Genomic DNA, 461373 nt, shown 5'->3' with positions numbered 1-461373 from the left:
GTAAGCTCATCGTCTCGCCACATGTCACCGCTCGTGGTGGCAATTCGGAAATAACCGTCGTTTTCATCCATGGAAAACTGGTTCAGAATGCGTCCAGGCACCGACCCTTTTCCTGTATACCGAATGTCTCCCTTGTTCATGGCAAAACGGTAAATGGTTGTATCTGACTCAATGGGAGGTGCAATCAAAGGAGTTGTCACTCCTTTTTGCTTAACGGCTACTGGCTGGGCATTGTTCTGGGTGACGGCTACATACAGATTTTTGGTGGATGCATAGATGTTCTCGCCAGCACCAAGATACGTATTCAGTGACATCTTTTGTTTCGCGTCATCCAGATTCACGCCAGCGACGATCAAATACTCTGGACGAAAGTGATCCGGGAAGTAACGAATCTCGCTGTACGGAATGGTTTGGTATTGGTTATGATGGGCGCTGTCTTTATACGTTGGACCTGGCACTTCTGTTTTCTCTTGCATGATACGATACGTATCCATGTAATGGTTGGCTGTCACGTACAAGCTCGCGCCGATTTTGCGGGACGACATGTACTGGCCTTCCAGCTCCAATTGACGAATGAGCCGAGGTTGTTTTTTGTCCGTAATATCGTAGATCATGGTTTTCACGGACTGCATGCCTTGAAAACGGGGGATGCCTCTTTTGGAAGCAGGACCAGGAGGATAGGAGATCGTCTCATCCGCTTGCCCGATTACGATGAGTCTGCGTTCGTCTACATACATTTCTTGCGGTACGAATTTTCCATTGTCATAGCTGATACGGCTTGCGACCTTCATCTCGGTGGCTGGATACGCTTTGATGATGCGCACTTCATTTTGCGTGGATTGATAAAGATAAGTGCCGTCTGATTTTACGATATCTGCTTCATCGACGCCCTGCACTTGTGTGTTCGTTGTGGAAAAATCACCGCGAACAGCGCCGCTAGATGTGTCCGCTACTTTATTGGCTGTGCTGGGTGCTGCTACTGGCATAGCGGTACTCGTTTCCATGGTGGCGTAATGATAGCTGTCCAGGTCTGATGATTGGATGAGCTTTTTTAGCCCCGCATAGGAACCGACTACTGGCAACTCTTCTGTAGATGCGGCTTGAACGGTTGGCTCCGCGATTGTACCCGTCGTGAACAGGAAGGGTATAGCGGCCACCACCGTTACGGATGCGAGAAGCCCGGTAAATGTTCTTTTCATTTTGATCCCCCTCATATCTGCTTCTTGCCAAAATTTGTTGTCGGTAATAAGACGACGCACGTTTACGGAATGTTTCACACACTCTTTGGGCAGCAATCTACGGACAGGTGGGGGAGCGTGTGCTATAATAATAGGCGGTTTATGCTACCATTTACACCACTACGTCAAAAGGGGCGTCATAGATGGAAAACTTGAAGCAAAGCATTCTGGAACTGATCACGGATACTTCTACGAATCTACCACCAGATGTGCGTCGTGCCGTCAATGCAGCTAAAGTGAACGAGGATCTTGGCACTCGTGCAGCGCTGTCTTTGTCTACGATTGCGCAAAACGTCGTCATGGCAGAAGAAAATGTTTCTCCGATCTGTCAAGATACAGGTATGCCTACATTCGAAGTGAAAACTCCGGTTGGAGTCAACCAACTGATCATTAAACAAGCAATCAAAGAAATGATTGCAGAAGCAACCAAAACAGGTAAGCTTCGTTCCAACTCTGTAGATTCCTTGACGGGTGCAAACACAGGGGACAACCTCGGACCAGGTACTCCTGTCATTCACTTCGAGCAATGGGAAGAGAATGAAATCGAAATCAAGCTGATTCTCAAAGGCGGCGGCTGTGAGAACAAGAACATCCAATACTCCCTGCCCTGTGAGCTCGAAGGCCTGGGCAAAGTGGGCCGCAACCTGGATGGCATTCGCAAGTGCATTCTGCACGCGGTATACCAAGCGCAAGGACAAGGCTGTAGTGCCGGCTTCATCGGCGTAGGAATCGGTGGCGATCGCACTTCCGGTTATGCACTGGCGAAGCATCAATTGTTCCGCAAAGTGGACGATGTCAATCCAATTGCTGATCTGGCTGCATTAGAAGACTACATCATGGAAACAGCAAACCAACTCGGAATCGGAACCATGGGCTTTGGCGGAAACGCTACCCTCTTGGGCTGTAAAATCGGCGTGGAAAACCGCCTGCCAGCGAGCTTCTTCGTATCCGTTGCATACAACTGCTGGGCATTCCGCCGTCAAGGTGTTCGCCTGAACCCGGAGACTGGCGAAATCCTTCGTTATCTGTATAAAGATGAAGAAGTGGCGATGGACTTGACGCCAGTAGCAGCTTCGGACGAAACAGACGATGAACCTCGTGAAGTGGTTCTTCAAGCGCCGATCACGGAAGAACAAATCCGCAGCCTGAAAGTGGGCGATGTGGTTATCATCAACGGCGAAATGCACACAGGACGCGACGCGCTGCATAGCTACCTGATGGATCATGACTGTCCAGTGGACATGAATGGTGGCATCATCTACCATTGCGGTCCAGTAATGCTGAAGGATCAAGAGGGCGAATGGCATGTAAAAGCGGCTGGTCCGACTACCTCCATTCGTGAGGAGCCGTACCAAGGCGAAATCATCAAGAAATTCGGAATCCGTGCCGTTATCGGAAAAGGCGGAATGGGTGCGAAAACACTGAAAGCATTGAATGAGCATGGCGCTGTTTACCTCAATGCAATTGGTGGGGCAGCTCAATACTATGCACGCTGCATCAAAAAAGTAAACGGTGTTGACTTCATGGAATTCGGTATTCCAGAAGCAATGTGGCACTTGCAAGTGAACGGCTTCGCGGCTATCGTAACGATGGATGCGCACGGCAACAGCTTGCATGCGGATGTCGAGAAAACGTCCGCTGAGAAACTGGCTCAATTTGCTGCACCTGTATTTAAATAAGGTATAAAGGGAAAACCTCTGGCGCACTTATGTGTGGCCGGAGGTTTTTTATTTTTTACGAGGCAAAGAAACAGGGAGGAAAAGGTTGGATGCATGATGAACTTTCGAGGGACTAACTAGGATTGCGGACAGATGGTTTTTCATTTTTGACAGGGGGGACAGGAATGAAATGGTTGATTGCTGATCGCGTCATTATCGGAGATGGAGAGCATGTAATCGAACAAGGCGCTGTTGGGATTGATGAGCGAGGAAAGATTGTAGCAATAGGGAAAGAATCGGAGCTTACGGATTCCATTTCGGAGGGAGAGGTAAAGCGGTACACTGGATGCTCCATTTTACCAGGCTTGATCGATTTACATGTTCATATCGGGTATTGGTGGAGCAAACCAGACTCGGCTGAGTATCGCAACAACGATGGACTCGTGGCTTTACTTGCGACAGCGAACTTGAAAGAGGCACTTTCCTTGGGGGTCACGACGATTCGCGATGTAGCAGCACCGGATGGATTGTGCAGTACGCTGAAGATGGCAGCCAAGAACAAGTTCATTGTTTCCCCTCGTCTTTTTCAGGTAAACCAAGGGATCATTATGACCGGGGGGCACGGTTGGCAATTAGAGGGTGCCCTGCGAGAAGCAAATGGTCCGTGGGACGTGCGGACAGCTGTGCGTGAACAAGTGAGAGCGGGAGCGGACTGGATCAAGCTCATGACGAGCCATCGTACACCAACGCCGGAGTTCACACAAGAGGAGCTGGATGCGGCGGTTGATGAATCGCATCGCTTGGGACGGAAATGCTGTGTCCATGCCTCGACCCAACCTGCGATCCAGATGGCGATTGATGCGGGATTTGATACGATCGAGCACGCAACATTTATGACCGTCGAACAGGCAGAACAGATGAAAGAAAAAGGACTGGTATGGGTACCGACCATGATCACCTTTTTCCAGATTGCTGATTATTACAAGCATATTTGGAATGAGCAGCAACAGGCGAATCAAGGCATATTGAGCGAAGGGCTTATTGAGCAGGGAGCCTTTTTCATCGAATCGGAAAAGGCGTACCGGGAGAACTTCGTACAATTGATGAATACAGGCGTAAAGATCGCTACGGGTACGGATATCGTATTGGAAGGCTATCCGATTACCCCTGTGGCAGAAGAGATCAAGCTGATGGTGGAGCTGGGGATGGAGCCAATTCGTGCGATCCAGGCTGCTACTCAAAACGCTGCTGAGGTGCTGGATCAAGGAGGTAAGATCGGTACGTTAGCGTCGGGTTATTTTGCAGATTTGCTTGTGGTAAAAGGGGATCCATTACAAGAGATAGAGGTATTGAAGCAAGTGGAAGAAGTGTTTCTTGATGGTGTGACTGTCTATTCAAAGGGGTGATGGGGCTGAGCCTTGCTCATTCAGGTTTGTAACGGCGTTTGTACTGGGTGTTTGACTATTCTTTGCCAAAATGGGTATTCGTTTATTGCGCGTGTATCAAGGCGGGCATAGGTTAATAACGAATGATCACAGATAAAAGGAGTGAGATTCGTGAACTATGTAGTCCGTGCCGGAGATACGCTGAACAGCATTGCGTCTCGTTTTGGTGTATCCGTTCAGGAATTGATCCGAGTGAATAATATCGCCTATCCTTACTACATTTACGTCGGTCAAAATTTGTACATCCCGACCACAGCGACACCAGCACCTGGAGCGGAAGTCGATCGGCGCTTGGATCGTCTGGAAAGGCGAGTAGATGCGTTGCGAGAAGATTTTCGCAGACTGGATAACCGCGTAGATCGATTGGAAAACCGTGTCACTCGATTGGAGCGAGCCATTACGCCAACACCCCCTCCTCGCCCGCGTCCACCTGGTACACCCCGTCCAAGCTAAGACGTTGGGATAGAGAAGTTGAATATTTTTCCACACATCGCTATTTCCTCTTCGCCTGATCCTGCATAAAGTGATACGAGAGGATTAAGAGGAGGTGCGGCCATGCTAGGGTTAAATGGAAAAAACGTCCGACACCATTTCATGGGCGTCTATGGAAAAGTGGTGCAGATTCGGGAACTGGTGGATGTGATCGACCAAGTTTTTGACTCTGTAAACAAAGTGGGCGACATAGGAAAGGCGATGCTTGGACCTCGTAAGGCAAGTGCGAAAAAGCTCGACAAGCTGAGATGAATGGCAAAACAAGAAAACCGCGTCCATAATGGAGGCGGTTTTTATTTATGATTCATTCGTGGTTCTTAGGGGCAGACTCTATCATCAGAATAAATCATCAGAAAGAAAAAGTCTACTCTTTTTCTAAAAATTCCCTTATATTTTTGGAGCTGTTATCAACTGACTTCAAAAAGGGGAGTGGGATGGAGATGGAAAAGGAAAAGCGCCGCGTAGGCTTGGTTACGGGTGGAGTGCTGATGGGGCTAATCTTGTCATCGTTGGATCAGACGATTGTATCAACAGCCATGCCGACAATTACCAAAGAGCTGGGAGGTCTATCTCTTTATAGCTGGGTGTTCGCCATTTATATGCTTACAGCGACCACGAGCATGCCCATCTATGGGAAAATGGCGGACTTGTTTGGACCAAGAAAAATGTATGTGATCGGTTTGTTTCTGTTTCTCGTGGGATCTCTCCTGTGCGGCATGGCGAATTCCATGACGAGTCTTATTGTAGCGAGAGGAGTTCAAGGGTTGGGCGCTGGGGCATTAATGCCGGTTGCATTCATCATTGTGGGTGAACTGTATCCACCCGAAAAGAGAGGCAAATTTCAAGGCCTTTTCGGAGCTGTTTTTGCCATGACGAGTATACTCGGTCCCTCGTTGGGAGGAATTCTCGTGGAGCATCTGCCGTGGGGATGGATCTTCTTTATAAACCTTCCTATCGGTATCGTTGCTTTATTTATTATTGCTCTAGCCTTTCGTGATCAGCGACAATACGATAAGAAGCCAGTGATTGATTGGTATGGGGCGACTAGCTTGAGTGCATCCATCATTCTCATCCTGCTGTCCCCTGTTATGGAGGGGAGGGAATACAAGATCGGATTAGGGGGAGCTGGTATTTTCCTTCTCGGTTGGTTCATCTGGATTGAAACCAAAGCAAAGGAGCCCCTGCTTCCGCTTTCCCTATTTCGCATTCCGGCCATCGGATATGGCAATCTCGTGGGATTCTTTGTGAGTGCCGCTTTGTTTGGTGCCATCGCATATATCCCTCTGTTCGTTCAAGGGGTACGCGGTGCGAGTCCCTCAGAAGCTGGATGCCTTTTAGTTCCTCTCATGCTGTCCGCAGCGATTTCTTCGACGGTTGGGGGGAGATGGATGGCAAAAGCTTCATTTCGGGCGATTCTGATTCCTAGTTTAATCATCATGGCGACTGGCTTTTTCCTTCTGAGCACGATTGATGGAGAGACAACCAACACACAGCTCGTCAGCTACATGATTGTCACAGGTCTAGGCATGGGGGCAATCTATCCGGCACTCGGTACAGCAGCACACAGCGCTGTAAAACCGCAAGATCGGGGCGTTGCTATGTCGACATCGCAATTGTTTCGTTCCATTGGGGGGACGATTGGTATTAGTGTGTTTGGGACCATTGTAGAAGGGCGGATGCGGGGAGGAATGGTGTTTAGTGAAGCTATGCACGGCGTCTTTATCACTGGATTGATTCTGATTGGAATCAGTTTGATAGCCAGTGTCCTACTCGGCAATACTCGATTGCTCGACAAAGAACCCCGCCATTCGCATACATCAAATAGCGGGGTTCCCAAACAATAGAATCACGGTTTTTTATTCATACTTTCCATTGCCATCCGAACCATCTCTCTGACCATACTGCCGCCCAAGCGTCCTCCGATTCGGCCAGCATCGTGAGAGGTTAACTGTCCATTGTAGCCGGGCTGCAATGGTACATGAATTTCTTCTGCGACCTCGAATTTGGCCTGCGCGGGATCAGCAACGTGTGCAACCTGCGCTTTTAGGGCGTCCAGTCCTTTTCTCGCCTCGGGGACGAGAGGGCGTTTGCGTCTGCTCATGGTAGATCACCTCACGCCCTAGTGTGCCCAATTAGACGAGTGCTTTGCGCAGAGTAAAATCAGTCTCCTGATAGTAAGTATTAGCAACGAGCAGGTTTGGTCCTGCACATCCAGCAGCGGGGCAGAAGCAATTGATTTTCTGATTCAGCGTGTGTTCCTGCCATTTTTCAAACATCGACTGGAGCTGATCGGTTTGAATATTGCCCAATGGCTCTACATCACCGAAATCGGTCACGATGACATCGCCTGTGAAAATGTTGATGTTAAGACGATTGCGACCATCTGGGTCATTGCGAGTCGTCACATTTTTCGCAGAGCGCAGTCTGCTGATCAATTCCCTGTCTGCTGCTTCAGGACTACAAGCGAAAAACGGAAGCGTCCCGAAAAGCATCCACAAATCTTCATTGCGTACATCGAGCATCCGATGAATGGCTTGACGGAGCTCATCGAGTGAAAGTACATCCAGATCACGGGCAAAATCACTCGCGTACATCGGGTGTACCTCATGTCGCTTGCTTCCCATCTCCTGAATCTGACGGTGGAGCGTATCGAGCTTTGTCCATGTACGATGATTCAGCATCGTTTCGGCTGAGACAAATACACCAGCTTCTGAGAGCTTGCGAACATTTTCCATCATCTCTTGAAACTGTGCTTCCGCTCTTTTGATTGAAACCGGCTGCCGTGCTTTTGCGTAAACAATATCATGGAATTCTTCGGGGGTAGACCAGTTCCATGAAATATGCATGACGTCGATGTAAGGCAGGATCAACTCATACCGAGAAAACGGCATGGACATGTTGGAGTTGATTTGCGTCCGCAGCCCACGATCTGCTGCATATTGTAGAATAGGCGCGATCACAGTTTTCACGGTGCGCTCGCTGTACATAGGTTCTCCGCCTGTTATACTGATAGTAAGCAGATCTTTTGCTTCATCGAGACGACGGAGTATGAGATCAACAGGGAGAGCGGGATCGTCTTTGTATCGCAATGTATCACCAACCGCGCAATGCTCACAGCGGAGATTGCACAGATTCGTTACAGTAAACTCGACGCTGGTAAGTTTATAGGCGGGGGGTGTAGCATTGAACAACGGCTCCCATGGATCGTGTAAAGGTGTTAGTGGTGTAGTTGGAACCATGCGGATCAATTGTGGAAACCTCCTTCATTCTGCGTACAACTCAACCTATTATAACGACATTAGGGCGGAAGGAGAATAGCTAACGAGATGATTATGGGGATGTCTTTTGGACGCGGTGTGCTTTTTCATGATCGAAATGTGCTGGCTTGCGCGGAAGTAAAAGACGGCGTGATTCATATGTGGGCGGAAAAAATCACATTGAAAACGATCGGGAAGCTCTGGTATCGAATATTTTTCTCCTTTCCGTGGTACTATCAATTGTTTCACCTCCTGCTTGCCGGTTATGTACTGGCAGCGATCGTGAAGCCTGACTGGGCCATCATCGATCCGATGTGGGTGGCTGTATACATCGCAGGCTTTCACTTCGTTTTTCCGAAAATGATGAAAAAATTTCACGGTGCAGAACATAAAGTATTTAGCTATGGGGGCAAGAAGTCGCTAGCAGCACTCAAAGAGATTCAACGGGCAAATATCGTGAATGACGGTTGCTCGACGAATCTGGTCGTGTGGTTTTTTACGGGGTTCATTTTGTCTGTATTCTTTTTACCCTTAGAATGGAGCGTCGCATGCGGGGTAGCAGGACTGCTTGTTGGCATGCTAGGGGATCGGTACGTGCGTAAATATTTTGGTTTTCTTTACAAGCTGTCGGCTTTCTTTCAAAAGTACAGCACGACTAAAGAACCGGATCGGCTTCATCTAGAGACAGCGATCCGCTCGTATATGCTTTTTGAGCACATTCGCGAGGTGGATCGATTGCAGAATGCTTCATAAGGAAAAAGCGGTGTTTCCACTATGGATGCGCCGCGTTTTTTGTTCCATGCATAGGTCGGTAGCGTCATTGAATCATGAAAAGTATTTTGGTAATATTTGCTCAACTCGATCCTTTTTCTTTGAAAAGGGATGGAGGAATATGAGATGAGGAGAGCTGAGTCGAGATGAGAAAAGAACAGGATGTAGGGGTGTACGAGCAAGTGGGAGTGGCAATGACATGCCGTTCCTATCAAGAGTATGTGGATATGTTTTCGCTCACGGACGAAATCTTGGCGATGGGACCGATCTTGGACGTCGGGGCAGGAGCGTCCTCCTTTACAGCGGAGGCATGTCAACAAGGACGAGAGGCAATGGCAGTCGATCCGCTTTATCGAATGAAGCCCGAAGAGATTTACACGAAGGGGAAGCGAGAGATCGAGGAATCGACGCAAAAGCTGGCTGGAATCGCACACACCCTTCATTGGGAATATTACGGCTCGCTTGGCCAGCATCAGCAAAACAGAGAACGGTCACTGGAGCAATTCGTGGCCGCTTATCGTGCCGATGAAGGCATCGGTAAAAGATACGTCGCAGGCTTGCTGCCGGAATTGCCTTTTGCAAACGCTCAATTTTCACTGGTGCTTGGCAGTCATTTTTTGTTTTTGTACCAGCAACAGTTCGATGAGCAATTTCACCTGGACGCGATCAAGGAATTGCTGCGTGTTTGTCAGCCTGGCGGTCGAATCAGACTCTATCCGTTAATCGGATTGGATCGCAAGCCATCTAGCATGCTGCCACAGCTCATGGAAGAAATACAACGGTTCGGCCACACAGCCAGTTTGCAGCCGACGAGCTTTCGGTTTCTAGTGGGCGCAAATCATAAAAAACAGGGAGGATAGAAGGTGTCCATGCGCCTTCGACCTCCCTGTTCTTTTTCCTATTCCCGTTCTAGCGGGCTTTCTTCCAGTTGGCGATACATCTTGCCTTTATCCACATACGATTGGCGAATGCGTACGAATTCTTTCAAGTCAGCCTCGTTGAGTTCGCGTTTTACTTTGGCTGGATTGCCGACAACGAGCGAACGAGGTGGCACCTTCATGCCTGGAGGTACGAGTGCACCCGCAGCGACCATCGCTTCTTCCCCGATTTCCGCACGATCCAAAACAATCGCGCCCATTCCGATCAATGCGCCGCGACGTACCACGCAGCTATGTAAAACGGCATTATGTCCAACGGTCACCTCGTCTTCGAGGATCAACGGGTTGTTCGGACTTTGATGCAGGGTGCTGTTGTCTTGCACACTGACGCGTTTTCCAATGACGGTCGGAGCGATGTCCCCGCGGATCACAGTGTTGTACCAAATAGAAGAATCCTCGCCGATTTCGACATCGCCAGAAACGACGGAGCCTTTTGCCAGGAAAACAGTAGGGTGAATCTTCGGTTTGATGTTTTCAAATGATAAGAGCAGCATAGTATCCTCCTAATCAATGAGTAAGCGAGCAATCTGTTTGCATCGGGCGCGGATGGAAAATGGAGAAGCGACCAGTTGCAGGATCGCAGTCGATGACTGTCCCGGAAAGCTTGTCTATCTCATGCGTTTGATAAAAGAAATGAATCCCACTAATATCTTGGGCAATATCGTGTTTGTCCGCTTCCGTAATGGCGATGCTATATGTATAGCTACCACAACCCGTCGTAGTCGGGACGAGTCTGATTCCGAGCTGTTCAGCATCCGCTTCTTCCGCGATCATTTGTGCAAGACGTACTGCCGCAGTTGGAGTAATGGTTATCATCGTCATACCTCCTCGTAGCCATTCTATTGTACTACAAATGGACCTTCCAAATCCTGCTTGTTGACCATGAAGGAGGCATGTGATAGAGTAAATGTTACTGATTCTGATGTGCAGGAAATGTGGGTAGTCGCTGCCGCAATCGTTTCGACGATTGGCGGTAGAGGAAAGTCCAGGCTCGCCCAGGCTGAGATGCCTGGAGTGTTCGTACCTGGTGCAAGCCAGGGCAGTGAGGTGCAAGCCTTGCTGACGGCGTGGAAAGGGCTCTCTCTGAGGCCCGAGTACGCTGAAAGTGCCACAGAAACGTAGCTTTTCTGGCGACAGAAAAGATGGAACGCGGTAAACCCTGCGAGCGAGAAACCCAAATTAGGTAGGGGAACCGTCCTGAAGGAATCAAACGGAAAGGACGGATGGTATCTTCGGATGCCATAGATAGATGGCTACCGCTCTTGGTGCGAGGGATTGCCCCGCTTGAAGCACGGGAGAGACAGAACCTGGCTTATAGCATTTCCTGCTGGAATGAAACGTAAAACCACCTGAGATCTCAGGTGGTTTTTTTACGTTCTCCGAAATATCGTGAACCCGCTACCTATCCATGTTTGAAGAACAGTGGAATGATTTACCGTGAACAAGCTATGAAACCTTTTCGGAAGTCTTGTCGTCTAAAAAGAGCAATCGGCCGAAGAAAACAGTTCTACTGCGGACAATTCCATCATTTCTTCAAATGGGAGTATTTGCTGGAGAGAATGAACTGATAAAACTGTTACATTGATGGAGGGGTTTATTTTGCAAAAAGCAAAGAATAGAGCAAGCAAGGATTTTAAAAAATTATTAGCAACTGCGGTTCTGGCAGGTTCGCTTGCGTTACCGGGTACCGGATTGGCTGCTACGGCACTGCCATTCTCCGATATCGGAGGAAACGTAAACAAAGACGCGATTCTGAAATTGAATTATGCCGGAGTTTTAAAAGGATATACCGATGGCACGTTCAAGCCGAATAAAGAAGTGACAAGAGCAGAGTTCGCCAAAGTTGCGGTGCTGGCACTCGGGTACACAGATGCCCAAGCAAAGCTCTTGCAAGGAAAGACCGTTTTTAAAGACCTGCCTGCAGATCACTGGGCGACAGGCTATATCAATCTCGCTGTATCGCAAGGCATTATCAAGGGCTATCCGGATGGTACCTTCAAACCGAATCACAATGTAAAAATTGCGGAAGCGTTGACTGTCTACGTTCAGGGCTTGAAGATCGACGTTCGTCCATCAGCATCAAGCGAATGGTACATCCCGTACTTGCTGGAAGCGGACAGAGCAGGTATCTACGATGCAAAAGAAACACCGACAGCAGCAGCTCCGCGTGATACCGTCGCGAAGTATACGGATCGCTTTATGGAAACACCTGTATACGCAAACGGCGCATACTACGACAAAGATGGCAATGCAAAAGGAACCGATCAGAAGCTGCCAGTAGTAAAGGGCGCAGTTGCTTCGTATGACAAGTCTGGCAAAAAGCTGAAACTAGTCGGACAAAACAAAGAAATCGAAATTGCTGATTCCGCGCAAGTATATGGCAATCTGGTCGTAGGCGCGCAAGTAGAATACATCACGAAAAACGGCCGAGTGGCTTTCCTCACCGTTGTTACTTCTGACTCCGAAATCGTCGAAGGAATCGTGAAGACTGGCCTTAATTTTACAACAGCTGTAGGCGATGAGAAGAAATTCAAGGCAATTGTCAATGGAAGAGAAGTCGTTTTGGAAGTAGAAGATGGCGTAAATGTAAGCCGCTCTCACATCGGCCAAAAGTTTGTGGCAGTCGTTGGCGACAATGGCAAGATCAAGTCCATCACGATCAGCGACAATACGACAAAAGGAATTGTGGAAAAAGTATCTTCCGTGAGCGGTTCCAACTCGAAGAAAGAGCTGAGAGTAGACGGCACAACTTATGTTCTGGACTCCAAAGCAACGATCAAAGGCAAGGAGCATCCAGAGGCGAAAGCAACAAGTGCTTCGTTCTCTGACATCGAAAAAGATGACTTAGTCGAGCTGACACTCAACGTAGACGGCGAAGTATCCGAGCTTCTTTACACGAAGCTGAGTTACACGGATACGATTACCGTTGATACAGACAAAAACCGGATTCGCGTTGGCAGTGTTAATTACGAGGTGCATGAAGATACCGAGTTGTTTGTTGACGAGGACGAAGTAGATGAACTGGATGAGTTGGCGAGCGGCCAAATTGCAGTTCTTACGTTTGACAAGAATGGAAATCTGGTGAAAGTGGAGCAGGGTGTAGGTGCAGCTACGAACAAGCTGATCTCTGACACAACAGCGTATCAAGCAGGGAAGCTGGCAACTGTGAAAATCGACGGGAAAACCTACGACATCTTGACCAACGCGAAGCTGAAGGTCGATGGCGACTCCGTATCACCAACGACGATTAAAACAGATCAGTTTAATGACCACCGTATCCTTACGTGGAAATACAACGTCGGCACGAATGACATTGTAGAGCTGACTTTGGAAAAGCAAACGGTAAAAGGATACGTGACGAAAAAATCCGGTTCCAAAATTACCGTGAACGGGAAGGTGTATGAACTCTTGTCCGGCGTCACGATTGACAGCGATGCAGCATCCAACGACAACGAGTACACACTGACACTCAACAACGCTGGCAAAGTAAAGGCAATTACAGGTGCGCCTAGGAAAGTAAGTGGCGTGGTTGACTCTGTTGAGGTTCGTAACGATGACGGCAAGGTGACTTCCGCGAAAGTAGAGATTAACGGCAAGACGTACGATGTAACGGATGAAGATGCGATTGAAGATGTCGATCAATTTGAATACGTGACATTGACCCTTGATCGGGACGGCGATGTCATTGCTGCTTCCGTCAGTGGAAAGCTGGCGAAGGAAAACGCGAGTTTCGTCGGAATTGAATCCCGTGTGAACAAAGACAAATACGTATTCTTCAATGATGAATCGACGAGCTTGAAGATGACAGAAGACGCGAAGATCAAATACTACAACGGTAATGACTTGAAAGAAAGCGATCTTTCCTCCAAGGACAAAGTGGATTTGTGGACAAATAATCAAGGTCATGTTTATGTTATCGTTGTAGCCAAACGATAAGAAATAGAAAAAGGCGATCTCTTGCTCGATTCGAGAAGGGGGTCGCCTTTTCATTTGTTGGCATAGTCTTTAAAAAGTATTTAATTGAAAATCGTTTTCAATTAAAAGAAGATGTGATATATTCATATTGTTTCGCGAAAAACAAAAAAGAGGAGTGGTTTCAATGCAGGTCGATTATGAAGTGATTATTGTTGGTGGTGGACCAGTTGGAATGATGGTAGCTGCAGAGCTGGCGTTGGCTAAAGTGAAGGTGTGTGTACTTGAGCGCTTAAAGGAAACGACCCCGTATTCACGGGCGCTCACTGTACATCCGCGCACACTGGAAATCCTGGATATGCGCGGGTTGAAAGCGAAATTACTTGATAGAGGAAAGCCGATTACGACAGGGCATTTTGCTGCGCTTGATAGACGCTTGGATTTTTCTGTCTTAGATTCTTCCTCCAACTACACACTGATTATTCCCCAACATGATACGGAGAAGGTACTAGAGGAGTGGGCAAAAAATCTAGGGGTGGAAATACGCAGGGAAGAGGAGGTAGTGGCCGTACACCAAGATCAGCACGGGGTTGAGGTAGAGTCTGTCGGGCCGAATGGAAAGGCTGTGCTGACGGCACTCTATGTGGTCGGTGCAGATGGCGCTGCCAGCATTGTCCGCAAGCAGGCAGGCATTCCGTTTGTCGGTAAGAATGCTACTTTTACGGCTATGCAAGGGGATGTCGTTTTGAAAAATCCGCCGGAATCGGGAGCTCCTTCCTACTTTAATGAGCAAGGTTTGGTCATGATTGTACCCTTGCCAGCAGGGATGCATCGGGTGGTGCTGATCGATTCGGAGCGAATGGCTGTACCAAAGGAAGAACCAGTTTCCTTGGAGGAGCTTCGCACTAGTTTGCTGCGTATTCTTGGAGACGATTTAGGAATTTCCGATCCGTTTTGGATGACTCGTTTTGGCAATGCGACCTTGCAAGCTCAGCGTTATCGAGAAGGACGGATTTTCCTGGTGGGAGATGCAGCGCATATTCATTTTCCAGCTGGAGGACAGGGGATGAACGTTGGCTTGCAAGAGGCAATCAACCTGGGGTGGAAGCTGGCGGCCCATTTAAAAGGCTGGGCACCGGATTGGCTGTTGGATAGCTATCATACAGAGCGTTTCCCCATCAATACCGCATTGCTAACGAATACACAGATGCAATCGGTGCTTTTCGGTAGTTCGGAATTCTCTCCATCCGTCATAGCTTTGAGGAATATGCTGTCCAACCTGCTGCAAATACCCGAGGCGAATTATCGGCTGGCTACCCAAATCTCTGCGTTCAATGTCCAGTATGAACCGGATAGGGAGACGCAACCGCATGTATTGAATGGTCGACGTTTTACAGAGTTGAATCTGCGCCTGAAGAACGGTGAGTGCCAGAATGCATACGAGCTTTTTCATTCTGGTTCATTCCTCTTGCTACATTTCGGCTCAGATGATCGATTGGACGATGCTTTCGATTGGTCGAAATACAAGCATGTCCATGTAGTTCACGCTTCGCTTGCTAAGGGAGCTGCTGAATGGCATGACGTACATACTGCGTTGATTCGACCGGATGGATATGTCGCATGGGCGGTTTCCCAAGAGGAGTCTAATCCGATGGAAGCAATTCGAAAAGGAATCATCCACTGGTGCGGACATGATTGATTGAAACAAGATTGTTTTGTACAAAACAAAATGAAATTGTTTTTCTCGAAACAATCAGTATATAATGGAGAGGAGATGGTAATCTAGGAGACATGATATGCAAAGTACAGAACTTTCCAAGCAGAGGATCATACAGCTTTACATTCAGCTAGTCACGCAGCAAGAACTGCGAGAAAGCAAATTGACTGCGCGAATGGCAGAAGAGATGCAGAAGCTGGAATCCGAAATGGGGGTGAAGCTAAACCTTACCCTATCCGAAATTCATTTCATTGCCTGTATCGGCGATCATGGTCCCATCAATGTCACCACGATTTCGGAGAAAGTCAACTTAACGAAAGGGTCCATAACACGGATCAGCAAAAAGTTATGGAAGCTTGATTTAATTAAAAGGCAACAGCTGGTTGATAATAAGAAAGAAGTATACTATCGGCTAACGGCAAGGGGACAAAAGCTGTATAAGATTCATCACCGGATGCATCAGGATATTGAACAGCGATTTATGAGCTTTCTAGATAAATACACACCGGAGCAATTAGCATTTTCCCGTGAACTGCTGGAGGACTTGCTGGATTGGGATTTCTAAAATCGTAAACAAAGGGGCGCCATCACACTGATGGGGCCCTTTTCATTGCCTCGGGATCTTCTTGACAACTGAAATGGTTTCTCTCGTTGATCTAGTAACATAGGTTCAAGTAACATAATTATCATCAAGAATAATTATATCAGTCGACTTCGCGTGAAACTGCGGTAATGAATGGACGTAACGCTTCGCTAGATAGTGGAGATAGCTAAAGCGTGGCCATCTAACAGCAAAGTTCTTAATGGATCACAGAGCAAATCCGAATCTTTTGACTCCTTACGGCCCAGATTACCCATCCACTTATATGACTCCGATGGAGGAAGCAAGAAGGAGGGGAAATCCACAAATGATTACTTTACGTGAAAAATATGTCTGTGAACAGTACTCTTGATAAGCAAAAAGCCGAATTACCCCACGGTAATCCGGCTTTTTTGCTTATTTAACCTTAGGGTTGAATTTTGCATTTCTCATAGGATACCACTCTTAGTTAGGTATACGTCTATCTTTCCACTCGTCAACGTCTCTTGGATCGATGTTGAGAACTTCGCAAATATGTAGCGCAATCGTCACAGAGGGAACGGTAATCCCGTATTCAATGTTCTGATAATGTTTCAAGGATACGTTTATGATCCTGCTTATTTTTTCCTGAGATAATTTCTTGTCTATTCGCGCATCTTTTAGTTTCAAATCTGGGAAGCTCTCCTTGATTCGTTTACTCATATGGTAAACTGTTAGCGAATTTTTAATCACCCATAATTCTTGGTGAATTAAAATACACGTAGTATACTTACTGTAATTTCCGAGTTTTTACATTTCGATAACCTGATCTGTTTGTTTCTAAAAACTAAAATGAAAGTGGAATGAAAATTCAGAGAAGGATGTGAACCGCATGCATGAGCAATACAATTGACGGATCATGAATAAGTTCAAGGAGATTTAATGGTAAATATTTACAATTTATTATGACAGTTGTAAAATGTGGAAAGTTGAGTATTTCTTATGTACATGACTAAGGGGGATTTCTTTTAGTATGGAAACAACAAAAACAACACAAAAATCGATACGCTCTGAAATAGATACAAATATAAAAGAGAACGGATATACACTTAGTAAACTCGGTAAATTGAGTTGTGTTAATCCAGGACATTTGAGTGAGAACCTTAATAGCAATCCACCGCGTGCTATTACAACTGGAAGCTTAAACGAATATTATCAAGGCAGAGTAGTAGATTCTAACCACGTTAACGTCAAATATTCGTACAAAGAGTATTCTAGTAAAAAATCAAGAGATCTATGATCCGACCTCTCCAAATACTTCTCCTTCTGTTCATAGTTCTTCTTAGTGGCTGTAGCGAGGCAGTAACAGTCCCTAAAGAGAAGTCATATGAAGGCGTCTACGATTATTTCGAAGAAATTACAGGGGAGAATTTGAAAACATCCGTGCTTCAAATAACAAAAAACGGTAATTCAGCAGAACTCACGTTACGAATCTTAATTTCGGACGATTTGAGAGAAAAAATGATGCATACGGAAAAACCCATTTACTTTTCGTTTGCAGATATGCCGGGTAACGAGACAATTAAAAATTTGCTTGCTGAGACTCCTTCACTCGTTCAAATTGAGTTAAACAGTAAAGAGAGTCGGTATACGATTTCGCAACAGCTAAAGCTAAAAGAAAATTTGTCAGAATCTGATAACCAGGCGCTATTGTCTCCTGCTAATTACCGATTTCAGGTCATAAACGAAGAAAAGCTCTCTGTAGCTAGTTTTATGGGTTTAGAATATTCTCTACTTCCTGAAGATAATCAGAAATAGCAAATCGCATGTTACGAATAGTACCTCTTGTGGCAAACGTGGCCACACCCTACATGGTATTTTGGGGGTACCGCCAACCAAATGTGACATGGATGTAATAAAAAACTCGTTTTCCTGTACGCTAAGGAACTCGAGTTTTTTCATATTGCCGGTACCCTTGGTAGTAGCAGCCATTGTTCTCTGGAATACAGTACTTGGCTTGAGCGATACAGACGTTGACAGAACGAGGAGAATTGATCGCTGACAATCTATTGCGATCGTACGTTCGTAAGCGAGATGTGTATCTTCCTCCAGGTGTCAGAGCTTCCTCATGAATTTTCAGAAGCTCTCGAGGGGCTGCCAACCAACGATCCGATTCATCGGGTTGGTATCTTTGATCTACTAAAACCCTTAAAACTGCATCTTCACGGCGAAGATCGACACCGTGAAGATGCGGTTTTTCATGGCCGAATACGTGCAATGGCCTGACGGTTTCAAACTCAACCGATGTAGGCAATCCAGGTGAAGGCGGTTCCGCACAAACACGAAGAATGTCATGTTCTTTTATGGAGAGGGCTGCTTAGTTGGTTATTATTTCTAAGGATCCATGGTATTGGGGCCAGGCCGTCGTACAGCATACAAGGATAGCGGGATGATTCATTGTGTTACACAACAATCGGTGATTCAAGATAATGGTTTCATCTTAACGGACAAGATAGAGAAATAGCGACAGGACCTTATCCCAGCAGTTCTTTGGCTCCGTTCATCACTAAGGGCATTGTCTGTTTAACGAATGATTCCGCACTAATTAGACGCCCCTCATTGTTCCAAACGTAAGCCGCCCCATACATACCCCAACTTAACATGATAGAAGCTGTATTTAGTAAGAATTGAGCGTTTGGACTCGATAGCATCTTGTCTTTGTCTATAAAGGAAAGAAGTATCGTTTGAATTTTTTCCTTTATTTGAATTTCGAATACAGGTCCAAGCGATTCATACCTTCTTTTGCACATAGTGCTTAGACCCTTGTGAAAATCGCATACACCCAGGAAAATACTCTGAATTGTCTCTTCATTTAATACTTCATGACAGCTTATTCTACGATTTATGATTGTCATAAATGATTCCATTAGTTTGGCCTCAAGAATTTCGAACTTATCTACAAAGTGCGCATAAAAAGTCGTTCTGTTAACAGTAGCCCGCTCTGCAATATCCCTAACGGTTATCGATTCAAAATCTTTCTCTTGAATTAGTGAATCAAAAGCGTCTTGAAGGAGTCGCCGTGTACGTACCACACGAGGATCAGCTTCATTCTTTTTCATTGTCATGGTTAGGATCTCCCCGATAAAAACGACATTATAGAGATGGTGTTGTCTATACAACGGTTTACGGTTATTGATGATTGTGCATCAATCAGTTGTTATTATAACCTACAAATACAACAAGTGTTGTTCAAACAACCAGTGTGGTATTTGAACGAAAAACTGCATGAAGCTTTTCCAAACCAAAAGGAGGAGAGAGCCATGTCAATTTCACAACCATCGCAAAGGATGGAGCACCAACCTTTTTTCGATGTTATTCAAGAACGCCGGTCGGTTCGTAGTTATAATCCCGAGGTCAAAATTTCGCGGGAGGAATTGGCCGAAATACTGCGGCAAGCCACGCTGGCTCCTTCAGCCGCTAACCTGCAGCCGTGGCGGTTTCTCGTTATCGACACGCCGGAGCTGAAGCAGAAGCTGCTTCCAATTGCATTCAATCAACAGCAAGTGGTCGAAGCTTCGGCTGTCGTCGCCGTTCTTGGAGACCTCGAGAACATCCGGATGGCCGAGAAGATTTACGGTCAAGCTGTCGATGCGGGCTTCATGCCTGCGGAAACGGCAAAATCGATGGTTGAACACTATACCGGCATGTATTCGAGCATGCCGCCCGAGGTCATCCGCCAAATCGCTTATACCGACGGCGGGCTAGTATCGATGCAACTCATGCTTGTCGCCCGCGCTAAAGGATACGACACGGTACCGATTGGCGGCTACGACAAACAAAAGTTCATGGAAGCTTTCCGCATATCAGGACTCTACATTCCGATTATGCTGATCGCCATCGGCAAGGCGGCGAAGCCCGGTCATCCGACGGTGAGGCTGGCAGTCGATGATGTAGCTTTCTTTAACGAAATGCCTAAGGAATAACAAACTGTAAAAGGGGGACCGCCAGCATTTTAACGAAAATATACGCTAAGGATGTCATTATGAGTAAAGATATTTGTGTAGTCTGTGGTTATAATGAGTTGAGTTATCCTCAATGGGATAAAAATGGTTTTCCAACTCACGAAATATGTAATTGTTGTGGATTTGAGTCTGGATTTGATGATGATGCAAAGGACAATCCAGAGTCAATTGAAGAATATAGGATTAGGTGGGTAAGTGAAGGGGCTAACTGGTTTAGCTCAGCAAAGACCAAACCTTTAAATTGGAATTTGGCAGTACAGCTAAAAAGAATCAATGTGGATATTTCAAAATAGTATTTTATGGCCTTGGGTGGAGTAAATCCCCTCAAGGTCTTTCTTTTACCCCACCCAGTGCCTAGTGAATCGAGCGGCATGCTCTGTTAGAGTATAACCCTCCTCATCCCGGTATGATATTCCTCTAATATGCTTGTACGCACATGCAATGCTTAAAAAATATAACCTTTTAGCACAATCCTCTAACTTCGCAAAAGCCCAATATCATCAGATACCATCATGTCTTGCTTCGAAAACCTTATCTTCGTTTTCTCACGGTTTTTCTGAAATTCGCTAAAAAAGTAAATAATGTCGCAACTATCAAGCAGTTCAATTCGATAGGGATGGTGAAAAGACTTTCGCAACTTTATATTTTTACCACGACCATGAAGAGTGAGAAGCAATTTATTAAACATTCATTTTGCTTCGCAACGATCTGGACATTTGCTCCGATTGTTATCATGCAAGAACACTCTGGTAGCGCGCCAGTTGTCATATACAGGTAAGGCAACGTGAAGGCTAGCCACCTTGCCCTCTAATTATAGACGGAAATTCGATAAACAAATTCCGGTGGGGGCTAAACATGTCCATAATCTAGAATCGTGGAAAGGGGCGTACGAGAACAAAGGAAATCTTTGACATATTTTGTAGAATCAAGTAGGATATATCTGGAAAATGTCGAATTGGTTCAGGAACTAATTTATTGGGGAGACTTTGCCGTGTTTGATACTAGTCCATTTTTAAAAAATGTTAGATGTGTTGAAACACAGTAAAACCTATAAAATCAACAACGATCAGAATAATTTAGAACTATTTACTTGTCCTATTAATGCAAATCAATTTGACTATTCTCGCATGGTAGAAAGTTTAATTGAATCTGTCGCCTTTTTTTTATATCCAGAAAAACAAAGGAGAAATATCACGGTTCCCCAATGACTTTATCTCAAAAAGCCTAAAGATGGGGGTTGGCATGAGTGGCATTGCTTTGATTTTTCCAGGCCAAGGATCTCAATATGTAAGAATGGGAATGGCATGGAGTAGTGGATTTACAGAGGCGGATCGCTTATTTGAAGAGGCTGCTGATATTTTGGGGTATGATTTGAAAGCTTTATGCATGGAAGGTCCGATCTCCCAGCTATCCAAGACATTCTACACCCAGCCCTCCCTTCTGACGGTCAGCGTGATCGCGTTTCGTCGGTATATGCACGAGGTTGGAATCGCACCTCAATTTGCCGCAGGCCATAGTCTGGGTGAGTACTCGGCCCTGGTGAGCAGCGGTGTTCTATCCTTTGGAGATGCTTTAAGTTTGGTAAAAGAGCGTGGGCGCTTCATGGAAGAAGCTACTGAGGCCGGACTTGGTAGTATGATTGCTGTTCGTGGAGCTGATTTGAATATGGTCAGGGAGTTTTGCTATCAGTACTCCACAGTCGAGCAGCCAGCTACCATTGCCGGTTACAATTCGCTCATGCAGTACGTAGTCTCTGGTCATTATACTACCGTTACTGCGCTGGCTGACGAGTTAGAGAAACATGGGGCGCAGATTGCTCGCCTCCAGGTAAGTGGTCCATTTCACAGTCCGCTTATGCAGCAAGCGGCGGAGAGGTTGGCTACGGAGCTACACAAATATACCTTTCAAAAAGCACAGTGGCCGGTGATCTCGAATATCACGGCACAGCCTTATTCAGATACAGCCAGCATCCGTGAAGGATTAATTCTGCAAATGACTCACCCAGTTCAATGGACACAGACTATGCAGTATTTGACCGATCATGGAGTACATCAGGCGATAGAGTTAGGTCCGCGAACTTTGTTGAAAAATTTGGCAAAGGAAATGTTGAATGTGACTGGGGTACTTTCCTTGGACAACGACATGGATCGGGATGAAATGGCACGTCTTTTTTCTGTACGCCATTTGATTGTCAGATGCTTAGCGATGGCAGTGTCTACTCCGAATACCAACTGGAATGAGATGGAGTACCAAAAGGGCGTTATTTTTCAGGTTCGGAGGATGAAAGAATTACTGAAGAGTGCAGAATCTGCTAACCCTCCTTCTGCTTTTAAACAAAGACAAGAGGTACTTGAGTGTATGCGCTCGATACTCCAAACCAAGCGGGTAACCGAAGCAGAACAAATCATAATGCTAGAGCATTTGAGGAGGGCTCAAGATGGAGCAGTTTCAAACCTTAATTGAAATCATACAGGATCGAGCAAACCGGAAAATGAACGGTATCATTTTTATTTCCGGTGATAAGCAAGAAGAATATATATCCTACGGAGATCTTCTGGAGCAAGCATTAAAAGTGCTTTATCAATTACAGGAAAAGGGGGTACAAGCTGGTGATGAGCTGATCATGCAGATTGACGACAATCAAACTTTTCTGAATGTGTTTTGGGGTTGCCTGCTTGGAGGAATCATTCCCGTCCCTGTAAGTATTGGGAATAATGACGAGCATAAAATGAAGCTGTTTAAAATCTGGAATACACTCTCTCATCCTTACCTGATTGCTGATGACAAAGTCATAGAGCAACTGGAAAAATACTCAGAACAGAATGAGCTTGTTGACCCCTTCGAACTCGTTAAAAAAATGACCTTTTCAAGCCGGAAATTGGATTACTCTGGCAATAGTAAAGGGGCAATACACGCATCTAAACCTGAGGACTTGGCTTTTATCCAGTTTTCATCGGGCTCAACAGGAGATCCGAAAGGAGTCATGTTGACTCATGAAAATCTGGTTTCGAATATTCGGGACATAGCTAATCGAACAGAGATGAGCCATAAGGACGCGTTTCTGGGATGGATGCCTCTCACGCATGATCTGGGAATGATCGCATTTCATTTAACCAGTTTGATCGCTAATGCCAAGCAGTTGATTATGCCAACTGCACTTTTTATCAGACGCTCCTCTTTATGGCTTAAAAAAGTATCTGAGCACAAGGCGACACAGATTTGCTCTCCCAATTTTGGGTACAAATTTTTCCTCGATCAATATAAACCTGAAACAGCAGTTAACTGGGATTTATCAAGTGTAAGGTACATTTTAAATGGAGCTGAGCCGATTAGCGTAGATCTTTGTCATCTGTTTATGGACGCGATGGGCGTTCACGGTTTGAAAAAAGATGTCATGTTGCCTTCCTATGGCTTGGCGGAAGCCAGCGTAGGTGTTTCCATACCTCCGTTGAACGAGGATACCTTAGTCCCGATTCATTTGAATCGGCATCAGTTGCAAATCGGCGAGTCTATAGAAGAAGTAGATAAGTCGGACAAGCGGTGCCTTACTTTTGTTGATGTGGGTTACCCATTGGCCAGTACCTCAATCCGTTGCTGCGACGAACAAAATCGGGTGTTAGAAGATGAGGTGATCGGACACATTCAGATCAAGGGCAAGAATGTGTCTGTTGGATACTATAACAATCCAGAAGCTACGGCGAAGATCAAGACGGCTGATGGCTGGCTTATTACTGGTGATTTGGGTTTTATGAGAAAAGGTCGCCTGTTCATCACGGGAAGAGCCAAGGATATCATTTTTGTAAATGGACAGAACGTTTATCCGCACGATATCGAAAGGATTGCCGAGGAAGTCGATGGAGTTGACCTCGGAAAAGTGGCGGTGTGCGGTGTATATCATACAGAATCTAAGCAAGATCAAATTATCGCCTTTGTGATGCACACGAAAAAGATAAGTGATTTTGTCCCCATAGTCCAAAAGCTGAAAAGTCATTTGAACTATCGGGGAGGATGGAATGTCCAGGATGTGATTCCGATCCGACGTATCCCCAAAACGACTAGCGGTAAGGTTCAGCGCTTCAAATTGGCTGAAAGCTATGAACAAGGCGAATTTCAGGAGGTGCTGCAATCTCTTGCCGAGGCTACCCTTACGGCACTTGAATCTCAGAAACGAGCGTTGCCTTCAGATGATGTGGAAAAGAAGCTGATCAGGATTTGCCAGCACATTTTGAAAGTGCAGTCAATCGATACGGAGGATAGCTATTTTGACATCGGAGTTACTTCCATGCAGCTCGTTCAAATCGTGGAGCAACTGGAGAGTCAATTCGGTATTCGTATGGAGGTAGCGGACTTCTTTTCCTATCCTACTATTGCCAAGCTGGCTGCTTATATTTCCAGCCATGGGATTAGCAGTGTGGAGGCACAGCGAGAGGGCCAGACAGAAGCTAGTAATCGTGATATTGCCATCATCGGCATGTCCGGTAGGTTTCCCCAAGCGGATACACTGGAGCTGTTTTGGGAAAATGTGGCGTCCGGCGCAGACAATATTGGTTTATACAACGAACGAAGAAGAAAAGATGCCGAGGCCTTCATCTCCCGTATTAATACGGAAGGCAGAAATCCGCAGTTTGCCGAGGGTGGCTATCTGGATGAAGTGGATAAGTTTGACTATTCCTTTTTCAAGTTGACCCCGCGGGAAGCCTCTTTGATGGACCCGAATCAACGCTTATTTTTACAAACAGCCTGGAGCACGATTGAGGATGCGGGATATGGCGGCAAACAACTCGCAGGTAAAAAGGTTGGTGTATACGTCGGGTTCTCCAAAACAAGCTTTGAGTACGAACGCTTGTTATCAGAGGTTGAACCAAGAGCACTCCCAAACTTTGCTGTCGGAAATTTGCCATCCATTATTTCAAGCCGAATTGCGTATCTGCTTGATTTGAAGGGACCAGCCATAACGGTTGATACGGCTTGCTCCTCCTCACTCGTGGCAGTGCATCTGGCCTGCAAGTCCATTCTGAACGGAGACTGCGACATGGCTTTGGCAGGTGGGGTGAAGACGGTATTATTGCCTCTAAAAACGGGGATCGGTATGGAGTCATCCAACGACCGGGCATACGCCTTCGATGAAAACTCCGACGGAACTGGATGGGGAGAAGGGGTTGGAGCAGTTTTCCTCAAACCGCTGCATAAAGCGGAACAGGACGGTGACAACATTCTCGCTGTGATCAAAGGGAGCGCAATCAATCAGGACGGGAGTACAATTGGCATTTGCGCCCCAAACGCTCTGGCACAGGCCGAAGTAATCTCGCAGGCATGGCGTGATGCGGGGATTGATCCCGAAACGGTGAGCTATATTGAAGCGCATGGAACCGGAACTAAGCTCGGAGATCCGGTTGAAATCGACGGTATTACCAAGGCTTTTCGTAAGTACACACAGCGGAAGCAGTTTGTCGCAATCAGCACGGTCAAAACGAATATCGGTCATTTATACGAAGCCGCTGGTATTGCGGGTCTGATCAAGTCTGTGTTGTCCATAAAGCACAAACAGATTGCGCCTCTTGTTCATTTCCAAACCCCAAATCAAAGGATCCGCTTTGATGAATCTCCAGTATATGTAAATACGGCACTGAGGGAATGGAAGACAGATGGGAGTCCAAGAAGATGCGGGATCAGCTCGTTCGGATTTAGTGGAACTAATTGCCATGTGATACTGGAGGAATACATAGCCAAGGATGAAGCTGAGAAGGACCTTACGAAAATCAGCGAATCAGCACCGCTCCTGCTAACTATGTCTGCGAGAAGTGAGCCAGCTTTACGCGAGCTGGTCGGGCGGTACGCAGAACGGCTCGGGCGTTCGGACGAACTCCAGATGCACGATTTTTGCTATACAGCTAACACGGGGCGAGATCATCTGACACATCGTATTGCGGTGACGGCTGCTGGAGCAGAGGAGCTTAAAGCAAAAGTGCTTCAGTTACATAAACAAGGTAGAGCAGTAAAAGGCGTACATGTAGGGCAAGCGGATAACAGAAATAGAACGGAGACGGTAGTTGGGGTACTGGACACGTTGGAATCACTGGACCAACTAGCAGCGAAGTACGTGCAAGGAGCTCAAGTGGACTGGAAAGCGTTGTACGCAGGTAACCGCTACAAAAAAGTTTCACTTCCTACGTATCCGTTTGAACGGAAAAGATGTTGGATCGATGTGCCTGAGCAGAATCGATTTGAGCAAACTTTACCAATGACTGAAAACCTAACGGGAAAGGAGTCTATATTTATGGTGAACGAGTTTTCCTCGGCGGAGTCGATTACGGATCAGCACAAATCTACCATCAATCAAAAGTTAGCGAAAATGTTCGGAAATGTAACTCAACATAACATGAATGAAATAAATCCACAAACACATTTTCTTGAAATGGGGCTTGACTCCATCAATCTGTCCCAAGTACGCCACAGCATCAAGGATACATTTGGACTCGATGTCCCAATGAATGAATTTTTTGAGTCCCTGACAACACTAGAGCTGTTGACCAGCTATGTAGCCGAGCGTGTAACCAATACCACTTCCGCATCCTCTGCCTTGAATCATAGTCCTAGCATTTCGGTAGCCGTTCCGACTAAGGCGCCAGATATGGTAGGGCAGGCGCGGTTTCAAAAAGTTCAGAGTATTGCGGATTCTGTGGTTGTGGAACGCATATTGGAGCAGCAGCTTCAACTCATGTCACAGCAGCTTGATGTCTTACGATACAGTTCATCTGCTCCTGAGACAGCTTCCGAACCGTTTCGTCTGGTGGAAACAGACGTATCGCCTTCATTATCTGAGGCAAGCGTCAGGAACATTCATATCACAACCGAGCAGGAGGTCGCGGCTGCACGACATGCTGTTCAGAAGCCGATCAGCGCCGAAGTCAAGGCGTTTACACCATACAAGAAGCTGGATGTCAAAGCGCGTGAAATCCTGTCCTCCCGCCAGGAGAAGCATTTGCAAGAACTGATCGAACGCTATACCGCTCGTACGCGGAGTACAAAGCAGTACACCCAGCGTTATCGGTCCGTGTATGCCAATAATCGAAATGTGGCTGGCTTTAGGCCTGTATTAAAGGAAATAGTGTATCAAATTGTATCGCAGCGAGCAGACGGGTCCAAGATTTGGGATTTGGACGGTAATGAGTATGTTGATTTGACAATGGGATTTGGTGTCAATCTTTTCGGGCACAACCCATCCTATATTCGTGAAAAAATTGAGGAAGAGTTGAAGAACGGTATGTGCGTCGGGCCAATGTCCAATATGGCCGGACAAGTCGCCGAAAAAATTCACAAGATGACTGGTGTGGAACGGGTTGCTTTGTATAATTCCGGCACTGAGGCCGTCATGGTTGCGCTCCGTTTGGCACGAGCTGCCACAGGACGATCCAAAGTCGTTATTTTTGCCGGTTCCTATCACGGCACCTTTGACGGGATACTGGCAATGGGCAGTGCAGGGGATAACAAGGAGCAATCGACTCCTCTCGCCCCCGGTATATTACAAAACATGGTGGATGATATCATCGTGCTCAACTATGGAACGGACGAGGCGTTGAATTACATCCGTTCACATGCACATGACATTGCCGCTGTTCTGGTGGAGCCTGTTCAAAGTCGCCGTCCAGATTTTCAGCCTAAAGGATTTTTACAGGAAATTCGTCAGATTACAGAGCAATCGGCTACAGCTTTCATTTTTGATGAGGTAATTACTGGATTCCGGATTCAACCGGGAGGAGCTCAAGCGTGGTTTGGCATTCAAGCCGACCTCGTGACATACGGCAAAGTGATTGGTGGGGGACTTCCCATTGGCATTGTAGCTGGTAAAACCTCATTTATGAATGGTATCGATGGAGGAACATGGAGCTTCGGTGATAATTCTTATCCGCAGGATGAGCATCGACGGACCTTTGTAGCGGGTACATTCTGCCATCATCCGCTTGCTATGGCGGCATCTCTTGCTGTACTCGATCATTTGGAGAAAAGTGGCGAGCAACTTCAAAACCGACTGAATAGCCGAACTTCAGCACTCGCAGCAGAGTTGAATAACTATTTTGATGATGAACAAGTCCCTATGAAGGTCGTTCACTTTGGCTCACTGTTCCGTTTCGTGCTTAAGGGCGATCTAGAGCTTTTCTTCTATCACATGCTGGAAAAAGGCATTTATATATGGGAGGGGCGGAATTGCTTCTTATCCACCGCCCATACCGAAGAAGATATCGCACGGATTGTACAAGCAGTCAAAGACAGCGTAAACGAGCTGCGCAAAGGAGGATTTTTACCGGAACCGCCTCCTCGTGGAAAAGGTCCGGGCAATCCTCCTTTGTCTACAGGCGAACGCCAAGAAGCCCAAGCAACGAATCTTCAAGAAAGGATTATTGCGCTCACCCCAGATCAAAAGCAACTTTGGTTCGCTTCCGTCTCAGAACGAAATGAATCGCAATCTTTACATGAAACCGCCTTACTGCGGTTTCATGGACCTCTTCAATCGGAAGCCTTCGAACAAGCGGTTAACACAATTGTCAGACGGCACGAAGCCTTGCGTACCTTCATGAGCGGTGATGGAGAAACACAAGTGATCGCACCTGTGATGACCATTGGCGTTCCGTTGCATGATTTCACTGGTTATTGTGCCGATGAGCAGGGGGAGCACATTCATGCCTGGATGGTCAAGGATAGAGAGACCCCATTCCTGATGACCCCAGGCCAGCCGTTATTTCGCATCGATTTGCTAAAAATATCGGATAATGAACACATCGGTGTCTTTACATTCCATCACTTTATTGCAGACGGTTGGTCAATCGGAGTATTCATTCAGGAGCTAGAACAAATCTATTCCGCTCGAATTCGAAAGGATGCCTACACTCTTCCCACTCCAGTTCCTTTTCGAGATTACGCAGTCTGGCAAAAGGATCAGCTGAATACAGGAGGAGAGAGCGCCGTTGCATTTTGGTTGGCTGTGCTAAAGAAGCAAGCGCTCGTTCTCGATCTGCCGTCCCCGTTACGCGGAATACAAATCCCGTCTTCCAGAGGAAGTAGGCATACCGTAATTCTTGAAGCATCACTAGTCAAACAATTGAAATCCGTCAGCATGAGGCTCGGTAACAGTTTGTTCGTAACAATGCTTACTGCATTTCAGCTTTTCCTGCATCGATTGACAGGTCAGAAGGAAGTGACAGTGAGTATTCCAACGGCAGGTCAGTCCCATATGAACGCCTTCTCCCTAATTGGCAACTGCGTCAATTTGCTTCCAGTCATCAGCGAAGTGCATGCTGATGTTACTTTTGCGGAATATGTCCAGACAGTAAAAAGACGTATGAACGAGTGGGAACTCTATCAGAAATACAGCTTTGCTGGACTCGCTCAGCTTGGATTAAAGCATTTACCCGTAATTAATGTTGTTTTCAACATGGATCGGCCAATTCCACGCTTTCAGTTTCATCAACTGGAAACAGAACTGTTGGAGAACGAGGTATCTTTCAGCAAATATGAGCTGTTTTTGAATGTCACGGAAACACAGAAGCAATTGCGTCTTGATTTTGACTATAATACGGATCTGTTTCAGCAAAATGTCATTGAAGCATGGTCAGGATATTTCCTGAACCTGCTACATGTAATTGTACAAAATGAGGAGATTCGCGTTTCCGCGTTGTCCTTACTTACTGCATCGGAAAACGAACAACTCCGATCTGTCTGGTATGCGATTGCGGATACCAATGGCAACTATCCGTGCGTACTCGATGCATATAAGCAGCCGTCTCCGGTTGGAACAGTCGGGGAGGTACATCAAGCCTCGGTATCTGGAGGTCTTTTAGGAACAACAGGGGAATGGGCTTACGTGGAAGAGGGAGGCAGACTCCTCCATATCGGAGGGGTGAAGCGAACCATCCGTCTACGCGGGCATCAGGTGAATCTCGAACAGTTAGAAAAACACTTGATTCAAACATTTCATTTAGAAGATTGCGTTATTAAGCCGCAGATGGGCGAAGGCGGGGAAGCTTCATCACATATAACGGCCTACTTTGTCGCGGATGCATCGAAGCCGTGGAATGAAGCCGAACTAAAACAGGCAGTAAGTGAAATACTTCCGGATTATACACAGCCTCGTTCTTGGATTCAAATGGATAGCATTCCTCTCTTGTCAGATGGACTACCGGATATAGGGGCTCTTCCGGAGCCGGTTAATGCAAGTGTTTTTGCAGCTCAAGTCGGTACTCGCGTCTATGGTGTGGAGGACAAGCTGAAGACTATTTGGAAGGAAGTTTTAGATGTAACAGATGTCACTCTTCACGACAACTTTTTTACATTAGGTGGTGATTCATTAAAAGCGACCGTTATCCTGTCCAGAGTGAACAAGGAGTTTGGTGTACATATTCCGCTCAGCCGCATTTTTGATCTGCAAACGATTGCCGAGCTCGCTACTTTTATTGTGGGAGGAACTAAGCGGGCGTATGAAGCGATTCTGCCAGTGAAACCTCAATCTTTCTATCCTGTGTCTTCTTCACAAAAAAGAATGTATGTCCTTGATCAGTTGGGAGGCGGAACGGCGTACCATGTATCTGGCCAGCTTCTCATTGAAGGGGATCTACAGGTTTCAAGATTTATCGAGGCTGTAAAAGAAGTGTTATTGCGGCATGAATCCTTCAGAACGTATTTTGAGTTAGAAGACGGAGAAGTTGTGCAAAGAATACATGACACTCTTCGATTTGACATCCCGTTCACTCGTATTTCCAATGAAGAAACAGATCAGGCACGAAAATTGTTCGTCCAGCCTTTTCACCTGTATACAGCACCGTTATTCCGCGCCGAGCTGTTTGAATTAATCGAGAGCGGCTTCATGTTGCTTATAGATATGCATCACATCATCGCCGACGGTTTTTCTATGGCCGTGCTGCTGGATGAGATTATTCAGCGGTATCAGGGTAGACAGTTGGCAAAAATCGAACTTCATTACAAGGACTTTGTCATTTGGCAGAAACAGCAGTCTACCCAAAATGTATTGGAAGCACATGAATCGTATTGGCTTCAATTACTAGAAGGTGAGCTTCCCGCATTGAACATGCCTGCTGATTTTCCACGTCCGCAAACGCGAAGCTTTGAAGGGAACAGTTTATCCGTCACGCTTGATCATAAAGTTGCCAGTGCGTTATACAAACAGGCTAAAGATACCGAATCGACGATCTTTATGGTACTTTTGGCAGCTTATAATGTTCTGCTGAGTAAATATTCCGGTCAGGAGGATATTATTGTTGGCTCTCCTGTTGCCGGAAGATGGCATGCCGATACGGTAGAGATGATCGGCATGTTTGTTAATACGGTGGTCTTCCGCAATCAGCCGAAATCAGCCCATACGTTCCATTCCTTTTTACAAGAAGTCAAGAAAAACTCGCTGCTTGCCCTGGATCATCAGGAATATCCATTTGACGAGCTAGTAGACAAATTGGGATTGGTACGCGATTTAAGCAGAAATCCTGTTTTTGACACGATGTTTAGTTTGCAAAATGTTGGAACGGACGTTTTGGAAGTCGGGGGGCTTCGTATTAAACCGGAAGAATTCAACCCCGGTATCTCAAAGGTTGATTTTTCATTGCATGTGACAGAGGAAAAAAACCGCTTGTCCTTCACTTGGGAATACTGCACAAGGCTGTTTAAGCCTGAGACGATCAATCAGCTCTCGAGGCATTTTATCCGAATTCTGGAGATTGTTACGCAGGATTCTGGGAAACGACTCGCTGACATTCACTTGGTATCCGATGCAGATGAGCATTTATTGTTATCAGGCTTCAACGATACGAATGTTCCTTTGCCACATGATGAGACTCTCTACGGACTTTTTGAGAAACAGGTTGCCAAGACCCCAGAAAGCATAGCAGTAATGTTCGAAGATAAACGTTTGACCTATCAGGAGCTAAATGAGCGAGCGAACCGTCTGGCGCGAACGCTGCGTGAGGAAGGAGTCGGACCAGATCAGCCAATAGGCATCCTTGTGCAACGATCGCTGGAGATGATGGTCGGTATCTATGCAATTCTCAAAGCAGGCGGAGCGTACGTGCCGATTGACCCTGATTATCCGAGCGACCGCATCCGCTTCATGCTGGAGGATTCGGGAGCAAAGCTGGTGCTGACACAGTCACGTTTTGCAGAACAGGCGAGTCTGAGCTTTGACGGGAAACTGCTGGTGCTAGATGAGGAAGAGAAAGGTGTTTTCCATGAAGATTCCTCAAACCTAGAACCGTTGTCTGGCCCCAACCATGTAGCTTACGTGATCTATACATCTGGTTCCACTGGCAAACCGAAGGGGGTTATGGTGGAACATCATTCTGTGATTAACAGGATTTTGTGGATGCATGATCGATACGGTCTGAGCAATGAAGATACGATTTTGCAGAAAACAGCCTTCACGTTTGATGTTTCGGTGTGGGAATTGTTTTGGTGGTCGATGGTTGGTTCTAAGTTGAGTTTGCTGTCAGTCGGAGGGGAAAAAGATCCCGAGCAGATCGTGGAGACAATTGCTCGTGATGGGGTAAGCACGATGCATTTTGTACCCGCAATGCTACACGCCTTCTTGGAATATCTGGAGCATCAGTCGTTCGAGGAAGTACAAGCGAGGCTAGGAACCCTGAAACATGTGTTTGCCAGCGGTGAAGCCCTGCAGCCACAGCATGTGGTACGGTTCCAGAAGCTTATGTCTGGGATTAGAGAAACAAAGCTAATTAACCTGTATGGTCCGACAGAAGCGACGGTGGACGTATCGTATTTCGATTGCGAGCCGATGAAAGATTATTCGGTTATTCCCATTGGGAAACCGATTCAGAACATCCGATTGTATATCGTGAAAGAAGCTACGGACCAGTTACAGCCAATAGGCGTAGCAGGCGAGTTATGCATCAGTGGTGTAGGTGTGGCACGCGGTTATCTGAACTGCCCGGAGCTGACAGATGAGAAATTCGTGGCAAATCCGTTTGCTGGAAAAGAGGCAGGCTTTGAACGGATGTACCGAACGGGAGATTTGGCTAGATGGATGTGGGATGGCAACATTGAGTATCTTGGTCGGATTGACCATCAGGTGAAAATCCGTGGATTCCGGATTGAACTAGGTGAAGTCGAAGCACAACTACTAGAGGTAGACGGGATTCAGGAAGCCGTCGTTATCGCACGGGAAAGCGAAGGCGGTTCTAAATACCTGTGCGCATATTTTGTGGCATCTGAGACGATAGGACTGTCAGAACTGCGAAACGCACTGCAGCCGAAGTTACCTGAATACATGATCCCGGCATATTTGGTGCAAATGGATCGATTACCGCTATCACCAAACGGAAAAATAGACCGCAAAGTACTGCCTGAGCCTGATGAACGATTTGTTGCCGATGTTGCCTATGCTCCGCCACAAAATGATGTTGAGAAAGCTTTGGCAGCCGTGTGGCAAGATGTGTTGGGTCGTGATCAGGTGGGAATTCATGATAACTTTTTCCAATTGGGAGGTGACTCCATTAAAGCAGTTCAGGTCATAGCCCGATTGCGCCTTCATGGGTATTCACTGGATATTCGTCGTTTGCTGGAGCATCCGTCCATTGAAAATTTGAGCGGTTATGTAGATACGCTATTCCGCCATATCGAACAAGGACCAGTCGATGGAGAGGTGCCGTTGACACCGATACAACGTAACTTGATCGAGCGTACGATATCCGTAGAACAGCCAGTAGCAACCTCAGTGATATTGTTAGCTAAGTCAGGCTTTGACGAGCAGTTATTACGGATCGTTTTGAAAAAAATCGTGGAGCATCATGATGCCCTGCGTCTTGGACTATCGCAGGTCGACGGTGAGATTATGCAGGCTCATAAAGGGGTAAACGAGGAGCTCTTCACTCTAGATGTTTGGACGATTGCAGGAGGGGAAATTGAGGCTCGGAGCCGATTAGAAGCTGAGCGGGCGCGTTTACAAAGAAGCATTAAGCTGTTCGAAGGGCCTCGGGTACGTGCAGGTCTTTTCCATCTGGACAGCGGGGATCATCTTCTGCTGGTCGTGGATCCCAATGTGGCTGACACATTATCGTGGAATATTCTGTTGGAAGACTTAGCAACAGGCTACGGTCAAGCCCTGAACAAAGAAACGATTCTGTTACCAAATAAAACGATCGCTTACCAGACCTGGGCTCGATACCTTGAAGAGTACGCGAACAGCAAAGAGCTGATCAAAGAACAAGAGTATTGGAAGAAAGTTGAGTTATCCGATTGGGGAACATTACCAAATGTCAAGAGGTCGATTGCGAACCATGGGGTGCTGCGTGAGATGAATCAGCTTTATCTGCAATTGCCATCAGAAGAAACCCAGTATCTGTTGTCTCAGGTTAACGATGCCTATAATACGGTACCCGATGAAGTACTACTAACCGTGCTGGGTCAGACGGTAGCAGAATGGTCTGGGCAGGGGCGGATTGCGGTTCAGGTAGAGAACCATCTAAGAGAATTTACCAAAAAGGAGCCATTGGATATCTCCAGAACGGTGGGTCAGTTTACAACCGTATATCCGATCGTACTGAATGTAGCGTCTACGGGTGATATTTCACAATTGCTCAAGCGTGTGAAAGAAACGGTTCGGCAGGTGCCAAATAGGGGCTTGGGATACGGTGTAATGAGGTATCTGACCACATCAGACGGGCTGCCAGATGTAACTTTATCCCGCAGTCCTGAAATAGGTTTCCGTTATATAAACCCTCAACAAGCTGATTCCCTTTATTTTTCCACATCTTCGCTAGAAGGCGAACTCGCATCAGGTACACAGAGTACCATCAATGAGTCACCTTATGCTCTGTACATGGACAGCAGCGTAAAAGACGGAAACCTGATTATACGTTTGGTTTATGACCGAAATGCTTATGAAGAGCAAACGATCAAACTGCTCCTCTCTCGCTTTGAAACCCATTTGTTGTATGCCATCCGTCATTGTCTGGAACAATCCGGGCCGAAACTGACACCGTCAGATGTGGGTGCTGATGATCTGGATCTGGATGAGTTCGAAGACATGAAGCAATTTTATGAGAGCTTATAATTATTCGCATGAGGGGAGATACAATGAGTAAAAGTCTTGAAATCGAAAAAGTGGCTAATTTGACTCCTTTGCAGGAAGGGATGCTCTTTCATACGATGCTGGAGCCAGAATCCCAGGCATACTATGAGCAAGTGCGGCTTTCAATCCGGGGAGAACTGGATGTGGATGCTCTACAAAAAAGCTTTCAGACATTAATACAGCGTCATGAAACGCTTCGCATGAATATTTATCATAAAAGTGCTTCCCGCGCGCGACTTATTGTCTTTAAAGAGCGGGGCTCAGGAATTCGTTACGAGAATCTGATGGGGCTCAGTGAATCGAAGCAAGCCGAGGCGATCCACAAGTATATAGAGGCGGACCGGAATAACGTTTACGACCTAAGCAAGGATATGCTTGTCCGTCTTAGTGTGCTTCAAACCCAAACGAGCGCCTATACCCTACTTTTGAGTTTCCATCATATTATTATGGACGGTTGGTGCTTGGGAATCGTAATGGACGAATTGTTCTCTGCTTACGAAGCGCTGAAAGCAGGTAAGCCTGTGCAACTGCCTGTTCCACAACCGTACACTGGGTATGCTAAATGGCTAGAAAAACAGGATAAAGAAGCGGCGAGGGCATATTGGCGATCCGTACTGGAAGGATATGAGCAACCAGTAGGAATGCAAATGCTACAACTAGCCACTGCAGATCATTTAGAAAGCGGCTACCTGTTACGCGAGAAGAAAACAACGATTGCGGAAGATACAACCCGTCAATTGCGCGCGATAGCCGAACATAACGGAGCCACGCTTAGTAGCCTATTTCTCACAGCATGGGGCATTGTACTGGGGCGATACAATCAGAGTGAGGACGTGGTTTTTGGAACGGTTGTATCCGGACGCCCGCCTGAACTTGATGGTGTGGAACGGATTATTGGCCTGTTCATTAATACAATACCAGTGCGGATTACTTACAATTCCGAACAGGCATTCTCTGACCTGCTGCGTACAGTTCAGAGGAATTCGGTTCGATCACGAGAATACGATTACTGCTCACTTGCTGAAGTCCAGTCGCAATCAGCGCTCAAGCAGCAATTGCTAAACCATATCATTGTATTTGAAAACTATCCACTGGAGAACATAGTCGGCCGCCCTGATTTGGAGGAAAGGTTCGGATTCATGATTGAGGACGCCCAGTTGGCTGAAGAAATACCTTACCATTTCAATATTGAGGTGGAAGATGGCAAGGCGATGAGCTTCATCCTTTCCTACAATGGAAATGTCTATAGTGACGAAGCGATAAAGCGATTAGCAGGACATATAGAGAATGTACTCATGCAGATTGTATGCGCACCTGAGATTGCATTACGTGACATTCAATTGATGACAAATGAAGAAGAAGCAGAGCTAACAAGTAGATGGAGTGGACCTGTAGCAGAATTCCCTGACTCTACATTTCATGGGTTATTTGAGGCGCAGGTGGATCTGATGCCAGAAAAAGTAGCTGTCATCTATGAAGAAAACAAACGAACGTACCAGCAGTTAAACGAAGAGGCGAATTGGCTGGCTCAGGCGTTGCAGAACAGTGGGGCTAAACGGGAAAGTCTCGTCGCTGTTATGATCGATCGATCAGTAGAAATGGTTGTGGCAGTATTGGGGATCATGAAAGCAGGCGCTGCATACGTGCCTATTGATCCGAGTTATCCCAAGGAACGGATTGCGTACATGCTTCGTGACAGTGGGGCCTCTATCGTACTCACGCAAGCTTCCTTGACTGGATTACTGGATGACACAGATTTTACGGGAAAAGTGATCGATCTTCCTGCATTCCTGCTCCAACATAAAGATAGTGAAAAAAATCAACAGCCTCTTTATACATCTGTTTATGAGCCCGAGACTCTTGCTTACGTCATCTATACATCAGGAACGACGGGTAATGCCAAGGGCGTCATGGTCGAGCATCGGCACTATGTAAATACTGCGCTAGGCTACAAGTATTCCCAAGGGTTTAGTGAATTTCCAGTCAAGCTCCTGCAGATTGCCAGTATGTCGTTTGACGTATTTGCTTGCGATATGGCTAAGACATTTATCAATGGAGGCACGATGGTGATCTGCCCAGAGAATGTGCGCAACGATCCTGCCGCTTTGGCCAAATTACTCGAAAAGCATGAAATTACTACTTTTGAAGTTCCACCAGTGTTACTGACTTTACTCATGGATTATGTGTATGAGCATGGTACGAATGTAAGTAACATGAAGTTGCTGACTACGGGTGCAGACAGCTTCGGTGTAGAAGATTATCGGAGACTTTTAAACCGTTTTGGCGATAGGATTCGTATTGTAAACACGTACGGAGTTACTGAAACAGCGATCGAATCCAGTTTTTATGAAGGAACAGTGGAACGTCTTCCTTCATCGGGTATTGTGTCTATTGGCAAGGCGCTGCCGAACCATAAATTATATATCGTTGATGACGCCTTGCGACCAGTTCCTATTGGTGTAGCGGGAGAACTGTGCCTGGGCGGTGCTTCTGTGGCTCGCGGTTATCTCAACCGACCAGAGTTGACAGCGGAAAAGTTTCTGTCCAATCCATTTTCGGATGGAGGGCGCTTGTACCGCACTGGTGATCTCGCCCGCTGGTTGCCGGACGGAAACATTGATTTCATCGGACGTGTTGATTATCAAGTGAAAATTCGCGGTTATCGAATCGAGCCGGGTGAAATTGAGTCAGTACTGCTTAGGCAAGAGGAGGTACAACAAGCGGTTGTTACCGACAAAGTGGACAAGACTGGACAAAAGTATTTGTGTGCCTATGTCACAGGTACAGCCGATAAAGCTCTTTTGCGAAAAGAGCTTGCTAGACAGCTTCCTGCCTATATGGTACCTGCGCATATTATCGTGCTAGAGCAAATACCACTGACTCATAATGGAAAAGTAGATCGGCGAGCGTTACCAGAACCGAATAATTTTGTGCTGAGCGATATCGAGTATGAAGCACCACAACAAGAGCTGGAAAAGTTACTTGTCTCTATCTGGGAGGAAGTGATCGGGGTTAAACCGATTGGCATTCGTAATAACTTCCTTGAGCTAGGCGGAGACTCTATTAAAGCGTTGCAAATTGCGATCAGACTAAGTGCGAAGGGTCTTAAAATGGAATTGAAGGATTTGTTCCGTTTTCCGCAGATTGATCTGATTATTCCCTATATTAAAGAAGTAACTCGGGTCATTCCACAGGGCGTGGTTCAAGGAACGTTTACACTTACCCCCATTCAAATAGACTTTTTTGAAAATCATCGAATTGACTGCCATCATTTCAATCATGCTGTCATGCTACAGAACACGCCGAGATGGAACGAAGCATGGCTGAAAAGCGCTATGGACAAGCTGACAAAGCACCATGATGCGTTGCGCATAACCTTTGATGACAGCGACGAAGGGCGTTTCGCATATAACAGAGGAACTACCGAAGGGGAGCATTTCACACTGGAAAGCTACGATTTATTAAAGTCTGGCGACCCAGAGGCAGAGATCCGTGAGATTGCCGAGAGGTTACAATGCAGCTTCGATTTACGTAATGGGCCACTGGTGCGTCTAGCCTTGTTTAGATGCCCAGAAGCCGATCACTTGTTGATAGTTATTCACCACCTCGTAGTAGACGGTGTGTCATGGAGAATCCTGCTGGAGGACATAGAAACAGCCTATCGTCAGGCGGCTAACGGTGAGGAACTACTGTTGCCCGTAAAGACAGATTCGTATAAGGAATGGGCTACACGTCTGTCAACGTATGCGAAAAGCGAACAGGCACGACAAGAAATTAGCTACTGGAATGCCGTGGAATCCCGTCAAGTTCGACAGCTACCAAGAGATAATGACATTTCGATTAAGCTGATCGGCGATGTTCGGAAGGCGGAAGTGATACTCAGTCAGGAAGAAACAGAAAACCTGCTGAAGCATGTGCATCATGCCTATAACACGGAGATTAACGATCTTTTACTAACTGCCCTTGGACTAGCTTTCCGGGAATGGAGCGGACATTCCGAAATACCGATCCTTTTGGAAGGCCATGGCAGGGAGGAATTGATGAAAGATATTGATATATCGCGTACAGTCGGCTGGTTTACCTCTGTGTATCCGTTTGTTATTGAGATAAACAAGCCAGAGGATTTAGGCTACCAAATCAAATCGGTGAAGGATAAGCTGCGGCGGCTACCCAACAAGGGTGTCGGATATGGTATTTTACGATATCTGACTAGCAAGGACCAAACGGATGCAGTATCTCTTGTGACGGCACCATCTCCTGAGATCAGCTTTAACTATTTTGGACAATTTGATGGAGCGAAAGGGAAGGATACGCAATGGCATACCTCGACGTTATCTGCATCTGCTGGTAATGAAACGAGTCCAAGGGCCGAAAAAACACTTACGTTCGACATAAACGGCATGATCAGCAATGGAAAATTGTGCCTTGCATTTGAATATAACGAACGCGAATATGAAGCGTCGACAGTGGAGCGGTTAACTACGAGCTATAAGAAGCATCTAGTTGAGATTATTCGCCACTGCTATACAAAGGATACGACAGAACAGAGTCCAACGGATTTTACCTATAGACAATTATCCATCGAACAATTTGAAAATTTATCAAGTAAATTGGCGGGGAAGCTGCTGAACAATTTGAAATAAGGATTGAGATTAAGCAATCTTATTAATTGACATAGGTGTAAGAGAGGTGTATTTATTTGGATCAGGTAAAAATACAAGATATTTATCCGCTGTCTCCGATGCAAGAGGGAATGCTGTTTCATTCCATTCTCGATGAAAAATCAGAGGCTTATTTTGAGCAAACGATAATTACGTTTCACGAAATTTTGGACGCTAGTTTGGTACAACAAAGCTTGCAGAAACTGGTCGACAGATATGATGTTTTCCGAACGGTCTTTATGTATAAGGAAACGGAACGCCCATTTCAGGTTGTTCTCGGCGAACGACAGGCTGCATCTATACATGTCGAAAACTTGAGTGGTCGTCCAGAAGATGAGAAACAGAGTTATTTTCAAACATTTTTAAAGGAAGAGAGACGTAGAGGCTTTGATCTTGAAAAAGATGTTCCGATACGGCTAGCACTATTTCAATGGGATGAGGGGTCTTCCAAGCTCATTTGGGCTGTCCACCATATTGTGATGGATGGCTGGTGCATGGGCACAGTGACTGAAGAGTTTTTCAATATCTACGTAGCGCTTCGGGATGGCACTCCTTTAAAGTTAGGGCCTGTCTATCCATACAGCAGCTTTATCCAGTGGCTAGAAAAGCAAAACAAGGAGGAAGCAACAGCTTACTGGCAGCAATATTTGCGTGATATTGAAAGTGTAACAGTGGTACCTGGCTATACGCGGTCGCTCGATCAGTCGTTTCATGAGGAACGATTTAAATACAAGTGGGGAAATCATTTAACTCAAGGTATGGAGCGGATTGCCAAGCAGTATCGTGTCACTGTCAGCACCGTGTTTCAAACCATTTGGGGTGTTCTGCTGCAAAGGTACAACAATAGTACCGATGTCATTTTCGGGGCCGTCGTATCCGGCAGACCTGATGAGATACCAGGCATTGAAAATATGGTCGGATTGTTCATTAATACGGTACCAGTACGTATAAACAACAGCGCAGATACGCAGTTTTCTGACTTACTTACATCTGTACAGGATACCAGCATCAAATCCAATCAATATTCTTATTTGTCCTTAGCTGACATTCAGAATAACACCGTACTAAAGCAAAATCTAATTCGCCACATTATTATTTTCGAAAATTATCCCTATTCCGAAGAACTTTTAAACCCGACAGATCCGAACGCGCTCCAAATTGCCGAAGTGGAGGATATTGAGCAGACCAACTATGATCTAAATATTGTCGTTGTACCTGGCAGAGAGCTTGAAATCACTTTCAGCTATAATGCAATGTCATATGACAGAAGCATGATCGAACGAATTGCGGGCCATCTCCGCCAAGCTATGGAGCAAGTTATCAGTAATCCGGATATTCACATTTCGGAACTCGATTTTCTCGCGGTAGAGGAGAAGAAGCAAATACTGTTTGACTTTAATAGTACTCAAACATCGTATCTTTCTGAGGATACCATCCACCAATGCTTTGAAAAACAGGCAGAAAAGACACCAGAAGCGGTGGCAGTTGTGTTTGAAGATGTGGAACTTACTTACCATGAGTTGAACGAACGAGCAAACCGTTTGGCACGTACACTGCGCAGTCATGGTGTGACGAAAGACCGTTTGGTTGGCCTCATGACCGAACGATCAGTAGATATGATCGTGGGCATTTTTGCGATTTTTAAGGCGGGGGGCGCATATGTGCCGATTGATCCAACCTATCCTGAGGAGCGCATCCACTATATGCTGGATAACTCTGGTGCGGATCTACTGCTCACGCAAAGCCATCTCGTTGAAAAAGTATCATTTGACGGTAAGATGCTAGTGCTAGATAGTGAGCCATCGGTCTATCATGAGAACGGTTCAAATCTGGAGCCGATGTCTGGTCCGAACGATCTGGCGTATGTGATCTATACGTCGGGAACAACAGGACAGCCCAAAGGTGTAATGCTGGAGCATCACGGACTGTGCAACCTGAAAGCATATTTCGATCAGACGCTACAGATTGGCTTGTCGGATCGCGCATTGCTTTTTGCTAGCTATTCGTTTGATGCAGCTTGCTGGGAAATGTTCCAAGCCTTGTTCTGCGGTGCGACACTGTATGTGCCAACGATGGAGACGATATTGAACTACGAGCGGTTTGAGCAGTACATGGCAAAAAACCAGATCACAATTGCGGCGTTGCCTCCAACCTACGCGGTGTATTTAGATCCAGAGCGCATGCCAAACCTGCGGATCCTGTTCACAGCAGGTTCGGCATCTTCGACAGAGCTGGTGTATAAGTGGAAGGACCAGGTTGCGTACTACAACGGTTATGGACCGACGGAAAACTCAGTGGCGACGTCGATCTGGCCAGTATCGGAAGACGCAAGAGCAGGTGAGATCATTTCCATTGGACGTCCAGTACCGAATCACCGCGTGTACATGGTGGATGCCCATGGTCATCTGGCTCCTGTAGGCATTGCGGGTGAGCTGTGCGTATCGGGCCCGGGTCTGGCGCGTGGTTATCTGGGTCGTCCAGAGATGACAGATGAAAAATTTGTACCCAATCCGTTTGCCAACGGAGAAGTAGGCTATGGACGGATGTACCGTACTGGGGACTTAGCGAGATGGATGCCGGACGGCAACATTGAGTATTTGGGTCGGATCGATCATCAGGTGAAAATCCGCGGGTATCGGATTGAGCTAGGAGAGGTCGAAGCGCAAATCCTAAAGGTAGAAGATGTACAAGAAGTGATTGTGCTGGCACGTGCAGATGAACAGGGTCAAAACCAACTGGTCGCGTACTATGTGGCAGAACGGGAAGTAAGTGGAAGTGAACTGCGTTATGTACTGGGCGAGAAGCTACCGAACTACATGGTACCTGCTCATTTCATCCAACTGGCGCACATGCCACTGACGCCAAACGACAAAATCGACCGCAAGGCCTTGCCTGCACCAGACAAAGGCGCTCAGAGCAAAAATGAATATGTAGCTCCCCAAACTGCTGCCGAACAGGCTGTGGCACTTATATGGCAAACTGTGCTGGGTACGCAAAGAATTGGGTTACGGGATAATTTCTTTGATCTGGGCGGTGACTCGATCAAGGCAATTCAGGTGTCCTCACGCCTACTTCAAGCGGGCTACAAGCTCGACATGAAGGACTTGTTTAAGCATCCGAATGTGGCTGAGCTTGCCTTGCACCTTCGTTTGGTGGATACAAACGCGGCGGACCAAGGTGAAATTACAGGAAGCGTGGCACTTACGCCCATCCAGCATTGGTTTGCCCAACAGGATCTGGTGGCGCCGCATCACTTTAATCAGGCTGTCATGCTTCATCGTGCTCAGGGCTTCGATGAGCAGGCACTTCGTCGAGCGCTGAAAAAGCTGGTAGAGCATCATGATGCCCTACGGATGGTGTTCCATAAAACGGAACATAGCTACGAAGCGTGGAATAGGGGGATGCAAGAGGGTGAGCTGTATCGTCTTGAGGTGTTGGACTTCACGGACACATTAGACGGCGCAGCACTCAGTCTGGCAATTGAAGAGAAAGCCAGAGAGATTCAAAGCAGCATTCGTCTAAGTGAAGGACCGCTCCTGAAGCTTGGCATGTTCCGCTGCGCCGATGGCGATCATTTGCTGATCGTGATTCACCATTTAGTAGTGGACGGCGTATCGTGGCGCATCCTGTTCGAAGATCTCGCAAGTGCGTATGAACAAGCTGTGAAGAGTGAGCCTATTCACCTGCCGGACAAAACGGATTCCTTCCTTATCTGGTCTGAGCGACTAGCTGCCTACGCCGATAGTCCGGCAATGGAGAGCGAATATGCTTATTGGGAGCACGTGAATGAGTCCGTTGCTTCTGATTATGCCTCGCTACCTGAGGATCTGGAACATGATGGCAGATGGACGATACGCGACACGGCTGTCGTAACTGTAAAGCTCACGGAAGAAGAGACAAGCCAGCTACTGAAAAAGGCACATCGTGCGTACAACACGGAAGTAAATGATTTACTGCTGACCGCTCTTGGTATGACGCTGTATGCGTGGACAGGCAAAGAACGTAGCCTCATCAATCTGGAGGGACATGGACGCGAGGACATTATAGCAGATACTGATATTTCGCGTACGATAGGTTGGTTTACGAGTCAATATCCCGTGTTGCTGGATATCGGCAAAGAGGCGAATGTATCGAGACACATCAAACGTGCCAAAGAGGGCTTGCGACGTATTCCACATAAAGGAATCGGCTATGGCATGTGGAGATACCTCAACAAATCGGGACGGACAAATGAGACTTATGTCGATCCACAGATAAACTTCAACTATCTCGGTGAGTTTGACCAGGATCTGAAAAATAGTGATATGAGCACTTCCCCATATTCGACCACATTGGATGTTAGTGACCAGACCGAGATGAGATTCGCGCTTGATGTGGGGGGGATGGTAACGGAGGGTAGGCTGGAGCTGGACATTCGGTATAACCAGAATGCATTCCGTAAAGATACAATTGAGCATGTGGCTCATCTGCTCAAGGAGAATTTGCTAGAGGTTATCAGTCATTGCGTGTCCCAGGATCGGACTGAGCTAACCCCAAGCGATGTCCTGCTTAAGGATGTAACGCTGGAGCAGTTGGACACCATTGTGGAGCAAACACGTTCAGTTGGGGAATTGGAAAATATTTACCCACTAACGCCAATGCAGAAGGGCATGCTGTTTTACAACCTGATGGATTCGCAATCTGGTGCCTATTTTGAACAGTCATCCTTTGATCTAAAAGGCCAGTTTCATATTCCTGCGTTTGCGGAAAGTTTGGATTTGCTGGTACAGCGACATTCGGTACTGCGAACCAACTTCTACAGCGGCTGGGAGGATAAACCTCTTCAGGTGGTGTATCGAAATAAACGAAGTGAATTGTACGTGGAGGATTTGCGTGATCGGAAGGAAGAGGAGCAGAACAATTATATCCTCGAATATGTGCGTAAGGACAAGCAGAGAGGGTTTGATCTAACGAAAGATGCCTTAATGCGTGTAGCGATTTTGCGTACCAGCGACGAAACTTATCGCTTCGTCTGGAGCTTCCACCATATTGTGATGGACGGCTGGTGCTTATCACTAGTGACCAATGAGGTGTTTACGAGCTATTTTGCGCACCTTGCCCACAAGCAGCCTGAGCTGGCGCCTGTAACACCGTACAGCCACTACATTGAGTGGTTGGAGCAACAGGATCGTCAGGAAGCTTCGGATTATTGGAGTACCTACCTAAAAGGGTATGAGGAACCGTCCCGCTTGCCACAGGCGAACATTCAGAGCAAACTGGGTTATCAGGCAGAGCATCTTGATTTCGAACTGGGTGCAGACCTGACTGCTACGCTTGAGCGGATCGCCAAGCATTATCAGGTTACAGTCAATACACTGATGCAGACGGTATGGGGAATTTTGTTACAAAAATATAACGGAACGAATGATGCGGTGTTTGGTAGCGTGGTTTCTGGACGCCCGGCAGACATTCCAAATGTGGAGCGTATGATTGGTCTGTTTATCAATACCATTCCAATCCGCATTCAGTCTGATGGGGACGAAGCTTTTGCTGAGCTGATGCAAAGAACGCAGCAACAGGCGTTGGCTTCCACTGTGTACGACACGTTCCCCCTATACGAGATTCAGGCGTTGACAGAGCCAAAGCAAGATCTGATTAACCATATCATGGTGTTTGAAAATTATCTGGTGGGAGAGCAAATTGAGCAGGTAGCTGGTGAAGAAGTCAGCTTCAGCATTACCGATGTTGAGTCGATAGAGCAGACAAACTATGATTTTAACCTGATCGTTCTGCCGGGAAATTCGCTCCAGATCAGCTTTGGCTATAATGCCAGTGCGTTTGAACGCGAGAGTGTAGAGCAAATCCAGGGACATCTGGTGCGTTTACTGGAGCAGGTAGCAGAGAACCCAGAGATGCGCATACGTGAACTGGATATCGTAACCGAGCAGGAGTACACGCAAATCGTTCGTGTTTGGGGCGATACAGCAGTGGAGTATCCGCGTGAACAAACGATTCACGGCTTGTTCGAAGCCCAAGCTTTGCAGACACCGCAGCAGGTGGCGCTCTACTTTGAGGGAGAGCAATTGACCTACCGTGAGCTAAACGAACGGGCAAACCGTTTGGCGCGTACACTGCGCAATCATGGTGTGACGAAAGACCGTTTGGTTGGCATCATGACCGATCGGTCGATCGATATGATCGTAGGCATTTTTGCGATTTTAAAGGCGGGTGGCGCATATGTGCCGATTGATCCGACCTATCCGGAGGAGCGTATCCGCTATATGCTGGACGACTCTGGTGCGGAGCTGCTGCTCACGCAATGTCATCTCGTGGAAAGAGTAGCATTCAAAGGTAAGTTACTAGTGCTGGATAGGGAGCCATCGGTCTATCACGAGGACGGTTCAAATCTGGAGTCGATGTCTGGTCCGAACGATCTGGCGTATGTGATCTATACGTCAGGAACAACTGGTCAGCCAAAAGGTGTAATGCTGGAGCATCAGGGACTGTGCAGCCTAAAAGCGCATTTGGATCAGGCAGTGCAGATGGACTTAGCCGATCATATACTGATGTTTGCCAACTATTCATTTGATGCATCTTGCTGGGAAATGTTCCAAGCCTTATTCTACGGGGCGACATTGTATCTGCCAACGTCGGAGACAATTTTGAACTACGAGCGGTTTGAGCAGTATATGGCAGAACACCAAATTACAATTGCGTTGCTACCGCCAACCTACGCGGTATATCTAAATCCAGAGCGCATGTCGAATCTGCGCATCTTGTTCACAGGTGGCTCGGCATCCTCGACAGAGCTGGTGTACAAGTGGAAGGACCGGGTTGCGTATTACAACGCGTATGGTCCAACAGAAAACTCGATAGTCACTTCGATCTGGCCAGTATCGGAAGACGCAAGAGCAGGTGAGATCATTTCTATTGGACGACCCGTGTCAAACCATCGGGTATACATGGTGGATGCCCATGGTCATCTAGCTCCTGTGGGAATTGCAGGAGAGCTGTGCGTATCGGGTCCGGGTCTGGCGCGTGGATATTGGAATCTCCCAGAGCTGACAGATGAAAAATTTGTGCCTAATCCGTTTGCCAACGGAGAAGTAGGCTATGGACGGATGTACCGTACCGGGGACTTGGCGAGATGGATGCCGGACGGCAACATTGAGTATTTGGGTCGGATCGATCATCAGGTGAAAATCCGCGGATACCGGATTGAGTTAGGAGAAGTCGAAGCGCAAATCTTAAAGGTAGAAGATGTACAAGAAGTGATTGTGCTGGCACGAGTAGATGAACAGGGTCAGAACCAACTGATCGCGTACTATGTGGCAAAACGGGAAGTAAGTGCAAGCGAACTGCGTGGGTTGCTAGGTGAGAAGCTACCGAACTACATGGTGCCTACTTATTTGATGCAACTGGCGCACATGCCGCTGACGCCAAACGGCAAAATCGACCGGAGGGCTTTGCCTGCACCAGACAAAGGCGCTCAGAGCAAAAATGAATATGTAGCTCCCCGAACTGCTGCCGAACAGGCGGTGGCACTTGTATGGCAAACCGTGCTGGGCACGCAAAGAATTGGGTTACGGGATAATTTCTTTGATTTGGGCGGTGACTCGATCAAGGCAATTCAGGTGTCCTCGCGCCTACTTCAAGCGGGCTACAAGCTAGACATGAAGGACTTGTTTAAGCATCCGAATGTGGCTGAGCTTGCCTTGCACCTTCGTTTGGTGGATACAAACGCGGCGGACCAAGGTGAAATTACAGGAAGCGTAACACTTACGCCCATCCAGCATTGGTTTGCCCAACAGGATCTGGTGGCGCCGCATCACTTTAATCAGGCTGTCATGCTTCATCGCGCTCAGGGCTTCGATGAGCAGGCACTTCGTCGAGCGCTGAAAAAGCTGGTAGAGCATCATGATGCCCTACGGATGGTGTTCCATAAAACGGAACATAGCTACGAAGCGTGGAATAGGGGGATGCAAGAGGGTGAGCTGTATCGTCTTGAGGTGTTGGACTTCACGGACACATTAGACGGCGCAGCACTCAGTCTGGCAATTGAAGAGAAAGCCAGAGAGATTCAAAGCAGCATTCGTCTAAGTGAAGGACCGCTCCTGAAGCTTGGCATGTTCCGCTGCGCCGATGGCGATCATTTGCTGATCGTGATTCACCATTTAGTAGTGGACGGCGTATCGTGGCGCATCCTGTTCGAAGATCTCGCAAGTGCGTATGAACAAGCTGTGAAGAGTGAGCCTATTCACCTGCCGGACAAAACGGATTCCTTCCTTATCTGGTCTGAGCGACTAGCTGCCTACGCCGATAGTCCGGCAATGGAGAGCGAATATGCTTATTGGGAGCACGTGAATGAGTCCGTTGCTTCTGATTATGCCTCGCTACCTGAGGATCTGGAACATGATGGCAGATGGACGATACGCGACACGGCTGTCGTAACTGTAAAGCTCACGGAAGAAGAGACAAGCCAGCTACTGAAAAAGGCACATCGTGCGTACAACACGGAAGTAAATGATTTACTGCTGACCGCTCTTGGTATGACGCTGTATGCGTGGACAGGCAAAGAACGTAGCCTCATCAATCTGGAGGGACATGGACGCGAGGACATTATAGCAGATACTGATATTTCGCGTACGATAGGTTGGTTTACGAGTCAATATCCCGTGTTGCTGGATATCGGCAAAGAGGCGAATGTATCGAGACACATCAAACGTGCCAAAGAGGGCTTGCGACGTATTCCACATAAAGGAATCGGCTATGGCATGTGGAGATACCTCAACAAATCGGGACGGACAAATGAGACTTATGTCGATCCACAGATAAGCTTCAACTATCTCGGTGAGTTTGACCAGGATCTGAAAAATAGTGACATGAACACCTCCCCTTATTCGACTACGGCGGATGTTAGTGACCAGACCGAGACGAAATTCGCTCTCGATGTGGGAGGAATGGTAACGGACGGCAATCTGGAGCTGGGCATTCGTTATAACCAGAAGGCGTTCCGAGAGGATACAATTGAGCATGTGGCTCATCTGCTCAAGGAGAATTTGCTAGAGGTTATCAGTCATTGCGTGTCCCAGGATCGGATTGAGCTAACCCCAAGCGATGTCCTGCTCAAGGACGTAACACTGGAGCAGTTGGACACCATTGTGGAGCAAACACGTTCAGTTGGGGAATTGGAAAATATTTACCCACTAACGCCAATGCAGAAGGGCATGCTGTTTTACAACCTGATGGATTCGCAATCTGGTGCCTATTTTGAACAGTCATCCTTTGAACTAAAAGGCCAGTTTCATATTCCTGTGTTTGCGGAAAGTTTGGATTTGCTGGTACAGCGACATTCGGTACTGCGAACCAACTTCTACAGCGGCTGGCAGAATGAACACCTCCAGTTGGTGTACCGAAACAAACGAAGTGAACTGTACGTGGAAGATTTGCGTGATCGGAAGGAAGAGGAGCAGAACAATTATACCCTCGAATATGTGCGTAAGGATAAGCAGAGAGGGTTTGATCTAACAAAAGATGCCTTAATGCGTGTAGCGATTTTGCGTACCAGCGACGAAACTTATCGCTTCGTCTGGAGCTTCCACCATATTGTGATGGATGGCTGGTGCTTGTCACTAGTGACCAATGAGGTGTTTACGAGTTATTTTGCGCTCCTTGCCCACAAAAAGCCTGAGCTGGCGCCTGTAACACCGTACAGCCACTACATTGAGTGGCTGGAGCAACAGGATCGTCAGGAAGCTTCGAATTATTGGAGTACCTACCTAAAAGGGTATGAGGAGCCATCCCGCTTACCAAAGGCGAACATTCAGAGCAAACTGGGTTATCAGGCAGAGTATTTTGATTTCGAGCTGGGTGCAGGTCTGACTGACGAGCTTGAGCGGATTTCCAAGCATTATCAGGTCACAGTCAATACACTGATGCAGACGGTATGGGGAATTTTGTTACAAAAATATAACGGAACGAATGATGCGGTGTTTGGTAGCGTGGTTTCTGGACGCCCGGCAGACATTCCAAATGTGGAGAGTATGATTGGCTTATTTATCAATACCATTCCAATCCGCATTCAGTCTGATGGGGACGAAGCTTTTGCTGAGTTGATGAAAAAAACGCAGCGGCAGGCGTTAGCTTCCACTGCGTACGACACGTTCCCCCTTTACGAGATTCAGGCGTTGACCGAGCCAAAGCAAGATCTGATTAACCACATCATGGTGTTTGAAAATTATCCGATAGAAGAGCAAATCGAGCAGGTAGCTGATGGTGAAAAGGCCAGCTTCAGCATTACCGGAGTCGAGTCAGTCGATCAGACGAACTATGACTTTAACCTGATCGTTCTGCCGGGAAATTCTCTCCAGATCATATTTGGCTATAATGCCAGTGCGTTTGACCGCGAAAGCGTCGAGAAAATACAGGGACATCTTGTGCGTTTACTTGAACAGGTAGCAGAGAACCCAGATATCCGAGTACGTGAACTGGATGTTATAACCGAGCAGGAGTACACGCAAATCGTTCGTGTTTGGGGCGATACAGCAGTGGAGTATCCGCGTGAACAAACGATTCACGGCTTGTTCGAAGCCCAAGCTTTGCAGACACCGGAGCAGGTGGCCATCTTCTTTGAGGGAGAGCAATTGACCTACCGTGAGCTAAACGAACGGGCAAACCGTTTGGCGCGTACACTGCGTAGTCATGGTGTGACGCAAGACCGTTTGGTTGGCATCATGACAGATCGGTCGATCGATATGATCGTAGGCATCTATGCGATTTTAAAGGCTGGGGGCGCATATGTACCAATTGATCCGACCTATCCGGAGGAGCGCATCCACTATATGATGGATGACTCTGGTGCGGAGCTGCTGCTCACGCAAAGCCATCTCGTGGAAAGAATAGCATTCAAAGGTAAGTTACTAGTACTAGATAGAGAACCATCGGTCTATCATGCGGATGGTTCAAATCTGGAGCCAATATCTGGTCCGAACGATCTGGCGTATGTGATCTATACGTCAGGAACAACTGGTCAGCCAAAAGGCGTAATGCTGGAGCATCAGGGACTGTGCAATCTGAAAGTGTATTTTGATCAGACGCTACAGATCGGTATCTCCGATCATGTGCTGATGTTTGCCAGCTATTCGTTTGATGCATCCTGCTGGGAAATGCTCCAAGCCCTGTTCTACGGGGCGACATTGTACATGCCAACGTCGGAGACAATTTTGAACTACGAACAGTTCGAACAGTATATGGCAGAGCACCAGATTACAATTGCGACGCTACCGCCGACTTATGCGGTGTATCTGGAGCCGGAGCGCATGCCGAATCTGCGCATCTTGTTCACAGCAGGCTCAGCGTCTTCGACAGAGCTAGTGTATAAGTGGAAGGACCGGGTTGCGTACTACAACGCGTATGGTCCAACGGAAAACTCGATCGCGACGTCGGTCTGGCCAGTGTCGGAAGACGCAAGAGCAGGTGAGATCATTTCCATTGGACGTCCAGTGTCGAATCACCGCGTGTACATGGTGGACGGGCATGGTCATTTAGCACCTGTGGGGGTAGCCGGTGAGCTGTGTGTATCTGGTCCTGGTCTGGCACGAGGTTATCTGGGGCGTCCAGAACTGACGGCCGAAAAATTCGTAGCCAATCCGTTTGTCAGTGGAGAAGCGGATTATGAACGGATGTACCGTACCGGGGACTTGGCGAGATGGATGCCAGATGGCAACATTGAGTATTTGGGCCGGATCGACCATCAGGTGAAAATTCGGGGATACCGGATTGAGCTGGGAGAAGTCGAGACGCAAATCCTAAAAATAGAAGATGTACAAGAAGTAATTGTGCTGGCACGTGCAGATGAACAGGGGCAGAACCAACTGGTCGCGTACTATGTGGCAGAACGAGAAGTAAGTGCAAGCGAACTGCGTCATTTACTGGGCGAAAAGCTACCGAACTACATGGTACCTGCTCATTTCATTCAACTAGCACACATGCCGCTGACGCCAAACGGTAAAATCGACCGAAATGCACTACCTGCACCAGAAGGCAGCCTGCATAGTGGGTCGGACTATATCGCACCTCGGACGTTGATGGAAATACAGCTGGCGCAAATCTGGCAGGACGTACTTGGTTTGGAACGGGTGAGCGTAAAAGAAAACTTCTTCGAGATTGGTGGACATTCCCTGCGGGCGACGACATTGGTCTTGAGGATTCATAAAGAAATGAACAAACAACTTCCACTGCGTAGTATTTTTGAGGCGCCAACCGTTGAGCAACTGGCAATGCTGCTTGAAAGCCTGGATCAGATGGCGTTCGATTCGATTCCGGTAACAGAAGAGAGAATCTTCTACCCGCTATCCTCACCGCAAAAACGGATGTACGTGCTCCACCAGCTTGATCCAGACGATGTGAACTATAACACAACGTCTGTGTTACAGGTGAGCGGTCCGCTGAATGTGAAGAGGATGGAGGAAGTGTTCCGTCATTTGATTTCTCGCCATGCGACTCTCCGCACCAGCTTTGAAATGGTGGACAGCGAGCCAATGCAGCGGATTCAGGATACGGTCCGGTTTGAGATCGAGATGGCAAAGATGCAGGACATACAGGCGGAAACGGATGCTCTTGCAACAAAAGTGAAAATAGAAGAGCTAATTAGCAGCTTTGTGCGCCCATTCGATCTGCAAGTAGCCCCTCTGTTACGGGTGCAGCTGGTTGATTTAGGTGTACAGGGAGTGGAGCAAGAGCCGCAGTATTTGCTGATGCTTGGCATGCACCACATCATATCGGACGGCGTTTCGATGGGAGTGCTGACCGATGAATTTATTCATTTGTATAGAGATGAGCAGTTGTCTCCGCTCCGCATTCAATACAAGGACTATGCAGTATGGCAACAAAGCGAATCGCAGCAGGACTGGATGAAGCATCAGGAAACGTACTGGCTTGATAACTTCAAGGGTGAGGTGCCCGTGTTAGACCTGCCGACCGACTATACCCGTCCAGCAGTGAGGAGTACAGCAGGTGACACGGTGGAATTCGTTCTTGAGAAGGACGTCAGCGAACGTTTGAAAGAGTTAGCGGCGCAAACGGGATCGACACTGTATATGGTACTGCTAGCGGCATACACTGCGTTATTGCATCAGTACACGGGGCAGGACGACATCATAGTTGGTACACCAATTGCGGGACGGCCACATGCCGATTTGGAGCCAATCCTCGGGATGTTCGTTGGTACATTGGCACTTCGTAATTATCCAAAAGCAGAGCTAACATTCCGCAGCTATGTAGGGGAAGTAAAAACACGTGCGTTGCAAGCATACGAACATCAGAATTATCCATTTGAGGAACTAGTAGAAAAGCTAAATGTGAAGCGTGATATGAGTCGTAACCCACTCTTTGATACGATGTTCGTGCTGCAAAACACCAAGGAGACTGAGCTAACGCTAGCAGACCTGAGCTTCCGTTCTTACGAAATGGAGCAGTCTCCAGCGAAATTCGACCTGACCTTAGAAGCAAACGAAGAAGAAGCGGGCATTCAATTCGGATTACAGTTTGCGACATCGTTGTATAAACGGGAAACAATCGAGCGGATGACGCGTGATTTCGTGCGATTAGTCGAAACTATTTCGGTTAATTCTGATACGAGGCTGGGTGAGCTGGAGCTAATCCTAGAGAAAGAAACGGCACACGTTCTAAAAGTGCATCTGGATCGTCGAAAAGCTTCGCGTTACTGGAGCACATATCTGGAAGGGTATGAGGAGCCGTCCCGTTTGCCACAGGCGAACATTCAGAGCAAACCGGGTTATCAGGCAGGGCATCTTGATTTTGAACTGGGTGCAGGCTTGACTGCCGAGCTTGGGTGGGTCGCCAACCATTATGAGGTTACGGTCAATTCCCTAATGCAGACGGTATGGGGCATTTTGCTACAAAAATATAATGGAACGGATGACGTGGTGTTTGGCAGTGTGGTTTCTGGACGCCCGGCGGACATTCCAAATGAGGAGCACATCATTCCAGTTCGTATTCAGTCTGAGGGTGACGAAGCTTTTGCTGAGCTGATGAAAAGAACGCAGCGGCAGACGCTAGCTTCCAGTGCGTACGACACGTTCCCCCTATACAAGATTCAGGCGTTAACCGAGCCAAAACAAGATTTGATTAACCATATCTTGGTGTTCGAGAATCATCCGGTGGAAGAACAAATGGAACAGACGAACTATGACTTTAACTTGATCGTTCTGCCGGGGACTACGATCAAGATGGGTTTTGGCTACAATGCAGGGACGTTTAACCGCGAGAGCGTCAAGCAAATACAGGGACATCTGGTGCGTTTGCTGGAGCAGGTAGCAGTGAATCCAGAGATCCGGGTACGTGAACTGGATGTCGTCACCGAGCAGGAGTACACGCAAATCGTTCGTGTTTGGGGCGATACGGCAGTGGAGTATCCGCGCGAACAATCGATTCACGGCTTGTTCGAAGCCCAAGCTTTGCAGACACCGGAGCAGGTGGCGCTCTTCTTTGAGGGAGAGCAATTGACCTACCGTGAGCTAAACGAACGGGCAAACCGTTTGGCACGTACACTGCGCAGTCACGGTGTGACACAAGACCGTTTGGTTGGCCTCATGACAGATCGCTCGATAGATATGATCGTAGGCATCTTTGGGATATTAAAGGCGGGAGGTGCATATGTGCCGATTGATCCTACCTATCCAGAGGAGCGCATTCGCTACATACTGGACGACTCTGGTGCGGATCTGCTACTCACGCAAAACCATCTCTTGAAGAGAGTAGCATTCGATGGAAAAGTGCTGGTGCTGGATAGAGAGCCCTCGGTCTATCACGTGGACGACTCAAATCTGGAGCCTGTGTCTGGTTCGAACCATCTGGCGTATGTCATTTATACATCAGGAACAACAGGTCAGCCAAAAGGCGTAATGCTGGAGCATCATGGACTGTGCAACCTGAAAACCTATTTCCAACAGACACTGAAAATTAGCTTCTCTGATCATGTGTTGATGTTTGCCAGCTATTCGTTTGATGCATCGTGCTCAGAAATCATTCAGTCCCTACTTTGTGGAGCAACGTTGTACGTGCCGACGTCGGAGACGATTTTAGACTACGAGAGGTTAGAGCAGTATATGGCGGAGCACCTGGTTACGGTGGTCACGTTGCCGCCGACATATGCGGTGTATTTGGAACCGGAACGATTGCCAAACCTGCGATGCCTGCTCACGGCGGGCTCTGCAGCATCGGCAGAGCTGGTGTACAAGTGGAAGGACAGGGTTTCGTACTTTAACGCTTATGGCCCGACGGAAAATTCGGTAGCGACGTCTATCTGGCCGGTATCGATAGATCCGAGAGCAGGTGAACTCATTTCCATTGGGCGTCCAGTGTCAAACCATCGGGTGTACATGGTGGACGGGCATGATCATTTGGCACCAGTGGGTGTAGCCGGAGAGCTGTGCGTATCTGGTCCAGGCTTGGCGCGGGGATATTGGAATCGTCCAGAACTGACGGACGAAAAATTCGTACCGAATCCGTTTGCCGGTGGAGAAGCGGGGTATGAGCGTATGTATCGTACTGGAGACTTGGCGCGATGGATGCCAGATGGCAACATTGAGTATTTGGGTAGAATCGACCATCAAGTAAAAATTCGAGGCTATCGCATAGAACTAGGTGAAGTTGAGGCCAAGCTGCTGAAAGTAGCATCCGTGCAAGAGGCTATTGTTCTGGCACGCACAGACAAAGGCAGTCAGACCAATTTATGCGCGTACTTCGTGGCTGATGAGGAACTGCCGGTCGGTTTGCTACGCAGTGTACTGTCGCAGGAGCTACCTAGCTATATGCTGCCCTCTTACTTTGTACAGATGGACCATCTCCCTTTAACGCCGAACGGTAAAATTGACCGCAAAGCGCTACCGTCGCCGGAAGCCGGCATTCAATCGGGCGTCGAATACGTGGCTCCGCGCACAGCAGTAGAAGCTGAGTTGGAAAAATTGTGGAGAGAAGTTCTCGGTATTCCGTCCGTTGGAATCAAGGACAATTTCTTTGAAATCGGCGGACATTCGCTACGGGCGACAACATTGGCAGCGAAAATTCACAAGGCGTTAGATATTGTATTTCCGCTTCGGAACATATTCCAATATCCGACGATTGAGCGAATGGCACAGGTGATTGACGAGCTATCTCCTAACCCATATGCAGCGATCCCGATAGCGGAGCATAGAGACACTTATCCGGTTTCCACAGCGCAAAAGAGACTGTATATATTGAGTCATATCAATAGCTACAATATGTCAGGTATGCTGCTGATGGAAGGCGAGCTGGATATTTCACGACTTGAAATGGCCTTTGAACAACTGATTCAGCGTCATGATTCACTGCGAACGGCCTTTGAGCTTCTGGACGGTAAGCCAGTCCAAAGAGTTTATGAAACAGTAGATTTCACGATGGAGCGAATGCAAGCGAGTGGGGAGACGGAAGCCCGGGCAATTATGGATCAATTTGTCCGCGCATACAATCTCGGGAAGGCGCCACTGCTACGAGTAGCTTTAGTAGAAGAAGCGCCGCAACACCACAGATTATTGGTAGACATGCACCATACGATCTCCGACGGTGTATCCATGAGCATTTTGCTAAATGAGCTGGCTCAGCTGTATGACGGCAAAGAGCTGCCTGCACTGCGGATTCAGTACAAGGATTATGCAGTGTGGCAGCAGGCGGATATAGCTAGTGAATGGATGAACAGACAAGAAGCGTATTGGCTGGAACAACTGAGTGGGGAAATTCCAATCCTGGATATCCCAACTGATTACGCGAGACCAGCAACACGCAGCTCCTCTGGAAATATGCTGACATTTACGATCCAGCCGCAAGAGGCGGAAGCTTTAAAACAACTCGGCTTACAAACGGGAACCACCTTGTTTATGGTACTTTTGGCAGCGTATAAGACACTGCTGTTCAAATACAGTGGGCAAGAGGATATTATCGTTGGGACACCGATCGCGGGCAGACAGCATGACGATCTCCAGCCGATCATTGGGATGTTTGTGAATACGCTAGCGTTGCGTAGCTTCCCAGACAGGGAGAAGACATTCCTCGACTACGTGCAGGAAGTGAAGGAACAGGTGCTGAAAGCATACGAGCATCAGGACTATCCGTTCGAAGCGTTGGTGGAAAATCTAGATGTTAAGAGGGACGTGAGCCGCAATCCGTTGTTTGACACGATGTTTGTGATGGAAAACAACGAGCCGGTCACGCTTGGCTTTACTGATTTACAGGTTAGCTTGTGCCCAGGCGAGCATAACGTGGCGAAATTCGATTTGACACTTAGTGCTGTCGAGAATGTTGATAGTATTGCGTTCAGCATCGAGTATGCCGATAGCTTATACAAACGGGAAACCGTCGAACGGATGGCGGATCATTTCGTCCAGCTTATTCGGGATATTATAAACGATCCGCAGACGAAGCTTTCGACAATTGAGATTATTACAACACAAGAGATCAAGCAGATATTGGAAGAATGGGGAGATACAGTAACGGACTCTCCTCAGGAGAAAATGATTCATCAGTTGTTTGAAGAGCAGGTAGAGAAGACCCCGGATCAAGTAGCAGTTGTCTTTGAGGGCAGCCAAATGACATATCGTGAGCTGAACGAACGTGCGAACCGCTTAGCTCGCGTGTTAAGAGCGGAAGGCGTTCAAGCAGATCATACGATCGGGATGATCATGGAGCGATCATTAGAGATGATCGTTGGGATATTCGGGATATTAAAAGCCGGCGGATGCTATGTGCCGATCGATCCGGAGTTTCCCCAGGAGCGTATTCACTACATGCTGGAGGACAGCAGCGTGAATCTCGTTATTGCGAAGCCGGAGTTCGCCGAGCTGGTGCCTGCAGACGTACGGATCATCTCGCCTTACAGTCAGGTATCGTCCGCAGAGGATAGTTCCAATCTTACAAATATAGGCAGACCTAGCGGCCTAGCCTATGTGATGTATACGTCCGGTACGACGGGCAGACCTAAAGGCGTCATGATTGAGCACTCCAATGTCGTCAATATGACTACCGGATTTACACAATGTGTTTATCGGAAGTACAGGGCTCCTATGCGCATGGCTTGGTTGTCTCCCTACGTGTTCGATGCATCGGTGAAGCAGATCTTTCCTTGCTTGCTTCTTGGGCATACCCTACACGTGGTCCCAAGAGTGATCAGTACGAATAGTGAACGACTTGCTGATTACTACAGATCACAGCACATCGATTTTTCAGACGGCACGCCGGCGCATATGCAGATGTTGACGGAAATGCAAGATACGGTTGCGGATTTGCATGTCAAACATTTTATCTTCGGAGCAGAAGCTCTACCCGTTCATCTTGTTAACGAGTTCTTGAATAAACGCCCTGGATATCGCCCGAAGATAACGAACGTCTACGGTCCTACCGAGTGCTGCGTAGATTCAACGGCATATGACATTGGCGAAGATATCGCGGATGCATGGACTCATACGGTACCGATAGGCAAGCCATTGGCTAATCAGTGCGTGTATATTCTGAACGAGCAGCATAAGTTGGTTCCAGTAGGAGTTGCGGGTGAAATCTACATTGGCGGCGACGGAGTCGGACGAGGGTATATGCGAAACCGAGCACTAACGGATGAGAAATTCTTAGCTGATCCGTTCAAACCGGGCAAGCGTATGTATCGAACAGGCGATCTGGCTCGCTGGATGGCGGATGGCAACATCGAGTACTTAGGCAGAATCGATCATCAGGTTAAAATTCGTGGCTATCGGATTGAGCTCGGCGAGGTGGAAGCGCAGCTGATGACTGTAGCCTCCGTTAGGAAAACAATCGTGATCGCCCGGGAGAACGAAGCGGGACAGAAAGATTTGTGCGCATATTTCGTTGCTGATAAAGAACTGACGGTAAACGAGCTTAGAGCTGCACTAATTCCACTATTACCGGCGTACATGATACCAGCCCATTTCGTCCAACTAGATCGGATGCCGCTAACACCAAACGGCAAGATTGACCGGAAGGCATTGCCCGCACCGAAGGGCGACATCCAGACCGGAATTAATTACTCGGCTCCGCGAAATGATACAGAAAGACACATGGCCGAAATCTGGAAGGATATTTTGGGAGCTGAAACCATCGGTATCGACGATAACTTCTTTGAATTGGGCGGTCATTCCTTAAAAGCGATCCAGTTTGTTTCAAAAACGCAGGCTGTCGGCATCCAAATAGGGATCGATCAGGTGTTTAAGTATCAGACCATTCGTCAATTATCTTCTCTTGTAAGAAATGTCACTGCTACGGAAGACACACTTACAAGTAATATTGCTGAGGCTACACGAATCATCGGAGAAACCTTTGGTGTCCGCGCAGTGTATACATCGGCGCTTGTTGAAGACAACACCCACTTAATCTTACAACTAGACCCTATCAATAAAGTGCGTCTGGAAGAACTGCATAGGTTCATTCAATTGCAGCTTCATCCTGACCTCCACCCTCATCATGTAATACCTTTCGCTGAGTTCGGTCAAGGGGTAGCGAAAGAGGGGGGAGCTAAGGCTAATCGACGCTTGTCGGCGGAGGAAGAGGATACCGAAATGAAGCATCAAGCGAAAATATGGCTAAAACAGTTGGCAGAAATGAATGAAGCCTGGGATGCCGCTCTGAAAAAAGGAGAACCTGTGGAGAGATATGCGCTTGCGCCGGTACAACAGTACCATTTAGAGCATCCACAATCCTCAGGTGGTATCGTCTCGTTTGATACGTATTTGCTAGATACTGATCGGCTATCCTCAGCTGTTCGACACCTCATCGATCGCCACGAATTGCTGAGAAGCGTGTTGGTTCAGATGGACGGACGTTGGGAATGGGAAGTACTACCTACGCCGGAGCAAATCGAAATACCGATACTGGACCTGTCGGACTACCCAGCGGACAGACAAAAACAACTTATCTCGTGGATGTTGCCGCAATTCTTTTTGAAGCCGTATGAAGTGACCGGATCCTTGCTGTACCGTATTGCGCTTGTTCGATTGAATTTGCGTGAACATTTACTGGTACTTCCATGCTCGCATATTATTTACGATGGCATGAGTGGCAATGTTATCAAGAGTGAGTTGCATCGTGATTATGCCGATATAGACAATGCTCCATCGATAGGGACTGGAAACTATCGAGACTATGTGTACCAGATCCGAAAAGGGCCTCAGGAAATGAATGATCAGCAAATATCTGACGAATTCAAGCTTCCTGCATTGGCAAAATCCGTAGATGCTTTGGCTCATACGATGAGTAATCGTAACCGTGCGGTTTCAACAGATCTTAGCTTCGAACTGGCCAATAAAGGAGAGCCGATTGAGACCAAGCAAATATGGGATATGTCTTTACGCTTGGCAAATCGCTTTTTCCGCAGGTATTTGCAAATTACAGAGGTCCCGATTCTTCTTTTAAATTACGGTAGAAAGTATGAAGAAAAACAATACTTTGATACCGTAGGTGAGTTTATCGATCTTATCCCTGTGCTGCTAACCGATTCATCTGAGCAAATCCAGGACATTCAGGAAAAATTGAATTTGTCTGTTTCTCACAACTTGAACTTCCTGAACCTCATTTATAATAATGAGATGACGCTATCGTATCCGATGTCCAGCAAATATTTGAAGCAAGTCTTGGAAAAAATGCCTATTGTGTTTAACTATCTAGGTGAATCTTCGGATAAAGTGCAGTTGTTTAAAGACGTGGATCCGGGTGAAAGAACGGACCAAAGCGATCCTATCATTTTCTTTACGGTGCAACATCTGAACGATGTTCTCCACATATCGCTTGAGTTGCCGTATGAAGAAGACCGGACTGTTATCAAAGAACTATTGGAAGCTGAACTTCACAGACTCCAAATGAGCGAAGTATTGTTCATGTGAGCAGGAGCAGGGGAGCAGCTAGCTCTGCTCACAGAGCAATACGGGCAAAACAGAGAACGGATCGTAAGCAAGATGTGTACCTTCCTCCAGGTGTCAGAGCTTCCTCATGAATTTTCATAAGCTCTCGAATGGTTCATGGTAGGGGCTGCCTACCAATGATCCGATTCATCGGGTTGGTACATTTGATTTTGTGATAGCTACCTACTAAAACCCCTAAACCGCAACTTCACGGCGAAGATCGACACCGTGAAGCTGCGGTTTTTGCATGGCCGAATACGTGCAGTGGCCTGATGGTTTCAAACTCAACCGATTTAGGCAATTCAGGTGGAGGCGGCTACGCACAAACACGAAGAATTTGCAAGTAGCTTACGGTATTCGAAACTAAGGACTTAGGTTAAGAGCTTTGAACTCTGAATAATACATTTTAATGACATATGTCTGATGACATAAACATTGCAACATAACTGTCTGTTTTCAACAGTTACATTGAAAATCGGCACCATAACCTACAATCAAGTTGAATGATGCAATGTTCCTGTCAATTATGAAGTAATGTTTACGCGTCAACAGACAACATATCATCTGATCTCGATCAAATAAAAGACAAATAATCAGTACACGAAAAAGTAATTTCATGTACTGAACTTTAAAAAGCTTTTTTCTCTAAATGGTAAAGCTAATCCAAAATAAAAATTCCATTTATGCTAGCTTTAGAAAATGGCTTTAGCATCGTTGATTTTATCGAAATTTCATATGAACTTGAAAGACATGCCGTTTTAGATGATAGGAGAATGAAACTGGATGCTTTGATAGCTGAATTGGATTCTTAGTAGTTTATCTCTAATAATTGGTTAATTGATTGTAAGCTACGTTACAGAAAGCATTGATGCTCATCTACAATGGCTATTTGTCGTCGTAGTCACTGAACAATACCATCGATAAAGGGTATGGAAATTAAGTTCCCATACCCTTTTTATATCCACTTTAATTACAGCTTCTTTTGCTTTGTTCTCCTGGACATGGATGGCTGTCCTTTTTATCTCCTTATTACTAACATTTTGTTATCTAACCAATCGAAGTCATCAATATCATTGCTTATTGGCTCTAAAAAAATCAAAGCCCAATCCCAAATTAAGGAGAAGACGGTCAGTCTACACATTCCTTATATACAAAATTGTTTTGTAAATTAACCTTCTTTGTATGGAATGAAGATATGCTTGTTCTTTTCTTGTCACCAGTAGCGCTTGATTTAGGGGGACATGTTAGTAACGGGATAGCTGCTTTGATTGCCGTGGCTATTTGGAGCCTTTCTCTGCTATTGGCCACGCTTTTAGAAAAGCATAATCTGAACGGACCATTAGAAATCGGAATGAAACGATTGGTATATAAAAATAAAAATCAGTAACTTCTCATTCGCACAGGGGTAGTGCCTTCTTTTTTCAATCGATTATAATAGCATAAAAGCTAGTTACTGTTATGAGAAAGAGGGAACCTCCATGGCTTATACGACCCAGGAAAACGGTGTTTTTCCAGCAGTCTGTTCACTTGATTGCCCGGACCAATGTGGATTACTCCTTCATAAAAAAGAGGGGAAAATCGTCAAAATTGAAGGGGACCCGAACCATCCGGTGACGAAGGGGAATATTTGCAACAAAGTCCGCAACATGACAGAGCGCATTTACGATCCCAAGCGACTCACGCATCCGTTGAAGCGTATTGGCAAAAAAGGGAGCGGGGAGTTTGTTCAAATCAGTTGGGAGGAAGCCATCACTACCATAACCGAACGCTGGCGTGCATTGATCGACTCAGACGGTCCTGAGAGCATTTTGCCTTACAGCTTTTACGGAAACATGGGGCGGATTAGTGTTGAAGGTATGGACCGCCGTTTTTTCCATCGTATGGGGGCCAGTCAACTTGACCATACGATATGCAACAGTGCAGGGGCTGTAGGGTATAGCTACACGATGGGCGGAGCCTTTGGAACAGATCCGGAAGACACCGTTCATTCCAAGCTGTTTATCATGTGGGGGATCAATACAGTTAGCACCAATATGCATCAAGTGGTGTTTGCGGAACAGGCTCGAAAAAATGGGGCGAAGATCGTCGTGATTGATGTCCATAAAAATCAGACGGGTCGATGGGCTGATTGGTTTATCCCGATTTTACCCGGAACAGACACGGCTTTGGCTTTGGGCATCATGCATGTGCTTTTTGCAGAAAGCTTGGTAGATTCAGCCTTTATGGAGAAGTATACGGTAGGACATGAAGAGCTCAGGGAGCATGTACGTACCTACGATCCTATTACCGTATCAGCCATAACGGGTGTCCCTGTCGACGATATTTACAAATTGGCGAGAATGTATGGCACCACCTCTCCGTCCTTTATTCGCATTGGAAATGGCATTCAGCATCACGACAATGGTGGAATGTGTGTAAGGACGATTGCTTGTCTTCCGGCCCTGACAGGGCAGTGGCTTGTCAAAGGCGGTGGGGCCAATAAAGGGAATAAAGGTTTCCTGGAGCACAACAAGCTTGCCGTGCAGCGACCAGATTTGCTGGCCAATAAACAGACGAGAGTCATCAACATGAATGAACTTGGGAAAGCGCTGCTCGATACAGATCCACCGGTGAAATCACTCTTCGTCTATACGAGCAATCCAGCCATTGTCGCACCGGAAGGAAACAAAGTACGGGGAGGCTTGGCGAGAGAGGACTTGTTCACGGTCGTACACGACTTATTTTTGACGGAGACGGCTCTTTATGCCGATATCGTTTTGCCAGCGACGTCTTCTTATGAAAATACTGATTTTTACACGTCGTATTGGCATCATTACATTCAACTTCAGCAACCAGTGATCGCCCCATTTGGAGAGAGCAAGTCCAACACGGATGTTTTCCGCTTGCTGGCTGCTGCCATGGGATATAACGAACCTGTTTTTCAAGACAGCGATGCAGAGATGGTCAGACAGGCGTTGGAGGGGCACGATAATCCTCATCTAGAAGGAATCACGTATGATACTTTGGTCGAAAAACAATATGCCAAAGCCAATCTGGAACCTTTCTTTTTGGAACATCTCCCCACCCCAAGTGGCAAAATTGAGCTTTACTCGCAAGCAATGGCAATACGAGGGCTGCCTCCATTACCGACGTACACGCCATTAGTGAATGATGGGGATTTCCCGTATTTATTTGTCCCGGGACCCAATCACAATTATTTGAACTCCACGTTTTCGAATAATGAAAAACATAAGAAGATGGAAAAAATACCTCGTTTACACATGAATGTGGTGGATGCTAGTACTCTAGATATTAGTGATGGAGATACGGTCCGCATATGGAATGAGCGGGGAGAGTGTGAACTCGTGGCAGCTGTCGGCGAAAATGTTCTCACGGGTGTCGTCGTGAGCCAAGGCTTATGGGCAGACAACGAAGGGTCGAAGCATTATGTAAATGCCCTCACACCAGACCGAATCGCGGATATGGGTGGAGGAGCGACGTTTTTCTCCGGACGTGTTGATGTGGAAAAGATCATTCGATAAAAAGCAGCGAGTGCCCTATTATAGCAGGGCACTCGTTGTTCATGAGAAAGTGTCCCTACTGCACATGGCAGAGGGACACTTTCTCATGTCACTTACAGGACGAAGCTGACGACGACACCAGACAAAAGACTAACTAGCGTGGCACCGAACAACAGCTTTAACCCAAAGCGAGCAACCACATTGGATTGTTTCTCATTCAGCCCTTTCACCGCACCAGCGATAATGCCGATGGAGGAGAAGTTCGCGAACGAAACGAGGAAGACAGAGAGAATTCCTACTGTGCGTGGGCTCAGTTCAGATACGACTTTGCCCAGCTCGATCATCGCCACAAACTCATTTGTTACGAGCTTTGTAGCCATGATACTACCAGCCGTCATCGCTTCCGAAAAAGGAATGCCCATCAGGATGGCAAAAGGAGCGAAGACGAAGCCGAGCATTTCTTGGAACGTCCAACCGAAAATCATGCCGAACAAGCTATTCACAGCCGCGATCAAGGCAACAAAACCGAGCAGCATAGCACCAACGACTACTGCTACCTTGAAGCCGTCCATGATGTACTCAACGAGCATTTCAAAAAAGGACTGCTTTTCATTGCTTTGAATTTCCAGTAAATCTTCTTCTTCGTTCACTGTATAAGGGTTGATGATCGAAGCGATAATAAAGCCGCCAAACAGATTCAAGAACAGGGCTGTGACAACGTATTTCGGCTCAATCATCGTCATATACGCACCGACAATCGACATCGAAACAGTGGACATGGCTGACGCGCACAGCGTATACAGACGGTGTTCCGGCAAGGAGCCGAGCTGTTTTTTAACAGCGATGAATACTTCATTTTGGCCGACAATAGCGGAAGCAACAGCGTTATATGACTCTAGCTTACCCATGCCGTTAATTTTGCTCAGAACAAAGCCAATTGCCTTCATGATAATCGGCAAAATCTTGAAGTGCCGCAAAATACCGATGAGGACGGAAATGAAGACGATTGGGAGCAATACACCAAGGAAAAAGGACATTTGTCCGTCGTTTACCAGATTGCCAAATACGAAATTGATCCCTTCCGCTGCAAAAGCAAGAAGCTTTTCAAACGATTTGGAAATGGCTGAAACGAAAATAAACCCAAACTTGGTATGCAGTAGAAGAAAGGCAAGCAAAAATTGCAGAGCAATCATGACGATGATCGGTTTGTATTTGACCTGTTTACGTCCATTGCTCCCTAACAATGCTAACCCGATCACGATGAGTAAGCCAGCGATGGGAATGATGAAATTCATTACAACCTCCAAGAAATTAAATAGTGCTAAACTTAAATGGCAAAAAAACGCACTTCCCGACAAGAGAAGTGAAAGCGGTTTATATTCTATCACCTCGATAATATGATTGCAATTTATATGTATGTTCAGAATTATTGTCCATAGCGTTTGGAACGCTGAAATCGGGCGTACTAGCATAAGCCCACCACCATACGGTTTATGGAGGAGGTGAAATCCTTGGATGAGTTGCAGAGGCTCAAGCAGTTTATCACTTCAGCAGAGCATGTCTGGACTCAGATCGCGAATTCGCCGAGAGGAAAGCCTGTATATACCGTAAACGGTGTGGATTACACGCCATTGCCCGAAAAATACAACACCAAACGAAAAATCTCCCGTATTTTCCGCCGGTATTGGGGGAAGCAATTGACGGAAGTGATGATTCGGAATCTCCATTTGCGGATGCTAAAAGGTAAGCTCTGTGTTCCTTATCGTGACATCCCACCTTTTCCTGCAACCGTGTTGTCGTTGCAGATAAAAGTGAATCTGCCGGATCATCGGACCGTGGCTGCGATACTGAGCGGGGGCGGGAAAAGAACAAGAGTGGACTACCGTTTGATCCGAGTCGGCGCAACCAAAACGTTCACGATCATGAAACGCTCAGGCGAGCAGTTTGATCTGAGATATCAATCTCTTGCTACCATACCCCTCAACCCGAAGGCACAACCCGTACGTAGAACCAAGCAACGGGGAAGAACCAAAAAGTAACGAAAAGCTCCTCAATTCCCCCGAATCATAAGGGACGAGGAGCTTTTGTAATATAGTTAGGCACGAATGGAAACATGGTACTCCCGCAGCCAATAATCCAGCTGGCCGAGATAGGCGAACAACTGGGGGGTACTCATGAGCTGACCGAAAAACGGAATGCTCGAAGCCTGTGCATCTGACTCGGCAATTTTTCGAATCGTTGGAACATCTACCAGCTGAAGCAGTGGAGAGGAAGAGTCGTTTAAAATATCCAGCAGCCAAGAGCGAACGGCTTCCGTATAGGCGGGATTATGTGTTTTCGGGTACGGGCTTTTCTTGCGATACAGCACTTCATCCGGCAAGATTCCTTCCATGGCTTTTCGCAAAATTCCTTTTTCCCGATTCCCGTGCGTCTTCATATCCCATGGGATGTTCCAGACGTATTCCACGATGCGATGGTCACAGAACGGGACGCGCGCTTCCAGACTGGCCGCCATACTCATTCGGTCTTTGCGATCCAACAGCGTGTTCATGAACCACGTTATATTCAAATAAAACATTTCCCGTCGGCGAGCTTCAATGGGATCTTCGCCTGGAAGATGTGGGACTTCATCGAGAGATTCCTCATACCGCATGGCAACGTATTCCTCGGGTTTGACCCAATCACGAAGATCAGGGGATAGCCAGGAGGCACGTTCTTTCGTCGCTCTCGACCATGGAAACGTTCCGGCATTCAACAGTTCCTCGCGATGAAACCACGGATACCCGCCAAATACTTCATCTGCGCATTCTCCAGAGAGGACGACGGTCGTCTCTTTTTTTATTTCGCGGCAAAACAGGTAAAGGGACGCATCCACATCAGCCATCCCCGGCAAGTCGCGGGCGAGTGTCGCTGTTTTCAGGGAATCAATCAAATCGTCTGTGTCAAACTCAATGGTGTGGTGCTGGGTTCCGAGAAACTTTGTAACGAGCTGCACATAAGGTTCATCCTCATTCGGTTGAAAAGTACTTGCCTTGAAATGTTTTCGGTTGTCTACGTAATCGATGGAGTAGCTGTGCAGGGTTCCACGGCCTGTTTTTTGAAAATGATCTGCCGCAACAGCTGTGATAATGCTCGAGTCTAACCCACCTGACAAGAGGGTCGAAACGGGCACATCCGCAACCAATTGGCGTTCAATCGAATCCGTGACTAACTCCCTGACACGTTCCGCAGTTGTCTCCAGGTCATCCGTATGTGGGTGGCTTTCGAGCTGCCAATAGCGTTTTTGCTTGACGCTATCACGCGTCACCAACAGATAAGAGCCGGGCCGAACCTCGTGTACGTTATGAAAAACACCATGGCCAGGCGTACGAGCGGGACTAATTCCGAAAACCTCAGCCAAGCCTTCACGAGAGAGCTCTGGTTTGACTTCGGGGTGAGCGAGCAAGGCTTTTAGCTCGGAGGACAGTAGAAATGAACTGCCTCTTTGCGCATAAAACAGCGGCTTAACCCCCATACGGTCACGGCCGACAAACAATCTTTGTTCGCGTTCGTCCCAGATCGCAAAAGCAAAGATGCCGTTTAGCTTTGACAGACAATCTGGCCCCCACTCCAAATACGTGTGCAAAAGTACCTCCGTATCCGAGTGAGATTGAAAGGTATGTCCGCAAGCAAGCAGTTCTGCTCGCAAATCTTCGGTATTATACAATTCACCATTGTAAATCATGGTGCAGGCATGTTTGTTTTTGAGAGCCGACATAGGCTGCTGTCCGCCAGCAGGGTCTACGACCACAAGGCGGCGATGACCGAGGGCCGCACGAGGAGTCAGCCAAAAGCCTTCTGCATCAGGGCCTCGATCCTTGAGACAGTGGGTCATTTTTTGCAGAACATCACGTTCACCAGATAAGTCCTTTTCCCAATCAATCCATCCTACAATTCCACACATGGCATGATCACCCTTCTCCTGAAGCATTGCACACACAGCGTATGCAATCAGCCTAGCGAGGTTGTCTGTCCAGCAGGGAATTGCGGGTAATATGCGGAATTTGTAGAAGATTTAAAATAAGGGAGGCTGCGGTGGATAATCTCACGCTATTGCTCATTGAAAGAATGGGCATTCTTTTGACGCTGGCATTTATTTTGACAAGGACACCATTATTTCGCCAGCTTTTAGACCGCGAATTGCACGTAGGGACGTCAATCGCCTTTTCCGTGATGTTCGGGTTGTTTGGGATTGCGGGTACATATGCAGGAGTGGTCGTGCAAGGGGATAGCTATCTTCCTGCATTTTGGATATTTCGCTTGTCATATGAAGAAATTATCGCGAATTCTACTTTGGTAGGAGTCGTTATTGGAGGTTTGCTAGGAGGACCTCTCGTTGGCCTGGGGGCAGGTGTCATTGCTGGGCTTCATGTCTTCCAATTGGGAGGATTCGCCGCAGCACCGATGGGCTTATCGATCCCGATCACGGGGTTGCTGGCAGGATACGTAGCGCGTTTTTTCTCGCAGGAGCGGGTTATTTCTCCGTCCAAAGCTATGTTCATCGGTATGTTCGCGCCCATTATACAGATGTCGCTTTTATTGATCATGGCAGCTCCGCCAGAATTAGCGCGAACCATGGTCAACGTGATTGGGATTCCGATGGTGCTGACGAATAGCGTTTCGATTGCGATTTTTACGACGATGATACGAGTTGCCTTGCAAGAGGCAGAACGTTCGGCTGCCATTGAGGCGGAGCGTTCCTTTACGATAGCGGAAAGAATTTTGCCACACCTGAAAAGGGGGCTTACACCGCAGACAGCTCAGTCAGCAGCCCTCGTCTTACAAAAAGAAACGAAAGCAGCCGCCGTTGCTGTAACCGATCGAGAACGGCTCCTTGCGCACGTGGGAGTGGCGGCAGACCATCATCATCCAGGAGAAGCGCTCAATAGTGAGCTCGATAAGCGGGCACTGTATAGCGGTGGAATTGACAAGGGATTGACGAGAGAGAGCATAGGGTGTAAGCGCAAAAATTGTAACCTGCATGCAGCGATTCTCGTGCCGATTAAAGAGGGGGACAGCGTCGTTGGACTGATCAAACTCTATTATCGGAGGCCGCAACAAATAGGAAAAGTTCAAGAAGCACTAGCAAAAGGGCTTGGCAACCTGATCTCCAATCAATTGACCCTATCTCTCACGGAGCAAATGAAAGGGTTAATGAAGGATGCAGAGTTGCGGATGCTACAGGCACAGATTCATCCTCACTTTTTGTTCAACACGTTGAATTCCATTGTGACCTTGATACGAATTGATCCGCAGCTAGCCCGGCATATGACCATTCAGCTTGGCGTGTTCATGCGATTCAACCTGAAGCTCACAGCGAGTCCGCTTGTCACCGTGAGACAGGAGTTGGATCACCTGCATGCTTATTTGGAAATTATCAAAATCAGATTTTCCGAGCAATTCGCCGTTCGCACCATCATTGATGCGGGGGTAGAGGAAGCCCTTATTCCTCCTGGCACGTTGCAGCCGTTATTTGAGAATTGCATTCAGCATGGTGTTCGCGACATCACGAACGGCGGTGAGATCATCCTCCATGTGAGACGGCAGGATGTGCACGTTGTTTTTCAAATCGAAGATAATGGCGAAGGCTTTCCCGACAAGTTGCTGCCAGTTCTGGGAAAGGTGCCAATGGAGAGTAAGGAGGGCAACGGAATTGGCATCCATAATGTCAACCAACGTCTGATCAGCTTGTGCGGACAAGATGCCCAACTTCATTTTGCCAATAAACAAGAAGGCGGTAGTACGATTATCTTTACTATTCCGATTACAAAAGAGGTGAGTGCCTGATGCCAATACGCGTCATGATTGCAGAAGACGAGCGACTAGCACGCGAAGAACTGAGCTATTTACTGCTACAAGAAGGAGACGTAGAATTGCTGCCCTATGCCACTAACGGCCGAGAGCTGTTGGAAATGGTCGATGTGCACGAACCGGATGTCGTCTTCCTGGACATGAAAATGCCTGAGCTGGAAGGAGCGCAGGCAGCAAGAATGCTCGCTTCACGCAAGCAGCATCCCCTCATCGTTTTTTGTACCGCGTATGAGGAATTTGCCATCGATGCGTTTAAATTGTACGCCGTCGATTATTTGTTGAAGCCTACGGAGCCCAAGCGTCTGGTAGAAACGATGCAACGAATACGCGAGCGTCTAGTCAAGCCAAAAGTAGAGCCTGTCCAGACAAAACGAACCAAGCTGTTGGTAGAAGACAATAGTAGATTAGTGGTCATTGATCCAGCGACGATTGTCTATGCGGTGCGGGAGGAGCGGTATGTGCAAATCGTCACCCAAACGGCGATGTACTCGACGCGGATGACCCTGACACAACTGGCGGAAAAGCTATTCGCATACGACTTTTTCCGTACGCACAAAAGCTATTTGGTCAATCTTCAATTCGTGAGCGAGCTCGAACCATGGTTCAATGGTGCCTACAATCTGATTTTGAAGGGAGAAGGAAGACCGCGTATTCCCGTATCTCGGACCTCCGCCAAGGATTTGCTCAAACGTCTCGAGGAGTAAGCCTGGTGATCCATCGTTTGCAGATTGTGGTTAAAAATCTGCCACTGACACACTCTCCCCGACATCTTACGCAGAAAAATACACGGTTAGAAAAGGATTCTCTACAATGTAGGAAGCGCTTACATTTCTGTAGATGAGGGGGAGGTTCCCATGGGCAAATCCGCTTCGGCAAAAAAAGCCGAGGATCAGAAGAAGCAAGCTGTTGATTATGCAGCGGTAATTCAGTCAGCCACTTTCAAAGAGCTCTTGAGAAGAAAAAAAGCGTTTATATTGCCATCTTCTATTTTTTTCTTCGTGTTTTACTTCACCCTTCCGATTTTAACCTCCTACTTCACCGTACTGAATCAACCAGCGTTTGGAGCCATTTCGTGGGCGTGGGTATTTGCCTTTGCTCAGTTCGTCATGACATGGGGTCTCTGTATCCTGTACACCAGACGGGCAGAGCAGTTTGATCAACTCGTTGAGAAAATCAAACAAGAGGCAGGTGGAAGGGGCTAATGAACGTTACTGCATTTTTACTCTTTCTTGTCATTGTTCTTTTGACACTTGTCATCACCTTTTACGCTTCGAAAAAGACGAACACGACTAGTGAGTTTTATACCGCTGGAGGAGGCTTGACGGGTTGGCAAAACGGCCTCGCGATTGCGGGAGATTACATGTCCGCTGCTTCCTTTCTGGGAATTGCCGGGATGATTGCATTGAGTGGGTTTGATGGCTTCTTCTACAGTATCGGTTTTCTTGTCGCGTATCTCGTTGTGCTCTACTTGGTAGCAGAACCTTTGCGTAATTTAGGAAAATACACGATGGCAGATATGATAGCCGCGCGTTTTGACAATAAAAAGGTTCGTGGTGTCGCCGCTCTCAATTCGATTGCGATCTCGATTTTTTACATGATTGCGCAATTGGTCGGAGCAGGGGCCTTGATCAAGCTGCTCTTGGGGCTGGATTACACGACCTCCGTATTGATCGTAGGGGCATTGATGACGATCTACGTCGTGTTCGGCGGGATGACGGCAACCTCGTGGGTGCAGATCGTCAAAGCAGTTTTGTTGATGATCGGTACATTCATCATCTCTATGATGGTTTTCGCCAAATTCGATTTTAATCTCTTAAAAATGTTCGAGCAAATGAAGACGGCCACACCATTGGGAGATCAATTCCTCAATCCTGGCAACAAGTTTAAAGTGGGGCTCGATACCATTTCACTGAATCTCGCGCTGGTGCTCGGAACAGCTGGATTGCCGCATATTTTGATTCGTTTCTTCACCGTAAAAGATGCCACGACAGCTCGCAAATCAGTTGTGTACGCGACGTGGATCATTGGTGCCTTCTATGTTATGACGATCTTCCTCGGCTTCGGGGCGGCAGCGTTTGTAGGAGCGGGGAATATGGATCCAGCAGGTAACATGGGAGCTCCACTGCTTGCGCAAGCACTGGGCGGCAATTTCTTGTTCGCCTTCGTATCGGCGGTTGCTTTCGCTACCATTCTCGCGGTAGTGGCTGGGCTGGTGCTGACAGCGGCTTCTGCCTTTGCACACGACTTTTACGGACACGTATTACGCCAAGGAAAAGCAACAGAAAAGGAGCAAATGAAGATGGCCAAATGGGCGTCTGTCGGTGTCTCGATTGTCTCCATCTTGCTCGCCTTGTTTGCACAAAATCTGAACGTGGCTTTCCTTGTGGCGCTGGCTTTCGCAGTAGCGGCGAGTGCAAATCTACCAGTGATTCTGTTCACGATCTTCTGGAAAAGGTTCAATACGGCAGGAGCAATCAGCGGGATGCTCGTCGGTTTGTTCAGCTCTCTCATTCTCGTTGCGTTGAGTCCGAACGTTTGGAATCCTGTAGCTGGAAAAGCCATTTTGGTTGGCGAAGCGCTGTTCCCGTTGCCGAATCCGGGCATTGTCTCGATCCCGTTAGGGTTTTTGGCAGCATGGATCGGAACCTTGTTGTCCAGCTCTCGTGATGATAAGAAGTACGATGAAATTTTGGTGAAAGCGAATACAGGAATGAAAGATTCAGCGTAGAAACAGTAAACGTAGGAAGCTCATGCCACGAAGAGAAGGCTAGGGTTAACCCCTGGTCTTTTTTTATTTATGCAAGAAGGGAGAGGTATTGTCCGTGACGACGATCATCTTTTTCCTTGCCGTCATTATCGGAACGATGGCCATCACTTATTCGGCTGCCAAACAGACGGGGACGACGAAAGACTTCTATGCAGCAGGAAATCGCTTGAACGGGTTACAAAATGGCATTGCCATCGCAGGCGATTACATGAGTGCTGCCTCGTTTTTGGGGATTGCGGGAACGATTGCGATGTACGGCTTTGACGGGTTCGTGTATGCGATTGGCTTTTTTGTCTCTTATCTGATTATTTTGTTTTTAGTTGCGGAGCCGTTGCATAATTTGGGGCGTTATACGTTGGCAGACGCGATTGCCGTCAGGTTTGACAGTCTTTGGCTGCGTGGCGTTGTTGCCTGTACGACTCTATTAATTACGATTTTTTACATGTTGGCGCAATTAGTTGGGGCAGGTGCCCTCATTCATTATTTATTGGGAGTGCGTTACGATACGGCTGTCTTGATTGTCGGGAGCCTGATGACATTTTACGTCGTGTTCGGCGGGATGGTGGCGACCTCCTGGGTTCAGATTATTAAAGCGATTTTGCTCCTGACAGGCACATTGATCCTAAGTCTGATCGTGTTTGCCCGTTTTGATTGGAGCTTCTCCGAAATGTTTTCACATGTGAGTACGATTACACCTCTGCAGGAACAGTTCTTACAGCCGGGTAATCAACTTCATGATCCGCTGGAAACGATCTCCCTGCATTTGGCCTTGATTCTCGGTACCGCCGGACTCCCCCATATTATCTCCCGGTTATTCACAGTCAAGGACGCAAAGACGACTCGAAATTCGATTTACACCGCTACCTGGGTCATCGGCGCTTTTTATTTGATGACGGTCTTTCTCGGATTCGGAGCGAGCACGTTTGTAGGCTACGAGGCATTGAAAAATGTGGGCTTCGGTGGGAATCTGACCGTCACGCTTTTGGCAGATGCTCTCGGTGGAGAGTTTTTGATGGCGTATATTGCTGCTGTTGCCTTCGCGACGATATTGGCAGTCGTGACAGGACTTGTGCTCTCTGCCTCTTCTGCGTTCGCGCATGATGTCTACAGTCATTTGATCAGACGAGGGGGCGCATCAGAAAAAGAACAGGTCACCATGGCAAAGCTTTCGTCAGTTGCAGTGGGCGTGATTTCCATTTGGCTGGCTATCGGTGCAGAAAAAATGAACGTGGCGATTCTCGTTGCGCTGACGTTTGCGGTAGCCGCATCATCCAATTTGCCACTGCTGTTGTTTACGTTGTATTGGAAGCGGTTTACCGTGAGAGGAGCGATTTGTGGCGTCCTGACAGGGGTAACGGCATCAGTAGTCCTTGTCATTTTAGGACCGACTGTTATGCATCCCCTCACCGGACTTATCCGTGCGGAGCCCCTTTTTCCACTGAAGAATCCCGGATTGGTCTCCATACCACTCGGCTTTTTAGGTGCTGTGCTCGGGACACTATTGGATCGGCCTGATCCAGATGCCGAAATGAAGTACCAACGCGTACTGTTTCAGGCGTTGACAGGAATCCGAGTTCCACCTGCGAAGAAAACGGAACAAGAATCTGCATAAAGCCTCTCCACGTGCCCCACTCTAGGAGTAGAAGGAGGAGGGGTAAGTGGGTACGAAGAAAGAGTCAGACGCATTATCACATGACCAGCCAGATGTCTATGAACGCGCAAGGCTGGCACTGGATGATCTGATTGAAGAGCTATGTGAAGCACTGGAAGAGGAAGATACCGAATCCTATAAGCGAAAAGGCTATGAGATGATCGGGAGCTATTTTCGAGAGCCGGTTAATACCGGGGAATTAACCTTGATTTATGCTGCGGTGCTTACCGATATCCTCTATAAGCTGGAGTTGACGCAGCAAGGGGAAAACGTAGCAATGGTCCGTGATCAGTACAGCATGATGAAAAAAGACGACTGAGTGGCGACCCCGTTTGAGGGTCGTTTTTTGATTCGCACGATCCCGCCCTGCATGTTTCATTGGGCAACCATTCATACTACGGGTAAACGACATCAAAATGGGTGATTGGTATGGAAAAGGTCGGGCTCGTTTTGCAGGGCGGGGGAAGCCGTGGGATTTATACCGCTGGCGTTCTGGATTACTTTATGGAGCAGGAGCTTTACATCCCGTATGTGATTGCCGTGTCAGCAGGTGCGTGCAATGGAGCGGCATACTTGGCGAGGCAGCGCGGATTGGGCAAGATTTATCATACGAAATACATTCACGATCCCCGGTACTTTCACTATAAAAATTTGATCACGAAGCGCTCGTTGTTTGGCATGGATTTTATTTTCAATGAGATGCCATACAAGCTGGAGCCGTTCGCCTTTGATCGGTTTCACGAAGCGAAGGAACAGTTTGTCGTCGTCACAACGGATTGCGCGACAGGGGAAGCCGTTTACTTTACGAAAGACGACTGTGAGGATATTTTCCATGTGATTCGGGCTTCGTGCAGTCTTCCATTTCTATCACCCAAGGTTACGATCAACGGACGTAAGCTATGGGATGGAGGCATCGTGCATCCGGTACCTTTCATGAAGTCCATGCTTGATGGCAATCAAAAACATATTATTGTGCTGACTTCTTCTTGTCCGCCAAGTGAGTGGATGCGTCGGCTTTCGCGTGTCGAGCGTCTTTTTTCCAGAAGTACGAGCTTGTCTCATGCATTCATTCGTCATTTTCGCATCTATTGCGAGGCAATTGAGCAGGTCAAAGAGATGCAGAAGGAAGGCAGAGCGTTTGTTATCGCACCACCAATGGGTACCTTTCTACGAGGTTTTGAACGTCAAGAGGAGAAGCTGGAGCATTATTACAGACAAGGCTACCAGGATGCACGTACCCAATTTTCTGAGCTTTGTACTTGGCTTGGTCTTGGAAGGAACAGGTGAAAAATGAGGAGACAGCTGTCCCGTGGATGTTTTTTCGGCAAAATCATGCGAAACAGGTTTTTCTTAAGCGAAGATAGGGAAGAAGCATCAGGGGAGGATGGAATCAGGAGGAAAGACCCTATGAAATATGTGAATGTAGACCTAGTAGAGCCAGGAGACGTTTTGGCTCGAAGCATTTATACAAGCGAGGGCTTGACGCTCTTGCATACAGGTGTCCAGCTGACTGTCGGAATGATTAATAAATTGCGGCGGTTTGGCGTCACGATGTTAAGCATCAAAGACCCGCTGCTCGATGAAGTGAAAGAGCAGGAGGTCGTCACGGAGACCACTCGGAAGGACGCAATCCGCAATCTGTCACAAGCGATTTCGTGTGTGCAGACTGGAAAAAATTTTGATGTCCGCGGTATTCAAAAATCAGTGGGAAGTATTATCGACGAAACTTTGAGAAATCGCCGCGTGCTCTTGAATCTGGGAGAAATTCGCACGACCGACAACGCTATGTACATTCATTCCTTGAATGTGTGCATGATGGCGACAGTAATGGGCGTAGGATTAGGCTATAATACGGCTCAGTTAAAAGAGCTCGCCATCGGAGCCCTTTTACATGACATTGGAAAGCTGTCAGTCGACAAGGAAGCCCCAGCCTACAAAAAGAACAGCAAGACCAATCATCATACGTGGCTGGGCTTTGATCTGTTGCGAAAAAAACATGAGATGAGCATTGTCTCTGCACACGTTCCTTTGCAGCATCATGAATGGGTGGATGGCAGTGGGCAGCCACGAGGATTGACTGGCGATGAGATTCATGATTTCGCCAAGATTGTTGCGATTTGTAACTACTATGATAATCTCATCTCTCCTTTTTCAGAGGAAGAAGAGACGTTACCTGCGTATGAGGCTTGCGAAAAAGTTATGGGGTTCGCGGAGAAGCGCTTTGACCATAAAATGGTCATTCACTTTTTGCGCTCGATTGCCTTGTACCCGACAGGAACCTCGCTGAAGCTGTCGACAGGAGAGATCGGTGTGATCATTGACCAAAATAGAGGCTTGCCTTCGCGCCCAGTCGTTCGGGTCATTCGAAGAGACCAGCAGGCGAATCGCCGGATGGTGGATGATCATGAGATCACGGACATTGATTTGAGTGAAAAGCCAACTATTTTTATCACTGCTGTCATGGACTAAGACATTGAAAGAATAGGACTCCCTATCAGGGAATATCCCTACCAAGATCAGGGAAAACCCCTACATACACGTAGGGCTCACAGGTCTACAATGGACTCAAGGCAGATGGGTAAATAGAGCTACACCACATTTGCCAGATGAAAAAGAGGAAGGACGTGTCATTATGTCCCGTATTCTAGTCCCTGTCGATTTCTCTGCGCAGTCCATTCAGGCGGTCCGCTTCGCGCTGGCCTACGCCAAAAATAAGCATGATATCACATTGCTTCATGCCATTTCGCCGTTCCCTTCGCGCAATGTTGTCAGAAGGTTGGGACGAGATGTCGTTGAAGATTTTCAATTGGATGAAGCAAGAGATGATCTGAAAAAATTCCTGGCGATCGTAGAAGAAGCCGGAATCTCGTATGAACTGGAGATTGAGTTCGGAGAGCCGCATGAAGTCATTGCGAAGCACGCAGCGAATGACTATGCTGCCATCGTAATGGGTACACATGGTTACGGTCGCATTACAGGCTTCCTGTTGCAAAGCGTCAGCTATCCGACACTCCACGATGTCAAAGTCCCAGTCTTCCTCATTGCGGAGGAGACAGATGAGAGCCGCTTCCCTTGGAATAAAGTACTCATTGCAGTAGATGGCTCCGATCATTCGATGGAAGCTGCGAAAAAAGCCATCGAGATGGGGCAGCACCTACCGGATGTATCATATACACTCTTGTCCGTTGTCATCCCACCAGTCACATACGCAGGAGTGTATGGCGTAGGCTGGGATAACATGAATACCCTCGAAGGTTGGGGACGTGAAACGCTAAAACCTTGCGAGGAGATGCTTGAAGCTGCATCGCTTCCTTTTGAAAGCAAGGTCGTGGTTGGAGACCCAGCTACTGTGATCCGCCAGACGGCTGAAGAAATCGACGCAGGACTGGTTGTGCTCGGTCATCATGGCCAAGGTGCAGTTGCAGGTACGCTTCTTGGCAGTGTTACATTTAAAACGATTCATCGTACGAAAACACCACTCCTCATTGTGAAAACATAGCATTTTGCTAGAAAAAGCTGTCCGCTTAGTGGACAGCTTTTTTGCTTGGGCGCATTTTCTTATGATAGAGTTTGCGCTTGTTTTTGTTCGAGAAGATGGTTAGCTCCATCTTGTGTAACCTCTGCCGAATCCCACTTGATTCGAGTACATCCCCATGCAGTAAGCAGAAGGATTACAGATGCTATTAGAAAGACCATAATCAACGAAGTCATCTGCATGAGCGGACCTGCAACAAAGGAACCGATCATCATGAGTCCGACCATGAGCGGTGAAATCGTTCCATTTACCCGTCCGATATACGCTTCATCCACGAGCTTGATCATGAACATACTGATCACGATCTGTAAAAATGCCATCCCAATTCCGGTGAAAAAGCGCATCGCTGCGGTTAGGTATATCCATACAGAGAGAACTTCTACGGCGACGGAGAGAGCGAAGAATATCAATCCACCTGTAATGACCCAGCGACCATTCAGGCGTTCCAGATAAACGGAAGCCAAAATGCCGCCCAACAGCATACCCAATCCGTCTAACGCGTTAAACCATTGAATGGCTTCCTTGGAGAGTAAAAGACGATCCGTGATGACAAATACCTCCAGCGAATTAATAAAACCCGAGGATAGCCCCAGACACGAAAAGGTAATGGCGAGCCCGCGCAAGGCTGGTCGCTTTTTTACATAGGCAAAACCTGCTTTAATCTCAGAAAGGAGAGTTCCATCTTCCTCTGGTGCAGTGGCAGATGAGGCAGGGAGTGTCAAGAGGATCAGTGCCGAGACGAAGAATAGGCCAGCCATCGTTAACAGGGAAGGGTAGATGCCCCAATGTTCAAAGAAAAAGGTTCCGACAATCGGGCCGACCAGTAGAAAAATAGAACCCGTACTTTGTGAAATAGACACAGCTGCTGCAACTTGCTCATCAGGAATATGACGCTTCATCATCTTGGCAGAAGAAGGCTGGGAGAACTGTGACACGACAGCCGAGATAAATGTCGCAAAGAATACAGCGATCCACATCCCTTGCCAGAGTAAATACACGATGACCAAAACAGAGATGGCGCTCAACAGGTTCCCGGCTATCATCGTTCGCTTCGGATTCCAGCGATCAGCCAATGCCCCGCCAATAATCGAAAAAACCAAGATCGGCGCAAGTTCGATAGCGGTCAAAAGCGATACGGCGGTTGGATTGTTGCCGCTCGTCTCCATCACATAGTAGAGCAAGGCCATGTTACGAATCCATATACCGATATTTTCTAATGTATCACTGATAAAGACAGTGAGAAAAACTTTGTTTCCCCAAAGACCTTTCATAGGTCATTTCACTCCCGAAAAGTTATACCGAACGTCCGGTCTAATTAAAGGTGAAAAAAATGCTACTTGGCAACAATGCCATGCAGCAAAACGTCAATGCTCCTCTTCAGAAGAGCATGAAGACGTTCGTCTTCCATTTGATAACCTACGTTAATGATTCCGTTCATGAGCCCTTCCAATATCATCGCCATTTCTTCGGGATCGCATGGGGCGAACTCGCCTCGGTCGATTCCTTCTTGGAAGAGGGAAGTATAGAGGGTATACGTAGAACCGAGCATTTCCAGCACTTGTTCCAAAATGACTGGATCGGCGAGCTGGCTACCGGAGAACTCTTCGCCTGCTTTTTTTAAAGGGTGGGACAAAAAATCCTCCAAGAAAAAAGCAGCTAAGCCGTACAGCTTATCGATGGATGTCTCGAATTCTTTTTCTTTTTCCTGCCACAGATCTACCCATTCGTTGTACTGCTTTTCAAGCAAATACAGGAACAACTGCTCCTTGTTTTTGAAGTGATAATAGAGGCTGCCCTTACTCGCTCCAGTTGCTTGGCAAATGTCCTCAATGGAAGTGGCTGAATAGCCTTTCTGAGAAAATAACTCGGTGGCTTTCTCTACGATATGTTGTTTGGTTTTCTCCCCATCGAGACGACGCTTTGACATTTTTTAAAAGCTCCTTCTTCTAGACTGAACGTTCGGTTTAGTTTTAAGTTTATTCGATCTGACAGGGAAGCGCAAGTATTCGATTGAGAAGAAGAGACAGAGGGAAAAATGATAGAGGTATTTCAAAAAGTCGTCTTTTGATCAAGGAGTCGTCCTGAAAGTCTATTCGGCGTCGAAAGAGGCGTTCACCTTCAAAGTCCGGTGCTCATGTAGGTTTCCTACATTCCGCTCCTCCTTTTTCAGGTTCACACCACTTTCTTGGTGCTGAAAAGACGACTTTTTGAACAAGCAATGAAAGGAAGCGAGAGAAGGGCGGGATTGCCTTGGAAATCGGTTGTCATGTCAGTATTCGTCATGGGTACGAGGAGGCGGCGAGAACTGCCTACAAAGAAGGAGCGTTATCCTTTCAATTTTTCCCGAAAAACCCGCGAAGTTTAGGTGTTAAGCAATTCGATGCCCGGGATGCAGAGCGGTGTCGCGCCTTTTGTCAGCAAAATGGTATGCTGTCGATTGCTCATACGCCATACCCGGTCAATCTTTGCGTCGAGGAGCAGGAGCTATTCGCCGTCACAGTGGGCTCCGTACGAAATGACCTTGAAATTGCCGAAGCTTGTGGAGCGTTGGGCGTGGTCGTTCACTTTGGCCAGTATAAAGGCGCCGATGTTCTTACCGGTTACAAAATCATGATCCAGATGGTCAATCAAATACTGGATGGCTGGAATGGAAAGGCCCAGCTGTTAATCGAAAACAATGCCGGACAAGGTAACCGGATGGGCACGACACTCGAAGAGCTTACGCAGGTTCGACAATTGTTTGCTGAGCCACAGAAGGTAGGCTTTTGCCTGGATACGTGTCATGCATTTGCCAGCGGATTGTGGAAAGGGAATGATTGGGGGGAAGTAGCTGATCGGATGCGAGAGCTCGATTATTTTACGAGCTTGCGTGCCGTTCATCTGAACGATTCCGTTTATCCGAGTGGTTCCTTTCGAGACCGGCATGCCTCCATCGGAAAAGGGATGATCGGTGATGCAGCTATTGCCGCTTTTTTGCAAACACCCGAATTGCAAGGACTTCCCATCGTTCTGGAAACGGCGAGAGGCTCAGAAGGGGGACAAAGCGAAGAAATCAAACATGTTCGTCTGCTCAGAGACAATTGGCAGGGCTGACCATGTTGTGGTAGAGTGTGAAATGATGTGTTCAACACGGGAGGGGTAGCTATGAAAAAGCGTATTAAGGTGACGATTGCGGATTTTACTCATCTTACAGAAAACTTGAACAACCCGGAAGAGCTCGCTCTGTACGAAGGGGCGAACGGAAATACATACGATGCTGAAATCGAGCATGATGGATATGCTATTGTGGATGTGACAGACGAGGATTACATCGAGCTGGCTCCGGGAGAGTATCAGCTGATGATCGAGGAGTGGACAAACGCCGGACAAATCGGTGAGTGGACACTGCAAACCATGTCAGACCCAGCAGATGACAAAGCTTTGCTGTACCGCACAGTGGACAAGGCTGGAACAGAAATACAAGCACCACAATCATTGCCGAAGCAAGTAGTCGAGCTAGTTGCAAATACGTGGTTTGGCAAAAAAGCAAAGAAGATTGAAGAGTAATCCAAGAATGAAAAGGAGCGCTGCGAGATAGCGCTCCTTTTTTATATACCAATCTAAAAAGATAAAGATGATCATTTTTAAAGGTATCGATGAACCAATAAAGCTGGTGAGAAGAAAAAGCGCAGGACTCGCAGACCTTGACAACGCCTACCCAGTCGGAACTTCAAAAAGGGGACCACGCTTGTCGAACACTTCTTCCTTGAGAATCTTCCGCCCGTAGGGTGGCTTTGGCTCGACGGTCCCCTTTTTTAAGTGGAGACGGACAGTCAATCTCTCTTGCGGGCGTGTCAGAGTCGAAGAGAACTGCGCTTTTTCTTCTCCTCCACTATGTTGACTCAGGGCTTTTCCAAGTTTCTCAATCACTCTTCCTCAAAATCCAGTTGAATCCCATACTTTTTAATCCGCCGCATAAGTAGCGACTGGGTTATACCGAGGGCCGCTGCTGTTTTGCGTGTCGTTTTGTGTGTGCGCAATGCTTGCAGAATAAATTCCATCTCAATTTTCTCCATCCGCTCGGTAAGAGAAAGAGAACCGAGTGAAAGAATCCCTTCCTCCAGCTCCCGAATACTCCGCAGTTCTTCTGGTAAATCGCTGACTTGGATTTCATCCAGCTTGGACGTGATGACGATCCGCTCTACCAAATTTTCCAACTCCCGCACATTCCCAGGCCATTCGTATTGATGCAAAACATCCAGCGCTTCCGGGGAAAAACGCCGTTTCTGGTTATGCTTGCTATTGAATCGCTGTAAATTATGGTGGAGTAACGGGAAAATATCGTCCTTTCTCTCCCGTAATGGCGGAACATTGATTGGCAAAATATTAAGGCGATAGTACAGGTCGTGTCTGAATTTGCCCAACCGCACGAGCTCCTGAAGGTTGGCATTGGTTGCCGTTATGATGCGGATGTCAGCTGTGTATGTTTTGGTGCCGCCGATTGGCATAAACGTTTTGTTTTGCAGGAGCAGCAATAATTTCGATTGCAAGTGGTAGGGAAGCTCGCTGATTTCGTCCAAGAAAAGCGTCCCTTTGTCCGCCATTTTCACTAATCCGATTTTCCCCGAGTGACTCGCCCCCGTAAATGCCCCTTTGTGGTAGCCGAACAGCTCTGATTCGATCAAGGTTTCGGGAATGGCGCTACAGTTGACGTGGACGAACGGCCCGCTTCTTCGTCCGCTCAACTGGTGGATTTGCTCCGCAAGATAGCTTTTTCCTACGCCTGTTTCACCCGTAATAAACACAGTTGTGTCGACAGGGGCTGCTTTTTTCATTAATTCCAACAGGGCGAGATAGGAACGACTGTTGCCAATCATGGTTTGAGAAGAGCTCTGGCTCGCTTCCCACTTCATGAGCTGAATCTCTTCGCTGTACCGCTTAAGCAAAGCGACCGTCTCTTCCAGCTGCGAACTGGCACGGGCTGCCTCTGTGATATCACGTGAGTGGGAAACGATCAGCTCCGGTCTCCCATCCTCATCCGGGATGATATGCCCGGTCACCAGGAACTTCCCTTTACTATTGACGAGTTGAATGGTTGTGGTCGGTTTTCCCGTTTCTAAAACCAAGCGGGTAACTGAAGGACTGAAAATCCCCATTTCTTCGAGGTCGGATACGTTTTGCCCGATGAGTTCGGCTTTTGGTAGACCACACAGGTTTTCACTGGCATTGTTTAACCATAAAGTAGTTCCCTGCGCATCAGCAATGAATATGCCATCTGCCAGTGTGTTCAGGATGTCAATAAAACGATCAACAGAAGACAATGCTAGTATCTCCGCAGCTTTTTCCATGTTGAGTAGCTCCCCGGTTTTTCAACTGATTGTACAAGATGAAATTGATCGTTGTATAGTGAATCGAAATTAAAAATAATTGAGTCGAAATAGATTCAATAAAAAAGTTAGACTTTTCCTACTTTTCGATTCAAAAGTGAGTCTACTTCGACTCACCAAGAGAGGGTTGCTTTTAGCTTGATTGCGTTTTCTTGCCGTTTTGAGGCTTGGCACAAGAGTTGCTATTACATAGTTGGACGTAAGCGATTTACCCAAGAATAAGAGATAAGGAAGCATGCGATGTTATCAAAACTGGTGACGCACGAACAAGCAGTGGAGCATGTCTTAGATGGCACCCGGCTGATGTATGGCGGATTCGGTACGATTGGCTCCCCGGCACACTTGATTGATGCGATCTTGCGCAAAGGCGTGCAAAGCTTGACACTCATCGGAATTGATGCGGGGTATCCGGAACTCGGAATCGGAAAGCTGATCAGTCATGGACGGGTGAGGCAGCTGATAACCACACATATTGGCTCCAATCCCGAAGCAGGTCAACAAATGATGGACGGGATGCTGGAAGTGACATTTTGTCCTCAAGGAATTTTCGCAGAAAAGATTCGGGCAGGAGGTGTTGGCATTCCGGGAATCGTTGTAGATGCGCATGTGAGAGGAGAGCGAATGGAAGGAGCAGAGCCGTTTGCCTTTGCCGGAAGAACTTGTCAGATTGAAGCTGCTCTTACAGCGGAGGTAGGAATCGTCTATGCGAAACAGGCGGACACCTACGGTAATCTCGTTTATGACAAGGCGGCAAGAAATTTGAATCCACTAGTTGCGATGGCCGTAGATATCACGATCGCTGAGGTGGAGGAGATCGTTCCGGCAGGAGAGCTGGACCCGGATAAAATTGTGACGCCTGGCATTTTTGTGGATTATATCGTGGTAAGTGGCGGAGGGAACAGCTAATGGGGTTGGAAGTGGATCAGCGAAATATGGTTGCATGGCGTGCAGCCAAAGAGGTCGCTCCCGGAATGGCAGTGAACTTGGGGATTGGGATACCTGAGCTCGTCGCTGATTTTATCCCGCATGAATGGCAAGTCATGTTTCACTCGGTGAATGGAATCTTGGGAGTTGGACCTACGCCGTTAAAGGGAGAAGAGGACCAGCATATTTCCAACGCAGGTGGAGCACCTGTTACCGTAGTACCGGGGGCATCGTATTTCGACAGCACCATAGCGTATGGCATGATCCGAAGAAGAAAGCTGGATGCAGCGTTTATCGGGGCTTTGCAGGTGAATCGCCGAGGAGATCTGGCAAACTGGATTGTTCCTGGCTCACGCGTTCATGGAATTGGTGGAGGAGCAGAGCTGGCCTACTACGCCAAAAAAGTAATCGTGCTCATGAGCCATGTCAATCAGGCAGGTGAGCCCAAAATTCGCAGGGAGTGCACATTACCGCTGACGGCAAAGGGCTGCGTCGATCTCATTATCACCGAGAGGGCCGTTATCGAGGTCACGCAAAGAGGCTTGCTTTTGACAGAGGTAATGTACCCGTACACCTTGGAAAATGTCATCACCAATACCGGAGCACCTCTAATGATTTCAGAAAATTTACAAATGGTAGAGTAATGAAAAATGTAAGCGCGAACATAAAGAATTGGGGGATGGAACAGATGAAAAAAACAATGAAAACAATCGCAGGAGTCGTATTCTCGTTGTCACTACTTGTAAGCGGATGTAGCCAAGGCGCTTCCACTAACAGTGCGGGAGGTCAAGCGGGTGGGGCAACTGCTGGAAATGCATCGTCCATGACAAAAGAGGCAGGGGTATTTGTATACGCGGCTTCCGGTGAATATCAGCCATTCAGCTACTTCAAGGATGGTCAATTGACTGGATTTGATGTCGAGATCGGCAATGAGATCGCCAAGCGCTTGGGTCTTGAGCCAAAGCCAGTCACATCGCCTTTTTCCGGCATTATCGCAGGGGTAAAGGAAGGACGCTACGATGCGGCGATTGCTAGCCATGTGATCACAGAAGAGCGGAAGCAGCAGGTTGATTTCGCAGACCCGTACTACTTGTCCGGTGGTCAACTGTTCGTTCGCCCCGATGGGACCATTAGCACGCTGGAAGGATTGAAAGGCAAAGAAGTGGCAGTTGCACTCGGCACTACACATGAAAAGATGGCGCGGGAGTATACGGATAACATCAAAACGTATGACAGCGATGTAACGGCTCTGCGTGCTTTGGAGCAGGGAAAACATGATGTCGTGATTACAGATAGCGTCGTAGGGGAGCTTGCCATTGGGCAAGGCTTGAAGCTCAAGAAAAGCGGGACGCCACTTTCAGAAGTCCAGCATGGAATCGCAGTGCGCAAAGGAAATACGGAATTGCTGAACAAGATCAACGAAGTGCTCAAGCAAATGGTGGAAGATGGTACCTACCTCAAATTGAGCGAAAAGTACTTTAATCGTGACATCAGCAAAGCCGAATAGTGAGTTTGGTATGACAAGTATATTCCATTACGAGTGAGGGGTGGCATCAAGTGCCGAGTTTTGCCCATCTGACAGAAGAGTTTTTCCGAACATTGCCGTTTTTTTGGAAGCCGTTACTGCTGACGTTTCAGCTGACGGTTGCATCTGTTATCGTTGGATCGATTATCGGATTGTTTGTGGCCTTGTTAAAGGTATCCAAGCTTCCCATTGCACGTTTTGTAGCCAATGCGTACATCATGATCATTCGCGGTACGCCGCTGATCGTGCAAATTTTCGTCTTGTATTTCGGCTTTTACAAAATCATTGACCTCGGTCAATTTTGGTCGGCAGCGCTCGCCCTGGCGATTCACAGCGGAGCCTATATCGCAGAGATTTTCCGGGGCTCTATTCAGTCGATTGATAAAGGACAAATGGAGGCAGGTCTGTCTTTGGGCATGTCCGCTCGTCAGACCATGCGTCGGATCATTTTGCCGCAAGCGATGAAACGATCGATCCCGCCGCTTGGCAACCAGTTTATTTTGTCTTTGAAGGAATCGTCTCTGGCCGCTTTCATTGCCATGGATGAATTGTTCTCACTGGCCCGTCGCTTGTCAGCGGAAACCTTTGATGAAATGACGTACTTTTTGATTGTGGCGCTTTATTACTTGATTATTGTCATGGTGTTTACGTATGTGGTCCACATCATGGAGAAGCGTCTGGCCAAAGGAGAGGCGTAAAGCGGAGGGGAAAGACGATGGAAAAGCAAAGAGAAATGATACGCGTGCAAAATTTGAAGAAAAGCTTCGGAAAAGTGGAAGTTCTCAAGGATGTTACCCTGCAAGTCGGAAAGGGCGAGGTTGTCGTCTTGATCGGTGCTAGTGGATCTGGGAAAAGCACATTGATTCGATGCATTAATTTTCTGGAGATCAAGGATGGCGGAGAGATCTATATCGAAGGAAAAAGCATCGACTCGAAAAAGGATGACTTGACCAAAGTACGGCAAAAGGTAGGCATGGTGTTCCAGCACTTCAATCTGTTTCCGCATAAAACGGTTCTGGAAAACATCATGGAGGCACCGCTGATTGCCAAGAAAGCGGACAAGGAAGAAACGAAGCAGGAAGCACTCCGGCTGCTGCAAAAGGTAGGTCTTTCTGAAAAAGCGGACGCCTACCCGTCCAGCCTCTCCGGTGGACAAAAGCAACGCGTGGCCATTGCTCGTTCGCTGGCGATGAAGCCCGAGATCATGCTCTTCGACGAACCAACCTCAGCACTTGATCCGGAGCTGGTAGGGGAAGTGCTGGAGACAATGAAGCAGCTCGCGCAAGAAGGGATGACGATGATTATTGTGACGCATGAAATGGGGTTCGCCAAGGAAGTGGCCGATTGGGTTGCGTTTATGAATCAAGGCAAGATCATCGAGATGGCTAGACCCCAAGAAATTTTCAACAATCCGAAAGAAGAGCGCACGAGAGAATTTTTGAACCGTGTACTGTAATGGCAGAAAACGAAAGGGAGCTGTGGCATGAGAGACGTGGTCATAGTCGCGGGTGTGCGCAGTGCAGTGGGTGCATTCGGGAAAAGCCTGCGTGACGTACCGGCAACAGAGCTGGGGCGGCAAGTATTGGAAGGCTTGATGAATAAAGTTGATTTGCCGAAGGAACAAGTCAATGAAGTGATTTTTGGTAATGGATACGTACATGGGGGAGGACTCAATGCTGCACGTATCAGCTCGCAGCTAGCGGGATTTCCACGCAATGTCTATGGTCACATCGTCATCAAAGCGTGTGGCTCAGGATTGAAGGCGATTGGCAACGGTGCGCTAGCCATAGCAGCAGGTCAAGAGGACGTGGTGATTGCGGGCGGAGTAGAGTCCATGAGCAGTGTTCCCTATCTCGTGAAGAACCGCTGGGGCAGCAAATTCGGCAATTTGTCTATGGAAGACGCTCTCTTATCCGATGGATTGATCTGCTCGCTGACCGGTGAGCATATGGGGATGACGGCAGAACGGCTGGCTGTACAGTACGGTATTTCCCGTGAGGAGCAGGATAGTTTTGCTTATGAGAGCCATGTAAGAGCAGCGGCAGCAATCGAAGCGGGCACGTTTGAAAGTGAGATTGTACCGATTGAAATCAAGGATCGCAAAGGCACCCGTGTTTTTGCGCAGGATGAATCCGTGCGCCCTGATATCAAGCTGGAAGAGCTGGCTAAGCTGAAAAGTGTTTTTCAAAAAGAGGGAACCATCACTGCCGGAAATGCGTGTCCGATGAATGACGGTGCAGCCGCTGTATTGATGATGTCTCGTGAAAAGGCGGAGGAAGCGGGATTGACTCCGCTCGTGAAAATAAAGGCTTTTGCCAGCGCAGGAGTCGAACCTGACGTGATGGGGATCGGACCAGTTCCCGCCACGCAAAAGGTATTGGAGAAAGCAGGATTGACACAGGATGACATTGGACTAATCGAATTGAACGAGGCATTTGCCGCCCAGGCATTGTCTGTAATCAAATGCTTGGAGCTGGACACGAGCAAGGTGAATGTCAATGGAGGCGCGATTGCCTTGGGTCACCCTGTGGGAGCAACTGGAGCCAAACTGACTGTGACGTTGATGAACGAAATGATGCGCAGACGCGAGAAGTATGGCATGGTGACGTTGTGCATGGCAGGTGGCATGGGGATGTCTGTGATCTATGAAAACTTAACGATGTAAACTTCTCATGTGCAAATGAAAAAGCCCCGAACGTGGATATGTCGGGGCTTTTTGCCATGAAAGAGTGAGCGCTTATTAGGGGACCTATTGTTCGTGTAAGTATTTTCGCAATGTGGCTGCTACTTCTGTTGGGTTTTCTAGCTGTACAATGACATGCTGATATTTGACATGTCCCTCTACTTCTAGGATCAACAACGAATCAGTCTGGGTAAAAGAAAGGAAGTACCATTCATTTCTATGCTGAAAGCTTCCTTCGTAAATGTTCAAAGGTCCAAAGGACGTCCCTGGCAAGCGCAACATCCATTTTGGCGGAATAAAAGAACCGACCTCGACATGCTTGATCGATTGATAAGGTAACGTGATCGTGCTCTTCAAGGCTAAGAGCGTATGCAAGCCAGTGAGACGCAAGGTAAAATCCGTCTTGCCGAAATGTACACTTCTTCCCATCGTTGCTCACCTCTTTTATCTGCCATCGTTCCATTATCTCACAGAGGAATGATGATGACACGGGACAATCAAAAAAGCCGGCGCTTCCCCACAAGGAAGGCAACCGGCTTTTCGTAATTCTTTCTTACATTTCTTCTGGAGCAGCTATACCGAGCAGACGCAGACCTTCCTTCAGCACAGCAACGACTGCTGCTACGAGCTGGAGACGGGATGCTTTCACATCTTCTTCCTCAGCCAGGATGCGTACATTCGCATAGAACTTGTTGAACGTTTGCGCCAGGTCGATGACATACTTGCCGATTTGCGACGGATCGAAGTTATCGGCAGCACGTTCGATTACCTCTGGGAACGCGTTCAAGAGGGTAATCACTGCCCAAGCCTCTTTGCTGTCGAGTGCGCCGGAAGCCAGGTTCACTGTCGTTGCTGGCTGGTAGCCACCTCTGCGCAGCAGCGAGCATGCACGAGCGTGTGCGTATTGTACGTATGGTCCTGTTTCACCTTCGAAGGTCAGCATCTCTTCCCAGGAGAAGTTGACATCATTCAGGCGGAAGTTTTTCAAGTCATGGAAAATTACTGCGCCTACCCCGACTTGGCGAGCCACTTCTTCTTTATTGGACAGGGTAGGGTTTTTCTCTTCGATGACTTTTTGGACATCAGAAATGGCTTGTGCCAACACTTCTTCCAAGAGAACAACCTTCCCTTTACGCGTGGACATTTTCTTGCCGTCCTTGAGCATCATGCCGAATGGAATGTGGTGCATATTTGCAGACCATGCATAGCCCATTTTTTCCAACACTTTATAGAGCTGCTGGAAGTGGAGGCGTTGCTCGTTTCCTACGACATAGAGTGCTTTTGCAAAATCGTACGATTCGTGGCGGAAGAGGGCAGCAGCCAAATCACGCGTTGCGTACAGGGTAGCGCCGTCTGATTTTTTGATCAGGCATGGCGGCATATTGTATTCATCGAGGTTCACGACCATTGCACCGTCGGATTCAGTCAAGAGACCTTTTTCCTCGAGCAACGTAACAACGCGATCCATTTTGTCGTTGTAGAATGCTTCACCGTGCGTGGAGTCGAAGGCTACGTTCATCAGGTCGTAGATCTTCATGAATTCTTTGAGGGACTCATCACGGAACCATTTCCACAGATGTTGTGCTTCTTCGTCGCCATCCTCGAGCTTTTTGAACCATTCCCGGCCTTGGTCTTCCAAGGTAGAATCGTTCTCGACTTCTTCGTGGAAGCGAACGTATAGGCTGAGCAGCTCCTTGATCGGTTCTGCTTTTACCTTTGCTTCGTCACCCCAGAGGCGATATGCAACGATCAGTTTACCGAACTGCGTTCCCCAGTCACCCAAGTGATTGATGCGCACTGGCTCGTAGCCTTGCTTTTCCATGGTGTTGGCAATCGCGTTCCCGATTACAGTAGAGCGCAGGTGACCCATGGAAAACGGCTTCGCGATATTCGGGGAGGAGAGGTCGATTGGTACTTTGCGTCCTTGACCGACATTGCTGCTTCCATATGTGCTGCCTTGAGTAAGGATTGTTCCGATTACTTGCTCTGCCACATTTTCTTGATCCAGGAACAGGTTCACATATGGACCAACTGCTTGCGATTCGCGCAAGGGTGCACTGGAGAGCTGTTCAGCCAGCTCTGCTGCGATCATCGGTGGAGCTTTGCGCAATGCTTTTGCCAATTGGAAGCATGGGAAGGCAACATCGCCCATCGCAGGGTTTGGTGGTGTTTCCAGCATGCCGTATACGGCTTCTTTTGTCAGTGTGTCTACGCCCATCGAGGAGAGCGTAGCGGCAATCTTTTCAGCGACTTGGTGTTTGTAGCTCATTTAAATTTCTACTCCTTTCAAATAAAAAAACCTCTACGTCTCCTGTGAAAAAGAGACGAGAGGTTATACTCCCGCGGTGCCACTCTTGTTGTTTTTCCCTTCCATCGAACAGGAAGGCAAAAACCGCTTGATCTGCTGTAACGGGCAGTCCCGGCATAGCCCTACACGATCCGTTGCCCATAATGGCTGGCGTAGGATGTTCAGGTCGCATCTCCGAGGGGCGCTTCCTCACATGGTTTGGCATCGGGCTCACACCGTCCCCGACTCGCTACAGCCTCGCACAAGGAGTACTTTCCTCATCAACGATTCGTTTGTTTCTCTAGAATTATAGCTGTATTAACCGTCAGGATGCAACTCACTGTTCCGGTTTTTTCAAAATCTTATCTAATTCCGCGAAATACTGCTTGGTCAGCTCTTCCCTTTCTTCCGCGCTGAGGTTATCCGCGTTCATCATTTGCTCTTTGTACTGTTCCAGCTTTTCGAGCATAGCCAGCTCGGCAGCAGCGGCCTCGTCCAGATCGTAATTTTCAGATGGATCGAACGGGATCAATCGATTGTCGTTACCACTGCGCAAATAAGCGGAGCGCCAGTTTTCAGGGAACTGGTACGCTTGCTCGCCAAACATAATCCCTAAAATATCGTCGGATTCAATCGGCAGGAAGTGATCGTAATCGTCTCTTCTGCCTCCCTCGGACAAGTTAATGTGGGACAAAAAATAATGGAGATAATGTTCCCCGGTTTCTGTATTCTTAACGATGGAATAGGTTTCAAATTCGGATTTGGATAGTTCTTTTATGGTCTCCAAACAGGACAGAAATTTGTCTTTTTCTCGTGCTTGCAAGTCATCCATGTCATCTCGTTCCTTTCGCTCTACAATAAGCCTCATGATAGCAAAAGCAATGTGCGCTGACAATGAAAGCAACGCAACGGAGTGCAGCAGTGGAAGAAGGGAAAAGGATTATGGAAAAAATAATTGGATATTCTTGTCACAAAAATAAGCCAGTTGGATCAAATACATATCAACACGAAACAAGGAGGTGAACAGCGCGTGAATGCAAGTGCCAAAAGTAGCGAAGCGGACTGGACGCTGCAATTGACCAATGAGGAGAAGCTGACGAGACTCATGAGCGAGTACGGAGACAACATCGTGCAGCTCGCCTACTTGATCGTCAAGGATCGGGGAATCGCGGAAGATATCACCCAGGAAGTGTTCCTGAAGGCGTATCGGGGTTTGGATCAGTTCCGTCATCAGAGTAGCGTGAAAACGTGGCTTTACCGAATCGCGATCAACGAGTCCCGTAAATATTTGCGTTCGTGGTCCTTTCGCCAGATTTTTTCTACATACCTCTCCAAAGAGGAGGCACCGCCAGAAAAGGTCGACACTGCAAATGTTGAATCGGCTGTCATCGGACGAATGAGCAAGGTACAGATAGCGGAGCAGGTGATGAAGCTCTCGCCGCTGTACCGAAAAGTCATGGTACTTCATTACTATGAAGATTTGTCGATAAGAGAGATTGCGCAAGTGCTGGATATTTCAGAAGATGCCGTACGAACCCAATTGTCACGGGCCCGAAAACATTTTAAGGCATTGTGTGAAAAGGAGGGATTGGAATGGATGTAGATAAGCAAATTCGCGAAGTGGTACGGAGTGCAAGTGAGGAATCTGTGGAGGAAGTGAGGTTTACAAAAGAGATGGAATTACGGATCAGAGGTGCGATTGCACAGAATAAACACAAGAATCGAAACCGAATTTTTGTAGCTGGCTCGCTGGCAGCGTGCTTGGCGGTAACTGCTGTGGGCATGCACCAACAAGGCTGGTTTCCACAGTTGCCAAATGGCAAAAATGTAACGAATGCGATTGCTACAACTGCTACGAAAACAAACAATAAAGAGGCAAATCCGAACAGTGTAAAGGTGTCGCCGGAGGAGGCAATTTTACCATTGAAAAAGGCGATCCCAGCCTTGAGTAAGATGACAATAAGAGTGGATCGTACAAGCTATGGATTCAGTAATCTAACGTTATTGGAAGGCGATAATGCTCGTGCCAAGGTTGCATATGATATACAGACAGGACAAATTGAGAGCTTTACAATTGATGGTGATCGAGGAGAACAGAAGGAAGAGAAATTGCCATCAGCCAAGACTGCGGAGAAAGCAGCAAGCGCATTTCTTCAAGCTTTTTTGGGGGAGGAAAGTAAGACCTATCAGCTCGTCGAGACTCAGATCTATACGGACGAGTATAAGGTAAAAGGCCCATGGATGAGCGTGAATTATCAACGTATGGAAAACGGCCAGCGAGTTCCGTTCGACGTATTGTCAGTTGGAATTGACCAGCATGAGCAAGTCACATTTTTCGGGCGATTGAACAAGAGTGAACAAGCCTTTTTCACCAAGCTGACAGATGCCGTGCCCGATTTGAACCCCTCCCTTCTTCTGTTGGATAAAGAGAAGAACCACGATGGCATGTTAGTAATCTTGGGGAAAATGAACAAGGAGGGGCATCAAGTTTCTCTTGCGATCTATGGAAATGGTCAAGCACTGGAATCGTATATGCTTCTGTATAGGGATAAAAAGGAAGCAGCGAGCCGGAAAGAAGCAGAAGGAGCAAAAGCCTTGGAGCAAGAGCGACAGTTTCTGAACAAACTGCTCGGGGCTGATAGCGAGAACTATCGGTTGTTGGACGCCAACAATCCAGGATTGTACTTGCGATACTATAACGGGCTGCCAGTGTTGTCTGATGAAATAAGCATAGTAACAACTGACTCTGGCCATGTCCAATATTTCAGGAAGGAGCCCGTATCATTCGAGCCGTCACGATATCCAGATGTATCGACTGCTGTGTCAGAAGAGGTAGCCATCAAAGAGCTGAGTGAGCATATGAAGCTTCGATACGTGCAGAATCCGAGAATACGGCCAGAATCAAAACAAGGAGAGAAGTGGCAGCCTATTCTGGAGTACACGCCAGCTGTTTCCTTCATGCAACGAGGACGTGAAGATGGTACGGAGTGGCATATCGACGCGACCAGTGGCAAGATTGTGTATGGAACGGGAGATAACGGGCTTGCCTATGATCAGTTGAATACGAAGAAAGCACATCCAATCGAATCTCCGAAAGAATACGTCAAGGTTCGCTCCAAGGATGAGGCAAAAGCACTGCTGCAAGCAGAGTTCGGCGTACAGGTAGAAGGCTTGACCTACAGAGAGAGTGAACGTGAGCGCGATGGACGCAAGAAATACGTCTGGTATGATAAAAATGACAAGTATATCGGCGTAGAAGTTATCGCAGAAACAGGCAGTGTCGTCGGGCTGGGAACACCGCGTTCCAATGCTGCAGTGACAGTCAAACGCCAGCAAGCGGAAGAGGCTGCATTCGCCTTTCTGCATAAATACGTCGATCCAGGTGTAAAAGAAGTACAATTGGCACAAGTTATACAGCCAGGCGAAGCGAGTCCTGTGTCATCGGGCGAATGGGAATTCAGATTTTTCCTGAGCAAGGATGGCATTCCTGTACAGGATCGCGAGCAAAAAGCGGCTTATTCGGTAACGGTCGATCCGTCTACGGGCAAAGTGACAAAGTTTGATAACTACAGAGAGACGCACGAGTTGGTGGAGCTTCCAGCATCCGACAAGATCATCTCGAAAGATAAGGCTGTTGAGGAGTATTTACGCGTCATGCCTTTGAAGCTGGTCTATTTGATGAAAGATGTGGATGGGCAAAAATTACCTCAACCGAAGCTGGCGTATGTGCCGTGGAGTGAGGAAAAGCTTGCGAACAAATTTATGGCCCTTGATGCCGTGACAGGCAAGATCATCGCCGACTAAAACGAAAAAAAGGCTATCCCGCAGCCATTCCTGATGGCTTTTGGGATAGCCTTTCTTAAACACTTATCTAACAGTCGTCACACGAGCACCCGATAATAACCAACAGGATAAACAGCACGAGCACGATTGCGAAGCAGTCACCGAAGAATCCGTTCCCGCAGAAAGATGTACTCATCTTTGTTTCCCCTCCTTTCCGTTATACTCCAGTCTATACACGAATGCCGATATTGGACTGGGCGGATGCCCAGCTTAGGCAAAAATGGGCGTGTAAGAGAAGAGGCTCAGTAAAAAATAGACAATTCACAATTGACGGGGAGACAAAGGGGGTGTTAAGATACTTGCAAACATTCAAGACATTTCACAATACAACTAAATGACAAGTGTACGACTCTTATCCAGAGAGGCAGAGGGACTGGCCTGATGAAGCCTCGGCAACCGGTAAAAATCCGGTGCCAATTCCAGCAAAGCTACGTGCTTTGAAAGATAAGAGGATGTCTCAGGCGTTTTCGTATCTGCTGACAAATCCTCTTCTTTCAAAGAAGAGGATTTTTTGATTTTATTTACCTAATTACAGAGAATAAGCCGATGCAAGGGAGAAAAGGGGCACGTCAATGAAACCAACTTTTCGCGAACAGCTTTCCCGGAAAATTCTGATTCTGGATGGTGCAATGGGCACCATGCTTCAACAGGCGAACCTGACTGCTGATGATTTCGGCGGTGAAGCCTATGATGGCTGTAATGAACTCTTGAACTTGACCAGACCAGATGTGATCCGTTCCATTCATGAGAAATATTTAGAGGCGGGAGCAGACATCGTCGAAACAAATACGTTTGGTGCTGCTTCCATCGTTTTAGCCGAGTACGATGTGCCAGAGAAAGACCTTGAGATCAATATAGCGGCAGCACGCTTGGCCAGAGAAGCGGTGGATGCCTATTCCACGGAGGAGTGGCCGCGTTTTGTAGCTGGTGCAATGGGACCTACGACCAAAACCCTTTCGTTGACAGGCGGTGTCACTTTTGAAGAACTGGTCGAGGCGTATTATCGTCAGGCAAAAGGTCTGATTCTCGGTGGCTCCGATGTTCTTCTTTTGGAAACCTCGCAAGATACGTTGAACGTTAAGGCCGGTGGAATTGGGATTCGCAAAGCTTTTGAAGAGCTTGGACAGGAGATCCCAGTGATGCTGTCAGGTACGATTGAGCCGATGGGCACGACGCTTGCTGGCCAAAACATCGAGGCGTTTTACATCTCCTTGGAACATATAAAGCCAGTCTCTATTGGTCTGAACTGTGCGACAGGACCAGAGTTCATGCGTGATCATCTGCGGACATTGTCGGGAATTGCCCAATGTGCGGTCAGTTGTTATCCGAACGCAGGCTTGCCAGATGAGAACGGTCATTACCATGAAACGCCACAAGGACTTGCCTCGAAAATGCTGGCATTCGCTGAACAAGGCTGGATAAACGTCGCTGGCGGTTGCTGCGGAACAACGCCTGACCATATTCAAGCGATGGCAGAAGCATTGAAAGACTGCAAGCCTCGCAGTGCAGCTGTAGAACCGCTGAGCGCGGTCTCCGGGATCGAGGTCGTTTACGTCGAAGATGACAATCGTCCCCTGCTAGTAGGGGAGAGGACCAATGTCATCGGTTCCAAAAAATTCCGTGAAATGATTGCAGCTGGTCACTATGAAGAAGCATCTGATATTGCCCGGGCCCAAGTAAAGCGCGGCGCACATGTCATCGATATATGCTTGGCTGATCCCGACCGTGATGAATACGAAGATATGGAAAAATTCCTACAGTTCATCGTGAAAAAAGTAAAAGCGCCCCTCATGATCGACTCGACAGATGCCAAGGTCATGGGGCTGGGACTTCGTTACTCGCAAGGGAAGGCCATTCTCAACTCGATCAACCTGGAAGACGGGTTGGAGCGATTTGAGGAAGTCGTTCCGCTTATTCACAAGTTCGGTGCCTCCGTTGTCGTTGGAACGATTGAGGAAGCGGGTATGGCTATCACTCGCGAAAAGAAGCTGGAGGTCGCGCAACGCTCGTACGACATTCTTGTCAACCAGTATGGAATAAAGCCACAGGATATTATTTTCGATCCACTCGTCTTTCCAGTAGGGACGGGGGATGAACAATACATCGGCTCTGCATTGGAAACCGTAGAAGGAATTCGTTTAATCAAACAAGCAATGCCTGCTTGCAAGACGATCCTGGGTGTCAGTAACGTTTCCTTCGGCTTGCCTGCTGCAGGTCGGGAAGTGCTGAATGCGGTCTTCTTGTACCACACCACTCTCGCAGGGCTTGATTACGCCATCGTCAACACGGAAAAGCTGGAGCGCTACGCTTCGATTCCAGAAGACGAGAAAAAGCTGGCAGAAGCCCTTCTATTCGAGACAAATGATGAGACCTTGGCGGCCTTCACCGAATTTTATCGCCAAAAGAAAAAGGAAGTCAGTGTGGAAGTCTCCTCGTTAACGCTCGAAGAACGCTTGGCCCGTTATGTAGTCGAAGGCTCCAAGGATGGTCTAGTGGAAGACTTGAAGCTGGCTATGGATAAATACGCACCGCTCGAGATCATCAACGGTCCGTTGATGACTGGGATGGAAGAGGTCGGTCGCCTGTTCAACGGCAACCAGCTGATCGTGGCAGAAGTATTGCAGAGCGCAGAAGTTATGAAGGCATCCGTTTCGTTTTTAGAGCCATTCATGGAAAAAAGCGATGCCGCTGCCAAGGGGAAAATCTTGTTGGCGACAGTCAAGGGCGATGTACACGACATCGGAAAAAACCTCGTGGAAATTATTTTGTCAAACAACGGCTACAATGTCGTGAACCTGGGGATCAAGGTACCGCCAGAGCAACTGATTGCCGCATGCAGAGAAGAAAAGCCGGATGCCATCGGTCTCTCTGGACTCTTGGTGAAATCCGCGCAGCAAATGGTCATTACTGCACAAGACCTGCGTGAGGCAGGCATTGATATCCCGATGATGGTTGGCGGTGCGGCGTTAACGCGCAAGTTCACATCGAACCGGATCGCACCAGAATACCGTGGAATTGTTTTATACGCAAAAGATGCCATGGATGGTCTGGACCTCGTGAATCGTCTACAAAATCCGGATGAACGTGATCGCTTGGTAGAAGAACAGCAGCATCTGCTGGAAGCAGTTGCAACGGCTCAGCCTGTTGTTGAGGAGAAAAAAGCACCAGTGCCTGCTCGCTCAGCCATCAGCAGAACCGTTCCGATCCATCTGCCGCCCGATTGTGAACGACATGTTTTGCGACAATATCCGCTCAGCCATTTGCAGCCGTATTTGAACCTGCGGATGCTCCTCGGAAAACACCTCGGTGTTCGCGGAAATGTAGATAGATTGATAGAGGCAGGCGACGACAAGGTACTGGAACTGTACGGCATTGTGGAAGAGCTATTAAATGAAGCGAAGCAAAAAGGAACCATTACGACACACGGTGTGTATCAGTTCTTCCCGGCTCAGTCAGATGGCAACGATATTTTGGTCTATGATCCAAAAGACCACAGCAAGCTGCTGGAGCGCTTTTCGTTCCCGCGTCAGCTGGAAGAACCTCATCTTTGCCTGTCCGACTTCTTGCGACCAGTGGAGAGCAAGGAAATGGACTATGTTGGATTCCTGACCGTAACGGCTGGGGGAGGGATTCGCGAAAAATCTACAGAGCTAAAAGAGCGTGGTGACTACTTGCGCTCCCATGTCCTCCAAGCCTTGGCATTGGAGCTGGCAGAGGCATTTGCTGAGCGAATTCACCACGTCATGCGCGACGTGTGGGGTATATCGGATCCGGTTGAGATGACGATGCTCGAGCGCTTCGGTGCTAGATATCAGGGCATTCGTGTATCCTTCGGTTACCCTGCTTGCCCGAATCTGGAAGATCAGGCGCAGTTATTCCGTCTGTTGCGTCCAGAGGATATCGGCGTTCAGCTGACAGAGGGCTTCATGATGGAGCCAGAAGCTTCCGTATCGGCGATGGTATTTGCTCACCCTGAAGCACGTTATTTCAACGCAGGTCCATCTATTTTTGAAGTTTAAAGATAAATGAATATGGGAGAGAAGGGATTGAGTTGACGACGAGAAAGAAAGATTTACGAGCCTATTTGAAAGACAACCTTCTAGTCGGAGATGGAGCGATGGCGACCCAGCTGCACGGGCTGGGCGTCCCAGTTGGTGTCAGCTTTGAGGAGCTGTGTTTATCCAACCCTCGTTTGGTACATGAAGTTCATACGTCCTACTATCAGGCCGGTGCACGTTTCCTAGAGACAAATACGTATTCTGCCAACCGCGATGCATTGAGCCGTTACGGTCTAGAGCATAAGGTTGCGCGGATTAATCGGCTCGCAGTCGCCATTGCACGGGAAGCTGCTCAGGATGATGCTTATGTGGCTGGGAGCATCGGATCGATTTTGGCTGGACGGGTGAAGAAAAAGGTTTTGGATGAATACCGTGACCAATATGAGGAACAGGCGATTGCTCTATTGCATGCTGGCGTAGATGGACTGATTCTGGAGACGTTCGTGGACTTGGAGGAGCTGCTTCTGGCGATCGAGGTAATCCGCCCGCTCACAGATGTACCTGTAATCGCACAGTTAGCTACTTTGGAAGTAGGGCGCACACGTGATGGCTACGCTCTGACAGATGCTTTTTCCAAGCTGAAAGCCGCAGGTGCTGACGTGATCGGACTAAACTGTCGCCTTGGTCCCGCTGAATTACTTCGTTCGTTTGAAAATACAGTAATTCCAGAAGATGCACTCTTATCCGTATTCCCGAATGCGGGGCGTCTGGGGATGACTGACGGAGAATACGCTTTTAAATCATCACCTGAATATTTTGGACAGAGTGCGCTTCGCTTGCGTGAGCAAGGGGTACGGTTGATTGGCGGATGCTGCGGAACCACACCTGCACATGTGAAGGCGATTGCGGATGCACTTGAGTCACTTGAGCCGCAAGCGCGTGTGAATCCAACCATCGTAGCTGGAGATCGTCCTTCGGTTTCTGTGCAGAACACGAGGGAGAGGGAGAAACCAAGCATTGTCGAGCGCGTAAAAACAGCAACGACGATCATTGTTGAATTTGATCCTCCGCGTGATCTGGATGCAGACCAGTTTCTCCACGGATGCTGCGAGCTGCACAAAGCAGGAGCAGACGCCATTACGTTGGCGGATAACTCGTTGGCGACAGTGCGTATGAGCAACATGGCTCTCGGGGCCCTCATGAAGAGCAGACATGGAATCGATCCGCTCTTGCACATTGCTTGCCGGGACCGCAATCTCATTGGACAGCAATCGCATTTAATGGGGCTGCACGCATTGGGGATTGACCAAATATTGGTGATTACTGGCGATCCATCACGCTTTGGTGACTTGCCAGGTGCCAGCTCGGTATTTGATGTGACCTCGTTTGATCTGATTCGCATGGTGAAGCAGTTGAACGAAGGTGTTTCGTTCTCAGGACGTCCGTTAAAGCAAAAAGCCCAGTTTATTGTGGGCGCAGCCTTTAATCCGAATGTCCGAAATATGGATGCTGCCGTTGCCCGCTTGGAAAAGAAGGTCGAGGCAGGTGCGGACTACATTATGACACAGCCTGTGTACGATGCAGAGTCCATTCGGAATGTGTACGAGGCGACGAAGCACATCGGCATTCCTGTCTTTATCGGGATCATGCCGCTGACCAGCTCGCGCAATGCGGAGTTCCTGCATAATGAAGTGCCGGGAATCAAGCTGTCGACAGAGGCTCTCGAACGGATGAAAAAGGTACAGGGAGAAGCCGCCCGACAGGAAGGAATCGCAATCGCGAAGGAATTGGTCGACACGGCCGTTCGTTACTTCAATGGCATCTATCTGATTACACCTTTCAATTATTACGAGATGGCGGCAGAGCTCATTCACTATACGCGTCAGCAAAGCTCATTGGTGAAGCTGGCCCGGACTTAACGGTATACGCCAGTTAAATAGGGAAGGCCTATGTGTATAGACAGGCTATAGCCTTGTGTCTAATATACATGGGCCTTCATTTCGTCTAACATAAAGGCGGTCTTGAGAGCTTCCCGATTGCAAAACTGTTGAATCTCAGCAAGGCTCATCTGGGCGTACAGCTTTTTGCGTAAAAAACGTTCAATGATATGCGGGAAAGCGAGATCGACAAAGAGCAAATGCAGTTGCTCAATCGATAGGGGATTTTCTTGGAGATAGCCACGCATTATATGAGAGAACAATTCCTCGTTCCACTGTTCATTTTTTCGCATAGCAAGGGATAGAACACGGGCAATGTCTTTGGACGGAAAATCGTAACGAACGTCATCCCAGTCAATGATCGCAATTCTTTGATTACTGACGAGCAAATTCCCATTGTTAAAATCGCCGTGACAGAGAAAGTGGTTGCTCAGGAGTTCTTTTTTCCATTTCGAGAAGTATGGAGCGGATATCAAGTGTTCCTTGGCTGTGATCCCGGCTTGTTTAAAAAAAGGAAGGTATTCCGCGATCGCAGTGTATTTTTGATCAGTCTTCCCGGCATGTCGAAGCTCCCACTTCTCAAGGGCAGCTAAATCTGTCTTGTATTCCACGGACCATTTTTCTGCGCCATTGTAAAGGTTGCCATGCTTGGAGGAAAAACCGAGTGACCTCACATGAAATTTGCCTAATACCGTGCCGATCCGTTCCATTCGAAAAGGGGAATTATACGCAATATTTGGCCAGGATAGCCTTCGGTGGAGAACGAAAAGATTTTCATTATGAGTTATGTAACGCTTATTATTTTTGGTTCGTTGAATGTCGGGGATGAGTACGCCGTTTTGGCGCAAATGCGCTTCTGCATTCAGAATGAAATGTAAACGTTCCTTTTGCAGAGGGAAAGCCTTTCCGATGAATTTGCCATTGGTTGTTTCCAAGTAAATGACGAGTGATTTGGATGTATCCCGAATGGTTTTGTGATGCAGAACAGTCATGTCGTATCTGTTCTGGATTTTTTTGATGAGATCGTCCACTGCTGATGCCCCTCCTTGCGTACAGAGCTACAAGTATTGTACGGAAGAAGAGGAGTGGTTGACACTGAAGGATCTACTCAGCAGGCAAGGGAAGCGGGTGCCAATTCATCTCGCGTAAAAAATGACTTAGCTCAGTAAACTTGGCGATTCGTTCCTCACGTGTAAAAGATGCGTTAGCCCCACTGGTAGACGGGACGACAAACACATAGCTGCCAGACCAATCTTCTGTCCCAAAGTACCTGATTGGCTGCAGCGCCAGTGAAATTGCTTCTTTTTTTTGTCCGGTCGCGTGACGAAAAGCAGTAATGCCGTTAAAACAAATGACACGAGGCCGGTAAGTCTGAATCATTTGGACGAACTGCTCTGCACCTGTGGCATAATCCTCGTTACGAAGGTCTGTTGCGGAGCGGGTAGGGCGTGAGACCAGATCGGTAATACCATAGTTGTAGTCTAAGAGGGTAGCGGTTTCCTCGGGCAAGAGCTTGTGAGGTGTCAGGCCGCCTTCGTACAATCCGCGCCAAAACAGGTTGGCTGGATTGGCGTAGTGGAAACCCGTCGTAGCCGATATACGTCCTGGATTGATACCGCAAAATAAAACCGCCAAATCGCGGCGAATGTATGTGGGTAACCATTTCTCTGTGAACTCTACCAAAGCAAACCCCTCCTGTTTACCACATTGTAGCACATCAGTGAGCGCTTTCAGAAAGGAGCAAAAAAAGCTGCCAGATTCGGCAGCTTCAGGTTATATTGGATCAAGTATTGGATCTTATAACTGGGGAAGCGGATACGGCAGCACTTGCTGTGGCTCATTGAACGTGAATTGCTCCATTTCATTCCGGACGTATCTTTTCGTCTCGAATGGAACGACTTCTTGTTCTTCATTACCCCACAACCAATTCGACAGCATTTGTATCATAAGGATACCCTCCACTTTGTGGAAATGTTTTACATGTTCATCATACTCCAGTTGAGGGCATTTTTGGTTGGGCAGGTGTGAATAAGGCGTGAAGAAATCGTGGATAGAAAGTGAACAAAAATAAAGCGGTTTCACGGGACTTCGAAAAAAAAGCGAAAAGAAATCCGCCTGTACGAACGGACTCTTTTCGCTTTTTTGCCATGTCATATTTATGGATTGGTGGACCACAGTCCAGCGGATTTCACAAAGATGCGTTTGTTCAGCTTCAGCTGACTAACCACGAACTCAGCAATATCCTCAGGTTGCATGGTCTTTTCAGGATTTCCGTCGGTCAGACCCAAGTCAATTGCCATATCGGTTGCTACTGTGCTAGGCGTAAGCGCCGTTACGCGAATGTTGTGTTTGCGCACTTCGAGAGCCAACGATTCAGTCAGACCAAGAACACCAAACTTGGATGCACTATACGCGCTGGTGACAGGAGCTCCTTTTTGTCCAGCAGTGGAGGAGATGTTGATAATGTCACCGGAGTTTTGGTCAATCATGCCAGGGAGTACAGCGCGAGTCACGTAATACACGCCCATCAGATTGACTTGGATGATTTGTTCCCATTCGCTCGTTTCCAGCTCTAGGAATTTACCGAATTTAGCGACGCCTGCATTGTTGAGCAGGATATCAATTTGACCCAGTTCATTCTTGATAGAGGTAACAGCTGTCGTGACGTCGTCATAGTTGGAAACGTCTGCTGTCGCAATCGCGACCTTCACGCCGTATGCTTCAACTTCCTTGGCTACTTGCTTCAAATTTTCCTCAGAGCGAGCCAAGAGGCCGAGATTCACGCCTTCCTTTGCCAAAGCAATTGCAGTAGCGCGACCAATGCCTTTACCTGCTCCTGTAATGATTGCGGTTTTTCCTTTTAGATCGATAGCCAATCGATAACACTCCTTTTTCAAGACAATAGGAATCTCATGTATATTATGCAGTGTACTAGCATTTATCCGCGGGGGGAAGGATGCACTTTTATGTACGTAGGTTACGAAAGGTAACTGTTTAAAATGAAAATGTCCTCCCTGAGCAGGGAGAACATTGGATAGCAAAGGTATAACTGCTTACAGCTTGTATACGTCTGTGTATTTTTTCTCCAGGTAATTCATCAAGTAAGTCGCATTTGTGCCTTCGCCTGTAATCGCTTGAACGAGTTCACGAGGGCTCTTCATTTTACCGTACTGATGGATTTTTTCCTTGAGCCATTCACGTATCGGAGCGAAATCGCCTTTTGCGATCAGCTCTTCGTAGCCGTTGATCTCATTTTCCATAACGTGGACGAATTGTGCCGCATACACATTACCCAGCGAGTAAGTAGGGAAGTAACCGATCATTCCGCCTGACCAGTGTACATCCTGAAGCACACCCAGTGCATCTGTCGGTGGCTCAACACCGAGGTATTCTTTCATTTTTTCATTCCAGATTTTTGGCAGATCAGCCACTTGAATGGTTTGATTGATCAAGCCTTTCTCGATTTCGTAGCGGATCATGACATGCAGGTTGTACGTCAACTCATCTGCTTCAGTCCGGATAAAGGAAGGAGTTACAGCGTTAACCGCACGATGCAAATCTTCTACAGACACACCTTCGAATTGGGTAGGGAACGCTTTTTGCAAGTCAGCGAAAAAGTGATTCCAGAACGGCAGACTGCGTCCGACCATGTTTTCCCAGTAGCGGGATTGGGATTCGTGAATCCCCATGGAGGTACCATCGCACAGTGGAGTGAACAGCAGGTCTGGATTGATGTTCTGCTCGTACATCGCGTGGCCAGCCTCGTGAATACAACTGAAGAGCGCAGAATTGAAATCATTTTCAGCGTAGCGCGTCGTAATGCGGACATCACCCGGATTGAAGGTGGTGCAGAATGGATGCGCACTGCGATCCATGCGGCCAGACTTGAAGTCGTACCCGATTTTCTCGAGGATATAACGGCTGAATGCTTCTTGGTCTGCTACTGGGAAGTTTTTCGTCAAGAAGGATGTGTCTGGCTTGTTCGGGGAGTCGGCGATCGCTTTTACCAGCTTGACTGTTTTCTCGCGCAAGGTGGCAAAGATCGGATCGAGCTGATCGACAGTCATGCCAGGCTCATACATGTCCAAGAGGGTGTTGTACTTGTTTTTGCCGTCATGACCCCAATACTCGATGAACTCGAGCTGGAAGTTCACGATTTTCTCGAGGTACGGCTGGAACATGGAAAAGTCGTTGTTGGCACGAGCTTCTTCCCACACCGTTTCAGCCTTGGCGGTCAGCACGACGTACTCCTGATGCCTGTCAGCAGGAATTTTCTTGTTGCGGTCATATTCCTTTTTGCATTCCAGCACACTATGACGGGTAATTTCATCCAATGTTTCGAGGACAGATGGCTCACTCAGCTCTGTCAAAAGCGCTTCCATTTCTTTAGACGTCGCTAGCTTGAATTGCTCACCAGCCAATGTCCCGATGATTTCAGAACGGGCATCCATTCCATTGCGAGGAGCTTGTGTAGCCTTGTCCCAATAAAGAACGTTCAGCGCTTGCGTGTAGCTGGTTATTTTCTTCACATAGTCACGGAATTCGGCCGCACGTGTTTCCACAGTCGTTGACATAGGGTTCCTCCTACAAAATTGTCATATTCTGGTAATTGATATGTAAGCCATGCAGTCAAAAAATTTTTACTACTGAATATTATAACGGTTTAATGAAAAATTACTAGGTGGATGCGACAAGCATTTGTCGGTATAATCGTAGAGGAAACGAAAGTGTTACTTATTTGCGATGACAGGAGAATGAAGATGAGTCAATCCAATCCCCAATGGGAAAATGAGATAGCAAAACGCCGTACCTTCGCCATCATCTCCCACCCGGATGCGGGTAAAACGACAATGACGGAAAAGCTGCTCTACTACGGCGGAGCCATCCGTGAAGCAGGGGTGGTCAAGGGGCGCAAAAATTCCAAGCATGCCACTTCCGACTGGATGGAGATCGAGAAAAAGCGTGGAATCTCCGTTACGTCCAGTGCGATGGATTTCGAATACAATGGTCACCACATCAACATTTTGGACACACCTGGTCACCAAGACTTCAGTGAGGATACGTACCGTACGCTGACTGCTGCAGACGCTGCTGTGATGATTATCGACGTAGCAAAAGGGGTAGAGGCACAGACGATCAAGCTGTTCAAGGTCTGTCGCATGCGTGGTATTCCAATCTTTACGTTCGTGAACAAGCTGGACCGTCACGGTAAAGATCCATTCGAGCTCTTGGAAGAAATTGAGCGCGTATTGGGTATTCGCTCTTATCCGATGAACTGGCCGATTGGGATGGGCAGCTATTTCAGCGGCGTATTTGACCGCATGAAGTCTCGTGTCGAGCTGTATCAAAGCAATACACAGCACGAGGATATCTCCTTTTTCCCTGTAGAGGGAGCAGAAGACCCGCTGATCGGTGATCGTGTCGGTCAAGAACTGTGGCAGCAATTGCAGGACGAAATCTCCCTTCTGGATGTTGCGGGAGATGAATACGATCCTGAACTGATCAACAAAGGGCAACTGACGCCTGTTTTCTTCGGTAGTGCCATCAACAACTTCGGTGTACAAACATTCCTGGACAACTTCCTGCAAATGGCGCCAGCACCTTCTGCTAAGAAGAGTACAGAAGGCTTGATCGATCCGTATACGAACGATTTCTCCGGCTTCATCTTCAAAATCCAAGCCAATATGAATCCAGCTCACCGAGATCGCATCGCTTTCTTGCGTATTTGCTCCGGCAAGTTTGAGCGAGGAATGTCAGTCAAGCACGTCCGTCTTGGCAAAGACATTAAATTGGCGCAGCCGGTACAGTTTATGGCACAGGACCGCGAAATAGTCGATGAATCGTTCGCGGGAGATGTCATCGGTCTTTTTGACCCGGGCATTTTCCAGATCGGAGATACACTTTGCGTCGGAAAATCGTTTGAGTACGAAGAAATGCCGCACTTCTCGCCAGAGTTTTTCTCCAAGGTGATGGTGAAAGACGCGATGAAGCACAAGCAATTCCAAAAAGGGATCATGCAGTTGACCGAGGAAGGAACGGTGCAGTTATTCCGTACCCATCCGATGGAAGAGCTGATTCTTGGCGTGGTAGGTGTGCTGCAGTTCGAGGTACTGGAATACCGTTTGAAAGCCGAGTACGGGGTAGACATCATGTTGACTCGTATGCCGTATCAAATCGCTCGCTGGCTCGAAGGGGAGAAAGCAGACCTCGATGCTGTGAAGAACAGAACCGTAAGTGACCGTTATGGCCGTCCGGTTATGCTGTTTGAGAGCGAGTACCAGTTGCGTGTCGCGATGGATAAGTACTCGAATATCAAGTTCCATGACAGTTCTCTTGGTTTGAAATCCGTTCATTCTTAATTGAAAAGGGAATTACAGGGCCTCCCACTCACGGTGAGGCCCTCTTTATCCCTCATGAGGAGGCAATCCGATGCAAATTTTGTTGATTCGCCATGGACAATCCGAAGCAGACATTTTGAATGTACATGAAGGCAAGGCAGATTTTCCTTTGACAGAAGAAGGGCGTGAACAGGCACGGCGCATGGCAGCGCGCGTTTTGGAGCAGTTTCCTCCAGATTTTATTTGGGCGAGCACACTCAAGCGAGCCAGTGAGACCGCTTCTATTTTGGCTGACACAGTAGGTTGTCCCGTTCAGTACATACCCGAGCTGCAAGAGCACAATAATGGAGATCTGGCAGGCAAGCCCTTAGAGGAAGTCGCGTTTCCTTGGGGAATCTTGCCGCACGAAAAGTTGGGCGGAGATGGCGAGAGCAAGATCGAATTCCGCGCACGCGGCGAGCAAATCTATTCCGCAATCAGACATCTCAGCACTTCCTATAAAAGAATTGCGATTGTTTCCCACGGCGGCATGATCTCCAGAATCATCGAAAGCTTCTTGCAGCTGCCTGTCTTGCACGACATTTACTTTGGCACAGGCGACACAGGTATCCACTTGTTGGAGTATAACGAATACGGACGTCTGATCCATTTCACCAATTCCATCACTCATTTGGACAGCATGGACTAGAACTCGATGGCAAAAAACATGACCTCCTTCGTATCATTTGGAAGAGTAACCATCCCTTTTTCTTGCAGGCCGATTTTCTTTAGAAGATTGGCAGAAGATGCATTATCGGGGTTGGTGATTGCTACGATGCGCTTTAAGCCGACAACTTCTTTTGCGTGGGCAAGGACGGCAGAGGCTGCCTCATATGCGTAGCCTTTGCCCCAGTATGCGGGCAGAAAGGCAAAGCCGATATCGACATCCTCCAACGAATCTCTCTTGATCAGTCCACATAAACCGATCGGAACATTTCCTTCCTTTCGTTCTGTCAAATACAGACCAAAGCCAAGACTCTCGTACATCGCGACAGCGCCATTCAAAATATAGTTGCGGGCGTCTTCCGTCGAGCGAAGACCACGATCGCCAATAAATCGAATCCAAGAAGGCTCATTCATCAGTTTCAAGACAAAATCAGCGTCTTCGGCAGTTTGCCAGCGGAGGATGAGACGATCTGTTTCCAGTACTTTCAAAGGAACGACACCAGCCTTTTCTTTTATCATTTATCCGATGATTTGCAGCTCTTTGGGAAAAGACGTCAATACTTCTACGCCATCCTTCGTGACGAGCACATTGTCTTCAATGCGGATGCCACCGATCTGCGTGTTATAAATGCCTGGTTCAATCGTGAAAACCATGCCTGGAATGAGTTCTCCTACTGCCCGGCTGTGAACGTACGGGGCCTCATGAAGCTCCAATCCGATTCCGTGCCCTACCCGATTGATGAAAAATTCTCCATAGCCGCGGTCCGAAATGACAGCTCGTGCAGCTAGGTCAACATCTGCGATCAGAGCCCCTGGTAGAACGGCTTGTATCCCAGCCAGATTCGCTTGCAAGACCGTATCGTACATGTCTAGCAATTCTGCACCAAGTTGACCGACAGCAAAAGTACGAGTCAGGTCCGATACATACCCATCGACGTATACCCCTGCGTCAATCAACAAAACTTCTCCCGCCTGAATTACACGATCACCTGGGTCACCATGGGGCAGTGCTGCTTTTTCTCCAGCGAGTACAATCGTTGAAAAGGAAGGGCCTTGGGCTTTTAGCTTTTTCATCTGGTATTCCAGCTCTGCTACGACGTCCAGTTCCGTCATCCCTACGGATATCAGAGGGAGCGTACGGCGTAGGGATTCCTCCATCACCCAAATAGCTCGCTTGATAGTAGCGATTTCAGATTCATCCTTAGCCACGCGTATATTGCACAGCAATTCTCCGAGATCCACTGCTTCTGTAGCGTGCACCACCGATATGAGCGCCTCATATGTTTTCGCTGTCAAATGGTTCTTCTCCACACCAATGTGAGAGAGGGGAGTCGGCAGCAAATGCTGAAGCACAGTCAGCGCATCCTGTGAATCGTCATGCGTGTAAATCATAATGGCAGGACAAGCCTCCCGTGCTTTTTCACCGTCCAGCAGTGGAACGAAGAGGAAGGGGGACTCGCCTCTCACCAAAACGAGGCCTATAAAACGTTCATGTGGCTCTGACAAAAATCCGGTAAAATAGTACACGTTTTTGGGGTGCGTAATGATCAATGCGTCCAGTTTCCTGCTTTCCATATACGCGTGTAGCTTTTCCAGTCTTTCTTGCATTTAAATCACCCTTTTATATTGGTAGATAATGCGGAAAGGACACGTTGCGTTAGGCTCTAAAAATGACAGGCGTCAAAACGGACAGAATCTCGGCTTCTTCAACAGTGGAAGGATTGTACCACGTATGAAGGAGAGAGGAAGGGAAGTGGATCGTGTCTCCTTGCTTGAGATGGTATTCCGTTTCGTCGACGATGATGGTGACACATCCTTTTACGACGTAGTAAAACTCTTCACCGGGATGCTGAAAGGCGACATGCTTCGTCTGTCCGGGTGGCAACACATTGAGGAGGGGCTCAAGCGCCCTGTCAGGGAAATTCCCACCGATTCGAACGTACTTCACAGGTGAACCTTCAATCTGCAATGTTTTACGCTTTTCAATGGGTGTGTGGTATATGACATCATTTTCTACTTCAAAGAAATACGTAATGGAGACACCCAGGCATTCCGCAATTTTTTGCAGAGAAGTAATCGCGAGTGAACTGTTACCACGCTCTACTTGTGATAAGAAACTGACAGAGAATCCTGATTTCTCACTTAAGTCCTTTAAAGTAAGCTCCTGCTGTATACGAAGCGCTCGTATTTTTTTGTAAACGTGCTCCAAAAAGTCACCTCCTAATCAAAAACAATTATGGTAATACAGTAAATATTACGGCAATACAAAAATAATTGCTATATTTATTCTGAATCTTCCCCCTCCTTTTCTTATCCTACTTGTACCATTCCCTTCATATACTGGGACAAAGACAGGCCGTTAGAGAGGAAGGGAATGCTTTGAGGGCTCTCCTGTTAGTGGTTTTGTTTCTTGTTGCCTTTGACATGCACGCGCAGACGCCTCTTCTTGCGCCGTATTTAAACGTATTGGGTGTATCCGCTGCGATGATCGGCTTCGTGCTCGGCGGTTATGCGATCAGTAATTTGACAGGCAACCTGCTCGCTGGCCCTTTTCTCGATCGCTATCCGAAAAAATGGTTTATCGCAGGTGGATTGATTTTGGCTGGGGTGATGCTGATTGGCCAAGGCATCGTGCAAAATACCGCTGGTTTCTTTACCTTTCGACTGATGCTCGGGTTTTTGATGGCGTTTGTATCTCCTGCTTGTTCTGCCTTGCTCGGAGAAACAGGGAAGACGGCACTTGAGCAGGGCGAAATCATGGGTAAAAAGGGATTGGTCCTTACCTCGGCAGGTATCGTATCCCCGGCAGTCGGTAGCTTTTTGGCAGTGCAGTTCGGCTATGGTCAATCATTCGTGATTCTTGGCTACATGATGATCATTGCTGGCGTTTTCGCTTGGATGATGCTGCCGGCTAGAGTAGAGGGAAGCACGCCGTCCACGCCACGAATCAAAGGTGGAGGCAAGCAGAGCCTTACCGCCATCCTGGAAAATCGAATGCTGTACCCTGCGTTTCTTGGGGGATTTGCGATCATTTACGCTCAAGGAACGATCATCTACGAAGTGCCCTTGCTCATCCAAAAACAAGGGCTGTCCCCGGCCGTTACTGGCATATTGTTCAGCTTGAAAGGGTTGGGGGCACTTGCAATTCTGTGCCAGTTTTGGCTGCATCGCGTCCCCGTTGAGACGAGAACGTTTGCTGGTTTGGGCGTACTTAGTCTTCTTCTGTATGCCCTGGCAATCGGGCTGGCAATTCCGATTCATGTGATGATGTTTTTCTTCGGTGCGTGCTTTGGGATGCTATTTCCGGCTTTTGCGACCATTTTGACGGTACATTCACCCCGAGAGCAATATGGTAGCGTGTTTAGTATTTACTCAGCGGTATTGTCGATCGGAGCGGTATTGAGCCCAGTATTGGCAGGCTTGCTGGGGAATTGGCACCATTCCTACTTCATTGCGTTTTTTGTAACAGCTGGCGTGTGTCTGATCGGGGGACTGCATCGATTCTTGTTAAGCGGGGTTCCGCGTTAAAGCTGCAAGACGGATAGACGAAGGACTTTCTGCTTAGAAAGCAGGAGGTCTTTTTTCGTTTCCATAAACAAAAAGTTGAGCATCGTGCCATAATCCGCTATAATACCCATTGTGATTTTGATAATTATTCTCAACGTAAATGTAGTCGAGTTGGCAATTGTCGCTGCTTGATGGCATGACGCAGATGGAGGAACACACCAATGAAGAAAACAGCCAAACTTTTGATAGCCAGTGTCGTATTGGCAAGCCTAGTTACAATCGTGAGTGCTTGCTCTGGCCAGCCGAATACTGCGAATCCAGGGACACAAACTGGCGATAGTCAAACGGCGACACCATCAGCTGAAGCTCCACGGGTATTGAAGGATGCGATGGGAAATGAAGTAACAGTCCCAGCCCAACCGCAGCGCGTGATTGCTTCTTATTTGGAGGATCATTTAGTCGCATTGGGAGTGAAGCCGGTTGCCCAATGGTCAGTAGGGAACAGCGAGGTACAAGGCTACCTGCAAAAGGAGCTGGCGGGTATTCCAGCGATTCCTTATGATCTGCCACCAGAAGTCGTGATGAGCCATAGTCCTGACCTGATTATTTTGGATAGCGCGACCTTGATCCAAGGCGACAAGTATAGTCAGTACGAAAAAATTGCGCCAACCTATACAATCGGAAAAGAAAAGAACAGCGATTGGCGTAAAGAGCTCCTGACAGTAGGGGAAGTTCTCAACAAGGGAGAAGAAGCGAAGAAAGTGCTGGCAGATTATGAGACATTTGCAGCCGAGTCCAAACAAAAGTTGCAGCAAGCGATTGGGGAAAAATCAGCGGCAGCACTGTGGATGACGGGGAAAAATGTGTACGTAGCACGTCAGGACTTGTCTAGCGGTGATGTGCTCTACAAGGACCTCGGGTTTAAGGCTCCTACCATCGTTCAGGAAATCTCCAAGTCAGGAGAAGCAAACTGGAACGCGATTTCCATGGAGAAATTGGCTGAACTCGATGCCGAGTACTTGTTTATCGTAAACAGTAATCCAACTGCTGTGGAACAGCTGCAAAAGGATCCAGTATGGGCGAATATTCCTGCTGTGAAGAATGGAAATGCCTATACATTTGCGAAAGATTCCAGCTGGCTGTACACAGGTGTCATTGCCAACCGCCAAATGATCGAGAATGTACTCGGCAACGTAATGAAATAAGAGAGAAAGCCTATCCACCCTTTGACGTTTCGTAGGAAGAGTGGATAGGCTTTTTATATGTGTTTCTTGCTATCATGGGACTGGGATCTTCTGGATTTTACGTGTTTCAATTCCGCCACGATAATAAAGCTCACGATAACAAGTAAAAACCACGAGCTGATTTTACTGAGATGCACGAGCTCCCAGCCTGCTTTTTGATTCGGATAATTCCAAGCGCCGAGGAACGTCGCTATATTTTCCGCAATCCAAATGAAAAAACCGATCAAAAAGTAACCAAGAGGGATGGGCATGAAAAATCGCTCGTTCGCGACGCTAAAATAAACACGTGTTTTCCAGAAGACAATGAAAATAGCTGCCATCAGCACCCAACGCAAATCCCAAATATAATGGTGGGTGAAAAAGTTCAAATAGATCATTGCGCCCAAAATTGTGGCGATAATCTGATTCGGCCAGCCAGAGAGAGTGACCTCAAGTCGGCGCCACGCTTGACATAAGTAGCTCGCGACACTGGCGTACATGAACCCACTGTAAAGAGGAACGCCAAACACCTTGCTGTACGCATCCTCAGGATAGCTCCAAGATCCCATATGCACCTTGAATATTTCCAAGCACAGCCCGATCACGTGAAAGACCGTGATGACCTTCAATTCGTCCCGAGACTCCAAGCCACTTTTCACCATGAAGATTTGGAAGAGTAGGCAGAGCAAAAGCAGGAGGTCATACCTCGGCAAACCAGGAATGGTGACGAACTTGGATAAGGCGAGCGAAGCAAAAATAAAGACTGGAAACAAGCAAGACATGGCTTCTTGATAGCCGAAATGAAGCAATAAACGAATATATCGTATCATTTGTCTGTCCTTTACGTTCTGAAAGTAGTTTCAGAGGGCTAATCCGTAAGCACAAACCGCACAAGTCTATTAATCGCGGAAGGCAGCACGCTTACGTGGCCCTCATCTTCGAATTTGATGTAGCTCACTTGAACACCTTTGGTAGCGAGTGGTTCCATGCGCTCGACGACCCGTTGTGCACCCTCGACCATGAAGGAGAGCTCATCACCGCCAACAATGACAAGAAGCTTTAGTTCGTGATCCCCTTTCCATTGGGCGATGAAGCGCTCTTGCTCCCTCAATACCTCGTCGTTGCCCCACCAGACGGAAGGGCTGCCTGATACGACGTGAGAAAAGAGCTTCGGACGCGAGAACATCGTATACAGTGTGAAATGTCCACCCAAGGAGTGGCCGAAAATCGCCTGTTTGTTCGGATTTACTTGCCACTCGGAAGAAATAGCTGGCATCAGCTGTTGTTCAAGGAAATCGAGGAACCGATCAACTCCACCATGCTCTGGCCAAGGCTGCCCATTTGGTCGGTCAGGAAGCGTAGCTGCGTCCACAGGCATGGTCAGATCGTAACAACGACGGTCCATGTCAAATGGCAGACGTGATGGATAGCCGATTCCTACAACAATGGCTGAGTTGAAGCCCTTGGGCTTACGGGTTTGCACCTTCACTGTCTCGGCAATCGTTCCAAACATCGCATCGCCATCAACGGCATAAATAACCGCATACCCTTCAGGAGGGGCCTCAGCTTCTGGTATCGCAATCATAATCCGATAGTCACGACCTTGGCTTGATTGCAGTGTCCACTCTACACAATTACGAGGGGAGTAGCCATTTTTCTCTATGATTCTCATTTTGCAATCAATCCTTTCACATCGTCAATGACTTTCATATGTGCGATCAGGCCGCCACTTAACCAGTGATCTCCCTCTACTTTAAACGTACGACCGTTCTTCACAGCCTCCATGCTTTTCCAAACAGGACTCTCAGTCAAATCCTTCTCGAATGCATCCCCCGTACCAGCGTCATTGATGAGGAAAATATAGTCCGCATCCAAATCAGGTAAGCTCTCTAGTGATAAATTAATGTCACCGCCGGATACAACTTGGCTCGGCAAAAAGCCTATCTCATTGGTAAGTACGTATCCACTGAAGAAATCGTACTTGATGAAGAACATCCCTCTGCCATTGAAGCGAATAATCGCTGCTTTTTTGCCTTGGATATGAGAGGCCAGCACCTTTTTGGCTGAATCGACATGCTCCTTATATTTCTGCAAAGCTTCTTCAGCTTCCGCCGACTTGCCCAACAGATCGCCAACCACGCGTACGGAAGATTCAAGATCAGCATTTGCTTGCTTGAACACATACGTCGGAGCAATCATCTTATATTTATCGTACACGCCGCTTTCGATATGGTTGGCATTGTGCAAGAGGATGAGATCTGGCTCATGGGCCATAACCGCTTCCGGCTCTGGAGGCAACCCACCTGCGAAGGTAATGGACGGCACATCTTTTAGCTTATCTTGCAAATACATTTTTGGTCTTGAGCCAGTTGACCACTGCACGACCGGAGCAACGCCTAGTGCGACCAAAGTATCTTCCAGATTGGGAGCGAATATTTTGGTAGGTGCGGCAGGCAATGTCACCTCGTTACCCATTTCATCTTTTAGTATTCGCGGGTAGGCAGGTTGGTCAGAAGAGCTCTTTGCCGATCCTTCGGCACTCCCAGTCGCGGACGAATCGACCTTCTGCGTCACAGACTCATTGCTTGCATTGTTCCCGCAGCCTGCTGCAAGTCCAGCAACGAGCATCGTCGTGGTCAGCATTAGCGCAAGGCTAGTTTTCTTTGTCATACTAGTGGAATCCCCTCTCGATGATAATGTTTCTCACTGGAAAACATTATAATTCACGCGAGAAAGGGGCTCCATGGACAACACCTTGAATTGCATTTGGACTTTTCCCCGTTACCATCAGCACCATTTCATCCAGCATTCGGTTCATGGCAACCGGTGAATACTCGTACCACGGATTAGAAGGCAAGGAGTAGAGGTATCCATTTTGTACAGCGCGAAGTTCTCTCCAAAGTGAATGATGCTGCAGCGTCAGCCAGCTTAGACGTGTCGACTCATCCAGACAAACGAACAACAGGATTCGCTCTGGGTCTAAGCTCGCAAGCTGCTCGAGCGTGATGGGCTGATTGCAAGGTTTCATTTCCTTTTCCACAAGAGAAAGCTGCAAATCATCGTACAGAAGCTCCTTCATTCCTTTGTTGTTGTAGAGATGGATGCCATCCCGATAAAGTCGAATGATCGCAAATTTATCTTGCTTGAGCACGGACTGCAGGTCTGCGCGAACGGCAGCAGCCTTCGCTTCATAAAAAGCGATCCAGGAGTCACAAGCAGTTTCTTTGCCCGTGTAGTTGGCCACTTCACGTAATTGCTCTCTCCAGCCAGAAGATTGGAGGGTCAAGACGTCTATGCCATGTGCGGATAAGCGTAGCCTAGTAGTTTCGGGAAGTTCTATGTGGCTAATGACAACGTCCGGTTTGGCAGCCAGAAGCATCATTTCCTGATCGTCATCGTTCCATGGTGTTTCGACCGCTTTTAGATGAACCGCAATTCGTTGCTGAAACTGCTGATAGTAATAGGGGGTCCACTTCGCATCCAAAGGAGCAGCGACTGGTAAAATTCCTAATACCATTAGATGACCCAGCAGGGAAGGGGAGAAGACGGCAACTTTGGGCTCGGAAGCTCTTTCATACGCGGATGGGGACACTCCCACTTCCTTTTTAAACTTCCGACTAAAGTAAAACTCATCGCTATACCCGATTGTTTTCGCAATATCCCGCAGCTTCATATCCGTCTCGCGTAACAATCGTTTGGCGTGATTAATACGCAGACTCGTTACATAGTCCATGACACTTTGTCCGTAAGCCTTTTTGAACGAATCGCCAAAATAGCTCGGACTTAAGTTCGCCATCGCTGCCAAAGTAGTTACGTTTAACGGACGATCGAAGTTACAGATCATATAGGCACGAACCTCGTGGAGTGACATATGACGTCTAGGCTCGTATTCTTCATTTTGCTTCATGAATCCATCCACCTTTTCAGGCAAGTGCAAAACTTTGTGATAATGATAATTATTATCTATGAATAATAACGAAAATGATAGAGGAAGAAAAAATAAGGCGACCGATCCCTAGTTAATAGGGTAGTGACCGCCGCTTAATTAGAAATTACTCTTCGTCCGTAGCGAACGGATTCTCTTGACACGATCTCCAGTCACTCCAGCCTTCTCGAATACAGAGTGATTGCTAGCGAGTTAGAAAAAAACATGGATATGAAGGCAGCTAAGGAACTAATTACTAGTTCAACATTATCTTCAAACAAAGCAAACTTACTGAAGTTAGCTAAAAGACTAGATGTTGATCTTGATAAAGACGTTTCTTTAGATGCCGTTACTTAATTGATTGTCGAATCTGTTGTAGGTTCAAAAATAAGGTCATTGTCCATAATAAAGAAAATTTAGTATCTTACACTCAACTTGTGGTCCACTACATATGAGTCGCCAAATTTTGGCGGCTTTTTACATCCATATTGAGAGGAGCGATTTATATAAGAAGTCAGATCAACTACGTGAACGAATGACTTTGCTGTGGCTCCAGTCGACATTACAATATTTATAAAGAATCAAACTTATGCCCTGCAAAAATTGAACGCTACAGAAATTACAACTTGTTTCGAGGGTATAAAAAAGCTAAAACGATTGAATTATTGACAGCAATTTCTTTTTGCTGAAAAAAGGGAGTACGGGAGACTATTAAACCGTCAGACCAAATGTTAATAGTTACCATAAGTATCCCCTATGTTTTATTATATTTATAGGCATTGATCCAAATATGATGAAAAGGTGGTAAAAAAGTATGGCTGAGCCAGTAGATGCTTATTCATCTGATGCACCGATTAAACATCCAGATAGTGATGTATTTAAAAGATGGCCATTTGCTCAACGGGTTGCTCAAGTCATAGCAACAAGAAGGGATAGAAGCAGTATCGTAATTGGTATCAATGGTGCGTGGGGGGAGGGAAAGACATCTGTATTAAATTTTATACAACACGAATTAAGCCAGCATCCGCATGTTGTTTGTATTAAATTTAACCCTTGGAGATTTGGAGACGAAGAACAATTGCTGAAAGGATTCTTCTTTGATTTGGCAAGCAGCATTGATAGATCATTGTCAACATCCGTTGAAAAAGTCGGCGATCTGATAAAGCGCTTTGGAAAGCCATTTGCCTCGCTGACTGGACATGGAGAAGCTGTAGAGAATTTAGGTAATATGTTGAGTTCTGCTGATCTAGAGAATTTTCGAGAGAGAATTGAAAAGATTTTGGATGAGCAAGAACAGCGAGTAGTAATTCTTGTTGACGATATTGACAGGCTAGAAAAAAGTGAAATCCATGCAATATTCCGTTTGGTAAAACTTACTGCAGACTTTAAGAATACGGCTTATGTTCTAGCATTTGATCATGAGATGGTGGCAGCGGCACTGCAAGACCGTTATGGCTCTGGACAACAAAATGCTGGAAAAGCATTCTTGGAGAAAATAATACAAGTTCCCTTACAATTACCAGCAGTTGATAAGGTTTCATTACGTAAATACTGTTTTTCTGGCGTTGACGAAGCGTTATCACAAGCTGGTATTGTTTTAAAGGAAGATGAGGTTCAGTTATTTGTACGAAATTTTACATATGGGTTAGAGGCAAGATTGAGCACTCCAAGACAGGCAAAACTATACGGTAATATACTTACATTTTCTCTCCCGATACTGAAAGGTGAGGTCAATAACGTAGATATAATGCTAATTGAAGGTGTGAGAGTGTTTTATCCAAAGTTGTATGATGTTATTCGCCGAAACACTTCTCTCTTTTTAAGTGTGAGTAGGGATTACGGGTACGGACATAGAAACGAAGAACAGAAAGAAAAAGTTAAGCAACTTATCTCGAGTTCTTTGGTTGGTTTTTCTAACGATGATGTGAATTCAGTGCAAGAATTACTTTCATATTTATTTCCTCGATTACAGTCTATATATAGTAATACTCATTACGGTTCAGAGTGGGAAAATTCGTGGGCAGCGGAAAAAAGAATATGCTCAAAGTCTTATGCAACTCGGTATTTTTCTTATACTGTTCCCCATGATGATATTTCCGACCAGCAACTGGAGGAGTTTATTAGTAAAATAAATAAGATGAGTATAGATGAAGTTACACTCGGTATTGCTCAAATAGTCAATCACAGAAATGCAGAAGCAGTAATATCCAAGTTACGTCAACAAGCCTCGGACATCCCAGTGGAAACTTCAATAAAGTTAGCGCATGCTCTGGTTGTTTCCGCTCAACTATATCCCAATCCAGAAGCATTGTTTAGTTTTTCAACACCTTTTTCACGCTCCGCGATGCTAGTCGGTGATCTCGTTTCCAATATTGATAAAAAAGATGCTCGTCTATCTTTGGCTATCGAACTTGTTCTTTCTGCAGAACCCCTTACATTTGGTTTAGAATGCCTAAGGTGGTTTATCCGAGAAAAGGAAGATAGTCCAAATCCACGAGGTTTTACTTCAGAAGACCTAGACGTGATTGGAAAAAGACTTGCAAGGCGAATTGGTGATTACAAAGGCGGGCCTGCTACGTTAATAAATGAATTCCATTCTAAAGTTACTCCTCTTTTCAATATATGGAGGACGTATGGAGATGAAGGAGAGGTTAACACTAAGTTTCTTATCTGGTTTGAAGAGAATCTGGAAAACGTAACTAAATTCTTATTATGTTATGTGCCAACTGCTTGGGAGATGGAAAGTGGATTGTCCCACAAGGCTGATTTTGAAATTAATCAATATCAAGCAGTATCACAGGTAATTGATCCAGAGATAATTATTGCTTCACTTAAAAGAATATACAACGACTTGCTATTCGTTGAGCAGTATCCCAGATTTACCGATACTCCTTTAGAACTTAAAACAGCACAGCAGTTTGTGTGGCTCCATAAAAATTCTCAACAAATGAGTGAAAATACAGAGGAGGAAGAATTTTTAATTGAAGAAGATAATTAATTAAAGCCTCGATTGAAAAAAGTCAGAAGAGATTAACTCTTGTCCCCTTAATCCCCTCCGTCACCGGAGCGGACCCGAACACTCTCAAAAATTGTGATAATAACTGGCAAAGTATACTCCAGTTGACTACCACTTGCTGTTACAGCGGTAGCAGTCAACTGGAGTCGTAGCTAAGACGCGGAGAAACAAGTTTTTGACATGCTGTCACCCGAAGCAACATGTACGAACCTAAAAAAAGACATAGTGACAACAGGTAGTCTGGAGATGGGATTAGATTGGTAACAAAGTGACAAAAGTGAACCATGGAGAAGGAGCGAATGGAACTATCACCACAATGACAGCAAGTGGCTGTGAAATGAAGATTAAGAAAAGATATAGATCTATCTTCTTAAAAGCTAAGTACTCGTCCTTGTCCTTACAGGGAAGGAGGATGATTTATGCCTTTGATCTTCGATTTTCAACAACCACCTGTCCCGACTGCCATATTGTAATTGGCTCTGTTTTCATGTAATTGCATCCTCCAACTCCTATTTGTAAGCTGTTTAAAGAAAAGGCTCAAAGGGGGCGAAAGAGCAACCTATCACACCCCTGTATCCAAAGCGATATCTCCTCGCTTACTCTTCGCCGGTAGCTACTGGATTATCTGGATACGAGCTCCAGTCACTCCAGCTGCCCAGATACAATTTCACATCTGATCGACCAGCAGCATGGAAAGCGAGCAAATTGGAGCAAGCCGTCACGCCTGAGCCGCAATAGACAATCAATTCTTTATCAGCGTAAGGGGCGAGACGCTTTTGCAGCTCGTCTGCCGGAAGCATCGTCTGATCACCAGCGAGGTTGTCCTTATAAAAGAAATTATGCGCCCCGGGAATGTGACCTGCTTTTGCGTCGATTGGTTCGTTCTCGCCGCGGTAGCGTTCTGGCGCACGAGAATCGAGCAATACAGTGTGCTCGCTGCGTTTTTTGACACCTTCTATGTCAACCAGCATGTCGTGGCGGACATGAGGGACGAACTCTCGAGCTTGTACAGTAGGTACTTCTGCTGTAATCTCATAGCCAGCCTTTTTCCAAGCAGCGTATCCGCCATCGAGTACAGCTACCTGATCGTGACCAAGGTATCGCAGTAGCCACCATAGACGTCCTGCCATCGCCATTTCCTGATCATCGTAGGCGATGACAGTCGTGGTGGCATCGATTCCCGCATTTGAAAAATGGGCAGCCAGCAGATCCGTGTCTGGTAGAGGATGACGCCCACCATGCTCGCTTTTGGAGCCAGAAAGGTCACGGTTCAGATGAAAGTAGAGGGCTCCCGGAATATGGTCCTTCGTGTATTCCTCTGCACCTGCTTCAGAAGCACTTAAAGCAAAACGACAATCGACGATCACCAAATTTTCATCGTTCAGATGATCCTTGAGCCATTGAGGTGTGACAAGTGCTTGCATGAATCTCCCTACTTTCGCTTTTTTTTCTTCATCATAGCAGATGGCAATCCAATCAGGTACAATAATTACGGTAAGGTAGTTAGGAGAGAGGAGAAGAGAGGAGAAGAGAGGAGAAGAGAGATGAAGCGTTTCATTCGCTATTTTTTAGAGGGGCTATTGTTTGTCATTCCTTTGGCAGTGACGATTTATATTTTGTACTGGATTTTCACGACTGTGGATAATTGGTTCTACCTGCTGGTCCACAAGTGGTTTAATCTCCAAATTCCAGGACTAGGCTTCCTCTTGACCATACTCGGCATCACGATTGTAGGTTTCCTTGCATCTAATGTGCTGACACGCGGACTACTTTCGCTCGTGTCCACTGTTTTCGAGAAAGTGCCGTTTATCAAACTCATTTATACATCCATCAAGGATTTGATCGGAGCGTTTGTAGGGGAGAAGAAGAGCTTCGACAAGCCGGTGCTCGTGACGCTATCCAAGGATGGAAATGCGAAGGCAATGGGGTTTATTACAAAGGAAAGCCTCGATTCTTTCGGTCTGACAGACCATGTAGCGGTCTATCTGCCCCAGTCGTACAATTTTGCAGGAAATCTCCTGTTGTTCCCGAGCGATCAGGTACAGCTGCTTGATACGGAAAGCTCAGAAGTCATGGCATTCCTGGTATCAGGTGGAGTATCCGGAGGGCCGCAAAACGTAAACAAAAAAAGCAGCGATGCGTAAATAATACAAACCTCCAGCGCCACGAGTCTTGTGGTTTTGGAGGTTTGTTGCTTGTTTTTTGGGAACTTCTTTAGTGTTCTCTCCATTCAATCCTGTAGTTACTATAGCGATCGTTGTCAGAGGTGGTATTCATATATACTTTGAACCACACCACTGTAACTTGCACCAACTACGACTTTTCCACATAAAAAAGACACTCAAACGAGTTTGAGTGCCTTCTCATTTTCATTTCGTTAGCTGCTAAAAAATCCACTATGGCTGGAATATTTGCGACGATAGTGACGATGACCGTATGTTCGATGCCCCATCTTCCAAAAAGGGCGATATCGGTAATCACTGCTGCTGTACTTGTGATAGCCACGTCCGGTCATTTTCCACAAGAACCGGGCGCCTTTCTTAAAGAGGACCGCCACAATGACAATCGCAACGATCAATATAACGAAACCGATCCCCAAAATCGTGAGTAGGACTGACATCCACATCGTCTCCTTACCAAAAAGGTCTTACCCTTTTTTACGGATGACTCCACAGGAAGTTTCAATTATCCTTCGGCATTCAAATATTTTTCATAGGGAGTGTAGTCGATTTCTTTGGATTGCAGGTGGGCAATGAGCCATTTGTGGTCACGCTTGGGGGTTGCTACGATGTACCCCTTTACAATCAAATCTGTTGTAATGGTGGTTGCTTTCTCTTCCAGCGCGATCTGGCCGATTTTCGCTGCAATAGAACGTCTCGCAACATCACGAAACAACTGTGGCACAGGATCAACTAATTCATTGAGCAAGGTCAGACCCTCATCTGTCCAGAGTGAACGTGTCTGATCAATGTAATGATCTTGCCAATCCAAGTCGGATTTTCCGTCTTGCTTGGGCATGGACTTGAGAAATTTGCGGAACATGAAATACCCGCCAATGGCCATAAGACTTACGAGAACGATGGTCCAACCAACGATAAACAGGGAAAACCCTGTAGACATTTCACTCATACCTTGTACACCTCATTACGAATATCCATTCACTAGTAAAAATTGTACCTTATTTTGGTTCGAGCAACAAACTTTTTGTGCATTTTCCTATCCTTGGGGTTTGCTCTTCCCAAGAACACATACAATTTAGTATGATTAGAATTAATCTTTATTGGGAGTTGACGCTCATGTTCAAGCTTGGACAACGCGTCGTCATTGTTGCCGACTCCTTCGAGCAAGGTTTGCCTTTGGGTGAATACGGTTACCTGATTGCTCGTGACCGCAATCCGGACAGCGCATTTTCCTGGGTTTTACGCATTCCGAAAATTGATAAGCATATCGCCGTTGTAGAAGAGGATATCGCCTTGGAGGAGCAGTTGCTGGAGGAAGAAGCAAATCGCATCTCGCATGAGGCTTTACTTGATTTTGCATTGGCGACAAGGAACGAAGCACTGTTTCGACAATTGATGGGCATGGAAGATGCAGAAGAGGCAAATGACGAACCCGCGAAGGAATCAATGGAGGAATTTATCCGTAAAGTAAATATCAAAGCATGGATCTAATTGGCGGTTTTCCTTGTGTGGAGAATCGTTCTTCTTCTTTGGAAATATCTTGTCCCTTTAACAATCATTTGAAACTTTTGTGAGGAAATGAAAGCGAGGCTGTTTCATGTCTGAATTTGTGACGTTTACCAATGAGTTCGGTCAAACCATCGATATGTCCCGAGAGGACTACCAGAAAAAAATAATTCCGCAAAATCTGGATAAGTACTGGGATGAAAAAGATAAGCTTCGCGATTTTGCGATGGAGTTGGTGAAGGGTCAATTTCATGAGCAAGCTGCTGTCGCTGCCGACAGGCTTCTCGAATTATACGGTCCAATCGAGTCTGCTCTCATTTTCCGTGCAGTCGTTCATATGCAGGCGAGAGAATTTGAAAGCGCTAAAAAAATCCTGACAGATTGTCTGGAACGATTCCCGTCCTCGGGCACGGCATGCACCAATTTGGCAAAAATCTTCGCGTTTGAGGGAGATGAGCCAAAAGCGTTCGAGACCCTACATACAGGCCTGCACAAAGACCCGAATCAAGAAAATGGCTTGAACATGTTTGTCGAGAGCTTCTTGCAAAGAGGGAAAAAGGATGAGCTGAAAGGGCAGCTAGAGGCGCTGGCAAGTAAAGAAGGCGCATGGAGACCACAATTGCAGCTGGCGCGTGTTGCGTTGAATGAGGAGGATCTCCTGAATGCAATGAAATGGTACACGGTAGCGATTGAAGGAGCGAAAGATCGCTTTGAGGTCGTCATGACTGTGACAGGTGAATTGGGACAAGCGGGTTATGTCTATCAGTTGATTCAGATTTGTGAAAAGTTCTGGACGCCACATTTCCCGTATCCGTATGCAGGCTTCAACTATGCCAACGCTCTGTTGGCGACCGATCAAATGGAAAAGGCAATTGTCATCCTGCGAAACATGCAAGAGCATTTGCCAGATAACTACAAGCCTATGGTCGATCACTTCCTGAATCGAGTACCTGGAGCGCACGAAGTGGAAGCAACCGCCCAACAGAAAGTCGTCGAGAGCCAAATAGACGATCCGACGACGAAGAAGAGCAAGTGGAAGTTTTGGAAGTAAATCGATAGTTGTAGCGCCCGGCATTTCGCTGTCGGGCGCTTTTCTGTAAAAAGGGGGGCTGTGCGATGCTGCATCATGTAGAAGTGTATGTCTCCAATCTGGCACGCTCAAAAGATTTTTGGGGCTGGTTGTTGGAGGAGCTGGGCTATACGCGATATCAAGAATGGGCCAGTGGGGTAAGCTGGAAACAGAACGGTACCTATCTGGTTTTTGTCCAGGCAGAAGAGCGATTCCTCGACATTTCGTATCACCGTTGTCGTGTCGGTTTAAATCATCTGGCATTTTACGCACGGGATCGAGAGCATGTGGAAAAGCTGCGGGAGGAAGCTGCTCGTCGCGGTATCTCTTTGCTCTATCAGGATCGGCATCCGCATGCTGGAGGCGAGGGACATTATGCTTTGTTTTTCGAGGACCCAGATCGAATTAAGGTCGAGATCGTCGCCCCCTAACCTCTCCAAAACGTATTGCTCCATGAAAAAACGGTGCAATCATCCCCGGTAGATGGTTGGCACCGTTTTTTAGAAGCCATCTATTTGAACTGGCTGGTGAGCCGCCGCTCTATATAGGCTACGCCTTGATACATCAGGGTAGCGATAACCGCGATAATGGCTAAGCTCATCATGACCAGGGTGAAATTAAATACTTGGAAGCCATATATGATCAAATACCCCAAGCCTTGCTGGGATACGAGAAACTCTCCGACGATGACGCCCACCCATGAAAGTCCGACATTCACCTTCAGCGTAGCGAGAAGGGTTGGGATGGTAGCTGGCAAAATGACGAGCGTGAAGATTTGCCGCTTGCTACCCCCGAGTGTTTGCACGACTTTGACGTAGTTTTGATTGACTTCCTTGAAGCTGGTGTAGACGTTGATTGTGGTGATGATGACCGAGATCGCGCACCCCATCGCTATGACGGAGAGCAAACCTGGACCAAAGCCGACGATAAAAACCGGACCGAGGGCTACTTTTGGCATACTGTTGGCAATCACCAGATAAGGCTCTAGTACGCGGGAGAGAAAAGGGGACCACCATATGATCGTTGCCATGACGGTTCCCAGAATCGTTCCTAAGAGAAAGCCGATAATCGTTTCCCATACGGTCAAGCCGACATGCGGGAGAAGACTGCCATCTTGCAGCTGCAACCAAAATTGAGCCCAAATCTTGGAGGGATAGCTGAAGATGAGTGCATTAATGGTGTTTGTTCGAGCCAAGAGCTCCCATAAACCGAGAAAAACGAGAAAGAGGAACAGTTGTGTGGAAAAGACGGAAAAGCTCATACGCTTTTCTAACTGTAAGTAGCGACGATGGACAGATTCAATTTCCTTTGGCTGCATCAGACACTACCTCCATCTCTTTCCACACGCGATGGAACAAGTCTTGGAATCCATCATGATTTCTGGCGTCGAATGGCAGAGCATCCCGGATCGGGTTGGGTACGACAATCTCGCTGTTGATGCGTCCCGGGTTGCGTGAAAAGATATAGACGCGATCGCCCATCGCGATCGATTCGGAGAGATCATGTGTCACAAGCACTGCCGTTTTCTTATGCCGACGCAGCGTCGAAAAAATCAAGTCTTCGAGCTTGAGTTTGGTTTGGTAGTCCAATGCCGAAAATGGTTCGTCAAGCAACAGTACATCAGGTTGACAGGCGAGTGTACGGACGAGTGCAACTCGTTGCCGCATGCCGCCTGATAGCTGCAGGGGAGAGGATTTGCGTACATCAGACAGTTCCATCTCATCTAGCAGATGAAGGGCGTACTCCTCTGTTACCTTGGAACGGATGCCTTGGATTTCGAGTCCGAGAAACACGTTGTCTTCGATGGACCGCCAATTGAACAAATAATCTTGCTGAAGCATGTAGCCAACTTGCCTAGACGTTCCGTTGACTTCTCTTCCGTCGATCCACACCTTGCCTGCTGTCGGCTTCTCAAGCCCTGCAATGAGTGAGAGCAGCGTCGTCTTTCCACAACCGCTGGGACCAACCAGACAAATGAACTCGCCTTCCTCCACGCGCAGGTTAATGTCTTGGACCGCCATGAACGCCCTGGTCGTGGATAAATAAAGATGGGTCACGTGGCCGAGTTCTATTTTTGCCGGCGTAGAAGAAATCTGCTTCATGACGGCCTATTTCCCTTCCTTGGATTGGGTAGCAAAAGTGGTGTTTACCAGCTTGGTGTAATCAGCGCGTTGCTTTAATTCACCAGCGGAATCCATAATATCTTGTAACTGATTCCATTCCTTTTCGTCCAGAATGGGATCTGTCGCATAGGAGCCCTGTTCCAGGTAACGCTGTACAGCGATTTCCAGAATCTTTGGATCGATTTGCTCGAAGTACTTGCCAATCACATCAGCTGTTTCTTTTGCACTGTGGCTGGCAACCCACTGTTGCCCTTTGTAGACCGCATTGGTAAACTTTTGGATAGCTGCTGCGTTGCTGTCGATATAGCTTTGTTTTGTCATGAAGACGGTGTATGGAACGGTTCCGCTCTCTTTGCCAAAAGAGGCGACGACATGGCCGATTCCTTCCTGTTCAAAGCGGGAGGCTTCCGGTTCAAACAGCTGTACATACGCTCCGGTACCAGATGCGAAGGAAGACGCAATATTTTTGAATTCGATATTCTGAAAGAGTTCCAGGTCGCCTTGCGGATTGATATTGTGCTTTTTGAGTACATACTCTCCGACCATTTGCGGCATACCGCCTTTACGTTGACCCAAGAAGACACTGCCCTTTAGCTTGTCGAAAGTAAAGTCATCCATTTTGTTGCGGGAGACGAGGAAGGTACCGTCCGTCTGCGTGAGCTGCGCAAAGTTGACAACTGGATCGGCAGCACCTTGCTGAGAGACGTAGATGCTGGTCTCGGAGCCGACGAGCGCGACCTCGATGCCGCCAGATAACAGAGCCGACATCACTTTATCTCCGCCGGGTATGGTTGAGAGCTCCACTTCCAGACCTTCTTCCTTGAAAAATCCTTTTTCAAGTGCGACATATTGAGGGGCGTAAAACAAAGAACGAGTCACTTCACCAATTCTTATTTTTTCGGGAGTGCTGGAGCAGCCAGTCAAGACGGCCGTCATAACGAGAAAAGCGGCCAGCCCCAGCGCCAAAAATCGTTTCATGATTAGGAGTCCCTCCTTGCTAGGCTTTGTATGTTGTAGGCTATGCGCCCAGATAAAAAAGGGTGAATGCCTAGAGATAGAGACAGGCACATGATGAGGGAAGGCCACAAAGGAGATGGACATAGCGTGATCGTTACATTTTTAGGCACCGGATCAGGTGCACCCACTACGCGAAGAAACGTGAGTGGGATCGGCTTGCGATTTTTACAGGCAGGTAAATGGTGGTTGTTTGACTGCGGAGAGGGGACTCAGCACCAACTACTACGCGCACCGATGAAAATTAGTCAATTGGATAAAATCTTTATCACCCATTTGCATGGGGATCATCTGTACGGTCTGATCGGACTGCTTGCGAGCCGGTCTTTGCGCAATACCGAACCGACTCCGTTAGAGCTGTATGGACCACCGGGGCTCGACCAATATTTTCGAGCTATCATGGAGGCAAGTCCAGTTCATTTGCAATATCCTTTGGAAATAAAAATCGTTAGTGAGGGCGTAATCTACGAGGACGAAGAGATCGTGGTGAGCTGTCGATTGGCGAAACATCGTGTGCCTTCGTTTGCTTATGCCGTGATGGAAAAGGAAAAGACAGGAGCATTTCAAGTAGAACTGGCAAAGCAGGCCGGTGTGCCGTCAGGGCCGTTATTTGGAGCCTTGAAGAGAGGAGAACAGGTCACACTCGAGGATGGTCGAGTGCTGGACGGGAAGGACTTCGTTGGAGAGCCGCAGCCAGGACGCAAAATCGTCTTCAGTGGAGATACGGAGCCGAGCCAAGCGGTTGTGGAGCTGGCAAAAGGGGCAGATTTGCTTGTCCACGAAGCGACCTACGCCCATCATGACAAGGAGCTGGCGACCAGAAGCGGGCATTCCACAGCACGCGAGGCGGCTCAAATTGCCAAAGACGCGGGTGTGAAAGAACTATGCCTGACTCACTTTAGTCCACGTTATGAAGATGAAGACGGAGATTTTTCGATGGAGGATCTGTTGGCAGAAGCGCAGCAAATTTTCCCGGCGACCCAACTGGCTGATGATCTTGGTAGCATTTCTGTAAAGCGAGAGAGAAACGATGGGAGAAAGCCATAATCCCTGCTATAATGAATGATCACGATGGAGGAGGTGGGGGAGCATGAAGCGGATTACTTTTACTACACCAGAAGAACTCATTCAACATTGTCAGTCGGAAGAGGTCAGCCTCGTCGTCGAATATCGAGACGATGTGAACAAGCAACGCCAGGTCATTTTGACGGGAGAGCAGCTTGTAGAGGCACAGACCTACCTGAACTTCTCCAAATCGGAAGCGTATTACCGGAAGGACGGGCTTTTTTACGAAGTCATTGCAGGCTGGAAGTAAACCACATCGTCAGGAGATGAAAGAGACGTGTCTGGCAGAGGGTTCAACAGGTCGATCACAGTTCGCTACATGATGTTTGTACTGGGCTTGTTCGTTGGTGCATTCGGTACAGTACTGGCCATTAAAGCAAACCTCGGCGTAGCACCTTGGGAAACCTTTCACATTGGCCTGCAAAAAACATTTGGATTAACGATTGGCCTGTGGTCTCAGATCGTAGGAGTCGTTGTCATTTTCGCCACTTATTTGGTGGCAAAAATAAAGCCTAATTTTGGAATGTTCTTAAATATGATTTGCTTTGGCGTTTTTCTCGATCTTATCTTATGGTTAGATTTTATTCCTGAGCTGCAATCTATTTGGGCGAGGCTCTTGATGTTTCTCGCAGGTGTCGTTGTTTTGGCTGTCGGGATCGGGATGTATTTATCTCCTTCTCTTGGGGCAGGACCGCGCGACAGCTTCATGCTGGCGATGAACGAGCGTCTTGGCTGGAGTATCCAGCGAGTCCGACTGATCATAGAAGTAACCGTACTGCTTGCAGGTGCTGCTTTGGGTGGACCTGTGTCAATCGGCACGATACTGATAGCGCTGTTAACGGGACCGATGATTCAACGTACGATTCCGTTTTGGCGTCAAGTCATGAAAAAGCAGTATGGATTGCCAGAACCAGTTGAAAGACAAGCGAGCTAATCTCCTTTCCATTTGCCAGTAACTGTGTAAAAAACCAGGAAAAACAGTCTTGTATAGGCGATGGTCCAATCATTCTTGAGCATTCGCACATACAGTATGACTAGTTGCTGGCAAAGGAGGGAAAGCGAATGAGTCTGTTCAACGGAGGATTTGACGACTTTGCTTTAATACTGGTGTTGTTCGTATTGCTCGTTATCGTTGCATGCTCTTGCGACTAACGAAAACACAGGGTATTAGCTTCGCCAGGAGGGAGAGCGATTTTTCGCTCTCTCTTTTGTTTTGCAAAAAAAGCTTCGCCAAAGAGTGGCGAAGCCAAGGGGAGACATACCTTATCCGAGGCGATCATGCACTTGTTTTTTTACACTGGACATTTGCTGGTCGGATAAGTTGACACCGACCGCCTTGCTGACTTTTTTAATCAGCTCGCTTAATTTCTTGTCATCCTTCAAGTCTTTCATGGAGAAGTTTTTTGCCAACGATCGCACATCGCCCATCGTCCATTTTTTCTTACTTTTCTTGTTGATGGACTTCAGTATGTCACGTGGACTGCCCTTCGCTTTGAGCTTGACTTTTGCCTTTGCTTTTCCTTTTGCTTTCGCCATGATGCTTCGCTCCTTTCAAAGGAATACGCCTGCCATATGCAGTTATATGGAAAAGCAAGGGAGTTCGCTTGGACAGATTCAGGCCGCTATTCGCCTATTTTGCTCAACGTTGTGCAATGGCCCAAACCCATAGGGGGAGCCGTGACATAGGATGAGTCAGAACGACGCATGACAGGAGGCTAGTGGGTTGAAAATTGTCAGCTTTCATCGGGATACGCCGTTTACCGAGATACTGTCAGATTTGAAAACCAAGGTTCTGACCAAAACCGAGAGACTTCCATGGCGATGCTATGATGACCTTTCTTGCTTGTGTGTCAAACAAAAGATTTTTGAGCAGCATGAGGAGCTTTTTCGAAGGTATAAAGCGATGGTGGAAGAGAACATTACCGTAAGCGTCCATGCGCAAGGGGAGGATGAAATCCCGTGGGGCGTGCAATATGTGGGGGCACAGCGATTGTGGCGAAAGGGGCGTGGAGCAGGCGTCAAGGTCGCTGTCATCGATACGGGAATCTCCCGCGATCATTTTGATTTGAAGGATCAAATAAAGGGTGGCATCCAGCTAGTGCGCGGCAAACAAAATGGACACGGGACGCATGTCGCAGGGATCATCGTAGCTGAGATGAACCAAAGAGGAATTGTCGGAGTTTCTCCAGAGGCCCATTTATATGACGTCCGTGCTTTTGATCATGAGGGTCAATCATCTTTGTCGACCATTTTGCAGGCACTGCAATGGTCAATTGCCAATAAGATGGATGTTGTCAACATGAGCTTTGGCATGCCCCAATATAGCGAAGCAATGGCGAGAGCAGTTGGTCGGGCCCATCAGCAGGGAATCGTATTGGTAGCATCTGCAGGCAATGGAGGGGGAGAAGCGGAGTATCCAGCGCGGTACGATGGTGTCTTAGGGGTTAGTGCGATTGATCAAATGGGAAAATTGGCATCGTTCAGTGCGAGAGGCAAGGGCGTAAATATGAAGGCACCCGGGGTTGATATTTTGTCTACGTGGCCGGGGAATCAGTTTAAAAAGCTGAACGGCACTTCGATGGCTGCCCCGCATGTAGCAGGGCTGAAGGCGTTAGAAATTGGTCGCAAGCGAAAAAAAGCATAGGGTTCCTAAAAAAATCAGCTCCGAGGCTAATGAAGCCAAGGAGCTGTTGCTTTTTATAAACGAATTATTGATGGATTTTGGTGTCATGGTCTTGCTGGACACGGAACCATATATTAAGATCGTTAATAACACTAGCCAACTCGTGGATCTCGCTGTTCAATTCACAAGATCTTACGAAATTTTCTTCTTCGGACATTTGTTTGGTTTTCTCAATGATGACCTTCTCTACCCGGTATATTTTATCCGGAATGGTCGCGCGGATTTCTTCCCATTCCAGCAACATGTCCGCTCTTTCTACCTTCGAATAATCTTCCCATTCCAGATGCAGTACGGGAAGTCGTATACCTAGCCGTTCATCATGGATAAATTGATAGCGCAAAGGTAAACTCACTCCTCTCCACCTCCATCATACCAAAAATGAATCGGTACGGGGAGAGAAATGCACACGAAAGGAGATACCATGTCAAAAGGACGTGTTCTTATCGATGCGGATGCCTGTCCGCGCCAGGCACTCTTAACTGCCCAAGCATTGTGCAAGGAGCTCAACTGGATTTGTTTGACCTTTGCCAGTTATAATCATCAAATCGGCAACGCAAATCATGTAACGGTAGATGCCGGCCCTCAAGCAGTAGATATGAAGCTGGCGAACGAAACGAGTTCAGGGGATGTCGTGGTGACGCAGGATATTGGTCTGGCAGCGCTCATTCTTGGGAAGAGAGCCCATGCCCTGACACCACACGGGATGGTTTTTGACCCAGAACGGATTACGTTTCATTTGGAAGAACGAAATGAAAAAGCGAGATATCGGCGCGGGGGAGGTCGTACGAAGGGGCCTGCTGCTCGCACGCGTGAAGATGATCAGCGATTTGCTGAGTCCTTGCGCTTTTTGATGGAAAGAGGAGATCAACAATGAATCAGACAACGAGAAAAAATGGATATGTACGCGGAGCTCTTTGGTTTGCGGTACTTGCCACAATCATGTTTGCCCTCTACGTAGCAGGGAAAGTGGCAGGTATGGATCAAGCAGCTATCGCATTTGCGGAGTCGATTCGCTCGGATGCAGGGACTGCTTTTTTTCGATTGGTAACTAATCTTGGCGGAGGAATGTTCCTTGTGCCTGTAGCGGTGATCATGTTCGTTGTCCTATACATAAAGAAATATCGTGTGGAGGCAATGTTTGTTCTGATTTCCCTCGGTGCCAGTGAAGTTGCGAATGAGCTTTTAAAGCGGTTCTTTGAGAGACCTAGACCGAGTGGCGTCAATCTGATTGAGCTGCCGGAGTCCTTTTCGTTTCCGAGTGGTCATGCGATGATTGGACCAGCCTTTTATTGCATAGTTGCGTTTTGGATTGCCCAATGGTTTACGGAGAAAAGATGGTCGTCGCTCGTACAGCCTGCGGTTTTTATTTTCGTAGCATTGCTCGCGTTCAGCCGTGTGTACTTGGGTGTTCATTATTTAAGTGATGTGCTTACCGGCTTTTTCCTGTCGATGTGCTGGTATTTTCTTCTTCGTCTTGGCTATGAAGAATGGATGGGGAGACGAAGCACGGTCGTCGACCCCATACCGCATTCCAGGTAATCAGCAAGCTAGGTGGAATATCCTAATTCACTCATTAAACTCAGCCATTTTTCTACGCTGGGTTTATTTTTTTTGTCCTTCGGCAAGACGATGTACGCCGAGCGTTTAGGAGGCTTATTGCCTGTTATGATCAGTTCCTTCAAGGTACCCGCCGCAAGCTCCGCTTTGACGGTAGAGCGCGTCAACAAGCTCACACCGAGACCTTCTTTGATCAGGTCGATGGCGAGCTCCGCTTTGTCTACTGTCAGCTTGGGTACGTAATTACGCGGCAGTGTCTGTCTAATCCACTCGTTAAAAGGAGGGCCCCAATTCATGTACAACAGCGGCAGATTGCGCAGCTCGCGCGAATCGACGTGTGTAGATGCGGCAATGGGGCTCTCAGGACAGCATACCAAGACAATTTCATCATCCCACGTTGGAATAACGTCAAAGTTGGGCAAGGATGGGGGGACGTACACGATTCCGATTTGAATCACGTTGTCCAGCAAATACTGGATGACATCGGACGAGTGCCCTGTCTTTGTGCTGATCGCAATTTGTGGATATCGATAGTGGTACTCTTTCAAGATCGGCTCGAGGGTGGAAGTCCAGATCGCGTTTAAGCTACCGATCGATAAATAGTCTTCATAAGGCTGGAGTGAAGCGACTTCATTTAGGGCTTCATGGGATAGTTTGAGGATTCTCTCTGCATACGGTAAAAGAGTTAAGCCCGCTTGGGTAATCTCCACACTTCTTTTATCACGAATGAAAAGAGGTTTGCCAACTTTTTCTTCCAGTTGCTTGATTCGCATTGTCACCGTAGACTGGACTAAGTGGAGCATTTCCGCAGCCTTGGTGAAATTTTTCGTTTGGGCCAATGTGTAGAAAGCGCGTAATTGTTCGAAGTCCATACAGTTGGAATCCCTCTTATCTAAATATTTGATTACCATATACAAAAATGTTCGTTTCCCAAATTATACCCTGTTCGCTAAGCTGGGGATATCCTTATTTCATGCGGGCTATCGGGAGAGCGAGGGGTATTGGGATGAAGTGGGAATGGTGGCGAGAAACGCCCTTTTCAGTGAAGCTCTTGTTAAGCACATCTTTTATGATGAATATGGGCTTTTATGCATTAATCCCGTATCTCACTTTGTATTTGACGGGTAGCATCGGCTGGACACTGGCGATGGCAGGGATAGTCCTGAGTGTTAGACAGTTCTCCCAGCAAGGTCTTGCTTTTATAGGCGGTGTGATCGCGGATGCCTTCGGATACAAAGGGGCGATGTTCCTCGGATTAGGCGTACGTGCTGTTGGTTTTGCGATGTTCGCTTTTTGTACCGAGACATGGCACTTTTTTGTTGCCGCGATTCTTTCCGGATTGGGTGGGGCGTTGTTTGAGCCTGCTTGCTCTGCTGCCTATGCGATTATTACACCTGAGGCCATCCGAAAAGAAGTATTCTCCCTTCGCAATGTGCTTGGCAATATTGCGGTTGTCGGTTCCCAAATCGTGGGGACAGCACTCTCGGCTATTGATTTTACGTACATTTCGTTGTTTGCAGGGGCCGTCTTCGGAGTGAATACAATCGTGATCTTCTTTTTATTCCCACCGATTCGCGCCACAAATACGCGGCATAGTATATGGGAAAGTATGTCCACGGTAGTGAAGGACAAGCTGTTTGTACGATATACCTTTATTTTGATGGGGTATTATTATTTGAATATGCAGGTGTTTTTAACGATTCCGCTGTTTGTTGAAAATGTTACGCATAGCAAGGTGAATGTAGGAATCGTACTTTCTGCGCTCTCGCTGTTTGTAATCTTATTTCAAATGAAAGTGACTCAATTGCTGGAGAGTTATCAGCAAAGGCTTACCTTGATTGGCATCGGGACGTTGTTTATGAGTGTGGGACTATTTTTGTTCACGTTTGCCGATTCATTGTGGCTCATTCTCTTGGATGTGTTCCTTTTTGCACTGGGTACCATGATTGCTGTTCCGAATCTGGTCGATGTCGTTCCTCGTTTTGCTCCCAAGGACTTGGTGGGCGCCTATTACGGCTTCAACGGGTATTCGATTGCCATCGGGGGTTCATTCGGACAAATAGCAGGAGGATGGGTGTACGATGTAGGGCTACGCTTGCAATCGCCGTGGCTGCCGTGGACCATTTGTTTGGTCATCGGGTTTTGGGTGGCCTGGATGCTGCATCGCATGGAACAACAAACCGGACAAATCGGGAATGATCTTAAGAAAATAGCTCGCTCATAAATATTTTTGGGCGAAATGAAACATTTTCCATCGTTCAAACGTATATAACGATAGAGATGATTGGCGCAAGAAAGTGAGGGAATTTTTATGGAAGATATGAAAAAGCTAAAGCGCATGTTGCTGGTAACGAGTTCCCTTGGATTTGCAGTTTTTGCCATGGTAGTCGTTACGGAAATTGTCCGAATCTCATTGTAGTATTGCCAAGCCTATCGCATCACATATAAAACATGAAAAGCTTGCAGTCCCTTCTTGAAGAGGGGGCAGCAAGCTTTTCTTTTTGAATTACGCTTCGATTTTCTTTTTAAAATGGAATTGATACACGCATATCGCAATGATCATGAACGGAACTCCGCAGTACAAGGCGATGCGCTGTTCTGGATCGAATGCCAAACTCACGAGAACAAGCAAGTTCAGGATCAAGGAAATCAAAGGCAGTATAGGGTACAAAGGTGTACGGAACTTCAGGTCCTCCAACTTGCCTCCATTTTTCAGGTAATGGCGACGGAAAGCCAGCTGCGAAGCAGAGATGGAGATCCAACCCACCTGTGCGCCGAGACCAGCGATTGACAACAGTACCATGAACACCGTATCTTCTGCAAAAATACCGGACAGAAGAGACAAGAGAGCAATTGCAAACGTAATCAACAAAGCGTGCATCGGAATCCCTTTTCCATTTACGGCCCCAAGCTTTTTCGAAGCCATTCCTTCTTTGGACAGGGAGTAAAGCATACGAGTTGCTGCGTACAAACCAGAGTTAGCCACAGACAGAAGTGCTGTCAAGACAACGAAGTTCATAATGTCAGCGGCATAAGGAATCCCAATACTGTCAAATACGACGACAAACGGACTTTCAATTACACCCGCCTGTTGGTGTGGAATCATCCCTGCCACGATGGCAATCGCCAGAATGAAGAAAACGAGTGTACGCCAAACCGTCGTACGAATGGCCTTCGGAATCGTCTGCTCTGGATTCTCACTTTCTCCAGCGGCAATCCCGATCAGCTCGGTACCTTGGAAGGAGAAGTTCACGGTGATCATCGTCATCAGCAAGCCTGTGATTCCAAAGGGGAGAAGCGGGCTTTCTGTAAAGTTGGTGAGCATTGGCGCAGGCTGACCGTTTTTCAGGTCGATGAAGCCAAACATCGCGGCTCCACCCAAGATGATGAATAAGATGATAGCGCTTACTTTAATGCTGGAAAACCAGAACTCAGATTCACCGAACGCTCGAGCAGATAAAGCATTTAATAAGAAGAGCACTACACCAAAGATCGCGCACCACATCCAAACAGGTGAGTCAGGGAACCAACGTTGCATCAGCAATCCTGATGACAACAACTCTAAAGCAACGGTCACGGCCCAACCAAGCCAATACAACCAGCCTACACCAAACCCAAGTGCTGGGCTAACAAAGCGGGTCATATATGTTTGGAACGAACCGGCCACTGGCATGGCAACTGTCAGCTCGCCCAGACATAGCATAGTCAGGTACATAATAAAGCCGCCGACTAAATAGGAGAGAATGGCACCAACTGGTCCTGCCTGACTAATTGTATAACCTGATCCGAGGAATAACCCGGTTCCGATTACGCCGCCAAGAGAAATCATAAAGAGGTGTCTGCTGTTCATTGTGCGTTTCAATTGATTGTGCTGTTCCGTGTTGCTTGTGGACATATAACCCTCTCCTTCACGCGAGTATGTTAAATGGATGTATGCGTTTTCAGGCGCGATAGCGATATATGCTCTGCAAGAATGATACCAAACGAAATACTTTATGAAAATATTATTTTTGAGGTATATACTGGCAAAAAGCGCAAAATGTTTCGGCAGCTGATGCAAAATAATTAAAAAAACGCCAAATCTCTTGGCGTTTATTAAAAAAGATAAGATGAAAACTGGACTGATAGAAAACATCTAAGCAATTATTAAAAGGTAACGATGAACCAACAAAACTAGTGAGAAGAAAAAGTGCAGGGCTCGTAGACCTTGACAATGCCTACCCAGTCGGAACTTCAAAAAGGGGACCACGCTTGCCGAACCCTTCTTCCTCGAGAAACTTCCGCCCGTAGGGTGGCTTTGGCTCGACGGTCCCCTTTTGGAAATGGAGACGGACAGTGATTCCCACTTGCGGGCGTGTCAGAGTCGAAGAGAACTGTGCTTTTTCTTCTCCTCCACTATGTTGACTCAAACCAGAATGCTCTTAAAAGGTACTCTTTATCCCTTAATCCCCAGCTTACGCAAACGATATTGCAAGCTCTGACGACTAATTTGCAATTCCTTGGCTGCTCGTGAAATATTTCCGTTATAGCGTTCCACAACATGGTGAATATATGCTGTTTCAAATTCTTGCATGGTTTCCTTCAATGGCTTTCCTTCATCCACAAACGGCAATGTATGAGGGGAGGGTTGCTCGATCGTTACGGAAGCGGCTGGTGTACGACGCAAAAAGTGCAAAGGCAAGTGTTCATAGCGGATGGTTGATTCGTCAATCATCAGATTCATGGCCCCCTCAATCAAGTGTTGAAGTTCTCGCACATTCCCAGGCCAGTCATGCTGGATAAAAAATTGCAGAACCTCGTCACTGATGCCTCTTACTTCCATTTGGAACAGCTCATTGTATTTCTCGATAAAATGGCTGACCAGCATCGAAATATCTTCCTTGCGTTCCCGAAGCGGGGGGAGAAATAACGTGACGACGCCGAGTCGATAGTACAAGTCTTTTCGCAAATGCGAATTGGCGATTGCCTCAACAGGATCTTCATTGATAGCGGCAATGATTCGCACATCGATCGACCGATCCTTTGTGTCACCAATACGTCTAATCGACTTCTCTTGCAGAGCACGCAACAATTTTGCCTGGAGTGGCATACTAAGCGAGTTGATTTCATCGAGAAAAAGTGTTCCGCCTTCCGCTTGCTCAAACAATCCAGGTCGCTCCACTGCGCCGGTAAATGCTCCGCGAGCAGTTCCAAACAAAAGCCCTTCGATCAGGCTATCCGGAAGCGCTGCGCAGTTTTGTGAAATAAGGGGACCAGAAGCACGCAGACTGGCATTATGAATGCTTTGCACGAACAGCTCTTTCCCGGCACCAGTTTCACCGACTACCAATACGGATGAGGAGGTGCGTGCTGCGCGTTTGGCATTCTCTATGACATCGAGAATAGGACCGCTTCTCCCGATAATGTGCTCGAATGTGTAGCGTGACCCGTTTTTTTGCAGCAGGTTTTCTCTGATCAATCGTTCCATTTTGGTAACATCATTTGCGATTTCCATTGCGCCGATGATCTTGCCTTTTTCAATGATGGGGTACGTATGGTTAATGGTTGAAATTTCTTTTTGCTTGTCGTTGAAATACGTTTGGCGTGTATTGCGAATGCTATTTCCGGTACGCAAGCATGTGAGCAAGGTACTTTCCTGTCCAGACGGGAACTGAAAAACCTCTGCCAAAGGTTTGTGCAAAACGTTTTGTCTGGTCATCGATTCCAGCTCGGTCATTTTGGAATTGTAGACAATCGTCGTTCCGTCCGAATCGATGACATGTACACCTTCATTCATTCTGTCCAAAATATGTTCATAAATGCGCAAGAGAGTGTCAGCTGAAGAATTATGCGTAGAAGACGACACCGTGGTCACCAGCCTTTCCTTATGAGGGTATCATAGCATAAAGGGAATGAGTGCAAAAACATTATGCACTGCAAAGGAATATGAATGCGAGATGCAAAATTTTTTTGCTCGTCTGATCGGATTGGATCGACTTTGTGGGGTTTTCCTATTTGGCATCGTTCTTGCTAGATAATTTTAGCAAGTGATCTTGAAGGAGGCTAACGACATGAGTAAAACAAACGTGGTTATTGAACAAACAGAAAAATTTGGTGCGCACAACTATCATCCGCTACCGATCGTTATTTCCAAAGCAGAAGGCGTATGGGTACACGATCCGGAAGGCAATAAATATCTGGATATGCTGAGTGCATATTCTGCGCTGAACCAAGGGCATCGTCATCCACGTATCATCCAAGCTCTGAAAGATCAAGCAGATAAAGTAACGCTCACTTCCCGAGCTTTTTACAATGACCAACTAGGTGAATTTTACGAAAAACTCTCTGCCGTGACAGGAAAAGAAATGATCCTGCCAATGAACACTGGTGCAGAAGCAGTAGAGACAGCACTCAAAGCGGTTCGTCGCTGGGCTTATGACGTGAAAAAAGTACCAGAGAACCAAGCAGAAATCATCGTATGTGAAGGCAACTTCCATGGTCGTACTGTCACAGTAACTTCCTTCTCTTCTGCAGAAGAGTACAGACGTGGCTTTGGACCATTCACGCCTGGTTTCAAAATCATTCCTTATGGCGATATCGAAGCGCTTAAGCAAGCGATTACACCGAATACAGCAGCATTCATGCTGGAGCCAATCCAAGGGGAAGCAGGCATCATCATTCCGCAAGAGGGCTACTTGAAGCAAGCACAAGAGGTATGTAAAGCAAACAATGTACTCTTGGTCAGCGATGAGATTCAAACGGGCTTTGGTCGCACAGGTAAAATGTTTGCCAGCGATTGGGAAGATGTAGTACCAGACATGTACGTCATGGGGAAAGCTCTTGGCGGTGGCGTGTTCCCAATCTCCGCAGTAGCAGCAGATAAAGAAATCTTGAGCGTGTTTGAGCCAGGCTCCCACGGTTCTACCTTTGGCGGAAATCCACTCGGATGTGCAGTTGCTGTTGCAGCTATGGATGTATTGGCTGACGAAGGTCTTGTACAGCGCTCCCTGGAAATGGGCGCATACTTCATGGAGAAATTGAAAGAAATCAACAACCCAATCATCAAGGAAATTCGCGGTCGCGGTCTGTTCATTGGTTTGGAGCTGACAACAGCGGCTCGTCCATATTGCGAAAAACTAAAAGAACTGGGACTCCTGTGCAAAGAAACACATGAGACAACCATTCGCTTTGCACCGCCACTCGTCATCAGCAAAGAAGATCTGGATTGGGCAATTGATCGCATCAAGCAAGTTCTGCACGTGACAGAAGCTGCAAACGCATAATAGCAACGAAAAAAGCCATCCTGTACAGGGTGGCTTTTTTTCTTGAGGGTTCTTTATGACAGAATAGTCACATCATTCGTTCGACAATTTTCGACTGACTGTGGATAAATGGAAGAAAACATCCACAAAGGAAATGCTTGGATACTTATAAGTTACACACAATTTACCCACATGTTACCAACAAGATGTCCACATTGCTTGTGGATATCCGAACGATTGTTCGATACAAATGCATCTGTTACAATGGGCTCATATGAGAGATGGAGGTGAGCAAAGGTGAAATACTTAAGTGACCAAATGTTGATAGAAGTATATCATCGAGCTGTCGACCTTCAACTAGATGCAGCTTTTATCGAATTGCTTCGCGAAGAACTACAGCATCGGAATATCCGTATCACGCAGTTCAGCGCCTAAGAGCAAAATTATCACACATACGTAACATATGGCAAAAGCCATCCTCTTTTTTCGAAGGAGGATGGCTTTTGTTATCTTACGCTTACTTGGTAATAAACTCCAAAGCGGTAATTCCTTTGATCGGTGCTTCATTTGCCAGCAACACTTCCGGCAAATATAAGTACACAGGACCATCTTCTTTAATAGGCTTGCCGTCTTTGGAGAATTGTAGGATGGCTCTTCTTGCCTCAGCAAGTGGAAGAACGATTGCTTCCTGATCCCCGCGGTGAAGACGGACATGAGTCACCTCTGGTAGGGGCTCAGCGTTTGTAATGAAGGGATCGAGACGGATTCCGTACTCGCCTTCGAGCACTTTACGTTCTTCTGCTAAGCTTTTTCGTTCGGAAGGAAGCGTAGCCCCCTCGCGCAATTCCTTATCCCACTGCGTCCCCGTGCCAGCCAAATACTTTGCTTGTGTAGCTAGCGAGCTATCATCTTCGCCCGAGTATGTTTTCAGATCGAATTTGCGTTCATCAAAAACCCAAACGGTTGGATCCAATGTAATGGGGAAAGCAATAGCCCCTTTGAACACGATAACATCAGACATACGTCATTCCTCCGTGATCATTCGTAGTCAATCTCTATATTACTATAGACTCGCAAATGACAGCAATTATCCAAAAAGCGAAAATTTCATAAAATAGTCTAAAAATTATTGACATGCATTTTGTAGATTATATAATCATATTAGAAAGTTATTATGTGAGAATGAACTTTGCCTATGATATTTGAGTTCCTACTAAAAAGTTGGGGTCAGATAAAAGGCATTGTGTACAAGCCTTTCGATTCTTGGAAAGGCTTTCACGAAAAAAGGGAAGCTCACTTCGTCTTTCTCCCGCTGAACCATCAACGGCGATGAGCGCTAGAGAAGGAAGACCACATCATTCATCCCGAGGATGGTTGCAAAGCCGCAGAAACATTCAGGGAATTCAAACGACTTTGGGGGCGAAACTATGGCGAAAGGCACGAATGTGCAAGCAGATCTGATGAAGCAAAAAGGTATCCTAAAATGGATTGAAACGGTAGGGAATAAGCTCCCGCATCCATTTGTATTGTTCATTATTTTGTGTGGTGTATTGATGGTAGTCTCAGCAATCCTCGCAGCCATGGACTTTTCGGTTATGCATCCTGCTAAAGGCGAAGAGGTTGCGGTTAAGAGTTTGCTTAGCGTCGAAGGTATTCACTGGATTTTAACGAGTATGCTGAAAAACTTTATTGAATTTCCAGCACTTGGTCTCGTTCTGGCGATGACGCTTGGAATTGGACTGGCAGAAAAAATCGGTCTTTTGACGACTGTTCTACGCAAAATGATGGCAGGTATTCCGGCATCGGTTGTCAGTTATGCAATTGTCTTTGTCGGTATATTAGGAAATCTTGCTTCTGATGCAGCCATGGTTATTATTCCTCCGCTTGGCGGTCTTGTGTTCTTGGCAATGGGGCGTCACCCGATTGCAGGTTTTGCAGCTGGTATGGCTGGTGTATCCTCCGGTTTTACAGCGAACTTTTTCATTGCCGGTACAGATGCTCTCTTGGCAGGGATCAGTACCGAAGTAGCGAAAACGATTGATCCGAATGCAATGGTTACACCAGTAGATAACTGGTTCTTCATGTCAGCTTCTGTTGTCATCCTCGCTTTCATTGGTGGATGGATTACCGATAAAATTATCGAACCACGCCTTGGCACGTATCACGGCGATCGAAACGTACAATTCGAAGAAGTAACACCTCAAGAAAACAAAGCACTGCGTAAAGCGGGTATCGCAGCGTTGATTTTCGTAGTCATTGTAGGATTGCTGGTCGTTCCAGAAGGTTCACTGTTGCGTGATCCAAAGACAGGTGACTTCTTGACATCACCGTTTTTGAAAGGGATCATTCCCATCATCCTGTTGTTCTTCGTGACCGTATCGTTTGTATACGGTAGAGCAATGGGACTGATTAAAACATCGAAGGACATTCCGCATTACATGTCCGAAGCAATCAAGGATATGTCCGGCTTTATTGTGTTAGCGTTTACAGCAGCGCAGTTCATCGCGTTCTTTAACTGGAGCAACATTGGTATTTTGATGGCTGTCAATGGCGCAGAATTCATGACAAACATGGGCTTGACGGGCTTGCCGATCATTATTGCCTTTACACTTTTCACGGGTATCTGTAGCTTGTTTATCACGAGTGGTTCAGCGCTGTGGGCGATCCTGGCACCTGTATTCATGCCAATGCTGATGCTGTTAGATTACAATCCGGCGTTTATCCAAGTCGCTTATCGGATTGCGGACTCTGCAACCAATACGATCTCACCTGTGAATCCGTACATCCCGCTCTTCCTGGCTTTCTATCAGAAGTATAATAAGAATGCAGGAATGGGAACGATTTTCTCTACCATGACTCCGTATGCAATCGTTTTCCTGGTGATTTGGATCTTGCAATTGACAGTGTGGTACTTCCTGGATCTCCCATTTGGTCCTGGCGTATATGCTCGCTAATCTAGTCTTTAGTAAGAAGAGAGTCGCTCATCAGGGCGGCTCTTTTTTTCGTACACCAGAAGCTTGGACAATTGGAAAAAGACGGTTTATGCTGTGTGTATGTATGTGAAGGGAATAAGGGAGGGAACGAAAGTGCACGATTTTGATCAGCGCATCGAACGCAGAGGGACAGATAGTGTCAAATGGGAGATTCAGAATCCAAAAGTGAATGGTGAAGGAATGATTCCGCTGTGGGTGGCGGATATGGATTTTGCTTGCGCTCCTGAAATCACAGAGGCACTGATCAAACGAGCGAGGCACCCGATATACGGATACACTTTGAAGTCAAATGCCCTTTACCAGAGCTTGAAAGAGTGGATACACAAGCGATTTGGTGTAGAGGTAGATGTGAGTTGGATGACAGGGATACCTGGAGTCGTTCCCGGCATTCACGTAGCGGTAGAGGCGTATACAGCCTCGGGAGACGGTGTCTTGATCCAGACGCCTGTGTACCATCCTTTTTATCATGCAGTCGAAAATCGCGGACGTCATGTCGTTACCAGCCCCCTATTGGAGCGTGACGGCCGTTATGAAATGAATTGGGATGATCTCGCACAAAAGCTGAGCGACCCGCGGGTGAAGCTCATGCTGCTCTGCACACCGCACAATCCGATCGGGCGAGTATGGACCAGAGAAGAGCTGGAGCGCTTGGGAAGATTGTGTGTAGAAAATGGCGTGCTTGTTGTTGCCGATGAGATTCATTCGGATTTGGTCTATGAGCCGAATGTTCATACGCCTTACTATTCGCTGGCACCGGAATTAGCCGATCAGAGCGTTACCTTTCTATCAGCCGCCAAAACGTTTAATTTGGCTGGTCTGTATACTTCCTATTTGATGACAGAAAATCAGCAGTTATTGCGGAACTTCTCCATTACAGCGTCCAAAATGGGCTATGAGAATCTGAATCTGTTTGGGATGGAAGCAACGATTGCAGCCTACCAACATGGAGAAGCATGGCTGGAAGAACTGTTGATCTATTTACGTAAGAATGCAGCCTATGTGCATGAGTTTTTATCGACTCGTATTCCTGGGGTATCCATGGCCATTCCAGAAGCGACATACTTGGGGTGGATGGATTTTAGACAGCTAGGACGTAGTCAGGCGGAGTTGAACAAGCTCATTCGCGAGGAAGCAAAGCTTGGCTTACACGATGGCACCACGTTTGGGCCGGATGGTGCAGGGTTTATGCGAATCAATTTTGCTTGCCCGAGATCGATTCTAGTCGAAGCGATGGAAAGATTGGAGCACGCCGTGCAGAAGTAGGGATAATTTGACATGTCCCATGTAGAAACCTACAATCGAATCTGTATACATCGACGTAATAGACTGAGGGGTTTTTCGATGGATTTGAAACAAGCGTCCGAACAATTGGAGCAAGTACGCAACCGATCACTTAAGTATACAAACAAGGGGAGTGTTGCTTCCTACATCCCTGAATTGGCAAAAGTCGATCCACATCAATTGGGAGTGGCTGTATGCTTGCCCGATGGGACGATCCTTTCTGCTGGTGATGCAGATGTGCCTTTCTCGATGCAAAGTATCTCCAAGATATTCTCTCTGATCGTCGCCTTATGCCAGAACGGGAAGGAACACGTGTTTCGGCATGTGGGAAAAGAACCAACTGGAGACCCGTTTAATTCGATTATTAAGCTCGAGACGACCGAATCCCATAAACCACTGAACCCGATGATCAATGCAGGAGCCATTGCGGTTGCGGGCATGATTCGCGGTGCCAACGTGGACGAACGGCTAGATGCTGTGATGGCTTTAATGCGGAAAATGACGGGGAATCCTCATCTTTCTATCAATCAAGCTGTTTATTGTTCTGAAAAGAAAACGGCTGATCGCAATCGTGCCCTCGCTTGGTTTCTAAAGGACAGCGGCATTCTGGAAACGGATGTAGAAGAGACGCTTGATCTGTATTTTCGCCATTGCTCGATAGAAGTGACAGCGAAGGAAGTAGCTACACTAGGGATGGTGCTTGCAGCAGACGGAATTCTCGTGAATACAGGTGAGCGAGTGATTCCAGAAGAAGTAGCGCGAATCTGTAAGACCTTCATGGTGACTTGTGGGATGTACAATGCCTCTGGTGAGTTCGCGATTGACGTAGGAATCCCCGCGAAAAGTGGGGTTGCTGGCGGTATTATGGCAACAGTGCCACATCGTATGGGGATTGGTGTGTTCGGTCCATCTTTGGATGATAAAGGAAATTCAGTAGGCGGTGTCAAGCTGTTGGAGCTGCTTTCAAAAGAGTGGAAGCTTGGTATCTTTTAGCTTCTTGCAGTTGATCTGTCTTCTCCCCTTTTCAAATGGCCCAGAATCGCGTACTATGTATGATAAGGATGGAGGCAAACGGAGGGATAGGTTTTGACAGAAATTAAGGTTCCCGATCTGGAACAAAAAGCGCTAGCGTTGCTTCAAGCAGACGCCGACAAAATTTACAAGCTGATCGACGTACAGATGGAAAACCTGACCATGCCGCAGTGCCCACTGTATGAAGAAGTGCTGGATACCCAAATGTTCGGGCTTTCTCGTGAAGTAGAGTACGCGGTCCGCTTAGGACTGATTAGCGAAGACATTGGTCGAGAAATTATGGGTTCATTGGAACGTAAATTGGCCCATCTTCATGAACTGTTTAATCAAAAGTAAGGCGAGGAGAGCGGCGATTATCCTCGCTTTTCATTTTGTTGAATGAAAAAGTACTTGCCTATTTCGTATATTTATATTAAATTAAAGTCTATAATTTTTTATTAATTTTGAAATGCAATGACGGAGACTAGTATGCGGAATCACCGCTTGTCAGGGAGAAGCTGCCTTAGACTGAAAGCAGCTTTGAAGCGCGCGCCGTAGAATTCCCTCCTGAGCAGCCCTCTTAATGGCTTTTTGCCTAGTAGGAGGAATCGGGTCATTCCCGTTATCAATGATGGAGAGAAGTGCGTAGGGAATCTGTATCCCGTGCACTTAATCAGGGTGGTACCGCGAATAACTCGTCCCTTTTTTGGACGGGTTTTTTTTATTTTCGCAAGACGCCCAACAATCGAATTATAGAAACAAGCAAGGAAAGAGACTAGTAAACGGACCTGCTACATGACAGGGAAGGCTGCCATAGACTGAGAGCAGCCTGATGTAAGCCCCGTAGAATTCACTCTTGAGCTGACCTCTGAACGCAGGCGCCGCCAGTAGGAGAGTCCGGGTCATTCCCGTTATCAATGACGAAGCGAGACATCGCCTATAGGGGATGTCTAAGTAGGGTGGTACCGCGAGAAATAATAACTCGTCCCTTTTTGGGGCGGGTTTTTTTGTATCCATTTTTGAGCATAAAAAGAATATCTTTGGAGGGTGAAAACTATGAAACAAGCCGAACAATGGACGAGCAGGCTCGGCTTCATCTTGGCAGCAGCAGGCTCGGCAATTGGACTGGGGGCCATTTGGAAATTTCCTTATATGGTTGGAACGAGCGGTGGTGGAGCGTTCTTTCTGCTATTCATCATCTTTACGCTAGGAATTGGTCTTCCGCTGTTGCTAGGAGAATTCACAATCGGACGCAGTACACAAAAAGAGGCGATCAGTGCGTATAAAACAATTGCGCCTGGCTCACTCTGGCATTGGATTGGTCGCCTTGGAGTGATCACCTGCTTCTTGCTCTTGTCCTTTTACAGTGTGGTGGGGGGCTGGATTCTTAGTTATCTTCTTCGCGGGTTTACTGGTCAATTGCAAGGGCCAGCTTATGATAAAGTATTTGGTGACGTTATCGGTGATCCTGTTGGGGCAGTAGTTGCCCAGTTGGTTTTCATGCTCATTACCGCATGGGTAGTAGCGAGAGGCGTACAGAGTGGAATTGAGTCTGCTAACAAGTACATGATGCCTGGTTTGTTCCTTTTATTCATGGTATTGATGGTTCGTTCCTTGACGTTGGATGGGGCTATGGAGGGCGTTTCCTTCTTTCTGAGTCCTGATTTTTCCAAGCTGACTGCTGAATCGATCCTGTACGCATTGGGTCAATCCTTTTTCGCGCTGAGCGTCGGGGTGTCCGTCATGGTCACGTACAGCTCGTACCTTGCCAAAAACGAAAGTCTGGTTCGTTCTGCTGGATCGATTGTCAGTTTGAATCTGCTCGTATCGCTGTTTGCCGGTTTGGCGATATTCCCTGCAGTCTTCTCCCTTGGAGTAGAACCAACAGCAGGGCCAGGATTACTGTTTATCGTACTGCCTTCTGTGTTTGAACAAATTGCCTTCGGTAGCATTTTTCTGTTAATCTTTTTGGCTCTTTTCCTTTTCGCTACATTGACTTCGGCTTTTTCGATGATGGAAATTATCGTAGCTTCTCTTGCAAAGGGGGACGAAACGAAGCGTAAACGTCTCGCTTGGGTGATTGGTCTGTTGATTTTTATCGTTGGTGTTCCGTCGGCTTTGTCATTCGGCGTATGGAGCGAGGTTACGCTGTTCGGCAAATCTATCTTTGATGCGATGGACTTTTTGGTCAGTAATATCTTGATGCCATTGGGAGCGCTGCTCATTGCGATCTTCGTTCCGCTGAAAATGAAGCGTGAAACCTTGATAAACGAGCTGGGGGCGCATACTTCTCTGGGCAAACGCATGTTTATCATTTGGCTGCTCCTGATTAAATATGTAGCACCTATCGCGATTCTCGCCGTTTTCCTGCAAATGCTGGGTATCTGGTAACAAAACGAAAGGCTTCGCCACAGAGGATGGCGAAGCCTTTGTTTTGTTCCTGCGCCCTACGCGAAGAAAAAGACCGTACCCAAAATAACATACACCGTCAAGAGAAGTACGCCTTCAAACCAGTTCGTGGCGCCATCCCGAGTGATGGAAATGGTAATAAAGGTAGCAACTCCGATCGCAGCCAATTCAAAGGTAGTGAACACGATGTCCATAGGATTGCCTAGCAAGAGACTGATGATGACGAGAGTAGGGGCTACGAACAAGGCAATTTGCAGGCTGGAGCCGATCGCGATTTCAACTGCTGCACCGATGCGTCCTTTTAGTGCCAAAAGCAAGGCAGCGCTGTGCTCTGCGGCATTCCCGATGATCGCAATGACAAAAGCACCGACGAATAACTCCGACCACCCTAACGATTCGGAGACATGCTGTACACCCTCTACCAGCCATTCCGAGACAACGGCAACGAAAAAAGTGGAGACAGCAAGCATCAAGAGTGAGACACCCTTTGACCAAACTGCATCACTTTCTTGTGGCTCGATATCCGATAAAAAATCGCTGTGTGTAATCATTGAAAAGATGAGCCACAAAATGTAGGCAATGATGAGCAGGCTGGCGATGACGATGCTGATGATCTCCACCTTGATCATAGGCAAATCGAACATGAAGACGGCCGGTATGAACAAAGCTACGATCGCGAGTGTCATCAGCGAAGCATTGTGACTTGCCAGCCTGCTATTGAAGGTTTGTTCCTTGTATTTGAGACCGCCCAGTAACGTACTCAAGCCAAGAACCAACAGCATATTTCCGATGATCGCACCCGTAATAGAGGCTTTGACCATATCGAACAAGCCTTCTTTCACCAGAAAAAAGGCAATAATGAGTTCTGCGGCATTTCCGAAGGTAGCGTTAAGAAAGCCGCCGATTCGGTCCCCAGCATAATGGGCGACGCTCTCTGTCGATTTTCCGAGCCAAGCCGCAAAAAAAATGATGGCAAGAGAAGCCGTGACGAATTGGAGCATTTCATTTCCAGAAAAATAGTGGGCGAAAAGAGCTAACAGCATGCTCCCGCCTACTAATGAGAAAAAGAGTTTCAAGTTCATATCATCACCTCAGCAGTTTTTACTCATCCCTAAAACCTCATAGGTATAGAGTTCCTGTTCTGGACAAAACTAACCATGAACAAGAAAAGTGAGGTGTTTTTTATGACCCAGCCTTTGTTATGCCCGACATGTAAATCGAATCGGATGAGGTTCACTGTCATCGAGCAGACCCCTCGCTATATAAGACTCGACCCACAGTCAGGCGAAGTCGTAGCAGAACTCCATCAAGAACAGCTCGATATGTTTCACCAGCCGTACAAAGGTGAGAACTACATGATACAATGTGGAGTTTGTGGGACCACAGAACCGGAAGAGCGATTCGTCAAAATGGCCCAGCATATGCAAGCACAGCGTTCGAAATGAGACTCGAAAAGGAAAACAGGCACGCAGCTTACGACTGTCGTGCCTGTTTTTTATGGAATGCTAGCGGCAAAAAATGTGTCTGCCGATCTTTTTGATTTGAGGGCGGCTCCAAATCCAACCGGATGTAGCTGTATCCGGGTTGAAATAATAAATGGCTCCGTCTGATGGGTCCCAACCTTTGAGCGCGTCATTCACTGCTTTTTTTGCCTGCTCGTTCGGTGCTAGCCAAATTTGACCATCCGCCACGGCTGTAAAGGCACGCGGTTCGAAGATAACGCCCGCGGGTGTATTGGGAAAGGCCGCGTTCTTCGCCCGGTTTAGAATGACAGCCGCCACTGCCACTTGGCCGATGTAAGGCTCTCCACGCGATTCTCCGTAAACAGCATTCGCCATCAAACGCAGGTCATTCTCCGATATTCCGGCTGCGTGATACGTAGGCTTAGAAGGCTTCGATGGTGCAGGGGTTGCGGTTTGTGGCGCCCCGAGATCAGAAGCAGTGGGCTTATAATTTTTCGTTGTGTTATATAGCTTTACTTTCGTCTGCGCTCCGAGGACACCGTCTATGGTTAAGCCAAACTCATACTGAAAGTTACGCAACGCCCAATAAGAACGCCACCCGAATACGCCGTCTACTTTTCCCGTATAAAAACCAAGGTGCTTCAAGCGATACTGCATCTCACGCACGTCTGAGCCTTCTGCCCCTACTTTGACGATCTGCTTACTGAATGCATCTGAGCGCAACGGAGATACCATAACCGCAGTCGTAACCAGAAGTGCGAATACTACCACAGCTAGCAGCCATTTGACAGGCTGTTTCATTTCTTACCCTCCTTCGGGTATGGATTTGAATATCAGTTGAATATTGTTAGGTTCTCCAACTTCCGTCATTTTGGCCTTAGTAAAATATTGGAGAATGCGTAGACTACGAGTAATGTATTTGCACTTTGTACTGGAAGGGGAAGATTTGATGCAGGTCGCGCAATATTTGACGGAACAATTGATCAGATGGGGAGTAAAACGAATATACGGGGTGGCAGGTGACGGAATCTTTGCGTGGCTGGATCAGATCGCGAAGCAATCCGACATTCAATATATTGCTTGCAAGCATGAATCTGCTGCGGCCATGATGGCAAGTGCGGAAGCAAAACTGACGGGAAATCCGGCTGTTTGTACCGCGACGATGGGGCCGGGTTTCGTCAATCTGCTGAATGGACTTGCAGATGCGCATACAGATCGCGCACCTGTCATTGCGATTACGGGTCAAGTGGAGACATACAAGCTGGGTGGCGCGTACAAACAGTTTATCTCACAAGAAGACATGATACGTCCCATCAGTTTTTATTCGACGACGATTACGCATCCAGATGCAATCCAAAGTGTTTTGCACAAAGCATTTGTAACGTCTATGCAGCAAAAAGGCGTGAGCCATCTCTCCATTTGCAAAGACGTCTTTACGCAAACGACTTCAGATGCTGTTTTTCCAGCACTTCCACGTATTCCACATGCCATTTATCCTGATCGGATGGAGATCGAGCTCGCTTGCGAGCAGGTTGTGAAGGCGCAAAAGCCTCTCATACTGCTTGGTATCGGTGCCCGCAAGTCGGCGGATTCGTGTGTAAAGCTAGCGGAACAGCTAGGGGCAGGCGTGTTGCTGTCACTCGGAGCAAAAGGGGCGGTAGATGAATCTCATCCACTTGTGATCGGCGGATGGGGAGAGGGGGGCAGCGAAACAGCTTTACATGCCTTAGCGGAAGCCGATTTGTTGCTGATTTTGGGAGCGAGCTGGTTCCCGCGCGCTTTTTTACCAAAGAAACTGTCCGTCATTCAAGTAGATCATCAGCCAGGATCGATACATGCACATCCCTACCTCCAGTCTGTCACTGCTGAATTGGACGATGTCCTGCCTATCTGGATGAGACGCTTGCAATCACGCAGGATGGACGATGCGTGGCAGGAACAGATCAAGCGGTGGCATGAAGAGTTTGGCGAGGAGACAGAGCAAGCGGTCATTCAACAAGCGAGTGAACAAGTAAAACCACAAACCTTGATGAATACGCTTGGGGGCGTGGTCAATGAAGATGCGATTATCGTCCTAGATACGGGTGAGCACACGATCTGGTTTAATCGGGCGTTCCGTGGGAAAAAACAGACCCCACTCTTTTCCGGGAAGTGGCGAACGATGGGATTTGGGTTGCCTGCGGCTGTGGCTGCAAAGCTAACCTATCCGGAGAAGCAGGTCGTCTGCGTAGCTGGAGATGGGGGATTGCAAATGAGTCTGGCAGAACTTATGACAGTGGCAGAGCTCCAACTTCCGATTGTGATTCTCGTGGTGAACAATGGGACATTAGGATTGGAAGAGGTCAAAATGAGTCAGGCGGGCTTGATCCCTTTTGGAGTAAAATTGCATAATCCAGATTTTCAACAATTGGCGAATGCTTGCGGAATCAGTGGTAAGGTCGTCAAAGAGGTACATGCTCTAGAGCCGGTATTGCGGGAGGCGTTTGCTGCAGATCAGTTGACACTCGTCGACATTCATTGCACGTCTCCGACACTAACGGAGAGAAAAAAACAAATTTCCTTCCAAGCCCAAGCATGATTTGTTTATAATGAAAAAAAGGCAAATGAAACCAGTGGGTGAAGTACGAAACGGGCGAAGAGGAGGACGTCCTGATGGCTGACAGGCTTGGCGAAATCAGAGTAGCAGATCAGGTGATCGCGATTATTGCTGGTGTTGCTGTAGAAGATGTGTTGGAAGTCACAGTTCGTTCAGGCGGAATCTATCAAGATTTGGCGAAAAAGCTGAATGGCGGCGCGAAAGGCATTACCGTATCCGTAATAGACGACAGAGTCACCATTGACATGCGTGTGTCCGTCCGTTATGGGGCGCAGATCCATCACGTCTGTCACGTCCTACAGGAAAAAGTAAAGGAAGCAGTGGAAACATTGACTGGTCTTTATGTGGAAGCCGTGAATGTACGGGTGGAAACAATCGAGCTCCTTCGAAATGAGTAAGAAAAAAGGGATACTGGACGCATCCGGTATCCCTTTTGTTTGTTTCTTACATGGCATAGGGTTGTTTTTGTAATTGCTCTTCTACCTTTTGGCGACTGACTTCCCGCGAAATACTGAGCAAAAAGCCAGTGGCGAGCAGACATACGAGTAAAGAGGAACCACCATAACTGATAAACGGCAAAGGTACACCTGTCAATGGAATCAAACCCGTTACTCCGCCAATGTTTAGGATCGCCTGAATGGCGAACATGCTGACAACACCGATTCCTGCCAAACTGGCAAAGGTATCCTTTACGCGCAGACAAATATGGATACCGCGCAGCAGGAAAAGCAAGAAGATCAAGAGGAACACAGAGGCACCGATAAAACCAAGCTCTTCAGTCATGATTGAGAAAATAAAATCGGTATGCCTCTCGGGCAGATACAAATATTTTTGAATGCTTTTTCCAAAGCCTGTCCCAGTCAGACCGCCATGTGCAATTGCAATCCAGGATTGAATGATGTTGTAGCCAGTGCCATCCATATCACTCCACGGATCGAGATAGGAGTAGATCCGATTCAAGGCATGGGGCTTTGCTGTGATGTATACCAATAGTGCAACAGTCACAGTTGGTGCACCGAGACCGACTAGATGACGGATTTTGGCCCCACCACAGATCATGACAATCAAAGCGCATCCGAGCAAGATGGCGGCAGAACCGAGGTCGGGTTGGACTACAATCAGCATAAAAAACAGCCCAGTTACCATTAGTGGCGGCATCAAACCAGATTTCAACTTTTGTATCCCGTTGCCTTTTTTGGAGATGATCGCTGCCAAGTACAGAATAAGACCAAGCTTGGCAAACTCCGCAGGCTGTATGGTTGCAGAACCGATTTCAAACCACGATCGTGCTCCGTTAACTTGCTTACCAATCCCTGGAACAAGAACCAGGAGCAAAGAAAAGAAGCTGACGAGCGCAATCAATAAGAAATTTCTCTTATAAAAGGAGAAGGGAATGTTCATGGCCACCAGCATCCCAACGACACCAAGCAGCAAGAAAACCGATTGACGCTTCACGAAATAAAGCTCATCTCCGCCACAATAATCACAGCCGCCGCTTGTAAAACTGGTCAACGCGAAAATGGAGCTGGAGCTGAGCACCATGGTTATCCCAAACCCAACAAGTAGGGCGGTCAAAAACAGGAGCAAGAAGTCAGGTACGCCCCTCGTCTTCATAAAAATACCCCCCTCTACGTGAAACAGAGAGGGGATTCCTCTCTGTACACCGTGCCAATTCATTTTTTAGTGTGAGGACAGCTTTTCGCCCAGCATTTGCAGCTTTAATTTCGCTGTTTTTACAACGGAGTCTGGCATTGGGTAATCGTAATCCAGACCGTGTGGGAAAAGATGTTTGCCCATATAAGGATCTTCGAGCTTCAGGACGGCGTGCGTATCCTCAAGTTTGCCTTCTGTCACGTTCGCTTCGATGCGCAGGTAGAAGACAGTGCCTTTATCTTGGATTTTATAATCGTATGTAGCATGCTTGTAATCCCAGGCGCCGCGATCAAAGCCGAGTTCGCTCATGTAATGTTCCAGATCGGCGAAAAAGACTTCTTTCGTGCCAATCCCCGTGTCCTTAATGACCATTCTTTTTCCTCCTAAAAATGGGTGAGATATTCACTTATTAATCATAGTCTGTTTTTGGAAGAAGCGCAATATATCATACTCTTTCTTGCGCATGAAACGATAGCTGAGAGGACAAACTACAATCGTTGATTAGCAAAAGGAGGAGAATACAAATGGCGAAGCTGGAAAATCGCACATTGCGCGAAATTATGACAAAAGATGTCGCTACTGTGACGCTTAAGGATAATGTGTATGAAGTGGCTTGCAAAATGCGCGATTGGAATGTAGGGGTCATTCCGGTTGTGGATGAAAAAGATGATGTGATCGGGATCATTACGGATCGTGATATCGTCATTCGTGGCTTGGCTGAAAAGCATGAAGGCTCGACCGCCACAGAGGTCGTCATGACACGAGACATTATTCTTGGGCAACCTGGAACGACTGTCGATGAAGCGGCTAGGATCATGGCCCAGCATCAAATTCGTCGTCTGCCTGTTGTCGAATCTGGCAAGCTGGTCGGAATTGTGGCGTTGGCAGATATGGCTGTTCGTCAGTTTCACCAAGATGAGGCGAGTGACGCTCTCCAGCAAATTTCTGAGCCGGCGAGACATTAATAAGATAGAAGATAGAAACGAGCTGTCGGAAAGAATCCGGCAGCTTTTTTTCTTTCGTTCTGTACATTCACGCTGCGTCAAGGTTTATGATAAGGAAAGAATGATACAGGGAGAGAGTTCCATGCAAATCAAAGACATGGCCCATCGCTTGCAAATAACCCCGCGTGCGATTCGATATTATGAAGAAAAAGGGTTAATCAAGCCATCGAAAGCAGATGCGTCCGGGTATCGCCAGTTCACAGAGGAAGATGTCTGGAGGCTGCAAACCATCATTACACTCCGCGAGGTCGGGATGGCGGTAGAAGACATTCGGGAGCTCCTGATTCAAATGAAAGATCAGGAAGGAAGTCTTCTCCATTATTTAGAGCTGCAGCGCTCGTTTATGTATACAAGGTGGGTAGAAATGAGCAAGGTCATCCAAACGACAGAAGCGATGATTGAGCGGATAAAGGGTAGAGAATCGATTGATCCAGGAGAGCTGTTTACACTGGCAGAAGCGAACAAGCGATTGAAGCAGACACGAGATAACTGGGTGGATCGATGGGATTTTAATGAATGGGCGGACCGCTACGACGAATGGGCACATGGCGGGAATGGTCATGAATCATACGAAAACGTACTAGATGAGGTCGTTGCGACAGTTGCGGTCAAACCGGGGGAGTGTGGTCTGGATGCTGGAACGGGTACAGGAAACCTCGCAGGGCGTCTCGTGAACAAAGGAGCTAGGATGAGCGGGTTCGACCAATCTCCGCAAATGCTGAAGCAATGCAGAGCGAAACACCCGGAGGTCGAGACGAAGCTGGGAACCTTTTTCGCGTTTCCGTTTTTAGAAAACCGATTTGACTTTGTGGCTACGAGTTACGCCTTGCACCATTTGACGGATGATCAGAAGCAGCTCGCCTTGGCGGAATGTCGTCGTGTGTTAAAACCAGGGGGGCGGTTGGTCATTGCCGATTTGATGTTTGTGGATCAGACGCATAGACAAGCTCATCTTGATGCCCTAGCGGAGGCAGGTCATACGAGAATGATAGCAGATATTCAGGACCGCTGTTATGCCGATCGCTCTCGATTGCTAAAGGAGCTTGCCAATCTTGGTTTTACGAATGAAGTAAGACAGCTAGGTACCTTTACGCATTTGATCTTGTCTACTTGTAAGATTTGAACACGCATTTCACTTTTGGGCTCTTCCAACTACTGGCACGCGTCTAGCCTTTTGCATAGGCTGTAGCGAGAAGGAAAGGAGGACTCCACCATGGGTCTGTTCGACGGTTTTTTTGATCGCGAAAACGAGGAATTTATATGGATTATTATTGTCGTGGTCGTCCTGTTGTTCTTGTTTAGCGCTGATCGTGACTAAAATCTGGACGTATAGACAAAACGACCTTGCGTGAAGGTCGTTTTTTTCGTTAGGAAAAAAGGACTTCTATCTTGAACATTTGTACTTTTTTCTCTCCTATTGACCTGCGCTGGCAAATCCACTACGCTGGAAAACAATGCAACGTAGAAGAGGAGAACGAAGTCTATGAAACGATTAACCATATATCTGTTCGCACTGGTTCTTTTGCTATCGGCATGTGGATCGTCCGGCCAGCCAGAAGCTAACGGTGAGATAGATGCTGTGATCAAACGAGTGGTTGATGGCGATACATTCGAGCTGGACAGCGGAGAAAAAGTCCGTATGATTGGCGTAGATACCCCAGAGACAGTGAAACCCAACCATCCAGTCGAACCGTATGGGAAAGAAGCGAGCAATTACTCCAAGGAGCTTTTAACTGGCAAAAAGGTCAAGCTGAAGTTCGATGTAGAGCCCTATGACAAATACAAGCGTTTGCTTGCTTACGTATATTTGGAAGACGGCACCTTCGTCAATGAAAAGCTCGTTCGTGACGGCTACGCCCGGATCATGACAATCCCACCGAATGTAGCCCAAGCAGAGCTGTTCCTGGCAGCAGAGCGGGAGGCGCGGGAGCAGAATCGCGGACTGTGGGCTTTAGAAGGGCAGCAGACAGAGGCTCCTAAGGAAAAAGCCAAGCCCAAAAAACAGTCCAATAACAATACAGCCGCAGAGACCGCGCCACCAGAAGGCAAGACCATCAAGGGCAATATTAACAGCAAAGGCGAGAAAATCTACCACGTTCCAGGCTCCTCTAGCTACGAGCAAACAAACGCGGAGATGTGGTTTGCGACGGAGGAAGAAGCGCAGCAAGCAGGCTTTCGGGCGCCAAAACGATAAGATATGTAAGGAAAAGTAGCAGCATAAATGGATAGGTAAGCCTCGTCCGCCTTGGCAGTCGGGGCTTTTTCATTGTCGAAAAGAATTCCAAAAATGTTACAGAACGATGTTGTATGATAAAAAGGTCAAAAGACCTATAGAAAATGCCGTTACATAAGAGGAAGGGATTATAAAATAACTTACATAGTTCACAGAATGAAGGAATAATTCGTAGAATTACGATGGAGGAAACAACTATTATGAAGTTGACGGTAAGGAAAAAGCTATTTTTAGGATTTTTGGCAGTGTTATTACTTTTAGTGGCAGTAGCAGGGATTGGTTTTTCTCAGATTTCTTCCATCGATTCCCGTTATGGGAGGATGATTGAAGACCGAGTTAACAAGGAGATGTTGTCCAAGGACATTATTGCAAGTGTCAGTGAACGACAAAAGTATGCACGCGGATATGTCATTGTAGGCGATGATAGCTACCTGACGGGGTATTCAAAAGCAAATGACCGTTATAAAGAGCTTACAGCAGAAATGTTCAATTTGGGCATGACTTCTGAAGGGCAAAAACTCGTAACAGAGATGAACGAGCTACATGCCCAACACGAGGAAATTATTGATCGGGTTGTAGTCTTAAAACAACAAAACAAGGTAGAAGAGTACACGCGCTTGGTCAGAGATGAATGTACGCCAGTCGGCGAATTGTTCATTCAAAAAGCCCAAGAATTTGTTGCTCTCGAACAGAAGCTATTGGAACAAGATATTGCCGAGCTGGATAGCGGTATTCAATCTACGAAGCTCCTGGTTGTCTTGCTTAGCTTACTTGCTCTTCTCACAGGAGCAGGTATCTCCTTCATGATTGGACGTGCCATTTCTCATCCCGTTTTACTGATCACGAATGCAGCCGAACAAATTGCCGCAGGGAACTTGGCCTCAGCAGATATTCAAATCAAGAATCGCGACGAAATCGGTGATCTGGCCCGCCATTTTTCCCAAATGAAGCATAATCTGCAAGATTTATTAGAACGAGTCTCCTTCCATTCACAACAAGTAGCCGCCTCCTCCGAGGAATTGACAGCCAGCTCCGAATTAACACGTCAGACAGCAGAGAACGTATCCCAATCGATCCAAGGTATTGCAGCAGGTGCTGAGCAGCAAGTAAATGATGCAGAGAATGCCACACAGATTGCCGTGAGCATCTCGCAAGTTATGCAGCAAGTATCAATGAGCATGGATCATGCGATCAGCTCATCCATTGAAGCGAACAAAACAGCAACCGAAGGCAATGAAGTGGTTGCCCAATCAATCGAACAAATGAATGAGATTAATCAAAGAGTGAGCTCTTCTACCGAAGTGGTCAATATGCTCGGCGAAAAATCCAAAGAAGTCGGTTCAATCGTTTCAATTATTACGGAAATCGCGAGTCAAACGAATTTATTGGCGCTAAACGCAGCGATTGAAGCGGCGAGAGCGGGAGAACAGGGAAGAGGATTCGCAGTTGTAGCAGATGAAGTTCGCAAATTAGCAGAACAGTCCGCGCAAGCAGCTTCGCAGATCGCTTCCATCATCGGGGATATTCAAAGAGATACGGAAAAGGCGATTCACGTCATGAGTCAAGGGGACGTAGCAGTTAAAGAAGGAGTCATCATGATCGAACAAGCTGGGGTTGCCTTCTATAAAATTTTGGGGGTAGTAGACGAAGTCTCGAAAAGAACACAAGAAATGTCAGGACAAATCAATGAAGCCAATAACGGAACTGTTTCCGTAGTGGAATTTATAGAGGGAATTGCGCATGTTTCAAGAATGGCAGCGGAAAACACGCAAAGCGTAGTTGCTTCTGTACAAGAACAAACAGCTTCTATGGAACAGATTACAACCGCTTCCAGTACACTCGCCGAAATGGCAGAAGAGCTGCAGCATTCCATTCGTAAGTTTCAATTGTAATGCGAGAACAGGCGGGGGTGCCATGTGTTTAATCAAATCAGAGATGTAAAGTATGCATTATCTGCATTGGAAGAGTCATCAGTTATTTCGATAACAGATGAAAAAGGAATCATCACCTACGTCAATCACAACTTCTGTCAAGTATCCAAGTTTAGTAGAGAGGAATTAATCGGAGAGAACCATAACATCGTCGATTCCGGTTTCCATCCGCGAGACTATTTTAAATCGCTATGGGATACCATCAGCCGAGGAAAAGTATGGAAGGGCGAGATGAAAAATCGGGCGAAGGACGGTACGGAATATTGGCTTAGCATGACGTTAGTACCGTTCATGAACAACAGTGGATTCCTTTATCAGTACGTGGCAATCGGGACGGACATCACGAAACGAAAGCAGATGGAAGAGTCTCTTTCAAAGACAATGAAGGACTTGCACGATATCAAAAATGCACTGGATGAATCTTCGATTGTAGCGATTACAGACGACAAAGGCGTCATTACTTATGTAAATGACAAGTTTTGTGAAATCTCCAGATACGAAGTGGATGAATTGGTTGGAAATACACATCGGGTCATTAACTCTCGCTATCATTCCAAGTCGTTTTTTAAATTGATGTGGGAAACGATCAAGCAAGGACGTGTCTGGAAGGGCGAAGTGAAGAATCGCGCCAAAAATGGTAATGAATACTGGATGAATACGACCATCGTTCCATTTCTAGACGACCGGGGAGTTCCGTATCAATATGTTTCGATTCGTACGGATATTACCGACCGCATTGAAGCAGAAGCAGCTTTGGCAGAAGCATTGCAGAACGATTTTCGCCGGACGGTTCAAAACTTGCAAAACTGTGTGTTCAAGATCGTGACAGATCCAAAAGGGAACATCACCTATACCTTGTGTGAAGGGAAGATTGCGGAAGAGCTCGGGCTAACGTCTGAGAGGATGTTGAGAAAAACGTCGTATGAAATCTTTCCTTATGAGGTAGCGGAGCAAATGGAAAGCTATTTTCGCAGAGCTTTTGCTGGCGAGCCCGTTACCTTCGAACTGAAACTATCCGGAAATGATTATTACATTACGTTGTCACCTATTGAGGAAAACGGAGAAATCGTGGAAATGGTAGGCTCCATGATTGACATCACCGAGAGAAAAAAGGCCGAAGAAACGATTCGCTACATGGCCCATTACGATTCCTTAACCAACCTGCCTAATCGAACGCTTTTTCATGAAAAACTGGCAGAGGCCATGCTCAAAGCAAAGCAAAAAGATGAGAAAATCGGCGTCATGTTCATCGATTTGGATCGATTCAAAAACATAAATGATACGCTGGGTCACTCCATAGGGGATGTCCTTTTACAAGCAGTAGCAAATCGTCTCATCGGTTGTTTGCGAAAAGAAGATTCTGTTTCTCGACTAGGCGGAGATGAGTTCGCCATCTTTCTCACAGGTGTCACACACAAAGAGGTTGGTGAAATTGCACAACGAATCATCACGAGCATGTCCGAATCGATTACGTTGGACCATATCGAAATCTTTATAACACCAAGTATCGGCATCAGCATGTTTCCGGAGGATGGAGACGATATTGAAGCGCTGTTGAAGCATGCAGACGCTGCCATGTATTTGGCAAAAGAGCAAGGGAAAAATAATTATCAATTTTTCTCGGAGGAGCTGCATCAGGTTTTAGCCAAAAAGCTACAGCTTGAAAGAGAGCTGCGAAAAGCTTTGGATGAGAAACAATTTACGCTGCACTACCAACCGAAGATTCAATTGCAAACGGGCCAGATTATTGGCATGGAGGCGTTGATTCGTTGGGAACATCCAGACCTTGGTCTCATCCCACCTATTCAATTTATCCCGATCGCAGAAGAAACAGGCTTAATCGTACCGCTTGGGGAATGGGTAATGCGAACGGCTTGCCAACAGACAAGAGTGTGGCAGAAAGCAGGCTTTACACAGCTGGCGGTTGCGGTGAATATATCCTTACGCCAATTTATGCAAAACAATCTCATTGAGATGATTACCTCGATCCTTGAAGAAACAGGCTTATCTCCGCAATACTTGGAGCTGGAAATCACGGAAAGCATGGCGCTAAATGTAGACTATACGATTCGGATTTTGAATCGCTTGAAAGGTCTTGGGATTAGCATCAGTATCGATGATTTCGGGACGGGCTACAGTTCTTTGAGCTATCTAAGTCAATTTCCGATCGATCGGCTCAAAATCGACCAATCCTTTGTCCGGAATTTGAATCCACGGAATCAAGCGATTATTAAAACGATCATCCATATGGCACACAACATGAAAATTGCTGTTATTGCAGAGGGTGTAGAAACACAAGAACATGTTGATTTTCTAAAGGAACAAATGTGTAATGAAGTCCAAGGGTACTTCTACAGTAAACCGCTGCCCATGAAAGAAATCGATTCCTACTTGCAGGTAAATCGTTATGGTGAATCAGGCAGCATGGTTTAAGTGAAACCATCCAGATTAACAAAAGGAAAGCGGTGAAGGAGCTTGGATCACCAGATACATGGGACGTACGACAATTTCCTTGTAATACTATCTTATTTAATCGCGGTTGCAGCTTCTTTTTCTGCTCTCAACCTGGCAGCCAGAGTGAGTACAAGTAAGGGGAAGCATCAGCTACTCTGGTTGATTTTTGGTGCCACAACGATGGGGCTTGGAATATGGTCCATGCATTTTGTCGGAATGCTGGCACTTACCCTCCCTATTAAGGTTATGTATGACATGGAGTATGTCATCCTATCTGTCATTCTTGCCATTTTTGTCTCAAGCATAGCCTTGTTTACCGTCACGAAAAGCAACCTCAATGCACGACAGTTAGGTATCGCGGGAATTTTGATGGCCGCAGGAATATCTGGGATGCACTACGTTGGAATGGCCGCGATGATTATCGAAATTACATACGATATGTGGATCGTCATTTTATCTATTATCATTGCAGCGACTGCTTCGGCAGCGGCACTTTGGCTCTTGTTTTACTTTCGCCGCGATCAGTCGAAATACGCGTATTTATACAAATTGGGCAGTTCACTCATTATGGGAGCTGCAATAGCGGGTATGCATTACACTGGGATGGTTGCAGCGCATTTCTACGTAACGGAACTGCCGACAACCGAGGTGGAAACGCAAATCGAACCGGAGACCTTGGCCTATATCATTGTCTTAGCCACTTTTTTACTGATCGGCATTACATTGTTTGGATTGTTTATTAACAAACGACTCTCGCAAAAAGATACGGTCATTCAGGAAAATGAAAGCTGGTATCGTTCCCTTTATAAAAATAATGAGTACGGCATTATTTCCTTAGATACAGGTGGATGTATTATCAAAATGAACCCAGCTGTCACGAAGATTGGTGGTCTGAGTGAGGAAGAATTTATGAATCAACATGTATCCAAAATTGGCATGCATATTGTTGAGGAGAAAAGGGACATCACTAAAGATTCTTTTGCCCAGTCGTTTCAGCCCATTCGTAATAATTTTGAGACGACCATCCTTCATCCGAACGGAAATCGCGTAGAGCTGAGTGTACTCAATGTCCCGGTTGAGATTGAGGGAGAAGTGGTGGGGAATCACATCATTGTGAAGGATATTACCGAAGAGAATCGCGTGAAAGAAAAAATCAGATATTTGGCTTATCACGATGAGCTGACCGACTTACCGAACCGAAGAAAGTTTAATCAAGTCCTTCATCAATCCATTGAAAAAAGTAGCCAAGATTCATCGAGCTTTGCCGTCATGGTTATCGACATCGATCGGTTCAAAATGATCAATGATTCCTTGGGACACTCCTACGGCGATATCTTTTTGCAGGGGGTCAGCGACAGAATCGTAAAAAATGCGGAAGGGTACCACGCAACAATTGCCCGGATGGGTGGAGATGAATTTACCATCCTCTGCGAAACAGGAGCGGACCGACGGGAAGCGGAGAGTTTAGCGGATAAGATCATTGAAGCATTGAAACAGCCATTCTCGCTAAAAGACAGTGAATTTTACATATCAGCAAGTATTGGAACGGCGATATTCCCAGATCACGGAACGGATGCTGTCGCGCTGCTCAAAAAAGCGGATACGGCCATGTACGAGGTGAAAAAACAGGGGAAAAATGGTCACCTGTTCTATACACCCGATTTTGATGTCCAATTGCTAGAAAATATTGAAATAGAAAGTGATCTCAGAAAAGCAATTGAACGTAACGAGCTGGTAGTGTATTACCAACCTCAATTTCATGCGGAAAGTAATCGCATGATCGGAGTGGAGGCGCTCGTCAGGTGGAATCATCCGACCAAAGGGATGCTTTCACCAGGAGTGTTTATCCCTATTGCTGAAGAGACAGGGTTGATCTATGAGATCGGTACATGGGTGCTTCGCGAGGCGTGCAGGCAAATGAAGCATTGGCATGATGAAGGGGGACCGTTGATCCCCGTATCCGTCAACTTGTCCTCCCATCAATTCCACCAACGGAACCTCGTCCAGTACATCAAAAATATCCTCGAGGAAACCAAGCTTGCCCCGCACTTTTTGGAACTGGAAATCACGGAGAGCATGATGATGGACCCGGCCGTATCGATCAGTATCCTGCATGAGTTAAACAAAATCGGAACGAGAATTAGCTTGGATGATTTTGGAACCGGTTACAGCTCTTTGAGCTATTTGAAAAAGTTCCCGATCCACAAACTAAAAATTGACCGCTCCTTCATAACAGACCTTTCTCGAAATGATAACGATAAAGCCATTGTGGCCACCATTATTTCGATGGCGAAGCATCTGAAATTGGATGTGATTGCAGAAGGTATTGAAACGAAGGATCAATTAGATATTTTGACAGAAAATCATTGCAAGGAAATTCAAGGGTACTATTATAGTCGCCCATTATCCGCGAATGAGGTGGAGCACGTGTTTTTTGCTCCCATCAGAAATCATCTCAGCCAAGAAGCGTAAGGAAAACTCCCTGTCTTTTATAGATGGGGAGCTTTTTTGTATGTACACAGCAGGAAAATGTAAAATTGGGTATTGCATACCCTACAGGGGTATCGTAAAATGAAATCAAGTAAAGCTCCCCAAAAACAAAGGAGGATGTAAAATGAATGTCACTTTGAACGTACAAGGAATGTCCTGCAATCACTGCGTTATCTCCATAGAAGGTGCACTTCAAAAACTAGACGGGGTTAGCAAAGCAACGGTAAGCCTTGCTGACAATCAGGTAAGCGTGACTTTTGATGAATTCGTTGTTTCGCTGGACAATGTGAAAGAGACCATTGAAGATCAAGGATACGATGTCGTTTAAGGAAAGGTTGCGGGAAAGGCTGTGATTGTAGAATTGCAGTCTTTCTTATAGCTTGCAGTTAACCGAAAATTTAAAATTCAAATGTGTAGGAGGAATGTCTTTTGAAGCGTGTGCAGTTTGCCGTAAGTCCAGAAATTCGTGTCGGCGGTTCTGTGTTTACCCCAAAAGATATGGTGGCGATCGGTCAAATCGTTGGCGAGGATGCACAAATTGAACTTTCAACCTTTCAGCAGCTTATTGTCGAGATGAATGAAGAGAAGGCTGAGGATGCGAAAAAAGCGCTGCGTGAAAAAGGCTTATGCGTGTACGAAACGGGCTCTGTTGTGAAGAATTTGTCTGTCTGTTCTTTTTGCAAAGGAGCAGAGATTGAAGGGCTAGAGGCTGCGAGAAATTTGAATGATACGATCGCAGGGATGGTCGTTCCTTTTACGATGAGAGTCGGTTATACGGGCTGCCCAAATGCCTGTGGAGAGCCGTTGGTAAAAGATATCGGGATCGTCAAGCGAAAAGAAACCTTTGAAATCTACGTCGGAGGCCAATCGAAAACAATGGAGGCCAAAACAGCCGAGCTCCTGGTCGAGCAGGTGAAGGAAGAACAATTATCCTCCATCGTCCAAAGCATCATTACGTTGTATCAGACGCAAGGGAAAAAGAGAGAGAAGTTTTTCAAGTTTGTCGAGCGATATGGATTGGAAAATGTCCGAAAAGAATTGGGGCTGTCTTCCTGACAGATATGTGAATATGGAACTTGCTACATTTTGAAAATTTGGATTATAATCGAAGCGTATGTTTGCTAGGATGATTAGAGGAGGAATCTCATTGTCAAGTGCAGAATTGAACGTTGTACAGTCTTGTCATACATCAGATCGAAACAGTCATCATTCAGAAAAAACCAAGCAAAACTTGCAGGCGCGCCTCAATCGGATTGAGGGACAGATTCGCGGGATTAAAGGCATGGTGGAGAAGGATGCTTATTGTGATGATGTCTTGAATCAAATTGCTGCGGTACAATCTGCCTTAAATTCAGTGGGACGTATCCTTTTGGAAGGACATATGAAATCCTGTGTGATTGAACGCATCCAAGAAGGGGACAGCGCAGTCATTGACGAGCTGTTAACCACGATGAATAAGCTGATGAAATAAAAAGCTTCAGAAATGAAGCTTTTTTATTATTGCGAAATATAGGTTAGTGGGGTATAGTATTTTTAAGTCAGAATATTTTCATAATACAGAAAATATCAATCGAACAGGATGACAAGGGAGATGAAAAAATGGGCAAGAAAATGTTGCTGTTAGGTGTGTACGGCATGGAAGTGGTGGAGTGTGGCGGTGCTCTTGCCATTAACGTGAACAATGGAGGGGAATCGTACGCCTCGATCATACTGTCTAGCGAAAAATCACGCCCGCAAGTTACAGAGGCGGCAGCGGTATTGGGGGTTCAGATGTATTTTCCCGGCTTTCAATCCGGTTATGTTGATGTCAGTCCGGAGTCCAAGAAAAAGCTCGTACAGATTATCCGGGAAGTGAAGCCAGATATTATCATTACGCAGGACCCGGAGCATTCTTTTCACGACTTGGACCCAGACCGTAGGCAGGCCATGATTTTAATCTTAGAAAGTATCGCATTGGCAAGTCGGGAGTTTGCTTTAGATGAAATGCCTGGCTTGGAGGCACATCCGATCCCGGCGATCTATTACATGACTCCGCATCATCCCAACTGTGTCGTTGATATTTCGTCAGTGTGGGAACAGAAAAATCGAGCGATGGATGTCTTGCACAGTCAGATGGAGTTCAGTGGCCGACATTTTGAAGAAGCGATAGATGCGAAGGCAATGGAGGCTATCGTCCCTGGTTTTTCCGCGTTGCCCTCTGACTACGAAAAGGGAAGAGCAGTGCACAAGGTACTCGATCAAGCCATTCACGTCTATCACGGTTTGGCAACACATGGTCATTTTACATTAGCAGAAGCATATAAACGTGATGGGAACTTTCATTTGAAAGAACTGATCAACTAATAGGAGAGAGATGTCGGATGAAGCATAATCGAATCGGGATCATATGGCTGCTCATCGCTCTGGTTTCCGCGTTGTTCGCTATTCCGGCTGGTGCCGAGAATCACAGGGAGGTGAAGCTTGGGATCACACAGGATGAACGCTCCTTGAATCTATACACATACAATACCGGCTTTCCTGGACTCGAGCTGGTTAATCTTCTTTACGACCCGCTATTTATCCTCGATAAAAGCAACAACCCCATTCCTTGGCTGGTCAAAGAATTCACGGTATCCGACGACGGCAAGCAATACAAAATGATCTTGCATGACCAAATCTTGTGGCAGGACGGAAAGCCTTTGACCTCAGAGGATGTGAAGTTCACCTACGAATACCTTTTGAAATATAAAAAATCCCGCTTTACAACCCCAGCTGCACTCGTGAAAAGCATTCAAACACCCGACCCAACCACCGTAATCATGGAGCTTGAGAAGCCTGAACCAGATTTCTTCATTCAACCTCTCGCTGATTTGCCAATTCTCCCGAAACATATTTGGAGCTCTGTGACGGATCCTGATAACTTCAACAATTCCTTGGGGAGCGGTCCTTTCATTTTAGAGGATTACAAAAAGGATCAATTCTACAAGCTGAAAGCGAACCCGCAGTACTTTAAAGGCAAACCGGAAATCGATACGTTAGTCATCCCCATCATCGCAGAAGCTAACGCCATGTTTACAGCACTCGCGGCCGGGCAGCTGGATGTCATCAGTCGCAGAGTCCAACCGGAACTCGTCAAAGAGTTTGAAAGCAATCCGTCAATTAAAGTGGAAAGAGGCCCCGGTTTTGCTACAACGTTCCTCCAATTCAACGCCGAAAAGTTCCCGATGTCCGATCAAAAATTTCGCCAAGCGATTAGTCTTGCTATCGACCCGCAATACTTGGTAGATACGGTTTTGCTCGGCTTTGGCACAAAAGGAAGTCCCGGCTTTATTCATCCAGCTACTTCTTCTTACAACAAGGCAGTCGTACATAAGACCGATGTTGAACAAGCCAAATCCATTCTTGAACAAGCAGGCTATAAAGACACGAACAATGATGGCTTGCGAGAGGCGCCAGATGGCAAAAAGCTCGAACTCGTCAATCTAGTCCAATCAAACAACCCTTCTAGCATACGCTCTGCTGAAATCATTGCCGGATGGATAAAAACGATCGGGATTGATATGAAAGTTCGACCGATGGACCCCGATACCGTGATTAGTCTTGTCTGGCCCGAATATGATGTCACCAAAGGCCGGAATTATGACATGACGATGTTTGGCTGGTCGACTACGATGCAGCTGTTCCCTGCCAGATTGATTGATTTGTTCCACTCCGATCTAGCTGGCAAAGGAGGAACCAATATTGGCGGATTCAAAAGTGCAGAGTTTGACAAGCTGGCTGAACAGCTCGATGCCACATTGGAACCGGAAAAACGCCAACAGATTATCAATCAGATGCAAGAGCAGGTAGCCAAAGATTATCCGATCGTCCCCTTGTACTATGCTGAGGAAATTGGTGCGTACAATCCCGCTAAATACGACGGGTGGGTATTCCAGGATGGGAAAGGCATCATCAACAAGCTCTCCTTTGTTTCCAATGGCGAAAAAGCGGCTGTGACAACGGAACAGCCAGCAGCAACACCTGCAAGCACAACGCCTGCTACTGCTACAGAAAGTGCTACATCTGTATCCACAGAAGCACAGGCGAATGCGAATTCGAATACGGGAAAAGGCACGACCTCGATCGTGACCATTCTCATTATTATCGTTGTCGTAGCGGGTGGATGGTATTTGCTCAGCAGAAGAAAAACGAAGAGCGAACAGTAAGCATGTTGACAGCTTCCTCTGCAGTAATGCTCCTAAAGGTTATTGCGGGGGAACCATTTGTTCCTGTTGATTATCGAAAGAAGAGGTGTACTCATGACCCGATTTCTAACAGGCAAGGTCACTCAATATATTTTCGTTATTTTTATTATGCTGACATTGAACTTCCTCCTCCCTCGTTTGATGCCAGGCAGTCCCCTCGCGTATATAGCGGGAGAAGACATCATGCTCATGACGACGGAAGAGAAGGAGGCCATATTAGAGGCGCACGGATTGAATAAATCACTCTTGGAGCAATACGTCATCTATTTGGGAAATATGGCGACGATGGATTTCGGCTATTCCTACCAACAAAAGATGCCGATAACGGAGTTGATTTCAGAGCGGTTGCCGTGGACGCTGCTGTTAACTGGATTGAACTTAGTGATTTCTACCTTGTTAGGCGTCATTTTTGGGACGATATCTGCCTGGAAATGGGGGAAAAGAAGCGATGTTAGTCTCTTGACGATTTTTATGTTTTTAAGCGCGATGCCGTCCTTCTGGCTGGGCATGATTCTGGTAGCGATTTTTGCCGCACAATGGGGGTTGTTTCCCATCTTTGGCGCGCAGACGGCATGGAGCAATTTGACTGGATTAGATCGCGTTACCGACATTGCCCATCATCTCGTTTTACCTCTGGTGACACTCGTATTGATCACCGTTACGACAACCTATATGACGATGCGCTATTCGATGCTGAACGTGCTGGGCGAGGACTACATTATGATGGCCAGAGCCAAAGGCGTAAAAGAAAAAATGATCAAATACCGTCATGCGATGCGGAATGCGTTACTCCCGGTAGCTACGGTTTTTATGCTCAGTCTCGGTAATATTTTTGGAGGGGCAACGGTGATTGAAACCGTGTTTGCCTACCCAGGCATCGGCAGGCTGATGTTTGAGGCCGTCTTAAGCAGGGACTATCCGGTGATACAGGCTGCTTTTCTTATCATTACACTGAGCGTAGTCATCGCCAACTTCCTAGCGGACATCTTATACCCGATTCTCGATCCAAAGGTGGGAAGGAACAATGGATAAAGGCAAATGGCTGCAGTACTGGACCATTTTTCAATCTAGCCGACTCGGGGCGATTGGTATCATCATCCTACTTTTGTTTGTAATTGTTGCGCTAGCGGCACCACTCCTAGCACCTTTTGACCCAGACGAACGTGTAGCTGCGCCATTTCTTCCGCCAGGCGGAGATTATGTACTCGGAACCAATGACGTTGGACAAGACATCTTTAGCGAGCTCCTGTACGGCTCGCGCATTTCATTGACGATCGGTATTTTAGCTGCGTTGTTTTCTATCTTGCTCGGTTCTCTTGTGGGGATCGTTGCCGGATACTTCGGGGGAAAAATCGATTCTGCTTTCATGAGACTGGTAGATTTGGTACTCGTTGTGCCTTTTTTGCCTTTGATGATTTTGCTCGCCGCGTTTATCGGTCCGAGCTTTTGGAATCTCATTTTCGTCATTACCGTATTGACCTGGGCATCTCCTGCTAGGGTGGTTCGCTCACAGGTCCTTACGATAAAAACGAAAGGGTTCGTGGAGGCTGCACGATCAATTGGCAGCAGCGTTTCTACCGTGATGTTCCGTCATATTTTGCCGGGAGTCGTACCGATCGCCTTATCACAATTCATCATGGCCGCGAGCAACGCCATCTTGCTGGAAGCTTCCCTTAGTTTCCTAGGGCTGGGCGACCCTTTGAATAAAAGCTGGGGAACGACCCTGTATTATGCACAGGCCAGAAGTGCTTTCCTGACGGATGCATGGCTATGGTGGATCTTGCCACCAGGTGTGTTAATTACGGCGCTGGTTATCGGGTTTGCTTTTGCTGGCTACTCACTGGAACAAATCTTTAATCCTCGGCTGCGGAAAGGGTGACTAGCCATGAATAAAGTTCTCGTCGTCGAAAATTTGCACACACACTTTTTTACGGCAAATGGTGTAGTAGAAGCCGTTGAGGATGTCAGCTTTCACCTGGAAAAGGGGGAAATGCTCGGACTGATCGGAGAGTCTGGCTGCGGGAAGTCCACCGTGATTCAGTCCATTCTGCGATTACTCGAATACCCGGGGAAGGTCATGAGCGGGAAAGCCATGCTGGGTGGAGTCGACTTGTTGCAGGCGCCAGCAGAGCAGATCGAGAAGCTTCGCTGGAAATCAATTTCGGTTATTCCTCAAAGCGCGATGAATGCCTTAAATCCTGTATTTACGGTCGGGGAACAAATTATGGAAGCGATTCTGTTACACGAAAAAATGACGATGGAGGAAGCGATTCGACGAACAGAGCAGCTATTGGAAATGGTCGGGATTCCCAAGCAAAGGCGCAAGTCGTACCCACATGAATTCAGCGGAGGAATGAAACAGCGTGTAGCCATAGCGATGGCGCTAGCCTGTAATCCGCAGGTCGTCATCTCAGATGAATCGACGACCGGACTGGATGTTTTGACCCAAGCGCAAGTCATCGCGATTTTGAAAGATCTGCAACGATCTATGGACTTGTCTATTATTCTTATCTCTCACGACCTGCCGATGGTGACAGCCATCTGTGAAAGGATTGCCATTATGTATGCGGGCAAGATTGTGGAATGGGGGACAACGGAACAATTGATTACGAACCCAAGGCACCCGTACTCACAAGGTTTGCTCGCTGCCACTCCCGATATGAATGACCCCGAGAAAGAATGCCGTTCGATTCCGGGGACAGTGCCGCTGCTCATTAACCCGCCAAAAGGGTGCAGATTTCATACGAGATGCCAACATGTGCAAGACAAATGCAAGGTAGAGTCACCTCCAATAAGAGAAGTGCATGAAGGGCATTTTGTATCCTGTTTTGTAGGAGGGTAAGACATGGCAATCACACAAAAGTCGCAATCCAATGATGATTTGGTGACGGTGCAACATCTGGTCAAACGCTTTGAAAAGAAGCAGGGAGCGTTTTTTCGCAGCAAAAAGACGACGGTCTATGCAGTAAACAATGTGAATTTCTCTATTAAAAAGGGGGAGATTCTCGGGATCATCGGGGAGAGCGGGTGCGGGAAAACAACGACTGCTCGAATGATTATGCGGCTTACAAAAGAATCATCCGGTCAAATTCTTTTTGATGGGCAAGATTTGTGTCGATTAGGGGAACGGGCAGTGAGGGGAATTCGGCAAGAGATGCAAATGATTTTTCAAGACCCGTACGATTCATTGAATCCAGGAATGACTATTCTTGAAATCTTAATGGAGCCGCTCCATGCCCATAAAAAAGCGAGCACCTTTGAAGAGAAGAGGGAGAAAGTGCTTCAAATTCTCAACCATATCGAGTTAAGACCTGCCGAAAGCTATTTGCAGCGATATCCGCATCAGCTAAGCGGGGGACAGCGGCAAAGAATTGCAATCGCTCGAGCGCTCATTTTAAAACCAAAGTTCGTTGCGGCTGATGAGCCGACCTCCATGTTGGATGTGTCGGTCAGAATGGGCGTTTTGCAGCTATTAAAATCATTGAAGGAAGAAATGGGTCTGACGATGCTGTTTATTACCCATGATCTGTCGACGGCTGCCTACATGTGTGATCGGATAGCTGTTATGTATCAAGGGAATATCGTCGAGATCGGACCGACTCATGAGATTCTGTATCATCCCTCTCACCCTTACACACGTGCACTCGTAGCCGTGGTATCCGATCTTAATCATTTTCTCAAACACAGGCAAGAGCTGATAGTAGATGGGGAAGTGCAGAATGAAGGAATCCAAAGAGGATGTCCTTTCCTTGTCCGCTGCCCCCATCAGGTTGACCACTGCCGGAATATGGTACCTATGCTAGAGCGAATCTCATCCGACCACTATGTTTCATGTATCCATCACCAGGGGGAATATGAGAGCGCAAAGGCTACCAACAGGCATGCGAACTAGAAAATGTGTGAGCCCTCTCGACAGTAGTCAGAGGGTTTTCTCGTTCGTTTTGTCCTATTTTGTTGGCGTAGGACATACTTTACAATGTGGGGAATATACTCGGGGGTGGTATCTTGAGCGCGGTGTATCAGGTCCTGATCTACGTCGGTTTCGCTTACGTTTGTTTCACATGGTTTATATGGCGACGAAAGCAGGGAATCGATCATATGCAAGGCATGATGAGCACGATGTCTGTCAGTATGATGATTGGCTTGATTGGAGGGTTGATCCTCGGCGATGTTTACAGGGGAGACCTTTATGTATCCACCATGTGGGGAATGCTGGCAGGTGGACTGTCTGGTTTTCTGCTAGGAGTTCCATTGTCGATCCTGAGTATTGTAGAAGGAATCTTATCAGGCGTCATGGGCGGGATGATGGGCGCCATGCTGGGAGAGATGGTCCCTAGTGAAAAAGTAGAGCCTCTCTTGTTTGTTTTCGTCATGCTCTATACCGTATGTATGCTGCTCGTAGCCAAGCTGATTGATTTTAATAAAAAAGAAACGAAGTGGTCCTCCATTTTTCATCATCCTGCCGCTCCAGCTGTGTTGCTGCTTGCCGTCTTCTTCTGGTTTCAATCATTACCGTTTCCATCCCCGGCCCTTTATGCAGGCGATCGCGCGACAGAAATCAACCTCACAGCCGTCGACTTTTCCTATAAACCGAACCAATTTACCGTGAAAAAAAATACGGAGATCAAAGTCGTCTTTCAAAATGATGGCAGTGTAGAGCACGATATCGAGGTTGTGTCGCATGGAAAAATTGTAACGATTTCAGAATCAAGCACGGAACATCGGCATGGAGCAATGGCTGAGGGCGTGGTTCATTTGCACGCCAAACCGGGAGAGTCTGTTGAAACAGTATGGAAGGCATTGGAGGAAGGAATCTATGAATTTTATTGTACGATCCCTGGACACAAAGAAAGCGGCATGATGGGACGCTTGCAAGTGACGGGATGAAGCAAAGGAGAGGCGAATCATGCCTTTCTTTTTTTCTTCATAGTTTCCTCACAACCTTTTTGTAAAATAAAAGAAAAGAAATGGAAGCCCCACTCGGAGGAGAAGCATGGATTGGTATTCGTACTTGTATCAATATGGAGCATGGATCAGCAAGCCCTTTTCCGATTTGTATTACGGAATGGGTGAACAAGCACCGTTGATTGGAGCGTTGTTGCTCGGGATCGTTGGGGCGTTTGCACCGTGCCAGTTATCAGGGAATGTGGCTGCATTTACAGTGTTCGGGAAGAATGTCGTCGTCAAAGGTGGCTTTCGTAGTCATGTATGGACGTTCATCCTTGGCAAAGCAGTCGTGTATTCCGCTTTGGGAGCAATCGTATTTGCGTTTGGCGAACAACTCTCTACACAAGCGATTCCATTGTTTCAGTGGGCGAGAAAATTACTAGCACCGATGTTTATTTTGATTGGATTGTTCTTAATCGGATGGATTCGACTGCCATTTCTACATACGCAATCAATTGAGGAAAAAATCAAGCGTTTTTCGGAGCGATTTGAGGGAAAGAAACAATCCTTTTGGCTTGGCGTTGCCTTTTCCCTCGGGTTTTGTCCGACGATGTTCTGGCTCTATTTTGGACTGACGATGCCTTTGATGTTCACGAGCTCGTTCGGCCCGATCATTCCGACTGTATTTGCACTTGGCACGGCGCTGCCGCTACTCATCGTTTTACTACTGCTTGCCGTTGCAAGTGATAGCCCTTCTCTCATGAAGAACACAAGGAAATGGGGGGCGGTAACGCAAAAATTGGCTGGTATCGTGTTTGTCCTACTCGGTATTTCAGACTTCATGGCATTTTGGTAGGGCTGCGACAAAATAAAATACGAAAAGGTGGAACGGATGAAAAAGATATGGATAACGAGTGCTCTGGTGGTCGTGCTCGCTATGGTAGCGTTCGTATTTTGGAATACCAAACAATCATTGCAAATCATAGATTCAGAACAGTTGGCGCAATGGATGACGGGTGAAAAAGATATGGTGATTGTGGATTTGCGCGAGCCTGAATTGTTTGAAGAGGGAAGAGTCCCCAATGCCATTAATATTCCTTTTGCAGAGATTAATGAGAAATACAGGAGCATCCCCACAGACAAGAAAGTCGTCTTCGTCTGTCATACCGGAAGGATGGGAGTGGAGAGCGGAAACCTTCTGTTAGAAAATGGCTACAAAGATGTTGCGAATCTGGACGGTGGCATGGCGAAATGGACTGGACAGGTGGAATCGTAGTGTTAACCGCTTTCCTTTTACAGAGGAGAGCGGTTTCTTCGTTTTGGGGGATCAATCACGCCTACTGGGTGGGCTGCATAGTGTAGTCATGAAGGAATAGAAAATGTAAGTTGGAGGAGGATATTGGCATTGCATTCGCAAACACGTGACTACTATCCGTATGTAGGTCCTTATGATCCTTGTCCGCCGATTCGGGTGAAGACGTACCAGGTGCCCCCTCAGCTGTTCATGACGTTTCAGCCGGAGAACTTACCACAATACAGCCCGATGGAAGCGTTGAAATTAGGTACGTTATGGCCGGCACTTTTTAGCCCCTATGATCCCAGACTGAGTCATTTGGGGAGGGAGCACTCATGACAGCTGAAAATAGATTTGGCGATGAACAATATTACGCATTGCTTGAACAGCTGCAAGCGATCGACTTTGTACTGGTAGAGCTCAGCCTTTATTTAGATACGCATCCCACCGATCAGAATGCGCTTCACCAGTTTAATGATTTAACGGAGCAGCGCTGGGTTTTGGCGAACGAATATGAGAAATTGTACGGGCCTTTGCAAAATCTTGGTCGCAGCTATTCAGGGTATCCGTGGCAGTGGAATGATGATCCATGGCCTTGGCAAGTTTAGAAGAGAGGGATAACGAAACCGATGTGGATTTATGAGAAAAAACTGCAGTATCCGGTTCGTGTCAGTAAGTGCGATGTAAGAATGGCGAAGTATTTAATTGAGCAATATGGAGGGGCGGATGGAGAGCTGGCAGCCGCTCTGCGCTATATGAACCAGCGGTATACGATCCCGAATAAAGTCGTAGGGTTATTAACGGATATCGCTACCGAAGAGTTTGCGCATCTCGAAATGATTGCCACGATGGTGTATAAGCTGACCAAAGACGCGACTGTCGAAGAGTTGAAGGAAGCGGGACTGGGTGACCATTACGCCAATCATGATCGGGCGCTCTTTTACAACAATGCCAGTGGTGTGCCGTGGACGGCATCCTATATCGCTGCCAAGGGCGATCCAATCGCGGATTTGTATGAGGATATCGCTGCTGAAGAAAAAGCCCGCGCGACGTATCAATGGCTGATTGACATGACGGATGATGTTGATTTGCAGGACAGCTTGAAGTTTTTGCGAGAGCGGGAAGTCGTTCACTCTATGCGTTTTCGCGAGGCTGTAGAGATTTTGAAGGAAGAGCGGGATGCGAAGAAGATATTTTGAGAGGAAAAAAGAGAGCCGGTGGGCTCTCTTTTTTCCAGTGGTCATTTGGTCATTCTTCGCTGTAATCGTGTGGGATCACTATAATGGATTTCTGCCCCCATTTATGATCAAAATTAACCTCGCAGTTTAACATTTCTGCAACTTCTCGTAACGGGACCATAAGAATGGTATTATTGTGCAGCTTGGCTTTTGCCGATGTAGTAACTGGGTAATTATTGATTATGAATCGATTACTTCCTGCTGGAATGGTAATCCAAATTGCGCTTCCCGGGTAGGTCTCTTGAGTGATTGTTGCGCACTGAGTTGAATCGTCCCATTGAAGAGTAGCACCAAGAGCATCCGCCAAGTCGCGAAGCGGCACATATGTGACATCATTTTCAACCAAGATTAGATCATTAAGCTTTTTATTATTAACTGTCACACTCAGGGCTGTATCTTTATAAGGTGCTGAGTTCTCATGCGTAAAAGAAAACTTTATCGTGAATATATCTTGAAAGCTATTAAACCTAGAATTGATAAAATTCATTGGTATTTGAAAGGATACGCGGGCGAATTGTCCCGGTTCTAACCGCAGTGATGAATTGATAACAGCGTGATTGGTCTCGGAATAAAAGTGAACCATGCCATTCTCATCAGCTAATGATATTCCCAAGTATTTAAAATTTGAGGCTGTTGCCTCTCCGCGATTAATTAAAATGGTCTTGATGGAGAGATTGTCCCCGGACGGCCCAAATGTTATTGCTCCGGGTACGATCTCAGGTCTGAGTTCGGCTTTTTTTCCTAATGTAAATGTATACGTTGGTTTTAGATAAGCACCCTCGATTTGTGTGGGATTTGTAACGGAAGGAACAAGATCAAAGTCTACCATTTCGAAAAAGTCATAACCACTAGTACCCGCTTCGAGATTATAACGTTCAATGTACTTAGGTTTCGTACTGATTTTTTGCCCCTGCTTATTGAGCAAATCAATGCTTCCCTTAAGTTCAATAATTTCATAAGGACTGAGATTTCCCCAATTCAAGTATCCTTGTGCATAGTGACTTCCATCCGGCTTGGTTACAAATTTTACTTCCGTAAATTCAAACAGTAAAGGATTCTTCTCCAAAGATGCCAAGGAAACTGGAACCGAAGCAAAGAAAATAATAAAGGTCAAAGCAAGGCACGTAAAAAGTCTCACCATTTTCACCATTCCAAATCACCCCAAGGTTGAAAATATCATGTTGGGAGAAGATAATTGTGTTGCTACATATCAGGGATGTACGGAACAACTATGATGGATCTTCGTCCCCATTTATGTTCAAAATCAACATAACCATACATCATTTCCACTACATCTCGTAGAGGTACGACCAGAACGGTGTTATTATGCAGCTTTGCTTTTGCAGATGCAGTGGTTGGGTACCCATTATGGACAAATCGATTACTTCCAACTGGGATGATTATCTTATTTTCCCCTTGCCAGGTGTCCTCTTCAATGAGTGTTGCGGTCTGCGTAGAGTCGTCCCATTGAATAGTAGCACCAAGAATATCGGCTAACTCGCGAAGTGAAACATAAATGACATCATTTTCAACAAAGGTTTGTTGTAATAGCTTGTTATTATTTACTGTCACACTCAGCGCAGCGTTGTCTATATAAGGTGCAGAGTTCTCGTGCGTATAAGTTATACTGACATCATCAATTTCTTCAAACTTTCCAACGTTAGAATTGATAAAATCAAGTGGTATATCAAATGATGCGTACACATATTGCCCCGGCTCTAAACGTAATGACGAATTGACAACTGGGTGGGTCGTTTCGGAGTAGAAATGAACGAGTCCTTTTTTGTCCGTAATGGAGACCCCAGAGTATGTAAAATTAGTAGCGGTTGCCTCTCCCTGATTAAGTAAAAAGGTCCTGAAGTAAAATTTTTCCTGGTCCATTCCATGATATTGTTTTCCAAAAATGACGTTTGGTTTGAATTCTGCTTTTTTCCCTAATGTAAACGTATATGTTGGCTTTAGATAAGCACCCTCAATCTGTGAGGGATGGGTAACGAAAGGAGCCAGATCAAAGTTTTCAATATCGAAAAGACCTAAATCGTTATCTCCTGCTTCCAAATGATAACTGTCAATGTATTTAGGTGTAGTGCCGATTTTTTGCCCTTTACCATTGACCAAATCAACGCTTCCTTTAAGGTCATGGATTTCATAGGGACTGACATTTCCCCATCTCATATAACCCTGTGCATAGTGACTTCCATCAGAACTTGTTATGAATTTTAATTCGGTTAATTCAAACTGCAAAGGATTCTTCTCCAATGATGCATAGGACACTGGAACCGAAGCAAAGAAAATAAAAAAGATGGCAAGAAGGCACGTAAAAAGTCTAACCATTTTCCCCATTTCAAATCACCCCAAGATTGAAAATATCATGTTAGAAAAGCCTCCAGGAAAGAAGGCTTTTCCCAACTCATCTGTAAAGATTATTCGGAACGACGATGATGGTTTTCTGACCCCCTTTATGTTCAAAAACAACATAGTAATCCAGCATTTCTACAATATCTCGTAAAGGTACAACCAGGGTGGTGTTATTGTACAGCTTCGCTTTTCCCGACACAGTAGTTTCGCGACCTTCATCAATAAAGCGATCACTGCCAACCGGTATGACTATTTTTCTATCGTATTCCATGAAGTTGTCTCTCAGGATGAGCGTTGCCGTTTGGGTAGGATCATTCCACTGGATAGAAGCACCAATAATGCCGGCTAACTCGCGAAGGGAAACATAAGTGACATCATTTTCAACAAAGGTTTGTTGCACAAGCTTTTTATTATTTACGGTCACAAGCACTGCTGAGTCGTCTTTATAAGGAGCAGCGTTATCGTGGATAAAGTCTATACTAATTTTTTTGATGTCTTTCAAGTTCTTAAACCTAGAATCGATAAAATCATAGGGGAGTTCAAATTTTGCTTCTACAAACTGTCCCGGCTCTAGCTTCAACGACGAATTGATAACAGTATGGCTAGTTTCGGGGTAGAAGTGAACCCTTCCGTTTCTGTCTGTAAATGAGAGGCCTGAGTATTTAAAATTTGTAGCGGTTGCTTCACCTTGATTAAGGAATAGGGCATAAATAAAAAAATTGGTTTCCTCTGATCCTCCATAAATCATTGAATCTCTAATGACATTTGCTTTGAGTTCTGCCCCTTCAGACACTGGAACCGAAGCAAAGAAAATAAAAAAGATGGCAAGAAGGCACGTAAAAAGTCTAACCATTTTCCCCATTTCAAATCACCCCAAGATTGAAAATATCATGCTAGAAAAGCCCTCCAGAAAGAAGGCTTTTCCTCATACATCCATAATAATCGGCAGGATCATGGGTCTGCGCTTTGTTTTGGCATATACGAATTTCCCAATCGATTCCCGCATTCCTTGCTTCAAGCGGTTCCACTGACTCACATTCGCTTCCTGTAAATTGGTGATCACCTCGGATGCAAGGCGAGTCGCTTCTTCCAACAGACCCTCTGATTCCGGGGCATGAATGAATCCGCGAGAAATAAGGTCAGGACCCGACAAAATCTTGCCGTCGGTTTTACTGCGCGTCACAACGATCACGAGAATGCCATCTTCCGAAAGATGTTTGCGATCCCGTAATATTCCATTCCCTACATCACCGATTCCTAAACCATCCACCAAGGTATTTCCGGCAGGGATTTTTCTTTCCTGCACAGCCACACCATCCTGAATATCCACGACATCTCCGTTATTTACAATGAAAGTGGACTCGAAATCAACGCCGACGGATTCAGCCAACAGACGATGCTGATGGAGCATCCGATACTCACCGTGAATGGGGATAAAATATTGTGGCCTCATGAGAGTGAGCATGAGCTTCAATTCTTCTTGGAAGCCGTGGCCGGACACATGCAAGCCAGTCCCAGAGCCATATATAACGTTGGCACCCATAATAAACAAGTTGTCGACGATGCGCGCTACATTCCGTTCGTTCCCTGGAATGGGGGAAGAAGAGAGGATGACGGTATCGCCGCGTTCTACTTTAACGTGCCGATACCCGGAGGTCGACAACCGGGATAAGGCTGCCATCGGTTCGCCTTGGCTTCCCGTACATAGAACAGCGACGCGGGCTGGATCGAGCTCGCTCACTTCTTCTACTTCCACCAGCATGTCTTCTGGGATATGCAAATAGCCTTGTTCCGATGCGATTTTGACCACATTGACCATACTTCGTCCCAGCAAAGCTAGCTTTCGATTCGTCGCTTCTACGGCATCAATGACTTGTTGCAGGCGGTATACATTGGAAGCGAACGTCGAGACAAATATTTTCTGCTGTGCCTTACTGAATGCTTCTAACAGACGATCGCCCACGTTCCTTTCTGATGGAGTAAAGCCTGGGCGCTCCGCATTGGTACTCTCCGACAACAAGGCCAATACACCTTTCTGCCCGATTTCAGCCATTCTGTGCAAATCGGGGGATTGCTTATGCACCGGCGTTAAATCAAATTTAAAATCGCCCGTATGCACTATAGAGCCTGCTTTTGTCTCAAACACGACACCCAAGCAATCAGGAATGCTATGGTTCGTTTGAAAAAAGCTAATCGTGAGCGAACCTAATGAAATAGTAGAGTGACGATCGATGGAGATGAGGGTGGTCTGATGAAGCAAATTATGCTCCTTCAGCTTCAATTCGATAAGTCCTAACGTTAAGCGGGTACCGTAAACAGGGACGTTTAATTGTCTTAAAAAATAGGGAATGCCCCCGATGTGATCCTCATGCCCATGCGTGACAATCAAGGCTCGGACTTTTTCCTGATTTTCCAGCAGATAACTAATGTCCGGTATGATCAGATCAATTCCTAAATAACTCTCATCCGGGAACTTCGAGCCACAATCGATGAGGACAATTTCATCCCCGCATTGAATCCCGTACATGTTTTTGCCGATTTCATATACTCCTCCTAATGCAAAAATAGAAAGAGTTTCATTCCATGCATTCATACGCAGTCACTGACCTCCCCAAAGCATCTTGAGGTTACTCTTACCTATTGGAAAGCTGAGTATGTATGGATAGCTGGTTAGATTATGAGGCAAAAATGGATGAATGAACCAATCAGGAGTCGGGCACACTGGGGTAAGACTCATTTTGGAAGGGAGCAGCTCCGGTGAAAACCAAACGATTTCTTTTCCGCTTGTTTCTATTGATTGCCATTGCGGCTGGTGTGGAATGGTTTGTGTACGCGAACCAACAAGCGCAAACCGAAGTGGTAGCAGACGAGTCGCACGCTCATCATGCAGCGCCGACACTCGCTGTGAAGCATACCCTTGAGAAAGATGATTTGCAGCTCAAATTGGCCGTTACGAACTTCTCTTTTTCCCTCGAAAACATGGGGAAAGAAAACAAGCACGGAGAAGGCCATGTTCATCTGTACCTCGACGGCAAAAAGATCGCCAAAGTATTTGAGCCTAGCTATGTCATGAAGGATATCCCGGCTGGGAAACATGAGGTCAAGGTAGAATTGGCCCATAATAACCACGAGTCGTATGGTGTTGCAGAGAGCTTTTCCATTGAGGTAAAGCCCTGATAAGTAAGGGTAACTGTTGGGAAAAGGAAAAAAGCCGACTTCGATACGCCTTGTGGCTTTCGAACTGTCGGCTTTTTTCATGGATAGACTAGCGCATATGCACACTGACTTTTGCTTGCTGGTCTGGCAGGGCAATCACCAGAGTCGGATAGCTGATGACTTGCGTTTTCATCGAACCTGGAGCTGGTGATTGTACCCGAACGTGTACGGCAAAGGCATGAGGGCCTGTCCGCTTGACTTGGTCCGCCACTAAACGATATCCTCCTGTAGGGCGCTGTCCTGCACCCACGACTACATAGGATTTTCCATTGGCACGAACAATAGTGTGACCGCCATTTTTTCGAACTTTCTTCAAAGCTTCCTGCACAGCCGGCGGATAGGGAGCAGCAACGGCCTCGTAAGCAGCATCTGCTTGTACAGCCTCTTTCGCCACAGGCTCAGATACGGTAGGATGTTGAGGTGACAAGACTTGTGTACCTGTTACAGCTAAGGTTGCTGTTAAGAGTAAGCTAGGAAATACATGCAACATCAAGATCCCTCCAATAGGTAAAAGTAATGAATCGAACATCATATAGACTGAGGTGACAGGCGTGCGTGTGAAGGATTCGCTGGAATACCTGTCCGAATCAACGCGACAAGCGATTCTACATGAACAGACCAAACGATATCAGATTGCCGAAGAGCAAGATTTAACAGCTAGATTATTGGACCCCGTTTTTATTGGGCAAGTATGGGAAGAGGCAGATGAGCTGGAACTAGCCGTTATCCGGCTTTTCGTAACCAAAGCGACGAGAGGCTTTTTTAGCAAACGAACCTGGGAACGTGAAACGGCAAAAGAGCACAGACATCTGTCAGTCGGCTTGACGAAATTACGACGGCTTGGACTGATCTTGACTGTACGGAAAATGTGGAGTGAGATCGGCTATTTGATGCCACAAGAGGTTCGAGAGCAATTGACGAATCAAATGCTGCCGGAAGCCTCTCAGGCTTTTGTTTCTCTTTCAAAAACGCTCCCTTATTATATATCAGCAGGCAGAGGGATACAGCTGGATCTTTTTGGGCTTCTGCTGTTTATTCGAGACAACCAAATTCCCATTACGCAAAAAGGAAGCATTCATCGCAGGATGTCGCAAAAAATGCTGCCGCTGCTCTCGTTTACAGACGAGCATGTAAAAGGAATCGTGATTCCACCGCTCGATCAGGAACAAAGAGAGGGCTTATCCTTGACCGTTGTCCTTGATATCGCGCTCAGACTAGGCTTGGTGCATAGGGAAGAGCGAGAACTCGTACTCGATCTCAATCGAACGAAGCAATGGCTGCATCAACGGCCGCTCGTACGTTGGGAAGAGATGTACCAACTCGTGATGGAACAATTTTTGCCGCATGGTGACTGGTGGGAATTTTTCATTCAATTGATGAGACAGGTTCCTGTCGAGCAGTGGTGTTCCATCCATGAGCAATTGCGCATGCTAAAAGAAGCAGGATTCCTTTTGCCCGATAATGCAGAGGAGCGCATTGTGGAGCAATGGATGCATTTGCTGTTAGGCTTAGGATGGATTCAGCTCGGGATGGACGAGGAACGTGGGATTTATTGGCGTTGGAGCAGCTTGCCGCGATTATCGTCAGAGGAAGGCTGGTTTGTGGACCCCACAGGTGCCATTACAATTCCTCCGCTTGTCCCGTTGCTGGATGTATGGGAGATCAGCCGGTTTTGCCAGCTCCAATTTGATGGGCAATTGATTCGGGGTGAATTACAAGCAAGGCTGTTGCAAACGTATTTGTCTCAAGGAGGGACGGAGGAGCAAGTCATCGAAAAACTTCGTGCCTCCTGTGTTCATCCGTTGCCTGAGAGCTTGATTGAGGTTGTGAGCCAATGGGCCAGAACAGCAAGGCAGATTCAAATGGAGCCGTACTTCCTCGTTCGGACAGCACATGCTGGATTTCTGGAGGAATGGCGCGAAATTCCTGACTTTCGCCCATTTCTTACCCAAGTGATATCGCCGACTGCGTTTTTGATTCCGTACTCGCAGGAAAAAGAACTGATCCGTTTACTTCGTCACTTCGGTTATGAGCCGCAAGTGCTGTCACATGTTGCTAGTGCAAGCAAAGAGCTCCAACTGCACCAAAACAGTCAAGCCGGGAATAAGGGCTTGCTTCTCATCGAACGGCCTTGGGACGGTTATGCTATAGAAAACACGTTACCTGAGCAAAATGAGCAAATCGCAGCACTACCCAAAATGTGGACGAAGCATTTCCAATCGTATCATCCACAGTCCATGCGAGATTTGTTTAAGCGTGCAATAGAACTGAAGCTGGAAGTCGAGATCCAGCAAAGCGGAAAAGAAAAGCTGCGAGGGCTACCGACAGAAGTACGCCTGGAAATGGGGTATTGGATGGTTTCGATTGCCGGACAGAGCGGTAAACATTATTACCGTCTCGACAACATTGAGCGAGTGCGCATTGTAGTGCCTGAATATCTGTACTAAGGGTGTGCATCATGATACAATCAGGAATGACGTAAAGTTTTCAAGCTTTACGGCGAAAGGAGGTCTCGCTTTATGGAAACATTGGAAGCTGTGGATATGTCACAGTTGATCATGGAGTCTCATGAGCTGTCCACGATGATTAACCAATCGCGCGAGGTCTCGGGGTATCTAGAGGCCAAACGCCAAATGGAAGCAGATGAGGAAGTGCAACGTCTGCTCGTCGTGTTCGAGGCTAAGAAGGAACAGTACGAAGATGTGCAACGGTTCGGGAAGTATCACCCGGATTACAATCATATATCCAAAGAAGTACGGGAACTGAAGCGCAGCATTGAACTGAGGGATTCCGTACAGGCATTCAAGAGAGCAGAGGATGCTCTGGATGAGCTCTTATATCAGGTGAGTAGAACCATTGCTCATTCCGTATCGGATACGATCAAGGTGCCGAGCAACAATCCATTCTTAGAGGCGCAGGGTAGTGGCTGCGGGACAGGCGGAAGCTGCGGCTGCAGTGTGAAAAAGCCATCGTAATTTACGCTGTTCCCGATTCATTTTGGCGCAGCAGAAAGCAGTCTTCACAAAGATTGCCACAGCAAAATTGCTTTTCGTCAGGTACGCGAAAGCGGAAGCGATACACATGCTGCGCGTCATCAGAACGCACGTAAATGCATTCTGGCTTTAATTTGGTATCAGTGGTCAGGCGCTCTCCTGTTTCCATGAGCTGCTTTGTCAGCATAGGAGCAGGGAGCGTACTGCATACATAGAAAAAAAGCTGGCCTGCATATGTACGCCAACTGCTATGGGTCACTATTTTTTCGCGGTGAAGCGCTTCCTCGAATTGATGATAAAACGTAGCCAGCATAGACCACGATTCCTTTCTATAATAAGCTTTCACCAGTAAGTATACCACGATTGGGAAGGAGACCGACGGCAAAACATGAGAGAGCGACGTCTGGGGGTCGCCGTGTGGGTGAAAAACACGCGTGCCGCCAAAAATTTACGCAAATTTGGCACCATTCATTACATCTCCAAACGCTTAAATTACGTTTCGATGTATGTGGATGCCAATTTGTTGGATGAAACGATTCGCATTATGGAAAAGCTACACTTTGTAACGAAAATTGAACGTTCCCATCGCCATGAGATCCCGGTAGAGTACAACAATGCCAGACCGGATAAGGCAAAGGAATACGATTATAAACAAGAGAAGAACCAGGTAATGGCACTAGCAGAGACCTTGCAGACAGAAGAAAGCAGCCAAGCAACCGTTGGTTCGACATAAGTTGTTCATAAGCTGCCATTTTTCGGCAGCTTTTTTGCTTTTGTTAAACTGGCGTACATGGTATGCTAAAGTGGAAGAAAACGAGAAGCCACGCGCATGAATGCGTTTTCAAAAGATAGATTAGTGAAAGAAGGGTGAGCATACATGATTCATCTGGATATTAACTGCGATATGGCAGAGGGCTTCAGCAGAGGTCGACAATCAGAGGATTTGGGGATTATGAAATGGATCACCTCCGTTAATATTGCTTGCGGATTGCATGCAGGGGATCCCCATATTATTTGCAGAACAATCGAAGCTGCACTCAAGCATGATGTGAAAATCGGGGCACATCCCGGTTATGCAGATATTCAAGGCTTCGGACGTCGCTCGATGAACTTGTCTGTTAATGAAGTGTATGAGCTAGTGCTGTATCAAATTGCAGCCTTGGCTGGGACTACAAAAGCACTCGGCGGGGAGCTGCACCATGTGAAATTGCATGGTGCGCTGTATAACGAAGCGGCTGAACGTCCAGAGCTCGCCGAAGCGGTTGTCCAAGCCATTGCGGATATTGATGAAGAACTGATCCTCTATGCACTGTCTGGCAGCAAGCTTGTGGAGGCAGGCTTGGAACACGGGCTTCAGGTGGCAGAGGAAGTATTTGCAGAGCGGGCTTATTTGCCGAATGGTCGACTGGCCCCGCGTGAGTTGGAAGGAAGCGTGCTGATCAGCAAGGAAGAGCGCATGGAGCAGACACGTCAGCTCGTTTTAAAACAAAGAGTAATGACGGTCAATGGCGAGCACATTGACTTGGCGGCCGATACCCTTTGTGTCCATCACGAGAGCCATGACGTACTGCAATTCCTTGTCGAAGTACATAAGTGGGCAAAGCAAAACGATGTGAAAATTGAACCAATCACAGCTCGATAGTAAAAAGCCATCCAGCAATGCCATCCCATTATCGGGAAATGGACGTTGCTGAATGGCTTTTTTCATGTTTCCGTTCTTTGATTGTGCCGTTATCAATCAGGAAAATGACATCTGCGAGCTTCTCGGCTTCTTCACGATCATGGGTGACCAGCAGAAACGGGATGTTCCACATGGCGTGAAGGCGAAGTAACTCATCCTGGCATTGTTTACGCGTATCCGCATCCAGCGCAGATAAAGGCTCATCAAGGAGCAGAATGTCTGGTTCAGTAGCAAGTGCACGTACGAGTGCCACCCGTTGTTTTTGTCCTCCGGATAACTGGTGAGGATATTTTTGCAGCAGATGATCGATGCCCACTGTGGACAACAATGGGGCTAAATTGAGCTCATGTCCCTTTTTTAAGCCGTATCGAACATTTTGGTCGACCGTCATGTGAGGGAACAGTGCATAATCTTGAAATAAATACCCGATGTTGCGTTTTTGTACGGGAAGCGGCTTCTGTCCTTCGCGATAAAAAACGTTCTCGTCTAATTGGATCACGCCGGTATCAGGATGAACCAGACCTGCAATACTGTTCAATATCGTTGTTTTGCCAGAGCCGGATGGTCCGAACAGCACGACAATTTCCTTCTGTACCGAAAAGGACACATCCAAAATAAAATCAGGCAAACGCTTCTGTATGTGGACAAAGAGCATTTACCAATCACCTGCCTTACTTTTGATTGGCGTACCTGCGCACGTTACGACGACTCCACCAATTCAGCCAGAGAGTCGTACCCATACCCAAGGAAACAATAATGATGACCCAAAACAATGCCTTATCCATTTGACCAGCCTCAACAGCAAAATAAATGGCGACGGGAATCGTATCGGTTTTCCCAGGGATGTACCCTGCGAGCATTAGCGTAGCGCCAAACTCCCCTAAACCACGGGCAAAAGAAAGAACAAACCCAGCCAACAGGCCAGGCCAAGCCAATGGAAAGGTAACGGTCCAGAATAATCGCCATTCGGAAGCGCCCATCGTGCGTGCCGCATTCTCCAAACGACGATCAACTCCTGTAAAGGCAGCGACTGCACTCTGATACATCAACGGAAAGGAAACGACAATCGAGGCAATAACGGCTCCTGTTAACGTAAAGACGACGGTGATATTGAACCATTCATGCAGAAGCTGGCCGAGAAAGCCGTTTTTTCCGAAAAGCATCAACAAGCCGAAGCCAACAACAGTGGGAGGGAGAACAAGCGGAAGCAAAAAGAAGGACTCCAGCACATTCTTCCCCCAAAAATCCTTTTGTGTCATCCACCTTGCAGAAATCATCCCAAGGACAAATACAAAGGAGGTGGAGAGCGCAGCTACTTTAAGGGATAGCATCAAAGGAGTAAGATTGGTTTCGATCACGCTTGCCACCTCCAATTCGATTCGATTGGTTTATTTATTGAAACCCGTACTTCTGTAAGATCGCTTTTCCTTTGTCGCTTGTCAAGTAGGCAAGAAAAGCTTTTGCTGCATCTGGGTTCTTCGATGCGCTGACAACAGCACCTGGATAAACGATAGGCTTGTGCCATTCAGGCTTGGCTGTCGCCAATACCTTTACATTTTTCGAAGCTGCGGCATCACTGGAGTAGACAATACCGACTTCCGCGTTACCGGATTCTACGAAGGTCAAAACTTGGCGAACATCGCTGCCAAATACCATTTGTGCCGAAAGAGAATCCCACATTTTCAGCGTATCCAAAGTTTCTTTCGCATATCGTCCAGCAGGGACTGTCTCAGGCTCACCGACGGCAATATGCTTGATCGCTGTGTTGCTCAGCTCTTCAAAAGAAGTGATTGCGACAGCACTTGTGTTACCTGCAATGAGAACAAGCGAGTTTTTCGTGAAGTCTTGACGTGTGTCTTTGGCGATCAGTTGCTGTTCCTCTAGGCCGTCCATGTCTTTTTTACTAGCCGACAAAAATACATCAGACGGAGCGCCTTGCGTAATTTGTGTGGCGAGTTTGCCCGAACCTCCGAAGTTAAAGGTGAGGGTCGTTCCTGGGTGTTCCGTTTCATATTGGGTTTTCAACTCATTCAAGGCATCCGTCAAGCTAGCAGCAGCAGAAATCATCAGTTCTACCTTTGCTGTTTCGGTTTTAGCTGGCTCACTCGCTTGTGGTGCTGTTTGCGTTGTCGAGCAAGCAGTGAGCATCAAGCAAAATGCCGTCAATAGGGCTAACCAGTGCTTCTTCATAAAAAAAGACCTCCATAATTATATTTAGTTATAATTAATTATAACTGGACATAACTAGATTATATGGATTCGTAATGAATAATCAATTGCGATTTTACGACACTTGTTTGACAATAGAGCAAAGGAGATAACGGAGGCGGAACATGAGTCAACAAAATTCTTATACCACCGAAGAAATAGCAAAAATTCTACGTATTTCTAAGCTGACGGTCTACGATCTGATTAAAAAAGGAGAGTTGCCCGCTTATCGCGTCGGTCGGCAAATGCGCGTAGATGAAAGCGATCTAGAAGCGTACAAGGCGAAGGCAAAGGGAGAATACAGACAAGCCTCAGCCGTTAGCATTCCTCAGACAGGACAAGCTCAGCAATTGACACGATATGAGCAGGCTGGTACAGGCCGCAATATCATTATCAGCGGGCAGGATGTGAGCTTGGACCTACTGGCGGGGCATTTGGAGAAAAAAGATGCGGCATACCGACCGCTTCGCTCGTACGTGGGCTCTCTAAACAGCCTCGTAGCGATGTATACGGGTAAGGCAGATATCGTCAGCACGCACTTGTACGATGGGGATACCAATGAATACAATGTCCCGTATATTCGTCGTATTTTGTGTGGGCATCAATTTGTTGTCATCAATATGTTGTCACGTTGGGCTGGATTCTACGTCCAGGCAGGCAATCCGAAACAGATCAAAGCATGGAGCGATTTTACGAAGCCGGGCATTCGCATGGTCAATCGGGAAAAAGGGTCCGGTGCACGCACGCTGATTGAAGAGCAGTTTCGACTGGCAAAAATAGTGGGGAGTGACGTGAGTGGCTATGAACGGGAAGAGTCCAATCACCTGGCAGTCGCAGGGGTAGTAGCACGGCGCGAAGCAGACGTAGGGGTGGGCATTGAAAAGGTAGCTTCACTCGTCGGCGTAGAGTTTGTCCCAACTGTGCGTGAGCGATATGACCTAGTCTTGTTGAAAAATAAGGACAATGAACCGCTCATTCAGGCCGTTCTTGATGTTCTCGGATCGCGTCCGTTTCAAAAGGAATTGGAAGCGGTCGGGGGCTATGATCTTAGCCAAACAGGAAAAATTATGTACGAAACGTGGTAAACGCTAAAGAAAGCTGCCAATCATTACGATACAATGAGTGGCGGCTTTTTTATTTCACCTAGGAAAGACCATTGTCAAATAAGGCGTTTTCTCTACAGAATCTCCTGAATTTCTACTCAGTTTGACATATATTTGCTACAATGAAACAAAAACACTTAGCGCCTGCCGCCGGGCGGTTTATTATATGGGGGCTGTCATGAAATCACTACATAAAACGAGCTTGCTAGTATGTGTGACGATCCTCGTTTTTTTTGGCTCAGTTGGGGTCGTCGCGTATTGGCCAGCCATTTCACAAATCATTGCCATGAATCAATCACCTGAGGAGGAGCAAAAGTTCGTCGATCCATTTTCATATGATCCCCCTCTGCCGTCTTATGTAAAGGATTTGAACCCTGTATATAAGATTCAAGCTGAATTACATACGTCCGAAGCGAAAATAACCGGAAACATGACCTTGGAGTTCGACAACCCGAAAACTCCAGATGTACGACTGTATATTTACGACTACCTTTGGAACAAAATGACGGTGAAGTCGATTCGCTACAAGGACAAGCCGCTTTCTTTTGAACGTGGTCAATCGCTGGTGAAGATGGCAAATCCTCTTGGTAAGGAGCTTCGTGGGGCCCTAACCATTGAATTTGAGAACCCGGTTCCACGTAGGGGCACACGTTTTGGGGTCAAAGACGATATATGGACGTTGACGACATGGTACCCGATGCTCGGGGCACAAAATCAAAAAGGTGTTTGGTACGACCCACCGCAACGCGTTGATTTTGGTGATCCATTCGTTTACCACTATGGAGATTACGATGTGTCGTTTACCTCTCCACAAGGCTACAAATGGGTCAGTTCATGGGGCAGAGGACAAACGAAGTCAATCGGTGGCAGTAAGCAACAAGTCCATTATCAAGCAAAAAATCTGTTGAACTTTGGACTGGTCGGAAGTCCGCTTTATCATATCGAAACGATTCAATTTGCTCCGAATTTAACGGTTGACATTGCTTCCGTTGATAAAGGAAACATAGAAAGAATCAAGACCATTGCCCAATCGGTATTTCCTACTTTCATCGACATGTATGGTCCGTTGCCGTATCCGCACGTGGCGATTGCGGAAACAAGTACAGGAACGACGTACGCCATGGAATACGCGAATCTCGCCGTATTCAAAAGAGACATGCATTACAACAATCTGATCGATCATTGGCTGCCACATGAGGTAGGGCATCTTTGGTGGTATAACAGTGTGGCTACATTGGAGTCCACGCATGGGTGGCTTGATGAGGGGCTGGTGGAGATCGGCGTGTCTCATTACTTACAGAAGCGTTATGGTGCCCAATCAGCTACGACTTTGTTAGATGAGTACAACCGGGATGTCAAACGTTTGCAAGAGCGTTATCCAAATGGAAAGCTGGACAAGCCATTGCAGAAGTTTGCCACCGAAGAAGAGTTTAAGCTGACCTGGTATTCCCGAGGAGCACTCCTGTTTGACAATCTGCGGCGCAAAATTGGTGACGATGCCTATAAGCGATTCTTGCAGCGCGTCCAACAAAATTATCATGGTAGTGTCATTGGTACAGAGCATCTCGATCAAGCGCTTGGGCAAACTTTGCAAGGGGAAGCGAAATATTTCACCCTGTATACCAATAGTGCAAATAAGAATGGCTTTGGTGCAGTGCAATTGGAGCCCTATATCACTACGATCATCAATAACATGAGCTTTTATCCATCGATTCCGGCTCGGGTCACCCAAAATACGGTGTATATTCCGTTGCGTGAGCTCGGTGAGAAAATGGGATTAGCGATTAGCTGGGACGACAAGAAACAAATGATCCGCGTAAAAGGAAATGGGCGCGAAGTATTTATAAAGGAACGGGAGCGCTTTGCTGACGTAGATGGGAAGCGGATGGATTTAGGTAGCCCGTTAATCGAAATCAAAGAACGTACGATGGTTCCACTGTCCTTTTTTGAAAAAGCATTAGGATATGAAACAGCGTACAATCAACAACAAAAAACGGTGAAGATCAATACATACTGAACGATTGGAAAGGCGGCAGAAACAAAATGATGAACCTGGTGTTGGTCGGATTTATGGGAACAGGAAAAACCACGGTTGGCGCCGCACTCGCTGCCTCTTTGGGAATGAAGCATACGGACTTGGATGATGCGATTGTGGAAAGTGAAGATCGCAGCATTCCAGAAATCTTCACTGATCAAGGAGAAGCGTATTTCCGAGACGTCGAGACGAAACGTCTTGCACAATTACTGGCAGCAGGGCCTCAGGTACTAACAACTGGCGGAGGAGCTGTATTACGGAAGCAAAACGTAGAGATGATGATGGAGCATGGCATCGTAATCGCACTGCATGCCACGGAAGAGGAACTCATCAAGCGTTTGGAAAAGGATACAGGCCGGCCCTTGTTGGCAGGAGGAGTAGCGACAAGGGTAAAAACCTTAATGGCGGAGCGCGCAGGTGTATACGATTTCGCGCCGATTCAGGTGGATACGACAGGAAAGAGCCTTTCCGATATTGTGATGGAAATTACGAGCCAAGTGGTTGAAAGAACGCAGGACGGGGAACAATAGAGGGGACAGCGCTTGCGCCATGGTTTGAATCCGCGAGTAAGAAGGAGGTCAAGTGCGATGTCCTTTCAGGAATATTTAAAGTACCTGACGAAACTGTTTGTTCAGTACGTGGATACTCCAAAAGATGAACGCCGTTTGCGTAAGACTCCACGCGAGTCCTGGTCGTCACGCTGGTTTGGTGCCATTCCCATGTCCATTCGACTGTTGTGGCGCAAATAAAATTCGTAAACCTATCATGGACGGAGGGTGCATATGGCGAGAGTAGCGGTAGAAAATTCCCTGTCTGAAGTGTGCGAGATGCTGCGTCAAAATGGTTACGAAGTTGTTGATTTAGGCAACTGGCAGCAGGTGGTAGACGCGATTGTCATTACAGGCCAGGATATCAACGTGCTAGGTGATCAAAACAAAACGATTACAGGAGCACCCGTCATTAATGCAGAGGGAATGACGGTCAATGAAGTTTTTCATGCCGTTCATGAACGTCTCTCTCCTACGGAACATCGGTGAATAGAAAACGTAAAAAACAAGCTCTCCGACCGGTTATTCGGCAGGAGAGCTTGTTTCGTTTACGAAAAATCGTCCGACACGATGTGCATACGAATACGGGACAAAGCGCAGGCCCTCATCCCATACGCCCACATAAGCATTTTGGTCGTTCCATATATGCAGGGACCCCACGACAAAGGGTGCTAAAACCTGTGACTGATGAATCGGGACGGCTAATGTTACCGGCGAGGTATAATCTTGCTGCCACAATTGGTTCCAGGACACGTCTGTGTCTGTTGTACTCATTTGGCTGACCCACCCGATATGATCAAAAGGATCAGCCTCGGCTGCGCTTAAAATTCTCATTTGAGTCAGGCGTTGTCCATTTTGTATGAGCTGCTCGCCTGCAAAGGCATCGACAGCGGGCTCACTAATTTGAAAGGAAGTGGGATACATTTCTCCCGTTTTTGCATTGACCATTTGTGTATCTGACTTCTGGGTGATCAGCCAGTAGGAAGCGAACCCGTCATAAACTGGCTCTGCCGCGATTTCTTTCGGAGCAAAAGCGTCATCGAACAAGATGTACTCCCCGACACCGTATTCCAGCAGAACAAATTTCTCATGGGAATTGGAATCAGGTGCTTCTCCTATCACCAAATACCCTACTTGCTTGTCCGCTTTTTTTATACTTACCAGCCATTGATGCTGCCCTGCACCAAGTGTTTGCACGTCCGTTTTTGCGTCCTGCCATTGCTTGAATTGAGGGTCTCGGCTTGCGATTGCATCCATCCATTCTCGAATTTGTGCTTGGAATTGCTGGTCCCAGCTAGCTTCGTCTTGCGCAAAAGCTGGTAAGGAGAGCAGCATCAGAGACAAAAGAGCAGCGATAAAAGGAAGAAATCGTCTGGTCACAACTATGCACCACCTTTTGTAAAGGCTTAACCTATTCCTATTGTAACCAGCTATGACAAAAAGATTTGTTGCAACGTGTCTTTTCTGTTTCACATTTTCTCGTTGATCTTTTACATGATTCGCCCTGATGCGGGGAGATGTCGCATGCTTTTTGCTTTTGAAGACCGCATGAGCGGAGGAACGGAAGATAAATAGAACAAGCCGCCGTTGATGAACGAAACCTCGATCCGCGGCTCGTATTGCCATGCCAGCTCGTCTTTTCGGCGTTGTCTTTCCTCATCTGGCGTGCTCTTTTTCCATTCTGCTTGATTAATCTCTTCGCGTGAAGTGGTTTGGATTCCATTTGCACGTAAAAAGTCGAGGATTCGTCCACCAGAAGCCCGGTATTCGTCAAAAGATATTGGCTGTTCGACAGGAGTTGGTCCATCTGGATCAGGTTCGGAGTGCAGGGTTTCTTGCTCGAGTGACGACTGAGCTTCTGGCTGTTCTGCTTCTTCCCCGGTTTCGTCTACGTTTGTTTGCTCATTTTCTGGTTCGCGCCGTGCCAGCTCTTCATAGTACGCTTCCAAGATGGCCATTTCTTCGCTCAAACGTGTGCGCGCTTCCTCTGCCCATTGCTGATCTGCTTGTTCCAATGTATGTTCGACTTCCTGTTGTGCCATTTGGAGGGCTTCCTGTATGGTTACCTTTCGATCTAACGTGTAATAGTAGTCAGGGATCGCAGGGGTCAAGGAAAGTGAAAATAAAAACGAAGTGAAATCCGTCACCATTCGTGGCTGATGCAAATTAATACCCAGGTACAATAAAATGTCACGTCGCTTGTCACAGAGCAGAGAAACCTTCAAGTTCATCCCGAGCCAAGGCACGAGAGGGGTTGAACGACGCTTGCCGGCATTGCCTAAAAGGCCCCCTTGTTGTTCGTACATACAGACAAAGCTGCCATGCTTTTTGGTTGAAGCGAAAATTTGTTGCATGCGTGCAGCCCCTAAATGCAGATGCTCGGATCGCAAACCCTCAGGCATGCAATCCGGATGAAAAGTAAAGGTGAGCACTAATGGCTGATAAGCTAAATTCATCTTATCCACCCAGCTCCAGTAAAAAGGGCGATTGCCGATATCTTTGTCCACCTCGACAGGGAGTTTGACTGTGAAATAATCCGGGTGAGACTCGACGATATGGGCAGAAAAAGTCGCCAAATAGCGCTCGACAAACTGTCTGACCTGCTGTTGTTGCATCAGGAGACCTCATTTCTTTTTCGTTTCCAACAAGAGTTATTGGTCAGCCGCCTCAGAAAGCGGGACGGCTTCATTTGTTATTTTGCTTGCCCGAATCGCGTGTCCAATGTTATCGAGCTTCAGTGCCATTTCTTTGGAGGAGCGGGAATCCATAATGATTTGAATCAGATTATCTTCCAAGGAATGATTTAAATTCAGACGTTCCACAATATCATCGAGTTCACCGATGACCATTTCAAATAGGTCGATTTTTTCATAGAGCAGCTTGAGAATATGCTCCTCGATCGTTCCTGTTGTCGATAAATTGTAAATGTGCACATCCCTTTTTTGTCCGAGACGATGGACGCGACCGATTCGTTGCTCCACGCGCATGGGATTCCAAGGCATGTCGTAATTGATCACCTGATTGCAGAACTGCAAATTGATGCCTTCGCCGCCTGCTTCTGTCGCGATCAGGACTTGTGCACGATTTTGGAAAAGATCCGTCATCCAGTCCTTTTTGCTGCGTTTAAAGCCGCCGCGGAAGGGGACAGAAGTAATGCCGTGGTCGTGCAAATACTTTTGTAGATAGTTTTGTGTTGCCCGATACTCTGTAAAAATGATCACTTTGTCGTTGATTTGTTGAATGAGCTCAACCGTTTTGGCAGCCTTGGAATGCGTCTCAATTTGTTTGATCATCTCGACTAGCTCAAGAATTTGTGCGCGCAGGGGAGAGTCCTCGCCGGTGCGCTGGTGCATGTTATACAGCGTCATGAACGCAGCTTCCTTACTGGAGCAGACTTCGCGCTGCAAGGTAATCAGAGCGAGAGAGTTGAAGCCGCCAACCCCAAATCCTGTTTGGTATTGCTCGCGGACGAAGCGGGTCACACCTTCGTACAAGGTCAATTCCTCAGGAGAAAGGTCAATCGGAATCGACTGAACGCGGCGACTGGTGAATTGAATACCACCGTCACTTCGTTTGTTGCGAATCATGACCTTTTCAATTTCTTCCCGCAATTTCTCGCTATTTTTGGATTGGCGTTTGCCCTCAACGTAATTGGTAGAGAAGGTGGAAGTATGGCCGAGGTGACCTGGCTTTAACAAATTGATGAGGTTGTACAGCTCGTCCATCTCGTTTTGAATAGGAGTTGCGGTAAGGAGCAGGCAATATTTTTTGCGGATTTCTTTGACGAACTGATAGTTGCGTGTCCGTTTATTTTTGAGTTTATGGGCCTCGTCGATGATGAGCATGTCGTAATCGATGTCGAGGACGTGACGCCTGTGAGGATCTCGTTTTGCTGTGTCAATTGATGCGACAACGACTTCGTGCTGCCGCCACATATATTCTTTTTTTTGCGCGACTGCTGCAATGCCGAATTTTTGATGAAGCTCTTTTGTCCATTGAATGACGAGAGAGGCCGGAACCAGGACGAGAATTTTTTTAGCCAAGCCGCGGACCATATACTCCTTCATGATCAAACCTGCTTCGATCGTCTTTCCCAGACCGACCTCATCTGCGAGAATCGCTCGTCCGCGCATCTCTAGCAGGACACGTTTCGCCGTTTCCAACTGGTGTGGAAATGGTGACAAGAGTGGAAGGTATTTCAGACATTGCAGCTGATCAAATTCGTGAACAGCCATCGCTTCCTCGGCTTCCAATGAGAGCTTGAACAGCTCCCACTTATCCCAGGGACCATCTTCTTGCATGCGGTCTGTAAGCGGATTGATCCAACTCGTATCAAATGAAATAGGAACATTCGGCATATAAGATACTCCTTTACATAGCTCTGCCATAACTTTCAAGGTTAATGTCTAAAAACTGAACATTTATCTATTGTCAATGTGTTTTGTTAAGTTTTTCTGAATCTGACTGTTAATTTGTATATTTTCAACTTCGGACTCTCATGGTAGGATAAAGAGGTAGTACATCCATTAGTATGGAAATGATAGCAAAAACTTATGTATGACCATGAAACAACCGCGAATGAAGGTAGTAGGGAGAGACTGCTTGAACGTTTTGCAGCGCCGAAGGAGCAAGCCGGTAACGGTGAATCTCTCAGGCAAAAGTACCTCTACTGGACGCAACTCTGGAGAGAGCTCACACGAGCCACCAAAGGGGAAACTTGCAAGTGGGGAAGGAAGTAATCCCCATGTGATTCGCAAGGTAACTCTCAGGTACCAAGGACAGAGGAGGAGAAATGGGCACCATTATTTTGGTGTACCCGTTTTTCCCCCTCTGTTTTGTTTTGGATCTTATTGTTCACAGGAGGTGCCACATGTCCAATTTGAAACGTACGCCACTATTTGATTCTTATGCAAAGTATGGCGCGAAAACCATCGACTTCGGTGGTTGGGATCTGCCGGTGCAGTTTACAAGCATTGGTCAAGAGCATGAAGCTGTTCGGACAAAAGCTGGTCTATTTGATGTTTCCCATATGGGAGAAGTGGACGTAAAAGGGGAAAATGCTCTTTCTTATCTCCAGCGTGTGACTACGAATGACGTGTCCAAGCTGGCAGTCGGACAGGCGCAGTACAGTGTGCTTTGCTACCCAGATGGGGGTACGGTAGACGATCTGCTTGTTTACAAGTATGCAGATGATCATTACTTGCTCGTCATCAACGCGGGGAATATCGACAAAGACTATGCGTGGCTAGAAGAACATCTGATTCCAGGCGTAACGATTGAGAATATTTCGCCACAAACAGCACAAATCGCGATTCAAGGTCCTTTGGCTGAATCCATTTTGCAAAAGCTGACGATTACAGACTTGTCTCAAATCGGCTTTTTCCGTTTTGAGCGTGAGGTGCAAGTGAGCGGTATTCCGGCATTGGTCTCCCGCACTGGCTATACTGGCGAAGATGGCTTCGAGATTTATTTGGATGCCGATCGTGCAGCAGAGCTGTGGGACATCTTACTGGATGCCGGAAAAGAAGAAGGTCTTTTGCCGTGCGGTCTCGGTGCACGCGATACGCTTCGTTTTGAATCCAAGCTGCCACTGTACGGACAAGAGCTTAGCAAAGACATCACTCCGATCGAAGCGGGCATTGGCTTTGCTGTCAAGGTAGACAAAGAAGTGCCGTTCATCGGTCAAGACGTGCTGAAGGCACAAAAAGAAAACGGTGCCCCACGCAAGCTGGTAGGGATCGAAATGATCGACCGTGGGATTCCGCGCACGCATTACCCCGTTTATGTGGGGGAAGAGCTCATTGGCGAAGTGACAACGGGAACACAATCTCCAACCTTGAAGAAGAACGTCGGTCTCGCTCTCGTAAAAACAGAGCATACTGCGTTAGGTACACAAGTAGAGGTAGAAATTCGCGGAAAACGTCTGAAAGCAGAAGTCGTTGCCGCTCCATTTTATAAACGCCCAAAAAACTAAGCGATACACCACATACATCCTTTTAGAGGAGGACAACGTCCGTGAAATACCGCTACCTGCCCCAAACTGATCAGGACAAGCGCGAAATGCTGGAAACCCTCGGCATTTCGAGTGTAGAAGAACTGTTTGCTGATATTCCGGAAGAAGTACGCTTCAAAGGTGCATTGAATATTCCAGAAGCACTTTCCGAGCCAGATTTGGTGAAGTATTTTACACACCTCGCAAATAAAAACGTAAACTTCAGCACGCATGTTAATTTTCTAGGCGCGGGTGTTTATCAACATTACACACCGAGCACAGTCAATCACATGTTGCTCCGCGGTGAATTCTTTACCGCTTATACACCTTACCAGCCAGAAATCAGCCAAGGTGAGCTGCAAGCTATTTTTGAGTTCCAAACGATGGTATGTGAGCTGACTGGCATGGAGGTAGCTAACTCCTCGATGTATGACGGCGCGACTTCTTTGGCAGAGGCAGCGATGATGGCTGCGGGTCACACTGGCAAAAAGCGCGTAATCGTTTCTCGCGCTGTACATCCGGAAGCGCGTGGTGTTTTGAAAACATATGCGTATGGACAAAATGTTGAGCTGGTTGAAGTAGGTATCAACAGCGACGGCGTTACGGATACAGCGGCTCTGGAAGCGCTTGTTGATGAAAACACAGCAGCGGTCATCGTGCAGTATCCAAACTTCTTCGGAAATGTAGAGGACTTGGGAGCGATTGAACCAATTGCGCACGGAAAAGGCGCACTGTTGATCACATCCTCCAATCCGCTTGCTCTAGGTGTACTGGAGGCGCCGGGCAAATTGGGCGCAGATATCGTAGTGGGCGACATGCAGCCATTCGGTATCCCAGCAGCCTTTGGCGGACCACATTGCGGATATTTTGCTACCACATCCAAACTGATGCGCAAAATGCCAGGTCGTATCGTCGGTCAAACGAAGGACGAGAATGGCAAACGCGGCTTCGTATTGACGCTGCAAGCGCGTGAACAACATATTCGTCGTGAAAAAGCGACTTCCAATATCTGCTCGAACCAAGCGCTGCTCGCATTGGCTGCTTCCATTGCCATGACAGCACTCGGCAAGCAGGGTGTACAAGAAATGGCGATGATGAACCTGCAAAAAGCTCATTACGCCAAAAATGCCCTGCAAGCAAAAGGCTTGGAGATCGTATTCACTTCACCGTTCTTCAACGAGTTTGTGGTGAAGCTGAACAAACCAGTTGCAGAAGTGAACAAAGGGCTGCTGGCTGCTGGAATGATCGGGGGCTATGATCTCGGTCTCGACTATCCAGAGTTTGCGAATCATACCTTGCTTGCAGTAACTGAGCTACGTACCAAAGAAGAAATCGACACATTGGCGGCTGAATTGGAGGCGATCACACGTGCGTAACGACCAGGAGAAAGCACTGATCTTTGAAATGAGCAAACCAGGCCGTGTGGGCTACAATTTGCCGGCATTGGATGTTCCAGAAGTAGAAGTAGCAAGTCTTTTGCCAAAGCACCTCATCCGCGAAACGCCGGCTGAGCTGCCAGAAGTATCTGAGCTGCAATTGGTTCGTCACTATACCGAACTGTCTCGTCGCAACCATGGGGTAGACAATGGCTTCTATCCGCTCGGTTCTTGCACGATGAAATACAACCCGAAAATCAACGAGGACGTTGCCCGTTACGCAGGCTTCGCGCAGACACATCCGTATCAACCAGAAGAAACCGTACAGGGCGCTTTGGAGCTGTTGTACAACCTGCAAGAAGAACTGGGTGAAATTACAGGCATGGACGCAGTTACCCTGCAACCAGCTGCTGGTGCTGCGGGTGAGTGGACAGGCCTGATGATGATCCGCGCTTACCACGAGAGCCGTGGGGAAGCGCATCGTACCAAAGTAATCGTGCCGAACTCCGCACACGGTACGAACCCGGCATCTGCTGCTGTAGCTGGCTTGGATACCGTAACGATTGCATCTGACGATCGTGGATTGGTTGACATTCAAGCACTGCGTGATGCAGTAGGACCAGACACGGCTGCTTTGATGCTGACGAACCCGAACACACTGGGATTGTTTGAAGAAGATATCGTAGAAATGGCGAAAATCGTTCATGAAGCTGGCGGCCTCTTGTACTACGATGGTGCCAATGCAAACGCGATTTTAGGAATTGCCCGTCCAGGAGACATGGGCTTCGACGTGGTGCATCTGAACTTGCACAAAACGTTTACAGGGCCTCACGGCGGTGGTGGTCCAGGTGCAGGTCCGGTCGGCGTGAAAAAAATTCTCGAGCCATTCCTGCCTACACCAATCGTAGCGAAAAAGGAAGACGGCAGCTTCTACTGGGACAGCAATCGTCCGGCTTCCATCGGTCGCGTAAAAGGCTACAACGGAAACTTCGGTATTCTCGTTCGTGCATACAGCTATATCCGTACCATGGGTCCAGAAGGCTTGCTGCAAGTTTCTCAAAATGCGGTGCTCTCCGCCAACTACATGATGCGTCGTCTGGCAACGGCTTATCATCTGCCATTTGATCGCGTCTGCAAGCATGAGTTCGTCCTGTCTGGTGTAATCCAGAAGAAGCTGGGCGTACGCACGCTCGATATCGCAAAACGCTTGCTCGACTTCGGCTACCACCCGCCAACGATCTACTTCCCATTGATCGTGGACGAGTGCCTCATGATCGAACCGACCGAAACCGAGACAAAAGAAACGCTCGATGAGTTCATCGACGTCATGCTCCAAATTGCCCGCGAGTGTGAGGAAACGCCAGAAATCGTTCAGGAAGCTCCTCATACTACTGTGGTCAAACGTTTGGATGAAGCGACAGCGGCAAGAAAGCCAATTCTGCGTTATCAACCGCAAGCCTAATTCTAGATTCCAGGAAAAGTCGCCTGTTGTTACGGGCGGCTTTTCTTTCGGATTGGTGCTATCATGAGGGAGGAAGAGGCAGGGGAGGGTTCGAACCGAATGAAGAGAAGGATTGTGTTTACCGGTGGTGGTTCGGCAGGACATGTCACTGTGAATCTTGCGCTCATCCCCCACTTTATCAAGCTGGGTTGGGAAGTCGCCTACATTGGTTCTGCGACAGGAATTGAACGAGAGCTAGTCGCCAACCATCCGGATGTTCGCTATATTGGCATTTCTTCAGGAAAATTGCGACGTTACTTTGATTGGAAAAACGTAAGTGACCCGCTGCGAGTCCTCAAAGGCATTTGGCAAGCTTCTCACTTTCTCGGTAAGTGGAAGCCGGATGTGATTTTTTCCAAAGGGGGCTTCGTCTCCGTGCCGGTCGTATTTGGGGGGTGGCTAAACCGCCTTCCGGTAGTCATCCACGAATCAGATCTGACACCCGGTCTTGCAAATAAGCTGGCTGTCCCTTTTTCCAGCAAGGTGTGCGTAACATTTCCAGATACGCTTTCGAAAGTGCCGAAAAACAAAGGGATTCACGTAGGTGCAGTTGTGCGAGATGAGCTGAAGCAGGGGAGAAGAGAAGCGGGCTTGTTATCCTGCTCCTTTTCTACAAAGAAACCTGTCATGCTTGTCATGGGTGGAAGCTTGGGAGCACGGAGAATAAACGAGGCGGTACGCCATTCGCTTACTGCTTTGCTCGAACATTTTTCCATTGTACATATTTGCGGCAAAAATCAAGTGGATGAAACGATTCAGGTGGCAGGCTACAAGCAATTCGAGTATGTACAGGAGGAATTGCCCGATTTGCTGGCGATGGCTGATCTTGTCGTATCACGAGCAGGCTCCAATGCGATTTATGAGTTTTTAGCCCTGCAAAAGCCGATGCTCTTGATACCGTTGTCCCGTGAAGCAAGTCGGGGTGATCAGATACTAAATGCACAGTCTTTTAAAAGGCAGGGCTTGTGTCATGTTTTGCTGGAAGAAGAGCTAACGGCTGATCGCTTTTTTCAAGCGGTGAATGACTTGCAAAACAACAGGGAGTCCATCTTGCAGCGAATGCGGGAAGAGAATGCGAAGAAAACAGATTCATTGGCGCAGGTCTTGGCCATTTTACAGGAAACAGCTCGCTCCAATTAGCCCATCAGAAGCTTGCCGTCCTTCGTGCCAGAAGCGTACAATGAAGGCGTTGTGAATGAGGAGGTACATAGATGGAACAGTGGCGCTATATCGTGACGGAAGCAATGTCACCCGCGATGAATATGGCAGTAGATGAAGCAATTTTGCAGTTACACAGTGAGGGCAAGGTTCCGCCGACCGTTCGTTTTTACACGTGGAACCCCGCGACACTATCGATTGGTTATTTCCAAAAGGCCATCAAGGAAATCAACCTGGAGGAAGTTCAAAATAGAGGACTGGGCTTTGTTCGCAGAGCGACGGGAGGGCGTGCTGTTCTCCACGATCAGGAGCTGACATACAGTGTCATCGTATCCGAAGACCATCCGAAAATGCCTTCGAGTGTGACGGAAGCCTATAAAATCATTAGCTTGGGACTGCTGCACGGATTCCAAAACCTTGGACTCTCGGCGGAAATGGTCTCTTTGGCGAGTGAAGAGGAGAAGGAAAAGTACAATTCGCCAGGGTCATCCGCTTGCTTCGATTCGCCTTCTTGGTATGAGCTCGTGGTAGAGGGGAAAAAAGTAGCGGGAAGCGCTCAGACCCGACAAAAGGGCGTTATTCTTCAGCACGGCTCTATTCTGCTTGATATGGACGTAGATTTGCTATTCTCGCTCTTGCACTTCCCATCGGAGCGGGTAAAACAACGGATGATCGATAGTTTCCGACAAAAAGCAGTGACGATCAACGAAGTAAGCCCACGGCCAATCAGTCTGCAAGAATCCATAGAGGCGTTCTCGAAAGGCTTTGCATCTGGATTGGAAGTGGAGCTGATCCCTTCAACGCTTACGGATGAAGAACTCGCGTTGGCAGAGGAACTCGTTAAGACGCGCTATGCCACAGACGAATGGAATCTCCGTCGTTAAAAAATAAAGAAAAGCTCTCTCGGATTATATGCATACCGGGAGAGCTTTTTTTCATTACACAAGAACACTTGTGTTGATATACTGTTCAAACAAGTCTTGTAGCGTAAGAACGACAGGTCCTGGCTGTCCGTTGCCGACAGCGACGCCATCTACCGAGATGAGCGGCATGATTTCTGCGGTCGTGCTGGTGAGGAATACTTCATCGGCTTGCTTCAAGAAAGCCATGTCGAATGCTTTTTCGTGTACAGTGATCCCGTTGTCCCGAGCCAAATCAATGACCGCTTGGCGGGTAATTCCGTGCAGGATTAGATTGTCAGCCTGATGTGTATACAGCTCGCCATTTTTTACAACGAACAAATTGGAAGAGCTGCACTCTGTGATGACGCCGTTGCGGTGCAAAATCGATTCTTGGGCACCTGCATCCTTTGCGTATTGTTTGACCAGAACGGCCCCTAGCAGATTGAGCGTTTTGATATCGCAACGCAGCCAGCGGATATCTTCAATGAGCTGAGCGGTCCAGCCTTTTTTCATATCGGCGATAGGGCGGTCCTTGCGACGGACAAAGCCCATGATCACAGGCTTGATACCAGACGGAATATCGTGTACACGCGGAGAGGCGCCACGAGATACTTGCAGGTAAAGGCTGGCGTCATCATTCTCCGTGATGTTGTTTTTGGCGATCAGCTGATTCGCTAAGTCTGTCAGCTCTTCTGCGCTCCAAGGGAGCTCCATTTTTATTTCTTTGGCACTTCGAAACAGACGGGTAAGGTGTCCATCCCATTGATACATGCGCCCCTTATAAATGCGTACTACCTCATATATGCCATCCCCAAAGTTATATCCGCGGTCTTCTGGATGAACTGCGACTTGCCCGTCTTCTACCCATTTGCCATCAACATACAGCATGGTACTTCCCCCTCAATGGATTCCAATCCGTTTCTTTCAAACGGTTTTTTGTTGATTCCACCTTAGCAAAAGGGAAGGACATAGGTCAATTTGAAAGTCGCCTTTTCTTTATCAATAATTTTACGGAGTAAAGCACCTTTCTATTAAGAATTCATATGGAGGGAAGTCGCTCGAAAAATCGACGTTTTGGGCAGAAGAAAGCGAAAGCTGTCCAGGGATGGCGCAGAATGAAGTTATTTGACTAACTATTCTGACTAGACTCAGTTTATCGTAACCGCCCATAATAAATGCAAAGAGCGAAGGAAAGGGAGACTGCCATGCGATCTGTCCGTCATTATGCGCTATGTGCCTTGCTAGTCTGTGGAACGATATTGCCGATACCTTCCCTTTCACATCGTGCTCATGCAGAGGAAACGCAAGATTGGGTCGATAGTGAACGATTGTACAGCCATGTCGAGCAATTGGCGAGAACAGCCCGTCCACCTGCTACTGAAACGGAATTTGCGGCAGCTGTCTATGTGGAAAATACACTTCGATCTTACGGGTACAAGACCAAGCTCGATCCGTTTTCTTATTATACGTACCGAAAGCCTACTACTCTATCACTGACGATGGAAGAATGGCAGGGTCAAAAATGGACAGTAAGTGGATTTGCTTTTGGGATCAATGGAACCGCGACAGCAGAAGTGGTGGATGCAGGCTTGGGAAGAGCGGTTGATTTTGCGAATGAGGCATCACGGGGAAAGATTGTGTTGGTCAAGCGAGGCGAGATTTCGTTCGGAGAAAAAGTACGTCAAGCAGCCGCTGCCGGAGCCGTTGCTCTTATCATCTGGAATGATCGAGAGGAAGGATGGAATGCTTCACTGGGTGAACCCTTGGATATCGCTGTTCCTGTAATCGCTTTGTCTAAGGCGGATGGCACAAAGCTCCAAAAACGCATTATGGACAAGCGGCCCGTAAAGGGAACCGTCAAGGTGGAAGGAGCCGTAAGCAGCAAGCAAACCTCGTATAATATCGTGGCAAGCCGAAAGCCCAATCAAAATGACACTGGGCAGGTCGTGATGGTATCTGCTCACCATGATTCCGCTGGGTTATCGGTTGGGGCAAATCACAATGGCTCCGGTGTAGCGGCCTTGCTTGAGATAGCGCGTAATATGGCTGACAAGCCGATTGATACGGAAGTGAGGTTCGTAAGCTTTGGCGCGGTTACATCGGGAAGCAGAGGCCCGATTGCTTATGCGAATGCCTTATCAGCCAAAGAGCGACAAGCTATAATAGCAGCCTTCTATGTTGATGGGGTAGGCAGTCAAAAGGCAGAGCTCGTAGCAACGAATTCGCTGGGCAATGAAAATCTGCCAATCCAACTCCTGAGAGCAGCGGGGGTGTCTCCTTCCAACAAGGATGGGAAGCGTGAACGAAACGGTGCAGCAGGCTCTTTAGCCACCGCAGGAATTCCTACGGCACTTGTGACGAGTGCAGGGACGGGACAAGCAACAGATGACTCCTTGGCGCAAATGGATTGGGAACAAATCACAACGGCGACAAAGGCGGTCCTTTCAGCGATTCACAAAATTACGGAACAAACAACGCCAGCTTATCTGCTGGGTTCTCCAAATGGGGGACAGCTAAGAGCAGAGAGTGAGGCTTTGCAGTAAACGTCTCCTTCGGGGGACGTTTTTCATATGTGATAAAATGAGAGAGAGTAAGAAATATTGAATTGGCTCCTATCATGCGAAAAAAAGTGGCCAAGATTCTGTCTTGACCACAGGGACTACGAGTAAACGATCAGGTCAATTCTGATGCTTCCACACATACCAGCCCATTACGAACATGCCACAATAGGTTGCTGCACTGGCGATTGCAGACATACTCCACGGAACAATGAGTGTGAGGAGAGCGAATACAAATACGGTAAGCAGCATGACGACAATCAGTGGCAGCATTTGTAGATGTTGACGTGTCGCAATGGGATGTGTCAGCGAGTAGAGTAGGGCTGCGACAATGACTCCACCATGTACAAGTGAGAGAATAGCGAGAAGCCAATCGCCACCCGTCATCATTTGAACCAAAATTTGTTTGATAGGCAGTACAGAGGCGTGGGCATCATGCCAGTGGGCAAGAAGGATAGCTTGACCTAACATTGTGAACAAAAGGAAGATTCCAGCTCCGATGATTGCCCCCAGCCGAACAGATCGCTCATGGGACGCATGCACTGCCAGAGGTAGAGTCGTGGCCAAGCTGATAAGAAAATGCAAGGCAAGGAAAAATACGGCGTGAATCAGCCAGTTCACATTCAGTTGATAACCCAAGCTCGGGATTGGCACATGGGTTTGTGCGCTGAAAATCAATCCGAATAATAATAAACCGATGGATAGAGATATGGCTGTTGCAGTGACAATCCATCTCCAACGATTTATGATAAAGAAGATGGCTGCAATGGTCAGAAGGATGAACCATAGGGGAGAGAGCTCCTCCAAGAGGAAATCTGCCTGTTGGCCAAGCATGACTCCTGTATAGCCCAATAGCAGAATGTGGGTGATGACAGATAGGCTAGAAGCGAATGCTTCGCCACACAATACGTAGTACAGCTCGTACAGGGAGCGTATTTGCTTGCGATGGCAAAAGGTCAACAGCTGGACGCCGAACCAGCCGAGGCCAAGAGCCGCAAGTGCAATGCCTATTGTTCCCCAGGAACCGAAATAAGTAAAAAAGCGTAACCACTCATATCCACCCAAGTAGAATCCACCTAACGCAGACCCTGCAAAAAGCACGGCGATATGCCAAGCGACTTTGTCCATAGGCATCATCCTCACTTGCAACTTGGTACAAGTGTATGAGACAAACAGGTATGTTCAGAACAGACGATATTAAATAAACATAAATGTTTACAAAATATACTTAATGGAATATAATGATGATCATACCAGTATTTAGATTATCGATGGGGTGAAACCATGAAAATTGTAGGAATAGCCGGAAGTATGAATGCCAATTCTACGACAAAACAAGCGATTCATATTGTACTCGAAGCAGCGAAGGCTGCAGGTGCCGATGTTGAAATGATTCATCTCGCGGACTGGAAGCTGCCGCTGTATGATGATCGTGATGATACTAGTACGTACCCTGACATTGTCCATCAATTTGTCAAAGCGGTTTCTGAAGCGGATGGACTTGTGATCGGTTCGCCTGAATACCATGGCACAATGACAGGTGCTTTGAAAAACGCCATTGACTTCCTGGAAGGGCGCATTTTGCGTGACAAGCAGGTTGCCATTATTGGGGTCGCTGGGGGAAGCATGGGTGCTACGAACACGGTCAACACCTTGCAGTTAATCATGCGCAACCTGCATGCATGGCCGTTGCCATCTAGCCCTTCCATCCCAAGTGCTTACAATGCCTTTACACCAGAAGGCAAGCTGAAGGATGAGCGTCTACAGGCGCGTATGGAGCAGTTGGGTCAACAACTCGTACAATATGTCCAAATGATGAATCCAACACCAGAAAAACAGCTGAGATAGGTACTTTTCTCTTGCAAATGCTTCTCATTACGCGGTATCATATTTCTACGTGCCTTTTTTGGCTAGATGAAATAACGGTTTGGAAATGAGGGGTTCACAATGCCGCCGACGCCGAGTATGGAAGACTATTTGGAACGCATTTACAACTTAATTGAAGAAAAGGGCTATGCTCGTGTCTCCGATATTGCTGAAGCGTTGGAAGTACATCCCTCTTCGGTCACGAAAATGGTTCAGAAGCTAGACAAAGACAAGTATCTCGTTTATGAAAAATACCGTGGGCTTGTCTTGACGCCAAAAGGGAAGAAAATCGGAAAACGCCTAGTGGACCGTCACAGTCTTTTGGAAGAATTTATGCGGATCATTGGCTTGGATGAAGAGCATATTTATCAGGATGTGGAAGGAATCGAGCACCACCTGAGCTGGGAATCGATTACATGCCTGGAGTATCTGGTTCAGTACTTCGAGGCAGATCCAAAACGTATAGAAGAGCTTCGTAACATTCGTTTGTTAGATGAGCAAAAAGAGGAATAGTCTATATCTTTATCGTATTATAGCGCAAGCCGACCTGGCTTGCGTTTTTCTTTGTGGTAATGGAAAAGCTGTCGTCTTATACATGGAAAATGGGGAGGAATTTTAGGGAGGGGAAACAAGGTGAAAGCGGATGCGGTCTTTGAAGGTGGCGGCGTTAAAGGAATCGCTTTTATTGGTGCCTTGCGAGTCATGGAGGAGAATGGATACACCTGGGAAAGGCTCGCTGGTACCTCGGCAGGCTCCATTGTTGCAGCTTTGCTCGGCGCAGGCTATTCTAGCCATGAGTTGAAACCGATCTTTGAAGAGCTGGATTACCTTCACTTTCTCAAGCGCTCAGGGCTGGGCAGGCTCCCTCTCATCGGACCAATCTATGAACTAGTCGTGCGGGAAGGGATTTATCGAGCAGATCGAATCGAGTTGTTCATAGAGGAGTTGTTACTACGAAAAGGAGTACGAACATTCGGAGATCTTCCGCCTGGTAAGCTGAAAGTTGTCGCATCTGATGTCACTGACGGAAAAATGCTTATATTACCTGACGATTTGGCACGGTATGGTGTAGAACCCGATGATTTTCCTGTGGCACGAGCCGTTCGTATGTCTTCCTCGATTCCGTTCTTTTTTCAGCCTGCAAAGCTGACAAGTGCTGGACATGTGCACTACATCGTCGATGGCGCATTATTGAGCAACTACCCGGTGTGGTTATTTGATGTACCGGGGACTCCCCGGTGGCCGACGATTGGTTTTCGCCTGAGTGATGATCAAGACAAGAGAGAAGCGACTAGCATCAACGGTCTTTTTTCCTTCTCTCGGGGATTACTGGCGACCATGCTCGATGCCCATGACCGTTTGTTTGTGGAAAAGGCAAAAGCCGTTCGGACGATTTTTATTCATACATTAGGGGTGAGGACTACCCAATTTCAGCTGTCAAAAGAAATGCGGCAACAATTGTTTGAGTCAGGGGAGGCAGCGGCTCACAAATTTTTGGCGCAATGGGATTTTGAAGATTATGTCAAAGTGTTTCGCAATAGCTCTCCGAAAATACTGGTCTAATAAAAAACAGGTTGCCGATTCAGGCAACCTGTTTTTGTTTTCAGTGGGAGATATTATTTTGCGATTTTTCGTCTTGTTTCTCTTTTTGCTTCCCTTTACTGCCTTCGATCACACGAAACGGATGATCTTTTCTCGGGGTAGTCGACTGCTTTTTCACTGCTTGCCGGGCAATGGAGGGCTTTGGTTTCACCTTGACCTTTGGCTGTCTAGGTTTGCCTGCGCCTTGTGAAAAGAAGGAGCCGGTTTGTAAATAGTTGCGCACGACCAAGAAAAGTACAACGGATAATCCCAAGATGATAATCGTACTGACAGGATCATTGATGAGTGTTATCAAAAATCCGTAAATCGCCAATACGATCACTATCAGAATCACTGGTGGAATACGGCGTAACATAGGGCTTCACCTCTATGGGAATAAAAATGCCTCACGTTATCCGGTCGTAACCATTCTTTCCTGCACGTGCTTCTGATCAAGCTCCCGCATCTTTTGGAAGGAAGCGATGGCTACCTCGACTTGGCTGTCATCTGGTTCACGAGTTGTGATCTTTTGCAACCACAATCCTGGATAACCAAGGTAACGTAGGACTGGTACATCACGGAGCTTGTTTGTCCACTGCAAAACCTCATAAGAGACGCCGATTACCAGTGGCAAAAGAACAATGCGTTGTACGACCCTCTCCGTCAGGGAGTCATAACTGAACAGTGAGTAAATCACTACACCGACGAACACTGAGAAAATGAGAAAACTGCTCCCGCAACGATAATGCAGAGCGGAAAATTTTTGTACATTAGCTACTGTTAATTCTACCCCGGATTCGAATGCGTTAATCACCTTATGCTCGGCTCCGTGGTATTGAAAAAGCCTTTTAATCAACGGAGCTTGTGCAATCGCTGTAATGTAACCGAGGAGGAGCAAGATTTTAAATCCGCCTTCAGCCAACGTTTGAGGAACGCCATCTGGTACCCATTTTCCGAGTAAAAAGTCGGCCAGGAAAACGGGAACAAGTGTAAATACGAATTTCCCGAACAGGAAGGAAAGTACCCCGACGACAGCAACACCTAAAATCATCGTGAGCTTCGATGGACTTTCGGAAACTTCTTCTCCAGACTCCATACTGTATTGTTCAGAGGCGAAGTTGAGATGTTTGGCCCCATTGGCGCTGGCTTCGACCAAACCAACAATCCCACGCACAAACGGAATCTTTTTCAGCGTAGTAATCCATTTATATTCCGATCGTGGGGATTCAAAATACTCAATTTCATGATTTTTTTTGCGAACAGCCGTAACAGTCATGGTTTTGCCACCGAACATAACTCCTTCGATGACGGCCTGACCGCCGTAGCTAGGTACGTTTTGTTGCGCCAATACAATCACCATCCTTACCACTATATTAACGGAAATGGCGACTTGAAGCTACAAGGAGTTCGCACTTTTCCAACAAATGTAAAGCGAAAGTGAAAAGCTTAGAGGAAGAGCATACTAGAGAACAGAGGTGATGGAAATGGAAGTAAGCAAAACAGGACGGAAGCACAAGCAAGCGCGCGTATCCCATACAGAAGAAGGTAGGCAAGGGAGTAAAAGAATCTCCACTTCGAAGATTTTGGAGGTCGCATTCTGGGGAACTATCATTTGGGGGCTCGTTCGCTTAATGGCTCACTTTTTGAACATGACCCCGTACGGAGTCGGAGCCTTTGCACGTCCCTTTATCAGCATCGAGGATGAAAATACGTTTGCGAGCGTGTGCCTTGGTGGTATCGTATTGTTCGTTGAAACAGTCGTTTCTTCATTTGTGTTCAGCTTGCTTTTTAGCCGTATCCGTGCGTGGTGGCTGGGACTCGTCTACGGGGCGGTTATGTTAGGGATAGCGGGTTTCTTCTTTCATATCGGAAATTGGGAGGTTGCCACTCTAAGTACGGAAGGCGCTTGGTATTTGACGTTTGGCTTGTTCATTGGGATGACAATCATACTCGAGCAGTCAGACGAGCATCATGCATGGAATGAGTCCACAAGGTAGGAGGAATTCTCCGTTCCTTGTCAAAATGGATGTAACAATGTTCGAAATGTTGCATAGATGAATGCCCACTATGGAACGAGGATGGCTTGTGGTAAAATGTTTCATTAGTAAGAAAACGACTATCGATGCCTCTTCAAAGCGGAGCGACCGCGTTTTTGCGGTTAGTTTTGCCGAAGGTATGCTGGAAGCGTACGCTGAGGCACTTCGTCATGCGCTCCAGAATTCATAAGCATGTCGCTTATAAATTCTTACACGGAAAAAAACTTTTTTCGAAGACTGTAGATTATGGGGGAGGAATGGTCGATGACTTCCGTCTTGTTGCTGAACGGTCCCAACCTGAATTTATTGGGGACAAGGGAGCCGGATGTTTACGGAAGGGAAACGCTGGAGGATGTGGTGACAATCCTGACGGGTGTTATGGATGAGCTGGGCGGAAAGCTTGAGCATCTCCAATCGAATCACGAAGGTGTCCTCATCGACGCGATTCATCAGGCGAGAGGTGTCCATGACGGTATCTTGATCAACCCAGGGGCATTCACACATTACAGCTATGCAATCCGAGACGCTTTGGCCAGTGTGGCACTGCCAACGATTGAAGTACATATTTCCAATATTCATGCACGGGAACCATTTCGCCATCACTCAGTCATCGCTCCTATCGCGATTGGACAAGTTGTCGGATTGGGGATCGATGGATATGAATGGGCACTAAGATCGCTCGTCCGTAAAATCGAAAAAAAATAATAGCATTCAAAAAGGGGAAAAGGCTGCCATGAAACAACGTCTGCATAAATTGCGCGAGGCGCTTACACAAGTTGGAGCAGAGGCATTTATTACCGAAAAAACAGAGAATCGCTTCTACTTGAGTGGTTTCACCGGATCAACGGGATGGGTGATTGTCACCGAAACAGAGGCGTTTCTCGTCACTGACTTTCGCTATGTGGAACAAGCGCAAGAACAAGCACCTGATTTTACGGTGGTAAATAACGAGAGAAAAGCAGTTGAAGCGATGGCAAAGCTCCTGCAAGAAAAAGGGATTAAGCGTTTGGCATTCGAGAGCAGCGTGTCCTTTAGCACCTATCAGGAATGGAACAAAGGATTTGACGGAGTAGAGCTGGTGTCAACAAGCGGTCTGCTTGAAAAAATCCGCATGTTTAAAGACGAATCCGAGATGGTTATTATTCGTGAAGCGGTTCGTATCGCGGAAGCAGCATTTACGCATATTCAAGGCTACATCAAACCAGGCGTGCGTGAATCCGAGGTTGCTTTGGAATTGGAATTCTTCATGCGTAAACAAGGAGCGACAGGCTCTGCCTTTGATATGATCGTAGCGTCAGGTGTGCGCGGTGCTCTGCCACATGGACGAGCTTCCGAGAAAGTGATTCAGGCAGGGGAAATGGTTACGCTCGACTTCGGAGCTGCATACCAGGGCTACAATTCCGATATCACACGCACGTTGTCTGTGGGAGAGCCGGACCCGAAAATGCGCGAAATCTACGAAATCGTTCTGCGTGCACAGCTCGCAGGTTTAGAAGCACTGAAGCCAGGTGTATCCGCAAAAGACGCTGACGCTGCAACGAGAGATATCATCACAGCAGCAGGCTATGGCGATGCCTATGGACATAGCGCAGGTCACGGTCTCGGACTGGAAGTTCACGAGCTGCCAGGGCTGTCGACTGTAAGTACCTTCGTATTAGAGCCAGGTATGCTCGTAACGATGGAGCCAGGCATTTACGTAACAGGCCTTGGTGGCGTTCGGATCGAAGACGATGTGTGGATTACAGCTGATGGTCATGAGAACCTGAACAAGTCCACGAAAGAGTTGCTCATTTTGCCTGTGTAATTTATACTTATTCTGTTATTGATTGATTTGGGAGGACTACCATGATCTCTGTAAACGATTTTCGTACCGGTTTGACAATCGAAGTGGATGGCAATATTTTTACCGTGCTAGAATTCCAACACGTAAAACCAGGTAAAGGTGCGGCATTCGTTCGCTCCAAACTGCGCAATCTGCGTAGCGGCAACACGACAGAAATGACCTTCCGCGGCGGCGAAAAAGTAAACCCTGCTCGGATTGAATCCAGCACGATGCAGTACCTGTATGCTAGTGGCGATGAATACACTTTCATGAATACTGAAACATACGAGCAAATGACGTTCACTCAAAAGCAAATCGAGCGTGAACTGCGTTTCCTCAAGGAAAACATGAACGTGCAAATCATGCAGTACAACGGAGAAACAATCGGTATTCAATTGCCGAATACTGTTGAACTCGTTGTAACAGAATGTGAGCCAGGTGTAAAAGGTGACACTGCTTCTAACGTAACAAAGAAAGCAACCTTGGAAACTGGCTTCGTAGTAAACGTTCCTCTCTTCGTAGAAGAAGGAGAGCGTCTGATCATCGATACTCGTACGGAAGCATACGTTTCCCGCGCGTAAAAGTACGGATTGCAAGAAAAAGCTGTGCCCAAATGGGTGCAGCTTTTTTTATTTGTTTCACCTATTGATGCGGTATTGTAAAAATTATGCAATTGCACTACATTAAGTGGACGGAGAAATAGTAGGGTGGAGGGGTATGGCTTTGAGAACGGAACAAGAAATGATGAGCATGCTGATCGATTTCGCCACGAAGGATGATCGAATCCGCTTGGTAACCTTGGAAGGGTCGCGTACGAACAAAAATATACCCGCTGATCCATTCCAAGATTATGATATTTCGTATTTTGTGACAGAGATGGATTCTTTTAAGGAAAATGATCAATGGCTCGATGTTTTTGGGAATCGGATCATGATGCAAAAACCAGAGGATATGGAGCTTTTTCCGTCCGAGCTAGGGAATTGGTTTTCCTATCTCATGCTATTTGACGATGGAACTAAAGTAGATCTGACGCTGATTCCGATAGACGAGACAAAGCCGTATTTTGCAAATAGCGACGGCTTGGTTGAGGTTTTGCTGGATAAGGACGAGCTTATCAAACACGAGGTGCTCCCTTCCGATCATCAATATTGGATCAAGAAGCCAACTGCTAGAGAGTTTGATGACTGCTGCAATGAATTTTGGATGGTCTCTACTTACGTTGTCAAAGGTCTCGCGAGAAAAGAAATCCTTTTTGCGATTGACCATCTCAACGAAATCGCCCGACCGAATTTGCTCCGCATGATGGCTTGGCAAACCGGATGTGAGAAAGGATTTACCTTTAGTGTCGGGAAAAACTACAAATTTATCGATCACTATCTTCCAAAAGAAGATTGGGAAGCGCTACTATCCACTTATCGCGAAAACGGCTACCCGCAGATGTGGGAATCGTTATTCACTTGCTACGAGCTATTTCGAAAGTACACCAAAGCGGTGGCAGATAGTCTCGAATATCCGTATCCAGATTACGATGAAGCTATTACCAAGTATGCGGAAAATATCTACCATTCATGGAAGTGATGGATGGAACTCGACCGCCTTATTCAAGGGCGGTTTTCTTATGTTGTCGATCACTTCTTCTTTGAGATTCTTCCGCCCGTAGGGTGGCTTTGGCTCGACGGTCCCTTTTTTAAGTGGAGACGGCCAGTGAATCCCTCTGCTGGCGTGTCAGAGTCGAAGAGAACTGTGCTTTTTCTTCTCCTCCACAATGCTGACTCAAACTTTTTTAAAAAATGTATTCATTTCTGGAAAGAAAATACAAAATGATCCGTTAATCCATATGAGCCTGCCAAAACGAACGCTGCGCAGCGAACTTTTTTGAAATGGGAGGATTTCCTTTGCAGGATGATTGGTTGCTCATACAACAGGTACAAAAAGGGAATCGGGATGCCTACGCGCACCTGGTCGACAAGTACAAAGAACGAGTATACAGCTATCTGTATCGAATGACGGGGCAGCAGCAGGATGCCCAAGACCTGACACAAGAGGCTTTTATCAAAGCGTACTGTCAACTGGATAAATATAAGCCGACAGATGCTTTTTTGGCCTGGCTGTATCGGATTGCGTCCAACCTGTGTATAGACGCGTGGCGCAAGAACAAGCACTACGCCAAAACACCTTTGGAAGAGACCAGATTGATTGAATCCGATACACCCGAAAAAGCTTATTTGGAAAAAGAAAAGCAAGATACCTTGCAGCAGCAAATCATGGCGCTGGGTGAGGAATACCGCATTGTGTTTCTGCTGAAATACATGGAGCAGCAAAGCTACAAGGAGATTAGCGAGAGTTTGCACATTCCGGTGACAACCGTGCAAATGCGCATCCATCATGCCAAGAAAAAGCTCCGGGCAAGTATTACGCAAGAAATGTCAGGAGGTGCTGCTATCTATGAATTGCTCCAAAACTGAAGAATTGCGCAAGTACTTGGCCGGAGACCTGACCACAGAAGCAGCGAGACTGCTGGAACAACATGTCGAAGCGTGCATGCTTTGCCAAAAGGTAATGATGGAGGAAGCTGACAGCGATGAGGAGTACCAAGTCCTGCAAGTTCCAAGCGCGTTGCCAGCAGATTTTACAGCCCAAGTGATGACAGCATTAGAGACAGTGCGAACTCCTACTCCTAAACCGAATTGGAAAAAGAGGAGTGTAAACATTTTGAAGAAAACAGCGATAGCCGTAGCGAGTGTGACTGCGATCATTACGTTTGGGTCCATGGTGTCCCCAACTTTTGCGAGCTATGTAAATAGTGTCATCCAGTCCATCCAAGGCATTGACAACGGAATGAAGCAAGCTGCCGAAAAAGGCTATGCCCAAGCAATCAATAAGAGCGCAACCGATCAGGGAATGACACTGACCGTGCAAGAAGTGGTTGCTGATCCGGTGAGAATGGCAATCTTCGCGCAAGCAGTCGATCAAAATGGCAAGCGCATTCCGTTTGACCCGGAAAAAATCGAGGTTTCGCTTACGTATAAAACAAAATCAGGTGAAGAGCTCAATCCAGATGGAGGAGGCTATCACTACGGAGAAGAGGGTGAATACCTAGTCATCAGCCATGATATCTTCCAATTTCTGAAAGACAGAAAGACTCAACTGGATGAAATGATTGTCGGCGTGGACGTGACGATGCTGGATGGAAAAGAAGGTAGCTGGAAGCTGGAGTTTCCAGTCGATTTGAAAAAGGCGAGAGCAGCGGCAAATCAAACAACGATTGAGAAAAATTTCATGACCCCGCATGGAATTAAGCTGGCTTTGCACAACATTAAGACTGTGCCTAGTGTCAGTTTGATTGAATTGGAAACAGCGTGGACGGAAGAGCGAGCGAAGCAAGTTCAAAAAATAAAAGAAGAAAATGGATGGGTCGTAAAGCAAGATGCACCAGGTGTGTTCACAGATGCAGAGCGCGTGGAGAGATATTTCGTAGACATCGGATTGGCCTATGAAATCGTGGATGAAAAAGGAAAAGTAGTAGCAGGATGGGATGATGCTATTTACGGGGATCAACTCAATCAAATTCGCAAAAACACGGTATCTCCCTCTTACCGAGGGCAACTGCATGATGAGGGGAAACGATATACGAAGTGGAATGGCATAACGCCTTTGGCTGATGACCAAACTTATACATTCAGGCTGCACTCCCTGTACTTATTTGAACCGGCGAAGTTTCAAGCGACCATTCCGGTTGATAAGCTGATGAAGGAAAAGGTGACTGTAACGAATAACGACAGCGTGTACACCTTTACGGGCTTTACCTTAAAAACGACGGAGGGCGAGGAAAAAATCGGGGACCATACCTACAGCGGTAAAGGTGCCATCATCCCGTTCACGGCTGTTCTTCCTGAAGGTATCATCATGAATTTGGTATGGAGCGCGCAAGATGACGCCAAGCAAGACTACCGATTGCTTATGAAAGAAACATTCAAGAGAGACAAGGATGGGCGTGTACATGTCAGTGGAACCTTCTTTATCCGTGATCTAGAAAAGCAACCGAAAGAGCTGAACCTGAAGCATTTGATGCAATGGCGTCAATACCAAGGGATGAATTGGGAAGTCCCATTTAAAACGTCTAGCAAACGGTAAGCCAATCAGAAAAGATAAATCCCCCTCCTGCACAAAGAGGGGGATTTCCTGTTTTTATTTACTCATAAACCATTCCCATAGCTTCAATACAAAGGCCGTAATCCCGGCAGCCATCAACGGTCCAACGGGAATCCCACGGAAAAATACAATCCCAATAATGGAACCAATCACCAATCCGACGATCATGTGCGGCTCAGACCGCAGCAAATCGAGTCCTTTTCCATTCATCCAGGTGGCAATGGCCCCACCAGCCAGTGCGGTTAAGCCGACAACCGTAGTAAAGAGAGGTGTGACGTCTTTCCACGATATTTTTTCGCTGGCGAATGGAACCAGTACAGAAATGGTCAGAAAAAGCAGCCCAAGCTCTAAACCACGACGCTCGACCGTAGGAAAAAATCGTTCCAATGCCGTCAGCTTCAACACTAACAAAATACTGGCGGCCGTCGCGATTATCGGTGATCGACCGATTAACCCGATGACGATCAGGATGACGAGCATCACTTCTCCAGACATCATTGGCATGGCATCAAAACCCCTGTCCCTGTTCTCCTTTCACATTATGAGACAAGGTGTGGGAGTATGCGTTTCTCCTTGATATAAGGAACGATTTGATACTGATCCACTTGAGCACAGTACCGTATATCGCTTGCGTGATGATGCTGGACGAGCCTTTTTCCTGTTGTTGTGTGGGGTAACAGCTCGCTCAGTTTTCCTGCGTAGTAAAGGTAGCTCGCTTTTAGAACTTCACCCAGATCACAAATTTGGATGCTCGGTAACGATTGTTGTGTCTGGGCAATCATCAAGCCGGCAGCCAGACCGTCTTCCAGAGCGAATTCCGACCGGGTACCTGCACAGTACAGCGTAACATCGAGATGATACGAAAGAGCGTGTCGCACGCATGCCGTGGCATTTAAGAAGCAGCCAATCAAGAGAGCAGAGGCACGTTCTGCTTTTTGGATCGCGCGAGTCCCGTTCGTCGTGGTGAGAATAAGCTGGCTCCCCGTTTTCCCCAGAGCTGCGACTTCGGTTGGTGAGTTGTTGCAGTCGAATTCCGGGATTTTCTTACAGTGGCGTTCACCAGCCAAAACACAGTCGTTGGCGCGCAGCGAGTTCGCTTGCCCAATGGTTTCGACCGGGATGACGCTACGAAATCCATTGCCTAAGGCGGTGACAATCGTACTGGAGGCACGAAGCACATCGATGACGATGACAACATGATTGCTGATCTGTTCAAAACGAATTTCTTCCACGGTCGGCACCACTTCTATTCGCACGGATAAAACCTCCCTCTATCCATGAGTAGGGCTGTATCGCCGCGCAATCCTCGCCGTAGCGTCTCCACAGAGAATACATCTGTATAGGCAATGTTTCCGAGATTAACGTCGCTGCCAATAGCTTTGATGAAGCAGACCTGTTGATCTTTTTGTGGGGCTTCCCAGATTAGGCGGGAGGCTTTTTCTTTGGCCGCCGCGACAATGTCTAAAACGAAGGAATCGTCTATATTGCCGTCCCCGTCACAAACGCCGACGGTCCCACTCTCTCTCGCTTCCACAATAACGTGACTGGCACCATTGTGCAGGTCGAAGCTAAGCGTCTCCAGCAATTCCTCTCGACTAGTGCGATAATCGGCAGTTTTTTTCCCAACTTCCGTGTAGACCACCAGATCATTGTCTAACGCGTAATTGATGGCTTCCTGACGTTGTGAGAAGGATAAAGGGAACGTTCCATCAGATATCTCGACCGCAGTAAAACCGAGAGAGCGAATCAGCTTCATATAATCCGCAATCGTATTATGACGGATGGCAATTTCAAAAAAAGTTCCTCCTGGCATGATGTGTACGCCATTTTGTTTTGCGAGGGTCAATTTTTGGTTGAGTATTTCGAGGGGGTACAGAGCGATGGTGCCAAAACCGAGTTTGTATAGATCGATATAGGGAGCAGCCAGCGCTAACAAGTCGGAATACGCGGTAAGTCCAAGGCCTTTGTCAATGACCATGGTTAAGCCCTTCGCCCGGGGCTTCTCTCGGATTTGCCCGGACGGGTTTGCCCAGCTGTCAGGCAAAAACGATTGATCACACTCTACCATCGGCAAGTTCCTCATTTCTTCTAGGCGTATGGTTCAGTGTATGCCCAGTAGAGGGGAGGAGTGAGGGCAAAAGCCTATAGAGGTCATGCAAAAAGTGCTGAAATGATGTGGTACAGGCATAGAGTGAAAGGAGGGGAGGACGAGACGGTATGTTGGAAAAAGCAATTATGGGTATGGCGGCGCTTAGGGTCTTCTCAGGCAGTATCGAGATCATTGCAGCTCTGCTCATTTTGAAAGTGAACCAGGTCGAAAAAGCTCTGCTCATTAATTCGGGTCTTGCGATTGTCGGGCCAATCATCTTAATCACTACTACAACAATCGGTTTATTAGGCATGTCGGATCGGGTTAGCTTTGCCAAAATTGCCTGGATTCTGGTGGGGATCTCCTGCATCTTGATTGGGGTCCGCAAGTAGTTACCCATTTCCTTCCATTGGTAAATGCAATCACGATGGGGAACGATAGGTGGGAGAGATTGGATGGGAGGGAATGTGGATGCCAGAAGCATTGGCGAATCGAATCGCATACTTGCAAGGGTTGGCAGATGGGTTGGAAGTGGGGGAGAAGAGCCCCGAAGGAAAAATTATGGTAGAGATGATTGAGATTCTAAATGAGGTGCAGGGTCAGCTACGAGAGCTTCACGCGCGAGTGGAAGAGGCAGAGGATTATGTGGAGGCCTTGGATGAAGACTTAGAGGACATTGAGCTCTACCTTTTTGAAGATGATGATGACTTGTACGAAACCGTTGTCGATTGTGAGGATGATGACGATGAGTACGCAGCTTTCTACGATTTAGATGATGATGAAGACGCACAACTGTACGAAGGACAAGTAGATCCCCATCTCGATACGACCTACGAATTCGCATGCCCTAGCTGCCAGAAAGAAATCTATCTGCACGAGGGCAAAGATGAGGAAGGTTTCAGACACTATGTAATAGAGCCAGTGGATAACAAGAAAACGGATAATCGGTGATCCCAATAGGAAAAGCTTGCACTCGGGTTCTAGCACGAGAGCAAGCTATTTTTTTTGCATAAATCTCGTCCACCTCTGCATAGGATGGAGGTAAGTCAAAGTGGACAAAGGCAGAATGCTGCAAATGGAGGGTACCTGATGAATGAGATCTTGATGATATTGCCAGCAACTTTACGTACGATTTTGACGGCCCTTCCTATCGCGGTAAGAGAGAGTCTGGAAGAGATTCGGCTTCGGCAAAACCAGCCGCTAGAAGTCCGGTTTGGCCAACAATCTAGCTATGTGACACCGTCGGGGCAAATCACCTCGATACCCGCGCAAGGTTGGCTGTTTTCAGCAGAAGAGGCTGCAAAGCTCTTAAACCAGGTCAGCCAGCATTCTCTCTATGCCTTGGAAGAAGAGTTGAAAAGGGGTTACATCACGGTGGTTGGCGGTCATCGCATTGGCATTGCGGGGAAAGTGGTGCTGGACAAAGGTGAAGTGAAGGGAATCAGAGATGTGACCAGCTTCAACATCCGGATTGCCCGCGAGAAAAAAGGCGCGGCCAGGAAGGTCATGCCGTATTTGTTTGAGGATGGCAAATTGCTGAACACGCTGCTCATCTCCCCACCCCAGTGCGGGAAGACAACCTTGTTGCGTGATATGGCGAGAACCATCAGCTACGGGAGCGAGTGGTCTTCAAGTCGCAAGGTAGGAATTGTGGACGAGCGTTCTGAGTTGGCGGGATGCTTACAAGGAGTTCCTCAACGAGACGTCGGTCCGCGAACGGATGTGCTGGACGCTTGCCCAAAAGCTGCAGGGATGATGATGATGATTCGCTCCATGTCTCCTGATGTTCTGATTGTGGACGAGGTGGGAAGAGCGGAGGATGGTGACGCAGTCTGGGAAGCGATTCATGCAGGTGTAGCCGTCATTTGCTCAGCGCATGGAGCGAGCGTCAAGGAAGTAGCAGAACGCCCCATGCTGGGCAAGCTGATTCGATATGGAGCCTTTTCCCGCTATATCGTACTCAGCCGCGAAAAAGGCGTTGGAACGATCCAGGCCATCTACGATCAAAGCATGAACCTGGTTGAAAGGGAGAAGGTTGCATGGTCAAGCTGATGGGAGCCGTACTCATCCTGTTTTCAGCGTCGATGGTTGGTTGGCAGATCGGCAAGTATTACGCGAATCGTCCCGTTCAGCTTCGGGCTCTGCTCGTTGCTCTGCAAATGCTCGAAACGGAAATCGTGTTTGGGATGACCCCATTGCAGCGGGCGTTTGTGAAGGTCGGTCATCGCGTCTCCGAAGAGGTAGGGAAAGTATTTCTTCTGGCTGCTGAATTCCTGCAGACCGAAAAGGCGCATTCGGCTGAGGAAGCGTTGCAACAGGCAATGAATAGACTCTGGACTCAAACCGCCTTGCGCAGACAAGAACGAGAGGTGCTAGAGAGTCTAGGTCAGGTACTCGGATCATCCGATCGGGAAGACCAGCAAAAGCATTTGCGCCTAGCTGTCACCCACCTGCGAGGGCTGGAAGAGGAGGCTCGTGCAGAACAGGAAAAGTACGAAAAAATGTACAAGAGTTTGGGCTTTTTAGGTGGACTCTTGGTCGTCATCCTGATGTTCTAAAGGCGAGGTGTTCACAGTGGATTTTGATTTGACACCTGTTTTCCAGATAGGAGCAGTAGGGTTCATAACAGCCATCCTGCATACAGTCCTGAAGCAGGCGGGCAAGGAAGATATTGCGCATTGGGCAACTTTGGTCGGATTCATCATTGTCCTGTACATGGTGTCCCATTACATCGGCGATCTGTTCTCCGAGGTAAAACGCGTCTTCCTGTTCAACTGAGGAGGGGCTCCAGATGGAGATTGTACAAATTGTCGGACTAGGACTGGTGGCTACGATTCTCGCGCTAGTCATTAAGGAACAGAAGCCGATGTTCGCCTTTTTGTTGGCGATCGCGAGCGGAGTCATCATCTTTTACTTTCTCGTCGGAAAAATAGCAGATGTCATTCGGGTTTTGGAAAGATTAGCGGTTCAAGCAGACTTGAACCTTGTGTTTCTGGAAACGATTTTAAAAATCATCGGAATTGCCTACATTGCTGAATTCGGTGCACAGATGACCCGAGATGCTGGACAAGGTGCGATAGCTTCGAAAATCGAGCTCGCTGGAAAAGTCCTCATACTGGTTATGGCTGTACCGATCATCCAAATCATTATCGAAACAGTGATCGACTTGTTGCCGGCATAAGGGAGGTGGGATGTCCATGGCACACACTTGCAAGCTGATCCTGTTCTTGTTCTTGCTTCTTGCCTTGTTTCCAGTTGCCGTGTCTGCTGCTATGACACCCGCTGTTGCACCCGCAGCCGGTCCGATCAATCAAATCGTGCAACAACAGGTCGATCACTTGCAGCTAGACCGAGTCGAAAAGTATTGGCATCAGTTGCAGCGCGACTATAAAGGGTACTTGCCCGACTTGAAATCGGAAGGCTTTATCCAAATCCTCATGCAGCAAGGTGACTTCAGTATTTCAGGAGTCCTGCAAGGAATGGGCAAATTCATCTTTCATGAGATTTTGATGAATGGCAAGCTGCTTAGCTCCATCATTATCATTACGGTCTTCGCGATGATTCTCGAAACGATGCAGAACGCCTTTGAACGCAATGCGGTATCGACAGTGGCGTACTCGATTACTTATCTCGTCTTGATGGTACTTGCGATCAACAGCTTTCATGTCGCCATTACCTATGCCAAAGATGCAATCGCGAACATGTCTGATTTCATGCTGGCCATGATCCCACTTGTCATCGCGCTGCTTGCTTCGGTAGGAAATCTGGCATCCGCCACTATGTTTCACCCGCTGATTATCTTCATGATCAACACCAGTGGCATGATGATCTCTTACGTCGTGTTTCCGCTACTGTTTCTCTCTGCGATGCTCTCTATCGTCAGCCTGTTTTCAGAGAGGTACAAAGTCACACAGTTAGCGACCTTGCTACGCAATATTGCAATGGGTGTCCTTGGCTCATTTCTGACGATCTTTCTCGCCATCATTTCCATACAGGGAGCGACTTCAGCCGTTGCGGACGGGGTCACGCTCCGAACAGCGAAATACATCACGGGCAATTTCATCCCGATAGTAGGTCGTGTGTTCTCCGATGCGGCAGATACCGTACTCAATGCCTCGCTACTGGTCAAAAATGCCGTCGGCTTGGCAGGAGTTTTGATCCTGATCATGCTATGCGCGTTTCCGGCTTTGAAGATACTGGTACTGGCTCTGATCTACAATCTGTCATCTGCCGTACTCCAACCGCTTGGAAACAGCCCAATCATCAGTGCGTTAGGTACGATTGGGAAAAGTCTTTTGTTCGTCTTCGCTGCTTTGGCGACAGTCGGCTTGATGTTCTTTCTGGCGATTACGATCATTATTGCAGCGGGCAACATCTCCATGATGGTTCGGTAGGTGATGAGATGACTTGGTTAACCCTGTGGTTGAAAAAAATTATCTTGCTCGTCCTTTTGGCTGCCTTCCTTGATCTGATCCTGCCCAATACGACACTGCAACGCTACGTAAAAATGGTGATGGGCTTGATTCTTTTGTTGACGATCATTTCTCCCGTGTTTAGTCTGTTTAGCCTCTCGCAGGAAGATTTGGCCTTTCGTCTGGATCGCTACCAACAAGAGCTGAACAAGCCTGCTTCGGCAGAGTGGAAACGCATCACTGACAAGCTGCTCGGTCAACAAAACCAACAGATGACCGCTTACGTCCAGTCACAGGTAGCGTCCTCAGTAAAAGCCAGTGTCAAAGAGCAGTACGGCGTAACTGTCGAAGATGTCACGATTACCGTTAATCAGCAAAATCCAGAACAACCAACCCTTGAGCGAATCGAGCTGGTAGTCGGTGACGCGAACAAGGAAGAGCAAAAAGGGCAGAGCACGATTGAACCGATTAAACCTGTCCAGCCTGTTGAGATTACGATTGGCGAACCCATTGACATACAATCTGATCCCAAATCAGATATTGCAGCAACAGCTCACCATGACAACCCACTTTACGCGCAAATCACAAACGATGTCGCTAAAGAGTGGGGGCTTTCGAAGAGTCAGGTCGTTATCAAAGACGAATCGAGAGAAAGAGAGAAACAGTAGCGGATACAGTCAGTGAAACGAGGTGAAAACAATGAAGCAATTGTGGGAAAAGCTGAAAAGTATGTTCATGAAGCAACAAGGCGAGACGATGCAGGAAGAAAAGAAAATCGTAGTGGGGAGCAAGGGCAAAAACCCAAAACTGAAGCCGCTGCATTATTTCATCGTCATATTGGGAATAGGCGTTGCCATTATGATTTTGACGGATTTCCTCAGAGTGGAAAAAGATCAGCCACTCGGATTTGGAGATATAGGGAGTGAGACGCCAGGTCCTCCTGGAGGCGATTCAACTTCCCAGGTGCTAGGAGGATCACCGACTACCGACATTATTGCCGAATATGAAAACATTTACGAGACGCAGCTGCGCGATATCCTCGCTTCTGTTGTCGGCGTCGGCGAAGTAGAGGTCATGGTCAATCTGGAATCAACACCAGAGCTGGTTGTGGAAAAAAATCGCAACATTCGTTCCTCAACCAATCAGGAAATGGACAAAGAAAAGGCAACCCGCAATCAAAATGACCAGTCAAGAGATGAGCAAGTCGTTATCGTGCAAGGCGGCAAGCAAGATGCCCCCGTTGTTGTGAAGACGCTGAAGCCGAAAGTGCGCGGGGTCCTGGTAGTGGCTAAAGGGGCCGATAACATCCAGGTTAAAGCGTGGATCACTGAAGCCGTTCAAAAGGTTTTGGATGTTCCCGCTTATAAAATATCCATTTTGCCCAAAAAAGGGTAGGAGGTAATGGCGAATGATTCTAAGAAAGCAAACGGTATGGTTGTTGACAATGCTTGCTGTCATGGTTGTGCTCTCCGGCTATTACTTGGTGAAGGGGCCGCAAGAACAGGTCCCAACATCAGGACAAGAGCAAGCCGTCCAGAAGCAAGAGCAAATTTCTGGCGTGGTTGTTGAATCCAAGCAAGTAGATCACGCCCCACAAGCAACTCCTGTCGATCAAGCTCCAAAGGCAGCTCCGGTAGACGAAAAAACAGGCACGAAGGAAGCCAAAACTCCTGCTGCACCAGAAGCGAAGCCAGCTGCAACGAACACGGTCGTCCCAGTAGCAGAAACGGCGAGTGAAATCTTCCAAGGCTACAAAATGAAACGTGAATCCATGCTGGCGCAACAAAAAGACGAACAGCTCGCAATCGTAAACAGCACGGAGTCCTCTCCGCAGGCAGTAGCAGAAGCGATGGCCAAGTTTGAAGAACTGTCCAACATGGAAAGTGCTACGATGACTGCAGAAGAAATGCTCAAAGCGAGTGGCTATCAGGATGCGGTCGTTACTGTCCAAAATGACAAGGCGACAGTCATTGTACAAAAAGATAAATTGAGCGCCAACGAGGTCGTGGAAATCATTGCAAACGTGAAGCAACACTTGAATATCCCGGCGACAAACATTAACGTACAATACAAGTCATCCTAATAAAAGCTGCGGTACTTTCTCGTTATAAGGGATAGGAGAAACGGGCATGATGGTAAGGATTTTCTCGCTTCTGTTGGAAAAGAAGCGGGGAAATCCTTTCTTGACGTGGTATAGGCAACAGGCTACCATGGATTTATGGTTTGCCAAAAGGATACATAATGGACTCCACGAACCTTATTGAAAGAAAAGAAGGAGTGCTTGTTCGTAATGAAAATGCATGAAATCCGCGAAATCATTAAGTTAATTGATCAATCTTCCATTCAAGAATTTAATTTGGAAACAGAAGGTGCCAAGGTGTCTCTGAAAAAATCCAATGGTACGGAAACGATTGTCGTCACGCAACCAGCGGTTCAAGCTCCTGTTGCAGCACCAGTAGCACATATCTCGGCTCAGCCAGTTGTTGCGGCAGCGCCAGTCGTAGCAGAAGCTCCAAAAGCAGCTGCTGTACAAGCATCGGATGACGCAAATCTCCACAAGATCGTATCTCCAATGGTAGGGACTTTCTATAGCGCACCAGAACCAGGCAAGCCGCCTTACGTACAAGCTGGTGACAAAGTGAATGCGAGCAAGGTTGTTTGCATCGTAGAAGCTATGAAACTCTTTAACGAAATCGAAGCAGAAGTAAGCGGCGAGATCGTGAAAGTGCTCGTAGAAGACGGTCAATTGGTTGAGTATGGCCAAGCATTGTTTTTGGTAAAGCCAGAATAAGGTGGGGGAGAGCGGAATGTTTCAAAAAGTATTGATTGCCAATCGCGGGGAGATTGCCGTGCGTATTATCCGGGCATGCCGCGAGCTGGGCATTCGTACGGTCGCCGTCTACTCCGAAGCGGATCGTGAAGCGCTTCATGTGAAGCTGGCCGACGAAGCTTACTGTATTGGTCCAAAGGCATCCAAGGAAAGCTATTTGAATATAGCAAACATCATGAGTGTAGCGACCAAGGTAGGGGCAGACGCCATCCATCCTGGTTATGGCTTCTTGGCAGAAAACGCAGACTTTGCCGAGATCTGTACAGCCTGCAACATTACCTTTATCGGTCCAGACCCAGAAGCAATTGTGAAGATGGGTGACAAGTCCACAGCTAAGGATACGATGAAAACGGCAGGTGTACCTACTGTACCAGGTACGGAAGGACTGATCGAAGATGTGGCTGACGCTGTAGTCACCGCAAACGAGATTGGCTATCCTGTCATGGTCAAAGCGACAGCGGGTGGCGGCGGACGCGGAATGCGCGTAGCCGTTGACGACGAAGATTTGGAAAAAGCGATCCGTCAGGCGCAAAACGAGGCGAAAACGGCTTTTGGCAATCCAGGGGTTTACTTGGAGAAGTTCGTAGAAGGCCCACGCCATGTGGAAATTCAAATCATGGCAGACAAGCATGGCAATGCCGTATACCTGGGTGAGCGCGACTGCTCCATCCAACGTCGTCACCAAAAGCTGATCGAGGAAGCTCCATCTCCAGCATTGAGTGAAGAGTTGCGCCGACAAATGGGTGAAGCTGCTGTTGCGGCGGCAAAATCCGTTTCCTATCACGGTGCGGGCACTGTCGAGTTTTTGCTGGACAAACACGGACAGTTCTACTTCATGGAAATGAATACACGTATTCAGGTTGAGCATCCGGTAACCGAGCTGGTGACTGGCTTTGATCTGATCAAGGAGCAGCTGACCGTAGCGGCAGGCCAACCTTTGTCCTTTACGCAAGAGGATATCCAAATGGATGGCTGGGCTATTGAATGCCGCATTAATGCTGAGAATCCTGCGAAAAACTTCATGCCTTCGCCAGGTCGTATCACGGAATATTTGGCGCCAGGCGGCTTTGGCGTGCGCGTAGACAGTGCAGCGTATGCGGGATATTCCATTCCGCCATACTACGACTCTATGATCGCCAAGCTGATTGTGTGGGGCAAGGATCGTAACGAAGCGATTGACCGTATGAAACGTGCCTTGAGCGAATTCGTCGTAGAGGGTATTACGACAACGATTCCATTCCATTTGAAGGTATTGGAGCACGAAGTATTTGTCAGCGGGAATTTCGATACGAAATTCTTGGAAACCTACGACTTGAACCTGAATGAAGAGTAAGTAGGGCTGATTTGTAAAAATACGGTGTGCTTGGTATAATGAATTACAAATTAGAGGGAGGTGCGAAGCATGGAAGAGTTTACTTCAGATTTAGATAGAACAGAACTTGGTAAGGTCCAGATCGCTCCCGAAGTGTTGGAAGTGATCGCCGGCATGGCTGCATCCGAAGTAGAAGGTGTGGCGCAAATGAGCGGCGGTTTCGTAGGAGAAATAGCTGAACGTTTAGGCCGTAAAAATATAGCACGTGGTGTGCGTGTAGAGGTTGGTTCCCGCGAAGCAGCGGTGGATGTTTCGATCATTGTCAAATACGGACATCGCATCCCGGAAGTCGCTCGAAATATTCAAGATAGTGTACGCAATACGATTGAGAGCATGACAGGTCTTTCAGTAGTTGAAGTAAACGTACATATCGTTGATGTTGAGTTGAAAGCTGAAGAAAAAGCACCGGCACCTGTACCGGTTGAAGAACACCAGCGCGTGCGCTAACAAGCAGCGGATGGATGCCCCCTACGAACAGGGGGCATTTTCCTCATTTGAAAACGTGATTTTGTTTAGGCTTTCAGCGTAAATTCATGGAGTTTTCCGGAACGTGCCGTGTTTGTCTTCTTTTTCAAACATGGCTGAAAGGAGAGGTGCTTGTGAACTTGTTTGACCGCTTTATCTTGACGATTTATAGCTTTGCGCTCATTGTTTTGTCTTGCATCGCGATAGCAGCGACCAGCGGATTGATCTCGCAAGATTTTTTCCGCCCATACGTGGATCAGATGCTGGCGGGTACGAACATCACCTATCTCGTTGTCGCGATTATTTTCCTCGTAGTCAGCCTTCGCTTCTTTTTCAGTTCTTTCCGCTCTAACAAGCCTAAAGTGGAACGGGGAATCCGTCAGCGCAGTGATTTGGGTGAGGTCAACATTACGATTCAAACGATCCAGACCATTGCAGAGCGTGCAGCCCGCCGAGTTAAAGGAGTGCGCGATATGAAAACGACAGTGAAAGCACTCGAGAGCGGCAATATTATCACCCTGCGTGTTTCGGTAGATGGAGAAACGCCATTGCCTGAACTGACACAGAAGCTACAAGCTGACGTGAAGGAGCAAGTTGAGGGGATTGCTGGTGTTGTCATTTCTGAGGTGACCATTGTCGTGACGGAAGTAGCTCAGCAGGAAAACTACTCGGCTCGTAAACGGGTGGAATAGAAGGTGAAGTAAATGGTGCGGGAGTTAATGTGGGAACACAAGGGGAAGCTAATGGGGGTTTTTGCCGGACTTTTTTTAGGCATCATCTACCTTCTCGTGGGATTTTGGGATACACTGGTTTTTGTTGTGTTTGTCGGGACCGGTTATTATATTGGTCGCAAGCTCGATCATAAGGAAGACTTGCGTGAAATACTCGACAAGATTTTGCCAGGCAAGTTTCGGTGACATAAGAAAAGTCCGAGCTCATTTTAATTAGTAGGTGAATGAATGGTATGAAACGAAGAACAGCACGAGAAAAAGCAGTCCAATGTCTTTTCCAAATTGATATGGCTGAGGTTCCGCTAACGGATGCGGTTGCCCTCGTCATGGAAGAATCCGAGGAAAATGCACAGTATTTGCGTTATCTCCTCGATGGTGTATTGAATAACTTGACTGAGATTGATTCGGAAATCAAGAAGTATCTGCGCGGATGGCAATTGGAACGCATCGCCAATGTAGATCGCGCTATTCTTCGTCTGGCTTTTTACGAGATCATGTTTGAGCAAGACACTCCTGACAAAGTCGTGATGAACGAAGCGATTGAGATCGCGAAGCTCTTTAGCGACGAGACGTCCCACCGATACATTAACGGTGTGTTGTCGAGCTTCTTGCAATCGCGTGAAACTAAGCAGGCGTAATAGGTAGGAGATACAAGCATGAGTAAGGTAATGTTGGGAATCGACACGAGCAATTACCGGACATCACTGTGCTTGGCTGAGGAAGACGGCCGAATTGTCGCAGAAGCAAAACGCCTTCTGAAAGTAAAGGAGGGCAAGCGCGGACTGCAACAATCCGAAGCCGTCTTTCAGCATGTGATGAACCTGCCGGAATTAAGTGAAGAAATGAAGTGGAAGGATTACGAGATTGCAGCGATTTGCGTGAGCGAGAAGCCGCGTCCGCAAGACGGATCGTATATGCCTGTATTTAAGGTAGGAGAGGGCTTGGCGAAATCGTTGGCAACTTATTTGCGGGTTCCCCTTCACTTGACGACTCATCAAGAGGGACATATAGCGGCGGGGGAATATACCGCTGAGGTGCGTCCGACAGAGGATCGCTTTTTGGCTGTGCATTTGTCTGGAGGCACCAGCGAGTTGTTGTTGTGCGAGCGTCATGCAGCCGGTTACGTCATTGAGAAAATCGGTGGGACAATCGATCTGCACGCTGGGCAACTAGTTGATCGGATTGGTGTAGCACTAGGTATGTCCTTTCCAGCAGGTCCTGCGTTGGAGCAGTTAGCCAAGGACTCAACAGGTACGTTTCGGATTTCTTCGGCGGTTGACGGGCTTTCCTTTAGTTTTTCTGGTCCAGAAGCTTCGCTTTTGCGTGAAGTGGAGAGAGGAAGTACGAGCCCTGCTGAGATTGCGCGAGCGACAGAGCAATGTATTGCCAATACACTCGAGAAGTCCTTACGTCATGCAGTAGAGCAAGGTTACCCGAAGGATATCTTGATTGTTGGAGGAGTAGCTGCTAATTATTACATACGTGAGCGGCTAATCAAACGCCTGGAACACCCTGCCGTGAAGGCAAAGCTGTACTTCTGTGACCCCGTTTACTCCGGTGATAATGCCTATGGAGTCGCTATGTTGGGGTGGATGAAGCAAAAGGCGAACATTAAATAAATGCGAACTTTTTATAATTCGGCTTTACAGCTGAGGGGGAAATCGGTACACTTAACGTATCGACGTTGATAAAGGAGGCATTTTCTCCATGGCTGCAACCATTCTCCAGGGAAAAGAAGTAGCACAGAGTATTCGGGCCGAATTGGCGAACGAAGTAGCTGAATTGAAAAAGCAAGGGATCGTACCGGGATTGACCGTTGTCATTGTGGGAGACGACCCGGCTTCTCACTCCTATGTGCGTGGTAAAGCAAAAGGCTGCGAGGAAGTCGGTATTTCATCTGAGATCATCATGAAGGACGCTGACATCACAGAGGAAGAGTTGTTGGTGATCATTCAACAGTTGAACGAAAATCCGAACGTTAATGGGATTTTGGTTCAGCTTCCTCTTCCTGCTCATATTTCAGAGCATGCGGTAATTGAAGCCATTGCTCCTGAAAAAGATGTGGATGGTTTCCATCCGATTAGCATAGGAAACATGGTATTGGGAAATGATACGATGCTTCCTTGCACGCCGCACGGGATTATTGAATTGATCAAGCGCACAGGCACCCCAATGGCAGGCAAACATGCAGTGGTGATCGGACGCAGCAACATCGTTGGTAAGCCGGTCTCATTGCTACTGCAACAGGAAAATGCTACGGTAACCATGTGTCATTCTCGCACGCAAAATCTCGAGGAATACACCCAAAAGGCAGACATCCTCGTCGTTGCAACCGGTAGGGCTCATATGATCGGCAAGGAGCATGTCAAACCGGGCGCTGTCGTCATTGACGTTGGTGTGAACCGCATCGAAACGGGTAAGCTGGTTGGAGATGTCAAGTTCGACGAGGTCAAAGAAGTGGCTAGCTATTTAACCCCAGTTCCAGGCGGTGTTGGCCCGATGACGATTACCATGCTGCTGAAAAATACCGTTGCGGCAGCGAAAAAGCAAGCAAAACAATAGAAGAAAATCGGCAACTTATTATAGAATGGATAAGGCATAAGCTTTATCCATTCTTTTGCATAGTCCTTGTTACATGCACGGCAAAGCCAAGTTTTTTGTAAAGGAGGGGCCGCATGGCATTACAAGATATCTTATCCGTCACTGATCTCAATCGTTATATTAAGCTGGTGCTGGAAAAGGAACCCCACCTGCAAGATATATGGGTGAGAGGGGAAATCTCCAATTTTACCCACCATTCCAGTGGTCATATGTATTTCACGCTAAAGGACAAGCAGTCACGCATCAAAGTCGTCATGTTTGCGAGTTATAACCGCTTCCTGCGTTTCTTGCCCAAAGATGGAGCAAAAGCGATTGTGCGCGGGTCCATTTCTGCATACGAACGCGACGGCGCGTATCAGTTTTACGCCAAAGAGATGCAGCCAGATGGTCTCGGCTCGCTTTATTTAGCATTTGAGCAGCTAAAAGAAAAATTAGCTCAAGAAGGGTTGTTTGCAGCAGAGAGGAAGCGAATGCTCCCGCGTTTTCCCAAACGTGTCGGTGTCGTTACTTCTCCGACAGGAGCAGCTATCCGAGATATTTGCACGACGATTCGCAGACGGTATCCGCAAGCAGAGATCGTACTTTCACCAGCTGTTGTCCAAGGTGCGGATGCACCTGCATCGATTGTCTCCGCTATTCGGATTCTAAACGATCAGCCTGACATTGATGTTCTCATCGTAGGGCGCGGTGGTGGTTCCATTGAGGAGCTGTGGGCGTTTAATGATGAAAACGTAGCGAGGGCAATTGCTGCATCACTCATCCCTGTTATCTCTGCGGTTGGACACGAGACGGATGTGACGATCGCCGATTTCGTAGCAGATGTCCGGGCAGCTACGCCGACAGCTGCAGCTGAATTGGCAGTACCGCATTATTTGGAATGGGTCGAGAGAGTGCGGCAGCTCGAAATACGGATGCATCGAGCAGTGCGTGGTACCATGACAGAGCAGAGAAGCCGTTTGACACGCTTGAGCAATTCGTATGCGATGCGCCAACCGGAGCGGAGGCTGGAGGAAGCCGCAGAACGATTGGATCGGGCACATTTGCGGATGCGTCAATCGATGAAGCATTTGCTAGAAAGAAGACGCGAGCGCTATACGAGATTAGACGAACAAATCAAGCGCTATCGCCTCGCCGATCAAATCGGGGATAAAAGAAAAAATCTGTCTAAACTCCGCGCCACCCTGGACGAACGGATGCGGGGACGTCTCAACCAAAAAAGAATGGCATTCGCAGCTCGCATAGCTACTTTGGAAGCACTGAGTCCGTTGAAGGTCATGCAGCGTGGATTCTCACTTGTATACACAAATGACAGACTCGTAAAATCGGTGGAACAGTTTGCCCCTGGCGATGAGATCATGGTACGATTAAGTGATGGCAGTGCGACTGCGCGTGTGGAAAAAGTGAACCGGGAGGAGGAGAAGAAGAGTGGCTCGCAAGAAAACAGAACAAGAGACTGATATGCAGTTCGAGGACGCGATGAAGCGTCTGGAAGAAGTCGTCAATCGACTCGAGGAAGGAGATATTCCCCTCGAAGAAGCGATTACGCTATATCAGGAAGGAGTAACTCTTTCCAGAATTTGTGGTCAAAAGCTGGATGCAATCGAAGCGAAGATTACCCAGTTGGTGGAAGAAGACGGACAGGTAAAGCAGAAGGCTTTTCGCGTGGAAGGAGAATAATGATCGGCGTGCATACATTCGAGAGTTATTTGGTGGAAAAGACTGCCTATATAGAACAAAGACTCCTGCCAGCCCTTGAGCAGCAAGGAGTTCCGGAAAACTTGTACGAATCCATGAAGTATTCGCTCATGGCAGGCGGAAAAAGGTTGCGTCCCATGCTGGTGTTGGCGGTCCTAGAAGCACTGGACAAGCCGATTGAACGGGGTGTGGCTTTTTCGGCTGCCTTGGAAATGATACATACGTACTCCTTGATTCACGATGACCTCCCTGCGATGGACGACGATGATCTTCGTCGCGGAAAACCGACCAATCACAAAGTATTCGGTGAAGCAACAGCCATTCTCGCAGGAGATGCCTTGCTGACTAGAGCGTTCGCATACATTGCAGAAGCTTACATGGATCGTGCTGATGTTTCAGCGGCTACTACCGTGAAACTGATTGCGGAGCTGGGAAAACGTGCAGGAGCAACTGGCATGGTCGGCGGACAGATGGCTGATATCGAAGGGGAGAGCAAGCGCCTTAACCTGGACCAGCTCGAATTTATCCATCGTCACAAAACGGGTGATCTCTTGATCGCAGCCTTGCGCGGGGGAGGCTACCTCGCAGAAGCATCCGAAGGTCAAATGGAAGCGTTGACACGCTATGGTGTTTGCATTGGTCTCGCTTTTCAAATTCAGGATGACATCTTGAATGTGGAAGGGGATGCCCAAGAGCTGGGGAAAGCAGTTGGCAGTGATGCAGATCGGGAAAAGGCGACGTACCCATCGCTGCTTGGTCTAGCCGAATCGAAGGCGCGTCTTGACGAATTAATTGCGGAGGCAAAAGCAGCGCTTGCAGATGCGGGAATCGAGAATTCTGCACTCAGCCCTTTGGCCGACTACGTGCGTGATCGCAATAAATAAGTGAAAGCTGGCAACCCGATATGGGAAATGCCAGCTTTTTTCGTACCTACCTATTACAAGCTTTTATCGTTAATGCTATTTAAAAATTGTTCAATCTCGCCAATCACCGATGGTATACTGTCGTCCTCAAATGGAGAATACAGCTTCGCCACTTGTACCAACTCGAGGAACGATTTGCTTCCGCCTTCGCGGCAAAGTGTCAAATAATCTTCCCAAGCTTGCTTCGGCTCAGATTGAGCCCGTTTCCAAAATTGGAACGCGCAAATCTGAGCAAGTGTGTAGTCGATGTAATAGAAGGGGCTTTGAAAAATATGCGTTTGTTGCTGCCAGAAACCGCCCTCCTCAAGATACTCATTCTGTGCGTAATTGCGATCCGGGAGGTACTTGCGCTCAATTTCACGCCAAGCACGTTTACGCTCTGACGGGGTCATATCTGGGTTCTCGTAGACAACATGCTGGAACTCATCAACAGAAACGCCGTACGGAATGAACTGGAGTCCGCTACTCAGATGAGAGAATTTGTATTTGTCCGTATCTTCCTTGAAAAAATGCTCCATCCATGGCCACGTCAAAAACTCCATGCTCATCGAATGTATTTCACACGCCTCATAGGTTGGGAAATGATATTCAGGGACCTCAAAATCTCTACTTACATACACCTGAAACGCATGTCCTGCCTCGTGTGTAAGTACGTCGATATCACCAGATGTACCGTTAAAATTGGCGAAAATAAAGGGGAGCCTGTATTGGCTGATGTATTCACAGTAGCCGCCTGTAGCCTTTCCTTTTTTGCTCAATAGATCTAAACAGTCATTGTCCAGCATGAAGTTGTAAAATTCGTCCGTTTCAGGTGCCAACTCGGCATACATCTTTTTCCCGTTATCAACAATCCATTCCGGCGGGCCTTTCGGACTTGGATTCCCTGTAGCGAAATCAAAGGAAAGATCGTAATACTCAAGTGTATCGACACCAATGCGTTGGCGCTGACGTTCAACGAGCTTTGACGCTACTGGAACGATGTGCTCAAGCACTTGCTTGCGGAAATTGGCTACCATTTCTGCGTTGTAATCGGTACGGTTCATACGTGCATAGGCTAGCTCCACAAAGCTATTGAAGCCGAGTTTTTTGGCGATGCGTGTGCGTACCTTGACGAGCTGATCGTAAATGCGATCAAATTCGTCCGTATGTTGCCGCATATACTCATACTTCGCTTCATTAGCACGTTTGCGCGTGTCTCTATCTTTCGCGATTGTAAAAGGAATCATCTCTGAAAGATTTCGCTCTTCTCCTTCAAACATGATTTTGGCAGAAGCTTTCAGTGCGACATATTGACTGGCCAAACGGTTTTCTTCCTGCAAATCAGAAATGACTTCTGGCGAAAATGTACGGAGTGTGCTTTCAGCGATGCGAAACAGCTGTGCACCCCATTTTTCTTCCAAGTCAGCACGGAAGGAAGAATCGACGATCGCCTGATAGTAGCGGGAAACGATTCCAGTATACAAAGGAGTTGCTTCATCCCAATAGTCCTGCTCTGCTTTGTAGAAGGGATCTTCTGTATTGATCGTGTGGCGGATTTGTGCGACATTCCGCGCAGATTCCACTTCTTGTCGCAGTTTGTTCAATTGAGCCATGATTGTATCTTGCTCGGAGAAGGTTGCAGCATGTTGAAACGCTTCCAATAATTGCGTGAATTGTCCTTCAACTTTGTCCATATCCATGCGCTCATACTGAATTTGTGAGAACTTCACGGACGTCCACCTCTTTTGTTCGGAGTATGTATTCAAAATCATCTTACCAGAAAATGCAAGATAGCGCCTTCATATTCGTGTATGTTGATGAAAAGTGGTGTTTTTATTAAGAAACCGTTATAATGAATCAAGCTGAAAATAAGCGGAATCGGCTATAGCAATAAGGAAAGCCGGGTTTTCTAGTGGCTTGATTGATATGCAGCATGCACAATCGCCGGAGAACGAACAGTGGAAAGTGAGGAATACCAATGCTGCTTACTACTATAAATGATCCTCAAGACTTGAAAAAGTGCACGCAACCGCAGCTACATACCTTAGCATCCGAGATCCGTCAGTTTCTAATCGAAACGCTGTCGAAAACAGGTGGTCATCTCGCGCCGAATCTGGGAGTCGTCGAGCTGACGCTAGCACTGCACTATGTTTTTGACAGTCCCAAGGACAAGCTGATCTGGGATGTCGGGCATCAAGCATACGTACATAAAATGCTGACAGGACGCCGGGAGATGTTTCCGACCTTGCGTCAGTACAAAGGACTGTGTGGGTTCCCTAAAATGGTGGAAAGCCCGCATGACGTCTGGGAAACCGGGCATAGCAGTACGTCGTTGTCTGCCGCAATGGGGATGGCGACTGCGCGGGATTTGAAAAAAGAAAAGAACCATGTCATTGCTGTGATCGGAGACGGTGCGCTGACAGGCGGTATGGCTCTGGAGGCCTTGAACCATATTGGTCATGAGCGTAAGAATGTCATCGTTGTGTTAAATGATAACGAAATGTCCATCGCGCCAAACGTTGGGGCCTTGCACAACTATTTGGGGAAAATTCGCTCGACGGAGAACTATCAATGGGCGAAGGATGAAGTCGAAGGATTGTTGAAATCCATTCCGGCTGTAGGGGGCAAATTGGCTCATATGGCTGAGCGCTTCAAAGACAGCATGAAGTATTTGCTCGTTTCTGGCGTTCTCTTCGAGGAGCTAGGTTTTACGTATATTGGCCCAATAGACGGACATAACATGGAGCTTTTGCTCGATACATTGAAGACAGCCAAGCATACAAAAGGCCCGGTTTTGATTCATGCCATCACGAAAAAAGGTCTAGGCTATGCGCCAGCTGAAGCTGACTCAGTCAAGTGGCATGGTATCGGTACGTATAAAATCGAGTCAGGTGATACACCGAAATCTGCACCAACGTATACGTCTGTTTTTGCAGATACGATGATGAAGCTCGCAGATGAAGACAATTCGATCGTGGCTGTTACCCCTGCGATGCCAGCGGGCTCAGGCTTGATCCCCTTTGGACAGAAGTACCCTGACAGACTGTTTGACGTTGGGATTGCAGAGCAGCATGCATGTACATTTGCGGCAGGATTAGCAACACAAGGCTTGAAGCCGGTCTTTGCGATTTATTCGACCTTCTTGCAAAGAGCCTATGATCAGCTAATCCACGATGTCGCACGCCAAAAGCTCAATGTGATTTTCGCCGTTGACCGTGCTGGGCTCGTCGGAGCAGACGGGGAGACACACCAAGGTATGTACGATGTGGCATTCATGCGCATCATTCCAAATATGGTCATTATGGCACCGAAGGATGAAAATGAGCTGCGTCATATGATGAAGACAGCAGTAGAATATAAAGATGGTCCGATCTCTTATCGTTATCCACGATTGCCGATTCGTGGCGTCAAAATGGATGACGATCTGCAAGTGCTGCCAATCGGAAAAGCAGAGATTGTACGCGAAGGCAAACACGTGGCGATCCTCTCGTTCGGGCATGTCTTCGAAATTGCTGAGGCGGCTGTCAATCAGCTTCAAGACGAAGGAATCAAGCCGATGCTGGTCAATGCACGTTTTTGCAAGCCTTTGGACGAAGAGCTTTTGTTCCGTCTGGCAAAGGAAGGCTACGATATCGTTACGGTCGAAGAAGGCTGTGAAATGGGCGGATTCGGCAGTGCTGTCATTGAATGCTACAATCGCGCAGGCTATCACGGCATGAATGTACAGGTAGTCGCGGTACCTGATTATTTTGTTGAGCATGGAAGTGTGAAAGAACAACGGCAAGAGGTAGGGCTGACAGCTGATAATATCGCTGCTCGTGTTCGATCCTTGATGCCAATTTCGAAGGGCGTAGTGGAAGCATGAGTGTGAGAAAAGAACGGGTTGATGTTCTCTTGGTCGAAAGAGGTCATTATGAGACCAGAGAAAAAGCAAAAGCAGCCGTAATGGCAGGCCTAGTGCAAGTAGCTGGCGAGCGCTGTGACAAGCCGGGAACCAAATTTGCCGAGGATGTTGCGATTACGGTGAAGGGCGAGGTACACCCGTATGTGAGCCGGGGTGGCCTCAAGTTGGAAAAGGCATTGCGTGTCTTTGAAATCGACATGAAGGATCGTGTCATGATGGACATCGGGGCCTCCACTGGCGGATTTACGGACTGTGCGCTACAAAACGGTGCGCGACTTGTATACGCCATTGATGTCGGGTACGGACAGCTCGCGTGGAGCTTGCGACAGGATGAACGAGTGGTCGTCATGGAACGGACGAATTTCCGTCATATGGACCCGGAAGCTTTTGAACATGAACGCCCAAACTCGGCATCGATTGACGTATCGTTTATTTCGCTGCGATTGATCTTGCCGGTGCTGTACCGTTTTCTGCTCGAGGGCGGTGACGTCGTTGCGCTGGTCAAGCCTCAATTTGAAGCAGGCAAGGATAGAGTCGGAAAGAATGGAATCGTCCGTGATCCAGAAGTACACGAGAGCGTACTGACTGACATCGGTCAATTTGCCAGCGGATTGGGTTTCGCGCTAAAAGGCTTGGATTACTCTCCCATTACAGGGGGAGAAGGAAACATTGAATTTGTTATGCATGCCCAGAAAAGTGAGGGCGGCATGGATTCGGAAGCTTGGTTGCAATGCGTATCAGAGGTTGTTGCGTCTGCTCATGCGAATTTGAAATAGGATAAAAAACCAAAGCCTCGGGAGTTTTGTCACAATCGAGGCTTTTTATTTATGCATGTGAAGTTGTATACTTGTATATGAGGTTGTTCAAGAAGGATTTCCAACCAACCAGTTTTGGGGTGGACCACGTGAAGAAAATTGGAATCATAGCGAACAAAGGAAAACCCGAAGCACGTATCGTTGCACGGGAACTGCTGTATTTACTTGAGGACAGAGGGGCGCAGGTATTCCTGGATGAACATGTCGCATCAGATGTAGGGCATCCAGAACTGGGCGCTTCTGTAGAAGAGATGGGGATGCAGGCGGATTTGGTTTGTGTATTAGGGGGCGATGGCACTCTACTCAGAATTGCTCGCCAGCTTGCCGGTCACTCTATCCCGATCTTTGGAATTAATTTAGGCACGTTGGGCTTTTTGTCGGAAGCGGAACCGGAACATCTACCTCAGGCTGTAGACAATCTCCTTTCTGGAAAGTACGACATTGAAAAAAGAGCGATGCTGGAAGCTTGTTTGGTGCGAAAAGGAACCGCACTGGGGACATACACAGCCATGAATGATATTGGGATTGCAAAAGGGTCATTTTGTCGGATCATTCAATGTGCAGTCTTTCTGGATGATGAGTACGTCGCGACGTTCAGCGGAGATGGTGTCATTGTCTCTACGCCAACAGGATCAACGGCATACTCGCTTTCTGCAGGCGGTCCAATAGTGGCGCCCAATGTGGACATGCTATTACTGACGCCAGTGGCTCCTCATTCCTTGACGGCCCGGCCATTGGTACTGTCAGGCAATCAAACGATCCGGGTCGAAGTGGATGCCATTCATCAAGAGATGGGACTGTCCATTGACGGGCAGTTTGGTTATCGACTCGAGGGCGGCGATCAGATTTACATTAAAAAGTCACCGTGTGTTACCCCGCTGATTAAGTGGAAAAAAGGTGGCTTTTTCGAAGCAATACGAACGAAATTACAAGGGGAATGGGAGTAATCCATATGAACAAAGGGCAACGACATATTCGTATTCGGGATATCATCAGCAATCAAGAGGTGGAAACACAGGATGAGCTGGTGGACCGCTTGCGGACTGCTGGTTTTAACGTGACGCAAGCGACTGTATCCCGAGACATCAAGGAACTACACTTGGTAAAAGTTCCGCTCCCTGATGGACGATATAAGTATTCAATGCCTGCTGAACAAAAATTCAATCCACTGCAAAAGCTGAAACGCATGCTTGTGGATTCCTTTATTAGCATTGACCAAGCTGATCATTTTATTGTACTGAAGACACTTTCGGGACATGCGAATGCGGTAGCTGAACTGATTGACAACCTTCCATGGGAAGAAATCATGGGGACAATCAGTGGCGACAACACCATCCTGATTATTTGCCGTTCCAAAGAAAATACCAATGAAGTGACGAAACGCTTAATGGAAATGTTGTAGAAGGTGGTCGCTTGCGATGCTAGTGGAACTCTCGATCCGAAATTTTGCCATCATCAAATCAGTGACGGTCTCTTTCCAAAAAGGCTTAAACATCCTGACAGGGGAGACTGGTGCTGGTAAATCCATCATTATCGATGCGCTTGGACTGCTATTAGGAGGCCGGGCTTCGGCTGATTTTGTTCGTTACGGTGAGCCTCGTGCAGAAGTGGAAGGGCTATTTGAATTGCCGCCTGGTCATCCTGGACTTGACGTTTGTAAGAATGTCGGTGTCCAGATTGAGCAAGACGGAATGCTCGTGGTACGCCGAGATATATCGAATCAAGGGAAGAGCATTATTCGAATCAACGGCCAGCTCGTGACTCTCGCTATGCTGCGTGAGTTAGGGCCATGGCTGGTTACGGTGCATGGTCAACACGATACGCATATGCTGATGCAGTCAGACAAGCATATCAATTGGCTCGATGCATATGGGGAAAGTGCATTGGGATCTGCGAAGCAAGAGTACGGCACCCTGTATGCTACTTACCGCAAAACAAAGCAAGATCTGGAGCGTATGGCACGTAATGATCGTGAGCTGGTACAGCGTATGGATCTATTGCAATATCAGCTCGATGAAATTGAGGCGGCAACCCTCACGCCTGGTGAAGACGAGAAGCTCTTGCAGCAGCGGAAAAAGTGGATGAACATTGAAAAAGTTTATTCAACGATTCAAGATGCATATCGCGCCTTGCATGGTGACCAAAAGGGCATGGATTGGTTAGGACATGCGATGGGAGAGCTCGAGCGTGGTGTGAACTACGAAGAACAGCTCGTTCCGATTTTGGAGACGGTCCAATCGGCATACTATCAGATAGAAGATGTGGTACATAACCTTCGTCAATTGTCGTATCAAATGGATTTTGAACCGGAGCAGTTGGCAGAAGTAGAACGCCGTCTTGATCAGATTCAGTCGTTAAAACGCAAGTATGGCAAAAGTGTAGACGACATTTTGGAGTACGCTGCCACGATTCAGGATGAATTGGATGATATGCATCACTACGAAGACCGCCTCCAGCAGGTGGAAAAGCAATTGCAGGAGTTTGCAGCCGATTTGGCAGTGGAGGCATTGGAGTTGTCGGTCATTCGTTCCGAATGCGCAGGGAAACTCGCACAAGAAATCGAGCAGCAGCTAAAAGAACTGCACATGGAGCGTGCTCGTTTTGCCATTGATGTCAGACAGACGCCGGATGATGACGGGGTAGAAATTGACGGAATCAAGCGATTTGTAGATGCAAACGGAATGGATCAGATCGAGTTTTTAATCTCACCTAACCCGGGTGAGCCATTGCGTCCCTTGGCGAAGATTGCTTCCGGCGGGGAGCTGTCTCGCGTCATGCTGGCCATTAAAACAATTTTGGCGGGTACTGATCAAGTGGAGACCCTTATTTTTGATGAAGTCGACACGGGAGTAAGCGGAAGAGCCGCTCAAGCGATTGCAGAAAAGCTCGCCCGAGTCGCTGGGCAGCGCCAAGTCCTGTGCATTACGCACTTGCCACAGGTAGCATCCATGGCAGACGCGCATTTTCTGATCAAAAAGGAAATGAGCGAGAATGAAACAGAGACGCGGGTGAATCGTTTGTCTGATGATGAACGGGTATCAGAGCTGGCTCGTATGCTAAGCGGGGCAGAGGTAACAGCAAAAACAGAAGAACATGCGCGAGAGATGATCCTTCTCGGCCGTGAACGAAAGACTGTCAGCTAATTTAAGTTGGCAGTCTTTTTTTCGTTTATAAAAGTGCTGCAATGGACTCGCCAAGGGCTTGGTGATGCCTGGTTTTCTAATGTTCAGAGTGGGTTATTTTCCTGACATAATCCGCTTCGCTGGTGGCAACATTAAAGGTACACAAGGTGGAGGTGTCCCTCATGACCGCTTGCGGTCAATCAAAACGGACCTGACCGTTTTGTTTTGTAGGTGTAGGTAGGGAACGGTAGGAGTGATTACTGGTGATCCGACAAAACAAAAGAAAATGGATGGGAAGTCTCCTTCTCCTCATCACGGCGCTTGTCGTGAGTTCCACCCCGTTCCGCGATCTGTCCTCCTTTCCCCGTGAATTGCGTTTGATGGAAGGGTCCCTCGAACAACTGCGGGTCTCTGTGCCGGTAATGGGCACGCTAATCAATAGCAATCCTGATATTTTGCACGTTAACGGGACAGAGGCGCGAGAGGTATCCGTTGATTTGAGCAGGCCTATGTCCGTTGAACCGCGTAGGGCTGGGGAAGCCCAATTGCAGGTGAAGTGGCATAACATTCCGCTGACTGCTGTAAAAGTAAATGTATTGCCAGATCTGCGGTTGTACCCTGGTGGACAGTCAATCGGGGTGAAGCTGCAAACAGCGGGTGTTTTGGTTGTCGGTCATCATTTAGTTGACGATGGTAAAAACAAGTTTTCTCCAGGTGAACAGGCAGGTATACACGTCGGTGACATGATTATCAAAATGAACGACATGTACATCAATGACATGAACGACGTAAAGAAATTGATTAACGAAACGGGCAAAAAGAATCATTCCGTTCAATTGCTTGTCGTTCGTGGCAAGGAAAAGCTTTCGCTCACTTTGCATCCGGCAAAAGACAAAAAAGACAGTGAATATCGCATGGGTCTCTATATTCGGGATTCAGCGGCAGGAGTAGGGACACTAACCTTTTTTGATCCGAATTCCAAAGCGTACGGGGCATTAGGGCACGTCATTTCCGACGTTGATACTGGTCAAGCCATTGTCGTAGGAGATGGCCAGATCGTGCAAGCAAGTGTCACATCGATTGAAAAAGGACAAAGTGGCAACCCAGGGGAGAAATTTGCACGTTTCTACAATGAAAGTGAAGTTCTCGGAAATATAACCAAAAACACCCCTTTTGGCATTTTCGGCAAAATGAAGGATGAGCCCAAACGCAGCTATTACCAGGAGCCGTTACCAATCGCTCTTGCTGAGCAGGTAGAGGAAGGGCCAGCCAAAATTCTTACTGTCGTGGAAGGTCAGAAGGTAGAAGAGTTCGATATTGAGATCGCAAACGTGGTCAAGCAGCATTTTCCTGCAACCAAAGGGATGATTATTAAAGTCACGGACAAACGCCTTTTGGAAAAGACAGGTGGCATCGTACAGGGAATGAGCGGCAGTCCCATCATTCAAAAAGGCAAGATCGTCGGTGCCGTCACGCATGTGTTTGTCAATGATCCTACTTCGGGATACGGTTGCTACATTGAGTGGATGCTTCAGGATGCTGGCGTGAATGTGCGAGGTAATGCCGAATCTCGAACCAATACAACCAAAGCTGCCTGAATGAAGTGCCGTCACGCGAACGAAGCGAGGCGGCTTTTTCGATTTTTGCAGTCCTTTGACGAATCAATTAGAAATGTAAGGATTCTTTGTCGAAATATCAGTTAAATCATTCAATCTTTCGTCATTGGCAGGAATGGAATTTGCTTTGTCGAATAATTTTTGTAGAGAAAAGATGGTATGGACTAATCCTTTTAGATTTGTTACCTCTAGAACGCCACCTTCTTTCCAAAAGACCGTCCATTGTTAGGAGGAACGACCTTGAGCAAGATTGAAGTGTTGTTGGCAGATGATAACCGTGAATTTGTAAATCTGTTGGAAGAGTACATCAGTAGCCAGTATGACATGAATGTTGTGGGTGTTGCTTACAACGGCAATGAGGTAGTTCGACTGCTGCAGGAACGTGTACCCGATGTATTAATTTTGGATATCATCATGCCACATCTGGATGGCTTGGCTGTTTTGGAGCAAATTCAGGCCATGCGCTTAAGTCCTCAACCTAAAATTATTATGTTGACTGCTTTCGGGCAGGAAGAGATTACGAAGAAAGCAGTAGAACTGGGAGCAGCATACTACATTTTGAAACCGTTTGATATGGAGGTGCTGGCTCAGCGCATCCGTCAGATCATTACAACCAAACCAGCCTCTTCTTTTGTTTCTTCTGTAAAACCGCAAGCTACCTTGCAAATCCGCGGACGCAATTTGGACGCGAGCATCACCAGCATCATTCATGAGATTGGAGTTCCTGCTCATATCAAAGGCTATTTGTATTTGCGGGAAGCGATTACAATGGTATACAACGATGTTGAGCTGCTCGGTTCGATTACCAAAGTCCTGTACCCGGACATTGCCAAGAAATTCAATACAACCGCAAGTCGTGTAGAACGTGCCATCCGTCATGCGATTGAAGTAGCGTGGTCCCGTGGTAATTTGGACTCCATCTCCAGCTTGTTTGGTTATACGATTTCCAACACCAAGGCGAAGCCGACCAACAGCGAATTTATTGCCATGGTGGCGGACAAGCTGCGGATTGAGGCGAAGATTAGCTAGGATCGCGTCTTTAGTTGAGACGAGTTTAACCGAATGCACATTTGAAAGCAACGTTGCCCGAATTGGGTGGCGTTTCTTTTTATTTGTACTAACGCTTTAGTCCGACAAAGTACATAAGCATAGTAAGTACATCTGATCGTGTAGGTACTTGAAAGCATATTCGAGGAAGTATGTATAAGGGGCAACAGTATATGAAGAACTGCCCCTAATTATCTTAGTGTGATTCAGTCTCCTCCGTAAATTTCTTGACAATCTACAAACTCCTCCGCACACTTTTGGTTACACAAGACGTTTTCATAGCCAGTCATGAAGGAACAACGCCTTTCACACCGTTTTCGTTCCATGACGCAAATGTCAAAGTTTGAAAACCAGCGATACGGATAAGGTGGATAAGGATCGTATGGATTCGGATACCTGTCGTACTGTACATGTCGAATGGTTCTCTTATTACCCTTTCGTTTCATGTCTTCACTCCCTCGTGAAAGTAACGCACCTTTTGTAGTAAATGACTATATGGCCAGTCCTGATTGGACGAATCGATTAAACGTTTCACCCAAATACACGCACGGCGCCGTAATGGTACCGCGCTTTTTGCGTTATCTCAACGAAAGGAGCTCGAACATGCCGTTTATTATCGGAACGCGATAATCACGAACACACAGGCGGATGCAGACTCTATCGTCCCACTTCTCTTAGAAAATTAACAAAAAATGGTTTTCATCATCTATAATTATATTCTAAACAGAATAAAAACGAGGTGCAAAATGGAAAATCCAACAGAACAATGCTCAAAATGTGGGTGTAAAGAGATTGGGGAAGGGAGGCAGTCTGGGCATGCGGGAGTATTACCCATAGGCAAGATTTTTCCGCTTAGTTCTGCGATCATTCATAGAATCTGTACAAATTGTGGCTATGTTATCGAGAGTTATGTTGAAAACCCAACTAAATATAAAGGTTAATACTGATCATTATTTCAATCGGAGATAAAAATAAATGAGCAAACTATTGTCCTACAAAGAAATTAGTATTCGTTCTTCTACATCACCAATTGAGTATAAGAGGGCTGGTTATCGTCAAAGGTATCTAACCATTGAGGGAAAAGATATCGCCAATACAGGTATAGATTGTGAAACCTGTCTTTTTTATGCCATCGCTTCAGGAATGGATATGAAAAACTCAACAAAAATATCCAACAAATTAAATCAAGGGATAATTACACTGGACCAAGATTTCATGTCTGATTTATCCTGTCTCATTCCCAATGGTCATTAGAAAGTGTATCCTAGGATGAAAAGAGAGGCACATGGGACTGAGTTCTATAAGGCGGGGAAAAGGAATATAAGCAGTCTGAAGAAAATTGAAGAATATATAGTACCCATCCAACCCAGTGAATCATTAAATCCTATAGCCATTAATGATTACAAAGACAATGTAAAAGAAACACCAACAGCGTTGAGCATTTCTTTCCTAGATATAAAATATCCGTTAAATCATTATGATGAGATATGGGTTTATAGTCATTTTTTATTGGATGGTCATCACAAAATGTTTGCGGCAGATAAAGCCCATAAAGCAATTAGCCTATTATCCTTTTTATCGATTGAAGAGTCATTCGCTAATATGGAACAATTAGAAAAACTATTCCAAGTTTTAACCTGATGAATGGACTAATGAACTTAGATGTGTCTCTGGGCAAGAGGTAAGCCAAGGTATTTTACCCCTGGCTTTGATTATCATTACACAATTTTATTTAATAGAATCACTGAGGTCATTTAGATGTTTCTGTAGTAGGTGGTTGCTTGGGGTTTGCTGCGGGAGCATTTTTATATTCAAATTGTATTTCGGAGGTACTACTCAATCCGGTTTGTTCCATGCCTTTACTCGTCAAGGCAATTCTGCCAAATGCCGTAACAGTGGGAGGAATCATTCCATCTGGTTTGATAATTGACACAGAAATGGAGTTAACTTCCTCTTTCTTGTCTTTTGCTAAGGTCCGAGTATTTTCCACGAGAGCACGTAATTCCTTTTCATCATTCGACTCGGTTGACAAAGCAACGAACCACGTTCCAGTACCTTCGTCAAATCGATCAATGGCTAATACATAGGTAGGTAACGGTACTTCAGGTGTGTTTGCAGTTTCACTACAGGCTGGAAGGATTAGTGCTAGTGCAAGTATTAAGGCTAGTCTTAATTTCAATCTGCAACTCTCCTAATTATATTTTTAATGATTTTACCAAAGTTAGTAAATTTATACTATAACTAAAAAAGTACTCTTTCCGGAGGAATTGAACCAATGTGTCTGGAATTATTCGTCATGATAAAAGAAACACCGGGATTTGAACCTAAGCCGCTACTTTCCCCTTATGTTCTGACAGGCAAACTGTCACGGGAAAAAAGCCCTTATTTTTTCAAGCATTTTCCAAAAAACAGGCTTGGTGGGTGACAACCGAAGAGGGTTGCGCTTGCAGATTTAGCATTTCCAAGCATCCTGATAAAGTAAAACTCGGGATGTATCCAGAAGAGGAGAGGCCTCGTTATTATCAAAAATACGTAGAGGACTATCAAAAAAGCATGGACAGAATGATGCATCTACGTGCTTGGTGCGAGGAGCTGCTTGATCACGATAAGACGCAGGTAGAACTGTATGGTCTATGTATAGGTGAGAAATTCACGAAAAGAGAACCAATTTACTCGACGATTGTGGACCTCTTTTCACCCAAAAAATTTCGTTTAGGCGAGAAACATTACATCCTGACAAAATGAACCAGTTGATAAGAAACTGCTACAGTCCCTTGCGAGATTTTGATCCAACTATGTAAAATAGAAAAGCATACGATACAAATACATACTACTAAGAGCGAGGCAGGTGCTGTGAAAGTGCGCAATTTGGATGAAATTCTCGCATTTAACCATGAATTTGTGGCGAACCAAGAATATGAAAAGTACCAAACCACCAAGTTTCCTGATAAACGATTGGTCGTGTTGTCTTGTATGGATACCCGTTTGGTTGAACTGCTGCCGAAAGCCATGAACATGCGCAATGGGGATATCAAGCACGTAAAAAGCGCCGGCGCAATCGTGTCCCATCCTTTTGGGAGTATCATGCGTAGTATTCTTATTGCGATCTACGAATTGAATGCCGAAGAAGTGATGGTCGTCGGGCATTATGACTGCGGGATGAGTGCGATCGACAGCAAACGCACGATGGAGAAGATGCTGGAGCGAGGAGTCTCGGCTCAAACGTTTTCCACGCTTCAACATGCAGGGATTAACTTACATAAATGGCTGCACGGATTCGATCGAGTAGAAGAAAGTGTGAAAAATAGCGTAGAAACGATTAAAAATCACCCGCTCCTCCCACCGAATGTGGAGGTACATGGCTTACTCATTGACCCGGTGACGGGAAGATTGGACGTTGTCGTGAATGGGTATGAGCGAATGAAAGACAGTGAATGATCCAAACCTTGCTCCCCTTTCAAGGAAAACATTTCTCCACAAACTCACGAAATGGGTAGGGGGATTGATTGGTCTCGGTATAGCGACTGGCGTGTACGGTCATCTATGGGAACGAAAAGCGCTAGATATCGTGCGATTGTCCATCACGATACCGGGATTGCCAGAAAGCTTTAAGGGGACAAAGCTCATTCATTTCAGTGATGTCCATCTCGGTCATTATTTTGAACCGAAAGAGTTGGAGTCGGTTATTGCCTTGATCCAGAGCGAAAAACCAGATTTGATTTGCTTCACAGGGGATATCGTAGATGAAGTGACGCGACCTCTATTCGCCGCCGTTCCCCTTTTCAATCAGCTCCTAGCTCCATTAGGCAAATTCGCCGTTTTGGGCAACCACGATTATCGAGCTGGTGAACAACAAAAAGTTCGGGATGGATTAGTCGCGTCTGGATTCGAAGTGTTGGATAATCGGCATGTGGTTGTACACAAAGATGGCCAGCAGTTATACATGGCGGGAGTGGATGACCTTTTCTATGGTGTACCTGATCTTCCAAGGGCGCTAGAAAATATCCCGCCGGAGGGCAGTGTTATCTTGTTGGTGCATGAGCCTGATTTTGCTGATATTGCGTCAGAGCACCCTGTACATCTCCAACTGTCCGGCCACAGCCATGGCGGACAAGTGCGCTTGCCTTTCATTGGTCATCTTTTGGCGCCGCAATACGGGCGTAAATATGTACAAGGACTGTATCAGGTAGGTAGCATGGCTGTGTACACCACCAGAGGGTTGGGTACGACGATCTTGCCTGTTCGTTTATTTTGCCGCCCGGAGCTTACGGTACTCACACTCCATTGAACTTTTGTTAATAATGTTCCTTGATCCATTGGACGAATTGCTGGAAAGCATCGTCCTCTTTTTTTGGATGCAGGTAGGCGATGAGTGTGGGGCGCACTAATTCGCCGTTTGCGATATCGTAGGCGATCAATCTTCCGGTCGCTAGCTCTTGTTGTATGGTTCTTTCCGGCAGGATCGTAATCCCTAGCTGCCGTTCGACCATTTTTTTAACAGCATTGAAGCTGTCCAATTCCATAATAATATTCGGAAAAACTCCCTGCTGCGCCAAATAGCGGTCAATCCGTTGGCGATAAGGAGCGGTGTGATTCCCGAACACAATCATTTCCTCGGTTCCCCATGCCTGAAAACCTGGAAACCCGCTTGCCCAAGGATGGTTGGGCGCCATGACGAGCAGGAGCCGATCACTGGGAAGGAATTCTTGATGGATGTGCGGATGATACATTTCACTCCCGAGAAAAGCAATATCGGCCGTTCCCGTTAGCAGAGCGCTGAGGGACTCCTCGTACAACGTAGAGCGGACGTAGCAGGTAAAGCCCGGATGAGCAATCCGGTACTCTCCAATCAGTCGTGGCAGCTCATAGGCGACAAAAGCTTTTCCTGCGACGATGTTCATCGATTGGCGTTGTTCTTTCTCTTGGATAAAGGAGCGCATTTGCTCCACGATATTCGTCGCAACCGGTAGTAACCGACGTCCTTCGCCTGTAAGACTCACTCCAGAAGCGGTGCGAACAAAAAGCGCAGTCCCAACCTGGCGCTCTAACTGCTTCAATCGGTGCGTCAATGTTGATTGCGCCAAAAATAATGCTTGTGCAGCGCGATTAATCGATCCATGACGAGCAATCGTTAAAAATACCTCAAGACTTTCTCGATCCATTGTGAATTGCCTCCTATTCAAATTCTCGATAACTAGTTATCTGTATTCTATAACAAAGATGACAAACATTGGAATATGATGTAGGCAGGAGGTGTTCCCGATGAAGAATGAGGAGATCAAACAAGCTGTTCAAGCGCAATTTGGAAAAAATGCAGCGCAATACGTGCAAAGCAAAACGCATGCAAATGGCAGCGACCTGGAACTGATGGTGGAGTGGATGCAGCCAGCAGAGAAGTGGCGGGCACTGGATATCGCCACAGGCGGTGGGCACGTAGCGAGGACATTGGCTCCACATGTGAGCTTGGTCGTCGCCACGGATTTGACTCGCTCGATGCTCATGGCGGCGTCTGCGGCCAATGATACAGCACTTGTCCATAATGTGATGTATGTCCAGGCTGATGCAGAATCTCTCCCGTTTCTCGATGAATCATTTGAGATGGTCACATGCCGAATCGCGGCTCATCATTTTCCCGATCCGGCGGCTTTTGTTCGTGAGGTGAGTCGCGTGCTGACCCCTGGTGGGTTGTTTCTCTTCATCGACAACGTTTCACCTGAGGAGTCGTCACTCTCGGCATTCATAAATGAAGTAGAGAAAACACGCGATCCCAGTCATGTTCGCTGTCTTTCCGTAAGTGAATGGCGCGCTTTGTTTGAAGTGAATGGCTTGATTACACAAAAGCAGCAGGAACGCAAAAAAAGGTTTGAATTTATACCATGGGTTCAGCGCACCTCCGAATCATCTGAGCAGGAAGCGGCCGTAGAAAAAATGCTGCTGAACGCTACAGACGAACAAAAGGAATATCTAGGGCTTACCACAAACGAAGGCAGAGTAATGACCCATCAGATTGACGAATGGATGGTTCTTTGCAAAAAAAGAGGAGGAAATGAAGACGATGACAACAAAGCATGAATGGATTGGACTCGACCATGTACAATTAGCAGCACCAGCAGGAACGGAGGACGTAGCGCGCAAGTTTTTCGGTGAGCTTTTAGGAATGGCGGAGGTTCCAAAGCCAGAGAAGCTGCTTGTTCGAGGTGGTGTATGGTTCCAATGTGGCGCCCAAATGATTCATATTGGCGTAGAGGAAGGATTCATTCCTGCGAAAAAAGCACATCCGGCGTTCCTTGTGCAAAACATTGGTTCGCTGATGGGGCATTTGCAAGCAAATGGGGTATCTTTTCGAATTGACGAAGAAATTCCTCACCTTATCCGCTTTTTCACAGAGGACCCATTTGGAAACCGACTGGAGTTCATGGAGGCGAAACAGGAATGACAATTGATTTTCACGCTGAGAAAAACCAGTTGAGCTATACAGGGAGAACCGCTGACGACTCGTGGAGACAGACGATCCTCTCACTTGTCAATCCGGTGGGCAAAAATGTCGTGGACATCGGTTGTGGCGGTGGAATTTACAGTAAGGCTTGGTCTGGGCTAGGCGCTGCTTCTGTCACGGGCATTGACTTTTCCCACGTGATGGTAGAAGCGGCGAGAGAGCAATGCGCTGACGATCCGAAGATTTCGTTTGCACAGGGGGATGCCCGCGCAACAGGCTTGCCGAGTCAGTGTGCGGATATTGTATTCGCTCGCGCCTTGATCCATCATTTCCCAGAGCAAGACTTGCAGAAATTTTTTAAAGAAGTGATCAGGCTATTGGCACCTGGCGGAATTTGCCTGATCCAAGATCGGACGATGGACGATGTCAAAATGCCAGCCTCGCCGACTCATTTTCGCGGTTATTTCTTTACCCGATACCCGCGCTTGCTAACGATAGAACAGACGCGTAGACCGGATGATACAACGGTGCAGAACACTATGAAGCTCGCGGGGCTTGACCAGGTGAACAAGACAACGCTATGGGAGACAAGACGTGAATACGATAGCTGGTCTGAATTGGAAGCTGACTTGCTTTCAAGAAAAGGCCGCTCCATTCTGCATGAATTGTCTGATGCGGAACTGAAGGACCTTGTTCACACCATCCATGATCATGTAGTCAGTGAAGAAAAATGGAATGAGCAAGATTGCTGGAGTATATGGATAGGCAACGCAACTTGTGGCACAATAAAAGGGAAATAATTGTGAAACTTTTTGTTCACAAATTTGGATATGCTTGTCTCATAATACGTGAAGCTATATAATGGAATTGCCATTGTATTCCGGTTTGCGTCATCATGGTGAAGGAGTTGTCGTTTATGAAAATCGTTTTATTTGACATCCTGATGTTTATCTTCACATTCTTTATTGCTTGGGGCTGTTTGAGTTCCATCAAAGCGAAAAACACATTTGCAATCTTATTTGGCTTTGTATCTTTGATGGTTTTCCTGTTCGCAGATGGTTTAATCATTTACTACCTGGTCAAAGGTGCGTAGATTAAACTGAAAACGCTTCGCTAAAAGAGGTTGTGCATTTGATGCACAGCCTCTTTTTTTTTTGCATTGTGCAAGGAAATATTTAGCATACTAAAAGCGGAGGTGGAAACGTGGGCAAACAAAAAGGTTCTACAGCACATTCATACACGGCTGTCGTAGCAGCTGATCTGAAGACGAAGCAGTTGTGCAAACGTCTCCACTCCCATCATATCGCCATCATTGATCATCCGGACGTTGATGAGATAGCAGCACAGTCCTTGTTGGAAAGAGGGGTAAAAGTCGTCCTCAACCTTTCTCCATTCATGACGGGGCAATATCCGGCTGAAGGAGCTCGCCAACTTTTAACAAACGGTGTCACACTCTATGAGGTACTGGATGTAGATGTGTCGGATTCGTTCATGGAATGGATCGAAGGCAAGTATGCAACGATACGCGAAGAAAAACTGTACATCCTATTGGAAGAGAAGTGGGTCCAAGTATGTAGGCTGCAGCAGGTGACAGTTCCCTCTATTTTGAAGCGATGGCATGAAGCGCAGGATAAGTTGGATGACACACTCTCTTCGTTTATCGACAATACACTTTTGTACGCCAGTAAGGAAAAAGACCTATTTTTAAAACCACTTTGCCATGTGCGATTACATACAAAAATGGAACAGCGACATGTCGTTGTCGTCGTTCGCGGAAAACATTACAGAGAGGATTTACTGACGCTATCTTCCTACATTCAGGAATATCGACCTGTTTTGATCGGGGTCGATGGCGGTGCAGATGCCCTCATGGAAGCAGGGTATCGTCCAGACCTGATTGTGGGAGATATGGACAGCGTCTCGGACAGAGCACTCCAAAGTGGAGCTGAGATCGTCGTACATGCTTTTGTGGATGGAACAGCACCTGGAACGATTCGCGTAAAAGCACTCGGTTTGCCTTATCATGTCTTGCCAGCGCCTGGTACGAGTGAAGATGTGGCGATGCTGTTAGCGTACGAAAAGGAGGCAGAACTGATCGTCACGATCGGTGCCCATACCAATATGATTGATTTTCTGGAAAAAGGCCGCAAAGGTATGGCGAGCACGTTATTGGTCCGCACGAAGATTGGGACAAAGCTAATTGATGCCAAAGGAGTCAGTCATCTCTATCGGCCGAGCGAGTCATGGAAGCTGTGGGGTTGGTGTTTAGTTGCTATGCTTCTCCCTGTTTCAGCCGCGCTCATCATTAATCCGATCGCCCGTCATGCTGTACAGATGATTTGGACCCAGTGGCGAACATGGACTTTATGAACAACGCACTTTCATGGAGGTAGACATGATACCCTTCCGCTATCATTTGATTTCACTGGCTGCCATATTTGTCGCACTTGGGGTAGGTATCTTGTTAGGAGGGACGGCAGGCCATTCATGGATAACGCAAGGAACAAAAGGCATTCTTTCCAATATGGAAGCAAAGTACGATCGCGCTCTCAAAAGCAACCATGAATTAAGACAGCAAATGAATCGATTGCTCAAGGAAGTTGCTCGCAGCAACCAAGAAGTCGTCCAACTCATGAGCGTACGCTATGTGGATGAACTTGCAGGAAGCAAGCTGTATGTTTGGCAGGAGGATGGCAACGTTGCTGAACAGATTAAGCAACTGATGCATTCAGTAGGCATGGAAGTGGTTTCATATCGCGAGGGAAACAGTTGGGAAGATGGGGTGCTTTTGGTTGTAGCTAGGCAAGCCCCGCTATGGCTACGGGAAAAACGAGTGAATTCCTGGATACAGGTCGTAGAAGTGCCTGACTCTCCTGCAAAACAATGGGCACTTTTGGAGCAAGTGCAAAATAGATTGCCTGAGAGGAAGGGCTCGCGTGAAAAAAGTTAGCGTTGTCATCCCAGCGTTCAACGAACAGGCTTCCATTGGTGAAACACTCCGTGCCATCCGTGAACGCTTTTTTTGTGATGAACTAATCGTCGTTGATGATGGCAGCAAAGATGAGACGGCACACATCGCAAGCAAGTGGGCCGATATGGTGATTCGAGCGCCGCGCAATCAAGGGAAAGGTGCAGCTGTTCAACTGGGCTGGAAGTGCGCTAGTGGGGATGTGATCATGCTTCTAGACGGTGATTTGCGAGACAGCGCAGCAGAAGCCGCACATTTGCTAACGCCGGTGCTACAAGATGTCTGTGATATGGCGATAGCTGTTCTTCCACCTCCGCAAGTGAAAGCAGGTTTCGGATTAGCAAAAGGCTTGGCTCATCAAGGCATCCGGGTGTTGACCGGTTTTGAAGCAAAAGCCCCTTTGTCGGGACAACGGGCAATACGTCGCGAGCTTCTTAACCGATTGGGCAGTCAGGATAAAGGATTTGGTATAGAGGTGGGTCTCACTGTCGATGCCTTGCGGGCAGGGTATCGTGTAGCAGAGGTCCCTGTCTTTTTTTCGCATCGTGAAACGAAAAACGATTGGGCAGGCTTTTGTCATCGCGGGAAAGAGTTTGTCGCGATTAGCCGAACGCTATGCTGGAAATGGTGGGAGGGGCAGGAGTGGAAACGAAAATCATGATGCTCATGATGCTCGTCGCGGTCGTTATTCCGCTGATGCTTGACCGTCCGCTGTATAAAATCGGCATACAAAAGCTCAAAGCCCTGGGGATGAATCGATTCAATTATGATGGAGAGTCAGTACTGACAGCGGGGGGGCTCATCCTCGTATGTACGAGTGCTACAACCGGGATAGTGCTGATCGGACTACTTTTGCTCAGAGGGGCCAAAAGCGAGCTTCTCCTGAACGGATTTTTATTTCTAACAGGTATGATCGCAATGGCCTTTTGGGGATGGCGTGATGATCGCGCATCAGATCGGGATGCAAAAGGGTTTCGTGGACATTTCGGTGTGTTTTGGAGAGAGAGGCGAATGACCAGTGGCATGTGGAAGCTGATAGGTGGGACAAGCACGGCTTTTTGTCTTTCCTTCACTCTTTCGAACTCGTTAGGGGCCGGTATTGTTTCCTTTGGTCTACTTGCACTCTCGCCCAATATCGTTAACTTGTTTGATTTGCGGCCAGCACGGGCGATCAAAGTGTTTTGGTGCCTGACTGTACTGGCAGGAGCTTTTGGTATATGGACATTAGGAGCCAGTGCGGCGATGGCAAACTGGATTTTTTTGATCCCTGTTTTCATGGTAAGCATGCTCATGTTTCCCCATGATGCTAGCGGCAAAATCATGCTCGGAGATACAGGGTCGAATACCTTGGGTTTTGCAGTAGGCTTTTCCTTTGTCATCGGGACATCGATTTATGTACAGACGATTATGCTCGTGCTTTTCCTGTGTCTTCAGGTTGCGGCAGAATTTTGCTCGTTTTCCCGCGTCATCGAACAGGTCGGCTGGCTCCGTCGACTCGATCAATGGGGGAGAGTTACAGAAGCTGAAAATAAAAAAAACCAGACTGGCTCGTCCGGTCTGGTCTAGTCCTCGTCATCAGGTTCAGGAACCATGAAACGGGGCTGTACGCGATTTTTTTTGCGTTCGTGGTGGAGAATAAATCCGGCGATAAACCATACAGGGATGGCGAAAGCCAGTATACCTAGAATGAGTTTTCCCCATAAAAATCCAACATCCGGAGAGGCAGAGTAGAAGAATGCGTCACGGATTAACTTGATTCCGTACATGGCGATTGCCGCCGGAATTACCATAATTAAGAGTGCAATGATTTTCTGAAATACCAAGGGTTTTTCACCCCTTTCTCCAAGGCGTAAACGAACTACAACTTCTACAGTACGGTCTTTTCATCATATCGGATGCGAACAGCCTTGTCCACCGTACCTGTTGCACACGAACGAGCGCACGTTAGGGAAGAACGCCTGTCCATCAACGGTTTGTTGGAGTACAATGGTAACGAGTAAGATCGTAAAGAGGTTGTTCAAAAAGTGAGGGGTCTCTCGCATGCACAAGCTGCTCATCGTTGGTGCGGGACGTGGTGGAACAGCACTCCTGCGGATGCTAAACCAGATGGACCGATTACAAGTCGTTGCTGTTGTCGATCAACGGCCAGACGCCCCAGGCATACTACTGGCCCAATCATTGGGGATTCGCGTCGATCACGATTATCGGCCTTATTTGGATGAGGATCTGGATGTCATTTTAGAAGCTACAGGGGACCTGGGGGAGTATGAGCATCTCAGGCAATTAAAGAAAGATAAGACAGTGCTCATCCCAGGAACGTTTACGAGAATCGTCATGAAATTGATTCGGGAACGCGATAAGCTGATTGCGGTCTTGATGCAAAATCAGCGGGAGCGGGAAACGATGTTGAACTCTACGCATGACGCGATTATCGGGGTCAATCGCCAAGGAGTTATTACGTTGTTCAACAAAGCCGCAGAGCGATTGATGGGCATCGAGGCGAGTGAAGTGCTGGATACAAAAGTTTCGGAGCGTATACCGAACACTCGGTTACATATTGTATTAAAGACAGGCTCTCCCGAATTGAATCAGGAGCAGGTTTTGCCGAATCAGACGCGGATTATTACAAACCGTGTGCCTGTTCGCAATGATCGAGGAGAAGTTGTCGGAGCTGTTGCCATTTTCCGTGATATTACAGAAATCATGGCGTTGGCAGAAGAAGTGACGAACTTGAAAGATTTGCAGAGCATGCTGCAAGCGATTATTCAATCATCGGACGAAGCAATATCAGTCGTTGACCAATACGGGAATGGACTTTTGATCAACCCGGCCTACACGAGGCTTACGGGTTTTTCGCAAGACGACATTATCGGGAAACCAGCGACGGTAGATATTTCTGAAGGCGATAGCATGCACATGCAAGTCTTGAAAACGAAGAAGGCAGTGAGAGGCGCCCCCATGAAATTGGGACCAAAGCGCAAGGACGTCGTGGTCAATGTTGCACCTGTTCTGGTCGATGGGGAGCTGAAAGGCAGCGTGGGCGTCATTCACGATGTCTCCGAATTCAAGCGCCTGTCAGAAGAGCTGGAGAAAGCTCGTCGTATCATCCGCAATCTGGAGGCAAAATATAGCTTTGCAGACATTATCGGCTATAGCGAGTCCATGCAGCAAGCGATCGAGCAAGCCAAAAAAGCGGCGTCAACACCAGCAACGGTCCTTCTCCGTGGGGAATCGGGAACGGGGAAAGAACTGTTTGCCCACGCCATACATAACGCAAGTGAACGAAAATACAACCAATTTATCCGGGTCAATTGTGCAGCGATCTCAGAGAGCCTGCTGGAGAGTGAGCTTTTCGGTTACGAAGAAGGTGCGTTTACAGGTGCGCGTCGAGGAGGCAAGCGGGGGCTGTTTGAGGAGGCCAGCGGTGGAACAATCTTTTTGGACGAGATCGGCGAACTGTCCATGAGCATGCAGGTCATGCTTTTGCGCGTCCTGCAGGAGCGAGAGGTCGTGCGAGTCGGTGGAACGAAGCCGATCAACATCGATGTTCGCGTCATTGCGGCTACTCATGTGAATCTGGAGGCTGCGATCGGAGCGGGACGTTTCCGTGAAGACCTGTACTATCGTCTCCACGTCGTGCCGATTCATATCCCTCCACTCAGACAGCGTTTGGAAGATATTAAACCGATTACTATGCACCTGCTACGAAAAGCCAATGTGGAGTACGGTAGAAATGTAGAAGAGTTGCATGAAGAAACATTGCAGATGCTTCTGTCCTATCACTGGCCAGGAAATGTACGCGAGCTAGAAAATGTATTGGGCAGGGCGATGATTCATATGCGGATCAACGAGCGAATCATTATGCCGGAACATTTACCCCCACTGGAAAGAAGAATCGTTTCGACCAAAAAGGAAGAGACCCAGCATGAGGGTTCCACTGGTACCACGTTAAAAGAAGCGGTGGAAAAGGCAGAACGTCAGCACATATTGCGGGAACTGGCAGCAGCCAAAGGCAATCGCACCCTTGCAGCAAAACGCCTCGGAATCGCGATTCGCAGTTTGTACTACAAGATGGAAAAATTGGGCATCATGGATGTGCAGGAAGAGTAACGAAGTGACTGTGCAAAATATTGCACGCAAATCTTTGCGCGTATATGCAAAAAAATGCAGACTTGACGTCGGGATACTCATTCCACGTTCTTGTAAATAAAGCGCTTTCATGAGTTTGATTTTATTGGCATGACTTTTGCATATACCTCTTGACGGGAAATTCTCCAAATGGAGCCCACTGTTACGCCAGCTTACTTAAGCGGAAAACGAAAGATACTAGGGAGGTTTCTTCAGTGAACATCTTTGACTACATGCAAAAGTACGATTACGAGCAATTGGTATTTTGCCAAGACGAAAATTCCGGTTTGAAAGCAATCATTTGCATTCATGATACGACATTAGGACCAGCACTCGGCGGTACGCGCATGTGGCCGTATAAAACAGAAGAAGAGGCGATTGTGGACGTACTCCGTCTCGGTCGTGGGATGACTTACAAAAACGCTGCAGCTGGACTGAACATCGGTGGTGGTAAAGCAGTCATCATCGGTGATCCGCGCGAGCATAAGAGCGAAGAGCTGTTCCGTGCTTTCGGTCGCTATATTCAAGGGCTGAATGGCCGTTACATCACAGCTGAGGATGTAGGCACAACGGTAGCAGACATGGATATGATCCACTTGGAAACAGATTTCGTCACAGGTGTTTCTCCAGCATTCGGTTCCAGTGGCAACCCATCCCCTGTCACAGCTTACGGTGTCTACCGCGGAATGAAAGCTTCTGCTAAATTGGCGTTTGGTTCCGACTCTCTCTCCGGACGAGTGATTGCTGTACAAGGTGTAGGAAACGTAGCGTACAACCTGTGCCGCCATCTGCATGAAGAAGGCGCGCATTTGATCGTAACGGACATCAATCAAGAAAACGTAGATCGCGCAGTGAACGATTTCGGTGCGAAAGCAGTAGGCGTTAACGAGATCTTTGGCGTAGAGTGCGATATCTTCTCTCCTTGCGCATTGGGTGCAATCATCAACGATGACACCATTCCACTCTTCAAAGCAAAAGTGATTGCAGGGGCAGCTAACAACCAGCTAAAAGAAGAGAGACACGGCGACCAAATTCACGAGTTGGGTATGATCTACGCGCCTGACTACGTGATCAATGCTGGTGGTGTAATCAATGTGGCAGATGAGCTGCAAGGCTACAACCGCGAGCGTGCACTGAAAAAAGTAGAAACAATCTATGACAGCATCCTGAAAATTTACGAAATCGCTGAACGTGATGGCATGGCTTCCTACAAAGCTGCTGACCGCATGGCGGAAGAGCGCATTGCAAGTGTTGCAAGATCACGTAATACTTTCCTGCAAAACGGCAAGACTGTTTACAAGCGCTAATCTCGTTTCTTCTATAAAGTTCATACTCCTGTCCGCTCTTCTATGGAGGGCGGTCAGGAATACATAAACGTTTTTCTTTGAATATTCATATTCTCGTAAATACGCAGGTTAGCTTTCCGAATGAAAGGAGAGATCGTGGTGTCTCAAGAGTTTGATCTAGTCGTCCTCGGGGGAGGTACCGGCGGTTATGTAGCGGCAATCCGCGCTTCCCAGTTGGGAATGAAGGTAGCAATCGTGGAAAAAGAAAAGCTCGGTGGTACTTGCTTACACCGTGGTTGCATCCCATCTAAAGCGCTATTGCGCAGTGCAGAAGTATTCTCCACCCTGAAGGAAGCTGACAAATACGGAGTCTCGGCAGGTACTGTAGGCTATGACTTCACAAAAATACAAGAGCGAAAGCAAGGCATTATCGACCAACTTCACAAAGGGATTCAATACTTGATGAAAAAAGGCAGCATTACTGTCTTTGAAGGCTTTGGAAGAGTCATGGGGCCTTCCATTTTTTCTCCGCAGGCAGGTGCTGTGCGCATTGAAAAGGAAAACGGGGATCAAGAAATGATCGTTCCACGGTTCCTTTTGCTGGCAACAGGTTCTCGTCCACGCACACTTCCAGGTTTGGTCATCGACGGATCTTATGTGGTAACAAGCGATGAAGCGTTGCAGTGGGAGCAATTGCCTGCTTCAGTTGTCATCGTTGGTGGCGGTGTCATCGGGATTGAGTGGGCTTCCATGCTCAATGATTTCGGTGTGGAAGTAACTGTTGTGGAGTACGCCGACCGTATTTTGCCGCTTGAGGATGAAGAAGTGAGCAAGGAATTGGCTCGTCTTTTGAAAAAGCGGAAAGTCAACATCGTAACGGGAGCAAAGGTGCTGCCTGAATCGTTGGAAAAAGGGGAAGGCAAAGTATCTATTCAGGCGGAAGTCAAGGATGGGGTCCAAACCTTCGAAGCCGAAAAGGTACTCGTATCAGTAGGACGCCAAGCGAATGTAGAAAACATCGGCTTGGAAGCAACCGAAATCAAAGTCGAGCGTGGCGTAGTCGTGGTTAATGAATTTTTCCAGACCGCAGAGTCTCATATTTATGCGATTGGTGACGTTATTGGCGGTCTGCAATTGGCGCATGTTGCTTCGCATGAAGGAATACTTGCGGTAGAGCACATGGCTAGACTAAACCCGCACCCGATGGATTACACCAAGGTTCCGAAATGTACGTATAGCCGACCTGAAGTCGCAAATGTCGGACTCACTGAAAAAGAAGCAAAAGAACAAGGCTACGATGTGAAAATCGGCAAGTTCAGCTTTAAGCCATTAGGTAAAGCACTGATCCACGGTGAGAATGACGGCTTTGTGAAGTTGGTCGTTGATGCCAAGACCAATGATTTGTTAGGGGTTCACATGATCGGTACACATGTGACAGATATGATTTCTGAAGCGGGCTTGGCTCGTGTACTGGATGCGACTCCGTGGGAGATCGGTCAGACGATTCACCCGCATCCATCCTTATCAGAAGCAATCATGGAGGCAGCGCAGGCTGTCGACGGAAAAGCGATACACAATTAGCAAGGAGGGAATGTAACGATGACAACCAAGCGACATGAGCAAGTGGGATTGACCGATGCGCAAGTCCTTGACATGTATTATTACATGCTATTGGCCAGAAAAATTGACGAGCGCCAATGGCTGTTGAATCGTGCGGGCAAAGTACCGTTCGTGATTTCCTGCCAGGGTCAGGAAGCAGCTCAGGTGGGGGCAGCTTTTGCGATGGAAAAAGACAGGGATTTCTTGTGCCCGTACTATCGCGATCTTGGTTTAGTGCTAGTCTTTGGTCAAACAGCCCGTGATTGCATGCTATCCGCATTTGCAAAGGCAGAAGATCCGAATAGCGGTGGAAGACAGATGCCAGGTCACTTCGGTGGCAAAAAGTACAATATTTTGACGGGCTCAAGCCCTGTTACTACCCAAGTGCCGCACGCAGTGGGTATGGCTTTGGCAGGTAGAATGAAGCAAAAAGATTTTGTTGTGTATGCATCGTTCGGCGAAGGTTCCAGCAACCAGGGTGACTTCCACGAAGGTGCCAACTTTGCGGGTGTCCACAAGCTCCCGGTTATCTTTTTCTGCGAAAACAACAAATACGCGATCTCTGTACCACTGAAAAAGCAGTTGGCTTGTGAAAGTGTAGCAGACCGTGCGATCGGTTATGGTTTCCCAGGAGTCAGTGTAGACGGAAACGACCCAATTGAAGTATATCGTGTCATGAAAGAAGCGGTTGAACGTGCTCGCAGTGGTCAAGGGCCAACGCTGATCGAGGCCGTTATGTATCGCCTTGTTCCGCACTCCAGCGACGATGACGACCGTGTGTATCGGACGAGAGAAGAAGTGGAAGAAGCGAAGAAAAAGGACCCGCTGATTGTTTTCGCTGAGTATTTAAGAGAGATCGGACTCTTGGATGAACCTAAGGAAGCAGATATGCTTGCTCGCGTACAGCTAGAAGTAGATGAAGCCACTGAATATGCAGAAAACGCGCCATATCCAACACCAGAATCGACTATGACATACGTATACGGGGAATAAGGGGGGATCTTTTATGGCAGTCATTTCTTTTATTGATGCAATTACAATGGCGATGCGTGAAGAAATGCGTCGCGATTCCAATGTGTTTATCCTCGGGGAAGACGTTGGCGTACGCGGTGGGGTTTTCCGTGCGACAAACGGGTTGATTGAAGAGTTTGGCGAGGACCGCGTGATTGATACGCCACTGGCCGAATCCGCTATTGTCGGTGTAGGGATTGGTGCGGCAGCTTACGGTATGCGTCCAATCGCGGAGATCCAGTTTGCGGACTTCATCATGCCAGCTGTGAACCAAATTGTCAGTGAGGCGGCGAAAATGCGCTATCGTTCGAACAACGACTGGCATTGTCCGATCACGATTCGTGCCCCATTCGGCGGCGGGGTTCACGGTGCACTGTACCACTCGCAATCTGTGGAAGCGATGTTCACAAACACCCCTGGTTTGAAAGTAGTGGCACCTTCGACCCCTTACGATGCAAAAGGTCTTCTGAAAGCTGCAATCCGCGATGAAGATCCGGTGCTCTTTTTCGAGCACAAGCGTTGCTATCGTTTGATCAAAGGCGAAGTGCCTGAGGACGACTATGTGCTGCCGATTGGCAAAGCGGACGTCAAGCGAGAGGGTACAGACATCACGGTCATCTCCTACGGCTTGACTCTGCACTTCGCACTGCAAGCTGCGGAAAAGCTCGCACAAGAAGGCATCAGCGCGCATGTTCTCGATTTGCGCACACTGTATCCGTTGGACAAAGAAGCGATTGTAGAAGCGGCTTCGAAGACAGGCAAAGTATTGATCGTACACGAGGACAACAAAGAAGGCGGCGTTGGCGGTGAGGTAGCTGCCATTGTAGCGGAGCATTGCCTGTTCGATTTGGATGCACCGATTAAACGGCTTTGCGGTCCAGATGTACCGGCTATGCCATACAGCCCGCCGATGGAAAAATACTTTATGCTGAACCCGGAAAAAGTATTGGAAGCAATGCGCGAGCTGGCCAACTTTTAAGGCGAGGAGGACCAAGGATCATGGCAACGAAAGTACTTATGCCCCAGCTCGGAGAGAGCGTGACCGAGGGCACTATCAGCAAATGGTTGGTCAATGTAGGCGACACGGTCAAGAAATACGACTCGCTGGCTGAAGTGACGACGGATAAAGTAAACGCAGAGGTTCCTTCTACCGTTTCAGGACGCGTTACTGAGATCGTCGTGCCAGAAGGTGAGACGGTTGCTGTCGGCACATTGATCCTATATATAGAAGAAAGTGGTGCGGAAGGTGGAGCTGCAGCGCCTGCTAGCACGACGGAAACTACGGCTCCACAAGCACCTGCAACCGAGCAGCCAAAGGCAGCTACGCCGGCTGTATCCATTCAGCAAGCACCAGTCGTCGATGGACCAAAACAACGTTATTCACCTGCTGTTGTCATGCTATCACAGCAACATGGCATTGAGTTGTCCCGCGTTGTAGGGACTGGGGCAGGCGGTCGTATTACTCGCAAAGATGTCCAAGCGATTATCGACGCGGGCGGCCAAAAACCAGCTGAGACTGTGAAAGAAACGATCGCACAGGCTCCCGTGGCAGCAGTCGAACAAACTACTGTCGTTTCAACACCTGCTCCGGCAGCTTCAACTCCTGCTGTTTCTGTAGATATTCCGGTTGCAACCGGTGATCAAGTTGTACCTGTAACGTCTATTCGTCGTACGATTGCAAACCGGATGGTACAGAGCAAGCATGAAGCTCCACATGCTTGGACGATGGTCGAAGTAGACGTGACTAATCTCGTTAACTTCCGCAATCAGGCAAAAGGCGAATTTGCGAAAAAAGAAGGACTCAACCTCACGTTCCTGCCGTTCTTTATCAAAGCGGTCGTGGAAGCGTTGAAAGAGTACCCGATGATCAATTCGACATGGGCACATGACAAAATCATTGTGAAAAAGGACATCAACATCTCCATCGCAGTAGCCACGGAAGAGGCTCTCTATGTTCCTGTCATCAAGCATGCTGACCAAAAATCCATTCTTGGCATTGCTAAGGCAGTCGATGATCTGGCAGCACGCACCCGTGCAGGGAAATTGACGATGGATGATATGACAGGCGGGACCTTTACGGTTAACAACACAGGCTCCTTTGGCTCTGTTTTGTCCCAGCCGATTATCAATGCTCCGCAAGCTGCGATTCTTAGTGTCGAGTCCATTGTGAAACGCCCTGTCGTCATTAACGACATGATCGCAGTGCGTTCGATGGTCAATCTGTGCATGTCCTTGGATCATCGCGTGCTGGATGGTCTGATTTGTGGACGATTCCTGCAGAGCGTGAAGCAAAAGCTTGAGAATGTAGGACCGGATACCAAGCTGTATTAGGGTGTCGAAAAACCAGGTCAAGTAAAGACCTGGTTTTTTTGATAAAAGAATTTCAAAAAAATTTTCCAAATCGATCATTACGTATGTAACTTTTTCCGAGACATCTTCGTCTTACCAATTGGAGCCAGTAAGTCTCATAAATGATCTAGAAGAGATTCCCACCAGATAGCATTTGTGGTAGACTGGTAGCGTCCTGCTAGAGAGATTTTCCAGATTAACGGTAAATATGGGAGGAAAAACATGGAGAAAAGTAAAAAAGCACTACCAATAGTGCTGGCATCAGCGCTGGCCGCTACACCTTTTGTTGCAGTACCACAAGCATATGCTATTGAAAAATTGGATGTATCAGCTGACAACGATGGTGCCGGGAAAGAAAGTGACTATGATATTAAATTCACGCTAGAAGAAGACCTGTCGAGCGGAGATACCATCACGGTTGAATTCGACGGTGATTTCGATGTGGATGATAAAATCAGTAAGAAAGATATTGACGGTATAGATGTCAAAAAAGTTGAAGTGGATGACAATGAAGTAATTATCACGGTGGATGAGGATTTTGAAGAAGGAAATAAAATCTCGTTTACCATTAAAAGCGGGATCACAAATCCTGATGATAAGGGTACATATGATGTAAGCGTAGAAACCGAAAATGAGAGCTCTGACACAGACGAAGTTGAGATCAAAAAAAGCAGCTCCAGCAGCGGTAGCAAGTCCAAAAACGATTACAGCGTTACGCTGAGCAGCAAAGCAGCAGGCGAAAAAGTAAGCCTCAAACTCGGCAAAATTTCTCTGAAAGGTAGCGATGAGCTGGAGACGAACTCCACCATTACCGTCACTTTCCCAGAGAAAGGTATGTTGCCTTCGAGCATTGATGAAGACGATGTAAAAGTAAACGGTACTACAGCGAAATCCGTCAGTATTAGCGGTAGCTCAGTAGACATCAAGATTCCGAGTGGCGCAGACTCAGATGATTACATCACGCTGGAATTTGACAAATCTGCTGGCATTGAAAATCCTAGCTCTGGCGACAAATATGTTTTCAAAGTGAAATACGATGGTACGACATATGAGTCAGATGAATTCGAAATTACGAAAAACGGTTCCAGCAATAGCAGCGCTTCCGACAGCTTTACGGTAAATCTGTCTGATCCAGGTGTAGGAGCTCGCACTAGCTACACCTTTGATGCTGACTTCGGCAGCAAAGAGTTGAAAGAAGATGGAGAACTGATTCTTGAGTTCCCGTCCTCTGATATGGTACCGGGCATTGTGACAGCATCTGACTTCTTGCTCAATGGAAAATCAGCGAGGAAAGCAACTGCAATCGGGAACAGAATTGCCTTGGTTGCACCAACTGGCTTCAAAGCGACTAGCAAAGTGAAGGTTGAAGTTACTTACGGAGCGTGGATTTCGAATCCAAAAACAGCAGGAAGCTACACGTTGAAGGCTACTGTTTCCGGAAGAACTTTGGAATCCAAGTCCTTCAGCATCGGTGGTTCTTCGGTGAACCCGACGCCAACCAACCCAACTAACCCAACCAACCCGACAGTACCTGTACCAAATACAACTACGAACAATAGCACCGCAACCATCGCATTGACACAAAATGCACTTGGTAAGCAAACGGGTGTAAATGTGGCAATCAAGGGATTGGGTGTTGGTTTGCAAAAGCAACGCGATTTCATTGAGATCGTATTCCCGGTAGGCTACAAGGTACCGGCTTACATCGCGCCAGCTAACATCTCTGTGAATGGTGTAGGAGCGAATTTCGTTGCGGTTCGTGGACAAAACGTTCTGATTTATCCGTCTCAGGATGTTCCTGCGGCAACGAACGCTAATATCGTGATCAATCCAGCGGCGAACATCGTAAACCCTGCTGTGAAAAACACATATAGCATCAGCGTATTTACTTCCGAAGAAAGAGGCTTGCTGTTTGCTCGTGCTGTTGGTGTAGGTATGGCTTCCCCGGCTCAACAAAAGCCTGTAACGCCAACGCCACAACAGCCGCAACAACCATCGACAGCTATTCCAGCAAACTCGGCTTCCTTTAAAGTAAATGCAGCAAACTTCAGCCTGCATGGCAAAACGTATCCGCTCTCTGTAGCTCCTTACATTGATGGAAATACGACCATGGTTCCAGCCCAATTCTTTAAAGAAGCACTGGCACTGACTACGCAATGGAACAATACAAGTGTTGCTGTTATCAGTGGAACCAAAGTTGTGAAGTTTACAGTTGGGTCGAAAACAGCAAAAGTAGGCAAAACGGAAATCCAACTGCCAACACCTGTTGTCCTCAAAAACGGCATGCCAATGATTCCAATCCGTACCGTTACGGATAATCTTGGTTACAAAGTTGGCTGGGATGCGAAAACTTCCAGCGTATACGTTTATAAATAAAAACGAGCTGGTACAAATGAAAAACCCCTTTCCGCATTTCGGTCGGAAAGGGGTTTTCATTGTTTATCGTCACTCGTTTATTGAAAGTAAAAAAACGTGGGAACGATGAGTGAGAGTATTAGAATACCGATCAGGATTTTTGCAAAGAGCGATTGGTGTCTCATTCTAATCAAACCTCCTTTCAAGGTAGAGGAAATTATCAGGTGATTCTGTAAGTGGCTGTGCTAGAATGAAGAAAAGGATATCATTGGCTTTCTTTTTTCGCCCATGCTGAAATTGTACCGAAATGTAGCCAATGAGACAACCACTTACAAAAGGATGATGATTCGTGAGCGCACCGAAAAAAATTGCCCATATCGGCATTGCGGTAAAAAGCTTGGAAAAGACGCTTCCCTTTTATACCGAGCAATTGGGATTGGAGTTGGTTGGAACCGAAATCGTAGAGAGCGAACAAGTACAAGTGGCATTTTTAAAGATCGGGGAAAGTCATATTGAATTACTAGAACCGTTGAGTGATGAGAGTCCGATAGCAAAATTTATGGAAAAACGTGGAGAAGGCATTCATCACATTGCTTTTGATGTAGATGACGTTACGGGTCGTCTAGCCACATTAAAAGAGCAAGGTGTACCTCTTATTCACGAGGTCCCAAAAGCGGGTGCACACGATGCGTTGATTGGATTTTTGCATCCGAAGGCAGCGAATGGCGTTTTGTATGAGCTATGCCAATATCCGAAAGAATCATAGGCGTTTACGTAGTAGAAAAAATTTTTTTGCGGTATACTGGAACTTGTGAATATGTACCAAAATCGGGCAGTACGATCAGGAGGTAACGAGTGTGAGTACGATCAACCAAGAGCGTTTGTTAAATGAATTTTTAGAGCTCGTCCAAATTGACAGTGAAACGAAGAACGAAGCAGAGATCAACAAGGTGCTCAAAGAAAAACTGATTGCGATGGGCTTTACCGTAGAAGAGGATGACGCAGCAGCGAAAACCGGACACGGTGCCAACAATCTGATCGCAACCTTGGAGGGAACTGGAAAAGGTCCAGTTATCTTGTTTAGCAGTCATATGGATACGGTTGTACCAGGAAACGGAATCAAGCCACAAATTCGCGATGGCTACATTTATTCCGATGGAACGACGATCCTCGGTGCGGATGACAAAGCAGGAATCGCAGCGATCTTTGAAGGCATTCGCAGCATGAAAGAGCAAAACTTGCCACATCCAACGATCCAAGTCGTATTGACAGTGGGAGAAGAGTCAGGACTTGTAGGCTCCCGCGCAATGGATTCTAGTCTGCTGAAAGCAGAAATGGGCTTCATCCTCGATTCGGAAGGTCCAGTTGGAAAAATTACAGTAGCTGGTGCTGGACAATATCGCATCGTAACCAAAATCCACGGCAAAGCAGCGCATGCAGGTGTGAATCCAGAGGATGGCATCAGTGCTATATCGGTCGCTAGTAAAGCAATTTCCCGTATGCCACTGGGTCGTATCGATGCGGACACAACTGCAAACATCGGTCGTTTTGAAGGCGGAAAAGCGTACAATATCGTAACGGATTATGTGGAAATTTGGTCCGAGGCTCGCAGCTTGGTTATGGACAAGCTGGAAGCGCAAGTGAAGAAAATGACGACAGCATTTGAAGAAGTGGCAGCCGAGATGGGTGCGACTTGCGAAAATGACGTTATTTTTATGTACCATGGCTACAAATTCAACGAAGAAACGCCTGTTGTACAAAAAGCGATTGCAGCAGTTAAACGTGTAGACCGCAATCCTGAGCTGGTTGCAAGCGGCGGCGGAAGCGACGGTAACGTATTTAACGGCTACAACGTGCCAAGCGTAAACTTTGCCATCGGCTATGAAGAAATCCATACGAAAAACGAGCGTATGCCAATCGCTGAACTGAACAAAGCGGCAGAGCTGGTGCTTGCTGTTATTGCAGAAGTACAAGAGTAACCAAAGAGGGTCGGAATCTCCATGCGAGGGGTTCCGGCCTTTTTGATCGTTCGCTTACTCGTTTGCATGATTGAGACAACCACTGTTTATCATAGACTGAATAGAAAGCTCGGGGACGAGGCAGGGCTGAAAGGGGGAAGCTGAGTGCTCCGTTTGGCGGTGGGGACGGTCCAAAAAGTTCTGGAAAAGCAACCAGGGATGCAGATACTCGAAGTCCGGACAGAATCGGTTGCTGGATACAAAATGGAGAGAGTATTGTCTTTTTTGCAGGAGGATTATAAAAGTGGCGATTTACTTTTGATCAATACAACCGCTGTTCGACTTGAATTGGGGACAGGCGGATATCATTTTGTCGTAGGAAAGGTTACTCAATTAGAGGAAACCGATGTCCTTCCGAATGAGTGGGGGCATGTCATGAAAATGCGCTATTCGCCATGGCAGCTCGCGGTTGATTCGGTAGAAGAACAGACCAGCCCGTACCACCCTTTGTTTGTGCAAGAAGATTTATCCTTGGAAGGTACCCCTGTTTTGATTGGCGAACTGCACAGTCTTCTGCCTGTTGCAGTCCTTGCTTTGCATAAAAAAAATCCAAATGCCCGTATCGTATATGTCATGCCAGACGGCGCATCTTTGCCGATTGCCTTGAGCCAGCACGTCCATCAATTAAAAGCAACTGGGAGCTTGGCTGCGACAGTGACGACAGGTCATGCGTGGGGCGGAGATCGCGAGTCTTTGACGATTCATAGTGGCTTGCTGGCAGCACGCCATGTAGAGCATGCTGATATCATTGTTTGTATGCTGGGACCAGGGGTAGCAGGTACGGGTACACCTTATGGCTTCTCGGGAATTCAGTTAGCTGAGGTCATTCATGCCGTATCCACTCTCGGAGGAACGCCCTTTTTTATTCCCAGAATCAGCTTTGGAGACCCACGTACCAGGCATTACGGTGTCAGTCATCATACTGTATCGATAGTAAACAGATTTGCTCTCTGTCCTGCTCTGGTTACAATCCCGATTTTCGAGGATGAAAGAGATGAAGTCCTTTCACGGCAAATGAAAACAATAGAAGTTGCGGGGAAGCATATTTTCATAAAGGGAAAAGTCCCGGACCAGTCAGAGCTGGCAGCACTGGAAAAGGGGTATGGCTTGTCCTTTTCTACGATGGGTCGAAATTGGCAAGAGGACCCTGCACCTTTTCAGACGGCATGGATGGCTGCCGACTTTGTGGCAAACAGTCTGGACTACATCGTCCACACCGTTAACGGCGCCCCGCATTCGCCCGCTTCATTAAGTAATCTTGAAGCGTTAGGTCTTTATTTGACCAGGAACGAAGTGCAGCCTTGATCTCCCAAGCTTTCCCGACCATACGCAATTGCTTTTCGCTAACATATGTTTTCATACATGATCTCCTCCGATACAATAAGGTGGACAAGCTCTATGCTCCCAACTTATGGAGGGAATCAACGATTTAGAACGACTTTATGAAAAAAGGATGATGACGACAGTGAATAAATATGATCACTTATATGAAAAAACCATTTCAAGTCAACCGATTTATGACGGAAGAATTATTAAGGTCAAGGTGGATGAAGTGCTTCTGCCCAATGGCAACACAGCCAAGCGAGAAATCGTGAATCATCAAGGGGCGGTTGCCGTATTGCCGATCACAGATGATAACAAAATGGTTGTGGTCCGACAGTTCCGCAAGCCGTTGGAGCGTACGATCGTGGAAATCCCAGCAGGAAAGCTGGAGCCAGGGGAAGAGCCGCTTGCATGTGCAATGCGTGAGCTGGAGGAAGAGACGGGTTACGTTGCGAGTCAGTACACACCGCTCAGCTCTTTTTATACATCGCCAGGCTTCGCGGATGAAATATTACATGTTTTTGTGGCCACTGGTTTGAAAAAAGGAGAAAGCAAGCCGGACGAGGATGAGTTCGTAGACGTGCTAGAAGTGACACTGGAAGAGGCGCATGCCCTGCATCAAAGTGGAGAAATTCGTGATGCCAAGACAGTCGTCGCATTGTTTGCTTGGGAAAACAGAATGCTGCGTGAACGTGGCTAGTACCATGCTTACTTCGTATTTTTGCGACATGCATATTCACATCGGTGGTACGTGGACGGGTAAACCTGTGAAAATAACGGCTTCTCGTCAAATGACACTCACCAAAATTTTGGAGGAAGCCTCAAATAAAAAAGGGATGGATGTCATCGGGATTATTGATGCACATTCGCCGGATGTTCAGGATGAGCTGGTAGATCTGTTGGAAAAGGGATTAGCCACTGAACTGGTGGATGGAGGAATTTCCTACAAAGATACCTTGCTAATCTTGGGGTGCGAAGTAGAAATCAAGGAGCCGAGGCGTGGTGCAGCTCATTTTCTCGTTTATCTGCCGAAGCTGCAAGAAATGAAGCAATTTACTGCGTGGCTGTCAGAACGCTGCAAAAATGTGCAGTTAAGTTCTCAGCGTATCTACACAACACTTAGGGAATTACAAGCCTGTGTCGATCAATTGCAGGGCCTCTTGATCCCCGCACATATTTTTACGCCGCATAAAGGGTTGTATGGCAGCTGTACGGATTCGATGGCGGAAGTGCTCGATCCTACGCTCATCTATGCGGTTGAGCTGGGATTGAGTGCGAATACCATGATGGCGGACCGCATATCCGAACTGCATGACAAAACCTTTCTCACCAACTCAGATGCCCATTCTCTGGCGAAGATAGGCCGGGAATATCAAGCGATGTATATGCTAGAGCGCTCCTTCGCAGAGTGGGTGAAAGCAATTAAGCGGATCGGTGGAAGAGGGGTTCATGTGAACTACGGTCTGCATCCCGAGCTTGGCAAGTATCATCAGACGGCATGCCAAGGGTGCCAGTCTTTACTAGCTGCGGATGCCTCAGGCAAATGTCCGGAATGCGGCTTCCAACGAATTGTGCGAGGAGTTGCAGCGCGCATTGATCAGCTGGCGGATGTAGAGGCCGGCCAGCATCCGGTGTTCCGTCCTTCTTATATCGAGCAAATCCCGTTGGAATTCATTCCGGGAATCGGTCCGAAATTACTGGACAAGCTGTATCGATCGTTTGGTACACAGATGAACGTATTACATCGCGTGAACGAAGAAGAGCTCACCCATGTTGTCGGAGAGAAAATCGCTTCGCTTATCGTGCGAGCACGAGAGGGAAAGCTATCAGTCCAAAAAGGAGGCGCCGGTACCTACGGCAAGATCGTCCCGATGTAGGTTGTCATAGGGGAGAACACGTCCGCATAAGTTGTACAGTAATCAGCCAAGCGGGAGGCGACGAAGCGTGCGTTCACGAGTCGGACAAACTATCCAATCCTATGCGAGAGAACATCAGTCACTCTACTGGTTCACGATCGTCCTGTTTACGATGGGCATTATTTTCGGAGCCGTCCTCGTCAATTCACTGCCATTGTCACAGAAGCAGGAGCTGTACGGTTTTCTGCAATATTTTTTCAACAGTCTTGGCAGTGATGGAATCCCTGAGACCAGTGCCCATTTTCAGCAGGCGTTTGGTCATTATGCCAAAACCATAGCGATCATGTGGGTGCTAGGATTATCCATTATTGGGTTGCCTATGATTTTGTTGATGCTCTTTTTAAAAGGAGTCGTGGTTGGTTTCACCGTCGGTTTTTTGGTGAGTCAACTCCAATGGCAAGGCGTAACATTTGCCATGGTGGGTGTACTTCCACAAAATTTATTAGTTGTCCCTGCCCTTTTTATTGTAGGTGTCAGCGGAATTTCGTTTTCTCTTCGACTCATACGAACGAGAGTGCTAAGCAAAAGGGATGTCATCATGCCGCATTTTATGGGCTATACCGTTCTTGTTCTTAGCATGCTGGCGGTATTGACGATTGCAGCCTTGTTTGAAACCTTCATTTCCCCTAGGCTGATGCAGCTTGTACTTAATTAAGAATAATTCTCAGGTAAGAACTTATGCATTTGACTTATTCAATGCCCCTCTACTATAATAGGAACAGGTTTCATGCGAGCGGGGAGGGGCATTAATGTTGGAAGAAAAATTAGAGAAAATTAAGCAGCAGTTGCATTCACAGAACTACAAGCTGACGCCACAGCGTGAAGCCACTGTTCGCGTGTTGTTGGAGAATGAAGAAGATCACTTGAGTGCGGAAGATGTTTACTTGTTGGTGAAGGATAAAGCGCCGGAAATCGGGCTTGCTACCGTATACAGGACATTAGAGCTGTTGAGCGAACTGAAGATCCTTCATAAAATGAATTTTGGCGATGGCGTAGCTCGTTACGATCTTCGTGATGATAATGCTGCCTACCACCATCATCACCTCATATGCCTCAATTGTGGTACGGTAGATGAAATTTTTGAAGATCTGCTTGTCACAGCAGAAGAGAAAGTCAAGAATGTTTACAACTTTTATATTACCGACCACCGATTGACCTTCTACGGGATCTGCAATCGTTGTGTAGATAAAGTAAACGTGGAGGACTTCAAATAAAGTCGACTTCTCTGGGAACGGAGAAGTTTTTCTTTTTTCCTTGGGAGCTTTTGTAATGGCAGACCTATTCCTGTGGAATCCTAAAAGAGGATCGATTCGAATGGAGCAAGGGACAAGTGCATATAAATGAAAGAAAGTCTGTAAGGAGGCTCACGGATGAAGGTCTCTTATCGCCGCTTGATGGAGGGTCTTCGTTTCTTGCTTCTTTTCATTACCTGCACTTTGCTCTCCTACGGCATCATTACCTTGCTGGCGGACAAATTTCTTCCGGCAAACCCTTATCAGGAACCACATGGGAATGCGGTGAAGGTAGTAAAAGTCATCAATACCTCTCAGGTACAGGATTTTGACGGATATGTCGCACGGCTACAGCTCTTTTTTCTAACAGGAGAGTAATGCAAGTTTGAGTTTTTTATCTGGAGAAGCAGGAGTTTCTTTTTCTTTGTGGAAAGCAATACAAGATACTTATCAGCTGAAGGGGACAGCTTCATGGACAGTCTGATTGATCAGTTTATTCATTTCCTGACTGTGGAGAAAGGGTTATCGAGAAATACCCTGGAATCCTATCAACGGGATATGGTGGCCTTTACCTCGTACTTACAGGAGCAAGGTGTTGCTCGAATAGAGGATTCTACTCGGACGCACATCATTGGATACTTGCTTGTTTTACGGGAAAAAGGACGTGCAACAGCAACTCTTTCTCGCAATATGGCATCGATACGAGCGTTTTATCAGTTTCTCATTCGGGATAAATACATAGACAAAGATCCATCCATTCACCTAGAAACACCGAAGATCGAGAAACGCTTGCCGAAAGTGCTCTCTGTTGAGGAAGTGGAACGTCTTTTGGAAAGTCCTCCTGTCAATCATCCTGCCGGGCTGCGAGACAAAGCGATGCTTGAGCTTCTATATGCGACAGGCATTCGGGTCTCGGAGTTAGTCAATCTGGATTGTGCTGATGTGAATCTGGATATGGGTTTTGTCAAATGCTTGGGAAAAGGATCAAAAGAGCGAATCATTCCGTTAGGCTCGGTTGCCATTCAAATGGTACGCCACTATTTGCAGGCAGGGCGCCCCAAGCTGGTAAAAGGAACTGGCGATAATGCATTATTTTTGAATCACTTGGGCAAACAAATTACACGGCAAGGTTTTTGGAAAATTATTAAACGATACGCCCAAAAATCAAACATCCGTGCAGAGATTACACCCCATACACTTCGCCACTCTTTTGCCACTCACTTACTGGAAAATGGAGCCGATTTGCGCTCTGTTCAAGAGATGCTTGGGCATGCTGATATTTCAACCACCCAGATTTACACACATGTGACCAGAACGCGGATTAAGGACATCTATGCCAAGACGCATCCGCGAGCATGAGTATGAAAAAACGATCGACTCCGCCTGATTGTCGGGCGGAGAAAAATTTTCTGAATCAGGTCAGACGTCTGACGACTTGGTTATAGAATTCGAATGACTGGTAAACAGGAGGCGTTACGATGCAGTATTCACGAGTTTTTTTGATCGTCATGGACAGCGTAGGGATTGGCGAACAACCTGATGCGCCTAAGTTCAATGATGAAGGAGCGAACACCTTAGGTCATATTGCGGAACGAGTTGCAGGATTTTCGTTGCCCAACTTGCAAAAATTAGGTTTGGGAAATATAGCACCACTCCAGAACGTTGCGCCAGTAGCAACCCCTATGGCCCATTATGGGAAAATGCAGGAAATCTCCATGGGGAAAGATACGACGACTGGTCATTGGGAAATCATGGGTCTGCATGTGTCTACTCCGTTTAACACCTATCCAGATGGATTTCCACAAGAGCTGATCTCAGAATTTGAGCAACGTATTGGCCGCAAGGTGCTCGGGAACAAGGTCGCTTCTGGGACGGACATTCTCGACGAGCTTGGCGAAGAGCATATGAATACGGGTGCAGTCATTGTCTATACATCTGCGGACAGTGTATTCCAGGTGGCAGCACATGAAGAGGTTGTTCCGCTTGAAGAGCTATACCATATTTGCGAGGTAGCTCGTGAGTTGACGCTTCGTGATGAGTTCGCTGTTACTCGTGTCATTGCGCGTCCATTTGTTGGACAGCCAGGAAATTTTAGCCGTACAGCAAATCGTCACGATTATTCCGTGAAGCCATTTGCTCCGACAGTCATGAATCGTCTGCAAGATGCTGACCTTGCTTCTATTGCCATTGGCAAAATCAGCGACATTTACGCAGAAGAGGGCGTTACCCAATCTATCCGAACCAAAGATAACATGGACGGTGTAGATCAAATTCTGGGCACGATGAAACAATCTTTCACGGGTCTTTCTTTTGTCAACTTGGTGGACTTCGATGCGAAGTTCGGTCATCGCCGCGATCCAGAAGGGTATGGTCAGGCTTTGATGGAGTTCGACGCTCGTATTCCAGAGCTTTTGGAAGCGCTACAAGAAAATGATTTGCTGGTAATCACGGCAGACCATGGAAACGATCCTGTACACCATGGGAGTGACCATACGAGAGAATACGTTCCGTTGATTGTGTATCACAAGGGTATTCAAGCTGGAGAACATTTGGGCATCCGTGAAACATTTGCAGACTTGGGTGCGACCATCGCAGACAATTTTGGGGTAACTGCTCCAGTGATTGGGAAAAGCTTCCTCAATCATTTATAAAGGTTAAGTAAAAATAAACATTTATATAATAGAAGAAACACAAAAAAAGGAGAGAGTTGAAATGGCAAATTTCCATGACGCAGTAGCATATATCGAACCGAAACTAACAGAAAAACCATCCATTGGTCTCGTACTCGGATCAGGGCTGGGTGTTTTGGCGGATGAGATCGAAAATCCGGTGATCATCCCTTATCATGAAATTCCTGGCTTCACTGTGTCCACCGTTGTCGGCCACAAAGGACAACTCGTGATTGGCAAGCTGCAAGGCAAGCAAGTCGTTGCGATGCAAGGTCGTTTCCACTTTTATGAGGGACATGGTCTGGATGCCGTTGTTTTCCCAATCCGTGTCATGAAGCTGCTCGGCGTAGAAACCATTATTGTGACCAATGCGGCTGGCGGAATTAACGAAGGCTACAATCCAGGCGACCTCATGCTGATTTCTGATCACATCAATATGACGTTCCGCAATCCATTGATCGGTGCAAACGATGAACAATTGGGAGCACGTTTCCCAGATATGTCTGAGGCTTATTCCAAACAGCTCCGTAAGCTGGCTCATGAAGTTGCGTCCGAGCAAGGAATCCAGCTCCGTGAAGGTGTATACGCAGGTCTGCTAGGTCCTACCTATGAAACTCCAGCTGAAATCCGCATGCTTCGTCTGTTGGGTGGGGATGCTGTAGGGATGTCCACTGTACCAGAAGTAATCGTGGCACGACACATGGGTGTTAAGGTGCTTGGTATTTCGTGCATTAGCAACATGGCAGCAGGTATTTTGGAACAGCCTCTGTCCCATGATGAAGTAATGGAAACAACAGAAAAGGTAAAATCTCAATTCCTGGCTCTGGTAAACGGTATCGTAGCCAAGATGTAAGTAACGGATTCGGAGGGATTAACAATGCGTATGGTCGATATGATCGCCAAAAAACGTGATGGCGGAGAACTGACAACAGAAGAGATTCAATTTCTGGTGACAGGCTATACAGATGGAAGTATTCCTGACTACCAAATGTCCGCGTGGGCAATGGCAGTCTTTTTCCGTGGCATGACTGCGAGAGAGACAGGAGATCTAACCTTGGCAATGGCAGGGTCAGGCGAACAGCTTGACCTGTCTTCCCTGCAAGGAATTAAGGTAGACAAGCACAGTACAGGCGGAGTAGGGGACAAGACTACTCTAGTTGTTGCGCCATTGGTCGCGGCAGCGGGTATTCCTGTGGCAAAAATGTCTGGAAGAGGCCTTGGATACTCAGGAGGCACCATCGACAAGTTGGAGTCCTTCGCGGGATTCGAAGTAGAACGCACACGCGAGCAATTTTTGCAGCAGGTGCGTGATATTGGCGTGTCCGTAATTGGGCAGTCTGGCAACCTGACACCTGCAGACAAGAAGCTGTATGCTCTGCGTGACGTGACAGCTACTGTAGAGGCTGTGCCGTTGATTGCAAGCTCCATCATGTCCAAGAAGATTGCCGCTGGAGCAGATGCCATCCTGCTTGACGTAAAAGTAGGGAAGGGCGCTTTCATGAAAAGCATTGAAGAGGCAGAAACATTAGCAAATGCGATGGTTGCAATCGGCAGTCAAGTAGGACGTAAAACGGTGGCGGTCATCAGCGATATGAACCAGCCGCTTGGCTTTGCTGTGGGCAATGCACTGGAAGTGAAAGAAGCGGTGGAGACACTTGCAGGTAAGGGTCCTCGCGATTTGACCGAGCTGGTATTGGCTATTGGCTCCCGCATGCTTGTTATGGGTGGGCTTGTTACTGATGTGGAAGAAGGTCGTAAGAAGCTAGAAGACCTGATGGCTTCCGGAAAAGCAGTGGATAAACTGGCGGAAATGGTAGAGGCTCAAGGCGGCAATAAGCAGGACGTCTATGATTTGGCTCGACTGCCGCAAGCAAAGATCATTCATACGGTTACAGCCGAACAGGACGGCTTTGTAAGCGCGATTGATGCGGAAGCGATCGGTCATGCTTCTGTTGTCCTGGGTGCTGGCAGATTGACAAAAGAAATGCCAATTGACTTGGCAGTAGGCCTTATTCTGCACAAAAAACGCGGGGATCAGGTGAAGGCTGGAGAAGTTTTGGTCACGATCCATGCCAACGAAGACCATCTTCTGCAAAATGCGTTGAAAGAAATGGAAGGTGCCTTCCAAATTTCGACGGCAATCGATGGAGAACAACCGTTGATCTATAAAATTATCGAAGCATAGAACGTCCGGATATTAGTTGATCAATCAAATAAAACAAGGCGTGCACAGCACATGCGCACGCCTTGTTTTATGAGTAAAAATACAGTTTCTCGAAAAAATATTGTTGATTAAATCTAGCTTTTCATATTCAATAGAAAGATATAAGTCGTTTTTTATTATATAAAAAATATTTTACTGTTCGGATTGACTTTATAAAGTTTTATAATTCTACTTGTCAAATTTCGTTGACACCGCTATCATTTCCGATTACTTTTATTGTATTAGACTGTTTGTAAAAGATTATTGCGAAATTCGTAAAAAAATGATGGAGGTTCCCAGAAAATCGTATTTATGAAAAAGCTGGACCATGTCGACAGACAGATTCTGCAAATCCTCCATGAAGATGGGCGTATCCCATATACAGAAATCGCCCATCAACTAGGCGTGAGCGAAGGAACAATTCGATCGCGCATCACTCGTCTTTTGCAAGACGGAGTCTTCCAATTCGTAATTCAACCCGATCCAGAGAAATTAGGATTACATGTGCAGGTTATCATCGGGTTAACCACAAAGCTAGGTTTGCAGAAAGAAGTGGCAGAAAAATTAAGCAAATTTTCTGCAGTACGTTTTGTAGGCGCTTATAGCGGTAAGCACGACTTGATTATCCAAGCGTGTTTCCATAGTAATGATGAGCTGATCACCTTTGTTAATGAACGACTCTCTCAAATTGAAGGAATTGCGGCTGCGGACGTTTCACTGGAACTGAAGCAGTACAAAGACACCTTCTCTTTCGTTCAAGACGACGAGGTGACCCTGCAATGAAAGGGGTTGATGCCTTCCAGCCGAAGTCAAGCAGCTTCGCGTAGTTTTCATTTTTTTTTCGTCCTTTATTTTCAGAAAAAAGACAAAAAAGAAAAACGTACTGGGGGTTATTGCGTTGAAAAAGAATATGTTTGCACTTGTGAGCTCGATTGCTGTATTAGGAACCGCCCTGGCAGGGTGCGGAGGAGGTCAACCAACTGCCGCTCCACCGTCAGGAGAAACACCTGCAACAACAGCACCTTCACAGCCTGCAACTCCAGCTGCTGAGAAGAAGCCACAAGTTTTAAAAATGAACCTGCACTCCGAGCCACCTACAACTGATCCAGGCCTCGCAGAGGACACGACTTCAGGCGCGATTATCTTGGCAACCTTTGATGGCTTGACCCGCATTGGTACCGACGACAAGCCGCATGAAGCTGCTGCTGAGAGCTATACCGTCTCTGATGATAAGCTAACTTACACATTTAAAATCAGAGAAGGGAAATGGAGCAATGGTGATCCTGTAACAGCACATGACTTTGAATATGCTTGGAAGCGTGCTCTCGATCCAAAAACAGCTTCCAACTACGCATATCAGCTGTACTACGTGAAGAATGGTGAAAAAGCAAACAAGGGCGAAGCAAAGCTTGATGAAGTAGGCGTGAAGGCACTAGACGATAAGACGCTGGAAGTTAAGCTCGAGAATCCGACTCCATACTTCCTGGAATTGCTCGCATTCCGTACCTACTTCCCAGTTAACAAAAAAGTAATTGATGCAAATCCGAAGTGGGCAGGCGATGCAAGTTCGCACGTCGGTAATGGACCTTTCAAAATCGAATCTTGGGAGCACAAAAGCAAGATGGTGCTCGTGAAGAACGAAAATTACTGGGATAAAGACAATGTAAAGCTCGACAAAATCGAATTCTCCATGGTAGAAGACGAAAATACAGAGCTCTCCATGTTCGAAAATGGCGAAATCGACTGGGCTGGCGCACCTATGAGTGCTTTGCCAACAGATGCGATTCCAGCATTGAAAGAGCAAGGCAAGATTCAAACGAATCCAATTGCTGGTACGTACTGGTACAAGTTCAATACCGAAAAGCCGCCATTTAATAACATTAAAGTGAGAAAAGCATTTGCTTACTCGATTGATCGCCAAGGCTTGATCGACAACATTCTCCAAACGGGTCAAATCCCGGCAACAGGCGCTGTTCCTCCATCCATGGTGCTGAATCCAAATGGATATTTCAAAGATAAAGATCTAGAAAATGCGAAAAAGCTTTTGGAAGAGGGACTGAAAGAGGTTGGTTTGAGCAAGCTGCCACCGATTACCTTGTCCTACAATACATCTGAGGCTCACAAGAAGATTGCTGAGGCCATCCAAGACCAATGGAAGAAAAATCTCGGTGTAGATGTGAAACTCGAGAATAAAGAATGGAAAGTTTACCTGGAAGATATGCATGAGGGTAACTTCCAGATTGGACGGATGGGCTGGCTGGGTGACTTCAATGACCCAATCAACTTCCTGGAGCTCTACAAGGATAAAATGGGTGGAAACAACGATACACGTTGGGAAAATGCAAAATATAAAGAGTTGTTGAACCAATCCGCTCAGGAGCCAGACCTCGAGAAACGTAAGAAAATTTTGGCAGATGCAGAACAAATCCTGATGGATGAAATGCCAATCATGCCAATTTACTTCTATACGCAATCTTGGGTACAGAAGCCAGAAGTGAAAGGCGTTCACCAAACTGGCCTGGGTGACGTGGATTGGAAAGGCGCATACATCGAGTAATTTCATAACGAAGGAACCGGGATTTGCGGCAGAGGGTATATGGTTGCGCATATACTCTCTGCCATGCAAGCCCTTCCCATAAATACCAGCTGGCATGATTGCCAGCAAAGAGAAAATAGAGAGAGAAGCTTTTCTGCAAGAGATCTAAGGGTTATTTACACAGCCGATTTTTACACTGTGTCGGCAGCGTTCCGCAGTGTAAACATGGGACGTGAAAGCAATCAAAAATCTACCAAGGGGGTAAGTTAGTTGATCCGTTATCTCGGTAAGCGCATCATTTTTATGCTCATCTCGCTCTTCTTAATTGTAACGGCCACCTTCTTCATCATGAAAGCAGTACCAGGTGGTCCATTTACATCCGAGAAGCAGGTCCCGCCGGAAATTAAGGCAGCACTAGAGGCAAAGTACAAGCTGAACCTGCCGTTGCACGAACAATACTTCGAATATTTGAAGGGTGTAGCAACATGGGAGCTCGGTCCATCGTTTACGGAGAAATCTTCAACTGTTAACGACATGATTAATCGTGGTTTCCCAGTTTCTGCTCACTTGGGAGCACAAGCTTTATTGCTCGCTATCTTTGGTGGGATTACGCTAGGGGTTATCGCAGCGCTAAACCATAATAAATGGCAAGACTATTCCGCGATGGTCATCGCCGTTTTGGGATTATCGGTACCAAGCTTTATTTTGGCGTCCTTTTACCAATACATTTTCGCTATTAATTTGGGCTGGTTTCCAATCGCGAAATGGGAAGGATTCGAATACACCATCCTTCCATCATTGGCACTCGCCGCATCACCGATGGCATTTATCGCGCGTTTGACGCGTTCCAATATGATTGAAGTTATGGGTCAAGATTACATCAAAACAGCAAAAGCAAAAGGGCTGCACACTTTTACCATTACAGTAAAACACGCAATCCGTAATGCGCTATTGCCAGTTGTTACTTACCTGGGTCCACTGATTGCTGGTATTTTGACAGGGGCATTCGTTATTGAACGTATTTTCGGTGTTCCTGGTCTTGGTCGCGAATTCGTTTTGTCTATTACAAACCGCGACTATACGGTAATCATGGGTACGACCGTGTTCTACTCCATGATCCTGGTTGTGATGATTCTGATTGTTGACATCGCATACACCTTGGTAGACCCACGGATCAAACTTTCGGACGCAGGAAAGGAGTAATGACACGTGCAAAACTTGACTAAAGAACATTTCGAGCCAATTTCCGTTGACCTTCGTCAAGCTGAAGCAATTAAGCGCCCAAGTCTCTCTTTTTGGTCTGACGTTTGGCGTCGTTTGAAAATGAATAAAGTCGCAATGATTTCTATGATCTTCATTGCTTTGTTGATCGTATGTGCCATTGTGGTCCCATGGCTAACTCCACAAGATTATTTTACGACGGATCTGGCTGGCAAGAACAAAAAGCCGTCTGCTGAACACTGGTTTGGCACAGATGACCTAGGTCGTGACGTATTTGAGCGTATTTGGTACGGTGCACGTATCTCTCTACAAGTAGGTCTTGCCGCAGCGTTCATTGACCTGATCATTGGTGTGATCTGGGGCGGTATCGCAGGTTTTTATGGCGGTAGAGTAGATGAAATGATGATGCGTTTCGCAGATATCTTGTTCGCGATTCCTTACCTGCTGGTTGTTATTTTGTTGATGGTTGTTTTAGAGCCTGGTGTTGGAACGATTATTCTTGCCTTGACGATAACGGGATGGATCGGTATGGCCCGGATTGTGCGTGGTCAGATCCTTCAATTGAAAAACCAAGAGTTTGTACTGGCAGCGCGCTCCCTTGGTGCTGACGCCAACCGCCTGATCTTCAAACACTTGATTCCAAATGCTTTGGGTCCAATCATCGTAACGTTGAGCTTGACTGTACCTTCCGCGATTTTCGCAGAATCCTTCTTGTCCTTTATCGGGTTAGGGGTTTCGGCACCGATTGCATCGTGGGGAACGATGTCCAATGAGGGCTTGCCGGCCATGAAGTACTATCCATGGCGTTTGACATTCCCGGCAATCTTTATTTCCCTGACCATCTTGGCATTTAACTTGTTCGGTGACGGTCTGCGCGATGCAGTAGACCCACGCCTGCGTAAATAGGAGGGATAGTCGTTATGGAACGCATTCTTGATGTAAAAGACCTGCATGTATCCTTCCATACGTATGCAGGTGAAGTAAAAGCAGTCCGCGGTGTGAATTTTCACGTCAACCGCGGAGAGGCTGTAGCGATTGTAGGGGAGTCCGGTTGCGGTAAATCCGTAACCGCTCAAACCCTCATGAAGCTGATTCCTATGCCTCCAGGTGAAATTAAACAAGGGCAAATTCTCTTCAATGGCGAGGATATCGTCAAGAAGTCAAAAAAAGAAATGGAATCGATCCGCGGTAAAGATATCGGGATGATCTTCCAAGATCCGATGACTTCCTTGAACCCAACAATGACCATCGGTAGCCAAATTACTGAGGGCTTGATCAAACACCAAAACATGTCGAAATCTGCAGCACGTGATCGTGCCATTGAGCTGTTGACCATTGTTGGTATTCCGCAACCTGAGAAACGTGTGGAGCAATATCCACACGAGTTCTCTGGGGGTATGCGTCAACGTGCGATGATCGCGATCGCCCTCGCCTGTTCGCCGAAGCTGTTGATCGCGGATGAACCGACGACAGCTTTGGACGTAACGATTCAGGCGCAAATTTTGGACCTGATGAAAGATTTGCAAAAGAAAACGGGCACTTCCATTATCTTGATCACGCATGACCTTGGTGTTGTTGCTGAGATGTGTGACCGCGTAATTGTTATGTATGCAGGAAAAGTGATCGAGACTGGAACAGTTGACGATATTTTCTACAATCCGCAACATCCTTACACCAAAGGCTTGCTTCGCTCGGTACCACGTCTTGACTTGAACCGTGACGAGCCACTGACACCGATTTTTGGTACGCCGCCAGACCTTCTGCGTCCGCCAGTTGGCTGTGGATTCACTGCGCGTTGCGAATCAGCGATGCGTGTGTGCCAAGAGATCGATCCTGAGCTGAACGACGTCAGCACGACTCAGCGAGCAGCTTGTTGGCTTCAGCATCCGCTTGCTCAGAACCGTGCATGAACGTAGAAGGAGGGATATCAGTGGATAAACGTGAAAATTTAATTGAAGTACGTAATCTAAAAAAGTTCTTTTCTATTGGCGATAATACTCTGAAAGCTGTGAATGATATCTCGTTTGAGATCAAACGTGGAGAAACATTGGGCGTAGTAGGAGAGTCAGGCTGTGGAAAGTCCACTGCCGGTCGTACCATCTTGAGACTGTATGATGCGACTGAAGGGGACGTCCTGTTTGAAGGTAAGAGCATCATGGATTTGAACCAGCAGGAAATGAAGGCGATGCGCCGCAACATGCAAATGATTTTCCAAGACCCTTACGCATCCTTGAATCCGCGTATGACAGTCGGGGATATTATTGGTGAGGCGCTAGATATTCATGGCCTGGCGACTGGTCAGAAGCGCAAAGAACGCATCCAGGAGCTCCTTTCCTTGGTGAGCTTGAATCCTGAGCATATGAACCGCTTCCCACACGAGTTTTCCGGTGGTCAGCGCCAACGTATCGGAATTGCCCGTGCATTGGCAGTAGAGCCAAAATTCATCGTGTGTGACGAGCCGATCTCTGCTTTGGACGTATCCGTACAAGCACAGGTTGTAAACTTGCTCGAACAGCTGCAAGAAAAAATGGGCTTGACTTACATGTTCATTGCCCATGACTTGTCCATGGTAAAATACATTTCCGACCGTGTAGCGGTTATGTACCTGGGGAAAATGGTTGAGCTGGCAGAAAGTGATGCTTTGTATGAAAAGCCGCTCCATCCGTATACGCAAGCGCTGTTGTCTGCGATTCCGATTCCAGACCCTGAAATTGAGCGTAACCGTGAGCGCATTGTATTGCAAGGTGATGTACCTAGCCCAATGAACCCACCGAGCGGTTGCCATTTCCGTACCCGTTGCCCGAAAGCAATGCCGGAATGCGCTGCATCCGTACCTGTGTGGAAAGAAGTAGAGCCAGGACATTTCGCAGCCTGTCATTTGTATAACTAAATCAATTACAAATAGCGAGTTCCGAGGCTACTCGTGCAGCCCGGAACTCGTTTCCCTTCATAAGGGAGGTTTTACCTCTGAAAAAAATGGGTATTGTACCCAGAGGCAGTTTTTTCAGGGGTATTTTTTCGGAGTTCTTGCACTGGAAAATTGTAGCAGTGATAAAGGGGGCAAGTAGCATGAGTAAATTTTTGTCGCCACGATGGAAAAAGAAGGAGGGAATATCGAATCTCATAAAAAAAGTAAACCTGACTAGCCAAGTAGCAACGGAAAAGCTTAAAGGCTCTCTTGCTACAAAGATGATTGTGTTTGGTCTAATTCTTGTACTTATTATTATCGGTTCTTTGCAATACATAGCCCTTTCCTTCTCGAAATCAACGTTGTTTAGCATTACCTCTAATCAGGCAAAAATGCTGGCTGACCAGCATGCGAATAGCATAGAAGATGACATAAAAGCGATTGTGAACTCCACCAAATCGGCGGCAACCAAACGTGTGATGATGACAGAGCTGCAGCCACTAATCATGGAGCAGTTTACTTTATTGCGCCAGGCACATAAAGAAGTATCCAGAATCTATTTGATCGACACGGCTACCGGGAAATCCCTGTATTCCTTGACCGGGACAAATGAGATTGACTTCAAGCAAAAACAATACTTCCAAAGAGCGCTAACCACGAAATCCTTGGTCGTTTCTGATGAAGAAATCGTTGAAGGCAGCAACAAGAGTTTTCTTTATATTGCGACACCCATAGGGGAAAAGGCCGATGATACGAGCCGGTTGTTCGTTGTTGGCTTTACGATTGACCAAATGATTCAAAAGATTCCTGAGATCTCTTTCATGGAGAATGGCTACGCATTTGTCGTTCGACAAGATGGTTTAGTTGTGGCCCATCAAAATCCGAATAACAACAACAAGCTCGTGCTGGCTGGTGACAAAGATTATGAAGAGATGCTTGCCCTGATGCAGCATGAGACAAGCAACAGCTTATTGTACTCGGATCATGGAATTGATTCATTTGCCGCTTTTGCACCGATCCCAATGTTGAAGTGGAATGTGGTTTTGTCCACGGGAACTAACGAGGTGTATGGTGAAGTAGACGGTATGTGGCTGTACTTCGTACTCTTCAGCTTGCCGATCATCGGACTCTCGGTTTGGGCGATCTGGTGGTTTGCGAAGCGGATTCGAATGTCTCTGTTCGCGATAGCGCGAGATATGGATCAAATCGGCGCCGGACATTTTAATATCAACGTAAAAGTAAACGGCAATGACGAGCTGGCGATGGTTGGCCGCAAAATGAATGACATGGCAGCTGAACTTCGCAAGCTGATTGCCCTTGTACAGGGACAAGCTACACAACTGAACGTAGCGACAGATGAGCTGACTCTATTTGCGCAAGAAAATAAAGGAGCGATTAACGTCATTACGGATAATATTTCAACGATTGCCCAACGCGTTTCTACGCAGACGAATGAAGTGCAAGCAACGGCCAATACCGTCTCGGAAATATCGGAAGGCGTTGAACAGGTGGCTGTGGCTGCCGAATCTACATCGGTTGCCACGACCCGTACGTTTGAAAGAGCGCAAGGCGGAATGGAGTTAGTGGAGAACGTAATCAATACGGTAAGACGTGCCACTGGTGAGGTAGAACGTACTGCTGGGCAAATGCACAATCTTCGTGAGCGGGCTCGCGAAATTACGAGCATCGTCGAAATGATTACGAGTATTGCCTCGCAAACGAATTTGTTGGCGCTGAATGCTGCCATTGAGGCTGCCCGTGCTGGAGATGCTGGACGAGGCTTCTCGGTAGTTGCCAGCGAGGTTCGCAAGCTCGCAGAGGAAAGCAGCTCCTTCTCTGAGCGTATCGCTGCCATTGCCCATTCGATCAATGATGAGGCAATGGATATGAGCAAGCATATGGACCAGATCGTTACCATGGTGAGTGGAGGCTTGCAGTCTGTAGAGTCTGTGGGTACTGCTTTCCAAAATATCGTGGCAGAGATTCAATCGGCAGCAGAGCAGAGCGAATCGATGACGGCGACCTCGGAAGAGATGGCGGCAGGTAATCAGGTTGTGACGAACTCCATGCAACGTCTTGCCACGATGTCGGATGAAATTAGTGACTCCATCTCAGATGTGGTAGAGACAGTGGATGAACAATTGAATTCGATTGCACGCATTAATGAAAACGTAGAGCAATTGAAAAAAATGGCGGATGAGTTAACGCAAAATGTGAGCCGATTCGTCATTTAAGAAAGTGTCCCTTCTGCTAGTAGCGGAAGGGATTTTTTATGTAACCAGATGTCTTTCGAGAAGATAATCTTGCCGTTTTTGTGTGAATATTTTCCTTTCATGATGGTGAGAATAAAACCATGAATGGAGGGAAGAGACTGCTATGAAACGGAATGGATACCTCGCTCTATGCTTCGTTATGTGCTTTACCATCTTTTCTCCGATGGCTATTGCCAAAGAAAAGGCTGGACAGCAAAAGGGTGACAATCATTTTGCCCCACAAGCTTCATCCGCAGTGATGATTGAAGCGGATACGGGAACAGTCTTGTATGAAAAGAACGCCAATGAAAAAATGCCACCCGCCAGTATCACCAAAGTAATGACCATGCTTTTGATCATGGAAGCGGTGGAGCGGGGAGAGCTTAAGCTTACCGATAAGGTTCGAACAAGTGAAAGAGCAGCATCGATGGGCGGGTCGCAAATTTTTTTACAGCCCGGTGAAGAAATGACGGTAGAGGACATGTTGAAAGGGATTGCGATTGCTTCTGGGAATGATGCCTCTGTAGCAATGGCTGAGCACTTGGCTGGGACAGAGGAGAGTTTTGTCGTGCGAATGAATGAACGCGCACAGCAGCTCGGCATGAAAAATACGCATTTTGTAAACTCCAATGGACTTCCTGCCACGAATCATTACTCTTCGGCAACAGATATTGCGATCATGTCACGCGAGCTCTTAAAGCACGAAGGCATCACGAAGTTCACTGGTACGTACCAAGACTACTTGCGAAAAGATACAGAGAGCCCCTTCTGGCTTGTGAATACGAACAAGCTGGTGCGTTTTTATGAAGGGGTGGACGGTTTGAAAACAGGGTACACAGGCGAAGCGAAATACTGTTTAACAGCGACTGCCAAACGCAACAACATGCGTGTCATTGCTGTCGTCATGGGTGAGCCTGATGTAAAAACGCGCAACAATGAGGTTTCGACCATGTTCAATTACGCATTCACGCACTTTCAGGTGACGCCGATGTACAAAAAGGGAGAAGCTGTGCGAGCACTTGTTGTGGATAAAGGTCAGAAAGCACAGATCAATGCGGTGACACCCCATGCGGTTAGCTTGTTGATGAAAAAAGGTGAATCGGCAGATACCTTCCAAAAGGAAATTGTCATCAACCAGGCGATCAGTGCACCTGTAGCAAAGGACCAAGTAATTGGACACATTTTCATCCGCACGAAAGATGGCAAGGAAGTAAACCGTATCGATCTGTTCCCAGAAGATCAGATAGATAAAGCCAACATGTGGGAGATTCTCAAGCGAACCACCAAGAGCGTTTTGATTAGCTACTGACAGACAGCATGAGCGCGAAAAGAATCGAGTTGCCCCGAATGGAATGGCGCGGCTGCTCGATTTTTTTGTTCTTTTGTCGGCTGGCAGGAATTGGTTTCGTTGAGGAAGAAAGAGAGTTTCTATCAAGGGAGAAGGAGTGTGTCAGCTATGAGTTTACGAGTTGCGATGGAAACACGGCAGGACGTGCTGGTGATCCGTTTGCAGGGTGAGCTGGATCATCATACGGCAGAGGAGTTGCGCAAGAAGGCGGATGATCTTTTGCGTACCTCTACTATACGCCATATTGTGCTGAGTCTAGCTGATTTGACGTTTATGGACAGCTCTGGTATCGGGGTTATTTTGGGAAGATACAAGCAGATTTCTGCCCGATCTGGAGAAATGTACGTCTGCTCGATCAATCCTACGATCTATCGAATATTCGAGATGTCCGGGTTATTCAAGGTGATCAAGTTTCGCGAAAACGAAGCGGATGCTTTGCATGTTCTGGGGGTGGCGTAATGATGGTACAGCGTAACTTTATGTCAGTGTCGTTTGCAGCGTTGAGCCAAAATGAAGCATTCGCACGTGTAGCAGTTGCAGCCTTCATATCCCAACTCGATATTACGATGGACGAGCTGGAAGAAATCAAAACCGTTATATCCGAGGCTGTTACCAATGCCATTATTCATGGTTATGACGAAAATCCAGAGGGTGTGGTACAGATCTCTGTGCGAATTCAAGAGGACAGCGTTGATCTGATTGTGGAAGACAATGGACGAGGAATTGAGGATGTGGAGCAGGCCATGCAGCCACTCTATACGACGAAACCGGAGCTTGAGCGCTCTGGAATGGGCTTTACCATTATGGAGAATTTCATGGATTCTTTGGAAGTGGCAACAGTTGTGGGTAAAGGAACAACTGTGCGCCTCACCAAACGCCTAGCGTTTGCCAAAGCCTTGCAAAATTAGGGGTAGTGCCTATGGGTGCCGATATCAAAAACGCGAGTCAACCATTTCTGACCAATGACCAAGTGAAAGAGCTAATCGCCAAAAGCCAAGCTGGCGACACTGAGGCACGAGAGCTTTTAGTCAACAGTAATATTCGACTGGTCTGGTCCGTCGTCCAGCGCTTTATCAACCGCGGATACGAAGCGGATGATTTGTTTCAGATCGGTTGTATTGGCCTTTTGAAAGCCGTAGACAAGTTCGATCTCTCCTATGATGTTCGATTCTCAACCTATGCTGTGCCGATGATTATCGGAGAAATTCAACGTTTTTTACGCGATGACGGTACAGTCAAGGTAAGTCGATCACTCAAAGAAACAGCCAATAAGGTACGACGAACAAAGGATGAGCTGTACAAGCAATATGGTCGCGCACCCACGATTGCTGAGGTTGCGGACGTGGTGGGGATTACGCCAGAAGAAGTCGTGTTTGCGCAAGAAGCGAATCGGGCACCTTCTTCCATCCATGAAACGGTTTTTGAAAATGACGGGGACCCCATTACGTTGATCGATCAGATTGCGGATGAAGGGGTCAACAAATGGTTTGAAAAAATTGCACTCAAGGATGCGATCAGTCGATTGAGTGAGCGGGAGCAACTCATTGTTTATCTGCGCTACTACAAGGATCAGACGCAGTCGGAAGTAGCGGAGAGGCTGGGAATCTCGCAAGTACAGGTATCGCGTCTCGAGAAGCGCATTTTACAAACAATCAAAGACCAAATTGAGCATTAACAGATGCAAAGAAACACTCCGGTCACTACGTGGCTGGGGTGTTTTTTTGTGTGAAAAACGTCCCCTCTCATCGGGAGATCGAAACATCTCGACGTTTTTCATAAAACAGAATGTGACCGCCGTTTATTTGCATGGGTTTTGTGGCTCGGCACATACTAGCGAATAATCAGGTATGTGATGGAAGGGGAAGGTACCATGAAAGACGCGTTGTTTCTGCGCCTGAGAAAGCGATTGGCCGTACAGCCACAAGCCATGATTATGCTTGGGGACATTTGCCAGCTTTACTGGGATGGAGAGCGCGAGGAAGCGTTAAAGCGGATGCCCATTTACCAGACAAAGCCAACAGATGGCAATTTGATCATTATCGATATTATGCAGGTGATTAAAAGGCTGCGCTCTGTCTATCCTGACGTGGAATTGGACGTCCAGGGTGCTCCCCAAATCATAGTGGAAGTACTCAATCCACGAAAGAAATCGAACCCGATGTTGGTGGCGATGGTGTGGATTCTGTTGTTCATTGGCTCAGGCTTGGCGATCATGAATTTCCATACTGATGTCAGCATGATGCAGGTTCACGAACGGATCTACTATTTGATTACAGGTGAAAAAAGCCATCAGCCTTTGTGGTTGCAAATCCCTTACTCCATCGGAATCGGCTTGGGGATGATTCTGTTTTTCAATCATATCTTCCAGAAAAAAATCAACGAAGAACCTAGTCCGCTAGAAGTGGAATTGTTTATGTATCAGCAAAGCCTGGATCAATACTACATACAAAATGAAAACAAGGAAAACCAACGGACGAAGAAATGAGCGTCATCAAATGCTTGTTGCTTATGTTGATCGGGCTAGGTGGAGGTCTTGCAGTAGGGAGTGGGCTGGTCGCGTTTATTACCGTTCTGGACATTATTCCAAGGTTAACGCAATTAACGAATGCTCATCGATATATCCGCTCGCTGGAATGGGCTCTAGTGGCAGGAGCACTTTTTTTTACGTTTATTGACTTTTTTCACTGGGGTGCTCATTTGCCCGTTATCGTTTCTTCGATTTACGGGGTATTTGCAGGGATATTTGTGGGGACACTTGCCGCAGGCTTGACTGAGGTACTGAATGTCTTTCCGATATTGGCGAAGCGAATCCACATGGATGGCAGTCTTCTCTTTCTGTTGATGGCAGTGGTTTTGGGAAAAGTGACGGGTTCCTTGCTGCAATGGCTGCTCCATCTGTGAAATGGTAAATACCACTATTCATAGGCAACTTTAGAAAAAGGAAGGATATAGGAAGAAAGCTTACAAAGGGAGTGAAAGGTCATGGCAACCAAAACAAAATCCAAATCCAAAGCCCCCGGATCGATGCAGATGACCAAACAACTGTATCAACAGCAAGCTTCCAAGTTCCAGCCCAAACGAAATGTTTTGCTTAACTCGTTTCGAGCGTTTTGGGTGGGTGGGACCATATGTTTGTTGGGTCAGGCTATTCAAAATATGTATATTACCTTCTTCGGATTTACGGAGAAAACGGCAAGCAATCCGACCGTTGCGACGCTTATCTTTCTATCGGTATTGCTGACGGGGCTAGGTGTGTATGACAATATCGGGCAGTATGCCGGAGCAGGATCAGCTGTGCCTGTTACAGGCTTTGCCAACTCAATAGCTTCTGCTGCCATCGAACATCGGAGCGAAGGGTATGTGCTCGGCGTTGGGGGAAATATGTTTAAGCTGGCTGGCGCGGTCATTGTATTTGGGGTTGTTGCTGCTTTCATTGCGGGAATTTTAAAGAGCCTGATCAACATGTTTTTCTAAGGGAGGGCTGGCGGTGTCAAACAATCAACCAGTGAAACGAGTCAATCGGCAAACTTGGCACTTCGATCAAAATGTTCGCTTGCAAAGCTCGGCAGTTGCTGTGGGACCAAAAGAAGGAGAAGGGCCGCTGGCACACTTGTTTGATAAGATCCACGACGATATGTATGCAGGCCAACAGACGTGGGAAGACGCCGAACGCCAGTTGATGGAGGATGCAGTCAACACCTTGCTGCAAAAGGCTGGGATCACGGGCAAGGATGTGGATATCATTCTCGCCGGTGATCTGTTGAATCAGAACATCACCACCAACTTTGCAGCAGAAAAGGTGGCGATTCCGCTTTTGGGCATGTACGGAGCTTGTTCTACCTCGATGCTGACACTGGCAAATGCGGCGGCTTTGGTAAACGCAGGCTATGCGAACAGGGCCATTGCTGCTTGCAGTAGCCACAATGCCACAGCGGAAAGGCAATATCGTTATCCCACGGAATATGGAGGCCAGAAGCCGCCAAGCGCCCAGTGGACAGTGACAGGAGCCGGCGCTGGATTGGTCGGGATAGGGGGAAATGGTCCGCGAATCACGTATGCGACGATGGGAAAAGTAGTGGATATGGGGATTAAAGACCCGTTTGACATGGGGACGGCTATGGCTCCAGCAGCAGCTGCGACGATCCAGACGCATTTTCAAGATACGGGGCGCTCCCCACAAGCCTATGATTTGATCGTGACTGGTGACCTGGCAGCTGTCGGGTTTCCAATTCTAAAAGAGCTTATGCTGACAGAAGGATACGATATGGATCAAATCTACAATGATTGCGGGTTAATGATTTACTCCCCCGATCAGGATGTATTTGCAGGCGGGAGCGGTTGTGCCAGCAGTGCAGTGGTCACGTATAGCTACATTTTGGATCAACTCAACCGTGGGTTACTGAAAAAGGTGTTGGTCTGTGCCACGGGAGCCCTCTTAAGCCCGGTAAGCTATCAGCAGGGCAATTCGATACCGTGCATCGCCCATGCGGTTGCACTGGAAGGAGGAAAATGATGGAGTACCTGATTGCTTTTGTCGTAGGGGGATTGGTTTGTGTAGTAGGTCAGCTCCTTCTGGATGTTGGCAAACTAACGCCTGCTCATGTCATGAGTACGCTGGTTGTGGCAGGAGTTTTTCTCGATTTTATCGGTGTGTATGACAAGTTTATTGATTTCGCAGGTGCAGGTGCGACTGTGCCGATTACGAGCTTCGGTCATTCTTTGTACCATGGAGCTATCGGCGAGGCTGAGCAACATGGGTTGATAGGTGTGGCAACGGGGATTTTTGAGGTCACGAGTGCGGGTATATCGGCTGCGATTGCATTCGGATTTTTTGCCTCACTCATCTTTAAACCCAAAGGGTAAGTCCAAGCAGTAAAAGGCGGTGACCCAGCATGGACACAGTACGGCGGAAAGTCATCTTGGTGACAGACGGAGATCATATTGCCCAAAAAGTTATCGAGAATGTCGCCAAGCAATTTGGTGGTCGATGTATATCACTGTCTGCCGGGAATCCAACTCCATTACGAGGCAATCAGATGGTCGAACTCATTAAAATGACACCATATGATCCTGTCATCGTCATGTTCGATGACAACGGAGATTACGGCAAGGGTAGAGGGGAACGAGCACTCGAATACGTGGTGAAGCATCCAGATATCGAAGTAATCGGTGCGATTGCAGTAGCCTCAAATACACAATGGGTCAAGGGTGCGACGGTCGCTTATTCCGTAAACAACCAAGGACAAATTGTAGACGAAGCGGTGGACAAGGACGGGTACGCAGACGAGCAACTTCAGCATCATATTTATGGAGATACGGTAGACATCTTGAATTACTTGCATGTACCAAATGTCATCGGAATTGGAGATATAGGCAAAATGGAAGGCAGGGATAGTTTGCAAAACGGTTGTCCCATCACAACGAGAGCGGTGCAATGGATAATGGAAAGGAGCGGCGCTCATGGCACAGGTCACGGAAAAACGGCATCCCATCTCGACTTATCTTGAAGAGAATCAGAGGTATTTGAACGACAGACTCGGTGTTGGTAAGAGCTTTGATATTGGGGTCCATGATTTTTATGTGGGGCATACACGAATGTTGTTGTATTACATAAATGGCTTCGCAGAAAGCTTACTCATTTCGCAGGTCATGCGTGAGTTGAATGATGTGCGTGACCGGGAGCTGGCGGACGACGCTTTCGACCAGCTGTTCCACAAATTCATCCCTTTCTTTCAGCTCAGCAAGGTGGAAACGACAGACGAATTCATGGACAAATTACTCGTCGGTCAAGTAGGGCTTATCATCGACCGATCGCGTCACGCGATCATTCTCGATGCAAAAATACTGCCAAATCGTTCACCACAGGAGCCAGATACGGAGCGAATCGTTCGGGGAGCGCATGACGGCTTTACAGAAGTCCTGATAACCAATACGACTCTTACGCGTCGAAGGATTCGTGACGAACGGCTCCGATTTGAAATCATGCAGATTGGGGAGCGTACCAAGACAGATGTTGCGGTTGCCTACTTGCACGATGTAGCAAATGAAGAGCTGGTCCAAACGTTAAAGGAGCGTCTACAAAACATCCAGATTGACGGGATACCGATGGCAGAAAAAACCGTCGAAGAATTTATCATTGGAAAGACTTTGAACCCTTTCCCGTTAGTACGATATACAGAGCGACCTGATGTAGCTGCTGTACATCTATTGGAAGGTCACGTACTGATTTATGTGGATACTTCGCCGAGTGTCATGATCACACCCGCCACTTATTTTCATCATGTACAGCATGCGGAGGAGTATCGACAAACACCGGTAATCGGTGCTTATCTGCGCTGGGTTCGCTTTTTGGGAATCTTTGCTTCTGTTTTTGTTTTGCCGATCTGGTTGCTTTTGGTTATGCACCCTTCCATGATACCGGAGCCACTTCACTTCCTGGGGATCAAAAAGATGGGGAGCATTCCAATTTTGGCACAATTCGTGATCGCTGAGGTTGGACTGGACTTGATGCGGATGGCCGCCATTCATACGCCAGCGCCGCTCTCGATTGCCGTAGGTTTATTGGCCGCGATTCTGGTCGGGGATGTGGCTATCAAGGTAGGACTCCTCGCACCCGAGGTTATCTTGTATCTGGCAGCGGCGGCAATCGGGATGTATGCGACTCCCAGTTATGAGTTGAGCTTGGCCAATCGACTGATTCGTTTATTTCTGATTCTCATGGTGGGCTTTTTCTCCACACCGGGACTGATGATCGGACTTACGATCATTCTGATTTTCTTGGCTTCCACCCGTTCGCTCAATACACCATACTTATGGCCGTTCATTCCATTCAACTACAAAGGGATGAAGGATATTGTGGTACGGCTGGCTGTGCCAAGCAAAAACAACAGGCCGAGTATCGTTCGCGCGCAAAATTCCTCTCGGCAATAATATTCTGAAAACGGTTGGCTTCACCCATTGTCAAACGCACAACCTTGTAGTAAATTGTAGGGAAGCCTTACGAACAAAAGTTTCTGTATGGCAACTGACGCTCCTTGTTGGTTGCCTTTCTTTATAAAAGGTTGTCTATATACATCATCGGTGCGAATGAATTGGGGAGGAAACGAAACATGTACTTACACGGGACAAGTCGAGTGAATGAACAAGGAAACTTGGAAATCGGAGGCTGTGATACGACACATCTAGCTGCTACTTACGGAACACCTTTATATGTGTATGACGAACTACAAATTCGCACCAAATGCCGCGAATTTGTCAATGCGTTTCACAATACGGGTTTTTCCTTCCAGGTTGCTTACGCGAGTAAAGCTTTTTGCACGATGGCGATGTGCAAGTTGATTGAAGAGGAAGGCTTGTCACTCGATGTAGTATCTGGCGGCGAATTGTATACGGCTCTGCAAGCTGGATTCCCCGTAGAGCGCATCCATTTCCATGGCAACAACAAATCTCATGATGAGTTAATCATGGCGCTCGATGCCAAAATTGGCTGTTTCGTTGTAGACAACTTTTATGAGCTGCACATCTTGGCGCAATTGGCCGAAGAGCGGAACGAAAAGGTCTCCGTTCTCTTGCGTGTCACACCGGGTGTAGAAGCTCATACGCATGAATACATTTCTACAGGGCAGATCGACTCCAAGTTTGGCTTTGACGTGCAAAACGGCCAGGCTCTTGAGGCGATTCAATTCTCTCACGAAAGCAATCATCTCCATTTATTGGGAGTTCATAGCCATATAGGTTCACAAATATTTGAAACAGAAGGCTTCCTCGTCGCTGTCAAACGATTGACAGAACTGTTGGGGGAAGCAAAAGGAAAGCTTGGATTCCTGCCAGAAGTACTGAATGTAGGTGGCGGCTTCGGTATTCGGTATGTAGAAGGGGATACACCGCAGCCAGCGGAAACGTATATCAAAGCCATTACAGATGTCGTTCGCCAAGAACTCACAGCGCTGGAGATTCCTCTACCTGAGATTTGGATCGAGCCAGGTCGGAGTATTGTAGGAGATGCAGGGACAACCTTGTACCGAATTGGATCGCAAAAGAACATTCCAAATGTCCGGAAATATATTGCGGTCGATGGTGGCATGACAGACAATCTGCGACCAGCTTTGTACGATGCAGAATATGAAGCAGCGATTGCGAACAAAATGAATGCACCTGCCACAGAAGTTGTTTCCATTGCAGGGAAGTGCTGTGAGTCAGGTGATATGCTCATCTGGGATGTGAAGCTGCCAGAAGCACAGGCGGGCGATATTCTCGCAGTTCCAAGCACAGGTGCCTATGGGTATTCGATGGCGAACAACTACAATCGGATTGCTCGTCCTGCTGTTGTATTTGTCAAGGACGGAGAAGCAGAAGTAGTCGTACGACGTGAAACATACGCAGAAGTAGTCGGTCACGATGTTCTGCCAAAACGGGCGCAGCTAATGCGCTAAACTTCATAAAAAATGAACAAACCTTCCCGATCGTTTGGGAAGGTTTTGTATTTCCTTCATCTCCCATTCATGATTGCTTAATGTTTTCTCGGCATAATGAAAGGGTGAGGGGGAGCGATTCATCATGTTGTCGACTCTTATGAAGCGGTTTCGACGAATACCCTACATTTCATTGGACAAACGCCAATGGATGAAGGCGATGATTCGGCAAGAAGTGGAGAGAGAGAAGAAAGTCGTCATGTTTTATATAGATATCGTCAAGCTGACAGAGGTAGAGCATCGCTATGGCGATACAAGTGCCAAGAGAGTTCTTCATATATTTGAAAGCATTTTGCCAGCTGTAGCTCGTCAAGCATTTGAAATCAAAGGGAGAATCATCGCGATTCAAAAGCTGTGGGGAGATGATTTTGCGATCTACACTTCCTTTTCGAACACGATGAGTGAGGAAGACTGTCAAATGCTATCGATTCATTTTCAGGAGTTGGCTGAACGACAGTTAAATCGACAAGTGAGCTTCGTCAATCGCGAGGAGCTTCGTGTCCATATCGGTTATGCGGAAATCATCGGAGAAGATATCGTGAAAGAGATGTATACTTCTGTCAAACATGCTGTACATATGGCCAAATATGGGATTACCTCCGAAAAATATACGCACATCAGACAATTTCACAAGCTGCTTGCAGAAGAAAACGTCCAGATGCATTTCATGCCGATCATTCATTTGCCAAATGGCGAAGCTTTGGGATGGGAGGCATTGGCGCGAGGGCCGGTCAACAGTCTCTTTGCAACTCCCGCTGCCTTGTTCAATTATGCACAAGAGACGGATACGGTGTTTCGTTTGGAGCATATATGTCGAAAACGGGCATTGGAGCATATACGCTATCTGAAGCCGCATGAAAAATTGTTCATCAATTTGGACCCACGGGCGATTGACGATCCGTTTCTGTTGCGTGGCAAAGTGCAGATGCTTTTGGCAGAGTATGAGCTGACGCCACAAAACATTGTTTTTGAAATTACAGAGCGCCACGCGATTACGAATTACGCTGCCTTTCGAAAAATCATTGAGGAGTACCGCAAGCAGGGCTATATGATTGCTGTAGATGATGCGGGAGCAGGATATTCCAGCTTGGAATCGATTACAGAAATCTATCCAGATTTTATTAAGCTCGATATGTCATTGATCCGCAATATCGATGTCGATCCGATTAAGCAGGCGTTGTTAGAGACGTTTGTGTCCTTCGCTGACAAAGTGAACTGTAAAATCATTGCAGAAGGGATCGAGACGGAGCGTGAGCTGGAAACGCTCATAGACGTCGGTGTCATCTATGGACAGGGTTACTATTTAGGCAAGCCGGACAAAGGGATGGCGCAGCTATGTGGAACGGCTATGAACTTTCTGCGATTTACAATGGAAAGGCGGATTGAGCAAGAAGCAGAGCTAATCCTGCCCACTCCGGCTATGACGGAAATTTTGGCGAAGACAATCAGTGTTGAAAAGCACGTGAAAGTAAGACGAATCCATGAGATTTTCGAACAAAATCAGCGGATTGAAAGCGTGGTTGTACTGGAGAACGGCATACCAGTTGGGCTTGTTATGCGCTTTTCTCTGTATCAAATTCTCGGTGGTCAATACGGAATCGCATTGTATTATGAAAGACCCGTTTCTCAAATCATGAATACCAACCCGCTCAAAGCTACCAAAGACGACAAGTTGGATGAGGTAGCGAAGCGGGCGATGGCCAGAGATGCTTATCATTTGTATGATGTGGTCATTATTATTGATGAGAATGGCGAGTACATCGGTATCGTTACCGTGCAGAAGCTGTTGGACAAAATGGCCTCCATTAAGCTCGAGATGGCGAGCTCTGCCAATCCGCTGACAGGGTTGCCGGGGAATGTGCAGATTGAAAGGGAATTGAATCAACGGCTGAAACGGAATGATCATCAGGTGGTCATCTACTGTGATCTCGACCGTTTCAAATGGTTTAACGACCGCTACGGATTTGAAGTGGGTGATCAGATTATCGTTCGAACGGCGAACTTGTTGCGGGAAGCATCGAAATGGTATGGAAGCGGGTCTGACTTCATAGGGCATATCGGCGGAGATGATTTTATCCTGATTACGACAGCACAATGTGCGAATGATGTAGTCTTGTTTATCATGGATGCTTTTACACCGTACTTTTCGGACATTTATGAAAAGCGCAGAATGGGGGACGGCCAGGAGCTCTCGATGTCGATGGCAGGTGTCGTCCTATATGCAGGGAAGTACACCAGTGCGGAACAAGTTGCAGAGAAGGCAGCGTACGTGAAAATGGTGGCAAAGGCGAAGGCGGGAACTGTTTTTATTACTGATTGTGAGTTGCCTGGAGAAGAGCAGATCCGCATCGAGGGATAAATTGGACGTCAATCGTTCTCCATGGTAGAATGGGTACGTTAACTTTACAAGGTATGGAGGTTCAACATATGAAAAAAGCGCTCATCACCATGGAAAATGGTAACCAAATCGAGCTGGAGCTGTTCGATCAAGAAGCTCCGGGCACAGTAGCAAACTTTGAGAAATTGATTAACGAAGGCTTCTACAACGGACTGTCCTTCCACCGTGTTATCCCTGGCTTCGTAGCACAAGGCGGATGCCCTTACGGTACAGGTACAGGCGGTCCTGGTTACACAATCAAATGTGAAACAAAAGGAAACCCACACAAGCATCAGCGCGGTTACCTGTCCATGGCACACGCAGGAAAAGACACAGGCGGAAGCCAATTCTTCATCTTGTATGATGCTTTCCCTCACCTCGATGGCGTACATACAGTATTTGGTCGCGTCACTTCCGGTATGGAACACGTTGATGCAATCAAACAAGGCGATAAAATGGGTACAGTAAAGGTAGGCTAATAAAAGTTTTATAAACACCGATGAGGGAAATGGTCAAGACCCCATTTCGTAGACAGTAAGAAAAACCCTGGCCGTTAGGCCGCTAACTGACGTCTAAATTCACTAGGCGTCAGTTTTTTTAATTTCAGTTGAAGACGTTCTTCGTTGTAAAAATGGATATATTCCTCAATTCTTCTTTGAGCATCTTGTACATCTCGTATATCATAGGGATATAGAGCTTCGGTTTTCAAATGAGAAAAGAAGCTCTCCATCGAGGAGTTGTCTAGGCAATTGCCTCGTCGTGACATGCTGATTTTGGCGCCAACCGTAGGCAGCATGTCGTGGTATGCATGAGACGTGTACTGGTGACCCTGATCGCTGTGAACGATCACACCAGTCACGTCTTTTTGTGTTTTAAATGCTTTCTTGAAAGTCTGAAGAACAAGCGCATTGTCGTTTCGAGAGCTGATATGATAGGCAACAATTTCGCGCGTACACAAATCTTTAATTGCTGAGAGATAGATGCGTTCATCTCCGATTCGATATTGGGTAACGTCAGTTACCCATTTTTGATTTGGTCTCTGAGCAACGAAATTACGATTTAGCATGTTCTCGGCTACACGTCCATCGGAAACAATGGCTTGAAAAGTGGTGATATGGGCACGTTTCCGGCGAATAACTGCTTTAATCCCCAGATTTTGCATCAACCGTAACACTTTTTTATGGTTTACTTTACAACCATACTGGCGTACTAGTTCTGCTTGAATTCTGCGGTAGCCGTAAATTCCTTTCCTTTGCTTATAGATCATGTTGATTTTCTCTTTCAAAGCTTTGTCCTTGTTCTGTTTTCTAGTGGAGAGGTATTTATAATATCCGCTTCTCGAGACACCTAAAGCCTTACAAATCTCAGTTACCATGAAGATTGAAGACAATGTCTCCACCATGTGATATTTCTTCCTTACACCTCCCGTACCCAGATTTCCAAACACTTTTTTAGGATTTCATTTTCACGCTTTAATTTTTGAACATGACGGTCCTGGTCAATATACGTCTCCCGACGTCCACGTTGATCTAGGAGTCCAAACTCTCCAAGCTGTCTATACTTTCTCATCCACTTTCTCACACGATCTTTGTCCAGAATTCCCAGATGTTCTGTAATTCGTTTATACGTCCATTTTTCCTCAAGATGTAAACGTATGGCTTCCCTTTTCAGTGTTTCTGGATAGCTCATAAACTTTTGCCCTTTAGCTGCCATAAAAAAATGCACCCCCTAAAGTTCATCGGTAAACCACAGGGGTTTTTCCAATGTCTACTTTAAGGGGTGCACTTCAAAACCTTGTCGGTGTTTTTTCGTCAGGATGCATGCTGGGTCCAGCTGGAATGGGGTTGTAAGCCTATCTATCTGCTGGTATGCTAGAAGATAGACGACTTTTTTGAACACGGATGATTAGGAGGAAGCAATGGACCTTTTTCACTTTGATTGGAAAACGGTACCGTTTCGCATGATTGCGTTCGTTATCGCTTTTACTTTGCACGAATGGGCGCATGCCTTTGTCGCTTGGAAGCTAGGTGACAACACGGCTAAATCGGAAGGCCGTTTAACATTAAACCCAATCCCGCATATTGATCCGTTTGGTTTGATTCTCATTTTGTTTGGTCCATTTGGTTGGGCGAAGCCAGTGCCGATCAATCCTCTTCATTTTCGCGGGAACAAGCGTTTAGGTATCGTTTACGTTTCGGTGGCAGGTCCGATTATCAACCTGATCCTATCGATCTTATTCTGCATCGTGTACATTCTTGTACGCTATTCCGGAATGTTGGTAGGAATGAATGAAAAAGCAGTCTTTGCCATTGAGACAACGCTTGAATTTAGTATCATCATCAATGCGGCTCTTTTCGTCTTTAACCTTTTGCCGATCCCACCATTGGATGGCTACAAAATATTGCGCTTCTTGTCTCCGCGTAGCTGGGATGCGAAGTACTATCATTATGAGGTTTACGGACCGTGGATCTTGCTCTTGCTGATTTTCATTCCAGGTGTCAGCTCTACCATTTTCGGGATTCCGCTTGCTATTGTAAGCACCTGGATTCAACAGATTGCAGTGAACATATTAAGCGTGTTCATCTAACGGAAACGAGGGACGACTTTTGGCTTACAGCATCAAACTTGATTCCTTTGAGGGACCACTCGATCTGTTGCTCCATCTGATCGACAAGGCTGAGGTGGACATCTACGACATACCGATAGCGGAAATTACGGAGCAATACCTCGCGACGATTGACAAGATGCAAGAGCTCCAACTGGATGTGGCCAGTGAGTTCGTAGTCATGGCGGCTACGCTCCTCTCTATTAAGAGCAAGATGCTGTTACCCAAAAAGGAGGAGCATGTCTTTCAGCAGTTCCTCGATATGGATGTAGACGAGATAGACCCGCGTGAAGAACTGGTTGCTCGTCTGTTGGAGTACAAACGCTATAAAATGCTTGCTGAGAACTTGCGAGAAATGGAAATCGGCCGTAATCAAGTTTTTACGCGTCCCGCAGAAAATTTATCTCCTTATGCGCGCGAAGAAGATCATACCGTAACGAATGTGACCCTCTATGATTTGATCAACGCGTTGGAAAAGCTGGTAAAGAAAACGAAAGAAAAAGAACCGATGACCAAGGTGTCGCGCGACGAAATCTCCATCAAGGATCGGATGACGGAGATACGCCAAGTGGTACGCGGTGGTGGGATGGTTCGGTTTTCTGAGTTGTTTACTCAAGGGGCGACGCGTACAGAGATTGTGACGACCTTTCTCGCTTTGCTTGAGCTCATGAAGGCTAAGCACATTACGTGTGTACAAAATCAATTGTTTCAAGACATCATCATATGTGAAACCGGAGCGGAAGGAGCCCATAACGATGGACTATGACAAGCTGAAAGGCGTAATCGAGGGCTTGCTGTTCATCTCGGGTGATGAAGGAATCGATGCCAAAGAAATCTGTGAAATCACTGAGGTGTCGGAAGAAGAGGTCATCGATTTGATCGAAGACATGAAAGCTGACTTCCGCCGAGCAGGACGCGGTATTCAAATCGTGGAAGTGGCAAAAGCGTATCAGCTGACCACTCTGCCCGAGCATGTACCCTATTTTGAACGGCTAGCAACATCGCCAGGTCAGTCAACGCTATCCCAAGCAGCATTGGAGACTCTTGCCATTGTTGCGTACAAGCAGCCACTGACTCGTTCGGAGATTGAAGAAATCCGTGGCGTTAAATGCGAAAAAGCACTGAACACCCTCTTATCTAAACACCTCATTCGCGAAGCGGGGAGAGCAGAGGGGATCGGACGTCCTATTTTGTACGCGACCACTAAAGAATTTTTGGAGCATTTTGGATTACGGGAACTGGGGGATTTGCCAGAACCGCCTGTCAATCTTGATATCGAAGAAGCGCGATTGGAAGCATCAGCGCTATTCGGAAAAGCAGAAGAATCAACAAACGACTAGTTACAGTCCGGACAGTTTTTCGTACTATCATACGACTCGTCCCCATATACTATGGTACAAACCTGTGTATCGTGGTATAACGACGGCTTTTCTCTTGCCTAATAGGCAAGGTTGAGCCCAAGTTTTCAAATGGGGAGGACGTTTATGAGCATTCGAAAATATCTGTCCGGCGTACTCGTCGTTTTTCTTTTTATACAGATGGCTCTTACGCCGGCAGCGATGGTAAAAGCTGCTGCAGCTCCACCTAGCTTGTCAGCAGAAGGTGCAGCGCTAATCGATGTAGAGAGTGGGCGGATTCTTTATTCCAAAAACGGTACGAAAAAAATGAGGATCGCGAGTCTGACAAAAACGATGACAGCAATCGTAGCGATCGAGATGGGCAAATTGGATGCACAGGTAACGGTACCGCCACAAGCAGTTGGTGTAGAAGGCTCATCGATCTACTTGAAAAATGGGGAGAAGCTCACGCTTGAAGAACTGCTGTACGGTTTGATGTTGCGATCTGGTAATGACGCAGCAGTCACCATCGCAACGCACATCGGAGGGTCAGTGCCTGGATTCACTTACTTGATGAATGAAAAGGCTGCGATGATTGGAATGGAGCATACGAATTTCACCAATCCGCATGGTTTAGATGACAGTAACCAGCATTACTCCACCGCGGAAGATATGGCAAAGCTGTCCGCCTACGCCTTACATAATCCGGTATTTCGTCAAATCGTTTCAACGAAAGTCAAGGATATTTCATGGGAAGGCGAGCAGTGGGATCGGCGTCTACTCAACAAAAACAAGATGCTTCATTTATACAACGGTGCTGATGGTGTGAAAACGGGATACACCAAAATCGCGAAGCGCTGCCTAGCATCTTCTGCCACGCGGGATGGAAGGCAGCTGGCCACGATTACCCTGAATGCTTCTGATGACTGGAACGACTCCGCCAAGCTGATGGACTGGGGCTTTGCGAATTATCCACTACAAGAGCTGGTCAAAAAAGGGCAGGAGGTAAAGCCTGACACGCCAGTCACACTCGAAACAGGAACTCATCTTGTCACAACAAACGCTTTTCAATATCCATTGCAAACGGCAGAGGCAGAGGGGATTCACAAACGCGTCGTTATGGGAGAATCAACGGTAACATCGAAAATGAATGGTCAGCTGGCAGGGTTTCTGCAACTCTATTTAAAGGAGAAGATGATTGGGCAGGTTCCGTTGCTAGTTAGTGTGGATGCGCCGACTTTAGCAGCTCCGCAAGCTTCACGCTCCATGTGGCAGCCATTTTGGGACATAGTGTCAGGGGGGCTGTGGAGTGCTTAATGTCATCTGGCTCGGTCTCATTGTCATTAGCATTGTCGTTGCGGCCATGACGGGGCGGATGGAAGCGATTAACGCAGCAGCATTTGAAGGAGCCAAGACGGGAGTAACCGTTTGTCTCGGTCTTCTCAGTGTTCTCGCTTTTTGGATGGGAATGATGCGGATTGCAGAAAAGTCAGGACTCCTTGAGCTATTGGCGCGGGTACTGTCACCGATCATTCAGATCCTTTTTCCTGATGTACCAAAAGGACACCCTGCTATGGGATATATCCTCTCAAATATGAGCGCAAACTTGCTCGGGCTGGGTAATGCAGCAACTCCAATGGGGCTGAAAGCCATGGAAGAGCTCCAAAAGCTAAATCCAGACAAGCAAAACGCTTCGGCTGCCATGTGTACGCTGCTGGCGATCAATACGGCGAGCATTACGATTATTCCTACGACGATGATCGCGATCCGCATGCAGTATGGCTCCGTGAATCCCGTAGAAATCGTAGGCACTACGTTGTTATCTTCCTTTGCTGCCACCATTGTCGCCCTGTTGATTGATCGCATGTATCGTTATCGGCATATACGAAGACACAGATAGGGGGAGTCCTTATGTACCAATGGGTATCCCTGCTCTCTCTTTGGGCCATTCCCGTTACGATTGCCTTTGTCTTGTTGTATGGGTGGCGGAAACAAGTCCCCGTCTACGAGACGTTTGTAGATGGAGCAAAAGGTGGCTTAACCACTACGATTCGCATACTCCCGCATCTGATTGCCATGATGGTCGCGGTGAGTATGTTTCGGGAGTCAGGAGCATTGGATCTACTGCTTCGCGTGCTCAAACCGCTACTTGACCTGTTGCATTTTCCGGAAGAACTGGTCCCGTTGGCGTTGCTTCGTCCGTTGACGGGAACAGGCTCACTTGCGATAGCAACAGATTTGATCGCGCAGTACGGTCCCGATTCTTTTTTGGGCAGACTGGCAGCTACCATGCAAGGGAGCACAGATACGACACTGTATGTCCTAACCGTTTATTTTGGCGCAGTTGGCATTCGCAATTCTGCTTATGCGCTAAAGGTAGGCTTGTGGTCGGACCTGGCTGGTGTCATATTCTCGCTGCTCATTGTCTCCTACATTTTCGCTTAATAGAGTTCAAATAGTGTTGGCAGTGAAAACTTCCTCATGGATATGGGGAAGTTTTTCCCTTTTTCTTGTCCACACTAGTAAGAATGGGTATGATGTTGTAGAGGTGAACCAACGATGGAACGTTTACAGAAAGTATTGGCGCATGCTGGAATCGCCTCTCGTCGCCATTGTGAAGAATTGATTGCGCAAGGCAAGGTGCAGGTAAATGGCCAAGTCGTACGAGAGCAGGGAATAAAAGTCGATCCGCTCAAAGACAAAATTGTGGTGAATGGACAGCAGGTTAAGCTGGAGCAACATGTCTATCTCTTGCTGTACAAGCCTACCGGTGTCATTACGAGCGTCACTGACCCGCGCGGCAGACGGGTAGTGATCGATCTGTTGAAGGGAATTAAAGAACGGGTATATCCAGTAGGTCGCTTGGATTACGATACTTCCGGCTTGCTGCTCTTGACGAACGATGGGGAGCTTGCCAACAAGCTGGCACATCCAAGCTATGAAATCGATAAAGTGTATCGGGCATGGGTAAAGGGAATCCCTAGTCAGGAAAAAGTGCACAAGCTAGCAACCGGCATTCGTTTGGAAGATGGCATGACTTCTCCCGGTCAGTCCAAATTGTTGAAGACAGAGTCTAGCAGCCAAAAGGCATTGGTAGAACTGACTATACATGAAGGACGTAACCGCCAAGTGCGCAGAATGTGTGAAGCAATCGGTCATCCGGTGCTGACATTGGAGCGAATCCGTCTAGGATTTCTCACATTAGATGGACTAAAGCCAGGCGAATTTCGCAAGCTCAATCATGAGGAAGTGGAGAGCTTGAAGCGGGGATTGGTTCAAAAGAAACGCAGCCCGCGGTAGAAACATTGATTCGTTCAAAATCTGTTCATAAGTTGTGCGCTGTCGGAAAAACTAGGAACGCTATAATAGAATGGGAAAAGGATGCAATTTATTAGCAGTAGATGGGAGTATGGAGTCATGAACAAAAGCAATCGTACATATGTCAGGATCGCGGTATTGGGTGTTTTGCTTGTAGCGCTGGTCTTTGCACTCTATTCCAGCTTTGTGAAGGACCCCGGTGCTGTGAAAGTAGGAAGCGATGCTCCGAATTTTAGTTTGGAGCAACTGAATGGACCAGAGCTGACTCTGGAAAGTTTGAAAGGAAAGGGCGTTATCCTTAATTTCTGGGGCACGTGGTGTGAACCCTGTAAGGAAGAAATGCCGGCATTGCAAGAGCAATATACGAAGTTTAAAGACAAGGGATTGGTTGTAGTCGGCGTCAATATCGGAGAATCGCCAGTTGCCGTAGAACCATTCGTGAAGCAGTTCGGGATTGACTTCCCTATTTTGCTCGATCGCCAATCGCAAATAACAAAGCTGTATCGAATCGGTCCGATTCCGACGACTTTTTTCATCGACCCTGATGGAGAAGTGCAGGACATTTTTATCGGGCAGTTGGATGAAGCGATGATTGAGTCGAAAATAACAAAAATCTTGCCGTAAGTGAGGAGCAATGATGGATCAGAGAAAATGCGAATGCGGTCATACCAACCCGGTTGGGACGCTGCTCTGTGAGTCTTGCGGGAAGCCTTTGAATGTGGAAGTCCACGAGCAGACATCGTTTCCTGACATGCGTTATGAAGGAATGGCAAGACGTTCTCAAACGAATAAAACAAAGGTAATCGATCGAGTCTGGAACTTTTTTTCTTCGGTCAAAATTGCAATCGGTATCATTATTGTCATTTTGGTGGCGTCCGCAGTTGGAACCATCTTTCCACAACAAATGTACATACCGGTTCCCGTACCGACTGAAGCAGATGTTGCCCGTTTTTATACGGAATCATATGGAACGCTGGGAACGATTTTCTACGGCCTTGGATTTCACAATATGTACTCGTCCTGGTGGTTTGTGACGCTTCTTGTTATGCTCGGTACGTCTTTGGTTATCTGTAGTCTGGACCGCGTAGTACCGCTGTATAAAGCGTTAAAGAAGCCAAGATTGAACCAGCACAAGTCCTTTTTGAAAGGGCAAAAGCTGTTTGCAGAGGGTGAGCTTGCTCCAGAAGCCAATCAGGAAGCAATACTGGACGCCTCCGCTCTGGCATTGAAAGAAAAAGGATACCGCATTTTCCGCACGGAACGGGCGATTATGGCTGAAAAAGGCCGTTTTAGCCGTTGGGGTCCTTACATTAATCACATTGGACTGATCTTGTTTTTGGTCGGTACCCTGATGCGAAGCCTGCCTGGCTTTTACTTGGACGAGTACGTCTGGGTGCGTGAGGGACAAACAATGGCGATTCCGAATACCCCTTACTACATAAAAAACGAGAACTACACGACAGAGTATTGGTCGGAAGAAGAAATGCCGGAGCAACTGGAGCTTAAGGGCGGAGCCATTGTGAAGAGCTACCAGACAGAGGCCATTTTGTATGAAAATAAAAGCGCTGACGTTCCAGGGAAAAAGCCGGATTTGGTAGAAGTACAGAAGGGTCCGATCGTCGTGAATCATCCGATGGAGCAGGACAGCCTCTACATTTATCAGAGCGGCGTGCAAGAGATGCAGCTTGGCGCGCTTAATTTTACAGTGGTCGATTTGAAAAACAATAAAAAAGAGATCGGTCTTATCAAAATTGATCTGTACAATCCACAGCCAGAGCAAACCATTGCGGATGGGTTTACGGTACGGATTTTGGATTACTTCCCCGATTTTATAATGGGAAAAGACGGGAAGCCGGCGACGAAAACCAATTTGCCTAAAAATCCGATGGTGGCATTGGAACTCATTGGAGAGAATGGCAATTATAACGAAAAACTGGTTTATCTAGAAGGAACCATTCTTACACAGAAAAATGATACGCGTTACGGACTCGACATCAAAATGCCTGATTTAATCGATATTGCAGGGCTGAATGTACGGGTGGACAAAGCATTGCCATTGATTTATTTAGGTTCATTCATTTTCCTTGCGGGCGTTGTGATCGGCATGTTCTGGCAACATCGTCGGGTTTGGGTACAGACGCAAGAGGGAAGTATCTTGGTAGCAGCTCACACGAATAAAAACTGGTTCGGTCTTCGTAGAGAAGTAGATGGGCTGGTTAAACAAGCGGAGCTCCCTGTCACGATAGAAGATAAAACGAAGGCCAAGGCCTAAAGCTTCAAAGGGGGTACTAACAACGTGCAGCTCATTCAACTGAGTGACTGGTTACTGGATGTCGCGTTCCTGCTTTACGTCATCTCGTCTATCGTCTTCGCTGTAGCCGTGACGGGTAAAAACTGGGCAGGGCGTGATCCCAAACAACATGAAGAGCGCTATGGACGGATTGCGTATTGGTTAGCCGTTATCGGTTTTGTGGCGCAAACAGGGTATGTGATTGCTCGCTGGATTGCAGGCGGTCATAGCCCGACGAGTAACATGTTTGAGTTTATGGCATTCTTGGATTACTGTATTATCCTGGCCTACTTAATTATTTACCGGATCTACAAGCTGACCTCGATTGGGGCGTTCGTTCTTCCGCTAGGGGTTATCATGCTCGCGTATTCGTACGTGTTCCCAAAGGAAATCACCCCATTGATTCCGTCTTTGCAGAGCTACTGGCTGCACATTCACGTGACTACTGCTGCACTGGGTGAAGGGATTTTGGCGGTTGGTTTTGCAGCGGGTCTGATGTATTTGATCCGTACCGTTCCGCAGCATATTTCCACGAAAAGTACGAAATGGCTGGAGATCGTGCTGGCTGTGGTCCTGATGCTCGTTGGATTCATTTTGATGGATTCTACGTTTGCTCGTATGGATCAAAAGACGGTATTTGAGATGAAGAAGGAAGAAATGAATGCAGCAGGACAGATGGTAAAACCGAAAGTGGAGTACATCCTGCCTGCAATTGTTGCACCTGCTGATTCAACCATCATCAAGGAAGGTCCAATGTCTCCACTCTTTGAGGCACCTACCTGGATGGAAGGAAAAGACGCTGCACGCAAATTGAACACGATGCTGTGGTCTGTCCTAACAGGGGTAATTCTGTATGGCGGAATGCGTTTGATTTTCCGAAAACGATTAGGGGCTGCAATTAAGCCTTCCGTTGAGAGTGTCGATCCTGAGCTACTGGACGAGATCAGTTATCGAGCAATCAGTATCGGATATCCGGTGTTTACCCTCGGGGCCCTTATCTTTGCGATGATTTGGGCAGAAGAGGCATGGGGACGATTCTGGGGCTGGGACCCTAAGGAAGTATGGGCCTTAGTTGTCTGGCTCTTCTACAGTGCCTACTTGCACTTGCGTCTATCCAGAGGATGGATCGGTGCAAAATCAGCATGGATGTCCGTCATCGGGTTCGTCATTATTTTGATTACACTGGTCGTGGTCAACTTGGTCATTGCTGGTTTGCACTCCTACGCTGGGGTGTAGAATATCCTCGAAAAGCTGGTTTTACCACCAGCTTTTTGGACTATCTTCAAACGGTTTTACGATATTATGAGAGCAAGAGGTGTTCCAGATGGAAAAAATAGCACGTATTCTCGTAGTGGATGATGAAGAGCGCATTCGCAGACTCCTGAAAATGTACTTGGAAAGAGAAAACTTTCTGATTGATGAAGCAGATAATGGAGAGCAAGCGGTCGAAATGGCTGTGGGAAGTGACTATGATATCATTTTGCTCGACCTGATGCTGCCAGGAATGGACGGGATCGAGGTATGCCAGCGTGTTCGTGAATTCAAGGCAACCCCAATTATTATGCTGACAGCAAAAGGGGAAGAAACGAACCGCGTTCACGGGTTTGAGGCAGGGGTAGACGATTATGTCGTGAAGCCGTTCAGCCCGCGCGAGGTCATGTACCGGGTAAAAGCGATTCTGCGTCGTTCTTCCGCGACAGCTTATTTGAAGACAGAGACGTTCAACAGTCATTCTGTTCTTGTTTTCCCGGAATTGACCATTGACCACGATGCACACAAAGTCATCGCAAGTGGCCAAGAGGTGAGCCTGACTCCAAAAGAGTATGAACTGTTGCACTACCTGGCATTGTCGCCGGATAAAGTGTTTACGCGTGAAGAATTGTTAAAAGATGTGTGGCACTACGAGTTCTTCGGCGACTTGCGCACGGTGGACACGCATATCAAGCGTCTCCGCGAAAAATTGAACCGTGTTTCTCCACAAGCTGCCAATATGATCGCCACGGTTTGGGGCGTCGGATACAAGCTAGAGGTGCCTAAGTAAAGTGGACGTTATTTTTCGCAGTGTAGTCGGAAAGCTATGGATGACCATTATTGCCTTATTTGCTCTCGTCTTGACCATCTTTAGTTTGTTGCTCGTTCAATCCTTTGACAGCTTTTATAGCAATCGGCAGTCCAAGAATTTGCACGATCTGGCAGATGGCATCGCAATCGGTTTGGCGCAGAGTCCGGATATGACAGCAGCTATGGAGATGGCTTCCAGGTTTGGCTTGGTCCATCATACGGGCATGGTCATTCTCGATGAAACAGGCAAGCAAGTCGGTATGAGCGAGGGGGCTGGGCTCCCGCGTATTCCAGTAGAGCAATTGCTCCAAAATCCTGCCTTGCGTTTGCCTGATGCGCTGGCAGGTAAGCATCCTGCTCCCAAAACGATTTATATTAATGTGGAGAATTCCGCTGATCACACGAACAACAAGCATGAAATGCTTGCGGTCGCTGTGCCTTTAGAAATGGCAGCAGGGAAAACGGGCGCAGTGGTCATGTATCAGGCGATTGAAGATTTTGATGATACGGTTAGTGAAGTCAGATTTTTAATCTTTGTGGTTGGCGTCATCGGATTCGTCTCTACCACTGTATTCGCTTTCTTCCTCTCATCGCGTCTTACGATTCCATTACGTCAGATGAAAGAAACGGCGCATCGCATAGCGGAAGGGGACTTTCATGCTGAAATCCCGATTAGGACCCAGGACGAGACAGGTGAACTGGCGGCTTCGTTTAACACGATGGCAAGCAAGCTCAATCAGTTAGTCGATGCACTGTCCAAAGAGAAGGAGCAGCTGGCGAGCGTTCTTAGAAGCATGGTAGATGGTGTTGTGATGATAGATGCGAGCGGCAAGCTGGCCGTAACGAATCCTCCAGCAGAACGATTCTTGCGAGATTGGGATTTTGAGCATTCAGATGAGCCTGTGCCGCTGTTCTTGTTCTATCAACAGGTTTTGCAAACCGGACAGGAAGTGACAGAGGATATCCCTGTTCAAGGGCGGATATGGTCCGTTGTCATGGTACCCTTGAATGATCGGGATCAAATCCGTGGAGCTGTTGCAGTTCTTCGGGACATCACGCAGGAGCGTAAGTTGGATAAGATGCGTAATGATTTTGTGGCTAATGTATCCCATGAACTGCGAACACCTCTATCCATGTTGCAAGGGTACAGTGAAGCGATAGTGGATGATATCGTGGCTACACCGGAAGAGCATAAAGAATTGGCGCAGATCATCTATGACGAGTCAGCGCGTATGACCAAGTTAGTGAATGAATTGCTCAGCTTGGCACGGATGGAAGCGGGGCATGTTGAATTGTTCCAGGAGACGATGGAACTGCGTCCGTATTTGGAGCGCATTCAACGTAAATTCACCAATTTGGCGAGAGAACGAGAAATCCATCTCTTCCTCGAAATATCGACGACACACACGCATGTGCTCATGGATCCTGATCGCATGGAGCAAGTGCTAACGAACTTGATCGATAATGCGCTGCGGCATACGCCAAGTGGGGGAAGCGTCACCATTCGGGCTCGCGGGGATAAAACGTTGCTGGTTGAGATAAGCGATACAGGCAGTGGCATTCCGCAAGAAGACTTGCCGTTTGTTTTTGAGCGATTCTATAAAGCAGACAAGGCTCGCACACGTGGACGACTAGGTGGAACTGGACTTGGACTAGCCATCGCGAAAAACCTTGTCGAGGCACACGGGGGCACCATCAGTGTGCAAAGTAAACTGGGTGAGGGAACGACTTTTACAATCGCCTTGATGCTGCATAAAAACAAATAGGAGTGTAGAGAGAAATGATCAAAACGATCTTATTTGATGTTGACGGGGTTATGTTGAGTGAAGAGCGTTACTTTGATGCTTCTGCATTGACAGTGTGGGAATTTTTGTACAGCCCGCAGTATGTGGGGCTTGCAGGCGAGGAATTCACACCTGCTCCAGAAGAAGCGCAAATTAGACGAGTGCGCGAGCAAGTTTTCGCTCATGATGAAGTGCTGAATTTCATCAAGTCACGTGGAATCAACTCCAACTGGGACATGGTTTTCCTCGCGTTTTCCTATCAGTTGATTCGTTTGATTGAAGCGGTTAAAACGCAAGTTCCAGAAGCAACGAGCCTTCTCAGCGAACAAATTGATCGACCGCAACTGGCAAAAGTGAAAGAGTGGGCAGCTACTTATGCTCCTGATTTCCAAGTAGACTACGCAGCGTTCACCGCTGATTTTGCCAAAGGTTCTGCACAAAAAGCAGAAATGCTACTCTACTTGAATCAAATTGCAAAAGAGCGTTGCGGTATTTCAACAGAAATGTTCTCTCGCAATAGTGATCTATGGCAGTTGATTCAAAAGACGTTTCAAGAATGGTATCTCGGTGATGAGCGCGTGGCGGCATCGATTGGCCGTGAAACCATGCAGCCAGGCAAGAAGGGCTTCTTGTCAGACGAGATTCCGATTGTACCGCCTGCAGAAATGGTCGAGTTGTTCCGCACGTTAAAAGAAAAAGGATACACACTGGGGATTGGAACAGGGCGCCCTACCATCGAGACGCATGTTCCCCTCAGTGAGATGAATATACTGGAATGGTTCGACCCGAACCGTGTCGTAACTGCCTCTCACGTACTCGATGCGGAAGAAGCGTTTCCTAGCTTTGCCCCGATGTCCAAGCCACACCCTTATTCTTATGTAAAAGGGTTGCTTGGACTCGATGCACCGATTAGCGATGCTGTCCATTTTTCACTGCCAATCGAAAATGGAGAAGAGGTGCTGATCGTTGGCGATTCACTCGCAGATTTTCTAGCGGCTCGCTCAATCGGTTGCAAGTTTGCAGCGACATTGACTGGACTGTCTGGTCAAGACGCGCGCAGCAAGTTTGAAGAGGAAAAAGCAGATTTTATTCTCGATGATGTTCGCGATATCCTTTCCATTCTGTAGATAAAAAAACTCCGCCGTATGTAGAAACGGCGGAGTTTTTTTATTCCCAACAAATCGATTGCAAGCATTTGAAGCGAAAGGCATGAATTAAAAAGGATTCAACCATGTTCGTCCTAACAATAACTTCGAAAGAACCGTCTTCACGAGAAAAAAACATGACATCCGTATAGTCTTTGTTCCCTTCAAAATAACGGCGAACCTCTTTCACGCGCTCTCGCATCTCTTCTGTTTTGACGACGATCTGGAAAGTGGCGCCCTGCTCAGAAATAGCTTCCTTTAGCTCGATATCCTTTTCATCATAGGTGTAATGGAACAAAAGGATTCCTCCTCACCAAATAAAATAACGTAAGTAAACGTAGACATGAGCAATCATGATAGAGAGGATCATCAACGGGAAGGCGACCTTCATAAAGCTGAAAAAGCCGATATGATAACCTTCCTTTGAGGCCAAGCCAGCAACAATCACGTTGGCACTCGCTCCAATCAAGGTACCGTTTCCTCCTAAACACGCCCCGAGTGCAAGGCTCCACCAAAGAGGCTCCAGATTGGTGATCCCGAGCGCTCCCATTTCCTTGATCATCGGAATCATGGTGGCAACGAACGGGATATTGTCTACAAAGGCAGAGGCGATTGCGCTCAGCCAGAGGATCAACAGGGAGGTCTTCAATGAATCTCCACCCGTCAGATTCATCGCTTCAGTTGCGAGCTTTTTGATCACACCTGTTTCCACTAACCCAGAGACGAGAACAAACAGGCCGATGAAGAAGAATATCGTATTCCACTCGACTTTGCTGATCGCGTCTTCTAAATAATGCTCTCCAGTAAGAAGGAGCAAAAGAAAAGCTCCTGTTAAAGCGATAGTTGCCGACTCCAAATGAAGGGCCCCATGGAGCATGAAACCAATAATGGTCAATCCCATCACCGTCAAAGACTTTTTCAATAAACGGCTGTCGGTAATTTCATCGCGCTCATTTAACTGCATGATTTTTGCGCTCAACTCAGGGGACGTTACTAACTGCTTGCGGTAAATCAAGACCAAGCAAACAACGGTTACAGCCATAACCACGATGATAATTGGGCTCAAATTCACGAGAAATTTCATAAAATCGAGCTCAGGCACAGAACTGCCAATCATGATATTCGGTGGGTCACCGATCAACGTAGCTGTTCCTCCGGCATTTGAAGCAATAATTTCACTGATTAAAAAAGGAATCGGATTAAGCTCGAGCTGGCGGGCGATGCTAAACGTCACAGGTACGATAAGAAGTACAGTGGTAACGTTGTCCAAAAAGGCGGAAGCAACGGCCGTGATCAAGCTCAGGTAGACGAGAATACGAATCGGTTTGCCCTTTGCAACCTTTGCCGCACGGATGGCGACATACTTGAAAACGCCAGTCTGCGCCGTAATGGCAACCAAGATCATCATCCCAATAAGTAGGCCGAGCGTGTTAAAGTCGATATGGTGAATTGCTTGTTCCTGTGTAACTATCCCGAACAAGACCATGAGAATTCCGCCAGACATGGCGACGATGGTTCGATGTAACTTTTCGCTAATAATAAATGCATAGGTAACTAAAAAGATAGCAATAGCGAATAATGCCTGGTTCGTCATAAGAAGCTCCTTCCAAGGTGTGTAGAATTATCTTGTCCCATTATAGCTCTAACCAAAATAAGGGTAAAGAAAAAGACCCGGCATATGGCCAGGTCAAATCTCGTGTGGAAGGGAGAACCTACAGCTCGATTTGTGTAACGCTTTTCACTTCCGCCAGCTCGCCCATCGTATCGAGGAGCTCTGGCGTCAATGGTTTGTCAACAGAGAGCATCATGATCGCGTCTCCACCGATATCACGGCGTCCTACCTGCATCGTTGCGATGTTCACGCTGTTTTCACCCAAGATGGAGCCGACACGTCCGATCACACCTGGACGGTCATTATGGTGAATGTAGAGGAGGTAGCCCTCAGGCGCTACGTCAATCGCAAAGTCGTCAATTTTCACAATACGCGCACCATAACCATTGAGTCGCGTTCCAGCCACTGTGCGTGTCTCTTGCGTCGTTTTTAAGCTAACGGTCAGTAAGTTCGTAAAGCCTTTGTTTTGTGCTGCCTTTTGCTCCGTAACGGTGATGTCACGCACTTTTGCCAGAATCGGGGCGTTCACATAGTTGACTTCCTCGCCCAGACGGAAGGACAGCACACCTTTGAGGACTGTGCGAGTCAGAGGGGATGTGTCTACATCCGTCAACTCACCGCTATATTTAATCGAAATCTCCGAAATGGAACCTACTGTCACTTGGGCAAGGAAATGGCCCAGCTTTTCACCCAACGTAAAGTACGGTTGTACTTTTTCCATAACGTGCGCAGGGATCGAAGGCAAATTCACGGCGTTTTTGAATGGCTCATCACGAAGAACCTTCAGGATTTCTTCCGATACGTCTACGGCCACGTTTTCCTGCGCTTCAATGGTCGAAGCTCCCAGATGCGGAGTCGTAACTACTTGTGGCAGACCGACGAGAGGGTTGTCTACAGGTGGTTCTTCTTCGAAAACGTCCAGAGCTGCCCCCGCGACTTTTCCTGCGGTAATCGCCTCGTAGAGAGCCTTCTCGTCAATGATTCCCCCACGAGCGCAGTTGATCAAGCGAACGCTATCTTTCATTTTCGCAAATTCACGCGTGCTGATGATATGGCGGGTTTCTTTTGTCAGCGGAGTATGGACGGTAATGAAATCTGCTTTGCGGCAAATTTCGTCGACAGCTGCGTTGGTTATACCCATCTTTTCTGCACGTTCCTCGGTCATGAAAGGATCGAAGCCCATGACGGTCATGCCAAATGCTTTCGCACGCTTCGCAACCTCTGAACCGATACGGCCCATACCGATGACACCCAGTACTTTGTTGTTCAACTCAACCCCTTGGAAGCTTTTGCGATCCCATGTACCGTCTACCAGCTTCTTGTGAGCTTGAGGGATGTTACGAGCGACAGCCATCAGCATGGCAAACGAATGCTCTGCAGTAGAGATGGTGTTACCGTCTGGAGCGTTGATGACAGGAATACCTGCTTGAGTGGCAGCGTTGATATCAATGTTATCGACCCCAACACCCGCACGACCGACTGCTTTCAGCTTTTTTCCGGCAGCGAGTACTTCTGCTGTTACTTGGGTTTGGCTGCGTACGAGGAGTGCATCGTAATCGCCAATCACATCGATCAGTTCGGCAGGGGAGAGGTTTGTTTGACGAACCACTTCTACATCAGAAGCGTCCAAGAGCTGTTGAATTCCAAATTCGCTAAGTGGGTCAGAAATGAGTACTTTATACATGTGCAATGAGCACCTCCTGAGCAGCTTTTACACCAGCACCCAGCTCAACTGGGGCACCGATTTGGTGAAGCGACAATTCGATGGCAGAAATGACTTGCAGGACATCCAATGGCTCGCAATAACCCATGTGCCCGATGCGGAAGATCTTGCCTTTCAGGTGCTGCTGGCCGCCAGCAATCGTGATGTTGAATTGCTGCGTTAACATTTTGCGGAGAGCTTCTGCATGAAAGACACCCTCAGGATCGCAAGAAGTTACGGTCGTCGATGCGTACTGATCTTCCGCTATCAGTTTTATGTTTAATGCTTTCATCGCTGCGCGAGTCATGTCCCTCATCAGTTCATGGCGCTTTACGATAGCTGGTATGCCTTCTTCCTCCAACATATCCAATACCTCGGCGAGACCGAAAATGAGGGATACAGCAGGCGTATACGGTGTTGTTTGCTCTGCCAAGCTCTTGCGGTATGCTTTCAGGTCCAAATAGAAGGCGAGCGATTTGTTTTGCTCAATCACTTGCCATGCGCGTTCACTCGCAGCGAGGAAGGCAAGGCCTGTTGGCAGCATGAAAGCTTTTTGCGAGCCGGTTACCACGATATCGACACCCCAAGCGTCCATTTCGCATGGAACCGCACCGAGATTGCTTACCGCATCCACAATGAAGAGGGCGTCCGAATGTGTGCGGATTGTTTTCGCCAAGTCAGCAATCGGATTTTCTACCCCAGTGGATGTTTCACAGTAGGTAGCGAATACGGCTTTTACTTGTGGCTTTTTTTGCAGGAATGTTTCAACGAGCTCTGGTGTAACAGCTTTGCCCCAAGGCACTTCCACGCGATGGGCGATGATACCGTAACGCTCGCAAATTTTTGCAAAGCGCTCCCCAAATGCACCGCTGACGAGGATGGTAGCTTCGTCGCCTGGTTGGAGCGTGTTTACGACGCCCATCTCCAGTGCACTCGTTCCGCTACCTGCCAAGATGTATACGTCCTGCTTGGTGCCAAAGAAAGGCTTCAGTCTTTCAGCAGTACGGGCGAAAAGAGCGGAAAATTTGCCGCTGCGGTGTCCAATCATCGGTTGGCTCATCGCTGTTTGAACACGTGGTGGAATGGGGGTAGGACCAGGGATTCTCAAGATCATTTTGTCTGCAAACATGGTTTTCTCCTCCTATATATGTGCATATCAAAAAAACCTCCCGTTCTCACACTGCTCCTATTACAGAACAGTGAGGGACGAGAGGCTTTGCTTCGCGGTGCCACCCTCATTCGCTCTTTTTTTCTCAAAAAAGAGCCTTGGTAGGTACATGACCTAAAAGAGATAACGGATCTACCGTTTGCGTCTACTGGGATGGTGAATCCATTTTCAACGCAGCAGCTCAGAAGTGCTTAACCGTGGGAGAAACCGCCGATTCGCAGCAACCATCGGCTCTCTGGGGATTTCTCGATCACAGCGTTTCTTCGTCAACGCCGTTGTTTTATAAGGTGTTTCGTAAGATTTGTACTTACGATATCACGTCAAAATAACACCGTCAAGAAGAAAAACGAGAAAAAATGAACATTATTTATTTTATATCAGTTATCGTTCGTGAATAATGCTCGATTTCATACAAAGAACGTCATGAAAATGACCAAAACACGAACATTAAGATATTGACATCACAAAAAATGGAAAAAACGCATTTTAATGTTCGGTTTTTGCCGTTGCTTTTATCTTACCGAAAAATCACAAAAGAAAGAACGGAAAGTTGTCGATCATTCGTTCAGCGGAGGAGAGGGGGACATAATGAAAAACCTCTTACATACCGGAGTACGTAAGAGGTCTCTTCCATTAGTAGATGGAATACTATTCCACTTTAATAGAGTCGGTCGGGCATCCTTCAGCAGCATCACGAACATCGTCATGCAGGATATCCGGGATTTCAACGCTGTTAGCATTGTCATCCAACTTGTTGAACGCAAGGCCCTCATCGTCGTAATCAAAGACGTCAGGAGCCGTGGCGCCACAAGCACCGCAAGCAATACAAGTATCTTTATCTACCCATGTAGTCATCGTGGTTTCACCTCCCATACCGAAGTGGTACGTCCACTATCATAGATCATTGTATGCTCTTGGTGACAAGATTTCAAGATTGAATCAGTCTAAAAATGTACGACTACTTATAAAGAGGGATTTCCGGTGCCTTCAGCACGGAGTAGAGCTGTGTATTCAAGCGTTTAAAATCTCCCGCAGATACTGCATCTGTCGCGTTCAAAATCTTCACGGCAGCGGCTAAATCCTTGATTCCTAGGGTCTGAACTTCGTTAGATGCGATGAGCAAATCAAGTCTCGCAGTCAGGTCCTCAGGATTATAGCTGCTCCATTGATTGCTTGCCGACATGGCCACAGCTGCGAGATAGGTGCGGTAATGGAACGGATACTGCTTCCACTGCGCGGTGTTAACGGTTCCAGGTAATTGCTTCGGCATGGCTTGCTTCACCACATAAGCCGATTCCCAAGACGCGATGGAGTGATAGACCATTTCCTGTGCGGTTAGCCAGTTATTTTGGAAAAGCGTCAGGTTAGCTCCAATAGAAGCAGGCGTAGCATTAGTTTGATCGGAACGAATCTGCTCCATACTATCCAAATACGCCCGTACACTGTTCGTAAAAGTGGCGTGAGCTTGTCTCAGCATGGGTGACGTCGGCAAGGGAACGTTTTTCTCCAGCTCTTTCCTTGTCTGGTCAGCTAATTTGCTGAGTTGCTTCAAGCCATCCGTCCGTTCACTTTCGTTCATTTGATTCCATTTATCCATCGTATCAAAATGTGCTTGTTTCAGATCAAGCAGCGGTGCATAAACGGCATAGTAAAATCGGATAAAGTCCTGTTCGTTGTACAGCTTTTGCTCACGCAGCAGTTTTTCTTTTTCGGCTTCCTTTTTCTCTGCTTCGAGTACGGCGGCTTGTTCCGACTCCAATTGTGTCTTCATATAATGGGCCCCGAAAAAAAATCCACCAACAGTGCATGCAAGTGTTATGATGATCATGTACGCCATCATAAATTCAGTTCTTTTCAATCGTTTTGTCATACTATCCTCCAAATCCAATGATGCAGTTTACTTCGCTTACTTTGAGCTTTGAAAAATATAGAATGATGTAAGGAGTACCAATGAACAGTCGGAACAGTGCGGCAGAGGAGCAGGACCTTTTATGTGCGGTCGCCTTGAATGCCATGTTACCTCTGGCCAATGAACGAACGCTGCAATCAGCCTACTACATACTGCGTGGCAGAAAAGCCAATCAGACACTGCAAGATGTGCATTTGTATACCCTTTATCCGTATTATCGGATGTTTTCTCGTTTTCCAAGAGAGGATTGGGAGAAAATAGTTTCAACTTTATTTCAGGCGGGCTGGATTTTACCTGTTGAAGCAGGTGGAACGAACTCGAAACCGACATTTACCTTTTCTGATACAGGATTGCAGCATGCCAAACATACGTACCAAAAATATCGATTTGATATATGGTTCGCACCTTTTACTCAATCCGATTTGGCGGAGCGAATCGAACCATTTTGGAGCAGACTTCATCTTATGGTGCAGACAATCTCGCAAATGCATCATGGTGATCTTGGTTTTATTCCGGTCGTTTCGGACAAGACGGCACAGCGTTGGGTAAAAAACCAATTGGCTGATGGGGCAATGCGAAATGCTTGGAAACAGCAATTGTCCGACGAGCTATATCGACTGTGGGAGCCTTTGGATGAAGCTGTGCAAGAGCTTTTGTTCTGTCAACTGTCAGGAGCAGGACAAGTAGGCAAGACCATGGGACAAGTAGCAGAGATTCGCCAAACGAGTCGTAGCTATCTCATGCTGCAATTTCGATACGGGCTTGCCGAGTCGATTCAGACGCTGCTTGCAGAGAACAGTCATTATCCACTTTTATCAAAACTTGTCACAGAATCACATAAGCTTGATCCACGTCTAACTGAAAGTGCTGCTCGAACGTACGCACTGCTTCAGACTGGCTGTGAAAAAAAAGAAATAGCGATGAAACGACAAATGAAAGAAAGTACAATAGAAGATCATTTGGTAGAGATTGCCCTGCGCTGTCCGGAATGGGATATGACAACGTATCTGCCGAATGAGCTGGCAAAAGAGATCGTGGAGACGAGTGAGCGCCTCGATACAAGCAGACTCCGGCTCATCAAGGATCAATTGGAAGCAACAGTAACGTATTTGCAAATCCGATTGGCACTGGCACGAGCGACAAGGGGGACAAAATGAATAAACAGCTCATGTGCGATAGATTAAAGCTGCATTTTGGATACGACTCATTCCGCCCCGGTCAAGAGTCCATTATTGAACGTATATTGCATGGACGAAGTGTTCTCGGGTTATTAGCAACAGGTGGCGGGAAATCAGTGACGTATCAGCTGCCAGCAATGCTTTTGCCGGGTCTGACCGTCGTGGTTTCCCCGTTGATCTCCTTGATGGTCGATCAGGTGCAACAGCTTCGAGCACGAAAAAAAATTCCAGCTACCTATTTGAACAGCATGCAGGATCCGTCAGAGTCCCGCGAAATCTTAAAAGGGCTCTCAGAAGGTGTGTACAAGCTGTTGTATATTTCTCCAGAAAAGCTTCAACAGCCCTATGTCCAACAAGTGTTAAAGCGGGCGAGGGTGTCTCTGATCGCCATTGATGAAGCACATTGCATCTCGCAATGGGGACATGACTTTCGCACAGATTATTTGCGATTGCCGGAAGTCGTGAAACAATTGGGAGCACCTCCTGTTTTGGCTGTGACGGCAACCGCGACGGCGACTGTTCGCGAAGAAATTTGCAGCTTGTTCTCCATTGAAAAAGAAGACGTCGTGTTGCAGTCCCTTAATCGGGCGAATATCGCCTATGATCTGGTTGAAGTTGCGGAGGAAAGTGACAGGCGTTCGTATGTATTAGATCAGATAGATCGTTTACAGGGCCCTGGGATCGTTTACTGCAGCACGCGACAAGCGGTAGATGTGTTGGCAGCCTCTTATCAACTCGATGGGAAAAAGCGTGTGCACGGCTACCACGGGGGCATGAACAGCATGGAGAGAATGTTGATTCAGTCCCAATTTCTCGCGGGAGAGCTGGATGTTATTATTGCGACCAATGCGTTTGGTATGGGAATCGACAAGCCAGATATTCGCTACGTCATCCATTATCAAATGCCAGCCAGTTTGGAGGCATACGCACAAGAAATCGGGCGGATCGGCCGTGACGGCAAGCCTGGGTATGCGCTGCTTTTATTTTCGTGGGACGATTGGCAGATTCATCAACACATGCTGGAGAAGGAGTACCCGACACAAGTGCAAATTCAAAAATACGAGCAGTTGTGCAATACCGGAGTACCCTTGACGAACGAGGCATTGGCGATGATGGACATATCAGAAGAAATGGGCGCACTTCTTGCCTTTTATTCGGAAAGAGTGCTGGCCTCATACGAAGCTGCAGCTGCTGGAGAATCGTATCCGAAGGCTCAAATTATTTGGCAGGAAACGGAAAAAAGGAAAAGCTTTAAGCAAAAAAAGCTGGCAGAAATGGTGTCTTACGTAAGAGGGGAAAACTGTTTGCGTGCGAGCATCAATACGTATTTCAAAGAAAATGATCATCAATTTGATCTGTACTGCTGTAAGAAATGCGGCCTAACTAAGGATGCATATTTCCAAACGAATGACAATGCAATCGCAAAGAATGAACAAATCAAATGGAATTTGCGGCAGGCGTTAGACACTCTTTTGCCGAACAAATAAAGGAGAGAAACATCGAGTGAGGGAAGATTGGCTAGAGGTGGATGAAGCCACTCTTCGGCTGAATCTATGGTTGACACAAGGAATCGTGATGGGAGTGGCTGCTGCCGGTAGCTTATTGGTGCTGGGCTGGGATGCTACTCTGTCCTTGTTTACTTTGCCAGGCTGGAATGCTGTGCTGTGGGCCGTGTTTGTAGCCGTGGGTATTATTATCGGGAGTATTGCAATGGATCGGTACTTGCCTAAAAGATGGCAAGATGATGGCAGTATCAATGAGAAAGTTTTTGGGGCCATGTTACCATCCACTACAATTCTCGTCTGTATGGTAGTAGGGGTGGGAGAGGAATGGCTATTCCGGGGAGTCATTCAATCGCTTGCTGGGAATTTTTGGAGCAGTCTTATTTTTACACTGATCCACGTACGTTATTTGAAAAAACCGCTCATGGTCATAAGTGTATTTGGTACAAGCTGGATCTTAGGACTCTTGTTTTCCCACTATCAGTCCCTTTGGCCCTCGATTGTGGCCCATATCCTTATTGACGTCATGTTAGCATTTTATTTACAAAAAACGATCAAGAAAAAGGGGGAGGAAGAGTGAATCTCGAGCATAATCCATTACCACCCCGACGCTCCCGTCATACTCGCCCTACAGCGTCGTTCTCGTTTAAAAAGTGGATTCAACCGGGATTGTACTTGTTTGGATTCGTCTTTTTCGGGTTGATTGGTCTTGAGTTGTACAGGGCCAATGTCCCACACGAGTCAGCAGCTTCTGGTAGTGTTGAAGTGAAAGAAGCTAGCAAAGCAAGTACCACTTCGCAAGGAAGCAAGGCAGGAGAAAAGGAGCCTGTATCCGTCGTTCTTCCTGCTACGCTTGATCCGAATGCAAGCGTGACCAACCCACCTGCCAAGGCGAAAACGACCGAATCAAAACCAGTTGAGCATGCAGTGAAGGCGACCACAAGCGTACAGACACCTGCTGTGAGCACAGTCCCAGCCCAAACTTCGACTGGTACACCTGTAGACAAGGCACCCCAGATTGCGAGTACTTCTACTAGCAAAGTAGCTACACCGGGAAAACAAGCTTCAACACCATCTACAGCAAAATCGAAGGTCGTCAAGCATGTGGTGAAGAAGGGTGAAACGTTGTTTATGCTGTCACGAAAGTACTATGGAAATAATTCGAACGTAGGACGAATCGCAAGATATAACGGACTTCATTCAGAAGCAGGGCTCGTTGAAGGAAAAATTGTAATGATTCCCCTCGTTCAGTAATGAGATCGTGCTCCACTGGCAATGCTATCGGGAAAAAGATAAGCAGGTGGATGCAAGTGGAGTATGATACGGTCATTGTCGGCGGCGGGATTGCAGGGCTTCAAACCGCAATCCAACTAGCAAGATGCCTTCGACGCGTTGCAGTCATTGACATGCCGGGTGGTCGATCAACAGTCGCCAAAGCCTACCGAAACATTCTCGGATTTTCGGAGGGGGTTAGTGGCGATTTTTTGCGTCAAGTAGGCAGAAAGCAAGCACAAAAATACGGCGCAATCTTGATAACAGATGAGGTAACAAAGCTTGCTACTGACTCAAGCGGCTTATTTTCGATAGGTACGAAAAGTGGCATACATACGCTTACTTCGCGCACGCTGGTATTGGCAACCGGCATTCGCGATCCGTTTCCAACGATACCTGGCTTCTCCGATTGTATAGGGATATCGATTTTCTTGTGTCCTGACTGTGACGGCTATGAAACAGTTGAGAAAGACACGGTAATCATTGGAGCGGGCCCACAAGCTGTTTCGATGGCAGACGAACTTGTTTACTATACAAACAGGTTAACCGTCATTAACCATGCACAAGTGCAGGTGGATACGCAGGTTGTCTCTGGACTGACCCAGCGAGGGATTATGTATCGAGAGGAAAAAGTATGTGCCCTTCATCATACGGGGGGACAATTGCAAGAAATCGAACTCTCTTCAGGTGAACGCTTGTCTGCCGAAAGAGCATTTCTTGCCTTTCCTGGTGCTCATGCTTTGACAGAGCTATTGCGTGGTTTTTCCGTGCAAATTCATGAAAAGGGCCACATCCATACGAATCCGCGAACAAAAGAAACCGAACATCCCAACATATGGGCTGTTGGCGATATCAATGAGCATTCTCAACAAGTGTCGATTGCCATGGGGGATGGAACACAGGCGGCCATTTGGATTCAAAAGCGGCTGCGTGAATATGAGACGCAGAAAAACGCCTGATTCTGGGCGTTTTTTCATGTACAAACCTTTATGAATGAGAAGGAACCCGAACTAGCAGAGCCAAATATAAATACATAAGAAGAAGCAAGAGGGGAACTTTTCCTGGGAAAGCGCAGGAAATGACAGGCAACAACAAAGTTTCTTTTTTCGTGAGTTGATTCGACATCGATAGGCGAATGCTGCGTAGGTGTCATGGTAGCTTTGTTCCAGTAATTAAATGTGATATGATAGGACTACCCCGTATTTTCCAGTCCATCAAAAAATGGATGAATACCAACAGGTATTCGCCGGAGAATGTGGAGAACTCTTACAGGCTTACCATCATATTTTGTAGTACGACTGGATGGCGAGGAGGGACAGTCATGCGTGTTGAACGCCTTGGTCAAGATAAAATACGAATCTTTTTAACTTTTGACGACCTCTCAGAGCGCGGGATAGAAAAAGAAGACATGTGGCGTGACATTCCTAAAGTTCATGAACTGTTCAACGACATGATGGAACAGGCTTATCACGAATTAGGGTTTGAGGTATCAGGGCCTGTTGCAGTTGAAGTGTTCGCCTTGCCAGCTCAGGGAATGGTCGTAATCGTAACGCGTGGCAAGACGGGCTCAAAGGACGGCAAAGAGGAAGAATTCGAAGACGAGGATGTATACGAGCTAGAGGTCACATTGGAAGAAAGCGATTTGATCATGTATGCCTTCCGGGACTTTGAGCATATGGTTGAAGCCGCCCATCGCATTAACGCCCTATTGACCAATGGCGGAGCTGCCTACTTCTACCAGGGGAAATATCATCTGGTGCTGGAGGAAGTCGACTTGGATCAGGAGCGTTATCACAAGCTAATTGCGATCCTCTCTGAGTACGGAGAAGCGACGCCGATAACGATTTATGTGTTGGAAGAATACGGGAAAGTGATCGTTGCCGACGATGCTGTAAAAGAAATATGCAGGCATTTCACGTAATCGAAAAAGAAATGTCTGGGAATATAAAACAGCACCTAGTCAACCAACTAGGTGCTGTTGCTGTCTGTACAGATTATGCTAGGCCGTCAAAAAAATCAGCCTCTTTACCTTGAATGGTATAGTTCGGAAGGCTGTGCCAAGCCAAGATGTAGTGATTGTTTGGCGGGACAGAATGGTGCTCGCCTTTTGTTACACCTGGGAAAACGCGCTCTACTGATAGGTGTTGTGTTCTGTGCGCCCGCAAGGCATCTGCTACTTTTTGCATATATTCAGGGGCGTGAATGATCGTCGTAATGCTCTCGATTGGATCCGTAAAGGGAGGCTTCATCGTACCAAATCCTTCTTCGGATGAGCGAGTCGCATAATAAAGCTTTCGCACACTCGTATCTGGGCCTAAAGAAAGGACAGCCTGAGTGGTAGCCTGACTAATCGCCAAATGGTCAGGATGTCCGGAGATGCCATGCGGTGCAAACGTGACGACGATTTCCGGTTGGATCTGGTGAATAGCCTGGTGGATACGAGTAACGAGCTCATCTACAGGCACTGTGTTTAGGAACTTATCCTGGTATTCCCAAACGTCTACCTGATCGAAACCGAGTATGGCGCAAGCGTCGCGAAGCTCTTGCTCGCGAAAACGGGGGAGTTCTTCCGGTGTGCATAAAGGTGGTTCACCAGCTTTCCCTGCTTGCCCTTTTGTTGCACACAATAGATGGGTGCTGGCCTTTTGTGTTTTACTATATTTGGAAATGGAAATCCCACAAGCAAACGTTTCGTCATCGGGATGGGCAAAAACAAACAAAATAGACTTTTTTTTCATAAAAACACCTCCATGAATAAACTTCCACCTTTACTTTTTCTATTATGGCATAAATCCACTATTTCCGTAATGAAAGAAACAAGTTTGGGGACAATACAAGCATGATGGGACGCGCTTTTGAAGCTGTTTGTAAAAATGTAGCCCGTAAAAGCGGTTACAGAAATGATTGGTAAATAATTGAATGATTATGCAAAACAAGGAACGAAAACGTTTTCGAAATGGAAAAAAAACATTTTTAAGCTTCTCATAAATGATACAAGCGTGTATACTAAAGGCGGCATTGACCGAAAACATTTTTGAGGTGGTAAGTAATGGGTAATCAAGACGTGGTAACCGAAAGCACCGAAGGGAAAGAAAAGCAAGAATCATTGAACTTGCTCCATTCAACTCAAACGGTGATCAAGGAAGCACTGGAGAAACTAGGTTACCAAGAATCGATGTTTGAACTCTTGAAGGAACCGCTACGCGTTTTGACTGTACGTATTCCGGTTCGCATGGATAATGGCGAAGTAAAGGTATTTACGGGCTATCGTGCACAGCACAACGATGCAGTAGGTCCGACCAAGGGGGGCATTCGTTTCCACCCGGAAGTTACTGAGGATGAAGTTAAAGCACTTTCTATCTGGATGAGCCTCAAAGCAGGTATCGTCGATCTGCCGTATGGCGGTGGTAAAGGCGGTATCATTTGCGACCCGCGTGAAATGTCCTTCCGCGAATTGGAAAGACTGAGCCGCGGTTACGTTCGCGCAATCAGCCAGCTTGTGGGTCCTACTAAAGATATTCCAGCTCCGGACGTCTTTACGAACTCACAGATCATGGCGTGGATGATGGACGAATATAGCCGTATCCGTGAATTTGACTCGCCTGGTTTCATTACGGGTAAACCAATTGCGCTGGGTGGTTCCCATGGCCGCGAAACAGCTACTGCAAAAGGTGTAACCATTTGCATCCGTGAAGCAGCGAAGCGTCGCAACATCGAAGTAAAAGGTGCTCGCGTAGTTGTACAAGGCTTTGGTAACGCTGGTAGCTACTTGGCAAAATTCATGCATGATGCAGGCGCTAAAGTCGTAGGTATCTCTGATGCATACGGTGCACTGCATGATCCTAACGGTTTGGATATTGACTACTTGTTGGATCGTCGTGATTCCTTTGGTACAGTTACAAAACTGTTCAACAACACGATCACCAACAAAGAGCTTCTTGAACTGGAATGCGACATTTTGGTTCCGGCAGCGATCGAAAACCAAATCACAGCTGCAAATGCTCACAACATCAAGGCGTCAATCGTAGTAGAAGCGGCAAATGGCCCAACTACTTTGGAAGCGACTAAGATTTTGACTGAGCGTGGAATTCTTCTGGTTCCAGACGTACTGGCTAGTGCTGGTGGTGTGACTGTTTCCTACTTCGAGTGGGTACAAAACAACCAAGGCTACTACTGGTCTGAAGAAGAAGTAGAAGAGAAGCTGGAAAAAGTAATGGTTCGTTCGTTTGAAAATGTATACTCCATGTCTCAAACACGTCGCATTGACATGCGTCTGTCTGCTTACATGGTTGGTGCCCGCAAGATGGCTGAGGCTTCTCGCTTCCGCGGTTGGGTATAATTTTTCAAACAACCCTCCATATATTGAGAAAACATGGCTTCGCCGTTTTGGCGGGGCCTTTTTTATTGATGGAATGGGGCAGCGGTGAAGAGAAGAATATTTCCAGTCTAGGCTCCTGGCTCCGTCCTACTGAGGGCTTTGATTGTCCGCTCCGAAGGGATTCGCGGGGAAACGCAAAAGTGGTAGCCGCTTCGTAGCTCGGGCACGTTGCGTTTCTTTTGCCCGCAAATCCCTTCTCCGCTCGGTAGGACTCCACAAGTCGCTACGTCTGGAAATATTCTTCTCTGTCGTAACTGATGACATTCTTCAATCTTTTGGGCATCTAAAAACCAGGGGAAAGCTCGTAGAGGAAACAGGAGAAAAAAGCGAAGATCTTAGGGACGCCGACCGAGGCGCAAAGAAAAAAAGAGAAACAAGCCCTTAGCGTCCACCTCTGAGACACCCCCTGAATGGACGACTTTGGACGCGGGTTTCGCTTTTTTTCATGGAGCCGGACAGTCAATCTCCCAGCGGGTGGCCCTAGAATCTGAGCGTTTTCTCCTGTTTCCTCCCCACCACAACAGCATCGTACAAAATGTTTTCAAAGACAAAAAAGACCTCCTGAAGAACCAGGAGGTTTAAGTCATATTATTTACTGGTCGAACAACAGCTGCAGCTCTTTGAAAGTCCGTGATTTTTGCAGCGTTACAATTAACTTGAGACGAGCCTTTTGCCCATTCAAACCATTGGAGAAAATGATCCCCATCTCTTTTAGTTTGCGGCCTCCACCTTCATAGTCATAGATATCCTGCACCTGGCCATTGTAGCAGCGGGAGACGAGCACAATGGGTACGCCTTTGTCGAGTAGTTGCTGCAGGGTAGGGATGATAGCGGGAGGAAGATTTCCTAATCCGAACGCCTCTACGACGAGTCCGTCAATGTGCTGCTCTAATAAAAACTGCAGCCAAGCAGGCTCCATACCAGCAACTGCTTTGATCAGCGGCACATTCGCATCAGCATGGGTGATGGTGTAATGCTCTCGATCCAATGGAGCATGGTGGTATTGCACACTTTTTTTCGCAATGGTTCCAATCGGCCCGTATTGTGGCGACTGGAAGGTAGCGACATTGCTCGTATGTGTTTTGGTTACGTGTCGTGCTGCGTGAATTTCATCATTAAAAACAACAATGACGCCTTTGTTCAAACTGAAGGAGTCTGCGGCTACACGAACGGAAGAAATGAGATTAACGGGACCATCTGCCCCGAGCTCATTGCTGCTGCGCATGGCCCCGGTAACGACAATCGGGACGTGAACCGATAAAGTCAAGTCGAGAAAGTATGCGGTCTCTTCCAACGTATCAGTCCCATGGGTAATGACAATGCCATCGTAGTGATCATGTTGAAAGGCTTCCTCAATATCGAGTCGCAGTTGATTCATGATCGCAGGCGTCATGTGAGGGCTAGGCAGGTTGAGTACATTTTTCATGGTGACGTCCGCATATTTTTCTAAAAAAGGAAGGATTTTGTTGACTGCTTGATCATCCAATGGCTTTACGCCTTCTGAGTCATCGACAGACATGGCAATCGTACCGCCTGTATTCACTACCAAAATTTTTTTTGACATGATCTCTCTCCTGTAGCGGGTTTTCATCAACCAGTATTCATGGTACGATGAACAATAGTCTTGTGTAAAGGAGTAATAAAAGATGATTGCTTTGATCGGCGCGGCAGTTGCCCCCGGTATCGCCATCTTAAGTTACTTTTACCTGCGTGACAGTCTCGAACCGGAACCAATTTCGATGGTGATCCGGTCGTTTATCTTTGGTATGCTGCTGGTTGTACCGATTATGGTGCTCCAGTACATCATGCAGAATGAATGGAACTGGCGGGATGGCATTGTCGCGGAAGTTTTCCAATCCGCTGTCGTGGAAGAATTTTTTAAATGGATGGTCATCTATTTTACGGTTTATAAACATTTGGAATTTGATGAGCCATACGATGGAATTGTTTATGCAGTTGCGGTGTCACTTGGTTTTGCTACGTTGGAGAATTTGCTCTACCTCATTATCAACGGAACGAATATCGCCATCTGGCGTGCTTTTCTGCCGGTATCCAGCCATGCGTTGTTTGCCGTGTGGATGGGCTATTATCTCGGACGGGCCAAGTTTTCCAAGGACGCCAAACATGAGCGGCTTTTTTTATGGATGTCGATTACCTTGCCGATCGGCTTGCATGCCCTGTACAACGTGATTTTTTTGGCAGTGCAAAACTGGTTGGTAGTGATTGTGCCATTCATGCTCGTTTTGTGGTGGCAGGGCTTAAAAAAGGTACAAAGAGCACACGATTTCGGTTCTAAAAATCTCTCTTCACGTCCACAATAGACGGTAAGGAGGAGACGTGCGTGCTAAAAACCGAACGAGCAAAAGTGACAATTCAATGCAATGTATGTGGAGAAAAGTTTACACTGCGTGGTCATCGAGAACCTGGAGGGCAAATAGAAACAGGGTTCAAGCAATGCCTGTGTGACAACGATAAGCATTTTCGGGTTGACGAGTCCTGATCTTTTCCTTTCCCAACTGAAAAAGCGTGAGAAATCTAGGTGGGCCGATGCAAATAGCGTCGGTCTTTTTCTATATCCAGATTTACATGCATAATCCATTCTTCCTCCACCAACACTATGCAAAGATTTCAATACATGCCAAGGAGGATTCAGCCGTGCGTACAATCTGGATCGCAGGTGTGTTGGTGATGTTGGTAGCAGCGGGCTTGAGTGGATACAAGGTTGTCTGGAAGGAAAAGAATGTAGCTGCCGTACAAGAAGAGCAGATGGCTGCACCTGCTGAAAAGAAACAAACGGCCAAAACAAAAGCCAGCTTTCATCCTTCACGGGTCTCTGACAATGATTTGAAAATCATGGCGAATGCTGTTTACGGGGAGTCAAGAGGGGAGCCGTTTGAAGGGCAAGTAGCTGTCGCAGCCGTTATTTTGAACCGCGTCAAGAGCCCTTCGTTTCCTGACACGCCCTCTGCTGTGATATTCGAACCACGCGCTTTTACAGCAGTTGCTGATGGTCAAATATGGCTTACACCGAATGAAAGCGCAACGAAAGCAGTAAAGAATGCACTAAACGGCTGGGACCCGTCGGGAGGATGCACGTACTATTTTAATCCGGATACAGCAACATCCGGTTGGATTTGGACCAGGCCGCAGGTCAAAAAGATCGGGAAACACATCTTCTGCAGATGATGGATGCGTAACCAAAGGAGGAGTGGCAAGGGATGGTATATGGAGCAACAGCACGCGTGTTATTTCCCATTGCCCTAGTTGCCTTAATAGGCGCTGGCGTGTGGGGATATCAGGAGCACAATGAGAAGAACTCGGTCCTGATCAAAGCAGAAAACTCATACCAACGAGCTTTTCACGATCTTACTTATCATGTGGACAAGCTGCACGATGAGCTTGGCAAATCGCTGGTGGTCAACTCGCGCAGACAAATGACACCAATTTTGACGAATGTTTGGCGGCTTTCCTATGCGGCACAAGCGGATGTCGGACAACTCCCACTGACCTTGATGGCGTTTAGCAAAACCGAAGAAATGCTGTCGAGGGTCGCAGATTTTTCCTATCGTGTTGCTGTGCGTGACTTGGACAAGCAGCCATTGAGTCAGAGTGAATACAAGACATTGAAGAGCCTGCACACCCAAGCAAAGGATATCCAGGATGATCTGCGCAAGGTACAAACCCTCGCGATGGACAAACAATTGAGGTGGATGGATGTCGAGACGGCATTGGCCACCAATAAAAACAAAGAGGACAATAGCATCATCGATGGATTCCAAACCATTGAGAAAAAAGTGCAGGAATACCCTGATTTAGACTGGGGCGTCGGTATACAGAGTCTCGATAAGAAAAAGCAGCAGCGAATCAAAGGGATCGATGGCAAAGCAACCACCAAAGAGGAAGCAGAGAAGAATGCACTGGCGTTTCTCGGGTTGAAGCCAGGAGATGCGAAAGTAGAAGTGAACGAGAACGGCAAGGGGCAGGAATACTCGGCGTATAGCGTACGTGTCACGCCAAATGGACACAAGACAGGCATTAACCTCGATGTCACCAAACGCGGCGGTAAAGTGGTTTGGATGATGAACGAGCGTGGGGTTGGCGAGGAAAAGCTGGACATGAAGCAGGCGGAAGAAAAAGGTCGAGTGTTCTTGCGCGACCATGGATTTGACAATATGCAGGTCTCTGAGATTGACAGCTACGACCGCAACGCACTCTTTACGTTTGTGCCAGTTCAGGATGGCGTCAGAATTTATCCGGACGGGGTGGTCGTCGAGATTGCGTTGGACAACGGAGAGGTTACTGCTTATAACTCAACGGAGTATCTGTTTAATCACAAAAAGAGAATTCTCTCCGAGCCCCGTCTCTCGAAAGAAGAAGCAAGGAAAAAAGTCAATCCGAGCGTAAAAGTGACGGATCAGCGCCTTGCCCTCATCGAAGGGAAAAACGATGGAAAAGAAGTACTGGCGTGGGAAATGACAGGCAGCTTTGAAGGAAATTCGTACATGGTCTACATCAACGCCATGAATGGAGAAGAAGAAGAAGTTGTGAAAATGGAAACGGGATCAGGACAGAACGAAGGACAATAGTGTTTAAAAAAACAGGGGGAAAGCTAGTTTTTTAGCGGCTTTCCCTATTTGCTGATTCGAAACAATAGGGTATATAATGGAAAGGGTGATAGGGAAGGGGAGGAACATTTACTTTATGATGCTTCCACGAATAGGACAAACAATAAGACTAAACTTCACGAGTTCCTCAGAAGAAACGGAGCTGCAAACTTTCAAAAGCCGTGTGGCTGATTTGAAGGATGATGTAGCTTCCATCGAGTTGCCAACCAGCGAAAACACTGGACGGACTGGAGTATTTCAACCGGGGACAGAATGCTTGGTTTGGTATGTTGGCGAGGATGGCTCACGTTATGAATTCCGCTCTGCGATTGTCGGCAGGCAAAACAATCACATTCCTGTTCTGCTTTTGCAACTGCCGGCCAAAGAGGAGATTGTGCGCACACAGCGACGAAACTACTTGAGAATTGACACCACGGTAGACATCGCAGTCAAACTGGATGATCCGATTCGACGCTATCATTTTCTGGCACGAACGCTGGATATCAGCGGTGGTGGGCTGTCTTTTAGTTGTGAGGAAAGCTATCATTTGAAGGAAAAAGACAACTTGCACGTCTGGATTTCTCTTCCAAACAAAAATGGACAGGTTCAACATGCTTTTGTGGAGATGGAAATCGTCAGACAAAAACCAGCGGAAGAAAAAGGTTTGCACCAATGGATTTCGGGGAAGTTCACCCAAATCAGTGAGCAAGATCGGGCAAAAGTGGTTAGAGCGTGTTATGAGAGACAGCTAGAGCTTCGCAAAAAAGGCGTTGTGGATTGACGCTTCATCAGAGGAAGTGACCCTATTGACCAGCCAGTACAACGATCGTTTTTGCAGCTTTTCCAAACGGGTAGAAAAAGGCATCATGATTGGAATTGTCGTATGTGCGATTGTACTGACTATAGGCGAAGTTCTCATTCAGTACGTACCCGCAAGACTAGTATTAATTGAAACAGAGCGTTTGGAAGGCGTGTCCAGAGAGCCCTAAAGGTTTGCGCATGCTTCCATACTATGGTACTATTATAGATAACATAGAAAACGGTCTTGAATCGTTTTTCATCACACAAAGAATGGGAAAGGGCTTCGACAGAAGCTTTTCTTGTTTTATTCCCATCCGAACTAACGTACATAGCAGGTGAGAAGTAATGAACATTGCCATTGATGGACCAGCGGGAGCAGGCAAAAGCACTGTCGCACAAAAAGTAGCGGGACAACTGGAATACGTGTACATTGACACGGGTGCCATGTATCGTGCCCTTGCTTGGGCAGTCCACCATCATCAGCTCCCTATCAACGATGAGTCTGCAGTTTCCGAACTTTTGCAAAAAAACAAGATTCAACTGGTTCGGGAAAACGGACAGCAACATGTATACTGGAATGAAATCGATGTCACAAGCTGGATACGTTCCACAGAAGTGAGCCAGTACGCCTCCATTGTAGCGAGCTACGGTTCTGTACGTGAACAAATGCTTGTGCTCCAGCGACGATTGGCGACTCAAGGCAATGTCGTGATGGACGGCAGAGATATCGGTACTCATGTTTTGCCTGATGCAGATGTAAAGATATTTCTGACAGCCTCCATCCAAGAACGTGCAGAACGCCGCTGGAAGGAACTACTCGCAAAAGGTACCCAGACAGACTTGGCTGAGCTGGGAAAAGAAATCGAAGAGCGAGATCGACGGGACATGCAGAGAGAAGTCGCACCGTTGCGCCAGGCGGAAGATGCCGTTTTGGTAGATACAACAGGAATGACCATTGATCAAGTGGTCGATCGCATCTTGCAAATCTGCGAGCGAACGGGAGAGTCAACCCATTGAGTTACTATCGTTTATTCAGAGGTTTTTTTCGCATAATTTTTTCGCTTGTATTTCGTTGGCAAGTGATCGGGCGTGAACATATACCTAAGGAAGGCCCAGTGATCCTTTGTGCCAACCACATTTCTTTGTGGGACCCACCCCTTCTCGGGAGTGGTATCGAGCGTCAGGTTCATTTCATGGCCAAAGAAGAGCTTTTCAAAATTCCAGTCATATCCTTTCTCATTACCAAATTCGGTGCATTTCCGGTCAAACGGGGTGCAGGAGATCGTGCGGCTATTCGCACGACTCTCAAATTGCTGGAAGATGGAAAAATCTTTGGAATCTTTCCTGAGGGAACCCGCAGCAAAACGGGGGAACCAGGGGAGGCGATGCCGGGTGTGGCGATGTTCGCTCTCAAGTCAGAAGCCGCGGTCATTCCGGTAGCGATTATCGGGCCATATCGACCGTTTCGTTCCATTAAGATCGTTTACGGTAAACCGATCGATCTGACTCGTCTGCGCGAGGCCAAATCAAGTGCTGACACGTTGAAGGAAACGAGCGATCTGATTATGGAGCACATCAAGCAATTACGGAACCAGCATCTCTCTTAGCAAACGGTATAGAATTGCTAAAGGGACGAATACTAAATCTGCTGGAACTTACTGGCTTCATCAGTACTAACTGCCAGCCATCAGGCGACAGTTAAAAATATACATGCTCCCGCTTCATGTAGTGAGGTTGTACACAACCTGTACATAGACGTTTGGGACTGGATGGTATTAAGGAGGTCTTTTGAATGATGGAAGAAACGAACGTAAGCTTGACGGATGCAACAACCATTTCCGTAGGAGATGTCGTAAAAGCAACCGTAACAAAAGTTGAGGACAAACAAGCGCTTGTAGATCTAGGCTACAAGTACGATGGTCTGATTCCTATCAGCGAACTGTCTCCACTGCATGTTGAAAAGGTATCTGATGTAGTAGCGGTTGGTGATACTTTCGAAGTGAGAGTCATCAAGCTAAACGACGAGAAAGAAGAGCTCGTTGTTTCCAAGAAAGCCGTAGCGATGGAATCCTCTTGGTCAGATCTTGAGCAAAAAATGCAAGCGGGTGAAATCATCGAAGCGACTGTGAAAGAAGTAGTGAAGGGCGGACTAGTTGTTGATGTAGGCGTTCGCGGCTTCATTCCGGCTTCCATGGTTGAGCGTCATTTCGTTGAAGATTTCTCCGATTACAAAGGCAAAACATTGGCTTTGAAAGTAGTAGAAATGGATAAGGAAAAAAATAAAGTTATCCTGTCCCACAAAGCGGTATTGGAAGACGAAGTAAAAGTGCAAAAGCAATCCATTATGGATAAAATCCAAGTGGGTCAAGTATTGGAAGGAACGGTTCAGCGCATGACCGATTTTGGCGTTTTCGTGGATATCGGTGGTGTTGATGGATTGGTTCACGTATCTGAACTTGCTTGGAACCGTGTAGATAAGCCGTCCGATGTCGTGAAGGAAGGCGACAAGGTACAAGTGAAGGTCCTCAAAATTGACCGTGAAAACGAGCGCATTGGCCTTAGCATTAAGGAAACGCAAGCAGGTCCATGGGCGAACGTTGCAGAAGATTTCAAAGCGGGTTCTATTTTGAATGGAACGGTAAAACGTTTGGTATCCTTCGGTGCATTTATTGAGCTGGCTCCTGGAATCGAAGGCCTCGTACACATCTCCCAAATTGCAAATCGCCGTGTGAATACACCGAGTGAGGTGTTGAAAGAGGGCCAAGAAGTACAGGTGAAAGTTTTGGATGTTGTTCCACAAGAACAGCGCATTAGCCTCAGTATCCGTGCAGTAGAAGAAGACCGTGTGGAGCAGGCAGAACGTGCGAGCAAGCGTGAACAGCAACAATTCACGCAAGAAAACAACCAACCAATGGGCGTGACATTGGGCGAGTTGTTCGGTGATCTGAAAGACAAGTTCAAGTAAGATAAAAAGTAGGATTCATGGGGATACGCTCTGGCGTATCCCTTTTTTCTGGGAGTGAAAGTCTAGGAGGGGTACAATGGATCGTCGTTCGATTAGAAAACTGGACCATATTCGAAATGCTCTTGTCACTGGGGAAGACGGTGCGAATAGCTTTGATGATGTTAGCTTTGTTCCGAATAGCTTGCCGAATACAGCGTTTGCTGAAACCTCACTGGACACAGAGATCGCATCCTTGCGACTCTCCTCACCGATTATGATTAATGCGATGACGGGTGGGGCTGGTGGGACTACGCAGATCAATCAAAAACTGGCGATCATTGCGAGGGAACGCAATCTGGCTATGGCTGTTGGCTCACAAATGGCCGCTCTGCGTGATCCAGATGTTACGGATAGCTATCGGATTGTCAGAAGGGAACATCCACAGGGGATCTTGTTTGCAAATGTTGGGGCAGAGGCGACAGTGGAGCAGGCAAGAGCAGCAGTGGAGATGATAGAAGCGAACGGACTGCAAATCCATCTGAATGTTATGCAAGAACTGTTGATGCCTGAGGGAGATCGTGATTTTCGCGGCTATCTCGAGCGGATTCAAGCGATTAGGGAGAGCCTGGATGTGCCGGTTATTGTCAAAGAAGTCGGTTTTGGCATGGCGAAAGAATCAATCGAGAAGCTCATAGAAATCGGGATCAGAACAATCGATGTGGGTGGAAGAGGCGGAACAAATTTTGCTCAAGTCGAAAATATGCGAAATGAACATCCTCATGCCATGTTTGAGGATTGGGGATTCACGACGGTGGAGAGCTTGCTGGAAGCGAATGCTGTCGGTCATCCGGGAATGTCGTACATAGCAACAGGCGGTGTTCGTCATGGACTCGATGTAGTCAAAGTCGCTTCTTTAGGCGCGTCCGCTGTCGGGATGGCGGGGGCAATGCTGCGTCTGGTTCAACGCGAATCGCTGGAAGAATGCTTGTCTACCATCGACAGATGGCATCATCAAATTCGAGTGGCGATGACGGCACTCGGAATGAAAGTTCTGGCAGACGCGGTTTGTACTCCTGTTATGATCACGGGAGAAACAGCGGAGAGAGCTAGGCTTCGTCACATGCAATTGGAGAGACTGGCACAACGTTAGTTAGTGGACGAGCATTCGATTCATGAAATTTCCTTGGTTGAGGCATACTTTTGGGGAGACAACCATCATTTTGAGGAGATGAACATGAACGAGGGAACCGTTGCGATCCTCATCCAGTGGTCTTTGCTGTGTCTGGTCTGGATGGGAAGCTTTGACTTGCAGCTGCGAAACATGAAGATGGAACGCAGACGAGTGCTCGCAGTGATCAGTGCGTTTTTAATGTGTACGTTTGTTAACTGGGAAATCTATTTTGCCCCCATTCAAGTTAGTCTAAGTGGAACGATATTGCCACTGATCGCAAGCATTGTCCTTTACACCAAGCTCATGTCCAAAATACGCAGATTGTACTTGCTGAGTGCGCTGGCAACGGCCCTTTTGCTATTTTGGCTGCGCTGGCTGTTTTTTACCGATCCGATCTTGCTGTTTTGGGATGAGAGGATCATTGTACCTGCTGTTGGAGTCAGTACGATTTTTTTGATGAGCAGAACGAATCTGGGACAGCTGTTTCAGCTCACGCTCGCCATGCCACTCGCAGATGCGATACATTCGCTATATTTTTGGAAATTGTCGGGTTCCTGTCATTGGGGATCGGAGTATGCGCAAGATCTGCTGTGGAGTGGCATATCACTATGGGCTCTCGTCAGCATAGTCTGGTCTGCGATTCGTCGTATCCTTGGTAGAACAGAAACAGAGTCTTCCCATTCCGATACGGGCAGGTGACGCTAGGGTGTTCAAGGAATTGCTAGCTTATGAATATGTTTTTCCTTTAGTTCTGGGCTTCCTATTCGGGATTATGTGCCGGATTCATCTTTTGCGAACAGATTATCGACAATATCCAACCTATCCCCACGGAAAAATTATTCACGTTTCACTTGGGGTGATCGCATCCGCGCTCGGAGCGATAGCGATTCCCGCCCTGCTCAAGGAGAACTACACGGCAGTCACATTTTTGACGGTGGCTGCTCAGCAATTCCGCGATGTCAGGAACATGGAACGCACTACGCTCACGGCGATCGATAAGCAGGAGCTGGTGCCCCGTGGTGGTCCCTATATCGAAGGAATCGCAATGGTGTTTGAAGGACGCAATTACATGGTCATGTTTACGTCTTTGGTGACAACGACGGCTACCATCCTTTTTCATTGGTGGGGGGGTGTCATTGCAGGTGTAATTGCCTTGATAATCTCTCGCAAGCTGCGTTCTGGAAAAACACTGTCGCTGATTGCAGAGATCGAGCCGGGCGAAGTGAGAATGGAAGGAAGAGACTTGTATGTCAACGACATTTACATCATGAACATCGGTCTGGCAGATGCCCAAGAGATTATACGTGAGCAAGGTGTGGGTTTTATTTTGACACCGAGGGATGCCAATGCCAAGGTCACGATTGCCCACCCAGGACAGCGGCAAGCGATTCTGCACGATGTGGCGACGCAGCTCGGTGTATATACAGATACGGGAGAGCCATCGCTAACACCGCTGGTAAAACGTGATATACAGTCAGGGAGACTGGGTGTATTTTTATTGCCGCAAGAAAAAGATGTGGAACGCGCAACGTCCGTCATTCGTGCTGTCCCGATTCTCGAAAGCGTCTTCCGAATGCCAACGAAGACTAGAATCGTGAAAAAGGAGCTGTAGGTCATGACAGGATTAATCTTGGCGGTGATTACGACAAACAAAGATAGGATTGCGGGTGGGGTGCCGATTTTTATCGAGTCTACTACAGAGAAGATGCAGCAAACAGCTTTCACTTTGGAAAAGATACTGGACGCGATGGTGCATGAAGTGAGCGACGATACCCTTATCATTGTTCGGCATAAGTAGTGTATGGTATGATTAGCTAGTCAAAACGTAAAATGAGAGAGAGTGTTGTTAATTATGGGATTACCAGTGGTAGCCATTGTGGGGAGACCCAACGTGGGGAAGTCCACGATTTTTAACAGATTGATTGGCCAACGAGTCGCGATCGTGGAGGATATGCCGGGAGTAACCCGTGACCGCCTGTACGGGAAAGGTGAATGGCTAACTCATACTTTCCATGTGATTGATACCGGTGGGATTGAGTTTGGTGAGACCGACGAGATTCTTACACAGATGCGTTATCAGGCAGAGCTCGCGATTGATGAAGCAGATGTCATCATTATGATTGCAGATAGCCGCACAGGTGTGACAGATGCGGACGTTGAACTGTCACGGATGCTGAATCGGACAGGAAAACCTGTCGTACTCGCGGTGAACAAAGCGGATAATCCGGAAATGCGTGCGGATATTTACGACTTTTATTCCTTGGGCTTGGGCGAGCCATTCCCTGTCTCAGGTAGCCATGGTCTTGGCTTGGGCGATATGCTGGAAGACGTGGTTCAGCATTTCCCTGCTGAGGATGACGAAGAGAAAAGAGACGATGTCATTCGTGTATCCATCATCGGTCGTCCAAACGTCGGGAAGTCTTCCTTGACGAATGCGCTTCTCGGTGAAGAGCGAGTCATTGTGAGTGATGTTGCCGGAACAACCCGTGATGCGATCGATACGCCGTTTGAACGCGATGGACAAAGCTACATTCTCGTGGATACGGCCGGTATGCGCAAGCGCGGTAAGGTGTATGAAACAACGGAAAAATATAGTGTAATGCGCGCGATGCGTTCCATTGAAGATTCGGATGTTGTTCTTGTTGTCATTGACGGTGAAGAGGGCATAATCGAGCAGGACAAAAAGATCGCAGGTTATGCACATGAGGCTGGTCGTGGTGTAATCATTATCGTCAACAAATGGGATGCTGTCGAAAAAGATGACAAAACGATGCAACGCTTCACTGAGTTGATCCGCGAAGAGTTCAAATATCTGCATTACGCACCGATCATGTATGTTTCTGCGAAATCAAAACAACGTGTTCACACGATTCTTCCAAAGGTCAATGAGGTTTCTCAAGCACATGCGATGCGAGTTCCTACCTCTGTCCTTAATGATTTGGTAACGGATGCGACAATTCGTACCCCACCACCGTCTGATCGTGGAAAGCGCTTGAAAATCAACTATACGACTCAAGCGACGGTGAAACCACCGACGTTCATTCTGTTTGTTAACGATCCAGAACTGATGCACTTCTCCTATGAACGTTACATAGAGAACAAAATCCGCGAAGCATTTGTGTTTGAAGGCACGCCAGTACGAATCTGGACGCGGAAAAAAACGTAGGGAGAGAAAAACGCCATGGTGTTATTATCCTGGGTGCTTAGCTATTTAATCGGTTCTATTAGCTTTAGCTATCTTATCGCCAAAAAAGTCGCAGGAATTGACATACGTTCTCATGGCAGCGGAAATGCCGGTGCAACTAATACCCTCCGGGTGTTAGGAAAAGGCCCCGGCATTGCCGTTCTCCTTCTTGATGCAGTAAAAGGAATAGCTGCGATGGGACTGACTCACCTGATGACAGGGGACCCGGCAGCGTATGCAGTGGCAGGCTTGTTTGTTATCGCTGGTCACAATTGGCCGATCTTTTTTGGATTCCGCGGAGGGAAAGGCATTGCGACCACTCTAGGTGTCGTGTTAGGTTATTCTCCCTTGGCATTTTTGATCGCTGCCGTGTTGGCTGTCTTAGTCATTGCAATCACTCGCTTTGTTTCATTAGGATCATTGGTTATCGTAACGGTTATTCCATTTACCCTGTACTTGTTGGACAAACCAGTTTCCTTTATTTGGGCGAGCTTGGCGATCGCAATCTTTGCTTACATTCGTCATTATAATAATATCCGCAATCTTCTTTCAGGAAACGAACGGAGACTAGGAGATAAGTCCAACCGGAAGCTGGGATAATGTACGAACGGACATGAGAAAAGTGGAGGGGGACGTATTGATTCAAAATGTTACGGTGATTGGGGCCGGAAGCTGGGGAACGGCACTTGCTACAGTCTTGGCGGACAACGGGCATCAGGTTACGCTTTGGGTACGGGATACCAAGCTGGCAGAAGAAATAAACAGCAAACATGTGAATGAAAAGTACCTGCCGGGAGAAACGCTTTCAGCAAACATTGTGGCGACAACCAACATTCAAGAGGCGGTAATTGGCAAACGTATTGTTCTTCTCGTTGTTCCTTCCCATGCCATGCGCCAAATTTGTCAGCAAGTGGCGCCGTACTTAGAACCGGATGTACTTTTGATTCATGCGACAAAAGGCTTTGAACTGGAAAGTCTGAAGCGAATGTCAGAAGTCATTGCGGAAGAGGTGCCAGGCGAGATTGCGTCCAGATTGGCTGTGCTGTCAGGACCGAGCCATGCCGAGGAGGTAGTCAAACGGCAACCAACGACAATTGTGATGGCGTCTGAATCGGAAGAAAGCATGCTGCGATCTCAGGATTTGCTGATGAATACGAATTTTCGTGTGTATACAAACCCAGATTTGATTGGCGCTGAGATCGCCGGAGCGTTGAAGAACATCATTGCACTTGGTGCAGGGATGTCTGATGGCTTAGGATATGGAGACAACGCTAAGGCAGCACTGTTGACCCGTGGCTTGGCGGAAATTAGCCGTCTGGGTATTAAGCTCGGTGCGAAGCCACTTACGTTTTCTGGTCTGGCTGGTGTTGGCGATTTGATTGCCACATGTACGAGTAAACACAGCCGAAACTGGCGTGCAGGCTATTTGCTCGGACAAGGAAAAAAACTCGATGACGTACTGGCACAGATGGGTATGGTCGTCGAAGGCGTTCGCACGACAAATGCAGCCTTTTCCTTATCGCAACGTGAGCAAGTGGAAATGCCAATCACTTCTGTTCTGTATGGTATGCTGTTTGAAGGAAAAGAAGCTCGTCAAGGCGTGGAAGAACTGATGGGGCGTGGAAAAACCTTTGAAATGGCGTACCTCAATCCCGAAGCGGAATAAGTCATGAATGAAGTATCACCGATTTAGGCTTCTGCACATACGATAGGGTGAAAGCCCATGTGCAGGAGGAGATACTAAATGAATAATATGTCGAAACGACTTTTTGAGCGCTTGCAAGGGAAAGCAACGGAAAATGTCGATGAAGAAAAGCTTCGCTCACTAGCCGGTCAAGTCAAGCGCAGTGACTTTGAAGACGAGACCAAGCTGCGTCAAATCATTCGCACGCTCGCTACGCTTAGTGGCAAGCAATTAACTCCTGAAAAGGAAGATAAGGTCATTGAAATGTTTCGCAATCAGGAAATCAATCTGGGTGACATGTCCACCTTGACCAAGCTGCTCAAATAAGAGAAATGGGCGATTATGCCCGTTACCTGCAACAAAAACCGTCATACAGTAAGACTAGGAACAATCATGGCTCTACAGGGACATGGCTGACCTACAGATTGCAAGAAAAAAAGAGGGATCTTATCCCTCTTTTTTTCGTTCCTTGGAGGTGCTGCTTACCTGTGTAATCAGGTTCTGGACCAAAGGGGATTGCAGGAGACCCAGTAATTGCCCGATATCTATATTGGCCAAAAGGTTGCCTAAGCCGCCTGATTCCTGTGGTGCTGCTTCTGCTGCTTTTTGTGGTTCTGGAGCAGCTTTGCGTTTGCCTGTAGCAGCAGCAGGCTTTTCGGCAACGACCTCAGGCTCAGGCGTGCGTTTTCCGAGGTTCTCCATCATCTCCATCGCCCCATACAACGAATCCATCGTGTCTTCTACCTGCCGAATCGTGCTGCCGATCCCTTTGATGTTATGGCGCATTTTTGTAACAGAGGTGCGCAAATCAACTGTGGGCAGGATTTTTTTTGGTGAAATGGAAAGGGAGACATTTTCGACTTGGTCGCTTAATTTTTTGCTGGGTATAGGCGCGTATGGATTCCGCCATTTTCGATTATTTACTTTATTACTCAACGTTTCATCCCTCCAATGGGCGAATTCATCACGATAGTCTATGCGAATGTCTAGTTTTAGGTTCGCAAGCGTCAGACGAAGAGGGGGATTTATGGTATAATAAAGCAAAAAATGCAAAGGATGCTGCAGTCCCGATGTATATTGATCCTATGACAAAGATGAACATTTCCTTAATCGCCATTGGGCTCATGTTCGTCTGCAATTTAGTTATGATCTTTGCCAGAAAAATAACCAATGGGTTTTTGCGGTTCCTTGTGAAGACCGTCGCATTCTTACTATTACTCGTCGTGCTTATCATGATTTTGATTGTGATTTTTGTCTAGGGAGGTTTATCGATGTCAACGATCACACTACTTACTCGTGCAGGCAGTCATGAAGTCTCGATCGAGTTGAATCAATCCATTGTTGCTCTTGCAAAAAAGAACAACATTGTGTGGGGCCATGCATGCCAAAGAGGGGTATGTGCACAATGTCGTACACATGTTGTGGAAGGGGCAGAGCATTTAAACGAAGTGACACCAGAAGAAAAACTGCGATTGCGCAAGGCTGAACGCGCAGAAGGCTACAGATTGGGCTGCCAGACGAAGATTGTTTCATCAGGAACAGTCAAGGTAGCTCATCGGCCGTACTAGCAAAGGAAGTGACAATATGGGGAAAGTAACCTTTCTCCCGAGCAAGAAGAGTGTGAAGGCGCGGACAGGGCAAACCTTGGTCAGTGTAGCTTCTTCAGCTCGCGTCGTAATCCCGCAGAGATGCGGTGGACACGCATCTTGCCTGATGTGCCGCGTGATCGTTGAGAATGGCCTGCTATGCCCGCCAACGGCACTGGAAAAGCGCAAGCTGCCTGAAAAGGATCTGGCGAATGGGATTCGTTTGGCCTGTCAGGCAAAAACGACGGAAAAGGATTGTACGGTCAGGATTCCAGAAAGCAAGCTGAAATCAGTGGTAGCGGCTGTACTCGAGCGACAACGCAATGAAAATGAAGATGGAATGTAAGAGGTGTATACATAAGATGTGGCAATCGTGGCGAAAATCGTTCAAGCTTGTGATCAGCTTGACGATTCTGTCTTCCCTTTTATCTGGATGCTTGTATCCGGATGAGCGCAGAGCAGAGAATCAAATTCCTAGTACCTTTTTTGTAGAAGCAACACAAAAAGCGATTGAGCAATTCCAAAAAGACACAGCAGTGTTGCCAATCGTAACGAAACCCCTCGATACTCCTATTTTTGAAAAATACGAGATTGATTTCCGCAAGATGATCCCTAAATACATGCCGGATGTACCTGGGAACGCATTTGAAAAAGGCGGCGTATACAAGTACGTGCTGATTGACGTGGATACAAAGCCGACAGTGAAGCTCATTCATTTGACCGCTGTCAGTACAGTAGCGGATGTACAGAGCGAAGTAGACCGTTACAAGGGACATTTCGAAAAGCTGCCTGTACTCGCTGATCTGGGGAATGGATACTATTCCATCGATCATGAGCGGCTCGGGTTAAATGCATGGCAGGTGCCGTCCACGATGGGGACTTACTTATTGCCACTGGTCATGAATGCTGAAGGACAAGTCGGGATTGATTATGCTACGGATATCGCGCAATTGCTTCGGGATACAAAAGTAACCGTGCCGGCAAAAACAGACCCGAGATACGTGCTGGCGCGCAATTCCATGTTCGTGCCCGCGAAATCGTTTCCCTATGAAATGGTCGATGGTGAACCGAAGCTTCTCAAACTAAATTAACTTTACGGAAAACGACTCTGATCAGGGTCGTTTTTTTTTGTTCTAGTTAACGCAAAAATACATATATTTGTACTGTCCACAAAACTAGTACGAGATTCCCTACGAAAATACTGGCGGTCAGGGATAATTCGGAAAATCGGTCATAGTGTAAAAATAGACAAATAGAAGGAGGTCATCGATGGTGGAACGAGTCGACATCTTTAAAGACATTGCCGAACGGACGGGCGGAGACATCTACCTCGGAGTGGTAGGCCCTGTTCGTACGGGAAAGTCGACCTTTATCAAGCGGTTTATGGAGCAAGTTGTCATCCCGAATATCAACTCGGAAGCGGAGCGGATACGAGCGACAGACGAGTTGCCGCAGAGCGCATCAGGACGAACAATCATGACAACCGAACCCAAATTTGTTCCGAATCAGGCTGTTAACGTACATGTAACAGAAGGACTCAGCATCAATGTCCGCCTCGTTGACTGCGTTGGCTATACGGTGCAAGGGGCTAAGGGCTTTGAAGACGACAATGGCCCAAGAATGGTAAATACCCCTTGGTATGAAGAGCCTGTACCGTTTGAGGAAGCGGCCGAAGTCGGGACACGCAAGGTTATCCAGGAACACTCAACCATCGGGATCGTTGTGACAACGGATGGCAGCATCGCGGAAATACCGCGTGTAGGATACATCGATGCAGAGGAGCGAGTTGTAAACGAGCTGAAGGAAGTCGGAAAACCGTTCGTGATCGTTGTAAACTCGACGCGTCCGCGCTCCGACGAAGCACAAAACCTTCGTGTGCAGCTCCAGGAAAAATACGATGTACCAGTCGTGGCCTTGTCGGTTGATCATATGACAGAGCAGGAAATCTTGCTCCTTATGAGAGAAGTCCTTTTTGAATTCCCAGTTCATGAAGTAAATGTAAATCTGCCGAGCTGGGTAATGGTGCTGGAAAACGGGCACTGGCTACGTCAGAACTACGAGGAAGCTGTACGTGAGACCGTGCAGGACATCCGCCGGTTACGCGATGTGGACCGTGTCGTCGGCTTCTTCAATGACTATGACTTCGTAGAGAAAGCTTCCCTTGCTGGTATGCATATGGGGCAAGGAATCGCGGAGATTGACCTCTACGCGCCAGATGAGCTGTATGATCGCATCTTGATGGAAATTGTCGGTGTAGAGATAAATGGCAAGGATCACTTGCTGAAAATCATGCAGGAATTCGCACATGCCAAGCGCGAGTTTGATCAGGTAGCGGAAGCATTGCACATGGTCCGAAGTACGGGCTACGGTATAGCAGCCCCGTCGTTGCATGAAATGACCTTGGACGAACCTGAACTAATCCGCCAGGGACCGCGCTTTGGAGTCAGACTCAAAGCAACTGCACCGTCTATTCACATGATTCGGGTGGATGTTGAGTCTGAATTCGCTCCGATTATCGGAACAGAGAAGCAGAGTGAGGAACTTGTCCGCTATCTGATGCAAGATTTTGACAAAGACCCGCTTTCTATCTGGAACTCCGATATTTTTGGACGCTCGCTCCATTCCATCGTAAGAGAGGGTATTCAGGGAAAAATTACCATGATGCCAGACAACGCCAGATACAAATTACAGGAAACATTGGGTCGAATCATCAACGAGGGATCGGGTGGCCTGATAGCGATCATACTCTAATAAATAGTTCCAAAGTCCTATAAACAACAAATATAGGGAAGGCATCTGATATGACGAGATGCCTTTTTTTCTTGTATTTCGTTCAATTTCGACAGGAGGGGCTTGAATTTAAGAAATCGGTGTATTACTATAAGCTTGTCAGATCGGTAAAAACAACCATTCGTGTATAAAACGCTTCGTTTCGGTTAAGAAAAATAATAGCTAGGACTTGGTGTTCTTTGAGGGGAGGTGAATAAAATGAACAAAACAGAACTGATTGCAAAAGTGGCTGAAACCACAGAACTCACCAAGAAAGATGCAACAAAAGCAGTTGATGCAGTTCTTGACGCAATTGCAGATGCATTGAAAACTGGTGATAAAGTCCAACTGATCGGCTTTGGTAACTTCGAAGTTCGTGAACGTGCGGCTCGTAAAGGTCGTAACCCACAAACTGGTGAAGAGATCGAAATCGCTTCCAGCAAAGTACCTGCGTTTAAACCAGGTAAACAACTCAAAGACTCCATCAAGTAGTTGTTTCTTTTGAGAACGAAGCACTTACATAAAAAAATCCACATTGATAAAATGTGGGTTTTTTTCTGTGTACATACAGTTTGCCTATGAAAATTCTGGTATATCTTTTTGTCTTTTTTTAAACGATATGGTAAGATTGGCTTTGATCGCGAGCAGGCAATAAGTCTGGCACTGATTTGGAGCAGGCAGACCTTAGTGATGAGAAACAAGGCGTATGCCGTTACGTAGGAGGTACAATGATGAACGTCGACTTAGATAAAATACAGCAAGCTGTTCGCATGATCCTAGAGGCAGTGGGGGATGATCCTAATCGTGAAGGAGTGCTGGATACCCCTAAGCGAGTTGCGAAAATGTACGCTGAAGTATTTGAGGGCATGCATATAGACGAAGAGCAGTATTTCGAGACTGTCTTTAGCGAAGATCATGAGGAAATGGTTCTAGTGAAGGACATTCCGTTTTACTCCATGTGTGAGCATCACTTGGTTCCCTTCTTCGGAAAAGCGCATGTAGCTTACGTACCTCGTGGAGGCCGTGTGGTAGGACTGAGCAAGCTGGCGCGTGCGGTTGACACTGTAGCAAAACGTCCGCAGTTGCAAGAACGAATTACCGCAACAGTAGCTGACGCGATTATGCGCAAGCTCGATCCACATGGCGTGGTCGTGGTTTTAGAAGCAGAGCATATGTGCATGACGATGCGTGGTGTGAAAAAGCCAGGCTCGAAAACGATCACTTCTGCTGTTCGTGGGATGTTTGAGAAAGATGCGGCAGCCCGTGCAGAAGTATTTAGCTTGATTCGCTAAGAATTCAAAAATAAGGAAATTATATTGACTCTATAGGTAAAATATTGTATAGTACGGATGTACAGTCGGGATGTGGCGCAGCCCGGTAGCGCGCACCCTTGGGGTGGGTGAGGTCCAGGGTTCGAATCCCTGCATTCCGACCATCTGCATATAACGATCAGAAGCCTTGAGCAAAGGCTTCTTTTTTATGTAAAATGACTACTCTCCCAAGTAGTACCATTTTGCTATTGGCTTCCTGATCTTTCTTTTTTATAATGATAGGTAGACAAGCTAGGGAAGGGTTGTTCAATGCTATGAAGGTGCCTGTATCACTTCAACCATATTTGCAAACATTGCCGCAAAACTATGACGCCTCTTCGCTTTCGTATGGAGACGAAGGGCTCTTCTCGGACATCCTGCAGTCCCAGTTAGCAACAACCGGCCAGCGGGTTATCAGTTCGCAGGAGATTTTAGCCAAGTTAGACGGTTCTAGGAACTGGAAGATTCCTACCCATATTCAAAATGAGCAGTCCTTGTCTTTTGCAAAAGGGCCATCTGTTCCTACCCCAGAAATCTTGGGCAAGATTGATCAGACAGCGAAAGCGATGGGAGTGGACGCTGATCTGGTGAGAGAGGTCGTCAGGGCCGAATCCAATTTTAATCCGAATGTAGAATCTCACGCAGGGGCGAAGGGCTTGATGCAGCTGATGGACAATACGGCAAAAGCCATGCAAGTCCGCAATGTATACGACCCTGATGAAAACCTTGAAGGTGGAACAAAATATTTGAAGTCACTTTTGGATCGTTATGATGGAGATGTGAAAGTAGCACTTGCTGCTTACAATGCTGGTCCAGGTCGGATGAGTCGTCTGGGAATCAGCAGTGATGACGAACTGGAAGCGAAGTTTGACCAATTGCCGCAAGAGACACAGCGCTATGTAGACAAGATCATGAGCCGACTGGAGTCAGAAGGGGCATCATACTAGACGTACGCGCATATCGTATTGGTCAGGAGGAAACATAGTGGCACAACCATCTGGATTTAATCAGGATTATTTCGTAGTCAAAGCGAAGGAAAATGGCGTTCATGTGATCGGATTAACAAGAGGTACTGATACGCGTTTTCATCATACAGAGAAGCTTGATAAAGGCGAAGTTATGATTTTTCAATTTACGGAGCACACCTCTGCGATTAAGGTGCGAGGAAAAGCAGTGATTTACTCGCAGCATGGCGTCGTGGATACGACCGAATAAAGAGCAAGTCGTTTTGCTAAGAAGCAGGCATAGCCTGCTTTTTTTGTTTGTACAATGGAGGAGAGGAGGGATGTCTATGCCGCGCCAATTGTTGATGGCGATTGCTGTTTCCACTTTCTTGGCTCTGATGCTGTCACTCGTTCCCACAAGTCAGTGGATGCAAGCGGATATACCGACATTTCAGTCGGCACGTGCTATTCACTTAAGCGAGCAAAATGCTCTTGATTTGTTTACAAGGATGTCGACACATTATAATATTAAGCGTATAAAATGGGAAAACCCATCGATCTATGTCGATTTTGTGGTGAAACCTGCCGAAAAAGTAGAGTTAAACATCGTCTATCAAGATTTTTACCGTTTGACATACGACTTGCGTACCTATGCAGAGAATGTCGGGCCCGTGTACTATCGCTTGTTGGAAGAGACGGATCCACCAAAAGAATCGAGATTATTGATTGCCATACAATCGACAACTGGAAATCTCGCAGGACATGACAAACCTTTGACCGACCCTTCGGATATCCAGTCCTTTGTAAGCAGTACATTTCCCATTCGAATCGAGCCGTATTTTTATGAGCGAATTAGTCCCTGATGGAAGAAGTATGGTATGATAGTAGAGACGGCCTTTTGACCGGACGGCAGAGGAAGACCGAAGAGTAAGGAACAGTACGGAACAGGCAGACATCTTTAGGTTGTGCAGCTTGTGGAGGAGGACGCATGAGCAAAGAACTTTCCCCGAATGTAGAAGAGGTTCGGTCCATTATCGAACAAATCTACAAGAGAATCACCCATTCCTATGTAGAACATTATGTTGACGTTCCTTCCATGGCGGAAAATCGTCTAGAGCTGTTGTACCTTTTTTTGCTGGAACAAGGTATGCCGAAGGAAAAGGCTTCGGTTTTATGCACAGCAACAGGACTTGTCCAATTGGGACTGGACACGCATGAGCTCGTGAAAAATGAGTACGACTCCTCACAGAGCGCGGAGCGAAACCGACAGCTGACCGTACTTGCGGGTGATTATTACAGCAGTCGTTATTATCACCTTCTGGCTTCAACGGGTGAAATCCAAGCCATTCAAGTGTTGTCGGCAGCCATTCAGCGAGTGAACGAAGCGAAAATGAGACTCTACATCGCTGGGCGAGATAGCAAGGTTTTATCAGATGAAGAGTACTGGGAACTGCGAAATACGATTGATACGGGCTTATACGTGGCTGTTGTAGAAGAGTATGCCGATTCAGCTGATCGCCGTCGTTTCTGGAGCGATCTGATGAAGGAAACAGCCAAGGTAGAGAGTGTGATTGGAGAGTGGGAGCAGCTCAAATGGCAAGAACAAGTTCCTTTTGGTTTTGCCCGTTTTTTGCTGCAAAAACCTGGGGCTACACTCGCGCAAGTTTTGTCAGGCGTTGAGGGGAAAGCCATTGAATTAATCGGTTTATGTGAGCAAATGGTACGTACGCTACATCCTGCAGAGACGCGGAACATGCTTGCATCTATTACGGCACGGTACTCCCATCGGATCAGTCGCTTGAAGAAGGTAATTGAGGAGATGTAGCCAAGTGAACCAGACACAGATGAATGAGAAAGCAGAGTACGTTCACTCCGTTTTCGAGAGCATTGCAAACGATTACGACAAAATGAATAATGTAATCAGCTTTGGCAGTCATATTGCTTGGCGTAATTACACGATGAAGCAGATGAATATCCAGCCAGGGCATACGGCGTTGGATGTTGCTTGTGGTACAGCAGACTGGACCATTGCATTAGCCAAGGCTGTTGGAAAAGAAGGCAGTGTTGTTGGTCTTGATTTCAGCCAAAATATGCTGGATGTAGGGGCATATAAAGTGGCGAACGCAGGTGTTGGCAACAACGTAAAGCTAGTGAATGCAGATGCAATGAATCTGCCTTATGAGGATAATACATTCGACTTCGTCACAATCGGGTTTGCCTTGCGCAATGTACCGGATGTTCAGCAGGTCTTGAATGAAATGGCGCGTGTTGTGAAGCCGGGCGGTAAAGTCGTTTCTCTAGAAGTGTCCAAGCCCCCATTCATTCCGTACCGGAAGCTATTTTACTTATATTTCTACAAAATCTTGCCATTTATCGCGAAGCTGACAGTCAACAAGTACGAAGAGTATGCATGGCTGCCACAATCCCTGACCAATTTCCCTGACAGTCGCGAGCTGGCAAGCATGTTTCAGAAAGCAGGCTTGGACCCGGTTCAGGTCAAATTGTTTATGGGCGGCGTATCAGCCTTGCATATGGGCACAAAGCCATAGGTTGACATATGCGATGGCGCCAAACGCGTATATGGGGAGTAAACCGGTATTTCTTCACTAGATAGGAAGTGTCATAGATGGGTCTACGTAAATTGAAAGTCATCTTGGAAATGATTAAATTCGAACACTCCCTTTTTGCCTTGCCTTTTGCTTTTATGGGAGCTGTTTTGGGAAGTATTGTGGTAGAGAATGCATGGCCTACCTGGTCGGAAATTTTTTGGGTGACGGTAGCGATGGTGGGCGCTCGCAGTGCAGCGATGTCCTTAAACCGTGTCATCGACCGGGTGATTGATGCGAGAAATCCTCGTACGGTCACACGAGCGATTCCTGCTGGCCTCATTTCGATTGTGGAAGTCATTTTGTTTATCGTGGTGTCCTTTGCGGTGTTATTCATTGCTGCATATCAGTTAAATGATTTGGCTGTGAAATTGTTGCCGCTCGCTGTGTTTGTTCTTGTGCTTTATTCCTATACAAAACGCTTTACTTGGCTTTGCCACTTTGTTCTCGGGGTTGCCATCGGGTTTGGACCGTTGGGTGGCTGGGTAGCGACAACGGGTCAAGTAGATGGCATCGGCCTTCTATTGTTTGCCTCCGTTTTGTTCTGGACAGCAGGATTTGATATCATTTATGCGTGCCAGGACGCCGATTTTGACCGGAAAGAAGGACTTTATTCCATGCCGAGCCGCTTCGGAATTGCCAATGCACTTCTGATTGCCCGCGTATGCCACGTTCTTACTTTCGTTGGTCTGATGTCGTTGTATGTAGTCGCAGACTTGTCTATTTGGTTCTTGGTAGGTGTGCTCATTTCTGGTGCGATTTTGATCTATGAACACACGCTGGTGAAGCCTACAGACCTGTCCAAGCTGGATATGGCATTCTTCAATATGAACGGCATCTTGAGTGTCGTGATGTTTACCTTTACGATGATTGATTTGGTGATTGCATGAACAAGCAAAAGTGGGCTGTCGGGATAACGGGTGCAAGTGGTGCTATCTATGGTGTTCGAGTCGTCCAGGAGCTTTTACGTGCAGGACATATCGTTCACTTGATGATTACAGAAGCAGGCTGGCAAGTGTTTCGTGATGAACTGGATTGGCACACGGATGACAGAGAAGCTCTATTGCAGGAGAAGCTGCAACTAGACTTTTCGGGTGAGCTACATTATTGGGGACTGCGAGATTTCAATTGTCCCGCAGCCAGTGGTTCCTATCGCTGTGACGGTATGATCGTAGTACCGTGCTCGATGGGGACTGTTTCTGGCATCGCGCATGGCGCATCAGGTAATTTGCTGGAGCGGGTTGCTGATGTCATGATCAAGGAAGGTCGGCGCTTGGTCATCGTTCCGAGAGAGACGCCGCTCAATGCGATTCAGCTCGAGAACATGCTCAAATTAAGCCGTCTAGGAGTAAAGATTCTGCCTGCTATGCCAGGCTACTATCAGAAACCGCAAACCATGGATGATCTGATTAATTTTGTGGTAGGGAAAACTTTGGATGCAATTGATGTACCACATTCGCTGTTCCGGCGTTGGGGGGAATAAACGCATGCAAAAGTCTTTGCGTGTTGGACAAATTTTGTATACCAATGTATTGCCGGTTTACTTCTATTTTGATCAGGCGAAATTCGAAGACCGAATCGAATTCATCCGCCAAGTTCCTGCCCAGTTAAACACTGCAATGGCGAATGGCGAGATTGACTTGGGTCCGATTTCTTCGTTTAGCTATGCAGAGCATGCCTCCGAATACGTGGCATTGGCAGATCTGTCTGTCAGTGCCAAAGGGAGAGTAGGCTCCCTTTTCTTGTTCAGCAAAAAGCCGATTGAACAATTAAACGGTGCCAAAATAGCCTTGACCAACACATCGGCTACCACAGTGAACCTCTTAAAGATCATTCTCCATAAGTTTTACGATTATGAGATTTCCTACGTTACACAGGAACCCATTTTGCAAGAAATGCTGGAGGATGCTGACGCAGCGCTCTTGATCGGGGATGACGCCATTTCGGCTGAGCGAACGGCCAAAGACCTGCATGTCTATGACTTAGGAGAGCTGTGGCATCAATTTACGGGCTATTCCATGACCTTTGCCATTTGGGCTCTTCGTCGAGCAGTTATTGTCGATCATCATGATTTGATCGCGGACGTCCATGCCTCTTTTTTAGAGAGCAAAAGGAAAACAAGAGCGAATACAGCCCCATTGATTGACTACGTTCACACACATTTCGGTGGAGAGAAAGAGCAATGGATCCACTATTTCCAAGGATTACAGCACGATTTCGGTGACGTTCAGCGGATTGGACTGGAGTACTATTACCGATGCGCAGCGGAGCTGGGACTTCTATCGGCACCTGCAACCGTCGATCTGTGGCAGGCTGGCGGCCGACAGACCAATACTACGTTGACGAGATAGGTGGAACGGATGAATCTAGTCGATATTTACTTCAAGATGAAAAAAGATGTCCAATACATAGAAGATGAACTGGAAAAAGCAATTGATACACCGGTTCGAGAGCTGTATCTATCTTCGACTCACTTACTCAAGGCAGGAGGAAAGCGGATTCGTCCCGTTTTTGTATTGCTTGGCGGTAAGTGGGGTAATTACGATGTCAAAAAGCTAAAGCATGTGGCCGTTCCTCTAGAACTAATCCACATGGCTTCCCTGGTGCATGATGATGTAATTGATGATGCGGATAAGCGTCGCGGGAAAGACACCGTTCGGATGAAGTGGGATAACAAAGTAGCCATGTACGCCGGCGACTATATTTTTGCACGGGCATTGGCCATTGCCTCCCAGCTCCCGATCCCGCAATTGCACCAAATTCTCTCGAATGCAATCGTCGAGGTTTGCAAGGGAGAGATCGAGCAAGTAAAGGATTTGAATAACTGGGACCAAAACTTCCGTACGTATTTGCGCAGAATCAAACGAAAAACTGCGCTTTTAATTGCCATTAGCTGTCAATTAGGAGCAGTGGCAAGCGGAGCGTCAGATGATATGATTCGCAAAATGTACTGGTACGGCTACAATGTGGGGATGGCTTTTCAAATTACTGACGACATTTTGGACTTTACAGGGACTGAGAAGCAGTTAGGGAAGCCTGCTGGAAGTGATTTGGTGCATGGAAACATTACGTTGCCTGCGCTTTATTCGGCTCATCATGGAAAAGCACGTGCGCAATTCCAGGAATGGATCGCGCAAAATACGTTCTGGGATCATACGGATGAAGCGGTTCGTATGGTGCGAGAAGATGAGGGCATAGCTTTTTCGCAGCGCCTCGCTGAACGCTATATCACCCGTGCGCATGCTATTCTCGCAGATTTACCTAATAACCAAGCTAAGACATCTTTGACAGGTATCGCCAATTATATTATTGATCGCAAATTTTAATGATATTTTGACGGTCTACCTGTTGCTTGACCACTCTAGTTTTGATAAACTTTTCAATGGTGTCCTATGCACCAATACATAGCTCTAATGGAGGCATACTTACAATGGAAAAAACATTCCTTATGGTAAAACCAGATGGCGTACAACGCAACCTGATCGGGGAAATCGTATCCCGTTTTGAGAAAAAAGGCTACCAACTCGTAGGTGCTAAGCTGATGACAGTAAGCCGCGAACTGGCTGAAGAACACTATGCAGAGCACAAAGAGCGCCCTTTCTTCGGTGAACTGGTAGACTTCATCACTTCCGGACCAGTATTCGCTATGGTATGGCAAGGTAACAACGTAATCACAACTGCTCGCGCTATGATGGGCAAAACAAACCCAGTTGACGCTGCTTCCGGTACGATCCGTGGCGACTTCGCTACTTCCGTTGGCATGAACATCATCCACGGCTCTGACTCTCCTGAGAGCGCTGAGCGTGAAATCGGCCTGTGGTTCTCCGCTGAAGAAGTTCTCTCCTTCGAGAAAACAATCCAACGCTGGATCTAAGACTGATCGAGAAGACCCCATTTATTGGGGTTTTCTTTTTTTTGTCAAAATCTTTGTCAAAACAGATAGGATAATGACGAAATATAGCGAATGAAATTAGGGAGTTTGCAAAGGGGGTACGATTCAGCATGGAAGATAAGGACTTTCTCCAATTTATTGCTAGTGTGAAGAAAATGACTGGAATTGATCTTGCCCTCTACAAGGAAGCACAGATGAAGCGCCGTCTAACCTCGTTGAGACAAAAGCGGGGGTACAACACATTTGCCCAGTATTTCGATGCCATCGCGAAAGACAAGGAGCTTTTCTATGAGTTCCTCGATAGGATGACCATCAACGTATCGGAATTTTTCCGCAACCCAGGCCGGTGGGAAGTTCTCGAGAATAAAATTTTGCCGCGCTTGGCGAAGCAATCGCCGCGGGTGAAATGCTGGAGTGCGGCATGCTCGACAGGGGAGGAGCCGTACACACTCTCACTGATTTTGCTACGCAAGAAGATGGATGCGACCGTGCTCGCTTCCGATATTGATGAGGGAGCACTAGCAAAAGCAAAGCAAGGGGTATACACGGACCGATCCCTGCAAGATTGCCCGAAAGACCTCGTACCGAAGTATTTTGAAAAAGATACACTCAGCTATCGCATCACGGATGAAGTGAAGAGAAAAGTGACGTTCAAAAAACATAATTTATTGGCGGACTCATTTGATTCTCAATTTGATTTGATTATTTGCCGGAACGTGATGATTTACTTTACCGAGGAAGCAAAGCATGAGCTGTATCATAAGTTTAGTCGGGCACTGAAACCTGGCGGGGTACTCTTTGTAGGCAGTACGGAACAAATTTTTCAGCCGCAACAATACCAATTGGAGACAGAGGATACGTTCTTCTATCGAAAAATGGGTTGATTCATGTTGGCCTTGGTATATCTCTGCTGTTTTTTCCCAAGACTAGGAATACCTACTTTGCAAGAGGAGGCAGCAGATGGATAAACACAAGGTCATCGAAGCATACCGTCGAGGGCTGATCACGCTGCAGGAATGTGGTCAGATTTTAGGGGCGGAGAGGACACAACTAGATGATTTGATACGCGTGGATCACACTCGCAAACCGCTGAGCCCCAATCCTTTTTTCAACGTGTAGGAATATATAAACGCTTCGTTTATATATTCCGGAACGCATGGAAACTTCCTCTAAAACGCGGTCGCTCCTCCGTGAGCTATCAACGATAGAGGTTTCCTTAACGTGTAGGTATGTCAATCCTGATTCATTCGCGATAGCGTAAAGAGAGCGCTTCTCCTAATACGGAGGGGCGTTTTCCTGTAAGAAGAAAAGGTTTTTCGCAGACGTTTCCCACTTTTGTATTTCCACGGCGTACTAGGTATGATATTATAGCGCTTAAAAGTGATAAAGGACAGCACCCCGAAAAGAGAACCTTAAGGGGATACGGCTGCCTGGAGGATGGAGGAAGGATAGAGATGCGTTACTTGACAGCAGGGGAATCCCACGGGCCGCAATTAACAGCTATCATCGAGGGCGTACCGAGCAACTTGCCGATTTCCATTGAGGAAATTAATGAGCAGTTGGCACGTCGTCAGAAAGGCCATGGCCGCGGCAGAAGAATGCAGATTGAAAAGGATCAGGTGAAAATTCTTTCTGGTGTCCGTCATGGATATACAACCGGAGCTCCTATCACACTGGTCGTTGAAAATAATGATTGGACGCATTGGCAAGGAATCATGAGTGCTGAACCTGTAGAGGAAGGCACTGAAGAAAAGCGTCGTGTTTCACGTCCACGCCCTGGACATGCTGATTTAAACGGGGCTATTAAGTATCATCAACGCGATATGCGCAATATTCTGGAACGCTCCAGCGCTCGTGAGACTACAGTCCGCGTAGCTGTTGGTGCAGTAGCTCGCCAATTGCTGGCTCAATTTGGTATCCGTATTGGCGGACAGGTACTCCAGATCAATGAGATCGTGGCGAAGCGTCAAGAAGTAAGTCTGGACGAACTGATAGCGCGCACCGAAGAATCACCAGTACGCTGCTTGGATAAAGAAGCAGAGCCACTGATGATGGCGGCGATTGACAAAGCAAAAGAAGACGGGGATTCCCTCGGTGGTACCGTAGAAGTTATCGTTGAAGGTGTGCCGATTGGTTTGGGTAGCCATGTGCAATGGGACCGCAAGCTGGATGGACGACTTGCACAAGCGATTATGAGCATTCAGGCTTTCAAAGGTGTCGAAATCGGTATCGGATTCGAGGCATCCGGTCTGAAAGGCTCACAAGTTCATGACGAGATTCTTTGGAACGAAGAAACCGGCTACAGCCGTAAAACGAATCGTGCAGGTGGACTCGAAGGCGGAATGACGACAGGAATGCCTGTAGTTGTTCGCGGTGTCATGAAGCCGATCCCTACCTTGTACAAACCGTTGATGAGTGTGGATATCGACTCGAGAGAGCCATTCTCAGCGAGCATTGAGCGTTCTGACAGTTGTGCGGTTCCAGCGGCAAGTGTGGTCGCGGAGGCTGTTGTAGCATGGGAGATCGCGAGTGCAATGTGCGAAAAATTCCCTTCTGATTCTCTTGACGATATGGCAGAAAACGTAAGTCAATACCGTGCGTACACGGAGAAATTCTAATGAGTGTAGAGAAGCTGACTGTTGAGCTGGGCGAGCGTTCCTACGAGATTGTGATAGGCGACGGTCTTTTGCACGATGCAGCAGCGTTGCTAGTAGAGGCAGGAATTGCTTCTACTAGCAAGCTGATGATTGTCACAGATGAGAATGTAGCCGTTCATTACTTAGAGCCTTTGCTCGATGTTTTGCGGCAGCATGGTTATCAGGCCCACTCAGCTGTCATCGCTGCAGGAGAACAATCGAAGAGCCTGGCTGTCTACGAACGATTGATGACGGAAGCAATTGATGCAGGACTGGACAGGAAGTCTGCTGTATTGGCTCTCGGTGGTGGAGTCGTCGGAGACTTGGCTGGATTTGTGGCTGCTACGTACATGCGTGGCGTTGATTTTGTTCAAATGCCGACTACCTTGCTCGCACATGATAGCTCAGTTGGTGGAAAAGTAGCGATCAATCATCCACTCGGAAAAAATCTCATAGGTGCTTTCCATCAGCCCAAAGTTGTCATTTACGACACGAAAGCATTGCATAGCTTACCGAAGCGTGAAGTCGCAGCAGGTTTTGCAGAGGTTGTTAAGCATGGACTTATCGCCGACGCTGCCTTTGTCGATTGGCTGGAAGACAACGCGGATAAGCTATGGCAGCTCGATTCTGAATTATTAGGGAAAGCCATTGAAAAAGGTTGCGCAGTCAAAGCGGCTATTGTTTCTCAAGACGAGACAGAGCAAGGGCAGCGTGCATTGCTTAATTTGGGTCATACGTTTGGTCATGCGTTTGAAGCGCTGTCTGCTTACTCCACCCTGAATCATGGGAAAGCCATCTCAATTGGGATGTGTTTGGCTGCCAAGGTAGCGGAACGAATTGGTTTTGCCGAGACAGGTGTATACAATCGCACGAAACGGATGCTGGAATTGTTCCACCTGCCAACGGCTTGGCCGGGCAATCTCTCGCCAGAAGCTGTGTTGGAAGCCATGAAACGAGACAAAAAGACGGTAGGCGGAAAGCTGGCCTTGGTGTTGCCTAGGGCAATCGGGCAGGTTGAAATCGTCAAAAATATAGAAGAAGAACTCATACTGGGAATCATGAGAGAAGAAGTGGAGGGATAAGGATGGGAATGAGAGGAATCAGAGGCGCGGTTACGGTGGAAGCCGATACGCGCGAAGAGATTGTCTCCTCTACAAAATGGTTGTTGGAGGAAATGGTAAGCCGCAATGAAGTAAACCCCGAAGACATAGGCAGCATCATTATCACGACGACAGAGGACCTCTGTGCGACCTTCCCTGCTCAAGCGGCCCGCCTGCTTGAAGGAGAAGCTTGGCAATATGTCCCACTCATGTGCGCAAGAGAAATCCCGGTGCCGGGTGGCTTGCCACTTTGTATTCGTGTCATGATGCATGTGAATACGGACAAGACAGCAAAAGACATTCATCACGTCTTTTTGCGTGAATCAGTCAAGCTGCGCCCGGATTTGACAAATCGCGGTTGACAATTAGGGCGCTCTCTTTTACCATAAGTGAAACGAGAGCGCCTCGTTTTTTCCGGTAATAAGCAAAAGCCGGCTGAGAGCAGAGATTGAGTAGAGCAGAGTTGAGATGAGTTAGGTCGAGGAGAGAAGAGAAGGCTGGGTACATATTGACACCCAATCCAGGTCTCTTTGTCTGGATTTTTTTGTATACAAAAAATTCTCCCCCTACCTCTCGCTCTAGGAAGCGGGTGTAGAAAAGGTGGATGCCTCATTCCCTTTTCTCTCCCACTAATTGAGGAGATGAGAGTCCATGTATTTCCCTTCCCTTGCCGAGGTTAAGACCCTCTCGGCGTCGTATTCCCTTATCCCTGTAAGCATGAAACTGTTGGCGGATCAGGAGACACCAATTCGCTTGTATCAGAAGATTCGCACGAGTGATTCCTTTTTGCTGGAGAGCGTAGAAGGTGGTGCGCGTTGGGCGCGTTTTTCGTTCATTGGCATGAACCCTTTTCAAATCGTGGAAGCAAAAGGTGAAGAAATCACGGTTTCCTATCGCACTGGTGAAAAGCTTGTCCAAACAGGAAATCCCGTCTCCTTTTTGCGTGAAGAAACCGATCGCTACAAAAGCCCGAAGTTACCCGGGTTGCCTCGTCTCAGTGGTGGTGCGGTAGGCTTTTTCGGCTACAATACGCTACGCTACTTCGAAAAATTGCCAGCACATCGCAAGGAAGCTGTACGAGTGCCGGATATGCGCTTTCTGTTCGTTGATGAGATGATCGCATTTGATCATTTGAAACAGGAAATTCAATTGGTTGTGAACCTCCATGTGGAGCCAGGAGACACCGAAGACACTATTGGCGAAAAATACAAACAAGTCTGCGAACGAATCGAGGAGCTGGTTACCAAGGTTTCCGCTCCGCTTGAAATGGATCAACGCATTCAAGTAGCGGCAGATACACCAACGCCATTAACAGTAGAGCCAAATATGACGCGTGAGCAATACGAGCAGCTAGTCGTGCAGGCGAAAGAATACATCGCAGCCGGCGACATTTTTCAAGTCGTGTTGTCCCAACGTTTTTCCGTAAAGACGGATGTCGATCCTTTTGCGGTGTATCGATTGCTGCGTACGTTGAATCCTTCCCCGTACATGTACTATCTCGAATACGAGGGCGAAACAGTCGTCGGGACATCCCCAGAACTGCTTGTGCGTGTAGAAGATGAAAAAGTAGAGATGCGGCCGATTGCAGGAACGCGAAAAAGAGGGGCAACCCCACAAGAAGATGCTGCGTTGGCGGCTGATCTTTTGGCAGATAAAAAGGAGAGAGCCGAGCACTACATGCTGCTGGATCTAGGGCGCAACGATGTAGGAAAGGTCTCTGCATACGGAAGCGTGAAAGTGGAAGAAGCATTGGTTATTGAAAACTACTCCCATGTGATGCATATGGTTTCGCATGTGACCGGCAAGCTTCGTGAGGGACTGCATGCTTTCGATGCATTGCTGAGTGCTTTTCCGGCTGGTACAGTATCTGGTTCTCCCAAGCTGCGGGCGATGGAAATTATTGCAGAGCTCGAGCCTGACGCACGCCATCTGTATGCGGGAGCAATTGGCTACATTTCATTTGATGGTTCACTTGATAGCTGCATCACGATTCGAACGTTGTTCTTTCAGGATGGCTACGCACATGTACAGGCAGGTGCAGGCATCGTAGCGGACTCGGTCCCTGCGAGTGAATATCAAGAGACGGTGAACAAAGCAGCAGCGATGCTCTCGGCGTTGGAAAAAGCTGAACAGATGTTTGTCAGAAAGGTGGAGTTGTCATGCTAACATACGCGCTGGAACAAATTCTGCTTGGGAAGCACTTAACACGGACGGTTGCAGAAGAGGCCATGGGCGAGATTATGGATGGAAAGACAACTCCTGCTCAGATTGGTGCATTTTTAGCGAGTCTTCGCTTGAAAGGCGAGCAAGTGGAAGAGATTATCGGTTTTGCCAAAGCCATGAGAGCGCGGGCGATGAGTTTTCCCATCGATCTTCCAGGTCTGGTAGACACTTGCGGAACAGGCGGAGACGGAAGTCATACCTTCAACATTTCGACGGCGAGTGCAATTGTTGCGGCAGCTGACGGTGTACGCATTGCCAAGCACGGGAATCGTGCGGTTTCCAGCAAAAGCGGCAGTGCTGATGTATTGGAAGCGTTGGGAGTGCCCGTCAATTTATCTCCAAAGGACGCGGCAGATTGCCTGCGTGCGACCAATCTCTGCTTCCTGTTCGCTCCTTTGTACCACCAAGCGATGAAGCATGCGGCTGGACCGCGAAAAGAATTGGCGATTCGCACGGTGTTTAATTTACTGGGACCATTGACGAATCCAGCAGGAGCCAGCCATCAGCTGATGGGCGTCTATGATGCCAAACTGCTACCAAATGTAGCTGCAGTCTTACACGAACTCGATGTGAACAGAGCGCTTGTTGTCGCAGGCTCGGATGGTCTGGATGAATTGACGGTCACGGGAACGAGCCATATTGCCGAATTGCGTGATGGGCGTATTTTGACATATGAAATCGAGCCAGAGCAGTTCGGTCTTCGCCGACATGAAAAGGATGCTTTGCGCGGCGGTGATGCGACTGAGAATGCCAAGATCATTCACGATGTGTTTTCGGGAGCACGTGGGGCAGCACGCGACATCGTTTTGCTGAATGCGGGCGCGATCCTCTATCTCGCAGATCGAGTTAGCTCGATTGAAACAGGTGTTATACGTGCAGCGGAACTGATCGACGGCGGACAAGTAATGCGAAAGCTCGAGCACGTTCGTCACATCGCAGGAGGTATGATTCATGCTTCGTAAAATCGTAGAAAAGAAACGCGAAGAGATCGCACGACTCTATACAGATACAACAGTTTCAGCATTGCTTTTTGCAACAAAGGAAGTCCAACGTCCACGCGGATTTCGTCAGGCGTTGGAGACGAGTGTACGGCCTGTTAGCGTGATTGCCGAAGTGAAAAAAGCATCCCCGTCCAAAGGGCTAATCCGACCTGATTTCCAGGCAGTGACCATCGCGAAGGCTTATCAGGCTGCTCGCGCAGAATGCTTGTCTGTTTTGACAGATGAGTCCTTTTTTCAAGGGAGCTTGAGCTATCTACGACAAATTCACGAGGCAATTGATCGTCCGTTACTCAGAAAAGACTTTCTACTTGATGAAATACAAGTCGTGGAAGCAAGAGCAGCAGGCGCTGATTGCGTGTTGCTTATTGCTGCCATTCTCGATCGAGAATCACTTCGTCACCTAAACCAAACTGCCGAGGGGCTGGGCATGGATGTACTGGTTGAGGTGCATGACAAACAAGAATGCGAGCTTGTTTTTCAAGCAATGGAACCTAAATTGCTCGGGATCAACAATCGAAACTTAAATACATTTCAAACTGACCTGGCCGTTACGCATGAGCTGATTGCAGAACTGCCTACGTCATTGACGATCGTGAGCGAAAGTGGGATTTCGACACCAGCGGATATTGAGAATGTACGAAGTGCAGGTGCAAGGGCTGTGCTGGTTGGAGAGCATTTCATGCGTCAAACAGACGTAGAGCGCGCAGTCATTGATCTCGTGGGAGAAGCAGCGCCGGGGGTGAGTGTATGACTCGTTTAAAAATATGTGGGATTAAGCGAGCGGAAACACTTGCGCTGTTAAAAGAGCTGGAAGTCGATTATGTAGGCCTTGTTTTTGCCCCAAGTAAGCGACAAGTTGATGCCCAGACGGCTGGACAATTACTTGCAACCGTTCCGGGCCATCCTCCTGCTGTTGGTGTGTTCGTTAATCCGACGATGGAAGAGCTGGAGGAAGTGCTAAGCGCGGCACCGTTATCCGTGATCCAGTTGCATGGACAGGAGACACCGCAATTTTGCCAGCAAGTTCGGGAGCGGTTCGCTATTCCGGTGTGGAAGGCGTTGGCAGTGGGCGGGGAAGCGGATGCTGCTCAAGAAATCCGATCCTATCGAGGCATTGTCAGTGCCTTTTTATTTGATACGTATGACCCTAGTCAAGCAGGTGGCACTGGGAAAAAGTTTTCGTGGGAGCAAATCCCTACTTTGCAAGCAGCATGCGAGGAAGCAGACTGCATCATCGCTGGAGGGATTCATGCGGAGAATGTCGGAGAATTAATGGGACAGTATCAAGCAGGGATTGTCGATGTATCCAGTGGAGTAGAGACGGATGGCGAAAAAGACGCCGAAAAAATAAAAACATTGGTGGAGAGGGTGAAGGTGCATGAACAACATTCAAACAACTACGCGAGTCGTGCCTGACGAAAACGGACGATTTGGTGCCTTCGGAGGCAAGTTTATTCCGGAAACCTTGATGAATGCGGTGACAGAGCTCGAGATTGCTTTTGAAGAAGCACGTCGTGATCCGGCATTTGTTCAAGAATTGAATGGACTGCTCAGCGAGTATGCTGGACGCCCAACCCCGCTCACCTATGCAGAGCGTTTGACGAAAGCGGTCGGTGGCGCTCAAATCTATTTGAAAAGAGAAGATCTCAACCATACGGGTGCACATAAATTGAACAATGCTTTGGGCCAAGCGTTGCTAGCCAAGCGCATGGGCAAACAATCAATTATTGCCGAAACGGGAGCTGGTCAGCACGGAGTGGCAAGTGCAACGGTTGCGGCAAAGCTCGGACTCTCTTGCAAAGTGTTCATGGGGGAAGAAGATATTCGTCGCCAGTCGTTGAATGTTTTTCGGATGAAGCTGCTTGGAGCCGAAGTCATCCCTGCGGTATCCGGATCACGTACACTTAAGGATGCAACAAATGAAGCGATTCGCCATTGGGTTTCCCATGTTGATGAAACGTTTTATGTCATCGGATCTGTCGTTGGCCCACATCCATACCCGTACATGGTTCGCGAATTCCAAAAAATTATCGGAGAAGAGACGCGCAGTCAAGTCCTGCAAATGCTCAGAAGGCTTCCAGACGAGGTTGTTGCTTGCGTTGGTGGCGGCAGTAATGCGATTGGCATGTTTTATCCATTCATTCAGGATGAGTCTGTCGCGCTCAGAGGGGTAGAAGCGGCAGGAAAAGGAATCGATACCGAAAAGCATGCGGCAACACTAACACTTGGACGCCCGGGAGTCATCCACGGTTCCTTAACCTATTTGTTGCAGGATGATTGCGGACAGGTGCAAGAAGCGCATTCGATTTCGGCTGGCTTGGATTATCCAGGAGTAGGACCTGAGCACGCCTATCTCAAAGACAGTGGAAGAGTGACCTATACATCCGTAACAGATGCGGAAGCACTCGAGGCGGTACAAGTGCTTTGCCAAACGGAAGGCATCATTCCAGCGTTGGAGAGCGCACATGCAATAGCTGAAGCGATAAAACGTGCGAAAGAGATGTCTTCAGACAAAATACTGGTTATCTGTTTATCTGGTCGTGGCGACAAGGACGTACTGACTATTCAAGAAGCGCTGACAGCAGAAGGGGGAGAGTAATCATGGCGACAGCTCTTAACAGAATCGATCAATTATTCGCGGATCGTGATCGCAAACGATTCATCCCGTTTCTAACGGTAGGCGATCCTTCGATAGAAGCAACCTTTCATCTCGTAAAAGCGATGGTCGAAGCAGGCGCTGATCTCATCGAGCTCGGCGTCCCTTACTCCGATCCTTTGGCAGACGGTCCAACGATACAACGAGCTTCAGAACGCGCGCTGAAAAATGGCGTGACGATCGGAGATGCTTTACATTTGGTCAAAAGGCTTCGCGAATCAGGTATGGCGGCTTCCATCGTCCTATTCAGCTACTTCAATCCGGTTTTGCAATATGGTGTCGAGCGCTTTTTTGCCGATCTAGCTGCCTATGGTGCGGACGGTGTTGTCATTCCAGATTTGCCGATTGAGGAAAACGGTCCAGCCGTAACCGCGGCAAAACAGAATGGCATTCATGTCATTTCGCTCGTGGCACCCACTTCCAGTTCCAGAATCAATACGATCGGCGAGCAAGCAACCGGATTTCTTTATTGTGTATCGTCGCTCGGTGTGACGGGTGCCCGCACGGACCTGCGAGAGGATTTGGCAGATTTTCTGGAACGAGTAAAGGCCAGCACAACGGTTCCTACTGCGGTAGGCTTCGGAATATCCACACCGGATCAGGTACGAGCAGTAGCACCCCATACAAATGGTGTCATTGTGGGAAGTGCCATTGTACAGCAAATCGAGGAGCATGCTGAGCAGCTGAAAGACCCAAAACAGATGCCAGAAGCTGTAGAAAAAATAAAAACCTTTGTACATCAGTTAGCCAGTGCGCTACAATAGTGGGAAAAATGTGACTGGAGTGAACGTGGATGCAACCGAAACAACGCATACTCAATGCCCCGGTATATCAACCTGGCAAGCCTATTGATGACGTGAAACGTGAATATGGTTTGACTGAAGTCATCAAACTGGCGTCCAACGAAAATCCTTTTGGTTCCTCACCGAAGGCAAAAGCCGCCATTGCGGAACAGTTGGACAATTTGGCCCTTTATCCAGACGGTGCAAGCCTCAGTCTACGCTGGGATCTTGCTGACTTCCTCGGGGTCAAACCAGGCCAATTATTTTTCGGCAACGGGTCTGATGAAATTCTTTTGATGATCTCTCGTGCATTTTTGGGCGAAGGAACAAATGCAGTCATGGCGACGCAAACGTTCTCGCAATATCGCTCAAATGGGATTATTGAAGGTGCAGACTTGATTGAGGTGCCGTTGAAAGATGGCGTTCACGATCTCGAAGCGATGGCGGCTGCCATCAACGAACAGACGAAGGTTGTATGGGTATGTAATCCGAACAATCCGTCTGGTACGATTGTAACAACCTCCGAGTTGGAAGCTTTTCTGAAAAAGGCTCCAAAAGATGTACTGGTCGTTTTGGATGAGGCTTACTACGAGTATGTTGTTGATCCAGAATATCCACAAACAGTACCGATGCTCGCTGAGTATCCGAACCTGATTATTTTGCGTACGTTCTCCAAAATCTATGGTCTGGCTGCCCTACGTATCGGCTACGGGATCGCGTCAGAAGAGCTCATTTCCTCTCTGGAACATGTGCGTGAGCCGTTCAATACAGGCACACTTGGCCAGGTAGCAGCACGTGCGGCGTTAAAAGACCAGGAGTTTGTGAAAGCATGCCGCGATCGTAACCGTGAAGGCATGAAGCAGTTTACCGATTCCTTTGACGAGTGGGGGCTTTCCTACTATCCATCTCAGACCAATTTTATCTTGGTTGATTTGAAAAAGGATTCCGATGAGGTATTCAAAAAGCTGCTCTCTCAAGGCATCATCGTTCGCTCTGGTAATGCGCTAGGCTTCCCAGGTTTTCAACGTATTACTATCGGGACCACAGAGCAAAATGATAAGATTCTTTCTGTCTTAAAAGAAATCGTGACTGGAGCATTGAAATAAAGGACGAAGATGCCGGGCATGCCTCGGCATCTTTGTCTAAGAGAGATGAAGGAAGGATAGAGAGTGGAGATGAAAAAAACCACCATTACTGTAATCGGCGTCGGGTTGATCGGCGGCTCAATCGCGCTGTCAATGCGACGCGATCCAAATATTCGGGTAGTCGGCTACGATTTACGTCAGGATTGTTTGGATAAAGCACTGACTCTTGGTGTTATTCATGCTGGCACAACCGATTTGCAGACCGCAGTTCGAGAAGCAAATGTCATTTTCCTCGCATCGCCTGTAGAGCAAATCGTTGCAACCATTCGTTCGTTAGTGGAAATGGAGCTGCAGCCTGGTGTGATCATTACGGATGTTGGCAGTACAAAAGCAGGTATTGTCAGACAAGCGGCGGATGTCATTCCCTATCATGTTACGTTTATAGGTGGGCATCCGATGGCTGGCTCGCATAAATCCGGCGTGGAAGCTGCTTCTGACCGTCTTATGGAAAACGCCTATTATGTTTTGACACCAGCACCGGGAACACCTGAAGAAAAAGTAAAGCAATTGTCTGAACTACTCACACTGACTCGTGCAAAAGTCGTGCAAATGGACGCAGCTTCGCATGATCAGGTCGTTGGTGCAGTCAGCCATTTCCCGCACATTCTCGCTTCTGCTCTGGTCAATCTGGTGGCAGGGTACGACGAGGAAAATGCTTGGCATGCAACCCTTGCTGCTGGTGGCTTCCGTGACATTACGCGCATTGCATCGAGCAACCCTCAGATGTGGCGTGACATCTTGTTGCAAAATCGTGCTCCGATCCTGAAAATCGCAAAAGACTGGGCAAACGCATTGGAAGATGTCGTTCACCTTGTAGAGCAGGGAGATCCAGAAGGAATCGAGCATTTCTTCAAAACGGCACGTGAATTCCGCGACAGCTTGCCTGAGCGCAAAACGGGTGCATTGCCTCCTTTGAACGATTTGTATATCGATATCCCAGACAACCCGGGCGAAATCGGACGAATTACGACACTATTGGGAGCAAGACATATCAACATCACGAATCTCCAAATCAGAGAGACACGAGAAGACGTTTATGGGGTGCTACGGATTACGTTCCAATCGCAACAAGAGTTGGAAAAGGGAGAGGAAGTTCTTCGCTTTTTCGATTACAATGTATACAAGCGCACATAAGTTTTTTTATGCAAACACACTTTACAACGAAGACGCTTCACAGTGCGACTGGTGATCTAGGAGAGTGTGAGAGAGAAAAGGAGTGGAAGGAATGCTTCGCGTACAACAAGCCAAACAAATCAAAGGTACCGTTCGCGTGCCAGGAGATAAGTCTATTTCCCATCGTGCCGTCATGTTTGGAGCTCTAGCAGAAGGAACCACAACCATTGAAGGCTTTTTGCCGGGTGCCGATTGCTTGAGCACGATTAGCTGCTTTCGTCGGATGGGCATCGAGATTGAACAACAAGGAGATGCCGTAACCGTACAAGGAAAAGGCTGGTACGGCTTGCAGGAACCTGCTCAACATTTGGATGTAGGGAACTCCGGTACGACCATTCGCTTAATGGCAGGGATCATGGCAACACAGCCTTTCCATGTGGTGATGGAAGGTGATGAGTCCATTGCCAAAAGACCGATGCGTCGGGTGATCGGACCGCTCCGTCAAATGGGCGCCAAAATCGATGGAAGAAAAGATGGCGAATACACACCGTTATCCATTCGAGGCGGTGAGCTTCAAGGGATGGCGTATCAATCCCCAGTTGCAAGTGCACAAGTGAAGTCAGCGATTATGTTGGCAGGGTTGCAGGCAAAAGGCGTGACTAGTGTAACAGAGCCGCATTTATCCCGTGATCATACAGAGCGTATGCTGCAAGCATTTGGTGTACAAGTTGTGCGTGATGGCTTGACCGTTTCAGTAGAAGGCGGACAAAAGCTGAAGGGCCGTGCCATTTCTGTTCCTGGTGACATTTCTTCCGCTGCTTTTTTGATTGCAGCCGTAATGGTCGTACCAGGCAGTTCTCTTCTGATTGAAAATGTCGGAATCAACCCGAGCCGCACGGGCATCATTGATGTTGTCAAGGCGATGGGGGGAAGCCTGGAGCTTTTGAATGAGCGAATCGTAAATGAAGAACCGGTTGCAGACCTCCTCGTGACGCATTCGGAGCTGCACGGTATTGAAATTGCCGGAGATATCATTCCACGTCTGATTGACGAAATTCCAGTGATTGCAGTCATGGCAACGCAGGCCAAAGGACAAACTGTTATCCGTGATGCCGAAGAGCTGAAAGTAAAGGAGACAGACCGTATTGCCACGGTGGTTAGTCAACTCTCCAAATTCGGTGCTAGGTTGACACCTACCGATGACGGAATGATCATCGAAGGAAAGACAGGATTGACAGGGGCTGTCATCGATAGCATGGGGGATCACCGAATTGGCATGGCGATGGCGATTGCAGGTCTTGTTGCCGATGGTGAGACGACAATCGAAAATGATGATGCGATTGATGTATCGTTCCCTGGCTTCCATGACTTGCTTGTGAAAATCAGTCAATCATAAAGAATGAGAGAGAAGTCTGTGCCTTTTTAGGGTAGCAGGCTTCTTTTTTTTTGTGCAAAGACAAAGCGTTCCGAATTTTAGCAAAAATGATTTGACAAGCGCTTACATTCCGTTTATTATAAAACTACAGTATGGTTTCTCTCCACTCCTATCCAATATAAGAAAGCACGTGTGTGCTACCGTCGTTTGAATGCGCTTACATCAACGACGGTCTTTTTTTGTTTAAAAAGCGGTTTGGCCCTAATTAGTACTTTTTCCCTTTTCTGTGCATATGCTCGTACAAGGGTAGTGTGTGCATGAGAAGTGGGAGGGGGACGAGCTATGCTGGAGCAAGGGATGGTCATACGCGGGGGAACGATTGTCACAGCACTAGGAATGAAAGAAGCAGATATTTGGATCCGTCATGGGAAAATTGTACGAATTGCTAAAGATACTTTGACGAAAAACCCTTTCAACGATTTATATGAAGAAATAGATGCCACCGATATGTATCTTTTGCCCGGTTTCGTCGCATTCCCGACACATTCGTTGTATAAAATCAAAGATGTAGATGTTTATATAGAAGCTATGCGAAATCTCATCAGCTCGGGATGTACAAGCCTGGTGGACATCTTCCGGCCAGAGCGTTGGATGAGCAGACCGCAAATTCACTATCAACAAACCCAACACTTCAACAGCTTGTTAGATTATGTTTGGCATGTGGAAATCGATGTCACCGATCTTCACGGTGACCGTTTAGCGGAGTGGATGAACCATGGTTATTCTTCGTTTCATGTCACGATTCGAAATCCAGAAGAAATTTCCACAATAAAATGGGAAACGCTTTTGCAACTTCATACGTCTAAACATACGATCCTGCACATGCAGGTGCAAAATGATCCGTTTTTGAAAAAAGAACAACGGGAACTCATTCGACAGATTTGGATGGAGGCTACTCGTTATTGGCGGTTACGCACCGTCATTACGGATTCTCAAGCGGCCTTTCATTTTGAAGAAAATGACCCGTACCTGCATATCTTTCGTTTGCCTGCTGAAGTGACGGATCAAGGTCTTCGTCAATTACATCGTCAATGGTTTGGGAGCTGGCAAGTAGCGTCTCCAATTCACGATGTGCGGATTGATACACGAAAGAGCTGGTGTACGCCAGAAGAATTGCTTTGCTTGCTAGTCAGGCTCACTTCGACAAATGTTGCAAAAGCAATTGGACTGTATCCGCGAAAAGGGAGCTTGACAACTGGCGCAGACGCTGATATCGTTTTCCTGAAAAAGGAAAACTGGTTGACAAAGAATGATCTTTCCACTATTCTCAATTTTAGTGAAATGCATCTTCCAACATCTGTTATGTCGAACGGTAAATGGATATATCGAAATATGCGATTTATCCCTTTGATTGGTATGGGTAAGTGTTTAATCGACACGAAGCCCTACGCTTATGTCATATAACCCCAGTTTGGGGGTTTTTTCGTGAATGGTTTACAGCAGACAGACGAGAAAAAGAATCGTAAGGTCGCGCAACTTTTTACATCCCCAGCAGTCTAATTATGCAAAAGGCCGCTGAGGGATCGGAATCGCAAGGAGGTAATCCTGATCATGACCGATTCCCAGCTTATCCGAGAGATTAAAGAAGGTAATCTGGAATGCTATGCTGAACTGATTCGTCGATATGAAAAAAAGATCCTCTCATTTGTCACTCATCTTTTGCGTCAGGCACATTTAGAGCATATAGCGGAGGATATATGTCAGGAGACGTTTTACAAGGCGTATAAGAGCATTCATTCTTTCCGAGATGTAGAAGCTACATTCTCCACCTGGCTCTATACGATTGCACGCAACTCCGTACTCAGTGAATTGCGCAAGAGTCGCAATTCTGACGTGTATCTGGATGATACGTTGCAAGTGCCTATGGCATCTCCCAAGACACTGCCTGAGCAAGTTTTGCTCCGGAATGAAAGGGAGAGCATGGTAAGACTGGCAATCAACAGTTTACCAGAGAAGCAACGCTCAGCACTGATATTACGCGAGTACGAACAAATGGATTACACAGAAATCGCTACGATTCTGGATTTAACAGTGAGCTCTGTGAAGTCTCTACTGTTTCGAGCGCGGCAAAGTATTCGTGGACAGTTGGAAAACTACATCCTGGACCCTCATTTGGATGAAGCTGAAGGGATGAATCGATGATGAGATGTGAAGAAGTTCAGGAAATACTGCCTGAATACGCCGAAAATCTGTTGCCTGAGGTGACCCAACGCCGGGTTGATCACCATATGGCTGCATGCTATGCCTGTCGTTCCGACTATGAGATTTGGTCGGACAGTGGTGAGTGGATGGAAATGGATAAAGAAGAATACCATTCTGTAACTCCATCACGTTCCATTGTAGACGCGGTGATGGCCCGTATTTTATCGGAAGAGCAGTGGGCGATCCCGATTGGCAGAAAAATTTTCAGCGTGACAGCGAGAATGCGACGCATGGGTGCGAGTGTAGCTGTTTTGTTGCTGATGGTTTTTTCGTTCACTTTATATGTGAATACAAGTACCACAGAGCATGCGAATTCGCTCGTTATTAACGGAGAAGTTATGGAGATGAACTCACCAAAGGCGCAAGTCATTTCTTCTTCCATGCAAACAGATGACGGTACATACGTGGTTGAAGCTCAGCCATATACGTCGCAAGGAGATTCTCTGGAACATGCTACTGCTTCGATCGTACCGCTTGATGGGAAGCCGACTTCTACTGATTTAGCCAAGCCGAATTACAGCATTGTACTTAGTATTTTTGGAATCCTTATTACTGTTCTTACAATGAGCTGGCTAACGCGAGCATAATGGTATATGATCAAGAGTAAAAGAAAAGACCGTCTTCGGACGGTCTTTTGTGGCTATTTTATTAGAGTGGTTGTTCAGCAAGCGCGTAGAGCAACAAGGCCACGCAAAATACATATGAGGTGAAAGAAATGCCGAAAAAGTGGCTGTATGTCATAGACGAAGCGATCAAGCGGATCGAAAACGATGAAGTGGAGTTGGGCTTGACCGCTTTGCAAAAGGTTCAGGAGCATGGAAAAGATTTGCCGGATGTCATGATGTATTTGGCAGAGGTTTGGTATCGACTCGGTCATATGGAAGAGGCGAGTCAATTGCTGACAGATGTCATGGCCAAAAATCCGCAAATGGACTCCTCTTTGCGCAGAGAATGCCAGCTGCTGTTGGCGGAGATTGCTTTGGATTCCAGTGATTTTGAGACGGCGCAACACCTTCTCTATGAATGCAAAGAATCTGGCTTTGAAAGCATCCAGCTTGACTTGTTGTTAGCGGATCTGTATTCACTCCAAGATTTAGATGAAGTAGCGGTCAAGTATTTGGAACAAGCAAGACTAAAGGAGCCAGACAACCAAGATATTATGGCAGCACTGGGTAACTTGTATTTCCGCATTGGAGAAGACGAGAAAGCAATGAAGCTCCTGGAACAAGCTGGCGATGAAAGTCTTTCCATGCTTTTGACGAAGGGACGCTCGTACGCACAAAGCGGTCAATTCGAACAGGCTTACCAAGTATTCCGTCAGGCGCTGGTCATGGATCGTTCGCCAGAAGTACTCTACGGATGTGCACTGATGGCATTCCACGTAGGACGACTGGATGAAGCAGCAGAATTGGTCAGCAGTTTGCAAGCGGTTGACGAGGAGTATGTGGCTGCTTACCCATTAGCTGCAGATGTGAATCTTTCAAAGGGGAAAACAGAAGCAGCTATTGAGGCGCTAAAGCAATATGTTTCATTGTCAGGTTTCGATTTGGATCAAATCCGCAGGCTGATTGCCCTTTTGACTCAAGCCGGGCGCTATGAGGAAGCGAAAGAATACCAACAGCTTCACGACCTGTGGGACCATGAATCCGACGAAGAGCAATAAAAAATAGACAAACAGGAAGTCACTTCGGTGGCTTCCTGTTTATTTTTCCGCATTTTGGCAAGAATGAGAGACAAGTAAGCCATCGTAAAGAAGGGATGCACAGATGAACTTGGCTGAGATCTTGGTGTACACCGATATCCGGCAGCTCCATCAGATTGCCAACCATTACGGATGCGAATGCAACCCTCATTCCAAAAACGAATTAATTACGTCGCTGTTGTCTAGCTTGAGGCACAGGTTGACAATCTCTCAAGAAGTTGAGCAGCTGAGCAGTGCAGAAACCCATTTTTTGCTTCAATTGTTCCTGGACAAGCGTACGGTCATGTCGCTTGAGGATTTGTTGGCGAAAGCCGGGGTGGCACTGGAGTGTGAAAAGGAAAAAAAGCAGGAGGAAGGGCGAAGGTTTGTCGCAGCTGCAATGAAGCGAGGATGGATTTTTCCGGCGAAAAGTAAAACCGTAGGGCAGTATCAAATTCCGCTGGACATCCGTGAGCCGTACTTGCAAGCGTGGCTGACAAAGTGGCGTGAGTCAAACGTATTTCTTCATCCCGGTCCGCAAGCTTACAGGGATGAAGGGACAGCACTATGCGATGATATCATGCAATTTTTACAATTTCTCCAGCAGGAGCCAGTACCATTAACCGCAGAAGGTGGCATGTACAAGCGTCATCAGCAGCAGCTTTTTCAATTTTTGTTCGTAAAAGAAGAGCCGCTATTGCCGCAAAAATGGCGTTTTGGGTACGGTCTGCACTTTGATTTATACCCTGACCGTTTTTCCTTGCTCTACGATTTCTGCTACTATCACCGATGGATAGAAGAAGTGGACGGCAAGGTAGCAGTAACGGAAGCAGGGAGGGAGCGACTGGAGCAACCGTATAACGATCAATTGTACCATGATGTCATTCGCTTCTGGATGAGGCTGTACAAGCGGGCTGTCCCGAACTTGCCGATGCTGGTTCAGCTCATTCCGTTGATCGCGTCGGGTGGTTGGGTAAGTCAGCAATCGTTGATGGACACGCTGCTCCATTGGATGAAAGAGTTTTACTACGATTCGCCTACGGATATCTTGGTGAATCGGGTATGCAAAATGATGGTGCATCTAGGATTGTTGCGCGTCGGCCAAGACGAACAGGGACAGTGGTTATACACCGCAACGTATGCGAGCCAGACTTGGCTTCGAAAATACAATGGTTTTACCGAAACGACTATTTTATTGAAGTGAGGGATGGGTATGGAGTGGCCGAATTTCTATTCCAACGCGTACGGAACGAACAATCAAATGGTTTCCGGTTTGCTATCTGAAATGGTGATCGACGAGCAGATGCGTCAATATCGCAAGCGCACGCTAATTCAGGAGATTGATGAGGCACTTGCATCGAAAAACAAAGAGCTGTTTTTGCGCTTAACAGACGAATTAAAAGAAATCATGGCTTACGAGCAAGCCTAAATACATAATCGTATGCGTTATTGCGAGTCTCCGACCATTCATGGTACGCTTGTTTCCAGAAATGAACAAGGAAATGAGGAGACGGCTCTATGCAGTGGAACCTGAACGATTTTGAAAACTGGGAGGAGTTGCGGTCCTTTGTGGATACCGCGCTGCTCCCTCTTTATTTGTACAACGCCGACAGAAAAGTAGAAGAGCATGTTGTACGCATGAACTACTTATTAAATGTAGCGGCTGGGATTGAGCAGCGACTGAAGGGACGCGTGCTGCTATTTCCGTTAAGCTATCAAATCGGAGAAGAGCAGCTGGAACAACGAACACCGGCGGAATTCCCCTATAAAGTACTGCTTCATTTTCGCGGAGAACAGATTCAATTAAAGGAACGAGCAGAAGAAGGCGTATTAACCTTATTGGTAGGGGAAGAAGACCTGGAATCTTCTTTGCGTTTTGAAGTGACTGTGGATGTGCTGTACAAAGAGGTCATCAAGTTGTGGCAAACCGTCCGGGGATAATCGTTTTGACATAAAAAAGAGACGCAATAGAGAAAGCGTTTTCCGGTAATACTACAGAAAAATGGGTGGGGCAAGGTCTTAAATTTGACAATCTGGCAACAATATCCTGTCACACATCGTTTGGGTAAAGACATGTCCACTGGACATTCTTGACATCTTTATAGGCGTTAGCTATGATTGGGATTGACCTAGTGTATATGTATGAAAATGCCATCGTAGCGCTATTTTACAGGATAAGGAGGGAAAAAAGATATGGGAGACAAACGCGAAATTTCCAGGCGTACATTTTTGAACTACGCCCTGATGGGAACTGGCGGATTCCTTGCTGCGGGAATGATCACCCCAATGATTCGCTTTGCGGTAGACCCCCTTCTGCAAGGACATGCAGGTGGAGATAAAGTAGCTGTCGGCAGTCCGGATGAGTTTAGTGCCGTGCCAAAACGCGTAGAATTCAAGGTCCATACCAAGGACGGTTGGTATGAATCAGAATCTACACTTACTGCATGGGTTACCAAGAACGACAAGGGTGAGATTCTTGCTCTGTCCCCGATCTGTAAGCACTTAGGGTGTACGGTTGACTGGGGAACTGGCCCAGGACAACCAAATGAGTACTTCTGTCCTTGCCACATGGGTCGTTATTCGATCAATGGCGAGCACATTTTGGGAACGCCACCGACGGCCTCTCTTGATGAGTATGAGACAGAAGTCAAAGATGGAAAATTGTATTTAGGTAAAGTAAAAGCAAATCCTCGTCCGGGGGTGAACGGCTAAAATGATGCAAAAAATGTATGATTGGGTCGACGAGCGCTTAAACATCACTCCGATGTGGCGTGACTTGGCTGACCACGAAGTACCTGAGCACGTGAACCCGGCACATCATTTTTCAGCTTTTGTTTACTGCTTTGGTGGACTTACGTTCTTTATTACCGTTATTCAAATCTTGTCTGGTATGTTCTTGACGATGTATTATGTACCAGACGTTATCAATGCTTACGAATCCGTTAAGTACCTCCAGAACGAAGTAGCGTTCGGGGTAATCGTACGCGGTATGCATCACTGGGGTGCCAGCTTGGTAATCGTGATGATGTTCCTACATACTCTGCGTGTATTCTTTACAGGTGCTTACAAAAAGCCTCGTGAATTGAACTGGGTAGTCGGCGTACTGATTTTCTTCGTTATGCTGGGCCTCGGTTTCACAGGTTACCTCTTGCCTTGGGATAACACCGCATACTTTGCGACCAAAGTAGGTGTGCAGATCGCTGACTCTGTACCTTTCATCGGTCCATATGTGAAAACTTTGCTCACAGGTGGAGACATTCTAGGGGCGCAAACCCTTACCCGTTTCTTCGCGATTCACGTGTTCTTCCTCCCAGGCGCACTGCTTGGACTGTTGGGAGCTCACTTTGTTATGATCCGTTCGCAAGGTATCTCGGGTCCACTATAATTGGTCTTCGAAAAAAGGAGGAAATAGCATGGCAAAACAAGATAAAGATGCTACCTTCGTCGGAGATTCCCGAGTATCGGCGAAGCGTATTCCAAACATTTCTCCATCCTACTCCGACTTTCCGGGTAAAAACGAGCCCTTTTGGCCAAACTTCCTGTTGAAAGAGTGGATGGTGGCAGCCGTTTGCTTGGTTGGTTTCCTTGTGTTAACGGTCTCACATCCGTCGCCGTTAACTGACAAAGCAAACCCGAATGATACTTCATTCATTCCGTTGCCAGACTGGTACTTCTTGTTCCTGTATCAATTGCTGAAATATCCATGGGCTGCAGGGGATTGGGTCGTTCTTGGAATCGTTGTTATTCCAGGTATCGCATTTGGTGCACTGATGCTGGCGCCTTGGCTGGATACCAGCAAAGAGCGTCGTCCTAGCAAGCGTCCAGTTGCTACAGGCTTGATGCTGACGGCACTCGTTGGTATTTTCTACCTGACTTGGGCGGCAAACCATGAATATCATCTGGCTCACCCAGATAAAGGTAAAGGAACTGGTGGTAAACAGGGATCTAGTGCAACTGCACCTGCTCCGGCTGACACCAGCTTTACAGCAGATGCGCTTTGGAAAGCGCAAACAAGCTGTATGGGATGCCATGGTAAAAACATGGAGGGTGGCATGGGTCCAAACCTCCAAAAAATCGGTGCAACTTTGGATGCAGCCAAGATTACTGACGTCATCAAGAACGGTAAAGGCGGAATGCCAGCCGGTTTGCTCAAAGATGATGCAGAAATCGCAAAGCTAGCTGAATACATGGCTGGCTTGAAATAAGCTAATAGGGGAAAAGCTGGCTGGTAATGCGGTCAGCTTTTTCGTTAGCGGCGTACACAGCGGGAGACGATTATAGATGATCTGGATATGGGAGTGGTTTCGGCAATCTTTGGGCAAAAGGTGGTTTCTTTGGACGCTGTTCGTCGTCAACTTTTTGGGAACCATATATGGATTTATCTGGTACGGTAACCAATTGGCTGAGACACCAGCATATTTGATTCCTTTTGTCCCGGACAGCCCGACAGGTAGCGGACTTTTTTCGCTTGTACTCCTTACCTATTTGTTGGGTCGCCACATTCCTGTACTGGAAGCTTTGGCTGGCATCACCAATTTTAAGTATGGTGTCTGGGCCGTCTGCATTATCGTGGCTGGTTGGTTGATGGGCAATGAAGTGCGTTGGACAGACCTGATGCTGATCATTTCCCACACCGGCATGGCTGTGGAATCTGTTTTGTATGCGCGTTTTTACAAGCTAAGTCTTCTGCCGGTGGGAATCGCTGCGCTGTGGACACTGAATAATGATTTTCTCGATTACGTCATGGACATCCATCCGTGGCTGCCGAGTGTACTAGATCCATATGAGGGCTTCGTTGGGTTGTTTACGGTTCTTCTCAGTCTGATCTCGATCTCGGTGATCTGGTGGGTGAATATGAAGTATACGACAAATAAGGTCTAATCTTGTCCTCCTTTCCATAGGCTGTACTAGGGAAGGAGGTTATTTGCGTTGAAGAAAAACATCCGGTTTTTATTATTCTTTCTCATGATCGGGTTGTTCTTGTCGTGGCCCATTCATAATTTGTACTCGAAGCTGAATCAACCGATAGAAGAAAAGCAGTTGGCAGCATTAGATCAAATTGCGCATGAGTTACTGACGTATGCAAAAAAGGGAGATCTTGAAGGGGCAGAGCAGCGGATTGTACAGCTCGCAGAACGATTCCCGAACCAGCATTTGCCCAATCCGATACGAATTGAGAGTCTGAATGCAGTGACACAGTCCATACTAGCAGCCAAGCAAAGCTTTGCTTCCGCAAACGCAAGTGAACAGCAATTGCTGTGGCATGCCACACGGGTCCGTATCGCCATAGACGCACTGACGCATGATCACCAGCCGATGTGGCGTAGTTACTATCCTTCTCTCGTCACACAGGTCCAAAACCTGCAGCTATCGGCTGTTGAACGGAATTTCAGTCAGTTTCGCGAACAGTTCGATGAAAATTACCGATTATTTTTGGCCATTAAGCCGGGGATGAGTATTCAGCTTCCAGAGGGCCAAATGTCCTCGATTACGGTTGCGTACGATATCATATCCAAAGAGATGCGAAACAGCCAAGTAGATTGGCAGCTGGTACGAGAGGCGTTGCGAGAATTGACCGGCTCTTTTCAAGTGGCTTTTGTGGGAGAAGAGAAGAGTACGTTTGCTCGTCTAATGATGCGGCCAGATTCACCTATTGTTATTCTCGCATCGATTTCGATTGCTTTGATCATGGCCTTGTCTTATGTGGCGTGGAAGAAATATGATGGAGAAATCCGTTCGACGTAATAGATGTAGAAAACCCTTGCCTGTTCGAAAAGGCAAGGGTTTTTGCTGTGCTGCTTCGTGCTTAGTCGTGAAGCGGTTTCTTGTTTTCATCAAGGGTGAAGCCTTCTCCGAGAACTTCATGCACATCGTTGACGATGACAAAAGCATGCGGATCAATTTCTTGCACAATGGTTTTAAAACGCATGACTTCGTTTCGGCTGACAACGACATAAATGACTTTCTTTTCATCGCCAGAGTAGGCACCTTTACCCGCTAAGAGTGTCACACCACGACCTAGATCGAGAATTTGCTTGGCGATGTTATCTGCTTCGTTGGAAATGATCGTCAATGCTTTTCCTGCATAAGCGCCATCTTGGAAAAAGTCAATGACACGTGCTGCGATAAAGACGACGACGAGGGTATACATAGCGCTTTCCAGATTCAAATAGACCAGGGACGCCCCAATGACCAAGATGTCTCCGAAAAACAACGTCCTTCCCATACTGATACCCATGTATTTCTGAAGCAGTCTGGCAATGATGTCCACACCGCCGGTTGTCCCACCGTAACGGAAAATAATTCCTAAACCGACACCAACAGCTACCCCGGCATACAAGGAAGCGAGCAAGCGATCTTTCATCGGCAACGGAAGCACACCATCAAATAAGGATAAAAAGACTGAGAGAGAAACCGTTCCCAAAATCGTGTAGAAAAAAGAAGTTCGTCCAAGAATTTTCCAGCCCAAGAAAAATAACGGTATGTTCAGGACAAAGAAGACGATTCCCTGATCCACAGCAGGAACTAACAGCTTGATCAAAATACTGATACCAGTAATACCGCCCTCAGCTAGATGGTTGGGAATGTTGAACGCGTTAATACCAAATCCCATAATGGCAGAACCGATGATGATGGCAATGATACTGTCAAGACGAATTTTCATATATCCTCCTGTTCGCCGGATCAGGAAACAGGCTTCCCCCCGGACGTGATGTGCAGGTAATACTTGTGTTACCTGAGGGCTATCCGAAAGACATTATAAATGAACGCTCGTTTGATTGTCCATATGCTGGAAAGACGAAGTATTGTGATTTGGCAAACGAAGCCTTTTTTAGTACGATAGGTGAAAGAGAGAAGTATGTGAAAAAGGAGTGGGCGGATGGAACGGCAAAAGACTATGCAAGAGATGCAGCAAGAAGTTGATCAATACATATCGCAGTTTAAAGAAGGATATTTTTCTCCGCTTTCGATGCTGGCTAGAATGACAGAAGAAGTAGGGGAATTAGCCAGAGAGATTAACCATTTTTATGGAGAAAAACCTAAGAAAAAGGACGAAGGCGAAAAAACAGTAGAGGAAGAGCTGGGTGACGTACTCTTCATCGTGATTTGTTTCGCAAACTCACTTGGAATCGATTTGCAGGAAGCCTTTGATCGTATTATGCACAAGTTTAATACTCGCGATAAAGATCGCTGGACGAGAATAGAGGAGAACGAGCAGCATGACTAAACAAATTCGTGTAGCAGTTGCAGGCGCAAATGGTCGGATGGGGCAAGAAGTAGTGAAAATGCTGGCGCAGGATATCGCACTCGTTTTTACAGGCAATCTAGACACACGTGTGAGCGAAGAGGAAATCAATCAACAACTGGACGAAATGAAGCCGGATGTTCTGGTAGACTTTACGACACCACATACGGTGTACCGTCATATGGAGCTATGCCTAGCTCGTGGTGTGAGACCGGTCGTCGGAACAACGGGCCTGACAACAGAGCAGCTGCAAGAGATGACTGAGCGCTATAAAGAAGCGGGACTGGGTGCCATTATTGCCCCGAACTTTGCAATCGGCGCGATTCTATGTATGAAGTTTTCCGCAATGGCAGCAAAATATATGCCGCATGTAGAAATTATCGAGCTGCATCATGACCGCAAGCTGGATGCGCCGAGCGGAACTGCTTTGAAGACCGCAGAGATGATTGCAGCCGTTCGGGAAGAGCTCAAGCAAGGGCATCCTGAAGAGGTAGAAACGATTCCAGGCGCTCGCGGAGCAGATTACGAAGGCTTCCGGATTCACAGTGTCCGTCTGCCAGGTATGGTTGCTCATCAGGAGGTTTTGTTTGGTGCAACAGGCCAAACGCTGTCCATTCGCCATGATTCGATTAACCGGGAATCATTTATGCCAGGGGTAAATATGGCCATTAAAGCCGTAATGAATATGAACGGATTGATTTACGGATTGGAACATCTGATTGATTAAACGTTTGATTAACATACACACGATACCCAGCCATAAAGGGAGAGGTTTTCTTGAAAATTGCATTGATTGCCCATGATCGAATGAAAGAACAGATTGTGCAACTAGCGATGGCCTATGAATCCATTTTGGCAAAACATGACCTGTATGCCACAGGAACAACTGGGTCGCGAATCATGGAAGCTACCTCGCTGTCCCTAACCCGATTTCTGTCTGGGCCATTAGGAGGCGATCAACAAATCGGTGCGATGATCGCCCGCAATGAGATGGATTTGATTATCTTTTTGCGTGATCCGCTTACCTCTCAACCACATGAACCTGATATTATCGCATTGCTTCGACTGTGTGATGTGCACAAGATACCGTTTGCCACCAATCTTGGTTCGGCAGAAATCATGCTGAAGGCTTTGGAGCTGGGACAACTGGATTGGCGCGAAGTGGTGCATGAGGAGAATGAAGCATGAGTTCACTCGATATTTTGGCAATCGGCGCTCATCCTGATGATGTTGAGATCGGTGCGGCAGGCAGTCTGATTTTGGCAGCTAAACAGGGAAAGCGCGTGGGGATTCTCGACTTGACCTATGCCGAATTGTCTTCGAATGGAACCGTTGAAAGAAGGCAGCAAGAAGCGACTGCAGCTGACCAAGTGATGGGAGTGGCTGCTCGCTATAATTTTGGCCTGCCTGATCGTGGCTTGGAAGCAGTCAGGGAAAGTGCGATTGAACGTGTCGTAAAGCTCATTCGCGAAACTCGTCCAGCCATTGTTCTTGCACCTTATTACGCGGATCGTCATCCAGATCACGAAAGCGTTAGTCGGATCGTTCGTGAGGCGGTGTTTAATGCAGGCATCCGCAAGTATTTGCCGGAGCCTTCTTTGCCTGCCTATCGACCTTCGCAATTCCTTTACTATTTTATTAATTCAACTGTCACGCCGCAGGTTGTCGTGGATATCACCACTGTTTATCCGCAAAAAATGGAGGCGCTGCGTTGCTACCGCAGTCAGTTTGAACTCGAAGAAGGCAGCGTTCAAACACCACTTACCAATGGGTATCTGGAGTCTGTCGAGTATCGAGAGCGACTGTTTGGTCAACAGGCTGGTGTAGCCTACGCAGAAGGATTTGTCAGTGCAGCTCCGTATGTATTAAAGAGCTTGTGAGAAGGAGTGACACTGTATGAAGATCGGAATTACTTGCTATCCGTCATTGGGCGGATCGGGGGTAGTAGCCACAGAGCTGGGCAAGCTATTGGCCGAGCGAGGACATCAAGTCCATTTCATTACAGGTGGAATGCCATTTCGCTTAGGTGCGTTTCACCCGAACATTTTTTATCATGAAGTAGAAGTGAACAACTATGATGTTTTTAAATATCCACCTTATGATTTGACCTTGGCGAATAGAATGGCGCAAGTGGCGAAAAATGAAAACTTGGACTTATTACATGTGCATTATGCTGTGCCACATGCGTTGTGTGCGTTCCTCGCCAAGCAAATGGTAGGAGATCATTTGAAAATTGTGACCACCTTGCACGGGACTGATATTACTGTTCTGGGTTATGACTCGAATTTGAGTGATATGATCCGCTTCGGTATTGAGCGAAGCGATTTGGTAACAGCGGTGTCCAACGATTTGATCAGGCAGACGAAAGAGCTGCTCCATACTGAAAAAGAAATTGTCCCAGTGTACAACTTCGTTGACAAGCGGCGTTACTACCCGAAAGAAGTTTCGAAGCTGAAAAAGGTATTTGCACCGAATGGTGAAAAAATTCTTATGCACATTTCTAATTTCCGTCCGGTCAAACGAGTGCCGGATGTGATTGAAATATTCTCGCGAGTACGTGAAGAAGTGCCTTCCAGACTGATCCTCATTGGAGAAGGTCCCGAAATGGGTCTGGTCCGCAAGATGATCGCTGAGCTCGGTCTGAACGACGATGTTTGCTTCCTCGGCAAGCAGGAAGACGTCGCTGAGGTATTGTCGATGGCAGACATCATGCTGCTTCCATCCGAAAAGGAAAGCTTCGGTCTCGTCGCATTGGAAGCAATGGCTTGCGGCGTACCTGTCGTCGCTACAGTGGCCGGAGGCTTGCCTGAGGTCGTCCTGGATGGTGTGAACGGCTTCTTGCGTCCAATTGGGGACGTGGAAGGCATGGCGAAAGAAACGATTCGTCTCTTGCAAAACGAAGAGCTATACCGCGAATTCTCCGCGAATAGCATCGAGCGATCCTGCAAAACGTTTTGTCACGAAACGATTGCCTCTCAGTATGAAGCGCTTTACACCAACTTGCTGGACAGTAAATCCGAAGAAAGCCTAAGCTTTTGAACGTAAGATCGAGCTTTTGGCTAGTTGATGTACCTTGGATATTAAAATGAACAATCCATACAAAACTCTCATGAAAAACGCCTCCTTGTGTAGATCAGGCGGAGCAAACCAGAAAGGGGGGATTGGATTGGCGATAGAATTGGCAAAGCGTGTTCTCGACAGATTGGAGGAACACGGCTTCGAAGCTTACTATGTGGGTGGTTGCGTCCGCGATTGGCTTTTACGACGACCTGTTCATGATATAGATATATGTACGAATGCCCATCCCGGCGACGTCATCCGATTGTTTCCCGATCATGTCCCGACTGGTCTGAAACACGGTACTGTGTCTGTAAAAGTCGAGGGGCAGATGTTCGAAGTAACCACGTTTCGGACGGAAGGAAAATATGAAGATTACCGTCGACCTGCTGAAGTTCAGTTCGTTTCAGAACTTCGGCTCGATCTGGAGCGACGAGATTTTACAATGAACGCAATGGCGATGGATCGTCATCAAGTATTGCACGACCCGTTCGGTGGACGTGAGGATATGGAGCGTCAGTTGGTTCGGGCTGTAGGCATTCCGCTAGAGAGATTTCAGGAGGATGCCCTTCGGCTTTTACGAGGAGTGCGCTTTGCTTCCCAGTTAGGTTTTGCTATAGAAGACCAGACCATGCTTGCTATGAAACAGACTGCACCTTTGTTAGCTCATATTGCTGTGGAGCGCATAAGGGAAGAGCTGAATAAAACGCTCGACAGCAGAGCCCCAGAGGTAGGTTGTCAGTTGTTGAATGAAACGAGGCTCATGGCTTATGCCCCTGAGGTAGATAAACTGTTTGACCTCTCAAATGAGCATATCTGGCGGCTGCATCATTTGCAAACCGTGACGCAAAAATGGTCGTTGCTACTGTTTGCGGCGAATTATTCTCCTGTGCAATCGCGTGAAGTATGCCAATTCCTCAAAATGTCCAAACGCGAAACAGAAGCAATTTGTTGCTTGGTTGAACTTCTGATGCGATTGCAGCCGCAATGGGATGTCCCTCAAGCGATTGAGTGGGGGCCACTGCTGCTTGAAGTCGGTTGGGACACGTGCAACGAGTTCTTCCTTTTATTGCAAGCGTGCTGGTGGAAGGAGAGGCAATCGTTTTCGATGCAAGCACTCCTCGATCAATACGAGAACATGCCTGTCAAAACCATCAAGGATTTGGCAATCACGGGGCTTGACCTGCAAGTAGCCGTTCAAAAAAAGCCAGGCGAGTGGATTGTTCGCGTCTTGGAATCGTTACTTAGACAAACGGCACTGCACGGTTTACCAAATACACCAGAAGCACTCGTCGAAGTTGCAAAGAAAGAGGTTGCACAAGATGAACATTAAGCAAGTCATCCTTCAAGCATTCCGTGATCAGCCAGGTAATTTCATCTCTGGTGAAGAACTAAGCCAAACATGCGGTTGCTCTAGGACGGCGGTTTGGAAACATATCGAAGAGCTGCGTCGAGATGGCTACGAGGTGGAGGCGGTGCGAAAATCGGGGTATCGCCTGCTGGTTGCCCCTGATCGCTTGTCAGCAGCAGAAATCATGGCTGGACTGGAAACGAATCGGATCGGTCAAAATGTCATCGCTTACGATGAGGTGGTATCTACACAGCCACTGGCACACGAGGCTGCGGCAAAAGGGGCAGTAGAAGGTACGATTGTGCTGGCAGAGCTGCAAACAGGTGGGAAAGGCAGACTCGGCCGTCCATGGCATTCTCCGAAAGGAACAGGGATATGGATGAGCTTGATCATCCGACCTTCGATTCCGTTACCGAAGACACCTCAGATGACGTTGCTAACGGCGGTTGCTGTAGCGAAAACGATCCGAGAAGAGACAGGGTTGCCTGTCAAAATCAAATGGCCGAACGATATTTTTATCGGAGACAAAAAAGTATGCGGGATTTTGACAGAACTCAATGCTGAATCTGATCGGGTCAATTATTTAGTAATCGGAATAGGGCTCAATGCCAACAGTGTCGAGTCTGATTTCCCATCTGAACTGGCACAGATTGTGACTTCGCTTCGAATTGAATCTGGCGAGCCACTCAAGCGTGTTTCGTTGATCCAGCGACTCTGCCGAATTTTTGAAGAAGAGTACGACCATTATTTGCAGGCTGGCTTTGAGCGTGTAAAACAAGAGTGGGAGAATCATTCGTTCACCATTGGCAAATGGGTGACCCTCCAGACGATTTCACAACAGCTTGAAGGTCGTGCCGTTGGCTTGGATGAGGAAGGCGTACTCAAGGTCGAGGATCAGGCGGGACAGATTCACAAAGTTTATTCGGCTGATGTCAATTATCGTGCAAATGATTAAATCATTTGCTATACTCCAATTTGGAGGCTGTATCACGTCGTGAACGGTACTCCCGGAGTATTTTTGTATCTATCGTGTAATCTTAAATCAATACGTGCAAGGACAAAAATCTGCTCAGAGCCTGTGTGGACCGAGACAGAAGGAATCCGCTAACGCAAAATGTCTTTTTGACATGGACAACCTTCTCCCGATTGACGCGAGAAGGTTTTTTTATTCCTCACACGATCCACGGGCTTGATGCGAAAGAGGAGCAATGAAAAATGGCACAAAACGACAGACCTATTACGACTTCGAGTATCCGCAAGAAAAAAGAAACGCGAACCCCGATTACCATGGTGACCGCCTATGACTATCCGTCAGCCAAATTAGTGGATGAAGCTGGCGCTGATATGATTTTGGTCGGTGATTCATTGGGAATGGTCGTACTCGGTTATGACTCCACCATCCCTGTAACGATGGAGGATATGCTACACCATACGAAAGCAGTAACGAGAGGGGCTAAGCGTGCATTTGTCGTGACGGACCTGCCTTTTCTCAGCTATCACGGAACAGTTGAGGAAGCAGTGAAAAACGCGGGCAGACTAATGCAAGAAGGGTTGGCCAAGGCGGTCAAAATGGAAGGGGGCCGTGAACTGGCCCCAATCATTACACGCTGTGTACAAGCAGGCATCCCTGTCGTTGGACATATTGGACTTACTCCGCAATCGGTACATCAATTAGGCGGCTACAAAGTACAAGGAAGAGATCTGGAGGCAGCCAAAAAATTGTTAGACGAGGCCCTTGCGATTCAAGAAGCGGGTGCATTCGCCATTGTGCTGGAATGTGTTCCAGAAGAGGTCGCAGGCATGATTGCAGACAAGCTGGACATCGCTGTGATCGGAATCGGAGCGGGTGCGACTTGTGATGGTCAAGTGCTGGTGTTCCATGATATGGTCGGCTACGCATCGGATATCACACCGAAATTCGTGAAGCGTTACGCAAACATCGGTGAAACAATTCGTGAAGCAGTGGAGACTTATAACAATGAAGTTGAAGCAAGAAGCTTCCCAGGGCCAGAGCATGTCTTCCATGCCTCTGAAGAAACCATCAAGGAATTGTACGGGGAAGGAGTGAAGCAGTCATGATGCAAACAATGATGCAGCAAGTCTCCACAATCGCAGAGATGCGCGTTCATATAAAAGAAGCACATCGGCAAGGCAAAACGATCGGGATGGTACCGACCATGGGCTTTCTGCATGAAGGACATCTCAGCTTGGTGAAAGCTGCCCGTGAAGTATGCGATTTGGTTGTGATGAGCATTTTCGTAAACCCGCTGCAATTCGGACCGAATGAAGACTTTGAAAGCTATCCGCGTGATATTGAACGGGATAGCAAAATGGCGGAAGAAGCGGGTGTGGACCTCCTGTTTAGCCCGGATGTCAGCGAGATGTATCCGAAACCGATGCTGACCAATATTTCAGTGGCAAATGTGACGACTCCATTGTGTGGAGCTTCTCGTCCGGGTCATTTTGATGGCGTATCGACTGTCGTCAATAAATTGTTTCAAATTGTCCAGCCCGATTACGCTTTTTTTGGACAAAAGGATGCCCAGCAGGTGGCTGTTGTGACGCAAATGGTTCAAGACTTGTCGATGTCAGTACAAATTGTTCCTTGCCCGATTGTCCGCGAAGCGGATGGTCTTGCCATGAGCTCTCGGAATGTATACTTGTCAGCGGATGAGCGAGCACAAGCACTCGTGCTATCACAAAGCCTGAAACAAGCAGAAGAATGGCTGGGTGAGGGCATGCCTCTTTCTGAAATCAAGGATCGAATCACGCAAATGATTTCCGAGCAGCCGCTGGCTGATATTGATTATGTGGAAATTTTGAGCTATCCAGCGCTTACACCAGTTGAGCAGGAAACGGCAGGTCAGACGATCCTCATCGCGCTAGCTGTTCGTTTTGGCAAAACACGTCTGATCGACAATACGATTACATCAATCAAGTAGAGATAAGGGAGGAATTCTTAGTGTTCCGCACCATGATGAAAGCAAAAATCCATCGAGCAACGGTAACTGAAGCGAACTTGAACTATGTTGGCAGCATTACCATCGACAAAAATTTGTTGGATGCACTGGATATTTTGCCAAATGAAAAAGTACAAATCGTCAATAACAACAACGGAGCTCGTCTGGAAACATACGTCATCGAAGGTGCTCCAGGCAGTGGCGTCATTTGCTTGAACGGAGCAGCTGCACGTCTTGTACAAGAGGGCGATATCGTCATTATTATTGCCTATGCGATGATGACGGATGAAGAGGCAAGAACCTACAAGCCACGAGTCGCCATCATGGATGAAAAAAATCAGATCAAAGAATTGATCGCAGAAGAAGTACACGCGACGATTCTGTAAGCGATCTGTTTGTTCCTGCATAGAGCCACCTGCCTTGTGAGACAATGAAAGTACTCATGCCTCATAGGGGGTGGCTTTTCTTGTGAAAATCGAGGACTGGTTTCATACGCTTCGTAAAAAAGCGCAGACGATTGAAGAGAAGTGGCAGGGGGCTTCTGAACAAGAACGTCATCAGCTCGCGGAACAATTGTTTCAATTGCGCCAAGTAAGTGATACAGTCGTTGACCTGTGGCTGCAATTCGAAGAAAAATTATCGAATGCAATTCGTAGTATCAAGGAAATGGAAGGACAGCTACAGGCGGAAGAAAAAAAGACGCATCAGTCGAAGGTAAGTGCAGAATCACCAAAGGCCGTTGAAGCGAATCCATACGAGCCGATTTTTCGTCGAGGGGAAGGCTTTTATCATTTGTGCATGTTCCAAGACGCGAAAAAGTGTTTTGCAGAATTAGTCCAAAAATCGCCAGACTGGGAAAGTGGACGCCTGTACTACGCCTACAGTCTCCTTTTGTGTGAGGATGAAGAATTAGCCTTTCGGGAATTCCGTCTGCTCGGCAGGACAGCAAGCTCACCTACCATTGTGGCCATCAGCTTTAATGCCATCGGGTGCATACTGGCAGAAGAGGAGCAATGGCTAGAGGCGGCGCAAGCTTTTAAGACGTCTCTCGAGATCAATCCAGAACAGGAAGAAGCCAAATACAACCTCGCGCTATGCTATTTAAGAGATGGCGATGCACAGGAAGCTTTGGACGAATTGGAACCGTATCTAGAAAAAAACGAGCACGATTGGGAAGCGCAGATGCTATGGCTGCGTGCTGCAAAATTACTGCATACGATGGACCAGACGGTGGAATGGAGCCCGCCGAAAGGCTTGCAACTGCCGACACGCGATTTGGACAGCGATACTCTTCAGGAAATGGCCTCTTTATACGAAACAGTGGGCAATTACCACCGGGCACAAATTTGCTATCACTTTTTGACGGAGCGTTCCCCAAAAGATGGGTGGACGTGGCATGGCTTGGCCTGGAATACGTGGCTCATTGCGGGTACGAAACGCGCATTGACGCTCGTCAAAAAAGCGATCAGTCTTGCACCCGAAAATGACGACTTTCTTTTTAGTTATGGATGGATGTTGTTGTTTGACGGAAGGGTGGAAGAAGCAATTAAAGCGTTTCGGATCATGCTGGAGAAAAACCGAGACAATCGCCTCGGCCAATCCGGGATGATTTCCGCATACGAAAAGCTAGGGGATACACAAGAGGCAAAACGGTTGGCAAAGTATTTCCTGGAAGACGCTGAGCCATATGTACGTTCGTTAGGGTATTTTCATCTGGGAAGAATCGCAGTTGTGGAAGAAAATTGGCGCCTAGCTGAACAATATTTTCAACGGGCATTGCCATTCGCAGAACAGTTATGGGAAATCCCCATCTATCTGCAATTGTGTGCAAGCAAGCTCGGTCAATCAGAAATGCAAACCGAGCTCGTACAGCCTTAAATGTACAGGAGAGCAGGAATATTTCCCATCGTTGCCGAATGTGAATGGGTGCGGATTGAATGTTTCCGCCCAGGTTACGAGGTGACAACGTTTGAATCGATTACTAGTTGTAGATTTTGAGACGACGGGAAGCCATCCACGCCAAGGTGACAGCATCATTCAGATTGGTGCCGTCGCGATCGATGACGGGCAGATTACCGAGAGTTTTTCCACCCTGATTCATCCGGGCCAGGATATTCCCCCGTTTATTACCCAATTAACAGGGATTACCAATGAAATGGTTGCAGATGCTCCTTCCTTGGAAGAAGTGTTCCCAGATTTCTTGCGTTTATTGGACGGACGAGCTTTTGTTGCACATAATGCAAGCTTTGATCTCCAATTTTTACAAGAAGCCCTGCTGAGCCAGGGCTATTATGCGTTTGACGGCTACGTGCTTGATACAGTGGAGCTATCCCGCGTTCTTTTGCCGATGCAAAATAGCTACAGGCTCGGAGAACTGGCGTCTGAGCTGGAAATCGAACACGATAATCCCCATCAAGCAGATAGCGATGCCCTTGCAACAGCGCAGCTGTTTCTCCACTTGCTGGATATTTTAAAGAGACTGCCGCTCGTGACGATTCAGCGCCTGCAGATGCTCGTCTCTTCGTTTCGCTCTGATATCGAGGTTCTTTTACGTCAGATCGAGATGGAAAAGCTCATAGAGCTGCCAGAGCTGGATGGAACGCCAACCGAAACGGATTCCTCAGACATGTGGGATGTTTATCGCCAGCTGGCCCTTCGGAAGCGAGAAGAAAAATTAACAGCTTCCCTAAAACGTTCCCATGTCGATGCGACAGTGACCAAAGCGTTTGCTGACCAGCTCGAGGATGTTTTGGGCGAAAACGGGCACATGCAGGCGAAAATGTCGGGGTATCAACGCCGGGATGCTCAGGAAGCGATGATGCATGCGGTCTATGAGGCAATGGAGGATGGTGCCCATTTATTGGTAGAGGCAGGGACAGGTACGGGAAAATCATTAGCCTATCTCTTGCCGGGGATCATTTGGGCTCATCATAATCAGCAGCAACTGATGGTCAGTACCAACACCATTCAATTGCAGGAACAGCTATTCCATAAGGAAATCGCTACCTTGCAGGAGTCTCTGCCGTTCTCCTTTACAGCTTCGACGCTAAAAGGCAGAGGAAACTACTTGTGCTTGCGAAAATTTGAACAAGCCGTGGACGAGCCTGTAGAAGGAAGCAGCCAAGAAATGCGCTTGGTCAAAGGACAGATGCTGACGTGGCTCACGCAAACCGTAACCGGTGACGTGGAAGAACTGAGCATGCCTCCGAGTGGCCAACTGCTGTGGCAACAGGTAAAAAGTGATACGAGCTCTTGTTTGAATCGGGCTTGTCCCTGGTTTAGTCGCTGTTACTATTTTCAGGCGAAGGAACGGGCTCGCGATGTCGATGTACTCATCGTCAATCACGCCCTTTTCATCAGCGACTTGCAAGCGGAAAACAGAATCCTCCCTCCGTATGAAGTTGCCATCGTCGATGAGGCCCATCATTTGGAGGATGCCGCGACACAGCATTTAGGCAAGCAGTTTTCAACCACGCAGCTTCTTTTCTTGTTAGATCGTGCATCGGTTGAAGAGAGTGGGGCAATTGCCCGATTCGCAGAAGAGCTGCAAAGCTGGATGCCTGCGGTACAAGAAGATGTCGCGATAAAACTTCTGGAGCTGAGAAAACAGTCCGCTGCCGTACGTGAGAAAGCGCAGCAATGGACACAGCTCTTGTATGTATGGGCATCTGATCGTGCGGAGGAGACGACGGACGCTGGACGTGAGACAGTACGTTATCGGATCGAATCGTTTGTAGGCAAACACGAGAAGATACGTAAAGTAACCAAAAAGCTGATTGAAGGGATGACCGCATACGCAGCGGGCATCGAGCAGCTTTTGCGAACGACTCCGCAAGAGGAAAAGCCTCCTTTTGCCGTACGCAGTCTACTGACAGATTTATTCGGTCTCATCAAAGACTGGCAAAATGTCGTGGAGCTGCTTCACTTCTTTTTGCTTGAGCAGGATGCGGAGTATGTATATTGGATGGAAGTAGAGTCCCGTACAGCTCGCAAGCAGGTTCATTTGTCAGCAGCACTCTTGAAGGTTGCCGACTCACTAGCAGAACCGCTTTTCGCGCAGAAGCGGAGTCTGATCTTGACATCCGCCACTCTGACGGTCAAAAACAGCTTCTCCTACATCAAGAGCCAGTTTGGTCTCGACCAACTGCCTGAGGAGCGCGTGCGTACCTTGTCATTGCCATCGCCGTTTCATTATGAAGAGCAGGGATTACTGTTGATTCCATCTGATTTCCCCGCACCAGGCAAAGAGAGTGACCACACGTATTTGGAGGCGGTCATTCAAGGGTGCGTGGATGTCGTACTGGCTTCGAAAGGAAGGACGCTGATCCTGTTTACCTCCCACTCGATGCTTCGACTTGTTTACCAAGCAATGAAGGAACGCCTTGCGGAGGCCCCAGAACCGTATACGTTATTCGGTCACGGGATTGATAGCAACAATCGGAGCAAGCTGGTGCGTCTGTTCCGAAGCATGGAGAGAAGTGTCCTGCTTGGGACGAGTAGCTTTTGGGAAGGTGTCGATATCCAGGGAGAATGGTTGAGCAGTTTAGTCATTGTTCGCCTCCCATTTGCTCCGCCAAATCATCCTGTCTATCAAGGAAGGGCAGAGCTTTTGAAGGCAGAAGGAAAAAACGCTTTTATGTCCTTGTCTCTTCCACAAGCTGTTCTGCAATTTAAACAAGGGGTGGGTCGATTGATTCGCCACCACTTGGATCGCGGGGTCGTGATCGTTCTTGACACGCGTGTGGTTGAGTCGAGATATGGACGCTCATTCCTACAATCTTTACCGCCATTTCAGATCGAAAGCAGTGCATGGCCAACACTGCGAGAGCGTATAGAGCCATTCCTTAGTATGCAATCCCTGTCAGATTCATAAAATGAAGCAATAGTCTCATAGGGATTAAGGTGATAAAATAAATGTTATGGAAAAAAGAGTGGCGTTGGTGGATTGTAGTTCTTAGTGCGATTTTCCTTTGCGCATGCTCGATTGATAGCCATTTGTATTTGCAAGAAGCAGCAGTGAAGATAGATGACCCATTTGAAACAGAGACAGAACAGGAATTTTCGGGTCTCATTATCACCTACTTGGCACTTCCACATGGTGAGAGTACGCTTTTGAGAATGCCAGGCGGCAAAACGATGCTGGTTGATACGGGTAAGGCAGAAGATTGGCCCGTTCTCTCGGCGCGCTTGGCAGAGCTCAAGATCACACGGCTCGACTATGTAGTGTTGACGAACGACCAGCCTGAGCATATGGGAGGCTACGTTTCATTGAGCCAGCAAGTGCTTATAGATGCCGTCATTTTGCCCAAGCTGATCGCATCATCGATTCGCCATGTCGTGCTGCTTCGCTCCAACCAAAAGCAGATGGAAGCAGAGCAAGGACAAGTACTCACTCTTGACCAAGAAATCTCGATGGAAGTTTTGCTCCCGGATGAACCGTTATTTTTATCGCCCCAGAACAATTCTCTCGTTTTTCGATTGACGCACGGACAATTGCGATTTTTATTTATGAGCGCCGTGAATGAAAAAGCAGAAGAGCGACTGTTGGAACGGCAAAAGGATAGACTGAAGGCGGAAGTGCTAAAGGTTGCCGGTCAGGGGAGCAATCAAGGCTCTTCGCAACCATTTCTGACGCAAGTCGATCCTCAGGTCGCCATTATTCAGACAGGCCGATCGCGGGATCAAATGAAAGACGGTCAGACGGAAGTCATGGAGCGCCTGGGTGAGTCATGGGCCGAGACATACGTTACCAGCCACGACGGTTCCATTACCATTTTATCGAATGGAAAAGAATATCGGATTTTGAAGCAAAAGAATTAGGGGGGAAGACCGAACGTGGCAAAACACGAAAAGATTTCAGAAGCGGTCGTCCGTCGTTTGCCGATTTATCTGCGTTACCTCAGTTATTTGCAGCAAGTTGAGGTGACCACCGTTTCCTCCCAACAGATGGGCAAGAATCTAGATGTGAATCCTGCCCAAATCAGAAAAGATCTTGCAGCTTTTGGTGATTTTGGAAAAAAGGGAATCGGCTATGATGTCGATTATCTGGTAGAAAAAATCCGTGAAATTCTGAAGCTAACGGATGAAATCCGTGTCGCTTTGGTCGGAGCTGGGCATTTGGGCCATGCCATTAGTAACTACAACGCTTATTTGAAAGATAACATGCGGATTGCGGCCATCTTTGACAGTAATCCAGAGAAGCAGGGTAAAAAAGTCGCAGGTATACCGATCCAGCCTTTAGTAGAGCTGGAAGAAACGATCGTAAACAAGCAAATCAAGCTAGCGATTATTACGGTACCGGCACCTGCAGCGCAATCCGTATGTGATCAGTTGACTCAAGCGGGTATCAGGGGGATCTTGAATTTTGCCCCTACGACGATTCGCGCAGGAAAAGATGTTCGCATTCACTATGCGGATGTGACGTCCAACCTGCAAAGCTTGGCCTACTATTTGACGTAAGAATGGAGTGTATACTATGAAAAAGACGATCCTCATTCACGCAACAGTCATTACCGTTAACGATACGAATGAAGTCATTTACGATGGTGCCGTAGCATTCGAAGGCAACAAGATTACGTATGTGGGCCCAACTCCTGAAGACCTGTCGGAAGCGGGATACGATGAAGTCATCGATCAAAAAGGTGATTACATACTGCCTGGCTTAATCAACACGCATGGACATGCTGGTATGTCCCTGCTACGCGGTTATGCAGATGATTTGCCGTTGCAACAATGGCTTGAAGACAAAATGTGGCCATTGGAGGCGCAATTCACGGGCGACACAGTAAAATGGGGTACCCAATTGTCGCTTATCGAGATGATTCGTACCGGAACCACCACGTTTGTGGATATGTATGATCATATGGACGTCGTAGCGAAGGAAGTCGATGCAGCTGGAATGCGTGCTCGCCTTTGCCGCGGTATGATCGGTCTGTGCTCCGAAGAAGAACGTCAAACAAAGCTGAAAGACGCGACTCTATTTGCAAAAGAATGGCATAATCAGGCGGACGGGCGTATTACCGTCATGATGGCACCGCACGCGCCGTACACGTGCTCACCAGAATTTATTACCCAAATTATCGAAAAAGCCGATGAGCTTTCCTTGCCGCTTCATATCCATATGTCTGAAACTGCTTGGGAAGTCGGTCAAAACGAGAAGGACTACGGGCTGCGCCCAGTTGCTCATTTGGAAAAGCTGGGAATGTTCAATCGCCCAACACTCGTTGCGCACGCTGTTCACCTAACGGATGAAGAAATCGACATTTTGGCAAAATACAACGTGAGAGTTTCTCATAACGTAGTGAGCAACCTGAAGCTGGCAAGCGGTGTTGCGCCTGTTCCGAAAATGTTGGCAAAAGGTGTAAGCGTGTCACTGGGTACCGACAGCTCGGCAAGCAACAACAATTTGAATTTGTTTGAGGAATTGAAACTCGCTGCGATCCTGCACAAAGGTGTGAACAACGATCCAGTAGCCGTACCAGCAGAGGAAGCACTTCGCATGGCTACTCGTTATGGCGCAGAAGGGGTATTCCAAGAGGAAACGCTCGGAAGCATTGAAGTAGGCAAGCAAGCTGACTTGATCGTACTGGATAGCCACCAAGCCCATTTCCACCCGGCACACCAACCGATTTCACACGTGGTGTACGCAGCAAATGGACGCGATGTGAAAGATACGATTGTAGCGGGTAAATTCTTGATGCGTAATCATAAGCTGTTGACCATCGATGAGGAGCGCGCGATTTACGAAGCAAACCGCGTATTCCAAACGTTAAAACGGTAAAAGGCTCCTGTCAGGTGGGGGACAGGAGTAAGGCAGTGCAGGTGTAGGTAGGGGAATTGGATACTACGACGTTCCGTTGTTCGTTTTCGCCACAGCTTTTGTCAGGAGATGATGGCGAAAATGAAGAGTGGGTGTGTGCGACCATTGACGCAAGGGAGACGACAATCCTGCCCAGGAGACGCGGTATTCCTGTAACAGAAACCCAAGTATGTCAGGAGATGTGGTTTGTTGCGAAGATGTCACGCGCTCACCTCCTCGGGGTGTATATGTAGTATGACCGCCCGACCTTAAGCTATGATTAGCAACTTTTCCGTGTCGTTCTAAAACCTTCCCGTATAGCATAGGCTAAAGACAAAAATGGGACAGGGGGGACGACATGTACATCCGGCCCAAAATGCTGTGGTGGCTGATTCCTATCCTACTCGGTCTATTTCTGCTTGGGATTGTATTGGGGACAGTAAGTCGATCAGACAATACAGACAGCACAGATACTGCGTCTGCGGTCAGACAAACAGCAGGTACGGAGCAGACAGCGACGACGGTAGCGGAGCTTTTGGAGCAGATCACGAAGGACGAGGAACGCTCATTTCTGGTATACATGCAGGATCAGACCTTGCATGGGCGATATCAAAATGAGCAATTTCAGCTCACAGGAGAAATCGGTGGTCACCAGCTTGAAATAGCCAGAAAAGATGGGCAGCCCGTATCGGTACGAATTGATGGACAGATACAGGATCATGCCGCACTGCCGTATGCGATGTTCACCCCGTATGAGCACGCAGTATTGCTCAAGGGAGTTTTGCAATCGGTTAGTCCTGAACGCGTTGAAGATACTGCCGGGCAAGGCTGGAGTGGATATCGGATAGCGGTACCACCTGAGGAAGTCTCTTCGTTATTATCGATGTGGTTAGGTCCATCCTTCCCTATTCAGGATTTGACTTCGAACGTAACGAACGGAATGAAAGTCAATTACCAACTATGGTACGAATCAACTACGGGGCAGCTTCGCCAACTGGAGCTGGATTTGCAAATACAAACGGCAGTTGGAGTGAAGAGAGACCAGCTTCGATTCCGATTGTAATGTCAGCCACGTAAAGGAGTTACTTTGCTGTGTTAGTACGAATTATCCTATCAATCGTAGCCGTCATTTTACTTACGGGAGCTGGGTTCGCCTACCACCTGACGGCTTCTGTAGCAGGAGAGCGCAATCAATTTGAGGAAACCGTTCGTCAGTGGGTCCAGGATCGCACGACAATCACGGAGATTGAATCCATTGATGAATATCGAGGCAAGGAGAGCTACGCTGTCGTCATTGGGAAAAATAAGGCGGGTACACAGGTTGTAGCCTGGATGACAGATCAGAAAGTTAGCTTCGATCGAATGGATCTAGCTGTTCCCAAAAAGAATGTAGAAGAGGCGGTTTACAAGTCATTCCCACAATCGGAGATCACTCATTTGGTTCCAGGTCTCGAAAACGATAAGAAATTTTGGGAAGTCACTGTTAAAGACAAAGACGGTCGTTTTCACTATATTCACTATGATCTATTCACTGGTGCTCTGTTAACCTCATACGTGCTCGCGCCAACCTAATACGCTTGCTTGACGACAGGTCTTTTCCTTATGGGAGAAGGCCTGTTTAGCATTCCATCCAACATCTGTATAAGAAATTGATATACTCGTGTGATATACTGGGGACGTTGCAGAGAGAGAAAACGAGAACGATATTTATGGGGGGAGTAGCCGTGCAGTTGAAAAAGAGCGCAATTGGATTATCTTTGGTGGCAACCTTGGCACTCCTGTTCGGAGGATGGTTCTTGTATCAAAAGATGGAGATTGAGGAGCCAATCCGTGCAGAAATTGGACAAATGCAGTCCGCAACATTGGGCAACTTGGAGATCAGCAAAGATAAAATTCAAATAGATGTAACTGTTACAAAACCAGACGCGTTTCCAGCAGAATATCGCAATCTGCTAACGGAAACACAAAAGATTGCAGGGGAAAAAGAAGTGATCATTGACATAGACAATCAGTCGACAGCGATGAACGATATATGGCAGAGCGGTCAATTTGTGTTTACAGAAGCAGTGGAGTTGCATGAATATAGCCGCATTCCAGCCCTCGTGGAACAATGGAAAAAAGGGAATCAGCTGGACGAAGCATCTGCATTGATGGATGACGAGAACATTTATGTTTACTTGAAAAAAGGAACGGAGGATTTTTACACTATCATCCCCCGTTCCATTGAAAAAGAGGTGACGGCACGTGCGTAAGGAAGTACTGATCGGCGTCGTACCTGCACTGTTGATTTTTCTTGTTTTTCTAGGTGTAAATATTACGCCATTCTTGGTGTTCGGAGCCGTATTGGGGGCGATTTACTTTCTGGTCATCCGTCAGCAAAATGGACAAGGCGGAAATGTCGCCCTCGGTGGGAAAAGAAAAGCAAACAAGCATGAGCTTCCGAAATCGGACGTGCAGTTTGCCGATATCGGTGGACAGGAACGCGCTAAAAAAGAACTGAAGGAATCGCTTGATTTTCTCGTATACAAGGACAAAATTGAGCAGTACGGGATTCGTCCGATCAAAGGTGTTCTTTTGACAGGTCCGCCTGGTACGGGTAAGACACTGATGGCGAAAGCGGCAGCGAACTATACAAATTCTGCTTTTGTGGCGGCATCAGGTTCGCAATTTGTAGAGATGTACGTGGGTGTCGGTGCACAACGCGTCCGTGAATTGTTTCAAGAAGCGAAGGCATTAGCAGAGAAAAATGGGCAAGACAGCGCGATTATTTTTATCGATGAGATTGATGTCGTCGGTGGGAAAAGGGACGGTCAACAGCAGCGTGAATATGATCAAACATTGAATCAACTGTTGACGGAGATGGATGGTGTAGCTACGACCGACAAGCCGCGGATTTTAGTCATGGCAGCTACGAACCGGAAAGACATGCTCGACGCAGCGCTATTGCGCCCTGGGCGTTTTGACCGTCATATTAGCGTTGATCTTCCAGACAAGCCTGCACGCGAGCAGATTTTGACGATTCATACGGCCAATAAACCACTTGGCGAAGACGTCACACTGGAAAAAGTGGCACAGGAGACATTCGGTTTTTCTGGCGCACAGCTGGAAAGTGTAGCCAATGAAGCGGCCATTTACGCCATGCGTGATCGTCAGGTCAAGATCACTGCGAAGCATTTTGCTTATGCCGTGGACAAGGTCATGCTCGGAGAGAAGGTAGACCGTCAAGCGTCAGAGGAAGAGAAGAAACGTGTTGCTCTCCATGAAATAGGCCATGCCATTGTTAGTGAGATCGTGCGACCAGGCTCTGTCTCGCAGGTCACGCTGAGTCCACGTGGCAAAGCACTAGGATACGTTCGACAAAATCCAATGGAAGACCGCTATCTGTATACCAAGGAAGCGATGGAAAAACAAATCATGGTTAGCCTTGGAGGAGCCGTAGCGGAGGAAATCTACTACGGTGGGCGTAGTACTGGATCGAAGAATGACTTCGAGCAAGCGTTAGGAATGGCACAGGAAATTGTACAAAGCGGTATGTCGGATCTGGGTATTGTACATTTACAATACGTGGAGAAGAGTCGTATTCATGACGAGGTTGAACGTCTGCTTGAAGGATTGCTCGGAGAAACTCGCAATCTTTTGAGACAGTTTGACTCCGTATTCCAAACAGGCTTGTACACATTGATGGAAGCGGAAGTTCTGCAAGGCGATGAATTCAGAACGCTTTTGTCTCAAACGAAAGAAGAAGTTGCTGTATAGATGAAGAGAAAGAACCTGCTAGCCAACGGGAGAGTTGGCCAAGCAGGTTTTTTGTGTTTGCTGGAAACTTAGGCCAATAAGGATGAAACAATTTTGTAGACACGGTGCCAAATAGGGAAATGGATGAATATCCTACAAAAGTGATACGGGAATGAAATCAGGAGGCAAGGAGACCCTATGGCCAATGTGAACCGGCGAAAAGCAAACAAAAGTCTGAGCAAAACCTTTAGGCAGACCATGCACGAGTTACCGCTCTCATATACATCATCACCCGATCGGGAGTGGATGGAAGACCTCGAATTAAATCTGCTTGAAAGTAATTTGGAGAGCGATCAGAGAATCCCTCCCCTCTCTGCTGCCACACCGAAAGAGCAACAACAACCGATTCCCAAAGTACCCAAGCAGGACCTATCCTCCAAACAGGACTCGTTTTCCAGACAGGATTCAACTTCCAGACAGGATTCAACTTCCAGACAGGATTCAACTTCCAGGCAGGATTCAACTTCCAGACAGGTTTCAACTTCCAGACAGGATACAACTTCCAGACAGGTTTCAACTTCCAGACAGGTTTCAACTTCCAAACAGGATACAACTTCCAAACAGGATACAACTTCCAAACAGGATACATCTTCCAAACAGGATACATCTTCCAAACAAAGCTCAACTGCCAATCCGAACTTTTATTCGAAGGTCATCAAAGACCGAAATGATGATCGTGTCCAATCATTTGTCTATACAGACGACTTGACAGATCAATCGGTGACAACAGAAAAAATTGCGAACCGTGCCATTGACGCGTCCAAGATTAAGCAAGGCGCCGTGGATAATTCGATTTTGAAGGATTATGCCGTGGACAGCAGCAAACTCGCGGACATGAGCGTAACCTCCACAAAACTCGCACCGCATGCGATACTGAGGGATCATCTGGGGCGGGGAATCGTAGACGGTGAGCATTTGCAGGATTATTCGATATCCGCGCAAAAATTGATCAATCATAGCATTACGTCGGAGAAGTTAGCTGATAAAACCATCGACTCCATGAAATTTGCCGACCACTCGATTCAGAGTAAGCATATTCAGGAGCAAGCCATTACGAATGAGTTGATCCAGGATCAATCGATTACCTCGGAAAAAATAAAGATGGGGACCATTCAAACAAGTAACCTAGCAAATTATGTGATCAACACAGTGAAGCTTGAGGATGGAGCAGTCACAGGAGATAAATTACGCGATGGAGTAGTCACTTCGACGAAGATAGACGAGGATGCAATTGAGTCTCAACATATCCGTGAAGGCTCCATTTACCGTCATCACCTCACTGAAGATCTAATAGATGGCAGTAATATTAGCCCTGGCAGCATTACGAATCATCACATCGCATTTCAGGCCATTTACAACCAGCATTTACAGCCAGAAGCGGTGACCAGTGATAAAGTGGGGCCAAATGCGATTTTGACTGAGCATTTGCACAACAACAGTGTCACGACAGAAAAACTCGCCAAAGAATCAATCGGTAGTACACATTTACAAGCTGGCAGTGTCCTATCGAGCCACTTGCAAGACGGTATGCTGACGTCCAAAAAAATTGGGGATCAGCAGGTTACTACTGGCAAAATAGCCGACAAGGCTGTCACTATCGACAAATTGGCGAACAGGAGTGTAGGAGAGAAACACTTACTCGACGAGAGTGTGAGTTCACGACATCTGATTGACGGGTCCATTCGTGCAGAAAAGTTGGCAAGAAGATCTGTAGAAGAACATCATTTGGCTGACAGACTCATTGGGGGCAATCATCTACGCGAATACATCATCCACACGCAACATCTGCATGACCACTTGGTGACCACCTCAAAATTGGCGCCGGAATCTGTTTCCACAGACAAAATTTCAGACCTAAGTATTACGACAAGCAAAATTGGAGATGCCGTCATCACAGCCCCCAAAATAGCCAAAGATGCGATCAAGACACGCCATCTGGGCAGAGCAGCCGTCACAGGGGAAAAGATCGCCGAAAAAGCAATATCGTCTACACATCTCAACAGTCATATCATTCAAAATGAACATCTCCAGGGTAACTCCATTTCCAAGGAAAAATTACAGGAAGGCAGTGTCACCCGAGAGAAAATAGCTGACCAGAGCATTGATGCGAGCAAGCTAGATAGCCATTCGATTCATGGTGCTCATGTCATAAAAGGCAGCTTGGATGGAACTCATATTATGGAGGGGACGCTCAAAGGAAATCATCTCGTCACCAGAAGCATAACAGAACAGCATCTGCAAAACCGGATCATTACGCAGGAAAAACTGGCAGAGGACTCCGTGACCGGTTCCAAAATTGCGCCCAAAGCTGTCTCTACGCTTCACATTGAGAATGAGTCGATTACGGCTGAGAAGCTGAGCTTTCCGGTCATTGAAACGCATAATCACGTAGGAGTAACCTTTCAACAATACGGTTTCGTCCCATTCAGACTTTCTGCCACTAGCAAGTCCACAGATGTGACCGTTCGTTTGCCACAGCCATATGCGGATACACATTATTGTATGGTGGCGATGACAAATCAACCGGGGATATATACGTCGCTCAAATACACCAAGAGGACTTCAGCGATCATCACCGTGTTTCGCAATCAAGAGGGTCAAGAAGCGACTGGTGTGATTCACTGGATCGCGATTGGAGAAAAAGGAGTAGGTGTCCCACACGAAATATTGGAATGGTCAACGGAGAGGGAGCAACTGGAGGCAGAAGAAGTCGACGAAGATCAGATCGAGGAAGATCAAGACATGGATGATGAAGACATGGATGATGAAGATACCGATGATGAAGACACGGATCATGAAGACACGGATCATGAAGACACGGATGATGAAGACTCGGATGATGAAGACACAGATTATGAAGACTCGGATGATGAAGACACGGATTATGAAGACTCGGATGATGAAGACACGGATCATGAAGATTCGGATGATGAAGACACGGATTATGAAGACTCGGACGATGAAGACATGGAAGATGAGGACATGGACGAGGATGACATGGATGACATGGATGACATGGATGAAGATGAAGAAGATACGGATGAAAGTGATCTCGAGCAAGATTATTATGAAAGTAGTGAAGAATACGATAGCGATATCGAGTATGATAAATAATTCGGTAGGAAACAACAATGGGGCGAGTGGATGATTCAGAAGCGGGGAGGCCGATGTAGAGATCAGGTCTCCCAAATGCACATTAGTTTACATAATTAATTTATGGTTAACATTATACCAGGAGACTTTCATTGAATTTGCAGGTCCCCAATAGTATAATTATCAGGTATACTTAGTCTGTATTTGCGTGGCATGGTAAATGGAGGGAATCATTCAATGTTGACGACGATTGCCCGAATCGGGCAGCATGTTGGACAAGAAGTACGTCTGGGTTGCTGGTTATACAACAAACGCAGCAGCGGCAAGATTCAATTTTTGCAGCTCCGCGACGGCTCCGGCTTCATCCAAGGTGTAGTAGTAAAAGCGGAAGTAGCGGAAGAAGTGTGGGAGAATGCATCGCAGCTCACACAAGAAAGCTCACTTTACATAACCGGTGTAGTTCGTGCGGATGACCGCGCACCAAGCGGTTACGAACTGACAGTAACAGGTGTGGAAATTATTCAGATCGCCCAGGAGTATCCGATTTCCTTGAAGGAACACGGTGTTGACTTCCTCATGGACCATCGCCACCTGTGGCTGCGTTCTCCACGTCAGCGCGCAGTCATGGCTGTGCGTTCCGAAGTGATTCGCGCCATGTATGAGTTCTTCCACGAGAACGGTTTCGTAAAAGTAGACCCACCGATTTTGACACCGACCTCTGCGGAAGGTACCACGAATCTGTTCCATACGAAATATTTTGAGGAAGATGCGTATCTCTCGCAGTCCGGCCAGCTTTATATGGAAGCAGTCGCTATGGCGTTAGGTCGCGTTTACTCTTTCGGTCCAACTTTCCGTGCCGAGAAATCCAAGACACGTCGTCATTTGATCGAGTTCTGGATGATCGAGCCGGAGATGGCTTTCGTGGATCATGAAGAAAATCTGCGTATTCAGGAAGCGTTTGTATCTCATGTGGTACAATCGGTATTGAAAAACTGTGAGCGCGAACTGAAAACGTTGGAGCGCGATACAACAAAACTGCAAAATGTAACGGGGTCGTTCCCACGCATCTCTTATGATGATGCGATCAAACTGTTGCAGGAAAAAGGTAGCGAGATCAAATGGGGAGACGACTTCGGGGCACCGGATGAGACGATGATTGCGGACCACTTCGACAAGCCTGTTTTCATCACCCATTATCCTACCGAAATCAAGGCTTTCTACATGAAGCCACACCCTGAACGTCCGGAAGTGGTTCTGTGCGCGGACATGATCGCACCAGAAGGCTACGGTGAAATCATCGGGGGTAGCCAGCGGATTGATGATCCAGAACTCTTGGAGAAACGTTTTGCTGAGCATGAGCTTTCGGAAGAGGCATATCGCTGGTATTTGGATCTGCGCAAATATGGTACAGTTCCTCACTCCGGCTTCGGTTTGGGTCTGGAGCGTACGATTGCATGGATTTGCGGTCTGGATCACGTGCGTGAAACCATTCCATTCCCACGCATGCTGAATCGTCTCTACCCATAGAGAGTTCCTTTATCACTCAACGATCTACACCCTGTTGCGCGAGGGCAGCAGGGTGTTCCTATTGTTTGACAGCGCGTTTTACGCACTCCCTTGTTATTCCAACCCAGAGGTGAATATGCGTTATGGACTCCCATATATTGCAATTGTTGCAAGAAGGAGCAACATCCGTCTCCAACCTTCTTTTGAAAATGTATAAGCGTATGTCATTGACTGATGACGAGATGATGCTATTGATTCATCTACTATCCTTTCAGCAGGAAGGGAATCGATTCCCGACCTTAACAGAGCTGGAGGAACGCATGTCCATGACGAGCAGGAGATTGATTCAATCTCTACAAAAGCTATTAAAAGAAGATTGGATTACGATAGATGAGTTTATCGATCCACAAACTGGTATGCGTCATGAGCAATACAATTTGACCCCCTTGTACAAAAAGCTGTACCAGACCTGGCGGGAGCAGCAAGCAGACCCGAGAAGCATGGAGCCCTTTATGGAAGTGGCCGTTTCTCTGGATGCCGAACCTGTTGCTATTTACGCTCGCTTTGAGCAGGCATTTGGTCGCCCGCTAGCACCGTTTGAATTGGAGAACATCCATATGTGGACCGAACAGGACGGCTATCAGGAAGAATTGATTTTGACCGCTTTGCGTGAGGCTGCAACTGTCGGCAAACTCCACATCCGCTATATCGACAGGATCTTGCTCGAATGGCAAAAGCAACAGATTACAACCGTAGAACAAGCACGTCTTTACAGCTTGAACTTCCGTAGACAAGCAAATATGAGAGACCACGGGCAACCGCTTTGATTTCATCCAAATCAAGCGGTTTTTTCTATGTCACCGTACACGTACCCATTTTCCTTGTCTGTCATAACATATTACGTAGATGCAAGCTTCAGGAGGCGATGACTTGTGGAAAAACGGAAAAAATGGGATCTGTCTCATTGGGTAACACCAGGTGTGTTTTCAGGAAGTTATGTCGTAGATGAGGCAGTTCAACGTATTTCAATCGTAAAAGCCAATGAAAAACAGGAAGAGGAAGTAACGGAAAACGTCCAGGAGTTGGTCGTAAATACAACAGTTGAGCAGACTAAGGAACTGGTCTTGGAGCCTACCTTCGAAATTATTATGAGAGAAGCCGATGAGGCAGTCGTAGAACAGGTTCACAAGCTTGAGCATGAAGTGTTGGAACTGAGAGAGGCGCTGGCTTCGTGGGAAGAAAGATGGGAGAAGCTTGAAGAGAACCATACAAAACAATTGCAGTACTTGTATCAAGTAGTTCTTTCACTGAAAAAGGAGTGGGAGATCGAGCGAAATGAACATCGCAATTATTAGTCCGGGTCCCTTTTCTGTACCACCGGTCAAAGGAAGCTCGGTCGAACACGATATTGACGAGGTCACAAAGATGATCGAGCCAATTCATAACGTGACGATCTACACTCGTCAATGTGCGACCTATCCGACCTCATCCGTGGAAGAAAACCGGCAGTTCATTCGCGTCCCGTATCAAGGGCCAAAGCCTTATTTGCGCCGGATTATTAATCATATCAAGAAGAACAAGCCAGATGTCATCCTCGTGGAAAACAGACCGATCTATGTTCTCACATTAAAACGCCATTTTCCCAAGATCCCGATCTTTGTGAATATGCACTCTCACGTGTATGGATCACAGCCGATCATCAGCAAAGAAAATATGCGGCGCACCGTTCGACTGGCAACAGGTTTTATTACGAACAGTGAATTTTTACGTCAACATTTTATTCGGACGTGTAAGATTCCTGCAAATAAAATTCATGCGGTTCACCTTGGGGTCGATGTCACGCCTTATCAGGTTGCAAAGATCGCGGTCAAAAAAATGCGTCAAGAACTCGGATTGAAGCCAGATGATCGCGTCTTGTTTTATGCCGGCAGACTCATGCACGGTAAAGGAGTGCACGTGCTGATCAAAGCCTTTCGCCAGGTGAGCAAACAAGACCCGAAAGCCAAACTCGTCATTGTAGGCGGTACGGGATACGGCAGTAATCGCCTGAATCCGTATGTTCGAGAGCTCAAGCGACTTGCGAAGCCTTTGGGTGAAAAGGTGCGTTTCGTCAATTTCGTACCATCCGCAAAAATGCCGCTTTACTATCAAATTGGGGATGTCGTGGCGACACCATCCGTTTGGAAAGAAGCGTTTTGCCGTGTCAATTTAGAGGCGATGGCTTCCGGAAAGCCCGTCATTTCCACTCCACGAGGCGGTATTCGTGAAGTCGTTGCCCACGAGAAAAGTGGCTTTATCATTCCGCCAAAAGATTGGAAAAAAGGATTGCCTGCTGTCTGGGAACTGTTGTGGAGTTCACCTGCCGTCCGGAATGAAATGGGCAAACAGGCCCTGCAACGTGCTAAGTTTTTTTCTTGGTACGCGACAGCGCAAGGCTATCTGAACGTGTTTGAAACAGTTGTTCCAACGCGAAGTGAAGAGAAACAACCGCTTTTAAAAACAGGTTAATTCGAACGGAAAGGATGTAGGTGGTTGCCTTTTCTTTCGCTAATGTGGACGTCTGCCCTGTCCAGCTATCCAGATACGCATACCTTATAAGTATCGCAGAGCAAAACTGGGGAGTGATACTTGTGAAAGGGTTAATCTTGTGTGCTGGACGTGGGTCGCGACTGCACCCCTTTTCCTATTCGCAACCGAAAACCCTCCTCCCTGTGGCCAATCACCCGGTCTTACACTATTGCATTCGCAAACTGCGTGAAGTGGGCATTCAGGACATTGGCATCGTGATACATCCTTCTCAATCACAGATTCCTCCCATGGTGGGCGATGGTAGTCAATTCGGGGCTACCATTACGTTTATCAGGCAGGAGGTACGACTGGGAATTGCCCATGCTGTCCAGCTAGCGCAACCGTTTTTGCAAGACGAACCGTTTATCTTGCTACTAGGTGATAATTTATTGATGGATTCGCTTCACGGACTTACAAAAGCGTTTACGAAGGGAAAATCTGACGGTGTCGTGATGCTAAGTAAAGTGGAGAGACCACAGGATTATGGGATCGCAGAAGTACAAAAAGGACGACTAATCTCTGTAGAGGAAAAGCCACGTCAGCCAAAGAGCAACCTGGCAGTGATTGGCGCATACCTGTTTACGCCACCTATTTTTGAGTCGATTGCTACCCTGCAGCCATCTCCCCGAGGCGAACTAGAAATAACGGATGCGATTCAATCGATGATTAATCGCGGATTCAAGTTGGCTCACTCCGTCACTAACGGAAAGTATTCGGATGTGGGAACCATCGATCGCTGGCTGGAGGCTAACCAGTGGATGCTTACGAGGGAGCTAGGCAATCAACATCAAATTGGCAAAGGAACCATAGTGAAAAATGCGAAGATTACGGGTCCTGTACTAATCGGTGATAATTGTGTGATTGAAAATTGCCAAATCGGACCGTACGTCTCGATCCAAAATGGCGTAAGCTTGAGAAATTGCTCGCATATCGAAAATAGTATCTTGCTGGAAAACTGCTCGTTGCATGACATTGCATGGAAAATAACAAACAGCGTTTTCGGCCGCTCATCGATGATGACGGGTCAATCTTCTAACAGTACGGGAGTATTCATTGTAAGCGACAAATCGTCCATTTGCATTCCGGCTGTCAAGAGGGAGGACGTATGAATCCGACCTTTACTGTAGTCATTCCGGCATACAATCGCGCCAAGTTTATTCGCAAAGCCATCAACAGCGTCTTGAATCAAACCTCAAAAGATTGGAAGCTGTTGATCATTGACGATGCGTCCACCGATCACACCAGAAGTAAAATTGAAAAATATTTGTACCATCCAAACATTATGTATCATCGAATGGAACAAAATTCTGGAATCGGCAAAGTCATGAATCAGGCCTTGTCGATGGTGGATACCCCTTATCTCGTACAACTCGACTCCGATGACTGGTTACCGAAACGAACGCTGGCAGTGCTCAAAAAGTACATTCACAAAAGCAAGAAAAGCACAGCTCTGTTCTATGGCAACATGAACATCTGGAAAGTTAGGCGCGGAAAGTATACCAAAACGATTAAGGTGAACCATAAGTCATTTCATAACAAATACCAGTTTCTGAAATACAATCGCTGGATGGTTTCTCCACGTTGCTATCGCGTAGAAGCCCTGCACAAAGTGGGTGGTTGGGATACCTCGGATCGATACGAGGGAAGGATTATGGAGGACCGGCGAATCATTTTGCGATTAATTGAAAAGTATCGGGTGAGATACATCAATCAAATCCTATACAACCGGACGAAGCATAAAGGTCAGCTCACGGACAGCAAGATGAAGTTCCGCCGTAATTATTTGCGAAAAAAAACATTCAAATTTTATCTGAAAAGGTGGGGCAAGAAATACAAGGCCATCTATGGTTACAAGAACGGATATTTAGTCATTAAAAGGCTGAAGAAAGTGAGGCGTCGGAGACGATGAAGAAAGCTCTTGTCACCGGCTGTGCAGGTTTTATTGGGTCTCATTTGACACAGCGCTTGTTGAACGATGGCGTGACAGTCATCGGCATTGACGGGTTCATCGATAACTACGATGTTGCTGCGAAGCTGCGGAATCTGGCCGAAATAGGAAAACATCCTGCCTTCACCTTCCACTCTACCTCGCTTCAGACTGGGCGTTGGGACATTTGGCTCGAGAACGTCGACGCTGTTTTCCATCTCGCTGCCTTGCCGGGCGTGAGAAACAGCTGGGGAAAGTCCTTTGCCGATTATGTTAGCCATAATATTTTGGCTACACAAGAGTTGCTAGAGGCTTGCTTGCAAAGACCGAAGCCACCTATCATCGTGGTCTCGTCTTCTTCCTCGGTTTACGGGACGATGCAAGGGACCGTAACCAATGAAAATGCGCCTCTTCGCCCAGTTTCCCCTTATGGTGTGACCAAGGAAGCGATGGAGCAAATCTGCTCGGTTTATGTAAAAGCTTATGGACTCCCGGTTAGCATGCTTCGCTACTTTACGGTATACGGCCCCAGACAGCGTCCCGATATGGCTTTTCATCGTTTCTTTCGTCAAATGATGAAAGGCGAGCAGGTCATTATGTATGGTGATGGCCAGCAATCACGAGACTTTACGTATGTGACAGACGCGGTAGAGGCGAATCTACTGGCTGCACAGCATGCTGTTCCCGGTGACATTTTTAATGTGGGGGGAGATCGGGAAATCAAGCTCATCGATGTGCTATCCATCATGGGCACGTTAATGAATCTGACCCCTCGCATTACGTTTCAAAATGGGCCGGCCGGTGACTCCTTACGAACCTGTGCGGATATCCAATTTGCCCAACAACGCTTGGGGTACAAACCAAAAGTGACGCTAGAAGAGGGCCTTCGCCATCAATTAGCAGAGATTCGTTCGCAATCGAAGGGGTAACACCCGTCATCAAGGAGGCCAGTTGCATGCATCGGGTCCTCGTTTATCGTAGAAAGTTTCTTCCCAAGAGTGAAACATTTATTTACGAGCAATTGCTTGGACATCAAGTGGTCAAACCCGTGGTGTTGACCCGACAGCGAGCCTTTAACCGAAAACAATTTCCTTATTCGCCGGTCTATGTGCGCAAGCATATGGCCGGCCTCTCCACTTGGCTACGACGAAAAAAAATTAAATGCCTGCATGCCCGTTTTGGTCCTGCTGGATTAGAATTGCTTCCTTTTGCACAAAAAAGCAAGCTCCCCCTGATCACTTCCTTTCATGGCTTTGATGCGACTAAGCGCGTCAAAGAAAATCCAGTGTACAGACGGTCTCTCATGCGTCTCTTTCGAAAGGGCCAGGCGTTTACAGTCGTCAGCAATCACATGAGAAAGCGCTTGATTCATCTGGGCTGTCCCCCATCCAAAATTACCCTTATCCGCTCAGGAATTGATTTGCGCAAATTTCCCATGCTGCCGAAACAGCCCGTGGAAAATGGGGAGTACCGATTGCTAAGCGTAGGGAGACTGACTGAAAAAAAGGGGATGGATACGTTAATCAAGGCGTTTACTCATGTGCATAAAAAACATCCCAAGGCGAAGCTAATCATCGTCGGCGATGGAGAAGAAAAAAAGAAGCTCAAACGACTGATCAAGAAAAACAGGTTAGGCACACAAGTCGTGCTCAAAGGAGCTCTACCACATCGTGAAGTCCAGCGTGAACTGGCCAAGTGCCATTTGTTCATCATCGCATGCAAGACAGCGAGAAATGGCAACCAAGAGGGGATTCCCAATGTCATCATGGAAGCGATGGCTAGCGGACGCCCTGTCATTTCCACCTATCACGCGGGGATTCCGGAGCTGGTCGAAAACAAAGTGACCGGATATCTGGTTCCGGAGAAATCACCGACTGCACTCGGGAAAATGATAAACCGTGTACTAGCAGATGGTCACGAGTGGGCACAGATCACGACAGAGGCTCGACTGAAAGTAGAAAAAAACCACGATATCCATAAGCAACGGATGATGCTAGAAGAGCTCTATTTGCGTGTGTCGAAAAAATGATGAGGTGAAGGAATGAAAGTTGCCGTTATTGGGACCGGCTACGTAGGTTTGACGACTGCTGTCTCCCTTGCCATGAACGGTCATCAGGTGATCGGAATTGACCTCGTTGCGTCCAAAGTAGAAAAATTGCGCCAAGGGATCTCGCCGATTTACGAGCCGGGCTTAGAAGAGGCATTGAAAAAAGTATTAGATGATGGCGCGCTTGCTTTTTATACGGATCTGAAAGAGGCGAAGGACGCAGAGATTTTTTTCATTTGTGTGGGGACACCTGAAGCAGTAGACGGCACAGCCGATTTAACGTATTTACTCGGGGCTGTTTCTGACATGGAAAAGGTCCATTCGCTCGCACCGCAAGAACGCATCGTGGTAATCAAGAGTACCGTACCAGTCGGAACTGGCGAAAAAGTAGCGGGGATGCTGGCTGGCTGCATAGGAGTATCTGTTGCATCCAACCCGGAGTTTTTACGGGAAGGGAGTGCATTATTGGACGCATTGGAGCCTTCGCGAATCGTCATTGGCGTAGATAATCCTCAGGCAGCGGCTCGCATGGAGGAGCTGTACAATGGCGTGAAGGCACCGCGAGTAATCACCACCAGAGCAAACGCGGAGCTGATCAAATACGCTTCGAATGCATTTTTGGCAACCCGAATCTCTTTCATGAATGAGCTAGCACGGTTAAGTACCGCACTCGGGACGGATATCGTGACGATCTCGCGAGGAATGGGACTGGACAGCCGAATCGGTCCGCAATTTTTACGGGCAGGAGTAGGCTATGGCGGCTCCTGTTTTCCGAAGGATACGATTGCGTTATTGCAGCTCGCAGCAGAGCACAATGTTCACTTAAGTATTTTGGATAAAGTGCGAGAGGTGAATGCTACGCAGCCTGGATGGTTTTTGGAGCAGTTGTGCTTGCAGCTCCCTGATCTGAAAGGCAAACAAATTGCCGTTCTGGGGTTGACGTTTAAACCGGATACGGATGACATCCGAGAAGCGCCATCGCTCAAATTGATAGAAGCACTCCTGCAAAAAGGTGCTTCCGTGAAGGCGTTTGATCCGATTGGAGTACCTGGTGTCAGCAAGCAGTTTCCACAGATCACGTACGCGCAATCCGCGGCCGAAGCATGTGAGGGAGCATACGCCGCCTTATTGGTCACAGAATGGGAACAGTGTGTCCAACTCGATTGGAAACAGGTTCATCAAAGCATGGCGCAGCCGCTCTTGGTAGACGGACGAAATGCCTGGCCGAACCAGGAGGTAAAGGAAGCAGGCTTTCACTATATCGGAGTAGGGAGAAGCTGACTTTTCCATTTCGGGAAAGCTCGGCTTTTTTTCTGTGGAAAATGTGAAAGCGCCTGATTGATTTGAACCTGTAGGCATAATACGATAGGATACACATATGGATGATTTGACCATTTCATCTTACATAAATAACGAGGGAGTGATCACGGTGAATAAAAGCAAAACACTGCCGAAACGCAGTGACGTCCCCGCTGAATACAAATGGCGTCTTGAGGACATGTATCCCACTGATAATGATTGGGAAGCGGACGTACAAAAAGTAAAACAGCTCACAGAAAAAATCGCAGCAATGAAAGGCTCTCTGGCTACTTCCGGTAAACAGTTGCTGGCCGTGTTGACTCTGCAAGACGAATTATTGAAGACGCTTGATCAAGTGTACGTCTATGCACGTATGCGTCGAGACGAAGACAATGCGAACAGCAAGTATCAAGGGCTGACTGACAGGGCGACCAGCCTCAGCACGCAAGTATACGGTTCTATTTCGTACATACAGCCAGAGATTTTGGCGATTCCCACGGAAGACTTGCAAACGTGGATCAAAGAAGTAGAAGGTCTTGAGCACTACCGCATTCTGTTGGATGAAATTACCCGCTTCAAGCCACATACGTTATCTTCCGAGGAAGAAGCTTTGCTGGCAAATATGAGCGAGCTTTCGTCTTCTCCTTCCAAAATTTTTGGGATGCTCAACAACGCTGACATGAAATTTCCGATGATTACGGATGAAAACGGCGAAGAAGTCGAGCTGACCAAGGGACGCTATACGCAGTTCATGGAAAGCAAAGACCGACGCGTGCGCAAAGAAGCATTCGAGGCGTTGTACAGCACGTATGGCAAGTTCCGCAATACGATCGCAGCCTCGCTGACATCTGCCATCAAAGGGGATGTTTTCTACGCGCGAACGAGAAAATATCCGTCTGCCTTGTACGCAGCCTTGTTTGCCGATAATGTGGAGCTCCCTGTTTACGATAACCTGATTGCAACGATCCATGAACATCTTCCGCTCATGCACCGATACATTGCTTTGCGCAAAAAATTATTGGGCGTAGATGAATTGCACATGTACGATTTGTACGTGCCGATCGTACCTGAGACGGACATGAAAATCCCGTATGATCAGGCTGTTTCAACGATCAAAGAAGCACTTCATCCACTTGGTGAGGAGTACGGTCGCATTTTGGAAGAGGGCTTTTCCAATGGTTGGATCGATGTTCATGAAAACGAAGGGAAGACAAGCGGAGCCTATTCATGGGGCGCCTATACGTCACATCCGTTTGTACTCATGAACTATCAGGACAATGTCAACAACATGTTTACACTGGCGCATGAGATGGGGCATGCTTTGCATAGCTATTATTCCAATCACGCACAGCCTTACACGTATGCCGATTACAAAATTTTCGTAGCAGAAGTGGCTTCTACACTGAACGAAGCACTACTGATGAATCATTTGCTCGAGACGACGACTGACAAGAAACAGCGTATGTACTTGATTAATCATTACCTGGAGCAGTTCCGTGGAACGGTATTCCGCCAAACCATGTTTGCTGAGTTTGAGAAAATTGTGCACGCAAAAGAAGAGCAGGGAGAGCCGTTGACAGCCGAATCTCTCAGTACTATTTACCGTGAGCTCAATGTTTCCTATCACGGACCGGACATGGTCGTAGACAGCGAGGTAGATTTGGAATGGGCGCGAATTCCTCATTTCTATCGCGGCTTCTATGTGTATAAGTACGCGACTGGCTTCTCGGCAGCGACGTCACTTTCCAAGCAGATATTGGAGGAAGGCCAGCCAGCCGTGGATCGTTATTTGCAGTTCCTCAAGGGCGGCAGTTCAGATTATCCGCTCAATCTGCTTAAGGGCGCAGGCGTAGACATGACGTCGCCAACACCGATTGCAGAAGCATTGAGTGTCTTCAAGGAATTGCTCGAAGAACTGGAACAACTGATCGAACAATAACATGGATCAAATCCAAAAGGCAGTTCAAGTCTATGACTTGGCTGCTTTTTTTGTAAATTTTTCTTCAAGATCGTCCAATAAAAGGTAACTTTCCCAGTTTTCTTGCGTATCTATTTATGCGCTGTTAGGTACTGTTCTCCGTCTCGGGGCGGATATGAATTTCCACCCGCTGACTGTTTTGCAGCAGAGGTAAAAACTGGCACAATTACGCCATGAGGAATGATTGTGAAAATTTGGAGGAATTCTTGTGAAAAAACGGGCATCGATTATTCTGGCTTCGGTAATGTTGGTCGCAGCAGGTTGTTCAGCCCCAGCACCAGAGGCCCCGCAGCAGACAGAGGCAAAGGCGAAGGTAGTAGAGGTCGTAAAGGTACAAAAAGCAACAAAGCCAGTGATGCTCGCAGTCACAGGGATGGTGGAAGCCAAGCGGGACGCGGTGTTGTCGTTTGGTACAGGCGGATCGATCTCAGCGATCTCCGCGACCAAAGGTGCAAAAATCGCGCAAGGTCAGTTATTGGCCACATTGGATACCCGTTACCATCAAAAAGAAATTGCAGCGGCACAGGGGCAGGTGGAGGAAGCAGCAGCGCGGAAAATCAAGACGTTAAAGGGAGCGACAGCAGAAGCAATTGAGCAGAAGCGCCTGCAGGTAAAAAGCGCACAGGACAGTCTGGATAAAGCAAAGCAGGATCTCGCAACAAGTGAGAAGCTTTTTGCTGGGGGAGCCATTTCGCAAAACGAAATAAATGCGAGTAAACGGGCCGTTACGCAAGCAGAGATTACACTGCGTGATGCTCAGCTGTCTCTGAATGAGCTGCAAAAAGGAGCGGAACCAGAAGATGTCATGGTCGCCAACGCATCGATTAAAGCTGCTGCTGGCGGTGTAGACCGTGCGAAGAAGAGCTTGGATGATGCGAAAATTCAGGCGCCATTCGCAGGAACAGTCGTCGATGTGAACTTGCAAATTGGTGAGCAGGTGTCTCCAGGTCAGGAAATCATTCGCCTCGTCGACCTGTCCGAAGTGAAGGTAACCTTGGATGTTTCTAATGATTTGATCAGCCAGTTCCATGAAAAAACGAAGGTGCAGGCGTTATCTGACGATGGAAAGAAAAGTGAAGGAACCATTGCCTTTATTTCTCCAGTTGTGAACAAGGATACAGGTAAATATCGCGTTGAGATCACGATTCCGAATGCAGATGGTTACTGGCGTGGAGGAATGGCCGCGACGATTGAGGTGCCGCGCCAAGTGAATGGCTTCCTCGTGCCGCTGGAAAGTGTCGGCGTGAGTCAAACAGACCATTACGTGATGGCAGTAGAGAATGGACTGACTGTAAGAAAACCCGTGAAGACCGGTCAATTGGTCGGAGACTCCATCGAAATCGTATCTGGAGTGAAAGAAGGCGACCAACTCCTGCGCAGTGGAATTACATTCTACGTCGAAGGGCAAAAAGTAGAGGCGAAGGGAGAATAGTTGCATGAACAAAATGATTCTCTTTTTGCTGAAAAGACAGCTAATTGTCTACTTGTTTACATTTTTGCTCGTCATTGCAGGTTTGGGGTCCTTGTTCAGCTTTAATATCGAACTCGTTCCAAAGACGAATTTTCCTGATATTTATGTAAGAATTTCCGGTGGTGCACTGCCACCAGAAGAGATGGAAGAAAAAGTAACGAAAAAAGTAGAGCAAGAACTAAAATCGATTAATGATATTAAAAAATACTCTTCTTCAACAAGTGCAGGTTCTGTCAGAATCAATGTTTCTGCAAATGAAGGCAAAGGCGAGCAGGTTAAGCAAGATGTACAAAATGCCGTTAACCGTCTCCGAAACGGTTTTCCGAAAGCCGTTGACTCTGTAGATATCTTCCAGAGCAATATGGGTAGCGATCAAATGATTGATTTTGCCGTCGTGGGAGCAGAGCCGAAGACCATGCTGAGTTTGGCAAAAACCTCGATCAAGGACCGCATTGAAGAAGTCGAGGGAGTCAAGGAAGTAATCGTAGAAGAGAAAAGCTTCGAGAATAAAATTACCATATCCTTTTTGCCACAGCGTTTGAATGCCTATCAAACAACGCCAGCGGCTATCATTTCACAGCTTCAGGATACAAACTGGAAGCAAGGGATTGGTACACTGGAGAACACGGGATTTGATACGGTTGTCATGATTGACAATACTTATCAGACCCCACAGGAAATAGAGGCACTGCCAATTGATACACCGAGAGGAACCGTTTCTCTGAATCAACTGGCACAAATTGAAGATTTGCGTGGTAAAGTGAAAGACTTTGTCGCCCTGACAAACGGTTCCGTGTTTATTCAACTCAGCGTGACGAGGGCAGACGGCTATGACTTGATCACGACACAAAAGAATGTTGAAGAAGTCGTTCGCAAAATTAACACAGAAGCAAACGGCAAATACAACATCAAAGTCATGTTCGAAGGAGCCTCCTTTGTTGAGCATGCCGTGAGCAACCTCAGCCGGGATGTCATGATTGGTGGGGCGCTTGCGATCATCATCTTGTTCGTCTTCCTTCGCAACTGGAGGGTCACACTCGTCATCGCCACGACGCTGCCGCTCTCTGCGTTCATGACGTTCATCGCGATGAAACTCGCAGGCTACAACATTGATATGATCAGCTTGCTGTCGCTTAGCTTGTCAGTCGGCTTGATCGTCGATGCCGCCATCGTCGTATTGGAAAGTATCTATCACTACCGAGAAAAGGGCGAAGAGCTGAAGCAGGCTATTATTAAAGGAACGAGAGAAGTTTTGACACCTGTGTTCACCTCGCAGCTCACGATCATCATCGTCTTTTTGCCACTTGTCTTTGCGGATTTTGAAGATTGGCTGAAACCGGTTTTGGCTACAATCGCCTTTACGGTATCCGCTGCCATTATTGCATCGACGATCGCTGCTTTCTTCTTCGTTCCCGTGTTTTCCAATCGCTTCTTGCAGAAGGATAAGCACGTTTCGCTAGAAGGAGAAGGCAAGGAGCACTTTATCATTCGTGTATTCAGCGGCATTTTACATGTAGCGATCAAGCATAGGGTTAAAACGGTTTTACTCGCAGTAGCATTGCTGGTTGGTTCCGCTTTCCTCACACCTTTTATGAAAATGGGTCAAGGAATTAACCCCAATGAAAATATCGTCTTTGTTACGATGAAAATGCCAATCGGTACAACGTTGGAAACAGCTCAAAAAGCAGCCGTCACCGCGGAAACATCGCTGCGGGAGATCCCGGAAATCAAGGATATATTCTTCTTTACTTCCAAGGAAGAAGCAACATTGTTCATTTCCTTAATTCCGAAGGCGGACAGAACACGTGATAAGGACGCTTTGAACGAGGATATTAACAATCGCCTGAATGCGACCCCAGGAATCGAATCCGTCTCCATGTCTTTCGGACAACAAGGCGGAAGCGGTCCGATCCAACTGGATGTTTACGGGGATGACATGGAAGTCATGCGGAAGATCGCAACCGATCTGGAAGCGATGCTTGGCACGATCAACGGGCTCACCAACATTCGCAACGATTTTAAAGAAGGAAAAGAAAAAGTTACGTTGCTGCCAAAACAAGAAGCGCTTACCAGACTGAATGTAGATCACCGTTCCCTTTTGCAACAATTGAGCGTGTTAATCGGTAGCCAACAAATTACGTCCATCACACAAGATGGAATCGAAGTAGACGTCGTTGCCAAGATGCCGGATAACTGGCTGAAGCACCCGGATCAGCTCAAAACGATTATGGTGACATCGAAAGACGGGGCAGCAGTGCCTTTGGCAGACCTGGTAGATATGGAGTACAGTAAGTCTCCGATCACGATTGAGCGTAAAGAAGGCGAACGCATCGTGACGGTTTCTGCCGAGATGCTGGGAAGTGATTTAGGGCCAGTAGGCCGTGAGATTAATGAAAAATTGCCATCTGTACCTGTACCAGCAGGTTATAAAGTGGAAATCGCCGGTAAGTTGAAAGAGCAAAGCACGAACATAAGCCAAGGGATCTTCGTATTCTTAGGTGTTCTGGCTCTGATTTACGTCATCATGGTTGCCCAGTTCGGGCGGATGTCCCAACCGTTCATCATCATGCTGACGATTCCAATGGCCCTTGTCGGTGTCGTGTTAGGATTCGTCCTTACACAGCGGACATTCGGTGAAATGGCGATGATCGGGATTATCATGCTTGTTGGGATCGTCGTATCCAATGCGATCCTCTTGATCGACAGGATCAACCTGCTACGCAAACGTGGAATGGAAACCGCAGAGGCGATTATCCAAGGAACGAAGGAACGTATTCGTCCCGTTATCATGACGAAGCTGACGGCGATTCTCGGAATGCTACCGATGGGTCTTGCAATGGCGGAAGGCTCTGATTTGGAAGCGCCACTCGCAACAGCCGTTATCTCCGGCTTGATTTTCCACACGATCGTGACACTGGTGCTCGTACCAGTCCTGTACTCCCTGTTTGAGGGGGCGAAGGAAAGAAGACTGGCGCGCAAAGCGGCTCGCCAGGCGAAGCGCGAAGCAAAACGAGAAGCAAAACAAAACAAAGATAAGAACGTACCTCCGACAGAGGTATAGTGATTTGCAAGAGAAGGGGAGTATGTGCTGCACCCCTTCTCTTTTGCTTTTCCTTCGTCTGAAAGTTCTGTAGAATAAAGAGATCAAGATACATACATAAGTGAACCATGAAAGGAGCATGCACATGGATCTATTTTTGCAAGGAAAAACGGCTCTAGTACTCGCCTCATCAAAAGGATTGGGGAAGGCAACAGCGCAGTGCCTCGCCCAAGAAGGAGCGAATGTTACGATATGCGGTAGAGATGAAGCTGCTCTGGAAATCGTTCGTGCTGAGATCGAACAGGCTACTGGAAAGTCACCTCTTGCCGTAACAGTGGATGTCACGATGGAAGAAGACATAAAGCGAGTTGTCGAAGCAACGGTCAAGCATTTTGGCAGCGTCGATATTTTAATCAATAATTCAGGTGGGCCTGCGACAGGCAGATTCGATCAGCTCACCGACGAACAGTGGATGCAAGCCTTCCAGCTAAATTTGCTCAGCTATGTACGTGCTATTCGTGCTGTTTTACCTCATATGCGAGCGAACCAATTTGGAAGAATCATCAATTTCGCTTCCTCGTCCTTTAAACAGCCAATTGAGAATTTGCTTCTGTCCAATACGTTTCGTACTGGGGTATTGGGCCTCTCTAAGACGCTTTCTTCAGAACTAGGACCAGATGGGATTCTGATTAACACCATCGGGCCTGGCAGAATAGCGACGGATCGGGTGGCACAACTGGATGGGCTTACCGCAGAGGCGAAGGGCATCAGTACAGAGGAAGTAAGGGGAAATTGGGAGAAGCAAATCCCATTGGGCAGATACGGTCAGCCTGACGAGTTTGCTCGCATGGTGACGTTCTTGGCTTCGCCAGCAAACAGCTACGTGACAGGTCAATCCTTCCTCGTCGATGGTGGCTTGATCCGAGCGATCTAATAAAAGAGAGGGGAATTCCTTTGAGTAAAGAGAGCTCATTTGATATCGTGTCCAAAGTAGAGTTGTCCGAAGTGAACAATGCGATTCAGACCGCATTAAAAGAAATAGAAAATCGCTTTGACTTCAAAGGGAGCAAGAGCAGCATTTCCTTGGATAAGGAAGAGCTCGTCCTCGGCTCCGATGACGACTTTAAACTCAGTCAGGTAAAAGATATTTTGCTCGGCAAACTCGTCAAACGGGATGTCCCAATCAAAAACCTCGACTACGGAAAGATTGAACCAGCAGCGGGCGGTACTGTCCGTCAGCGTGTCAAGCTGGTGCAGGGGATCGACAAAGACAATGCGAAAAAGATCAACAGCATCATCAAAGATACAGGACTCAAAGTGAAAACACAGATTCAAGACGATCAAATTCGCGTGACGGGAAAAAGCAAAGATGAATTACAGCAAATCATCAACGCGATTCGCAAGGCTGATCTGCCGTTGGAAGTACAATTTATTAACTACCGCTAATTACTAGAAAAGTTTTTGCTTCTAACTCTCTTCACTCTCGCATATGCATGTACAAATAAGTGACAAGCACTTGCGAAAGGGAGAGTAGAGACATGAAGGTCTTTATTATCAGTATGCGCAATCTCATTTTGGGCGGAATTGTTTTTCTTGTAGTACTGGTGGCGGGCATCGTACTTCTAGTCAAAGACCCTCTGAGCGTCTCTGACTCTTATCGACCGTCAGATCCAACTACTTCTGTTACAGCGACGGCATCCATGAACCAGCCAGCAGGGTCAGAAAAGCCGGCGCTGAATATGGAGGTTAAGATGGAGGGGACGACGGCAGAAGTATCCTTGCTTACAGAGAACTTCACGTTTGTTCAGGAGAATGGCGAATTGGCCGAGGCTCCAGTCTTTGGAGAAGGACACGCACATTTATACCTGAATGGTGAACCAAAAGGGATGATTTATCAACCAGAGTTTTTACTGAAAAAGTTGCCCAAGGGAGAGCATGAAATTCGCGTAGAGCTCAACTACAGCAACCACCTGCCATACAAGGTAGAGGCTACGAAAAAAATCGTCGTGCAGTAAAGGAGAAGGCGTTCCACAACAGGGACGCTTTCTTTTTTTATCAAAAGAAAGGGGCGTTCCTGATATGTCAAAATCGTCATCGTCGAGCGAAGAATTGTTAGCGGGCGGAAACGTAACGAACGTTTTCCGTTCTGGTAATACAGTCAGAAGGGAAGTAAAGCCAGGAAGTAAGAACATCCATGAATTATTGAAGCACTTGGAAAGAAAAGGCTATCCGTATGCGCCGAAATTTTTAGGTATGGATGAAAAGGGGAGAGAAATCCTGTCCTTTATTGATGGAGAGGCTGGTCATTATCCTTGGAAGGAATATATGCATGCAGACGAAGCGTTACAAGAAATGGCGAAAATGCTCCGGCTTTATCATGATTCTGTGAGTGATTTTCCTTTCGATGACCAGTGGCAGTCGTTGGATCACACTCCTGGCCCGCGTGAGGTCATCTGTCATAACGACTTTGCTATATACAATATCATTTTCCATCGACAATTACCGAATGGCATTATCGATTTTGATTTAGCGGCTCCGGGTCCAAGACTTTGGGATATCGCCTATACGCTCTATACCTGCGTGCCTTTGAGTAGATTTTCTTTAACTGAATCCGGAGAAAAAATCCAATACCAACCACTGCTGCATGCCAAACAGCGAAAACAGCGAGTGGCCTTGTTTTTTGAATCGTACGGGAAGGAAATGAAGGAAGGCACGCTAGAAATGGTCTTGCTTCGTTTAGAAGGACTATGCAAAACCATTGCCAGAAAAGCTAGTGAAGGCGATGTTGCTTTTCAAAAGATGGTCGAAGAAGGTCATATTCTTCACTATCTAGAAGACATCGCATTTATCAAGGAACATAAGAACGAATGGATATAGGACGATAACGGAAAAAGAAGGGATTGTGGCGTAAAAGAAGAATCCTACAGAATAGTCTGAATGTTTTGGGGGTGCTTGTATGATTCATATGACCACAATCGGCAACATGTTAGACGACACAGCCAGTAAGTATCAGGAAAAGGAAGCGCTGGTTTATCACGAACGAGGGCTTCGTTATACGTTTGGGGAATTTCAAGCGATATGCAATCAGGCCGCGCGGGGATTTATGTCGCTTGGCATTCAAAAAGGGGAAAATATCGCGATTTGGGCAACAAATGTGCCAGAATGGGTAATTTCGCAATATGCCACAGCGAAAATGGGCGGTGTATTGGTAACGGTCAATACGAGCTACCGGGTACATGAACTAGAATATTTGCTGCGTCAATCAGAGTCGACGACGCTTCTTTTAATGGATTCCTATCGCGATGCGAATTATCTCGCGATGATTCAAGAGATTTGCCCGGAGTTACATACATGTGCACCTGGAGCGCTACAATCGGAAAGGCTTCCGCATTTAAAAAATGTGATCTATCTAGGGAATGAGCGACAACCCGGAATGTTTTTGTGGAGCGATTTGCTCGAACGTGCTGCATGGGTCACGGAGGAAGAGCGGATCGCGCGTCAGGAGACGCTCTCACCTGATGATGTCATCAATATGCAGTACACATCCGGGACGACTGGTTTTCCAAAGGGAGTCATGCTGTCGCATGTCAATATCGTCAACAATGCCATCAAGGTAGCGGAATGTCAGCGGCTCGGGTTAGCGGATAAGGTGTGTATTCCGGTTCCGTTTTTCCACTGCTTTGGTTGTGTGATGGGGACGTTGGCATGTGTGGCGACAGGCGCGACGATGGTTCCTGTCATCGCTTTTGATCCCGGCGTTGTACTTGCAGTTGTGGAGGCAGAACGCTGCACAGCACTGTACGGTGTACCCACTATGTTTATTGCCGAGCTGAACCATCCGACGTTTGCCGAGCGTGACCTGAGCTCGCTGCGAACAGGCATCATGGCCGGTTCTTTATGCCCGATTGAGGTTATGAGGAAGGTTGTCGATCAAATGGGAATCCGTGACATTACGATTGCGTACGGACAAACAGAAGCTTCTCCCGTCATTACACAGACCGTACCAGAGGATTCCCTGGAGCGAAAAGTATCCACTGTCGGTCGTCTACATGCAGATGTAGAAGCAAAAATCATCGATCCGGCGACAGGTGACATTTTGCCGCCAGGTGTACAAGGCGAGCTGTGCACCCGAGGATATTTGGTCATGAAAGGCTATTACAACATGCCAGAGGAGACAGTGAAGGCGATTGATCATGAAGGCTGGCTACATACCGGAGACTTGGCAACCGTCGATGAGGAAGGCTACTATCGGATTACTGGCAGGCTTAAAGACATGATCATTCGCGGAGGGGAAAATATTTATCCACGTGAAGTGGAAGAATTCCTCTATACGCATCCAAAAGTGTTGGACGTCCAGATTGTTGGTGTACCTGATGCTAAATACGGCGAGCAGGTATTGGCGTGCATTCGGGTAAAGCCTCACGAAACGTTGTCAGAGGATGAGATGCGGAACTATTGCGAAGGGAAGATAGCTCATTACAAAATCCCTCGCTACATACAGTTTGTAGATGAATATCCGATGACCGCTTCCGGCAAAATTCAAAAGTTCAAGCTGCGGGAGCAAGCGCTGGAGCTGTTAGGGCAAAGCAACCCCAATCAGACGGGAACTGCATAGGAAGAAGTTCTTGGGCCAGGGAGATGCTCCTGGCTTTTTTTAGATAGTTCTTTACTTTCTAGAAACTCTTGACTAAGATAAGTGGAAATTAAAAATGGGAGAGGTGCAGCTTAGAATGGAAGTTCGCTTTTTGGGACCAGACGATGCAGATGAGCTTATGAAAATTAGACTAGAAGGGCTGCAAACAGATCCAGATGCCTTCGGCTCTACATATGAAGAGGCAATGCAGGTATCGATGGAAGAGTGGCAGCAAAGACTTTCTCAAGGGGAGTCAGGTGATAGCGGCTATTTTGGTGCATTTGTGGAAGGACAGCTGGCTGGCATCATCGGTTTTTTCCGCCACAAAGGGCTGAAAGCGAGACACAAAGCTTCTATCGTCTCCATGTACGTGCGTGAAGCGTATCGCGGGACGGGTGTCGCACAAGCGCTCATGCAGGCAGAGCTAGCCTACTTAAAGGAGCGGGGAGACATCGATACGGTACAGCTCGCTGTCGTCACGACCAATCCGGCTGCCATTCGTCTCTATGAAAAAATGGGCTTTATTCCATACGCTTTAGAAAAGCGTGCACTGAAAAATGGCGATCAATACTTTGATGAGAGCCACATGTGTATTCTTCTTTAGGACAAACATGAAAAAAGCGAAGGCACACAATAGTGGATGCCTTCGCTTTTTCTATGCGCGACGCTATGAATGGAAAATTAACGATTTGCCTCGTATGCAGCGATCTTATCTTCATACTGCAATGTAATTCCAATATCGTCGAGACCATTCAGTAGGCAATAACGACGATAGGAGTCTACCTCGAACGGGTAGGAGAGACCTTCACTGTCACGAACAACTTGTTCTTGCAGATCGATGGTCAGCTGGTAGTTCGGCTTGTTTTGGGTACGATTGAACAGCTCATCGACTTGCTCTTCACTCAATTTGATCGGCAAGATGCCGTTTTTGAAGCAGTTGTTGTAAAAAATGTCCGCAAAGGATGGAGCAATCACACAGCGGAAGCCATAATCAAGGAGAGCCCATGGCGCATGCTCACGAGAGGAGCCGCAGCCAAAATTGTTGCGGGCAAGAAGGACAGTAGACTCCTTGTAAGCAGGCGTATTCAGAATGAACGTATCGATTGGTGTACCATCGACAGTAAAGCGCCATTCGTAGAACAGGAATTGACCAAAACCGCTGCGCTCAATGCGCTTCAAGAACTGCTTAGGGATAATTGCGTCCGTATCTACGTTTACACGATCGAGTGGGGCTACCACTCCGGAGTGGATGACAAATGGATTCATTGGAATACCTCCTTGCTAGCGTTCTCGCTTTTCCATTCACGTACATCGACGAAGTGACCTGCGATAGCTGCTGCTGCTGCCATTTCCGGGCTAACCAGATGCGTCCTTCCGCCGCGTCCTTGACGTCCTTCGAAGTTCCGGTTCGAGGTAGAAGCACAACGCTCACCCTCGGACAGGATATCTGGATTCATCGCCAGACACATGGAGCAACCAGATTCGCGCCAATCAAAGCCAGCTTCTTGGAAAATAAGGTGCAAGCCTTCTTGCTCAGCGAGCTGCTTAACTGCTTGAGAGCCAGGAACGACCATCGCGTGTACGGAAGGGGAGACCTTGCGTCCTTTAGCTACGTCAGCTGCTTTGCGCAGGTCCTCGATCCGACCGTTCGTACAGGAGCCGATAAAGACGCGATCGATTTTGATTTCGCTCATAGGAGTGCCAGGCGCAAGGTCCATATATGCCAGAGCATCTTGTGCCGCTTTGCGCTGTGCGGTTGTCTCGAATGACTCAGGGTTTGGAACTGTGCTCGTAATGTTCGTACCCATACCAGGGCTCGTTCCCCACGTAACTTGCGGTGCGATCTCGGCTGCCTCGATTTCTACACAGGAGTCAAACGCAGCGCCTTCGTCCGTGCACAGCTCTTTCCAAGCTTCGACAGCTGCTAGGAAATCTTCCCCTTGCGGAACGTAACGCTTGCCTTTCAAGTAGTCAAAAGTAGTCTGGTCAGGAGCGATTAGGCCGGCACGAGCGCCACCCTCAATCGTCATGTTGCACACAGTCATGCGCTCTTCCATGGTCAGGTTGCGGATCGCTGCGCCTGTGTATTCTACGACGTAGCCAGTTGCAAAATCAGTTCCGTATTTTGCGATAATCGCCAAAATTAAATCTTTTGCACTGACACCGAATGGCAGGTCGCCGTTTACGCGTACTTCCATCGTTTTTGGTTTGGATTGCTGCAAGCATTGCGTTGCGAGTACATGCTCCACTTCGCTGGTACCAATACCGAAGGCGAGGGCACCGAATGCTCCGTGAGTGGAGGTGTGGCTGTCCCCGCAGACGATTGTTTTGCCTGGATGTGTGAGCCCGAGCTCAGGACCAATGACGTGGACGATTCCTTGATCTGGGCTGTTCAGATCCGCGAGTGTTACCCCGAATTCCGCACAGTTCGCCGTCAAGGTTTCCATTTGTTGACGAGAAATCGGATCTTTGACATTAAAACGGTCAGCTGTCGGTACGTTGTGGTCCATGGTTGCGAAGGTAAGCTCTGGACGGCGTACTTGGCGGCCAGCCAAGCGGAGTCCTTCGAAAGCTTGCGGCGAAGTCACCTCGTGAACCAGGTGCAGGTCGATATACAAAAGGCTCGGCTTGCCTGCCTCTTCGTGAATAATGTGATTGTCCCAAATCTTTTCAAACATCGTACGGGCTGTCATTATGTTTCCTCCTTCGTTCAAAAACTCTTAACAAGGTTGTAACATGGCAAAGAGAATAGTTCAAAGATATAATAATTATAAGAAGGATAGTTTTTGCCTATCGGGAGGTCTATATGGAGTTACGACAAATTCGTTATGTACTCGCTGTTGCGGAAGAACGCAGTTTTTCCCGGGCAGCCAATCGATTACATTTGGCCCAACCGTCGTTGAGCCAACAAATTGCGAAGCTGGAGAAAATACTCGGTGTCAGCTTGTTTCATCGCTTGCCGCAGCACGTAGAACTGACTGATGCGGGACAGCGCTTTATACAGGTGGCGCAAACGCTCGTCGACATGTCAGAGGGGCTAGAGAGGGAAATGCGAGCTTATGCCATAGGAGAAAGTGGCAAATTGCTTGTAGGAAGCTTGCCGATCACAGGGGCGTACGTGCTGCCAAGGGTGTTGCCTACGTTTACAAAGCAATTCCCCGGTGTCGAGCTGCAATTGATGGAGGAAACGTCGAGTCATTTGGAGCAGCTACTCGTGCGGGGGAAAATTGATGTAAGCCTACTAACCATGCCCATCAGTGATCCGTCTCTGGAAATCATCCCCGCGATCAATGAAGAAATCTTTTTGGCGGTACCAGCCAATCATCCGCTCGCAAAACGGAAAGAAGTCGATCTCGCAGAGGTAGCCGATCAGCCTTTTATCCTGTTAAAAGAAGGACAAGGCTTCCGCACGATTTCGCTCCGGCTCTGTGAGCAGGCGGGATTCCGACCGCGAATCGTGTTTGAGAGCTCGAACATCCAGACGGCTCAGTCACTTGTTGCAGCAGGCATGGGTTTATCGTTTGCGCCGAAAATGATTACGCTCGCACCCGGAACGATCGAACCGCCAACTTATGTGCGGATAAAAACCAAACCTTCTCGCACACTCGTTGTGGCGTATCGAAAGGACAAACCGCTGTCACGCCCGGCTGAAGCGTTTGTGCAATGTCTCATCGAGCAGGGTGGAAAAATATAAAGGTAAACAAGAAACCCAGTCGCCGCAATCATTTGCGTACACTGGGTTTTTTATCTTGCGACTCTGTATTTTGAACAAGTTCGGAAAAGATGACTAGCCTGCGAGCATGTTCCTGTGTTTTCTTGTTAAATTTGCCGGAGCAGGTAATCAAATTCAGATGGGAGCGCTCTGCATTCCCAAAAATCTGATCGATGGGGGCTTCGGCAGTCTGGAAGCTTTCTACTCTGCGAACCTGGAAGGTAAGCGTTCTTCCTTTTGCTTCACGCACCGTGATTTTGTCGCCGGGCTTTAGTTTTTTCAGATGGTAAAAAACAGCTGGACCCGTGTAATGATCGAAATGACCGGCGATCACTGCATTCCCCTTCATCCCGGGCTTCGTCCATGGCGCCAAAATCCCCACGCGATCAAAAGCCTTCGGGACGTCCATTTGCCCATTTGGTAAAACGCCAACCGGTTCTACACGAGCTTGCAGCTTCAGTTTTGGAATATGTAGAAGAGTGGGCATGATTCCGTCTGGAAGAGGAGGGGCAGGAAGGAACGTCGGTTGAGGTGGTAGCGAAGGACCATAAACGGTAACCGTTTGTTTGATAAGGATGGGCCCTGCTGGTTTTGGCATGGTATTCGTGATTTTTGGAGCATCGGCTGGTTGTTTAGCTGTATGACCGCAACCAATTGTAACCAAACTAATGAATAGAAGGAACCCCAGTAGTTTTTTCATAAGTAGCAAAGAACAGGGGGAAGATCCCCCTTTAATTGCTTGCCCCACCCATACCAGTTTTCGGCAAAGCCTTGATATGCACTTTGCCTTTATGTGCTTTGGTTTTCATATGGTGAGCTTTGGTCTTCATATGATGCGCTTTTGTTTGTACCTTGTGGTGTTTTTTGTGACCGTCATGTGTTGCAGCAGATACAGGAATTGCAGTAGTTACCAAGCATGCAACCATCAACAAAGCAGCGAATTTCTTCATGAGTAGCACCTACCTTTAAATTTTTGGGCTTACAACAGATAGGATTTCAGTTTGTTGTTTTGTTAGTGATGGCAATTGTTTCTCCTAAACGTCCCAAACAGCCCGCGCCTGTGGTACACTATTTCCAAATCATTCTGGGAGGAAGATAACATGAGAGAAATTAAGACAGAAGCTGAATTCGAGCAAGTAATCGCAGCAGCCAAGCCAGTCATTGTCAAATTCTTCACGGATTGGTGCCCAGATTGCCATCGCATTGATCCATTCATGCCTGCCGTGGAAGAAAAATACAAAGAACAACTAGATATGATTGAAGTCAACCGCGATACTCTCCCGGACTTGTCCCAAAAGTACGATATCTTCGGGATTCCGAGCTTTATTGCGTTCCATAATGGAAAAGAACTGGTTCGCTTCGTTAGCAAGCTCGGAAAGAGTCGTGAGGAGATCGAGCATTTCCTGGACCGTGCGATTCAAGTCAGTAAAGGACTCGAGCAAGCGTAATTGCATGAACATAGAACAGGGAGATAGACAGAAATGTTATTCATGAAAAAAGAAGGAGAATGGCTCGTTGCTCACTTACGAGACGAAGATGATGCCATTCCGATTGGGAACCTGCTGCGCGAAGAGTGGAAGCTGCCTCGCAAGCAGGTCCATCTTTTATTCCAATACAAAGAAGTACTACTGGATGGCGCACCTGTTGCTCAGCATGTTGTGGGAAAAGCAGGGCAGGAAGTTCGCCTGCGTATGTGCAAGCCTGAGCCATTGGGGCTTGATCCGGCCAGTGAAGCTCCGGAGATCTTGTACGAGGATGATCATTTGCTAATCGTGAATAAGCCGGTTGGCCTTCTGTTACATCCGACCGAACGATATCATCATGTGACGTTGGATCATCTCGTGTCGGGGCACTTTTTCCGTACAGGTTTGGAAGCAAAAGTCCGCCATGTCCATCGGCTGGATCAGGATACGTCAGGCGTCGTTCTGTACGCGAAGCATGCGTGGGCTTCTGCACTGTTAGATGAAATGCTGCGTGAGCGCACAATCAAGCGTACATATGTCGCGTATGTTTCGGGACAAATGCCCAAAGAGCGCGGGAAAATCAATGAGCCAATCGGAAAAGATCGGAATCATGGGACGCGCAGAAGGGTCACACCTAACGGCGATCCAGCGATTACCCATTACCAGGTCATAGAACGTTTTCAAACAGCTACGAAAGTAGAATGTCAATTGGAGACGGGGAGAACCCATCAAATTCGCGTTCACTTCAGTCATATTGGGCACCCGCTTTTAGGGGATGAACTATATGGTGGCAAGCGCGAACTCATTAAACGACAAGCGCTGCACGCAGCAGTGCTCAAATTTGTGCATCCATTCGGGGGAGAAGTCATCGAAGTCACGGCTCCGTTGCCACTCGATCTGTTTCACTTGGAAAAGAAGTTGAGATAATCGCCATTTGACTACGGACTGAATAAACTGCCAAGGAGGAAACGAGAGAGGGTGGTCTTTTGAAACGACCCATAATCGGTATCTTGACTTGGCGGGAAGGCAAACGCTTTGCAGAGCCAACCTATTTTCGGCGACTACTCAAGGCTGGACAAGAACTAGGCTGTACCGTTTTCTTGTTTTCACCAAACGATGTACTTGGAGCCGGCAGGCAGGTGAGAGGGTATGTCCCGGGGAGCAATGGTGGCTGGCAAGCAAGAATATTTGACCGTCCAGACGCTGTATTTGACCGATACCGCTATACACCGACACAAGCGTTTAAGAACTATGTGGCCTTTCGGCGGACGAGTAATTTTTTGTATGCAAACAATCGCTTGGCAAACAAATGGCGTGTACATGAGGTGCTGCATCGGGACCCGAGAATGCATCGCTGGCTTCCGGAGACCCACCTCTACAACCGCCAAAGTCTGGTCAACATGCTAGGCAAGCATCCATTGCTCTACGTAAAGCCACTGAATGGAACAGGGGGACGAAACATCCTGTCGATTGAAAAGCGTGGCGACGAACTTCGACTGCTCGGCCGAAATAAGCAAAGGGCGAAAGTATCCACAGTAGTAAGAGATAAAGCCGCGGCCCAAAGATGGGTAGATCGTTGGACGAGACAGGAGAAATATATCGTTCAGCAAGGTCTTCGTTTGCAGCTGGTTCCTTCGCGTGCAGTAGACATGCGCCTCTTGATTCAAAAGAATGGGCAGGGTGAATGGAGCATTACAGGTCATGGGATTCGCGTGGGTCCAGAACGCAGTGCCACCTCTAATCTGCATGGCGGCGGAAAAGCTATCCCAGTTTCGGTATTTCTCCGACCGAGGTTTGGGGAGGAGCACACTGAGCAGATCGTGCGTGATTGCGAACAGCTTGCTTTTCAAACAGCGGAAACACTCGAGGATCATTTTGGACGGATGGTTGAATTTGGATTGGATATTGGCATCGATGTAGAGGGTCACGCTTGGCTGATCGAAGTGAATCCCAAACCAGCTCGGGAAATTTTCCGAGAGATGGGGGCAACGGGGCAGTACAAGAATGCCATTACTCGACCGCTTGAATACGCCATCTACCTTGCAAAAACACAAGGACGCGAAGGTCGCGAGCCACTTTTGAAGAGAAAGGTCGTCAGAGGATAACGTGAAAGCAGAACAGCGGCAGTCAGGGACAATGTCTGAAGTCCTCGTCTGCCGCTGTATTTGTTAGGTGGAGATAGAAAGTGGTAATTGCAATTTGCTCGGGATGTCAGGGGCGTAATCGGGTGTATGGATAACAGAAAACGAGTATCCTTCCCGGACGAATGTAAGCTCATGGGCATCCGAATGGAAGAGGACATTACTTTTTTCAAAGCGTCTCCGCACTTTTTGCAGGAACGTTTGGTCAGGTGTTCCAAAAGTGACGTGCATTTTCGGTGGTAACGCTTTCATCGCAATGGGAATCCAAGGCCTGTTTTTCCATGTGGCTACAATATGTGCCGTTCCCCCGATGACGAAGTTAAAAATTTCGCCATCCTCGTATGTTTTCATGCTTATATTCGATTTTAGCCATTGCGTAAAAACAGGCACACTTTCCACGGGACAGCCCACTTCTCGTAAATACAGAATGTGCAGGGGAGTGGATGGCACGACGACCTCTTCTGACACATACTCGTGGGCAATAATCTCAAGAAGATTCCCGTCTCCATCGCGGAAATACAGGTTCATCCGCCCTTTTTCCTGATCAATGTCATGTCCATCCTCCCATCGAACAAGCAAAAGACCAGATTCTTTGATCTTTTTCGCTGATTCATGAAATAGGGAATAAGGTACTTGAAAAGCAATATGGGCGGGGGAGAACGGTGCATACACTTCTTCAAAGGTTAAACGAAAATCGGGTGTGACTTGAAACGTAATCTGTTTGTCTGATTGAGATGAAATCGGAAAGCCGAGACGGTCTGCGTAAACCTGGTGTACCCCTTGGATGGACACCGTTTGTAAGGTTAATTTAGAAAAATGCGTGATCACCTGGCCTCACCTTTTCCTATAAAAAGATAACATAATATAAATTATGTATACTCATTCGGTTTACACTGTTTCTAGACAAACTTCTCAAATATCTTGAGAGAGGCGAACCATATCTACCACCTGAATTCCGTTTTCGTAAATCTCTTCCTCATAATGACGCAAGAAAAAGTCCCGATCGATCCAATTCATCCGAAATCCACACTTTTGATAAAGAGCGAGCTGACCCACGCTTGAATTCCCTGTGCCGACCTCGATTGTCTTATAGCCGAGAGATTTGGCTACTTCAATGGAATGAAGAACGAGCTTTTTGCCAATGCCCTTGCCTTGATGGGCCTCGTCGACGGCAACATTCACGAGTTCAACCGTATCGGGTCTGGTTGGAATCAAGACGTAGACACCTACGATGCTCCCCTCCAGAACAACGACATAGCATTGACCTCTTTGTAAATAATCTTTCACCAATCTGACAGAAGGGTCAGCCAATAAGAGTAAATCCATTGGTGGGTGTTCTTGTGCTGCAAGCTTGCGAATTTCCATCTGTGTTTCTCCTCCGATTCAAGTTGTAACCGGCTTTGGCAATGGAGCTGTTTCATAGTTGACAACCTGGTTATTTTCGTACGTAAAGAAATGCTGACAAGGGTCAGCCTCTTCCAGCATGTATGGTAAAAACATGGGAAGGTTTTCTGGGACGCCAGCATTGTCGGGGTCCAAGATCCACGCTAGCTCTTTCCAGTCAAGTATGCCTTCTTCCACAACCTGAGGGGTTTGAGAGCGCTCGTAGTCTTCTGGAAGATGAGCGAGAAATGCATACATACCGCCCGTTTCTATTCCATCAACTAGCCAAGAGACAATTCCTTTGTAACAAGCGGTTTCTAGCAAAATGCCCGTCTCTTCCCGAACCTCCCGAAGGACACTGTCCAGTGGAGTCTCTCCCTGCTCTAGCTTACCGCCTACGCCATTCCATAGCCCCATCAATGGTGATTTGTTGCGATTCAGCATGAGTATTCCATTTCTATGTTTGAGAAAGCATATGGTATAGCGATACATGTTATCACGTTCCTTTTTGTTACAGTTGACTTCTTTAACACGACCATTGTATCAAATGAGTGGATTCATCTGTAATTTTATTTGGTTTTCCGCAAGAAGTTTCGTAATATTTCGTTATAATAACAAAGAAGAGTGGAAGGAAGAAGAGGGGGCTCGTTCAAGATGGGAAACAATGAGAAGGTGGAAGGGCTAACAATGGAGGAGTGGAAAACGAAATATCCGCTTCTTCTTAACATGATGGAGACGGATGAAGTTTTCTGGACGAACCCTATCTATGATGAGATCGCAAAAGCAACTCTCTCCGTTACGCCAGAGGAAGTTCAGGATGCAGAAGAACGCTTGCGGCGTTTTGGCTCGTTCATTCAAGTGGCTTTTCCTGAGACGAGAGAAGCTGGTGGACTGATTGAGTCCCCACTCGTTCCGATAAAAGAGATGCAAAAGCACCTAGAGTCTCGCTTTGCGGCGGATATACAGGGGAATCTCTGGTTAAAATGCGACAGCCATTTGCCTATTGCCGGTTCCATCAAGGCGCGTGGTGGCATCTACGAGGTGCTGGCACATGCAGAAGAATTGGCCCAAAAGCATCAAATGCTGCAACCGGACAAGGATTATGCTATTTTGGCCTCGGATGCGTTCCGGGAACTGTTTTCCCGTTATTCCATTGCGGTAGGCTCGACAGGAAATCTCGGTTTGAGCATCGGGATCATCAGCGCGAAGCTCGGTTTTCAAGTCACCGTACACATGTCAGCGGACGCTAAAGCATGGAAAAAGGAATTGCTGCGGGCAAAAGGGGTCCAGGTTGTGGAGTACGCATCGGATTACGGAAAAGCGGTGGAAGAGGGAAGGAAGCAGGCAGAAGTCGATCCGAACTGCTATTTCATCGATGATGAGAACTCCAAGCGATTATTCCTCGGCTATGCAGTAGCAGCAAAACGACTGAAAAGGCAGCTAGAGGAACAACAAATAAAAGTAGATCGTGATCACCCGCTGTTCGTCTACCTTCCGTGTGGGGTTGGTGGGGGACCTGGTGGTGTAGCGTACGGGTTAAAGCTTATTTATGGGGACAATGTTCATTGCTTTTTTGCGGAACCAACTCATTCACCGTGCATGCTGCTTGGTTTAATGACAGGCCTGCATGACAAAGTCTCCGTTCAAGATTTCGGGATAGACAACAAGACAGAGGCGGATGGTCTGGCAGTTGGTCGACCTTCCCGATTTGTAGGAAAAATGATGGAGGACCTACTGAGTGGCGTGTTTACAGTGGACGACGAAGAGCTATACGCTTTGTTGCGTGCCTTGCGCGATCACGAATCCATTCGATTGGAGCCGTCTGCATTAGCTGGCATGCCAGGACCTGTTAGATTGTTTCAACAAGAGACAGGGCGTCACTATTTGGCGAAGCAAGGTCTAACGGAAAAAATGAAAAAGGCGACCCACATCGTGTGGGCGACGGGTGGGAGTATGGTTCCGGAGAAAATCCAGGATGAGTACTACGCGAAAGGCCTGGAAGCCAAAATCGGTACAGATACATAATGTTTGTTATGTAAACAATATGAGTTCGAAGACAAAAAGTCCTTGTAGGAAAGCCCGGATCACTCCTCCGGGCTTTTGTCCATTCATTTCAAAGTCTTCTGCGTCTTGAAAATAATAAACGTCGGTCTTCTTACCTCGGAAATCTGATGCGGCTGCAAGAGGAGTCCTGGGTACCGCCCTAGGTTAAATAAATTTCGACGTAGAGACAAGTGATTTTAACAACGTTAGGAGTGTTTAATGCAGCACAATGTCATTTGTGTTGTATGTCTTTCCTATGTAAAGGACGAAAAAAGAAACACAGAAGTGAAAAACCTCTGTGTTTCTTTTTGATTCATATATTTACTTTCCGGCACAGATGCTCCTTCTCCCTATTATAGAAGCTATTTTAAACATAAGTAATTTGTAAGGAATGCGTAAGAAAAAAGAGATATTCATTTTGTATGATAAAAATATAACAAGGTGTGAAAGGTGGAACAGATATGACTTAATGTTAAGACAGAATGGCGTTAGCAACGACCTAAGCAATATGAATAGAGGAGAGAAATGGCTTATGAAAACACGTAGTCAAATTACATTTGCAAGTCTGGCCCTTTTAATAGCTGGAAGCTCCCTGTTATACACAACGCCAACCTCAATTGTAAAAGCAGAGCCTACTCAAAATGTATCTAGTTCGTTACAAACAAGCACTCAACGAGATCGGAATTCTGTCAAGCAAGCAATGCGGGATACATTGCATCTTGGAATCCCGGGGATACTCGCTAAAACTTCTGAGGATGGAAAAACATGGGGCTATGCCGCTGGGGTAGCGAATCTGAGCACCAAGGAACCAATGAAAACAGATTTTCGCTTTCGCATTGGCAGCGTGACGAAGACGTTCACCGCAACAGTTGTACTTCAATTAGCTGGAGAGAACCGCCTGAATCTAGACGACTCCATCGAAAAATGGTTGCCTGGTGTCATTCAAGGAAACGGATATGATGGTAACCAGATTACTATCCGGCAGATATTGAACCATACAAGTGGTATCGCTGAATACTTAAGGTCAAAAGACGCTGATATGATGAATGCCAAAAAAACATATACCGCTGAAGAATTAGTAAAGATTGGGCTTTCTCTTCCTCCAGACTTTGCCCCAGGAAAGGGCTGGTCTTATTCAGACACAGGATACGTATTACTGGGTATCCTTATTGAAAAAGTAACCGGGAACAGCTATGCAGAAGAGATTGAAAATCGGATTATTGAACCGCTTGAATTGTCGAATACATTCCTACCTGGCAATTCAAGCGTTATTCCAGGCACCAATCATGCCCGTGGATATTTCCAACCAGACGGAGCAAGTGAGCTAAAAGACATTACTTATTATAACCCAAGTATAGCTAGCTCGGCTGGAGATATGATTTCTACTGCTGACGACTTAAATAAATTCTTCTCTTACTTACTCAGTGGCAAATTACTGAAGGAACCGCAATTAAAACAAATGCTTACTACAGTTCCTACAGGAAGTGCTGAAATCAGCGGATATGGTCTTGGAATCTATGAAACTAAGCTTCCAAACGGAGTCTCGATATGGGGACATACAGGTAGCATTCCAGGGTTTATTACTCTTGTTGGGGGTACACTTGGAGGCAAGCATATGTTGACCGTCAATTTGAACAGTATGGGTAAAGCTAACTTTAAAAATATTTTACTTGCTGAATTTAGCAAGTAGGCAAAAAGGAAAACCGAATAAATTTTGTCATAGTGTTTATCGTTAAAAATATACCGTTTTGGAATTTCGGTAATAAAACAAAATCCTCCCTAAAATGAAAAAATACGCTATTCTTTCTGTAGAATCATAGGAAAGGATGGCGTGTTTGTAATATTCGTTTAAAACGATTGAAAATGAGAGCAGGAGTTTGCTTTTTTTACGAGAATAAGTGAGAGACAACCCATTTTTGCGATTCCGTCCGCTTTGCTGTGACGGTTTTTTTCTGTTAGAAGATTTGGTTTCGGTATTTTTTGGCGAGACTGAAATCGAAGGAGGGATAAGCATGGACCAAATACTTCAACTGATCAAAGATTACTGGCCGATTGCGCTAGGTATTATAATCATTATCATGGCTGCCCAATGGGTGGTGCGAAGTATCATTCGAATTATTTCGCTCGCTGCTATTATTGGTGTTGTGCTCGTGTTGTTTTTCCAATTCAGTCCTGAAGAAGTGATCCAAATGGGACGTCAAGCAGCCGTAGCTACACAGGAAGTCGTCGATAAGACGATTACACCAGTCTTGGACAAAGAGCTAAAGGATGCCGATATTTCCTTCAAGGAAGATGGCACCTATGAAGTGAAGACTACGAGTATTCGTATCGTAGGCAAAAAAGGCGAATCCAAAGCGACTGTTTATTACAAGGATGAGGAATGGGAAGTAAATATCGGTCAATTGAGTAAGCTGTTCCAGGACCGACTCGGTAAAGCGGAACAAGAAAGTAAGACGATGTAGAAAGGGAAAAACGCATGGGGCCAAAAAGGCCTCATGCGTTTTTTTCTGGATAGGCGAGTACTTCCTTTACCCATGTATCTAGCAGATGCTGATATTCTTCGCTCGTTTTGATTCCAGGGGCTGAGGCAACTTGTTTTTCGAGTGGGAGCGTGCGTAGTTTTTTAGAGAATCTCTCCTCGATATCATCTTCATCTTCGAGTAGCAGATAGACGACATCTTCCAAGGAGCGATAGTTCGTAACGCTATACTCGATTCCATTCATCGTCGTTTGAAAATGACCGTGACGATAGTGGCAAAGGATGAAAGTGAAATCTAGGTTGTTTATGATTTCTAAAAATCTGTTCAAAAACGCTGGTTCCACCATGATACACTCCAGCATTGTGGGTGGATAATTCGAGTGACTGATGTGGAATTCTGGAATAATTTCGATAAAGTGCTGCTGCCGTTCTGGACTGGCTTTGTCATAGTAATCATAGTTGAATTTGCGAATGATTTTCTTCAGGTGCTTGAAAGGGATTTTTGTACCAATATAAAGTCCGTAATATCGGTTCATTCTGTGCTTCCTTTACGCTTTCGTCATATTCGGATCTACACGCAGTCGAGTTGCTTGTTCATAAGCGTAGGCTAGGCGAAGAAGAGTAGGTTCCTGGAATGCCAATCCAGTCAGCATGATGCCAAATGGCTTGCCCGCAGAAGTATAGCCAGCTGGAACCGTAATCGAAGGGTAACCAGCTTTGGCTGGGATAGCATAACCCGTACTGCCGGGGTACAAGAGGGCATCGAGTTCGTGCTCCTTCATAACAGCATCAAGGCCTTGTTTCTGTGACATTTCCAAATCGAACAGGCGATTAGCCAGATACTCCGGCTCCGTCATTGTACCACTTGTTTGCTCGGATTCTTCCAGCAGCTCTTGCCCGTAAAGCAGGGCTTGTTCCTCATGTGCCCGATTAAAAGCAATGACATCCTGTAAGGAGCGGATCGGGTAGGAGGCTGGTAAGGTTTTTAAGTACGCATTTACCCCAACCTTGAATTCATGCACAAGAACATGTCTGTCCCACTCGGCATTTTCTGTCGGAATGGTGACCGCATCTATGACCGTTGCGCCTGCCTCTCTGAGCTTTTCAATAGCCGCTTCATACAAGGCAATTTCTTCGTCTACACATTCTGCCAAAAACCTGGATCGTACAACGCCGATGCGCGCACCCCGCAATCCATCTGCATGGAGGAAGGGGAGGTAATCGGTATGTGCTAGACCTTCGCTTTTTCCAGTCACAGGATCATTTGCATCTATACCAGTAAGCGCGCCAAGCAAAGTAGCTGCATCTGTCACAGTTCTCGCCATCGGTCCGGCTGTGTCTTGGCTATGGGAAATCGGGATGATACCCGAACGGCTGATTAAGCCAACAGTAGGTTTGATTCCCACGAGCGAATTTTGCTCCGCTGGGTGGAGAATCGACCCGGAAGTCTCCGTACCGACTGCCACAACGGCAAATCCTGCGGCAATCGCAGCAGCTGAACCTGAGCTAGACCCGCCGACATCGAGTACACCAGGACCGTATGGGTTCAACACTTGTCCACCACGCGAGCTGTAGCCATCTGGCATGTTATTGGAGACAAAGTTAGCCCATTCCGTCAGATTTGTTTTCCCTAAAAGGACAGCGCCAGCCTCTCGGAGCTTGGTCACAACAAATGCATCCGCAGAGGCAAATGAATCAGCTAAAGCTAGAGCTCCAGCCGTCGTGTGCATCTTGTCAGATGTCGCAATGTTATCCTTGATCAGTACAGGGATTCCGTGAAGCGGCCCACGACTGCCTGACACCTCGCGTTCCCGATCCAGTGACTCTGCGATCGCCAGTGCATCTGGGTTTAGCTCACAAATGGCATTGATTCGGATGCCTTGTTTGTTGTAGGTGGCAATCCGCTGTAAAAAGGCGAGGGTCAATTCCCGGGAAGTCGTGGTTCCAGCTGTCATTGCAGCTTGCCATTCGAGAATGCTCGTTTCATGAATCACTGACATAATGTATCCCCTTTTACGAATGATTTGATTATTATTATAGTACCAAATTCAGGGAAAGGGAAAGAGAGGGGAGTGTGAGCCTTTTGCCTATAAAAAAACAAGCTGACTCTACGAGAGAATCAGCTTGTTTGTGTTTGGATAAAATTATGCGTTTGATCCAGCAGCTTGCAGCTTCGCTTTTTCTTCCGCTTCTACATAACGGTTGCGAGGGTGCTCACGGCATTCATCGGAGCAAGAACGCTTGAATTTTGTCTCACATTCTGTGCAGCAGAAGTGCTGTTTGTTGCAGAATGGGTTGGCGCAGTTGAGATAACGGTCTTCCACAGTACCGCAGTAATGGCAACGGCCAATTACAACGTCTTCTTCTGTATGGTTGATCGGTATGGAGATGCGCTCGTCAAACACGTAGCATTTTCCATCCCACAGGCGCCCTTGGACTTCTGGATCTTTTCCATACGTGACGATCCCGCCCTCAAGATGGTAAACATTTTCAAAACCTTGTTGCAGCAATACACCTGTCAGCTTTTCGCAACGGATACCGCCTGTGCAGTAGGTGAGGACTTTTTTATCCTTGAACTGGCTCATGTTATCACGAATCCACTCAGGGAACTCACGGGATGAATCCACTTCAGGGCGAATCGCACCACGGAAATGTCCCAAATCGTATTCGTAGTAGTTGCGACCATCGAGGATCACGACGTCTTCTTCCTGCATCATTTCATGCCATTCTTTTGGGTTCAGATAGGTGCCGACTAGTTGATTCGGATCAACATCTTCCTCCAAACGCCAGGTTACGAGCTCTTGTTTCGGGCGCACAAACATTTTTTTGAATGCATGTTCTTCCGACTCATCTATTTTAAACCACATATCATTAAAACGTGGATCTTTTCGCACATATTCCATGTAGGCGTCGGTTTGCTCAATCGTTCCGGATACGGTTCCATTAATTCCTTCCGGAGCTACGATAATCCGCCCTTTCAGCCCGTTATCCTTGCAAAATTGCAAGTGCTCGGCTGCGTACTCCTCATAATTTTCAATAGGAGTATACTTGTAATACAACAAAATGCGATATGGTTTTTGTACTTGCAAGGTACAATTCCACCTTTCTTTTTCAATTGTGATTTTAGATGCAACGGTGATTATATCACATTCCATTGTTAAAAGCGCTGAAAAAGAAAGGGATTTGTGAGGTTTTTATGAAAAACGGTGCTTCTTGCTGGAAGTGGACGCATCCTGTACACTATGAATGGTATTCAGCTGACAGGCTATAGAGGAGAGACATTTCATGAACATGACAAATGAGCGCCTGGTTACACAGGTGAAAATTAAAAAGCTCCACCAAGACGCCGTGATCCCAGCGTACGCGAGAGCAATGGACGCGGGCTTTGATCTGGTCGCGGTAGAGGATACATTGATTGCCCCTGGCCAATCTGCAAAGGTTCCAACTGGCTTGGCATTCGCGCTTCCAGAAGGATTTGAATTGCAAGTGCGCCCTCGCTCCGGGATCAGTGCAAAAACAAAGCTGCGCTTGTCCAATGCACCTGGGACTGTTGATGCAGGCTATCGCGGTGAAGTGTGTGTCCTGATGGATAACATTCGGATCGCATCCGGAAAAAGTGGCCAGGTATGTCTGGGCGCTAGCGAAAACGAAGTAACCGTTGAACAAGAAGTCGATGCACATAGCTACTTGATCAAAAAAGGGGACCGGATTGCACAGGGCGTGATTGCAATCGTTCCAGTCGCGCAATTTGAAGTAGTCGATGAGCTGGATGAGACGGAAAGAGGTGCGGGCGGCTTCGGCAGCAGCGGTATTAAGGGCTAGTGCATATGTAGTGAAAAGACAAGACCCCTGATCATACGTCAGGGGTCTTTGTTTTGGTCATGCCCTTATCCTTTGGAAGATAAAAACTGCTCAATTCTCGTAAGGTCATCATCGGTCAGCGAACGTCCATCTGCTTTGACGAATACGCAAGGTCCATAGACCCAGTCTAAAAACCCATCTGATGTGATGGGGAAATTGTTCGCTTGTACCCCGCGTGCATCTTCATTCACAACGAGGGAGATTCCCTCCAGATGGTCATCCTCCACCACCTCGTAATCACCACCCACCAGCTCCTGTAATTCAACCGTCTCAGCGATTTCACGAACAACTGCATGTTCATGCGGAAGCTTTACGTATACCGTAGTCAAGCGCAATCACTCCTTCTGACACCCATCATAACGGATAACCAATGAATTGTGCGATAGGGGAGGATGCCTGCTGGCGTGTTGGTTATCCTATGGTTGAGAATGTAAGTAGGGTCCGCATTTGGATACTTTCAGCCTGAGGGGACATTCTGATGAATATTGTGACCGGTAAACTCTATTGGCCAGAAACATTGCCAGCCCCACTCCGATACCCCTCTCTAACGGAGGACGTAAAGTGTGATGTGCTGATCATTGGTGGAGGTGAGGCAGGTGCGCTCGTTTCCTATTATCTCAAGCAGCATGAGGTGGATGTAATCCTTGTGGATAAACGGAGGATTAGTGAAGGCAGCAGCAGTGCTAACACGGGTTTGCTGCAAATATGCAACGATAAGACTTTGACCGCTTGCATCCATTCATTCGGTGAACAAAAAGGGGGGCGTTTTTACGAGCTGACGCGGCAGGCAGTTGATGAATTGGAACAAATTTCTGGGCAGCTAGACCTGTCTCCAGATTACATAAGGCGTGACAGCTTGTACTATGCCAGTGAACCAGCGGATGCGGAGAGCTTGCGGACAGAGTACGAGTTATTGAAGAAGTACGGCTTTCCAGTTACGTATTTTGAGCGAACAGATATAGAGAAGCGATTCTCCTTTTCGAAGGCAGGGGCTATTTATTCCAAGGAAGATGCGGAGCTCAATCCGTACAAATTTACGAACGGTGTGATCGCCCACTCTGTGAAAAAAGGGATGCGTGTATACGAAAATACGGAGATCGTGCATCAAAAAGTGCAAGACGGAGGGCTTTTGGTTTATACCAAAAGTGGGCACACAATCAAGTGTAGGCGTGCCGTTTTTGCCACTGGCTACGAGGCACAATCCATGAAGCGCAATGCCAATGCCGTGATTTCCAGCTCGTTTTCCATCGTAACCAATCCAGTCGATGCGTTTCCGGGCTGGCCAAAAGCATGCTTAATATGGGAAACAGCCCGTCCATACTTGTATATCCGTACTTGTCCGGATGGGAGAATCATCGTCGGAGGACTTGATGAGCCGTTAAACGACTTAAAAAAGAGTGATGCATCCAGTCTGAAGAAACGTGATCATTTGCTCGCAAAGATTCAAGAGTTATTTCCACAGATTCCCATGAGAGCCGAATATTATTGGGGAGCGACTTTTGTCGATACCCATGACGGACTCCCGCTGTTTGGGGAGCAGGAAGGCTATCCGCACTGCTTGTTCACACTAGGCTACGGAGGGAACGGAACCGTCTATTCGACCATCGGCGCGCAAATCATCAGTGATCTGATTACAAAAGGAAGTCATTCGGACGCTGATCTTTTTGCTTTTGCCCGGAAGAAATATGCCAGTGTCACAGTCTGATCAATAAAGCTTTCCCATTCAATGGGAAGGCTTCTTTTTTTGAAAATGTCAGAATGGGTGGGCCCAAATTTGCTGGATAGGCAAGTAACATTTGAACGTGGCCTACCTGCCTAGCATAGGGTAGATGGAAATATCGTTGACAGGAACAAAAAGGCAGGTATAATCTTCAATAACAGAGTATTCCGAGTAAAATACTATAGATTAAAAGAGGAGTGAAAGTGAGCTGTATGAAAACCACGAAAGGCAAGGTCCAGACGATCCTGCAACGCGTAGGAATCGTTGCTATGGCGTTTGCTATGGCAGGCTGCTCGGCTGCTGCACCAGCAGAAACAGGTAATGGAGCAGCGGGCAGCAAATCTACGGTAGAGCTGCTCAATGTTTCCTACGATCCGACGCGAGAGTTTTACCAAGATATCAACAAGGAGTTTGCCTCAGAGTGGCATCAAAAGACAGGTCAAACCGTAACGATCAAGCAATCACATGGCGGTTCAGGCAAGCAATCCCGCTCCGTCATCGATGGGCTGGAAGCAGATATAGTCACCCTAGCCCTCGCTTATGATATTGACGCGATTGCCGAACGCGGTCTGATTTCTGCCGATTGGCAAAAGAAGCTCTCGGACAACAGCTCGCCTTACACCTCCACGATTGTGTTTCTCGTGCGCAAAGGCAATCCGAAGCAAATCAAAGATTGGGATGATTTGATCAAGCCTGGTATCTCCGTGATTACACCGAACCCTAAAACGTCTGGGGGAGCCAGATGGAATTACTTGGCTGCCTGGGGTTATGCCCTGAAGACAAATGGGGGAGATGAAGCGAAGGCACAAGAGTTCGTTGGACAATTGTTTAAAAATGTACCCGTCCTCGATTCTGGAGCACGTGGTTCGACCACTACGTTTGTCGAGCGTGGCATTGGGGATGTGCTGATTGCATGGGAAAACGAAGCGTATCTCGCTGTCAATGAACTAGGGAAAGACAAGTTTGAGATTGTGAATCCGTCCTTGAGCATTTTGGCTGAACCGCCTGTTACCATCGTTGACAAATACGCTGACAAGCACAAGACAAGAGAAGTAGCAGAAGCATACCTCCAGTTCCTGTATACCAAAAAAGGCCAAGAACTCGTAGCCAAGCACTATTACCGTCCACGTTCACAGGAAGTACTCAAAGCACATACACCCGCATTCCCTGACATCCAATTGTTTACCATCGATGAGTTGTTTGGTGGCTGGACGAAAGCACAAAAGACTCATTTTGCAGATCAAGGCGTCTTCGATCAGCTTTATAAACCATAGACTTACACTTTCCTCAGAGGAGTTACCTTCATGAGAAAATCATTCTGCAACAGAGGGTTTTTGCCAGGATTTGGCATGACTATGGGCTATACCATCATCTACCTGAGTCTGCTGGTACTGATCCCTCTGTCTGTCTTGTTTTTAAAAGCTTCGACGATGAGTTGGGAGCAATTCATAGGTACGATTATGGATACGAGGGTCCTTGCCTCCATTCGTGTGAGTATTATGACTTCTTTTTTCGCGGCTTGTCTCAATGCAGTGTTCGGTGTCTTGGTGGCATGGGTGTTGGTACGCTATCAATTTGCGGGGAAGCGGATCATTGACGGCATAGTTGATCTGCCATTTGCTTTACCTACCGCTGTAGGTGGGATTGCCTTGACTTCTATTTACGCTGAAAATGGCTGGATCGGACAGTACCTGGCGGAGTGGGGGATCAAGGTAGCGTACACCCCCATCGGTATATGGGTTGCACTAACATTCATCGGTCTTCCTTTTGTCGTCAGAACCGTCCAGCCTGTGTTACAGGATTGGGATTTGCAAATGGAGGAAGCGGCGGCTACGTTGGGCGCTACTCGATGGAATACATTTTGGCGGGTAGTCTTGCCTCATCTGTTACCGGCGATCATTACGGGTTTTGCGCTCGCCTTTGCCAGAGCACTGGGTGAGTATGGCTCCGTCGTGTTCATCTCCGGGAACATGCCCTTGAAAACAGAGATTGTGCCTCTCTTGATTATGACCAAGCTGGAACAGTTTGACTATGCAGGCGCTACGGCAATTGCAACGGTCATGCTAGTGATTTCCTTTATCATGCTTTTGATCATCAACTACTTGCAATGGAAAATCAATAAATTCGATGCGGCCCGTTAGGAGGTATCACGTATGAAGCATTTGACGGAGCCAGCCTATATCCGATGGACACTGATTATCGTGGCCTTGCTCTTCCTCAGCTTGTTTTTGATCCTGCCGCTAGTAGCCGTATTTACAGAAGCATTTCGGCAAGGAGCGGAGGTATTCGTGGCCTCCATTACAGAGGAGGAAACGTTATCCGCTGTCAAGCTTACCTTGCTTGTCGCAGCCATTAGCGTACCGCTGAATGTGACGTTCGGAATCGCTGCTGCATGGGCAATAGCCAAGTTTTCGTTCCCGGGTAAAAATGTGTTGCTTACGTTGATAGACTTGCCATTTGCCGTGTCTCCAGTTATTGCGGGCCTTATCTTTGTCCTCCTGTTTGGGAGTCAGGGTGTGGCGGCTCCCTTGCTTGAGGCGTGGGATTTCAAAATCATTTTCGCGGTACCAGGTATCGCGCTCGCGACGACCTTTGTTACCTTCCCGTTCGTCGCGCGTGAACTGATTCCGGTCATGGAAGCGCAGGGAAGAGACGAAGAGGAGGCAGCAGTCTCGCTCGGAGCCAGCGGCTGGAAAACATTTTTACGCGTCACGCTGCCAAACGTAAAATGGGGACTCCTGTACGGGGTCATTTTGTGTAATGCCCGCGCCATGGGTGAATTCGGAGCAGTATCCGTCGTTTCCGGTCATATCCGTGGCATGACCAATACGCTCCCGTTGCATGTGGAGATTCTCTACAACGAATATCAATTCGCTGCTGCCTTTGCGGTAGCCACCTTGCTTGCTGCCTTAGCCCTGGTGACGCTTATTCTGAAAAGCTTGATCGAGTGGAAAACCGAGCGGCAGGCAAAGCTGGATGAGGAACAACACTACGACGTGACAGGAGAGAGAGCCGGATGAGTATCGAGGTAGTGAACATTACGAAGTCATATAAAAGCTTTACGGCGCTGAAAAATGTGAATCTGCATATCCCGGAAGGCGAACTCGTAGCTCTTCTCGGGCCTTCCGGATCGGGAAAGACGACCCTTTTGCGTCTCATCGCTGGACTGGAGCAACCGCAGGAGGGGAGCATTCTCTTTCACGGAGAGGATAATACGAACCGCGACGTGCGCGAGCGGCAGGTTGGGTTTGTTTTTCAGCATTACGCCTTGTTTCGGCATATGAACATCTTTGATAACATTGCGTTTGGATTGTCAGTGCGATCCCGCAAAACACGACCGAGCAAGGAAGAAATCAGTGAAAAGGTTCATTCGCTGTTAAAGCTCGTTCAGCTAGAAGGTCTCGCGCATCGCTATCCCTCACAGCTATCCGGCGGACAACGCCAGCGTGTTGCATTGGCGAGGGCGTTGGCAGTGGAACCCAAATTTTTGCTGCTGGATGAACCGTTTGGCGCTTTGGATACGAAAGTGAGACAGGAGCTGCGTCGCTGGCTCCGTCATCTGCACGGAAAGCTCGGGCTGACGATTCTGTTCGTCACGCACGATCAGGAGGAAGCGATGGAATTGGCGGATCAGGTAGTTGTGATGAATGAAGGGCGAGTGGAACAGGTAGGATCGCCCGAAGAAATTTATCATCATCCGGCGAATCCGTTCGTGTACAGCTTTCTGGGGCGGGTCAATCTGTTTCACGGACGAATCCAAAATGGCAAAATCAAGCTGGGAGAGGCAGAGTTCGAGACAGATTGGAAGGATAAAGCAGTGGAGGCTCCCGCTGTCGGATACATGCGGCCACATGATGTAGAGATTTCATTGCGTCCACCTGAGGGGAAGTCTGCCAGATCTATTCAGGCCGAGATTAACCATATTTCGCTCTTGGGTCCGATCGTTCGCCTTGATCTGAAACGTTTGGACACGGATGAGGTATTTGAGGCAGAGATGAGCAGGCAACGTTTTATGGAGTTGAACGTAGAAGAGGAGAGCGTTGTGTATGTGACGTTGCACAATGTATCGATCTATGTGGATTCACAGCCTTTACAGACGCATCGCCCTGCCCTCGTACCGTTGCAGGCAAGTGTTTGATCCAATTGATTGTAAATAAACCGGTCTGCATTTGCCGCAGGCCGGTTTTTGATGGAGGCACTCTCTACTCGCCACGTTGCTTGGAGCGTGTCTGTTCTTTGCTAATTGTGTTCGATCTACGGGTTTGCGAAGGGTTTTCTTTCTTTCCCATCTCATTTTTGACACCATTGTGCTTGGACATTTCTCTGCCTCCTTCCCATTGGAATTGCCATGGTAGTTTTCCCTGTGAAAATGAATTTCATGAATCAAGTGTTTTTTGCAGTGCGCGAAATCGTTTACCTTTTGCATAATGAGGTCATCTCTGGTAAGATAAGTGTTTGAACGATTCAAAAAAGGCAGGTATTGCGACGATGATAAGCACTCAGAACGTGACGCTGCGCTACGGTAAGCGCGCACTGTTTGAAGATGTATCCATTAAGTTTACCCCAGGTAACTGTTACGGCCTCATCGGTGCGAACGGTGCAGGGAAGTCTACCTTCGTGAAGATCCTCTCCGGAGAGATCGATCCGACGAGCGGTCACGTTTCGGTGACACCGGGCGAGCGTATCGCTGTATTAAAGCAGAACCACTTTGAATTCGACGAGTACGAAGTGTTAAAAACGGTAATTATGGGCCACAAGCGCCTGTTCGAGATCATGGAAGAGAAGACCGCTCTTTACATGAAAGAAGATTTCTCTGAGGAAGACGGCAATCGCGCGTCCCAATTGGAGGGAGAATTCGAAGAGCTGAACGGCTGGATGGCCGAAGCAGATGCAGCTAGCTTGCTGATCGGCCTCGGTATCCCGACAGACTTGCACGACAAGCAGATGAAGGACCTCTCTAGTACGGAGAAGGTACGTGTTCTGTTGGCGCAAGCCCTGTTCGGTAATCCACACATCCTGCTCTTGGATGAGCCGACGAACCACTTGGACATCGAGTCGATTCGTTGGTTGGAAAACTTCCTGGCGGATTATGAAAACACCGTCATCGTTGTATCCCATGACCGTCACTTCCTGAACAAGGTGTGTACGCACATTGCGGATATTGACTTTGGCAAAATCCAAATGTACGTGGGTAACTACGACTTCTGGTACGAATCCAGCCAATTGGCGCTGAAAATGGTTCGTGATCAGAATAAGAAGAAAGAAGAAAAAATGAAGGAACTGCAAGAGTTTATTGCGCGTTTCTCTGCGAATGCTTCCAAGTCCAAGCAGGCGACTTCGCGTAAAAAGCTGTTGGAGAAAATTACGTTGGATGACATTCGTCCTTCCAGCCGTAAGTATCCGTTCATCAACTTCAAGCCAGAGCGTGAAGCGGGTAAAAACCTCGTAGCCATCGAAGGCTTGAGCAAGACGATTGAAGGCGAAAAACTGTTTGAAAACCTTCACCTCACCATCAACAAAGGGGACAAAGTTGCGTTTGTCGGACCAAATGAGCTGGCGAAAACAACCTTCTTCCAAATTTTGATGGGTGAAGTTCAGCCTGATAGCGGTTCTTTCGAATGGGGCGTTACGACTTCCCAAGCGTACTTCCCAAAAGACAATGCGGATTACTTTAGCTCCGATTTGAGCCTGGTTGACTGGCTGCGCCAATACTCCAAAGATCAAGACGAGACATTCATTCGTGGATTCCTCGGTCGCATGCTGTTCTCTGGAGATGAAGCGCTGAAAAAGTCAAACGTATTGTCCGGGGGAGAAAAAGTTCGTTGCATGCTGTCCAAGATGATGCTGGCGAGTGCCAACGTATTGATCATGGACGAACCGACGAACCACTTGGATTTGGAATCTATTACTGCATTGAACAACGGCATGATTGAGTTCGACGGTACACTTCTGTTCGTATCTCATGACCACCAGTTCGTTCAAACCATTGCGAACCGGGTCATTGAGTTCACGCCGAAGGGTGTCATTGATAAAATGATCACATATGACGAGTACCTAGAGAGCGATGAAATCAAACGCCTGCGTGACGAGCATTACGCGTAAGCTGCCTACGCACATATAAAAAGCCCTTGGCCTAGCACAAATCGTGCTGAAGTCAGGGGCTTTTTCTCATGTTACGGGGTCTTCCACGAACTCGATTTTGCTAAGGAATGCTTCCTTGCTCGAGAAAATAACGCGCTCTTTTCGCGGGGAAGTAAAGAACACCACGATATACTGGTCATCTATGTATTCTACCGTGCCTCGTTTCTTTGGTCGCTGTATCGTCTTCACGGGTTTATTCAACCATTCGTTCATCTGTTGTTCCTCCTACCTGACTTTCTCATTCATTATACCAAGATTAATGACGATGCCCAATGACATGTGCAGTTATGGCGATGCGCAGCAGCATTTGATCGTGCCCGTTTTCCGCATTCAATCCGGTCCACTCACGTATGAGCTGGATGTTGTAGCTTTTGATGCTAAGAAAAGAGACCGCATTCAGAAGATAATAGATTAAGAGCACACGAAAAGACATATTATTCTGCATGGTGAGTTTACTGATTACTGAGATTTCTTTTTTGCTTTGATTATCTTATACAGATAGTAGCAGAGGATAAACACTAACATGGTAACAAACGAAACAACAATAGAATTTTGAAGAATTGATAGTATGTACTCGTCAACGGGAAGATAAACAATTTCGAATAGATCAGTACCTGGTGTAGGTACACTTTGGTATCGACTTGTGAATAAAATTTGGGCACAAAAACTGACAATAAAGCTGTATAGCACGACTTTAACTATCATTTTTTCCATGAATTAATCACACTCCTGTATTTTTTTGGAATATCCATTTCCTTACAAAAACACTTATGGTATATTATACCAAAAGGGGATGGATAATGTTGAAAAATGGACTTTCCAAATCTTTGATGTTTATTCTGGTTTTTGTGTTGACGTTATCGACAGGACTTTCAACAGGGGTTTTTGCGAAATCAGCGGATAATAATAAGGTTAATTATTGTGACGATTTAGAAAAACTAGGTGATGTTAGTTACCAAAATTTTGATGGCGTTACCAAGAAAGTAATTAAGATAAAAGATACAAAAAAATTTGGTGAAATAAATGGTATGAACGTTAAGCCGACTGGCGAAATCACCTTGGTTGTACCGATGGTTAAATCAACACCTAAATTAATTGATCGAACAGGACCTGATGTGTCAATTTTAGCTGCTCAATACGTAAAAGTGAAACGTGAATCGGAAGCCTGCGGGACAAAAAAAATTAGAAGTTCTAGTTATGCACCTCCTGGGGGTAAAATGATCATTTCTGAAAGCGTAAATGCTTCATATAATGCAAATGTTTCTGTTAGTGCTGCGGCTGTTAGTGCTGGTGTTGGATTTAGCGTTACCAAGGGTTACAACGTTTCAGATGAACAACCTATAACTGTTCCGCCAGGGAAATCGGGAATTATTACAGCGTATCCCTGGTATCAAACATATGAATTTGATGTGATGGAAAGAAGGCCATGGCCTTTAGAAGATGAAGTGGTTGGTAGTGGAACTGCTTACTTGCCAATCGGAGTTTGCTTTGTGCCTAAAATCAATTAATTAATGTCATGAAAAGGAGCCTAACATTGGCTCCTTTTTTCTGTACTCTTGGTTGGAAGTGCGGCATAATTCCCCTCTTAAAGTAGCCAGTTTTAAATTAATATACTTCAGATTGTAGATAGTAAACGATAGTTTTTTGTCAAAGTTCCATGCCGGTTTTGACATGGCGGGAGATGCTTAGGATCATCGCGATTTAGTAATCGGACAACCCCCAGCCAATCAGATGATTATGGAATTCTCTACTATGAACAGGACGAGTTGAATACCATTTTAGAAGAGGCACATTGATATTTTGGCAACGCAGGCAGATCGTATGAAAGAACTGCGCGTAGACAAAACGATGATAGATGGGGAATTCGTCTATCAACGCCAAGATGAGGAGGTTCTACAAGCATGAACGTAAAAGCGAGAAAGCTGACGATCAATGAAGAACGACTGCAAAAACGAATCGAGCAATTGGCGCAAATCGGGAAAATAGGCGAAACGGGCGTATGTCGACTCGCTTTGTCTGCCGAAGACCGGGCAGGCGTAGAGCTGGTGCGTAGCTGGATGGAAGAAGCCGGTCTTCAGACGCGGATCGATGACTTCGGCAATTTGATTGGTCGGATGACGGGGAAGGATGATCAAGCCCCGATCTTGATGGTTGGCTCGCATATCGATTCGCAGCCGTACGGTGGCCAGTACGATGGTGTGATCGGGGTATTGGGTGGACTAGAGGTCGTCCAGACGTTGAATGAACAAGGGGTCATGCCTGCACAGTCGATTGAAGTCGTTGCGTTTTGTGACGAAGAAGGATGCCGGTTTCAAAAAGGACTGTTTGGTTCCAAAGGCATTCTCGGCATGCTGGACCCGACGGACTTGGAGCGGACGGACAAAAACGGGATCACACGCAGGCAGGCACTGTTTGATTTTGGATGCGACCCTGATCGCCTAGAAGCCTCTATTTATCCAAAAGGCAGCATCGGTGCTTATCTGGAGCTGCATATTGAGCAGGGGCCGATTCTCGATGATGCGAGAGAAGCGATTGGAATCGTGTCGGCGATATCAGGGCCTTTGTGGTGGACGGTCGAGCTGACTGGCTTTGCCGGACACGCTGGTTCCGTACCGATGCCGATGAGGAAGGATGCACTAGTCGGAGCGGCAAAAGTAATTTTGGCAGTGAACGAGCTGGCAAAGCTCGATCCACAAGCGCCAACAGTCGGTACAGTCGGTCACTTGGAGGTTTTCCCGGATTCGCGCAACATCATTCCCGAGCGGGTGCGTTTTTCGATTGATTTGCGGGATATCGATTTGAGGCGCCGCGATGAGCGCGAACAAGCGTTGCGCGAGGCGATTGAGTTAGCCGCTGTAGAAGGTGGATTGCAATATACCATTACGGAAGATACGAATAGTGACCCGCGTTACTGTGCTGACTGGATTAAGGCAATCATGCACGAGGAGAGCAGCAAGCTTGGTGCCTCTGTGCGCGAGCTGATGAGTGGCCCTTTCCATGACGCTTTGGCGCTCTCTTACGTTTGTGATTACGGGATGATTTTTGTCCGCTGCAAGGACGGAATCAGTCATAATCCGCAAGAATACGCAGCCTATGAAGACGTGGCACTGGGAACAGAGCTGCTCTACAAAACCGTATTGCGGATGTGTACCAACCAATAAGAGCGAGAGTCGCCCGTCTAAGTGGATAGGCGACTTTTTTCATACAGTCAATGACGAGACTTTACAGACTGTTTTTGATATATTTTAGTCTGAGAGGTTCTTATCACGTTTGAGGAAGGAAGAATGGCATGAAAATGCGTGTTTCCGCTGTGCAGTATCATCTGCATACCATACATAGCTTTGAAGACTTCGCCAATCAAGTTGAGCACTACGTGAAAAACGCGCAAGAGTACGACACAGAATTCCTCCTTTTCCCGGAGCTGTTTACGACTCAACTCATGTCGATTGGGGACGAGCAGGGAAATGCGCTGCCGATTACGGCATTGCCATCATTCACGGACCGATATGTCGAGCTATTTCGTTCCCTCGCTGCCAAATATGAGATGCATCTGATTGGTGGAACGCACATCATCGAGGAAAACGGCAAGCTTTACAATACGGCTTTTCTGTTTTACCCGGATGGACGTGTAGGGCAGCAGAAAAAAATCCATATCACGCCATGGGAAGTAAAAGGTTGGAATATGGGAGCTGGCGACTCGCTACAAATCTTTGAGACCGACAAAGGGAAGGTCGCGATGATTATTTGCTATGACATCGAGTTCCCTGAGTGGGTGCGCATCGCCAAAGCGCGGGGTGCAGACGTCATTTTCTGCCCATCCTGCACGGATGATCGCCATGCGTTCCACCGCGTACGTTACACGAGTCATGCCCGGACGATTGAAAACCAGGTGTATGTCGTACTGACTGGTACTGTAGGCTCGTTGCCGACAGTTGATTTTATGCGAGCGAACTTTGGACAAGCGGCAATCTTGACGCCAAACGATGTTCCGTTCCCTCCGCGAGGCATTCTTGCTGAAGGGGAGATCAACCACGACATGATGGTAACCGCTGACCTGGATATCCAATTGCTATATGACGTGCGGGAAAAAGGCTCCGTCACAACGTGGCGCGACCGCCGCACCGATTTATATACAGACTGGAAGTAAGCAATCCATCGTGATTTGGACAGCAGGAGGATGAATATGTACAGAAAAGAGCTGTATGTATTTGAAGGGAACAAGCCACACAAAGCCGTTATACGTAACTACAATCGCGCAGACTTCTTCGAGTTGATCCAAATACAGGCGGAGAGTTTTCCCCCGCCGTTCCCGTCTGAGTTATGGTGGAACCAGGAGCAGCTGACGAACCATATTACGCTGTTCCCGGAAGGTGCCATTTGTGTGGAAGTGGACGGCGTTTTGGCAGGTTCGATGACAGGACTGCTCGTGAAGTTTGATCCGGCTCACCCTGAGCATAAGTGGGAGGATGTCACGGATAGCGGTTATATCCGTAATCACGATCCCGAGGGGGACACGCTGTACATCGTAGACATTTGTATTCGTCCGAGCTTCCGCAAGCTGGGATTCGGCCAACAGATGATGCAAGCGATGTATGAGCTGGTGGTACAAAAAGGACTGCGCAGATTGCTCGGCGGAGGTCGCATGCCAGGATATGGGCATTATGCAGACCAATGGACACCTGAGCAGTATTTGGAGCGTGTTCTGACAGGGGAAGTAAGAGACCCGGTGATTACATTTCTCATGCGATGTGGTCGCACGCCTGTTCAGGTCGTGGCGAATTATTTGGAAGATGAGGAATCTCGCAACTACGCGACACTCATGGAATGGAAAAATCCATTCCAGCAGCATCGGTAGGGTATTTATCCGACATAATCGATCGAGAGGGGATTTGACTGATGGAATTCGTACGTATTCAACATATCGACAATCCGCTGTTTGCGAAGATGCACCGTTTGATGCAAGAGGTTTTCCCGCCTGAGGAAGTATTGGAGTACGATCTGTGGAAAGAACCGCTAGAAGATCCGGGCATTCGTGTATTTGTAGCTGTACACGAAGGAGAAGTTGTGGGCGCTACCGAATACCGTTATTACACGGACATGAACGTAGCCATGACAGACTTCACGATTATTGGTAGAGAAGGACTCGGAGTGGGACGATTCCTCGCCAGAGAGCGTCAAAAGGACCTGCTCGCTCTGGCTGTTGAAAACGGCAAGGAGCTGTACGGGATGTTTGCAGAAATCTACGACCCGTACCGTGTGGAAGAACACAACTTTGGCGGAATCAAGCCAATGGACCCATTTGTGCGCCGTGAAGTGCTCTCTCATTTGGGCTACAAACGTACAAACTTTACGTACGTACATCCGTCCTGGCAAAATGACGGCGAAGCAGTATCCGGACTCGATCTGGGCTTCATGCCGACAAACGAAGAGCAAACGACCCTCGAAGCAGATCTGATCGTCACGTTCTTGAAGCGTTATTACGCTGTGCTTCCACAAAAGCCGCAGGCATGGCTCGACATGGTGAAAGACTTGGAGAGCAAAGAATCTGTGGAGCTGCTTCCTATCTAATCGCAAGACAACAAGAACCAACTCTCCTGTGGAGCTATGTTCACGGCTCCATGGGAGTTTTTCGTAGTAGGCTAGTCAGATTATTACGAAAAATACAAGCCATATGAAGAGGGATTCAAAATGAAAATCATCACCCTATGCGGGTCTACAAAATTCAAAAAGGAATTTGAGCAGGCGAATACGTATTTGACGCTCCAAGGAAACATCGTGATGAGTGTAGCCTTTTTCGAACAGAGCGAGGGCTTTGCGATATCACAGGAGCAAGCTGATCTACTCACAGACATTCACTTTCGAAAAATCGATTTATCCAACGAAATATTTGTCATCGATGTAGAGGGCTATATCGGAAGCAGTACAAGCAAGGAAATTGCGTATGCGAAAGAACAAGGAAAGCCGGTTCATTATTACTCCAAGAGTGGGATCAACGATGAAGTGATTGCCGCATTCTTTCTCTAACCAGAAAAATCAGAGGTGAAACAGGTGAAAGCTCAAAATCTAGCATCGATCTTCCTTTACATAGCCGTCATCTTTCACTTGCTAGGCATGAGTGGCTGGACTTCTGCAAAGCTAGCACAACCAATCGAACTCGCCATCCTCGCGCTAATGCTCCTGGCCATTTTCCTATTACGGAAAAAGAAACGAAAAAAGCGTCGGGCAAGAAGGTCTGCACCGGAAGTAGCAGTCATGCTTGAGCATGCCGAGGAAGGAGAGCCAGGCAAATGATTCACGACATCCACATGCAGGCGATTCTGGACGCTTCCCACGACGGGATCATTGCGGTCGATCGGGATTCCATTATTATCGGGGTCAATAAAAACGCGATGGAAATACTCGGTCTGCCTGGCAATATCGTTGGACAAAAAATTACCCGATATATTCCCAATTCAGATATGTTGAGAATTTTGGCAACGGGAAAAAAAGAGATAGGGGACATCGCGACGATCCTGAATCGACAAATTATCATCAACCGTTTGCCGATTGTCGTAGAGGGTGAAATCATTGGTGCGGTGTCCACTTTTAAAGAGATCACCGACATTCAAAAAATGGAGATGCGCATTCGCAAGCAGAGCATGGAGAGCGGCTTGGAAGCTAAATTCCGCCTGGAGGATATCGTTGGAGAATCTTCTGCGATCTGTGAAGCGAAGGAATGGGCGGAAACTTTTGCACGGACAGATGCGACGGTTCTCATCCAGGGGGAGAGTGGGACCGGCAAGGAGTTGTTTGCCCAAGGGATTCATTTGAGCAGCCAGCGTGCAACCGGGCCGTTCATCCCAGTTAACTGTGCGGCTCTCCCCGGCAATTTATTGGAGAGCGAATTGTTTGGATACGAGGAGGGCGCTTTTACAGGCGCGCGAAAAGGCGGAAAGCCCGGGCTATTTGAATTGGCCCACGGAGGCACTCTGTTTCTCGATGAAATCGGAGAGATGTCGATCTCGATCCAAGCGTTGCTCTTGCGTATTTTACAGGAGAAAAAAGTCCGCAGAATCAGCGGGGAGCGCATCGTCCCTGTCGATGTGAGAATTATCGCGGCAACGAATCGGGATTTGGAACGACTAGTGGAGGAAAAGCAGTTTCGCTCAGACCTGTACTTCCGCTTGAATGTGTTGACGTTAGAGTTACCTGCTTTGCGAGAGCGAATTGAAGATATCCCTCTATTGGTGGCATCGATCATTGGAGAAATCAAGGAACGGGAAAATAAAAGGCATCTGAAAGTCGAAGAGGCCGTTTTCCGCGTTCTCAAACAATACGACTGGCCAGGCAATGTACGAGAGCTGCGCAATGTGGTGGAAAGAATGGTCTTGCTCTGTAAGAATGACGCTCTAGGCAAGGAGGACACTGCTTTTTTTGCGAAGAAGCTGTATCAGCGACAATCTTACCGAGATCAAGAAGAGCGAGAAGCGGAAGTCATCCGAAAGGTTTTGGCGGAAACGAAGGGAAACAAGGGAGAGGCGGCGAAAATTTTGGGAATGGATCGGTCCACACTGTGGAGAAAAATGAAGCGCTACGAAAGGCTGTAGAAATTGATGCAACTGCAACATCAGCGATGCATGTTTGCAACAGAGTTACTCCGTTAATTGCTTAATTTACAGAAAATTAAAAACATATTTATTTGGCATGGTAGTTGCTTATTTATGGAGGACACAGCACATACGACTTTTACGAAGAGGCGAGGGGAGAGCATGACACCACAACCGATTATTCGTGTAGAAAATGTCTCGTTTGCCTATCAGGTTAACCAAGATCAACAAATTCCTGTCCTGCAGAATGTCTCCCTAGAAGTGTTTCCAGGAGAGTATGTCGCCATCATCGGTCATAATGGGTCCGGTAAGTCAACGCTGTCTAAGCATCTCAATGGAATTTTGACTCCAAACGATGGCGATGTCATCGTTAACGGAATTAACACGCGTGAAAAACAGCGAATTCATGAAGTGAGGAGCCGTGTCGGGATGGTTTTTCAGCATCCGGACAATCAGATTGTCGCGACGATTGTAGAGGACGATGTGGCCTTCGGATTGGAGAACATAGGGACATCTGCAGAAGAGATGAAAACACGAGTGGATTTTGCCCTAGAGGCAGTAGGAATGAGTGCCTTTCGCCATCGGCCGCCTCATCATTTGTCTGGCGGACAAAAGCAGCGGATCGCCATTGCGGGGATATTGGCGATGAAGCCACAATGCCTCGTCATGGACGAAGCGACGAGTATGCTGGACAGCTACGGTAGACAGGATATACTGGCAGTCGTTCGCAAGCTGCATCGCGAAGGAATGACGATTGTCACAGTGACCCATCACATGTCAGAGGTAGCAGAAGCAGATCGTGTCATCGTGATGGAGGGCGGCAAGATCGTATTGGAGGGTACTCCGCGTGAAGTATTTTCCCATGAGGAAAGACTTCGCGAGCTGCATCTGGATGTTCCAGACGCGAGTCGAATTGCTCATCTCGTTCACTCCGAATATAGCGAATTTACACCAGACCTCATCCACAATGAGGAAGTTGTCGCGGAGGTTAATCGTCTATACGTCAGACAAGCGGAGGCGAGTGGTTCATGACGCAATCGATCGTAAACGTGGAAAATCTATCTCATGTCTACATGCAGGGAACACCTCTCGAACATCGGGCTCTCGACCAGGTAACCATCCAGGTGGCAGAGGGCGAATGCCTGGCCATTATCGGTCATACAGGATCGGGAAAATCGACGCTAATCCAGCATTTTAACGGACTGATTCGCCCGCAGTCCGGTACGGTCATCATCAATGGAATGGACGTATCTTCACCCAAGATTGATATTCGTACGTTGCGCAGACAAGTAGGGCTCGTTTTTCAAAACCCGGAGGATCAACTGTTCGAAAAACTGGTTGGTGATGATGTAGCTTATGGCCCTTTTCGGATGGGGCTGCCTTTAGAGGAAGTGCGGCGACGCGTTCAGTGGGCGATGGACTTGGTCGGCCTTTCGTTTCAGGAGATGAAAGACCGTCCGACCTTTGCCTTAAGTGGCGGACAGAAGCGCAAGGTGGCATTGGCTGGCGTCCTTTCCTTGCAACCCAAGGTTCTCGTGCTTGACGAGCCAACAGCAGGGCTGGACCCGCGCTCTCGTCTTGAGCTGTTGGAACGCATCCGCCGTCTCAATCGGGAAGAAAAGCTAACGGTTATTTTCGTCTCACACAATATGGAGGAGGTCGCCAAGCTTGCTGATCGTGTTTACGTCATGGCAAACGGCAAATCAGTTTGCGATGGGACACCACGACAAATTTTTGGCAATCAGGAATTGTTGCGGCAGCATCATATCGGCACACCGGAATCGGTTGATATTTTATACAGACTCCGCGAGCAGGGCTACAGCATCGACCCTAGCGCTTTTTTACCTGAAGAGACAGCGATGGAAATTTTGAAACTGATGAACCGCTGAGGAGGGGGTCCACATGTCAGCAGAATTTGAATTGACGCGTAATATTACCATCGGTCAATATTTACCCACTGCTTCGGTCGTTCATCGTCTCGATCCTCGTTTCAAGCTTGGGGCTTTCGTCATCCTCATCTTAGCGATTGCCATCTGCGATACATACGTGGGTAACCTGTTTGCTTTAGCCATTTGTATCGGGATGTTTCAAATCTCGAAAATCCCCCTTCATTACGGCATATCCGGGATTAAGCCCGCTATTCCCTTTATCATTATTTTGGCGATCATGCAGTTGCTTTTTTACGGGGAGGTTGTCAATGGCGGAACCGTTTATTTGAAATACGGCTTCATCACGATCACGAGTGAGAGTGTACGCCTCGTCATTGTGTCTGCCATGCGCTTTGTAGAAGTGATTTTCTTATCGAGTGTCCTCACGCTCAGTACTTCTACGACGGAACTCACGCACGGAATGGAGCGACTGCTGGGGCCTTTGGAAAAAGTAAAGTTTCCGGTTCATGCGTTTGCATTGATCATCACGATTGCTGTGCGTTTTGTACCTACCTTCGCGATGGAAATGGAAAAGATGATGAAAGCACAAGCATCCCGTGGTGCAGATTTCGGTACAGGGGAATGGTGGAGGATCATCCAGAGAACAAAAGACATGTTTCCCATCATCATCCCGTTGTTTAATGTGGCGCTCTCCAGAGCGGAAGATTTGATCTTAGCAATGGAAGCCAGATGCTACACACCAGGTGCTGCACGGACCAGATACACCCAATACAAGGCGGTAGGCAAAGATTACGTCGCGCTAATCGTGAGCATAGTCATTTCTGCCGTCATGCTCGCCATACCTTGGTAAGGGAGACTAGCGGGAATTCGCCCGAGTAGGGCATTCCACATAAAACTCGTAAAAGGAGGAGTATGCATGGAAAAAGGCTTGACCGTTCGCAAGATTGTCATTGCAGGCGTTCTGGGCGCGATAGCGATTTTGCTCGGGGTGACACGTCTCGGCTACATTCCGGTTCCGACAGCAGCGGGCAATGCCACTATTATGCACATCCCGGCTGTTATCGGGGGCATAATGGAGGGCTGGGGCGTTGGTATGATCATTGGCCTTATATTTGGAGTCTCTTCTTTCTTAAATGCCACCGTTCCGCTTTTTAAAGACCCTCTTGTCGCCATCCTGCCACGTTTGTTCATCGGTGTGACTGCTTACTTGACCTATGTTGGTTTGAAAAACGTCAATCAGTACTTGGCGATTGGTGCCGCTGGCTTTATTGGGGCGATGACAAACACGATCCTGGTATTGGGCATGGCCGTTATTCGAGGATACATGACGCTCGGTGTAGCGACAACAGTTGCAATCACGAACGGCTTGCCAGAAGCAATTGTTTCGGTCATTGTTACGTTGGCTGTCGTTGCAGCTTGGAAGAAATTAGGATCAGCGGGCAGGCAAAAATCTAAAATTTCAGGAGACTTATAATGACCGGAACGATAGTTGACGTACCCGGCGTTCTCGTCGGGCATGCACAAAACGAAGAAACATTTACAGGATGCAGTGTGATTATGCTGGAAAAGCCATCTGTCTGCGGCGTGGATGTCCGGGGTTCTGCCCCGGGCACCCGCGAGACGGACCTCTTGGACCCAGTCAATCTGGTGAGTGTCGTCCATGCAATTTGTCTTTCGGGTGGCAGTGCATACGGTTTAGATGCTGCAACAGGTGTCATGCAGTATTTGGAGGAACAAGGCATCGGACTGGATGTTGGCTATGGCGTCGTTCCTATCGTTCCAGCAGCCGTCTTGTTCGACCAGGCTGTAGGCGACTATCGGGTTCGTCCGGATCGTCAAATGGGCTATGAGGCAGCACAGGCAGCAAGCCGTGAGACAATAGCACAAGGAAACGTCGGTGCTGGTACAGGTGCTTCAGTAGGAAAGCTGAATGGATTTGGGAACGCGATGAAGAGCGGGTTGGGCACAGCTTCCGTGATATTACCCAATGGACTCGTCATAGGCGCAATCGTCGCTGTAAATGCGGTCGGTCATGTCGTAGATCCGCAGTCAGGTACGATCATAGCCGGGCCGAGAGATGAACAGGGAACCATTCGGGATAGCATGGAGATAATGCGCCAGCAAGCTTTTGCTCCGATCCCTCCAGGTACGAACACGACAATTGCCGTAGTCGCGAGCAATGCCCGCTTGTCCAAAGCAGAAGCAAACAAAGTAGCGCAAATGGCTCACGACGGGCTTGCCCGTACGATCCGTCCGATTCACACCATGTACGATGGCGACACGATCTTTGCTGTTGCAACAGGCGAAGTAGAGACAAGTGTAGACTTGGTGGGCGCGTTGTCCGCAGATGTGCTGGCAGAAGCCGTCATCCAAGCGGTTAAGCACGCAGAAGAAGCAGGGGGACTGCCATCTTATCGCAGTTACTTCCAGGAATAGGTGTAACATAATTGGATGCAGAGGAGAGGATTGGCGGATGAATCAGGTGATATCCTTTGTTGACGAGCAGGAAGTTGTGCGCCTAACGCAGGAGCTAGTTAGAATTCCGAGTGTGTTTCGCCCAGATCAGGCAGGAGCGAATGAAGAGCGGGTCGCGCTATTTGTCGCCGATTATCTTCGCAATATGGGTTTGCAGGTCTTCTATGAAGAGGTTGTTCCAGGCAGACCGAATGTCATCGCTTTTTACGATTCGGGCAGGCCTGGCAAAACGCTTTTGTTCGAAGCCCATACGGATGTCGTAACAGAAGGGGACCGGGATGCTTGGAGCTACGACCCTTTTGGCGGGACAATATCTGGAGGACGTATCTACGGGCGTGGCTCCTGTGACACAAAAGGAAATCTGGCAGCCGCGATATGTGCAGTCAAAGCTATCCAACGATCCAAACAGTCTTTTACAGGCAAAATCCTCCTGTGCATCCCTTGCGATGAGGAGAGCATGATGATCGGGATCAAAGATTTTATCCGTCGCGGTTGGGCCAACAACGTCGATGCGGCGATCATCTGCGAACCAGAAGAAAATCAGCTCTGCATCACGCAAAAAGGAGCCATGAGAGCCATCCTTCGTACATTTGGCAAGATGGCGCATGGTGCCATGCCACTGACGGGAATCAATCCGAACACACGTATGGCACGCGCAATAGTCGCGTTAGAGGAGCTGGAACGCAAGGAAATGGCTCGTCTGGGAGAGCATTCGATGTTGGGATGGCCGAGTATCACTCCGACGATTTTGCAGGCACCGGTCAAAGGAGACGCCCAAATCAACGTCGTACCCGATCAATGCATGACCACACTTGATATTCGCACGGTCCCCGGGCAGGACCACCAGGAGTTGTACAAAGAAATCAGTGCCATATTAGAAGGATTAAGCAAAGAGGATGACAAGTTCAAAGCCACCTTGGAACTCATCGAAGAGCGTCCTTGGACCTTAACTGGCATGAAGGAAGAAGTCGTGACTTCTGTTGCGAGCGCCTATCGGGAAATCACGAAAAAAGAACCCGTATATAACGGTGTCCCAGGTGCGACAGATGGAACCTTCCTGCACAAAGCCGGCATTCCGATTTTGACGACAGGCGCCGGCGATCGCCACATCCCTCATCATGCTGATGAGTACGTAGCGATTGACCAATTGGTAGAATCCACCCAGCTTTTTGCCTTATCTGCATTGACGTTTTTGACGCAGCCAGTGCGAGCCTAATCACCTACAAAAGAACTCTGCTTACGCTAGCGGCAGAGTCTTTTTCTTCTCGTAAAAGAAGTTTTCTTAGTAAAAACTTGCAGAATCCATCTAAATTTTTTTACAATAGGTTTGTTACATAAGCGAAGAGGAGGCACGTGCCCATGAATATGCGCTGGAATTTGAACGTCTTGTATTCCTCGTTTGATGCGCCCGAATGGAAACAAGATTGGGAGAAGTTAGTACGTGAAATGGAAGAGATCAAAGGCTGGGCAGTTCAAAACTTGCAATCTTCAGAAGATGCAGTTGCGAAGATGGAGACATACATAACGATGATGACCTCCGTTCTGCAAACGCAGTTCCGCTTGTACGCCTACGGAGAGCTGACTGCAAGCGTTGATGCCAAGAATGAAGCAGCATTGCTCGCAATTGAAAAAGTACAGAATCAGGCAGTTGAGTTGGTTGAACCAGGCGTGCAGTTCCAAAAGTGGCTAGGAACGTTGAGCAACCTAGACGAGTTGATTAGCCAATCGGATCTGTTAGAGACACATCGCTTTATGTTGACAGAAATGTCAGACAAGAGCAAATACATGCTGAGCGAAAAAGAAGAAATCGTCCTGGCAAAAATGAAAAATACAG

At 47.3% G+C, this 461373-nt stretch carries 436 protein-coding genes, 1 tRNA gene, 1 other RNA gene, 1 pseudogene, 2 riboswitches and 4 other annotated features (2 of these 445 only partly in view); of the genes and pseudogenes, 346 read left to right on the top strand and 93 right to left on the bottom strand.

Going from position 1 to position 461373, the window contains the following annotated elements; translation table 11 throughout:
- On the bottom strand, positions 1 to 1199 hold the 5' portion of the coding sequence (locus tag HP399_RS19965; protein ID WP_173620837.1) for a beta-propeller domain-containing protein. 760 nt of this gene lie to the left of the window's left edge; 1199 of the gene's 1959 nt are visible here — the first part of the coding sequence; it begins with the start codon at positions 1197 to 1199; its stop codon lies beyond the left edge, outside the window.
- Between the two features lie 182 nt (positions 1200 to 1381).
- On the opposite strand from HP399_RS19965, the gene HP399_RS19960 reads away from it, so the two are divergent.
- The 5 genes from HP399_RS19960 (at position 1382) to HP399_RS19940 (ending at position 6677) form a co-directional block, all read left to right on the top strand.
- Positions 1382 to 2917, top strand: coding sequence for a fumarate hydratase (locus HP399_RS19960; protein ID WP_173620836.1), 1536 nt, complete (start codon positions 1382 to 1384; stop codon positions 2915 to 2917).
- Positions 2918 to 3081: 164 nt separating this feature from the next.
- On the top strand, positions 3082 to 4302 hold the full coding sequence (locus tag HP399_RS19955) for a metal-dependent hydrolase family protein (RefSeq protein ID WP_173620835.1): 1221 nt from the start codon (positions 3082 to 3084) through the stop codon (positions 4300 to 4302).
- A gap of 150 nt (positions 4303 to 4452) precedes the next feature.
- Positions 4453 to 4794, top strand: coding sequence for a LysM peptidoglycan-binding domain-containing protein (locus HP399_RS19950; protein WP_173620834.1), 342 nt, complete (start codon positions 4453 to 4455; stop codon positions 4792 to 4794).
- Positions 4795 to 4896: 102 nt separating this feature from the next.
- Positions 4897 to 5085, top strand: coding sequence for a hypothetical protein (locus HP399_RS19945; protein WP_007724315.1), 189 nt, complete (start codon positions 4897 to 4899; stop codon positions 5083 to 5085).
- A gap of 182 nt (positions 5086 to 5267) precedes the next feature.
- Entirely contained in the window at positions 5268 to 6677 is a 1410-nt protein-coding gene (locus HP399_RS19940) for an MDR family MFS transporter (protein ID WP_173620833.1), read from the top strand.
- A 2-nt stretch (positions 6678 to 6679) separates the two neighbouring features.
- Here HP399_RS19940 and HP399_RS19935 read toward each other — a convergent pair whose 3' ends face one another.
- Both HP399_RS19935 and yfkAB read right to left on the bottom strand, forming a co-directional pair.
- The gene (locus tag HP399_RS19935; RefSeq protein ID WP_173620832.1) at positions 6680 to 6934 is read right to left on the bottom strand and encodes an alpha/beta-type small acid-soluble spore protein; all 255 of its coding nucleotides are present in this window, start codon (positions 6932 to 6934) and stop codon (positions 6680 to 6682) included.
- A 31-nt stretch (positions 6935 to 6965) separates the two neighbouring features.
- Entirely contained in the window at positions 6966 to 8081 is a 1116-nt protein-coding gene (gene yfkAB / locus HP399_RS19930; RefSeq protein ID WP_173620831.1) for a radical SAM/CxCxxxxC motif protein YfkAB, read from the bottom strand.
- Positions 8082 to 8159: 78 nt separating this feature from the next.
- On the opposite strand from yfkAB, the gene HP399_RS19925 reads away from it, so the two are divergent.
- Both HP399_RS19925 and HP399_RS19920 read left to right on the top strand, forming a co-directional pair.
- Positions 8160 to 8843, top strand: coding sequence for a DUF1385 domain-containing protein (locus tag HP399_RS19925; protein WP_173620830.1), 684 nt, complete (start codon positions 8160 to 8162; stop codon positions 8841 to 8843).
- Between the two features lie 164 nt (positions 8844 to 9007).
- The gene (locus tag HP399_RS19920) at positions 9008 to 9721 is read left to right on the top strand and encodes a class I SAM-dependent methyltransferase (RefSeq protein ID WP_173620829.1); all 714 of its coding nucleotides are present in this window, start codon (positions 9008 to 9010) and stop codon (positions 9719 to 9721) included.
- Between the two features lie 38 nt (positions 9722 to 9759).
- On the opposite strand, the gene HP399_RS19915 is transcribed toward HP399_RS19920, so the two are convergent.
- Together HP399_RS19915 and HP399_RS19910 are read right to left on the bottom strand one after the other, a co-directional pair.
- Positions 9760 to 10293, bottom strand: coding sequence for a gamma carbonic anhydrase (locus HP399_RS19915; protein WP_007724325.1), 534 nt, complete (start codon positions 10291 to 10293; stop codon positions 9760 to 9762).
- A 13-nt stretch (positions 10294 to 10306) separates the two neighbouring features.
- Entirely contained in the window at positions 10307 to 10615 is a 309-nt protein-coding gene (locus tag HP399_RS19910) for an iron-sulfur cluster biosynthesis family protein (protein WP_173620828.1), read from the bottom strand.
- Between the two features lie 115 nt (positions 10616 to 10730).
- On the opposite strand from HP399_RS19910, the gene rnpB reads away from it, so the two are divergent.
- From rnpB to HP399_RS19890, 4 genes are all read left to right on the top strand, one after another.
- Positions 10731 to 11119, top strand: an RNA gene (gene rnpB / locus HP399_RS19905) — RNase P RNA component class B.
- Between the two features lie 279 nt (positions 11120 to 11398).
- Positions 11399 to 13735 carry an S-layer homology domain-containing protein gene (locus tag HP399_RS19900; protein WP_173620827.1) on the top strand — a complete coding sequence of 779 codons (2337 nt, stop codon included), beginning with the start codon at positions 11399 to 11401 and terminating at the stop codon, positions 13733 to 13735.
- Between the two features lie 163 nt (positions 13736 to 13898).
- On the top strand, positions 13899 to 15410 hold the full coding sequence (locus HP399_RS19895; protein WP_173620826.1) for a monooxygenase: 1512 nt from the start codon (positions 13899 to 13901) through the stop codon (positions 15408 to 15410).
- Between the two features lie 97 nt (positions 15411 to 15507).
- Positions 15508 to 15993 (top strand): MarR family transcriptional regulator, encoded by a 486-nt coding sequence (locus tag HP399_RS19890; RefSeq protein WP_173620825.1) that lies wholly within the window; start codon positions 15508 to 15510, stop codon positions 15991 to 15993.
- A gap of 480 nt (positions 15994 to 16473) precedes the next feature.
- On the opposite strand, the gene HP399_RS19885 is transcribed toward HP399_RS19890, so the two are convergent.
- Positions 16474 to 16677: a helix-turn-helix transcriptional regulator gene (locus HP399_RS19885; protein WP_228088294.1), complete on the bottom strand. Its 204-nt coding sequence runs from the start codon at positions 16675 to 16677 to the stop codon at positions 16474 to 16476.
- Between the two features lie 343 nt (positions 16678 to 17020).
- On the opposite strand from HP399_RS19885, the gene HP399_RS19880 reads away from it, so the two are divergent.
- Both HP399_RS19880 and HP399_RS19875 read left to right on the top strand, forming a co-directional pair.
- A complete protein-coding gene (locus HP399_RS19880) occupies positions 17021 to 17287 on the top strand; it encodes a hypothetical protein (RefSeq protein WP_173620815.1) in 267 nt (88 codons plus the stop codon).
- A gap of 131 nt (positions 17288 to 17418) precedes the next feature.
- A complete protein-coding gene (locus HP399_RS19875) occupies positions 17419 to 17805 on the top strand; it encodes a hypothetical protein (RefSeq protein ID WP_228088293.1) in 387 nt (128 codons plus the stop codon).
- 716 nt (positions 17806 to 18521) lie between these two features.
- Here the strand turns inward: HP399_RS19875 and HP399_RS19870 are convergent.
- A complete protein-coding gene (locus HP399_RS19870; RefSeq protein WP_173620822.1) occupies positions 18522 to 19112 on the bottom strand; it encodes a TetR/AcrR family transcriptional regulator in 591 nt (196 codons plus the stop codon).
- A gap of 195 nt (positions 19113 to 19307) precedes the next feature.
- On the opposite strand from HP399_RS19870, the gene HP399_RS19865 reads away from it, so the two are divergent.
- The 8 genes and pseudogenes from HP399_RS19865 to HP399_RS19830 all read left to right on the top strand — a co-directional run bounded on the left by HP399_RS19865 (position 19308) and on the right by HP399_RS19830 (position 64197).
- Positions 19308 to 19970, top strand: a complete 663-nt coding sequence (locus HP399_RS19865; protein WP_173620821.1) for a nitroreductase family protein — start codon at positions 19308 to 19310, stop codon at positions 19968 to 19970.
- Between the two features lie 59 nt (positions 19971 to 20029).
- On the top strand, positions 20030 to 20302 hold the full coding sequence (locus HP399_RS19860; RefSeq protein WP_173620820.1) for a hypothetical protein: 273 nt from the start codon (positions 20030 to 20032) through the stop codon (positions 20300 to 20302).
- A gap of 949 nt (positions 20303 to 21251) precedes the next feature.
- Positions 21252 to 22472 carry an ACP S-malonyltransferase gene (gene fabD / locus HP399_RS19855; protein WP_173620819.1) on the top strand — a complete coding sequence of 407 codons (1221 nt, stop codon included), beginning with the start codon at positions 21252 to 21254 and terminating at the stop codon, positions 22470 to 22472.
- A complete protein-coding gene (locus HP399_RS19850) occupies positions 22447 to 35079 on the top strand; it encodes a non-ribosomal peptide synthetase (RefSeq protein ID WP_173620818.1) in 12633 nt (4210 codons plus the stop codon). The genes fabD and HP399_RS19850 overlap by 26 nt, the downstream gene beginning before the upstream one ends.
- Before the next feature lie 23 nt (positions 35080 to 35102).
- Positions 35103 to 39740 (top strand): non-ribosomal peptide synthetase, encoded by a 4638-nt coding sequence (locus HP399_RS19845; RefSeq protein ID WP_173620817.1) that lies wholly within the window; start codon positions 35103 to 35105, stop codon positions 39738 to 39740.
- A 56-nt stretch (positions 39741 to 39796) separates the two neighbouring features.
- Positions 39797 to 60658: a non-ribosomal peptide synthase/polyketide synthase gene (locus HP399_RS19840; RefSeq protein ID WP_228088292.1), complete on the top strand. Its 20862-nt coding sequence runs from the start codon at positions 39797 to 39799 to the stop codon at positions 60656 to 60658.
- 1186 nt (positions 60659 to 61844) lie between these two features.
- A pseudogene (locus tag HP399_RS19835) lies at positions 61845 to 62063 on the top strand (DUF418 domain-containing protein); the annotation flags it as partial.
- 91 nt (positions 62064 to 62154) lie between these two features.
- Complete coding sequence (locus HP399_RS19830) at positions 62155 to 64197, top strand: molybdopterin-containing oxidoreductase family protein (protein WP_173620340.1); 2043 nt, start codon at positions 62155 to 62157, stop codon at positions 64195 to 64197.
- 92 nt (positions 64198 to 64289) lie between these two features.
- On the opposite strand, the gene HP399_RS19825 is transcribed toward HP399_RS19830, so the two are convergent.
- A complete protein-coding gene (locus HP399_RS19825; protein ID WP_173620339.1) occupies positions 64290 to 65471 on the bottom strand; it encodes a NupC/NupG family nucleoside CNT transporter in 1182 nt (393 codons plus the stop codon).
- 207 nt (positions 65472 to 65678) lie between these two features.
- Here HP399_RS19825 and HP399_RS19820 point away from each other — a divergent pair, with 207 nt between their 5' ends.
- Positions 65679 to 66215 (top strand): DL-endopeptidase inhibitor IseA family protein, encoded by a 537-nt coding sequence (locus tag HP399_RS19820; RefSeq protein WP_173620338.1) that lies wholly within the window; start codon positions 65679 to 65681, stop codon positions 66213 to 66215.
- A 56-nt stretch (positions 66216 to 66271) separates the two neighbouring features.
- On the opposite strand, the gene asnB is transcribed toward HP399_RS19820, so the two are convergent.
- The gene (gene asnB / locus HP399_RS19815) at positions 66272 to 68119 is read right to left on the bottom strand and encodes an asparagine synthase (glutamine-hydrolyzing) (protein WP_173620337.1); all 1848 of its coding nucleotides are present in this window, start codon (positions 68117 to 68119) and stop codon (positions 66272 to 66274) included.
- A 131-nt stretch (positions 68120 to 68250) separates the two neighbouring features.
- Here asnB and HP399_RS19810 point away from each other — a divergent pair, with 131 nt between their 5' ends.
- From HP399_RS19810 to HP399_RS19770, 9 genes are all read left to right on the top strand, one after another.
- Positions 68251 to 70002 carry a LytS/YhcK type 5TM receptor domain-containing protein gene (locus HP399_RS19810; protein WP_173620336.1) on the top strand — a complete coding sequence of 584 codons (1752 nt, stop codon included), beginning with the start codon at positions 68251 to 68253 and terminating at the stop codon, positions 70000 to 70002.
- Entirely contained in the window at positions 70002 to 70730 is a 729-nt protein-coding gene (locus tag HP399_RS19805; protein ID WP_173620335.1) for a LytR/AlgR family response regulator transcription factor, read from the top strand. Before HP399_RS19810 ends, HP399_RS19805 begins: the two co-directional genes overlap by 1 nt.
- Positions 70731 to 70880: 150 nt before the next feature.
- The gene (locus HP399_RS19800; RefSeq protein WP_106782269.1) at positions 70881 to 71228 is read left to right on the top strand and encodes a DUF485 domain-containing protein; all 348 of its coding nucleotides are present in this window, start codon (positions 70881 to 70883) and stop codon (positions 71226 to 71228) included.
- Entirely contained in the window at positions 71228 to 72754 is a 1527-nt protein-coding gene (locus HP399_RS19795) for a solute symporter family protein (RefSeq protein WP_173620334.1), read from the top strand. Before HP399_RS19800 ends, HP399_RS19795 begins: the two co-directional genes overlap by 1 nt.
- 88 nt (positions 72755 to 72842) lie before the next feature.
- Complete coding sequence (locus tag HP399_RS19790; protein ID WP_370642520.1) at positions 72843 to 74405, top strand: solute symporter family protein; 1563 nt, start codon at positions 72843 to 72845, stop codon at positions 74403 to 74405.
- A gap of 46 nt (positions 74406 to 74451) precedes the next feature.
- Positions 74452 to 74763 (top strand): hypothetical protein, encoded by a 312-nt coding sequence (locus HP399_RS19785; RefSeq protein ID WP_173620332.1) that lies wholly within the window; start codon positions 74452 to 74454, stop codon positions 74761 to 74763.
- A gap of 110 nt (positions 74764 to 74873) precedes the next feature.
- A complete protein-coding gene (locus tag HP399_RS19780) occupies positions 74874 to 75731 on the top strand; it encodes a patatin-like phospholipase family protein (RefSeq protein WP_173620331.1) in 858 nt (285 codons plus the stop codon).
- A gap of 120 nt (positions 75732 to 75851) precedes the next feature.
- Positions 75852 to 76913, top strand: a complete 1062-nt coding sequence (locus HP399_RS19775) for an HD-GYP domain-containing protein (protein ID WP_173620330.1) — start codon at positions 75852 to 75854, stop codon at positions 76911 to 76913.
- Between the two features lie 163 nt (positions 76914 to 77076).
- The gene (locus HP399_RS19770) at positions 77077 to 77943 is read left to right on the top strand and encodes a universal stress protein (RefSeq protein WP_173620329.1); all 867 of its coding nucleotides are present in this window, start codon (positions 77077 to 77079) and stop codon (positions 77941 to 77943) included.
- A gap of 59 nt (positions 77944 to 78002) precedes the next feature.
- Here HP399_RS19770 and HP399_RS19765 read toward each other — a convergent pair whose 3' ends face one another.
- Positions 78003 to 79250, bottom strand: coding sequence for an MFS transporter (locus HP399_RS19765; protein WP_173620328.1), 1248 nt, complete (start codon positions 79248 to 79250; stop codon positions 78003 to 78005).
- 62 nt (positions 79251 to 79312) lie between these two features.
- The gene (locus HP399_RS19760) at positions 79313 to 79906 is read right to left on the bottom strand and encodes a TetR/AcrR family transcriptional regulator (protein ID WP_173620327.1); all 594 of its coding nucleotides are present in this window, start codon (positions 79904 to 79906) and stop codon (positions 79313 to 79315) included.
- Positions 79907 to 80229: 323 nt separating this feature from the next.
- On the opposite strand from HP399_RS19760, the gene HP399_RS19755 reads away from it, so the two are divergent.
- On the top strand, positions 80230 to 81072 hold the full coding sequence (locus tag HP399_RS19755; protein ID WP_173620326.1) for a deoxyribonuclease IV: 843 nt from the start codon (positions 80230 to 80232) through the stop codon (positions 81070 to 81072).
- A 51-nt stretch (positions 81073 to 81123) separates the two neighbouring features.
- Positions 81124 to 81525, top strand: a complete 402-nt coding sequence (locus tag HP399_RS19750) for a hypothetical protein (RefSeq protein WP_173620325.1) — start codon at positions 81124 to 81126, stop codon at positions 81523 to 81525.
- A 359-nt stretch (positions 81526 to 81884) separates the two neighbouring features.
- Here the strand turns inward: HP399_RS19750 and HP399_RS19745 are convergent, their stop codons facing one another.
- A complete protein-coding gene (locus HP399_RS19745) occupies positions 81885 to 83306 on the bottom strand; it encodes a sigma-54 interaction domain-containing protein (RefSeq protein ID WP_173620324.1) in 1422 nt (473 codons plus the stop codon).
- Between the two features lie 279 nt (positions 83307 to 83585).
- Between HP399_RS19745 and HP399_RS19740 the strand changes: the two genes are divergently transcribed.
- From HP399_RS19740 to HP399_RS19715, 6 genes are read left to right on the top strand one after another with little or no spacing between them, the layout of a single operon-like run.
- The gene (locus HP399_RS19740; RefSeq protein WP_173620323.1) at positions 83586 to 84251 is read left to right on the top strand and encodes a CoA transferase subunit A; all 666 of its coding nucleotides are present in this window, start codon (positions 83586 to 83588) and stop codon (positions 84249 to 84251) included.
- Entirely contained in the window at positions 84251 to 84913 is a 663-nt protein-coding gene (locus HP399_RS19735; protein WP_173620322.1) for a 3-oxoacid CoA-transferase subunit B, read from the top strand. Before HP399_RS19740 ends, HP399_RS19735 begins: the two co-directional genes overlap by 1 nt.
- 44 nt (positions 84914 to 84957) lie before the next feature.
- Positions 84958 to 85776: an ABC transporter substrate-binding protein gene (locus HP399_RS19730; RefSeq protein WP_173620321.1), complete on the top strand. Its 819-nt coding sequence runs from the start codon at positions 84958 to 84960 to the stop codon at positions 85774 to 85776.
- Between the two features lie 50 nt (positions 85777 to 85826).
- Entirely contained in the window at positions 85827 to 86492 is a 666-nt protein-coding gene (locus HP399_RS19725) for an amino acid ABC transporter permease (RefSeq protein WP_173620320.1), read from the top strand.
- A gap of 17 nt (positions 86493 to 86509) precedes the next feature.
- Positions 86510 to 87250: an amino acid ABC transporter ATP-binding protein gene (locus HP399_RS19720; RefSeq protein WP_007724428.1), complete on the top strand. Its 741-nt coding sequence runs from the start codon at positions 86510 to 86512 to the stop codon at positions 87248 to 87250.
- A gap of 27 nt (positions 87251 to 87277) precedes the next feature.
- The gene (locus tag HP399_RS19715; protein ID WP_173620319.1) at positions 87278 to 88459 is read left to right on the top strand and encodes a thiolase family protein; all 1182 of its coding nucleotides are present in this window, start codon (positions 87278 to 87280) and stop codon (positions 88457 to 88459) included.
- Positions 88460 to 88543: 84 nt separating this feature from the next.
- Here HP399_RS19715 and HP399_RS19710 read toward each other — a convergent pair whose 3' ends face one another.
- From HP399_RS19710 to HP399_RS19700, 3 genes are all read right to left on the bottom strand, one after another.
- Entirely contained in the window at positions 88544 to 88906 is a 363-nt protein-coding gene (locus HP399_RS19710) for a hypothetical protein (protein ID WP_173620318.1), read from the bottom strand.
- Between the two features lie 124 nt (positions 88907 to 89030).
- A complete protein-coding gene (gene argS / locus HP399_RS19705) occupies positions 89031 to 90746 on the bottom strand; it encodes an arginine--tRNA ligase (protein ID WP_173620317.1) in 1716 nt (571 codons plus the stop codon).
- 48 nt (positions 90747 to 90794) lie between these two features.
- Positions 90795 to 91058, bottom strand: a binding site (T-box leader).
- A 43-nt stretch (positions 91059 to 91101) separates the two neighbouring features.
- Positions 91102 to 91596, bottom strand: a complete 495-nt coding sequence (locus HP399_RS19700) for a hypothetical protein (RefSeq protein ID WP_173620316.1) — start codon at positions 91594 to 91596, stop codon at positions 91102 to 91104.
- A gap of 198 nt (positions 91597 to 91794) precedes the next feature.
- Here HP399_RS19700 and HP399_RS19695 point away from each other — a divergent pair, with 198 nt between their 5' ends.
- Together HP399_RS19695 and HP399_RS19690 are read left to right on the top strand one after the other, a co-directional pair.
- Entirely contained in the window at positions 91795 to 92367 is a 573-nt protein-coding gene (locus HP399_RS19695) for a sigma-70 family RNA polymerase sigma factor (RefSeq protein ID WP_173620315.1), read from the top strand.
- The gene (locus tag HP399_RS19690) at positions 92358 to 94568 is read left to right on the top strand and encodes a YcdB/YcdC domain-containing protein (protein ID WP_173620314.1); all 2211 of its coding nucleotides are present in this window, start codon (positions 92358 to 92360) and stop codon (positions 94566 to 94568) included. The genes HP399_RS19695 and HP399_RS19690 overlap by 10 nt, the downstream gene beginning before the upstream one ends.
- Before the next feature lie 67 nt (positions 94569 to 94635).
- Here HP399_RS19690 and HP399_RS19685 read toward each other — a convergent pair whose 3' ends face one another.
- Positions 94636 to 94743 carry a YjcZ family sporulation protein gene (locus HP399_RS19685; protein WP_007724452.1) on the bottom strand — a complete coding sequence of 36 codons (108 nt, stop codon included), beginning with the start codon at positions 94741 to 94743 and terminating at the stop codon, positions 94636 to 94638.
- Positions 94744 to 94956: 213 nt separating this feature from the next.
- Positions 94957 to 95058, top strand: a riboswitch (SAM riboswitch).
- 121 nt (positions 95059 to 95179) lie between these two features.
- Here HP399_RS19685 and metH point away from each other — a divergent pair.
- Positions 95180 to 98626 (top strand): methionine synthase, encoded by a 3447-nt coding sequence (gene metH, locus HP399_RS19680; protein ID WP_173620313.1) that lies wholly within the window; start codon positions 95180 to 95182, stop codon positions 98624 to 98626.
- A 32-nt stretch (positions 98627 to 98658) separates the two neighbouring features.
- The gene (locus HP399_RS19675; protein ID WP_173620312.1) at positions 98659 to 100524 is read left to right on the top strand and encodes a bifunctional homocysteine S-methyltransferase/methylenetetrahydrofolate reductase; all 1866 of its coding nucleotides are present in this window, start codon (positions 98659 to 98661) and stop codon (positions 100522 to 100524) included.
- 59 nt (positions 100525 to 100583) lie between these two features.
- Here the strand turns inward: HP399_RS19675 and HP399_RS19670 are convergent, their stop codons facing one another.
- From HP399_RS19670 to HP399_RS19650, 5 genes are all read right to left on the bottom strand, one after another.
- The gene (locus HP399_RS19670) at positions 100584 to 101573 is read right to left on the bottom strand and encodes a phosphotransferase (protein WP_173620311.1); all 990 of its coding nucleotides are present in this window, start codon (positions 101571 to 101573) and stop codon (positions 100584 to 100586) included.
- A gap of 73 nt (positions 101574 to 101646) precedes the next feature.
- Positions 101647 to 102225, bottom strand: coding sequence for a mismatch-specific DNA-glycosylase (locus HP399_RS19665; protein WP_173620310.1), 579 nt, complete (start codon positions 102223 to 102225; stop codon positions 101647 to 101649).
- Positions 102226 to 102339: 114 nt separating this feature from the next.
- Positions 102340 to 102489 carry a hypothetical protein gene (locus tag HP399_RS19660; protein ID WP_016739809.1) on the bottom strand — a complete coding sequence of 50 codons (150 nt, stop codon included), beginning with the start codon at positions 102487 to 102489 and terminating at the stop codon, positions 102340 to 102342.
- Positions 102490 to 102698: 209 nt separating this feature from the next.
- Positions 102699 to 103418 (bottom strand): 3-ketoacyl-ACP reductase, encoded by a 720-nt coding sequence (locus HP399_RS19655; RefSeq protein ID WP_048032431.1) that lies wholly within the window; start codon positions 103416 to 103418, stop codon positions 102699 to 102701.
- A 177-nt stretch (positions 103419 to 103595) separates the two neighbouring features.
- Positions 103596 to 105116 carry a carboxypeptidase M32 gene (locus HP399_RS19650; protein ID WP_173620309.1) on the bottom strand — a complete coding sequence of 507 codons (1521 nt, stop codon included), beginning with the start codon at positions 105114 to 105116 and terminating at the stop codon, positions 103596 to 103598.
- 186 nt (positions 105117 to 105302) lie between these two features.
- On the opposite strand from HP399_RS19650, the gene HP399_RS19645 reads away from it, so the two are divergent.
- A complete protein-coding gene (locus tag HP399_RS19645; RefSeq protein WP_087343971.1) occupies positions 105303 to 106901 on the top strand; it encodes a peptide chain release factor 3 in 1599 nt (532 codons plus the stop codon).
- Between the two features lie 70 nt (positions 106902 to 106971).
- Positions 106972 to 107568, top strand: coding sequence for a histidine phosphatase family protein (locus HP399_RS19640; RefSeq protein WP_173620308.1), 597 nt, complete (start codon positions 106972 to 106974; stop codon positions 107566 to 107568).
- Here the strand turns inward: HP399_RS19640 and HP399_RS19635 are convergent.
- The 3 genes from HP399_RS19635 to HP399_RS19625 are packed head-to-tail and all read right to left on the bottom strand — an operon-like array spanning position 107565 to position 109794.
- A complete protein-coding gene (locus HP399_RS19635) occupies positions 107565 to 108104 on the bottom strand; it encodes a GNAT family N-acetyltransferase (protein ID WP_173620307.1) in 540 nt (179 codons plus the stop codon). The genes HP399_RS19640 and HP399_RS19635 overlap by 4 nt on opposite strands.
- Positions 108105 to 109193, bottom strand: coding sequence for a M24 family metallopeptidase (locus tag HP399_RS19630; RefSeq protein ID WP_173620306.1), 1089 nt, complete (start codon positions 109191 to 109193; stop codon positions 108105 to 108107).
- A gap of 49 nt (positions 109194 to 109242) precedes the next feature.
- Positions 109243 to 109794, bottom strand: a complete 552-nt coding sequence (locus HP399_RS19625) for a helix-turn-helix domain-containing protein (RefSeq protein ID WP_173620305.1) — start codon at positions 109792 to 109794, stop codon at positions 109243 to 109245.
- Between the two features lie 170 nt (positions 109795 to 109964).
- Here HP399_RS19625 and HP399_RS19620 point away from each other — a divergent pair, with 170 nt between their 5' ends.
- Together HP399_RS19620 and HP399_RS19615 are read left to right on the top strand one after the other, a co-directional pair.
- Positions 109965 to 111113: an MFS transporter gene (locus HP399_RS19620; RefSeq protein WP_173620304.1), complete on the top strand. Its 1149-nt coding sequence runs from the start codon at positions 109965 to 109967 to the stop codon at positions 111111 to 111113.
- A gap of 200 nt (positions 111114 to 111313) precedes the next feature.
- A complete protein-coding gene (locus tag HP399_RS19615) occupies positions 111314 to 112297 on the top strand; it encodes an ABC transporter substrate-binding protein (RefSeq protein WP_173620303.1) in 984 nt (327 codons plus the stop codon).
- A gap of 53 nt (positions 112298 to 112350) precedes the next feature.
- Here the strand turns inward: HP399_RS19615 and HP399_RS19610 are convergent, their stop codons facing one another.
- The 4 genes from HP399_RS19610 to HP399_RS19595 are packed head-to-tail and all read right to left on the bottom strand — an operon-like array spanning position 112351 to position 116222.
- Positions 112351 to 113145: a DUF817 domain-containing protein gene (locus HP399_RS19610; RefSeq protein WP_173620302.1), complete on the bottom strand. Its 795-nt coding sequence runs from the start codon at positions 113143 to 113145 to the stop codon at positions 112351 to 112353.
- 38 nt (positions 113146 to 113183) lie between these two features.
- Complete coding sequence (locus tag HP399_RS19605) at positions 113184 to 113987, bottom strand: alpha/beta hydrolase (protein WP_173620301.1); 804 nt, start codon at positions 113985 to 113987, stop codon at positions 113184 to 113186.
- Complete coding sequence (locus HP399_RS19600) at positions 113984 to 114985, bottom strand: ABC transporter substrate-binding protein (RefSeq protein ID WP_173620300.1); 1002 nt, start codon at positions 114983 to 114985, stop codon at positions 113984 to 113986. Before HP399_RS19600 ends, HP399_RS19605 begins: the two co-directional genes overlap by 4 nt.
- A gap of 46 nt (positions 114986 to 115031) precedes the next feature.
- Positions 115032 to 116222, bottom strand: coding sequence for a helix-turn-helix domain-containing protein (locus HP399_RS19595; protein WP_173620299.1), 1191 nt, complete (start codon positions 116220 to 116222; stop codon positions 115032 to 115034).
- 832 nt (positions 116223 to 117054) lie between these two features.
- Here HP399_RS19595 and HP399_RS19590 point away from each other — a divergent pair.
- Positions 117055 to 119238, top strand: coding sequence for a KAP family P-loop NTPase fold protein (locus HP399_RS19590; RefSeq protein WP_173620298.1), 2184 nt, complete (start codon positions 117055 to 117057; stop codon positions 119236 to 119238).
- Positions 119239 to 119852: 614 nt separating this feature from the next.
- Here HP399_RS19590 and HP399_RS19585 read toward each other — a convergent pair.
- Complete coding sequence (locus HP399_RS19585) at positions 119853 to 120680, bottom strand: sulfurtransferase (RefSeq protein ID WP_173620297.1); 828 nt, start codon at positions 120678 to 120680, stop codon at positions 119853 to 119855.
- Positions 120681 to 120800: 120 nt separating this feature from the next.
- Between HP399_RS19585 and HP399_RS19580 the strand changes: the two genes are divergently transcribed.
- Entirely contained in the window at positions 120801 to 121400 is a 600-nt protein-coding gene (locus HP399_RS19580) for a DUF502 domain-containing protein (protein ID WP_173620296.1), read from the top strand.
- Positions 121401 to 121633: 233 nt separating this feature from the next.
- Here HP399_RS19580 and HP399_RS19575 read toward each other — a convergent pair whose 3' ends face one another.
- Positions 121634 to 121876, bottom strand: a complete 243-nt coding sequence (locus HP399_RS19575) for a hypothetical protein (RefSeq protein WP_007724492.1) — start codon at positions 121874 to 121876, stop codon at positions 121634 to 121636.
- Positions 121877 to 121941: 65 nt separating this feature from the next.
- Positions 121942 to 122385 carry a DUF2621 domain-containing protein gene (locus tag HP399_RS19570; protein ID WP_173620295.1) on the bottom strand — a complete coding sequence of 148 codons (444 nt, stop codon included), beginning with the start codon at positions 122383 to 122385 and terminating at the stop codon, positions 121942 to 121944.
- A 167-nt stretch (positions 122386 to 122552) separates the two neighbouring features.
- On the opposite strand from HP399_RS19570, the gene HP399_RS19565 reads away from it, so the two are divergent.
- From HP399_RS19565 to HP399_RS19555, 3 genes are all read left to right on the top strand, one after another.
- Positions 122553 to 122927, top strand: coding sequence for a hypothetical protein (locus HP399_RS19565; RefSeq protein ID WP_012685928.1), 375 nt, complete (start codon positions 122553 to 122555; stop codon positions 122925 to 122927).
- Between the two features lie 106 nt (positions 122928 to 123033).
- Positions 123034 to 123993, top strand: coding sequence for a tetratricopeptide repeat protein (locus HP399_RS19560; RefSeq protein WP_173620294.1), 960 nt, complete (start codon positions 123034 to 123036; stop codon positions 123991 to 123993).
- A 65-nt stretch (positions 123994 to 124058) separates the two neighbouring features.
- Positions 124059 to 124442 (top strand): VOC family protein, encoded by a 384-nt coding sequence (locus tag HP399_RS19555; RefSeq protein ID WP_173620293.1) that lies wholly within the window; start codon positions 124059 to 124061, stop codon positions 124440 to 124442.
- 80 nt (positions 124443 to 124522) lie between these two features.
- On the opposite strand, the gene HP399_RS19550 is transcribed toward HP399_RS19555, so the two are convergent.
- The 3 genes from HP399_RS19550 to HP399_RS19540 are packed head-to-tail and all read right to left on the bottom strand — an operon-like array spanning position 124523 to position 127112.
- Positions 124523 to 125329 carry an ABC transporter permease gene (locus HP399_RS19550; protein ID WP_106652840.1) on the bottom strand — a complete coding sequence of 269 codons (807 nt, stop codon included), beginning with the start codon at positions 125327 to 125329 and terminating at the stop codon, positions 124523 to 124525.
- Positions 125310 to 126113, bottom strand: a complete 804-nt coding sequence (locus tag HP399_RS19545; protein ID WP_173620292.1) for an ABC transporter ATP-binding protein — start codon at positions 126111 to 126113, stop codon at positions 125310 to 125312. Before HP399_RS19545 ends, HP399_RS19550 begins: the two co-directional genes overlap by 20 nt.
- A gap of 6 nt (positions 126114 to 126119) precedes the next feature.
- On the bottom strand, positions 126120 to 127112 hold the full coding sequence (locus HP399_RS19540; protein WP_173620291.1) for an ABC transporter substrate-binding protein: 993 nt from the start codon (positions 127110 to 127112) through the stop codon (positions 126120 to 126122).
- Between the two features lie 126 nt (positions 127113 to 127238).
- On the opposite strand from HP399_RS19540, the gene rnz reads away from it, so the two are divergent.
- From rnz to HP399_RS19520, 4 genes are all read left to right on the top strand, one after another.
- Entirely contained in the window at positions 127239 to 128195 is a 957-nt protein-coding gene (gene rnz, locus HP399_RS19535; RefSeq protein ID WP_173620290.1) for a ribonuclease Z, read from the top strand.
- A gap of 43 nt (positions 128196 to 128238) precedes the next feature.
- The gene (locus HP399_RS19530) at positions 128239 to 128463 is read left to right on the top strand and encodes a hypothetical protein (RefSeq protein WP_173620289.1); all 225 of its coding nucleotides are present in this window, start codon (positions 128239 to 128241) and stop codon (positions 128461 to 128463) included.
- A 27-nt stretch (positions 128464 to 128490) separates the two neighbouring features.
- Positions 128491 to 129147, top strand: a complete 657-nt coding sequence (locus tag HP399_RS19525; protein ID WP_173620288.1) for a YczE/YyaS/YitT family protein — start codon at positions 128491 to 128493, stop codon at positions 129145 to 129147.
- A 128-nt stretch (positions 129148 to 129275) separates the two neighbouring features.
- Positions 129276 to 129365: a YjcZ family sporulation protein gene (locus HP399_RS19520; protein WP_100169674.1), complete on the top strand. Its 90-nt coding sequence runs from the start codon at positions 129276 to 129278 to the stop codon at positions 129363 to 129365.
- A 111-nt stretch (positions 129366 to 129476) separates the two neighbouring features.
- Here HP399_RS19520 and HP399_RS19515 read toward each other — a convergent pair whose 3' ends face one another.
- Positions 129477 to 129749 (bottom strand): stage VI sporulation protein F, encoded by a 273-nt coding sequence (locus HP399_RS19515; RefSeq protein WP_007725880.1) that lies wholly within the window; start codon positions 129747 to 129749, stop codon positions 129477 to 129479.
- A 187-nt stretch (positions 129750 to 129936) separates the two neighbouring features.
- On the opposite strand from HP399_RS19515, the gene HP399_RS19510 reads away from it, so the two are divergent.
- A complete protein-coding gene (locus HP399_RS19510) occupies positions 129937 to 130857 on the top strand; it encodes a S8 family peptidase (RefSeq protein WP_173620287.1) in 921 nt (306 codons plus the stop codon).
- Between the two features lie 64 nt (positions 130858 to 130921).
- Here the strand turns inward: HP399_RS19510 and HP399_RS19505 are convergent, their stop codons facing one another.
- Positions 130922 to 131248: a hypothetical protein gene (locus HP399_RS19505; RefSeq protein WP_173620286.1), complete on the bottom strand. Its 327-nt coding sequence runs from the start codon at positions 131246 to 131248 to the stop codon at positions 130922 to 130924.
- Between the two features lie 69 nt (positions 131249 to 131317).
- Between HP399_RS19505 and HP399_RS19500 the strand changes: the two genes are divergently transcribed.
- Both HP399_RS19500 and HP399_RS19495 read left to right on the top strand, forming a co-directional pair.
- A complete protein-coding gene (locus tag HP399_RS19500; RefSeq protein WP_173620285.1) occupies positions 131318 to 131770 on the top strand; it encodes a YaiI/YqxD family protein in 453 nt (150 codons plus the stop codon).
- On the top strand, positions 131767 to 132435 hold the full coding sequence (locus HP399_RS19495) for a phosphatase PAP2 family protein (protein WP_173620284.1): 669 nt from the start codon (positions 131767 to 131769) through the stop codon (positions 132433 to 132435). Before HP399_RS19500 ends, HP399_RS19495 begins: the two co-directional genes overlap by 4 nt.
- Positions 132436 to 132443: 8 nt before the next feature.
- Here the strand turns inward: HP399_RS19495 and HP399_RS19490 are convergent, their stop codons facing one another.
- Entirely contained in the window at positions 132444 to 133325 is an 882-nt protein-coding gene (locus HP399_RS19490) for a LysR family transcriptional regulator (protein ID WP_017247917.1), read from the bottom strand.
- A gap of 134 nt (positions 133326 to 133459) precedes the next feature.
- Here HP399_RS19490 and HP399_RS19485 point away from each other — a divergent pair, with 134 nt between their 5' ends.
- Positions 133460 to 134677 carry an MDR family MFS transporter gene (locus HP399_RS19485; RefSeq protein WP_173620283.1) on the top strand — a complete coding sequence of 406 codons (1218 nt, stop codon included), beginning with the start codon at positions 133460 to 133462 and terminating at the stop codon, positions 134675 to 134677.
- 282 nt (positions 134678 to 134959) lie between these two features.
- On the opposite strand, the gene HP399_RS19480 is transcribed toward HP399_RS19485, so the two are convergent.
- Complete coding sequence (locus tag HP399_RS19480; RefSeq protein ID WP_173620282.1) at positions 134960 to 136348, bottom strand: amino acid permease; 1389 nt, start codon at positions 136346 to 136348, stop codon at positions 134960 to 134962.
- A gap of 540 nt (positions 136349 to 136888) precedes the next feature.
- Complete coding sequence (locus HP399_RS19475; RefSeq protein WP_173620281.1) at positions 136889 to 138307, bottom strand: sigma-54 interaction domain-containing protein; 1419 nt, start codon at positions 138305 to 138307, stop codon at positions 136889 to 136891.
- Between the two features lie 196 nt (positions 138308 to 138503).
- On the opposite strand from HP399_RS19475, the gene HP399_RS19470 reads away from it, so the two are divergent.
- Together HP399_RS19470 and HP399_RS19465 are read left to right on the top strand one after the other, a co-directional pair.
- On the top strand, positions 138504 to 139715 hold the full coding sequence (locus tag HP399_RS19470) for an ornithine--oxo-acid transaminase (protein ID WP_007725858.1): 1212 nt from the start codon (positions 138504 to 138506) through the stop codon (positions 139713 to 139715).
- A gap of 276 nt (positions 139716 to 139991) precedes the next feature.
- Positions 139992 to 140129, top strand: coding sequence for a sporulation histidine kinase inhibitor Sda (locus HP399_RS19465; protein WP_007725857.1), 138 nt, complete (start codon positions 139992 to 139994; stop codon positions 140127 to 140129).
- Between the two features lie 82 nt (positions 140130 to 140211).
- On the opposite strand, the gene HP399_RS19460 is transcribed toward HP399_RS19465, so the two are convergent.
- Positions 140212 to 140715, bottom strand: coding sequence for a molybdopterin-binding protein (locus HP399_RS19460; protein WP_173620280.1), 504 nt, complete (start codon positions 140713 to 140715; stop codon positions 140212 to 140214).
- Positions 140716 to 141121: 406 nt separating this feature from the next.
- On the opposite strand from HP399_RS19460, the gene HP399_RS19455 reads away from it, so the two are divergent.
- From HP399_RS19455 to HP399_RS19435, 5 genes are all read left to right on the top strand, one after another.
- Entirely contained in the window at positions 141122 to 142648 is a 1527-nt protein-coding gene (locus tag HP399_RS19455; RefSeq protein WP_173620279.1) for an AbgT family transporter, read from the top strand.
- A gap of 132 nt (positions 142649 to 142780) precedes the next feature.
- Positions 142781 to 143950: a MalY/PatB family protein gene (locus tag HP399_RS19450; protein WP_173620278.1), complete on the top strand. Its 1170-nt coding sequence runs from the start codon at positions 142781 to 142783 to the stop codon at positions 143948 to 143950.
- A 78-nt stretch (positions 143951 to 144028) separates the two neighbouring features.
- Positions 144029 to 144961 (top strand): glutaminase A, encoded by a 933-nt coding sequence (glsA, locus tag HP399_RS19445; protein WP_173620277.1) that lies wholly within the window; start codon positions 144029 to 144031, stop codon positions 144959 to 144961.
- Between the two features lie 93 nt (positions 144962 to 145054).
- A complete protein-coding gene (locus HP399_RS19440; protein ID WP_007725848.1) occupies positions 145055 to 145336 on the top strand; it encodes an Fpa/YlaN family protein in 282 nt (93 codons plus the stop codon).
- 108 nt (positions 145337 to 145444) lie between these two features.
- Positions 145445 to 145685, top strand: a binding site (T-box leader).
- 50 nt (positions 145686 to 145735) lie between these two features.
- Positions 145736 to 145972, top strand: a binding site (T-box leader).
- A gap of 63 nt (positions 145973 to 146035) precedes the next feature.
- Complete coding sequence (locus HP399_RS19435; RefSeq protein ID WP_173620276.1) at positions 146036 to 147370, top strand: sodium-dependent transporter; 1335 nt, start codon at positions 146036 to 146038, stop codon at positions 147368 to 147370.
- A gap of 56 nt (positions 147371 to 147426) precedes the next feature.
- On the opposite strand, the gene cax is transcribed toward HP399_RS19435, so the two are convergent.
- Positions 147427 to 148470 (bottom strand): calcium/proton exchanger, encoded by a 1044-nt coding sequence (cax, locus tag HP399_RS19430; RefSeq protein ID WP_173620275.1) that lies wholly within the window; start codon positions 148468 to 148470, stop codon positions 147427 to 147429.
- Between the two features lie 102 nt (positions 148471 to 148572).
- Here cax and HP399_RS19425 point away from each other — a divergent pair, with 102 nt between their 5' ends.
- Complete coding sequence (locus tag HP399_RS19425; RefSeq protein WP_173620274.1) at positions 148573 to 148833, top strand: hypothetical protein; 261 nt, start codon at positions 148573 to 148575, stop codon at positions 148831 to 148833.
- 60 nt (positions 148834 to 148893) lie between these two features.
- Here HP399_RS19425 and sleB read toward each other — a convergent pair whose 3' ends face one another.
- Positions 148894 to 149652, bottom strand: coding sequence for a spore cortex-lytic enzyme (sleB, locus tag HP399_RS19420; RefSeq protein ID WP_173620273.1), 759 nt, complete (start codon positions 149650 to 149652; stop codon positions 148894 to 148896).
- A 148-nt stretch (positions 149653 to 149800) separates the two neighbouring features.
- Here sleB and HP399_RS19415 point away from each other — a divergent pair, with 148 nt between their 5' ends.
- Complete coding sequence (locus tag HP399_RS19415) at positions 149801 to 151429, top strand: thiamine pyrophosphate-binding protein (RefSeq protein ID WP_173620350.1); 1629 nt, start codon at positions 149801 to 149803, stop codon at positions 151427 to 151429.
- A gap of 74 nt (positions 151430 to 151503) precedes the next feature.
- Entirely contained in the window at positions 151504 to 151845 is a 342-nt protein-coding gene (locus HP399_RS19410) for an Asp23/Gls24 family envelope stress response protein (RefSeq protein WP_173620272.1), read from the top strand.
- Positions 151846 to 151891: 46 nt separating this feature from the next.
- On the opposite strand, the gene ftsW is transcribed toward HP399_RS19410, so the two are convergent.
- Together ftsW and HP399_RS19400 are read right to left on the bottom strand one after the other, a co-directional pair.
- The gene (gene ftsW, locus HP399_RS19405; RefSeq protein WP_173620271.1) at positions 151892 to 153061 is read right to left on the bottom strand and encodes a putative lipid II flippase FtsW; all 1170 of its coding nucleotides are present in this window, start codon (positions 153059 to 153061) and stop codon (positions 151892 to 151894) included.
- A gap of 66 nt (positions 153062 to 153127) precedes the next feature.
- Positions 153128 to 153472 carry a YugN family protein gene (locus HP399_RS19400; protein WP_048032475.1) on the bottom strand — a complete coding sequence of 115 codons (345 nt, stop codon included), beginning with the start codon at positions 153470 to 153472 and terminating at the stop codon, positions 153128 to 153130.
- Between the two features lie 152 nt (positions 153473 to 153624).
- Here HP399_RS19400 and HP399_RS19395 point away from each other — a divergent pair, with 152 nt between their 5' ends.
- The 21 genes from HP399_RS19395 to HP399_RS19295 all read left to right on the top strand — a co-directional run bounded on the left by HP399_RS19395 (position 153625) and on the right by HP399_RS19295 (position 174815).
- Entirely contained in the window at positions 153625 to 154065 is a 441-nt protein-coding gene (locus HP399_RS19395) for a CBS domain-containing protein (protein WP_173620270.1), read from the top strand.
- 121 nt (positions 154066 to 154186) lie between these two features.
- Positions 154187 to 155227: a MerR family transcriptional regulator gene (locus tag HP399_RS19390; protein ID WP_173620269.1), complete on the top strand. Its 1041-nt coding sequence runs from the start codon at positions 154187 to 154189 to the stop codon at positions 155225 to 155227.
- A gap of 360 nt (positions 155228 to 155587) precedes the next feature.
- Complete coding sequence (locus tag HP399_RS19385) at positions 155588 to 156298, top strand: thermonuclease family protein (RefSeq protein ID WP_173620268.1); 711 nt, start codon at positions 155588 to 155590, stop codon at positions 156296 to 156298.
- Positions 156299 to 156537: 239 nt separating this feature from the next.
- Positions 156538 to 158229, top strand: coding sequence for a methyl-accepting chemotaxis protein (locus HP399_RS19380; protein ID WP_173620267.1), 1692 nt, complete (start codon positions 156538 to 156540; stop codon positions 158227 to 158229).
- Between the two features lie 24 nt (positions 158230 to 158253).
- Positions 158254 to 160701: a bifunctional diguanylate cyclase/phosphodiesterase gene (locus HP399_RS19375; protein WP_173620266.1), complete on the top strand. Its 2448-nt coding sequence runs from the start codon at positions 158254 to 158256 to the stop codon at positions 160699 to 160701.
- 42 nt (positions 160702 to 160743) lie between these two features.
- Positions 160744 to 163194, top strand: coding sequence for a bifunctional diguanylate cyclase/phosphodiesterase (locus tag HP399_RS19370; protein WP_173620265.1), 2451 nt, complete (start codon positions 160744 to 160746; stop codon positions 163192 to 163194).
- 142 nt (positions 163195 to 163336) lie between these two features.
- Positions 163337 to 163540 (top strand): copper chaperone CopZ, encoded by a 204-nt coding sequence (copZ, locus tag HP399_RS19365; RefSeq protein WP_173620264.1) that lies wholly within the window; start codon positions 163337 to 163339, stop codon positions 163538 to 163540.
- Between the two features lie 110 nt (positions 163541 to 163650).
- Entirely contained in the window at positions 163651 to 164268 is a 618-nt protein-coding gene (locus HP399_RS19360; RefSeq protein ID WP_228088565.1) for an NAD(P)/FAD-dependent oxidoreductase, read from the top strand.
- A gap of 91 nt (positions 164269 to 164359) precedes the next feature.
- On the top strand, positions 164360 to 164683 hold the full coding sequence (locus HP399_RS19355) for a metal-sensitive transcriptional regulator (protein WP_016739861.1): 324 nt from the start codon (positions 164360 to 164362) through the stop codon (positions 164681 to 164683).
- A 128-nt stretch (positions 164684 to 164811) separates the two neighbouring features.
- Positions 164812 to 165555 (top strand): PIG-L deacetylase family protein, encoded by a 744-nt coding sequence (locus tag HP399_RS19350; RefSeq protein WP_173620262.1) that lies wholly within the window; start codon positions 164812 to 164814, stop codon positions 165553 to 165555.
- Positions 165556 to 165572: 17 nt separating this feature from the next.
- Entirely contained in the window at positions 165573 to 167396 is a 1824-nt protein-coding gene (locus HP399_RS19345) for an ABC transporter substrate-binding protein (RefSeq protein ID WP_173620261.1), read from the top strand.
- Between the two features lie 93 nt (positions 167397 to 167489).
- The gene (locus tag HP399_RS19340) at positions 167490 to 168467 is read left to right on the top strand and encodes an ABC transporter permease (RefSeq protein WP_173620260.1); all 978 of its coding nucleotides are present in this window, start codon (positions 167490 to 167492) and stop codon (positions 168465 to 168467) included.
- Positions 168460 to 169314: an ABC transporter permease gene (locus HP399_RS19335; RefSeq protein WP_173620259.1), complete on the top strand. Its 855-nt coding sequence runs from the start codon at positions 168460 to 168462 to the stop codon at positions 169312 to 169314. Before HP399_RS19340 ends, HP399_RS19335 begins: the two co-directional genes overlap by 8 nt.
- Positions 169315 to 169320: 6 nt before the next feature.
- On the top strand, positions 169321 to 170277 hold the full coding sequence (locus tag HP399_RS19330; RefSeq protein WP_173620258.1) for an ABC transporter ATP-binding protein: 957 nt from the start codon (positions 169321 to 169323) through the stop codon (positions 170275 to 170277).
- 3 nt (positions 170278 to 170280) lie between these two features.
- The gene (locus HP399_RS19325) at positions 170281 to 171327 is read left to right on the top strand and encodes an ABC transporter ATP-binding protein (RefSeq protein ID WP_173620257.1); all 1047 of its coding nucleotides are present in this window, start codon (positions 170281 to 170283) and stop codon (positions 171325 to 171327) included.
- A gap of 122 nt (positions 171328 to 171449) precedes the next feature.
- On the top strand, positions 171450 to 172322 hold the full coding sequence (locus HP399_RS19320) for a cupredoxin domain-containing protein (protein WP_173620349.1): 873 nt from the start codon (positions 171450 to 171452) through the stop codon (positions 172320 to 172322).
- Between the two features lie 106 nt (positions 172323 to 172428).
- Positions 172429 to 173178, top strand: a complete 750-nt coding sequence (locus HP399_RS19315; protein WP_173620256.1) for a cytochrome c biogenesis CcdA family protein — start codon at positions 172429 to 172431, stop codon at positions 173176 to 173178.
- Positions 173179 to 173214: 36 nt separating this feature from the next.
- Entirely contained in the window at positions 173215 to 173598 is a 384-nt protein-coding gene (locus tag HP399_RS19310) for a rhodanese-like domain-containing protein (RefSeq protein ID WP_173620255.1), read from the top strand.
- A 129-nt stretch (positions 173599 to 173727) separates the two neighbouring features.
- Entirely contained in the window at positions 173728 to 173955 is a 228-nt protein-coding gene (locus HP399_RS19305) for a spore coat associated protein CotJA (RefSeq protein ID WP_007725805.1), read from the top strand.
- Positions 173952 to 174224, top strand: coding sequence for a spore coat protein CotJB (locus tag HP399_RS19300; protein ID WP_137029509.1), 273 nt, complete (start codon positions 173952 to 173954; stop codon positions 174222 to 174224). The genes HP399_RS19305 and HP399_RS19300 overlap by 4 nt, the downstream gene beginning before the upstream one ends.
- A 21-nt stretch (positions 174225 to 174245) precedes the next feature.
- On the top strand, positions 174246 to 174815 hold the full coding sequence (locus HP399_RS19295; RefSeq protein WP_173620254.1) for a manganese catalase family protein: 570 nt from the start codon (positions 174246 to 174248) through the stop codon (positions 174813 to 174815).
- Between the two features lie 49 nt (positions 174816 to 174864).
- Here HP399_RS19295 and HP399_RS19290 read toward each other — a convergent pair whose 3' ends face one another.
- From HP399_RS19290 to HP399_RS19275, 4 genes are all read right to left on the bottom strand, one after another.
- The gene (locus tag HP399_RS19290) at positions 174865 to 176004 is read right to left on the bottom strand and encodes a copper amine oxidase N-terminal domain-containing protein (protein ID WP_173620253.1); all 1140 of its coding nucleotides are present in this window, start codon (positions 176002 to 176004) and stop codon (positions 174865 to 174867) included.
- A gap of 53 nt (positions 176005 to 176057) precedes the next feature.
- Positions 176058 to 177197 carry a copper amine oxidase N-terminal domain-containing protein gene (locus tag HP399_RS19285; RefSeq protein WP_173620252.1) on the bottom strand — a complete coding sequence of 380 codons (1140 nt, stop codon included), beginning with the start codon at positions 177195 to 177197 and terminating at the stop codon, positions 176058 to 176060.
- A gap of 67 nt (positions 177198 to 177264) precedes the next feature.
- Entirely contained in the window at positions 177265 to 178074 is an 810-nt protein-coding gene (locus HP399_RS19280; RefSeq protein WP_173620251.1) for a copper amine oxidase N-terminal domain-containing protein, read from the bottom strand.
- Between the two features lie 63 nt (positions 178075 to 178137).
- A complete protein-coding gene (locus HP399_RS19275; protein WP_173620250.1) occupies positions 178138 to 179805 on the bottom strand; it encodes a ribonuclease J in 1668 nt (555 codons plus the stop codon).
- A 164-nt stretch (positions 179806 to 179969) separates the two neighbouring features.
- On the opposite strand from HP399_RS19275, the gene HP399_RS19270 reads away from it, so the two are divergent.
- On the top strand, positions 179970 to 180389 hold the full coding sequence (locus HP399_RS19270; protein WP_173620249.1) for a thioredoxin domain-containing protein: 420 nt from the start codon (positions 179970 to 179972) through the stop codon (positions 180387 to 180389).
- Between the two features lie 88 nt (positions 180390 to 180477).
- On the opposite strand, the gene HP399_RS19265 is transcribed toward HP399_RS19270, so the two are convergent.
- On the bottom strand, positions 180478 to 180918 hold the full coding sequence (locus tag HP399_RS19265; RefSeq protein ID WP_173620248.1) for a protease complex subunit PrcB family protein: 441 nt from the start codon (positions 180916 to 180918) through the stop codon (positions 180478 to 180480).
- Between the two features lie 61 nt (positions 180919 to 180979).
- On the opposite strand from HP399_RS19265, the gene HP399_RS19260 reads away from it, so the two are divergent.
- Positions 180980 to 182875 carry a hypothetical protein gene (locus tag HP399_RS19260; protein WP_173620247.1) on the top strand — a complete coding sequence of 632 codons (1896 nt, stop codon included), beginning with the start codon at positions 180980 to 180982 and terminating at the stop codon, positions 182873 to 182875.
- 72 nt (positions 182876 to 182947) lie between these two features.
- Positions 182948 to 183403 (top strand): YlbF/YmcA family competence regulator, encoded by a 456-nt coding sequence (locus HP399_RS19255; protein ID WP_173620246.1) that lies wholly within the window; start codon positions 182948 to 182950, stop codon positions 183401 to 183403.
- A 1-nt stretch (position 183404) separates the two neighbouring features.
- Here HP399_RS19255 and HP399_RS19250 read toward each other — a convergent pair whose 3' ends face one another.
- Positions 183405 to 183734 (bottom strand): hypothetical protein, encoded by a 330-nt coding sequence (locus HP399_RS19250; RefSeq protein ID WP_069844593.1) that lies wholly within the window; start codon positions 183732 to 183734, stop codon positions 183405 to 183407.
- 75 nt (positions 183735 to 183809) lie between these two features.
- Here HP399_RS19250 and HP399_RS19245 point away from each other — a divergent pair, with 75 nt between their 5' ends.
- Together HP399_RS19245 and HP399_RS19240 are read left to right on the top strand one after the other, a co-directional pair.
- Positions 183810 to 184154 carry a YlbG family protein gene (locus tag HP399_RS19245; RefSeq protein WP_007725782.1) on the top strand — a complete coding sequence of 115 codons (345 nt, stop codon included), beginning with the start codon at positions 183810 to 183812 and terminating at the stop codon, positions 184152 to 184154.
- A gap of 144 nt (positions 184155 to 184298) precedes the next feature.
- Entirely contained in the window at positions 184299 to 185063 is a 765-nt protein-coding gene (locus HP399_RS19240) for a LamB/YcsF family protein (RefSeq protein ID WP_017247960.1), read from the top strand.
- Between the two features lie 28 nt (positions 185064 to 185091).
- Here the strand turns inward: HP399_RS19240 and HP399_RS19235 are convergent, their stop codons facing one another.
- From HP399_RS19235 to modA, 3 genes are read right to left on the bottom strand one after another with little or no spacing between them, the layout of a single operon-like run.
- The gene (locus HP399_RS19235; protein WP_173620245.1) at positions 185092 to 185757 is read right to left on the bottom strand and encodes an ABC transporter ATP-binding protein; all 666 of its coding nucleotides are present in this window, start codon (positions 185755 to 185757) and stop codon (positions 185092 to 185094) included.
- Between the two features lie 16 nt (positions 185758 to 185773).
- A complete protein-coding gene (modB, locus tag HP399_RS19230; RefSeq protein WP_173620244.1) occupies positions 185774 to 186460 on the bottom strand; it encodes a molybdate ABC transporter permease subunit in 687 nt (228 codons plus the stop codon).
- Between the two features lie 34 nt (positions 186461 to 186494).
- Positions 186495 to 187292: a molybdate ABC transporter substrate-binding protein gene (modA, locus tag HP399_RS19225; RefSeq protein ID WP_173620243.1), complete on the bottom strand. Its 798-nt coding sequence runs from the start codon at positions 187290 to 187292 to the stop codon at positions 186495 to 186497.
- A 143-nt stretch (positions 187293 to 187435) separates the two neighbouring features.
- Here modA and HP399_RS19220 point away from each other — a divergent pair, with 143 nt between their 5' ends.
- From HP399_RS19220 to HP399_RS19200, 5 genes are all read left to right on the top strand, one after another.
- Positions 187436 to 188395 (top strand): substrate-binding domain-containing protein, encoded by a 960-nt coding sequence (locus HP399_RS19220; protein ID WP_173620242.1) that lies wholly within the window; start codon positions 187436 to 187438, stop codon positions 188393 to 188395.
- Positions 188396 to 188591: 196 nt separating this feature from the next.
- Positions 188592 to 190430, top strand: coding sequence for a stalk domain-containing protein (locus tag HP399_RS19215; RefSeq protein ID WP_173620241.1), 1839 nt, complete (start codon positions 188592 to 188594; stop codon positions 190428 to 190430).
- 26 nt (positions 190431 to 190456) lie between these two features.
- The gene (locus tag HP399_RS19210; protein WP_173620240.1) at positions 190457 to 190978 is read left to right on the top strand and encodes a shikimate kinase; all 522 of its coding nucleotides are present in this window, start codon (positions 190457 to 190459) and stop codon (positions 190976 to 190978) included.
- A 57-nt stretch (positions 190979 to 191035) separates the two neighbouring features.
- On the top strand, positions 191036 to 191197 hold the full coding sequence (locus HP399_RS19205; RefSeq protein WP_106652891.1) for a YqzE family protein: 162 nt from the start codon (positions 191036 to 191038) through the stop codon (positions 191195 to 191197).
- Positions 191198 to 191230: 33 nt separating this feature from the next.
- Positions 191231 to 191485 carry a YkuS family protein gene (locus HP399_RS19200; protein WP_173620239.1) on the top strand — a complete coding sequence of 85 codons (255 nt, stop codon included), beginning with the start codon at positions 191231 to 191233 and terminating at the stop codon, positions 191483 to 191485.
- Positions 191486 to 191518: 33 nt separating this feature from the next.
- On the opposite strand, the gene HP399_RS19195 is transcribed toward HP399_RS19200, so the two are convergent.
- The 3 genes from HP399_RS19195 to HP399_RS19185 form a co-directional block, all read right to left on the bottom strand.
- Entirely contained in the window at positions 191519 to 192376 is an 858-nt protein-coding gene (locus HP399_RS19195; RefSeq protein ID WP_173620238.1) for a hypothetical protein, read from the bottom strand.
- A 110-nt stretch (positions 192377 to 192486) separates the two neighbouring features.
- On the bottom strand, positions 192487 to 193611 hold the full coding sequence (locus HP399_RS19190) for a YqhG family protein (protein ID WP_173620237.1): 1125 nt from the start codon (positions 193609 to 193611) through the stop codon (positions 192487 to 192489).
- A 36-nt stretch (positions 193612 to 193647) separates the two neighbouring features.
- A complete protein-coding gene (locus HP399_RS19185; protein WP_173620236.1) occupies positions 193648 to 195354 on the bottom strand; it encodes a DEAD/DEAH box helicase in 1707 nt (568 codons plus the stop codon).
- A gap of 221 nt (positions 195355 to 195575) precedes the next feature.
- Positions 195576 to 195671: riboswitch (glycine riboswitch) on the top strand.
- Positions 195672 to 195866: 195 nt separating this feature from the next.
- Here HP399_RS19185 and gcvT point away from each other — a divergent pair.
- The 5 genes from gcvT to HP399_RS19160 all read left to right on the top strand — a co-directional run bounded on the left by gcvT (position 195867) and on the right by HP399_RS19160 (position 201907).
- On the top strand, positions 195867 to 196970 hold the full coding sequence (gene gcvT, locus HP399_RS19180) for a glycine cleavage system aminomethyltransferase GcvT (protein ID WP_173620235.1): 1104 nt from the start codon (positions 195867 to 195869) through the stop codon (positions 196968 to 196970).
- A gap of 41 nt (positions 196971 to 197011) precedes the next feature.
- Positions 197012 to 198364 (top strand): aminomethyl-transferring glycine dehydrogenase subunit GcvPA, encoded by a 1353-nt coding sequence (gene gcvPA, locus HP399_RS19175; protein WP_173620234.1) that lies wholly within the window; start codon positions 197012 to 197014, stop codon positions 198362 to 198364.
- On the top strand, positions 198357 to 199826 hold the full coding sequence (gene gcvPB / locus HP399_RS19170) for an aminomethyl-transferring glycine dehydrogenase subunit GcvPB (RefSeq protein ID WP_173620233.1): 1470 nt from the start codon (positions 198357 to 198359) through the stop codon (positions 199824 to 199826). Before gcvPA ends, gcvPB begins: the two co-directional genes overlap by 8 nt.
- A 99-nt stretch (positions 199827 to 199925) precedes the next feature.
- Positions 199926 to 201005 carry an undecaprenyldiphospho-muramoylpentapeptide beta-N-acetylglucosaminyltransferase gene (locus HP399_RS19165; protein WP_173620232.1) on the top strand — a complete coding sequence of 360 codons (1080 nt, stop codon included), beginning with the start codon at positions 199926 to 199928 and terminating at the stop codon, positions 201003 to 201005.
- A 71-nt stretch (positions 201006 to 201076) separates the two neighbouring features.
- The gene (locus HP399_RS19160; RefSeq protein ID WP_173620231.1) at positions 201077 to 201907 is read left to right on the top strand and encodes a lipoate--protein ligase family protein; all 831 of its coding nucleotides are present in this window, start codon (positions 201077 to 201079) and stop codon (positions 201905 to 201907) included.
- Between the two features lie 54 nt (positions 201908 to 201961).
- On the opposite strand, the gene dat is transcribed toward HP399_RS19160, so the two are convergent.
- The gene (gene dat, locus HP399_RS19155; RefSeq protein WP_173620230.1) at positions 201962 to 202813 is read right to left on the bottom strand and encodes a D-amino-acid transaminase; all 852 of its coding nucleotides are present in this window, start codon (positions 202811 to 202813) and stop codon (positions 201962 to 201964) included.
- Positions 202814 to 203130: 317 nt separating this feature from the next.
- Between dat and HP399_RS19150 the strand changes: the two genes are divergently transcribed.
- A complete protein-coding gene (locus HP399_RS19150; protein WP_173620229.1) occupies positions 203131 to 204468 on the top strand; it encodes a M28 family peptidase in 1338 nt (445 codons plus the stop codon).
- 135 nt (positions 204469 to 204603) lie between these two features.
- On the opposite strand, the gene HP399_RS19145 is transcribed toward HP399_RS19150, so the two are convergent.
- A complete protein-coding gene (locus tag HP399_RS19145; RefSeq protein ID WP_173620228.1) occupies positions 204604 to 205611 on the bottom strand; it encodes a hypothetical protein in 1008 nt (335 codons plus the stop codon).
- Positions 205612 to 205767: 156 nt separating this feature from the next.
- Between HP399_RS19145 and HP399_RS19140 the strand changes: the two genes are divergently transcribed.
- From HP399_RS19140 to HP399_RS19130, 3 genes are all read left to right on the top strand, one after another.
- Positions 205768 to 206331 (top strand): NADPH-dependent FMN reductase, encoded by a 564-nt coding sequence (locus HP399_RS19140; protein ID WP_173620227.1) that lies wholly within the window; start codon positions 205768 to 205770, stop codon positions 206329 to 206331.
- 99 nt (positions 206332 to 206430) lie between these two features.
- Positions 206431 to 206862 (top strand): transcriptional regulator MntR, encoded by a 432-nt coding sequence (gene mntR / locus HP399_RS19135; protein WP_017247979.1) that lies wholly within the window; start codon positions 206431 to 206433, stop codon positions 206860 to 206862.
- 120 nt (positions 206863 to 206982) lie between these two features.
- Entirely contained in the window at positions 206983 to 207912 is a 930-nt protein-coding gene (locus HP399_RS19130; protein WP_173620226.1) for a patatin-like phospholipase family protein, read from the top strand.
- 40 nt (positions 207913 to 207952) lie between these two features.
- On the opposite strand, the gene HP399_RS19125 is transcribed toward HP399_RS19130, so the two are convergent.
- Together HP399_RS19125 and HP399_RS19120 are read right to left on the bottom strand one after the other, a co-directional pair.
- Positions 207953 to 208306 carry an ABC transporter C family protein gene (locus HP399_RS19125; protein ID WP_173620225.1) on the bottom strand — a complete coding sequence of 118 codons (354 nt, stop codon included), beginning with the start codon at positions 208304 to 208306 and terminating at the stop codon, positions 207953 to 207955.
- Positions 208307 to 208342: 36 nt separating this feature from the next.
- Entirely contained in the window at positions 208343 to 209290 is a 948-nt protein-coding gene (locus tag HP399_RS19120; RefSeq protein WP_017247982.1) for a DUF1385 domain-containing protein, read from the bottom strand.
- Between the two features lie 124 nt (positions 209291 to 209414).
- On the opposite strand from HP399_RS19120, the gene HP399_RS19115 reads away from it, so the two are divergent.
- The 7 genes from HP399_RS19115 (at position 209415) to HP399_RS19085 (ending at position 215922) form a co-directional block, all read left to right on the top strand.
- Entirely contained in the window at positions 209415 to 209927 is a 513-nt protein-coding gene (locus HP399_RS19115) for a YqhR family membrane protein (protein WP_173620224.1), read from the top strand.
- Positions 209928 to 210230: 303 nt separating this feature from the next.
- Positions 210231 to 210671, top strand: coding sequence for a type II 3-dehydroquinate dehydratase (gene aroQ / locus HP399_RS19110; RefSeq protein WP_173620223.1), 441 nt, complete (start codon positions 210231 to 210233; stop codon positions 210669 to 210671).
- 28 nt (positions 210672 to 210699) lie between these two features.
- Positions 210700 to 211770, top strand: coding sequence for a M24 family metallopeptidase (locus HP399_RS19105; protein ID WP_173620222.1), 1071 nt, complete (start codon positions 210700 to 210702; stop codon positions 211768 to 211770).
- Between the two features lie 41 nt (positions 211771 to 211811).
- Positions 211812 to 212369: an elongation factor P gene (efp, locus tag HP399_RS19100; protein WP_007725738.1), complete on the top strand. Its 558-nt coding sequence runs from the start codon at positions 211812 to 211814 to the stop codon at positions 212367 to 212369.
- 142 nt (positions 212370 to 212511) lie between these two features.
- Positions 212512 to 213366 carry an aminoglycoside 6-adenylyltransferase gene (ant(6), locus tag HP399_RS19095; RefSeq protein WP_173620348.1) on the top strand — a complete coding sequence of 285 codons (855 nt, stop codon included), beginning with the start codon at positions 212512 to 212514 and terminating at the stop codon, positions 213364 to 213366.
- 317 nt (positions 213367 to 213683) lie between these two features.
- Complete coding sequence (locus tag HP399_RS19090) at positions 213684 to 214253, top strand: RNA polymerase sigma factor (protein ID WP_173620221.1); 570 nt, start codon at positions 213684 to 213686, stop codon at positions 214251 to 214253.
- Positions 214234 to 215922: a DUF4179 domain-containing protein gene (locus HP399_RS19085; protein WP_173620220.1), complete on the top strand. Its 1689-nt coding sequence runs from the start codon at positions 214234 to 214236 to the stop codon at positions 215920 to 215922. Before HP399_RS19090 ends, HP399_RS19085 begins: the two co-directional genes overlap by 20 nt.
- Positions 215923 to 215976: 54 nt before the next feature.
- Here HP399_RS19085 and HP399_RS19080 read toward each other — a convergent pair whose 3' ends face one another.
- From HP399_RS19080 to HP399_RS19070, 3 genes are read right to left on the bottom strand one after another with little or no spacing between them, the layout of a single operon-like run.
- The gene (locus HP399_RS19080) at positions 215977 to 216438 is read right to left on the bottom strand and encodes a DUF441 domain-containing protein (RefSeq protein WP_173620347.1); all 462 of its coding nucleotides are present in this window, start codon (positions 216436 to 216438) and stop codon (positions 215977 to 215979) included.
- 41 nt (positions 216439 to 216479) lie between these two features.
- Complete coding sequence (locus HP399_RS19075) at positions 216480 to 217196, bottom strand: 2-phosphosulfolactate phosphatase (RefSeq protein WP_173620219.1); 717 nt, start codon at positions 217194 to 217196, stop codon at positions 216480 to 216482.
- Positions 217187 to 218008, bottom strand: coding sequence for a phosphosulfolactate synthase (locus tag HP399_RS19070; protein WP_173620218.1), 822 nt, complete (start codon positions 218006 to 218008; stop codon positions 217187 to 217189). Before HP399_RS19070 ends, HP399_RS19075 begins: the two co-directional genes overlap by 10 nt.
- Before the next feature lie 149 nt (positions 218009 to 218157).
- Here HP399_RS19070 and HP399_RS19065 point away from each other — a divergent pair, with 149 nt between their 5' ends.
- The 21 genes from HP399_RS19065 to HP399_RS18965 all read left to right on the top strand — a co-directional run bounded on the left by HP399_RS19065 (position 218158) and on the right by HP399_RS18965 (position 233019).
- Positions 218158 to 218421, top strand: a complete 264-nt coding sequence (locus HP399_RS19065; protein WP_007725730.1) for a YqhV family protein — start codon at positions 218158 to 218160, stop codon at positions 218419 to 218421.
- A gap of 79 nt (positions 218422 to 218500) precedes the next feature.
- Complete coding sequence (locus HP399_RS19060) at positions 218501 to 218980, top strand: CD1247 N-terminal domain-containing protein (RefSeq protein WP_173620217.1); 480 nt, start codon at positions 218501 to 218503, stop codon at positions 218978 to 218980.
- 138 nt (positions 218981 to 219118) lie between these two features.
- The gene (gene spoIIIAA / locus HP399_RS19055) at positions 219119 to 220081 is read left to right on the top strand and encodes a stage III sporulation protein AA (RefSeq protein ID WP_173620216.1); all 963 of its coding nucleotides are present in this window, start codon (positions 219119 to 219121) and stop codon (positions 220079 to 220081) included.
- Positions 220069 to 220587, top strand: a complete 519-nt coding sequence (gene spoIIIAB, locus HP399_RS19050) for a stage III sporulation protein SpoIIIAB (RefSeq protein WP_012686020.1) — start codon at positions 220069 to 220071, stop codon at positions 220585 to 220587. Before spoIIIAA ends, spoIIIAB begins: the two co-directional genes overlap by 13 nt.
- A 16-nt stretch (positions 220588 to 220603) precedes the next feature.
- Complete coding sequence (gene spoIIIAC, locus HP399_RS19045) at positions 220604 to 220807, top strand: stage III sporulation protein AC (RefSeq protein ID WP_007725726.1); 204 nt, start codon at positions 220604 to 220606, stop codon at positions 220805 to 220807.
- A gap of 13 nt (positions 220808 to 220820) precedes the next feature.
- Complete coding sequence (gene spoIIIAD / locus HP399_RS19040) at positions 220821 to 221210, top strand: stage III sporulation protein AD (protein WP_007725724.1); 390 nt, start codon at positions 220821 to 220823, stop codon at positions 221208 to 221210.
- Positions 221211 to 221226: 16 nt separating this feature from the next.
- Positions 221227 to 222423, top strand: a complete 1197-nt coding sequence (spoIIIAE, locus tag HP399_RS19035) for a stage III sporulation protein AE (protein ID WP_173620215.1) — start codon at positions 221227 to 221229, stop codon at positions 222421 to 222423.
- Between the two features lie 8 nt (positions 222424 to 222431).
- The gene (gene spoIIIAF / locus HP399_RS19030; RefSeq protein ID WP_173620214.1) at positions 222432 to 223109 is read left to right on the top strand and encodes a stage III sporulation protein AF; all 678 of its coding nucleotides are present in this window, start codon (positions 222432 to 222434) and stop codon (positions 223107 to 223109) included.
- Between the two features lie 31 nt (positions 223110 to 223140).
- Complete coding sequence (spoIIIAG, locus tag HP399_RS19025; RefSeq protein WP_173620213.1) at positions 223141 to 223836, top strand: stage III sporulation protein AG; 696 nt, start codon at positions 223141 to 223143, stop codon at positions 223834 to 223836.
- Between the two features lie 13 nt (positions 223837 to 223849).
- Positions 223850 to 224524 carry a SpoIIIAH-like family protein gene (locus HP399_RS19020; RefSeq protein WP_173620212.1) on the top strand — a complete coding sequence of 225 codons (675 nt, stop codon included), beginning with the start codon at positions 223850 to 223852 and terminating at the stop codon, positions 224522 to 224524.
- Positions 224525 to 224731: 207 nt separating this feature from the next.
- Positions 224732 to 225232, top strand: a complete 501-nt coding sequence (accB, locus tag HP399_RS19015; RefSeq protein ID WP_173620211.1) for an acetyl-CoA carboxylase biotin carboxyl carrier protein — start codon at positions 224732 to 224734, stop codon at positions 225230 to 225232.
- A gap of 16 nt (positions 225233 to 225248) precedes the next feature.
- Positions 225249 to 226604, top strand: coding sequence for an acetyl-CoA carboxylase biotin carboxylase subunit (gene accC, locus HP399_RS19010; RefSeq protein ID WP_173620210.1), 1356 nt, complete (start codon positions 225249 to 225251; stop codon positions 226602 to 226604).
- Positions 226605 to 226673: 69 nt separating this feature from the next.
- Positions 226674 to 227090, top strand: a complete 417-nt coding sequence (locus HP399_RS19005) for an Asp23/Gls24 family envelope stress response protein (RefSeq protein ID WP_173620209.1) — start codon at positions 226674 to 226676, stop codon at positions 227088 to 227090.
- 152 nt (positions 227091 to 227242) lie between these two features.
- Positions 227243 to 227800, top strand: coding sequence for an alkaline shock response membrane anchor protein AmaP (amaP, locus tag HP399_RS19000; protein WP_228088290.1), 558 nt, complete (start codon positions 227243 to 227245; stop codon positions 227798 to 227800).
- 12 nt (positions 227801 to 227812) lie between these two features.
- The gene (locus HP399_RS18995; RefSeq protein ID WP_007725710.1) at positions 227813 to 228025 is read left to right on the top strand and encodes a DUF2273 domain-containing protein; all 213 of its coding nucleotides are present in this window, start codon (positions 227813 to 227815) and stop codon (positions 228023 to 228025) included.
- 47 nt (positions 228026 to 228072) lie between these two features.
- A complete protein-coding gene (gene nusB / locus HP399_RS18990; RefSeq protein ID WP_007725709.1) occupies positions 228073 to 228477 on the top strand; it encodes a transcription antitermination factor NusB in 405 nt (134 codons plus the stop codon).
- Between the two features lie 18 nt (positions 228478 to 228495).
- A complete protein-coding gene (locus tag HP399_RS18985) occupies positions 228496 to 229458 on the top strand; it encodes a tRNA (adenosine(37)-N6)-threonylcarbamoyltransferase complex transferase subunit TsaD (protein WP_173620207.1) in 963 nt (320 codons plus the stop codon).
- 88 nt (positions 229459 to 229546) lie between these two features.
- Entirely contained in the window at positions 229547 to 230401 is an 855-nt protein-coding gene (folD, locus tag HP399_RS18980) for a bifunctional methylenetetrahydrofolate dehydrogenase/methenyltetrahydrofolate cyclohydrolase FolD (protein WP_173620206.1), read from the top strand.
- A gap of 113 nt (positions 230402 to 230514) precedes the next feature.
- Positions 230515 to 231897 (top strand): exodeoxyribonuclease VII large subunit, encoded by a 1383-nt coding sequence (gene xseA / locus HP399_RS18975; RefSeq protein ID WP_173620205.1) that lies wholly within the window; start codon positions 230515 to 230517, stop codon positions 231895 to 231897.
- Positions 231866 to 232117 (top strand): exodeoxyribonuclease VII small subunit, encoded by a 252-nt coding sequence (gene xseB / locus HP399_RS18970; RefSeq protein ID WP_007725705.1) that lies wholly within the window; start codon positions 231866 to 231868, stop codon positions 232115 to 232117. Before xseA ends, xseB begins: the two co-directional genes overlap by 32 nt.
- Positions 232117 to 233019, top strand: a complete 903-nt coding sequence (locus HP399_RS18965) for a polyprenyl synthetase family protein (protein ID WP_173620204.1) — start codon at positions 232117 to 232119, stop codon at positions 233017 to 233019. Before xseB ends, HP399_RS18965 begins: the two co-directional genes overlap by 1 nt.
- 53 nt (positions 233020 to 233072) lie before the next feature.
- Here HP399_RS18965 and HP399_RS18960 read toward each other — a convergent pair whose 3' ends face one another.
- Positions 233073 to 234767, bottom strand: coding sequence for a M3 family oligoendopeptidase (locus HP399_RS18960; protein WP_173620203.1), 1695 nt, complete (start codon positions 234765 to 234767; stop codon positions 233073 to 233075).
- Positions 234768 to 235015: 248 nt separating this feature from the next.
- On the opposite strand from HP399_RS18960, the gene dxs reads away from it, so the two are divergent.
- The 9 genes from dxs to HP399_RS18915 all read left to right on the top strand — a co-directional run bounded on the left by dxs (position 235016) and on the right by HP399_RS18915 (position 245182).
- Complete coding sequence (gene dxs, locus HP399_RS18955; protein WP_173620202.1) at positions 235016 to 236902, top strand: 1-deoxy-D-xylulose-5-phosphate synthase; 1887 nt, start codon at positions 235016 to 235018, stop codon at positions 236900 to 236902.
- Positions 236899 to 237717 (top strand): TlyA family RNA methyltransferase, encoded by an 819-nt coding sequence (locus HP399_RS18950; protein WP_173620201.1) that lies wholly within the window; start codon positions 236899 to 236901, stop codon positions 237715 to 237717. The genes dxs and HP399_RS18950 overlap by 4 nt, the downstream gene beginning before the upstream one ends.
- A gap of 128 nt (positions 237718 to 237845) precedes the next feature.
- Positions 237846 to 238703, top strand: coding sequence for an NAD(+)/NADH kinase (locus HP399_RS18945; protein ID WP_173620200.1), 858 nt, complete (start codon positions 237846 to 237848; stop codon positions 238701 to 238703).
- Between the two features lie 5 nt (positions 238704 to 238708).
- Positions 238709 to 239158, top strand: coding sequence for a transcriptional regulator AhrC/ArgR (gene ahrC / locus HP399_RS18940; RefSeq protein ID WP_007720787.1), 450 nt, complete (start codon positions 238709 to 238711; stop codon positions 239156 to 239158).
- 16 nt (positions 239159 to 239174) lie between these two features.
- Positions 239175 to 240899, top strand: coding sequence for a DNA repair protein RecN (gene recN, locus HP399_RS18935; protein WP_007720789.1), 1725 nt, complete (start codon positions 239175 to 239177; stop codon positions 240897 to 240899).
- Positions 240900 to 241141: 242 nt separating this feature from the next.
- Positions 241142 to 242476 carry a SpoIVB peptidase gene (gene spoIVB, locus HP399_RS18930; RefSeq protein WP_173620199.1) on the top strand — a complete coding sequence of 445 codons (1335 nt, stop codon included), beginning with the start codon at positions 241142 to 241144 and terminating at the stop codon, positions 242474 to 242476.
- 258 nt (positions 242477 to 242734) lie between these two features.
- Positions 242735 to 243523: a sporulation transcription factor Spo0A gene (gene spo0A / locus HP399_RS18925; RefSeq protein ID WP_007720793.1), complete on the top strand. Its 789-nt coding sequence runs from the start codon at positions 242735 to 242737 to the stop codon at positions 243521 to 243523.
- A 993-nt stretch (positions 243524 to 244516) separates the two neighbouring features.
- On the top strand, positions 244517 to 244795 hold the full coding sequence (locus HP399_RS18920) for a hypothetical protein (protein WP_228088289.1): 279 nt from the start codon (positions 244517 to 244519) through the stop codon (positions 244793 to 244795).
- A 15-nt stretch (positions 244796 to 244810) separates the two neighbouring features.
- On the top strand, positions 244811 to 245182 hold the full coding sequence (locus HP399_RS18915; protein ID WP_228088288.1) for a hypothetical protein: 372 nt from the start codon (positions 244811 to 244813) through the stop codon (positions 245180 to 245182).
- Positions 245183 to 245291: 109 nt separating this feature from the next.
- On the opposite strand, the gene HP399_RS18910 is transcribed toward HP399_RS18915, so the two are convergent.
- Positions 245292 to 245720 carry a hypothetical protein gene (locus HP399_RS18910; protein ID WP_173620198.1) on the bottom strand — a complete coding sequence of 143 codons (429 nt, stop codon included), beginning with the start codon at positions 245718 to 245720 and terminating at the stop codon, positions 245292 to 245294.
- Between the two features lie 242 nt (positions 245721 to 245962).
- Between HP399_RS18910 and HP399_RS18905 the strand changes: the two genes are divergently transcribed.
- The 3 genes from HP399_RS18905 (at position 245963) to HP399_RS18895 (ending at position 247829) form a co-directional block, all read left to right on the top strand.
- Complete coding sequence (locus tag HP399_RS18905) at positions 245963 to 246286, top strand: hypothetical protein (protein WP_228088287.1); 324 nt, start codon at positions 245963 to 245965, stop codon at positions 246284 to 246286.
- A gap of 114 nt (positions 246287 to 246400) precedes the next feature.
- The gene (locus tag HP399_RS18900; RefSeq protein WP_173620346.1) at positions 246401 to 246979 is read left to right on the top strand and encodes a beta-class carbonic anhydrase; all 579 of its coding nucleotides are present in this window, start codon (positions 246401 to 246403) and stop codon (positions 246977 to 246979) included.
- Positions 246972 to 247829, top strand: coding sequence for a metallophosphoesterase (locus HP399_RS18895; RefSeq protein ID WP_173620197.1), 858 nt, complete (start codon positions 246972 to 246974; stop codon positions 247827 to 247829). The genes HP399_RS18900 and HP399_RS18895 overlap by 8 nt, the downstream gene beginning before the upstream one ends.
- A gap of 7 nt (positions 247830 to 247836) precedes the next feature.
- On the opposite strand, the gene HP399_RS18890 is transcribed toward HP399_RS18895, so the two are convergent.
- Positions 247837 to 248703: a LysR family transcriptional regulator gene (locus tag HP399_RS18890; protein ID WP_173620196.1), complete on the bottom strand. Its 867-nt coding sequence runs from the start codon at positions 248701 to 248703 to the stop codon at positions 247837 to 247839.
- A gap of 100 nt (positions 248704 to 248803) precedes the next feature.
- On the opposite strand from HP399_RS18890, the gene HP399_RS18885 reads away from it, so the two are divergent.
- The 8 genes from HP399_RS18885 (at position 248804) to HP399_RS18850 (ending at position 254511) form a co-directional block, all read left to right on the top strand.
- On the top strand, positions 248804 to 249613 hold the full coding sequence (locus HP399_RS18885) for a class I SAM-dependent methyltransferase (RefSeq protein ID WP_173620195.1): 810 nt from the start codon (positions 248804 to 248806) through the stop codon (positions 249611 to 249613).
- The gene (locus HP399_RS18880) at positions 249597 to 249977 is read left to right on the top strand and encodes a VOC family protein (protein ID WP_173620194.1); all 381 of its coding nucleotides are present in this window, start codon (positions 249597 to 249599) and stop codon (positions 249975 to 249977) included. Before HP399_RS18885 ends, HP399_RS18880 begins: the two co-directional genes overlap by 17 nt.
- Positions 249974 to 250777 (top strand): class I SAM-dependent methyltransferase, encoded by an 804-nt coding sequence (locus tag HP399_RS18875; RefSeq protein ID WP_173620193.1) that lies wholly within the window; start codon positions 249974 to 249976, stop codon positions 250775 to 250777. The genes HP399_RS18880 and HP399_RS18875 overlap by 4 nt, the downstream gene beginning before the upstream one ends.
- 116 nt (positions 250778 to 250893) lie before the next feature.
- Complete coding sequence (locus tag HP399_RS18870; protein WP_144616167.1) at positions 250894 to 251070, top strand: DUF2759 family protein; 177 nt, start codon at positions 250894 to 250896, stop codon at positions 251068 to 251070.
- Positions 251071 to 251180: 110 nt separating this feature from the next.
- Positions 251181 to 252347, top strand: coding sequence for a putative cytokinetic ring protein SteA (gene steA / locus HP399_RS18865; protein ID WP_173620192.1), 1167 nt, complete (start codon positions 251181 to 251183; stop codon positions 252345 to 252347).
- Between the two features lie 25 nt (positions 252348 to 252372).
- Positions 252373 to 252927: a copper transporter gene (locus HP399_RS18860; protein WP_173620191.1), complete on the top strand. Its 555-nt coding sequence runs from the start codon at positions 252373 to 252375 to the stop codon at positions 252925 to 252927.
- Complete coding sequence (locus HP399_RS18855; protein ID WP_173620190.1) at positions 252914 to 253606, top strand: glycosyltransferase family 2 protein; 693 nt, start codon at positions 252914 to 252916, stop codon at positions 253604 to 253606. The genes HP399_RS18860 and HP399_RS18855 overlap by 14 nt, the downstream gene beginning before the upstream one ends.
- Positions 253588 to 254511: a UDP-N-acetylmuramyl pentapeptide phosphotransferase gene (locus HP399_RS18850; RefSeq protein ID WP_228088286.1), complete on the top strand. Its 924-nt coding sequence runs from the start codon at positions 253588 to 253590 to the stop codon at positions 254509 to 254511. Before HP399_RS18855 ends, HP399_RS18850 begins: the two co-directional genes overlap by 19 nt.
- On the opposite strand, the gene HP399_RS18845 is transcribed toward HP399_RS18850, so the two are convergent.
- Complete coding sequence (locus tag HP399_RS18845; protein ID WP_007720834.1) at positions 254508 to 254768, bottom strand: DUF2627 domain-containing protein; 261 nt, start codon at positions 254766 to 254768, stop codon at positions 254508 to 254510. The two genes, HP399_RS18850 and HP399_RS18845, sit on opposite strands and share 4 nt — an antisense overlap.
- A 217-nt stretch (positions 254769 to 254985) precedes the next feature.
- Here HP399_RS18845 and HP399_RS18840 point away from each other — a divergent pair, with 217 nt between their 5' ends.
- The 40 genes from HP399_RS18840 to HP399_RS18640 all read left to right on the top strand — a co-directional run bounded on the left by HP399_RS18840 (position 254986) and on the right by HP399_RS18640 (position 298626).
- Positions 254986 to 257055 carry a sigma 54-interacting transcriptional regulator gene (locus HP399_RS18840; protein ID WP_173620188.1) on the top strand — a complete coding sequence of 690 codons (2070 nt, stop codon included), beginning with the start codon at positions 254986 to 254988 and terminating at the stop codon, positions 257053 to 257055.
- A 233-nt stretch (positions 257056 to 257288) separates the two neighbouring features.
- Positions 257289 to 258380: a Glu/Leu/Phe/Val dehydrogenase gene (locus tag HP399_RS18835; protein ID WP_173620187.1), complete on the top strand. Its 1092-nt coding sequence runs from the start codon at positions 257289 to 257291 to the stop codon at positions 258378 to 258380.
- Between the two features lie 138 nt (positions 258381 to 258518).
- A complete protein-coding gene (gene lpdA / locus HP399_RS18830; RefSeq protein WP_173620186.1) occupies positions 258519 to 259940 on the top strand; it encodes a dihydrolipoyl dehydrogenase in 1422 nt (473 codons plus the stop codon).
- Between the two features lie 18 nt (positions 259941 to 259958).
- On the top strand, positions 259959 to 260951 hold the full coding sequence (locus HP399_RS18825) for a thiamine pyrophosphate-dependent dehydrogenase E1 component subunit alpha (protein ID WP_173620185.1): 993 nt from the start codon (positions 259959 to 259961) through the stop codon (positions 260949 to 260951).
- Between the two features lie 13 nt (positions 260952 to 260964).
- Positions 260965 to 261948 carry an alpha-ketoacid dehydrogenase subunit beta gene (locus HP399_RS18820; protein ID WP_173620184.1) on the top strand — a complete coding sequence of 328 codons (984 nt, stop codon included), beginning with the start codon at positions 260965 to 260967 and terminating at the stop codon, positions 261946 to 261948.
- 20 nt (positions 261949 to 261968) lie between these two features.
- Positions 261969 to 263300 (top strand): dihydrolipoamide acetyltransferase family protein, encoded by a 1332-nt coding sequence (locus tag HP399_RS18815; RefSeq protein ID WP_217367810.1) that lies wholly within the window; start codon positions 261969 to 261971, stop codon positions 263298 to 263300.
- A gap of 240 nt (positions 263301 to 263540) precedes the next feature.
- Positions 263541 to 265694 carry a copper amine oxidase N-terminal domain-containing protein gene (locus tag HP399_RS18810; RefSeq protein ID WP_173620183.1) on the top strand — a complete coding sequence of 718 codons (2154 nt, stop codon included), beginning with the start codon at positions 263541 to 263543 and terminating at the stop codon, positions 265692 to 265694.
- Positions 265695 to 266022: 328 nt separating this feature from the next.
- Complete coding sequence (mce, locus tag HP399_RS18805) at positions 266023 to 266439, top strand: methylmalonyl-CoA epimerase (protein ID WP_056492626.1); 417 nt, start codon at positions 266023 to 266025, stop codon at positions 266437 to 266439.
- A 91-nt stretch (positions 266440 to 266530) separates the two neighbouring features.
- Complete coding sequence (locus HP399_RS18800; RefSeq protein WP_173620182.1) at positions 266531 to 267652, top strand: M20/M25/M40 family metallo-hydrolase; 1122 nt, start codon at positions 266531 to 266533, stop codon at positions 267650 to 267652.
- Between the two features lie 144 nt (positions 267653 to 267796).
- Positions 267797 to 268996, top strand: coding sequence for a DUF3866 family protein (locus HP399_RS18795; protein WP_173620181.1), 1200 nt, complete (start codon positions 267797 to 267799; stop codon positions 268994 to 268996).
- 160 nt (positions 268997 to 269156) lie between these two features.
- The gene (locus tag HP399_RS18785) at positions 269157 to 269714 is read left to right on the top strand and encodes an NUDIX domain-containing protein (RefSeq protein ID WP_173620180.1); all 558 of its coding nucleotides are present in this window, start codon (positions 269157 to 269159) and stop codon (positions 269712 to 269714) included.
- 4 nt (positions 269715 to 269718) lie between these two features.
- Positions 269719 to 270891, top strand: a complete 1173-nt coding sequence (locus tag HP399_RS18780; RefSeq protein WP_173620344.1) for an endonuclease Q family protein — start codon at positions 269719 to 269721, stop codon at positions 270889 to 270891.
- A gap of 67 nt (positions 270892 to 270958) precedes the next feature.
- Positions 270959 to 271585 carry a stage II sporulation protein M gene (gene spoIIM / locus HP399_RS18775; RefSeq protein WP_016739960.1) on the top strand — a complete coding sequence of 209 codons (627 nt, stop codon included), beginning with the start codon at positions 270959 to 270961 and terminating at the stop codon, positions 271583 to 271585.
- A gap of 94 nt (positions 271586 to 271679) precedes the next feature.
- Positions 271680 to 272144, top strand: a complete 465-nt coding sequence (locus HP399_RS18770; protein ID WP_007720739.1) for a ferric iron uptake transcriptional regulator — start codon at positions 271680 to 271682, stop codon at positions 272142 to 272144.
- 156 nt (positions 272145 to 272300) lie between these two features.
- Positions 272301 to 272540, top strand: coding sequence for a YqzK family protein (locus HP399_RS18765; protein WP_173620179.1), 240 nt, complete (start codon positions 272301 to 272303; stop codon positions 272538 to 272540).
- Positions 272541 to 272633: 93 nt separating this feature from the next.
- Complete coding sequence (gene xerD / locus HP399_RS18760; RefSeq protein WP_039960542.1) at positions 272634 to 273521, top strand: site-specific tyrosine recombinase XerD; 888 nt, start codon at positions 272634 to 272636, stop codon at positions 273519 to 273521.
- A 119-nt stretch (positions 273522 to 273640) separates the two neighbouring features.
- The gene (deoB, locus tag HP399_RS18755) at positions 273641 to 274813 is read left to right on the top strand and encodes a phosphopentomutase (protein ID WP_173620178.1); all 1173 of its coding nucleotides are present in this window, start codon (positions 273641 to 273643) and stop codon (positions 274811 to 274813) included.
- A 61-nt stretch (positions 274814 to 274874) separates the two neighbouring features.
- A complete protein-coding gene (locus HP399_RS18750) occupies positions 274875 to 275684 on the top strand; it encodes a purine-nucleoside phosphorylase (RefSeq protein WP_144616129.1) in 810 nt (269 codons plus the stop codon).
- A gap of 24 nt (positions 275685 to 275708) precedes the next feature.
- Positions 275709 to 277016, top strand: a complete 1308-nt coding sequence (locus HP399_RS18745; protein ID WP_173620177.1) for a pyrimidine-nucleoside phosphorylase — start codon at positions 275709 to 275711, stop codon at positions 277014 to 277016.
- A gap of 330 nt (positions 277017 to 277346) precedes the next feature.
- The gene (locus HP399_RS18740; RefSeq protein ID WP_007720718.1) at positions 277347 to 277817 is read left to right on the top strand and encodes an Lrp/AsnC family transcriptional regulator; all 471 of its coding nucleotides are present in this window, start codon (positions 277347 to 277349) and stop codon (positions 277815 to 277817) included.
- Between the two features lie 115 nt (positions 277818 to 277932).
- Complete coding sequence (locus tag HP399_RS18735; RefSeq protein WP_173620176.1) at positions 277933 to 279591, top strand: peptide ABC transporter substrate-binding protein; 1659 nt, start codon at positions 277933 to 277935, stop codon at positions 279589 to 279591.
- A 249-nt stretch (positions 279592 to 279840) separates the two neighbouring features.
- On the top strand, positions 279841 to 280773 hold the full coding sequence (locus HP399_RS18730; RefSeq protein ID WP_173620175.1) for an ABC transporter permease: 933 nt from the start codon (positions 279841 to 279843) through the stop codon (positions 280771 to 280773).
- A 6-nt stretch (positions 280774 to 280779) separates the two neighbouring features.
- On the top strand, positions 280780 to 281697 hold the full coding sequence (locus HP399_RS18725; RefSeq protein ID WP_173620174.1) for an ABC transporter permease: 918 nt from the start codon (positions 280780 to 280782) through the stop codon (positions 281695 to 281697).
- A 14-nt stretch (positions 281698 to 281711) separates the two neighbouring features.
- Positions 281712 to 282701, top strand: a complete 990-nt coding sequence (locus HP399_RS18720) for an ABC transporter ATP-binding protein (RefSeq protein ID WP_173620173.1) — start codon at positions 281712 to 281714, stop codon at positions 282699 to 282701.
- A 20-nt stretch (positions 282702 to 282721) separates the two neighbouring features.
- Positions 282722 to 283681, top strand: a complete 960-nt coding sequence (locus HP399_RS18715; RefSeq protein ID WP_304502530.1) for an ABC transporter ATP-binding protein — start codon at positions 282722 to 282724, stop codon at positions 283679 to 283681.
- Positions 283682 to 283860: 179 nt separating this feature from the next.
- A complete protein-coding gene (locus HP399_RS18710; protein WP_173620172.1) occupies positions 283861 to 285933 on the top strand; it encodes a methyl-accepting chemotaxis protein in 2073 nt (690 codons plus the stop codon).
- A 142-nt stretch (positions 285934 to 286075) separates the two neighbouring features.
- Positions 286076 to 287260: a D-alanyl-D-alanine carboxypeptidase family protein gene (locus tag HP399_RS18705; protein WP_173620171.1), complete on the top strand. Its 1185-nt coding sequence runs from the start codon at positions 286076 to 286078 to the stop codon at positions 287258 to 287260.
- A gap of 147 nt (positions 287261 to 287407) precedes the next feature.
- A complete protein-coding gene (spoIIAA, locus tag HP399_RS18700; RefSeq protein WP_007724108.1) occupies positions 287408 to 287758 on the top strand; it encodes an anti-sigma F factor antagonist in 351 nt (116 codons plus the stop codon).
- On the top strand, positions 287758 to 288207 hold the full coding sequence (spoIIAB, locus tag HP399_RS18695; RefSeq protein WP_048032581.1) for an anti-sigma F factor: 450 nt from the start codon (positions 287758 to 287760) through the stop codon (positions 288205 to 288207). Before spoIIAA ends, spoIIAB begins: the two co-directional genes overlap by 1 nt.
- An 11-nt stretch (positions 288208 to 288218) precedes the next feature.
- Entirely contained in the window at positions 288219 to 288974 is a 756-nt protein-coding gene (gene sigF / locus HP399_RS18690; protein WP_173620170.1) for an RNA polymerase sporulation sigma factor SigF, read from the top strand.
- 195 nt (positions 288975 to 289169) lie between these two features.
- Complete coding sequence (locus tag HP399_RS18685; protein WP_228088285.1) at positions 289170 to 289784, top strand: stage V sporulation protein AA; 615 nt, start codon at positions 289170 to 289172, stop codon at positions 289782 to 289784.
- Positions 289781 to 290200 (top strand): stage V sporulation protein AB, encoded by a 420-nt coding sequence (locus HP399_RS18680; RefSeq protein WP_173620168.1) that lies wholly within the window; start codon positions 289781 to 289783, stop codon positions 290198 to 290200. Before HP399_RS18685 ends, HP399_RS18680 begins: the two co-directional genes overlap by 4 nt.
- Before the next feature lie 81 nt (positions 290201 to 290281).
- Positions 290282 to 290773, top strand: coding sequence for a stage V sporulation protein AC (gene spoVAC / locus HP399_RS18675; RefSeq protein WP_173620167.1), 492 nt, complete (start codon positions 290282 to 290284; stop codon positions 290771 to 290773).
- 13 nt (positions 290774 to 290786) lie between these two features.
- Positions 290787 to 291812, top strand: coding sequence for a stage V sporulation protein AD (gene spoVAD, locus HP399_RS18670; RefSeq protein ID WP_173620166.1), 1026 nt, complete (start codon positions 290787 to 290789; stop codon positions 291810 to 291812).
- Positions 291812 to 292162: a stage V sporulation protein AE gene (gene spoVAE / locus HP399_RS18665; protein WP_137029388.1), complete on the top strand. Its 351-nt coding sequence runs from the start codon at positions 291812 to 291814 to the stop codon at positions 292160 to 292162. The genes spoVAD and spoVAE overlap by 1 nt, the downstream gene beginning before the upstream one ends.
- A gap of 29 nt (positions 292163 to 292191) precedes the next feature.
- A complete protein-coding gene (locus HP399_RS18660) occupies positions 292192 to 292806 on the top strand; it encodes a stage V sporulation protein SpoVABEA (protein WP_173620165.1) in 615 nt (204 codons plus the stop codon).
- Positions 292760 to 294229, top strand: a complete 1470-nt coding sequence (locus HP399_RS18655) for a spore germination protein (protein ID WP_173620164.1) — start codon at positions 292760 to 292762, stop codon at positions 294227 to 294229. Before HP399_RS18660 ends, HP399_RS18655 begins: the two co-directional genes overlap by 47 nt.
- Positions 294230 to 294408: 179 nt before the next feature.
- The gene (gene lysA, locus HP399_RS18650; RefSeq protein WP_173620163.1) at positions 294409 to 295731 is read left to right on the top strand and encodes a diaminopimelate decarboxylase; all 1323 of its coding nucleotides are present in this window, start codon (positions 294409 to 294411) and stop codon (positions 295729 to 295731) included.
- A gap of 124 nt (positions 295732 to 295855) precedes the next feature.
- Complete coding sequence (locus tag HP399_RS18645) at positions 295856 to 298129, top strand: GGDEF domain-containing protein (protein WP_173620162.1); 2274 nt, start codon at positions 295856 to 295858, stop codon at positions 298127 to 298129.
- A gap of 68 nt (positions 298130 to 298197) precedes the next feature.
- Positions 298198 to 298626, top strand: coding sequence for a peptidylprolyl isomerase (locus tag HP399_RS18640; RefSeq protein WP_173620161.1), 429 nt, complete (start codon positions 298198 to 298200; stop codon positions 298624 to 298626).
- A 74-nt stretch (positions 298627 to 298700) separates the two neighbouring features.
- Here the strand turns inward: HP399_RS18640 and HP399_RS18635 are convergent, their stop codons facing one another.
- Positions 298701 to 299522 carry an IS3 family transposase gene (locus HP399_RS18635; protein ID WP_255654190.1) on the bottom strand — a complete coding sequence of 274 codons (822 nt, stop codon included), beginning with the start codon at positions 299520 to 299522 and terminating at the stop codon, positions 298701 to 298703.
- 41 nt (positions 299523 to 299563) lie between these two features.
- Positions 299564 to 299836 (bottom strand): helix-turn-helix domain-containing protein, encoded by a 273-nt coding sequence (locus tag HP399_RS18630; protein ID WP_228088556.1) that lies wholly within the window; start codon positions 299834 to 299836, stop codon positions 299564 to 299566.
- Between the two features lie 229 nt (positions 299837 to 300065).
- Between HP399_RS18630 and HP399_RS18625 the strand changes: the two genes are divergently transcribed.
- The 13 genes from HP399_RS18625 (at position 300066) to HP399_RS18565 (ending at position 312669) form a co-directional block, all read left to right on the top strand.
- Positions 300066 to 300734 (top strand): site-2 protease family protein, encoded by a 669-nt coding sequence (locus HP399_RS18625; RefSeq protein ID WP_173617976.1) that lies wholly within the window; start codon positions 300066 to 300068, stop codon positions 300732 to 300734.
- Positions 300735 to 300753: 19 nt separating this feature from the next.
- Positions 300754 to 301518 (top strand): segregation/condensation protein A, encoded by a 765-nt coding sequence (locus HP399_RS18620; RefSeq protein WP_173617975.1) that lies wholly within the window; start codon positions 300754 to 300756, stop codon positions 301516 to 301518.
- Positions 301508 to 302092 carry an SMC-Scp complex subunit ScpB gene (gene scpB / locus HP399_RS18615; RefSeq protein WP_173617974.1) on the top strand — a complete coding sequence of 195 codons (585 nt, stop codon included), beginning with the start codon at positions 301508 to 301510 and terminating at the stop codon, positions 302090 to 302092. The genes HP399_RS18620 and scpB overlap by 11 nt, the downstream gene beginning before the upstream one ends.
- Before the next feature lie 144 nt (positions 302093 to 302236).
- The gene (locus HP399_RS18610; RefSeq protein WP_173617973.1) at positions 302237 to 303406 is read left to right on the top strand and encodes a D-alanyl-D-alanine carboxypeptidase family protein; all 1170 of its coding nucleotides are present in this window, start codon (positions 302237 to 302239) and stop codon (positions 303404 to 303406) included.
- A complete protein-coding gene (locus HP399_RS18605) occupies positions 303399 to 303989 on the top strand; it encodes a nucleoside recognition domain-containing protein (protein WP_007724061.1) in 591 nt (196 codons plus the stop codon). Before HP399_RS18610 ends, HP399_RS18605 begins: the two co-directional genes overlap by 8 nt.
- A gap of 11 nt (positions 303990 to 304000) precedes the next feature.
- Complete coding sequence (locus HP399_RS18600) at positions 304001 to 304534, top strand: spore maturation protein (protein ID WP_173617972.1); 534 nt, start codon at positions 304001 to 304003, stop codon at positions 304532 to 304534.
- Between the two features lie 114 nt (positions 304535 to 304648).
- Positions 304649 to 305389 (top strand): pseudouridine synthase, encoded by a 741-nt coding sequence (locus HP399_RS18595; protein WP_173617971.1) that lies wholly within the window; start codon positions 304649 to 304651, stop codon positions 305387 to 305389.
- 117 nt (positions 305390 to 305506) lie between these two features.
- A complete protein-coding gene (resA, locus tag HP399_RS18590; protein ID WP_007724043.1) occupies positions 305507 to 306031 on the top strand; it encodes a thiol-disulfide oxidoreductase ResA in 525 nt (174 codons plus the stop codon).
- Between the two features lie 13 nt (positions 306032 to 306044).
- Entirely contained in the window at positions 306045 to 307679 is a 1635-nt protein-coding gene (locus HP399_RS18585) for a cytochrome c biogenesis protein ResB (protein ID WP_173618004.1), read from the top strand.
- A 24-nt stretch (positions 307680 to 307703) separates the two neighbouring features.
- On the top strand, positions 307704 to 308933 hold the full coding sequence (gene ccsB, locus HP399_RS18580; RefSeq protein WP_173617970.1) for a c-type cytochrome biogenesis protein CcsB: 1230 nt from the start codon (positions 307704 to 307706) through the stop codon (positions 308931 to 308933).
- Positions 308934 to 309021: 88 nt separating this feature from the next.
- Positions 309022 to 309738, top strand: coding sequence for a response regulator transcription factor (locus tag HP399_RS18575; protein WP_007724035.1), 717 nt, complete (start codon positions 309022 to 309024; stop codon positions 309736 to 309738).
- A 1-nt stretch (position 309739) separates the two neighbouring features.
- A complete protein-coding gene (locus HP399_RS18570; RefSeq protein ID WP_173617969.1) occupies positions 309740 to 311524 on the top strand; it encodes an ATP-binding protein in 1785 nt (594 codons plus the stop codon).
- A gap of 14 nt (positions 311525 to 311538) precedes the next feature.
- Positions 311539 to 312669, top strand: coding sequence for an HAD family hydrolase (locus tag HP399_RS18565; protein ID WP_173617968.1), 1131 nt, complete (start codon positions 311539 to 311541; stop codon positions 312667 to 312669).
- Between the two features lie 40 nt (positions 312670 to 312709).
- Here the strand turns inward: HP399_RS18565 and HP399_RS18560 are convergent, their stop codons facing one another.
- The 6 genes from HP399_RS18560 to HP399_RS18535 all read right to left on the bottom strand — a co-directional run bounded on the left by HP399_RS18560 (position 312710) and on the right by HP399_RS18535 (position 319039).
- Entirely contained in the window at positions 312710 to 312985 is a 276-nt protein-coding gene (locus tag HP399_RS18560; protein ID WP_228088283.1) for a hypothetical protein, read from the bottom strand.
- A 12-nt stretch (positions 312986 to 312997) separates the two neighbouring features.
- The gene (locus HP399_RS18555; RefSeq protein WP_173617967.1) at positions 312998 to 314281 is read right to left on the bottom strand and encodes an ArsB/NhaD family transporter; all 1284 of its coding nucleotides are present in this window, start codon (positions 314279 to 314281) and stop codon (positions 312998 to 313000) included.
- 118 nt (positions 314282 to 314399) lie between these two features.
- Entirely contained in the window at positions 314400 to 315983 is a 1584-nt protein-coding gene (gene serA, locus HP399_RS18550; protein WP_173617966.1) for a phosphoglycerate dehydrogenase, read from the bottom strand.
- A complete protein-coding gene (locus HP399_RS18545) occupies positions 315976 to 317130 on the bottom strand; it encodes a pyridoxal-phosphate-dependent aminotransferase family protein (protein ID WP_173617965.1) in 1155 nt (384 codons plus the stop codon). Before HP399_RS18545 ends, serA begins: the two co-directional genes overlap by 8 nt.
- 70 nt (positions 317131 to 317200) lie before the next feature.
- Positions 317201 to 317448, bottom strand: a binding site (T-box leader).
- Positions 317449 to 317817: 369 nt separating this feature from the next.
- Positions 317818 to 318024 (bottom strand): ferredoxin, encoded by a 207-nt coding sequence (locus HP399_RS18540; RefSeq protein ID WP_007724004.1) that lies wholly within the window; start codon positions 318022 to 318024, stop codon positions 317818 to 317820.
- 103 nt (positions 318025 to 318127) lie between these two features.
- Complete coding sequence (locus tag HP399_RS18535; protein ID WP_173617964.1) at positions 318128 to 319039, bottom strand: hypothetical protein; 912 nt, start codon at positions 319037 to 319039, stop codon at positions 318128 to 318130.
- A gap of 80 nt (positions 319040 to 319119) precedes the next feature.
- Here HP399_RS18535 and HP399_RS18530 point away from each other — a divergent pair, with 80 nt between their 5' ends.
- The 6 genes from HP399_RS18530 (at position 319120) to HP399_RS18505 (ending at position 324951) form a co-directional block, all read left to right on the top strand.
- Positions 319120 to 320235, top strand: a complete 1116-nt coding sequence (locus tag HP399_RS18530; protein WP_173617963.1) for a YpbB family protein — start codon at positions 319120 to 319122, stop codon at positions 320233 to 320235.
- Entirely contained in the window at positions 320232 to 321743 is a 1512-nt protein-coding gene (locus HP399_RS18525) for a RecQ family ATP-dependent DNA helicase (RefSeq protein ID WP_173617962.1), read from the top strand. The genes HP399_RS18530 and HP399_RS18525 overlap by 4 nt, the downstream gene beginning before the upstream one ends.
- Positions 321744 to 321759: 16 nt before the next feature.
- Entirely contained in the window at positions 321760 to 322338 is a 579-nt protein-coding gene (locus HP399_RS18520) for a CPBP family intramembrane glutamic endopeptidase (protein ID WP_173617961.1), read from the top strand.
- Positions 322335 to 323012, top strand: a complete 678-nt coding sequence (locus HP399_RS18515) for a LysM peptidoglycan-binding domain-containing protein (RefSeq protein ID WP_173617960.1) — start codon at positions 322335 to 322337, stop codon at positions 323010 to 323012. Before HP399_RS18520 ends, HP399_RS18515 begins: the two co-directional genes overlap by 4 nt.
- Positions 323013 to 323062: 50 nt before the next feature.
- Entirely contained in the window at positions 323063 to 323989 is a 927-nt protein-coding gene (locus HP399_RS18510) for an NAD(P)/FAD-dependent oxidoreductase (protein WP_173617959.1), read from the top strand.
- Positions 323990 to 324351: 362 nt separating this feature from the next.
- Positions 324352 to 324951 carry a genetic competence negative regulator gene (locus tag HP399_RS18505; RefSeq protein ID WP_007723994.1) on the top strand — a complete coding sequence of 200 codons (600 nt, stop codon included), beginning with the start codon at positions 324352 to 324354 and terminating at the stop codon, positions 324949 to 324951.
- A 73-nt stretch (positions 324952 to 325024) separates the two neighbouring features.
- Here HP399_RS18505 and HP399_RS18500 read toward each other — a convergent pair whose 3' ends face one another.
- Complete coding sequence (locus HP399_RS18500) at positions 325025 to 325768, bottom strand: PIG-L deacetylase family protein (protein ID WP_173617958.1); 744 nt, start codon at positions 325766 to 325768, stop codon at positions 325025 to 325027.
- Positions 325769 to 326079: 311 nt separating this feature from the next.
- Between HP399_RS18500 and HP399_RS18495 the strand changes: the two genes are divergently transcribed.
- Positions 326080 to 327369, top strand: a complete 1290-nt coding sequence (locus HP399_RS18495) for a Glu/Leu/Phe/Val family dehydrogenase (RefSeq protein WP_173617957.1) — start codon at positions 326080 to 326082, stop codon at positions 327367 to 327369.
- A 631-nt stretch (positions 327370 to 328000) separates the two neighbouring features.
- Here the strand turns inward: HP399_RS18495 and HP399_RS18490 are convergent.
- Positions 328001 to 328972: an asparaginase gene (locus HP399_RS18490; RefSeq protein ID WP_173617956.1), complete on the bottom strand. Its 972-nt coding sequence runs from the start codon at positions 328970 to 328972 to the stop codon at positions 328001 to 328003.
- Between the two features lie 82 nt (positions 328973 to 329054).
- On the opposite strand from HP399_RS18490, the gene prsW reads away from it, so the two are divergent.
- From prsW to HP399_RS18405, 17 genes are all read left to right on the top strand, one after another.
- On the top strand, positions 329055 to 329729 hold the full coding sequence (gene prsW / locus HP399_RS18485) for a glutamic-type intramembrane protease PrsW (RefSeq protein WP_173617955.1): 675 nt from the start codon (positions 329055 to 329057) through the stop codon (positions 329727 to 329729).
- Between the two features lie 20 nt (positions 329730 to 329749).
- Positions 329750 to 329908, top strand: coding sequence for a hypothetical protein (locus tag HP399_RS18480; protein ID WP_173617954.1), 159 nt, complete (start codon positions 329750 to 329752; stop codon positions 329906 to 329908).
- A 26-nt stretch (positions 329909 to 329934) separates the two neighbouring features.
- Positions 329935 to 330594, top strand: a complete 660-nt coding sequence (locus HP399_RS18475) for a cell wall hydrolase (protein WP_039960026.1) — start codon at positions 329935 to 329937, stop codon at positions 330592 to 330594.
- A 32-nt stretch (positions 330595 to 330626) separates the two neighbouring features.
- A complete protein-coding gene (gene ypeB, locus HP399_RS18470; protein WP_173617953.1) occupies positions 330627 to 331994 on the top strand; it encodes a germination protein YpeB in 1368 nt (455 codons plus the stop codon).
- Positions 331995 to 332109: 115 nt separating this feature from the next.
- Positions 332110 to 332793: a flagellar brake protein gene (locus tag HP399_RS18465; protein WP_173617952.1), complete on the top strand. Its 684-nt coding sequence runs from the start codon at positions 332110 to 332112 to the stop codon at positions 332791 to 332793.
- A gap of 25 nt (positions 332794 to 332818) precedes the next feature.
- Positions 332819 to 333001 carry a hypothetical protein gene (locus HP399_RS18460; protein WP_173617951.1) on the top strand — a complete coding sequence of 61 codons (183 nt, stop codon included), beginning with the start codon at positions 332819 to 332821 and terminating at the stop codon, positions 332999 to 333001.
- A 157-nt stretch (positions 333002 to 333158) separates the two neighbouring features.
- Positions 333159 to 333830, top strand: coding sequence for a (d)CMP kinase (gene cmk / locus HP399_RS18455; RefSeq protein WP_173617950.1), 672 nt, complete (start codon positions 333159 to 333161; stop codon positions 333828 to 333830).
- A complete protein-coding gene (locus tag HP399_RS18450; RefSeq protein WP_173617949.1) occupies positions 333827 to 334420 on the top strand; it encodes a lysophospholipid acyltransferase family protein in 594 nt (197 codons plus the stop codon). The genes cmk and HP399_RS18450 overlap by 4 nt, the downstream gene beginning before the upstream one ends.
- A 185-nt stretch (positions 334421 to 334605) precedes the next feature.
- On the top strand, positions 334606 to 335778 hold the full coding sequence (gene rpsA, locus HP399_RS18445) for a 30S ribosomal protein S1 (protein WP_173617948.1): 1173 nt from the start codon (positions 334606 to 334608) through the stop codon (positions 335776 to 335778).
- Between the two features lie 76 nt (positions 335779 to 335854).
- Positions 335855 to 336907 carry a type 2 isopentenyl-diphosphate Delta-isomerase gene (fni, locus tag HP399_RS18440; protein WP_173617947.1) on the top strand — a complete coding sequence of 351 codons (1053 nt, stop codon included), beginning with the start codon at positions 335855 to 335857 and terminating at the stop codon, positions 336905 to 336907.
- An 84-nt stretch (positions 336908 to 336991) separates the two neighbouring features.
- Entirely contained in the window at positions 336992 to 337627 is a 636-nt protein-coding gene (locus tag HP399_RS18435; RefSeq protein WP_173617946.1) for a YphA family membrane protein, read from the top strand.
- Positions 337628 to 337634: 7 nt separating this feature from the next.
- Positions 337635 to 338540 carry a YIEGIA family protein gene (locus HP399_RS18430; protein WP_173617945.1) on the top strand — a complete coding sequence of 302 codons (906 nt, stop codon included), beginning with the start codon at positions 337635 to 337637 and terminating at the stop codon, positions 338538 to 338540.
- A gap of 3 nt (positions 338541 to 338543) precedes the next feature.
- On the top strand, positions 338544 to 338726 hold the full coding sequence (locus tag HP399_RS18425) for a capping complex subunit for YIEGIA (RefSeq protein WP_144616063.1): 183 nt from the start codon (positions 338544 to 338546) through the stop codon (positions 338724 to 338726).
- Between the two features lie 54 nt (positions 338727 to 338780).
- Positions 338781 to 340094, top strand: a complete 1314-nt coding sequence (der, locus tag HP399_RS18420) for a ribosome biogenesis GTPase Der (protein ID WP_173617944.1) — start codon at positions 338781 to 338783, stop codon at positions 340092 to 340094.
- A 15-nt stretch (positions 340095 to 340109) separates the two neighbouring features.
- Entirely contained in the window at positions 340110 to 340712 is a 603-nt protein-coding gene (gene plsY, locus HP399_RS18415; RefSeq protein WP_173617943.1) for a glycerol-3-phosphate 1-O-acyltransferase PlsY, read from the top strand.
- Positions 340713 to 340725: 13 nt separating this feature from the next.
- Positions 340726 to 341778, top strand: coding sequence for an NAD(P)H-dependent glycerol-3-phosphate dehydrogenase (locus tag HP399_RS18410; RefSeq protein WP_217367558.1), 1053 nt, complete (start codon positions 340726 to 340728; stop codon positions 341776 to 341778).
- A 78-nt stretch (positions 341779 to 341856) separates the two neighbouring features.
- Positions 341857 to 342123, top strand: coding sequence for a stage VI sporulation protein F (locus tag HP399_RS18405; protein ID WP_007716506.1), 267 nt, complete (start codon positions 341857 to 341859; stop codon positions 342121 to 342123).
- 120 nt (positions 342124 to 342243) lie between these two features.
- Here HP399_RS18405 and HP399_RS18400 read toward each other — a convergent pair whose 3' ends face one another.
- Positions 342244 to 342732: a hypothetical protein gene (locus HP399_RS18400; protein ID WP_173617942.1), complete on the bottom strand. Its 489-nt coding sequence runs from the start codon at positions 342730 to 342732 to the stop codon at positions 342244 to 342246.
- Between HP399_RS18400 and HP399_RS31175 the strand changes: the two genes are divergently transcribed.
- The 44 genes from HP399_RS31175 to HP399_RS18180 all read left to right on the top strand — a co-directional run bounded on the left by HP399_RS31175 (position 342693) and on the right by HP399_RS18180 (position 378622).
- Entirely contained in the window at positions 342693 to 343055 is a 363-nt protein-coding gene (locus HP399_RS31175; RefSeq protein ID WP_370642519.1) for a DUF2768 domain-containing protein, read from the top strand. The genes HP399_RS18400 and HP399_RS31175 overlap by 40 nt on opposite strands.
- Before the next feature lie 12 nt (positions 343056 to 343067).
- A complete protein-coding gene (locus HP399_RS18390; RefSeq protein WP_173617940.1) occupies positions 343068 to 343364 on the top strand; it encodes a 2Fe-2S iron-sulfur cluster-binding protein in 297 nt (98 codons plus the stop codon).
- Between the two features lie 16 nt (positions 343365 to 343380).
- Complete coding sequence (locus HP399_RS18385; protein WP_173617939.1) at positions 343381 to 343728, top strand: 2Fe-2S iron-sulfur cluster-binding protein; 348 nt, start codon at positions 343381 to 343383, stop codon at positions 343726 to 343728.
- Positions 343729 to 343744: 16 nt separating this feature from the next.
- The gene (locus HP399_RS18380) at positions 343745 to 344473 is read left to right on the top strand and encodes a hypothetical protein (protein ID WP_173617938.1); all 729 of its coding nucleotides are present in this window, start codon (positions 343745 to 343747) and stop codon (positions 344471 to 344473) included.
- A 181-nt stretch (positions 344474 to 344654) separates the two neighbouring features.
- The gene (gene spoIVA, locus HP399_RS18375) at positions 344655 to 346133 is read left to right on the top strand and encodes a stage IV sporulation protein A (RefSeq protein ID WP_106837772.1); all 1479 of its coding nucleotides are present in this window, start codon (positions 344655 to 344657) and stop codon (positions 346131 to 346133) included.
- A gap of 237 nt (positions 346134 to 346370) precedes the next feature.
- Positions 346371 to 346643, top strand: coding sequence for an HU family DNA-binding protein (locus HP399_RS18370; RefSeq protein ID WP_005831316.1), 273 nt, complete (start codon positions 346371 to 346373; stop codon positions 346641 to 346643).
- 236 nt (positions 346644 to 346879) lie between these two features.
- Positions 346880 to 347443, top strand: coding sequence for a GTP cyclohydrolase I FolE (gene folE, locus HP399_RS18365; protein WP_173617937.1), 564 nt, complete (start codon positions 346880 to 346882; stop codon positions 347441 to 347443).
- Positions 347444 to 347509: 66 nt separating this feature from the next.
- Positions 347510 to 347586 (top strand) — tRNA-Pro (locus HP399_RS18360).
- 111 nt (positions 347587 to 347697) lie between these two features.
- Positions 347698 to 348408 carry a lytic transglycosylase domain-containing protein gene (locus HP399_RS18355; protein ID WP_173617936.1) on the top strand — a complete coding sequence of 237 codons (711 nt, stop codon included), beginning with the start codon at positions 347698 to 347700 and terminating at the stop codon, positions 348406 to 348408.
- A gap of 37 nt (positions 348409 to 348445) precedes the next feature.
- Positions 348446 to 348676: a trp RNA-binding attenuation protein MtrB gene (gene mtrB, locus HP399_RS18350; protein ID WP_007716531.1), complete on the top strand. Its 231-nt coding sequence runs from the start codon at positions 348446 to 348448 to the stop codon at positions 348674 to 348676.
- Positions 348677 to 348752: 76 nt separating this feature from the next.
- Positions 348753 to 349268 carry a hypothetical protein gene (locus HP399_RS18345; protein ID WP_173617935.1) on the top strand — a complete coding sequence of 172 codons (516 nt, stop codon included), beginning with the start codon at positions 348753 to 348755 and terminating at the stop codon, positions 349266 to 349268.
- 125 nt (positions 349269 to 349393) lie between these two features.
- The gene (locus HP399_RS18340) at positions 349394 to 350230 is read left to right on the top strand and encodes a heptaprenyl diphosphate synthase component 1 (RefSeq protein ID WP_173617934.1); all 837 of its coding nucleotides are present in this window, start codon (positions 349394 to 349396) and stop codon (positions 350228 to 350230) included.
- 4 nt (positions 350231 to 350234) lie between these two features.
- Positions 350235 to 350954 (top strand): demethylmenaquinone methyltransferase, encoded by a 720-nt coding sequence (locus HP399_RS18335; protein ID WP_048032635.1) that lies wholly within the window; start codon positions 350235 to 350237, stop codon positions 350952 to 350954.
- A 77-nt stretch (positions 350955 to 351031) separates the two neighbouring features.
- Complete coding sequence (locus HP399_RS18330) at positions 351032 to 351901, top strand: UbiA-like polyprenyltransferase (protein WP_173617933.1); 870 nt, start codon at positions 351032 to 351034, stop codon at positions 351899 to 351901.
- A complete protein-coding gene (locus tag HP399_RS18325) occupies positions 351898 to 352494 on the top strand; it encodes a UbiX family flavin prenyltransferase (RefSeq protein WP_007716550.1) in 597 nt (198 codons plus the stop codon). The genes HP399_RS18330 and HP399_RS18325 overlap by 4 nt, the downstream gene beginning before the upstream one ends.
- A gap of 4 nt (positions 352495 to 352498) precedes the next feature.
- Positions 352499 to 353362: a menaquinone biosynthesis protein gene (locus HP399_RS18320; RefSeq protein WP_173617932.1), complete on the top strand. Its 864-nt coding sequence runs from the start codon at positions 352499 to 352501 to the stop codon at positions 353360 to 353362.
- Between the two features lie 9 nt (positions 353363 to 353371).
- A complete protein-coding gene (locus HP399_RS18315) occupies positions 353372 to 354337 on the top strand; it encodes a polyprenyl synthetase family protein (protein ID WP_173617931.1) in 966 nt (321 codons plus the stop codon).
- Positions 354338 to 354441: 104 nt separating this feature from the next.
- Complete coding sequence (ndk, locus tag HP399_RS18310; protein WP_007716560.1) at positions 354442 to 354885, top strand: nucleoside-diphosphate kinase; 444 nt, start codon at positions 354442 to 354444, stop codon at positions 354883 to 354885.
- Positions 354886 to 355013: 128 nt separating this feature from the next.
- On the top strand, positions 355014 to 355787 hold the full coding sequence (locus HP399_RS18305) for a CheR family methyltransferase (RefSeq protein ID WP_173617930.1): 774 nt from the start codon (positions 355014 to 355016) through the stop codon (positions 355785 to 355787).
- 76 nt (positions 355788 to 355863) lie between these two features.
- A complete protein-coding gene (locus HP399_RS18300; RefSeq protein ID WP_007716564.1) occupies positions 355864 to 356022 on the top strand; it encodes a hypothetical protein in 159 nt (52 codons plus the stop codon).
- A 335-nt stretch (positions 356023 to 356357) separates the two neighbouring features.
- Positions 356358 to 357521: a chorismate synthase gene (gene aroC, locus HP399_RS18295; RefSeq protein WP_173617929.1), complete on the top strand. Its 1164-nt coding sequence runs from the start codon at positions 356358 to 356360 to the stop codon at positions 357519 to 357521.
- Positions 357521 to 358621: a 3-dehydroquinate synthase gene (gene aroB / locus HP399_RS18290; RefSeq protein ID WP_173617928.1), complete on the top strand. Its 1101-nt coding sequence runs from the start codon at positions 357521 to 357523 to the stop codon at positions 358619 to 358621. Before aroC ends, aroB begins: the two co-directional genes overlap by 1 nt.
- 2 nt (positions 358622 to 358623) lie before the next feature.
- On the top strand, positions 358624 to 359001 hold the full coding sequence (gene aroH / locus HP399_RS18285) for a chorismate mutase (protein WP_173617927.1): 378 nt from the start codon (positions 358624 to 358626) through the stop codon (positions 358999 to 359001).
- A gap of 289 nt (positions 359002 to 359290) precedes the next feature.
- Positions 359291 to 360805, top strand: coding sequence for an anthranilate synthase component I (gene trpE, locus HP399_RS18280; RefSeq protein ID WP_173617926.1), 1515 nt, complete (start codon positions 359291 to 359293; stop codon positions 360803 to 360805).
- Positions 360799 to 361824: an anthranilate phosphoribosyltransferase gene (trpD, locus tag HP399_RS18275; RefSeq protein WP_173617925.1), complete on the top strand. Its 1026-nt coding sequence runs from the start codon at positions 360799 to 360801 to the stop codon at positions 361822 to 361824. The genes trpE and trpD overlap by 7 nt, the downstream gene beginning before the upstream one ends.
- Positions 361814 to 362614: an indole-3-glycerol phosphate synthase TrpC gene (trpC, locus tag HP399_RS18270; RefSeq protein WP_173617924.1), complete on the top strand. Its 801-nt coding sequence runs from the start codon at positions 361814 to 361816 to the stop codon at positions 362612 to 362614. The genes trpD and trpC overlap by 11 nt, the downstream gene beginning before the upstream one ends.
- Complete coding sequence (locus HP399_RS18265; protein ID WP_173617923.1) at positions 362611 to 363279, top strand: phosphoribosylanthranilate isomerase; 669 nt, start codon at positions 362611 to 362613, stop codon at positions 363277 to 363279. The genes trpC and HP399_RS18265 overlap by 4 nt, the downstream gene beginning before the upstream one ends.
- Positions 363242 to 364462 carry a tryptophan synthase subunit beta gene (gene trpB / locus HP399_RS18260; protein ID WP_173617922.1) on the top strand — a complete coding sequence of 407 codons (1221 nt, stop codon included), beginning with the start codon at positions 363242 to 363244 and terminating at the stop codon, positions 364460 to 364462. Before HP399_RS18265 ends, trpB begins: the two co-directional genes overlap by 38 nt.
- A gap of 2 nt (positions 364463 to 364464) precedes the next feature.
- On the top strand, positions 364465 to 365283 hold the full coding sequence (trpA, locus tag HP399_RS18255; protein WP_173617921.1) for a tryptophan synthase subunit alpha: 819 nt from the start codon (positions 364465 to 364467) through the stop codon (positions 365281 to 365283).
- A 29-nt stretch (positions 365284 to 365312) separates the two neighbouring features.
- Complete coding sequence (gene hisC / locus HP399_RS18250) at positions 365313 to 366407, top strand: histidinol-phosphate transaminase (protein WP_173617920.1); 1095 nt, start codon at positions 365313 to 365315, stop codon at positions 366405 to 366407.
- A 69-nt stretch (positions 366408 to 366476) separates the two neighbouring features.
- Positions 366477 to 367580 carry a prephenate dehydrogenase gene (locus HP399_RS18245; RefSeq protein ID WP_173618001.1) on the top strand — a complete coding sequence of 368 codons (1104 nt, stop codon included), beginning with the start codon at positions 366477 to 366479 and terminating at the stop codon, positions 367578 to 367580.
- Between the two features lie 91 nt (positions 367581 to 367671).
- The gene (aroA, locus tag HP399_RS18240; protein WP_173617919.1) at positions 367672 to 368955 is read left to right on the top strand and encodes a 3-phosphoshikimate 1-carboxyvinyltransferase; all 1284 of its coding nucleotides are present in this window, start codon (positions 367672 to 367674) and stop codon (positions 368953 to 368955) included.
- 321 nt (positions 368956 to 369276) lie between these two features.
- Entirely contained in the window at positions 369277 to 370398 is a 1122-nt protein-coding gene (locus HP399_RS18235) for an amidohydrolase family protein (protein ID WP_173617918.1), read from the top strand.
- A 147-nt stretch (positions 370399 to 370545) separates the two neighbouring features.
- Positions 370546 to 371136 (top strand): RNA polymerase sigma factor, encoded by a 591-nt coding sequence (locus tag HP399_RS18230; RefSeq protein WP_007716581.1) that lies wholly within the window; start codon positions 370546 to 370548, stop codon positions 371134 to 371136.
- Complete coding sequence (locus HP399_RS18225; protein ID WP_173617917.1) at positions 371133 to 371783, top strand: zf-HC2 domain-containing protein; 651 nt, start codon at positions 371133 to 371135, stop codon at positions 371781 to 371783. Before HP399_RS18230 ends, HP399_RS18225 begins: the two co-directional genes overlap by 4 nt.
- 128 nt (positions 371784 to 371911) lie before the next feature.
- Positions 371912 to 372859 carry a tetratricopeptide repeat protein gene (locus HP399_RS18220; RefSeq protein WP_173617916.1) on the top strand — a complete coding sequence of 316 codons (948 nt, stop codon included), beginning with the start codon at positions 371912 to 371914 and terminating at the stop codon, positions 372857 to 372859.
- 103 nt (positions 372860 to 372962) lie between these two features.
- A complete protein-coding gene (locus tag HP399_RS18215; RefSeq protein WP_173617915.1) occupies positions 372963 to 374081 on the top strand; it encodes a hypothetical protein in 1119 nt (372 codons plus the stop codon).
- 9 nt (positions 374082 to 374090) lie between these two features.
- Entirely contained in the window at positions 374091 to 374306 is a 216-nt protein-coding gene (locus tag HP399_RS18210; protein ID WP_007716588.1) for an IDEAL domain-containing protein, read from the top strand.
- Positions 374307 to 374395: 89 nt separating this feature from the next.
- Entirely contained in the window at positions 374396 to 374818 is a 423-nt protein-coding gene (locus HP399_RS18205) for a DUF2487 family protein (RefSeq protein WP_173617914.1), read from the top strand.
- Between the two features lie 252 nt (positions 374819 to 375070).
- On the top strand, positions 375071 to 375589 hold the full coding sequence (locus tag HP399_RS18200) for a Rieske (2Fe-2S) protein (protein WP_007716590.1): 519 nt from the start codon (positions 375071 to 375073) through the stop codon (positions 375587 to 375589).
- Position 375590: 1 nt separating this feature from the next.
- Positions 375591 to 376262, top strand: coding sequence for a menaquinol-cytochrome c reductase cytochrome b subunit (gene qcrB / locus HP399_RS18195; protein WP_012686173.1), 672 nt, complete (start codon positions 375591 to 375593; stop codon positions 376260 to 376262).
- A gap of 28 nt (positions 376263 to 376290) precedes the next feature.
- Positions 376291 to 377082 (top strand): menaquinol-cytochrome c reductase cytochrome b/c subunit, encoded by a 792-nt coding sequence (locus HP399_RS18190; protein ID WP_173617913.1) that lies wholly within the window; start codon positions 376291 to 376293, stop codon positions 377080 to 377082.
- A gap of 76 nt (positions 377083 to 377158) precedes the next feature.
- Positions 377159 to 377758 carry a DUF1405 domain-containing protein gene (locus HP399_RS18185; RefSeq protein ID WP_173617912.1) on the top strand — a complete coding sequence of 200 codons (600 nt, stop codon included), beginning with the start codon at positions 377159 to 377161 and terminating at the stop codon, positions 377756 to 377758.
- A gap of 48 nt (positions 377759 to 377806) precedes the next feature.
- Positions 377807 to 378622, top strand: coding sequence for a sporulation protein YpjB (locus tag HP399_RS18180; RefSeq protein ID WP_173617911.1), 816 nt, complete (start codon positions 377807 to 377809; stop codon positions 378620 to 378622).
- Between the two features lie 61 nt (positions 378623 to 378683).
- On the opposite strand, the gene HP399_RS18175 is transcribed toward HP399_RS18180, so the two are convergent.
- Positions 378684 to 379541 (bottom strand): YitT family protein, encoded by an 858-nt coding sequence (locus tag HP399_RS18175; RefSeq protein WP_173617909.1) that lies wholly within the window; start codon positions 379539 to 379541, stop codon positions 378684 to 378686.
- Positions 379542 to 379757: 216 nt separating this feature from the next.
- On the opposite strand from HP399_RS18175, the gene HP399_RS18170 reads away from it, so the two are divergent.
- The 15 genes from HP399_RS18170 (at position 379758) to HP399_RS18100 (ending at position 395271) form a co-directional block, all read left to right on the top strand.
- Positions 379758 to 380105 (top strand): nucleotide pyrophosphohydrolase, encoded by a 348-nt coding sequence (locus HP399_RS18170; RefSeq protein WP_016740047.1) that lies wholly within the window; start codon positions 379758 to 379760, stop codon positions 380103 to 380105.
- Positions 380098 to 380850, top strand: coding sequence for a 4-hydroxy-tetrahydrodipicolinate reductase (dapB, locus tag HP399_RS18165; RefSeq protein WP_173617908.1), 753 nt, complete (start codon positions 380098 to 380100; stop codon positions 380848 to 380850). Before HP399_RS18170 ends, dapB begins: the two co-directional genes overlap by 8 nt.
- Positions 380851 to 380900: 50 nt before the next feature.
- Complete coding sequence (locus HP399_RS18160) at positions 380901 to 381311, top strand: methylglyoxal synthase (protein WP_056492842.1); 411 nt, start codon at positions 380901 to 380903, stop codon at positions 381309 to 381311.
- The gene (bshB1, locus tag HP399_RS18155) at positions 381308 to 382003 is read left to right on the top strand and encodes a bacillithiol biosynthesis deacetylase BshB1 (protein ID WP_173617907.1); all 696 of its coding nucleotides are present in this window, start codon (positions 381308 to 381310) and stop codon (positions 382001 to 382003) included. The genes HP399_RS18160 and bshB1 overlap by 4 nt, the downstream gene beginning before the upstream one ends.
- A gap of 16 nt (positions 382004 to 382019) precedes the next feature.
- Entirely contained in the window at positions 382020 to 383162 is a 1143-nt protein-coding gene (bshA, locus tag HP399_RS18150) for an N-acetyl-alpha-D-glucosaminyl L-malate synthase BshA (protein ID WP_173617906.1), read from the top strand.
- A gap of 127 nt (positions 383163 to 383289) precedes the next feature.
- Complete coding sequence (locus HP399_RS18145) at positions 383290 to 384513, top strand: CCA tRNA nucleotidyltransferase (RefSeq protein WP_173617905.1); 1224 nt, start codon at positions 383290 to 383292, stop codon at positions 384511 to 384513.
- Positions 384503 to 385486 (top strand): biotin--[acetyl-CoA-carboxylase] ligase, encoded by a 984-nt coding sequence (locus tag HP399_RS18140; protein ID WP_173617904.1) that lies wholly within the window; start codon positions 384503 to 384505, stop codon positions 385484 to 385486. The genes HP399_RS18145 and HP399_RS18140 overlap by 11 nt, the downstream gene beginning before the upstream one ends.
- Positions 385487 to 385746: 260 nt before the next feature.
- Entirely contained in the window at positions 385747 to 386610 is an 864-nt protein-coding gene (gene panB / locus HP399_RS18135) for a 3-methyl-2-oxobutanoate hydroxymethyltransferase (RefSeq protein WP_173617903.1), read from the top strand.
- The gene (gene panC, locus HP399_RS18130) at positions 386607 to 387473 is read left to right on the top strand and encodes a pantoate--beta-alanine ligase (protein WP_217367556.1); all 867 of its coding nucleotides are present in this window, start codon (positions 386607 to 386609) and stop codon (positions 387471 to 387473) included. The genes panB and panC overlap by 4 nt, the downstream gene beginning before the upstream one ends.
- A gap of 20 nt (positions 387474 to 387493) precedes the next feature.
- Positions 387494 to 387877: an aspartate 1-decarboxylase gene (gene panD, locus HP399_RS18125; protein ID WP_007723146.1), complete on the top strand. Its 384-nt coding sequence runs from the start codon at positions 387494 to 387496 to the stop codon at positions 387875 to 387877.
- An 82-nt stretch (positions 387878 to 387959) separates the two neighbouring features.
- Complete coding sequence (locus HP399_RS18120) at positions 387960 to 389369, top strand: tetratricopeptide repeat protein (protein ID WP_173617902.1); 1410 nt, start codon at positions 387960 to 387962, stop codon at positions 389367 to 389369.
- Between the two features lie 91 nt (positions 389370 to 389460).
- Positions 389461 to 392364 carry an ATP-dependent DNA helicase DinG gene (gene dinG / locus HP399_RS18115; protein ID WP_173617901.1) on the top strand — a complete coding sequence of 968 codons (2904 nt, stop codon included), beginning with the start codon at positions 389461 to 389463 and terminating at the stop codon, positions 392362 to 392364.
- Between the two features lie 41 nt (positions 392365 to 392405).
- A complete protein-coding gene (locus HP399_RS18110; RefSeq protein ID WP_173617900.1) occupies positions 392406 to 393311 on the top strand; it encodes a ComEC/Rec2 family competence protein in 906 nt (301 codons plus the stop codon).
- 15 nt (positions 393312 to 393326) lie between these two features.
- Complete coding sequence (locus tag HP399_RS18105; protein ID WP_173617899.1) at positions 393327 to 393950, top strand: redox-sensing transcriptional repressor Rex; 624 nt, start codon at positions 393327 to 393329, stop codon at positions 393948 to 393950.
- Positions 393951 to 393966: 16 nt separating this feature from the next.
- On the top strand, positions 393967 to 395271 hold the full coding sequence (locus HP399_RS18100) for an amidohydrolase (RefSeq protein ID WP_007723137.1): 1305 nt from the start codon (positions 393967 to 393969) through the stop codon (positions 395269 to 395271).
- Positions 395272 to 395334: 63 nt separating this feature from the next.
- Here the strand turns inward: HP399_RS18100 and HP399_RS18095 are convergent, their stop codons facing one another.
- Positions 395335 to 395514 (bottom strand): hypothetical protein, encoded by a 180-nt coding sequence (locus tag HP399_RS18095; RefSeq protein WP_173617898.1) that lies wholly within the window; start codon positions 395512 to 395514, stop codon positions 395335 to 395337.
- A gap of 133 nt (positions 395515 to 395647) precedes the next feature.
- Here HP399_RS18095 and HP399_RS18090 point away from each other — a divergent pair, with 133 nt between their 5' ends.
- The 23 genes from HP399_RS18090 (at position 395648) to HP399_RS17980 (ending at position 423250) form a co-directional block, all read left to right on the top strand.
- A complete protein-coding gene (locus tag HP399_RS18090; RefSeq protein ID WP_173617897.1) occupies positions 395648 to 396352 on the top strand; it encodes a hypothetical protein in 705 nt (234 codons plus the stop codon).
- Positions 396353 to 396381: 29 nt separating this feature from the next.
- Positions 396382 to 396861 (top strand): cell wall elongation regulator TseB-like domain-containing protein, encoded by a 480-nt coding sequence (locus tag HP399_RS18085; RefSeq protein WP_007723133.1) that lies wholly within the window; start codon positions 396382 to 396384, stop codon positions 396859 to 396861.
- A 152-nt stretch (positions 396862 to 397013) separates the two neighbouring features.
- A complete protein-coding gene (locus HP399_RS18080) occupies positions 397014 to 397541 on the top strand; it encodes a hypothetical protein (RefSeq protein WP_173617896.1) in 528 nt (175 codons plus the stop codon).
- Positions 397534 to 399045, top strand: coding sequence for an AAA family ATPase (locus tag HP399_RS18075; protein WP_173617895.1), 1512 nt, complete (start codon positions 397534 to 397536; stop codon positions 399043 to 399045). The genes HP399_RS18080 and HP399_RS18075 overlap by 8 nt, the downstream gene beginning before the upstream one ends.
- A gap of 177 nt (positions 399046 to 399222) precedes the next feature.
- Positions 399223 to 402198 carry a WIAG-tail domain gene (locus HP399_RS18070; protein WP_173617894.1) on the top strand — a complete coding sequence of 992 codons (2976 nt, stop codon included), beginning with the start codon at positions 399223 to 399225 and terminating at the stop codon, positions 402196 to 402198.
- Between the two features lie 216 nt (positions 402199 to 402414).
- Positions 402415 to 403704 (top strand): asparagine--tRNA ligase, encoded by a 1290-nt coding sequence (asnS, locus tag HP399_RS18065; protein ID WP_007723123.1) that lies wholly within the window; start codon positions 402415 to 402417, stop codon positions 403702 to 403704.
- A 122-nt stretch (positions 403705 to 403826) separates the two neighbouring features.
- Positions 403827 to 404510 (top strand): DnaD domain-containing protein, encoded by a 684-nt coding sequence (locus HP399_RS18060; RefSeq protein WP_007723121.1) that lies wholly within the window; start codon positions 403827 to 403829, stop codon positions 404508 to 404510.
- 105 nt (positions 404511 to 404615) lie between these two features.
- Positions 404616 to 405038: a hypothetical protein gene (locus HP399_RS18055; protein ID WP_173617893.1), complete on the top strand. Its 423-nt coding sequence runs from the start codon at positions 404616 to 404618 to the stop codon at positions 405036 to 405038.
- Positions 405019 to 406191, top strand: a complete 1173-nt coding sequence (locus tag HP399_RS18050; RefSeq protein WP_173617892.1) for a glycosyltransferase family 4 protein — start codon at positions 405019 to 405021, stop codon at positions 406189 to 406191. Before HP399_RS18055 ends, HP399_RS18050 begins: the two co-directional genes overlap by 20 nt.
- Positions 406192 to 406313: 122 nt before the next feature.
- On the top strand, positions 406314 to 407360 hold the full coding sequence (locus HP399_RS18045) for a glucose-1-phosphate thymidylyltransferase (protein ID WP_173617891.1): 1047 nt from the start codon (positions 406314 to 406316) through the stop codon (positions 407358 to 407360).
- Positions 407357 to 408160, top strand: coding sequence for a glycosyltransferase family 2 protein (locus HP399_RS18040; RefSeq protein WP_173617890.1), 804 nt, complete (start codon positions 407357 to 407359; stop codon positions 408158 to 408160). The genes HP399_RS18045 and HP399_RS18040 overlap by 4 nt, the downstream gene beginning before the upstream one ends.
- Positions 408157 to 409107 (top strand): NAD-dependent epimerase/dehydratase family protein, encoded by a 951-nt coding sequence (locus tag HP399_RS18035; RefSeq protein WP_173617889.1) that lies wholly within the window; start codon positions 408157 to 408159, stop codon positions 409105 to 409107. The genes HP399_RS18040 and HP399_RS18035 overlap by 4 nt, the downstream gene beginning before the upstream one ends.
- Positions 409108 to 409133: 26 nt before the next feature.
- Positions 409134 to 410207 (top strand): glycosyltransferase, encoded by a 1074-nt coding sequence (locus HP399_RS18030; protein ID WP_173617888.1) that lies wholly within the window; start codon positions 409134 to 409136, stop codon positions 410205 to 410207.
- 12 nt (positions 410208 to 410219) lie between these two features.
- Complete coding sequence (locus HP399_RS18025) at positions 410220 to 411506, top strand: UDP-glucose dehydrogenase family protein (RefSeq protein WP_173617887.1); 1287 nt, start codon at positions 410220 to 410222, stop codon at positions 411504 to 411506.
- A gap of 97 nt (positions 411507 to 411603) precedes the next feature.
- Positions 411604 to 413463 carry an oligoendopeptidase F gene (gene pepF / locus HP399_RS18020; RefSeq protein ID WP_173617886.1) on the top strand — a complete coding sequence of 620 codons (1860 nt, stop codon included), beginning with the start codon at positions 411604 to 411606 and terminating at the stop codon, positions 413461 to 413463.
- Between the two features lie 247 nt (positions 413464 to 413710).
- On the top strand, positions 413711 to 414934 hold the full coding sequence (locus HP399_RS18015; RefSeq protein ID WP_173617885.1) for an efflux RND transporter periplasmic adaptor subunit: 1224 nt from the start codon (positions 413711 to 413713) through the stop codon (positions 414932 to 414934).
- Between the two features lie 4 nt (positions 414935 to 414938).
- Positions 414939 to 418034 (top strand): efflux RND transporter permease subunit, encoded by a 3096-nt coding sequence (locus HP399_RS18010; protein WP_173617884.1) that lies wholly within the window; start codon positions 414939 to 414941, stop codon positions 418032 to 418034.
- Between the two features lie 124 nt (positions 418035 to 418158).
- Positions 418159 to 418947 carry an SDR family oxidoreductase gene (locus tag HP399_RS18005; protein ID WP_173617883.1) on the top strand — a complete coding sequence of 263 codons (789 nt, stop codon included), beginning with the start codon at positions 418159 to 418161 and terminating at the stop codon, positions 418945 to 418947.
- A 20-nt stretch (positions 418948 to 418967) separates the two neighbouring features.
- Complete coding sequence (locus tag HP399_RS18000; RefSeq protein WP_007723075.1) at positions 418968 to 419459, top strand: YajQ family cyclic di-GMP-binding protein; 492 nt, start codon at positions 418968 to 418970, stop codon at positions 419457 to 419459.
- A 92-nt stretch (positions 419460 to 419551) separates the two neighbouring features.
- Complete coding sequence (locus tag HP399_RS17995; RefSeq protein WP_173617882.1) at positions 419552 to 420028, top strand: hypothetical protein; 477 nt, start codon at positions 419552 to 419554, stop codon at positions 420026 to 420028.
- Positions 420029 to 420092: 64 nt separating this feature from the next.
- Positions 420093 to 420890: an aminoglycoside phosphotransferase family protein gene (locus tag HP399_RS17990; RefSeq protein WP_173617881.1), complete on the top strand. Its 798-nt coding sequence runs from the start codon at positions 420093 to 420095 to the stop codon at positions 420888 to 420890.
- A 79-nt stretch (positions 420891 to 420969) separates the two neighbouring features.
- The gene (locus HP399_RS17985) at positions 420970 to 422628 is read left to right on the top strand and encodes an AMP-binding protein (RefSeq protein WP_173617880.1); all 1659 of its coding nucleotides are present in this window, start codon (positions 420970 to 420972) and stop codon (positions 422626 to 422628) included.
- A 115-nt stretch (positions 422629 to 422743) separates the two neighbouring features.
- Positions 422744 to 423250, top strand: coding sequence for a GNAT family N-acetyltransferase (locus tag HP399_RS17980; RefSeq protein WP_173617879.1), 507 nt, complete (start codon positions 422744 to 422746; stop codon positions 423248 to 423250).
- A 77-nt stretch (positions 423251 to 423327) separates the two neighbouring features.
- On the opposite strand, the gene leuD is transcribed toward HP399_RS17980, so the two are convergent.
- A complete protein-coding gene (gene leuD / locus HP399_RS17975) occupies positions 423328 to 423912 on the bottom strand; it encodes a 3-isopropylmalate dehydratase small subunit (RefSeq protein WP_173617878.1) in 585 nt (194 codons plus the stop codon).
- Positions 423909 to 425339, bottom strand: coding sequence for a 3-isopropylmalate dehydratase large subunit (gene leuC / locus HP399_RS17970; RefSeq protein ID WP_173617877.1), 1431 nt, complete (start codon positions 425337 to 425339; stop codon positions 423909 to 423911). The genes leuD and leuC overlap by 4 nt, the downstream gene beginning before the upstream one ends.
- A gap of 113 nt (positions 425340 to 425452) precedes the next feature.
- On the opposite strand from leuC, the gene HP399_RS17965 reads away from it, so the two are divergent.
- On the top strand, positions 425453 to 426340 hold the full coding sequence (locus tag HP399_RS17965; RefSeq protein WP_069845285.1) for a LysR family transcriptional regulator: 888 nt from the start codon (positions 425453 to 425455) through the stop codon (positions 426338 to 426340).
- 28 nt (positions 426341 to 426368) lie between these two features.
- Here HP399_RS17965 and HP399_RS17960 read toward each other — a convergent pair whose 3' ends face one another.
- Positions 426369 to 427058, bottom strand: a complete 690-nt coding sequence (locus HP399_RS17960) for a class F sortase (protein ID WP_173617876.1) — start codon at positions 427056 to 427058, stop codon at positions 426369 to 426371.
- A gap of 31 nt (positions 427059 to 427089) precedes the next feature.
- The gene (locus HP399_RS17955) at positions 427090 to 427308 is read right to left on the bottom strand and encodes a hypothetical protein (protein ID WP_017248177.1); all 219 of its coding nucleotides are present in this window, start codon (positions 427306 to 427308) and stop codon (positions 427090 to 427092) included.
- A 150-nt stretch (positions 427309 to 427458) separates the two neighbouring features.
- On the opposite strand from HP399_RS17955, the gene HP399_RS17950 reads away from it, so the two are divergent.
- The 3 genes from HP399_RS17950 to HP399_RS17940 are packed head-to-tail and all read left to right on the top strand — an operon-like array spanning position 427459 to position 429926.
- Positions 427459 to 427806 (top strand): thioredoxin family protein, encoded by a 348-nt coding sequence (locus HP399_RS17950; RefSeq protein ID WP_173617875.1) that lies wholly within the window; start codon positions 427459 to 427461, stop codon positions 427804 to 427806.
- A 33-nt stretch (positions 427807 to 427839) separates the two neighbouring features.
- Positions 427840 to 428748: an RluA family pseudouridine synthase gene (locus HP399_RS17945; RefSeq protein WP_173617874.1), complete on the top strand. Its 909-nt coding sequence runs from the start codon at positions 427840 to 427842 to the stop codon at positions 428746 to 428748.
- Between the two features lie 59 nt (positions 428749 to 428807).
- Positions 428808 to 429926, top strand: a complete 1119-nt coding sequence (locus HP399_RS17940; protein WP_173617873.1) for a YheC/YheD family endospore coat-associated protein — start codon at positions 428808 to 428810, stop codon at positions 429924 to 429926.
- Between the two features lie 63 nt (positions 429927 to 429989).
- Here the strand turns inward: HP399_RS17940 and HP399_RS17935 are convergent, their stop codons facing one another.
- The 3 genes from HP399_RS17935 to HP399_RS17925 all read right to left on the bottom strand — a co-directional run bounded on the left by HP399_RS17935 (position 429990) and on the right by HP399_RS17925 (position 431837).
- Positions 429990 to 430790 carry a VOC family protein gene (locus HP399_RS17935; RefSeq protein ID WP_173617872.1) on the bottom strand — a complete coding sequence of 267 codons (801 nt, stop codon included), beginning with the start codon at positions 430788 to 430790 and terminating at the stop codon, positions 429990 to 429992.
- Between the two features lie 84 nt (positions 430791 to 430874).
- Positions 430875 to 431327, bottom strand: a complete 453-nt coding sequence (locus HP399_RS17930) for a GNAT family N-acetyltransferase (RefSeq protein WP_173617871.1) — start codon at positions 431325 to 431327, stop codon at positions 430875 to 430877.
- A gap of 18 nt (positions 431328 to 431345) precedes the next feature.
- On the bottom strand, positions 431346 to 431837 hold the full coding sequence (locus HP399_RS17925; protein WP_173617870.1) for an NUDIX hydrolase: 492 nt from the start codon (positions 431835 to 431837) through the stop codon (positions 431346 to 431348).
- 162 nt (positions 431838 to 431999) lie between these two features.
- Between HP399_RS17925 and HP399_RS17920 the strand changes: the two genes are divergently transcribed.
- The 3 genes from HP399_RS17920 to HP399_RS17910 all read left to right on the top strand — a co-directional run bounded on the left by HP399_RS17920 (position 432000) and on the right by HP399_RS17910 (position 435850).
- Positions 432000 to 433370 carry a D-serine ammonia-lyase gene (locus HP399_RS17920; protein ID WP_173617869.1) on the top strand — a complete coding sequence of 457 codons (1371 nt, stop codon included), beginning with the start codon at positions 432000 to 432002 and terminating at the stop codon, positions 433368 to 433370.
- A 550-nt stretch (positions 433371 to 433920) separates the two neighbouring features.
- Positions 433921 to 435078: a serine hydrolase domain-containing protein gene (locus tag HP399_RS17915; RefSeq protein ID WP_173617868.1), complete on the top strand. Its 1158-nt coding sequence runs from the start codon at positions 433921 to 433923 to the stop codon at positions 435076 to 435078.
- Positions 435079 to 435400: 322 nt separating this feature from the next.
- Positions 435401 to 435850 (top strand): hypothetical protein, encoded by a 450-nt coding sequence (locus HP399_RS17910; protein ID WP_017248186.1) that lies wholly within the window; start codon positions 435401 to 435403, stop codon positions 435848 to 435850.
- Positions 435851 to 435881: 31 nt separating this feature from the next.
- Here HP399_RS17910 and HP399_RS17905 read toward each other — a convergent pair whose 3' ends face one another.
- The 3 genes from HP399_RS17905 to HP399_RS17895 all read right to left on the bottom strand — a co-directional run bounded on the left by HP399_RS17905 (position 435882) and on the right by HP399_RS17895 (position 438956).
- The gene (locus tag HP399_RS17905) at positions 435882 to 436403 is read right to left on the bottom strand and encodes a hypothetical protein (RefSeq protein ID WP_173617867.1); all 522 of its coding nucleotides are present in this window, start codon (positions 436401 to 436403) and stop codon (positions 435882 to 435884) included.
- Between the two features lie 12 nt (positions 436404 to 436415).
- Positions 436416 to 437867, bottom strand: a complete 1452-nt coding sequence (locus HP399_RS17900) for an amidase family protein (RefSeq protein ID WP_173617866.1) — start codon at positions 437865 to 437867, stop codon at positions 436416 to 436418.
- Positions 437868 to 438011: 144 nt separating this feature from the next.
- Positions 438012 to 438956 carry an oxygen-dependent tRNA uridine(34) hydroxylase TrhO gene (locus HP399_RS17895; RefSeq protein WP_173617865.1) on the bottom strand — a complete coding sequence of 315 codons (945 nt, stop codon included), beginning with the start codon at positions 438954 to 438956 and terminating at the stop codon, positions 438012 to 438014.
- 196 nt (positions 438957 to 439152) lie between these two features.
- On the opposite strand from HP399_RS17895, the gene dut reads away from it, so the two are divergent.
- Positions 439153 to 439689: a dUTP diphosphatase gene (gene dut, locus HP399_RS17890; RefSeq protein WP_173617864.1), complete on the top strand. Its 537-nt coding sequence runs from the start codon at positions 439153 to 439155 to the stop codon at positions 439687 to 439689.
- Positions 439690 to 439754: 65 nt separating this feature from the next.
- On the opposite strand, the gene HP399_RS17885 is transcribed toward dut, so the two are convergent.
- Positions 439755 to 440057, bottom strand: a complete 303-nt coding sequence (locus tag HP399_RS17885) for a DUF3846 domain-containing protein (protein ID WP_173617863.1) — start codon at positions 440055 to 440057, stop codon at positions 439755 to 439757.
- A 149-nt stretch (positions 440058 to 440206) separates the two neighbouring features.
- On the opposite strand from HP399_RS17885, the gene HP399_RS17880 reads away from it, so the two are divergent.
- The 6 genes from HP399_RS17880 (at position 440207) to HP399_RS17855 (ending at position 447550) form a co-directional block, all read left to right on the top strand.
- The gene (locus tag HP399_RS17880; protein WP_173617862.1) at positions 440207 to 441433 is read left to right on the top strand and encodes an NAD(P)/FAD-dependent oxidoreductase; all 1227 of its coding nucleotides are present in this window, start codon (positions 440207 to 440209) and stop codon (positions 441431 to 441433) included.
- 284 nt (positions 441434 to 441717) lie between these two features.
- On the top strand, positions 441718 to 442722 hold the full coding sequence (locus tag HP399_RS17875) for a sulfate ABC transporter substrate-binding protein (protein WP_370642745.1): 1005 nt from the start codon (positions 441718 to 441720) through the stop codon (positions 442720 to 442722).
- A 30-nt stretch (positions 442723 to 442752) separates the two neighbouring features.
- Positions 442753 to 443589 (top strand): sulfate ABC transporter permease subunit CysT, encoded by an 837-nt coding sequence (gene cysT, locus HP399_RS17870; RefSeq protein WP_173617860.1) that lies wholly within the window; start codon positions 442753 to 442755, stop codon positions 443587 to 443589.
- 12 nt (positions 443590 to 443601) lie between these two features.
- Positions 443602 to 444468 carry a sulfate ABC transporter permease subunit CysW gene (gene cysW, locus HP399_RS17865; protein WP_173617859.1) on the top strand — a complete coding sequence of 289 codons (867 nt, stop codon included), beginning with the start codon at positions 443602 to 443604 and terminating at the stop codon, positions 444466 to 444468.
- Positions 444465 to 445586, top strand: coding sequence for a sulfate/molybdate ABC transporter ATP-binding protein (locus HP399_RS17860; RefSeq protein WP_173617858.1), 1122 nt, complete (start codon positions 444465 to 444467; stop codon positions 445584 to 445586). Before cysW ends, HP399_RS17860 begins: the two co-directional genes overlap by 4 nt.
- A gap of 350 nt (positions 445587 to 445936) precedes the next feature.
- Positions 445937 to 447550 carry an ABC-F family ATP-binding cassette domain-containing protein gene (locus HP399_RS17855; protein WP_173617857.1) on the top strand — a complete coding sequence of 538 codons (1614 nt, stop codon included), beginning with the start codon at positions 445937 to 445939 and terminating at the stop codon, positions 447548 to 447550.
- 66 nt (positions 447551 to 447616) lie between these two features.
- On the opposite strand, the gene HP399_RS17850 is transcribed toward HP399_RS17855, so the two are convergent.
- Together HP399_RS17850 and HP399_RS17845 are read right to left on the bottom strand one after the other, a co-directional pair.
- Positions 447617 to 447802, bottom strand: a complete 186-nt coding sequence (locus HP399_RS17850; RefSeq protein WP_173617856.1) for a hypothetical protein — start codon at positions 447800 to 447802, stop codon at positions 447617 to 447619.
- Between the two features lie 43 nt (positions 447803 to 447845).
- Positions 447846 to 448022 (bottom strand): hypothetical protein, encoded by a 177-nt coding sequence (locus HP399_RS17845; RefSeq protein ID WP_173617522.1) that lies wholly within the window; start codon positions 448020 to 448022, stop codon positions 447846 to 447848.
- A gap of 367 nt (positions 448023 to 448389) precedes the next feature.
- On the opposite strand from HP399_RS17845, the gene HP399_RS17840 reads away from it, so the two are divergent.
- The 15 genes from HP399_RS17840 to HP399_RS17770 form a co-directional block, all read left to right on the top strand.
- The gene (locus HP399_RS17840; RefSeq protein ID WP_173617855.1) at positions 448390 to 449097 is read left to right on the top strand and encodes a hypothetical protein; all 708 of its coding nucleotides are present in this window, start codon (positions 448390 to 448392) and stop codon (positions 449095 to 449097) included.
- Between the two features lie 393 nt (positions 449098 to 449490).
- The gene (locus HP399_RS17835) at positions 449491 to 450750 is read left to right on the top strand and encodes a M20 family metallo-hydrolase (RefSeq protein WP_173617854.1); all 1260 of its coding nucleotides are present in this window, start codon (positions 449491 to 449493) and stop codon (positions 450748 to 450750) included.
- Between the two features lie 128 nt (positions 450751 to 450878).
- Complete coding sequence (locus tag HP399_RS17830) at positions 450879 to 451736, top strand: carbon-nitrogen hydrolase family protein (RefSeq protein ID WP_012686242.1); 858 nt, start codon at positions 450879 to 450881, stop codon at positions 451734 to 451736.
- A gap of 36 nt (positions 451737 to 451772) precedes the next feature.
- Positions 451773 to 452444 carry a GNAT family N-acetyltransferase gene (locus HP399_RS17825; protein ID WP_173617853.1) on the top strand — a complete coding sequence of 224 codons (672 nt, stop codon included), beginning with the start codon at positions 451773 to 451775 and terminating at the stop codon, positions 452442 to 452444.
- 41 nt (positions 452445 to 452485) lie between these two features.
- The gene (locus HP399_RS17820; protein ID WP_173617852.1) at positions 452486 to 453157 is read left to right on the top strand and encodes a GNAT family N-acetyltransferase; all 672 of its coding nucleotides are present in this window, start codon (positions 452486 to 452488) and stop codon (positions 453155 to 453157) included.
- 120 nt (positions 453158 to 453277) lie between these two features.
- Positions 453278 to 453613 (top strand): DUF4406 domain-containing protein, encoded by a 336-nt coding sequence (locus HP399_RS17815; RefSeq protein ID WP_173617851.1) that lies wholly within the window; start codon positions 453278 to 453280, stop codon positions 453611 to 453613.
- 24 nt (positions 453614 to 453637) lie between these two features.
- A complete protein-coding gene (locus HP399_RS17810; RefSeq protein ID WP_173617850.1) occupies positions 453638 to 453880 on the top strand; it encodes a hypothetical protein in 243 nt (80 codons plus the stop codon).
- Positions 453877 to 455175, top strand: a complete 1299-nt coding sequence (locus HP399_RS17805; RefSeq protein WP_173617849.1) for a sigma-54 interaction domain-containing protein — start codon at positions 453877 to 453879, stop codon at positions 455173 to 455175. Before HP399_RS17810 ends, HP399_RS17805 begins: the two co-directional genes overlap by 4 nt.
- A gap of 162 nt (positions 455176 to 455337) precedes the next feature.
- Positions 455338 to 456207, top strand: a complete 870-nt coding sequence (locus HP399_RS17800) for an energy-coupling factor transporter ATPase (protein ID WP_173617848.1) — start codon at positions 455338 to 455340, stop codon at positions 456205 to 456207.
- The gene (locus HP399_RS17795) at positions 456204 to 457064 is read left to right on the top strand and encodes an energy-coupling factor transporter ATPase (protein WP_173617847.1); all 861 of its coding nucleotides are present in this window, start codon (positions 456204 to 456206) and stop codon (positions 457062 to 457064) included. The genes HP399_RS17800 and HP399_RS17795 overlap by 4 nt, the downstream gene beginning before the upstream one ends.
- Before the next feature lie 13 nt (positions 457065 to 457077).
- Positions 457078 to 457914 (top strand): energy-coupling factor transporter transmembrane component T family protein, encoded by an 837-nt coding sequence (locus HP399_RS17790; protein ID WP_173617846.1) that lies wholly within the window; start codon positions 457078 to 457080, stop codon positions 457912 to 457914.
- Between the two features lie 66 nt (positions 457915 to 457980).
- Positions 457981 to 458538: an ECF transporter S component gene (locus HP399_RS17785; RefSeq protein ID WP_017248213.1), complete on the top strand. Its 558-nt coding sequence runs from the start codon at positions 457981 to 457983 to the stop codon at positions 458536 to 458538.
- Complete coding sequence (locus HP399_RS17780) at positions 458538 to 459500, top strand: P1 family peptidase (protein ID WP_173617845.1); 963 nt, start codon at positions 458538 to 458540, stop codon at positions 459498 to 459500. The genes HP399_RS17785 and HP399_RS17780 overlap by 1 nt, the downstream gene beginning before the upstream one ends.
- A gap of 37 nt (positions 459501 to 459537) precedes the next feature.
- Positions 459538 to 460755 (top strand): M20 family metallopeptidase, encoded by a 1218-nt coding sequence (locus HP399_RS17775; protein WP_173617844.1) that lies wholly within the window; start codon positions 459538 to 459540, stop codon positions 460753 to 460755.
- A 143-nt stretch (positions 460756 to 460898) separates the two neighbouring features.
- A protein-coding gene (locus tag HP399_RS17770; protein WP_173617843.1) for a M3 family oligoendopeptidase crosses the window boundary here: on the top strand, positions 460899 to 461373 show its start. It continues 1313 nt past the right edge of the window; only the first 475 of its 1788 coding nucleotides appear in the window; it begins with the start codon at positions 460899 to 460901; the stop codon falls past the right edge of the window.

This window comes from Brevibacillus sp. DP1.3A (assembly GCF_013284245.2).
Classification (GTDB): Bacteria; Bacillota; Bacilli; order Brevibacillales; family Brevibacillaceae; genus Brevibacillus.
This window is presented reverse-complemented; position numbering and strand designations above follow the sequence as displayed.

Excerpts from the sequence above, each read along its gene's own strand:
- HP399_RS17860 (WP_173617858.1), top strand. The coding sequence starts at position 444,465 with ATGAGTATCGAGGTAGTGAACATTACGAAGTCATATAAAAGCTTTACG.
- HP399_RS18525 (WP_173617962.1), top strand. The coding sequence starts at position 320,232 with ATGAATAAACAGCTCATGTGCGATAGATTAAAGCTGCATTTTGGATAC.
- HP399_RS19895 (WP_173620826.1), top strand. The coding sequence starts at position 13,899 with ATGCAGGTCGATTATGAAGTGATTATTGTTGGTGGTGGACCAGTTGGA.
- HP399_RS19330 (WP_173620258.1), top strand. The coding sequence starts at position 169,321 with ATGAATAAAGTTCTCGTCGTCGAAAATTTGCACACACACTTTTTTACG.
- efp (WP_007725738.1), top strand. The coding sequence starts at position 211,812 with ATGATCTCTGTAAACGATTTTCGTACCGGTTTGACAATCGAAGTGGAT.
- HP399_RS19385 (WP_173620268.1), top strand. The coding sequence starts at position 155,588 with ATGAAACGATTAACCATATATCTGTTCGCACTGGTTCTTTTGCTATCG.
- HP399_RS18040 (WP_173617890.1), top strand. The coding sequence starts at position 407,357 with ATGAATCCGACCTTTACTGTAGTCATTCCGGCATACAATCGCGCCAAG.
- HP399_RS17775 (WP_173617844.1), top strand. The coding sequence starts at position 459,538 with ATGAATCAGGTGATATCCTTTGTTGACGAGCAGGAAGTTGTGCGCCTA.
- asnB (WP_173620337.1), bottom strand. The coding sequence starts at position 68,119 with ATGTGTGGAATTGTAGGATGGATTGATTGGGAAAAGGACTTATCTGGT.
- HP399_RS19340 (WP_173620260.1), top strand. The coding sequence starts at position 167,490 with ATGACCCGATTTCTAACAGGCAAGGTCACTCAATATATTTTCGTTATT.
- HP399_RS19005 (WP_173620209.1), top strand. The coding sequence starts at position 226,674 with ATGGAAGAGTTTACTTCAGATTTAGATAGAACAGAACTTGGTAAGGTC.
- HP399_RS19925 (WP_173620830.1), top strand. The coding sequence starts at position 8,160 with ATGATTATGGGGATGTCTTTTGGACGCGGTGTGCTTTTTCATGATCGA.
- HP399_RS17805 (WP_173617849.1), top strand. The coding sequence starts at position 453,877 with ATGATTCACGACATCCACATGCAGGCGATTCTGGACGCTTCCCACGAC.
- HP399_RS19640 (WP_173620308.1), top strand. The coding sequence starts at position 106,972 with ATGCAAATTTTGTTGATTCGCCATGGACAATCCGAAGCAGACATTTTG.
- HP399_RS19730 (WP_173620321.1), top strand. The coding sequence starts at position 84,958 with ATGAAAAAAACAATGAAAACAATCGCAGGAGTCGTATTCTCGTTGTCA.
- HP399_RS19630 (WP_173620306.1), bottom strand. The coding sequence starts at position 109,193 with ATGCAAGAAAGACTGGAAAAGCTACACGCGTATATGGAAAGCAGGAAA.
- HP399_RS17960 (WP_173617876.1), bottom strand. The coding sequence starts at position 427,058 with ATGAAAAAACTACTGGGGTTCCTTCTATTCATTAGTTTGGTTACAATT.
- HP399_RS18110 (WP_173617900.1), top strand. The coding sequence starts at position 392,406 with ATGTTATGGAAAAAAGAGTGGCGTTGGTGGATTGTAGTTCTTAGTGCG.
- HP399_RS17800 (WP_173617848.1), top strand. The coding sequence starts at position 455,338 with ATGACACCACAACCGATTATTCGTGTAGAAAATGTCTCGTTTGCCTAT.
- HP399_RS19275 (WP_173620250.1), bottom strand. The coding sequence starts at position 179,805 with ATGAATGCATGGAATGAAACTCTTTCTATTTTTGCATTAGGAGGAGTA.
- aroB (WP_173617928.1), top strand. The coding sequence starts at position 357,521 with ATGAGTGTAGAGAAGCTGACTGTTGAGCTGGGCGAGCGTTCCTACGAG.
- HP399_RS18315 (WP_173617931.1), top strand. The coding sequence starts at position 353,372 with ATGAATCTAGTCGATATTTACTTCAAGATGAAAAAAGATGTCCAATAC.
- HP399_RS18540 (WP_007724004.1), bottom strand. The coding sequence starts at position 318,024 with ATGACTACATGGGTAGATAAAGATACTTGTATTGCTTGCGGTGCTTGT.
- HP399_RS18010 (WP_173617884.1), top strand. The coding sequence starts at position 414,939 with ATGAACAAAATGATTCTCTTTTTGCTGAAAAGACAGCTAATTGTCTAC.
- HP399_RS19780 (WP_173620331.1), top strand. The coding sequence starts at position 74,874 with ATGGAAAAGGTCGGGCTCGTTTTGCAGGGCGGGGGAAGCCGTGGGATT.
- HP399_RS18985 (WP_173620207.1), top strand. The coding sequence starts at position 228,496 with ATGAGTAAGGTAATGTTGGGAATCGACACGAGCAATTACCGGACATCA.
- HP399_RS18410 (WP_217367558.1), top strand. The coding sequence starts at position 340,726 with ATGAGAAAAGTGGAGGGGGACGTATTGATTCAAAATGTTACGGTGATT.
- HP399_RS18810 (WP_173620183.1), top strand. The coding sequence starts at position 263,541 with ATGGAGAAAAGTAAAAAAGCACTACCAATAGTGCTGGCATCAGCGCTG.
- HP399_RS19570 (WP_173620295.1), bottom strand. The coding sequence starts at position 122,385 with ATGAGTGAAATGTCTACAGGGTTTTCCCTGTTTATCGTTGGTTGGACC.
- HP399_RS19065 (WP_007725730.1), top strand. The coding sequence starts at position 218,158 with ATGTTGGAAAAAGCAATTATGGGTATGGCGGCGCTTAGGGTCTTCTCA.
- HP399_RS18510 (WP_173617959.1), top strand. The coding sequence starts at position 323,063 with ATGCAAGTGGAGTATGATACGGTCATTGTCGGCGGCGGGATTGCAGGG.
- HP399_RS18370 (WP_005831316.1), top strand. The coding sequence starts at position 346,371 with ATGAACAAAACAGAACTGATTGCAAAAGTGGCTGAAACCACAGAACTC.
- HP399_RS19460 (WP_173620280.1), bottom strand. The coding sequence starts at position 140,715 with ATGTCTGATGTTATCGTGTTCAAAGGGGCTATTGCTTTCCCCATTACA.
- HP399_RS19945 (WP_007724315.1), top strand. The coding sequence starts at position 4,897 with ATGCTAGGGTTAAATGGAAAAAACGTCCGACACCATTTCATGGGCGTC.
- ahrC (WP_007720787.1), top strand. The coding sequence starts at position 238,709 with ATGAACAAAGGGCAACGACATATTCGTATTCGGGATATCATCAGCAAT.
- HP399_RS19335 (WP_173620259.1), top strand. The coding sequence starts at position 168,460 with ATGGATAAAGGCAAATGGCTGCAGTACTGGACCATTTTTCAATCTAGC.
- HP399_RS19395 (WP_173620270.1), top strand. The coding sequence starts at position 153,625 with ATGGCGAAGCTGGAAAATCGCACATTGCGCGAAATTATGACAAAAGAT.
- HP399_RS18185 (WP_173617912.1), top strand. The coding sequence starts at position 377,159 with ATGATCTGGATATGGGAGTGGTTTCGGCAATCTTTGGGCAAAAGGTGG.
- HP399_RS19520 (WP_100169674.1), top strand. The coding sequence starts at position 129,276 with ATGAGTCTGTTCAACGGAGGATTTGACGACTTTGCTTTAATACTGGTG.
- HP399_RS19500 (WP_173620285.1), top strand. The coding sequence starts at position 131,318 with ATGTCAAAAGGACGTGTTCTTATCGATGCGGATGCCTGTCCGCGCCAG.
- HP399_RS17910 (WP_017248186.1), top strand. The coding sequence starts at position 435,401 with ATGGACCAAATACTTCAACTGATCAAAGATTACTGGCCGATTGCGCTA.
- HP399_RS18575 (WP_007724035.1), top strand. The coding sequence starts at position 309,022 with ATGGAAAAAATAGCACGTATTCTCGTAGTGGATGATGAAGAGCGCATT.
- HP399_RS17995 (WP_173617882.1), top strand. The coding sequence starts at position 419,552 with ATGAAGGTCTTTATTATCAGTATGCGCAATCTCATTTTGGGCGGAATT.
- spoVAC (WP_173620167.1), top strand. The coding sequence starts at position 290,282 with ATGGCAACCAAAACAAAATCCAAATCCAAAGCCCCCGGATCGATGCAG.
- HP399_RS19750 (WP_173620325.1), top strand. The coding sequence starts at position 81,124 with ATGAAAAAGCGTATTAAGGTGACGATTGCGGATTTTACTCATCTTACA.
- HP399_RS18815 (WP_217367810.1), top strand. The coding sequence starts at position 261,969 with ATGGCAACGAAAGTACTTATGCCCCAGCTCGGAGAGAGCGTGACCGAG.
- HP399_RS17905 (WP_173617867.1), bottom strand. The coding sequence starts at position 436,403 with ATGAACCGATATTACGGACTTTATATTGGTACAAAAATCCCTTTCAAG.
- HP399_RS19255 (WP_173620246.1), top strand. The coding sequence starts at position 182,948 with ATGGAAACATTGGAAGCTGTGGATATGTCACAGTTGATCATGGAGTCT.
- HP399_RS18215 (WP_173617915.1), top strand. The coding sequence starts at position 372,963 with ATGAACTTGGCTGAGATCTTGGTGTACACCGATATCCGGCAGCTCCAT.
- HP399_RS19550 (WP_106652840.1), bottom strand. The coding sequence starts at position 125,329 with ATGCAGCCAAAGGAAATTGAATCTGTCCATCGTCGCTACTTACAGTTA.
- HP399_RS19565 (WP_012685928.1), top strand. The coding sequence starts at position 122,553 with ATGTTCAAGCTTGGACAACGCGTCGTCATTGTTGCCGACTCCTTCGAG.
- asnS (WP_007723123.1), top strand. The coding sequence starts at position 402,415 with ATGTTGACGACGATTGCCCGAATCGGGCAGCATGTTGGACAAGAAGTA.
- HP399_RS19160 (WP_173620231.1), top strand. The coding sequence starts at position 201,077 with ATGGAACAGTGGCGCTATATCGTGACGGAAGCAATGTCACCCGCGATG.
- der (WP_173617944.1), top strand. The coding sequence starts at position 338,781 with ATGGGATTACCAGTGGTAGCCATTGTGGGGAGACCCAACGTGGGGAAG.
- HP399_RS18680 (WP_173620168.1), top strand. The coding sequence starts at position 289,781 with ATGAGCGTCATCAAATGCTTGTTGCTTATGTTGATCGGGCTAGGTGGA.
- HP399_RS19735 (WP_173620322.1), top strand. The coding sequence starts at position 84,251 with ATGGGGTTGGAAGTGGATCAGCGAAATATGGTTGCATGGCGTGCAGCC.
- HP399_RS19890 (WP_173620825.1), top strand. The coding sequence starts at position 15,508 with ATGCAAAGTACAGAACTTTCCAAGCAGAGGATCATACAGCTTTACATT.
- HP399_RS17850 (WP_173617856.1), bottom strand. The coding sequence starts at position 447,802 with ATGAACGAATGGTTGAATAAACCCGTGAAGACGATACAGCGACCAAAG.
- HP399_RS18545 (WP_173617965.1), bottom strand. The coding sequence starts at position 317,130 with ATGTTTGCAGACAAAATGATCTTGAGAATCCCTGGTCCTACCCCCATT.
- dat (WP_173620230.1), bottom strand. The coding sequence starts at position 202,813 with ATGCTGTATGTTGATGGCAAATGGGTAGAAGACGGGCAAGTCGCAGTT.
- HP399_RS18490 (WP_173617956.1), bottom strand. The coding sequence starts at position 328,972 with ATGTCAAAAAAAATTTTGGTAGTGAATACAGGCGGTACGATTGCCATG.
- HP399_RS19940 (WP_173620833.1), top strand. The coding sequence starts at position 5,268 with ATGGAGATGGAAAAGGAAAAGCGCCGCGTAGGCTTGGTTACGGGTGGA.
- HP399_RS17855 (WP_173617857.1), top strand. The coding sequence starts at position 445,937 with ATGATAAGCACTCAGAACGTGACGCTGCGCTACGGTAAGCGCGCACTG.
- accB (WP_173620211.1), top strand. The coding sequence starts at position 224,732 with ATGAAAATGCATGAAATCCGCGAAATCATTAAGTTAATTGATCAATCT.
- HP399_RS18190 (WP_173617913.1), top strand. The coding sequence starts at position 376,291 with ATGGCAAAACAAGATAAAGATGCTACCTTCGTCGGAGATTCCCGAGTA.
- HP399_RS19580 (WP_173620296.1), top strand. The coding sequence starts at position 120,801 with ATGAAGCGTTTCATTCGCTATTTTTTAGAGGGGCTATTGTTTGTCATT.
- HP399_RS19960 (WP_173620836.1), top strand. The coding sequence starts at position 1,382 with ATGGAAAACTTGAAGCAAAGCATTCTGGAACTGATCACGGATACTTCT.
- ypeB (WP_173617953.1), top strand. The coding sequence starts at position 330,627 with ATGGTATATGGAGCAACAGCACGCGTGTTATTTCCCATTGCCCTAGTT.
- HP399_RS19470 (WP_007725858.1), top strand. The coding sequence starts at position 138,504 with ATGAGTAAAACAAACGTGGTTATTGAACAAACAGAAAAATTTGGTGCG.
- HP399_RS19590 (WP_173620298.1), top strand. The coding sequence starts at position 117,055 with ATGGCTGAGCCAGTAGATGCTTATTCATCTGATGCACCGATTAAACAT.
- HP399_RS18225 (WP_173617917.1), top strand. The coding sequence starts at position 371,133 with ATGATGAGATGTGAAGAAGTTCAGGAAATACTGCCTGAATACGCCGAA.
- HP399_RS18645 (WP_173620162.1), top strand. The coding sequence starts at position 295,856 with ATGTTGTCGACTCTTATGAAGCGGTTTCGACGAATACCCTACATTTCA.
- HP399_RS18265 (WP_173617923.1), top strand. The coding sequence starts at position 362,611 with ATGACTCGTTTAAAAATATGTGGGATTAAGCGAGCGGAAACACTTGCG.
- glsA (WP_173620277.1), top strand. The coding sequence starts at position 144,029 with ATGGATTTGAAACAAGCGTCCGAACAATTGGAGCAAGTACGCAACCGA.
- HP399_RS18425 (WP_144616063.1), top strand. The coding sequence starts at position 338,544 with ATGACAGGATTAATCTTGGCGGTGATTACGACAAACAAAGATAGGATT.
- HP399_RS17830 (WP_012686242.1), top strand. The coding sequence starts at position 450,879 with ATGAAAATGCGTGTTTCCGCTGTGCAGTATCATCTGCATACCATACAT.
- HP399_RS18300 (WP_007716564.1), top strand. The coding sequence starts at position 355,864 with ATGGATAAACACAAGGTCATCGAAGCATACCGTCGAGGGCTGATCACG.
- HP399_RS17965 (WP_069845285.1), top strand. The coding sequence starts at position 425,453 with ATGGAGTTACGACAAATTCGTTATGTACTCGCTGTTGCGGAAGAACGC.
- HP399_RS19425 (WP_173620274.1), top strand. The coding sequence starts at position 148,573 with ATGACCCAGCCTTTGTTATGCCCGACATGTAAATCGAATCGGATGAGG.
- HP399_RS18840 (WP_173620188.1), top strand. The coding sequence starts at position 254,986 with ATGCACAAGCTGCTCATCGTTGGTGCGGGACGTGGTGGAACAGCACTC.
- HP399_RS18705 (WP_173620171.1), top strand. The coding sequence starts at position 286,076 with ATGAAACGGAATGGATACCTCGCTCTATGCTTCGTTATGTGCTTTACC.
- HP399_RS17825 (WP_173617853.1), top strand. The coding sequence starts at position 451,773 with ATGTACAGAAAAGAGCTGTATGTATTTGAAGGGAACAAGCCACACAAA.
- HP399_RS19740 (WP_173620323.1), top strand. The coding sequence starts at position 83,586 with ATGTTATCAAAACTGGTGACGCACGAACAAGCAGTGGAGCATGTCTTA.
- HP399_RS19490 (WP_017247917.1), bottom strand. The coding sequence starts at position 133,325 with ATGGACTTCGAACAATTACGCGCTTTCTACACATTGGCCCAAACGAAA.
- HP399_RS18030 (WP_173617888.1), top strand. The coding sequence starts at position 409,134 with ATGCATCGGGTCCTCGTTTATCGTAGAAAGTTTCTTCCCAAGAGTGAA.
- spoIIIAG (WP_173620213.1), top strand. The coding sequence starts at position 223,141 with ATGAAGCAATTGTGGGAAAAGCTGAAAAGTATGTTCATGAAGCAACAA.
- HP399_RS17875 (WP_370642745.1), top strand. The coding sequence starts at position 441,718 with ATGGCGTTTGCTATGGCAGGCTGCTCGGCTGCTGCACCAGCAGAAACA.
- HP399_RS18385 (WP_173617939.1), top strand. The coding sequence starts at position 343,381 with ATGGGGAAAGTAACCTTTCTCCCGAGCAAGAAGAGTGTGAAGGCGCGG.
- HP399_RS18750 (WP_144616129.1), top strand. The coding sequence starts at position 274,875 with ATGGCAAATTTCCATGACGCAGTAGCATATATCGAACCGAAACTAACA.
- HP399_RS19060 (WP_173620217.1), top strand. The coding sequence starts at position 218,501 with ATGCCAGAAGCATTGGCGAATCGAATCGCATACTTGCAAGGGTTGGCA.
- HP399_RS17815 (WP_173617851.1), top strand. The coding sequence starts at position 453,278 with ATGAAAATCATCACCCTATGCGGGTCTACAAAATTCAAAAAGGAATTT.
- HP399_RS18635 (WP_255654190.1), bottom strand. The coding sequence starts at position 299,522 with ATGGTAACTGAGATTTGTAAGGCTTTAGGTGTCTCGAGAAGCGGATAT.
- HP399_RS18235 (WP_173617918.1), top strand. The coding sequence starts at position 369,277 with ATGCTGGAGCAAGGGATGGTCATACGCGGGGGAACGATTGTCACAGCA.
- HP399_RS17945 (WP_173617874.1), top strand. The coding sequence starts at position 427,840 with ATGTTATTCATGAAAAAAGAAGGAGAATGGCTCGTTGCTCACTTACGA.
- spoVAE (WP_137029388.1), top strand. The coding sequence starts at position 291,812 with ATGGAGTACCTGATTGCTTTTGTCGTAGGGGGATTGGTTTGTGTAGTA.
- resA (WP_007724043.1), top strand. The coding sequence starts at position 305,507 with ATGAACAAAAGCAATCGTACATATGTCAGGATCGCGGTATTGGGTGTT.
- HP399_RS19595 (WP_173620299.1), bottom strand. The coding sequence starts at position 116,222 with ATGAAGCAAAATGAAGAATACGAGCCTAGACGTCATATGTCACTCCAC.
- cysT (WP_173617860.1), top strand. The coding sequence starts at position 442,753 with ATGAGAAAATCATTCTGCAACAGAGGGTTTTTGCCAGGATTTGGCATG.
- HP399_RS18070 (WP_173617894.1), top strand. The coding sequence starts at position 399,223 with ATGGCCAATGTGAACCGGCGAAAAGCAAACAAAAGTCTGAGCAAAACC.
- HP399_RS19915 (WP_007724325.1), bottom strand. The coding sequence starts at position 10,293 with ATGCTGCTCTTATCATTTGAAAACATCAAACCGAAGATTCACCCTACT.
- HP399_RS18500 (WP_173617958.1), bottom strand. The coding sequence starts at position 325,768 with ATGAAAAAAAAGTCTATTTTGTTTGTTTTTGCCCATCCCGATGACGAA.
- HP399_RS18035 (WP_173617889.1), top strand. The coding sequence starts at position 408,157 with ATGAAGAAAGCTCTTGTCACCGGCTGTGCAGGTTTTATTGGGTCTCAT.
- HP399_RS19400 (WP_048032475.1), bottom strand. The coding sequence starts at position 153,472 with ATGGTCATTAAGGACACGGGGATTGGCACGAAAGAAGTCTTTTTCGCC.
- spoIIAA (WP_007724108.1), top strand. The coding sequence starts at position 287,408 with ATGAGTTTACGAGTTGCGATGGAAACACGGCAGGACGTGCTGGTGATC.
- HP399_RS19415 (WP_173620350.1), top strand. The coding sequence starts at position 149,801 with ATGCAGGTCGCGCAATATTTGACGGAACAATTGATCAGATGGGGAGTA.
- HP399_RS18820 (WP_173620184.1), top strand. The coding sequence starts at position 260,965 with ATGGCAGTCATTTCTTTTATTGATGCAATTACAATGGCGATGCGTGAA.
- HP399_RS17785 (WP_017248213.1), top strand. The coding sequence starts at position 457,981 with ATGGAAAAAGGCTTGACCGTTCGCAAGATTGTCATTGCAGGCGTTCTG.
- HP399_RS17925 (WP_173617870.1), bottom strand. The coding sequence starts at position 431,837 with ATGTATCGCTATACCATATGCTTTCTCAAACATAGAAATGGAATACTC.
- HP399_RS18885 (WP_173620195.1), top strand. The coding sequence starts at position 248,804 with ATGAAGAATGAGGAGATCAAACAAGCTGTTCAAGCGCAATTTGGAAAA.
- trpA (WP_173617921.1), top strand. The coding sequence starts at position 364,465 with ATGGCGACAGCTCTTAACAGAATCGATCAATTATTCGCGGATCGTGAT.
- HP399_RS17790 (WP_173617846.1), top strand. The coding sequence starts at position 457,078 with ATGTCAGCAGAATTTGAATTGACGCGTAATATTACCATCGGTCAATAT.
- aroH (WP_173617927.1), top strand. The coding sequence starts at position 358,624 with ATGGGAATGAGAGGAATCAGAGGCGCGGTTACGGTGGAAGCCGATACG.
- HP399_RS19760 (WP_173620327.1), bottom strand. The coding sequence starts at position 79,906 with ATGTCAAAGCGTCGTCTCGATGGGGAGAAAACCAAACAACATATCGTA.
- HP399_RS17915 (WP_173617868.1), top strand. The coding sequence starts at position 433,921 with ATGAAAACACGTAGTCAAATTACATTTGCAAGTCTGGCCCTTTTAATA.
- HP399_RS18405 (WP_007716506.1), top strand. The coding sequence starts at position 341,857 with ATGAATAATATGTCGAAACGACTTTTTGAGCGCTTGCAAGGGAAAGCA.
- HP399_RS19485 (WP_173620283.1), top strand. The coding sequence starts at position 133,460 with ATGAAGTGGGAATGGTGGCGAGAAACGCCCTTTTCAGTGAAGCTCTTG.
- HP399_RS17985 (WP_173617880.1), top strand. The coding sequence starts at position 420,970 with ATGATTCATATGACCACAATCGGCAACATGTTAGACGACACAGCCAGT.
- HP399_RS18920 (WP_228088289.1), top strand. The coding sequence starts at position 244,517 with ATGAGCAAACTATTGTCCTACAAAGAAATTAGTATTCGTTCTTCTACA.
- HP399_RS18965 (WP_173620204.1), top strand. The coding sequence starts at position 232,117 with ATGATCGGCGTGCATACATTCGAGAGTTATTTGGTGGAAAAGACTGCC.
- HP399_RS18585 (WP_173618004.1), top strand. The coding sequence starts at position 306,045 with ATGGATCAGAGAAAATGCGAATGCGGTCATACCAACCCGGTTGGGACG.
- dut (WP_173617864.1), top strand. The coding sequence starts at position 439,153 with ATGAACATGACAAATGAGCGCCTGGTTACACAGGTGAAAATTAAAAAG.
- HP399_RS18245 (WP_173618001.1), top strand. The coding sequence starts at position 366,477 with ATGAAAAAAACCACCATTACTGTAATCGGCGTCGGGTTGATCGGCGGC.
- HP399_RS18340 (WP_173617934.1), top strand. The coding sequence starts at position 349,394 with ATGAGCAAAGAACTTTCCCCGAATGTAGAAGAGGTTCGGTCCATTATC.
- HP399_RS19860 (WP_173620820.1), top strand. The coding sequence starts at position 20,030 with ATGAGTAAAGATATTTGTGTAGTCTGTGGTTATAATGAGTTGAGTTAT.
- HP399_RS19865 (WP_173620821.1), top strand. The coding sequence starts at position 19,308 with ATGTCAATTTCACAACCATCGCAAAGGATGGAGCACCAACCTTTTTTC.
- HP399_RS18875 (WP_173620193.1), top strand. The coding sequence starts at position 249,974 with ATGACAATTGATTTTCACGCTGAGAAAAACCAGTTGAGCTATACAGGG.
- HP399_RS31175 (WP_370642519.1), top strand. The coding sequence starts at position 342,693 with ATGGATTCCGCCATTTTCGATTATTTACTTTATTACTCAACGTTTCAT.
- HP399_RS19600 (WP_173620300.1), bottom strand. The coding sequence starts at position 114,985 with ATGACAAAGAAAACTAGCCTTGCGCTAATGCTGACCACGACGATGCTC.
- HP399_RS19710 (WP_173620318.1), bottom strand. The coding sequence starts at position 88,906 with ATGGGAAGAAGTGTACATTTCGGCAAGACGGATTTTACCTTGCGTCTC.
- HP399_RS19265 (WP_173620248.1), bottom strand. The coding sequence starts at position 180,918 with ATGTTGCATGTATTTCCTAGCTTACTCTTAACAGCAACCTTAGCTGTA.
- HP399_RS18505 (WP_007723994.1), top strand. The coding sequence starts at position 324,352 with ATGCGTGTTGAACGCCTTGGTCAAGATAAAATACGAATCTTTTTAACT.
- HP399_RS19190 (WP_173620237.1), bottom strand. The coding sequence starts at position 193,611 with ATGCAACAACAGCAGGTCAGACAGTTTGTCGAGCGCTATTTGGCGACT.
- cysW (WP_173617859.1), top strand. The coding sequence starts at position 443,602 with ATGAAGCATTTGACGGAGCCAGCCTATATCCGATGGACACTGATTATC.
- HP399_RS18530 (WP_173617963.1), top strand. The coding sequence starts at position 319,120 with ATGAACAGTCGGAACAGTGCGGCAGAGGAGCAGGACCTTTTATGTGCG.
- HP399_RS18860 (WP_173620191.1), top strand. The coding sequence starts at position 252,373 with ATGATACCCTTCCGCTATCATTTGATTTCACTGGCTGCCATATTTGTC.
- HP399_RS19645 (WP_087343971.1), top strand. The coding sequence starts at position 105,303 with ATGAGTCAATCCAATCCCCAATGGGAAAATGAGATAGCAAAACGCCGT.
- HP399_RS18535 (WP_173617964.1), bottom strand. The coding sequence starts at position 319,039 with ATGACAAAACGATTGAAAAGAACTGAATTTATGATGGCGTACATGATC.
- xerD (WP_039960542.1), top strand. The coding sequence starts at position 272,634 with ATGGACAGTCTGATTGATCAGTTTATTCATTTCCTGACTGTGGAGAAA.
- HP399_RS19795 (WP_173620334.1), top strand. The coding sequence starts at position 71,228 with ATGAACGTTACTGCATTTTTACTCTTTCTTGTCATTGTTCTTTTGACA.
- HP399_RS18325 (WP_007716550.1), top strand. The coding sequence starts at position 351,898 with ATGAACAAGCAAAAGTGGGCTGTCGGGATAACGGGTGCAAGTGGTGCT.
- HP399_RS19660 (WP_016739809.1), bottom strand. The coding sequence starts at position 102,489 with ATGATACAAATGCTGTCGAATTGGTTGTGGGGTAATGAAGAACAAGAA.
- trpD (WP_173617925.1), top strand. The coding sequence starts at position 360,799 with ATGCTAACATACGCGCTGGAACAAATTCTGCTTGGGAAGCACTTAACA.
- HP399_RS19205 (WP_106652891.1), top strand. The coding sequence starts at position 191,036 with ATGTCCTTTCAGGAATATTTAAAGTACCTGACGAAACTGTTTGTTCAG.
- HP399_RS19615 (WP_173620303.1), top strand. The coding sequence starts at position 111,314 with ATGAAGAAAACAGCCAAACTTTTGATAGCCAGTGTCGTATTGGCAAGC.
- HP399_RS19555 (WP_173620293.1), top strand. The coding sequence starts at position 124,059 with ATGCTGCATCATGTAGAAGTGTATGTCTCCAATCTGGCACGCTCAAAA.
- HP399_RS18890 (WP_173620196.1), bottom strand. The coding sequence starts at position 248,703 with ATGGATCGAGAAAGTCTTGAGGTATTTTTAACGATTGCTCGTCATGGA.
- spoIIAB (WP_048032581.1), top strand. The coding sequence starts at position 287,758 with ATGATGGTACAGCGTAACTTTATGTCAGTGTCGTTTGCAGCGTTGAGC.
- HP399_RS19585 (WP_173620297.1), bottom strand. The coding sequence starts at position 120,680 with ATGCAAGCACTTGTCACACCTCAATGGCTCAAGGATCATCTGAACGAT.
- HP399_RS18770 (WP_007720739.1), top strand. The coding sequence starts at position 271,680 with ATGTTGGAAGAAAAATTAGAGAAAATTAAGCAGCAGTTGCATTCACAG.
- HP399_RS18060 (WP_007723121.1), top strand. The coding sequence starts at position 403,827 with ATGGACTCCCATATATTGCAATTGTTGCAAGAAGGAGCAACATCCGTC.
- HP399_RS18880 (WP_173620194.1), top strand. The coding sequence starts at position 249,597 with ATGACAACAAAGCATGAATGGATTGGACTCGACCATGTACAATTAGCA.
- HP399_RS18090 (WP_173617897.1), top strand. The coding sequence starts at position 395,648 with ATGTACATCCGGCCCAAAATGCTGTGGTGGCTGATTCCTATCCTACTC.
- HP399_RS19085 (WP_173620220.1), top strand. The coding sequence starts at position 214,234 with ATGAATTGCTCCAAAACTGAAGAATTGCGCAAGTACTTGGCCGGAGAC.
- spoIIIAD (WP_007725724.1), top strand. The coding sequence starts at position 220,821 with ATGGAGATTGTACAAATTGTCGGACTAGGACTGGTGGCTACGATTCTC.
- HP399_RS19200 (WP_173620239.1), top strand. The coding sequence starts at position 191,231 with ATGGCGAGAGTAGCGGTAGAAAATTCCCTGTCTGAAGTGTGCGAGATG.
- HP399_RS18230 (WP_007716581.1), top strand. The coding sequence starts at position 370,546 with ATGACCGATTCCCAGCTTATCCGAGAGATTAAAGAAGGTAATCTGGAA.
- trpE (WP_173617926.1), top strand. The coding sequence starts at position 359,291 with ATGTATTTCCCTTCCCTTGCCGAGGTTAAGACCCTCTCGGCGTCGTAT.
- HP399_RS18330 (WP_173617933.1), top strand. The coding sequence starts at position 351,032 with ATGGGTCTACGTAAATTGAAAGTCATCTTGGAAATGATTAAATTCGAA.
- HP399_RS18200 (WP_007716590.1), top strand. The coding sequence starts at position 375,071 with ATGGGAGACAAACGCGAAATTTCCAGGCGTACATTTTTGAACTACGCC.
- HP399_RS18140 (WP_173617904.1), top strand. The coding sequence starts at position 384,503 with ATGAACATTAAGCAAGTCATCCTTCAAGCATTCCGTGATCAGCCAGGT.
- HP399_RS19690 (WP_173620314.1), top strand. The coding sequence starts at position 92,358 with ATGGATGTAGATAAGCAAATTCGCGAAGTGGTACGGAGTGCAAGTGAG.
- HP399_RS18435 (WP_173617946.1), top strand. The coding sequence starts at position 336,992 with ATGAACGAGGGAACCGTTGCGATCCTCATCCAGTGGTCTTTGCTGTGT.
- HP399_RS19800 (WP_106782269.1), top strand. The coding sequence starts at position 70,881 with ATGGGCAAATCCGCTTCGGCAAAAAAAGCCGAGGATCAGAAGAAGCAA.
- HP399_RS18745 (WP_173620177.1), top strand. The coding sequence starts at position 275,709 with ATGCGTATGGTCGATATGATCGCCAAAAAACGTGATGGCGGAGAACTG.
- HP399_RS17845 (WP_173617522.1), bottom strand. The coding sequence starts at position 448,022 with ATGTCTTTTCGTGTGCTCTTAATCTATTATCTTCTGAATGCGGTCTCT.
- HP399_RS19165 (WP_173620232.1), top strand. The coding sequence starts at position 199,926 with ATGAAGAGAAGGATTGTGTTTACCGGTGGTGGTTCGGCAGGACATGTC.
- HP399_RS19685 (WP_007724452.1), bottom strand. The coding sequence starts at position 94,743 with ATGAGTACATCTTTCTGCGGGAACGGATTCTTCGGTGACTGCTTCGCA.
- trpB (WP_173617922.1), top strand. The coding sequence starts at position 363,242 with ATGAACAACATTCAAACAACTACGCGAGTCGTGCCTGACGAAAACGGA.
- plsY (WP_173617943.1), top strand. The coding sequence starts at position 340,110 with ATGGTGTTATTATCCTGGGTGCTTAGCTATTTAATCGGTTCTATTAGC.
- HP399_RS18710 (WP_173620172.1), top strand. The coding sequence starts at position 283,861 with ATGAGTAAATTTTTGTCGCCACGATGGAAAAAGAAGGAGGGAATATCG.
- lysA (WP_173620163.1), top strand. The coding sequence starts at position 294,409 with ATGTACTTACACGGGACAAGTCGAGTGAATGAACAAGGAAACTTGGAA.
- HP399_RS19765 (WP_173620328.1), bottom strand. The coding sequence starts at position 79,250 with ATGAAAGGTCTTTGGGGAAACAAAGTTTTTCTCACTGTCTTTATCAGT.
- HP399_RS18625 (WP_173617976.1), top strand. The coding sequence starts at position 300,066 with ATGGACCTTTTTCACTTTGATTGGAAAACGGTACCGTTTCGCATGATT.
- HP399_RS19250 (WP_069844593.1), bottom strand. The coding sequence starts at position 183,734 with ATGCTGGCTACGTTTTATCATCAATTCGAGGAAGCGCTTCACCGCGAA.
- leuD (WP_173617878.1), bottom strand. The coding sequence starts at position 423,912 with ATGAATCCATTTGTCATCCACTCCGGAGTGGTAGCCCCACTCGATCGT.
- HP399_RS19910 (WP_173620828.1), bottom strand. The coding sequence starts at position 10,615 with ATGATAACCATTACTCCAACTGCGGCAGTACGTCTTGCACAAATGATC.
- HP399_RS19080 (WP_173620347.1), bottom strand. The coding sequence starts at position 216,438 with ATGATGTCTGGAGAAGTGATGCTCGTCATCCTGATCGTCATCGGGTTA.
- HP399_RS19140 (WP_173620227.1), top strand. The coding sequence starts at position 205,768 with ATGAAAATTGTAGGAATAGCCGGAAGTATGAATGCCAATTCTACGACA.
- HP399_RS18655 (WP_173620164.1), top strand. The coding sequence starts at position 292,760 with ATGGCACAGGTCACGGAAAAACGGCATCCCATCTCGACTTATCTTGAA.
- HP399_RS17955 (WP_017248177.1), bottom strand. The coding sequence starts at position 427,308 with ATGAAGAAATTCGCTGCTTTGTTGATGGTTGCATGCTTGGTAACTACT.
- HP399_RS18565 (WP_173617968.1), top strand. The coding sequence starts at position 311,539 with ATGATCAAAACGATCTTATTTGATGTTGACGGGGTTATGTTGAGTGAA.
- HP399_RS19105 (WP_173620222.1), top strand. The coding sequence starts at position 210,700 with ATGAAACAACGTCTGCATAAATTGCGCGAGGCGCTTACACAAGTTGGA.
- aroA (WP_173617919.1), top strand. The coding sequence starts at position 367,672 with ATGCTTCGCGTACAACAAGCCAAACAAATCAAAGGTACCGTTCGCGTG.
- HP399_RS19345 (WP_173620261.1), top strand. The coding sequence starts at position 165,573 with ATGAAGCATAATCGAATCGGGATCATATGGCTGCTCATCGCTCTGGTT.
- HP399_RS18025 (WP_173617887.1), top strand. The coding sequence starts at position 410,220 with ATGAAAGTTGCCGTTATTGGGACCGGCTACGTAGGTTTGACGACTGCT.
- HP399_RS17900 (WP_173617866.1), bottom strand. The coding sequence starts at position 437,867 with ATGTCAGTGATTCATGAAACGAGCATTCTCGAATGGCAAGCTGCAATG.
- folE (WP_173617937.1), top strand. The coding sequence starts at position 346,880 with ATGATGAACGTCGACTTAGATAAAATACAGCAAGCTGTTCGCATGATC.
- scpB (WP_173617974.1), top strand. The coding sequence starts at position 301,508 with ATGGACTATGACAAGCTGAAAGGCGTAATCGAGGGCTTGCTGTTCATC.
- folD (WP_173620206.1), top strand. The coding sequence starts at position 229,547 with ATGGCTGCAACCATTCTCCAGGGAAAAGAAGTAGCACAGAGTATTCGG.
- copZ (WP_173620264.1), top strand. The coding sequence starts at position 163,337 with ATGAATGTCACTTTGAACGTACAAGGAATGTCCTGCAATCACTGCGTT.
- HP399_RS19210 (WP_173620240.1), top strand. The coding sequence starts at position 190,457 with ATGATGAACCTGGTGTTGGTCGGATTTATGGGAACAGGAAAAACCACG.
- HP399_RS18345 (WP_173617935.1), top strand. The coding sequence starts at position 348,753 with ATGCCGCGCCAATTGTTGATGGCGATTGCTGTTTCCACTTTCTTGGCT.
- HP399_RS17840 (WP_173617855.1), top strand. The coding sequence starts at position 448,390 with ATGTTGAAAAATGGACTTTCCAAATCTTTGATGTTTATTCTGGTTTTT.
- HP399_RS19410 (WP_173620272.1), top strand. The coding sequence starts at position 151,504 with ATGGCTGACAGGCTTGGCGAAATCAGAGTAGCAGATCAGGTGATCGCG.
- HP399_RS19325 (WP_173620257.1), top strand. The coding sequence starts at position 170,281 with ATGGCAATCACACAAAAGTCGCAATCCAATGATGATTTGGTGACGGTG.
- spoIIIAF (WP_173620214.1), top strand. The coding sequence starts at position 222,432 with ATGACTTGGTTAACCCTGTGGTTGAAAAAAATTATCTTGCTCGTCCTT.
- HP399_RS18870 (WP_144616167.1), top strand. The coding sequence starts at position 250,894 with ATGAAAATCGTTTTATTTGACATCCTGATGTTTATCTTCACATTCTTT.
- dapB (WP_173617908.1), top strand. The coding sequence starts at position 380,098 with ATGACTAAACAAATTCGTGTAGCAGTTGCAGGCGCAAATGGTCGGATG.
- HP399_RS19220 (WP_173620242.1), top strand. The coding sequence starts at position 187,436 with ATGAGTCAACAAAATTCTTATACCACCGAAGAAATAGCAAAAATTCTA.
- spoIIIAE (WP_173620215.1), top strand. The coding sequence starts at position 221,227 with ATGGCACACACTTGCAAGCTGATCCTGTTCTTGTTCTTGCTTCTTGCC.
- HP399_RS19115 (WP_173620224.1), top strand. The coding sequence starts at position 209,415 with ATGGAAGTAAGCAAAACAGGACGGAAGCACAAGCAAGCGCGCGTATCC.
- HP399_RS19150 (WP_173620229.1), top strand. The coding sequence starts at position 203,131 with ATGCGATCTGTCCGTCATTATGCGCTATGTGCCTTGCTAGTCTGTGGA.
- ftsW (WP_173620271.1), bottom strand. The coding sequence starts at position 153,061 with ATGAAGACGAGGGGCGTACCTGACTTCTTGCTCCTGTTTTTGACCGCC.
- hisC (WP_173617920.1), top strand. The coding sequence starts at position 365,313 with ATGCAACCGAAACAACGCATACTCAATGCCCCGGTATATCAACCTGGC.
- HP399_RS19560 (WP_173620294.1), top strand. The coding sequence starts at position 123,034 with ATGTCTGAATTTGTGACGTTTACCAATGAGTTCGGTCAAACCATCGAT.
- HP399_RS19540 (WP_173620291.1), bottom strand. The coding sequence starts at position 127,112 with ATGAAACGATTTTTGGCGCTGGGGCTGGCCGCTTTTCTCGTTATGACG.
- HP399_RS19720 (WP_007724428.1), top strand. The coding sequence starts at position 86,510 with ATGGAAAAGCAAAGAGAAATGATACGCGTGCAAAATTTGAAGAAAAGC.
- HP399_RS19235 (WP_173620245.1), bottom strand. The coding sequence starts at position 185,757 with ATGCTCTTTGTCCACATACAGAAGCGTTTGCCTGATTTTATTTTGGAT.
- HP399_RS18685 (WP_228088285.1), top strand. The coding sequence starts at position 289,170 with ATGAAAGACGCGTTGTTTCTGCGCCTGAGAAAGCGATTGGCCGTACAG.
- HP399_RS18825 (WP_173620185.1), top strand. The coding sequence starts at position 259,959 with ATGACAACCAAGCGACATGAGCAAGTGGGATTGACCGATGCGCAAGTC.
- HP399_RS19805 (WP_173620335.1), top strand. The coding sequence starts at position 70,002 with ATGCCAATACGCGTCATGATTGCAGAAGACGAGCGACTAGCACGCGAA.
- HP399_RS18555 (WP_173617967.1), bottom strand. The coding sequence starts at position 314,281 with ATGACGAACCAGGCATTATTCGCTATTGCTATCTTTTTAGTTACCTAT.
- HP399_RS19495 (WP_173620284.1), top strand. The coding sequence starts at position 131,767 with ATGAATCAGACAACGAGAAAAAATGGATATGTACGCGGAGCTCTTTGG.
- qcrB (WP_012686173.1), top strand. The coding sequence starts at position 375,591 with ATGATGCAAAAAATGTATGATTGGGTCGACGAGCGCTTAAACATCACT.
- HP399_RS18595 (WP_173617971.1), top strand. The coding sequence starts at position 304,649 with ATGGAACGTTTACAGAAAGTATTGGCGCATGCTGGAATCGCCTCTCGT.
- sleB (WP_173620273.1), bottom strand. The coding sequence starts at position 149,652 with ATGAAACAGCCTGTCAAATGGCTGCTAGCTGTGGTAGTATTCGCACTT.
- HP399_RS18050 (WP_173617892.1), top strand. The coding sequence starts at position 405,019 with ATGAACATCGCAATTATTAGTCCGGGTCCCTTTTCTGTACCACCGGTC.
- gcvT (WP_173620235.1), top strand. The coding sequence starts at position 195,867 with ATGTCCAATTTGAAACGTACGCCACTATTTGATTCTTATGCAAAGTAT.
- HP399_RS19185 (WP_173620236.1), bottom strand. The coding sequence starts at position 195,354 with ATGCCGAATGTTCCTATTTCATTTGATACGAGTTGGATCAATCCGCTT.
- HP399_RS19530 (WP_173620289.1), top strand. The coding sequence starts at position 128,239 with ATGAAGCGGATTACTTTTACTACACCAGAAGAACTCATTCAACATTGT.
- HP399_RS19350 (WP_173620262.1), top strand. The coding sequence starts at position 164,812 with ATGGGCAAGAAAATGTTGCTGTTAGGTGTGTACGGCATGGAAGTGGTG.
- HP399_RS18495 (WP_173617957.1), top strand. The coding sequence starts at position 326,080 with ATGGGTAATCAAGACGTGGTAACCGAAAGCACCGAAGGGAAAGAAAAG.
- spoIIIAA (WP_173620216.1), top strand. The coding sequence starts at position 219,119 with ATGAATGAGATCTTGATGATATTGCCAGCAACTTTACGTACGATTTTG.
- HP399_RS17780 (WP_173617845.1), top strand. The coding sequence starts at position 458,538 with ATGACCGGAACGATAGTTGACGTACCCGGCGTTCTCGTCGGGCATGCA.
- cmk (WP_173617950.1), top strand. The coding sequence starts at position 333,159 with ATGAACATTGCCATTGATGGACCAGCGGGAGCAGGCAAAAGCACTGTC.
- serA (WP_173617966.1), bottom strand. The coding sequence starts at position 315,983 with ATGTATAAAGTACTCATTTCTGACCCACTTAGCGAATTTGGAATTCAA.
- HP399_RS17920 (WP_173617869.1), top strand. The coding sequence starts at position 432,000 with ATGGGAAACAATGAGAAGGTGGAAGGGCTAACAATGGAGGAGTGGAAA.
- HP399_RS18720 (WP_173620173.1), top strand. The coding sequence starts at position 281,712 with ATGGAACGCATTCTTGATGTAAAAGACCTGCATGTATCCTTCCATACG.
- HP399_RS18005 (WP_173617883.1), top strand. The coding sequence starts at position 418,159 with ATGGATCTATTTTTGCAAGGAAAAACGGCTCTAGTACTCGCCTCATCA.
- HP399_RS19285 (WP_173620252.1), bottom strand. The coding sequence starts at position 177,197 with ATGGGGAAAATGGTTAGACTTTTTACGTGCCTTCTTGCCATCTTTTTT.
- HP399_RS18390 (WP_173617940.1), top strand. The coding sequence starts at position 343,068 with ATGTCAACGATCACACTACTTACTCGTGCAGGCAGTCATGAAGTCTCG.
- HP399_RS19145 (WP_173620228.1), bottom strand. The coding sequence starts at position 205,611 with ATGGACAAAGTCGCTTGGCATATCGCCGTGCTTTTTGCAGGGTCTGCG.
- HP399_RS17880 (WP_173617862.1), top strand. The coding sequence starts at position 440,207 with ATGAATATTGTGACCGGTAAACTCTATTGGCCAGAAACATTGCCAGCC.
- argS (WP_173620317.1), bottom strand. The coding sequence starts at position 90,746 with ATGAGCTACAAACACCAAGTCGCTGAAAAGATTGCCGCTACGCTCTCC.
- HP399_RS19845 (WP_173620817.1), top strand. The coding sequence starts at position 35,103 with ATGAGTAAAAGTCTTGAAATCGAAAAAGTGGCTAATTTGACTCCTTTG.
- accC (WP_173620210.1), top strand. The coding sequence starts at position 225,249 with ATGTTTCAAAAAGTATTGATTGCCAATCGCGGGGAGATTGCCGTGCGT.
- metH (WP_173620313.1), top strand. The coding sequence starts at position 95,180 with ATGAAACCAACTTTTCGCGAACAGCTTTCCCGGAAAATTCTGATTCTG.
- mntR (WP_017247979.1), top strand. The coding sequence starts at position 206,431 with ATGCCGCCGACGCCGAGTATGGAAGACTATTTGGAACGCATTTACAAC.
- HP399_RS19280 (WP_173620251.1), bottom strand. The coding sequence starts at position 178,074 with ATGGGGAAAATGGTTAGACTTTTTACGTGCCTTCTTGCCATCTTTTTT.
- HP399_RS19850 (WP_173620818.1), top strand. The coding sequence starts at position 22,447 with ATGGAGCAGTTTCAAACCTTAATTGAAATCATACAGGATCGAGCAAAC.
- HP399_RS18205 (WP_173617914.1), top strand. The coding sequence starts at position 374,396 with ATGCAGTGGAACCTGAACGATTTTGAAAACTGGGAGGAGTTGCGGTCC.
- HP399_RS17950 (WP_173617875.1), top strand. The coding sequence starts at position 427,459 with ATGAGAGAAATTAAGACAGAAGCTGAATTCGAGCAAGTAATCGCAGCA.
- HP399_RS19515 (WP_007725880.1), bottom strand. The coding sequence starts at position 129,749 with ATGGCGAAAGCAAAAGGAAAAGCAAAGGCAAAAGTCAAGCTCAAAGCG.
- bshA (WP_173617906.1), top strand. The coding sequence starts at position 382,020 with ATGAAGATCGGAATTACTTGCTATCCGTCATTGGGCGGATCGGGGGTA.
- fni (WP_173617947.1), top strand. The coding sequence starts at position 335,855 with ATGGATCGTCGTTCGATTAGAAAACTGGACCATATTCGAAATGCTCTT.
- HP399_RS19120 (WP_017247982.1), bottom strand. The coding sequence starts at position 209,290 with ATGGTGATTGTATTGGCGCAACAAAACGTACCTAGCTACGGCGGTCAG.
- dxs (WP_173620202.1), top strand. The coding sequence starts at position 235,016 with ATGCTGCTTACTACTATAAATGATCCTCAAGACTTGAAAAAGTGCACG.
- HP399_RS19310 (WP_173620255.1), top strand. The coding sequence starts at position 173,215 with ATGAAAAAGATATGGATAACGAGTGCTCTGGTGGTCGTGCTCGCTATG.
- HP399_RS19455 (WP_173620279.1), top strand. The coding sequence starts at position 141,122 with ATGGCGAAAGGCACGAATGTGCAAGCAGATCTGATGAAGCAAAAAGGT.
- HP399_RS18170 (WP_016740047.1), top strand. The coding sequence starts at position 379,758 with ATGGAACGGCAAAAGACTATGCAAGAGATGCAGCAAGAAGTTGATCAA.
- leuC (WP_173617877.1), bottom strand. The coding sequence starts at position 425,339 with ATGACAGCCCGTACGATGTTTGAAAAGATTTGGGACAATCACATTATT.
- HP399_RS19300 (WP_137029509.1), top strand. The coding sequence starts at position 173,952 with ATGACAGCTGAAAATAGATTTGGCGATGAACAATATTACGCATTGCTT.
- HP399_RS18950 (WP_173620201.1), top strand. The coding sequence starts at position 236,899 with ATGAGTGTGAGAAAAGAACGGGTTGATGTTCTCTTGGTCGAAAGAGGT.
- HP399_RS19635 (WP_173620307.1), bottom strand. The coding sequence starts at position 108,104 with ATGATAAAAGAAAAGGCTGGTGTCGTTCCTTTGAAAGTACTGGAAACA.
- fabD (WP_173620819.1), top strand. The coding sequence starts at position 21,252 with ATGAGTGGCATTGCTTTGATTTTTCCAGGCCAAGGATCTCAATATGTA.
- HP399_RS19715 (WP_173620319.1), top strand. The coding sequence starts at position 87,278 with ATGAGAGACGTGGTCATAGTCGCGGGTGTGCGCAGTGCAGTGGGTGCA.
- HP399_RS18740 (WP_007720718.1), top strand. The coding sequence starts at position 277,347 with ATGAAAAAGCTGGACCATGTCGACAGACAGATTCTGCAAATCCTCCAT.
- HP399_RS17820 (WP_173617852.1), top strand. The coding sequence starts at position 452,486 with ATGGAATTCGTACGTATTCAACATATCGACAATCCGCTGTTTGCGAAG.
- HP399_RS19650 (WP_173620309.1), bottom strand. The coding sequence starts at position 105,116 with ATGTCAACGACTGTGGAAACACGTGCGGCCGAATTCCGTGACTATGTG.
- HP399_RS18995 (WP_007725710.1), top strand. The coding sequence starts at position 227,813 with ATGGTGCGGGAGTTAATGTGGGAACACAAGGGGAAGCTAATGGGGGTT.
- panC (WP_217367556.1), top strand. The coding sequence starts at position 386,607 with ATGATGCAAACAATGATGCAGCAAGTCTCCACAATCGCAGAGATGCGC.
- HP399_RS19245 (WP_007725782.1), top strand. The coding sequence starts at position 183,810 with ATGAGAGAGCGACGTCTGGGGGTCGCCGTGTGGGTGAAAAACACGCGT.
- HP399_RS18355 (WP_173617936.1), top strand. The coding sequence starts at position 347,698 with ATGATAGGTAGACAAGCTAGGGAAGGGTTGTTCAATGCTATGAAGGTG.
- HP399_RS17990 (WP_173617881.1), top strand. The coding sequence starts at position 420,093 with ATGTCAAAATCGTCATCGTCGAGCGAAGAATTGTTAGCGGGCGGAAAC.
- HP399_RS19290 (WP_173620253.1), bottom strand. The coding sequence starts at position 176,004 with ATGGTGAAAATGGTGAGACTTTTTACGTGCCTTGCTTTGACCTTTATT.
- HP399_RS18175 (WP_173617909.1), bottom strand. The coding sequence starts at position 379,541 with ATGAAAATTCGTCTTGACAGTATCATTGCCATCATCATCGGTTCTGCC.
- HP399_RS18630 (WP_228088556.1), bottom strand. The coding sequence starts at position 299,836 with ATGAGCTATCCAGAAACACTGAAAAGGGAAGCCATACGTTTACATCTT.
- HP399_RS18600 (WP_173617972.1), top strand. The coding sequence starts at position 304,001 with ATGTACCAATGGGTATCCCTGCTCTCTCTTTGGGCCATTCCCGTTACG.
- HP399_RS19700 (WP_173620316.1), bottom strand. The coding sequence starts at position 91,596 with ATGGATGACTTGCAAGCACGAGAAAAAGACAAATTTCTGTCCTGTTTG.
- panB (WP_173617903.1), top strand. The coding sequence starts at position 385,747 with ATGGCACAAAACGACAGACCTATTACGACTTCGAGTATCCGCAAGAAA.
- HP399_RS19435 (WP_173620276.1), top strand. The coding sequence starts at position 146,036 with ATGAAACAAGCCGAACAATGGACGAGCAGGCTCGGCTTCATCTTGGCA.
- HP399_RS19390 (WP_173620269.1), top strand. The coding sequence starts at position 154,187 with ATGCAAATCAAAGACATGGCCCATCGCTTGCAAATAACCCCGCGTGCG.
- HP399_RS19825 (WP_173620339.1), bottom strand. The coding sequence starts at position 65,471 with ATGAATTTCATCATTCCCATCGCTGGCTTACTCATCGTGATCGGGTTA.
- HP399_RS19605 (WP_173620301.1), bottom strand. The coding sequence starts at position 113,987 with ATGAGAATCATAGAGAAAAATGGCTACTCCCCTCGTAATTGTGTAGAG.
- HP399_RS19870 (WP_173620822.1), bottom strand. The coding sequence starts at position 19,112 with ATGACAATGAAAAAGAATGAAGCTGATCCTCGTGTGGTACGTACACGG.
- HP399_RS18210 (WP_007716588.1), top strand. The coding sequence starts at position 374,091 with ATGGAGTGGCCGAATTTCTATTCCAACGCGTACGGAACGAACAATCAA.
- HP399_RS18660 (WP_173620165.1), top strand. The coding sequence starts at position 292,192 with ATGGACACAGTACGGCGGAAAGTCATCTTGGTGACAGACGGAGATCAT.
- sigF (WP_173620170.1), top strand. The coding sequence starts at position 288,219 with ATGGGTGCCGATATCAAAAACGCGAGTCAACCATTTCTGACCAATGAC.
- aroQ (WP_173620223.1), top strand. The coding sequence starts at position 210,231 with ATGACTTCCGTCTTGTTGCTGAACGGTCCCAACCTGAATTTATTGGGG.
- HP399_RS19315 (WP_173620256.1), top strand. The coding sequence starts at position 172,429 with ATGGATTGGTATTCGTACTTGTATCAATATGGAGCATGGATCAGCAAG.
- HP399_RS19920 (WP_173620829.1), top strand. The coding sequence starts at position 9,008 with ATGAGAAAAGAACAGGATGTAGGGGTGTACGAGCAAGTGGGAGTGGCA.
- HP399_RS19215 (WP_173620241.1), top strand. The coding sequence starts at position 188,592 with ATGAAATCACTACATAAAACGAGCTTGCTAGTATGTGTGACGATCCTC.
- HP399_RS19880 (WP_173620815.1), top strand. The coding sequence starts at position 17,021 with ATGGAAACAACAAAAACAACACAAAAATCGATACGCTCTGAAATAGAT.
- HP399_RS19770 (WP_173620329.1), top strand. The coding sequence starts at position 77,077 with ATGTCCCGTATTCTAGTCCCTGTCGATTTCTCTGCGCAGTCCATTCAG.
- HP399_RS18380 (WP_173617938.1), top strand. The coding sequence starts at position 343,745 with ATGTGGCAATCGTGGCGAAAATCGTTCAAGCTTGTGATCAGCTTGACG.
- modA (WP_173620243.1), bottom strand. The coding sequence starts at position 187,292 with ATGAAGAAGCACTGGTTAGCCCTATTGACGGCATTTTGCTTGATGCTC.
- HP399_RS19070 (WP_173620218.1), bottom strand. The coding sequence starts at position 218,008 with ATGGTAGAGTGTGATCAATCGTTTTTGCCTGACAGCTGGGCAAACCCG.
- HP399_RS19480 (WP_173620282.1), bottom strand. The coding sequence starts at position 136,348 with ATGTCCACAAGCAACACGGAACAGCACAATCAATTGAAACGCACAATG.
- HP399_RS19125 (WP_173620225.1), bottom strand. The coding sequence starts at position 208,306 with ATGTTACGCCGTATTCCACCAGTGATTCTGATAGTGATCGTATTGGCG.
- ndk (WP_007716560.1), top strand. The coding sequence starts at position 354,442 with ATGGAAAAAACATTCCTTATGGTAAAACCAGATGGCGTACAACGCAAC.
- HP399_RS19545 (WP_173620292.1), bottom strand. The coding sequence starts at position 126,113 with ATGAAGCAGATTTCTTCTACGCCGGCAAAAATAGAACTCGGCCACGTG.
- HP399_RS17795 (WP_173617847.1), top strand. The coding sequence starts at position 456,204 with ATGACGCAATCGATCGTAAACGTGGAAAATCTATCTCATGTCTACATG.
- HP399_RS19295 (WP_173620254.1), top strand. The coding sequence starts at position 174,246 with ATGTGGATTTATGAGAAAAAACTGCAGTATCCGGTTCGTGTCAGTAAG.
- HP399_RS18305 (WP_173617930.1), top strand. The coding sequence starts at position 355,014 with ATGGAAGATAAGGACTTTCTCCAATTTATTGCTAGTGTGAAGAAAATG.
- HP399_RS18915 (WP_228088288.1), top strand. The coding sequence starts at position 244,811 with ATGAAAAGAGAGGCACATGGGACTGAGTTCTATAAGGCGGGGAAAAGG.
- pepF (WP_173617886.1), top strand. The coding sequence starts at position 411,604 with ATGGATGATTTGACCATTTCATCTTACATAAATAACGAGGGAGTGATC.
- deoB (WP_173620178.1), top strand. The coding sequence starts at position 273,641 with ATGCAGTATTCACGAGTTTTTTTGATCGTCATGGACAGCGTAGGGATT.
- HP399_RS19020 (WP_173620212.1), top strand. The coding sequence starts at position 223,850 with ATGATTCTAAGAAAGCAAACGGTATGGTTGTTGACAATGCTTGCTGTC.
- HP399_RS19830 (WP_173620340.1), top strand. The coding sequence starts at position 62,155 with ATGGCTTATACGACCCAGGAAAACGGTGTTTTTCCAGCAGTCTGTTCA.
- HP399_RS18320 (WP_173617932.1), top strand. The coding sequence starts at position 352,499 with ATGCAAAAGTCTTTGCGTGTTGGACAAATTTTGTATACCAATGTATTG.
- HP399_RS19955 (WP_173620835.1), top strand. The coding sequence starts at position 3,082 with ATGAAATGGTTGATTGCTGATCGCGTCATTATCGGAGATGGAGAGCAT.
- HP399_RS18765 (WP_173620179.1), top strand. The coding sequence starts at position 272,301 with ATGAAGGTCTCTTATCGCCGCTTGATGGAGGGTCTTCGTTTCTTGCTT.
- HP399_RS19240 (WP_017247960.1), top strand. The coding sequence starts at position 184,299 with ATGATTCATCTGGATATTAACTGCGATATGGCAGAGGGCTTCAGCAGA.
- HP399_RS19610 (WP_173620302.1), bottom strand. The coding sequence starts at position 113,145 with ATGATACGATATATTCGTTTATTGCTTCATTTCGGCTATCAAGAAGCC.
- HP399_RS18640 (WP_173620161.1), top strand. The coding sequence starts at position 298,198 with ATGAAAAAAGCGCTCATCACCATGGAAAATGGTAACCAAATCGAGCTG.
- prsW (WP_173617955.1), top strand. The coding sequence starts at position 329,055 with ATGATTGCTTTGATCGGCGCGGCAGTTGCCCCCGGTATCGCCATCTTA.
- HP399_RS19775 (WP_173620330.1), top strand. The coding sequence starts at position 75,852 with ATGAAATATGTGAATGTAGACCTAGTAGAGCCAGGAGACGTTTTGGCT.
- cax (WP_173620275.1), bottom strand. The coding sequence starts at position 148,470 with ATGAACTTGAAACTCTTTTTCTCATTAGTAGGCGGGAGCATGCTGTTA.
- HP399_RS18780 (WP_173620344.1), top strand. The coding sequence starts at position 269,719 with ATGCTTACTTCGTATTTTTGCGACATGCATATTCACATCGGTGGTACG.
- HP399_RS18465 (WP_173617952.1), top strand. The coding sequence starts at position 332,110 with ATGATGCTTCCACGAATAGGACAAACAATAAGACTAAACTTCACGAGT.
- spoIIIAB (WP_012686020.1), top strand. The coding sequence starts at position 220,069 with ATGGTCAAGCTGATGGGAGCCGTACTCATCCTGTTTTCAGCGTCGATG.
- HP399_RS18220 (WP_173617916.1), top strand. The coding sequence starts at position 371,912 with ATGCCGAAAAAGTGGCTGTATGTCATAGACGAAGCGATCAAGCGGATC.
- HP399_RS19935 (WP_173620832.1), bottom strand. The coding sequence starts at position 6,934 with ATGAGCAGACGCAAACGCCCTCTCGTCCCCGAGGCGAGAAAAGGACTG.
- HP399_RS17835 (WP_173617854.1), top strand. The coding sequence starts at position 449,491 with ATGAACGTAAAAGCGAGAAAGCTGACGATCAATGAAGAACGACTGCAA.
- xseA (WP_173620205.1), top strand. The coding sequence starts at position 230,515 with ATGGCATTACAAGATATCTTATCCGTCACTGATCTCAATCGTTATATT.
- HP399_RS18610 (WP_173617973.1), top strand. The coding sequence starts at position 302,237 with ATGAGCATTCGAAAATATCTGTCCGGCGTACTCGTCGTTTTTCTTTTT.
- HP399_RS17930 (WP_173617871.1), bottom strand. The coding sequence starts at position 431,327 with ATGGAAATTCGCAAGCTTGCAGCACAAGAACACCCACCAATGGATTTA.
- rpsA (WP_173617948.1), top strand. The coding sequence starts at position 334,606 with ATGATGGAAGAAACGAACGTAAGCTTGACGGATGCAACAACCATTTCC.
- HP399_RS18100 (WP_007723137.1), top strand. The coding sequence starts at position 393,967 with ATGAAAAAGACGATCCTCATTCACGCAACAGTCATTACCGTTAACGAT.
- HP399_RS19575 (WP_007724492.1), bottom strand. The coding sequence starts at position 121,876 with ATGTCAGTCCTACTCACGATTTTGGGGATCGGTTTCGTTATATTGATC.
- trpC (WP_173617924.1), top strand. The coding sequence starts at position 361,814 with ATGCTTCGTAAAATCGTAGAAAAGAAACGCGAAGAGATCGCACGACTC.
- recN (WP_007720789.1), top strand. The coding sequence starts at position 239,175 with ATGCTAGTGGAACTCTCGATCCGAAATTTTGCCATCATCAAATCAGTG.
- HP399_RS17980 (WP_173617879.1), top strand. The coding sequence starts at position 422,744 with ATGGAAGTTCGCTTTTTGGGACCAGACGATGCAGATGAGCTTATGAAA.
- HP399_RS19745 (WP_173620324.1), bottom strand. The coding sequence starts at position 83,306 with ATGGAAAAAGCTGCGGAGATACTAGCATTGTCTTCTGTTGATCGTTTT.
- HP399_RS19380 (WP_173620267.1), top strand. The coding sequence starts at position 156,538 with ATGAAGTTGACGGTAAGGAAAAAGCTATTTTTAGGATTTTTGGCAGTG.
- aroC (WP_173617929.1), top strand. The coding sequence starts at position 356,358 with ATGCGTTACTTGACAGCAGGGGAATCCCACGGGCCGCAATTAACAGCT.
- bshB1 (WP_173617907.1), top strand. The coding sequence starts at position 381,308 with ATGAGTTCACTCGATATTTTGGCAATCGGCGCTCATCCTGATGATGTT.
- nusB (WP_007725709.1), top strand. The coding sequence starts at position 228,073 with ATGAAACGAAGAACAGCACGAGAAAAAGCAGTCCAATGTCTTTTCCAA.